314 protein-coding genes, 5 tRNA genes and 11 pseudogenes (1 of these 330 running past the window's edge) are annotated in these 324,561 nt (G+C 62.3%); 131 read left to right on the top strand and 199 right to left on the bottom strand.

All coding sequences use genetic code 11. The features are described 5' to 3' along the window. Positions 1–2,295, bottom strand: a 2,295-nt coding sequence (locus tag GWE18_RS14165; RefSeq protein WP_275186327.1) for a caspase family protein, incomplete at its 3' end; no start/stop codon positions are given. Positions 2,296–2,536: 241 nt separating this feature from the next. Here GWE18_RS14165 and GWE18_RS14160 point away from each other — a divergent pair. After that, entirely contained in the window at positions 2,537–3,004 is a 468-nt protein-coding gene (locus GWE18_RS14160; RefSeq protein ID WP_275186326.1) for a YbaK/EbsC family protein, read from the top strand. 124 nt (positions 3,005–3,128) lie between these two features. Here the strand turns inward: GWE18_RS14160 and GWE18_RS14155 are convergent, their stop codons facing one another. The 5 genes and pseudogenes from GWE18_RS14155 to GWE18_RS14135 all read right to left on the bottom strand — a co-directional run bounded on the left by GWE18_RS14155 (position 3,129) and on the right by GWE18_RS14135 (position 9,820). Then, complete coding sequence (locus GWE18_RS14155) at positions 3,129–3,548, bottom strand: CBS domain-containing protein (RefSeq protein ID WP_275186325.1); 420 nt, start codon at positions 3,546–3,548, stop codon at positions 3,129–3,131. Positions 3,549–3,753: 205 nt separating this feature from the next. Continuing rightward, a pseudogene (locus GWE18_RS14150) lies at positions 3,754–4,089 on the bottom strand (aldehyde dehydrogenase family protein); the annotation flags it as partial. Positions 4,090–4,140: 51 nt separating this feature from the next. Next, the gene (locus GWE18_RS14145; RefSeq protein ID WP_275186324.1) at positions 4,141–4,875 is read right to left on the bottom strand and encodes a carbonic anhydrase; all 735 of its coding nucleotides are present in this window, start codon (positions 4,873–4,875) and stop codon (positions 4,141–4,143) included. A gap of 222 nt (positions 4,876–5,097) precedes the next feature. Further along, the gene (gene dnaE, locus GWE18_RS14140; protein ID WP_275186323.1) at positions 5,098–8,607 is read right to left on the bottom strand and encodes a DNA polymerase III subunit alpha; all 3,510 of its coding nucleotides are present in this window, start codon (positions 8,605–8,607) and stop codon (positions 5,098–5,100) included. Positions 8,608–9,076: 469 nt separating this feature from the next. Then, positions 9,077–9,820 (bottom strand): outer membrane beta-barrel protein, encoded by a 744-nt coding sequence (locus GWE18_RS14135; protein ID WP_275186322.1) that lies wholly within the window; start codon positions 9,818–9,820, stop codon positions 9,077–9,079. A 297-nt stretch (positions 9,821–10,117) separates the two neighbouring features. On the opposite strand from GWE18_RS14135, the gene GWE18_RS14130 reads away from it, so the two are divergent. The 3 genes from GWE18_RS14130 (at position 10,118) to GWE18_RS14120 (ending at position 11,200) form a co-directional block, all read left to right on the top strand. Next, on the top strand, positions 10,118–10,411 hold the full coding sequence (locus GWE18_RS14130) for a DUF3551 domain-containing protein (RefSeq protein ID WP_275186321.1): 294 nt from the start codon (positions 10,118–10,120) through the stop codon (positions 10,409–10,411). A gap of 157 nt (positions 10,412–10,568) precedes the next feature. Continuing rightward, a complete protein-coding gene (locus tag GWE18_RS14125; protein ID WP_275186320.1) occupies positions 10,569–10,838 on the top strand; it encodes a DUF3551 domain-containing protein in 270 nt (89 codons plus the stop codon). Positions 10,839–10,945: 107 nt separating this feature from the next. Then, complete coding sequence (locus GWE18_RS14120; RefSeq protein ID WP_275186319.1) at positions 10,946–11,200, top strand: DUF3551 domain-containing protein; 255 nt, start codon at positions 10,946–10,948, stop codon at positions 11,198–11,200. A gap of 6 nt (positions 11,201–11,206) precedes the next feature. On the opposite strand, the gene GWE18_RS14115 is transcribed toward GWE18_RS14120, so the two are convergent. From GWE18_RS14115 to GWE18_RS14080, 8 genes are all read right to left on the bottom strand, one after another. Then, a complete protein-coding gene (locus GWE18_RS14115; protein WP_275186348.1) occupies positions 11,207–11,905 on the bottom strand; it encodes an ABC transporter ATP-binding protein in 699 nt (232 codons plus the stop codon). A gap of 7 nt (positions 11,906–11,912) precedes the next feature. Then, complete coding sequence (locus GWE18_RS14110; protein WP_275186318.1) at positions 11,913–13,193, bottom strand: lipoprotein-releasing ABC transporter permease subunit; 1,281 nt, start codon at positions 13,191–13,193, stop codon at positions 11,913–11,915. Between the two features lie 69 nt (positions 13,194–13,262). After that, the gene (gene proS, locus GWE18_RS14105) at positions 13,263–14,582 is read right to left on the bottom strand and encodes a proline--tRNA ligase (RefSeq protein WP_275186317.1); all 1,320 of its coding nucleotides are present in this window, start codon (positions 14,580–14,582) and stop codon (positions 13,263–13,265) included. Positions 14,583–14,926: 344 nt separating this feature from the next. Next, positions 14,927–15,430, bottom strand: coding sequence for a copper chaperone PCu(A)C (locus tag GWE18_RS14100; protein ID WP_275186316.1), 504 nt, complete (start codon positions 15,428–15,430; stop codon positions 14,927–14,929). Between the two features lie 110 nt (positions 15,431–15,540). Then, positions 15,541–16,047: a TlpA disulfide reductase family protein gene (locus GWE18_RS14095; protein WP_275186315.1), complete on the bottom strand. Its 507-nt coding sequence runs from the start codon at positions 16,045–16,047 to the stop codon at positions 15,541–15,543. Next, positions 16,044–17,258, bottom strand: a complete 1,215-nt coding sequence (locus GWE18_RS14090) for a sialidase family protein (RefSeq protein ID WP_275186314.1) — start codon at positions 17,256–17,258, stop codon at positions 16,044–16,046. The genes GWE18_RS14095 and GWE18_RS14090 overlap by 4 nt, the downstream gene beginning before the upstream one ends. 29 nt (positions 17,259–17,287) lie before the next feature. Next, positions 17,288–19,672: a TonB-dependent receptor gene (locus GWE18_RS14085; protein ID WP_275186313.1), complete on the bottom strand. Its 2,385-nt coding sequence runs from the start codon at positions 19,670–19,672 to the stop codon at positions 17,288–17,290. A 93-nt stretch (positions 19,673–19,765) separates the two neighbouring features. Beyond that, positions 19,766–20,137: a DUF2946 domain-containing protein gene (locus GWE18_RS14080; RefSeq protein WP_275186312.1), complete on the bottom strand. Its 372-nt coding sequence runs from the start codon at positions 20,135–20,137 to the stop codon at positions 19,766–19,768. A 463-nt stretch (positions 20,138–20,600) separates the two neighbouring features. Here GWE18_RS14080 and GWE18_RS14075 point away from each other — a divergent pair, with 463 nt between their 5' ends. From GWE18_RS14075 to GWE18_RS14060, 4 genes are all read left to right on the top strand, one after another. Next, positions 20,601–21,008, top strand: a complete 408-nt coding sequence (locus GWE18_RS14075) for a globin (protein ID WP_275186311.1) — start codon at positions 20,601–20,603, stop codon at positions 21,006–21,008. A gap of 160 nt (positions 21,009–21,168) precedes the next feature. Next, a complete protein-coding gene (locus GWE18_RS14070; protein ID WP_057849641.1) occupies positions 21,169–22,188 on the top strand; it encodes a sugar ABC transporter substrate-binding protein in 1,020 nt (339 codons plus the stop codon). Positions 22,189–22,194: 6 nt separating this feature from the next. Continuing rightward, the gene (locus GWE18_RS14065; protein ID WP_275186310.1) at positions 22,195–23,697 is read left to right on the top strand and encodes a sugar ABC transporter ATP-binding protein; all 1,503 of its coding nucleotides are present in this window, start codon (positions 22,195–22,197) and stop codon (positions 23,695–23,697) included. 10 nt (positions 23,698–23,707) lie between these two features. Then, positions 23,708–24,745: an ABC transporter permease gene (locus GWE18_RS14060; RefSeq protein WP_275186309.1), complete on the top strand. Its 1,038-nt coding sequence runs from the start codon at positions 23,708–23,710 to the stop codon at positions 24,743–24,745. A 117-nt stretch (positions 24,746–24,862) separates the two neighbouring features. On the opposite strand, the gene GWE18_RS14055 is transcribed toward GWE18_RS14060, so the two are convergent. From GWE18_RS14055 to GWE18_RS14040, 4 genes are all read right to left on the bottom strand, one after another. Then, a complete protein-coding gene (locus GWE18_RS14055; RefSeq protein ID WP_275186308.1) occupies positions 24,863–25,483 on the bottom strand; it encodes an Isoquinoline 1-oxidoreductase subunit in 621 nt (206 codons plus the stop codon). Beyond that, the gene (locus tag GWE18_RS14050; protein WP_275186307.1) at positions 25,480–27,663 is read right to left on the bottom strand and encodes a xanthine dehydrogenase family protein molybdopterin-binding subunit; all 2,184 of its coding nucleotides are present in this window, start codon (positions 27,661–27,663) and stop codon (positions 25,480–25,482) included. The genes GWE18_RS14055 and GWE18_RS14050 overlap by 4 nt, the downstream gene beginning before the upstream one ends. 3 nt (positions 27,664–27,666) lie before the next feature. Continuing rightward, entirely contained in the window at positions 27,667–28,128 is a 462-nt protein-coding gene (locus tag GWE18_RS14045; RefSeq protein WP_275186306.1) for a (2Fe-2S)-binding protein, read from the bottom strand. Positions 28,129–28,885: 757 nt separating this feature from the next. After that, entirely contained in the window at positions 28,886–29,365 is a 480-nt protein-coding gene (locus GWE18_RS14040; protein WP_275186305.1) for a hypothetical protein, read from the bottom strand. A gap of 521 nt (positions 29,366–29,886) precedes the next feature. On the opposite strand from GWE18_RS14040, the gene GWE18_RS14035 reads away from it, so the two are divergent. Beyond that, positions 29,887–30,525: a class I SAM-dependent methyltransferase gene (locus GWE18_RS14035; protein ID WP_275186304.1), complete on the top strand. Its 639-nt coding sequence runs from the start codon at positions 29,887–29,889 to the stop codon at positions 30,523–30,525. Between the two features lie 187 nt (positions 30,526–30,712). Here the strand turns inward: GWE18_RS14035 and GWE18_RS14030 are convergent, their stop codons facing one another. The 23 genes from GWE18_RS14030 to GWE18_RS13920 form a co-directional block, all read right to left on the bottom strand. Then, complete coding sequence (locus GWE18_RS14030; protein ID WP_275186303.1) at positions 30,713–31,321, bottom strand: class I SAM-dependent methyltransferase; 609 nt, start codon at positions 31,319–31,321, stop codon at positions 30,713–30,715. A 21-nt stretch (positions 31,322–31,342) separates the two neighbouring features. Beyond that, complete coding sequence (locus GWE18_RS14025) at positions 31,343–31,618, bottom strand: DUF1467 family protein (protein ID WP_275186302.1); 276 nt, start codon at positions 31,616–31,618, stop codon at positions 31,343–31,345. Positions 31,619–31,622: 4 nt separating this feature from the next. After that, positions 31,623–32,027: a methylmalonyl-CoA epimerase gene (gene mce / locus GWE18_RS14020; RefSeq protein WP_275186301.1), complete on the bottom strand. Its 405-nt coding sequence runs from the start codon at positions 32,025–32,027 to the stop codon at positions 31,623–31,625. Positions 32,028–32,300: 273 nt separating this feature from the next. Further along, positions 32,301–33,971: a ribonuclease J gene (locus GWE18_RS14015; RefSeq protein ID WP_275186300.1), complete on the bottom strand. Its 1,671-nt coding sequence runs from the start codon at positions 33,969–33,971 to the stop codon at positions 32,301–32,303. Then, complete coding sequence (locus tag GWE18_RS14010) at positions 33,971–34,783, bottom strand: biotin--[acetyl-CoA-carboxylase] ligase (RefSeq protein ID WP_275186299.1); 813 nt, start codon at positions 34,781–34,783, stop codon at positions 33,971–33,973. Before GWE18_RS14010 ends, GWE18_RS14015 begins: the two co-directional genes overlap by 1 nt. Further along, positions 34,784–36,223 (bottom strand): NADH-quinone oxidoreductase subunit NuoN, encoded by a 1,440-nt coding sequence (gene nuoN, locus GWE18_RS14005; protein WP_275186298.1) that lies wholly within the window; start codon positions 36,221–36,223, stop codon positions 34,784–34,786. 67 nt (positions 36,224–36,290) lie between these two features. Further along, positions 36,291–37,799, bottom strand: a complete 1,509-nt coding sequence (locus GWE18_RS14000) for an NADH-quinone oxidoreductase subunit M (RefSeq protein ID WP_275186297.1) — start codon at positions 37,797–37,799, stop codon at positions 36,291–36,293. Then, on the bottom strand, positions 37,799–39,871 hold the full coding sequence (gene nuoL / locus GWE18_RS13995; protein ID WP_275186296.1) for an NADH-quinone oxidoreductase subunit L: 2,073 nt from the start codon (positions 39,869–39,871) through the stop codon (positions 37,799–37,801). Before nuoL ends, GWE18_RS14000 begins: the two co-directional genes overlap by 1 nt. Positions 39,872–39,878: 7 nt before the next feature. Further along, positions 39,879–40,187 (bottom strand): NADH-quinone oxidoreductase subunit NuoK, encoded by a 309-nt coding sequence (gene nuoK, locus GWE18_RS13990; RefSeq protein WP_028345789.1) that lies wholly within the window; start codon positions 40,185–40,187, stop codon positions 39,879–39,881. Further along, positions 40,184–40,822 carry an NADH-quinone oxidoreductase subunit J gene (locus GWE18_RS13985; RefSeq protein ID WP_275186295.1) on the bottom strand — a complete coding sequence of 213 codons (639 nt, stop codon included), beginning with the start codon at positions 40,820–40,822 and terminating at the stop codon, positions 40,184–40,186. The genes nuoK and GWE18_RS13985 overlap by 4 nt, the downstream gene beginning before the upstream one ends. 204 nt (positions 40,823–41,026) lie before the next feature. Continuing rightward, positions 41,027–41,515 (bottom strand): NADH-quinone oxidoreductase subunit NuoI, encoded by a 489-nt coding sequence (gene nuoI / locus GWE18_RS13980; protein WP_275186347.1) that lies wholly within the window; start codon positions 41,513–41,515, stop codon positions 41,027–41,029. Between the two features lie 13 nt (positions 41,516–41,528). Further along, the gene (nuoH, locus tag GWE18_RS13975) at positions 41,529–42,599 is read right to left on the bottom strand and encodes an NADH-quinone oxidoreductase subunit NuoH (protein WP_275186294.1); all 1,071 of its coding nucleotides are present in this window, start codon (positions 42,597–42,599) and stop codon (positions 41,529–41,531) included. A 10-nt stretch (positions 42,600–42,609) separates the two neighbouring features. After that, positions 42,610–44,691: an NADH-quinone oxidoreductase subunit NuoG gene (gene nuoG / locus GWE18_RS13970; RefSeq protein ID WP_275186293.1), complete on the bottom strand. Its 2,082-nt coding sequence runs from the start codon at positions 44,689–44,691 to the stop codon at positions 42,610–42,612. A gap of 7 nt (positions 44,692–44,698) precedes the next feature. Continuing rightward, positions 44,699–45,196 carry a hypothetical protein gene (locus GWE18_RS13965; RefSeq protein WP_275186292.1) on the bottom strand — a complete coding sequence of 166 codons (498 nt, stop codon included), beginning with the start codon at positions 45,194–45,196 and terminating at the stop codon, positions 44,699–44,701. Positions 45,197–45,198: 2 nt separating this feature from the next. Beyond that, a complete protein-coding gene (gene nuoF / locus GWE18_RS13960) occupies positions 45,199–46,524 on the bottom strand; it encodes an NADH-quinone oxidoreductase subunit NuoF (RefSeq protein WP_057849470.1) in 1,326 nt (441 codons plus the stop codon). Positions 46,525–46,545: 21 nt separating this feature from the next. After that, positions 46,546–46,761: a hypothetical protein gene (locus GWE18_RS13955; RefSeq protein ID WP_275186291.1), complete on the bottom strand. Its 216-nt coding sequence runs from the start codon at positions 46,759–46,761 to the stop codon at positions 46,546–46,548. Then, positions 46,758–47,369, bottom strand: coding sequence for an NADH-quinone oxidoreductase subunit NuoE (nuoE, locus tag GWE18_RS13950; protein WP_275186290.1), 612 nt, complete (start codon positions 47,367–47,369; stop codon positions 46,758–46,760). The genes GWE18_RS13955 and nuoE overlap by 4 nt, the downstream gene beginning before the upstream one ends. Positions 47,370–47,380: 11 nt before the next feature. After that, positions 47,381–48,340, bottom strand: a complete 960-nt coding sequence (locus GWE18_RS13945) for an FkbM family methyltransferase (protein ID WP_275186289.1) — start codon at positions 48,338–48,340, stop codon at positions 47,381–47,383. Then, positions 48,340–49,536, bottom strand: coding sequence for an NADH-quinone oxidoreductase subunit D (locus GWE18_RS13940; protein WP_275186288.1), 1,197 nt, complete (start codon positions 49,534–49,536; stop codon positions 48,340–48,342). Before GWE18_RS13940 ends, GWE18_RS13945 begins: the two co-directional genes overlap by 1 nt. 2 nt (positions 49,537–49,538) lie before the next feature. Next, complete coding sequence (locus tag GWE18_RS13935; RefSeq protein WP_275186287.1) at positions 49,539–50,150, bottom strand: NADH-quinone oxidoreductase subunit C; 612 nt, start codon at positions 50,148–50,150, stop codon at positions 49,539–49,541. 10 nt (positions 50,151–50,160) lie between these two features. Then, the gene (locus GWE18_RS13930) at positions 50,161–50,751 is read right to left on the bottom strand and encodes an NADH-quinone oxidoreductase subunit B (protein ID WP_275186286.1); all 591 of its coding nucleotides are present in this window, start codon (positions 50,749–50,751) and stop codon (positions 50,161–50,163) included. Beyond that, positions 50,742–51,107, bottom strand: a complete 366-nt coding sequence (locus tag GWE18_RS13925) for an NADH-quinone oxidoreductase subunit A (RefSeq protein WP_057840496.1) — start codon at positions 51,105–51,107, stop codon at positions 50,742–50,744. The genes GWE18_RS13930 and GWE18_RS13925 overlap by 10 nt, the downstream gene beginning before the upstream one ends. Positions 51,108–51,306: 199 nt before the next feature. Continuing rightward, entirely contained in the window at positions 51,307–51,822 is a 516-nt protein-coding gene (locus GWE18_RS13920; RefSeq protein WP_275186285.1) for a MarR family transcriptional regulator, read from the bottom strand. Positions 51,823–52,037: 215 nt separating this feature from the next. Between GWE18_RS13920 and GWE18_RS13915 the strand changes: the two genes are divergently transcribed. From GWE18_RS13915 to GWE18_RS13905, 3 genes and pseudogenes are all read left to right on the top strand, one after another. Next, a complete protein-coding gene (locus GWE18_RS13915) occupies positions 52,038–53,228 on the top strand; it encodes an aromatic ring-hydroxylating dioxygenase subunit alpha (protein WP_275186284.1) in 1,191 nt (396 codons plus the stop codon). A gap of 40 nt (positions 53,229–53,268) precedes the next feature. Next, positions 53,269–54,560 (top strand): annotated as a pseudogene (locus GWE18_RS13910) (MFS transporter). 250 nt (positions 54,561–54,810) lie between these two features. Then, positions 54,811–55,005, top strand: a complete 195-nt coding sequence (locus GWE18_RS13905; protein ID WP_275186282.1) for a hypothetical protein — start codon at positions 54,811–54,813, stop codon at positions 55,003–55,005. 95 nt (positions 55,006–55,100) lie between these two features. Here the strand turns inward: GWE18_RS13905 and GWE18_RS13900 are convergent. Beyond that, positions 55,101–55,177: transfer RNA gene (locus tag GWE18_RS13900), tRNA-Asp, on the bottom strand. A 318-nt stretch (positions 55,178–55,495) separates the two neighbouring features. Between GWE18_RS13900 and GWE18_RS13895 the strand changes: the two are divergent. Both GWE18_RS13895 and pepT read left to right on the top strand, forming a co-directional pair. After that, a pseudogene (locus GWE18_RS13895) lies at positions 55,496–55,798 on the top strand (HU family DNA-binding protein); the annotation flags it as partial. 231 nt (positions 55,799–56,029) lie between these two features. Next, a complete protein-coding gene (gene pepT, locus GWE18_RS13890; RefSeq protein WP_275186281.1) occupies positions 56,030–57,286 on the top strand; it encodes a peptidase T in 1,257 nt (418 codons plus the stop codon). Between the two features lie 391 nt (positions 57,287–57,677). Here pepT and GWE18_RS13885 read toward each other — a convergent pair whose 3' ends face one another. The 8 genes and pseudogenes from GWE18_RS13885 to GWE18_RS13850 all read right to left on the bottom strand — a co-directional run bounded on the left by GWE18_RS13885 (position 57,678) and on the right by GWE18_RS13850 (position 66,060). Continuing rightward, entirely contained in the window at positions 57,678–58,538 is an 861-nt protein-coding gene (locus tag GWE18_RS13885; protein ID WP_275186280.1) for a methyltransferase domain-containing protein, read from the bottom strand. 113 nt (positions 58,539–58,651) lie between these two features. Next, a tRNA-Val gene (locus tag GWE18_RS13880) sits at positions 58,652–58,728 on the bottom strand. Between the two features lie 98 nt (positions 58,729–58,826). Beyond that, positions 58,827–58,943: pseudogene (locus GWE18_RS13875) on the bottom strand (GFA family protein); the annotation flags it as partial. A 126-nt stretch (positions 58,944–59,069) separates the two neighbouring features. Next, on the bottom strand, positions 59,070–61,496 hold the full coding sequence (gene lon, locus GWE18_RS13870; RefSeq protein ID WP_275186279.1) for an endopeptidase La: 2,427 nt from the start codon (positions 61,494–61,496) through the stop codon (positions 59,070–59,072). A gap of 312 nt (positions 61,497–61,808) precedes the next feature. Beyond that, positions 61,809–63,083, bottom strand: a complete 1,275-nt coding sequence (gene clpX / locus GWE18_RS13865) for an ATP-dependent Clp protease ATP-binding subunit ClpX (protein WP_028345767.1) — start codon at positions 63,081–63,083, stop codon at positions 61,809–61,811. Positions 63,084–63,512: 429 nt separating this feature from the next. Further along, complete coding sequence (locus tag GWE18_RS13860; protein WP_275186278.1) at positions 63,513–64,148, bottom strand: ATP-dependent Clp protease proteolytic subunit; 636 nt, start codon at positions 64,146–64,148, stop codon at positions 63,513–63,515. 302 nt (positions 64,149–64,450) lie between these two features. Then, positions 64,451–65,809: a trigger factor gene (gene tig / locus GWE18_RS13855; protein WP_275186277.1), complete on the bottom strand. Its 1,359-nt coding sequence runs from the start codon at positions 65,807–65,809 to the stop codon at positions 64,451–64,453. A gap of 166 nt (positions 65,810–65,975) precedes the next feature. Next, positions 65,976–66,060, bottom strand: a tRNA-Leu gene (locus GWE18_RS13850). 265 nt (positions 66,061–66,325) lie between these two features. Here GWE18_RS13850 and GWE18_RS13845 point away from each other — a divergent pair. Then, the gene (locus GWE18_RS13845; RefSeq protein ID WP_275186276.1) at positions 66,326–67,522 is read left to right on the top strand and encodes a multicopper oxidase domain-containing protein; all 1,197 of its coding nucleotides are present in this window, start codon (positions 66,326–66,328) and stop codon (positions 67,520–67,522) included. Between the two features lie 10 nt (positions 67,523–67,532). Beyond that, entirely contained in the window at positions 67,533–68,624 is a 1,092-nt protein-coding gene (locus GWE18_RS13840; RefSeq protein WP_275186275.1) for an enolase C-terminal domain-like protein, read from the top strand. A gap of 83 nt (positions 68,625–68,707) precedes the next feature. On the opposite strand, the gene GWE18_RS13835 is transcribed toward GWE18_RS13840, so the two are convergent. Further along, positions 68,708–70,207, bottom strand: coding sequence for an NAD(P)H-hydrate dehydratase (locus GWE18_RS13835; protein WP_275186274.1), 1,500 nt, complete (start codon positions 70,205–70,207; stop codon positions 68,708–68,710). A 371-nt stretch (positions 70,208–70,578) separates the two neighbouring features. Between GWE18_RS13835 and GWE18_RS13830 the strand changes: the two genes are divergently transcribed. The 4 genes from GWE18_RS13830 to GWE18_RS13815 all read left to right on the top strand — a co-directional run bounded on the left by GWE18_RS13830 (position 70,579) and on the right by GWE18_RS13815 (position 74,490). Next, on the top strand, positions 70,579–70,917 hold the full coding sequence (locus GWE18_RS13830; protein ID WP_027537227.1) for a P-II family nitrogen regulator: 339 nt from the start codon (positions 70,579–70,581) through the stop codon (positions 70,915–70,917). Between the two features lie 150 nt (positions 70,918–71,067). Further along, the gene (gene glnA, locus GWE18_RS13825) at positions 71,068–72,477 is read left to right on the top strand and encodes a type I glutamate--ammonia ligase (protein WP_028345760.1); all 1,410 of its coding nucleotides are present in this window, start codon (positions 71,068–71,070) and stop codon (positions 72,475–72,477) included. Positions 72,478–72,795: 318 nt separating this feature from the next. Further along, a complete protein-coding gene (locus tag GWE18_RS13820; RefSeq protein WP_275186273.1) occupies positions 72,796–73,332 on the top strand; it encodes a DUF992 domain-containing protein in 537 nt (178 codons plus the stop codon). A 426-nt stretch (positions 73,333–73,758) separates the two neighbouring features. Then, complete coding sequence (locus tag GWE18_RS13815; RefSeq protein WP_275186272.1) at positions 73,759–74,490, top strand: hypothetical protein; 732 nt, start codon at positions 73,759–73,761, stop codon at positions 74,488–74,490. A 503-nt stretch (positions 74,491–74,993) separates the two neighbouring features. Here GWE18_RS13815 and GWE18_RS13810 read toward each other — a convergent pair. Beyond that, entirely contained in the window at positions 74,994–75,764 is a 771-nt protein-coding gene (locus tag GWE18_RS13810) for a gamma-glutamyl-gamma-aminobutyrate hydrolase family protein (RefSeq protein ID WP_275186271.1), read from the bottom strand. A 123-nt stretch (positions 75,765–75,887) separates the two neighbouring features. Then, entirely contained in the window at positions 75,888–76,583 is a 696-nt protein-coding gene (locus GWE18_RS13805; protein ID WP_275186270.1) for a hypothetical protein, read from the bottom strand. Between the two features lie 149 nt (positions 76,584–76,732). On the opposite strand from GWE18_RS13805, the gene GWE18_RS13800 reads away from it, so the two are divergent. Beyond that, entirely contained in the window at positions 76,733–77,863 is a 1,131-nt protein-coding gene (locus GWE18_RS13800) for an AI-2E family transporter (RefSeq protein WP_275186269.1), read from the top strand. Between the two features lie 5 nt (positions 77,864–77,868). On the opposite strand, the gene GWE18_RS13795 is transcribed toward GWE18_RS13800, so the two are convergent. Next, positions 77,869–78,171, bottom strand: a complete 303-nt coding sequence (locus GWE18_RS13795) for an antibiotic biosynthesis monooxygenase family protein (protein ID WP_275186268.1) — start codon at positions 78,169–78,171, stop codon at positions 77,869–77,871. Positions 78,172–78,383: 212 nt separating this feature from the next. On the opposite strand from GWE18_RS13795, the gene GWE18_RS13790 reads away from it, so the two are divergent. Then, entirely contained in the window at positions 78,384–80,537 is a 2,154-nt protein-coding gene (locus GWE18_RS13790; RefSeq protein WP_275186267.1) for a carboxypeptidase regulatory-like domain-containing protein, read from the top strand. A gap of 23 nt (positions 80,538–80,560) precedes the next feature. Here the strand turns inward: GWE18_RS13790 and GWE18_RS13785 are convergent, their stop codons facing one another. The 5 genes from GWE18_RS13785 to GWE18_RS13765 form a co-directional block, all read right to left on the bottom strand. After that, positions 80,561–80,797: a hypothetical protein gene (locus GWE18_RS13785; RefSeq protein ID WP_275186266.1), complete on the bottom strand. Its 237-nt coding sequence runs from the start codon at positions 80,795–80,797 to the stop codon at positions 80,561–80,563. 118 nt (positions 80,798–80,915) lie between these two features. After that, entirely contained in the window at positions 80,916–82,133 is a 1,218-nt protein-coding gene (locus tag GWE18_RS13780; RefSeq protein WP_275186265.1) for a GGDEF domain-containing protein, read from the bottom strand. 234 nt (positions 82,134–82,367) lie between these two features. Beyond that, the gene (gene rpsI / locus GWE18_RS13775) at positions 82,368–82,844 is read right to left on the bottom strand and encodes a 30S ribosomal protein S9 (protein WP_275186264.1); all 477 of its coding nucleotides are present in this window, start codon (positions 82,842–82,844) and stop codon (positions 82,368–82,370) included. A gap of 1 nt (position 82,845) precedes the next feature. Further along, complete coding sequence (gene rplM / locus GWE18_RS13770) at positions 82,846–83,310, bottom strand: 50S ribosomal protein L13 (RefSeq protein ID WP_057849437.1); 465 nt, start codon at positions 83,308–83,310, stop codon at positions 82,846–82,848. Positions 83,311–83,464: 154 nt separating this feature from the next. Continuing rightward, on the bottom strand, positions 83,465–83,893 hold the full coding sequence (locus GWE18_RS13765; RefSeq protein ID WP_057849436.1) for a PaaI family thioesterase: 429 nt from the start codon (positions 83,891–83,893) through the stop codon (positions 83,465–83,467). 85 nt (positions 83,894–83,978) lie between these two features. Between GWE18_RS13765 and GWE18_RS13760 the strand changes: the two genes are divergently transcribed. From GWE18_RS13760 to nadC, 8 genes are all read left to right on the top strand, one after another. Next, positions 83,979–84,803 carry an enoyl-CoA hydratase gene (locus tag GWE18_RS13760; RefSeq protein WP_275186263.1) on the top strand — a complete coding sequence of 275 codons (825 nt, stop codon included), beginning with the start codon at positions 83,979–83,981 and terminating at the stop codon, positions 84,801–84,803. A gap of 110 nt (positions 84,804–84,913) precedes the next feature. Continuing rightward, a complete protein-coding gene (locus tag GWE18_RS13755; RefSeq protein ID WP_275186262.1) occupies positions 84,914–85,498 on the top strand; it encodes a CoA-binding protein in 585 nt (194 codons plus the stop codon). Positions 85,499–85,651: 153 nt separating this feature from the next. Further along, on the top strand, positions 85,652–86,932 hold the full coding sequence (locus tag GWE18_RS13750) for an O-acetylhomoserine aminocarboxypropyltransferase (protein WP_275186261.1): 1,281 nt from the start codon (positions 85,652–85,654) through the stop codon (positions 86,930–86,932). 173 nt (positions 86,933–87,105) lie between these two features. After that, the gene (locus tag GWE18_RS13745) at positions 87,106–87,543 is read left to right on the top strand and encodes a hypothetical protein (protein WP_275186260.1); all 438 of its coding nucleotides are present in this window, start codon (positions 87,106–87,108) and stop codon (positions 87,541–87,543) included. A 36-nt stretch (positions 87,544–87,579) separates the two neighbouring features. Then, positions 87,580–88,536, top strand: a complete 957-nt coding sequence (locus GWE18_RS13740) for a hypothetical protein (protein WP_275186259.1) — start codon at positions 87,580–87,582, stop codon at positions 88,534–88,536. 54 nt (positions 88,537–88,590) lie between these two features. Further along, positions 88,591–89,577, top strand: coding sequence for a quinolinate synthase NadA (gene nadA, locus GWE18_RS13735; protein WP_275186258.1), 987 nt, complete (start codon positions 88,591–88,593; stop codon positions 89,575–89,577). Continuing rightward, entirely contained in the window at positions 89,574–91,127 is a 1,554-nt protein-coding gene (locus tag GWE18_RS13730; RefSeq protein ID WP_275186257.1) for an L-aspartate oxidase, read from the top strand. The genes nadA and GWE18_RS13730 overlap by 4 nt, the downstream gene beginning before the upstream one ends. After that, complete coding sequence (gene nadC, locus GWE18_RS13725) at positions 91,124–91,993, top strand: carboxylating nicotinate-nucleotide diphosphorylase (protein WP_275186256.1); 870 nt, start codon at positions 91,124–91,126, stop codon at positions 91,991–91,993. Before GWE18_RS13730 ends, nadC begins: the two co-directional genes overlap by 4 nt. 11 nt (positions 91,994–92,004) lie before the next feature. On the opposite strand, the gene GWE18_RS13720 is transcribed toward nadC, so the two are convergent. Beyond that, on the bottom strand, positions 92,005–92,817 hold the full coding sequence (locus tag GWE18_RS13720) for an FTR1 family protein (protein ID WP_275186255.1): 813 nt from the start codon (positions 92,815–92,817) through the stop codon (positions 92,005–92,007). A 140-nt stretch (positions 92,818–92,957) separates the two neighbouring features. After that, entirely contained in the window at positions 92,958–94,049 is a 1,092-nt protein-coding gene (locus GWE18_RS13715) for a COX15/CtaA family protein (protein ID WP_275186254.1), read from the bottom strand. 106 nt (positions 94,050–94,155) lie between these two features. Between GWE18_RS13715 and GWE18_RS13710 the strand changes: the two genes are divergently transcribed. Continuing rightward, positions 94,156–94,368: a DUF2842 domain-containing protein gene (locus tag GWE18_RS13710; RefSeq protein WP_275186253.1), complete on the top strand. Its 213-nt coding sequence runs from the start codon at positions 94,156–94,158 to the stop codon at positions 94,366–94,368. Positions 94,369–94,463: 95 nt separating this feature from the next. Here GWE18_RS13710 and GWE18_RS13705 read toward each other — a convergent pair whose 3' ends face one another. Beyond that, on the bottom strand, positions 94,464–95,480 hold the full coding sequence (locus GWE18_RS13705) for a polysaccharide deacetylase family protein (protein ID WP_275186252.1): 1,017 nt from the start codon (positions 95,478–95,480) through the stop codon (positions 94,464–94,466). A 167-nt stretch (positions 95,481–95,647) separates the two neighbouring features. Here GWE18_RS13705 and GWE18_RS13700 point away from each other — a divergent pair, with 167 nt between their 5' ends. Continuing rightward, positions 95,648–96,838: a GNAT family N-acetyltransferase gene (locus GWE18_RS13700; RefSeq protein ID WP_275186251.1), complete on the top strand. Its 1,191-nt coding sequence runs from the start codon at positions 95,648–95,650 to the stop codon at positions 96,836–96,838. Between the two features lie 151 nt (positions 96,839–96,989). On the opposite strand, the gene GWE18_RS13695 is transcribed toward GWE18_RS13700, so the two are convergent. Next, positions 96,990–99,260: an exopolysaccharide transport family protein gene (locus GWE18_RS13695; protein ID WP_275186250.1), complete on the bottom strand. Its 2,271-nt coding sequence runs from the start codon at positions 99,258–99,260 to the stop codon at positions 96,990–96,992. A 311-nt stretch (positions 99,261–99,571) separates the two neighbouring features. Here GWE18_RS13695 and GWE18_RS13690 point away from each other — a divergent pair. The 4 genes and pseudogenes from GWE18_RS13690 to GWE18_RS13675 all read left to right on the top strand — a co-directional run. After that, a pseudogene (locus GWE18_RS13690) lies at positions 99,572–99,754 on the top strand (polysaccharide export protein); the annotation flags it as partial. 2 nt (positions 99,755–99,756) lie between these two features. Continuing rightward, on the top strand, positions 99,757–100,890 hold the full coding sequence (locus GWE18_RS13685) for a glycosyltransferase family 4 protein (protein ID WP_275186249.1): 1,134 nt from the start codon (positions 99,757–99,759) through the stop codon (positions 100,888–100,890). 117 nt (positions 100,891–101,007) lie between these two features. After that, positions 101,008–102,546, top strand: coding sequence for an undecaprenyl-phosphate glucose phosphotransferase (locus GWE18_RS13680; protein WP_275186248.1), 1,539 nt, complete (start codon positions 101,008–101,010; stop codon positions 102,544–102,546). Between the two features lie 171 nt (positions 102,547–102,717). Further along, positions 102,718–103,965: an O-antigen ligase domain-containing protein gene (locus GWE18_RS13675; RefSeq protein ID WP_275186247.1), complete on the top strand. Its 1,248-nt coding sequence runs from the start codon at positions 102,718–102,720 to the stop codon at positions 103,963–103,965. Between the two features lie 29 nt (positions 103,966–103,994). On the opposite strand, the gene GWE18_RS13670 is transcribed toward GWE18_RS13675, so the two are convergent. The 3 genes from GWE18_RS13670 to GWE18_RS13660 form a co-directional block, all read right to left on the bottom strand. Next, complete coding sequence (locus GWE18_RS13670) at positions 103,995–105,173, bottom strand: saccharopine dehydrogenase NADP-binding domain-containing protein (protein ID WP_275186246.1); 1,179 nt, start codon at positions 105,171–105,173, stop codon at positions 103,995–103,997. A 117-nt stretch (positions 105,174–105,290) separates the two neighbouring features. Further along, positions 105,291–106,076: a DUF169 domain-containing protein gene (locus GWE18_RS13665; RefSeq protein WP_275186245.1), complete on the bottom strand. Its 786-nt coding sequence runs from the start codon at positions 106,074–106,076 to the stop codon at positions 105,291–105,293. A 65-nt stretch (positions 106,077–106,141) separates the two neighbouring features. Beyond that, the gene (locus tag GWE18_RS13660) at positions 106,142–106,945 is read right to left on the bottom strand and encodes a YdcF family protein (protein WP_275186244.1); all 804 of its coding nucleotides are present in this window, start codon (positions 106,943–106,945) and stop codon (positions 106,142–106,144) included. Positions 106,946–107,013: 68 nt separating this feature from the next. Here GWE18_RS13660 and GWE18_RS13655 point away from each other — a divergent pair, with 68 nt between their 5' ends. Continuing rightward, entirely contained in the window at positions 107,014–107,955 is a 942-nt protein-coding gene (locus GWE18_RS13655) for an acetamidase/formamidase family protein (RefSeq protein ID WP_275186243.1), read from the top strand. A 19-nt stretch (positions 107,956–107,974) separates the two neighbouring features. On the opposite strand, the gene GWE18_RS13650 is transcribed toward GWE18_RS13655, so the two are convergent. After that, positions 107,975–108,352, bottom strand: a complete 378-nt coding sequence (locus GWE18_RS13650) for a GrlR family regulatory protein (RefSeq protein ID WP_275186242.1) — start codon at positions 108,350–108,352, stop codon at positions 107,975–107,977. Positions 108,353–108,612: 260 nt separating this feature from the next. Here GWE18_RS13650 and GWE18_RS13645 point away from each other — a divergent pair, with 260 nt between their 5' ends. Both GWE18_RS13645 and GWE18_RS13640 read left to right on the top strand, forming a co-directional pair. Then, positions 108,613–108,813, top strand: a complete 201-nt coding sequence (locus GWE18_RS13645; RefSeq protein ID WP_057845825.1) for a hypothetical protein — start codon at positions 108,613–108,615, stop codon at positions 108,811–108,813. A gap of 43 nt (positions 108,814–108,856) precedes the next feature. Beyond that, a complete protein-coding gene (locus GWE18_RS13640; RefSeq protein ID WP_275186241.1) occupies positions 108,857–109,327 on the top strand; it encodes a GcrA family cell cycle regulator in 471 nt (156 codons plus the stop codon). Between the two features lie 74 nt (positions 109,328–109,401). On the opposite strand, the gene GWE18_RS13635 is transcribed toward GWE18_RS13640, so the two are convergent. Next, a complete protein-coding gene (locus GWE18_RS13635; protein ID WP_275186240.1) occupies positions 109,402–110,370 on the bottom strand; it encodes an SDR family NAD(P)-dependent oxidoreductase in 969 nt (322 codons plus the stop codon). A gap of 151 nt (positions 110,371–110,521) precedes the next feature. Then, on the bottom strand, positions 110,522–111,427 hold the full coding sequence (locus tag GWE18_RS13630; protein WP_275186239.1) for a dihydrodipicolinate synthase family protein: 906 nt from the start codon (positions 111,425–111,427) through the stop codon (positions 110,522–110,524). 225 nt (positions 111,428–111,652) lie between these two features. Between GWE18_RS13630 and GWE18_RS13625 the strand changes: the two genes are divergently transcribed. Both GWE18_RS13625 and GWE18_RS13620 read left to right on the top strand, forming a co-directional pair. After that, positions 111,653–111,781 (top strand): hypothetical protein, encoded by a 129-nt coding sequence (locus GWE18_RS13625; RefSeq protein ID WP_275186238.1) that lies wholly within the window; start codon positions 111,653–111,655, stop codon positions 111,779–111,781. An 84-nt stretch (positions 111,782–111,865) separates the two neighbouring features. Next, positions 111,866–111,943: transfer RNA gene (locus tag GWE18_RS13620), tRNA-Pro, on the top strand. Positions 111,944–111,957: 14 nt separating this feature from the next. Here GWE18_RS13620 and GWE18_RS13615 read toward each other — a convergent pair. The 6 genes from GWE18_RS13615 to GWE18_RS13590 form a co-directional block, all read right to left on the bottom strand. Then, positions 111,958–112,515, bottom strand: coding sequence for a MerR family transcriptional regulator (locus tag GWE18_RS13615; protein WP_275186237.1), 558 nt, complete (start codon positions 112,513–112,515; stop codon positions 111,958–111,960). 78 nt (positions 112,516–112,593) lie between these two features. After that, positions 112,594–112,923, bottom strand: a complete 330-nt coding sequence (locus GWE18_RS13610) for an integration host factor subunit alpha (RefSeq protein ID WP_057845762.1) — start codon at positions 112,921–112,923, stop codon at positions 112,594–112,596. Positions 112,924–113,054: 131 nt separating this feature from the next. Further along, positions 113,055–114,032, bottom strand: coding sequence for a beta-ketoacyl-ACP synthase III (locus tag GWE18_RS13605; protein ID WP_275186236.1), 978 nt, complete (start codon positions 114,030–114,032; stop codon positions 113,055–113,057). Next, positions 114,029–115,081: a phosphate acyltransferase PlsX gene (gene plsX, locus GWE18_RS13600; protein ID WP_275186235.1), complete on the bottom strand. Its 1,053-nt coding sequence runs from the start codon at positions 115,079–115,081 to the stop codon at positions 114,029–114,031. The genes GWE18_RS13605 and plsX overlap by 4 nt, the downstream gene beginning before the upstream one ends. A gap of 300 nt (positions 115,082–115,381) precedes the next feature. Beyond that, entirely contained in the window at positions 115,382–115,969 is a 588-nt protein-coding gene (locus tag GWE18_RS13595; RefSeq protein ID WP_275186234.1) for a DUF177 domain-containing protein, read from the bottom strand. Continuing rightward, on the bottom strand, positions 115,966–116,514 hold the full coding sequence (locus GWE18_RS13590; protein WP_275186346.1) for a ubiquinol-cytochrome C chaperone family protein: 549 nt from the start codon (positions 116,512–116,514) through the stop codon (positions 115,966–115,968). The genes GWE18_RS13595 and GWE18_RS13590 overlap by 4 nt, the downstream gene beginning before the upstream one ends. Positions 116,515–116,630: 116 nt before the next feature. Between GWE18_RS13590 and bamE the strand changes: the two genes are divergently transcribed. Next, the gene (bamE, locus tag GWE18_RS13585; RefSeq protein WP_275186233.1) at positions 116,631–117,107 is read left to right on the top strand and encodes an outer membrane protein assembly factor BamE; all 477 of its coding nucleotides are present in this window, start codon (positions 116,631–116,633) and stop codon (positions 117,105–117,107) included. A gap of 126 nt (positions 117,108–117,233) precedes the next feature. After that, positions 117,234–118,238, top strand: a complete 1,005-nt coding sequence (locus GWE18_RS13580) for a tripartite tricarboxylate transporter substrate binding protein (RefSeq protein WP_275186232.1) — start codon at positions 117,234–117,236, stop codon at positions 118,236–118,238. A gap of 104 nt (positions 118,239–118,342) precedes the next feature. Here the strand turns inward: GWE18_RS13580 and GWE18_RS13575 are convergent, their stop codons facing one another. Then, the gene (locus tag GWE18_RS13575) at positions 118,343–118,780 is read right to left on the bottom strand and encodes a cupin domain-containing protein (RefSeq protein WP_275186345.1); all 438 of its coding nucleotides are present in this window, start codon (positions 118,778–118,780) and stop codon (positions 118,343–118,345) included. A gap of 125 nt (positions 118,781–118,905) precedes the next feature. Here GWE18_RS13575 and GWE18_RS13570 point away from each other — a divergent pair, with 125 nt between their 5' ends. After that, positions 118,906–120,441 (top strand): winged helix-turn-helix domain-containing protein, encoded by a 1,536-nt coding sequence (locus tag GWE18_RS13570; RefSeq protein WP_342804255.1) that lies wholly within the window; start codon positions 118,906–118,908, stop codon positions 120,439–120,441. A 52-nt stretch (positions 120,442–120,493) separates the two neighbouring features. Here GWE18_RS13570 and GWE18_RS13565 read toward each other — a convergent pair whose 3' ends face one another. From GWE18_RS13565 to GWE18_RS13460, 22 genes are all read right to left on the bottom strand, one after another. Further along, positions 120,494–122,623, bottom strand: a complete 2,130-nt coding sequence (locus GWE18_RS13565; RefSeq protein WP_275186231.1) for a sodium-translocating pyrophosphatase — start codon at positions 122,621–122,623, stop codon at positions 120,494–120,496. Positions 122,624–122,959: 336 nt separating this feature from the next. Further along, a complete protein-coding gene (locus GWE18_RS13560) occupies positions 122,960–123,169 on the bottom strand; it encodes a cold-shock protein (protein ID WP_028345703.1) in 210 nt (69 codons plus the stop codon). A gap of 206 nt (positions 123,170–123,375) precedes the next feature. Continuing rightward, positions 123,376–124,371, bottom strand: coding sequence for a thiamine-phosphate kinase (thiL, locus tag GWE18_RS13555; protein WP_275186230.1), 996 nt, complete (start codon positions 124,369–124,371; stop codon positions 123,376–123,378). Beyond that, on the bottom strand, positions 124,364–124,858 hold the full coding sequence (gene nusB / locus GWE18_RS13550) for a transcription antitermination factor NusB (RefSeq protein ID WP_057849405.1): 495 nt from the start codon (positions 124,856–124,858) through the stop codon (positions 124,364–124,366). The genes thiL and nusB overlap by 8 nt, the downstream gene beginning before the upstream one ends. A gap of 3 nt (positions 124,859–124,861) precedes the next feature. Then, positions 124,862–125,353, bottom strand: a complete 492-nt coding sequence (gene ribH / locus GWE18_RS13545) for a 6,7-dimethyl-8-ribityllumazine synthase (RefSeq protein WP_275186229.1) — start codon at positions 125,351–125,353, stop codon at positions 124,862–124,864. 159 nt (positions 125,354–125,512) lie between these two features. Beyond that, complete coding sequence (locus GWE18_RS13540; RefSeq protein WP_275186228.1) at positions 125,513–126,121, bottom strand: riboflavin synthase; 609 nt, start codon at positions 126,119–126,121, stop codon at positions 125,513–125,515. Beyond that, on the bottom strand, positions 126,121–127,272 hold the full coding sequence (ribD, locus tag GWE18_RS13535) for a bifunctional diaminohydroxyphosphoribosylaminopyrimidine deaminase/5-amino-6-(5-phosphoribosylamino)uracil reductase RibD (RefSeq protein WP_275186227.1): 1,152 nt from the start codon (positions 127,270–127,272) through the stop codon (positions 126,121–126,123). The genes GWE18_RS13540 and ribD overlap by 1 nt, the downstream gene beginning before the upstream one ends. Continuing rightward, positions 127,269–127,751, bottom strand: coding sequence for a transcriptional regulator NrdR (gene nrdR / locus GWE18_RS13530; RefSeq protein WP_057849401.1), 483 nt, complete (start codon positions 127,749–127,751; stop codon positions 127,269–127,271). The genes ribD and nrdR overlap by 4 nt, the downstream gene beginning before the upstream one ends. A 12-nt stretch (positions 127,752–127,763) precedes the next feature. Beyond that, on the bottom strand, positions 127,764–129,074 hold the full coding sequence (glyA, locus tag GWE18_RS13525) for a serine hydroxymethyltransferase (protein ID WP_275186226.1): 1,311 nt from the start codon (positions 129,072–129,074) through the stop codon (positions 127,764–127,766). A 306-nt stretch (positions 129,075–129,380) separates the two neighbouring features. Next, a complete protein-coding gene (locus tag GWE18_RS13520) occupies positions 129,381–130,016 on the bottom strand; it encodes a glutathione S-transferase (RefSeq protein WP_275186225.1) in 636 nt (211 codons plus the stop codon). Positions 130,017–130,814: 798 nt separating this feature from the next. After that, positions 130,815–131,375, bottom strand: coding sequence for a histidine phosphatase family protein (locus tag GWE18_RS13515; protein ID WP_275186343.1), 561 nt, complete (start codon positions 131,373–131,375; stop codon positions 130,815–130,817). A 20-nt stretch (positions 131,376–131,395) separates the two neighbouring features. Next, complete coding sequence (locus tag GWE18_RS13510; RefSeq protein ID WP_275186224.1) at positions 131,396–131,884, bottom strand: hypothetical protein; 489 nt, start codon at positions 131,882–131,884, stop codon at positions 131,396–131,398. A 7-nt stretch (positions 131,885–131,891) separates the two neighbouring features. After that, positions 131,892–132,248 carry a DUF6152 family protein gene (locus GWE18_RS13505; RefSeq protein WP_275186223.1) on the bottom strand — a complete coding sequence of 119 codons (357 nt, stop codon included), beginning with the start codon at positions 132,246–132,248 and terminating at the stop codon, positions 131,892–131,894. Positions 132,249–132,371: 123 nt separating this feature from the next. After that, complete coding sequence (locus GWE18_RS13500) at positions 132,372–132,593, bottom strand: hypothetical protein (RefSeq protein WP_275186222.1); 222 nt, start codon at positions 132,591–132,593, stop codon at positions 132,372–132,374. Between the two features lie 36 nt (positions 132,594–132,629). Then, complete coding sequence (locus tag GWE18_RS13495) at positions 132,630–132,854, bottom strand: hypothetical protein (protein WP_275186221.1); 225 nt, start codon at positions 132,852–132,854, stop codon at positions 132,630–132,632. 119 nt (positions 132,855–132,973) lie between these two features. Beyond that, positions 132,974–134,071 (bottom strand): sn-glycerol-3-phosphate ABC transporter ATP-binding protein UgpC, encoded by a 1,098-nt coding sequence (ugpC, locus tag GWE18_RS13490; protein WP_275186220.1) that lies wholly within the window; start codon positions 134,069–134,071, stop codon positions 132,974–132,976. A gap of 80 nt (positions 134,072–134,151) precedes the next feature. Further along, entirely contained in the window at positions 134,152–135,438 is a 1,287-nt protein-coding gene (locus tag GWE18_RS13485) for an extracellular solute-binding protein (RefSeq protein ID WP_275186219.1), read from the bottom strand. 50 nt (positions 135,439–135,488) lie between these two features. Further along, positions 135,489–136,325, bottom strand: coding sequence for a carbohydrate ABC transporter permease (locus GWE18_RS13480; RefSeq protein WP_275186218.1), 837 nt, complete (start codon positions 136,323–136,325; stop codon positions 135,489–135,491). A gap of 4 nt (positions 136,326–136,329) precedes the next feature. Next, positions 136,330–137,223: a sugar ABC transporter permease gene (locus tag GWE18_RS13475; RefSeq protein ID WP_275186217.1), complete on the bottom strand. Its 894-nt coding sequence runs from the start codon at positions 137,221–137,223 to the stop codon at positions 136,330–136,332. Between the two features lie 232 nt (positions 137,224–137,455). Further along, positions 137,456–137,890 carry a lysozyme inhibitor LprI family protein gene (locus GWE18_RS13470; RefSeq protein ID WP_275186216.1) on the bottom strand — a complete coding sequence of 145 codons (435 nt, stop codon included), beginning with the start codon at positions 137,888–137,890 and terminating at the stop codon, positions 137,456–137,458. 195 nt (positions 137,891–138,085) lie between these two features. Further along, a complete protein-coding gene (locus GWE18_RS13465; protein WP_057849389.1) occupies positions 138,086–138,601 on the bottom strand; it encodes a MarR family winged helix-turn-helix transcriptional regulator in 516 nt (171 codons plus the stop codon). A gap of 549 nt (positions 138,602–139,150) precedes the next feature. After that, positions 139,151–139,633, bottom strand: a complete 483-nt coding sequence (locus GWE18_RS13460; protein WP_057849388.1) for a DUF6163 family protein — start codon at positions 139,631–139,633, stop codon at positions 139,151–139,153. 183 nt (positions 139,634–139,816) lie between these two features. On the opposite strand from GWE18_RS13460, the gene hemB reads away from it, so the two are divergent. The 3 genes from hemB to GWE18_RS13445 all read left to right on the top strand — a co-directional run bounded on the left by hemB (position 139,817) and on the right by GWE18_RS13445 (position 142,627). Beyond that, entirely contained in the window at positions 139,817–140,878 is a 1,062-nt protein-coding gene (gene hemB, locus GWE18_RS13455; protein ID WP_275186215.1) for a porphobilinogen synthase, read from the top strand. A gap of 222 nt (positions 140,879–141,100) precedes the next feature. After that, on the top strand, positions 141,101–141,670 hold the full coding sequence (locus GWE18_RS13450) for an RDD family protein (RefSeq protein ID WP_275186214.1): 570 nt from the start codon (positions 141,101–141,103) through the stop codon (positions 141,668–141,670). 180 nt (positions 141,671–141,850) lie between these two features. Then, the gene (locus tag GWE18_RS13445) at positions 141,851–142,627 is read left to right on the top strand and encodes an arginyltransferase (protein WP_275186213.1); all 777 of its coding nucleotides are present in this window, start codon (positions 141,851–141,853) and stop codon (positions 142,625–142,627) included. A 94-nt stretch (positions 142,628–142,721) separates the two neighbouring features. On the opposite strand, the gene GWE18_RS13440 is transcribed toward GWE18_RS13445, so the two are convergent. Next, positions 142,722–144,095, bottom strand: a complete 1,374-nt coding sequence (locus tag GWE18_RS13440; RefSeq protein WP_275186212.1) for an Nramp family divalent metal transporter — start codon at positions 144,093–144,095, stop codon at positions 142,722–142,724. Between the two features lie 121 nt (positions 144,096–144,216). Here GWE18_RS13440 and GWE18_RS13435 point away from each other — a divergent pair, with 121 nt between their 5' ends. The 6 genes from GWE18_RS13435 to GWE18_RS13410 all read left to right on the top strand — a co-directional run bounded on the left by GWE18_RS13435 (position 144,217) and on the right by GWE18_RS13410 (position 153,030). Beyond that, the gene (locus GWE18_RS13435) at positions 144,217–145,347 is read left to right on the top strand and encodes a PspA/IM30 family protein (protein ID WP_275186211.1); all 1,131 of its coding nucleotides are present in this window, start codon (positions 144,217–144,219) and stop codon (positions 145,345–145,347) included. Continuing rightward, complete coding sequence (locus GWE18_RS13430) at positions 145,344–146,003, top strand: OB-fold-containig protein (RefSeq protein ID WP_275186210.1); 660 nt, start codon at positions 145,344–145,346, stop codon at positions 146,001–146,003. The genes GWE18_RS13435 and GWE18_RS13430 overlap by 4 nt, the downstream gene beginning before the upstream one ends. Before the next feature lie 3 nt (positions 146,004–146,006). Then, positions 146,007–147,770, top strand: a complete 1,764-nt coding sequence (locus GWE18_RS13425; RefSeq protein ID WP_275186209.1) for a flotillin domain-containing protein — start codon at positions 146,007–146,009, stop codon at positions 147,768–147,770. Between the two features lie 345 nt (positions 147,771–148,115). Then, complete coding sequence (locus GWE18_RS13420) at positions 148,116–150,137, top strand: peroxidase family protein (protein WP_275186208.1); 2,022 nt, start codon at positions 148,116–148,118, stop codon at positions 150,135–150,137. A 184-nt stretch (positions 150,138–150,321) separates the two neighbouring features. Continuing rightward, positions 150,322–151,566: an MFS transporter gene (locus tag GWE18_RS13415; RefSeq protein WP_275186207.1), complete on the top strand. Its 1,245-nt coding sequence runs from the start codon at positions 150,322–150,324 to the stop codon at positions 151,564–151,566. 231 nt (positions 151,567–151,797) lie between these two features. Then, the gene (locus GWE18_RS13410) at positions 151,798–153,030 is read left to right on the top strand and encodes a multidrug effflux MFS transporter (protein ID WP_275186206.1); all 1,233 of its coding nucleotides are present in this window, start codon (positions 151,798–151,800) and stop codon (positions 153,028–153,030) included. On the opposite strand, the gene GWE18_RS13405 is transcribed toward GWE18_RS13410, so the two are convergent. From GWE18_RS13405 to GWE18_RS13380, 6 genes are all read right to left on the bottom strand, one after another. Further along, the gene (locus GWE18_RS13405; protein WP_275186205.1) at positions 153,027–154,583 is read right to left on the bottom strand and encodes a serine hydrolase; all 1,557 of its coding nucleotides are present in this window, start codon (positions 154,581–154,583) and stop codon (positions 153,027–153,029) included. The genes GWE18_RS13410 and GWE18_RS13405 overlap by 4 nt on opposite strands. A 22-nt stretch (positions 154,584–154,605) precedes the next feature. After that, a complete protein-coding gene (locus GWE18_RS13400; protein WP_275186204.1) occupies positions 154,606–155,865 on the bottom strand; it encodes an adenylate/guanylate cyclase domain-containing protein in 1,260 nt (419 codons plus the stop codon). 176 nt (positions 155,866–156,041) lie between these two features. Then, positions 156,042–156,449 (bottom strand): arsenate reductase (glutaredoxin), encoded by a 408-nt coding sequence (gene arsC, locus GWE18_RS13395; RefSeq protein WP_275186203.1) that lies wholly within the window; start codon positions 156,447–156,449, stop codon positions 156,042–156,044. Next, positions 156,446–157,144, bottom strand: coding sequence for an MIP/aquaporin family protein (locus tag GWE18_RS13390; protein ID WP_275186202.1), 699 nt, complete (start codon positions 157,142–157,144; stop codon positions 156,446–156,448). Before GWE18_RS13390 ends, arsC begins: the two co-directional genes overlap by 4 nt. Then, positions 157,144–157,671: an arsenate reductase ArsC gene (locus GWE18_RS13385; protein WP_275186201.1), complete on the bottom strand. Its 528-nt coding sequence runs from the start codon at positions 157,669–157,671 to the stop codon at positions 157,144–157,146. The genes GWE18_RS13390 and GWE18_RS13385 overlap by 1 nt, the downstream gene beginning before the upstream one ends. Next, positions 157,664–158,026: a winged helix-turn-helix domain-containing protein gene (locus GWE18_RS13380; protein WP_275186200.1), complete on the bottom strand. Its 363-nt coding sequence runs from the start codon at positions 158,024–158,026 to the stop codon at positions 157,664–157,666. The genes GWE18_RS13385 and GWE18_RS13380 overlap by 8 nt, the downstream gene beginning before the upstream one ends. A 122-nt stretch (positions 158,027–158,148) precedes the next feature. Here GWE18_RS13380 and GWE18_RS13375 point away from each other — a divergent pair, with 122 nt between their 5' ends. The 5 genes from GWE18_RS13375 to GWE18_RS13355 are packed head-to-tail and all read left to right on the top strand — an operon-like array spanning position 158,149 to position 162,667. After that, the gene (locus tag GWE18_RS13375; RefSeq protein WP_275186199.1) at positions 158,149–158,466 is read left to right on the top strand and encodes a metalloregulator ArsR/SmtB family transcription factor; all 318 of its coding nucleotides are present in this window, start codon (positions 158,149–158,151) and stop codon (positions 158,464–158,466) included. 48 nt (positions 158,467–158,514) lie between these two features. Beyond that, positions 158,515–159,879, top strand: coding sequence for an NAD(P)-binding domain-containing protein (locus tag GWE18_RS13370; RefSeq protein ID WP_275186198.1), 1,365 nt, complete (start codon positions 158,515–158,517; stop codon positions 159,877–159,879). Positions 159,880–159,931: 52 nt separating this feature from the next. Continuing rightward, complete coding sequence (locus GWE18_RS13365; protein WP_275186342.1) at positions 159,932–161,095, top strand: MFS transporter; 1,164 nt, start codon at positions 159,932–159,934, stop codon at positions 161,093–161,095. Next, positions 161,092–162,270: an MFS transporter gene (locus GWE18_RS13360; RefSeq protein WP_275186197.1), complete on the top strand. Its 1,179-nt coding sequence runs from the start codon at positions 161,092–161,094 to the stop codon at positions 162,268–162,270. Before GWE18_RS13365 ends, GWE18_RS13360 begins: the two co-directional genes overlap by 4 nt. Continuing rightward, complete coding sequence (locus GWE18_RS13355) at positions 162,263–162,667, top strand: RidA family protein (protein WP_275186196.1); 405 nt, start codon at positions 162,263–162,265, stop codon at positions 162,665–162,667. Before GWE18_RS13360 ends, GWE18_RS13355 begins: the two co-directional genes overlap by 8 nt. Before the next feature lie 41 nt (positions 162,668–162,708). Here GWE18_RS13355 and GWE18_RS13350 read toward each other — a convergent pair whose 3' ends face one another. Further along, positions 162,709–163,203: a GNAT family N-acetyltransferase gene (locus GWE18_RS13350; protein WP_275186195.1), complete on the bottom strand. Its 495-nt coding sequence runs from the start codon at positions 163,201–163,203 to the stop codon at positions 162,709–162,711. Between the two features lie 107 nt (positions 163,204–163,310). Then, the gene (locus tag GWE18_RS13345; protein WP_275186194.1) at positions 163,311–164,195 is read right to left on the bottom strand and encodes a DMT family transporter; all 885 of its coding nucleotides are present in this window, start codon (positions 164,193–164,195) and stop codon (positions 163,311–163,313) included. A gap of 262 nt (positions 164,196–164,457) precedes the next feature. Here GWE18_RS13345 and GWE18_RS13340 point away from each other — a divergent pair, with 262 nt between their 5' ends. Continuing rightward, positions 164,458–165,189 (top strand): sulfite exporter TauE/SafE family protein, encoded by a 732-nt coding sequence (locus GWE18_RS13340; RefSeq protein WP_275186193.1) that lies wholly within the window; start codon positions 164,458–164,460, stop codon positions 165,187–165,189. A 212-nt stretch (positions 165,190–165,401) separates the two neighbouring features. Further along, positions 165,402–165,656 carry a hypothetical protein gene (locus tag GWE18_RS13335; RefSeq protein WP_275186192.1) on the top strand — a complete coding sequence of 85 codons (255 nt, stop codon included), beginning with the start codon at positions 165,402–165,404 and terminating at the stop codon, positions 165,654–165,656. A 31-nt stretch (positions 165,657–165,687) separates the two neighbouring features. Here the strand turns inward: GWE18_RS13335 and GWE18_RS13330 are convergent, their stop codons facing one another. After that, complete coding sequence (locus GWE18_RS13330; protein WP_275186341.1) at positions 165,688–166,917, bottom strand: MFS transporter; 1,230 nt, start codon at positions 166,915–166,917, stop codon at positions 165,688–165,690. Between the two features lie 362 nt (positions 166,918–167,279). Between GWE18_RS13330 and GWE18_RS13325 the strand changes: the two genes are divergently transcribed. Together GWE18_RS13325 and chrA are read left to right on the top strand one after the other, a co-directional pair. Then, a complete protein-coding gene (locus GWE18_RS13325) occupies positions 167,280–168,098 on the top strand; it encodes a chromate resistance protein ChrB domain-containing protein (RefSeq protein ID WP_275186191.1) in 819 nt (272 codons plus the stop codon). Between the two features lie 11 nt (positions 168,099–168,109). Continuing rightward, on the top strand, positions 168,110–169,501 hold the full coding sequence (gene chrA / locus GWE18_RS13320) for a chromate efflux transporter (protein ID WP_275186340.1): 1,392 nt from the start codon (positions 168,110–168,112) through the stop codon (positions 169,499–169,501). A gap of 90 nt (positions 169,502–169,591) precedes the next feature. On the opposite strand, the gene GWE18_RS13315 is transcribed toward chrA, so the two are convergent. The 11 genes from GWE18_RS13315 to rpoZ all read right to left on the bottom strand — a co-directional run bounded on the left by GWE18_RS13315 (position 169,592) and on the right by rpoZ (position 181,770). Next, on the bottom strand, positions 169,592–170,539 hold the full coding sequence (locus tag GWE18_RS13315) for a cation diffusion facilitator family transporter (protein ID WP_275186190.1): 948 nt from the start codon (positions 170,537–170,539) through the stop codon (positions 169,592–169,594). A 240-nt stretch (positions 170,540–170,779) separates the two neighbouring features. Continuing rightward, positions 170,780–173,035 (bottom strand): DNA topoisomerase IV subunit A, encoded by a 2,256-nt coding sequence (parC, locus tag GWE18_RS13310; protein WP_275186189.1) that lies wholly within the window; start codon positions 173,033–173,035, stop codon positions 170,780–170,782. Positions 173,036–173,208: 173 nt separating this feature from the next. Next, the gene (recO, locus tag GWE18_RS13305) at positions 173,209–173,961 is read right to left on the bottom strand and encodes a DNA repair protein RecO (RefSeq protein WP_275186188.1); all 753 of its coding nucleotides are present in this window, start codon (positions 173,959–173,961) and stop codon (positions 173,209–173,211) included. Positions 173,962–174,099: 138 nt separating this feature from the next. Then, positions 174,100–174,480, bottom strand: a complete 381-nt coding sequence (locus GWE18_RS13300) for a hypothetical protein (RefSeq protein WP_275186187.1) — start codon at positions 174,478–174,480, stop codon at positions 174,100–174,102. A gap of 168 nt (positions 174,481–174,648) precedes the next feature. Beyond that, positions 174,649–175,578 (bottom strand): GTPase Era, encoded by a 930-nt coding sequence (era, locus tag GWE18_RS13295; protein WP_275186186.1) that lies wholly within the window; start codon positions 175,576–175,578, stop codon positions 174,649–174,651. After that, complete coding sequence (gene rnc, locus GWE18_RS13290; protein WP_275186185.1) at positions 175,568–176,389, bottom strand: ribonuclease III; 822 nt, start codon at positions 176,387–176,389, stop codon at positions 175,568–175,570. Before rnc ends, era begins: the two co-directional genes overlap by 11 nt. Further along, entirely contained in the window at positions 176,386–177,144 is a 759-nt protein-coding gene (gene lepB / locus GWE18_RS13285) for a signal peptidase I (protein WP_057849358.1), read from the bottom strand. The genes rnc and lepB overlap by 4 nt, the downstream gene beginning before the upstream one ends. Positions 177,145–177,427: 283 nt before the next feature. Further along, a complete protein-coding gene (gene acpS, locus GWE18_RS13280; protein WP_275186184.1) occupies positions 177,428–177,847 on the bottom strand; it encodes a holo-ACP synthase in 420 nt (139 codons plus the stop codon). Then, a complete protein-coding gene (locus GWE18_RS13275; protein ID WP_275186183.1) occupies positions 177,844–178,608 on the bottom strand; it encodes a pyridoxine 5'-phosphate synthase in 765 nt (254 codons plus the stop codon). Before GWE18_RS13275 ends, acpS begins: the two co-directional genes overlap by 4 nt. A gap of 188 nt (positions 178,609–178,796) precedes the next feature. After that, the gene (locus GWE18_RS13270) at positions 178,797–181,088 is read right to left on the bottom strand and encodes a bifunctional (p)ppGpp synthetase/guanosine-3',5'-bis(diphosphate) 3'-pyrophosphohydrolase (protein ID WP_275186182.1); all 2,292 of its coding nucleotides are present in this window, start codon (positions 181,086–181,088) and stop codon (positions 178,797–178,799) included. A 289-nt stretch (positions 181,089–181,377) separates the two neighbouring features. Then, a complete protein-coding gene (rpoZ, locus tag GWE18_RS13265) occupies positions 181,378–181,770 on the bottom strand; it encodes a DNA-directed RNA polymerase subunit omega (protein WP_024512695.1) in 393 nt (130 codons plus the stop codon). A gap of 353 nt (positions 181,771–182,123) precedes the next feature. Here rpoZ and GWE18_RS13260 point away from each other — a divergent pair, with 353 nt between their 5' ends. Beyond that, positions 182,124–182,753 carry an NYN domain-containing protein gene (locus tag GWE18_RS13260; RefSeq protein WP_057849354.1) on the top strand — a complete coding sequence of 210 codons (630 nt, stop codon included), beginning with the start codon at positions 182,124–182,126 and terminating at the stop codon, positions 182,751–182,753. Between the two features lie 143 nt (positions 182,754–182,896). After that, a complete protein-coding gene (locus tag GWE18_RS13255; protein WP_275186181.1) occupies positions 182,897–183,550 on the top strand; it encodes a uracil-DNA glycosylase in 654 nt (217 codons plus the stop codon). Between the two features lie 231 nt (positions 183,551–183,781). Here the strand turns inward: GWE18_RS13255 and GWE18_RS13250 are convergent, their stop codons facing one another. The 4 genes from GWE18_RS13250 to dapA all read right to left on the bottom strand — a co-directional run bounded on the left by GWE18_RS13250 (position 183,782) and on the right by dapA (position 186,298). Next, a complete protein-coding gene (locus tag GWE18_RS13250) occupies positions 183,782–184,357 on the bottom strand; it encodes a peroxiredoxin (protein ID WP_275186180.1) in 576 nt (191 codons plus the stop codon). Positions 184,358–184,477: 120 nt separating this feature from the next. Beyond that, positions 184,478–184,951 carry an SsrA-binding protein SmpB gene (gene smpB / locus GWE18_RS13245; RefSeq protein WP_057902970.1) on the bottom strand — a complete coding sequence of 158 codons (474 nt, stop codon included), beginning with the start codon at positions 184,949–184,951 and terminating at the stop codon, positions 184,478–184,480. A gap of 1 nt (position 184,952) precedes the next feature. Next, a complete protein-coding gene (mscL, locus tag GWE18_RS13240; protein WP_275186179.1) occupies positions 184,953–185,363 on the bottom strand; it encodes a large conductance mechanosensitive channel protein MscL in 411 nt (136 codons plus the stop codon). A 44-nt stretch (positions 185,364–185,407) separates the two neighbouring features. Then, positions 185,408–186,298, bottom strand: coding sequence for a 4-hydroxy-tetrahydrodipicolinate synthase (dapA, locus tag GWE18_RS13235; RefSeq protein ID WP_275186178.1), 891 nt, complete (start codon positions 186,296–186,298; stop codon positions 185,408–185,410). 293 nt (positions 186,299–186,591) lie between these two features. Here dapA and GWE18_RS13230 point away from each other — a divergent pair, with 293 nt between their 5' ends. Beyond that, positions 186,592–188,823 carry a lytic transglycosylase domain-containing protein gene (locus tag GWE18_RS13230; protein ID WP_275186177.1) on the top strand — a complete coding sequence of 744 codons (2,232 nt, stop codon included), beginning with the start codon at positions 186,592–186,594 and terminating at the stop codon, positions 188,821–188,823. A 230-nt stretch (positions 188,824–189,053) separates the two neighbouring features. Here the strand turns inward: GWE18_RS13230 and GWE18_RS13225 are convergent, their stop codons facing one another. Further along, entirely contained in the window at positions 189,054–190,643 is a 1,590-nt protein-coding gene (locus tag GWE18_RS13225) for a porin (RefSeq protein ID WP_275186176.1), read from the bottom strand. A 989-nt stretch (positions 190,644–191,632) separates the two neighbouring features. Here GWE18_RS13225 and GWE18_RS13220 point away from each other — a divergent pair. Together GWE18_RS13220 and GWE18_RS13215 are read left to right on the top strand one after the other, a co-directional pair. Beyond that, a tRNA-Ser gene (locus GWE18_RS13220) sits at positions 191,633–191,726 on the top strand. A 281-nt stretch (positions 191,727–192,007) separates the two neighbouring features. Beyond that, positions 192,008–192,724, top strand: coding sequence for a hypothetical protein (locus GWE18_RS13215; protein ID WP_275186175.1), 717 nt, complete (start codon positions 192,008–192,010; stop codon positions 192,722–192,724). A gap of 12 nt (positions 192,725–192,736) precedes the next feature. Here GWE18_RS13215 and GWE18_RS13210 read toward each other — a convergent pair whose 3' ends face one another. After that, positions 192,737–193,858, bottom strand: a complete 1,122-nt coding sequence (locus tag GWE18_RS13210) for a tetratricopeptide repeat protein (RefSeq protein ID WP_275186174.1) — start codon at positions 193,856–193,858, stop codon at positions 192,737–192,739. 29 nt (positions 193,859–193,887) lie between these two features. Here GWE18_RS13210 and GWE18_RS13205 point away from each other — a divergent pair. After that, positions 193,888–194,652 (top strand): annotated as a pseudogene (locus GWE18_RS13205) (DUF1186 domain-containing protein); the annotation flags it as partial. Between the two features lie 72 nt (positions 194,653–194,724). Beyond that, a pseudogene (locus GWE18_RS42275) lies at positions 194,725–194,847 on the top strand (SEC-C metal-binding domain-containing protein); the annotation flags it as partial. A gap of 18 nt (positions 194,848–194,865) precedes the next feature. On the opposite strand, the gene GWE18_RS13200 reads toward GWE18_RS42275, so the two are convergent. The 6 genes from GWE18_RS13200 to gatC all read right to left on the bottom strand — a co-directional run bounded on the left by GWE18_RS13200 (position 194,866) and on the right by gatC (position 200,557). Further along, complete coding sequence (locus GWE18_RS13200; RefSeq protein ID WP_275186172.1) at positions 194,866–195,132, bottom strand: hypothetical protein; 267 nt, start codon at positions 195,130–195,132, stop codon at positions 194,866–194,868. A 1,644-nt stretch (positions 195,133–196,776) separates the two neighbouring features. Continuing rightward, positions 196,777–198,261 (bottom strand): Asp-tRNA(Asn)/Glu-tRNA(Gln) amidotransferase subunit GatB, encoded by a 1,485-nt coding sequence (gene gatB / locus GWE18_RS13195; protein ID WP_275186171.1) that lies wholly within the window; start codon positions 198,259–198,261, stop codon positions 196,777–196,779. Continuing rightward, entirely contained in the window at positions 198,258–198,551 is a 294-nt protein-coding gene (locus GWE18_RS13190) for a hypothetical protein (RefSeq protein WP_275186170.1), read from the bottom strand. Before GWE18_RS13190 ends, gatB begins: the two co-directional genes overlap by 4 nt. Position 198,552: 1 nt before the next feature. Further along, positions 198,553–200,028: an Asp-tRNA(Asn)/Glu-tRNA(Gln) amidotransferase subunit GatA gene (gene gatA, locus GWE18_RS13185; protein ID WP_275186169.1), complete on the bottom strand. Its 1,476-nt coding sequence runs from the start codon at positions 200,026–200,028 to the stop codon at positions 198,553–198,555. After that, positions 200,025–200,240 (bottom strand): hypothetical protein, encoded by a 216-nt coding sequence (locus GWE18_RS13180; protein ID WP_275186168.1) that lies wholly within the window; start codon positions 200,238–200,240, stop codon positions 200,025–200,027. The genes gatA and GWE18_RS13180 overlap by 4 nt, the downstream gene beginning before the upstream one ends. A gap of 29 nt (positions 200,241–200,269) precedes the next feature. Further along, positions 200,270–200,557, bottom strand: coding sequence for an Asp-tRNA(Asn)/Glu-tRNA(Gln) amidotransferase subunit GatC (gatC, locus tag GWE18_RS13175; protein WP_275186167.1), 288 nt, complete (start codon positions 200,555–200,557; stop codon positions 200,270–200,272). Positions 200,558–200,927: 370 nt separating this feature from the next. Here gatC and GWE18_RS13170 point away from each other — a divergent pair, with 370 nt between their 5' ends. Continuing rightward, a complete protein-coding gene (locus GWE18_RS13170; RefSeq protein ID WP_156438248.1) occupies positions 200,928–201,092 on the top strand; it encodes a hypothetical protein in 165 nt (54 codons plus the stop codon). Between the two features lie 133 nt (positions 201,093–201,225). On the opposite strand, the gene GWE18_RS13165 is transcribed toward GWE18_RS13170, so the two are convergent. After that, positions 201,226–202,278, bottom strand: a complete 1,053-nt coding sequence (locus GWE18_RS13165; RefSeq protein WP_275186166.1) for a nitronate monooxygenase — start codon at positions 202,276–202,278, stop codon at positions 201,226–201,228. Between the two features lie 25 nt (positions 202,279–202,303). Here GWE18_RS13165 and GWE18_RS13160 point away from each other — a divergent pair, with 25 nt between their 5' ends. Continuing rightward, positions 202,304–203,185, top strand: coding sequence for a LysR family transcriptional regulator (locus GWE18_RS13160; RefSeq protein WP_275186165.1), 882 nt, complete (start codon positions 202,304–202,306; stop codon positions 203,183–203,185). Here GWE18_RS13160 and GWE18_RS13155 read toward each other — a convergent pair. Next, complete coding sequence (locus tag GWE18_RS13155) at positions 203,172–203,387, bottom strand: hypothetical protein (protein ID WP_057848541.1); 216 nt, start codon at positions 203,385–203,387, stop codon at positions 203,172–203,174. The two genes, GWE18_RS13160 and GWE18_RS13155, sit on opposite strands and share 14 nt — an antisense overlap. A gap of 198 nt (positions 203,388–203,585) precedes the next feature. Here GWE18_RS13155 and GWE18_RS13150 point away from each other — a divergent pair, with 198 nt between their 5' ends. The 3 genes from GWE18_RS13150 (at position 203,586) to GWE18_RS13140 (ending at position 206,018) form a co-directional block, all read left to right on the top strand. Beyond that, positions 203,586–204,521 carry a cyclase family protein gene (locus GWE18_RS13150; protein WP_275186164.1) on the top strand — a complete coding sequence of 312 codons (936 nt, stop codon included), beginning with the start codon at positions 203,586–203,588 and terminating at the stop codon, positions 204,519–204,521. Between the two features lie 91 nt (positions 204,522–204,612). Continuing rightward, complete coding sequence (gene ruvX / locus GWE18_RS13145) at positions 204,613–205,095, top strand: Holliday junction resolvase RuvX (protein WP_275186163.1); 483 nt, start codon at positions 204,613–204,615, stop codon at positions 205,093–205,095. Next, positions 205,095–206,018 (top strand): AEC family transporter, encoded by a 924-nt coding sequence (locus GWE18_RS13140; protein ID WP_275186162.1) that lies wholly within the window; start codon positions 205,095–205,097, stop codon positions 206,016–206,018. Before ruvX ends, GWE18_RS13140 begins: the two co-directional genes overlap by 1 nt. A gap of 97 nt (positions 206,019–206,115) precedes the next feature. Here the strand turns inward: GWE18_RS13140 and GWE18_RS13135 are convergent, their stop codons facing one another. The 3 genes from GWE18_RS13135 to GWE18_RS13125 all read right to left on the bottom strand — a co-directional run bounded on the left by GWE18_RS13135 (position 206,116) and on the right by GWE18_RS13125 (position 209,418). Further along, positions 206,116–206,898 (bottom strand): type II CAAX endopeptidase family protein, encoded by a 783-nt coding sequence (locus GWE18_RS13135; RefSeq protein ID WP_275186161.1) that lies wholly within the window; start codon positions 206,896–206,898, stop codon positions 206,116–206,118. A gap of 106 nt (positions 206,899–207,004) precedes the next feature. Continuing rightward, positions 207,005–208,648 (bottom strand): acyl-CoA dehydrogenase family protein, encoded by a 1,644-nt coding sequence (locus tag GWE18_RS13130; protein WP_275186160.1) that lies wholly within the window; start codon positions 208,646–208,648, stop codon positions 207,005–207,007. Between the two features lie 23 nt (positions 208,649–208,671). Further along, the gene (locus tag GWE18_RS13125) at positions 208,672–209,418 is read right to left on the bottom strand and encodes a M15 family metallopeptidase (protein WP_275186159.1); all 747 of its coding nucleotides are present in this window, start codon (positions 209,416–209,418) and stop codon (positions 208,672–208,674) included. A 245-nt stretch (positions 209,419–209,663) separates the two neighbouring features. Here GWE18_RS13125 and GWE18_RS13120 point away from each other — a divergent pair, with 245 nt between their 5' ends. Genes GWE18_RS13120 through plsY form a run of 3 tightly spaced genes read left to right on the top strand, consistent with a single transcriptional unit; the run spans position 209,664 to position 212,548 of the window. Continuing rightward, on the top strand, positions 209,664–210,617 hold the full coding sequence (locus GWE18_RS13120; protein ID WP_028345624.1) for an aspartate carbamoyltransferase catalytic subunit: 954 nt from the start codon (positions 209,664–209,666) through the stop codon (positions 210,615–210,617). A 3-nt stretch (positions 210,618–210,620) separates the two neighbouring features. Next, a complete protein-coding gene (locus GWE18_RS13115; protein ID WP_275186158.1) occupies positions 210,621–211,922 on the top strand; it encodes a dihydroorotase in 1,302 nt (433 codons plus the stop codon). 35 nt (positions 211,923–211,957) lie between these two features. Then, positions 211,958–212,548 carry a glycerol-3-phosphate 1-O-acyltransferase PlsY gene (gene plsY, locus GWE18_RS13110; RefSeq protein ID WP_275186157.1) on the top strand — a complete coding sequence of 197 codons (591 nt, stop codon included), beginning with the start codon at positions 211,958–211,960 and terminating at the stop codon, positions 212,546–212,548. 1 nt (position 212,549) lies between these two features. Here the strand turns inward: plsY and GWE18_RS13105 are convergent, their stop codons facing one another. After that, the gene (locus GWE18_RS13105) at positions 212,550–213,791 is read right to left on the bottom strand and encodes an amidase (protein ID WP_275186156.1); all 1,242 of its coding nucleotides are present in this window, start codon (positions 213,789–213,791) and stop codon (positions 212,550–212,552) included. A 117-nt stretch (positions 213,792–213,908) separates the two neighbouring features. Here GWE18_RS13105 and dprA point away from each other — a divergent pair, with 117 nt between their 5' ends. Further along, a complete protein-coding gene (dprA, locus tag GWE18_RS13100; protein ID WP_275186155.1) occupies positions 213,909–215,027 on the top strand; it encodes a DNA-processing protein DprA in 1,119 nt (372 codons plus the stop codon). Here dprA and GWE18_RS13095 read toward each other — a convergent pair whose 3' ends face one another. Beyond that, a complete protein-coding gene (locus tag GWE18_RS13095) occupies positions 215,028–215,429 on the bottom strand; it encodes a helix-turn-helix domain-containing protein (RefSeq protein WP_275186154.1) in 402 nt (133 codons plus the stop codon). It abuts the gene before it with no gap. A gap of 95 nt (positions 215,430–215,524) precedes the next feature. On the opposite strand from GWE18_RS13095, the gene GWE18_RS13090 reads away from it, so the two are divergent. Then, positions 215,525–216,133 carry an NAD(P)H-dependent oxidoreductase gene (locus tag GWE18_RS13090; protein WP_275186153.1) on the top strand — a complete coding sequence of 203 codons (609 nt, stop codon included), beginning with the start codon at positions 215,525–215,527 and terminating at the stop codon, positions 216,131–216,133. A 66-nt stretch (positions 216,134–216,199) separates the two neighbouring features. Here GWE18_RS13090 and GWE18_RS13085 read toward each other — a convergent pair whose 3' ends face one another. Continuing rightward, positions 216,200–216,340 (bottom strand): hypothetical protein, encoded by a 141-nt coding sequence (locus tag GWE18_RS13085; protein WP_275186152.1) that lies wholly within the window; start codon positions 216,338–216,340, stop codon positions 216,200–216,202. A gap of 147 nt (positions 216,341–216,487) precedes the next feature. Then, the gene (locus tag GWE18_RS13080; RefSeq protein WP_275186151.1) at positions 216,488–217,261 is read right to left on the bottom strand and encodes an SDR family oxidoreductase; all 774 of its coding nucleotides are present in this window, start codon (positions 217,259–217,261) and stop codon (positions 216,488–216,490) included. A 109-nt stretch (positions 217,262–217,370) separates the two neighbouring features. Here GWE18_RS13080 and GWE18_RS13075 point away from each other — a divergent pair, with 109 nt between their 5' ends. After that, positions 217,371–217,847: a helix-turn-helix domain-containing protein gene (locus GWE18_RS13075; RefSeq protein WP_275186150.1), complete on the top strand. Its 477-nt coding sequence runs from the start codon at positions 217,371–217,373 to the stop codon at positions 217,845–217,847. A 163-nt stretch (positions 217,848–218,010) separates the two neighbouring features. Here GWE18_RS13075 and GWE18_RS13070 read toward each other — a convergent pair whose 3' ends face one another. Further along, positions 218,011–218,271 carry a hypothetical protein gene (locus GWE18_RS13070; RefSeq protein ID WP_275186149.1) on the bottom strand — a complete coding sequence of 87 codons (261 nt, stop codon included), beginning with the start codon at positions 218,269–218,271 and terminating at the stop codon, positions 218,011–218,013. A 230-nt stretch (positions 218,272–218,501) separates the two neighbouring features. On the opposite strand from GWE18_RS13070, the gene topA reads away from it, so the two are divergent. The 6 genes from topA (at position 218,502) to rpmG (ending at position 226,736) form a co-directional block, all read left to right on the top strand. After that, entirely contained in the window at positions 218,502–221,282 is a 2,781-nt protein-coding gene (gene topA / locus GWE18_RS13065) for a type I DNA topoisomerase (protein ID WP_275186148.1), read from the top strand. Next, positions 221,283–223,625 (top strand): ribonuclease R, encoded by a 2,343-nt coding sequence (gene rnr / locus GWE18_RS13060; protein ID WP_275186147.1) that lies wholly within the window; start codon positions 221,283–221,285, stop codon positions 223,623–223,625. Next, entirely contained in the window at positions 223,613–224,050 is a 438-nt protein-coding gene (locus GWE18_RS13055; RefSeq protein WP_275186146.1) for a DUF983 domain-containing protein, read from the top strand. The genes rnr and GWE18_RS13055 overlap by 13 nt, the downstream gene beginning before the upstream one ends. Positions 224,051–224,096: 46 nt before the next feature. Then, positions 224,097–224,834, top strand: a complete 738-nt coding sequence (locus GWE18_RS13050; protein WP_275186145.1) for an NUDIX domain-containing protein — start codon at positions 224,097–224,099, stop codon at positions 224,832–224,834. A gap of 222 nt (positions 224,835–225,056) precedes the next feature. Continuing rightward, on the top strand, positions 225,057–226,382 hold the full coding sequence (locus GWE18_RS13045) for an LLM class flavin-dependent oxidoreductase (protein WP_275186339.1): 1,326 nt from the start codon (positions 225,057–225,059) through the stop codon (positions 226,380–226,382). A 186-nt stretch (positions 226,383–226,568) separates the two neighbouring features. Further along, positions 226,569–226,736, top strand: coding sequence for a 50S ribosomal protein L33 (gene rpmG, locus GWE18_RS13040; protein ID WP_027537094.1), 168 nt, complete (start codon positions 226,569–226,571; stop codon positions 226,734–226,736). Between the two features lie 188 nt (positions 226,737–226,924). Here the strand turns inward: rpmG and GWE18_RS13035 are convergent, their stop codons facing one another. Continuing rightward, on the bottom strand, positions 226,925–228,157 hold the full coding sequence (locus tag GWE18_RS13035) for an MFS transporter (RefSeq protein ID WP_275186144.1): 1,233 nt from the start codon (positions 228,155–228,157) through the stop codon (positions 226,925–226,927). 161 nt (positions 228,158–228,318) lie between these two features. Here GWE18_RS13035 and GWE18_RS13030 point away from each other — a divergent pair, with 161 nt between their 5' ends. Beyond that, positions 228,319–228,909: a TetR/AcrR family transcriptional regulator gene (locus GWE18_RS13030; RefSeq protein ID WP_275186338.1), complete on the top strand. Its 591-nt coding sequence runs from the start codon at positions 228,319–228,321 to the stop codon at positions 228,907–228,909. A gap of 164 nt (positions 228,910–229,073) precedes the next feature. Then, positions 229,074–230,291: a serine hydrolase domain-containing protein gene (locus tag GWE18_RS13025; protein WP_275186143.1), complete on the top strand. Its 1,218-nt coding sequence runs from the start codon at positions 229,074–229,076 to the stop codon at positions 230,289–230,291. Between the two features lie 144 nt (positions 230,292–230,435). Here the strand turns inward: GWE18_RS13025 and GWE18_RS13020 are convergent, their stop codons facing one another. Both GWE18_RS13020 and GWE18_RS13015 read right to left on the bottom strand, forming a co-directional pair. Next, positions 230,436–231,809 (bottom strand): PleD family two-component system response regulator, encoded by a 1,374-nt coding sequence (locus tag GWE18_RS13020; RefSeq protein ID WP_275186142.1) that lies wholly within the window; start codon positions 231,807–231,809, stop codon positions 230,436–230,438. 12 nt (positions 231,810–231,821) lie between these two features. Beyond that, positions 231,822–232,187: a response regulator gene (locus GWE18_RS13015; RefSeq protein WP_027538546.1), complete on the bottom strand. Its 366-nt coding sequence runs from the start codon at positions 232,185–232,187 to the stop codon at positions 231,822–231,824. 227 nt (positions 232,188–232,414) lie between these two features. Between GWE18_RS13015 and GWE18_RS13010 the strand changes: the two genes are divergently transcribed. After that, entirely contained in the window at positions 232,415–232,714 is a 300-nt protein-coding gene (locus GWE18_RS13010; protein ID WP_275186141.1) for a DUF3572 domain-containing protein, read from the top strand. Further along, on the top strand, positions 232,711–234,015 hold the full coding sequence (locus GWE18_RS13005) for a DNA polymerase IV (RefSeq protein ID WP_275186140.1): 1,305 nt from the start codon (positions 232,711–232,713) through the stop codon (positions 234,013–234,015). Before GWE18_RS13010 ends, GWE18_RS13005 begins: the two co-directional genes overlap by 4 nt. A 115-nt stretch (positions 234,016–234,130) precedes the next feature. Here the strand turns inward: GWE18_RS13005 and GWE18_RS13000 are convergent, their stop codons facing one another. The 8 genes from GWE18_RS13000 to GWE18_RS12965 all read right to left on the bottom strand — a co-directional run bounded on the left by GWE18_RS13000 (position 234,131) and on the right by GWE18_RS12965 (position 241,874). Next, positions 234,131–234,532, bottom strand: a complete 402-nt coding sequence (locus GWE18_RS13000) for a RidA family protein (RefSeq protein ID WP_275186139.1) — start codon at positions 234,530–234,532, stop codon at positions 234,131–234,133. A gap of 99 nt (positions 234,533–234,631) precedes the next feature. Continuing rightward, a complete protein-coding gene (locus GWE18_RS12995; protein ID WP_275186138.1) occupies positions 234,632–234,925 on the bottom strand; it encodes a GYD domain-containing protein in 294 nt (97 codons plus the stop codon). Between the two features lie 139 nt (positions 234,926–235,064). Next, positions 235,065–235,829: a slipin family protein gene (locus GWE18_RS12990; RefSeq protein WP_275186137.1), complete on the bottom strand. Its 765-nt coding sequence runs from the start codon at positions 235,827–235,829 to the stop codon at positions 235,065–235,067. After that, the gene (locus GWE18_RS12985; RefSeq protein WP_275186136.1) at positions 235,819–237,231 is read right to left on the bottom strand and encodes a nodulation protein NfeD; all 1,413 of its coding nucleotides are present in this window, start codon (positions 237,229–237,231) and stop codon (positions 235,819–235,821) included. The genes GWE18_RS12990 and GWE18_RS12985 overlap by 11 nt, the downstream gene beginning before the upstream one ends. 137 nt (positions 237,232–237,368) lie before the next feature. After that, positions 237,369–238,469, bottom strand: a complete 1,101-nt coding sequence (locus GWE18_RS12980; protein ID WP_275186135.1) for a dihydrolipoamide acetyltransferase family protein — start codon at positions 238,467–238,469, stop codon at positions 237,369–237,371. A gap of 19 nt (positions 238,470–238,488) precedes the next feature. Next, positions 238,489–239,469: an alpha-ketoacid dehydrogenase subunit beta gene (locus GWE18_RS12975; protein WP_275186134.1), complete on the bottom strand. Its 981-nt coding sequence runs from the start codon at positions 239,467–239,469 to the stop codon at positions 238,489–238,491. Further along, positions 239,462–240,622 carry a pyruvate dehydrogenase (acetyl-transferring) E1 component subunit alpha gene (gene pdhA / locus GWE18_RS12970; protein ID WP_275186133.1) on the bottom strand — a complete coding sequence of 387 codons (1,161 nt, stop codon included), beginning with the start codon at positions 240,620–240,622 and terminating at the stop codon, positions 239,462–239,464. The genes GWE18_RS12975 and pdhA overlap by 8 nt, the downstream gene beginning before the upstream one ends. A 385-nt stretch (positions 240,623–241,007) precedes the next feature. Next, positions 241,008–241,874 (bottom strand): cell envelope integrity EipB family protein, encoded by an 867-nt coding sequence (locus tag GWE18_RS12965; protein WP_275186132.1) that lies wholly within the window; start codon positions 241,872–241,874, stop codon positions 241,008–241,010. Between the two features lie 252 nt (positions 241,875–242,126). On the opposite strand from GWE18_RS12965, the gene GWE18_RS12960 reads away from it, so the two are divergent. From GWE18_RS12960 to GWE18_RS12945, 4 genes are all read left to right on the top strand, one after another. Then, on the top strand, positions 242,127–242,594 hold the full coding sequence (locus GWE18_RS12960) for a RidA family protein (protein ID WP_275186131.1): 468 nt from the start codon (positions 242,127–242,129) through the stop codon (positions 242,592–242,594). 14 nt (positions 242,595–242,608) lie between these two features. After that, entirely contained in the window at positions 242,609–243,361 is a 753-nt protein-coding gene (locus GWE18_RS12955; RefSeq protein ID WP_275186130.1) for a glycerophosphodiester phosphodiesterase family protein, read from the top strand. A 107-nt stretch (positions 243,362–243,468) separates the two neighbouring features. Next, positions 243,469–244,707, top strand: coding sequence for a GNAT family N-acetyltransferase (locus GWE18_RS12950; protein ID WP_275186129.1), 1,239 nt, complete (start codon positions 243,469–243,471; stop codon positions 244,705–244,707). Between the two features lie 50 nt (positions 244,708–244,757). Then, positions 244,758–245,177, top strand: coding sequence for an HIT family protein (locus GWE18_RS12945; RefSeq protein WP_275186128.1), 420 nt, complete (start codon positions 244,758–244,760; stop codon positions 245,175–245,177). Between the two features lie 102 nt (positions 245,178–245,279). On the opposite strand, the gene tsaA is transcribed toward GWE18_RS12945, so the two are convergent. From tsaA to GWE18_RS12925, 4 genes are all read right to left on the bottom strand, one after another. Then, positions 245,280–245,771 carry a tRNA (N6-threonylcarbamoyladenosine(37)-N6)-methyltransferase TrmO gene (tsaA, locus tag GWE18_RS12940; protein WP_275186127.1) on the bottom strand — a complete coding sequence of 164 codons (492 nt, stop codon included), beginning with the start codon at positions 245,769–245,771 and terminating at the stop codon, positions 245,280–245,282. Positions 245,772–245,830: 59 nt separating this feature from the next. Next, positions 245,831–246,175 (bottom strand): AzlD domain-containing protein, encoded by a 345-nt coding sequence (locus GWE18_RS12935; protein WP_275186126.1) that lies wholly within the window; start codon positions 246,173–246,175, stop codon positions 245,831–245,833. Then, positions 246,172–246,915, bottom strand: a complete 744-nt coding sequence (locus tag GWE18_RS12930) for an AzlC family ABC transporter permease (protein ID WP_275186337.1) — start codon at positions 246,913–246,915, stop codon at positions 246,172–246,174. Before GWE18_RS12930 ends, GWE18_RS12935 begins: the two co-directional genes overlap by 4 nt. 202 nt (positions 246,916–247,117) lie before the next feature. Continuing rightward, positions 247,118–247,909: a lytic transglycosylase domain-containing protein gene (locus GWE18_RS12925; protein ID WP_275186336.1), complete on the bottom strand. Its 792-nt coding sequence runs from the start codon at positions 247,907–247,909 to the stop codon at positions 247,118–247,120. A 389-nt stretch (positions 247,910–248,298) separates the two neighbouring features. Between GWE18_RS12925 and GWE18_RS12920 the strand changes: the two genes are divergently transcribed. Next, on the top strand, positions 248,299–248,655 hold the full coding sequence (locus GWE18_RS12920) for a PilZ domain-containing protein (RefSeq protein WP_275186125.1): 357 nt from the start codon (positions 248,299–248,301) through the stop codon (positions 248,653–248,655). An 81-nt stretch (positions 248,656–248,736) separates the two neighbouring features. On the opposite strand, the gene clpA is transcribed toward GWE18_RS12920, so the two are convergent. Then, positions 248,737–251,148: an ATP-dependent Clp protease ATP-binding subunit ClpA gene (gene clpA / locus GWE18_RS12915; RefSeq protein WP_275186124.1), complete on the bottom strand. Its 2,412-nt coding sequence runs from the start codon at positions 251,146–251,148 to the stop codon at positions 248,737–248,739. A gap of 268 nt (positions 251,149–251,416) precedes the next feature. Further along, positions 251,417–251,749, bottom strand: coding sequence for an ATP-dependent Clp protease adapter ClpS (clpS, locus tag GWE18_RS12910; protein ID WP_212421771.1), 333 nt, complete (start codon positions 251,747–251,749; stop codon positions 251,417–251,419). 22 nt (positions 251,750–251,771) lie between these two features. Here clpS and GWE18_RS12905 point away from each other — a divergent pair, with 22 nt between their 5' ends. Both GWE18_RS12905 and GWE18_RS12900 read left to right on the top strand, forming a co-directional pair. Further along, positions 251,772–252,068, top strand: a complete 297-nt coding sequence (locus GWE18_RS12905; RefSeq protein ID WP_275186123.1) for a hypothetical protein — start codon at positions 251,772–251,774, stop codon at positions 252,066–252,068. 32 nt (positions 252,069–252,100) lie between these two features. Next, positions 252,101–252,241 carry a hypothetical protein gene (locus GWE18_RS12900; RefSeq protein WP_275186122.1) on the top strand — a complete coding sequence of 47 codons (141 nt, stop codon included), beginning with the start codon at positions 252,101–252,103 and terminating at the stop codon, positions 252,239–252,241. 128 nt (positions 252,242–252,369) lie between these two features. On the opposite strand, the gene GWE18_RS12895 is transcribed toward GWE18_RS12900, so the two are convergent. Next, the gene (locus GWE18_RS12895; protein WP_275186335.1) at positions 252,370–252,708 is read right to left on the bottom strand and encodes a phasin family protein; all 339 of its coding nucleotides are present in this window, start codon (positions 252,706–252,708) and stop codon (positions 252,370–252,372) included. Between the two features lie 402 nt (positions 252,709–253,110). Between GWE18_RS12895 and GWE18_RS12890 the strand changes: the two genes are divergently transcribed. Continuing rightward, a complete protein-coding gene (locus tag GWE18_RS12890) occupies positions 253,111–254,973 on the top strand; it encodes a serine hydrolase (protein WP_275186121.1) in 1,863 nt (620 codons plus the stop codon). A gap of 260 nt (positions 254,974–255,233) precedes the next feature. On the opposite strand, the gene GWE18_RS12885 is transcribed toward GWE18_RS12890, so the two are convergent. From GWE18_RS12885 to GWE18_RS12870, 4 genes are all read right to left on the bottom strand, one after another. Next, a complete protein-coding gene (locus GWE18_RS12885) occupies positions 255,234–255,959 on the bottom strand; it encodes a DnaJ domain-containing protein (protein WP_275186120.1) in 726 nt (241 codons plus the stop codon). 67 nt (positions 255,960–256,026) lie between these two features. Beyond that, the gene (locus tag GWE18_RS12880; RefSeq protein ID WP_275186119.1) at positions 256,027–256,791 is read right to left on the bottom strand and encodes a VWA domain-containing protein; all 765 of its coding nucleotides are present in this window, start codon (positions 256,789–256,791) and stop codon (positions 256,027–256,029) included. Positions 256,792–256,891: 100 nt separating this feature from the next. Continuing rightward, the gene (locus GWE18_RS12875) at positions 256,892–257,791 is read right to left on the bottom strand and encodes an alpha/beta fold hydrolase (RefSeq protein ID WP_275186118.1); all 900 of its coding nucleotides are present in this window, start codon (positions 257,789–257,791) and stop codon (positions 256,892–256,894) included. Positions 257,792–258,182: 391 nt separating this feature from the next. After that, positions 258,183–259,109: a division plane positioning ATPase MipZ gene (locus GWE18_RS12870; protein WP_275186117.1), complete on the bottom strand. Its 927-nt coding sequence runs from the start codon at positions 259,107–259,109 to the stop codon at positions 258,183–258,185. 325 nt (positions 259,110–259,434) lie between these two features. Between GWE18_RS12870 and panC the strand changes: the two genes are divergently transcribed. Beyond that, positions 259,435–260,286 (top strand): pantoate--beta-alanine ligase, encoded by an 852-nt coding sequence (gene panC, locus GWE18_RS12865; protein WP_275186116.1) that lies wholly within the window; start codon positions 259,435–259,437, stop codon positions 260,284–260,286. A 251-nt stretch (positions 260,287–260,537) separates the two neighbouring features. Here the strand turns inward: panC and GWE18_RS12860 are convergent, their stop codons facing one another. The 4 genes from GWE18_RS12860 to GWE18_RS12845 form a co-directional block, all read right to left on the bottom strand. Beyond that, positions 260,538–260,978, bottom strand: a complete 441-nt coding sequence (locus tag GWE18_RS12860; RefSeq protein WP_275186115.1) for a DUF1489 domain-containing protein — start codon at positions 260,976–260,978, stop codon at positions 260,538–260,540. Between the two features lie 40 nt (positions 260,979–261,018). Beyond that, a complete protein-coding gene (locus GWE18_RS12855) occupies positions 261,019–261,990 on the bottom strand; it encodes a hypothetical protein (protein WP_275186114.1) in 972 nt (323 codons plus the stop codon). A gap of 151 nt (positions 261,991–262,141) precedes the next feature. Next, positions 262,142–262,345, bottom strand: coding sequence for a hypothetical protein (locus tag GWE18_RS12850; protein WP_156438594.1), 204 nt, complete (start codon positions 262,343–262,345; stop codon positions 262,142–262,144). A 300-nt stretch (positions 262,346–262,645) separates the two neighbouring features. After that, complete coding sequence (locus GWE18_RS12845) at positions 262,646–263,302, bottom strand: glutathione S-transferase family protein (protein WP_275186113.1); 657 nt, start codon at positions 263,300–263,302, stop codon at positions 262,646–262,648. 101 nt (positions 263,303–263,403) lie between these two features. On the opposite strand from GWE18_RS12845, the gene GWE18_RS12840 reads away from it, so the two are divergent. Further along, positions 263,404–264,081, top strand: a complete 678-nt coding sequence (locus GWE18_RS12840; protein WP_275186112.1) for a DUF599 domain-containing protein — start codon at positions 263,404–263,406, stop codon at positions 264,079–264,081. A gap of 472 nt (positions 264,082–264,553) precedes the next feature. Here the strand turns inward: GWE18_RS12840 and GWE18_RS12835 are convergent, their stop codons facing one another. The 4 genes from GWE18_RS12835 to mgtE all read right to left on the bottom strand — a co-directional run bounded on the left by GWE18_RS12835 (position 264,554) and on the right by mgtE (position 268,248). After that, positions 264,554–265,372, bottom strand: coding sequence for a hypothetical protein (locus GWE18_RS12835; RefSeq protein WP_342804254.1), 819 nt, complete (start codon positions 265,370–265,372; stop codon positions 264,554–264,556). Positions 265,373–265,428: 56 nt separating this feature from the next. Further along, positions 265,429–266,247 (bottom strand): aldo/keto reductase, encoded by an 819-nt coding sequence (locus GWE18_RS12830; RefSeq protein WP_275186111.1) that lies wholly within the window; start codon positions 266,245–266,247, stop codon positions 265,429–265,431. Between the two features lie 127 nt (positions 266,248–266,374). Then, positions 266,375–266,749, bottom strand: coding sequence for a helix-turn-helix domain-containing protein (locus GWE18_RS12825; RefSeq protein ID WP_275186110.1), 375 nt, complete (start codon positions 266,747–266,749; stop codon positions 266,375–266,377). Positions 266,750–266,814: 65 nt separating this feature from the next. After that, positions 266,815–268,248, bottom strand: coding sequence for a magnesium transporter (gene mgtE, locus GWE18_RS12820; RefSeq protein ID WP_275186109.1), 1,434 nt, complete (start codon positions 268,246–268,248; stop codon positions 266,815–266,817). Between the two features lie 152 nt (positions 268,249–268,400). Here mgtE and GWE18_RS12815 point away from each other — a divergent pair, with 152 nt between their 5' ends. After that, positions 268,401–269,147, top strand: a complete 747-nt coding sequence (locus tag GWE18_RS12815) for a polysaccharide deacetylase family protein (protein WP_275186333.1) — start codon at positions 268,401–268,403, stop codon at positions 269,145–269,147. 197 nt (positions 269,148–269,344) lie between these two features. Beyond that, entirely contained in the window at positions 269,345–270,637 is a 1,293-nt protein-coding gene (locus tag GWE18_RS12810) for a polysaccharide deacetylase family protein (protein ID WP_342804253.1), read from the top strand. 86 nt (positions 270,638–270,723) lie between these two features. Here GWE18_RS12810 and GWE18_RS12805 read toward each other — a convergent pair whose 3' ends face one another. Together GWE18_RS12805 and GWE18_RS12800 are read right to left on the bottom strand one after the other, a co-directional pair. Next, positions 270,724–271,098 carry a hypothetical protein gene (locus GWE18_RS12805; protein WP_275186107.1) on the bottom strand — a complete coding sequence of 125 codons (375 nt, stop codon included), beginning with the start codon at positions 271,096–271,098 and terminating at the stop codon, positions 270,724–270,726. Between the two features lie 527 nt (positions 271,099–271,625). Continuing rightward, the gene (locus GWE18_RS12800; protein WP_275186106.1) at positions 271,626–272,312 is read right to left on the bottom strand and encodes a hypothetical protein; all 687 of its coding nucleotides are present in this window, start codon (positions 272,310–272,312) and stop codon (positions 271,626–271,628) included. A 45-nt stretch (positions 272,313–272,357) separates the two neighbouring features. Between GWE18_RS12800 and GWE18_RS12795 the strand changes: the two genes are divergently transcribed. The 5 genes from GWE18_RS12795 (at position 272,358) to GWE18_RS12775 (ending at position 275,775) form a co-directional block, all read left to right on the top strand. Beyond that, entirely contained in the window at positions 272,358–273,152 is a 795-nt protein-coding gene (locus tag GWE18_RS12795; protein WP_275186105.1) for a hypothetical protein, read from the top strand. Positions 273,153–273,266: 114 nt separating this feature from the next. Further along, complete coding sequence (locus tag GWE18_RS12790) at positions 273,267–273,698, top strand: antitoxin Xre/MbcA/ParS toxin-binding domain-containing protein (RefSeq protein WP_275186104.1); 432 nt, start codon at positions 273,267–273,269, stop codon at positions 273,696–273,698. Beyond that, on the top strand, positions 273,680–274,159 hold the full coding sequence (locus GWE18_RS12785) for an RES family NAD+ phosphorylase (protein WP_275186103.1): 480 nt from the start codon (positions 273,680–273,682) through the stop codon (positions 274,157–274,159). The genes GWE18_RS12790 and GWE18_RS12785 overlap by 19 nt, the downstream gene beginning before the upstream one ends. Before the next feature lie 114 nt (positions 274,160–274,273). Next, positions 274,274–274,903, top strand: coding sequence for a DUF1326 domain-containing protein (locus tag GWE18_RS12780; RefSeq protein WP_275186102.1), 630 nt, complete (start codon positions 274,274–274,276; stop codon positions 274,901–274,903). A gap of 50 nt (positions 274,904–274,953) precedes the next feature. Next, complete coding sequence (locus GWE18_RS12775) at positions 274,954–275,775, top strand: DUF2182 domain-containing protein (protein ID WP_275186101.1); 822 nt, start codon at positions 274,954–274,956, stop codon at positions 275,773–275,775. A 333-nt stretch (positions 275,776–276,108) separates the two neighbouring features. On the opposite strand, the gene GWE18_RS12770 is transcribed toward GWE18_RS12775, so the two are convergent. Beyond that, entirely contained in the window at positions 276,109–276,789 is a 681-nt protein-coding gene (locus GWE18_RS12770; RefSeq protein ID WP_275186100.1) for a class I SAM-dependent methyltransferase, read from the bottom strand. A 243-nt stretch (positions 276,790–277,032) separates the two neighbouring features. Here GWE18_RS12770 and GWE18_RS12765 point away from each other — a divergent pair. Next, a pseudogene (locus tag GWE18_RS12765) lies at positions 277,033–277,158 on the top strand (LLM class flavin-dependent oxidoreductase); the annotation flags it as partial. A 127-nt stretch (positions 277,159–277,285) separates the two neighbouring features. On the opposite strand, the gene GWE18_RS12760 reads toward GWE18_RS12765, so the two are convergent. The 3 genes from GWE18_RS12760 to GWE18_RS12750 form a co-directional block, all read right to left on the bottom strand. Continuing rightward, on the bottom strand, positions 277,286–278,257 hold the full coding sequence (locus tag GWE18_RS12760; protein WP_275186099.1) for a hypothetical protein: 972 nt from the start codon (positions 278,255–278,257) through the stop codon (positions 277,286–277,288). Between the two features lie 541 nt (positions 278,258–278,798). Further along, a complete protein-coding gene (locus GWE18_RS12755; protein ID WP_275186098.1) occupies positions 278,799–280,493 on the bottom strand; it encodes a thiamine pyrophosphate-dependent enzyme in 1,695 nt (564 codons plus the stop codon). Between the two features lie 235 nt (positions 280,494–280,728). After that, a complete protein-coding gene (locus GWE18_RS12750) occupies positions 280,729–280,980 on the bottom strand; it encodes a hypothetical protein (RefSeq protein WP_275186097.1) in 252 nt (83 codons plus the stop codon). Between the two features lie 396 nt (positions 280,981–281,376). On the opposite strand from GWE18_RS12750, the gene GWE18_RS12745 reads away from it, so the two are divergent. The 4 genes and pseudogenes from GWE18_RS12745 to GWE18_RS12730 all read left to right on the top strand — a co-directional run bounded on the left by GWE18_RS12745 (position 281,377) and on the right by GWE18_RS12730 (position 283,831). After that, entirely contained in the window at positions 281,377–281,667 is a 291-nt protein-coding gene (locus GWE18_RS12745) for a hypothetical protein (protein ID WP_275186332.1), read from the top strand. A gap of 167 nt (positions 281,668–281,834) precedes the next feature. Further along, a pseudogene (locus tag GWE18_RS12740) lies at positions 281,835–282,581 on the top strand (DNA ligase); the annotation flags it as partial. 828 nt (positions 282,582–283,409) lie between these two features. Continuing rightward, entirely contained in the window at positions 283,410–283,604 is a 195-nt protein-coding gene (locus tag GWE18_RS12735; protein ID WP_057852314.1) for a hypothetical protein, read from the top strand. After that, on the top strand, positions 283,601–283,831 hold the full coding sequence (locus GWE18_RS12730; RefSeq protein WP_057852315.1) for a hypothetical protein: 231 nt from the start codon (positions 283,601–283,603) through the stop codon (positions 283,829–283,831). The genes GWE18_RS12735 and GWE18_RS12730 overlap by 4 nt, the downstream gene beginning before the upstream one ends. Before the next feature lie 48 nt (positions 283,832–283,879). On the opposite strand, the gene GWE18_RS12725 is transcribed toward GWE18_RS12730, so the two are convergent. The 4 genes from GWE18_RS12725 to GWE18_RS12710 form a co-directional block, all read right to left on the bottom strand. Further along, positions 283,880–284,110, bottom strand: coding sequence for an RNA-binding protein (locus GWE18_RS12725; protein WP_275186096.1), 231 nt, complete (start codon positions 284,108–284,110; stop codon positions 283,880–283,882). Next, positions 284,094–284,336: a hypothetical protein gene (locus GWE18_RS12720; protein ID WP_275186095.1), complete on the bottom strand. Its 243-nt coding sequence runs from the start codon at positions 284,334–284,336 to the stop codon at positions 284,094–284,096. Before GWE18_RS12720 ends, GWE18_RS12725 begins: the two co-directional genes overlap by 17 nt. A gap of 673 nt (positions 284,337–285,009) precedes the next feature. Then, on the bottom strand, positions 285,010–285,240 hold the full coding sequence (locus GWE18_RS12715; protein WP_057852763.1) for a hypothetical protein: 231 nt from the start codon (positions 285,238–285,240) through the stop codon (positions 285,010–285,012). A 661-nt stretch (positions 285,241–285,901) separates the two neighbouring features. After that, on the bottom strand, positions 285,902–286,177 hold the full coding sequence (locus GWE18_RS12710) for a hypothetical protein (RefSeq protein ID WP_275186094.1): 276 nt from the start codon (positions 286,175–286,177) through the stop codon (positions 285,902–285,904). Between the two features lie 546 nt (positions 286,178–286,723). Between GWE18_RS12710 and GWE18_RS12705 the strand changes: the two genes are divergently transcribed. After that, the gene (locus GWE18_RS12705; RefSeq protein ID WP_275186093.1) at positions 286,724–286,969 is read left to right on the top strand and encodes a DUF2934 domain-containing protein; all 246 of its coding nucleotides are present in this window, start codon (positions 286,724–286,726) and stop codon (positions 286,967–286,969) included. A gap of 354 nt (positions 286,970–287,323) precedes the next feature. Here the strand turns inward: GWE18_RS12705 and rocD are convergent, their stop codons facing one another. Then, positions 287,324–288,538, bottom strand: coding sequence for an ornithine--oxo-acid transaminase (rocD, locus tag GWE18_RS12700; RefSeq protein WP_275186092.1), 1,215 nt, complete (start codon positions 288,536–288,538; stop codon positions 287,324–287,326). A gap of 532 nt (positions 288,539–289,070) precedes the next feature. Between rocD and GWE18_RS12695 the strand changes: the two genes are divergently transcribed. Beyond that, positions 289,071–289,376: a hypothetical protein gene (locus tag GWE18_RS12695; RefSeq protein WP_275186091.1), complete on the top strand. Its 306-nt coding sequence runs from the start codon at positions 289,071–289,073 to the stop codon at positions 289,374–289,376. Between the two features lie 536 nt (positions 289,377–289,912). Next, positions 289,913–290,641, top strand: coding sequence for a cyclase family protein (locus GWE18_RS12690; protein WP_275186090.1), 729 nt, complete (start codon positions 289,913–289,915; stop codon positions 290,639–290,641). 350 nt (positions 290,642–290,991) lie between these two features. Here GWE18_RS12690 and GWE18_RS12685 read toward each other — a convergent pair whose 3' ends face one another. Beyond that, positions 290,992–291,288 carry a hypothetical protein gene (locus GWE18_RS12685; protein ID WP_275186089.1) on the bottom strand — a complete coding sequence of 99 codons (297 nt, stop codon included), beginning with the start codon at positions 291,286–291,288 and terminating at the stop codon, positions 290,992–290,994. Between the two features lie 408 nt (positions 291,289–291,696). Here GWE18_RS12685 and GWE18_RS12680 point away from each other — a divergent pair, with 408 nt between their 5' ends. Next, the gene (locus GWE18_RS12680) at positions 291,697–292,158 is read left to right on the top strand and encodes a hypothetical protein (RefSeq protein ID WP_275186088.1); all 462 of its coding nucleotides are present in this window, start codon (positions 291,697–291,699) and stop codon (positions 292,156–292,158) included. A gap of 825 nt (positions 292,159–292,983) precedes the next feature. Further along, complete coding sequence (locus tag GWE18_RS12675; protein WP_275186087.1) at positions 292,984–293,139, top strand: DUF2934 domain-containing protein; 156 nt, start codon at positions 292,984–292,986, stop codon at positions 293,137–293,139. 152 nt (positions 293,140–293,291) lie between these two features. Here GWE18_RS12675 and GWE18_RS12670 read toward each other — a convergent pair whose 3' ends face one another. The 8 genes from GWE18_RS12670 to GWE18_RS12635 form a co-directional block, all read right to left on the bottom strand. Further along, complete coding sequence (locus GWE18_RS12670) at positions 293,292–293,714, bottom strand: hypothetical protein (protein WP_275186086.1); 423 nt, start codon at positions 293,712–293,714, stop codon at positions 293,292–293,294. Positions 293,715–294,224: 510 nt separating this feature from the next. Next, on the bottom strand, positions 294,225–294,926 hold the full coding sequence (locus GWE18_RS12665; RefSeq protein ID WP_275186085.1) for a DUF2182 domain-containing protein: 702 nt from the start codon (positions 294,924–294,926) through the stop codon (positions 294,225–294,227). A gap of 52 nt (positions 294,927–294,978) precedes the next feature. Continuing rightward, the gene (locus GWE18_RS12660) at positions 294,979–295,185 is read right to left on the bottom strand and encodes a hypothetical protein (RefSeq protein WP_275186084.1); all 207 of its coding nucleotides are present in this window, start codon (positions 295,183–295,185) and stop codon (positions 294,979–294,981) included. Between the two features lie 15 nt (positions 295,186–295,200). Continuing rightward, positions 295,201–295,680, bottom strand: coding sequence for a DUF1326 domain-containing protein (locus GWE18_RS12655; RefSeq protein ID WP_275186083.1), 480 nt, complete (start codon positions 295,678–295,680; stop codon positions 295,201–295,203). 1,382 nt (positions 295,681–297,062) lie between these two features. Next, positions 297,063–297,428: a hypothetical protein gene (locus tag GWE18_RS12650; protein WP_275186082.1), complete on the bottom strand. Its 366-nt coding sequence runs from the start codon at positions 297,426–297,428 to the stop codon at positions 297,063–297,065. Positions 297,429–297,966: 538 nt separating this feature from the next. After that, entirely contained in the window at positions 297,967–298,521 is a 555-nt protein-coding gene (locus tag GWE18_RS12645) for a hypothetical protein (RefSeq protein WP_275186081.1), read from the bottom strand. 36 nt (positions 298,522–298,557) lie between these two features. Continuing rightward, positions 298,558–298,815, bottom strand: a complete 258-nt coding sequence (locus GWE18_RS12640; RefSeq protein ID WP_275186080.1) for a tetratricopeptide repeat protein — start codon at positions 298,813–298,815, stop codon at positions 298,558–298,560. Positions 298,816–299,064: 249 nt separating this feature from the next. Beyond that, a complete protein-coding gene (locus GWE18_RS12635; protein ID WP_275186079.1) occupies positions 299,065–299,247 on the bottom strand; it encodes a hypothetical protein in 183 nt (60 codons plus the stop codon). A gap of 599 nt (positions 299,248–299,846) precedes the next feature. On the opposite strand from GWE18_RS12635, the gene GWE18_RS12630 reads away from it, so the two are divergent. The 8 genes and pseudogenes from GWE18_RS12630 to GWE18_RS12595 all read left to right on the top strand — a co-directional run bounded on the left by GWE18_RS12630 (position 299,847) and on the right by GWE18_RS12595 (position 308,542). Beyond that, positions 299,847–300,059 carry a hypothetical protein gene (locus GWE18_RS12630; RefSeq protein ID WP_275186078.1) on the top strand — a complete coding sequence of 71 codons (213 nt, stop codon included), beginning with the start codon at positions 299,847–299,849 and terminating at the stop codon, positions 300,057–300,059. Continuing rightward, entirely contained in the window at positions 300,052–300,714 is a 663-nt protein-coding gene (locus tag GWE18_RS12625) for an SOS response-associated peptidase (RefSeq protein ID WP_275186077.1), read from the top strand. The genes GWE18_RS12630 and GWE18_RS12625 overlap by 8 nt, the downstream gene beginning before the upstream one ends. Continuing rightward, positions 300,711–300,965 carry a hypothetical protein gene (locus GWE18_RS12620; protein ID WP_275186076.1) on the top strand — a complete coding sequence of 85 codons (255 nt, stop codon included), beginning with the start codon at positions 300,711–300,713 and terminating at the stop codon, positions 300,963–300,965. Before GWE18_RS12625 ends, GWE18_RS12620 begins: the two co-directional genes overlap by 4 nt. Before the next feature lie 2,584 nt (positions 300,966–303,549). Then, entirely contained in the window at positions 303,550–304,101 is a 552-nt protein-coding gene (locus tag GWE18_RS12615; RefSeq protein WP_275186075.1) for an RNA ligase family protein, read from the top strand. A gap of 630 nt (positions 304,102–304,731) precedes the next feature. Beyond that, positions 304,732–305,058, top strand: coding sequence for a DUF2934 domain-containing protein (locus GWE18_RS42270; protein WP_342804252.1), 327 nt, complete (start codon positions 304,732–304,734; stop codon positions 305,056–305,058). Between the two features lie 654 nt (positions 305,059–305,712). Then, positions 305,713–306,077 (top strand): annotated as a pseudogene (locus GWE18_RS12605) (PRC-barrel domain-containing protein). Positions 306,078–306,733: 656 nt separating this feature from the next. Then, on the top strand, positions 306,734–307,729 hold the full coding sequence (locus GWE18_RS12600) for a PhnA-like protein (protein ID WP_342804251.1): 996 nt from the start codon (positions 306,734–306,736) through the stop codon (positions 307,727–307,729). Positions 307,730–308,104: 375 nt separating this feature from the next. Beyond that, the gene (locus GWE18_RS12595; protein ID WP_275186074.1) at positions 308,105–308,542 is read left to right on the top strand and encodes an alpha/beta fold hydrolase; all 438 of its coding nucleotides are present in this window, start codon (positions 308,105–308,107) and stop codon (positions 308,540–308,542) included. 537 nt (positions 308,543–309,079) lie between these two features. Here the strand turns inward: GWE18_RS12595 and GWE18_RS12590 are convergent. Beyond that, positions 309,080–309,385, bottom strand: a complete 306-nt coding sequence (locus GWE18_RS12590) for a DUF3551 domain-containing protein (RefSeq protein ID WP_342804250.1) — start codon at positions 309,383–309,385, stop codon at positions 309,080–309,082. Positions 309,386–309,590: 205 nt separating this feature from the next. Between GWE18_RS12590 and GWE18_RS12585 the strand changes: the two genes are divergently transcribed. After that, complete coding sequence (locus GWE18_RS12585; protein ID WP_275186073.1) at positions 309,591–310,316, top strand: BA14K family protein; 726 nt, start codon at positions 309,591–309,593, stop codon at positions 310,314–310,316. 153 nt (positions 310,317–310,469) lie between these two features. Here GWE18_RS12585 and GWE18_RS12580 read toward each other — a convergent pair whose 3' ends face one another. Both GWE18_RS12580 and GWE18_RS12575 read right to left on the bottom strand, forming a co-directional pair. Then, entirely contained in the window at positions 310,470–311,081 is a 612-nt protein-coding gene (locus tag GWE18_RS12580) for a class I SAM-dependent methyltransferase (RefSeq protein ID WP_275186072.1), read from the bottom strand. 531 nt (positions 311,082–311,612) lie between these two features. Further along, on the bottom strand, positions 311,613–312,569 hold the full coding sequence (locus tag GWE18_RS12575; RefSeq protein WP_275186071.1) for a hypothetical protein: 957 nt from the start codon (positions 312,567–312,569) through the stop codon (positions 311,613–311,615). Positions 312,570–313,037: 468 nt separating this feature from the next. On the opposite strand from GWE18_RS12575, the gene GWE18_RS12570 reads away from it, so the two are divergent. From GWE18_RS12570 to GWE18_RS12555, 3 genes are all read left to right on the top strand, one after another. After that, positions 313,038–313,856 carry a cyclic nucleotide-binding domain-containing protein gene (locus tag GWE18_RS12570; protein WP_275186070.1) on the top strand — a complete coding sequence of 273 codons (819 nt, stop codon included), beginning with the start codon at positions 313,038–313,040 and terminating at the stop codon, positions 313,854–313,856. A 320-nt stretch (positions 313,857–314,176) separates the two neighbouring features. Continuing rightward, the gene (locus GWE18_RS12565) at positions 314,177–315,022 is read left to right on the top strand and encodes an HD domain-containing protein (protein ID WP_275186069.1); all 846 of its coding nucleotides are present in this window, start codon (positions 314,177–314,179) and stop codon (positions 315,020–315,022) included. A 667-nt stretch (positions 315,023–315,689) separates the two neighbouring features. After that, positions 315,690–315,923: a hypothetical protein gene (locus tag GWE18_RS12555; RefSeq protein ID WP_275186067.1), complete on the top strand. Its 234-nt coding sequence runs from the start codon at positions 315,690–315,692 to the stop codon at positions 315,921–315,923. Between the two features lie 8 nt (positions 315,924–315,931). Here the strand turns inward: GWE18_RS12555 and GWE18_RS12550 are convergent. Both GWE18_RS12550 and GWE18_RS12545 read right to left on the bottom strand, forming a co-directional pair. Beyond that, a pseudogene (locus GWE18_RS12550) lies at positions 315,932–316,186 on the bottom strand (ferritin-like domain-containing protein); the annotation flags it as partial. A 697-nt stretch (positions 316,187–316,883) separates the two neighbouring features. Further along, positions 316,884–317,741, bottom strand: a complete 858-nt coding sequence (locus tag GWE18_RS12545) for a GNAT family N-acetyltransferase (protein WP_275186066.1) — start codon at positions 317,739–317,741, stop codon at positions 316,884–316,886. Between the two features lie 212 nt (positions 317,742–317,953). On the opposite strand from GWE18_RS12545, the gene GWE18_RS12540 reads away from it, so the two are divergent. Next, complete coding sequence (locus tag GWE18_RS12540) at positions 317,954–319,030, top strand: SMP-30/gluconolactonase/LRE family protein (RefSeq protein ID WP_275186065.1); 1,077 nt, start codon at positions 317,954–317,956, stop codon at positions 319,028–319,030. Between the two features lie 544 nt (positions 319,031–319,574). Here GWE18_RS12540 and GWE18_RS12535 read toward each other — a convergent pair. From GWE18_RS12535 to GWE18_RS12525, 3 genes are all read right to left on the bottom strand, one after another. Beyond that, complete coding sequence (locus GWE18_RS12535; protein ID WP_275186064.1) at positions 319,575–321,065, bottom strand: aldehyde dehydrogenase; 1,491 nt, start codon at positions 321,063–321,065, stop codon at positions 319,575–319,577. Between the two features lie 539 nt (positions 321,066–321,604). Beyond that, the gene (locus GWE18_RS12530) at positions 321,605–322,471 is read right to left on the bottom strand and encodes a hypothetical protein (RefSeq protein ID WP_275186063.1); all 867 of its coding nucleotides are present in this window, start codon (positions 322,469–322,471) and stop codon (positions 321,605–321,607) included. A 133-nt stretch (positions 322,472–322,604) separates the two neighbouring features. After that, a complete protein-coding gene (locus GWE18_RS12525) occupies positions 322,605–323,291 on the bottom strand; it encodes a ParA family protein (RefSeq protein WP_275186062.1) in 687 nt (228 codons plus the stop codon). Between the two features lie 855 nt (positions 323,292–324,146). On the opposite strand from GWE18_RS12525, the gene GWE18_RS12520 reads away from it, so the two are divergent. Continuing rightward, positions 324,147–324,561: the 5' portion of a hypothetical protein gene (locus tag GWE18_RS12520; RefSeq protein ID WP_275186061.1), read on the top strand. Its footprint extends 2 nt past the window's final position; the window shows 415 of its 417 coding nt (coding positions 1–415); the start codon lies at positions 324,147–324,149; the stop codon is cut by the window's right edge — 1 of its three bases falls inside, at position 324,561.

Raw genomic sequence — 324,561 nt, 5'->3', positions numbered from 1 at the left:
CCTTGGCGGAGGCGGCGGCGCAGCCATGCGCGGAGGTGGCGGGGGTGGAGCTGCCATCCTTGGCGGAGGCGATGGCGCGGCCATACGTGCAGGCGGCGGAGGCGGCGCGGCCATCCTCGGTGCAGGCGGTGGCGCAGCCATCCGCGGCGGCGGAGGTGTCGGAGCGACGCGGGCCGCCGGCGGTGATGGCCTTGCCACCTGCACAGCCGACGGGGGCGGCGCGGCTCGCCGCATTTCGGGCTGCAATTGAGGTTTCGGAGCAACCGCAGCGGTAGGCTTTGGCGGCGCGGCGGCACTGGGCGGCGGCGCGCCGACCCTAGGCTGCTGGCCAGCCGGAGCCGTCGGAGCAGTCGCCCCGATGGCGGGCCTGGAGCCGGTAGCCGCGCTGGGTGCAGCCGGCGCGGCCGATCCCGGACGCGGCGCGCCCGGCGCAAGCCGTGCGTTCGGATTCACAGCCCCTGGTGATACCGCAGCGCTTGGAGGCGCGGGTGGCGCGCCCCTGGCGCCTGGAACCGGCAGGGCATTGGTCCTCGGCAAGGGCTGGGTCGATGGCAGCGCGGCCGGCACATTCGCCGGCTGTGGCGCAGTCGGCCGCCCGGCCTGTCCCGCCGGAGTGCCGGGCAAACCGGTTCTCACGGCAGGATTGATCGTGGCACTCGGCGGTACCGGCGCTTTGCCCTGCTGGATCAGCGTGGCCCTTTGCGCGACCGCGGGCGGCAACGTCGGCGTGGCCCCGCCAACCTGCCCCGGCGCGACAGTCGCGGCCGGGGAGCCGGGGCGTCCGATAGGCCCGGCGCCGGGCGCGGCACCAGGTCTGGCGCCCAGCCCTGCCGCCGGCGAAACCGGCTGCGGCGGCCTGTTGATGACGTTGTTGATGACCGCCCTGTTGTGGATGTTGGCAAAGATGATGTTGTTCGGCGGCGGCGCCACATAGCGCGGAGGCCTTACATAGACCGGTATCGGCACAAAGATCGGCTGCGGCAGGATGAACAGCCCGATCGGCGGCGGCGGCGGCTCCAATACCACGAAATCATCCGGCGGCGGCGGCAGGTAGTAGACCGGCGCCGGTGGCGGCGGCACGAAGTCGAACTCGGGATCGCTGAAGGCCAGCACCGGACGATCGACATAGATGAACTCTTCCGGCGGTGGCGGCGGCACGTCGTAGTCGATGACGTCAAATGTCGGCGGCGGCTCGAGCGGCGCGGTGAGAATGGCAAGACGGCGGCGCGCGTCGGCAGCATGAGGCCCGCGCGGGTAGCGTTGCAGATACGACCAATAGGCATTCGGGGTATCGGCACGGTAGGTACGGCGCCACGTGATCGCTTCGCGCCGCGCAGCTGCGATCGCCCTCACCCGCTTTGCCATGGGATCGTCGGGATAGGCAGCGAGAAAGTCCTCATAGGCCGGCAGCGTGTCGCGCTCCAGCGCCGCGGCATAGGCTTCCTGCACGCCGAGATCGCGGATCGGCTTGCTGCGGATGGCGGCGACCTGATCCGGCGGCGGCGCGGCGGGCGCATCCGGTTCGCGCTCGAAGAACGTAAAGGCCGCATCGACCTTCTGGCTGTCCCAGGGCACCTGCGCGCCCTTGCTGGCTTCGTTGACGCGAAGCCGCAGGCGATTGAAAACCTCCGGCAGCGGCAATCCGCCGGTCCGGATCATCTCGGCGAGCGACTGGGCGTAGATGCCGTATGGTCCCTGCTCGGCCGGCGCCACGGTTCCAGGCGCGGCGTTGAAGGCGATCAGCATGTGCGGGTCCGCCTCGACCAAAGCGAGACCGCTTGCGATCTGTCCGCCGACGAACGGCTGCTGCCGCGCCGCGTCCAGCACGACGATTCCGACCTTCAACGGAAGCGAGGCGAGTTGACGGATGTAGTCGCCGGTCCGCAGCGCCTCGATCGGAACATCGGCATCGCGGTTGATCGCGGAATCGACCGGCACGAAATAGTTCTCGCCCGCCAGTTGCAGCCCGTAACCGGCCAGATACACCATCGCGACCGTGTCCGGCCCCGAGCTTTCGGCTTTCTGGATAAAGTCGCGGAAACTCTTGCGCAGCGTATCGCCATCGAGATCGCGGGCACCGATCACGTCGAAGCCGGCCGCCTGCAAGGTCTGCGCGATCAGACCGGCATCGTTGGACGCCGTCGCGAGCGGCGATTTCGCATAGGCGGCATTGCCGACCACCAGCGCAATACGCTTTTCCGGCTGCTGCGCGGCGGCGGCACTCAAATAGCCCACCAAGCCGGACATTGCGACGAGACACACCGAGAGGATCGACAGACTTCTTGATAACCGCATGGGATCCCACCCTGTCGCCGCCCGCACGCCGCATGGAACGCGCGTTGAGATGAATATTTCTTGAATAATTGCGCTCTCAGCAAGGCATCGTATCCGCTTCGCCCGGTTCCGGCATCGAAATTCATTGTCGCGGCCGCCTGGCAGGCGTATCCTTTCGATCAGATCGTGTTCGCCCGCATCGTGAGGCGACTGCGCGAGTTCCTCCCGGTGTGCGAATTGCCCATTCAATGGAGGAGCCGCCATGACCGTTTCCCCGACACTACAGAAGTACTTGGATCAAAGCGTCACGTACGATCTAATCCCTCATGCTCGTACGGCGTCATCGACGCGCACAGCCGAAGCCTGCCACGTGCCGGGCGATGCGCTGGCCAAGGCGGTCGTGCTGCGCCGTGACGGCGGTTACATGATGGCCGTTCTTCCGGCCTCCCGTCACCTGCATCTATCAGCCCTGAGAAGTCAGCTCGGCCACAAGGTCGACCTGGCGAGCGAGAAGGAGATCGCGGAGCTGTTTGTCGACTGCGACATTGGAGCCATCCCGCCGGTTGGCGAGTGCTATGGGCTCGACGTCATCGTCGACGACAGCATCGATCCGCGACGGGAAATCTACATGGAAGGCGGCGATCACGCCACGCTGATCCGGATGGATGGCGAGCAGTTCGCGCGATTGACGGCGAAGGCCTGGCGCGGCCACTTCAGCACGCACGATTGAGTCCGCTCGATCTGGCCGACTGTTCGGGCACGATCGAGTGCCTTCAAGCAGGACACCCGCGCCTGTTCGTGGGTGAACGGGCGCGAGCCGTTCAAGACGTCTCGATCGCAAGCGGGCCGCCGCTTCAGTGATGGGCGGCAACGCTCTTCACGCACCCGGCCAGCAAATCACCCGACGTAGAATGGCTGATGTCGCCCAGGCTGATCATGCCGACCAACCGTTTGCTCTTGTTGATCACCGGCAACCTGCGGACCTGCAGCGTCTCCATGTGATGCACCGCCTTGGCAAGGTCATCGTCCTCGCGACAGCAATGGATGCCTTCGGTCATGACGTCGCGCGCCTGGGCGCGGCTGGCATCGAAGCCGTTGCCCGCAAGCCCTTTGCAGACGATGTCGCGATCGGTCACCATTCCGACCAGCTTGTCGTCCTCTCCGATCGGAATGCAGCCGATGTCATGTTCGCGCATCAGCTTCGCGATTTCGGTGATAGGCGTGTCGGGGCTGACCCAGTCGACGCCTTTGTGCATCGCGTCTTTGACTTTCATGGCGGACCTCCGTAACTGCGATTTCAGTGATAATCACGTGATGCAGCACAGCTCCCCCTTTGTTTGATTATACGCCGGAACGGCTGGGGCGGAATCGCAAAAGCAATGACAACTTCTTGAACTCGGCGATAAGTGTCCGTAGCGCGCAGACCGAAGCGGGTCCGCGCGTTACGCCATCGCCCAAGTAAGAGCAGGTCAGGACAGATCAGAAGAAGCCGAGCTTCTTCGGGCTGTAGCTGACCAAGAGGTTCTTGGTCTGCTGGTAGTGGTCCAGCATCATCTTGTGGGTCTCGCGGCCGCCACCCGATCGCTTGTAACCGCCGAACGCGGCGTGTGCCGGATAGGCGTGATAGCAATTGGTCCAGACCCGGCCGGCCTGGATGGCGCGGCCGAAACGGTGCAGCCGGCTTGCATCGCGGCTCCAGATACGGGCGCCGAGACCGTAGAGCGTGTCGTTGGCGATCACGAGTGCCTCGTCGTCATCCCTGAAGGTCGTGACCGAAACGACCGGTCCGAATATCTCCTCCTGGAAGACCCGCATCTAGCGCGGTGCTGGGCACGGCGGAGCGCGCCGCGCCCATCCCGCCTCCGGTCAGCTCAACAGCTCGACCTTGCCGGTTGCGAGGCGATAGATGCCGCCGACTACTTTGAGCTTGTTCTGCTCGACGGCTGCGTTAAGGATCGGTGCAGCCGATTTCAGCTTGGCGACGTTATCAATCACGTTCTGGCGGATGGCGTTGTCGAGCGCATTGCCGCTCTGCTGTGCTGACGCCTTCACAGAAGGCGCAATCGCGGCCACCAGAGACGGAATGTGCCCCGGTGGCGGCTTGTCGTCCTTCAGGGATTTGATCGTGGCGTCGACCGCTCCACAATTGTCATGACCGAGCACGAGTATCATCGGCGTGCCGAGCACGGCGACGGTATATTCCATGCTGGCAACCGTATCGTCATTGGCGAAATTGCCGGCCACGCGGCAGACGAAGAGATCGCCGCGCGCGCTATCGAAGGCATATTCGGGCGCTATGCGCGAATCGGCGCAGCTCAGAACGGCCGCGTAAGGGTTCTGACCTCCGACCAACGCTTCCCGTTCATGCTTGAAGTCGTGACGCCGCGACGTGCCGTCAACATAGCGCGCATTTCCTCCCATCAATTTCTTGAGGGCGGCATCCGGCGACAACACATTCTGCGGCTTGGGAGGGGTCTTCGTATCCTTGGCGTTAGCTGCGTCGGCGAGCATCAGCCCAAGCGTCGAGGCCGCGAAGAGGACCACGGAACGCCGCGAAGGCGCCAGCGGATGAAGCTGATCTGGGGAGCATTTTTCGCACATTGCATTTCTCCTTGCCTCTTGCGGCTTGCGGCGTCCAAGTCGCTGACGCCTGATCATAACGGTTATGGTTGTGCGGCGAAACTTTCGCGGAAACAGGATGGTCAAGATTTTTTATTCTTAAGTCGCCGCAACAGATGCGAGGTGCGCACAATTGACCGTTGGCAGAGGCGAACTCTCACCAGGTTCGAAGATGTCGGCGGGCGCCATGTCGAGGCGTTGGGGCTACAGCGTCTGCACGTCCACCACGCCCGCAACCGCCTTGATCGCACCCGCAATCTGCGGCGAGACCTTGAAGCGCCCGGGCAGTTTCATTTCCACCTCGGTCTGGAGGTCGAGCATGATGACGAGCGAGACGTCGCCATCGGCACCGCCCGATGGCGCGGGCGCAGGCTTGGCCGGCAGGCCCTTTGCGGGACCGCCCGATGCGCTGGCTTCCGGCATGTTGAGCCGCCGCGCGATCGAATCCAGCGGCTTGGTGTCGCGAACGAAAATCCGCAGGCCTTTCTGGGTTTTCGCCGCGGCGTCATCCAGCGGTTCGGCATGCAGCACGCGCGCCCGCACGTCCTCGCCCTGCAGCTCGGCGCCGAGCTGCAGCAATACGGCAGCCCCCGGCTCCAAGACGTCGCGATATTGCGCAAGGCCTTCCGAAAACAGCACGGCCTCGAAATGCCCGGTCGGGTCGGATAGCCCCATGATGCCCATCTTGTTGCCGGTCTTGGTGCGCCGCTCCATCCGTGACACCACCGTCGCCGCGACCCTGCCCGCGGTCGCGCCGGTTTTGACGGCGCGCGAGAATTCCGCCCATGACTGCACCCGCAGCCGTTTCAACACGGTCGCGTAATCGTCGAGCGGATGGCCGGACAGGAAGAAGCCGACGGCATCGTATTCGCGGCGGAGTTTCTCGGCCGGCAACCACGGTTCGATCTGCGGCAACATGATGGTCGGCGCGTCGGACGCATTGCCGAACATGTCGTTCTGGCCGATCGTTGCGGCCTCGTGGCTGCGCTGACAGGCAGCGAGAATCGCGTCCGCCCCGGCAAAGACGCGGGCACGGTTGGCCTCGAGCGTGTCGAAGGCGCCGGCGGCAGCTAGGCTTTCGATCACCCTCTTGTTGATGGCGCGCGGATTGACCCGTGCCGCGAAGTCGGCGAGTGAGGTGAACGCGCCCTTGCGCCGCTCTTCGACGATCAACTCCACCGCCTGCGGACCGACGCCCTTGAGCGCGGCCAGCGCGTAATAGATGGTGTTCTCGCCGACCTCGAAGGTAGCGCCCGAGCGGTTGATATTCGGCGCCTCGACCTTGATGCCGAGCCGCTGCGCCTCGGCGCGAAATTCCGAGAGCTTGTCGGTGTTGTTGAGTTCGAGCGTCATCGACGCCGCCAAAAACTCCACCGGGTAATGCGCCTTCATATAGGCGGTGTGGTAGGATACCAGCGCATAGGCCGCGGCGTGGCTCTTGTTGAAGCCGTAGTCGGCGAATTTTGCGAGCAGTTCGAAGATCGTGTCGGCCTGCCCCTTCGGCACGCCGTTCTTGACCGCGCCGGCAACGAAGATCGCGCGCTGCTTCTCCATCTCGGCGCGGATTTTCTTGCCCATCGCGCGGCGCAGCAGGTCGGCGTCGCCGAGCGAATAGCCGGCCATCACCTGCGCGATCTGCATCACCTGTTCCTGGTAGATGATAACGCCGAACGTCTCCTTCAGGATCGGCTCCAGGATCGGATGCAGATATTCCGGCTCCTCGTCGCCGTGCTTGCGCGCGCAATAGGTCGGGATGTTCGCCATCGGGCCCGGCCGATAGAGCGCCACCAGCGCGATGATGTCTTCGAAACGGTCGGGCCGCATGTCGATCAGCGCCCGCCGCATGCCCTGGCTTTCCACCTGGAACACGCCGACCACATCGCCGCGCGCCAGCATCTGGTAGCTCGGGGCATCGTCGATCGGCAGCGTCGGCAGATCGACATGGATGTTGCGTTGCCTGAGCAGCTTCACCGCGACATCGAGCACGGTGAGCGTCTTCAGGCCGAGGAAGTCGAACTTCACCAGCCCGGCCGGTTCGACCCATTTCATGTTGAACTGGGTCACCGGCATATCGGATTTGGGATCGCGATAGAGGGGCACCAGTTCGCTGAGCGGCCGGTCGCCGATCACGATGCCGGCGGCATGGGTCGAGGCGTGGCGCGTCAGGCCTTCAAGGCGCTGGGCGATATCGAAGGCGCGCGCCACCACCGGGTCCTCGTCGCGGAACGCCTGCAGCTTTGGTTCGCCCTCGATCGCCTGCGCCAGCGTCACCGGCGCCGCCGGATTTTGCGGCACCAGTTTTGTCAGTTTATCGACCTGGCCGTACGGCATCTGCAGCACACGGCCGACGTCGCGCAGCACGCCCCTCGCCTGCAAGGTACCGAAGGTGATGATCTGCGCCACCTGATCGCGGCCGTAGCGCTGCTGCACGTAGTCGATCACTTCCCCGCGGCGGTCCTGGCAGAAGTCGATGTCGAAGTCCGGCATCGACACGCGCTCGGGATTGAGGAAGCGCTCGAACAGCAGGCCGAAGCGGATCGGATCGAGGTCGGTAATCGTCAGCGCATAGGCGACCAGCGAGCCGGCGCCGGAGCCGCGGCCAGGACCGACCGGAATGTCGTGGGCCTTGGCCCATTTGATGAAGTCCGAGACGATCAGGAAGTAGCCCGCATAGTTCATGCGGTTGATCACGTCGATCTCGAAGGCGAGGCGCTTCTGGTACTCCTCTTCTGTCGTACCTGGCGCCAAGCCATGAACCCGTAGACGCCTTGCGAGCCCCTCCTCGGCCTGGCGCTTCAGCTCCGCAGCTTCCTCGGTCGCCGCATCGGAGCCCGAGCCGGCGCCGACCGTGAAGCGCGGCAGGATCGGCTTTCGCGTCTTCGGGCGAAACGAGCAGCGCTCCGCGATCTCGACGGTCGAGGCCAGCGCTTCCGGGATATCGGCGAACAGCACCGCCATCTCGGCGCGGGTCTTGAAGCGGTGATCGGGCGTGAGCTGCTCGCGGTCGGTCTCGGCAATCAGCTTGCCGCCGGCGATGCACAGCAGCGCGTCATGGGCTTCATAGTCGTCGTTCGATGCGAAATACGGCTCGTTGGTTGCGACCAGCGGCAGGCCCTTGGCGTAGGCGAGATCGATCAGGCCGGTCTCAGTGCGGCGCTCCTTGTCGATGCCGTGGCGCTGCAATTCGATATAAAGGCGATCGCCGAACAGGCTCGCCAGGCGGTCGCAACGGCTTGCTGCGAGTGCTGCATGATCGGCATGCAGCGCCAGCGAGATCGGGCCGTCGGGGCCGCCGGTCAGCGCGATCAAATCCTCGGCATCGCCTTCCAGCCATTCGAGCTTGATATGCGGGGACTGATGGACCGGTGTTTCGAGAAACGCCCGCGAGTTCAGCCGCATCAGGCTGCGGTAGCCGCGCTCGCGCGCCGCCAGCAGCACGATACGCGAGGGTGCCGCGGCCATCGCATTGCGCGCGTTCGGGTCCTGGTCGCCGAAATCGACGGCGAGCTCGCAGCCGACGATCGGCTGGATGCCGTAGCCGGCCATCTTGTCGGAGAATTCCAGTGCCCCGAACATGTTGTCGGTATCGGTCAGCGCCAAGGCCGGCTGGCGATCGGCTTTCGCCAGTTCGCCCAGCTTGGCGATCTTGATCGAGCCCTTCAGCAGCGAATACGCCGAATGAACGTGGAGATGAACGAATCCGGCACTGGACATGGTTGCTTAACGGGCTCTTGCATCATGGTGGGGAACGATCGCGGGCCGCTGATGCGCGCCGACTCGCCGGCCGCAATGGTGATGCCTCGGCCTTGCCGAGTCCACGCGGAACGCAGCCTCCGCGCCCGCCATCCGGCTTTTCCCCAACCCGTCCACTGGACGGCCCGGGTCAGGTTTCCGACCCGCATCAAAGCTGCGGAATCACCTGCGCCCAAACTGCGATCATCCCGACAAACAGCGTAATCGACGCCAGCGCCGCCGCTTCTTCCACGAACATCCGCAACATGGTCCGACTCCCTACGGTTCGAGAACATATGAGGAACAATGTTCCTTTTTTGTTCTAGGAGTCAAGGCCCGTCTCACGGCATCTTCTGCGACAATTCCCGTTTGGTTAACCCGGAAGCCCGCCGCAATAAAAAAGCCCCGGGCAACGCCCGGGGCCTCGATGATTCGCGAGAATCGCGAAAGATCAGTATCGCGCGATGGTCGGGCCGCCGAACTTGTAGTTCAGGCGGGCGGTGACGAGATCGACGTCCTGGCTGATGCGGTCGGTACCCACGAAGCCGCCAGCCGGATTGGTGAAGGTGTAGGTACGGTCCTGCATGAACAGGTGATTGTACTCGACGCCAACCGACCAGTTCGGGGCGAAGGCGTATTCGAGGCCTGCGCCGATCGTGCCGCCCCAGCGGGTGTCATCGCCGGTGACGCCAATGGTCGCGCCAGCGAAGTTGGTGATGCGGTAGCTATTCGAGGTCACCGCAGCACCGCCCTTGACGTAGAGCAGGACGTTGTTGACGGCATAACCAACCTGACCGGTGAACAGGCCGAACGCATCGACGTTCGTGTGGTTGCGAGTAGCGAACACCTGGCTCAAGTTGCTGCCCGAGAGGTCGGCCCAGTTGCCCTGGGCTTCAACGCCGAACACCCAGGTGCCAGCCTGCCAGCGATAGCCGATCTGACCACCGACCGTTCCGCCAGTCGCATCATGGGAGCCCTCGGGGCCGACGAGACCAGAAGGCGGAACCGAATCCCACTCGTTGCGGCTCGAACCCCAGCCGCCGTTCGCACCGATGTAGAAACCGGTCCAATCATACACAGCAGCGACCATCGGGGGCGCCTTGGTGTAAGGGCGCGCAGCGAGATCAGCAGCAACAGCCGGCGCAGCCGCGCCGAGCGCGATCAGACTGGCCGTAACAAGCAAAACCTTCTTCATTCTTTATTCCCATTCCTTTTTGACAGCCCCCAAGGCCGCGGCATGCTCATAGCATCGTCAGCTCGAATTGCTGTAACCTCACTGCAACAACTCCCACGAAACGGCCCCAGTGTGGACGCAAGTTAATGTTGTGTTGCAGGCGTTTTTCGAAACTTTGCTCCGGAGCTCGCCGCAAAAAATCACATTTAGTTGTGTGGCGGTAATGCAAGGTGGAACGGGTTGACGAAATTGCGCAGGTGCGGCTTGTGTCGATGAAAATGGAACGGCGAAGCCGTCATACTCATGAAGGAGATTCGAATGCGTAGAGCGATTCTGGCCGTGCTGGCCGCGAGCGGATTGGCAGCGCTCGGCGCCGCGCCTGCCGAAGCGGTCGGCACCCGATATCCGTTCTGCCTTCAGGGAGACGAGTATCCGGCGCTGAGCCACTGCACTTTCACCAGTTACGAGCAGTGCCAGGCGACCGCATCGGGACGCTTTCTCTATTGCATCGCCAATCCCTATTATGTCGGCGCGAGTGAACCGCCGCCCGCGGCCTATCGCCCGCTGCCGGGCCGCACGCTGCCGCCCGCCCCCGGCTACGGCAGATACTGAGCGGCGGCGCCGTTCACCGTCGAGACACTCCGCACGCGAGCCCTCTGCACGCCGGCACTTGGCTGCGCGCGAACGTGATTTGACGCCGGCGCGCGGCGAATGTCTGCTGGCCTATTATGCAGATGCGGACCGATCGCAGTTCTCAAGGGAGATTCGGATGCGTATTTTTGCTTTGGCTATTTTGACAATCGGAGCGGCCTCGGCAGTGGCACCGGCGCAGGCACAGACTTACGATCCCCGCTATCCAGTTTGCCTGCATGTTTATAACAGGGGGATCAACTACTACGAATGTGCCTATACCTCCCTGCCTCAATGCAACATGTCGGCGTCGGGCCGCTCGGCGCAATGCGAGATCAATCCGTATTTCGCACATGCATCGCAAGAACCGTCGGCACGCCGCTACAAGCGTTACCGCAACGGCTACTGAACGGGAGCCCTTTGTAGCGCGCGAACGTGATTTGACGCCGGAGCGCGTCGAATATCTGCTGGCCGTCTGCACATGCGGACCGATCGCACGTCTCAAGGGAGATTTTGATGCGCATTCCGGTTTTGGCGATCCTGGCGATTGCAACGATCTCCGCTTCGGCGCCGGCTCGGGCGCAGACCTACGGCTCCGACTATCCGGTCTGCCTGCGCGTCTACGGCCCGGCCACCTACTACGAGTGCCGTTATACGTCGCTGTCGCAGTGTAATCTGTCCGCCTCGGGGCGCGCGGCACAATGCGTGCCCAATCCCTACGCGTCGAACGCCTATCAGGATCGGCCGGTGCGCAAGCGCGGCGTTTACTGAACGCCGCTACTCCATTTCGACGACCCGGCCATCGACCAGCGACACCCGCCGGTCCATCCGGCCGGCAAGCTCCATGTTGTGGGTGGCGATCAGCATCGCGACCTGCGTCGCCTTCACGAGCTGCATCAGCGCGTTGAACACATGATCGGCGGTATGCGGATCGAGATTTCCGGTCGGCTCGTCGGCCAATAGCGCGCGCGGCGCGTTGGCCACCGCGCGCGCAATAGCGACGCGCTGCTGTTCGCCGCCGGAAAGTTCGGCCGGCCGGTGCGTGATGCGGTCGCCGAGGCCGAGATAGGCGAGGATTTCCTCCGAACGCTTGATGGTCTCGGACCTTTTGAGGCCGCGGATCATCTGCGGCAGCATGACGTTTTCGAGCGCGGTGAATTCCGGCAGCAGCCGGTGCGACTGATAGACGAAGCCGATGTCGGAGCGCCGGATCTGGGTGCGGTCGATGTCGGACAATTGCGAGGTCGGCGTGCCCGCGACATAGACCTCGCCGTCATCCGGACTCTCGAGCAGGCCTGCGATGTGCAGCAGCGTCGATTTGCCCGAACCCGACGGCGCCACCAGCGCCACCGATTGCCCCGCCCACAGCGCGAGCTTGGCGCCGTTGAGAATGGTCAACGTCGCCTCACCCTGCCTGTACTCGCGTTTTATCTCGTGGAGATAGATAACCGGTACATCTTCCGCCTCCTCGGCCATCGCGTCCTCACTCATACCGGAGCGCGTCGACGGGATCGAGGCGCGCGGCGCGCCACGACGGATAGAGCGTCGCCAGGAACGACAGCGTCAGCGCCATGATCACGACCGCGGTGGTCTCGCCGAAATCGATCTCGGCCGGAAGCCTGGAGAGGAAATAGAGTTCCGGCGAGAACAATTCGGTGTTGGTCATCCAGGACAGGAACTGCCGGATCGATTCGATGTTCAGGCAGATCAGCATGCCGACGAAGAATCCGGTCAGCGTGCCGACCACGCCGATCGCCGCCCCCGTGATCAGGAATATCCGCATGATCGAGCCTTGCGAGGCGCCCATCGTGCGCAGGATGGCGATGTCCTGCCCCTTGTCCTTGACCAGCATGATCAGGCCGGAGACGATGTTGAGCGCGGCAACCAGCACGATCATGGTCAGGATCAAAAACATCACGTTGCGCTCGACCTGAAGCGCGTTGAAGAAGGTCGAATTGCGCTGCCGCCAGTCGACCAGGAACACCGGCCGCCCGGCCGCCTCCGTCACGCTCTTGCGGAACGCGTCGATTCGATCGGGATTTGTAGTGAACACCTCGATCGCGGTCACGTCGTCCTTGCGGTTGAAATAGGCCTGGGACTCCGGCAGCGGCATGAACACGAAGCTGGCGTCATATTCGGACATGCCGATCTCGAACACGGCCGCCACCTTGTAAGGCTTGATACGCGGCGTGGTTCCCATCGGGGTCACCGCACCCTTGGGCGCGACCAGCGTGATGGTGTCGCCGGCGTGCAGCGACAATTGATCGGCGAGCCGGCGTCCGATGATGACGCCCTGCCCCTCGTCAAAACCTTCCATCGTGCCCTGTTTGATGTTCTTGGCGATCGAGGTGAGGTTGTTCAGGTCCGCAGAGCGCATACCACGCACCAGCACGCCGGCGGCGTTGAAGGCCGAGGACGCCAGCGCCTGACCGTCCACGACCGGCGCGGCAAGGCGGATGCCGTCGACCTGGCTGATGCGCTCGGCGACGTCCTTCCAGTCGGTCAGCGGCGATTCCAGCGGTTGTATCAGGAGATGGCCGTTCAGCCCGAGGATCTTGTCCAGAAGTTCCTTGCGGAAGCCGTTCATCACGGCCATCACGATGATCAGCGTGGCGACGCCGAGCATAATGCCGAGGAACGAAAAGCCGGCGATGACCGAAATGAAGCCTTCCTTGCGACGCGCACGCAGGTATCGCCCGGACAGCAGCCATTCGAAGGGCGCAAAGGGCGGAGTTCGGGCTGTCTCGTTCATGGTCTCATCCATTACTCGATAATCCCATGATTCGGGCCAAATGTGGCCTTATTGGCCAACATTCCCGCCGCGGTGGATATGTTATCCCGCGATCTTCGCCACCACTTCAGCCGGGCTGAGATTCTCGCGCGAACCGTCGCTGCGCCGCTTGATCTCGAGCTTGCCCTCGGCGAGGCCCTTCGGCCCCACCAGAATCTGCCAGGGGATGCCGATCAGGTCGGCGGCGGCGAACTTCGCTCCCGCACGCTGGTCGGTATCGTCATAGAGCACGTCGACGCCCTTGGCCTGAAGCTCCCGATAAAGCTTCTCGCACGCGCCGTCGACGGCCGCATCGCCCTGCTTCAAGTTCAAGATCACGGCGGTGAATGGCGCCACGGCTTCCGGCCATTTGATGCCGGCATCATCGTGACAGGCCTCGATGATGGCGCCAACCAGGCGCGAGACGCCGACGCCGTAGGAACCGCCATGGATCGGCACGTCGACGCCGTCGGGGCCTGCGACCAGCGCCTTCATCGCATCGGAATATTTGGTGCCGAAGTAGAAGATCTGACCGACCTCGATGCCGCGGGTATTGACGCGCTTGTCTGCCGGCACTTCGCGTTCGTAGCGCGCGGCATCGTGGACGTCCTCGGTCGCTGCATAGACCGACGTCCACTGCTTGATGATGTCAGTGAGATCGCCATCATAATCGACATCGTCGGGCGGGATCGGCAGGTTGAGCACATCGCTGTTGCAGAACACGCCGGACTCGCCGGTTTCCGCCAGCACGATGAATTCGTGGCTGAGATCGCCGCCGATCGGGCCGGTCTCGGCGCGCATCGGGATCGCCTTCAGTCCCATCCGCGCGAAGGTGCGCAGATAGGCGACGAACATCCGGTTATAGGAACGGCGCGCCGCCGCCTCGTCGATGTCGAAGGAATAAGCGTCCTTCATCAGGAATTCGCGGCCGCGCATCACGCCGAAACGCGGACGCTGCTCGTCGCGGAACTTCCACTGGATGTGATAGAGGTTCAGCGGCAGGTTCCTGTAGGATTTCACATAAGCGCGGAAGATCTCGGTGATCATTTCCTCGTTGGTCGGCCCGTACAGCAATTCGCGCTTGTGGCGGTCCGCGATGCGCAGCATCTCCGGACCGTAGGCGTCATAGCGGCCGCTCTCGCGCCAGAGGTCGGCGAGCTGCAGCGTCGGCATCAACAGTTCCAGCGCACCGGCGCGGTCCTGTTCCTCACGAACGATCTGTTCGATTTTCTTCAGGACTCGAAAGCCCAGCGGGAGCCAGGCGTAAATGCCGGCCGCCTCCTGCCGCATCATGCCTGCGCGCAGCATCAGGCGATGCGAGACGATCTCCGCCTCTTTCGGATTCTCTTTCAGGATGGGCAGAAAAAACCGCGACAATCGCATAGGTCAACTCGAGGAATCAGTGGGATACCGGAAGAGGTGCAGTGAAACCGGATCGGGTGCGAAAATACAAGGCCAGGCCCGGTGAAAAGCGGCCGGAAAGGCGGATTTTCGGGCCGTTTTTAGGCCTCCTGGTCCTCATGCCTTCACAACGGCGTCATACCCCGCGAAGGCGTTCGTAGGATGGGTGGAGCGAAAGCGATACCCATCGATGCCGGCAGCACCGGTTCATGCGATGATGGGCTTCGCGGAGTTTATCATCGGGCCGGGCCCGCGGCCGGACCCGTTGGCTCTACCACAAGCGCTCCTTTGGGGGCGTGATCAACAACCAGGCTATCGTCGCCTCTCTACTTCTTCATGCCGGAGTGATCGTGCTTCATTTCACCAGCGGGGCCCTGCGCACCAACGCCCTGCACGTCGAGCGACAGCGTCACCTTGCCGGCCTTCTCGAATTCGAGCGTGAGCGGCACCTTGTCGCCCTTCTTGAGCGGCGTCTTCAGATCCATCAGCATCAAATGGTAGCCGCCCGGCGCGAGCTTGACCGTCTTGCCCGGCTCGATCGGCAATCCCTTGTCGAGCGGACGCATAGTCATGACACCGTTGTTCATCGCCATCTCGTGAATCTCGACCTTGCCGGCGAAATCGCCGGAGCCGCTGATCAGGCGGTCGGGCGCAGCGCCCTTGTTCTCGATCGTGAGAAAGCCACCCGCAATCTTCGCGCCGCCAGGCGTCGCGCGACTCCAGGCTTGCGTAATGACGAGCTCGCCGGCCTTGACCTCCTGGGCGTGCGCGGGCGCACCCACGAGGGCAAACAGGGCGGCGAAGGCGAAGAGTTGCAGAACAGGTTTCATCGTATGTCTTTCGATTTATGAAAGTATGGCCGGCACAGCGGACGACCAAGCCCGCTGTTGCCTTAACTTGAGAACGCAACGTAAGTATTCACAATAGCGGGAGCGCGTCTTTATTTGCTCGCGACCTTTTGCTGGTCCAGCCATTTTTCGAGGTCCGGTATTTCGGCCGAACCTTCGATCGTGGTGACGGTTCCGTCCCGCCCGATCAGCAGCGTGCGCGGGATCTCGCCCTGCCAGGCCGGGTCGATCTCGAACCGGAGGCGTTCGACAAAACCGTCGCTGAAAATCCAGTTCTCCGCCGACCCCAGGCCGGCCTTGTCCAGCATCGCGCGCGTTGGGCCGGGCAGATTCGGAACGAGATCGGCGCTGATCATCACGACGTCGAGCTCGGAATGATCCTTCATGAATTGTCCGAGCAGCGGCAATTCGATCTTGCAAGGGCCGCAGGTAACTCCCCAGAAATGCACCAGCGTCGGACGCCCGGCGTGCGAACGCAGCACGTCCTGCCAGCTTCCCCGCACGAACGGCTTCAGCGTGAACTCGGAAGGCGCCTCGGCTCCCGGCACGGCGGCCAGGGAGACAATGAGGAATATCACAGCCAGCAGGCAGCGTTTCATGATCCGTCTCCGATCGGCAGAAGGCGATATCCGTCGGCCTTGGTCATCCAGGAAAGATAGACTTTCTGTCCGTCGCTGACCAGCAACGGGTGGTCGGACGTATCCGTCGTCGTGGCGATCGCGACAGGCTTTGACCAGCTCTTGCCCTCATCATGCGACGTCATCGCATTGACCGCGGTCTTCTCGCCGTCGAACTCCTTCCAGACCATGGTGGCGCCGCGCGCGCCCGTCAGCACGTACGGCCGCGTGGGATTGCGATCGGCGCGGCCAAGCGGAAGCGGATCGGAAAACGTCCGGCCCTCGTCATTCGAGCGGGCGTAGAACAGCCCCTTGCGTGCCTTGCCGTTGGTGTACCAGGTGACGTGATGGGTCCCTGCAGGCGAGATCGAAAGACTGGGCCCATGATGTGGGCATGCTGCGATCTGCCAATTGTCGTTGCTGACACGGCGAAGCTCGCCCGGCGCCCCCGGATCGGTGAACGTCATGACCGCGTGATCCCGCACACCGCCTTCGAAGATATTTCTGAACACGACCGCGGGACGGCCGGGGCCGGCGAACGCGAGGCCAAGCCGGCAGCATTCGCAGGTGTTGTCGGCCGCCAGCCGCGCCTCGGCATAGGTCGCCCCGCCGTCTTTCGACGACGCGAAGAACAGCGCTGCCCCCTCATACTTCTTTCCGCTCTGCTGCCCAGGCACGCGGTTGCGCTTGTCGATCCAGGCCGCAAACACCGAACCATCAGCATCGAGGCCGAGCGCCACAAAGCGCTGACTCTCGTTGCTCGACGTGATCGGCCGCAACTCGGCAAAGCTCTGGCCGCCGTCGGTCGAACGGGTGGCGAGCACCTGGCCGTTGAACGCCTTGTCCCGGAAGGTCGAAAACGCCAGTGCGATACCGCCGCTTTTCTCGACGACGATCTGGGGACGGGCATCGGGGCCCCAATCAAGGTTGAGCTTATCCTTCGTTACCTGAACCGCCGTCGAAAAGCTGCGTCCCTGATCCTTCGAACTCGCCACCGATATACGGCCCCCCGCCATCCAGGCGAGCCACAGCGTTCCATCTGACGCGAAGGTCGGCGTGACCTTCGACGCGCAGCGCAAGTCGACCTCCTCGCATGCCGCTTCCGAAGCGTGATGATGATGGCTCATTTGCGCTTGCGCTGTGGTTTGGCAAAGCGAGAAAGCGAGCGTCGCGATGAGGCTCATTCGCAGCATGGCTTTACTCCTCCTGCGTTGTTGTCCGGTCATTTGAACGCCAGCTTCATGCCGGCGAAGAATGCGCGCGGGGAACCCGCGTAGATCGAGCCGGTCGTGTTCGCCAGTACGTTCGCTAGACTTGGAGCACCAGCGGTCGTGACCGAGTTCGCGATATTATTTGCGGAAGCCACATAGGTCCGGTCAAACACGTTCCTGACTTCGACATACATGCTCAACGACTTGAAATAGTCGGACACGAGGTCTGTGTTGTAGTGGACGTTGAGATTGACCAGTTCGTAACCGGGCGCCTTCAAGAGATTGGCGTTGTCCATGTAGAACGAATCCTTCCACTGAACTTCGACGAACGCCCCGAGCCCTGCCAGCGGCCCCCACATCTGCTCATAGCCAAGACGCGCCGTCAGTTCGTGCGGCGAGATGCCGGGAATCTTGTTGCCAGCACGGTTGAAGCTGAACGTCGCGCCGTTGATGATATTCTCGGTGTACTCTGTATAGACCTCGTCGAGATAGGTGTACGCCGCCGTGAATCGCCAGCCCGGAAGGAACTTCCAGTCCGCGGCCAGTTCGACACCCCGATGCTCCGATCGCGGCGCATTGAAGGTGTAACTTGCATTGGGGGCGCCGACCTGCGTGGCCTGCGTAACCAGCTCGTTCTTGAAGAATTCGTAGAAGCCGGTCGCGCTGAATTTGAGCGTGTTGTTCGGCGTCCAGTCAAACCCGAGGTCGTAACCGAGGTTCTGCTGCGTCTTTAGCTGCGTGTTGTTGCCGTTCTGACCGTTCGAGAGGACGAAGAGGTTGCCAACCTGCGGTGTGCCGTATCCGGTGGCGACGCGTGCCCTGAACAGCCACTCGCTGTTCAGTTTGTAGAGCAGCGCGAGTTCGGGCGCTGTGTTCTGGAATTGGCGGTCGGCGACTATCGGCACTCCCGGCGTTGCTATGGGGACATTGGGCGTGCCGTAGGTGTAAGAGGTGTTGATTCCCTTCAGATGCGTGGTTTCCCATCCGATGCCGGCGATCGCCGTCAGGTTCGGCGTCAGCTTGAGTTCCTCGCGCGCGCGAACGCCGTAGTTCGACGTATCGCTGAAGGTGTTGCTCGCGAGAAGGCCGAGCTTTGCATTGCCTCCCGGCATGACGTTGCGGTTGTCGCTCGACGCCGTCAGCGTGTTGTAGAACGCGCCAAAGTACGTCGTCGATTCCATGCCGAGGATTTCGCCGCGCTTGGTGACGTCGCTCATGTAGTTGTAAGACGGGAAATCGCCGATGGCGCTGGTGGCGCCGGTCGGCTGATTGATGTTCCGATCGTCGAACACGAACTGGTTGCGCCAGGTCGTCGTATTGTCGAAGTCGTGCTCCCATCTGCCGCCGACGATGGTGCGGCGATCGTCGCGGCCGAGCCCGGCTTGCACAGCGGTGATCGGAGTCCTTGTACCGTTGAAGCCGTTGTTGAGGAGGTTAACTGAGGCGCAGCCGGCAACACCGGCCATATCGCACCCCGCCTGGAAGGGATTCTGATAATACTGGTTGAGCGACAGCCGGATCGGAAGGCGGGCGTCGAGGTTGTTGTTGATGAACTTGACGGTAAAGCGGTCGTCAGGCGTCGCGTGCAGCGTGCCGAGGAAATTCACCGTCTGGGTATTGAACCAGCTATTCTGGATAAATCCGTCGCCGCGCGCATCGCTCGCAAACAGCGAGCCCTCGAAATTGCCGACCTTCTTGCCGTAGGCCAGATAATTGTTGAGGTAACCAAAACTGCCGCCATCGACGCCGTATTCGGCGCCGTCGATCGTGCCGCCCGGGCGGGTGCGGAAATTCAGCGCGCCGCCGGTCGCATAGTTGCCATAGAGCGCCGACGACGGCCCCCGGATGACATCGATCGCGCCATAGGCCTTGGGATCGATCAGGTCGCTGCGGGAAAGCCCGTCCGGCTGCGTGACCGGAAAGCCGTCGTCGAAGATTACGAGATTGCGGATGCCGAAGCCGTTTCGGGCGTTGGAGCCGCGGATCGAGATGCCGACATCGCGCGGCCCGTTGCCCTGCTTCACTGAGATGCCGGGGCTCTCGCGCAGCACGTCGGCAATGGAGAACGCTGGCCGGTTGTCGAACTGGCTGCGATCAATGGTCGTCTCGGTCTGGCCGTTGGGCGCCTGGTAGAGCAGCGCACGCGCCACGCTCGGCGTAATTCCGGCGGTCAGCGAGGCGGCAGGCGCGGGATTGGCCGAAGGCGGCCTCGCCTGGTTTCTTGCAGCGGCGCGAACGGCCGGCTTGCGGGCCGCAGGTCTGGCGGTCGCGCCGCGCGGCGCATCGACGGTCACGGCCGGCAGCGCCGTCTGGGCATTCGCGTTCGACGGCATGAGGGATAGCGCACTGCCAAGTACAAGCAGGCTCGCGCTTCCCACGGCACGATGGGGATACATAAGACATTCCTGACGCCAGCTCTTTGGCCGGCTAGCTAAATTGAACGAACTGGCACGGCCGCGGCCGCACCATTTGACAAAGGTCAAGTGAGGTCAGGAAATGGAGGGAGGCGCACGCGCCTGCGCGTGGCTGCCGGCGCGAGCGTTTGTCAGCCGGCAAGCAAAGTCGAACCAGGCCACCTGCTCGGCAACCCGATCGATGTCGATCGCCGCAGTCTGCGGCACGTCGACCGGCGCACCGGTCTGCAGCACGCTGCAAACCGAACAGCATCCGTCATGGGCGCGATGGTTGGCCTGGTCAGCCTGCCCGGCATCGGGGGCGCTGTTGCCATGGCAGATGATGGCGCCAGCGAGCGGATCGGAGGCCGCGATGCTCGCCGCCCAGCATGCGCCGATGGGTGCAAAAATTTGCACCACCAGGGCAATCAGGACAATTGGCAGAAAATTCTTCAGCCGGCGGCGCATCACAATCCCATCCGCTTCAGACCTTAATTACCATGAGAGTCTGAAGTCGAGATCAAGTTCCCGGAATTATGTTGCAGCTTCAAGGAGAGATGCTGGCGAAAAGCGATGCGTTTTGCAGCATTTGGAGGGCGCCCTACCCCAATACCAAGCCTCGGGCGTATTGCAGCTAAATCCACAACCGCGAGTAGCAAATTCCCAATCATTTCGCAGAGTGCTGGAATTTTGAACAAACGTTGCCGAAAATGGTGACAAGACGAAAAAGATGGTCTACCAATTCAACCTCAGGCTGGCCGAGAGGCTCAAGCTTGGTGGTCCAAGTCTCGGGAGGAGCCCTGACGCGCACAAGCAGCGTCGCCTCGACAATCAAGAGCAAATCTCACTTTTCGAGGAAATTAAGGGTCGACACAATTTTTGAGCAGGGCTTGGCGCCCTGCTCTTTTTTTTGAGACGATCGCAAACGACAATGACAGCATCGTCAAATCCAATCGAGCGAAGTTTTGAACTGGCCGCGGCGCGCTGCGAGGATCTGACGCCGCTGGTCTATCGCCGGCTGTTCGACGCGCATCCCGAAGCACGGACAATGTTCCGGACCGAAGGCAGCGAACTCGTCAAGGGTTCGATGCTGGCACTCACGATCGACGCCATCCTGGATTTTGCTGGCGAACGCAGCGGCCATTTCCGCCTGATCACATCCGAAGTTTCTTCGCACGACGCCTATGGCACCCCGCGTGAATTGTTCGTGGCGTTCTTCAGCATCCTTGCGCAGACTCTGCGCGACATCGTCGGAGCCGACTGGTCGGACGAAATCGATACAGCATGGCGAAACCTGCTCGGGGAGATCGAGGGTCTCGTTGCAGCGCAGTGTGAATGACGCACTCTGATCACGGCCGATTGGCCGCAAGGATTCCTTGAAAGATTCCTTGGACGGCATTGTTGCAGCAAACGCGCGGAGTGTGAAAGACTGCCTCGATCCGCGGTGCGTGCAATCGACGCCGTCGGCGATAACAAATGAACAAGCGAGGGAGCAAACGATGTCCGGGACTGACAAATCCGTAACGACCAGGCGCGACCTTCTTCAGGCAGCAGGCGCGGCAGGCGCAGCGACCGCCCTGCTCGGGGGACTGGGCATCAATCCGGCGCTGGCGGCGGCCGCACGTTCTGAAAAGCCGTTGAAGGCCGCGTTCTCCAATGCGGGCCTGCAGGCGACCTGGTGCGCCCAGGGCAAGCAGGCGGCGGAATGGTGGGGCAAGCTGTTCAACGTCGAGGTCACCTGGTTCGACGGCCAGCTCGACGCGGTCAAGCAGCGTGCGGCGATCGACAACATGGCCTCGCAGAAATGGGATTTCGTCGCCATCCAGGCCTTCGGCATCGGCACGCTGACCCAGCCGGTGCAGAAGATGATCGATGCCGGCATCCCCGTGATCGACATGGATACGCTGATCGCCCCGCTCGACCAGATCAAGGTTCATTCCTTCCTGGCGCCCGACAATGAATTCATGGGCGCTTCGGTGACGCAGGCGCTTTGCAACGCGATGGGCGGCAAGGGTAAGATCATCATGACGCAGGGCGCGCTCGGCCATACCGGCGCGCAGGGCCGCGCCAAGGGCTTCAACACGGTGGTGAAGCAATTCCCCAACATCGAGGTGCTCGACACCCAGCCGGCGGATTGGGACGTTTCGAAGACAGCTCGGTTATGGGAGACCTATTTGACGAAGCACCCGCAGATCGATGCGGCGTTCTTCCACAACGACGACATGGCGCTGGCCGCCTACAACATCATGAAGGCGCGTAACCGCACCAACATCCTGATCGGCGGCGTCGACGCCATGCCGCCTGCGATCCAGGCGGTGAGCGAAGGCCGCATGTTCGCGACCGTCCGCAATCCCTCCTGCCGCATCCATGGCGGCGCCATCATCGCCGGCGTCGCCGCGGTGACCGCGGGCGAGAAGAGCGGACAGGGCATCCCGAAGCATGTGATCACGGACGGCCCGGTGGTGACGAAAGCCAACGCGGCCGGCATGCAATGGATGGAGGATCACTTCCTGATCTGAATCAGCATGCAATCGGCACGTCAGCCCATCCTCGAACTGCACGAGATCACGAAGGCCTTCGGCGGTGTCGAGGCCCTTCGTGGAGTCGACTTCGCGCTCACCGCCGGCGAGATCCATGGTCTCGTCGGCGAGAACGGCGCGGGGAAAAGTACGCTGATGAAGATCATCGCCGGCGTGCATGCGGATTTTTCCGGCCGGTTCGTCCTGGACGGCCGGGAGACCCGATTTCGATCGGTGCGCGACGCGCATGCAGCCGGCATCGCGATGGTTCATCAGGAACTCAGCGTCGCGCCGGACCTGACGGTAGCCGAGAACGTGTTTCTGGGCAGCCAGCCGACCAACCGCCTCGGCCTCGTGCAATGGCGCCGCATGGCGCGGGAGGCGGGCGAGCAGCTGAAGCGGTTCGGCATCGATGTCGACCCGATGTCTCGGCTCGGCGACCTGCCGATCGGCCTGCAGCAACTGATCGAGATCGCCCGCGTGCTGTTCTCGGGCGCCCGCATCATCATTCTCGACGAGCCGACCTCGGCGCTGTCACCGCCCGAAGTGGAGCGCCTGTTCGCGACCTTGCGGCAATTGCGGGACGAAGGCACCAGCATCGTGTTCATCTCCCATTTCATCGAGGACATCCTGCGCGTCTCTGACGTCGTCACGGTGTTCCGCAACGGCCGGAAGGTCGCGGAGGCCGCCGCCTCGGAGACGAGCAAGCTGGCACTAATCGAGGCGATGATAGGCAAGGGCCGCGAGGCCTTGGAAGAAACCTACACCCACGACATCATGTTGCCGCCGCCGACCGATCAGCCGGTGGTGCTGAACGCAAACGGGCTGACGCTGGCGGGCCGCCTGCGCGAGGTTTCATTCGAGGCCCGCGCCGGCGAAGTGCTCGGCATCTACGGCTTCATGGGATGCGGACAGCTCGAGCTGGCGCGGATCCTGTTCGGCAAAATAAAGCCCGATATCGGCACGCTCGCGGTCGCGGGCAACCAGAAGGCCTTCCGCAGCACAGCGGATGCCAGGCGTTCCGGAATCGCGTTCGTGCCCGAGAGCCGGCGCGACATGCTGTTCCACCAGGAGCCGGTCTACAAGAACATCTCGATCAGCGTCCTCGATCGCATTTCATCCCTGCTGCTCAAGCCGTCGCGCGAACGCGCGATCGCCACGCGGCAGGTCGACCAATTGCGGATCCGCCCGGCAGCGGTCGAGCTCGATCTCGGCATGCTGTCCGGCGGCAATCAGCAGAAGGTGGCGCTGGCGAAATGGCTGAGCTACCCGCCGCGGCTATTGGTGCTATGCGAGCCGACCCGCGGCATGGACGTCGGCGCCAAGAACGACGTCATCCACATCGTCAGAGATCTGCGCGCCAAGGGACTCGCCATCATCGTGCTCTCCACCGAGCCGGAGACGGTGCTGTCGCTCGCCGACCGTGTCATCGTGCTCAAGCGCGGCGCGGTGGTGCGGGAATTTGCCAACGAACAGATCAGCAAGGACCGCCTCTTGGAAGCGGCATGAGGAGACCGACATGACTTCAGGTGAAAGCGTGACAGTCGCGGCTCCAGATCGCAAGCGCCCGCACCGGCTCGCCGCGATGCTGCGGTCCCAGATGCGCAACATCGCGCCGTTCCTGACGCTGATTTGCCTGTTCGGCTTCTTCGCGGCCGCCAGCCCGTCGTTTGCGACGCTGGACAATTTCGGCAACATCCTCACCCAGATTTCGGTCACCGGCATTATCGCCGTCGGCCTCACTTTCGTGATCCTGTGCGCAGAAATCGACCTGTCGATCGCCGCTATCGCCAACGTCACCGGCATTGCGGTCGCCTATTTCACGCTGCAGGAATCCTACGTCAACATCGCCAACGTGCCGATGCCCGGATGGGCCGCGATCCTCTTGGCGCTGGCGCTTTGCGCCCTGCTTGGCCTCGTCAACGCCTTCGGGCTGACGGTGATCGGCATCCCCTCCTTCATCATGACGCTGGCAATGATGCAGATCGCGGCCGGCATCTCTGCGCTGTTGGTGCGCGGGCAGATCGCCTACAAGGTGCCCCCGCTGGTCACGACGCTGGGATCGACATCGATCGGCGGCATTCCCTGGATCGTGATCGTAGCGGCCCTGATGCTGCTCGGCGGCCATCTGGTGCTGACCTACACCCGCTTCGGCCGCTACGTCTACATGGTCGGCGGAAACCGCGAGGCGGCGGAATATTCCGGGCTCAACGTCAAGCTGATCCTCGGCAGCGTCATGGTCATTTCGGCCGTGTGCGCCGGCATCGGCGGCATGCTTGGGGTAGCGCATTTCGGCAGCGCCCAGCAAAATGAGTTCGACACGTATCTGTTGGATTCGATCGCCGCGGTGGTCGTCGGCGGCACCAGTCTCTTTGGCGGCCGCGGCGGCATCGGCAACACCATCGTCGGCCTGTTCGTGCTCGGCGTCCTCAACAACGGCCTCGATCACGTCAACATCGACAGCTTCCTGAAGATTTTGATCCGCGGCCTGATCCTGCTGGCGGCGCTCGTGATCAACGTCTATGCGCAGCGATTGCGGGAGCGGACGGCGGACTAACACACGCTCGCTAAATCGGTCCTTGGGACAGTCGCCCTGCAGCGACCGATGCGAAACGCGTTTGATGCAGCCAAGACCCGCACATTCCTGACGGCATACGGCGTTAACACCTCGGCCTCATGACGGCGGGCAATGCGCGCCAGTATCAGCCCAGGCCCGCAGCAAGGCGCCGAACGCGGCCTGCGTGCCTGGCGCTGGTTCGCGGCCCGGACCGGGCGACCAGCCCCAGCCCACGAGCGTGTCCTCCGCCATGTGGTGAAGGAGCGCGGCCATGTCCTTGCCGCCGTTGCGGTTCGGGTCCTTGATCTGCGCGCAGATCTCGCCAAGCGTACGCCCCTCCCAAGCCATCGACGCCGGGGCGAGGTGCCATTGCGGATGGCCGGGCACGCGGGCGGCATCGAAATTCGCGACGTGGTGGCAGGTATTGCAGGTCATGCCGGGCACGCCGTGCCCGTCGGCCCCGCGCACCACGAGCGGCTGATGCGGCCGCATCGCGTCGCTCTGCAACGGCCGCTCGGTCGCCGGGTGGCAGTTTACGCAACGCGGGTGCTGCAGCACCTTGCCGGCCTCTTCGAACAGCGCGATCGAACGCGCCTGTTGATCGGCGATGTTCTGGAAGCTCGGAACGGGGCGCAAGTCCTTCGCAGTCGGCTGTCGGGTGGTCTGCGCTACCGCAGCTGCGACGAGAGCCGTCACGGCGACCGCCCCCGCCACGAGGAGAGCCTGTGCGCGCATCATGCGACCGCCCTCACCAGTGGCAGGCGGCGCGGCCGCCCGAGGCCGATCCGCGCCATTGCGTTGGCGACGGCGGGCCCGATCGGCGGCACGCCCGGCTCGCCGACGCCCGTCGGCTTCTCGGACGAGTTGACGACGTGCACCTCGACCTGAGGCATCTCGTGGATGCGCAGCACGCGGTAGGTGTCGAAATTCGCCGGCACCGGCCTGCCCTCGTCGAGAGCCACCTCGCCGTAGAGTGCCGCACCGACACCGAAACCGATGCCCCCTTCCATCTGCGCGCGGATCACGTCCGGATTGACCGGCACGCCGCAATCGACGGCGCACCAGACCTTATGCACGCGCGGACCGTCGTCGCCGGCCGAGACCTCGGCGATCTGGGCGACGTAGCTGTCGAAGCTCTTCACTACCGCGACGCCGCGGGCGCGGCCATTGACCGGGCCGGGCCCGGACCATTGCGCGAGCTCGGCCACGGCGCGCAGCACGCCAGCCTCGCGCGGCGCCTTGCCCATCATGGCGAGCCGGCCCGCCACCGGATCCTGCCCTGTCGCCTGCAGGAGTTCGTCGACGAAGCATTCGACCGCATATCCGGTGTGCGTATGGCCGACGGAGCGCCACCACAGGACCGGCACGCCAACATCCGTCGTGTGCAGATCGCAGCGGAAATCGGCGATATCGTAGGGAATTTCCTTCGCGCCCTCGACCGACGTGGCGTCGATGCCGCCCTTTGCCATCACGGCCTCGAAGGGCGAACCCTTCAAGATCGATTGGCTGACGACGGTGTCGGTCCATGCGACGATCTTGCCATCACGGAGGCCGCCGCGCATGCGGTGCACGATGAGCGGACGGTAATAGCCGCCGCGGATGTCGTCCTCGCGCGTCCAGACGAGCTTCACCGGCCGGCCAGGGTCGATCGCCTTCGCCACCTCGGCCAATTCCGCCGCCAGATGACTCGTTTGCTGCGCCCGGCGCCCGAAACTGCCGCCGGCGAGCATCGTTTCCAGTTCCACCTGCTCCGGCTTGAGCCCAAGCACCGTGGCGATCGTCTGGTGATCGAGCGTCTGCAACTGGCTGCCGAAGCGGGCATGCGCGCGCTGTCCGTCCCAGCGCAGGAAGCCGTCGAGCGGCTCCATGGGGGCGTGCGCGAGATAGGGGAAAACGTATTCGGCCTCGATGATTCTCTCGGCGCGCGCGAGCGTCGTGATCGCGTCCCCGTGGGCACCGGCAATGCGGCCAGGCCGGCGCGCCAGCGCGCGGTATTCCTCGATGAGCTGGTCGCTGCTGCGCTTCTCGGCGGCCGACTCGTCCCAACTGATGCGCAATTGTTCGCGCCCCTTGATCGCCGGCCAGGTGCCGTTGGCGTAGACGGCCACGCCGGTCGGCACCTGCTTGACGTCGACCACGCCCTGGATCGCGCGTGCCGCGCTCGCATCGAAGGACGCGACCCGGGCGCCGAACCGCGGCGGGTGCGCCACGACAACGGTGAGCATTCCGGGTTCGCGCATGTCGATCGTGAACTGCGCCGTTCCGTTGGATTTCGCGGCACTGTCGAGCTTCCTGACCGAGCCGTCGTCGCGGCCGATCAACCGGAAGACGGATGGGTCCTTGAGCGGCGGGTCGGCCGGGGCCGGCTGGCGCGCGGCTGCCTCGGCGAACTGCCCAAAGCGGCCCTCGCGACCGGTCCCGGTATGGCGCAGCACGCCGCGCTCAACCGTGATCTCGCGCGCCGGCACGCCCCAGCTTTGCGCCGCGGCGGCGACCAGCATGGCGCGCGCAGTCGCGCCCGCCTTGCGCATCTGATCGTACGAATTGGCGATCGCGGTGGAGCCGCCCGTGCCCTGCACGCCGAAGGCCAAATTCTTGTAGAAGTCGGTGTTGGAGGGCGCGTGCTCGGCCCGCACCTTCGACCAGTCGGCGTCGAGCTCCTCGGCGACAAGGGTTGCGAGACCGGTGAAGGGACCTTGGCCGAACTCGATATGCTTGATCAGTACGGTCACCGTATCGTCCGCGCCGATGCGAATGAAGGCGTTGGGCGCGAAATCAGCGCCGCCGGCGGCGCGACGGAAGGCGTGCGCCGCGCCCGATTGCGCGCGCGCCTTCTCGGGCAGATAAAGGCCGATGACGAGGCCGGCGGCGCCCTTGAGCATCGCGCGGCGTGAAAGCGCAACGTCATGTGTCGTCATGGCTCAGCCCTCCAGCGCGCGGGCGGCGTCGTGGATCGCGGCGCGGATACGGACGTAGGTGGCGCAGCGGCAGACGTTGCCGTTCATCGCGAGATCGATGTCGCGGTCGCTCGGTTTCTTGACCTGCTTGAGGAGCGCGACGGCGCTCATCACCTGGCCTGACTGGCAGTAGCCGCATTGCGGCACGTCGCGCGCGATCCAGGCTTGCTGTACCGCCTCGGCCTCCCGCCCGGATACGCCCTCGATGGTGGTCACCTCGCGGGTGCCGAGCGCCGAGATAGGCAGGGTACAGGAGCGCATTGGCTTGCCATCCACGAACACGGTGCAGGCGCCGCATTGTGCGACACCACAGCCGAACTTCGTGCCGGCCAGGCCGAGCGCATCACGTAGGACCCAGAGGAGCGGCGCGTCATTATCGACATCGACGCTCTGCATGGTACCGTTGACTTTGATCGCGAGCGCCATTGCTGCCTCCCGGTTTGCTGAGCACTGATTGATGCAGACGGCGGCCTATGCGCCGCTCCGCGGGCATCGAATAACTACGCTGCCTCCTGACCGGTTCCCGGGCTTCGAACACGATTCACCGGTGAGCAGCATGTCCGATGTGATCGCAGCTTCCTTCGGGAAGCATCGCGTTACGCGATGCCTCGGGCCACGATGACAATTAGGGGATGGCTCTGCCGCGACTAGTCCCTATTATCTGCAAGTACTTATAAGGTGGTGCAATAAATGCCGCGCGGCAGCTTCGACGACCTTCGCTACCTCATCGCCGTCGCCCGGGAACAAAGCTTTACAACCCGCCGCACGTCTTTCGGTGACAGCCTCCTACCCGTGACATTGGGTTGCTGAACTTGTGCGAATGACGATGCCATCAAGAACACCGATGCGATTGTGGTGCGGAGAAATTTCACGTCGAACTCGATTCATGGGGTTTCTATCGCTCGCCTGTATTCCGTGGCGCAGGCGCGGCGGGGCGGAGCGATGAGCGCGAATTTCCCGATAGCTGCGGCGCGCAACTGGCTTCAACACGCAGGCTGTCAGACCCGACGTTGGTCCGTGCGCTTGTTATAGGCAGCGCCGAGCCATCTGATTAGGCGGTAGAATGCGCATGGAGCTATTAGAGCGGCTGATTAATCGTTTCGACGACATTCAGCCGCCGGCCCCTGTAACGAAGCTAGCTAGGGCGCGCTAGCACCGTCGTCGGTACCCGGGTGGCTCCGCTTTACTCCCCGGCTTTAGTTTCGGCCATGGCCGGAGCTGCGATCTTGTCCTTCATTTCTTCGCAGATCTTGCGGACCTCTGCAGTCACCAACGAACAGTTCTCAATTTGAAGGAAGACGCGTTTGGCCTCCGCACGGTAGCGCGCTGCGGTTTCCTTCAGTTCTTCAGTCACCGCGAGCACCTCGCGGCTCATGGCCTCGCATTGCCTGGCCTGCTCAACTAGTTCAACGCCCAGGGCCTCAATGTCTTTCGCCGCAGCTTCATATTCGCGGACAACAGCTTCCGCCGACAGCTTGCCGATCTCCGTCGCCCCTTCGCTATGCTCCACATAGTCTGGCATCCCCAAATCCGGAGCGCGAACGGAAGGCGGCGCGAAATCGGTCGGCTGGGATTCGTGAATTGGCAGCTTGCGAAACTCTTCTTCAATTTCGCGTTCAAGATCGACCGTATCTAAAATCGGTGGTTTTACTGAACGCACCATGGCAGCGCTCCCTAAATGAAAATGTGAGCAGAGACCAAAGCTGTCTCGAAATGCAGCCCAGACGGTTAGCTCTCCCGTGGAGGCGAGCAACCGAATCCCTTGGGTAAGCTTGTTAGTTAACCTTGATGTCCGCGCTGGCGGTTAATTCTGGAACGACCAAAAGATTGCTGTGAGCTTGAGGATAGCGATCGCCGGTATGATCCTGCTGGCGACATCTATATTCAAAGCTATGCACGGCACCTGCGCGAGCGGATCGCCGGATGGCGCCCTTGTCGTCCGTGTCCCGGATCAGCAGTGCACCACGCCGCATTTCATCCGGGGATGCCTTCTCCCCCGCAAACAAAGCGAGGTGACCTGAAGCGATCAGGCGAAACCGGGCTGCCAGTCGCTTACTCCCGTTCCAGGAAATTCGAGCCGATATCGGCCTTTTTCTTGACCGGATCATAATCGCAAAACGCTGTCAGATTTCCACAATCTTCTTGTCTGAAGCATAGTAGGCTTTGCCGAAAGGTGGACGGCACATGAGCATCACAAGCGACGCCCGTTTCTGGGACAGGTCTTCCCGCAGGTACGCCAAATCCCGCATCGCGGATCCAAACGGATACGAGCGCACGCTCGAACGCACGCGCGCTTATCTGCAGCCTGGAGACAGTGTGCTGGAACTGGGTTGCGGCACGGGAACGACGGCGCTGCGACTCGCGAATGGCGTACGGAGCTATCTCGCGACGGATATTTCCGGCGGGATGATCGCGATCGCCGAAGAGAAGCTCGCGGTCGAGTCGATCCCGGCACTTTCCTTTCGCACCGCGACCGCCGAAGAACTGGCCCACGAGGAAAGCCGCTTCGATGCCGTTCTGGGCTTCAACTATCTGCATCTGGTGCGCAACGTGCCGGACACGCTGCGGAGCATCCACGTCCTGCTGAAGCCCGGGGGACTGTTCATCTCGAAAACGCCTTGCCTGGGAGACATGAACCCGCTGATCCGGCTGGTCCTGCTGCCCGCGATGCAAGTCATCGGAAAGGCGCCGCATGTCAGCTCCCTCGGCGCGTCCGCGCTGGAGCAACTGATCATTGGCGCGGGTTTCGACGTTGTTGTCAGAGAGAGCCACGCCAGCAAGGGCAAGGACCAACGCCCCTACATTGTGGCCCGCAAGCGATGACCGAAACGCCCGGATTAACTGAGGTCTCGCTGGAGAACCGTTATCTTCTAGCTCGGATAAATGAATCCTGACCCTGTTTCCCGCTCCATGAAGTTCGATCCGATGTCGGCCTTTTTCTTGATCGGGTCATAGTCGCAAAAGACGCTCTTGGCGACCAGCATTCACCGTCCCCGCTTGCCCCAGCGTCTCAAACGAGCTGCGCGAGCCAGATAGTGTGGCCGCCGCAGTCGGGGTCCTCAACGACATGCGACACCACGCGAAACCCGTTCCGATCGAGCAACGAACGATATTCGGCCGGGTCGAGGCTCGCATGATACAGCGGCTCGCCGCCAAAATTCCCGATCGCCTCACCATGCGCAGGACCACTTGTAAACATCAGTGCTGCGCTCGGTGCCGCGTGCGCGCGAAACACTGGAAACATCAGGCGCTGGTCGTCGTGGCAGAGGTGAAAGAAACTGTCCCACGCAAGGATGCCGGAGAACTGCTCTCGCAAGGCAAGTGAGCGCATATCGGCAACGATCCATTCCTGCTCGGGAAAATGCTTTCGGCAGACATCGATCATCGCCGGGGAGGAATCCACACCAGCGACGGGGTGACCAAGCCCGATCAGATACGCGGCCATCGGGTCTGCGGATCCGCACCCGAGATCGAGGATCGGGCCTGCAGGCGGCAGCAGCGCACGGAAACGGTCGAGCCAGGGTTTTTCAAACAGGGTGGCGCGGGCGCGGCTCGTGATCCAATCCCGCGCCTTGCGCTGATACAGATCGATAATCCCTGCGGCTTCTTCCGACGCCATCTCACCCCGCCGGATCAAAGCTTAGAACGGCAGCCCCATCAATTTCGATAGCCGCTCGATGTTCAGATAGCCCTGGTGATACGCCCACATGCCGATGCCGAAAATCACGCCCGAGATCAGCGTGGTCCAGAGCAGCTTGTAGCCCATTCGCGCCATGACCGGCGCGCCGGGATCGGTGCCGGGCGCTCCCTCGCCGTCCTCATGCTGGCTGCGGACGCCGAATGGCAGCGTCGTGAACAGCACGACCCACCAGAGCACGAAGTAGATCGCAAGCGCCGTGGAGAGGGTATAGGCCATGAGGTCAGGCCTGTTCGATTTCGACGAGCGCGCCGGAGAAATCCTTTGGGTGGAAAAACAGCACCGGCTTGCCATGCGCGCCGATCTTCGGCTCGCCGTCGCCGAGCACGCGCGCGCCCTCGCTGATCAGCTTGTCGCGCGCGGCGATGATGTCGGGCACGTCGTAGCAGATGTGATGAATTCCGCCGTCAGCGTTGCGCTCGACGAATTTGGCGATCGGCGAGGCCTCGCCGAGCGGCTGGATGAACTCGATCTTGGTGTTCGGCAGCGTCACGAACACGGTAATGACGCCATGCTCCGGCAGCGGCACCGCGCCGGAGATTTCGGCGCCGAACGCGCCGCCGTAGATCTTGGCGGCCTTCTCCGCATCCTTGACCGCGATCGCGACATGATTGAGCCGGCCCAGCATGACACTCCACTCCCTGCTTCCTGCGTCTTCGCGGCGTATCCGCGCGGTCCGCTAACCCTTAACTACGTCATAGGCCACCCCTCATGGTGAGGAGCGCCAACGGGTCCGCGCGTAGCGCGGCCCGATGACAGGCTCCGCGCGTCTCCGGACGATGCTCCGCATCGCCGGGCGAACCATGAGGCCCCGTCTGGGGCCTACATCCTTCGAGACCCCCGCTCTGCGGGCTCCTCAGGATGAGGGGTTTGAGCAGCTGTCGAACTAACGCTTTCTACCTCAAACCGTCAGAACATGAACGAGGCAAATCGGCTTCTTGCCCCATTGCTCGTTGATGACCGCCCGCACCGCGCGGCGCACCGATTCTGCGGTCGCGTCCGGATCGCGCCGCCGCGCCCGCGGCAGGCTCTCCACCGTCGACACCACCACGTCGAACACGATCTCGTCGATGACCTCGCCGGCCGTATTCTTTTCGGGGATGCCGACCAGATCAACCTCGGGATCGTCGACCAGCTCGCCCTTGTCGGTCATGGCAAGCGCCACGAAGGCGCAGCCGGAAAAGCCCATCCGCCGCCGCTCCACCACGGCGCGGGATTTTGCATCCTCCAGGATCGCGCCGTCCTTGTAGAGCCGCCCCGACGGCAATTCGTCGATGATGCCGGGGTCGCCCGGGCCGAGCTTGACCAGATCGCCATTGCGGCAGATCAGCACCTTGGGCACGCCGGCGGCACGCGCCAGTTTCGCGTGCTCCGACAGGTGCAGCGCCTCGCCGTGAACCGGGATCAGGAGCTGCGGACGCACCCAGGAGATCATGTCGCGGAGTTCGTCGCGGCGCGGATGACCGGAGACGTGGACCAGATCGGTGCGGTCGGTGATCACCTCGATGCCTTGCGCCACCAGCCCGTTGATGATGGCGCCGACGGCCTTCTCGTTGCCGGGAATGGTGCGAGAGGAAAAGATCACGCTATCGCCCTTGTTCAGCGTCACCTGCGGATGGTCATCATTGGCGATACGCGCCAGCGCCGCGCGCGGCTCGCCCTGGCTTCCCGTGCACAGCGCCAGCACCTTGTCCGGCGGGAAATGGCCGTAATAGTCGGCGCCGCGGAAATTCTGCACGCCCTCGAGATAGCCGGTCTCGCGAGCGACCTGCACCACGCGCTCCATGGCGCGGCCGACCACGACCACCTCGCGGCCGGCGTCCCTGGCGGCATCCGCAACCGCTTTCACGCGCGCGACGTTGGAGGCAAAGGTGGTAACGGCGACGCGGCCCTTGGCCGCGCCGACCAGCTTCTTGATGGTGGCGGCGACCTCGGTCTCCGAGGGCGAGCGCCCGTCCCGCACCGCATTGGTGGAATCGCCGATCAGCGCCAGCACGCCGTCATCGCCAAGTTCGCGCAGGCGCCGCTCGTCGGTCGGAAGACCAATGATCGGCGTCGGGTCGATCTTCCAGTCGCCGGTGTGGAGGACAGTGCCAGCCGCGGTGTGGATCGCGAGCGCATGCGATTCCGGGATCGAATGGGCGACCGGGATGAACTCGACGGTAAACGGCCCGAGATTGACCCGGCCGCCTGATGGCACCACCGTCACCGGGATTTTTGGCGGATTGCGCTCGGCGGCGCATTTGGCCTCGAACAAAGCAGCGCTGAACTTGGTCGCATAAACCTTGCATTGCAGCTTGGGCCAGAGGTCGATGATCGCGCCGAAATGATCCTCATGGGCGTGCGTCAGCACCAGGCCCATCAAATTGTTGCGCTCTTTCTCCAGAAAGCGGATGTCGGGCATGATCAGGTCGATGCCCGGCAGATGCTCCTCGTCGCCGAAGGAGACGCCGAGATCGACCGCCAGCCAGGACCGCTGTTGGCGGTTGCCAAGCCCGTAGATCGACAGGTTCATGCCGATCTCGCCTACGCCACCAAGCGGGGCAAAAGTCAATTCATCCGGCCGCGCCATCAGGCCGCTCCCACTGATGCCGCGGTGCCGAAATAGACCTCGCCCGCGGCGACCGGCATGCGCTTGCCTTCCGCTGTCCGGATAATCAGGCAGCCGGTTTCATCGATGGTGTCGAACGTGCCTTCGATGGTCGCGCCGCCGGTCTGGATCGCGACCCGCTCGCCAAGTCCCGCGGCCCGCTCCAGCCACAGTGTGCGGATTTCCGCAAAGCCGCGTCCATTGTTCCAGATGCCGCGGAATTCAACCCAGGCGTTCGACAGCGCCGAAAACAATTCCTCCGCGCCGATATGGACGCCGAGCGCGGCGAGCGAGGTCGCTGGCGTCGGCAAGCCCTCCGGGGCCGCTACGACATTGGTCCCGATGCCGACCACGACGGCGACGCGACCGTCAGCCACGGCCTCCGCTTCCAGGCCGATACCGACAAGCTTTTGCCCCCCGGCCAGGACGTCGTTCGGCCATTTCAGGGAGAACTTCATATGGTCCGATCCCGCCGCTCGCAGCGACGCTTCGACACTTACTTTATGCAATGCTGTCTCGATCGCGAGCCCCGCGGCGAAGCCCAGCGTCGCCGCGACCGCGGGTGATACATCGAGGACCTCCAGGACACTGCTGGCGAGGTTACCTCGCGGCGCGATCCAGGCCCGCTGCCGCCGTCCTCGACCCGCCGTCTGCATGGAGGTCACAAACCACATCGGCCCTCGCTCTCCCTCGCGGGCGCGCGTCATCGCCTCCGTGTTGGTCGAACCGGTCTGGTCGAAGGCGACGAGCTTGTGGCCCGCCGATATGGCACGGGAGCCGAGCGTGAAAGTCATCTAAAATAACGACTTCGCCGCCGCCGTGGCGACGCTGACCAGCGGCCCCGGATAGACGAAGAAGAAGATGTTGAAGATGCCGGCGACCGCCAGCACCGTGCGCAATTCGATGCGCATCGGTTCGATCTGGCCGGCCGGCTCGTCGAAATACATCACCTTGATGATGGTGAGATAGTAGAACGCGCCCACGACGCTGGTGAGCACGCCGATGACGGCGAGCGTGAACAGGCCCGCCTTGATCGCAGCCACGAAGACGTACCATTTGGCAAAGAAGCCCGCGAGCGGCGGAATGCCGGCCAGCGAGAACAGCAGCATGGCGAAGAAAAACGCCAGCATCGGGTTGGTGCGCGACAGGCCTGCGAAATCGCTGATCTGCTCCATCGGCTGGCCGTCGCGCTTCATCGAAAGGATGACCGCGAAGGTGCCGAGCGTCATCGCGACATAGATCGCGATGTAGACCAGCACGCCCTGCGCGCCTTCCACCGTGCCCGACGCCAGCCCGACCAGCGCAAAGCCCATATGGCCGATCGACGAATACGCCATCAGGCGCTTGATGTTCCTCTGTCCGATGGCGGCGAACGAGCCCAGCGCCATCGAGGCGATGGCGACGAACACGAGGATCTGCTGCCACTGCGGGACGATCCCGGGGAAAGCCGTCAATGTCACGCGGGTGAACACCGCAAGCGCCGCGACTTTCGGCGCCGAGGCGAAGAAGGCCGTGACCGGCGTCGGTGCGCCCTCATAGACGTCGGGCGTCCACATGTGGAACGGCACGGCGGATACCTTGAAGCAGAGCCCCGCCAGCAGGAATACGAGGCCGAACACGATGCCGACGCTGCCGGTCTTCACCGCCGCAGCAATGCCGGCAAAGTCGACCGTGCCGGTGAAACCGTAGATCAGCGAAGCGCCGTAGAGCAGCATCCCCGAGGACAGCGCGCCGAGCACGAAGTACTTCAGGCCGGCCTCGGTGGACTTGGCGTTGTCGCGGTTGCTGGCGGCGACCACGTAGAGTGCAAGCGACATCAGCTCGAGCCCGAGATAGAGCATGATCAGGTCGGCGGCCGAGATCAGCACCATCATGCCGAGCGTGGAGAGCAGCACCAGGATCGAATATTCGAAAATGCGCCGCGACGGATCGGACAGAAACTCCGTCGACAGGATCAACGTGACCGCCGAACCGATGATCGCAAGGATCTTCAGGAAGCGGGCAAAGTCATCGACGATGAAGCTGCCGCCGAAGGTCGTGAGCTTGCCGGCCGGCAGCATCAGCTCCAGCACGCCGGTCAGCACGAGCAGCACCACCGCCAAGCCGGTAACCAGTCGGGTGGTCGTCCCCTCGCTGCGATAGGCGCCCAGCATCAACAGCGCCATGGCGCCGACGGCCAGCACCAGCTCCGGCAGCACCGGCAGCAACTGATAACCTGCACTCGAAAAGCTCATGGTGCTTTATATCCTTGACGCGTTTTCTTCACGCGAACCGGTTTCCACTTCGCTTGAAAACGCTACGTTACTGGACCAACGCGGCTGCCTTCACGGCAGTCACGGCGGCATTGTAATTGTTGACGAGTTGCTGAACCGAGGCCGCCGACATGTCGAGCACCGGCTTCGGGTAGACGCCGAACAGGATGGTCAGCGCCACCAGCGGGAACAGCGTCAGGCTCTCGCGGAACGTCAGGTCCTTGATGCTGGCGAGCGACGGCTTGGTCAGCGCGCCGAACACCACCTTGCGATAGAGCCACAGCGCGTAGCCGGCCGACAAGATCACGCCGAACGTGGCAAAGGTCGCCGTCGGGATCGAGACCTTGAAGGTGCCGAGTAGCGTCATGAATTCGCCGACGAAGCCGGACGTGCCGGGCAGACCGACATTGGCCATGGTGAAGACCATGAACACCAGCGCGTAGAGCGGCATCCGGTTCACCAGGCCGCCATAGGCCGCGATCTCGCGGGTATGCATGCGGTCGTAGACGATGCCGACGCACAGGAACAGCGCGCCGGAGACGATGCCGTGCGACACCATCTGGAATACGCCGCCGGCCACGCCCTGCGTGGTCCCTGCGAAGATGCCCATGGTGACGAAGCCCATATGGGCCACCGAGGAATAGGCAATCAGCTTCTTGATGTCTTCCTGCATCAAGGCCACCAGCGAGGTGTAGATGATGGCGATCACCGACAGCGTGAAGATGATCCAGGCGAAATCATGCGATGCCAGCGGGAACATCGGCAGCGAGAAGCGCAGGAAGCCGTAGCCGCCCATCTTCAGGAGGATCGCGGCCAGGATCACCGAGCCCGCAGTCGGCGCCTCGACATGCGCGTCGGGCAACCAGGTGTGCACCGGCCACATCGGCATCTTCACGGCAAACGAGGCAAAGAACGCCAGCCAAGCCCAGGTCTGCAGCGAGCGCGGCACGGCGGTGTTCATCAAGGTCGGGATGTCGGTGGTGCCGGCATTCCAGTACAGCGCCATGATCGCCAGCAGCATCAAGACCGAGCCGAGCAGCGTGTAGAGGAAGAACTTGAACGATGCGTAGACCCGGCGCGGGCCGCCCCAGACGCCGATGATCAGGAACATCGGGATCAGGCCGCCCTCGAAGAACAGGTAGAACAGCACGAGGTCGAGCGCCGAGAAGGTGCCGACCATCAGCGTTTCCAGCAGCAGGAACGCCATCATGTATTCGCGCACGCGATTGGTGACGGATTTCCAGCTCGCGATGATGCAGAACGGCATCAAGGCGGTGGTCAGGATCACGAACGGCAGCGAAATCCCGTCGACCCCCATGTGATAGGTGATGCCGCTGGCCAGCCAGTTCGCCTTTTCGACGAACTGGAAATCCGGGTTGGCGGCGTCGAAGCGCCAGACCAGGATCAACGACACCGCGAAGGTGACCAGCGTGGTCCACAGCGCGATCCAGCGCGCGTTGCGCTGCGCAGCGTCGTCGTCCCCGCGGGTGAGATAGATCGCCAGCGCGCCGATGACCGGCAGGAAAGTGACGACGGAAAGAATCGGCCAGGTTGTCATCACTGGGCCCCCAAGCCGAACATGAACCAGGTGATCAGCCCGGCGACCCCAATCAGCATCGCAAAGGCATAGTGATAGAGATAGCCGGTCTGGATCTTCACCACGTTGCGGGTGACATCGAGCACGCGCGCCGAAACGCCATCCGGGCCGAAGCCGTCGATGACTAAGCCGTCGCCCTTCTTCCAGAGGAAGCGACCGAGCCACTTCGCCGGTCGTACAAAGATGACCTCATAGAGCTCGTCGAAATACCATTTGTTGAGCAGGAACTGGTAGAGCATCTGGTGTTGATTGGCGAGTTCGACCGGCAGATACGGCCGGCGGATGTAGAACAGCCAGGACATCAGGAAGCCCAGCGCCATCATCACCGTCGGCAGGAACGCTATCACAGGCGAGATATGGTGCATCTCGTCGATGATGTGCGGATGCATCTTGAGCGACTCGCGGAAGAACTCTTCCACGCCGTGGCCCGCGAACACTTCCTTGAACGGGAAGCCGGCCAGGATCGAGCCTGCGGCGAGAATGCCGATCGGGATCAGCATCCACATCGGCGATTCATGTGCCGCCTCGTAGTGGTGCTGGTCGTGCGGCTCACCGTGGAACGTCTTGAATATCAGGCGCCACGAATAGAACGAGGTCAGGCCGGCCGCGATCACCGTCATCGCGAAGCCGTAATACGCGAATGGATTGTGCGCGACGTAGGCGGACTCGATGATCGCGTCCTTGGAGAAATAGCCGGCCGTGAGCGGAAAGCCGGTCAGCGCCAGGGTACCGATCACCATCACGCTATAGGTGTAGGGGATCTTGTCCTTCAGCCCGCCCATGTTGCGGATGTCCTGCTCGTGATGCATCGCATAGATCACCGAGCCGGAGCCCAAGAACAGCAGCGCCTTGAAGAAGGCGTGCGTGAACAAATGGAACATGCCGACAGAATAGGCCCCTGCCCCCATCGCCACGAACATGTAGCCGAGCTGCGAACAGGTCGAATAGGCGACGATGCGCTTGATGTCGTTCTGCACGAGGCCGACGGTCGCCGCAAAGAACGCGGTGGTGGCGCCGAAGAACATCACCACGGCCTGCGCGTTCGGCGCGAGCTCGAACAGCGGCGACAGCCGCGCCACCATGAACACCCCGGCTGTCACCATGGTCGCGGCGTGGATCAGCGCGGAAACCGGCGTCGGGCCTTCCATGGCGTCCGGCAGCCAGGTGTGCAGCAGGAACTGGGCCGATTTTCCCATCGCGCCCATGAACAGCAACAGGCAGGTCAGCGTCAGCGCATCGGCATGCCAGCCGAAGAAATTGATGGTCTTGCCAGTTAGCCCGGGGGCGCCGGCGAAAATCGTCTCGAAGTCGGTCGAGCCGATCAGCATGAAGATCGCGAAAATGCCGAGCGCAAAGCCGAAATCGCCGACGCGGTTGACGATGAAGGCCTTGATTGCCGCCGCGTTCGCCGACGGCTTGTGGTACCAGAAACCGATCAAGAGATAGCTGGCCAGACCGACGCCTTCCCAACCGAAGAAGAGCTGGACCAGATTGTCCGCGGTCACCAGCATCAGCATCGCAAAGGTGAACAGCGACAAATAGGCAAAGAACCGCGGCCGATACGGATCCTCGTCCATGTAGCCGATGGAATAGAGGTGCACGAGCGAGGAGATGGTGTTGACCACCACCAGCATCACGGCGGTCAGCGTATCGACGCGCAGCGCCCACGATACATGCAGATCGCCGGAATTGATCCAGGGGAACAGCGCGATCCGGGCATCATGGTGCATGAAGCCGACGTCGACCAGCACCACCCAGGACAGTGCGGCGGATATGAATAGAAGTCCTGTCGTAATCAGTTCGGCCGCGCGCGACCCCTGCGCCGGCGGCTCCGAGACGTGGTGGTCGTCGTGGCCGTGATCTTCATGGCCATGTTCGTCATGGGCAACAGCGGCATGCGCGTGATCGCCATGCCCATGGTCGTAATGCTTGACCTCATCACCGCTCGGGTTGCGCGCATGCGCGCCGATGATCGCGATCAGGCCGGCCAGAATGGCGCCCAGCAGCGGCAGAAAGACGATTGCCTGAACCATAGCTGCTTTAGCCCTTCATCAGATTGACGTCTTCAACCGCGATCGAACCGCGGTTGCGGAAATACACCACCAGCACAGCGAGACCGATCGCCGCCTCGGCGGCGGCAACCGTCAGCACCAACAGCGCAAACACCTGGCCGACGATGTCGCCGAGGAAGGTCGAGAACGCCACCAGGTTGATGTTGACGGCGAGCAGGATCAGCTCGATCGACATCAGGATGACGATGATGTTCTTGCGGTTCAGGAAGATGCCTAGGATCCCGATCGTGAACAGGGTGGCGGCGACCGCGAGATAGTGGCCCAGACCGATCGTCATTTCACCCACTCCGCCGCATCCGAATCCTGCAGCCCCTGCCCTGACGCCACCTTGCGCACGGCCATCGCGAGTTCCGGCGTCCGCGCGTTCTGCACGTTGATATCCTGCCGCTTGACCTTTGCCTTGTGGCGCAGCGTCAGCACGATGGCGCCGATCATCGCGACCAGAAGCACCATGCCGGCGATCTGGAAGTAGTGGATGTACTTGGTATAGAGCACCAGCCCGAGCGCCTCGGTGTTGCTGACATTGGTCGGGATCGCCGCCGTGATCTGCTTGGCGGTATCGGGCTTCATGACCCATCCGCCCGCGACCAGCAGCAGCTCGGCAAGGAAGATGCCGCCGATCACGAGGCCAATCGGCAGATATTCCAGAAAACCCTCGCGCAGCTCGGTGAAGTCGACGTCGAGCATCATGATCACGAACAGGAACAGCACCGCGACCGCGCCGACATAGACCACGATCAGCATCATGCCGAGGAATTCGGCGCCCATCAGCACGAACAGGCCGGATGCGTTGACGAAGGCCAGGATCAGGTACAGCACAGAGTGCACGGGATTGCGCGAGACAATCACCATGACCGCCGACGCCACGCAGACGCCGGCGAAGAGATAGAAGAACAGTGCGGGAAGGATCATGCGAACCTCCCGCCATGGAGCGAGAAGCTAACCGCGGACGCAAATGTGTTCCCTCCCCCCTTGCGGGGGAGGGTTAGGGAGAGGGGTAAGCCACGCGCACCGACCCCGGGGCTTACCCCTCTCTCCCACTCTCCCCCGCAAGGGGGGAGAGGGCCCACCGCTTGCGCGGCAAATGCATGAATCCTAATAGCCACGTTCATCACCTCACCGGTACGGCGCGTCGAGTTCGATTGCTTTCGCAATCTCGCGCTCCCAGCGGTCGCCATTGGCGAGCAGCTTCGCCTTGTCATAGTAGAGTTCCTCGCGGGTCTCGGTCGCGAATTCGAAATTCGGTCCCTCGACGATGGCATCGACCGGGCAAGCTTCCTGGCACAGGCCGCAATAGATGCATTTCACCATGTCGATGTCGTAGCGCACGGTGCGGCGGGTGCCGTCGTTGCGGCGCGGGCCGGCCTCGATCGTGATCGCCTGCGCCGGGCAAATGGCCTCGCACAGCTTGCAGGCGATGCAGCGCTCTTCGCCGTTCGGGTAACGCCTCAAAGCGTGCTCGCCGCGGAACCGCGGCGAGATCGGGTTCTTCTCGAACGGATAGTTGATCGTCGGCTTCGGCTTGAAGAAATAGCGCATGGCGAGAAAGAACGCCGATACGAATTCGCTCAGCAGAAGCGCGCGGGCGGTTGCGTTGACGTTGATACTCATGACGGCCTCACTTCGGTGCGATGCCGGCAAATTGCAGCACCCCGGCCACAATCACCACCATCGCCAGCGACAACGGCAAAAACACCTTCCAGCCGAGCCGCATCAGTTGATCGTAGCGGTAGCGCGGCACGATCGCCTTCGCCATCGCGAACATGAAGAACATGAAGAACAGCTTCAGCGCGAACCACACCACACCCGGGATCCAGGTGAACGGCGGCAGCGCCACCGGCGGCAGCCAGCCGCCGAGGAACATGATCGTTGCCAGCGCGCACATCGTGGTGATCGCAACATATTCGCCGAGCATGAACAGCAAATACGGCGTCGAGCCGTATTCGACCATGAAGCCCGCGACCAGTTCGGACTCCGCTTCCACCAGATCGAACGGCGGACGGTTGGTCTCGGCCAGCGCCGAGACGTAGAACACCACGAACATCGGGAACAGCGGCCACACGTACCAGTTCAGGATGGTGAGCTGCGGCAGCCCGATCAGGCTGGCGAAGCCACGGGCATTCTGCGCTTCCACCACGGCCGAGAGGTTGAGCGAGCCGGCACACAAAAGCACGGTGATGATGACGAAGCCGATCGAGACTTCGTAGGATACCATCTGCGCCGCCGAGCGAAGCGCCGCCAGGAACGGGTATTTCGAGTTTGACGACCAGCCGGCCATGATGATGCCGTAGATCGACAGCGACGAGATCGCGAAAATGTAGAGCACGCCGACATTGATGTTCGAGATCACCCAGCCGGCATCCATCGGAATCACGGCCCAGGCGGCCAGCGCCAGCACGCAGGACACCAGCGGCGCCAGCAGGAACACGCCCTTGTTGGAGCCGGACGGAATGATCGGCTCCTTCAGCACGAACTTCAAAAGGTCCGCGAAGGATTGCAGCAGGCCCCAGGGGCCGACCACGTTGGGGCCGCGGCGGATCTGCACCGCGGCCCAGATCTTGCGATCGGCGAGCAGGATGTAGGCGATCGCGACCAGGAGCACGACGAGCAGCAGCAGGCTCTGCGCGACCATGACGATCAGCGGCCAGAGAAACCCGGTCCAGAACGAGCTTGCGAAGAAATCAGCCATCAGGTCACGCTTACTCCGCTGCCGTCAGCATTCGCCCGGCCGCCAGCCGGGAACATTCCGCCATCACCGCCGAGGCCCGCGCGATCGGATTGGTCAAATAGAAGTCCTCGACGGACGATTTCAGCGGGCTCTTGTCGACCTTGCCGCCCTTCTTACCCGCCAGCGCCTTGACCTGCTCGGCCTTGCCGGGCTCGATCTGGTCGATCCGCATCAGGTGCGGCACAGCCTTGAACAGGGCCTGGCGCAACGCCCCGAGGGAATCATAGGGCAGCTTCTTGCCGAGCACATCCGACAACGCCCGGACAATCGCCCAGTCCTCGCGCGCCTCGCCGGGCGGAAACGCCGCGCGGCTGGCGATCTGCGCCCTGCCCTCGGTGTTGACGTAGAGGCCGGATTTTTCGGTATAGGCCGCGCCGGGCAGGATGACGTCGGCGCGGTGCGCGCCGCGGTCGCCATGGGTGCCAATATAGACCACGAACGTGCCGTCCGGCACTTTTACTTCATCCGCCCCGAGCAGGAATAGCACGTCGAGCGTACCGAAGGTCGTCATCTGCGCCAGGCTGAGGCCGCCCTTATCAGCCGCAAAGCCGATGTCGAGCGCGCCCGCGCGCGAGGCGGTATCCTGCAACACAGCAAAGCCGTTCCAGCCGTCCTTGAGCGCGCCTGCGCCTGCCGCGATCTTGGCCGCCAGCGCCAGCACCGCCGCGCCGTCGTGCCGCGACGCCAGCGCGCCGGCGCCGACCAGCACGATCGGGTTCTTGGCGGCCTTCAGCACCTCGGTGAAGGAATGCTTGCCACCAGCGAGTTCGCTGAGCGTGTCCGTGCCCGCACCGAGATAATCATAATCATAGGTGAGATCGGCCTTGGCGCCGATCACGCCGACCTTGAGCTGGCCCGTCCGCCAGCGCTTGCGGATGCGCGCGTTGAGGACGGCGGCTTCCTTGCGCGGATTGGAACCGATGATCAGCAGCGCGTCGGCCTGCTCGATCCCGGCAATGGTCGGGTTGAAGATCCAGGTCGCGCGCCCGGCCCTGGGGTCAAAGGCGTCGCCGCCCTGCACCGCCAGATTGGTGGAGCCATATTTGCCCAAGAGGTCCTTAAACGCGAACATCTCCTCGACTGCGGCGAGATCGCCGGCGATGGCCCCGATCCGCTTGCCGTCGCTCATCCTGACCTTGGCCGATATCGCCGCAAAAGCTTCCATCCACGACGCGGCGCGAAGCTTGCCGTTCTCCCGGATATAGGGCCGGTCGAGCCGCTGCGTTCGCAAGCCGTCCACGATGTGACGGGTCTTGTCGGAAATCCATTCCTCGTTCACGGCCTCGTTGATGCGCGGCAGGATTCGCATCACCTCGCGGCCGCGGGTATCGACGCGGATTGCGGAGCCGACGCCATCCATGACGTCGACTGACTGCGTCTTGCCGAGCTCCCACGGGCGCGCGGCGAACGCGTAAGGCTTTGAGGTCAGCGCGCCGACGGGGCAGATATCGACGAGGTTGCCCTGCAGCTCCGAGGTCAGCGCCTGCTCCAGATAGGTCGTGATCTCCATATCTTCGCCACGGCCGGTCGCGCCCATTTCCGGGACGCCGGCGACTTCGGCGGAGAAGCGGACGCAGCGCGTGCACTGGATGCAGCGGTTCATCGAGGTCTTGACCAGCGCGCCCAGATACTTGTCCTCGACCGCGCGCTTGTTCTCGGCATAGCGCGAGGTGTCGACACCGTAGCCCATCGCCTGGTCCTGCAGATCGCACTCGCCGCCCTGGTCGCAGATCGGGCAATCCAAGGGATGGTTGATCAGCAGGAATTCCATCACGCCTTCGCGCGCCTTCCTGACCATCGGCGAACGCGTGGAAATTTCCGGCGGCTCGCCCTTTGGACCGGGCCGGCAGTCGCGCACACCCCAGGCGCAGCTTGCGACCGGCTTCGGGCCGCCCTTGATCTCGACGAGGCACATCCGGCAATTGCCGGCGATCGACAGCCGCTCGTGGTAGCAGAAGCGCGGAATTTCGGCGCCGGCGGCTTCGCACGCCTGCAGCAGCGTGTACTCCGCAGGCACATCGATCTCTTTGCCGTCGATGATGAGTTTGGTCATTGCTGTCTCAAGTCTTTCCCAGCTTGCAGTCTGGCGGTGTAACGCTGGCGGTCTTCAGCGCCGTCTTGATCCATTGCTGGGTCTCGGCGCCATAGGTGGCGAGATAGGCCGGCTGCGCCGCGTTCTTCTCGCACAGGAACGGCAGATGCGGCTTCAGGTCGTAATCGCAGGACGCCAGCCACTCGCGCTTTCCCGCGAACGCGCCGATCGCCTCCTCGCAGGCGTAGAGGAAATACGTGACAAAACTCTCGTACTGAACCTGCTCATCGCCGCCGGCGGCCTTGATCTTCTCGTAGTCCGGCTGCGCGTACTTGGGATTCTTGAACGCCAGATCGGTGTAGCCCAGAAACGCCTGCCGCGCGCTCGTGGCGCGGTTGTTGGTGCGGATTTCGTTGATCTGGAACAGGATCGCAACAAAGCCGAGCAGCGCCACGGCCGCCTGCGCCATCTGCGCCAGCGTTCCATATCTCTGCCACCAGAAAACGCTCGGTTGCGACATCGTCATCCCTACTCCGCCGCCGCCATGTTCACGGGATCGCGCACGCCGATGTCGTCGATGTCGGCCTTGTGCGAATACTGGTCGATACGCGCCTCGATCTCATGGCGGAAATGCGCGATCAGGCCCTGGATCGGCCAGGCTGCGGCGTCGCCGAGCGCGCAGATGGTGTGGCCTTCGACCTGCTTGGTCACTTCCAGCAGCATGTCGATTTCGCGCTTGTGGGCGCGGCCTTCCGCCATGCGCGTCAGGACGCGCCACATCCAGCCCGTGCCTTCACGGCATGGCGTGCACTGGCCGCAGCTCTCATGCTTGTAGAAATAGGAAATGCGCGCGATCGCCCGGATCAGGTCGGTCGACTTGTCCATCACGATCACGGCGGCAGTACCGAGGCCGGAACGCAGCTTGCTGAGGCTGTCGAAATCCATCGGCGTGTCGATAATCTGCTCGGCCGGCACCATGCGCACCGACGAGCCGCCGGGGATCACGGCCTTCAGATTGTCCCAGCCGCCGCGAATGCCACCGCAATGGCGCTCGATCAGTTCGCGGAACGGAATGCCCATCGCCTCTTCGACGTTGCAGGGCCGCTCGACATGGCCGGAGACGCAGAACAGTTTTGTGCCGACATTGTTCGGCCGGCCAATGGCGGCAAACCACGCCGCCCCGCGCCGCAGGATGTCGGGCGCAACCGCGATGGATTCGACATTGTTGACAGTGGTCGGGCAGCCATAGAGGCCGACATTGGCCGGGAATGGCGGCTTCAGCCGCGGCTGGCCCTTCTTGCCTTCGAGGCTCTCCAGCAGCGCAGTCTCTTCGCCGCAGATATAGGCGCCGGCGCCGTGCGCGACATAGATGTCGAACGGCCAGCCGTTGATATTGTCCTTGCCGACCAGCTTCGCGTCATAGGCCTGATCGATCGCGGCCTGCAGCCGCTCGCGCTCGCGGATGAACTCGCCGCGCACATAGATGTAGCAGGCATGCGCGCCCATCGCGAAGCTCGCGAGCAGGCAGCCCTCCACGAGCAGGTGCGGATCGTGCCGCATGATCTCGCGGTCCTTGCAGGTGCCGGGCTCGGATTCGTCGGCATTGACGACGAGATAGCTCGGCCGGCCGTCGGTCGATTCCTTCGGCATAAACGACCATTTCAGGCCGGTCGGGAATCCGGCCCCGCCGCGGCCGCGCAGACCCGAGGCCTTCATCTCGTTGATGATCCAGTCGCGGCCTTTGTCGATGATCGCTTTGGTGCCGTCCCACGCGCCGCGGCGGCGCGCACCTTCCAGGCCCCAATCATGGAGGCCGTAGAGGTTCTTGAAGATGCGATCCTTGTCGTCGAGCATGACTTGAAGCTTCCTAGCGGATCAACGATTGGACTGCGCGTAGGCGAGGCCTGCGGCACATCCGCCGAAGGTCAGCGCCCACAACAGGCTGGATTCGAGCGTTGCGTTCAGCCCGTAACGCTGCAGCAAAAATATGAACGCAGCCGCCGCGACGGCATGCATGCCGATATAGCGCCAGTTCTTCATCGCGCCGTCCCTTCCCGGCCCGTCCACGAGCCATGTGCCGTCACGCGTCATGTGGATTCCTTCAGCGTCGTCGGCCCGCCCGCCGGCGCCGAGAACTGACGGTCGACCTGCGGACCCGGCTTCGGCGGATTGCCTGACGCAAAGCCGTCCAGCACCTTGCCGAAACTTTCCTTGGTCAGGTCCTCGTAGGTGTCCTTCCAGATCTGCACCATCGGCGCATTCACGCAGGCGCCAAGGCACTCGACCTCTTCCCAACTGAAATTGCCGTCCTTTGACAGATGGAACGGATCGTGATGGATGCGGCTCTGGCACACCTTGATGATGTCCTCGGCGCCGCGCAGCCGGCACGGCGTGGTGCCGCACACCTGCACATGGGCCTTCTTGCCCACCGGCTGGAGCTGGAACATTGTGTAGAAGGTCGCCACTTCCAGAACGCGAATGTAGGGCATCTCCAGGAGGTCGGCGACCACGCGGATCGCGGCTTCCGAAACCCATCCCTCGTGCTGCTCCTGCGCGCGCCACAGGATCGCGATCACGGCCGACGCCTGGCGGCCCGCCGGATACTTTGCGATCTGCGCCTTGGCCCAGGCGAGATTCTCATCCGTGAACGTGAAGCTCGCGGGCTGCAATTCCTTCGGGGCAAGGCGGCGGACGGACATCGTTCAGTCTCTCATTGCACGCGGCGCGCGGCTTTCGCATTGAGCGCATCGATCCGGGCGAGCCAGAATGCGCTTGCGGTGCCGAACACGTTGTAGCCGACATGGGTTGAAACCTTGATCCGATCCAGGATCGAGAGATCGGTCACGGTTTCAAGGCGGTGGCTGCGCGGATCGTAGACGATCAGCTTCAGCGGGGTCTGATCGAGGATGTAGCGCGACACGGTATGCTCAGGATCGTTGCCATGCTCCTCGCATAAGAGCACGCTGTCGCCCAGCATCAGCCGCGCGCCGCCCTTCATGGCCTCGATCTCGACGCCTTCGACGTCGAGCTTGATCAGATATTTGCCGCCGGGAGTGATCTTGCCGTCGTCCAGCAGATTGTCGAGCGCGATGACGGGCACCTCTTCGCCGTCCGACTGGTCGCCGGCGATGCTGAAGGCCTCATGCTTGGTGCCGGACAGGCGCGCGGAGCCGCGCGCAGCGCCAATCGCGCATTTCATCGCCTCGAAACGATTGCCGTTGATTTTGGCATTGTTGGCGAGTTTTGGAAAATTCTGGCCCGACGGCTCGATCGCGATCGCCTTGTGCGATCCGAACGGCTTGCTCGACACCAGCACCGACCAGTAACCGTAATTGGCACCGCAATCGAGCAGCGTGTAGTCGACGTCGGCGGAGTCCTGAAACAGCAGCTCGAGCTCGTCCTCGTAGCTGTAGGTGCGATTGAGCAGTTTGCTCCAGTAGCCGTCGCCATAGGGAAACTCGAAGACGGCGTCGGGATTTAGTTTAACTTGGATGCCGCGCTCGGGCAGCGTCGTGCGCAACAGGTTCGCGCACATATTGTAGCCACGGTGCGAAAAGTTCGACGCCACCTTCGACCCCAGCGTCAGCGCAACCGCGGCCAAACGCTCCCACGCGTTCGCGCCAACGAGCGCGCCCGAAGCCCGGTCAAACTGGATGGGCGCCTGCACCATCACCGATCGACCTCTCCGAACACGATGTCGAGCGAGCCGAGGATCGCCGAGACGTCGGCGAGCAGGTGGCCTCTGCAGATGAAATCCATCGCCTGCAGATGGGCAAAGCCCGGCGCGCGGATCTTGCACTTGTAGGGCTTGTTGGTGCCGTCGGAGACCAGATAGACGCCGAACTCGCCCTTCGGCGCCTCGACCGCGGCGTAGACTTCGCCGGCCGGGACGCGGACGCCTTCGGTATAAAGCTTGAAGTGGTGGATCAGCGCTTCCATCGAGCGCTTCATCTCGCCGCGCCGGGGCGGCGCGATCTTGTTGTCCTCGACGACGACCGGGCCCTGCCCGTCATGCGCGCGCAGTTTCGCGATGCACTGCTTCATGATGCGCACCGACTGGCGCATCTCTTCCATGCGGATGCAGTAGCGGTCGTAGCAGTCGCCGTTCTTGCCGATCGGAATGTCGAAATCCATTTCGGCATAACACTCATACGGCTGGGCCTTGCGCAGGTCCCAGGCCGCGCCCGAGCCGCGCACCATGACGCCGGAGAAGCCCCACTCCCAGGCCTGCTGCAGCGTCACCACGCCGATATCGACGTTGCGCTGCTTGAAGATGCGGTTGCCGGTCAGCAGCGTTTCGAGGTCGGCGACCACCTGCAGGAACGGGTCGCACCACGCCTCTATGTCGTCGATCAGTTTCGGCGGCAGGTCCTGATGCACACCGCCGACGCGGAAATAGGCGGCGTGCATGCGCGAGCCGGAGGCGCGCTCATAAAACACCATCAGCTTTTCGCGCTCTTCAAAGCCCCACAGCGGCGGGGTCAAGGCGCCAACGTCCATCGCCTGCGTGGTGACGTTGAGCAGATGCGACAGGATGCGGCCGATCTCGCAATAGAGCACGCGGATCAACTGGCCACGGCGCGGCACCGTGATGCCGAGCAGCTTTTCCGCCGCCAGACAAAACGCGTGCTCCTGATTCATCGGCGCGACGTAATCGAGCCGATCGAAATACGGGATCGCCTGCAGATAGGTCTTCGCCTCAATCAGCTTCTCGGTGCCACGGTGAAGCAGGCCGATATGCGGATCGACGCGCTCGACGACTTCGCCGTCGAGCTCCAGCACCAGGCGCAAAACACCGTGCGCGGCCGGATGCTGCGGGCCAAAGTTGATCGTGAAGTTGCGAAGGTTTTGCGGTTGTTCGTTCATGGTCAGGCCTTCGGCTCAGCCTTCTCATCGCCCGGCAGCGGATAGTCCGCGCCTTCCCATGGCGAGAGGAAATCGAATTTGCGGAATTCCTGGTTGAGGCGCACCGGCTCATAGAGCACCCGCTTCTCCTGGTCGTCGTAGCGGACCTCGACGAAGCCGGTGAGCGGGAAATCCTTGCGCAGCGGATGGCCGTCGAAACCGTAATCGGTCAGCAGCCGCCGCATGTCGGGGTGGCCGGTGAAGATCACGCCGTAGAGGTCGTAGGTCTCGCGCTCGAACCAGTCGGCGCCGGGAAACACGCCGATGATCGACGGCACCTGCGTGGTCTCGTCGGCTTCGGCGCGGACGCGGATGCGCCCGTTCAGCGTCGGCGACAGCAGATGATAGACCACGTCGAAACGCTTCTCGCGGCCGGGATAATCGACCGCAGTCACGTCGGTGACGTTGACGAAGCGTAGCGCCGGATCGTCGCGCAGGTACTTCATGACCTCGACGATCTTCGCCGCATCGACCGTGACGGTGAGCTGGTTGAACGCGACCGCATGGGCGCTGGCCGCGCCGCCAAGCGCGCTAACAATCGTCTGCCCAAGGGCGTCGAGCTTGCCGTCGTCCATTACCTAAACCTTAGCGTTCGATGGTCCCGATGCGCCGGATCTTCTTCTGCAGCAGCAATATGCCGTAGAGCAGCGCCTCCGCCGTCGGCGGACATCCGGGCACGTAGATGTCGATCGGCACGATGCGGTCGCAGCCGCGTACGACCGAATAGGAGTAGTGATAGTAGCCACCGCCATTGGCGCATGAGCCCATCGAGATCACGTAGCGCGGCTCGGGCATCTGATCGTAGACCTTGCGCAGCGCCGGCGCCATCTTGTTGGTCAGCGTGCCCGCCACGATCATGACGTCGGACTGTCGCGGCGAGGCGCGCGGCGCAAAACCGAAACGCTCGACGTCGTAACGCGGCATCGACACCTGCATCATCTCGACCGCACAGCAGGCGAGACCGAACGTCATCCACATCAGGGAGCCCGTCCGCGCCCAGGTGATCAGGTCGTCTGCGGCGGCGACGAAGAAGCCCTTGTCTGACAGTTCGTGGTTGACCTCGAGGAAGAACGGATCCTTGGCCCCGACCGGCTTGCCGGTCGAGGGGTCGAGAATGCCCTTCGGCGCCTGCGCGATGTCAGGCGAAGAGCCTATAGCGGTCTGGCTCAATCCCATTCGAGCGCGCCTTTCTTCCACTCATAAGCAAAGCCGACCGTGAGGACGGCGAGGAACACCATCATCGACCAGAAGCCGGTGGCGCCGAGCTTGCCGAACGCAACCGCCCACGGGAACAGGAACGCCACTTCGAGGTCGAAAATGATGAAGAGGATCGCGACCAGATAGAAGCGGACGTCGAACTTCATTCGGGCATCGTCAAAAGCGTTGAATCCGCATTCATAGGCGGACAGCTTTTCGGGGTCCGGCTGCTGGAACGCGACCAGGAACGGGGCGATCAGGAGCGCCAGACCGATAAGGCTCGCCACCCCGATAAACACGACAAGTGGCAGGTAATCTTGCAGGATGCCGGACATCGGCGGTGCCTTTTCCTGCGGATTTCGACCGCAGATTCGTTGATTGGAATTATTCTTGCCTTAGCGCAGCGCAACAGGGGGCGCAAGACAAGCCGTCTCAAGGGCTCGGTCCGCCCGTGACGCGTCGGCAGAACACCAAAAAGTGTTGCGTTCCTGCCTCGCCCGACCAACGCGCGCCGGGCCGCAAGGTGCCCGAATTTCAATTCAAATCCTTTTCGTCCGCGAGCATTTGGGCGGCCGTGTCGGTCAGGCGGCCAATCTGGTCGAGCAGCACCTTGTGCTCGTCCTTGCTGAGCTGTTCCAAGAGCCGCCGGTTTCGTTCCTGCGCGCCCGCCACAATGGTGTCATGCGCCGCCAGCCCGGCCTTGGTCAGGCAAACCAGCGTCTCCCGGTTGTCCCGCGGATTGACCTCCTTGGCCACCAGCTTGCGCGAGACCAGTTCCGCCAGCGCCCGGCTGATCTGCCCCTTGTCCATGCCGACCGCTTCCGCCAGCCTGATAACGCTCATCGGCGGCCGCCGCCCCAGCGAGGCCACCAGGCCGAACTCCACCGACGACAACCCCGCCAGCCGCTTATAGCGCAGGATCGCGCCGCGCTTGAGCAGATTGGCCAGCACCATCAGCCGCGACGACATCATCGCGGTAATCGGCGCCAATGCCTCGTCATTCCCCGCAGCGGGCGCAGGCGTGGTCTGCTTTCGGGGTTTCTGGCTCATCCCAAACCTCTGCCAATAAAGCGAGCCGATGCCAAGCTCATCGGCCAAGGCAATCGAACAAGGCAATCGAACAGGGCAATCGAACAGGGCCATCGAACAAAGCAATCGACCGATATGATATCGCAATCGTTGACATTGTCATCGATTTGCATTTCACTTCCCTCAAGCATGTCAAAACGACCGCGGCGTCAAAAGCCGTGGCGGGAGGAAACGGAATGACCATCACGCAGCGGGATCGCGATCTCGGGACCGGCTACGCCATGAAGCCGTCCACGACCCGGACCGAGCTGACATTGGTCGGCCGCGGCACGCCGATGGGCGAGCTGTTGCGGCGCTATTGGCACCCGGTCGGCCTCGCCAGCGACGCGACCGATATCCCCAGAAAAGTACGCGTGCTCGGCGAGGATCTGGTGCTGTTTCGCGATAGGCACGGCCGCGCCGGGCTGTTGCACGCGCGCTGCTGCCACCGCGGCACCACGCTCTATTACGGCAAGGTCGAGGAGGACGGCATCCGCTGCTGCTATCACGGCTGGAAGTTCGACACCGAGGGCCATTGCCTCGAACAGCCCTGCGAGCCCGAGGGCGGCCTGTTCAAGGACAAGGTGCGGCAGCCCTGGTATCCCCTGCAGGAGCGCTACGGCCTGATCTTCGCCTATCTCGGACCGGCCGAGAAGAAGCCTGTGCTGCCGCGCTACGAATGTCTGGAAAAGATGGACGATGGCGAGTTCGTCGAGGCGGACGATTCCTCCATCGGAGGCGGCGGCCCGGCGGTTATTCCCTGCAACTGGCTGCAGCATTTTGAAAACGTGGTCGACCCCTACCATGTCCCGGTGCTGCACGGCTCGTTCTCAGGGCCGCAATTCACCAACATGATGGCCTCGATGCCGGAGGTGAAGTTCGAGACCTCTTCGCGCGGCGTCACCGTGCGCTCGATCCGCCATCAGGACGACGGCAAGGTGTTTTATCGGGTGACGGAAGCTGCCCTCCCCACGCTGCGCGTCGTGCCCAATCCCCGCGTCGCGCAGTTCGCCAGGGTCGAATCGATCGGCTGGACGCTGCCGATCGACGACACGTCGTTCCGCATCTATGTCGCGGGACGCGTGAAGAATTCGGGCGACATCGGGCGGATGCGCTCCAAATTCAACGGCAAGTTCTGGTGGGACATGACCGAACGGGAGCACCAGCAATTCCCCGGCGATTACGAGGCGCAGACCGGCCAGGGCCCGGTGACGCTGCATTCGGAAGAGCATTTCGGCCAGAGCGACCGCGGCATCCTGATGATCCGGCGGATGCTGAGCGATCAACTCGAAACGATAGCCGCCGGCCGCGATCCGATCGGCGTTTCCTTCGATTCGAACGCGCCGCCGGTCGAATTCGAGGCGGGGAATTTCATTCGCGAGGCGTGAGGCGCAAACGAAACGGAAGAAATCCGCTTAGGGGGAAACCATGGTCGATCTCGCGCCACAGGCAGTCTTGCAAACGAAAGCCGCCGCAAAGCCCTCGATCCGGCGATATTACGTGCTGGCCCTGTTAACCGTCATCTATGCGCTGAACTTCCTCGACCGCACGATTTTCAACGTCCTGATCGAGCCGATCAAAAAGAGTTTGCGCTCAGCGACACCACGATGGGTCTGCTCGCGGGCTTCGGCTTCGTGCTGTTCTATTCGCTGCTCGGCATCCCGATCGCGCGCATTGCCGACCGCTTCAACCGCCGCAACATCGTAGCCGTTGCGCTGGGGTTCTGGAGCGCGATGACGGTTTTCTGCGGCACGGCGCAAAGCGTGGCGACGCTGGCGCTGGCGCGTATCGGCGTCGGCATCGGCGAATCCGGCGGCACGCCGGCCTCGCAGTCGATCATTGCCGACTTGTTCAACAAGAACGAACGCCCGCGCGCGCTCGGCATCTACGCCATCGGCACCTATCTAGGCGTATTCCTCGGCTATTTCATCGGCGGCTATGTCAATCAGTACTACGGCTGGCGGATGGCGTTCTATGTCGCCGGCCTGCCCGGCATCGCGCTCGCCGCCGTGCTGTGGCTGACGATCTCCGAACCGAAGCGCGGCGCGATGGCGGAGACGTTCACGCCGGAGCCGATCGGGCCGACGCTTGGTTTCCTCGCCTCGCAGCGGACATTCGTCATCCTGCTGGCAGGCTTTTGCCTGACGACCTACACCAATTACGCGACCTCGGCCTGGATTCCGCCGTTCCTGGCGCGGGTGCATCATCTCTCCAGCGCCGAAATCGGCACCTATGCCGGCACCTTCAAGGGGCTGTGCGGCATCGCCGGCACGCTGCTCGGCGGGTTCGTGGTGGCCCAGATCGGCCGCCGCGACGATCGCTGGAAATTGTGGGCGCCCGCGGTCACGTCGGGCCTCGCCGGTCCGGTGTTTGCGTTGTGCATGCTGACCCAGGACTTCACCACAATGGTAGCGACGCTGGCGGCAACCTCGTTCCTGGTCGGCTTTCATCTCGGTCCGATCTTTGCGATCGCGCAGACCGTCGCCAAGCCGAGCATGCGGGCGCTGGCATCCGCAATCATGCTGTTGACGGCGGCCGGATTCGGCCAGGGCGTCGGCCCGCTTGCGGTCGGCATGCTCAACGATGCGCTGAAGAACGATTTTGGCGCCCAGGCCGTGCGGTACTCGCTGCTGTCGGCGGCGCTCACGACAACGGTCGGAGCTCTCCTGTTCATCTGGGCGGCGCGGTCGATCCGCGCCGATATTCAGCGGGCGAGCTGAGCCGACCGGCTCGCCGACGGCCCTCCCCTTTGTTCTTGTTACTGTTTTGACCCCGCTGGGCTTACGCGTGGGCCGCATCGGTGTCGGCCTCGGGTCTGTATGTGATCTACATCACGGATGTCTTGGCGAAAAATCGGCCAAAAACCGGCCGAATGAAACCATTTTGCCGAAACCGCGAAACGATCCTGAAACAGACTGGGCGTACGTCTCTAGCCAACACGGGACGTCAAAGGCGTCCGGGAGGCATTACATGAACCACTCATTTCACTCGGCGGATCGTAGCACCCACTTAAAGATAGTGGTTGTCGCTCTCGTGGCTGGCATCGCTGTTGCGGCTTTCGGCATCTCGGCTCGGACCGGTACGGATTACAGCCAGACCGCCCAGGTCGTGAAGGCGGGCAAGCCGGTTGTCATCACCAGTTCGAGCACCTCGACGGTCCGTTAAGCAAAACCGGCTGCATGGAAATAAAAACGGCCGCCCTTGGGGCGGCCTTTTTGTTTGCAGCGGTCTCGAAAGATCAGCATCAAGCCATTGATAAATGGCGCGAGAGACGGGACTCGAACCCGCGGCCTCCGCCGTGACAGGGCGGCGCTCTAACCAACTGAGCTACTCCCGCGGATGCCGTAATCAGATCCTGATCCGCGCCGAACCGAGGGCATAAAGGCCCGCTCCCGCTTAGTCAAGGACGTTGCGAATCCCCGCGCGAAACGGGCGTTTCTGCGATTCCGATGCAAATAACGGCCTGTTTTCAGGTAAAACAGCGTAGGAGCGATCACCCGAATCGTTTAAGGCCCGATATGTCTGGGTTTCTTGAAGCCCTCGCCGCTCTGGCTGTACCGCTCTTCGGGTTTCAAGTCACCACACAACGCGCTTTCCCGGCGCAGACCGGTATTCATAAACGCTCGTCAAGCCATTCAACCAACGAGGAGAGCCAGTTATGGCGAAGAAAGCAGCGGCTCCAGCTACCATCACACTCAAGCATCTGGCAGCGGCTCTCGCCGAGGAGCACGACTTGTCGAAGAAGGCCGCAGAGGCGATCCTGACCGACATGGTCGGCAAGATCACAAAACACCTGAAGAAGGGCGAGCGGATCCGTATCGTTGGGCTCGGCATCCTCCAGGTCCGCAAGCGCGCCGCCCGCACGGGGCGGAACCCCGCCACCGGCGAGCCGATCCAGATCAAGGCCAGCAAGAAGGTCGCCTTCCGCGCAGCCAAGGAACTCAAGGAAGCCGTCTAGAGCCTGTTCAACTGCGTTGAATCACGCTCGTCGGTCATCTTTTTGTTTGCGCATGATCTCGGGGCAAACGCTTCGCGTTTGTCCCGAGGGAAAACCGGTACCCACTTTTCCGGATCATGCTCTGACCGACGCGCGTCCTCCTGATTGCACCAGAAGCGCCATTCAGGCGGGGACCCGGAATGGCGCTTTTCTGTTATAGAGCGCTTCCGGCTCAACTTTTTGCGGATCGTCATGCTGGCCTCGCCCATAGCCTTCACCCACGATGTCACCGAGCGCTTCCTGCGCTATGTCGTGATCGACACCCAGTCCGATCCGGCCTCTCCGACCTGCCCTTCCACCGCGAAGCAGAAGAATTTGGGCCGCCTGCTCGCCGCCGAGTTGCAGGCAATGGGACTTGGCGACGCCCATCTCGACGAGCACGGCTACGTCTATGCCACCATCCCGGCCAATACCCATAAAAAGGTGCCGGTAATCTGCTTCTGCTCGCACATGGACACTTCCCCTGATTGTAGCGGCGCCAACGTCAAGCCGCAGATCGCCAGGAATTATCAGGGCGGCGACATCGTGCTGCCGGCGGATCCCACCCAGGTGATCCGCGCGGCCGACCATCCCGCGCTCGCCGACCAGATCGGCCACGACATCATCACGACCGACGGCACCACGCTGCTCGGGGCCGACAACAAGGCCGGCCTTGCCGAGATCATGGATGCGGCGCGGTTCCTGATTCAAAATCCTGATATCAAGCACGGCACGATCAAGATCCTGTTCACGCCCGACGAGGAGATCGGCCGCGGCGTCGACAAGGTCGACCTGAAAAAACTCGGCGCCGACTTCGCCTATACGATGGACGGCGAATCCGCAGGCAATATCGAGGACGAAACCTTTTCAGCCGATGGCGCCACAATCACCATCGAGGGCGTCTCGACCCATCCGGGCTTTGCCAAAGGCAAGATGGAGCATGCGATCAAGATCGCCGCCGCTATCATCGACCGCCTGCCCAAGGACACCTGCTCGCCGGAGACCACCGAGGGCAAGGAAGGCTTTTTGCATCCAGTCGGCATCAAGGGCGAGCTGGAGAAAGCCACCATCGGCTTCATTGTGCGTGATTTCACCGACGCGGGCCTTTTGGAAAAGGAAACCCTGCTCGAAGACATCGTCAAAGGCGTGATGAAGGATTACCCGCACTCGACCTACCGGATGGAGGTCAAGCCGCAATACCGCAACATGAAGCAGGTGATCGACCGCCATCCCGAGATCGTCGATTACGCTATCGAGGCGATCAAGCGCGCAAGCCTGGCGCCGGTGCGAAGCTCGATCCGCGGCGGAACCGACGGCTCGCGGCTGTCGTTCATGGGCCTGCCCTGCCCCAACATCTTCGCCGGCGAACACGCCTTTCATTCCCGGCTGGAATGGGTCAGCTGCCAGGATATGGAAAAGGCAGCAGAGACCATCGTGCATCTGGCGATGATCTGGGAAGAACGGGCGTAGGGGCGGACGCGTGTTGCCCGTCCAACAAGTTACGGCAGCGACCCTCTCAGGTCTGCGACGCCAATATCCAGGATGACTCGGCCACCGTTCTCAGGGGCGGTGTGCCTACGGACCGCACTGTGTTCGGACACAGTGATGGCTCCAACGACGATCGCGCCAAGCGAAAGCAGCGTGACCATAATCAGCCCAGTCCGGGCCGGAGTAAGATACAGATCGGAAAAGCGCATCATTGCTGCACCCATGCGCATCGCCGCCAGCCTGTTGCAACAAGCGTCGTTGAGTCGTTAGGCGATTTGGGGGCGTGAAGGTGGCGATCCGGCGTTCAAGGTCTGAAATGGATCAACCGCCAGGACTCGCAATGACGGCATGGCGCAACGGCGCGCCCGCTTGATCACGACGCCCGCGCCGTCACGATCCAGACCGACGCCGGCAGCAGCACCGCATCACCTTTGGCGAACGGCGTGAGTGCTTCGCGAATGGAAGCCGCGGCAGCGTTCCGGAGTTCTTCCGGCTGCCCCTCCAGCGCGCGGCTCACCGGCCCAATTTCCAGCGCGCCCTGCACGGCGCCATCGAGCCCGCGGCCGATCGCGGCGTCGAGCAGAAGGGGACACGCTTCCATCTCGACGCTTGCAAAGCCGGCCTCGCCGAGGATGCGGCGGACGCGCGCCTCCGAGGCAAATGCGAAGGGGCCGGGGTCTTCCGGCCCAAGCTGCGGCAGTTTCGGCACATGCTTGTAGGCGGCCTGCAGCGGCGTCATGAAGAACGGATTTTCGCGCGGCTCGCGCCAGCAGGCGAATGCCAGCCGGCCCGAGGGCCGCAGCGCTTTCCGCATGTTGGCAAACGACAGCGCAGGATCGGCGAAAAACATCACGCCGAACCGCGAGGCCAGCACATCGAAACTCGCCGGCTCAAACGGATAGACGGTCGCGTCGGCCAGAATGAAATCGATCGGCAGGTCCTTCGGCGCAGCCTGCCGCGCGCGCTCCAGCATCGGGCCGGATACGTCGACGCCGAGCACGTGGCCCGACAGCGCGACCTCTCGCGCGAACGCGATCGCCGTAGCGCCGCTGCCGCAACCGATATCGATGACACGCTCGCCCGGCTTCAAGCTGGCCCGATCGACGACAAGGTCCGCGACCGGTTTGAGCAGGACATCCTGCGCCGCCTGCCGCGCGGCCCAGCGCTGTCCGGCGGGCCCGTTCCAGTAGGCGACCTGGTCGGCGTTTTGTTCGTGGCCTGTGGGGGCATCCATGTGTGCGCAGGCTTTCTGTCGGTCCGCCTTCGCTCTTCGAGCTTCGGCGCGACAGCCTTCGCGCTCACGCACTTGTGCTGGCTTGCCGAGCCGTAGCGCGTCAGCGCGAAGGCTGGTAGGCGGCGAGAGATTCGAACTCCCGACCCTCTCGGTGTAAACGAGATGCTCTAACCAGCTGAGCTAGCCGCCCTTGAGCCGCCTGTTTAGCCCTGCGACCCCCTTTGGCGCAAGGGTGCCATATCGCGGGGTTTTGCAGGGCGCTGGTCGGCGGAACAGAGCACGGTGTCCCCGGTACGGCGAGCCTGTCAGGTTCTGACAATCGGTGCAGTGATAGATCGATACCTTCGGATCAATGTCGGCCCGATAGGCCGCCCCGCCGCAATGGCATTGCCCGTCGATTTCCATCCCCTTCAACTCCGCTTGCTCGAATCCGATCCACACAACAAAAACGGCGCCCGAAGGCGCCGTTTTATCATTTCCAAACTGGATCAATCAGTGGTGACTGATCGGATCAGTAGTAACTGATCGGGATCAGTGAGCCGTCAGGCCGCCGGCTGCTTCGTCCGAAGCATCCGGCTTGACCGGCACCTTGGTGTCCTCTTCCCAGACGATCGGCACCGGTGCGCGGACGAGCGCCTTGCCGACGACGTCATCGAGCCGCGCAACGGGGACGATGTCCATGCCGCCCTTGATCGCATCGGAAATCTCCGTGAGATCCTTGGCGTTGTCCTCCGGGATCAGCACCGTCTTGATGCCGCCACGCGCGGCAGCCAGCAGCTTCTCCTTCAGACCGCCGATCGGCAGCACGCGGCCGCGCAGCGTGATCTCGCCGGTCATCGCGACATCGTGCCGGACCGGAATGCCGGTCATGACCGAGATGATCGCGGTTGCCATCGCCACGCCCGCCGACGGTCCGTCCTTCGGGGTTGCTCCCTCCGGCACGTGGACGTGGATGTCGCGCCGGTCGAACAGCGGCGGCTCGACGCCGTAGTTGATCGCCCGCGAGCGGACGTAAGACGCCGCCGCCGAGATCGACTCCTTCATCACGTCGCGCAGATTGCCCGTGACGGTCATCTTGCCCTTGCCGGGCATCATGACGCCTTCGATGGTCAGCAGCTCGCCGCCGACATCGGTCCAGGCAAGCCCGGTGACGATACCGACCTGCGGCTCGCTCTCGATCTCGCCGAAGCGGTACTTCGGCACGCCGAGGAAGTCTTCCAGGGTCTTCTCGGTGACCTTGACCGACTTCTTCTTGGAGATCATCAGCTCCTTCACCGCCTTGCGGGCGAGTGTGGAGAGCTCACGCTCCAGGTTACGCACGCCCGCTTCGCGGGTGTAGCGGCGGATCATCAGAAGCAAGGCATCGTCGTCGATCGACCATTCCTTGGAATCGAGGCCATGCTTGGAGATGGCGTTCGGGATCAGGTGCTTGCGCGCGATCTCGACCTTCTCGTTCTCGGTATAGCCCGCGATCCGGATGATCTCCATGCGGTCCATCAGGGGGCCGGGAATATTGAGCGTATTCGCGGTCGTGATGAACATGACGTTCGACAGGTCGTAATCGACCTCCAGATAGTGGTCGTTGAAGGTCGAGTTCTGCTCGGGGTCGAGCACCTCGAGCAGCGCCGACGACGGATCGCCGCGGAAATCGGCACCCATCTTGTCGATCTCGTCCAGCAGGAACAGCGGATTCGAGGTCTTGGCCTTGCGCATCGACTGGATGATCTTGCCGGGCATCGAGCCGATATAGGTGCGGCGGTGACCACGGATTTCGGCTTCATCCCGCACGCCACCGAGCGACACGCGCACGAACTCACGGCCCGTGGCCCTCGCGATCGACTTGCCGAGCGAGGTCTTGCCGACGCCGGGAGGCCCGACCAGGCACAGGATCGGTCCGGTCAGCTTGTTGGCGCGCGACTGCACCGCAAGATACTCGACGATGCGGTCCTTGACCTTCTCGAGCCCGTAATGGTCGGAGTCCAGCACGGCCTGCGCCGCCTCGAGGTCCTTCTTGACCTTGGACTTCTTGTTCCACGGGATCGACAGCAGCCAGTCGAGATAGTTGCGCACGACGGTTGCTTCCGCGGACATCGGTGACATCTGGCGCAGCTTCTTGAGTTCGTGCTGCGCCTTCTCCCGCGCTTCCTTGGAAAGCTTGGTCTTGGCAATCTTCTCTTCCAGATCGGCCAGCTCGTCGCGACCTTCGTCGTCGCCGAGCTCCTTCTGGATCGCCTTCATCTGCTCGTTCAGGTAATATTCGCGCTGGGTCTTCTCCATCTGGCGCTTGACGCGCGAGCGGATGCGCTTCTCGACCTGCAGCACCGAGATCTCGCTCTCCATCAACCCCAGCACCTTCTCCAGGCGCTGCGTGACGGACAACGTCTCCAGGATGCCCTGGCGATCGGCGATCTTGACGGCCAGATGCTGGGCGACCTGATCGCTCAGCTTGGCGAAGTCAGTGATCGCCTGAACCACGCCGACGACTTCGGCGGAGATCTTCTTGTTCAGCTTCACATAGCTTTCGAAGTCGGACACGACCGAGCGCGCCAAGGCTTCGGCTTCAACCGAATTGGCGTCGGTGTCGGCGAGCGCAATGGCGTTCGCTTCGTAATATTCGATGCGGTCGGAATACTTCTGCACCCGCGCGCGCTCGAGCCCTTCGACCAGCACCTTCACGGTGCCGTCGGGAAGCTTCAGGAGCTGCAGCACGCTGGCGAGCGTACCCACTTCGTAAATCGAATCCGGGCTTGGATCATCGTCGGACGCGTTCTTCTGCGTCGCGAGCAGGATCAGCGCGTCGTTCTTCATCACCTCTTCGAGGGCGCGGATCGATTTCTCGCGGCCGACGAACAGCGGCACGATCATGTGCGGAAAAACGACGATGTCGCGGAGCGGCAGCACCGGATACGAATGGCTTTCGCCGAGAACGATGGTTGGCCGGGTTTTGGGGGTTGTCATGGCCTATTCCTTCTGTTTTGCCCCCTTGCACGCAGTCCGCTCGCTTGCGCAACCGCCACAAGGTGCCGGGAGTTCCGGATCGCCCCGGCCGCCTTCGCTGCCGTCTCTCACCGGATGATATTGCGACGAATCTCGAACGTGATTTCCGCCACCATCAGCATTAGGTGGCTATCGGGTATGGGGGTGTCAAGTCACGGAAAATGACCGCAAATTGCGGATCAGACGCGCGAAAAACGCTTACACTACAACGGCTGTCGGAAAGTCCGACAGCCGCGCTATTGGAAGTAGTGAGTTCTGGCAGGCCTGATGGTATCAGGCGCTGGCGCTGCTCTCGACCGCGCGATCCGAACGGTCCGCATAGATGTAGAGCGGACGGGCGGTTCCCTCGACCACTTCGCGCGAGATCACGACCTCTTCGACGCCTTCCAGGCCCGGCAGATCGAACATGGTCTCGAGCAGGATGCTCTCGAGGATCGACCGCAGGCCCCGCGCGCCGGTCTTGCGCTCGATCGCCTTGCGGGCGACCGCGCCAAGCGCCTCGTCGGCGAAGGTGAGTTCGATGTTCTCCATTTCGAACAGCCGCTGGTATTGCTTCACCAGCGCGTTCTTCGGATCGGTCAGGATCTTCTTCAGCGAGGTCTCGTCGAGATCCTCCAGCGTCGCGACCACGGGCAGACGGCCGACGAATTCCGGGATCAGGCCGTACTTCAGCAGGTCTTCCGGTTCGACGTGACGGAAGATTTCGCCGGTGCGGCGATCTTCGGGCGCCAGAACCTGGGCGGCGAAACCGATCGAGGTCGAACGTCCGCGCGCGGAGATGATCTTCTCAAGCCCTGAGAAGGCGCCGCCGCAGATAAACAGAATGTTCGTGGTATCGACCTGCAGGAACTCCTGCTGCGGGTGCTTGCGGCCGCCCTGCGGCGGCACGGAGGCAACCGTGCCTTCCATGATCTTCAACAGCGCCTGCTGCACGCCCTCGCCCGACACGTCGCGGGTGATCGACGGATTGTCGGACTTGCGGCTGATCTTGTCGATTTCGTCGATATAGACAATGCCGCGCTGCGCGCGCTCGACATTGTAGTCGGCCGACTGCAACAGCTTCAGGATGATGTTCTCGACGTCCTCGCCGACGTAGCCGGCTTCGGTCAGCGTCGTCGCATCCGCCATCGTGAACGGCACGTCGAGAATGCGCGCCAGCGTCTGCGCCAGCAGCGTCTTGCCCGAACCGGTCGGACCGATCAGCAGAATATTCGACTTCGCAAGTTCGACGTCGTTGTGCTTGGTCTGGTGATTGAGCCGCTTGTAGTGATTGTGAACGGCGACCGACAGCACTTTCTTGGCATGGCTCTGGCCGATCACGTAATCGTCCAGCACCTTGCAGATTTCCTTCGGCGTCGGGATGCCGTCGCGCGACTTCACCAGCGAGGACTTGTTCTCCTCGCGGATGATGTCCATGCAGAGTTCGACGCATTCGTCGCAGATGAATACGGTTGGACCCGCGATGAGTTTGCGGACTTCGTGCTGGCTCTTTCCACAGAACGAGCAATACAGCGTGTTCTTGGAGTCGCTCGTGCCAACCTTACTCATTCCTGTCTCCGTCCGCCGTTCGATCCGTTACCCGATCGACCCATTCCGGCACTCACACCGGACCTCAAGGTAGATAGAGCAAATTCCGTACCAGAAAAGACCCTAACTCAATTACGCACCGTGCGAATCACGGCTTCTAGAATCCCCCGCGATCTTAACCATCCCACACAGCCAACCATGCTGACACCCGACTATCAAGAATTCGCTAATCGGGGTCGGAATGGCTACCCGTGACAATACCGTGATTTGTGGCGTTCGCACGGGGAGAAGTTCACGAAATCGACCGAGCGTTGCGGTATTGCCACGCCGCAAAACCGGCACGAAAGCGGAACTTTCGGCCCGTGCGGGGGCACAAGCACGCAGCTTTCGGCCACATTTGCCGATTCAACCAACCATTAAGGTCAACGCGGGGTATCGCAATCCGTTACCTTACGGGATTTTCACCACCGCCGCTTCTTCGGGGCGCTTGTCGATCACCTTGTCGACGATGCCGAAGTCGCGGGCCATATCGGCGGTCAGGAATTTGTCGCGCTCGAGCGCGTCTTCGATCGCCTTGTAGGTCTGGCCGGTATGCTTCACATAGATCTCGTTGAGGCGCTTCTTGAGATTCAGGATCTCCTGCGCATGCAGCATGATGTCGGTGGCCTGGCCCTGGAAGCCGCCCGAAGGTTGATGGACCATGATGCGCGAATTGGGCAGCGAGAAGCGCATGTCCTTTTCGCCGGCGGCGAGCAGCAGCGAGCCCATCGAAGCCGCCTGCCCGGTGCACAGCGTCGACACCGGCGGACGGATGAATTGCATCGTGTCGTAGATCGCAAGCCCCGATGTCACCACGCCGCCCGGCGAGTTGATGTACATCGAGATTTCCTTCTTGGGATTTTCCGCCTCAAGGAACAGGAGCTGCGCGACGGTGAGCGTCGACATGCCGTCTTCGACCGGACCGGTCACGAAGATGATGCGCTCTTTCAGAAGCCGCGAGAAAATATCGTAAGCGCGTTCACCGCGGTTGGTCTGCTCGACCACCATGGGCACGAGGTTCATGTAGGTTTCAACGGGATCGCGCATTAGTCACCCCAAGGGTTAGTAAGAGACAAGGGTTAGTAGAAACAGGCGGGGGCGAACATCCATCGGCAGGCCAGTCGGCATGATTGCCGCGCGCGGACGAACGTCCCGTGATGCAGGACTTCAACTCGAACTCGCGTTAGCGAGCCACTCACAGATATGAGCCAATTTCCCGGCGACAAGGCCGGGCAATTGCAAGCCGAACGAGGCGAGTTCAAGCTGATTCGCGGGCGATCTCATAGCGACGGGTGCCGCCACCACGCCGCTTTCGCCGTTCATCATTAATGTCAGCCCGATCAAATCGATCAGGCCGCGCTCTTCTCGTCTTCGTCCTTGAACAGATCCTCGCGCGAGACCTTCTTTTCGGTCACGTTAGCAAGTTCGAGGATGAAATCCACCACCTTGTCTTCATAAATCGGCGCACGAAGCTGGGCCAGCGCGTTGGCATTGTTGCGATAGTAGTCCCAGACTTCCTTCTCGCGGCCGGGCATCGAACGCGCACGCTCGATTACCGCGCGGCCGACTTCGTCGTCGGTCACCGTGATCTTGTTCTTTTCGCCGATCTCCGACAGCACGAGGCCGAGCCGGACGCGGCGGTCGGCGATCTTTCTGTACTCTTCCTTGGCCGCCTCTTCGGTGGTGTTCTCGTCGGCGAAGGTCTTGCCGCTCGATTCCATCTCGGCCTTGATCGAGTTCCACATCAGGTTGAACTCTTCCTCGATCAGCGACGGCGGCGCCTCGAATTTGTGGCTGTCGTCGAGACGATCGAGCAGCGCCCGCTTGACGCGCTGACGTGTCGCACCAGCGAACTCGGCGACCAGACGCTCGCGCGCGGCCTCCTTCAGCTTGTCGAGCGATTCCAGGCCGAGCGTCTTGGCGAACTCGTCATCGATCTTGCTGTCGCCCGGCGCTTCGATCAGGGTTGCCGTGGTTTCGAATTCGGCCGGCTGGCCGGCGAGCTTCTCGCTGGCGTAGTTCTTCGGGAACGACACTTTCAGCGTCCGGGTCTCGCCTGCCCCGATGCCGACGAGCTGTTCTTCAAAACCCGGAATGAACTGTCCGGTGCCGATCACGACCGGGATGCCTTCGCCGGTGCCGCCATCGAACGGCACGCCGTCGATGGTGCCCTTGAAGCTGATGGTGACGCGGTCGCCGTTCTCGGCCTTGGCGCCCTCGGCCTTCGCCGCGTAGGGACGGTTCTGGTCGGCGATGCGCTTGATCGCCTCATCGACCTCGGCGTCGGTGACTTCGACCACCGGCTTCTCCACCGAGAAGGTCTTGAAATCGGCGAGCTGGATGGTCGGCACCACCTCGATCGCAACCGTGTAGGTCAGATCGGTCTTGCCGGCGAGCAGCTCCTCGACCTCTTTCTGCTCGGTCGGCATCGTGATCTTCGGCTCGGTCGCAAGGCGGAAACCGCGGTCGGTGAAGATCTGCGTGTTAGTGTCGCGGATCGTCTGGTCGATGGTCTCGGCCATCACCGAGCGGCCATACACCTTCTTCAGGTGGCTCACCGGCACCTTGCCGGGACGGAAACCATTGAGCTTCACCTTGTCCTTGAGGTCGACCAGCTTGGCGTCCGCCTTGGCATCGAGATCCGATGCGGGAACGCTGACCTTGAACTCGTGCTTCAATCCCTCGGCGAGGGTTTCGGTGACCTGCATGGTGTCAATCTTCTTCCGCTTGCGCCGGGCCCGACAGGCCCGGCAGTGTCAAATATTCGAGGCGTGGCCTTGCAGCCTGCGCCGGTGGTTCGGCTGACCCTGGCTCCCCCTCGACGGGGACGCAGGCCCTCCAGTATTCGTCATGCAAACGCTTGGATAGAGCGCTTGGTGCGGGCGGAGGGACTCGAACCCCCACAACTTTCGTCACTGGAACCTAAATCCAGCGCGTCTACCAGTTCCGCCACGCCCGCGTGAAAAGCATCCATACCCGGCCGCGATGCCGCGGGCGGCGGGCTTATAACATGAGCCTACACCTCCGCAGCAAAAAAATGGCCCTTTTGACACCACCGGGGCAAGGCGTCACAGCTAGGACAGAGACAACAAAAAATGGTCCCCATTGGCCCGATGGCAAGACTTTCCGCGACGGTCAATCGACGCACCCTCTTGGCGGGGTTTGGTACGGCTGCGCTGGCCCCGCTATGGCCTGTCACGACCCGGGCCCAGGGACGCCCGTCGTTGGCGCTCCAGGCCAAGGCCGACGCCCTCGCCTTGCGCGATGGCCCGCTCACGCCGATCTGGTCGCTGCAAGGGCCTGAGCTCCGGTACCAGCGCGGCGATACCCTGGAGGTCGCGTTCTCCAACGAGCTGCCGGCGCCTGCAGTGCTGAACTGGCGGGGAATCGACGGCGTAGCTGCGGCCGAACCACTGACCGCGCGCGCACCGCTCGCCGCAGGTGGCAAGCTGGCCCTGCAACTGCCGCTGCGCCATGCCGGGACCTTCCTGTGCGACATGGGCCTTCTCGGGGATGGGCAGGCACGGCCGTCGCGGGCTCGGGCGCTGGTGGTCCGCGAAAGCAATACGATCGCGGTCGATCGCGACGAGGTGTTTCTGGTCGAGGATTGGCGGGTCCTGCCCGGCGGCACGGCGATCGCGCCCGGCGTCGAGCCCAAAGACGCCATGCCGGCCTATACGGTCAATGGCAAAACTTCATTCGATATCTCAGCACGAACCAACGAACGCGTCAGACTCCGCTTCATTAGCGCCTGTCAACGGGCTGTTATTGCAACGAAAATAGAGACCTACGAGGTTCGCGTGATGGCCGTCGACGGCCAGCCGGCCGAGCCCTTCCAGGCCCGCAACGGCGCGCTGGTGTTGGCGCCGGGCGGCCGGGCCGATGTCTTCATCGACATCACCATGCCGGCAGGTAGTTCCACGGCGATCCTCCTGCACGACGGCAAGGAGGCCCGGCCGGTCGGCAAGATCATCGTCTCCAGTGAGCCACCGATCCGCCCCGCCCCGCTTCGGACCGCGCCGCCGCTGCCCTCTAACGGCCTGCCCGAGCGGATCGAGCTCAAGGGCGCGACCCGTGTCGATCTGGCGCTCGGCGGTCCCCAAGGCGATTGGGTTACGCCGGCCAGCTTTGGCGCCACCGCCGCCCCCGCCTTCCGCGCCAGAACAGGACGCACCGTGGTGCTGGCGCTCACCAACCGCGCCGCCACAGCCACCGTCTTCCACCTTCACGGCCATCACTTCCGGCTGCTGGACCGGCTCGACGACGGTTGGAAGCCGTTCTGGCTCGACACACTGGCGATCGAGCCCGGCCAGACCCAGCGCATCGCCTTCTTGGCCGAACATGCCGGCCGCTGGCTGATTGAGTCCGTCGCGACCGACTGGGCGGCGCCGCGGCTGGTGCGGTGGTACGCTGTCGAGTGAGGAGCAAGCCATGAGCAAGCCCGTTCCCGCCGTCCGCAGCGTCAAAGCGCGCGGTCTCGTCGTGCCGCTCGCGCGCCCCGTGAAGAACGCTTTTGGCGTGATTGATGTCGGGCCGCTGGTCCTGATCGATGTCGAGACCGATCAGGGTGCTACCGGCCATTCCTATATCTTCGCCTACACCAGGCTGACGCTGAAGCCGCTGGTTCACCTGATCGAGGAAATCGGGCGCGAACTCACCGGCCGACCGGTCGCGCCTTATGATCTGATGGCGGCGATGGATGCCAAATTCCGCCTGCTCGGCTGGCAGGGCCTGGTCGGCATGGCGGTGTCCGGCCTCGACATGGCCTATTGGGACGCGCTCGGTCAGATCGCAGGCAGGCCCGTGGCCGAACTGCTCGGCGGCTCACCGAAGCCGATCAAGGCCTATGACAGCTATGGCGTCGTGGATCCCGTCGCCGACGAGAAGGCGCTGCGCCGCTCGCTCGAACAGGGTTTTCGCGGCATCAAGATCAAGGGCGGCGACGGCGATGCCGCGAACGACGAACGCGTGGTCAAGGGCGTGCGCGCCCTCATCGGTCCCGATGTCGCGCTGATGATCGACTTCAACCAGTCGCTCGATCCCGCTGAAGCAACGCGACGGATTGCCCGCCTCGCTCCCTACGATCTGCACTGGATCGAAGAACCGGTGCCGCAGGAAAACCTCTCAGGACACGCAAAAGTGCGCGAGGCATCCCCGACGCCGATTCAGGCCGGCGAGAACTGGTGGTTCCCACGCGGCTTTGCGGAGGCGATCGCGCTAGGTGCCAGCGATTTCATCATGCTCGATTTGATGAAGTGCGGCGGCATCACCGGCTGGTTGCAGGTCGCAGCCCAAGCGGACGCCGCCAACATTCCGATGTCGAGCCATCTGTTCGCCGAAGCCAGCGCCCACATGCTCGCGGTGACGCCAACCGCGCACTGGCTCGAATTTTTGGATTTCGCCGGCGTGATCCTCGCCCAACCGGCCAAGGTCGTCGATGGCACGGTGACCGCGCGAGGACCTGGGCTCGGGCTGGAATGGGACGAGACGGCGGTGGCGAAATATCTGGTGCCGTCGCCGTAGGATGGGTGGAGCGCAGCGATACCCATCAACGCCTGCAACCGTGAAGACGATGGGTATCGCTTCGCTCCACCCATCCTACGCAACTAGTACTCAATCCCGAATTGATCATAGAGCCGGCGAAGCACTGCGGGCAGCACTTCCGGCAAATCTTCCGCGATCAGCCCCGGACCCGCCTCAGTCGCGGCCTCGCCGTGCATCCAGACGCCGATGCATGCGGCCTCGAATGCGGCGACACCTTGCGCGAGCAGCCCCGCGATGATCCCGGCCAGCACATCTCCGGCGCCGGCCGTCGCGAGCGAAGGCGGCGCGTTGGAGGCGATGCTGGCGCGGCCGTCGGGCGATGCCACCACCGTATCCGGCCCCTTCAGCAGCACCACCGCGCCGCAGCGCTCAGCGGCGTCGCGCACCCGCTCCAGTTTTGAGCGGCCGGGATGCTTGTTGCTGATATCGCTGAACAGGCGCGGAAATTCGCCCTCATGCGGGGTGAGGACGACCTGCGGGTCCTCACTCGCCTTGATCGATTCAAACAGCCGCTCCGGCGCGTCGGCAAAACTCGTCAGCGCGTCGGCGTCGAGCACGAGGCCGCGCTTGGTTGACAGCGCGGTATGCACGAGATCACGCGTGCGTTCATTGATGCCGGCGCCCGGCCCAATCACGATCGAATTGAGCCGCCTGTCGCCGATCAGCTCGGCGAATTCGACCACGGTATCGACGGGGCGCACCATCACTGCCGTCAGCGCCGCGGCATTCACCGCGAGCGCGTCGCGTGGCGAGGCCACCGTGACCAGCCCGGCCCCTGCCCGCAATGCACCCCGCGCCGCGAGCCGTGCCGCGCCGGTCGACGGCAGTTCCCCCGACAGCACGACGGCGTGGCCGCGGGCATATTTGTGGGCGTCGATCTCGGGAACGGGGAAGGATTTTTGCCAGCTTTGCGGAACGTTCTCTGATGTCTGCGGCCGGATCTCCTCAAGCGCGCCCGGATCGATGCCGATATCGGCGACGCGGACGCGGCCGCAATGCTTGCGCCCCGGCATCAACAGATGCGCCGGCTTGCGGCGGAAGAAGGTCACCGTCTCCACGGCATTGATCGCAGCGCCCATCACGGCGCCGGATGTGCCGTTGATCCCGCTCGGCAGGTCGACCGCGAGCACCGGCGCGCCGTTGGCGTTGATCGCCTCGATCATGTCGAGCGGATCGCCCTTGACGGGACGATTGAGCCCGGCACCGAACAGCGCATCGATGATCAGGGCCGGCTTGCCGATCGCCTGCGGGTTGAACGGCAGCACCGGATATTTCCAGCCGCGCGCGGCGAGTGCGGCATCGCCCTGCAGGCTGTCACGCTCGCATAGGAGGATGACGGAAACCTCGCGGCCGCGCGCGGCGAGTTCGGCCGCTGCCACAAAGCCGTCGCCGCCATTGTTGCCGCGGCCGGCGACCACCACGATCGGCCCCTCCTCGACAAGATCCATCGCGGCTTCGGCCACGGCCTGGCCCGCGCCCATCATCAACGCGAAGCCGGGCGTGCCGGCGGCGATCGTCAGCCGGTCGGCACGCTCCATCTCAGTCGTGGTCAAAACTTCCATGCCGAATCCTCGATCCGTCAGCCTTTTCCAGAGGCACATTCCGCCGTGCGCGCGGCTCGCCTAGCCCCCATCTGCATAAGAATTGATCGATTTGCCTATTTTATAAGCTTCGCTATCATGCAACGTTCCGGCCAGACCTCTCCACCAGCCTGTTAAAAGTCTGATAACGTTCCAAAATCAGGCGCCTTAACAACTTGGCATAGACCCTGCTTTTGGGGAAGCCGGTTAGAAACCGGCTCATGATCGTCGCAGTTCGCGTCAATTATGAGCATTCCGGTGCTGTGCCGGAAGCTAGGATCAAACCAGACGGCGCCTCGCGCGACATCGACACTATCCACATTCTGAATTCGGAAATGCCCGGGAGGCGCTCAGTGAAGAAGATTGAAGCCATCATCAAGCCATTCAAGCTCGACGAGGTGAAAGAGGCGCTTCAGGAAGTCGGACTGCAGGGTATCACCGTCACCGAAGCCAAGGGCTTCGGCCGGCAGAAGGGACACGCCGAACTCTATCGCGGTGCGGAATACATCGTCGATTTCCTGCCCAAGGTGAAAATCGAGATCGTGATTTCGGATGAGCTGGTCGAGAAGGCCATCGACGCGATCCGCCGCGCCGCCCAGACCGGGCGCATTGGCGACGGCAAAATCTTTGTCTCCAACATCGAGGAAGCGATCCGGATCAGAACCGGAGAATCCGGGCTGGACGCTATCTAAGCCGGGTGCTATCCGAAGTTTTGCGACTGAAAAACAAGAAAAGGGCTGCTCCGGCGGCCTGATTTCGTTCGCGATACCTCAATCGATCGTCTGCGAAGTCTCGTTGTCGCTAGATTCCTGGAAACCGTCCCGCAGCCAAAAGGGGTATTCATGAAGACCGCCAAAGACGTCCTGAAATCGATCAAGGACAACGACGTAAAATACGTCGACCTGCGCTTCACCGATCCGCGTGGCAAGTGGCAGCACGTGACCTTCGACGTCAGCATGATCGAAGAAGACACCTTTGCCGAAGGCCAGATGTTCGACGGTTCCTCGATCGCCGGTTGGAAGGCGATCAATGAATCCGACATGTGCCTGATGCCCGATCCGGTGACCGCGACGATCGACCCGTTCTTCGCCGAGACCACCATGGTTATCGTTTGCGACGTGCTCGAGCCGACCACCGGCGAGCCCTACAACCGCGACCCCCGCGGCATCGCCAAGAAGGCCGAGGCGATGGTGAAATCGTCTGGTGTCGGCGACACCGTGTTCTTCGGCCCCGAGGCCGAGTTCTTCGTGTTCGACGACGTGCGCTACCAGACCACCCCCTACAATACCGGCTTCAAGCTGGACTCCTCGGAACTGCCGATCAATTCGGACACCGAATATGAGGGCGGCAATCTCGGTCACCGCATCCGCACCAAGGCCGGCTACTTCCCCGTTCCGCCGCAGGACTCGGTGCAGGACATGCGCTCGGAAATGCTCGGCGCGATGGCCAAGATGGGCGTCAAGGTCGAGAAACATCACCACGAAGTCGCTTCCGCCCAGCACGAGCTCGGCATGAAGTTCGACACCATGACGCTGATGGCCGACCAGATGCAGATCTACAAATACTGCATCCACCAGGTCGCGCATATCTACGGCAAGACCGCCACCTTCATGCCGAAGCCCGTTTACGGCGATAACGGCTCTGGCATGCACTGCCACCAGTCGATCTGGAAGGACGGCAAGCCGGTGTTCGCCGGCAACAAATACGCCGACCTCTCGGAGACCTGCCTCCACTATATCGGCGGCATCATCAAGCACGCCAAGGCGATCAACGCCTTCACCAACCCGTCGACCAACTCCTACAAGCGCCTCGTCCCGGGTTATGAAGCCCCGGTGCTGCTCGCCTACTCCGCGCGCAACCGCTCGGCCTCCTGCCGCATTCCCTACACGGCAAACCCGAAGGCCAAGCGCGTCGAAGTCCGCTTCCCCGATCCGATGGCCAACCCTTATCTCGGCTTCGCCGCGATGCTGATGGCCGGCCTTGACGGCATCAAGAACAAGATCGATCCGGGCCCGGCGATGGACAAGGACCTCTACGATCTGCCGAAGGAAGAGCTGAAGCAGATCCCGACGGTGTGCGGCAGCTTGCGCGAAGCGCTGGAAAATCTCGACAAGGACCGCGCCTTCCTCAAGAACGGCGGCGTGTTCGACGATGACTTCATTGACAGCTTCATCGAGCTGAAAATGACCGAAGTCGAGCGCTTCGAGATGACCCCGCACCCGGTCGAGTTCGAGATGTATTATTCGCAGTGATCTCGCGCGGCGTTCGCGCCGCCAGTATCACCGTCCAACGCTGCAAAAGGCGCTCCTTGCGGGGCGCCTTTTGTTTTTGCGAAGGAAAGTCAAGCGTTTCGGCCGCCTGGTTCGTGTACTTCATACGGCCGAATGCCGCCGCGAATTCCTGCTCATATGGCCCGTAAGCGATCGATGGACCTTCCACGGCCCGCCTCCGACCAGCACATCCATGATTTACCGCCTGTAAGGCCGCTATAGCGGAACGAGACTTGGAACATCGCAATGGCGCTGCGCGTTGAGGGGGTCCATCCAGAATGCGTCGACGGAGGGACGCCCATGAACAAAGCAACGCTGAATAAAACAACCTTGAATAGTCTCGCAACCACATGCGCCGCCCTGGTGCTTGCCCTTGCCATGGCTCCGGCCACGGCTCAGGACACCGGCCGGACGAGGGTTGGCACGCTCACCTGCAACATAGCGCCCGGTGTAGGCCTCGTTGTCGGGGGGCAGCGGCAACTGAGCTGCTTCTTTGCGTCAACGAGAGGCAGGGCACGCGAGGCTTATGAGGGCACCGTCAGTACGCTTGGCCTCGACATCGGTGCCACGACCGGCGGCCAGCTGGCCTGGGCGGTTTTTGCGCCGACCACGCTGCGCCGGGCAGCATTGGCGGGAACCTATACGGGTGCAACCGCCGGCGGCACGGTCGGCGCCGGAGCGAGTGCCAACGTTCTGGTTGGAGGCTCGGACCGCACGGTCATGATGCAGCCGGTATCTGTGCAGGCGCAGACGGGCGTGAATATTGCGGCAGGCGTATCCACAATGGAGCTGCGGCCGGCTGCTGCGCCCGCGCCCGCGCGTCGTAAGGCCCAATGACGAGCTAGTGAACTGGTGGAAAATCTCGACAAGGACCGCGCCTTCCTCAAGCACGGGGGCGTGTTCGACGACGACTTCATCGACAGCTTCATCGAGCTCAAGATGACCGAAGTCGAGCGCTTCTAGATGACCCGCACCCGGTCGAGTTCGAGATGTACTATTCGCAGTGATCCCGCGCGGCGCTCGCGCCGCAGATATCACCGTCCCGATGCGAAAGGCGCTCCTTGCGGGGCGCCTTTTGCTATTGTGGCGGCCATTTCCGCTCGCGCTCAAAGCAATCCGGGTTCCCGCGTGATCTTGCGGTTCCCGGTTCCCGAATCCCAGTGAAATCAAAATCTCTCCTAAATCGTGGCGGTGATTGTCGCTTTTAGACCTCGCTGGCGAGCTACTGGTACAGCAGAACAAATAAGAGGCGGCATCGACCAAATGGCGACAAAAGACGGTTTCCCGCCGGACGAGCGTTATCCTGTCTTTCTCACCGAGCAAGCCGAAGAAACCGTGCAGCCGGATATCGGGAAGGCTTTGGGCAGAGCGGCTCTCTCGTTGCGAATCCTCAAAGCGAGTATTTTTGGGGTAACGGCGACAGCGGCGGTCGGTATCGCGATCCTATCGGTAGAAAATCCAGTCGCGCTCGTTGCGGACATCACGGCTTCGTGGGTCGACAAACCGGCGCTTCAGCCTGGCACCGATCCGTCGACGTCATCAATTCAATCAATCGCGGGCACTCAGGATTTGCCAACGACGACAAGCGACGCGCCGACACGCGACGAAATTGCTGTTGCTTCTGAACCTGCCGATCAGAATCAAACCGAGAACGGTCAGCCGCCAGCCGAAGTCTTGTTGAAGGAATTCGAAGCCTGGGCGGCCAAGGAAGATTCGCGGGCACAGGTCGTGCCCGTACAGCCCGCGCAAGCTGCCCCAGTGCAGGTTGTGCAAGATGCCCCAGCTCAGGCCCAGCCCACGAAAAAGCATCGACGGGCCCGGTCCGCGCATAATGCGCGAGCAGAGATCCGAACCCAGCGAAATCATCGAGCAAGGGTCCGGGAAGAGCAAAATGCACGGGTCGAGGTACCGGCCGCACCGGACGCCCGAGCACAGGAGCAGTCAGTGCAAAATGCCCAGACACCGTCGCTCCTGCAAAGCTTGGGTTTGCGTTAATGCAGCGTCACCGCAATCGCGCTTCGTCCCGCCCTCCGATGCAGCAAGCGTAGCCCGGGTGAGCGCAGCGATATCCGGAACTTGCTCGATCCGCCCCTGGTCTTCCCTGCGCCCTCTGTTCTTCGAGAGAGCAAACGAAGATGCAAACCTCGGGCGCAATGCGCCGCGAGAACGTAGATGCACATTCAGTTGTCGTCACCCGCGAAAGCGGGTGATCAAGTATTCCAGAGGCAGCAGTGATTGAGCCGAGAAGCCGCGGCGTACTGGATCCCCGCCTGCGCGGGGATGACAGTGATGTCTGCGTCGCTATTTCCCTGTCATTGCGATCGTAGCGAAGCAATCCATTGTCACCTCGTACACGGAAAGAATGGATTGCTTCGCGAAGCCTGTCATCGGGCGGCGCTACGCGCCGACCGGGCGGCTCGCAATGACGTGGATAAGGCAAGGCGTACTGGCCACCTACGCAGTTCGAATCTCGCAATGACGATTCTGTCCGGCGCCCCCTACGCCGCCCGCCTGTGCGCCTTCAGCGCCTCGCCGAACGCTTCGAACAGCTTTCGGTTGATCGGATTGCGCTGAGGATCGTACTCGGCGTGCCATTGGACACCGAGCGCAAAGCTCGCGGCGTCCGCGATCCGGATCGCTTCGATGGTGCCGTCCTCGGCGATGCCTTCGATGACGATGCGCTCGCCGGGTTCGAGGATGCCCTGCCCGTGCAGCGAATTCACCCGAATGGTTTCGCAGCCGAGCAGGTTTGCAAAGGTGCCGCCGGGCGTGAGGTGGACGTCGTGCCGGTCGGCAAACACGACGGTCGGGTCGGGATGGATCTCGCCGTTTTCGAGCCGCGGCATGCGGTGGTTCATGCGGCCGGGGATCTCACGGATTTCCGGATGCAGCGAGCCGCCGAAGGCGACGTTCATTTCCTGCAAGCCCCGGCAGATGCCGAAGATCGGCACCCCGCGGGCAACGCAGGCCTCCGTCAGCGCCAGCGCGACGTCGTCACGGTGGATATCATAGGGTTCGTGCCGCTCGTGCGGTTCGGTCTTGAAACGCGTCGGATGAACATTGGCGCGGGCGCCTGTCAGGATCACCCCGTCGACGACGTCGAGAAGCGCGCCGATATCGGTAATCTCGGGCGAGCCCGCAAACATCAGCGGCAGCGCCCCCGCCACGTCGGTGACCGCGCGCAAATTGCGTTCGCCGACCATCTGCGTCTGGAAACGATTTTCGACGCGATAGGCGTTCCCGATCACACCGACCACGGGCCGCCTCATCGCAAAATTTCCGCTGTCATCTTCCCGTGCAAGGATCTTCTGGGTTGGGCCATGATTGCAGAAGATAATGCCTGCGAGGGGACGGCGGATCAATATCCGCAAGGCCGCAGCGGAGCTGCCCTGCTATTTTCGCGTGAAGGCCTCTCGGGCGTCGATCCCTTCGACCCCGGGCAAACCGGCCGCCCGGAGCGCCGTAGCCGCCGAATTGTCGGCCCCAGTCAGCCACGGCAGTTTCGCCTGGATTCCGCGCGTCACCGGCTCGCCCAGCGCTCCGCCGAAATCGAGCGGCCAGTACCCGTTCAGCACCACCTCAGTCGATATCCCCTGGAGGCGATAGCCCTTGCCGAGCACCGCTTCGACATCGTCCGGCGGCACCACCTTCGCGCTGCCGGGAGCGGCCGGTTCGGCAAAGGTGGCGAGCACCGGGATCAGCGCGCCCTCCACCGGCACGGCACCGGCCAACCGGCTCATCTCGCTGAACGGCACGCGCTTGCCGGAAGCCGCCGCATAGGCGCGCAGGGCCACGTAATTCATGTCATCAAGCATGAGATTGTTGTCGATATGCGCCAGCAGCGCCACGAGATTCTTGCCCGCCCCGAGCTCGACGAAAACGGCATCGCCGAGGGAGCGGGTCTGGCCGCGGCGGGTATAGCTACGGTCGGGATGGACAGCCATCACGCTAGAGGCCGATTTGCGCCCCTCTGGCGTCTCGACCTCGACTGTCAGGCGATATTTGTGGGCAGGCCGGTTGATTCTGATCTGATCGCCGATCACAAGCGCCGCCAGCAGCGCAATCGGGCCGAACCATTTGAAATTCATCTCAACCCTCGCCGGCCGCCATATCAGATTCGTGCACCGCTTGGCATGCCGGATGCGGCAGCGTCAAACCGGCGCGCGCGCGCCCGCTTGATCCCGGCCCGATTCTGGCGAATGACTGGCTGAGCAATGTCTCACGAGAAGGAATCAACGTGACAGGTCCGGCTGACAATCGCCTTCAGGCCCGCAACGATCTGGCGTGGGCGATCTCAGTCGGCGGCATAGGTGTCGTGCTGTTCGCCGCACTGCTCGCGCTCACCTGGCACTTCGCCGCGACGCTGTTCCTGATATTTACCGGCATGCTGCTCGGTGTCGCGCTCAACGCCATGAGCAATCTGCTCGGGCGCGTGGTGCGGCTCCCCCATGCGCTGCGGCTGACGATGGTCTGCCTGGTGGTCGCGGGCATGCTGTCGGGCATTGTCTTTCTCGGAGGCACCACGATCGCCCAGCAGACGACGGCGCTGAGCAACACGCTCAAGTCGCAGCTCGTCAACGTCAAGGGCTTCCTGGAACGGAACGGCATCGACACCAGCTTTTTCGATTTCGGCACCGTGTCGTCGCCGTCGGATGATGCCTCGCCGGCCGCCCAAAGCGCGACGCCGACGCCGCACGCACTTCCCAGCGCCGGCACGATTGCGGCCAGCGGCGGCGCCATTTTCAGCCAGAGCCTGAAACTGATTCTGGGCACCGCAAGCGCGGTCGGTAACTTCTTTATCGTGCTGTTCCTGGGCATAGCCTTTGCGACGCAGCCCAGCGTCTACCGTAACGGCCTGTTGTTCATGGCGCCGGCCAGGCACCGCACGCGGGCGATCATGATCGTCGACCGGATCGGCGATACGCTGGAGCGCTGGCTGATCGCGCAGATCATCACCATGGTCGCGGTGTTTCTGGTGACCTGGATCGGGCTATCGATCATCGGCATCCAGAGCTCGTTCATCCTGGGCATCCAGGCAGGACTTCTCGCCTTCATCCCAACCGTCGGCGCGATCCTCGGCGGGCTGATCGTGGTGCTCGCGAGTCTCGCCTCCGGATGGGTCGCGGCCCTCTCCGCCTTCATCCTGTTCCTCGGCGTGCACGCGCTGGAAAGCTATGTGCTGACCCCGATCATCCAGCGTCAAGCGCTGGATATTCCGCCGGCCACGCTGTTTGCGTTCCAGATCCTGCTCGGCGTCGTCTTCGGCATCTGGGGCTTGGCGCTCGCGCTGCCCCTGATGGCGATCGCCAAGGTGATGATCGACCATTTCAAGGCGGAAGCCTCGCACGTCGCGATCGCGGCCGGCTGATGGCTTCAGTCCGCCGTGGTCAGTACCGTCTCGGTATGCTCGACTTCGGGGGGAGCAGCAAAATACGGCCCGACCAGGGCGCGCCAGGCGGTGAAGTCCTCTGAGCCGCGAAAATCCACGGTGTGGTTTTCCAGCGTCTCCCATTGCGCCATCAGCCGGTAACGCTGCGGCTTCTCGATCGATTTATGCAGCTCAAAGCCCTTGCCGCCCTTGGCCCGCAGAAACAGCGGACGCGCCTGGGCGACGGCAGCTTCAAAATCCTTCTCGGTGCCCGGCTTGACGTCGATTTGTGCGATTTCGGTAATCATTCGAGTTGTGCCTCCACATGAGAACTGGCGTGTCTAACCCAGCCGCCTAAAAAAGCAAAAGGCAGACGCAACGCATCGGAGTTGCTGCGACGCACGCTGGCGGCGTCAAGCATGACGAAATCGTGCAGGCGACATGCTCTCGCCTCAACCCTGTTTGGTGTAGGCTCGCGCCAAACAAGAGCGACAAGCTCACGGTCACGGGGAGAGAAACGATGAATTTCGGTCGGATCCTGTTCTCCTTCACGCTGGCCACGGCGACGAGCATGCTCAGCCTGTCGGCCGGACCAGCGCATGCGCAGCAGCTTCCGGCGGTCGCAATCGACAAGGACGATATCGGCGGCGTGGTGCGCGGACCGAACGGGCCGGAGACCGGCGTCTGGGTCATCGCGGAGACCACCGAGCTGCCGACGAAATTCGCCAAGATCGTCGTCACCGACGATCAGGGGCGCTACGTGATCCCCGACTTGCCGCCGAACGTGAACTACGCCATCTGGGTCCGCGGCTACGGGCTCGTGGATTCACCCAAGATGCGGGCCAAGCCCGGCCAGCAAGTCAACCTCACGGCGGTTCCGGCGCCAAACGAGGCGGCGGCGGCCCATTATTACTCGGCAATCTATTGGTACACGATGATGAAGATTCCGCCGGCGAAGGATTTCGGCGGCAGCACGGAGATTCCGAAGGAGATCACGCAGGACATCTGGCGCCAGCGGATGAACAACGTCGACTGCATCGGCTGCCATCAGCTTGGCCAGGAATCCACGCGCACGATTCCGGGCGGGTTCGGCGAATTCAAATCGCACGAGGAAGCCTGGATGCGCCGTGTTGCCGCAGGGCAGACCGGCGAATGGATGGTGAACCGGCTCGCCGGGCAAATGGGTGGCGTGCCGTTCAAATATTTCGGCGACTGGACCGACCGGGTGGCCAAGGGCGAACTGCCGAAAGAAAAACCGCCGCGGCCGGCCGGCATCGAGCGCAACGTCGTCATCTCGTCCTGGGAATGGGCGACCGAAAAGCACTTCGTCCACGACCTGATCTCCTCGGACCGGCGTTATCCGACCGTCAACGCCTACGGCCCGCTGTTCGGCGCGAACGAATATTCCTCCGACGACATGCCGATCCTCGATCCCAAAACGCACAAGATGACGTTCTCAAAGATGCCGGTCGCCGATCCCAACGCGCCGGAATCGTTCGGCCCTCCGCTGCATGGCACGGCCCTCCTCAATCCGGTCAGCCCTTCGGCCTATTGGGGCGACGAGAAGATATGGAGCCAGCGGACCAATAATCACAACAGCATGTTGGACAAGAAGGGCCGCCTGTGGCTGGCGGCCGCCGTGCGCGGCATCGAAAATCCGGCGTATTGCAAGAAGGGGTCTGATCACCCGTCGGCCAAGGCGTTTCCGCTCGAACGCTCGGGACGGCAAGTGTCGGTATTCGATCCCAAGACCCAGAAGTACAGCTTCGTCGATACCTGCTTCGGCACCCATCATCCGCAATTCGGCTACGACGCCGACGATACGCTGTGGCTCTCGGGGACCGGCCCGGTCGCCGGATGGGTGAATACCAGGCTATGGGACGAGACCGGCGATGCCGTCAAAGCACAGGGATGGGCACCATTCGTGCTCGACACCAACGGCAACGGCAAGGTCGACGAATATACCGACCCGGGTAAGCCGGCGGAGGCCGGCAAGGATATGCGGATCGCGGGCTCCGGCCCCTACGCCGTGATGCCGCATCCGACCGACGGCTCGGTCTGGTACACCGTCAACGTGTTCGTCGGGCCGCCCGGCTTCATGCGCTTTGATCCCAAGACCAAACTGTCGGAGTTTTATGCCATTCCGAAGGAAGGCATCGGCGTCCGCGGGGGCGATATCGACAAGAACGGCGTGCTCTGGGGCTCGGGCTCCAACGGGAGCCTGATCCGCTTCGATCGCAGCAAATGCAAGAACCCGCTGAACGGGCCGGAAGCCACCGGCAATCACTGCCCGGAAGGCTTCTCCTATTTCAAATATCCGGGACCCGGCTTCGAAGGCTTCGAGAACTCCAGCGCCGAGGCGAGCTATTACACCTGGGTCGATCACCACAATACGACCGGGCTCGGCGAAAACATCCCGATCTCCACCGCCAACCTCAACGACGGGTTCGTCGCCCTCAAGGATGGGCAGATGGTGATGCTGCGCATCCCCTATCCGCTCGGCTTTTTCGCCAAGGGCCTCGACGGGCGCATCGACGATCCGGGCGCAGGCTGGAAAGGCCGTGGTCTGTGGAGTTCAAGCGGCGACCGCACACCCTGGCTGATGGAGGGCGGCAAAGGCTCAAAGCCGCGCGCGGTGCACATTCAGGTACGCCCCGATCCGCTGGCGAAGTGAGGTCGTGATTGGAGAGTTGGCGGTTAGCCGAACAGCAGCGCAGCGCCGGCGACCATCAGCGCACAGCCGGCGAACATTATGGCAGGCCAGCGCATTCTGCGCTGATCGTAATGCCCCTGCGCACGGCGCTCGGTGATGAGCGCCATCTCGAATTCTTCCGAAGTCGAGAACATGCAGGCAAACCCGCCACGGGCGGAGGCTGCGTCCGCTTCGAGCGACACCAGGGCAGCCTGCGGGTTTCGTCTGCGTAGTGAATCCATGGCGCAGATGATATGGACGGAATGGTAAACGGGAAGTTACCGCGCGCCTTTGCGGCCGACACCGAATCCAAAGTGTTGCATCAATCTCCTGACATATCGCTTTGTTCGCGCGGGACGATTAGGTCGTCGCCGGCACCTGGCGTTGCGAAGCCGCGCGCCCGGCGGTCTTGCGCCGCCAGTTCTCCAGCGACAGCGGCAGTTCCGCCGCAGCCTCGACCCGGTTACGGCCGCCGCGCTTGGCCTGATAGAGCGCGGTATCGGCCGCCGCCAGCAACACTTCCAGCTCCGTGCCCGCCGGTCCGCCGGCGACACCGATGCTGACGGTGGTGTCGACCGGACCTTGCTCGCAGACGATATTGGACGCCTCGAACGCCTCGCGCACGCGCTCGGCCACGATCACGCCCTCGTCCAGCGAACACGCCAACAACGCTGCGAACTCTTCGCCGCCGATCCGCCCCGACAGGTCGCTGATGCGCAAATTGCTGACCACGACGGTGGAGAACAATTTGAGGATCTCGTCACCCGCGGGATGGCCGAAGCGGTCGTTGATGCTCTTGAAATGATCGATGTCGAAAATCATGACCGTCACCGGCCGGCCCGCGGCGGCCTCGCGTTCGATCACCCGGTTGCAGGCTTCCGAAAAACCGCGGCGGTTCAGCATTCCGCTCAGGGCATCGACCGAAGCCGCGGTCTTGTGCACCGTTACGGCGCGGTCCGACACCAGCATGAAGATGACGAACACGGTGCCGATCGCATACAGCACCAGTTCGATCGAGAACGCCGTCACCCAGATGCTGCTGGTGAAGGTTTCGTCATGCGGGCGCAGCAGGGTGCCGAGCAGGATCGGCAGCATCAGCACGCAGCCATGCATCACGGGCACGGCAATCGTCGGCCAGCGGCTCTGCATCGTCCGCCGCCGTTCGCTCCACAATTCGGAAGCCGCTAGTGTTGCGTAGATCGCAACGATCGCAGCACCGACGATCAGCCGCATGGCGGGGTTGAGCGACGGCAGAGCCAGCGCGATGCCGACCCAGGCGATCGCACCAAGCAATAGCCCCAGCAGATTCGGCTTGCGACCATGGAATACACGCGCGGCGTTCCAGACCATGCCGCAGGCCACGAAGCCGACCGCGTGCAGCGCCAGCAGCAACGTGTCGCCGAGTTTGGCGCCGCCGATAGTCCAGATCGCCACCGAGGCTGCGCCAAGCAGATAGGCGGCCCCCCACCACTTCAAAGCCGGGATATTTTCCTGTTTGCCGAACAGCAACAGCATGGCCCCGAGCATGCCTGCAACCATTGTGGCAAACAAATACAGCGTGGACGTATCGAACGACATGGGCTCACCCGAACGCGTGTGATGCAACTTGTTCGGCGCACACTGAAAATGCAATTTCGCGCCATCGCACGGTGGACACTAGAAGCGCCGTGTTCCAATTCCGTTTGTGCGGGTAAGCAAGTTTTCACGAAAACCCGTGGTAACTGATCACTAAATGGTAAGCAAAAAAGGGCGCCGATCGGCGCCCTTTTTCGTTCGATGGGTGCAGCCATCGCTGCAATTTTAGCGAAGCAATTAGCGCTTCGAGAACTGGAACGACTTGCGCGCTTTCGCCCGGCCGTACTTCTTGCGCTCCACGGTGCGGGAATCGCGGGTCAGGAAGCCGCCCTTCTTCAGCACGCCGCGCAGATCCGGCTCGAAGTTCGTCAGCGCCTTCGAGATGCCGTGACGCACGGCACCCGCCTGGCCCGACAGACCGCCGCCCGCAACCGTGCAGATGACGTCGTACTGGCCGGAGCGCGCGGCGGCGACGAGCGGCTGCTGGATCAGCATCCGCAGCACCGGACGGGCGAAGTAGACCTCGACTTCGCGGGTGTTGACCAGGATCTTGCCGGCGCCCGGCTTGATCCAGACGCGGGCGACCGCGTCCTTGCGCTTGCCGGTGGCATAGGCGCGGCCATATTTGTCGACCTTCTTGACGTATTTCGGCGCTTCCGGAGCGGCCGTCTTCAGCGACGCCAACTGGTCGAGCGACTGCATGGTATCCGACATCTTATGCGGCCCTCATGTTCTTGCGGTTCATCGAAGCGATATCAACCTTCTCGGGCTGCTGGGCTTCATGCGGATGTTCAGGACCGGGGTAAACGCGCAGATTGCCCATCTGCACGCGGCCGAGCGGACCACGCGGGATCATGCGCTCGATGGCCTTCTCAACCACGCGCTCGGGGAAGCGCCCCTCGAGGATCGACTTGGCAGTGCGTTCCTTGATGCCGCCGATGAAGCCGGTGTGCTTGTAGTAGACCTTGTTGTCGCGCTTGCGACCGGTCAGCACGACATGCGCCGCGTTGATGATGACGACGTTGTCGCCGCAGTCGACATGGGGCGTGTAGGTCGGGAGGTGTTTGCCGCGCAGGCGCATGGCGACCAGGGTGGCGAGCCGTCCGACCACCAGACCCTTGGCGTCGATCAAGACCCACTTCTTCGTCACCTCGGCGGGCTTTGCCGAATAGGTTTTCATGTGAGGAATTCCGTCAAAATGGAAATCGGCGCCAGATGCGCCGAACTGGCGGGTTTCTAGAGAACAGCGCGCCGTCCGTCAACGCCAAGACACACAAATAAATCCTGTAAAAACAGTATCTTATAAATATGGTGTAATGTTACCGCTAAAAACCTCACGTATTTGGAATGGAATAGGTCGCCGTCACATGGGCGATCGGATCGGGCGACGAGCCCGACAGCAGGTTGACCTCGCCGACCGCAAGCCGCTTGCCGAGCTTCAGGAGGCGTGCTGCCGCCAGCACGTCCTGGCCTGGTAGGCCCTTACGCAGGAAATTGATGTTGAGGTTGGTCGTTACCGCCAGTCCCACCGGGCCGATCGCCGAGAGCAGCACCACATACATCGCGAAATCGGCCATCGCCATCAGCGTCGGCCCCGACACTGTGCCGCCTGGACGCAGCATCCGCTCGTCATAGCGCCGCCGCAGCAGGCAGGTTTCGCCGTCGGCGCTCTCGATGGTGATGTCACCGTCGCTGAAGGCCTGCGGAAATTCCTCGCGGAGGAACTTCTCCAGCTCAGCCACGCTCATTTTCGCTGCCGCCATGCCACCCTGCCCTCGCATCAGAGCGCCTGTTACATTAGGTTGTCATCAAAACCCAAATGAAAATCTTGGAGTGGAAACCTCAGAGATGCCCGCCCAGACTGCTCGCGCACCGACGCCGCAACCTCCGATCCTGCTGCAGGAAAACGTCGGCAGCATCCGCCTGCTCACCCTCAACCGGCCGGCGGCGCGCAATAGCCTGTCGGAGGGCCTGATCGCCGAGCTGCACGGCGCGCTGAACGAAATCCATGACGACAACAGCGTCCGCGCCGTCGTCATCGCAGCCAACGGTCCGGCCTTCTCCGCGGGCCACGACATGAAGGAACTGACCGCACGCCGCAGCGATGCCGATCGCGGCCGCGCCTATTTTGGGCACATCATGAACGCCTGCAGTGCGATGATGCAGGCTGTCGTGCATCTGCCGAAGCCTGTCGTCGCTGCCGTGCAAGGCATCGCAACCGCCGCCGGCTGCCAGCTCGTGGCGAGCTGCGATCTCGCGGTCGCCTCCGAGGCTGCAGGCTTCGCCACCCCCGGCGTCGATATCGGTCTGTTCTGTTCGACGCCCATGGTGGCGCTGTCGCGCAACATCCCGCGCAAGCAGGCGATGGAAATGCTGCTGACCGGCGAGCCGATTTCGGCGACGACGGCGAAGAATATCGGCCTCGTCAACCGCGTCGTGCCCGCCGGCACCGAACGCGATGCGGCGATCGCGCTGGCGCAAAAGGTCGCGCTCAAATCCGCCTATACGGTTAAGCTCGGCAAGGAGGCGTTCTACCGCCAGGCTGAAATGAGCCTTGCCGACGCCTACCGCTATGCGGCGGAAGTGATGACCGAGAACATGATGGCGCGCGACGCCGAGGAAGGCATCGGCGCCTTCATCGAGAGGCGCGAGCCGAAGTGGCAGGACAAGTGACGACGCAATTTCTGCGTCGTCATTCCGGGGCTCGCGAAGCGAGAACCCGGAATCTCGAGATTCCGGGTTCGATGCTTTGCATCGCCCCGGAATGACCAGCCGGATAGAAGATGAACCACGACGCCTACGACGACAATTACATCCGCGGCATCCTCAACTCCGTGAAATCGATCGCAATGGTCGGCGCGTCGCCGGTCAATGTGCGGCCGAGCTACTTCGCCTTCAAATATCTGGCGCAGCGCGGCTACGACATGATTCCGGTCAATCCAGGCCATGTCGGCAAGAGCCTGCTCGGCAAGCCCTTCGTCGCCTCGCTGGCGGATATCGGCCATCCCGTCGACATGATCGACATCTTCCGTAATTCCAGCCACATCATGCCTGTTGTCGACGAGGCCCTGACATTGTCGCCGCCGCCGAAAGTGATCTGGATGCAACTCGGCGCGCGCGACGACGCGGCCGCCGAGAAGGCCGAAGCCGCCGGCCTCAAGGTCGTGATGAACCGCTGTCCGAAGATCGAGTATGGACGGCTGTCGTCGGAAATTTCATGGATGGGAGTCAACTCGCGTACGCTGAGTTCGAAGCGCGCGCCTATCCCGACGCAGGGCATGCGGCTCTCTCTGAACCGGATGAGCGTCGGCGGCGGCGCGACGGCGGCATCGGATCGCGCCGCAAAGAACAAAAGCGAGCCGACGTAGCGCAATGAGAAACGATTATTCCGAAGTCGCGGCCTAACGAAGCAGGCCCGTTTCCAATCCGCCACATGTGAACGCCTCGCCTTGACGGCGGACCCGCCTGCCATCAGCATCTTCAGCGCATTTCGAGCAAGTCAAACGAACAGGACGCAAAGAATGACCGACCGTCTCCCGGGATTTTCGACCCTTGCCGTGCATGCCGGCGCGCAGCCCGATCCCACCACCGGCGCGCGGGTGACGCCGATCTATCAGACCACGTCCTTCGTGTTCAACGATGCCGACCACGCCGCCTCGCTGTTTGGGCTGCAGGCGTTCGGCAACATCTATACCCGCATCGGCAATCCAACCACCGCCGTGCTGGAAGAGCGCATAGCCGCGCTGGAAGGCGGCACCGCAGCACTCGCGGTCGCCTCCGGGCACGCGGCGCAGGTTGTCGTACTGCAGCAATTGTTGATGCCGGGCGACGAGTTCATCGCCGCGCGAAAACTCTATGGCGGCTCGATCAACCAGTTCACGCATGCATTCAAGAGCTTCGGCTGGAACGTGGCTTGGGCCGACCCCGACGATATCGCCAGTTTCGAGCGCGCTGTGACGCCGCGCACCAAGGCGATCTTCATCGAATCGATCGCCAACCCCGCCGGCAGCATCACCGACATCGAGCCAATCGCGGAAGTGGCCCGCAAGGCCGGCGTGCCGCTGATCGTCGACAACACGCTGGCGACGCCCTATCTGATCCGTCCGATCGACCACGGCGCCGATATCGTCGTGCATTCGCTCACGAAGTTTCTCGGCGGCCACGGCAATTCGCTCGGCGGCATCATCGTCGACGGCGGCACCTTCGACTGGTCGAAGGACAATAAGTATCCGATGCTGAGCGAGCCGCGGCCGGAATATCACGGCATCAGGATCCAGGAGACCTTCGGCAATTTCGCCTTCGCGATCGCCTGCCGCGTGCTGGGCTTGCGCGACCTCGGTCCGGCGCTGTCCCCGTTTAACGCCTTCATGATCCTGACTGGTATCGAGACGCTGCCGCTGCGCATGCAGAAGCATTGCGAGAATGCCAAGGCGGTCGCGGAATTCCTTGCCGGCCATTCTGCCGTGGCGTCGGTGAACTATGCCGGCCTCGCCAGCGACAAGTACAACAAGCTCGCACGCAAATACGCGCCGAAGGGCGCCGGTGCAGTATTCACCTTTAGCCTGAGGGGCGGCTACGACGCCGGCGTCAACCTGGTGTCGAACCTGAAACTGTTCTCGCATCTCGCCAATGTCGGCGACACGCGTTCGCTGGTGATTCACCCGGCGTCGACCACGCACAGCCAGCTCGACGACGCCGCCAAGGTGAGATCCGGCGCCGCGCCCGATGTTGTGCGCCTGTCGATTGGCATCGAGGACAAGGAAGATCTGATCGCGGATTTAGAGCAGGCGCTTGGTGCGTGATGACTGTCATTCCGGGGCGATGCGCAGCATCGAACCCGGAATCTCGAGATTCCGGGTCTGGTCCTTCGGACCACCCCGGAATGACGGGATCAGCCCGAAACGACAAGCCTCTCGTTAACGCTCATTCCGGCATAAAGTGGCGCTGAGCCGCCCTCGATGATTCGGAGCCAACGATGCTGCGCTGGATGATGCCATTTCTGGTCGCGATTTTCGCGATCGGCACTGCCGCCGCCGACGGCACCCCTGCTCCCAAGAGCGCTACCAAGAGCGTTACGGTTCGAGCGGCAAGCCAATTGCCGCCCGGCCTTCCGCGACCGCACTACAAGTACCGAACGACCGTCGCGCCTGCTGCTGCACCGCTCTACGTGCGGCGCGGCCGCACGCTGGTGGTCGAGGAAGAGGATCCCGACGTGCTGTTCACGCCGGTGGGCGTTGTGCCCTATGCGCCGCGCGTCTACGGCACACCGCTGCTGCCGGGCTCATCGACGCTGCCCGGCTATTACGGAACCAACCATTCCTACAGCTACGACGGCCCCTACTACGGCGGCCCGTCCTATGGTCCCTATTGGAACCGTTTGCCGTACGCTTGCGGCGTGTACGGATATTGCTAAACGCGCATTAGCCAATAACGGAGACGGACGACCGACGTGGCAGGGGCACTGCGGAAAACCAGCAAGACGGGCGCTGCCAACGCTATCACGGCGGATCTGGTCGCCGTCCTTGTTGCCGTCACCGACGGCGAGCCCAAGATCATGACCATCGCAAACGACGGCGCGCTGCCGAGCGGCCCGTTCGAATTTACGCACCGCTCGCTGCAGATGGGATTGCGGGCGTGGGTCGAGGCGCAGACCGGCCATCCGCTCGGCTATGTCGAGCAGCTCTACACTTTCGCCGATCGCGGGCGGGCCGGAGATACCAAGTCGCCGCATTCGATCTCGATCAGCTATCTGGGCCTGACCCGCGAAGACAAGGTCGGCCAGGGCTTTGAGGCGCATTGGTCCGGCTGGTACGAGTATTTCCCTTGGGAGGACCGCCGGGCCGGTCTACCCGCATCGCTGGCGAAGACATTGGCGTCCCGCCTGCGGGCGTGGGCGAAATCCGCCGCGACCACGGCCCTGCAGCGCGAACGCTGGCAGCGCGCCACCATTACGTTTGGTCTCGACGAGCGCGACTGGAACGAGGAACTGGTGTTGCAGCGCTATGAGCTGCTCTATGAGGCGGGCCTGATCCCGGAAGCGGTGCGTGACGGGGCAGATGCCACTGCCGTCATCCCTGGCAGGCAAATGATCGGAGATCATCGCCGGATTCTCGCGACCGGCATCGCGAGGCTGCGCGCCAAAATCAAATACCGTCCCGTGGTGTTTGAACTGATGCCGGCGGAATTCACCCTGCTGCAATTGCAACGCAGCGTTGAGGCGCTTGCAGGCCGGCTGGTGCACAAGCAGAATTTTCGCCGCCTGATCGAGCAGCAACAACTCGTTGAGGAAACTGGCGCAATCGCCGCCGACACTGTCGGTCGCCCGGCCAAATTATTCCGGTTCCGCCATGCCGTGCTGGCGGAACGGGCGATCGCCGGAACCAAGCTCCCGCTCTCGCGCACTTGACATCGATTATGCTCAGGATAAGTATAAGCCAAGATATACTCAAGGAGAGTATAAATGGCGAACCTCAGCTCCACTGCACTCGCGCGTTCCGCAGAGCTTTACGACCGGGTCAAACGGGTCATCCCGCCGCCTGAATGGGCTATCTTCGCCGAGGACGTCGACGCCATCCTCGAACTCAAGCGCAGCCGCAACGCCGTCGTCCTCGCGCATAATTACCAGACGCCGGAAATCTTTCACGGCGTCGCCGACATCGTGGGCGACAGCCTGCTGCTGGCGCGCGAAGCCACCAAAGTCGATGCCGACATCATCGTGCTGGCCGGCGTGCACTTCATGGCCGAGACGGCCAAACTGTTGAACCCGGAAAAGACCGTGCTGATCCCCGATCTCGCCGCGGGCTGCTCGCTTGCAGATTCAATCACCGCGCAGGACGTGCGGCTGATGCGGCAGCGCTATCCCGGCGTTCCCGTCGTCACCTATGTCAACACCTCATCGGCGGTGAAGGCGGAGTCCGATATCTGCTGCACCTCGGGCAATGCGCGCAAGGTTGTGGAGTCGCTCGGCGCCGAGCGCGTGATCATGCTGCCGGATGAATATCTCGCGCAGAACATCGCGGCGCAGACGGACGTGAAGATCATCGCATGGAAAGGCCATTGCGAGGTGCACGAGCTGTTTACGGCGTCCGACGTCCGGCAATTGCGCGAAAATCATCCTGACGTGACCATCCTCGCGCATCCAGAGTGCCCGCCCGAGGTGGTCGCGGAAGCCGATTTCTCCGGCTCGACGGCGGCGATGTCGGACTTCGTCGGCCAAAAACGCCCGCCTCGTGTCGTGCTGCTGACGGAGTGCTCAATGAGCGACAACGTCGCGGTGCTCCATCCAGACGTGGAGTTCATTCGGCCCTGCAATCTGTGCCCGCACATGAAGCGGATCACGCTGAAGAACATCCGCCATGCACTGGAGACTGGCCGGCACGAGGTGACGATCGATCCTGCCATCGCGGTATCAGCCCGGCGTGCTGTCGAAAGGATGCTGGCAATATGAGCACGGAGATTTCAGCGCTGGCCAACCGTCCCATCATCATCGGCGGCGGCGCAGCCGGATTGATGACCGCGCTCCAATTGGCACCCGAGCCGGTCGTGCTGCTGTCGAAGGCGCCGCTTGGCGCTGAAGCATCGAGCCTGTGGGCGCAAGGTGGGCTTGCCGCGGCGATGGGCGACGATGACGACCCTGCCCTGCACCTCGCCGATACGCTGGCCGCAGGCGCGGGGCTTTGCGATGAAGTGGTCGCACGCAAGATCATCCACGCAGCACCCGCGGCCGTCGAGCACCTCGCAAGGCTCGGCGTCGCCTTCGACCGGCGTCGCGACGGCGGCTGGCGGCTTGGCCTCGAAGCCGCACACAGCCGTAACCGCATCGTGCACGCCACCGGCGACGGCACCGGGCGCGAGATCATGCGCGCGCTGATCGCAGTGGTGCGCCGCTGTCCATCGGTTACCCTGCTTGAAGGTGTCGAGGCGCGGAGCCTGATCGTCGAAGACAACTCCATCAGGGGCGTGCTTGCCGTGAACGCGCAGGGCGCGTTCGTGATCGACACCGCTCGCGTCGTACTCGCAACGGGCGGTATTGGCGGCCTGTTTCTCGACAGTACCAACCCCAGTGGCTGTTACGGCCAAGGACTTGCGCTCGCGGCACGTGCGGGGGCACTGCTCTCCGATCTCGAGTTCATCCAGTTTCACCCAACCGCCTTCGACGGGCCGTCACGCCCGATGCCGCTGGTGACCGAGGCCGTGCGCGGCGACGGCGCGATCCTGATCGACGACACCGGGCAACGCTTCATGGCAGACCAGCCTGGTGCCGAGCTTGCGGCCCGCGACATCGTTGCGCGCGCGGTCTGGCGGCGCCGCGCGGAAGGACATCGCGTCTTCCTCGATGCACGGAAACGTCCGGGACAAGACTTCGCCAAGCGCTATCCCGTCATCTCTGCGTTCTGCAAAATGGCCGGGATTGATCCTACAACCGATCCGATTCCCGTGAGGCCGGCGGTGCATTACCACATGGGCGGGATATCGGCTGATATCGAAGGCCGCAGCACCGTGAGCGGCCTCTGGGCCTGCGGCGAGGTAAGCCGCACCGGCCTGCATGGCGCCAACCGGCTCGCCAGCAATTCACTGATGGAAGCCATTGTCTGCGCCCAGTGGGTCGCAGACAGCATCCAGGGCGCGAGCCGCAGCGCGTTGAAAGCGCGCGCGATCAACGCGCTTGCGCCTGCATCCGATCCTTCAGCCGTGCGGCCGATCCTGTCGCAAGGCCTCGGCGTGCTCCGCGACCGGTACGGTATCGAACGCGTGATCCGCAGCCTCTACCCGATCACCAATGGCAGAAATGCAGCTTCCGATCCCGCGCTGGTGGGATTGATGATCGCCATCGCCGCCTGGCGCCGCGAGGAAAGCCGTGGCGGCCACTACCGTAACGACTACCCCGAGACCCTACCCTCGGCCATGCCGTCTTCCGTCTCGCTAGCGGAAACGCTCGACACCGCCAGCGACATTGTTGAATCCGGATCTCTGTCTGTTGGGAGTATCCAGCCGTGACACTAACCCCGCTTCTGCCTCTTATGTACGAGCCGCTGGTTCGCACCGCCCTGCTCGAAGACCTCGGACGCGCCGGCGACATCACGGCGGATGCGATCGTCCCAGCCGACAGGCAAGCCTCGCTGGTGCTGCGCGCGCGCCAGCCCGGCGTTGTGGCCGGGCTCGATATCGCGCGGTGCGCGTTTCAGCTCGTGAATCCTGCCATCCGGCTTACCACGGAGCGGCCTGACGGCAGCATCGTTGTGCCGGGAGACGTGATCGCCGCGATCGAGGGGCCGGCGCGCGGGCTGTTGACCGGCGAACGGACCGCACTGAACTTCCTTTGCCATCTCAGCGGCGTCGCCACCGCGACGGCCTCGCTGGTGTCAGCCACGCAAGGCACCAAGGCGCGCATCGCCTGCACCCGCAAGACCACGCCGGGATTGCGCACGCTGGAAAAATACGCGGTCCGCGCCGGCGGCGGCAGCAATCACCGCTTCGGCCTCGACGACGCTATCCTGATCAAGGACAACCATATTGCGCTCGCCGGCGATGTCAGGACCGCGATCGAGCGCGCAAAAGCGCATGCCGGGCATCTCGTCAAGATCGAGGTCGAGGTCGATACGCTGTCGCAGCTCGAACAGGCCCTTGCGATCGGCGTGGATGCCGTCCTGCTCGACAACATGACGGTCGAGGAACTGCGTCAGGCGGTGGCGATGACGGGCGGCCGGGCGATCACGGAAGCTTCAGGCCGCATCACGGCCGAGACCGCCAGAGCGATCGCCGCGACCGGTGTCGACCTGATTTCCGCCGGCTGGCTGACCCACAGCTCAGCCGCGCTCGATATCGGGCTCGACCATTTGGGACTCAATCGGCAGGCAGCGTAGCTTTCCGCAGATTACTCGGCCGCGCGCATTGCGGCGCGGTCCTCGCGCATCAGGCGGTTGTTGCGCTGGACCACCGAATAGGTCGCAAGCGCAAACAGGATCACCAGGCCTTGGATCGACAGTGCTTCCATCGTCGGGTTCAGGCCGATCGCGGTCAGGAATGCCGAGCCCTTGACGTCGGTGACCGTAATGATCGCTTGTTCTTGGAACTCCTGCACGGCCTCGCCGATGAACTTGATCGCCATCGCGAACAGGAACGCCGAGGTGACGATGAACAATGGCCGCAGCGGAAGCTTTCGCGCAATCAGGTTGATGAAATAGAACAGCACGGCAAGGACTGCCGTCGCCGCGGCAAGGCCGGCGAATAGGCCGCCGCCCCAGCCGCCTTCGGTCGTCGCTAGCGCGTTGATGAACAGCACGGTTTCGGCGCCTTCGCGGAACACCGCCAGGAAGGCGAGCGCGCCGACCGCCCACACCGTGTCCTGCGACAATGCTTGGTCTGCCTTCTGGGCGAGATATTCCTGCCAGCCGCGTGGATCCTGCTTCACCATCAACCAGCCGCTGACATAGAGCATCAGCGCGGCGGCGACGAGAATGATGACGCCTTCGAGGATGTCGCTGTGCTCGCCCGAGTTCAGTACCGCAAACAACCAGGCCGCAATGAAGCTGGCGCCCACGGCCACGAGCGCGCCGCCATAGAGCGCCTGAATGCGGTGCCCCGCGCCAGCCTTGGTCAGATAGCCCGCTAGCGCTGCGATCACGAGCATGGCTTCGAGCCCCTCGCGGAGCAGAATGACGGCGGCCTGGATGAATGCTGAGGACATGGAACGAACCTGTTTTGGCTCGTTTTATCGCGCAGGCCATTCAAGTAAAGCGGTCCGATGCCACACAAACACGTCAAGGCGAAGAAAGCCCTGCAAACTGGGGATTTCCAGCAATCGCGTCAGATTAGAATTACTCAATTTCAGCCGTGCTGGCCGAGCGGCATCACCAGCTTCTGCCGGTCGATCTCAGTGCGCCGCGCAACCAGGCGCTCGGTCTGCAGAACCGCAAGGCTCAAGACGACGATAGCCATCGCCTGATGCGCCAGCGCGAGGTCGATCGGCACCTGATGCAGCAAAGTGAGAATGCCGAGCACCGCCTGCAGGACGATCGCCGCCACCAGCCACCACGCGCCGCCGATCACGGCCGTACCGGCCCGCGACCGGACCGCATCGACCGCATGCAGAACTGCCAGCACCAACAGCGCGTAGGCGGTCATGCGATGTTCGAACTGCACGGTGAGCGTATTGTCAAACAAATTGCGCCACCACGGCTCCTCGAACCACAGCCTCGCCGCCGACGGAATGAACGCGCCGTCGATCTCGGGCCAGGTGTTGTAGACCCTGCCCGCCCGCAGGCCGGCGACCAGCGCGCCAAAATAAAGCTGGATGAAAGTCAGGACGAGCAGAGCTACCCCGGAGAGCTTCAGCCGCATCGGGACAACGGGCTGCGGACGCGCGCTCATCCGCCGCAGCGTCCAGACGATCGAGGCAAAAATGATCAGGGCCAGCACCAGATGCGTCGCCAGACGATACTGCGAGACCTCGGTCCGTTGCGACAGGCCCGACGCGACCATCCACCAGCCGACCGCGCCCTGCAGCGCGCCGAGCGCGAAGATCAGCCACAGCCGCCGTTTCAGCTCAGTGCTCAACACGCCGCGCCACAGGAAATACAGGAACGGCAGCAGATAGACCGCGCCGATCACGCGCCCGAACAGGCGGTGGCTCCATTCCCACCAGAAGATGATCTTGAACTCCGAAAGACTCATCCCGGCGTTGAGTTCGCGGTATTGCGGGATGGCCTTGTAGCCCTCGAACGCCTGCACCCATTGCGCCTCGTTGAGCGGCGGCAACGTGCCGGTGACCGGCTTCCACTCCACGATCGACAATCCGGATTCCGTCAGCCGCGTGGCGCCGCCGACCAGCACCATGACCGCAATCAGCGCGGCGACCGCGATCAGCCACCATCTGACGGCGCCGAGATACGGGGCCTGCTGTGCGGAACTACCGGTCATAAAACCCATCTCGGCCCGCCTGGAAGGCGCGCTTGATTGAATTGGCGCGCCCCTTATAGTCCGCCCCTTCCCGCGCGCAACCCGCCACGAGGCTGACATATCCGCCATGACGATACGCACCCGCAAATTCTTCGGAACCATCGCCTTGCTGGTGCTGGTCGTGGTGTGGTCGCTACTCGGAATGACCATTGCCCAGACGCCATGGCTGGCCGGTTCAGGCCTGCTGCAGGCGATCTTCTATGTCGTGGCGGGGCTCGGATGGGTGCTGCCGGCAATGCCGATCGTGAGCTGGATGTCGCGGCCCGATCGCGCCACCTGAATGCGGTCGCTCGTTGATTTGAGCATGATCTCCGCGCAAACGCGTTCCGCGTTTGTCGCGAGGGAAAACCGGTTCCCACTTTTCCGGATCATGCTCTAGACCCAATTGTCCCTGGTCGGCCTGACCGGCGGAAACATGATTCCGGACAGCATCACGCGCATCATGCGCAGCGAACGCTGCCGTCCGTCCCAGGCGATCCGCGGCAGTGCATGCAGATTTGTATATCCCTTGGCCTCGACGACACCCGGGATCGTGGATACCGCGCTGGCAAAACCTGCTTCCTGCGCCATCACGACATGTTCCCGGCGCCAGGATTGCCGGTCGCCGAACGGATAGGCGAAATGCCTGACGGGCTGGCGCAAGGCGGTCTCCGCAACCGCCTTGCCCATCGTCATCTCGCGTTGCGCGTCGGCTGCTTTCAGGTTGGACAGCGCGGGATTGTTCACCGTGGCGCTGCCGATCGTCACCAGCGGATCGGCGGCGAGCTTCGCCAGATCGCCCCAATCCATCGACGCTGCTCGCGACAGCGCCGCGAGATCGACGGAATAGCGCGTGCAGAGGTCGTGGATCGCGAACGAAAGATCCGGCGGCGGCAGTGTCCGCATCCAACTCGCCAGAAATTCGAAAGTGTCATACTTCTCCGGCGTGCTGCCGGTAGCGAAACGCCGCTCCTGGCGGTCGATCACCAGGCTGATGCGATCCTCGCTGGCGATCATGTCTTCCAGCGCGAGCCACCAGGCTTCGCCGAGCCCGTCGGAAAACGCGGTAGGCAGGTAGACGGTGAAGGGCACGCCGTGCTTCGACAGTACGGGATAAGCCTGCGTGATGACATCCTTGCAACCGCCGTCGAAGGTCAGGCAGGCAAATCGATTGGCCTTCGGCAGCGTTACCGCCCGCCGGCACACTTCGTCCATCGTAATCAGATCGAAGTCCCAGCGCTTCAGCGCGCGGATGGTCCGATCGAGAAATTGCGGCGTGATTTCGCGCCACCGGTTCGGCTGAAACCGCCGGGAATCCCGCGGACGCACGCGCTCGAAGCGCAAAATGACGCCTGCGCCGCCGGTCTCGTGCTGCTTCAGCCTGAAGTAGCCGCTGAAATAGGCGAGCTCCATTCCGGCCCGCCGCCAAATTCCGATATCCGACGCCAACGTTCCCGTCCCCACCATACGGTCGCGCTGCCCCGCCGCGCACCGATTGTATTACCCTTTGTTGACATTTCCCTGCGAAGGTCGGCCAAAGCCGAAATTTGTAAACAATTTCATATAGCACGGGCTCTGCGATGACCATGGCTGCCGCGATTGAAGACCGGACGGCGGATGCAGGAACGTGGTCAAAGGCGAGCCGCATCGCCGGCATCGACATCGTTCACGATCTGGCCGCGGCGGAAGGTATTTGGCGCAACCTGGAAGGCGCGCAAACCTTCTTCACACCGTATCAGCGGTTCGACTTCCTCAGTCCCTGGCAGCGGCAGGTCGGCGAGCGCGACAGTCTCGCTCCCTTTATCGTAATCGCCTACGACGCGGAGCGCCGCCCGCTGGTGCTGCTCCCGCTCGCGCTCAGGCACGCCTATGGCGCGCGTTGCGCCAGTTTCATGGGCGGCAAGCATTCCACTTTCAACATGGCGCTGTTCGACCGCGATTTCGCCGCAAGCGCAACGCAAGCCGATCTCGATGGCCTGATATCGGCGATATCGCAACGGTCCGAAGCCGACGTCCTCGCGCTGCACCAGCAACCGCTTCGCTGGCGCGATCTGCCCAATCCACTTGCCTTGCTGCCGCATCAGCCGTCCGCCAATGATTGCCCGCTATTGGTGATGGAGCCTGGCGCCGCGCCCGCGGCGCTGGTCAGCAACTCGTTCCGGCGTCGCCTCAAGGGCAAGGAACGCAAGCTGCAGTCCTTGCCCGGCTACCGCAGTTACATTGCGTCGTCAGAGGCCGACATCACCCGACTGCTTGACTGGTTCTTCCGCGTCAAGCCGCTGCGGATGGCCGAACAGAAGCTGCCGAACGTGTTCGCCGATCCCGGCATCGAGGAATTCGTCCGCAGCGCCTGCACCGCGCCGCTCGCCGGCGGCAGGCACGCCATCGACATCCACGCGCTGGAATGCGACGAGGAAGTGATCGCTATCTTCGCCGGCGTCGCCGACGGCCATCGGTTCTCGATGATGTTCAATACCTACACGATGTCGGCGAATTCGAAATACAGCCCCGGCCTGATCCTGATGCGCGACATCATCGATCATTATGCCGGACAGGATTATCGCGCCCTCGACCTCGGAATCGGATCGGACGATTACAAGCGGTTGTTCTGCAAGAGCGACGAGCCGATCTTCGACAGTTTCATCCCGCTCAGCCAGCGCGGCAAGCTTGCCGCCAGCGTCATGTCGAGCCTCAACCGCACCAAGCGGCTGGTGAAGCATAATCCGGCGCTGCTCGAAATGGCGCAAAAGCTGCGCAACGCGTTCAGTTAGGAAAACTCTCTCACCCCGTCATTGCGAGCCAACGGGTCGGCGCGAAGCGCCGCCCGATGACAGGCTCCGCGAAGCAATCCATTTCACCGCTTGCTGAAATATGGATTGCTTCGTCGCTGCGCTCCTCGCAATGACGTCGATACATCTCTCGTCAAGCCGCCACGACGCGCGGGCCGGGTTCGACTGCATCCGAAGCCTGGCACGGCTTGCTCAGCATCGTCACCTCGGAGAAACCCACCGCCTTGAGCTGGTCGCACATCAGCGTGCGCGCATCTGAGGCCATCGATGCATCCGGCACCACGACCGCCCGCGCGTGCGACGTCAGCAATTCGGCCGGCAGATCGGAGGCCGTGCCGGCATCCAGCAATACATGGTCGTAGACCCGCAGCAACGCGTCGACTGCAAGCGTCAGCCGCGGCGATTGGAGTTGCTCGCGGTCGAAGCCAGGGTGTCCGGCGCTGACGAGATGAACGCGCGACTGCCGATCCCTGGTGATGATTTGCGCAAATGACGCCTCGCCCTGCATCAGTTCTGCGAGCCCGGGCGCAGCCGGATCGACCGATACCGCCGTGATCTCAGACGAAGAGCCCGCGAGATCGACAACCACGACTTTCGCCTGCTGCGCGATCAGCCGCGCCAGCGTCAGCGCGGTCAGTGTGATGCTCTCGCTCGATGCCGTCCCCAGCACAGTCACCTTGCGCGCCGCAGCTCCAGCGTTCACCAGGACGTCCGCGACTTGCTCGATCTCACCGGCTTCCGCCAGGTGATCCATGCGGGGAGCATCTATCCAGGGCTCGCTCGACACCGGCATAGGAATGTCGTCTGCCTCGACAGTTGGCGGCGCGGGAAGCTGGGGCACGATCGACGACGCGCGCATAGGCTCCAGCGGCACCGCAGAGGCAATAGCGGGCGCAGCTTCAAGCGCAACTTCCGGCGAAATCGCATCGCGGGCCCGCGGCGCGGTCATGCGCAAGAGTTCGCCGGTCGCGATGGCGCCCGAAGTGAGCAGCAAGGTCGCCAGCGTCGCGATCAGCACGATCGGCAGCTTCTTCGGATAGGCCGGGGTGTTGGAAACGGTGGCACGGGAGATGATGCGGCCGTCAGCCGGCGCCGCCTCGATGTTCTCGCGGGCCGTCGCCTCGCGGTATTTGGCGAGATAGGATTCGAGCAGTTCGCGCTGCGCCTTGGCCTCGCGCTCGAGCGCGCGGAGCTGCACGTCCTGGCCGTTGCTCGATGTCGCCTGCTTCTTCAACTGTTCAAGGCTGTCTTTCAGACCGTCAACCCGGCTGGCAGCAAGGCGCGCGTCATTCTCAAGCGAGCGCGAGATCTTGCTCGCCTCCTCGCGCAATTGGCGATCGAGATCGCCGAGCTGCGCCTTGAGTTCCTTGATGCGAGGATGGCCGTCGAGCAGGGTCGACGACTGCTCGGCCAACTGCGCGCGCAGCGTCACCCGCTGCTCGGACATGCGCCGGATCGATTCGGAATTGAGCACTTCGGAAGCCTCGATCGGCCTGCCGCCCTGGAGCATCTCCTTGATCAGCCGGGCCTTGGATTCCGCATCCGACTTCAAGGCGCGAGCGTTGTTCAACTGCGTGTTCAACTCGCCCATCTGCTGATTGGACAGCGTGGTGTTGTTGGTGCCGACGAACAGGCTCGACTTGGACCGGAAATCCTCGACCCGTGATTCGGCTTCCGAAACCTTCTTGCGCAGATCGTCGATCTTGCCGGAAAGCCATTGGCCCGCGGCCTTCGCCTGATCCTGCCGCGCGTCCTGCTGCAGCACCAGATAGCCTTCCGCGATCGAGTTGGCGACGCGTGCGGCGAGTTCTGGGTCGCGCGACTGGAATTCGACGACCATGACGCGGGATTTGTCGACCGCGTAGGCCGTGAAGCGCTCGTAATAGGCCTCCAAGACGCGCTCTTCCGGCGTCAGCGAAAACGGATCGCGCCCGATGCCGATCAGGGCCAGCAGCGACTTGATCGGCGAGAAGCCTCGCAGCACCGGATCGAATTCAGGCAACTCGGCAAGCTTGTTCTTTTTGACGATCTCGCGGGCCAGATCGCGCGATTGCAGCAGTTGCACCTGGCTGGTGACGGCCTCGGCGTCGAGCGCGGTGCGCTCCTCGTTGCGCTCGCCGGTCGGCCGCAGGAAAATGTTCTCGCGCCCATCGACCAGGATACGCGCTTCCGACTTGTATCGGGGCGTGATCATGTTGACCGCGGCCAACGACGCTACCAGCGCCAGCACCGTCGGGACGATGATCCAGCTCCGCTTGCGCATCAGCGCATGACCGAGCACATGCAGATCGAGATCGCCGGATTCGGATGCGGCGACGGGCTTCTGCGCCGAAGGCGCGGGCCTTGCCATCGCCCGTCGCATCGCCGGCTTGTCGTTGCCTGCACGCCAGAACGCCAAACGCATCGCACACCCCCGCGGACGCAACTGCTGGTCCGCTCGAACCCTGCCCGAGTACACGTCATTATGGTTGCCTCATTATGGTTGCCGCTGGGTTAACTTGCCCTGTTTGCACCCTCAAACAGGGCGCCGCACGCGCCCGGTCATTTTTTGTTAACCATCAAAGCCCTTAATCGGCGGATACTTTTCGAGGATTCCCGTTATGCGAGGCGCGCTCGCCCCAGTTCCATGTCTGGCTGCTGCACTGGCGCTTGCGGGCTGCATGGGCCGGACCGCGCCGGTCGCCATCGCGTCCGAAGGCAGCCCCGATTCTATGGTATGTACCCAACATGACTGCTGAGAGTGCCGTAGCCATTGCAGCCGGCTTTTCGCCACGCGCGCGGCGCGACCGCGTCACGCTGACCCATACCGATGCGTCGGGACCGGCGCGTTTCGTCGTGCCATCAGGCACCCCACTCAGCCCCGGCGACACCGTCCTCGTCGGCAAGCGCTGGTTCTGATCATGCCTCTCGTTGACGGTCAGCCGCTTCGTATCCTGCACGCGACGCGTGCGCCGGTCGGCGGCATTTTCCGCCATATCCTCGATCTCGCCAACGGCCAGGCCGAGCGCGGCCATCACGTTGGCATCATCGCGGACAGCCTCACCGGTGGTGAACGCGCCGAGCAGGCGCTGGCGGAAATTGCCCCCCGGCTCAAGCTCGGCGTTCACCGCACGGCCATCCGCCGTGAGCCGCTGCCGAGCGATGTTCTGGTGTGGGCCCGATTCCAGCGCATGATCCGCCAACTGAAGCCGGACGTGCTGCACGGCCACGGCGCCAAGGCCGGCACCTTCATGCGTTTGAGGACCGCTTCCCGCGACAGGATCCGGGTCTACACGCCGCATGGCGGCTCGCTCCACTATCCGCTGACGACGATGAAGGGCAACATCTATGCCCGTGTCGAACGCGCGCTGATGAACGATACCGACCTGTTTCTGTTCGAAAGCGCGTTTGCGCGCGACACCTATCAGCGCACCATCGGCACGCCGAAGGGATTGGTGCAATGCGTGTTCAACGGCGTCACCGCCAGTGAATTCGATCCGGTCGTGAAAGCCGAAGACGCTACCGACCTGATCTATGTCGGCGAGTTCCGGCACATCAAGGGCGCCGACCTCCTGATCGACGCTGTGGCACGGCTGCGCGCCGACGGTCGTAAGGTGACGCTCACGCTCGCCGGCGATGGCGAGGAGAGCGAAAGCTTGAAGGCCAAGGTACGGGAGCTCCGCCTCGGCGACGCCGTGCGGTTCATCGGCCACGTCAAAGCGCGTCTGGGCTTCTCCAAGGGCTCGCTGCTGGTGGTTCCTTCCCGCGGGGATTCAATGCCATATGTCGTGATCGAGGCGGCGGCCGCCGGCCTTCCGATGATAGCCGCCAACGTGGGCGGCATCCCCGAGATTTTCGGCCCGCATGGCGATGCCTTGTTCGCCCCCAGCAACGCCGCCGCCATGGCCGATGCGATCGAAATCGCGCTCAAGGATCCGGCTGCGGTGAAGGAGCGGGCCAAATCACTGCGCGAACGAATCTTCCAGCATTTTTCGCAGAAGGCGATGGTCGAGGGCGTTTTTGCCGGATACCGCGAGGCGTTTGCCAATCGTTAACCGTTCTTTACCAACGTAACCGTTTCTTCCGATTTGTCCCGTAAGCCGTGGGTGCGGGGAATTCCGCATCGGCAAGCACATTTTCTTACGTGTGTGCTCCAGAACGGACGTGGACCAGTGGAACCGATTAACGCACGCTCGATGTTCGATGCCGCGGCGACCGCCAGCGCCGACCGTCCACCGGTCGAACGGCGCCGCAGGCTCACTCCGGCCGCCCTTGCCGTCAGCAACCAGAAAGTCGGCCGTGCCTACTCGCCGATCGTGATCGCGGGCGTGGTTCGCGTCATCGATTTCGCGATGCTGAGCGCGATCGGCGTCGCGATCTATTTCGGATATGTCGCCTCCCTCAGGGGGTTTTCCTGGGAGTTTCTCGCGGCGATCTTTGGCGTGGCTGCAACGGCCGTGATCAGCTTCCAGGCCGCCGATATCTACCAAGTGCAGCTATTCCGCGGCCACCTTCGCCAGATGACCCGGATGGCTTCATCCTGGGCGTTCGTGTTCCTGCTGTTCATCGGCGCATCCTTCATCGTCAAGCTCGGCAGCGAAATATCGCGGCTCTGGCTCACGGCGTTTTTCTTCACGGGCCTTGCGGCGCTGGTAACCGGGCGCGTGATCCTGCGCTCGCTGGTGCGCGGCTGGGCTCATCAGGGCCGGCTCGATCGCCGCACCATCATCGTGGGCGCGGACCAGAGCGGCGAGCAGCTCGTCCAGGCGCTCAAAACCCAGGATGATTCCGACATCAAGGTGCTCGGCGTGTTCGATGACCGCAACGACGACCGTGCGATGGATACCTGCGCCGGCAGTCCCAAGCTCGGCAAGGTCGACGACATCGTCGAATTGGCGCGCCGCACCCGCATCGACCTCGTGCTGTTTGCGCTGCCGATCTCGGCCGAGATGCGCATTCTCGAGATGTTGAAGAAGCTGTGGGTGCTGCCGGTGGATATCCGCCTCTCCGCCCATACCAACAAGCTGCGCTTCCGTCCCCGCTCCTATTCCTATGTCGGCGAGGTGCCCACCCTCGACGTGTTCGAGGCGCCGATCACCGACTGGGATCTGGTGATGAAGTGGCTGTTCGACCACGTCGTCGGCTTCGTGATCCTGGTGCTGGCGTTGCCGGTGATGGGTCTGGTCGCGCTCGCGGTCAAGCTCGACAGCCCCGGGCCGGTGCTGTTCCGCCAGAAGCGGTTTGGCTTCAACAATGAGCGCATCGACGTTTTCAAGTTTCGTTCGATGTACCACCATCAAGCCGATCCGACTGCTTCCAAGGTCGTGACCAAAAACGATCCCCGCGTCACCCGCGTCGGGCGCTTTATCCGCAAGACCAGCCTCGACGAACTGCCGCAACTCTTCAACGTCGTGTTCAAGAGTAACCTCTCGCTGGTCGGCCCCCGTCCCCACGCCGTGCAAGGCAAGTTGCAGAGCCGGCTGTTCGACGAAGCCGTCGATGGTTATTTCGCGCGCCACCGCGTCAAGCCCGGCATCACCGGCTGGGCGCAGATCAACGGCTGGCGCGGCGAAGTCGACACCGACGAGAAGATACAGAAGCGCGTCGAGTTCGACCTCTATTACATCGAAAACTGGTCGGTGCTGCTCGATCTTTGCATTCTGCTCAAGACGCCGCTGGCACTAATGACCAAGAGCGAGAACGCCTATTGAGTTGATGTCATTGCGAGCGAAACGAAGCAATCCATCGCGCGGCTCTGGGATAGGTGGATTGCTTCGTCGCTTCAGCGCAAAATTGCTTTGCAATTTTGTCGCGAGCTCCTCGCAATGACGCGGATAGCAGGTTCAGTTGTTTGTTGCGTTGCGTGAGTGCGTGAGTATTCGATGACCTATGCGGCGACGGCCGGAGGCTCCCTACCATCGATGACGGCTGCGCCCGGCGTGCTTGCCTTGCAGCGCGCGATGGTATGGCTGGTCGGAGCATCCGTCGCGATCGTCTTCATTGAGCCCAGTCCCTATGAACTGGCCACGTTTGCGGCCTCGGTAGTCTTTTTCGCAACCGGCCTGCGGATGCGGCTGGTGTTCATGCCGCTGCTTCTGCTGCTGTTCTTGATCAATGTCGGCTACACCGTCAGCTCGGTCGCCGTGTTCGACCGGCCCAGCGTGCCGAACTGGATCGCGACCTCGTGGTACATGGCGGTAACAGTCATTCTGTTCGCGATGGTGATATCGGAGGATACCGCGGCGCGGCTCGACATGCTCCGGCGCGGCCTCATCGTCGGCGCCCTGATTGCGGCGCTTGCCGGTATTGCCGGTTACTTCAACCTCATTCCCGGCGGGCGTGACTTGCTGACGCTGTATGACCGCGCCCGCGGCACCTTCAAGGATCCGAACGTGCTCGGCGCGTTCCTGATCCTGCCGGCGCTGTTCGCGCTGCAAAGCGTCGTCTCGGACAAATTCGGCAAGTCGCTGCGCAGCGCGATCACGTTCGGCGTCCTGTCGCTGGCAATCCTCCTTTCGTTCTCACGCGCCGCGTGGGGCCAGTTGATCCTCACTTCCGTATTCATGCTGGCGTTGATGGTGCTGACCAGCCGCTCGCAGTCGCAGCGCTCGCGCATCATCGTGGTCGCGCTCGTTACCGTAGTGCTGGCGGCGGCGCTGGTTGCTGTGCTGCTGTCGCTCGATCCGATCGCGCAACTATTCAAGCAGCGCGCCAGTTTCGATCAGAGCTACGACGGGGGCCGCTTCGGACGTTTCGGCCGGCATATTCTCGGAGCCGAGATGGCACTTGGTTTACCGCTCGGCATCGGGCCGCTGCAGTTCAACCGCTTCTTTCCCGAGGACACCCACAATTCCTACCTGAACGCGTTCATGTCAGGCGGATGGCTCTCCGGCGTCTGCTATCCGGTACTGGTCTGCGTCACCGTGCTGACAGGGTTCCGCTATGTCTTCGTCAGCGTGCCCTGGCAGCCGGCCTATCTGGCGATCTTCGCCGCGTTCCTCGGCACCGTCGGCGAGAGCTTCATCATCGATACCGACCATTGGCGGCACTTCTGGCTCATGCTGGGAGCGATGTGGGGCATGTTCGTTGCCGCCGAGCGCTGGAAGGCCGACACCATTCCGCGGCCATAGCGCCGACGAAGCCGTCCTACGCTGCGAAGCTACTTCTCGACCGTGAACGTCAATCCGGCATGATCGACCAGCCGCTCGATCAGCTTGTGCTGCATCGCAGCCCCCGGCGTCCAGATGCCGGCTGGAACATCCGGCGTGTCGCGCAGCAGGCAGATTGCGCATTCCGAGATCATCTTTGACGTCGACCCATAGCCGGGATCGCGGTCACCCTTCACGGATGCGCGGACCTGACGACCATCGGGCGCGATGGCGACATAGAGCAGATCATAGAGGCCGTTCTCGCGCTCTTCCTTCGACGGCCCTTCGCCGGGCTTGGGTGCACCGGGGCCGGTCTTTTCGGTATTTGCGGCCATCACCAGCTTGGCGTTGGCCTCGCCCTTCTCGCCGGCACCCGTCAGCACCATTTCGTCGTAGACGAACTCCTTCCCGTACGGAAAGCCCATCAGCATGTTCGAGCGATGGATGTTACGGGTGTTGATGAGCGCCATCATGAAGGGCGCCGCCCAGGACTGCAGGTCTTCCTCATAGGCCGGCTTGCTGCCCGGCGGCTGCTTTGGCCCCTTGAATCCGGGCGTCAGCGCGAACGCATCCTTGAGTATCGCAACTAGGCTGAGATCCTTGGCGACGGCATCGAAGGTCGCCTTGGCGCTCGCGGCGGTGCCGCCGGACAGGGTGCCGCGCATGTCGCGCACGCGCCCCTTAACGCGGGAAGCCGGCGTGCCGAACACCCGCTTGGCTTCCTCCTGCACAAAGAATGCGCCGAGTTCGAACGGCACCGAGTCGAACCCGCATGAAAACACGATGCGTGCGCCGCGGGCTTTCGCTTCTGCTTCATGCTTGTCGATCATCTCCCGCATCCACAACGGTTCGCCGCAGAGATCGAAATAATCGGTACCCGAGGCCACGCAGGCAGCAAGCAGCTCATTGCCGTAAAACTGATACGGGCCGACCGTGCTGATCACAGATTTCGTCTGATCCAACATCGCCTTCAACGATGCGGGATCGCTGGCATCGGCCACAATCAGCGGCGTATCCGCAGGCGCGCCGATCGCATCGCGAACGGAGGCGAGCTTGTCCTTGCTGCGCCCGGCCATCGCCCATTTCAGGCTGGCGTCGCCCTTGTAGTGCGCGGCCAGATACTCGGCGACGAGTTGGCCGGTGAAACCGGTGGCGCCGTAGACGACGATGTCGAATTTCGACGAAGACATATTTTGGTTCCTGGAATTGACGTTTGGGTCTTCTTGTCATTGCGAGCGAAGCGAAGCAATCCAAAATCTCTTCGCGGTGTATGTGGATTGCTTCGCTTCGCTCGCAATGACGGTCGTTTATTTCTTCGCGTACGACACGCCCATGCCGGCGCGAACGTCGGCCTGAATGCCATAGGGCGCGATCGGATAGCGCAGGCCGTTCTTCGCCAATTGCTTCATCCCGACAATGGCCTTGGCAAGATGCTCCGGCTTGAGCGCCATCAGCATCTCCTCGTCCGGCACGCCGCCGTAGCGGCGCTCGGCGAAGCACGGCAGCGACAGGCTTGGCTCGCCGGTCTTGAGCGCCCTGCCCCAGGAATCCGCGCAGGCGGTCTCGCCGACCACGCCCCACTCGAATTTCTTGTAACCGGTATATTGCAGGCCGTTGATCAGAATGATCATCTGGCCAGGCGTCGCGTAGACCAGGCAGATATCGGGCGGATTGAGCCGGCCGCTGGTGAGCGGGCTCACCGCCATCGCCTGATACTGGCCGAAAGGTACGACGTCGAGCGCCTCCTGACGCTTGCGCGCGTCCTCGGCCGTGCTGTGCCAGACTCCGACATAATTTTCCCCGGCGAGCCACTTTTCGTCCTGCGGCGCCAGCCCAATCACGGCGCGGCACTGCGCGCCGACGAGATCGTCGCCGGTGATACCGACGGTCCAGCCGAGCCGCGAGGCCATGCTGACGATCTGGTCGGTGGTATGCACCGCCGAGGGACGCCGGATCTTCGGGATCGCGGCCATCTCCTCGACGCGGGCAAACATCTTGATGCCGATCACGGTCGTCTTCAGCCTCAGCAGGCTGTTCAGGTCGGCCACCATGCCGGCCAAATCGAACGCTTCCGGCGGCGTCTGCTGTTGCATGGCGTAAACTCCCAAATCGGCGGCCCCGCCTGTTGCGTGATTGTAGCCCGGCTGGCGACCGGCTTCTACTTCGATGCTGGGCCCGGCAGCAACTCGTCGATCTTGCCGGTGGCGCGGTAGGCGAGCAGCCCCATCCATTCGCGCAACGCGACGTCGGTCCGTCCTAGTCCGTCGATTGCGATATTGGTGAAATTCCACACATCGCCGCCTCGGCCGACCCGCCAATCGACGGGATAGGGCTCGACCGCGAATCCCGCTTTCCTAAACAAGCCGACCGATCGCGGCATATGGGAAGCTGACGTCACCAAAAGCCAGCGCTCGCCCTCCTTGGGCGCAAGCATCACCTTCGAGAATTCCGCGTTCTCCTGCGTATTGCGCGAAGCCCGTTCCATGACCAGGCGCGACTTGTCGATGCCGAGACTCTCGAAAATGGCGCCGGCGAAATCGGCCTCTCTGGCGTCGTTCGAAATCAGTTTCGCGCTGCCGCCGGTAAATACGACGCGCGCGTTAGGATAGCGGTGCGCCAGCGCCGCAGCCGCGATCAGACGATCGGGCGCGCCGAGCACCACCGGCGTGCTGTGCGCGACGGAGAGCTCGGGTTGGATCGAGCCGCCGAGCACGATGATGCCGTCAGGCGCCCCGCGCGAGTTGTCCCATGGCGGAAAGCGCTGCTCCAACGGATAGAGCAGCAGGTTCCCGAGCGGCGACAGACCGCAGATCACGAGCAGCAGAACGGCTGCGATCACCAGCTTGCGCCCCAGCGATGCAAAGCGCGTGAACATCAGAATGGCCCCGACGAAGCCGACGCCGATCAGAAGATTCGTCGGCAACAGCAGAGAGCCGAGCGTCTTGGAGAGGACAAAAAACAAGGGGAAGCCTCTGATAATGTCTGATAGAGCGTCATACGACGCCATTGCAGCAACCAAAAGTCCCCCTCATGGCCTATCATCATCTGCATTCCAGCCCCGAAACCTGCCACTGGGGCTTTTTCGAAGCGAAATTGAAGCCCGTCCTGACCATCGCCAGCGGCGACGAGGTCACCATCGACACCGTGACCGGCGGGCCGGACGTGATGCCGGACCGAGCCAAGTTTCACGTACCTGCCGAGCTTGCCGACATTCACGCGCGGAGTGAGCGCATGGTCCCGGGTCACATCCTCACCGGCCCGGTCGCGGTTGCCGGCGCCGAGCCCGGCAACGTGCTGGAGGTCGACATTCTCGACGTCCAGCTCCGGCAGGACTGGGGCTACAATCTGATCCGCCCGCTGGCGGGCACCCTGCCCGACGATTTCCACGAGACGCGCATCATCAACATCCCGCTTGACCGCGAGCGAATGGTGGGCCGGATGCCATGGGGGCTCGATTTGCCGCTGGCGCCGTTCTTCGGCGTGATGGGTGTGGCGCCGCCGCCGGCCTGGGGCCGCATCACCTCGTTGATTCCGCGCGCGATGGGCGGCAATCTCGACAACAAGGAATTGGGCGCCGGCGCCAAGCTGTATCTGCCGGTGTTCGTGCCGGGCGCGCTGTTCTCCTGCGGCGATGGGCATGGCGTGCAGGGCGATGGCGAAGTCTGCGTCACCGCGATCGAGACGGCATTGCAAGGCCGCTTCCGCCTGACGCTGCGCAAGGATCTGGAGCTCGGCTATCCCCGTGCGGAAACGCCAACGCATTACATGACGATGGCGATGGACCCCGATCTCGATCAATGCGTGGTGCGCGCGTTGCGCGACATGATCTTGCTGCTCGGCGAGAAGCGCAATTTGTCGCGCGAGGACGCTTACACGCTCTGCAGTCTCGCCGCCGATCTGCGGGTGACGCAGACCGTTAACGGCTCCAAGGGCATTCACTGCATGATCGCGAAGACGGTCGTGCACGGCTGATCGGACGACCTGCGGCTCCTCAAAAAGGAGAGCGCAGCTTCAGCCGCGCGTGAAACAACACGCTGGTCTTTCCGACCAACGCAGTCCCCTGCACCTGCGCGCCATCGGCGGCGTACGACCCGCTGAAGCCGCAAGTGACTTCGCGCCCGCCGAACAGCGGCAGCGCGCCAACCGATTTCGTGTGCTCGTTGGTGATCAGTTCACCGCGCCACTTGCCGCGATCTGCGGTGTAAGAGCCCGTGTAATAGAAATACGAGTCACCGCCGGCGATCTTGCCGTCGCGCAGCACAATCACGCCGTGCGCGCGGCCATGGCCGCCGTCCGTCATCTCGATATGAATGGTGTAGAGACCGTTCGTTACCGTCATTGCGCCCTTGCCGCCGTCCCAGGGCATCATCGGCATTCCCTGCAGCGCGAAGCAATGGGGAAATGGCCCACACGGCTGGATCGTTTCGCCGCGCCTCTAACCGCCGTTAAGACTGCCGCGCGCTGCGCGTCACGGGCACTTTGGTTAATCCACAAACCCGACTTTGGCTTTTAATATGTTTTTTCAAATGGATAGAGAGCTATCCACAAGCCGTTTGACTCATGTGTGTAAAACTAAATAGAGTCGAAATAGTAACTTTTCAGTACAGCGTTTAAAAGTTAGCGTTCCCCATGGCTACAGAAAAAGCCGAAACCGACCGCGTTCCCGTGACCTTGGCGCTCTCGACCATCGCTTATATGGAAAGATTGGTGAGACAGGGCACCCACGGCACAAGCGTTCCCGGCGTTGCAAGGACCCTGATCGAGGAAGGCATTCGGCTGGCCATCAAGGATGGGCTGCTTGCAATCCGCGACAACGGCAAGACGTCCTGACGGGAGCAACGCGGCGGTTTTCACAGAATGTGGAACCGAGAAAATGCTTACGAATGTACCGACCTGGACCACCGATCGCGTCGAACTCCTGAAAAGCCATTTTGAAGCCGGCCTCACCTGCCGCGAGATCGCGGCCAGCATCGGCGTCAGCCGTAACGCCGTGATCGGCAAGCTCTCGCGCCTGCAATTGACGCGCGGCCCCGCCCCCGCCGAACCGCGACCGACCAAGGCTGCCAGGGAGCGTTCGCGGAAATCCATTCCCCGGTTGCAATATCAAATACTGCAGTCCGTTTACGAAAACGCTCAGCCGCTGCAAGAAGAGCCAATCGCCAGCAATCAGCGCTGCTCGCTGCTCGAACTCAGCAACGAGCGGTGCCGCTGGCCGATCAGCACGCCAGGCGCAGAAGACTTCTGCTTTTGTGGCAATACGCCGGTGGAAGGCATGCCCTATTGCTCGGGCCACACCCGCCTCGCCTACCGCCCGGGTTCGCGTCAGCGCGTCTCGCGCGCGTGAGCGGCGTCAGTTGCCGTGACGACGCGTCCGGAGTGCGGAGCTTCGGTTCTGATTCCATCAGAACCGATCGTCCGCTACCCGAGCCGCCAGCCGACCTCTTCCGTAAAGCTCTTGTAGAACTCCGGTGTATAGGCCTTTTCGGGGGCCTGCCGCACCCGCTCGTCGAGCTTGTGGGCGTCGTCGCCGACGAGAATGCGCCAGCGCTCAACCTTGACGCCGTCAAGGATGATCTTTGCCGCGACCGCCGCCGTGGTCGGCGCCTCCTCGCGGAAAGTGCGCGCGCGGTCGAGTGCGATTTTCTGAATGTCGTCGTCCGACATCGGCACGGTATCGATGCCCATGCCCTTCAGGCGCTGCCGCGTCGCCAGGATTTCATTCGGGCTCAGTTCTTCGGATTCCGATCCGCTCTGGATCTTGCGCGAATTGGAAACGATCGACGTGCCGATATGCCCGGGCATCACGACTGAGCATTTGATGTGCGGCGCGTTGAGCCGCAGATCCGTCATCAGTGCTTCGGTAAACCCTTTCACCGCGAACTTGGCGGCGCTGTAGGCGGTGTGCGAGGCGCCCAGGCCGACGGACGCCCAGAAGCCGTTGACGCTCGATGTGTTGACGATGTGGGCCTCGTCCGCTTTCATCATGAGCGGCAGGAAAGTGCGAACACCGAGATAGACGCCGCCCCAGCAGATGTTGAAGGTGCGTTCCCACTGCTCGCGCGTGTTGGTGAACAGGCTGCCGCCACCGCCGATGCCGGCATTGTTGAACAGCAGATGGATCTTGTCGGTCGCCTGCTGCTCGATCAGCTCATCGCGGAAGCGCTGGAGATGAGCCTCGATCGAGACGTCGGCGACGTGCGTGGTGACGCGAAGGCCCTGCGGCAACTTTTCCGCCTCGCACATGCGCTTGGTCTCGGCCATCGCCTCCGGGGAAACGTCGCACATCGCGACATTGCAGCCTTCGGCGACGAGCTGGCGCGCGAGTTCGCGGCCCATGCCTGTGCCGCCTCCGGTGATCACGGCAAACTTTCCGGCAAAGTCCTTCATGAGATCGTCACCTCGGTTTTTGAATTTTTGAGTTGGGGCCCTCATGGCAATGGGGCCCGTACGAACGGGACAGTAACAGCTCGCGACTGCCGGTAAAACCACCGGTGAAACGCGGTTCGATTGTCTCGCTGACGTTTTCGCGCGGCGGAATTTACTCCGCCGCCTCGCGAGAGCCGCGCAGCGCGCCCAATCCCTCCAGTGCCTTTCTGATAGCTGCCTGTTGCGCAGACGATGCTTCCGGCATCGGTGCGCGAGAGAATGTCGCGGGCAGCCCCTGCAGCGACTGTGCGTAGCGCGTGCATGCCGGAAGATTGTCGGAGACGATGGCGTTCCACAGTGTCAGCAGCTTCTTGTGCAGCTCCAGCGCGCGGTCGTGGTTGCCCGCTTTGACGACGTTCCAGAGTTCGACGGAAGCATGCGGCGCGGCGCTCAGGATCGCCGCGATCGATCCATGCGCGCCGAGCGCATAGGATGGATACATCAGCGCGTCGACCGCGCTGTAGATCAATTTGTCCGGCGCCATCATCATGAGGTCGGCAAACAGTTTCAAATCGCCAGCGCTCTGCTTGACGCCGACAACGAGCGGCACCTCGTTCATGATCCGCCTCAGCAGCGCCGGCGAGAGATAGGACCACGGCACCACATTGTAGATGATGATCGGCATGCCGGTTTCATCGGCCATATGGCGGAAATGATCGACCATCGCCTGCTCGTCCGGCTTGAATAGATAGTGCACCGGCGTCACCTGCAGCGCGGCGACGTTCATGTCGCGCACCAGCTTGCCGCGCCGGATTGCGTCGCGGGTGGAGTCAACTATGATGCCGGCGATGACGGGCGCGCGCCCTTTCGCGGCTTCCACGGTCGCCGCGACAAGGTCGCGATACTCTTCGTGGTCAAGCGTATGCCCTTCGCCGGTCGAGCCGCCGGCTGCCATGCCGTGGCTGCCGGCGCCGATCAGCCAGTCAACCTGCGGTGCGACGAGTTTGAAATCGATCTCGCCGTCTTTTCGGAACGGCGTCGTCATCGGCGGTATCACGCCGGTAGGACGTGCTGTCATGGGTTGGCCTCGCGTTTCCATCCGCTATCCGCGGATTGCATCCCGCGTTCCCGGCAGCTTTTTCGGCCGGTTGGAGGCGAGCCTATTGAAGGGCGGCGCGGTTATCCAGCTTGTGCGGGCAATCGCGCTGCAGGGGAGTATTGCGTCTTCCGCACATGTTGAACCTTTGGCCTCCCGCCGACGACCTAATGACTGGAGGCAGCATCAACGCAGAGGAGACCGCCCGTGGCCCCCTGGCACGATACCATGGTCGATCGACCGGAATCGGATGGTGCGGCTTATGTCACGGGCTGGACCATCAGCGGAGTAGCTGTACTTGGCGCCATTGTTGCCGTTTGGGTTCTCGGCATCTAGGGGGTGGAACTGGCCACCGGTCGCCTCAATGAGGCCCTTCGCGCGCCTTGCGCCGGGCGCTGATCGCAGCTAATGGAACGGCATCGGAGCGTGGCGCAGCCCGGTTAGCGCACTAGTCTGGGAGACTAGGGGTCGGAGGTTCAAATCCTCTCGCTCCGACCAATCTTACAGCCCCCTCAACCGTCCTTCAGGGCGTTATCCAGCAATTGCTTGCAGGCGATCAGCTCCTGCAGGACCCGCTCCAACCGCTCGCGGTCGGCTTCCGAAGGTCCCGGCTTGCCCTTGGCGAAGGGGAGCAAAATGCCGTCATCGTCGGTATCGACAAAGCGGTAGTCGATTTCCTTCTCTTCGGTCTCGTAGTCCTCGTCGTCGGCACCGGCGACCAGCGTCTCGCCCTGCTCCTCCGGCTCCTGCAGGCTGAGGCCGATCGCTTCCTCGACGGCGCCGAAGGTGACGGCCGAGGTCTGATCGGCAAGGCCCTGCACCGACTTGATGCCGTGCTCTTTCAGGATCCGCTGCACGCCGCGGATGGTGTAGCCCTCGCCGTACAGCAGGCGACGGATGCCTTTGAGGAGGTCGACGTCGTCGGGGCGGTAGTAACGCCGCCCGCCGCTTCGCTTCATCGGCTTGATCTGGGCAAACCGCGTCTCCCAGAACCGCAGCACGTGCTGGGGAATATCGAGCTCTTCAGCGACTTCGCTGATGGTGCGGAACGCATCCGGCGCCTTGTCCAAATGCCAGCTCCTCTCAACTCATCTTGTTGGTGAAGACGCAGTACTCGCTTTGTTACGCGGCCGTGTTACTCGGTCTCGTTAGTCGGTCTTGCTTTCACCGTTGCCGGGCGCGTGGCCGTTGATCCGCTGCTTCAGAATAGCTGACGGCTTGAACACCATCACTCGACGCGGCGAGATCGGCACTTCGGTACCGGTCTTCGGGTTACGTCCGATACGCTGACCCTTCTTGCGCACCATGAAGGACCCGAACGACGACAGCTTCACCGTTTCGCCCTTCTCCAGGCAATCGGTGATCTCTTTCAAAACGAGCTCGACAAATGCAGATGATTCCGTTCGCGACAGGCCCACCTTCTGGTAGACCGCCTCGCACAAATCCACACGTGTGACTGTTTTTCCGGTCCCGGTCATCGCCTGCCCCGCACTCTCGGCGAACAATTTATTCCCTGAAATTAGGAGGTTAGCACGCAATGGTCAACAGCGACCATCATGCAGACGCATGGAACATCACTACAATTTTAATCGGTATTTTTAGGCCGCGCTTACCAGCGCACGAGGGCGGAACCCCAGGTAAAGCCGCCGCCCATGGCCTCAAACAGCACCAGATCGCCCTTCTTCACGCGTCCATCCTTGACGGCGACGGCCAGCGCCAGCGGAATCGAAGCCGCCGACGTATTGCCGTGCAGGTCGACGGTCAGTACCACCTTCTGCGGCGCAATATGAAGCTTGTGCGCTGAAGCATCGATGATTCGCTTGTTAGCTTGATGCGGGATGAACCAGTCGATGGAATCAGCCGTCGCGCCGGTCGCATCGAACGCATCAACAATCACGTCGGTGATCATGCCGACGGCATGCTTGAACACTTCGCGGCCTTCCATCCGAAGATGGCCGACGGTCTGGGTCGTCGACGGGCCGCCGTCGACATAGAGCTTCGCCTTGTGCCGTCCGTCCGAGCGCAGATGGGTCGTCAGCACGCCGCGATCGGAAGGCAAGCCCGGCTGATCCTGCGCTTCGAGCACCACCGCGCCGGCACCGTCGCCGAACAGCACACAGGTTCCGCGATCGTTCCAGTCGAGAATGCGCGAGAACGTCTCAGCGCCGATCACCAGCGCGCGCTTGTAGGCGCCGGAGCGCAGGAAATTGTCAGCCGTAGCCAGCGCAAAGACGAAGCCAGAACATACCGCCTGCAGATCGAAGGCGGCGCCGTGATGGATGCCGAGCTCGTTCTGCACGGCGACCGCGGTTGCCGGAAAGGTATGATCCGGCGTCGATGTCGCCAGCACGATCAGGTCGATTGCCTGCGCGTCGAGGCCGGCATGCTCGAGCGCCGCACGCGCAGCGTTGATCGCCAAGTGCGACGTGAACTCGCCCTCGGCCGCAATATGGCGCTGCCGGATGCCGGTGCGCTGCACGATCCACTCGTCCGAAGTATCGATTCGCGCAGCCAGTTCGGCATTGGTCAGCACCTTCTGCGGCAGATAAGAGCCACAGCCCAGCACGACCGAACGTTTCGCAGTCACGAGACAACCTCCTGCGCGGTCTGCGCTTGAGCCAGCGCACTGCCGTCGCGATTAAGCATATGATTGATCTTGGTGAGGAGATCGCAGCGGACCATCTCATAGCCAACATCGACCGCATAGGCAAAGCCTTCGGCGCTGATTCCGCCATGGCTTTTGACAACGACGCCTTTCAGGCCGAGCAGCACACCACCATTGGATTTGTTCGGGTCGAGCTTGTCTCGGAGCGCCTTGAAGGCGCTGCGGGCGAACAGATAACCGATCCGGGAAAACCAGCTTGAAGCCATGGCATTGCGCAGAAAATCTGCCATTTGGCGTGCAGTTCCCTCCGCGGCCTTCAACGCGATGTTGCCGCTAAAACCTTCCGACACGATCACGTCAGCCGCGCCCGCGCCGATCCCGTCGCCTTCGACGAAGCCGATATAATTGAGCTGGCTCGCGCGCAGCAGCTCGGCGGCCTCGCGGATCTCTTCATGACCCTTGATCTCCTCGACCCCGATGTTGAGGAGGCCGACAGTCGGCCGTTCCCGGTTGAGCAGCACGCTCGCCATCGCGCTGCCCATCACCGCCAGCGCCACGAGATGGCGCGCGTCGCCGCCGATCGTGGCGCCGAGGTCGAGCACGACGGAATCGCCTCGCGCGGTCGGCCACACGCCCGCAATCGCCGGGCGATCGATTCCGGCCATGGTGTGCAGGTGGAAGCGCGCCATGGCCATCAGCGCGCCGGTATTGCCCGCGGAAACCGCGACGTGGGCGTCGCCCCTTTTCACGGCATCGATCGCAAGCCACATCGACGAGCTCTTGCGGCCGCGGCGCAGCGCCTGGCTCGGCTTGTCGTGCATGCTGACGGTCACGTCGGTATGGACAACGTGCGAGGCTGCCTTCAGCGCTGGATATTTGGCAAGCTGCTCGTCGATCAGCTTGCTGTCGCCATAGAGCAGAAATTCGGTGTCCGGATGCCGTTTCAAAGAGATTGCGGCGCCGGGAATGACGACCGATGCGCCGACATCGCCACCCATGGCGTCAAGCGCGATTCGAACCTTTTGCGGCATGAACGTCCCGGAAACCTGATCTCTTGCGGCCCTCGTAGAGCCCGGCCGCGCACTGGAATGGCACCGCTACACGGTGCTCGGCGAAACGCAACACCGCGCCCCCGCCGGGCCGCGACAATAGCGTGTCCCCGTCCCGACACAACCTCTTGACCGCGTCTTTTGGCGAAAGGGAAGCTGTGTGGCCCGAAATCAAGAGTAACAAGTATCCCTATATAATTCAACATCTTACGAGATATTCGGGATCGGACATGACAGCTACCTCGAGCCGATGGCAGCTTCGCCGACCACTTTAACTGCCTGCTACTTGCCCTTGGGCTTCCTGCTGCCCGATTTTTTCGGCGCTGCCTTCAACGCCCTTAGCGCCGCGAACGGGTGATCCTCGGGGTCGGCGGCTTCAACCACCGGCTCAAATACGGCGCCGGGTTTGCGCGGATATGGATCGACCGCGAGATACAATGCGTCGGTGGCGACCCTGCCGAGATCGATCATGCCGTTCTCGATCGGCTCGGGTGGATCGGGTGTCTCCTCGTCGCTCTCCCCGGCCTCCTCGACCAGCGCGGCCATCTGCGGGATCTGCTCGGGTGGCGCGAAGATCAGGTCGATCGGCTCTTCGATCTCGCTCTCGATCTCCTCCAGCGTCACCACGCAGGTCTGTCCGATCCGCGCCCGCACGTGGCCAGTCACATGGAAGCGGCCGCCGCGCTGTGGCGTCACGTCCAAGGAAGCCAGCACCGACGACACCTCGCGCAAGCTGCCCGTCTCGGCCACCGCATTGCGGATGGCCTGATCGGCCTCGATGTCGCGATGCAGGCCCGTTTCGGGGATTTGCGCGACCGCAACGGGGACGCGCCACGGGTCGAGCTTCTCTGTTGCGTCGTTCTTGCTCATTGCTGTGCGCCATTCTCCGGCAAAGGAAACTTGGCCGAACCGCTCACCAGCGTCGCCTCGTCGAGGCGGTCGAGAGCGGCCATCGCCGCCTCGGCATATGCCGCAAGCAGACGGGCCTTTTCGATGTTCTCGCCGTTCAGGATATTCTTGCACATCGCCTGCGCCAGTGCCTCACGGCCCTCCGTCAGCGCAAAGTCATAGGCCGCCGTCCGGCCATAGAAGGCTTCGCCGAAGGCCTGCATGCGCTTCGGCACCTTGAGGTCACTAACCGCCATTTCGCGCAGATTATCGTCCATATCGTTGCAAAAATGGTCGAACAGCCCTTGTGACAGGGCCGTGCCGCCCTCCACTGACTTCAGGCGTCGCAAGACCAGCCATAAATGCAGCAGAAGCAGGTCAAAACGGCCGTTAACCGTGTCCGGAACCCCAAAGTCCCGATAAAACAACGGTTCTCGCGCCTGCGTCACGATCATGCCATAGATGGCCTCGATGGTGCCGCGCAACCGCGCCCGGGGTTTCCTGAAGTGATTGAATGGCCAAAGCATTGTGGGTTCCGCAAGCGAGCCCTCCCGGGCCACGCGTGTTGCAATCCAGCATGCTGCCCGGTACGTCAACGCACCGCGCGATGCAAGAGGACGGGCTAATTCCTGATATGATCGAGATGAGCCACCTGAGCACCTGTGTGCCCTCGCCTCGCCGCCTGACCATGCGCTGGCGCGGCTTCCGGGCGGCTGCGGCCGCGGCACTGGTCTGCGTGACGCTCGCGGGGTGCACCGGCGAGCAGTTCCAGAAGGGCTATATCCTGCCGCCCAACGCGCTGGAGCAGATTCCGATCGGCGCCAGCCAGGATCAGGTGCTGATCGTGATGGGAACGCCGTCGACGGTCGCGACCTTGAACGGCGAGGTGTTCTATTACATTTCGCAGCGCTCTGAGCGCAAAGTCGCATTCATGAATCAGCAGGTCGTCGACCAGCGCGTGATCGCGATTTACTTCGACAAGAATCGCCAGGTGCAGCGGCTCGCCAATTACGGATTGCAGGACGGCAAGATCTTCGACTTCATCAGCCGCACCACGCCGACGTCCGGCCAGGAGCTCAGCTACCTGACGCCGCTGTTCAAGCTACTCAGCTTTAACTAGAGCTCGGTCAGTTCCGATTCACTCTGTTCCGCGACGCGGAAATCCTGCGCCAAGTCGCCCGCTTGCCCTCTGCGCGCGCGCTGCCTACGGTCCCTTGCAAATAATGATTCAGCAGGGAGTGAACTTGTGACGATTAGAGCTATTTCTCGACGCCATGTTTTGACCGGAGCTGCAGCCGTTTCAGCGGCAGCGATCTTGCCGCGCGCGAGTCTCGGCGCCGACTGGCGGCCGACCGAAAACGTCCGCCTCATTGTGCCGGCGGCGCCAGGGGGCACCACCGATGTGATGGGACGATTGCTGGCGGCACATCTGCAGAAGTCGTGGGGCCAGTCCGCGGTCGTGGAGAACCGCTCCGGCGGTGGCGGCACCATCGGCACCGCCGAAGCCGTGCGTAGCAAGGGTGACGGACACACCATCCTGGTCGGCAATCCCGGCCCCAACGCGATCGCCTACAGCATTTTCCGCAACATGCCCTACAAGGCGGATCAGCTGCAGCCGGTTTCCAACCTGATCCGGATTCCAAACATCGTATCGGCGCACCCGTCGGTGCCAATCAAGTCGATCGCGGACCTGACCGCCTATATCAAGGCCAATCCGGACAAGCTCACCTATGGCTCGTCCGGCGTCGGGCAGAGCCCCCACCTCACCGGCGCCTGGTTCCTGCAATTGACCGGGCTCAAGATGGTGCATGTGCCGTTCCGCGGCGCCGGGCCGGCGCTGCAGGCTGCGCTTGCCGGCGATATCCAGATCCTATTCGACAATCTCTATCCGACGCTGCCGCAGGTTCTGGACGGCAAGCTCAATGCCCTGGCGGTGACCACGCCGGAGCGTGCCGCGCTGGCGCCCAATGTTCCGACCATGCGCGAGAGCGCATCGGAGCTTGCAAAGTTCGACGTCTCATCCTGGTTTGGCATTTTCCTGCCGAAGAGCGCGCCCGCTCCTGTGGTCGACGCGCTCAACAAGGAAATCAAGGTGTTCCTGGAGCGCGATGACATCAAGGACCAGATGGCCAAGATCGGCGCACGCACCGATCACGGCACGCCGCAGCAGTATTCCGACTTCATCCAGGCGGAGACCGCGAAGTTCGGCGACATCATCAAGCGCGAAGGCCTGCAGATGGACGCGGGTTGAGCGCCTGATCGGCAATCCCAATCAAAAACCCCGCGGCTCGCACCGCGGGGTTTTCTTTTGATCAGCTTCTCGTCGCTCAGTGCGTCGGGATTGCCAGCAGCCGGTCACGGCACACGCGCATCCATCTCCGGCCGCAGCACCACGCTCTCCTGTGCAGTCGCCTCACTGCGCGATCCGACAAAGACCGCCGGCGTGGCGGCGCGATTGACCGCAACGTGCAGAACGTCCGCCGGAATGTAAATGTAGTCACCGGGGTGAACCTTTTCGCAGTGCTGTAACTGATCGCCAGTCCAGATTTCCAGTTCGTCCCCACTCATCATGTAGAGCGCCGTCTCGTGGTGCTCGTGGACATGGGCCTTGGTGCGCCGGCCGGCCGGCCGCGTAATAACGCCGAGCCAGATCATTTTCGAGCCGACAGTCTCCGCGCTGATGCCCGGCTGATAGTCGGATCCCTGTTCGGCGCGGTAGCCTTTGCTCCCCTTCACGACGATCCCCTTCCCGCCAGCTCCTGAGTCCACGCCGTACCGTTCCCGTGCGATCATGTTGCTCATTGCCGTCTCTCCGGTTGTTTTACTCAACACGGGCAGGATCACTTGTCCGGATGGCCGAAGTCTCAAAGATCGGTCCGAAAAATTCCAAATTCTTCCAAAGCTCGGTAAGCTGCCGCATGCCCAGTGCGCCCTTCACCTTTGGCCCGTTCATGCTCGATATGGATCGCGGAATGCTGTCGCGGGACGGCCGACCGGTCGCGGTCGGCCAAAAGGGCCTCCTCCTGCTGCAAGCTTTCCTGCAGGCGCCCGGCCAAATCCTCGGCAAAGCTAGCCTGATGGACGTTGCGTGGCCTGGCGTCACGGTGGAGGAAAGCAATCTGTCGGTCCAGATCGCGGCGCTGCGCAAGCTGCTCGGGACCGCGAAGGACGGCTCCGAATGGATCACGACTGTCCCGCGTGTCGGCTACCGGTTTGCTGCGCCGGTCGCTTGGCGGGCGCAGAGCGCCACACCGCAGCGCGCTGAGAGCAATGCCCAGTCTCGCCCCTCTATCGCTGTTCTGCCTTTCGGCATCATTGGCGAAGCCGACAAGGAATATCTCGCCGATGGGCTGACCGAAGATATCATCACGGCGCTATCCCGGTTTCGCTGGTTCCGGGTCGTCGGGCGCGGTTCTGCCTTTAGTTTCAAGGGTAAACAGATCGATGTGCTGCAAGCCGCTCGTGAGCTTGGCGCGCGTTACGTGTTGCAGGGAAGCGTTCGCCAATCCGGCCTTCGGCTGCGCATTACGGCTCAGTTCATCGACGCGAGCGACGGCAGCAATGTATGGGCGGAGCGCTACGATCTGGAGATGGCGGACGTCTTTGCGATCCAGGACGAGATCGCCGAGCGGGTAGCGGGTGCGATCGAGCCCGAACTTCTCAAAAGCGAAGCCTACGTTGCGGCCATGCGGCATACCGGCAACATGACCGCGTGGGACCTGGTGCGTCGGGGAATGTGGCATTTCCACAAGGTCACCCGCGACGGCCATCTGGCGGCGCGGGCGCTCTTTCGCCACGCTTGTACAATCGACCCGGACTTGCCGGAATCACACATCTGGCTCGGGCGCGTCAGCGCCGGGATAATCGCGTACGGCTGGAGCGACGCGCCCGACGCGGACAGCAAGGAAGGCGTGGATGCCGCGGCGCACGCGATAGCACTCGATCCGAGAGATCCCTATGCGCACTACGCCTTCGCCATTGCCAACGCATACAGAAACACGCCGCTGGTAGCTGTATCGGCAGCCGAGAAAGCGATCGCATTGAGCTCAAGCTTCGCATTAGGGCATCTGGTTCTCGGCCTGGCCCGTCTGTTCGCGGGCCTGGCACGAGACGCAATCGAACCGCTTGAACATGGCCTGACGTTAAATCCGAACGATCCGCAAAATCTCACTTGGTATAATCTGCTCGCCTATGCACAGCTTCTCGCCGGAGAAGCCGAGCGTGCCCTTGCGACCGCCAACACGGTGCTCGCCATTCGCCCGACGTTTCGTCCGACACTGGAAACGCTCGCATGCTGCCATGTCGCACTCGGCAACGTGGACGATGCACGCCGCTGCGCAAGCCGCATGAACGAGTTGACAGGGCCCGAGAGTCATTTCCTCGCGCCGCTAAAGCAGCTGCATCCAGAATGGGACGGGCAAATATCGCAGATGCTTGACCGGGCTCGCGCATGAAAAACCCCGCGGCTCGCACCGCGGGGTTTCTTTTCGACAACTTGTCGCGCGCTCAGTGCGCCAGGATCGCCAGCAGCAGGAGCGCCACGATGTTGGTGATCTTGATCATCGGATTGACGGCGGGACCCGCCGTATCCTTGTAGGGATCGCCGACAGTATCGCCGGTCACCGCCGCCTTGTGGGCGTCGGAGCCCTTGCCGCCGAAGTGGCCGTCCTCGATGTACTTCTTGGCGTTGTCCCAGGCGCCGCCACCCGAGGTCATCGAAATCGCGACGAACAGGCCGGTCACGATCACGCCGAGCAGCATGGCGCCGACGGCGGAGAACGCCGCTGACTTGCCGGCCGCGCCGCCACCCGCGATCGCGTAGATCACGAAGTAGACGAAGATCGGCGACAGCACCGGCAATAGCGACGGAATGATCATTTCCTTGATCGCCGCCTTGGTCAGCAGGTCGACCGCCTTGCCGTAGTCCGGCTTGTCGGTACCCTGCATGATGCCGGGCTTCTCGCGGAACTGACGCCGCACTTCCTCGACGATCGCACCAGCCGCGCGGCCGACCGCCGTCATGCCCATCGCGCCGAACAGATACGGCAGCAGGCCGCCGAACAGCAGGCCGACCACGACGTAGGGGTTGTTGAGCGAGAAGTCGGGCAGCACACCCTGGAAATATGGATGCTTGGCAGAGTTGGCGATGAAGAACTTGAGATCTTCATTGTAGGCCGCGAACAGCACCAGCGCGCCGAGACCGGCGGAGCCGATCGCGTAGCCCTTGGTGACCGCCTTGGTGGTGTTGCCGACCGCGTCGAGCGCGTCGGTCGACTTGCGCACTTCCTTCGGCAGGCCGGCCATTTCGGCGATGCCGCCGGCGTTATCGGTGACCGGGCCGAAGGCATCGAGCGCGACGATCATGCCGGCCAGCGCCAGCATCGTCGTGGTCGCGATCGCGATGCCGAACAGGCCGGCAAGGCTGTAGGTGATGAGGATACCGGCGATGATGACGATCGCGGGCATCGCGGTCGATTCCATCGAGATCGCCAGACCCTGGATCACGTTGGTGCCGTGGCCGGTGACCGACGACGACGCGATCGACTTCACCGGGCGATAGTCGGTGCCGGTGTAGTATTCGGTGATCCAGATGATCAGGCCGGTGACGGCAAGGCCGACGATCCCGCACCAAACCAGCGTCAGTCCGGTGAACGACGCATTGCCAGCGCGCAGCGGTGTGTCAAAGCCGATCAGCCAGTAGACAACGGCTGCAACGCCGAGCAGCGACAGCACGCCGGTTGCGATCAGGCCCTTGTACAGCGCACCCATGATCGACTGGCTGGCGCCGAGCTTGACGAAGAAGGTGCCGATGATCGAGGTGATGATGCAGACGCCGCCGATGGCGAGCGGCAGGGTCATCATCGGCACCAGGAGCGGCGAGGTCGCGAAGAAGATCGCGGCCAGCACCATGGTGGCGACCGCAGTCACCGCATAGGTCTCGAACAGGTCGGCTGCCATGCCGGCGCAGTCACCGACGTTGTCGCCGACGTTGTCGGCGATGGTCGCCGGGTTGCGCGGATCGTCCTCGGGAATGCCGGCTTCGACCTTGCCGACGAGGTCGCCGCCAACGTCAGCGCCCTTGGTGAAGATGCCGCCGCCGAGACGGGCGAAGATCGAGATCAGCGAGGCGCCGAAGCCGAGCGCGACCAGTGCATCGACGACGACGCGGTCGTTGGCCTTCAGCCCCATGCCCTGGGTAAGAACGGCGAAGTAGATGGTGACGCCGAGCAGCGCGAGACCGGCCACCAGGAGGCCGGTGATCGCACCCGCCTTGAAGGCGAGCTCGAGGCCGCCCGCCAGCGATGTGGTCGCTGCCTGCGCGGTGCGCACGTTGGCGCGGACCGAGACGTTCATGCCGATGAAGCCGGCCGCACCCGACAGCACAGCGCCGATCAGGAAACCGAACGCAACCAGCATGCCGAGGAAGTAGGCCAGAAGGGCGAAAATCACGATGCCGACCATGCCGATCGTCATGTACTGGCGGCGCAGATAAGCCTGCGCGCCTTCAGCCACCGCGGCCGCGATTTCCTGCATGCGCGGGTTGCCGGCATCCGATTTCAGAACAGAAGACGTCGCCCAGATGGCGTAAACGATCGAAAGCGCTCCGCAGAGCACAATCACCCATAATGCTGTCATAGAAGTTGCCTCAGATGCTGGTTTTCCCGCCCCACGCCATCCCGCGAGCGCGGCCGGCGCTTATTATGGAGGCCTTCCCTGCCCAAAAGGGTGACCTCAAATCGGCGGGACCATGCCAAAATCGTCTCCCCGGCGCAACGCCGCGGAGGCCAGAATCCGTCGATTTTTGAAAGGATTCACCGGTAACCGGGCGTGCGAAGTTGTCGCTCGCGCGGCGGCAGGTGCTTGCCTTGAGGTTGGGGCCGGACCCAAAATACAAGAACCCGCCCAATCCTATCGGGATCGAGCGGGCTCACTAGCCATTCCAGTACATCCGTGAAACGACCTTTCGAGGCCTTAGACGAGCGACAGGTTTTCCGCGCTCACCTTGCCCCGCATCTTGTCGGTCTTGAGTTCGAACTGAACTTTCTGACCTTCGGCTAGTCCGCCGAGGCCGGCACGCTCGACGGCCGAGATGTGCACGAACACATCCTTGCTGCCATCGCTCGGCTCAATGAAACCGAAACCCTTTTGACCGTTGAACCACTTCACCGTTCCTGTAGCCATTTTCTCTTCTCCAAAGCACCTAGGCTTTCATTCCGCACGGCGATCGCACGGATTCAAATCCAATATCGACGATGTCTCTGGAAGAAGCCCCTTAGGGCGCGTTCGAAAAGGCACGACGGTAATCGAATGGCAATACACCTATAGGTTTCCTGCGAAATAGCAATGGCTGACGGGAAATAAAACCAAAGGCGTTAACGGCGTCGCCTTCAAAAATGGCCGTAAGACAGCCGTTCCAGCGCGATTTCCCTGCCCTGCCCGTCGATGAATTTCGGAACCGCGCTTCCCGCCACCACCGTTCCAATGGAACTCACGGCGACGCCGGCTTGCCGCGCGGCCTGCGCGAACGCTTCGGCGCGATCCTCCGGTAACGCGCACAGGATCTCGTAATCGTCGCCGCCGGAGATCAACGTCTCCAGTCCGACAACGCCGCGCGACACCAGATCCCGCGCCGCGCCGGACAGCGGGACCTTCTCCAGATCGATCACCGCGGATACGCCGGACACGCGGCACAGCTTGGCGAGATCGCCGGCAAGGCCATCAGACACATCCATCGCCGCGCTGGCACGGTCGCGAACGATCTCAGCCATGGCCACGCGTGGCTGCGGAACGCGATAGCGCCCGATCAGCGCGTCGCGCGCGGCCTTGTCGGAAGCGGCGGCATGCACCTTCCCGCCTCTGAGGATCGCAAGCCCCAGCGCGGCGTCGCCGATCGTGCCCGTCACCATCACGCGCTCGCCGGGCTTGGCGCCGCCGCGATGAACCATCTTGCCCGGCGGCACACGGCCGAACGCGGTGACCGAGACCATCAGCGGGCCCGGCGTGGAGACGGTGTCTCCGCCCAGCAGCGGACAATTGAACTGCGTGGCGTCCTCGCCGAGCGCCGCCGCGAACGGCTTCAGCCAGGCATCGTCGGTGCTACGCAAGGCCAGCGTCAGCACGAAGCCGGCGGACGTAGCGCCCTTCGCCGCGAGATCGGAAAGGTTCGCCCGGAGCGCCTTGCGCGCGACCGTGTCGGGCGGATCGTCGGGCAAGAAATGGACGCCTTCGACGATGGCGTCGGTCGTCACGACGACGTCGTCGCCGTTTGGCTTTAGGGCCGCGGCGTCGTCGTCGAGGCGGAAAGCGCCCGGGTCGGTCGCAAGCGGCCGGAAATAGCGCGCGATCAGCGCATCCTCGCCGGACGCGGGTTTTGCGTTAGCCACGCGCGAACTCGTCGGCGCGGAACTGACGCGCGATCTGATCGAGCACGGCGTTGACCATACCGGTCTCGTCCTTCTCCACAAAGGCGTGCGCGACATCGACATATTCGGATACGACCACGCGGCCCGGCACGTCCTTGCGGTGCTCCAGCTCGTAGGAACCGGCCCGCAGCACCGCGCGCAAAATCGCGTCGATCCGCTTCAACGGCCATCCCTTCGACAGCGCATCATCGATCAGGGGATCGAGTCTTGCCTGGTCTCGGACCACGCCCGACACCACATCGCGGAAGAAGGCGGCTTCCGCAGGCAGATACTTATCGCCTTCGACCTCGTTGCCGAGCCAGTGGCTTTCGAACTCGGCGAAGATGTCGTTGATGCCGGCACCGGCGATGTCCATCTGGTAGAGCGCCTGCACGGCGGCAAGCCGCGCCGCGCCACGGCGGTTGGCTTTCTTGTCGGGAGCTTTCGCTGGCTTCTTGCTGTCTGCCATCGCCTAAGCCTTCGTCAGCCGACGCTTGATGCGCAGCATCGCCAGCGCCACGCGCGCGGCATCGCCGCCCTTGTTCAACTCGCTGGCGCGCGCCCGCGCCCAGGCCTGCGCATCGGTGTTGACGGTGATGATGCCGTTGCCGAGCGGAACTTTTCGCGCGACCGCCAGATCCATCAGCGCGCGCGAGGATTCGATCGAGACGATCTCGAAATGGATGGTGTCACCACGCACCACGCAGCCGAGCGCGATTGCTGCATCATAAGGCTTGCCGTTCCTTTCGGCAGCATCGAGCGCAATCGCGATTGCGGCCGGAATTTCCAGCGCGCCGGGTACCGTGATGACGTCGTGCGTCACGCCAGCAGCTTTCAGTTCGGCGACGGCGCCTTCCAACAGCGCGTCCTGAATATCGTCATAGAACCGCGCCTCTACGATCAGCGCGCGCGCGCCTGATATGTCGGTCTGGTCCTTCAGCGCTGCGCGCCGTGCGTCTGCCATAAACTATCTTCCGTCTTGCTCGGTCCTCATCCTGAGGAGCGGCCTCTTGGCCGCGTCTCGAAGGATGGATTACGTCCGGGCCTCATGGTTCGAGACGGCGCAAATACGCTCCTCACCATGAGGGTTCGGCCGGCGTTTTAAGCGCCGTATGACACCCTGTCACTTCATTTCCGACAGCCGCGCCGCATAGCGGGCCATCAGGTCGACCTCGATATTGACCTCGCTGCCTGCGCGCCAACCGCTGAGCGTGGTGACGCTCAGGGTGTGCGGGATGATCAGCACCGAAAATACGACATCCTCGACCGTATTCACCGTCAACGACACACCGTCCAGCGTCACCGAGCCCTTGGCGGCGATGAAACGCGCCAGCTCCCGCGTGGTACGGAGCTCGAAGCGCGCCATATCGGGCAGATCATCGCGCTTGACGATGGTCGCAATGCCATCGGCATGCCCCGCGACAATATGGCCGCCGAGTTCGTCGCCGATCTTCAGCGCACGCTCGAGATTGAGTTTGGTGCCCTTGATCCAACCTTTGGCCGTGGTCATGCCGAGCGTCTCGGCGGCGGCATCGACGTCGAACCAGGTTTTGCCGCCTGCGACCCCGGAGGCGACCACCGTCAGGCAGACGCCGTTGCAGGCGATCGAGGCGCCGTCCGCGATGGTCGTCTGGTCGTAGCGGCAGGCGATGCGAATGCGGTGCAACTGGCCCTGCGCCGTTGGCGTCAAGGCGACGATCTCGCCGATGTCGGTGACAATTCCGGTAAACATTACACGCGCTCGTAAACAGTGAGAGTGTCTTTGCCGAGGCTTTCGCTAGCACGGGTCTTGAACGCGGACGACCCGGTGATTGACGAGAGCGGCAATGCGTCCAGCGCGGGAATGCCGTCGGCCCCAATTGCCTCGTGCCCACGCAGCAGCCAGATTTCATCGACGAGGCGGCTGGCGACGAAGGACGAGGCGACCCGCGAGCCGCCTTCCACCATCAGCCGTGTGATGCCCTTGTCGGACAGCGCGTGCAGCACGGCCGCCAAATCGAGACCCGGCGGCTTCGCGATGGCCGCAACGCGCATCACTTGCGCGCCGGCTGCGCCGAGTTTCATGGCCGCGGGGGCTTCGGCGAAGTCCGACGTCATGACCCAGAGCGGCGTCTGGCGCGCGGAATGGACCAGCTTGCTGGTGCCGGGAACGCGAAGCGCGCGATCCAGCACCACCCGCACCGGCGACCGTGCCTCCATCCCGGGCAGGCGGCAGGTCAGCAGTGGATCGTCCGCCAGCACGGTGCCGATGCCGACCAGGATGGCGTCGCATTGCGCGCGCAACAGGTGCACGCGTGTCTTCCCCGCTTCGCCCGTGATCGCCACCGGCCTGTGGCCGGCGGCACCGATCTTGTCGTCGGCGGACACGGCGAGTTTCAGGATCACATGCGGGCGCTTGTCGCGAACGCGGCGGAAATGTCCGGCGTGGTCGCGCGCGGCTTCCGCAGCGCCGAGGCCAACATCGACCGTGATCCCGGCCGAGCGAAGTTTGGCATGCCCCTGCCCGGCTACTTCAGGATTGGGGTCTTCGATCGCCGACACCACGCGAGAAATGCCGGATGCAATCACGGCATCGACGCAGGGCGGCGATTTGCCGAAATGCGAACAGGGCTCCAGCGTCACATAGAGCGTAGCGCCGCGCGCCGCCTCGCCCGCCCGTTTGAGCGCCTCCGGCTCGGCATGGGGCCGGCCGCCTGCTTGCGTCCAGCCGCGGCCGACGATGACGCCATCCTTCACCACGACCGCGCCGACGGCCGGGTTCGGCCAGGTACGCCCCAGCCCGCGCCGGCCGAGCGCGAGCGCGAGCTGCATGAAGCGCAGGTCCGCCGCTTTGGCCTCTTTCGACTTCTGCCCGTACTGCTCTTCCAGAATGCGGAAGATCATTTGCGTAACGTGGCGACCCGCGCGGCGTCTTCCGCGGAGAGTTCGCCGAGCACGGCCTCAAAATCCTTGGCCTCGCGGAAATTGCGATAGACAGAGGCAAAGCGCACATAGGCGACGTCGTCGAGCTGGCGCAGGTGCTCCATCACGATCTCGCCGATCGCCTCCGAGGAGACCTCTGCCTCGCCGCCGCTTTCGAGTTCGCGCACGATCGCGGAAACCATCTTCTCGACCCGCTCAGGATCGACCGGCCGCTTGCGCAGACTGATCTGCAGCGAGCGGACCAGCTTGTCGCGGTCGAACGGCACCCGGCGGCCGTTGCGCTTGATCACGGTCAGTTCGCGGAGTTGCACCCGTTCGAAGGTGGTGAAGCGGAAATTGCAGGCGATGCACACCCGCCGCCGCCGGATCACGGCCGAATCCTCGGTCGGACGCGAGTCCTTCACCTGCGTATCGAGACTGTTGCAGCTAGGACAGCGCATCCAACGAGGCCTTTACTGATAGATCGGGAAGCGATCGGTGAGCGCCTTGACGCGTTCCTTGATCGCGGCTTCGACCAGCGGAGCCTTGCCGTCCTCCGACTGCGCCAGCGCATTGAGCACTTCGGCGATCATGCCGCCGACCTGCTTGAATTCGGCAACACCGAAGCCGCGCGTCGTCGCCGCCGGGGTGCCGAGGCGCAGGCCGGAGGTGACGAACGGTTTTTCGGGATCGAAGGGAATGCCGTTCTTGTTGCAGGTGATGGCGGCACGCACCAGCGCCTTCTCGGACACATTGCCCTTCAGGCCCTTCGGCCGGAGGTCGACCAGCATCAGGTGGTTGTCGGTGCCACCGGAGACGATGTCGAGGCCGTGGCCGCGCAACGTTTCCGCCAGCGCCTTGGCGTTTTCGACGACGTTCTTCGCATAGACCTTGAAGTCGGGCCGCAACGCCTCGGCAAAGGCGACGGCTTTGGCAGCGATCACATGCATCAGCGGACCGCCCTGCAGGCCCGGGAAGATCGCCGAATTCAGCTTCTTGGCGATCGCCTCGTCGTTGCACAGGATCAGGCCGCCGCGCGGGCCGCGCAGCGATTTATGCGTGGTGGTGGTTGTGACGTGCGCATGCGGCACCGGCGAGGCATGCACGCCGCCGGCGACGAGGCCGGCGAAATGCGCCATGTCGACCAGCAGATAGGCGCCGACGGAGTCGGCGATTTCGCGGAAGCGCTTGAAATCCCACGAGCGCGAATAGGCCGATCCGCCGGCAATGATCAGCTTCGGGCGAACCTGTTCGGCCTGCTTCGCCACCTCGTCCATGTCGATGATCTGGTCCTCGCGCCGCACCGTGTAGTGCGCGGCCTTGAACCACTTGCCGGACATGTTGACCGGCGAGCCGTGCGTGAGATGGCCGCCGGCGGCGAGATCGAGGCCCATAAAAGTGTCGCCGGGCTGCAGCAGCGCCAGAAACGCCGCCTGGTTCATCTGGCTGCCGGAGTTCGGCTGCACGTTGGCAAACTGCGCGCCGAACAGTTTTTTGGCGCGCTCGATCGCCAGCGTCTCGGCGACGTCGACCCATTCGCAGCCGCCATAGTAACGCGCGCCCGGATAGCCCTCAGCGTATTTGTTGGTCATCACCGAACCCTGCGCTTCCAGCACGGCCCGGCTGACGATGTTTTCGGACGCAATCAGCTCGATCTCATGCCGCTGACGGCCGAGTTCGCCCTTGATCGCGGCGGCGATTTCCGGGTCGGCCTCGGCAAGCGTGGCCGTAAAGAACGAGTCGGGCGCGGAAGCGGTCTTGGGGCTCGAGGACGAGGAGGTCATGGGGCGAAATATCTCCACCGCCGCAGGCCCTTAGGGGCGAAGCGGGCGGGTCTGGTGTGGCGGTCGAAAGAAGCGCCTGCGAGATACCACATTGGCCGGAATTGGCCAAGCACTTGCGGTACAAGGCTGATATTTATGCAAGATATGGTGGGGAGGGAGCCCCCTCCCTCGTCGCCCCGGCCTTGAGCCGGGGCCCATACCCCCGGTAGGTCATTGGGAGACGAAGGCGGCGCCCAGGGTGCCCATTCCCACGTCCGCGGCGTATGGGTTCCGGCTCGCGCTTCGCTTGGCCGGAACGACGGAGAGTCACGCAAACCGGTAGGCCCCGCCCTTTTCGATGCTCCGCTGGAACGCCGGCCGGGCGTGCATCCGCGTCAGCCAGGCGGCGAGGTTCGGGTATGGGTCCAGCTTCCTGAATACCTTTGCCATCTCGCCGACAAAGCTCATCTGGATGTCGGCGCCGGTCAGCGACGCCCCGACAAAGAACTCCCGCCCCCTCAACGCGGCATCGACATAGCCGAGATGGTTGGCCAGTTCGCTGTCGATGCGCGGATGCAGCGGTGCACCCGCCTCCTTCAGGCGGGAGACGTAGAGATTGAGCATCAGCGGCAGCATCGCCGAACCTTCGGAATAGTGCAGCCACTCGTTGTAGGCCTCGTAATCAGCGCTTCCCTGCGAAGGCATCATCGCGGGTTTATCTTTTCCCTGGCCGTAGCGGCGGATGATGTAGTCGACGATCGCTCCGGACTCCGCAATCGTCGTGCCGCCGTCGGTGATGACGGGCGACTTGCCGAGCGGGTGAACCTCTTTCAACTCCGGCGGCGCAAGCCGTGTCTCGGCGTTGCGCTGATAGCGCTTCATCTCATAGGGCGTGCCCAGCTCCTCCAGCAGCCACAAAATTCGCTGCGAGCGGGAGTCGTTGAGGTGATGAAGCGTGAGCATGGGTTTCCTCCCTGTTGTTGTTGATGGGCACCGTTGGCTTGAGAGTGTCATTGCGCGAGAAGCGGAGCAATCCACCTGGCGGCCTGTAGGATGGGTGGAGCGCAGCGATACCCATCAATGCCACTGATACTGCGCATGCGGTGATGGGTTTCGCTGCGCTCTACCCATCCCATCCTACGCAGATGTGACTTCGCGATCTCGCGGCGCATTGCGCCCGAGGTGTGCATCTTCGTTTGGCCCTCTCCAATCAGAGGGCGCAGGGAAGACCGGGTGCTTGCTGCACCCGCGGTCTCGCGTGCGATTTGCGCAAACAAAACTGCACACGAGCATACAGGGCAGCGGGAGCATTCCGGCCTTCCCTGCGCAATGGCTTTACGGCTTACTTCGTGCTCTTCCCGGAGAACGGCTCTTTTGCCTCCGTCGCCACGCAGAAAATTCCGCGCAACTTAGCGCCAGCACCGCGACGCCCGAACCACACGACTTCACCGTACGCTTAAGGCGCGTACGTCTAGCGCGCCATCTGCGTCCATCGCATCTCACCGCACGTCAGTGACGATGGCCAGCGCCCCTCATCTGCCGTGAGACGGGCGGGGTTATGCGACTGATTTGGGTGAGAACGAAAGCAGAATATTTTTGCGAGAGCGACTGGACAAAACATCTAGCTGATTTGCCCGTCAGGCAATTCGATCCTTTGCCCACCAAGCCGGTTAGATACGAGGCCGTGATTGCCAACTGGAACCGGTATCGCAACAAAGACGCGAGGGCGAACGCGCGATAGCGTCTGGAGGCGAGCCACGCTCATTCGAGCATCAGACGGCCGACAGCTTCACCGTTCCCGCTTTTGACCACGACGATCTCGCCGCTGGCCGGCGAGATGCCGGTCAGCGCCGCAATGTTCGCGCCGTGCGTCACGACGAGGAGATTTCCGCGCGCCGTCCATTTGGTGATGAGCGCGCGGGCGCCGGCCGTCAGCGTCTCTCTTTGATCGCGCAGCACCACGACATTGCCAAATGTCGCCTCGGTTTCGACCGTCCCGAGGTTCAGCAATTTTGCCGTGTCGATGCATCGGCACCACGGCGAGCTCAGGATTTTTTCGAACGCAATCCCTTCCCGCTTCAGCCGCGCTCCGATTTTTTCTGCGTCCGCCCTTCCCTTGGCGCTGAGGTTGCGCTGCGTGGCGCAGTCTTCGACGCGGAAGCCGGGCGGATCGCCGACGCCTCCCGGCGCATCGGCATGGCGCATCAACGCGACATGGCCGCCTGCCCGCAGCGCCTTCCCGGCATTGGCAGCGTCGTCGGCGCCGGCGACCTCCGCCGTGCCGCAGAAGCCGAGAAGGACTGCGAGGATGGCGAAGCGCATGCGGCGCACGGCGGCCTCCATCAGAAATACGCGATAAGGCGGCCGGCGCAGATGGCGCCGAGCCACAGCACAAGCGAGATCAGCGCGGTGGCTTTGGCTCCGCCGGGCGCTTCATCATGCCAGCTTTTAACATGACGCCATGGGCCTGAATGCGCGATCACGACGTTGACCAGCGCCGCCGCAATCAGCAGCAGCTTGCTATGGAATGCCGGATTTTTCACGACATGTGACGCATCGGCGGAAAACAGCAAAAGTCCCATGCTGATCGCGAGCAGAAAGCCTGCGCGCGACAACGGCAGCAGCAATTGCGCCATCGGCTGGATCGCAATCGCGCGCCCGAGCCCCAGCATCCTCAAATCGAGCGCCAGGATCGACCCCACCAGCACGACAAAGCCGATGATGTGCAAAATCTCGACCGCGGGATAAAGCGCAGGTGAAGAGCGCATCACATGACCCAGCGCGCTTTCCTGCAGGGACAGGAATATCGATGCGGCCAGCTCGTGTTCCACCCGCGACCTACCGCAACTCGATGCGCTTGCCGCCGAGCACGATATATTCGATCCGCGCCTCGTCCGGCTTGCTGGTATGGGGATAGCCGAACACGGTGCAGGTCTTGCCGGGCGCGATCAGGTCAGCGGTAGCACCCCGCGCCTGCATGCGCGACGGCGGCGCGAGGATGAAGTGCCAGCGCTTGCCGTCGACCTCCATCTCGATCTCGCAATGCGGGTTTTCGAAGGTCGATTTCAGGATCTTGCCGGTGACGGTGAACGACTTCGACGTATCGTATCCGCCCCAGCCGTGATGGGCGATCGCCGAAGCCGGTGCGAGGGCGGCCGCAAGCGACAGGAACACACGACGGGTTATTGAGGTCATGGCAAGCCTCCGCCGATCGGATCACGAAATCTATGGCGGCATGCGCAAGGCAGCAAGAGGTTCCCTTCCCGCGTGCTGCTTCCGCACGTGCGCCAGCCAAGCCGCGGCCACAACAGCCTTTCGTTACAGCCCCGTATATCCCCCCTTCACCGGATCGTTGCTGCCGTCGAGCTGGCGCAAATATGTCAGGCCGCACACGGTGAGCCGGTGCGGATCTTTCTCGCCCGCTTCCACCAGCTTGGCGACGTATTCGGTCACCTTCGCGCGCGCCTCGTCGCTGGCCGCGGCAGTGCGGTTCAGAAGCAGGTCATAGGTCTGCATAATGCGGTCGATCGCGGCTTCCATGGACTTCTCCTGAATTGCGTGATGCGGGTGATGCGGTCAGGCCGGTACGCGCGCTTCGAATTCGGCGATCGCCTTGTTTGCGAGCCGGATCCTGTTGAATTCGCCGCGCTGGAACAGCTTTACGATGATTTCGAACAACCGCTCGTCGGTGACGACGGTATCGGCAATGGCGCCGGTCCTGCGCAGGTAGTTCGACGCGATGGCGTAGGCGTCGCCCACCACCTCGAAGTTCATGACCTGAATTCCACGCTCGACCAGCATGCCTCACCTGTTCCGTGACAGGCCCGACAATGCGCAAGCGCCGAGATGGTTCCACTGCTTGGAAACGCGGTTTGGGAAACTCGTCGTTTTGGCAGCAAAAGCGGTCGTTTCGGTCTAATTCACCCCGAAATCGGCAGCTCGGTCTCGGGATCGAAGAAATGCAGGCGGCCAGCCTGCGCCGAAAGGCGGACCTGATCGTCGCGCGCGATGACCGTTTCCGCCGGCACGCGGGCGGCGGTGACGCTGGCGCCGCCCACCCTCGTCTCCAGCAAGATCTCGGAGCCGAGCTGTTCTACGACCTCGACGCGGGCGTCGAAACCCAGGCCCGGGGCGCCGTCGCCGAGCACGAGATGCTCCGGCCGCACGCCCAGGATCACGCGCCGGCCGTTATGGGCCGCGAGCGCAGGCGCCTGCGAGGCACCCACCGTCAACCTGAGCCCCTCACCCTCCACCGACGTCGCGCCTGTTTCGCTGCGCACGGTGACGTCGATAAAGTTCATCGCGGGCGCGCCGATGAAACCCGCAACGAACTTGTTGGCCGGCTTGCCGTAGACCTGCAGCGGCGTGCCGGTCTGCTGAACCCTGCCGTCGCGCATGATGACGACGCGGTCACCGAGCGTCATGGCCTCGACCTGGTCGTGGGTCACGAACACCGACGTGGTCGGAATCTCCGCGTGCAGACGCTTGATCTCGATGCGCATCTGCGCGCGCAGCTTGGCATCGAGATTCGACAACGGCTCATCGAACAGGAATACCTGCGGGTTGCGCACGATGCAGCGGCCGAGCGCGACGCGCTGCTGCTGGCCGCCCGACAATTGCTTTGGCTTGCGCTGCAACAATTCGTGCAGCCCGAGCATGCCGGCGGCGCGGTCGATCGCCACCTTGATCTCGGCTTCCGCCGTCTTCTTGTTGCGCAGGCCGAAGGCGAGATTGTCGTAAACGCTCATATGCTGGTAGAGCGCGTAGTTCTGAAACACCATGGCGACGTCGCGGTCGCGCGGCGGCAGATGGTTGACCACGTTGCCGCCGATCCGGATATCGCCGCTGGTGATGTCTTCCAACCCTGCGATCATGCGCAGCGTCGTGGACTTGCCGCAGCCTGACGGGCCGACCAGCGCCACGAACTCCTTGTCGGCAATCTCGAGATCGACGTCCTTCACGGCGTGAAACAGCGAGCCATAATGCTTGTTGAGCTTGCTGAGTGAAATTGCTGCCATTGCCTCGCCGTCTCATTGCATCAGATGTTCGTTCAAAGACGACCCCGCCGCGTCGTGCGCGGCGGGGCTTGGCGTTTGGACTATTGCGCGGCCTTGCTGACCAGCGGCGCGCCCTCGGCCAGCGCTCTTGCGATGTCCTCGCGCCTGCCGGTGACGGCCCTGGTGACGGTGTCGTTGAACGCTTTGTGCACGGCGGGCCATTGCGGGAAGTAATAGGCGCCGCGCACCTTGTCCGGGGAATCCAGCACCGACTCCTTCAAGAGCTTCATGAACTGGTCCTGCTCGGCGATCTTCGGCCAGAACGAGGTGTTGGGCGGCGGCGCGCCGGTCGCCTTCCAGAGCTTCATCTGCCCTTCCTCGTCGAGCATCATGGCTTCCAGCATCTGCTTGGCGAGCTTCTTGCGCTCGGGCGCGATCGATTTCGGAATCGCCCAGCCCCAGATATCGTCCCAGGCGAACGGCCTGGTGCGGTTGGGGCCGAGCGGGAAGCGCGCGGCGGCGATCTTGCCTGCGATCTTCGACTTGGCGGGATCGTTGAAAGTGCCCCACCATAGCGTGTCTGCGACGGTGAATGCGGCGTCGCCTGACATGAAGATCGCGTTGGCCTCGTTGCGGTCATAGGCCGGCATGCCGCGCGGCGCGATCTTGTGGGTGTTGATCGCATCCCACCAATATTCGACGGTCTGCTGCATGCAGGGTTCGGTCAGGCCCGACTTCCAGCCGGCTTCCGCAAGCTTCTTGTTGTCCCGCTCGTAGGCCGGCAGCAGCACATCGCAATTGTTGCCCCACATCGACCAGAGCCAGCTGAACCAGGTGTGGTTCATCGCCATGCCGGCGACATAGCCGAACTTGACCTTGCCGTCCGCCTGCAGCTTCTTGCTTGCCGTGACGAGCTCTGCCAGCGTCTTCGGCACCTCCTCCGGCTTGACCAGATCGGAGCGGTAGAAGAACACGCTGAAGGTCTGGCCCATCGGCACGACGGTATTCTGCCCCTGCGCGTTGGCGAACACGACGGGGGCCATGCTCCATTTGTCGGCAAACTTGTTGGCTTCGACGTCGTCCATCGGTTCCAGCAGATGCGCCCAGGTCTGGCCCCAGTCGTCATTGTGCCAGATGACGTCATACTGGTCGGCGTTCGAGGTCAGCGAGGCCGTCATTTTCTCGACATAGACGCCGTAGGAGTTCGGCACCTTGACGATCTTGACGCCGTTCTTGGCGCCCCAGGCCTCGAACATCGCAATCGAGGCATCCTGGATCGGGCTCGGCTGGTAGCCGATCCGCAGCTCCTTCACCTGTGCGGCGGCACCACCGGTCGCAGCCACCAAGGCCGCAGTCGCCGCCATGAACCATCTTGCCAGTCCCTGCATCGCCTCTCCTCCTGTTTTTGTCGTTGTGTCGTGCCTCGATCTTTCCTTGCCTAAATCCTCAAGCCCCGGATGACGTATTTCTGGCCGAACAATGCAATCAGGAAGGCCGGCACCAGCGCCATGACCGCGGTCGCCGCCATCAGATTCCAGCGCAGTCCCATCTCGGTGACGAACTGCGCCATCACCACCGTGATCATCGGCACGCGGTTGCCGGTCAGGATCAGCGCGAACAAAAACTCGTTCCAGGTGAACAGCCAGCACAGCACGGCGAGCGCGGAAATCGCCGGCAGCGCCGACGGCACCGCGACGCGGATGAACGCACCCCACCGGGTGCAGCCGTCGATCATGGCGGCATATTCCATCGACGGATCGATGCCGTCAAAAAAGCCCTTCATCAACCACGAGAAGAAGCAGATGTGCACGGCCACGTGCGGCAGCAGCAGCCCGGTATAGGTGTCGTAGATGCCCCAGCTCTGGGTCACGAAATATAGCGGCAATACCCAGGAGATGTAGGGCACGCAGCGGAACACATAGATGGTTCCGAACCAGAGCCGCGAGGCCGGCCCGGTGAAGCGCGACAGCATGTAGCCGCTCGATACGGTGACCAGGAGCGAGAACACGGTCGCCAGCGTTGCGATCAGCGCGCTGTTGACGAAGGCTTCGACGATCCGTTCCTCGCGCAGCACCTCGGCGAAATTGCCGAGGGTGAACTCGGTGCCGCGATGGACGTAATAGACGCCGGATTCCGGCCGCAGCGAGGTCAGGATCAGCCACAGCACCGGAAAGGCGAACGCGAAGCAGATGAAAGCGAGCGCCAGCGCGAACAGCGTCTTGCGGCCCATCGGCGGCAGCCACGGCAGGAATTCGGAGCGGCGCACCATGGCCATCGGGTCATACCTTTGCGATGCGGTCGACGAGGCGATAGAGCACCACGCCGATCACGAGGATAATGAGCCCGCCGATGATGGCCGCCGCCGAACCACGGCCGAGATCGAGGTTGAGGAAGGCGTGGACATAGGCATAGAGGCTGAACAGTTCCGTCGAGCGTCCCGGCCCGCCGCCGGTCAGCGTCCATACGATATCGAAGGTGCGGAAGGCATCGATGGCGCGGATCACGACGCAGACCACGATCACCGGGCGCAGCATCGGCAGCGTGAGGAAACGGAACACGCGCCAGGTGGTGGTGCCGTCGATGGCGGCGGCCTCGAACGGCTCCTTCGGCAGGCTCTGCAGGCCCGCCAGCAGCAGCAGCGTGAACCACGGCGTCCACAGCCAGATGTCGGTCAGAAGGATGATGCCGAACGCGCTCCAACGCTGCACCAGCCAGGGCTGCCCGTCGAGGCCGATCGCCTCCAGCACCACGTTGACTATGCCGAACTGGTCGTTGAAGATCCAGCGGATCATGATCGCGGCGATCACAGGTGCCACCATCAGCGGCACCAAAAGGATCGTCTGCACCAGCTTCTGGCCGCGGAATGGCCGATTGAGCAGCAGCGCCAGCGCAAGGCCCACCACCAGCGCACCGGCGACGCTGAGCACCATGAACAGGAAGGTGTTCGGCAGCACCACGTAAAGGAAAGCCGGATCTGATATCACCGCAACGTAGTGGTCGAAGCCGATCCAGGTCTTCCTGGGATTATAGAGCGCCCAGTCGCGAAAGCTGGCGTTGGCGCCGATGACGATCGGCACGACCTGAAACAACAGCAGCAGCAGCGCAGCCGGCGCGATCAGAAGCAGCACGAACCGCTGTTGCTCGCCGAACATGGGACGCCGCGATGCCGACAAGCCCGTTTTCCCCACCTGGGCATCAGGCCGTCACGACTCTTGCGGCCGGTACGTGCGTGAAGCCTGTATTTTCTGGGATTATGGGCGTGGCGTCGAAGGCTCGTCAATCCGGATTGTGGCGACGCGCGCCGCAAGGGCGCATGCACCTGCCGCCGCGGCGCCGGAAAAACAAGAGGGAGCGGGCTGGAAAAACGATCCGACGCAATAGGATGCTCGCCTCAATTCGACGCCGTCAGCGCGATGGAGCCACGCAATTCGGATCGCCCTCTTCGCAATTCAATTGCGTCTGGAGATGCTTGAGTCGATCCCGCGTCATTTCCGCGCTGCAAATGGCGTACATCATTGGCTGCATGCTACCACCTTCCACGGCCAATGACCGGAACGCGCAGTTGGCATCTCGAAATTTGATCCAGGCTCGCTCCGCATCGCGCAGCAAGGTTTTCCCTTTTGGATTGTCGGAAAGACGTTCGCGAAGGCGGTTGTAGGCTTGCGTCAACTCAGCGTCAGCCTTGCGCCAAACGTTCCCAAAACATTCGTTCGCATCCTGTTGTCCTTTGGAGTCGTCGCATGGCCCCGGCCCGACCGGCCTGTCTTCGGCGCATTGCGCCCCGCCCGCCACGAACAACAATGCGGCTCCAAGCAGCGATAGCCAGCGATTGTGCGCCATGCGTTCGACACTCCCTGAGTGAATCGAGCTTCCTAATAAACGAACGTCAACAGCCTTGCAAAAGCAAAACGCACCGGACCCGGGAGACCGGGGCCAGTGCGTTTCGAGCAGGGCTTACTGCCTTGCCAGTTCATTTGTCCGCTTTTGGCTGCCGGTCTTGTGATGGCCGGCTTGACCGCGAACGGATCGAAATTCTCAGAGCCGATACAGGATCTGGTCGGTCCAGAACCGCTCGAGCCGGTGCAGCGACTTGTTCAGCGTCGCGAACTCCTCGTTCGAGATGCCGCCGACCTGCTCCACGGTCTTGACGTGCTTCTGGTAGAGCGCATCTACGATCTTGCGGATTTCCTGGCCCTGCGGGGTGAGGCGAATGCGGACCGAGCGACGATCAACGCGCGAGCGCTGATGATCGAGGAAGCCGAGCTCGACGAGCTTCTTCAGGTTATAGGAGACGTTGGAGCCGAGATAGTAACCGCGCGTGCGCAGCTCGCCCGCGGTCAGTTCCTTGTCGCCGATGTTATAGAGCAGCAATGCCTGCACCGAATTGATATCGGCGCGGCCGCGGCGATCGAATTCGTCCTTGATGACGTCGAGCAGCCGGCGATGCAACCGCTCCACCAGAGTCAACGCTTCCAGATAGAGCGGCTGCACCGGAGTTTGACCGGCAGAGCGTTCAGCGGTTTCCACCGCCGTTGCAACGGCTTTGATCATGACACTTCCCCTGTAGTCGTTTTTATCGACTTATTTCGACGAAACTTTTGTCCCGCCTGATAGCTTCAACTTAAGGGGGCGGTTTGAAGATCCGCTTAAATAAGAGAATAAAGAGATCATGAATTTAAGACAGTGAATCGTCGATTAAGCCCATGGAAACAGGGGTTTTCGCAACGCTTCATTGACGGTGAAGGCGCGATGTTCACGCTTCGTCTGCATGTGCTGTCGCATTCGGAAACAGGTACGTCTGAAATCGAAACGCTCGCGTAACAGGTGTGGTGGAACCCTTTACGCCCCTTAACGGTGACTGCAGCGTTACCGGAAAATTTTTTTGAAAATTGTACGGGATCGCGTTGTGGTTTCTGCACGCGGCTGGATTATGGCAGGAAACTGACACGTTGCGCTTCTCTTCTCCTTCTCCCTGCTCTTGCGGGGAGAAGGTCGGGATGAGGGGCTCTATCCACGTATTCGACTCGCGGTGAGACCCCTCACCCCGACCCTCTCCCCGCGAGAGCGGGGCGAGGGAGTACATCGGCGCAAGCCATCCTACTACGGCGGGCGCTCGCGCGCGGCCATCCAGGCGAGTGCGAGATAAGCGCCGAGCATCACGGCCTCAAGCGCCACCACCGTCAGGCTGCCGCCATAGATCCCCGGAAACATCAGTTCGATCACCGCCATCGACACCACGGTGGTGAGCCACACCACCGCGCCCCAGGGCGTCGCGAGCCAGAGCCCGACGGCGGCGACGAGTTCGATGACGGCGAAATAGACGGTCGCGGTCTGCCAGGCCATCGACTGGTTCTCGAACGCCTCTTCCTCGCCGCCGATGAAGCCCGTCACCTGCGCCCAGTGGTACAGGCCTTTCAGTATCGAGATGACCGCCATCATGCGCAGGAACAGCACCAGCCGGCGCGTCCAGACATTCTCGTCGGGCTCGATCCGCTCCGACGACATCGACGACATCGCCGCCATCGACATCGCATTATCCCTGCCCTTGTCCCGCCCCTGATCGCGCGCCGAAGTATCAGACATGGAAGCTGACCTCGGAATCGGGACTCAACGCGGGCTGGAATGTCCTCATGGACCATGTCTTGGCCCGCCGGGACGGTAAAATCAATTGCCGATGAGACAGATCAAGGCGCGGTGACGGGACACCTTCAAGATGCTAGAACTGGAACAAATCAAAACTGACCGCGCCTTAGGAGTACCCATCACATGGCGATCAAATTCGGGCGTCCGATCGAAATGCGCGACGCGCCGCGGCGGCAAGCCGCCCTCGCCTCCACCCCGCTTGACCTCGCAATCCGCCCCCGCCGCAACCGCAAGGCGGAATGGGCGCGGCGGCTGGTGCGCGAAAACGTGCTCACCACCGATGACCTGATCTGGCCGATGTTCGTAGTTGACGGCCATAACACACGCACGCCTGTCGCCTCGATGCCCGGCGTCGACCGCCTCACTGTCGATCAGGCGGTGCGCGACGCCGAGCGCGCGGCGAAGCTGAGCATCCCCTGCATCGCCCTGTTCCCCTATACCGAGCCGTCCCTGCGCGACGAGACCGGTTCCGAAGCGCTCAACCCGAACAACCTGGTCTGCCAGTCGGTGCGCGCGATCAAGAAGGAATTCCCCGACCTCGGCGTGCTCTGCGATGTCGCGCTCGATCCCTTCACCAGCCACGGCCATGACGGGCTGATCGAGGACGGCAGGATCCTCAACGACGAGACGGTGGCGGTGCTGGTGAAACAGGCGCTGGTGCAGGCCGAGGCAGGCTGCGACGTCATCGCGCCGTCCGACATGATGGACGGCCGCGTCGGTGCGATCCGCGAGGCGCTGGACGAGGCCGGCTTCCTCGACGTGCAGATCATGTCCTACGCGGCGAAATACGCTAGCGCCTTCTACGGCCCGTTCCGCGACGCCATCGGCTCGGCCAAGACGCTGACCGGCGACAAGCGCACCTACCAGATGGACAGCGCCAATTCCGACGAGGCGCTACGCGAGGTCGAACTCGACATCGCCGAAGGCGCCGACATGGTGATGGTGAAACCCGGCATGCCCTATCTCGACGTCGTGCGGCGCGTGAAGGACACGTTTGCGATGCCGACCTTCGTCTACCAGGTATCAGGCGAATACGCGATGATCGCAGCCGCCGCCAACAACGGCTGGATCGACGGCGACCGCGCAATGATGGAAAGCCTGCTCGGCTTCAAGCGCGCCGGCGCGGACGGGATCTTGACGTACTTTGCGCCGAAGGCGGCGGAGAGGTTGAAGGCGGAGAAGTAGGCTCCCGTCCTCTCCACGTCATTGCGAGCGTAGCAAAACAATCCATCGCGCGGCAGATCGGACGGATGGATTGCTTCGTTGCTGACGCTCCTCGCAATGACGGCGTGAAAGCCGGGCGTTCCCCACCCCGAATATTGCGCGCTGTTAATGGTCGCAGGCCCTTGGCGAGCGCGCGGCCGGTTCCCATGTTTCGTTCGGGAAATTCGGCCTGGAGGACGGACCATGTCTTATAGCGGCTCTGGCAATACCGGCGGCGCTTCGAATGCTGGCGGCGCCTGGCGGAACGACGGCGGGGTGCCGCCGCATGCGTTCGATCCCGATCTGCAGCCGGAACTGTTTCGCGGCGTGCGGACGCGGCGGGTGTTTGCGTTCCTGATCGACCTCATCGTGCTGTCGGTGCCCGTGATCCTCGGTTACATCTTCATCGGCCTGTTCGGCATCATCACGCTGGGTCTCGGCTGGATGCTGTTCTGGCTGGCCTGGCCTGCGACCATCGTGTGGGCGATCGTCTATTACGGCGCCTCAATCGGCGGGCCGCATTCGGCCACCCTCGGCATGCGTGCGATGGATCTGGAAGTGCGCACCTGGTACGGCGCACCGGGCTATTTCGTGCTCGGCGCCTGCCATGCCGTGCTGTACTGGCTCTCGATCTCGTTCCTGACGCCGCTGGTGCTGCTGGTCGGGCTGTTCAACGGGCGCCGCCGGCTGCTGCACGACATTATCCTGGGAACCGTGGTCATCAACAGCTCGGTTCGTACCCAGGTAGCGCCGTCGGCACGCAGCAGCTACTGAGCGAGCAGCAAACTAATTGACCGTGAGCCCTCGGGGCGCGATGTTAGAGCCGGTCCGGCCCCGGATGAAGCAGGGACGGGCCGGCGCTTTTTCGTTTTAAGGCGTTTTCTTAACGCGACCGGTGTCTACTTCGCGCGAAAGCGCTATGGTTGATTTGTTTCGGAGGCCTGACGACCCGACGTGACCCAACACTCGCGTGACACCCCGCAGTTCTACCTGACGGCGCCCTCGCCCTGCCCCTATCTGCCGGGCCGACACGAGCGCAAGGTGTTCACGCACCTGGTCGGCGACAAGGCCGGCGACCTCAACGACCTCCTGACCCATGGCGGCTTCCGCCGCAGCCAGTCAATCGCCTACCGCCCGGCCTGCGACCAGTGCCGCGCCTGCGTTTCCGTGCGCGTCATCGCCAACGAATTCCGCCCCTCGCGCAACTTCAAGAAGGTCCTGGCGCGCAACGCCGACATCATCGGCGAACAGCGCAGCGCGGTGCCGACCTCGGAACAGTATTCGGTGTTCCGCGCCTATCTCGACAAACGCCACCGCCATGGCGGCATGGCCGACATGACCGTGCTCGACTACGCGATGATGGTGGAAGACAGCCATGTCGAGACCCGCATCATCGAATACCGCAAGCGCGGCGTCGACACCGGCATCACCGGGCGCGGCGAGGAGCTGATCGCGGTGGCGCTCACCGACGTGCTCAGCGACGGGCTGTCGATGGTGTACTCGTTCTTCGAGCCGTCGCAGCAGAGCCGCTCGCTCGGAACCTTCATGATCCTCGATCACATCACCCGCGCCCGCCGGCTCGGACTGCCTTACGTCTATCTCGGCTACTGGATCGAAGGCTCCAAGAAGATGGATTATAAGGGCCGCTTCCTGCCGCAGCAGCGGCTGGCGCCGTCAGGCTGGCTGCGCGTGGATGCGTCAGGCGAAATGCTGACCGAGCCGCAGGATTAGGCTGTCGTAGCCCGGATGGAGCGCAGCGCAATCCGGGAATCTTGACTCGCGGCTCCGGATTGCGCTGCGCTCCATCCGGGCTACGAATCCCGCCTCACCCGAAGAACGCCTCGAACAACAGCTTCACGTTCAGCGCGACGATCACGCCGGCCACGATCCACGCCACCACCGCCACGCTTCGGGGAATGGCAAACTTGCCCATCTTGCGCCGGTCGGAAACGAACTTCACCAGCGGGATGACTGCGAACGGTAACTGCATCGACAGGATGACCTGGCTGAACACCAGGAGCTGGCCGGTGCCCCGCTCGCCATAGAGCGCGGTGACGATCACGACCGGGACGATGGCGATACCACGCGTCAGCAGCCGCCGCGCCCAGCTCGGCAGGCGCAGATGCAGAAAGCCTTCCATCACGATCTGGCCGGCCAGCGTTGCCGTCACCGTCGAATTCAGGCCAGAGGCAAGCAGCGCGACCGCAAACAGCGTCGAGGCGATGCCGAGGCCCAATAGCGGCGACAGCAGCTCATATGCCTGGCCGATTTCGGCGACCTCGGTGCGGCCGGTCGCATGGAAGGTGGCGGCGGCGACGATCAGGATCGCGGCGTTAATGAACAGCGCCAGCATCAGCGCGATGGTCGAGTCCGTCGTCGCCCATCTGATCGCCTCGCGGCGGCCCTTGTCGTTCCGTTCATAGGCGCGGGTCTGCACGATCGAGGAGTGCAGATAGAGATTATGCGGCATCACCGTGGCGCCGATGATGCCGATCGCGATGTAGAGCATCTCCGGATTGGTGACGATCTGGGGCGACGGCACAAAGCCCTTCAGCACCGCGGCCACCGGCGGCGCCGCTGCCGTGATCTGGACCGCAAAGCAGACCGCGATGACGATCAGGAGCGAGATCACGAAGGCTTCGAGGAAGCGGAAGCCTTTGTTCATCAGCAAGAGCAGCAGGAAGGCGTCGAGAGCGGTGATCAGCGCGCCCCAGATCAGGGGAATGCCGAACAGCAGGTTCAGGGCGATTGCCGTGCCGATGACCTCAGCGAGATCGCAGGCGATGATCGCGGCCTCGCAGACCACCCAGAGCAGGAAGTTGACCGGGCGCGAAAAGCTGGCGCGGCAGGCCTGCGCGAGATCGCGGTCGGTGACGATGCCAAGGCGCGCGGCCAGCGCCTGCAGCAGGATCGCCATCAGGTTCGACATCAGGATGACCGCCAGCAGCGTGTAGCCGAACTTCGAACCGCCCGCGAGGTCGGTCGCCCAGTTGCCGGGGTCCATGTAACCGACCGAGACCAGGTAGCCGGGGCCGAGAAAGGCCAGCAGCCGGCGAGACCAATGCCCGCCAAAGGGTACCGAGATGGTCGAATTGACCTCGGGCAGGCTGGGCTGGATGCCAGCGGCGGCCTCGGCGCGCCAACCGGCGGCAGTCGCATCAGTCATAGGCAAGCTCTCGGCGGGCGTTCGGGCGTCCATCCAAACAAGATGACCGAAATCCACCCTTATTGCAACTCATTTGCAACTGCATCTAGCGATCACGGAAATGATACCGCCGCACATCTTATAAAGTACTGAAGAAGTGCTTTACGCTGCAGACATGATCAAGCTTCCAGTCGAAACGCCCACGGCCACACTGCGATACGCCCTCGCCCCCGACGAGGCCGCCATTGCGGCGTTCGAGGCGACCTTTGCTGCGTACGGCCGGATGATGGAGATCCTCGCCGAGGTCGCGCCTGTCGGTGCGAACCTCGTCGCTCTTCATGCCCAGGCTTACGAAAGGATTCGTAACGAAACCGGCCTGCCGGCCCGCCTTGTCACGCTCGGGTTGCGTGACCGCGCCAACTATGTGGCGGATACCGCGGTGCGCAAAATTCCACTCGACGACAAGTTGTTCGCGATCAAGGGGCCTACTTCACTGACTATTAGCACTGTCAAAGGACGCGTGTTGGTTCCGTTCGAGGTCCCCGGCTATCTTGCCGGCTGGGAAAGTCCCTTCCCGGCTCACTTGGTCTCGGACGGCCGCGCCTACGAAATCCACATCGCCGTCAAATCGAAATCCACAGCACCGGAGGAGAAGACCATGGTTCACGAGGGCATCCTTGCGCGTATGGGCAGACTTCTTGCCGCCATCGCCAGCGAGACCATCGACAATGCCGAGAACAGCAACAAGGTCGCGCTGGTCAAGCAGGCGATCCGCGAGATCGACGCCGGCGCCGATGAAGCGCGGCATGCGCTCGGCAAGTCGCGCGCGGAGGAGTTCCGCCTCAAGCGCCGGCGCGAAGAACTCGACGCCGAAATTGCCGGGCTGACGGACAAGATTCGTCTTGCGGTTGCAGAAAACCGCGAGGATCTCGCGCGCGCCGGCGTTGCACGGCAAATTGATTTGGAATCGCAAGGCACTGCACTCGAACGCGCGATGGATTTCATCGAGCTCGAAATCGACGAGCAGACCAAGGCGTTACAGGCGATGCTTGGCGCGCGTCGTGAAGCTGAAACCCGTCTCGCCGATCTCGAAGCGAGCCTCGAAAAGCATTCGCCGCAGGAAACCGGACGCGCGGCTGGTGCGACTAAGATAGTGAGTCCCGATCGGGCCATGGCCGCGATCGCCCGCGTCACAGGTGTGCCCGCCGCCGGCGTGCCCGGCGACAAGGAGCTCGACGAACTCGACCGCCTACACCGCGAAAAGGAAATCGCGGCCCGCCTTGAAAGGATCAAATCGCAGCAATGAGTGCCCTGACGGACATCCTGCTGGCGCCGGACGTGCGGCCCTTCGCCGTGGCTGCAGCGATCATGCTGGCGCTCGGCGGAATCGAATTACTGGCGACGCTGGTCGGCTTCTCGATCAGCGAACTCGTCGGCAAGGAAGTCACCGTGGACGCCGACAGCGGCAACGGCCTCGGCGGATTGTTTTTGTGGATCAACGCGGGACGTCTGCCGCTGTTGATCCTGATCATTCTCGCGCTCGGCGTGTTCTCGATCGCGGGATTCTTCCTGCAGGGCCTCGCGCACGGTGTGGGGATTTCGATCCCGGCCTCGATCGCCGCGCTTGCGGCCGCAGCCTGCAGTCTTCCCGTCATCCGCGTCACCAGCCGCGGCATCGCCCGCATCATTCCGCGCGACGAGACCTATGCGGTCGAGGAGGCCGATTTCATCGGCCATGTCGCCGAAGTTTCGATCGGGCCGCTCGACCAGGGACTGCCCGGCCGCGTCCGTCTCAAGGATGTCTTCGGCAACTGGCACTCTCTGGTGGCGCGCGCCAGTCCCGAATCCACGCCGCTTCCGGTCGGCGCCAGCGTGTTGCTGGTCGACCGTGACGCCAAGAGCTTTATCGCCATTTCCGCACCAACCGACCTCATTGCGCAACAACGTTCAGACAGGGCTTAAAACATGTGGGAACTTGCTGTACCCGTCGTTATTGGCGTCATTGTCGTTCTTGTTATCGGTCTCCTGCTTGCCAAACTCTACCGCCGCTCCACGCGTGACGAAGCCTATGTCCGCACCGGCCTCGGCGGCCAGAAAGTCGTCCTCGACGGCGGTTCGATCGTCCTTCCGGTCTTTCACTCGACGGCTGCGGTCAACCTGAAGACGCTGCGGCTCGAGGTCGCCCGCGGCGGTCCGGATTCGCTGATCACCAAGGATCGCATGCGCGTCGATATCGGCGCCGAATTCTACCTGCGCGTCAAACCCGACAGCTCGTCGATCGCGCTCGCCGCGCAGACGCTGGGCAGCCGCACCAACAATGCCGGCGAGCTGCGCGAGCTGATCGAGGCCAAATTCGTCGACGGCCTGCGTTCGGTGGCGGCCACCATGAACCTCGAGGAGCTGCAGGAGCAGCGCGCGACCTTCGTAAAGTCAGTGCAGGAAGCGGTCGGCGCCGACATCCAGAACAACGGCCTCGAACTCGAATCGGTGTCGCTGACGCGGCTCGACCAGAGCGACATCAAGCATTTCAACCCGAGCAATTTCTTCGACGCCCACGGCCTGACGACCCTGACCAAGATCACCAGGGAACGCGAGCAGGAGCGCAACCAGATCGTCCGCACCACCGAAGTGAACATCGCGCAGCAGGACCTCGTCGCCCGCCAGACCACGCTGACGATCGAAGCCACCAAGCGCGAGGCGGAGCTGGCGCAGCAGCGCGACATCGCCAACAAGACCGCCGCCATGCGCGCGCAGACCGCACAGGTCGAGCAGACCGCGCTGCAGAACGAAGCGGAATACCGCATCCAGCAGGAACTGGCGGTCGCCAACAAGCAGACCGAAGCCAACCAGTTGCGCGACACCAGGAAGATCGAGGCCGATCTCGCGGTGAAACGCCGCAACACGGAGATGGAGCGCGACCTGCAGATCGTCGCACAGGAAAGCGCGATCGCGGTCGCCACCAAGAGCAAGGAGCAATCGGAGGCGCAGACCGTCGCCGAAACAGCGCGGGCGCTTGCCATCGCAGCCGAAGAAAAGGTCACCACCGCCAAAGCCGTCGAAATCGCCGAACGCGACAAGATCATCAACGTGATCGCGGCGCGCAAGGCCGCCGAAACCGAGGCGATGCCGATCACCGTGATGGCGGAAGCCGAGAACCAGGCCGCGACCAACAAGGCGGAAGCCATCACCATGCTGGCCAAGGCCGATGCCGATGCCGCGATCACCCGCGCGACCGGCGTCAAATCGCTCGGCCAGGCCGAGGCCGAGGTGGCGGCGCTGAAGGCGGAAGCCCGCAACAAGCTCTCCTCGGCGATGGTCGACTACGATCTCACGCTGGCGCGCATCAACATCATTCCCAACGCGCTGGCCGAAGCGGTCAAGCCGATCGAGAAGATTTCGGACATCCGGATCTTCGACACCGGCGGCATGCTCGGCCGCGGCGGCAATGGCGCCATGAATGGCCACGGTAACGGCCTTGGCCTCGGCGACGGCCTTGCGGCGCAGCTATTGTCGGTCTCGGCCTTCAAGCCGATCATCGACAAGATCCTCGCCGAAGGCGGCTTCGCCGCAGGGCCGGACGCCCTGACCAGCCTGACCAACGCGCTGGCCGCGCAGCAACCGGCAATCCCCGCCGGACTGCCTGCTGCGCTTGAGATCGATGACGATGATGTAGCGCCGCCGACGACGATTTCGGGCGCGGGCAGGGCAACGCTCGGCCCCAAATCGTAATCAAGCGGCCGAAACGCCGGCCAAGTCGGGAATCCAGCGAGGCCTGCCGCTGTCGCGGCGGGCCTTTTTCTTGAAATCTCTCCTTTTCTTGTCGGGAAACACGCGGGTTTGCAGACGGGCTTGGCCGTGGTGGCTGGGCAAGAAGCATGACCGTTGCTCCCTCGGTCATTCCGGGGCGCGCCTCTTTGGCGCGAGCTCTCTGGTGGAATGGATTCCGGGCTCGCGCTTCGCGCGCCCCGGAATGACGAGAGGAATTGACCGTCGTGCGCTTCCTTATTGCAAATGCCTCTCATTAGTGACATTACTTGCAAATAATTCGCAATTGCAACTGAGGGAGGCGGCCAAATGCATCAGTTCAAGCGAACCTGGGGAAACCAGGATGGAGACGACGATTTTCATTTCGGCGGTTTTTCCGGCCATTCTTTTTTGCCGCACCGATCGCATGGCTCTCACGGCCCGAATGAGTCTCATCGCCCTCATGGTTCGCCGTGCCAACCGGATCCGCCGCCTGTAAAAATCGAATACCGCAGCTTCGACGGTTCACAGAACAATCAATCCGATTCCACCCTCAACGCTGCCGGCACCGAATTCGGACGTATCGGCGAGGCGCATTTTGCCGACGGCATTTCTGTCCCGCTCAGCGGCAACAATCCGCGCACCATCAGCAATCTTGTGGTCGGCGCCGGCGATCCTGATGTGGCGAACCCGGAAGGCGTCTCCGCCTTCATGTACGCCTGGGGCCAGTTCATCGATCACGACATGACGCTGACGCGGACGGACGGCGTCAGCGATATCAGCGTCATGGTACCGGCTGATGATCCCGTGCTTCCCGACGGCACCGTCATTCCGATCACTCGCGCAATTATCGATCCCACGACCGGTGCGGGCACATCCAATCCAGCCATGGCGGTCAATTCCAATACCGCCTGGCTGGACGCCTCGATGGTCTATGGGTCCAGCGCCGCGACCGCCGCCAGCCTGCGCACCGCCGACGGCCACATGCTGACGTCGCAGGGCAACAACCTGCCGATCGTCGACGGCATGGTCGTGGCCGGCGACGTCCGCGCCGCAGAAAATCCGGCGCTTACCGCCTTGCACACGCTGTTCGTGCGCGAACACAACTATTGGGTCGACAAACTGCACCTTGAGCATCCGAACTGGAGCGGCGACCAGCTCTACAATCACGCCCGCGCCATCGTGACGGCAGAAATCGCCAACATCACCTATTCGGAGTTCCTGCCAAACCTCGTGGGCAAGAACGCGCTCACGCCCTATGACGGTTATGACCCCAGCGTCGATCCTCACCTGTCACTGGAATTCGTCGCCGCGGCGTTCCGCTTCGGACATTCGATCGTGTCGGGCGAAACCGAAGGTCTTGCGGAAAACGGCGAAGTCATCGCCGGCTCCGAGGAAGACCTCAAGGGTGTGTTCTTCCAGCCGGCGGCAAACTTCATTGACAATGGCGGCGCCGACGGACAATTGCGCCACCTGGCCGCCGATCCGTCACAGGCGCTCGATGCGCGCATCGTCGACGACCTGCGCAATTTTCTCTTCGATCCACCGGTGTCTATGGATCTCGCCGCAATTAACATCCAGCGCGCGCGCGACCTTGGCCTCGGCACGCTCAACCAGACCCGTGAAGCGCTCGGCCTCGACCCCTACACGGATTTCAGCCAGATCACGAGCGACCCGGAAACGCTGGCCGGACTGAAAGCAGCTTACGGCAATGTAAATAATGTCGGCCTGTGGACCGGCGGCTTGTCGGAAAATCATGTCCCTGGCGCGCTTGTCGGCGAAACCTTCCAGGCCATCATTGCGAGACAGTTCGAGGCGTTGCGCGATGGCGACCGGTTCTGGTTCGAGAATCAGGGGTTTGATTCCAGGACGTTGTCCGAGATCAAAGGCACGACGCTGGCAGATATCATTCTGCGCAATACCGACACCAAGCATATCCAGGACGATGTCTTCGTCACCTATGTGCGGCACACCGGCCTTGCCGGCGGCGTGGAATCCGAAGACCCCGAAGCCCGCCAGATCGTCGTCGGCTCCAATGACAACGACACGCTGATCGGCGGCCCGCAAGGCGACTATCTGTTCGCCGGAACCGGCAGGCAGACGATGACGGGGAATGACGGCGCTGACCGATTCGTGTTTGATTTCGGATCCACCAAAGCTGAGATCACTGATTTCGATCCAGGCATCGACATGCTGGTGTTTGAGAATGCCGGCCGCCTGGACTTTTTCGATGTGAGGATCTGGGGCGACCACCATGGGAATACGGTGGTCCAGGTTGGTGACGACCGGATCGAACTCACCGACGTACGGCCCCGTGAACTCACAAAGCACGATTTCCTGTTCGACGTTTGATGCGAATTCTTCCGCAGGGAAGAACGTGCCGGATAATGCGCCGGCCATGATGGAAGGTTAATCGCCTCCACACGTTCGCGTGTGGAGGTTTTTTCTTTGTAGAAGGGCTTGTCGGGAAACGGGTGGGTCGGATCGTCCATAGGCCAGACAATGGGCCAGATCGATTCTGCCAAGGAATACCGCCATGTCCGCCGCCGACACGCCTCGCCTGCCCGTGACCTTCAACCGCCTGGCCTGGTCCAACCTCGCGGCCCAATCGGCCGAGCAGGTTGCGCTGGCCGCAGCCCCCATCGTCGCGGTGCTGTTGCTCGGTGTCGGCGAAGGCCAGACCGGGCTGCTGCAGACGGCGCTGACGCTGCCCTTCATCCTGTTCGCGATCCCCGCAGGTCTCCTCGCCGATCGCGTTTCGCGGCGCTGGGTGATGGCGGGCTCCGAGGCGCTGCGCGCCGTGGCGCTCGCCGGAATCCTGTTGCTGATCTGGCTCGGGCTGATGACCTTGCCGCTGCTTTCGCTGCTCGGCTTCATCGCGGTATGCGGCACCGTCGCCTACAGCGTCGCCGCGCCCGCCCTGGTGCCGTCGCTGGTGACATCGGAACAACTGCCGGCGGCGAACGCGCGGATTGAACTCGCACGCACCATCGCGTTCGCCAGCGGTCCGGCGCTCGGCGGCGTGCTGGTCGGATGGGTTGGCGCCGCGCCAGCCTTCGGTTTTGCCGCGGCTTTGTCCGTGATCGCAGTCGTGCTGCTGTCGGGCATCTATGAGCCGGCGCGCAATCCTGCCCCGCGCCGCCATCCGTTGCAGGAAATCAAGGAAGGCGCCGCGTTCGTGCTGCATCACCCGCTGCTGCGGCCGGTGTTCATCACGCAGTTCATCTTCAACACGGCGTCGTTCCTGCTGCTGGCCGTATTCGTGCCCTACGCCGTGCGTCACCTCGGACTGTCAGCCACCGGCGTCGGCGTAACGCTTGGCATGTACGGCGTCGGCATGGTGGTCGGCGCGCTTGCAGCGACGCGGGTGATGCAGCGGCTCGCCTTCGGCACGGTGATCGGGCTCGGGCCGGTGACGGGATTCGTCGCCGCGGCCGTGATGGCGCTGACCACGATCGTGCCGACGCCGCCACTGGCGGGCCTGAGCTTCTTCCTGCTCGGCGTAGGTCCGATCCTCTGGGTGATTTCGACCACGACCTTGCGGCAATCGGTGACGCCGCCGTCGCTGCTCGGGCGCGTCTCCGCCATCAACATCATGAGCTACGGCGCCCGTCCGCTCGGCTCCGCGCTCGGCGCCATCGTCGGCGGCCTCTATGGCGCGGAAGCCTGCCTCTATCTGGCGGCGGCGATCTTCGCGGCGCAAGCGCTGGTGATCCTGCTGTCGCCCGCGGTCTCGCTGGCGCGGCAGCCAGATATGGTGGGTGAAGCGGCAGGGTGTTAGCCGTCTGGCCGAAACCGTCATTGCGAGGAGCATGGCGACGAAGCAATCCAGCCTCTCTTGCGGCCCTGGATTGCATCGCGCAGCCTGTCATCGGGCGGGCATTCGCCCCGACCCGTTGGCTCGCAATGACGGTTTTTGCCAGCATTTCCTTCTAACTGGCCGGAGCCCGTTGGTGCTTTCCCATCCCGCTTTATATGATATACGTAATTTCATACAGAAGCGGGAACCCTCATGGCTAACCAGACTGCAGCAATCGACACTGGCCCTCGTTCGGAAGCTTCTTCCACTGTCCTGCAGATTGCTGTCCTGGCAGGCCTCGCCGCCACTGGAACACTCGCCACCAACATCCTGCTACCGTCGCTGCCGCAGATGGCGGCGTCGCTCAACGTCACGAGCGCGGCCGTCACCGCAGCGATCACGGTCTTCCTCGCGGTGTTCGCGATCGGCCAGCTCGTGGTCGGGCCGATCTCGGACCGCTACGGCCGCCGTTGGCCGGTCTTGGCCGGATTTGCAATCTTCCTCGCCGGCAGCGTCTGGTGCGGCCTCGCCAGTGATTTGCCAAGCCTGCTGATTGGCCGTGTCATCCAGGCGGTCGGCGCCTGCGCCACCTCGGTGCTGTCGCGCGCCATTGCCCGCGACCTGTTTTCCGGTCCCGCTCTGGGCCGCGCGATGGCGCTGATCATGATCGCAATGTCGGCAGCGCCGGGCTTTTCGCCGCTGCTCGGTGGTGCGCTCGACCACGCTTTCGGCTGGCGCTCCGAATTCGCATTCCTCGCGGCTTTCGCCGGGCTCGGCGCCCTCGCCTACGGCATGGTGTTTGGCGAGACCCACCTCGCAACACGCACCCCGCTCGATCCGCAGGCGATCGCAAAAACCTACCTCGCCCTGCTCCGTGACCGCCGCTTCGTGGTGCCGGCGGCAACCGTCAGCCTGATTCTGGGCGCGCTGTTCTCGATTTTCTCGGCCGCGCCCCGCGTGCTGATCGAAGCGATGCATTTTACGCCGATTCAACTCGGCCTGTTCTTTGCGGGTACGGTGCTGATCGTGTTCGCCGCCGGCATGCTCGCGACCCGGCTTGCGCCACGCTATGGGCTCGATCGTTCGATCCGGGGCGGACTGTTCGCCGCCGCCGCCGGCAGCCTCGCGATGCTGCTGGTCTCGCTATACGTCCCCTCCTTCCTGCCGTTTCTTGCGGCCATGAGCGTGTTCCTGCTCGGCATGGGCATCGTCAGTCCGTTGGGCACGGCGCAGGCGCTGTCCCCGTTCGGCGACAAAGCCGGCGCGGCATCGGCGCTCATTGGCTTCTCGCAGATGATGACGGCCGCGATCGGCGTCTGGCTCGCGGCGACGATATCGCATGAGGCGCTGTTCGCGCTCGGCGTGGTGCTGATGGTGTTTTCGCTGGTGGCCGTGGCGCTCTATACGATGCGAGCGAAGGCCGGCCAGGACATCTTGCGTGGCTAATCGGCCGGTTCTCCGACGATTGAAACTTCAAGGCCGGCCCTGTCATTGCCACGAAGATTGAGCGTGCCGCCGTCAAACCTGAGGGTCCATTTTTGTAACGGGGCGTCCGCGCCCAGCATCCGGCGTTCCATCACGAATGTTTGGCCGTCCAGCCAGCTTCCCTTGGTCGCAGCGACTCCGAAGACCGTCGGATCGCTCTTGCGAAACAGTCCGTCAAGCCCGATCGGGCCGGTAAACTTGAGTGGCGGCCTTGTTGGATCCCGGCTATTCATCTCCAGCTCATAACGCGGATTCGGACCGGTAAGGGTTAGCGAAAGCGATCGCACATTCAGTGCGCTGCTCAGAAACTTGTATGTCTTTCCCGAGATGGAAGACGCGATCTCGGGAGTTGCGCCGACCTCGCTCGGCTTCTCGGTTGATATCTCGCGGATGACGGCTGCAAGCAGGCTTGTGCCGGCGGGGTCCGGCGGCAGCGCGGTCTCGGATTTGACCGCGCCGGAAATATCATCAGCCATTTTGCCGAACGGACAAAAGTCTCTGGCCGTCGTCACCGCAACAATGTCCAGCTCGGGAAAAATCATGATCACCTGGCAGTGGTATCCGACCGCCATGTAGACCTTCCGGTCAGGCAGCGCCCAAAAGAGATTGGAATATCGCAGCGTCGGTGCGCGCGACGAATTCATGTTCACCGTCGCGTGACGGGTCTTCTCAACCCATCCCGGAGGAACAAGCGGTTTGCCCTCCCATTCGCCATGGCGCAAGTAGAGATAGCCAATCTTCGCCATGTCACGAGGCAGCAAGGCCAGACCGTATCCTCCGGTCGAGATGCCCTGGGGGTCGCGCCGCCAATTCCACGTGTTGATGCCGAGCGGCCCGAAAAGCCTGACCTTGGCGTAATCCGACGCGCTCAACCCTGTCAGCCCAGTGAGGATGGCGGAAAGCAAATGCGGATTGCCGCTGTTGTAGTTGAAGATGTCTCCGGGTGCGCTCGACATCTGACGATCGAGAATGAATTTGATCCAGTCCGGGCTGCGCTCCATTGCGATCATCGAAACCGGCCGTCCGCTCAACGGCTCCTCCCAGTCTAGTCCGGAGGTCATGTCCAGCAGGTTCTGGACCGTTACTGCCTTTTTCCTTTCATCCACGTTCGCAATGCTTCGGTCTGCAAAGAAGTCCAGCATCCGACGATCAGTGCTATCAAGCAGCCCGTCCTTGGAGGCGATCGCCATCAAGGTGCCGATGACAGCTTTGGTGGTGGAGTTGGTGATGTGGGGAATATCCGCTGCATACGGCGCGTAATAGGCATCGAGGACAATCCGGCCATGCCGCACAATCAGCAAGCTGTCGAAGCTGCGGCTTTTTCCGAACTCGACCAGCTTGGCAAGCGCCGCCGAGTCCATGCCCCGCTCTTCCGGCGTGGATGTTGGCCATTGGCTGGTCGGCCAGCCGGACTCTGCTGCGCCTTGGGCGTATGCGGCAGCGCTGCAGACCGAAGCCACAAGCATGATGGTACCGAGAACAATCCCGGGAGCGGCTAGTCTTGGGTTTTGCATCAGCCCCTCGTGTGGTTGCAACCTAACCCGCCAGATACCGCTCGTACTTCCCACCTACGACCTCGTCCGCCGCAATATCCGGATCGAGCGTGTAGAGATCCTGGGCGCGGCCGATGCCGCGCAGCGCATAGCGGCCGGTGGACACCAGATAGTTTCGCCCGGCGGCGTCGAGGCCGGCGCGGAACGCCGACGACATCAAGAGTTCCCGGTCGACCGAGCGGCACATCGAGGCGATGCGGCTGACCTCGTTGACGGCCGGGCCCACCACCGTGAAGTCGAGGCGGTCGTCGCTGCCGATATTGCCGTAGAAGACCTCGCCGACATGCAGGCCGACATGGGCCGTCGTCACCGGCCGGCCCTCCTCGTTGCGGCGGGCGTTGAGCGTCTTCACGTTGCGGCGGAAGCGATGCTCGGCCCGCAGCGCGGCGCGCATTGCCTTCGCCATGTTGTCATGGGTGAACATCGCCAGCACGCCGTCGCCGATCAGCTTCAGCACCTCGCCGCCGGCTTGGTGAATGGCGTCGATCGAGGCATGAGCATAATCGTTGAGGAACGGAATGATCTCGCCGGGATCGATGCTCTCGCTGATCGCAGTCGAGCCACGCAGGTCGGAGAACCACAGCACCGTGTTGATGCGTTCGGTGACGCCGCGCGTGATCCGTCCGCGCAGCACCTGTTCGGCGGTGTCGCGCCCGAGATAGACGCGTCCCAGCGTCTTGGTGATGTCGGCTTGCGCTGCGGACTTGACCGCCAGCCCCAGCACCGGCACGAGATCGCGTAGCGCAGCTAACCCTTGCGCCCCAAAGCCCTCGTCGCGCCTTGTCACCCAATAGGAATAGACGCAGTCCATCTGCCCCATGGTGCCGGCCTCGCCGAACTGATGCACATAGGCCACGAGATGCTTGTGGCCCTTCTCGGCGAGTTCATTGACGAACTTGAACCTTTGCGCCGCGCGGTCAGCGAGGTCGATCGGCAGCTCCGAAAAGCCGTTTTCGAGCATGTGATAGAAGATCGAGCTGCGCCAGGCCTGCGCAGCTTCGCCCTCACTGGTCGAGCCATATTCGAACACGTTGCTTTCGTTGGTTTCGGCGTCGTTCCAGCGAAAGCCGCGCCCCTCGAAAATCGGGTGCAGCGTATCGATGAAGACCATCCCGCGCGATACATGGAGTCCTTCGGCGCAACAGCGCTCACAGAAGCCGCGGACCAGGTCATTTTCGGGCAAGCCAGTGAGGCCCTGGCTGACCAGCCAGTTCGTCAGGCGCAGACGGGGTGTGAGTTCCATGCGGCCATTATGCCGTGCAATCGTGACGGGTGGAAGGCTCGTGCGGCTCGCATTCCCCGGATGCTACGCAGCGGTGCGCTGCTGAGCCGGGGCCGATACTTTCACCGTGGGTCACGGCTCTGCGGAGCAGCGTTACACGCTGCACCGCGTCCGGGACGCGCATGCTCAACCCTTGCTCAGTCCTTGGCGCGCGTCACCGCCTCGCCGTCTTCCTTGACGAAGGACTGCGCGGGATTATCGAGCAGATCGAGCACCAACTCCGAGGGACGGCACAGCCGGACGCCCTTCGGCGTCACCACGATCGGCCGGTTGATCAGGATCGGATGCGCGATCATGAAGTCGATCAGCTCGTCATCGCTCCACTTCGGATCGGCGAGGCCAAGCTCGGCATAGGGCGTGCCCTTCTCGCGGAGGAACTCGCGCGGCGAGAGGCCCGACGCCTTGATCAGTTCGACCAGCCGCGCCCGGCTCGGCGGGGTCTTCAGGTACTCGATCACCTCGGGCTCCTCGCCGCTCTGCCGGATCATCGCCAGCGTGTTGCGCGAGGTGCCGCAGGCGGGGTTGTGATAGATCGTGACGGTCATGACCGAGCCTCCTTCATTGCTGCGCTTGCCCAGCCTTTTCCGCCGAGCAGCCAGCCCATGAAGAGCAACGCGACGAGCGCCCCGCTTGTTTCGGCAATGATGAAACCCGGAAGGTCGGCGGGCCGGATGCCCGAAAACGTATTGGTCATCGAGCGGGCGATCGCTACCGCCGGATTGGCGAAGGAGGTGGACGCTGTGAACCAGTAGGCCGCGGTGATGTAGAGGCCCACCAGCCACGGCACGGCGGCGCGGTTGAACCTAATGCCGCCCAATACGGTGGCGACCAGCCCGAAGGCGGCGACGCCCTCCGCGAACCATTGCGCTCCGCCGGTTCGCATTTTCAGCGAGGCATCGATCAAAGGCAGCGCGAACATCGCATGCGCGATCATGGTCCCGGCAATTCCGCCAGCGATCTGCGCAAGGATGTAAGCAAGCGTGTCGCGCGGCGTCAGCTCGCGCTTCAATGCAAACACCAGCGATACCGCCGGATTGAAATGCGCCCCCGAAACGGGTCCGAGGATGGTGATGAGAACGACCAGAATCGCGCCGGTCGGCAACGTGTTGCCGAGCAACGCCAGCGCAACATCCTTGGTCAGGCTCTCGGCCATGATGCCGGAGCCGACCACCGTCGCAACCAGCAGCGCGGTCCCGAGGGCTTCAGCCGCGAGCCGGCGCGGCAGATCGAATTCGTTCATCAGCTAGCCTTTTCCTGGCCTGAGGTTGCGCCGTCGCCGCGGCCGATGTCGCGCAGCCTGGTCCCAAGCGATAGCTGGTCGATGCTTTCCAGCGGCAGGCTGGTGAAGGCGGCAATTCGATTCTTGAGATAACGGAACGCCTCGACGAACGCCGCTTCCTTCTCGATGTCGGTGCCCTCGACGCCAGCCGGATCTTCGATTCCCCAATGCGCTGTCATCGGCTGTCCCGGCCAGATCGGGCAGGATTCGCCGGCCGCGTTGTCGCAAACCGTGAAGACGAAATCCATCACGGGAGCATCGCTGCGCGCGAACTCTTCCCAGCTCTTCGAGCGCAATCCGTCCGTCGGGTAATCAAGACGGTTGAGTACCTTGATTGCAAATGGATTGACCGTCCCCTTCGGCTGGCTGCCGGCGGAAAAGGCGCGGAAGTTGCGGTGACCTTCCTTGCGCAGGATCGATTCCGCCAGGATCGAACGCGCGGTGTTTCCGGTGCACAGGAAGAGCACGTTGTAGATGCGTTCAGGCATGAGCTTTCCTCCTTGTCTTTGGTGGACAACAAGGCGTGAGGTCTTCGATCAGCGGCCCGCAGATCTCGGGGCGTCCGTCGCAGCAATCGCGCAGCATGAACAAGACCACGACCTGAAACGCCTTAAGATCGGCTCGATAGACGATCGAACGACTGAAGCGCCGCGCCGTCACCAATCCCGCGCGGGACAGGATGGCCAGATGGGACGACATGGTGTTTTGCGGCACCGCCAGTTTTTTGGCGATATCGCCGGCGGCGAGCCCTTCGGGCTCGTGCTTCGCCAGCAGCCGAAACACCTCGAGGCGGGTCGATTGGGCAAGCGCGGCCAGCGCGAGAATGGCCTGTTCTGATTCCATATATCCAGACTTATCGATATATCATTCCATGTCAACTCCGGCAGCAAGGACGCCGCCCCCGTCTATTTCGATAATTCTAGAAATACCGTTGACAGATTCGGACTAGAGTGAGACGATGGCCTATGAAACTCGATGACGCAGCCGCCCATCTCGAAGCGCTTGGCAATCCGACCCGGCTAAAAATCTATCGCGCGCTGATCCGCGCCGGAGGCGCTGGCCTTGCGGTCGGCCGCCTGCAGGAGAAGCTGAAAATCGCGCCCTCCACCCTCTCCCACCACATCAAGGCGCTGGTGGTGGTCGGCCTTGTGACGCAGGTACGCGATGCGACTACGCTGATCTGCCACGCCAATTACGAAGTGATGCGGGAGCTGGTGGGATTTCTCGTTGCGGAGTGCTGCACCGAGAGCGCCGAAACCACTGATACCAAGACCGCGGCATAGCGCTTTTTGACCTCTATTTCGATACTTCTAGTTTCATGGGAGAACGTCATGACCGGAGCCAAGACCGTCGCGATCATCGGAGCCGGGCCGGTCGGTCTTGCCGCCGCCGTCCATGTTCTGGAGCGCGGGCTGCAGCCGATCGTATTGGAAGCTGGCGACAATGTCGGCCACGCCATGCGGCAATGGGGCCACGTCCAGCTATTCTCGCCTTGGGAGTACAACGTGGACAAGGCCGCAACGCGGCTGCTGGCGACATCGGGATGGAATTCTCCCGAGCCCGGCCAGTACCCGACCGGCGCCGAAATGGTCGAGCGCTATCTCGAACCGCTTGCGACCCACGCCGCGCTTGAGCCTCACATCCGCACCTCGAGCCGCGTCACCGGGATCAGCCGCGCCGGCTTCGACAAGCTCAAGACGAGGGGCCGCGAGGCCGCGCCGTTTGAAATCCGTTACCAGAACGGGCAAGGTCAGAAGTTCCTCAAGGCCGACGCGGTCATCGATGCCTCGGGTACCTGGCATTCGCCGAACCCGGCGGGCGCCAATGGTCTTCCCGCCATCGGCGAGAACGAAACCGCGGACCGGATCGCCTACGGCATGCCGGACGTGCTCGGCAGCGACCGCGCGCGCTATGCCGGCAAGATCGTCGCGGTGCTGGGATCCGGGCATTCTGCGATCGGCACGCTGACCGATCTGGCAAAACTGGCCGAACAGGCACCGGGGACGCGGCCGGTCTGGCTGCTGCGCGGCAGCGATCCAGCCAAGGCTTTCGGCGGTGGTGCGAACGACAAGTTGGTGGCCCGCGGCGAACTGGGTGCGGCTTTCGCGGCATTGGTGACGGCGGGCCGGATCAAGTTGGAAAGCGGATTTCGCGTTTCGCATGTCATCGCCGACGGCGCTCGCCTTATCGTCGGCGCTGTCTCCGCCTGCAGCGCGCGCCAGGCAGTGGTCGATGAACTGATCGTCGCGACCGGCTTCCGGCCGGACCTCGATTTTACCCGCGAGCTCCGCATCCGGCTCGATCCGGCGATCGAATGTCCGCTCGCGCTGGCGCCGCTGATCGATCCCAACGAGCATAGCTGCGGCACCGTGCGGCCGCACGGCGCGCGCGAGCTGGCGCAGGACGAACCCGGCTTCTATTTCGCCGGCTTGAAATCCTACGGCCGCGCGCCGACCTTCCTGATGCTCACGGGATACGAACAGGTGCGCTCGATCGCCGCCGACATCGCCGGCGACCGCGCAGCCGCGGAACGGGTCGAACTGGTGCTGCCCGAGACCGGCGTCTGCAGCCGTTCGCTCGCGCCAGATGCCAGCAATTGCTGCGGCGGCCCTGCATTATCAGATGTTGACGCTTGTTGCGTCGCGGATGAGAAAGCAAAGCAGCAAGGCAAGACGGGATGCGGTTGCGCATCCTGATCAATAGGGAGTGCGCGGAATTTTTCTGGAGGGACGCTCCGTCATCGTTGCGATGTGCATCGGGCAGCTTGGCAGCCTGCTTCCGCACGTCGTCGTGCCTTCCATCCTCGCCGCGTTCCTGATTCCGGAATGGCATTTGAGCGGGGCGCAGGCGGGCCTGCTGGCTGGCTCGGGCGCCGCCGGCTACATGCTGACCGTGCCGGTGCTGGCGACGCTGACCGATCGTATCGACGCGCGCAAAATACTGATCGCAGGTTCGGCGCTGAGCGCGCTCGGCACCTTGCTGTTCGGCCTGTTTGCGACCGGCCTGTGGTCGGGCGCCCTCTTCAACGCGATGGCCGGCGCGGGCTTTGCCGGCGCCTATATGCCGGGCCTCAAGGCGCTGACCGATCGTCTCGCGCCGGGCGATTCATCCCGCGCGATCACGCTCTACACATCGAGCTTCTCGTTCGGTGTCGGCCTGTCGTTTCTGGTTTCCCAGCTCGTTGCAGAAGCCTGGGGCTGGCGCAGCGCATTTTTCGTCACCGCCGCCGGACCGCTGATCATGTTCACCGCCTGCTTGCTGTTGCGGCCGGTCAAGCCGGCGCCGGTGTCGGGCCGGCTACTTGATTTCGCACCGGTGCTTCAGAACCGCAACGCCATGGGATTTGTTCTCGGCTATGGCGCGCACTGCTTCGAACTGTACGGGATCAGGACCTGGATCGTGGCGTTCTGGACGTTCGTGGCGGCAAGGAGTTCGGACGCTTCAATCCTGACGCCGATCGTGGTCAGCGTGGTATTCTCCGTACTCGCCATGCCCGCCAGCATCCTCGGCAATGAATTCGCGCTCAGGTTCGGTCGCCACCGCGCCATATCAGCCGTGATGCTCGCCTCCGCCACGGTGGCCCTTTCGATCGGCATGCTCGCCGACAAATCGCCGTGGCTGCTGCTGCCGCTTGTTCTGGTCTACGCCATCACTGTGCCCGCCGATTCCGGCGCATTGACCTCGGGCATGTCGATGGCCGCCGATCCCAGCTATCGCGGCGCGACCATGGCGATGCATTCTACCGTCGGCTTCAGCCTTTCCGCGCTTGGCGCCTGGGCGGTCGGTGTTGCGCTGGACGCTGCGGGTGGGCCGCAAAGCTCATCGGCCTGGATGGCGGCATTTTCGGTGCTGGCGGCAGGCATCCTGCTTGGGCCGTTGGCGCTCTATTGGTCGAGAAGAGAGACGCAGTGAACCGCAACCAGTTTTCCATCATTGTCGCGCTCGGCACGACGCAGACGCTGGCCTGGGCCTCGAGCTATTACCTGCCCGCGATCCTCGCCGATCCGATCGCGCGCGATCTCGGCGTTTCCTCGAACTGGATCTTTGCCGCCTTCTCTGCATCGCTTGTCATCTCCGCCATGCTCGGGCCGCGCATCGGCCGGCAGATCGATCTGGTCGGCGGCCGTTCCGTGCTGTCGCTTTCCAACCTGGTGCTGGCCGCGGGACTGGCGCTGCTCGGCTTAACCTATTCGATACCTGTTCTGCTCACAGCCTGGCTCCTGCTCGGCATCGGCATGGGTGCGGGCCTCTACGACGCCGCCTTCGGCGCACTCGGCCGCATCTACGGCGACGCGGCGCGACGCTCGATCACCGGCATCACGCTGATCGCAGGCTTCGCCTCCACCGTGGGATGGCCGCTGACCGCGTGGGGGCTGGAAACGATCGGCTGGCGCAACACCTGCTTTGCGTGGGCGGCGGCACACATCCTGATCGGCCTGCCGATCAACTGGCTGATGCTGCCACAGGTCGCCGGCGCAAAGGCGGCCGTTGCTTCCGCCGTCAAGCCGCATATCCCGCTCGACCGCACCATGATCCTGCTGGCGTTTGCCTTTGCCGCCTCCTGGAGCGTCACCGGCGCGATGGCCGCGCATCTGCCGCGCATTCTCGAATCCGCCGGCGCGACCTCGCTGCAGGCGGTCGCCGCCGGCGCGCTGATCGGTCCATCGCAGGTGGCCGCGCGCATCTTCGAGGCGAGCTTTCTGTCGCGGTATCACCCGCTGGTGTCCGGGCGGCTCGCCTGCCTGACGCACCCGATCGGCGCGGCCATCATCGGACTATTCGGCGGCGGCGCGGCCAGCATCTTTGCCGTCTTCCACGGCACCGGCAACGGTATCCTGACGATTGCGCGCGGCACGATGCCGCTCGCGATCTTCGGGCCGAAAAACTATGCCTATCGCCTGGGGATCATCGGCGCCCCGGCGCGGATTGCGCAGGCCGGCGCGCCGCTGGCGTTCAGCCTCTTGATCGACGTCATGGGCAGCCGCATCCTGATTGTGTCGTCGGCGCTGTCGCTCTCCGCGCTGCTGGCGCTGATGCTGCTACGCGCACCACCACCTCGAAGCATGACGAAAGAGGAGGATGTCTGAAATGATCACCCGCATCAATCCGCCCGAACTGGGAACGCCGCCCGGTTATTCGCAGATCGTCGAGGTGAACGCGGGCCGCATCATTTTCATCGCCGGCCAGACCGCGCTCGATCGCGACGGCAATGTGGTCGGCAGAAGTGATTTTGCAGCCCAGGCGGAGCAGGTGTTTCGAAACCTCACGATTGCCCTGGAGGCCAGCCGGTGCACGCCGGCCAATCTCGTAAAGCTCACGGTATTCCTCACCGACATGGATAATCTCGGACCCTACCGCGAAGCCCGAAACCGCTTCTTCGCCTCGGTGACGCCGCCGGCGGCGCCCGCCGTGACGCTGGTCGAGGTATCGAAGCTGTACGGTTCGGATTTCCTGATCGAGATCGAGGCGATTGCTGCGGCGTGAGGCGTGCTAAATCCCGTTCCTGCGCGAATCCCGGCTTCATCTCAGTCCCTGAAGCGCGCCATGATGACCTCGTCGTGAAAAACGCCGTTGATCAGAATCGCACGCCGCTTGATCCCTTCTTCGATGAATCCGGACTTGCGGTAGAGCGACGCGGCACGCGCGTTGTCCGCAAATACCCCAAGCTCGATGCGCAGATATCCGAACGCATCCGCCGCCATGAGAGTTTCCCGCAGCAGGCGCTCACCCAATCCCCGACCGCGCCAGTTCGGCAGCACGCCCATGAAGAGATCGCCAACATGTGCCATCACCTCGCGAGAGGCCGGCGGTATGTTGCACCAGCCTACGACCTGCCCATCGGCAACGGAGACGAACTGTGGGTAGCCCTTCTCGATGTTGCGCTGGACGAAGGCCTGCGCGCGCTCCATCGGCGGGGCCTCGAGGAGCGCGAGATATTTGTGTTCGCGCGCCACTGCGTCGACGGCGGCATGGAAACTCTCAATGTCGTCCTCGCGAATCTGACGGACCTCGATCATCATAGCTTGGCTCCCTGACCACCTCTCGACCTCCGATGGTACCCGGCCAAGTCACTTAGGGTAATCCCTTCCCGCCTTCGTATGACGGGCGTGATACATGCAATTGACCTTCACGGCCGTGCCGGTTTCACCTCGGACGTTGCGATCCAGATGCCGGCGAACACCGCGATAAGACCGAGAACAAGATTCGGCGTGATCGGCTCGCCGACGAGTTGCGTGGCAAGCAGGCCAGCGGCAACCGGATTGACCGTCATGGTGTTGGCGACGCGCGTCGGCGATGCCCGCTCAAGTGCCAGCACCCACAGGATGAACGCGAGCGCTCCTCCGGCGACGCCGAGATAAACGCCCGCGATCCATTGCGGCGTTCCGAACTGGCTCAAGGCCGCGACACTGCCGGTCAGCGATCCGACCAGGATCAGCGCCACGGCACCCGTCCCCATGCCGACCGTGAGGAAACCGAGCGCGCTGGAGCGCTGGATAAACGGGCGGGACCAGACGTTGTAGAACGCCATGCAGAGCACGGCGGCGGTCATGATCAGTTCGCCGCGCCACGCGCCCGGCGGCGCGGCTGACAATCCGGTAGCGAGCGCGGCGATGACGCCGAGCACCGCAATACAGACGCCGATCGATTTCCGTTTCGTCAGCGGCTCGATACCGAGTATTGCGCCGACCACCATGGTGTGCAGCGGCAGTGTCGCCAGCGCGAGCGAGGCGCGCGCGGCGGTCGTGAACGTCATCGCGATAGTGTAGAGGACGAAAAATACGCCGAAGAAACAGAAGCCGAGGGCGGTGACAGCGGGCCAATCGCTGCGGCGCGGCCATCGCGCCTTCAACAAGAGCGCCGCCGGCAGCACACAACAGACGCCGATGCCCCATCGCAGGATGGCAAGCGTGATCGGATCGGCATTGCCCGCGAGATAACGCGTAATCGCTGCCGCGCTGCCGCCGAGGCTGCTCGAGACAAGTGCGATCGCCACCCCAACCCATTCGCCCAACGCCGCCCACCCTTTCCGCGATCAATTGCAATGCGCGTTGCAGATATGAGCGCGCCCGATCGCGCGCGAGTCAAAAATGTTCTTCCTCCGAATCTTTGCGCAATGGCGGCAAGTGTCAGCAGCACGATCATCGCGAACAAGCGTCGCGTTGCTTCTTGCTCAGCGGGCATCGCGGGCGTAGCCTCCTTTCGGGGAAATCGCGGCCTCCCCGTGAAATGGCGATCCCATTCAAGCGCTGCTCGCTTTGGATTGGAGCGAGCACATGGATGGAACGACACTCGAACTGACGCTATTTTTTCTCGCAACCTTTGCCGGCGCGCTGGTCGCCGGCCTCTCCGGCTTCGCGTTCGGCCTCGTCGTATCAGCGATCTGGCTTTACCTCCTTACTCCGCTGCAAACGGCGACGCTGATCATTGCATTCGGGCTGCTCGTGCAGGGCTATTCGGTCTGGAAGCTGCGCGCCGCGCTGGACTGGCGAAGGCTCTGGCCATTCGTGGCCGGGGCCGCGCTCGGCGTTCCCGTCGGGGTCGGCATCCTGACCTGGGCAAACCCTGCCCATGTCCGCATGGGCGTCGGCGCCTTCCTGGTGCTCTACAGCCTCTACGCGCTGCTACGGCCGGCCATCCCCGCGGTGAAAGCGGGCGGCGCCGCGGCCGACGCCGCCATCGGACTCCTCAACGGCGTGCTCGGCGGCATTACCGGGCTTGCCGGAATTCTGGTGACGATATGGTGCGACTTGCGCGGCTGGCCCAAGGACGTGCAGCGCACGGTGTTTCAGCCGGCGGCGGTTGCGATCTTCGCCATGAGCGCCTTGTGGATCGGCGTCAGGGGCGCGGTCACACCGGAGGTGATCAAGCTGTTCCTGATCGGATTGCCGGCCTTGTTCGCCGGCACCTGGCTTGGGCTGAAACTGTTCGGGCGGCTCGACGAGGCAACGTTCCGAAAGATCGTGCTGGTGCTTCTTCTGGTGTCGGGTGCTTTGCTGGTCGTCTAGGCGGGCATTCGTGAGCAGCATCGCAGCGTATTGACGCGGTACCAGCCAAATCAACTAATTATCGCGACAATCCATTCCTAAATTTCAATCAATTGCCTCGGACCGGCATAGCGTGCCGTCAAGAAGTTTTTGCCATGAGGAGTTACCGGAACCCGGGTTTCGGTGGTTTCGAGGCTCCGGTAGGTTTGGAGCCTAAGGCTCTGGAATTGACTATGAATGAAGCGATCCGCTTACGTGAATTGGAAGCCGAGTGCCGTCAGCACGCGCTGAGCGAACCGGACAAGAAATGGTACTGGCTGGCGCAGGCCGCCAAATACCAGGTGCAGGCAAACCAGAAACTCGCCTTTCACTCGGAAGGGTCCAACGCGCCCGACACTCCGGAGATCAAGCTGGCGCAATGGTCGCATGTTCGCGATGAGCGACGGGTGATGGACCCCCTCCCCGACGGACGGCGATCGCCTTGGTAACCGCGCGAGCCGCGTTGGCGTTAACGCGAGCCTAGCGCCCCTGCTCCTCCGGCGGCTTGATATGGCGGAATGAGAACAGGAGTGCCAGGTCATAGGCGATCTTGAGCGTGCCGCAGACCACCAGCGGCAGCCCCGTAAACGATGTCATCAATAGCGCGCCCGAGATGGCCGGGCTGATGGCTGACGCGAGACTGCGCGGCACGGCGGTGACGCTGGCGGCCGCCGGACGTTCCGCTGGCGTCACCACCGCCATGACGTAGGAGGTGCGGGTCGGCACGTCCATTTGCGACAGCGCCGAACGCAGCAGCAACAGCCCCAGCGCCAGATACAGGTTCGGCGAGAACGCCGCCAGGATCAGGAAGATGCTGGAAGGAATATGCGTGAACACCATGGTGTTCACGAGGCCGATGCGTTTCGCGATCCAGGCGGCAACCGGATAGGAGAAGGCGCTCAGCGTGCTCGACCAGAAGAAAAACAGTCCGGCCGCAGACAATGACAGATCGAAGCGCTCGAACAGCCAGAGCACGAGCAGGGACTGAGCGACGAAACCGCCCGCGAAGGCATCGATGCTGAACAGCGCCGCGAGCTTGTAGACGGTGCCACGCGACGGTCCGAGCGGCGTCTGCGGAGCCTTCTCCTCGCCGCGCGCATGCGGCACATAGCGATAGAGCGCGGCGCAGGCGATGCCGAGCACGGCGTAGGCATAGAACATCAGACGGAACGCGACGAATTGCGTGCTGCCGCCCGCAACAAGGAGATCGGGCAGCGAGGCCGCGAGCGAACCCGCCGCGGTGCAGAGCGCACCGATCAGGCTGTAGCGCGCGAACACCTGCGTGCGGCGCTCGTCGGTGGCGCTGTGCGCCAGCACCGCATGCTCGAGCGGCACCAGCACGCCGAGATCGCCGCCCGAAGCATTGATCGTGCCGATGAACGCAACCAGCGCGATGAGCACAAAATGCTCGACCGCGGGAAAGGCGATGCCGGTGGCTGCCATCAGGGTGGCGCCTGCGATCAGCAGCGCGCGCAGGTCATGGCGCGGCGCGATCCGGCCCGTGACCAGCGTCAGCAGCGCCGTGCCGAGCAGCGACGCGGTCGCGACGATGCCGACCGCGACCGCGTCGTAACCCAGCGCGGTCATATAGGCCGGCAGGATGATGACCGCAAAACCGTCGCCGAAGCCGCGCAGGCCCCGCGCGACATAGAGCAACCTGATCAGCGCGTTTGCGGTGGAGGGTTTTGGTTCAGTCGCGATATCGGTCATCCCAGCGTCCATGCGCCATCCTCGACACGTCGAGAGGTGCGCAGAGCTTGGACGGCGGACCGTCTGACGGGGAGCCTGCTTCGTCCCCGATATGGCTAAGCTAGGACCGAAGCCGGCGGATCGCAAGCGCCCTTGTGTAGGATGGGTGGAGTGCAGCGATACCCATCATTTGGCGCCGATGAACGAAATGATGGGTTTCGCTGCGCTCTACCCATCCTACGTGGGCCCGCTGCGGACTCGCCGAGAACCGATTGACAGCCGGGCAGCGGCGCGCTTAATTCGGCCCATGGGGGTTTTGCGATCTCCCCACGAGGCGACATGCCCAAGTATCGCGTCCCGTTTTCTCTTACGAGGGCGCAACCATGTCATCCTACACCACGATATCTCCCGACAAGCTTTCCCGACTGATCGGCACGGCGAACACGCCTGCCCTGATCGACGTCCGTACCGACGAGGATTTTGCCGCCGACCAGCGGCTGATTCCGGGTGCGGTGAGGCGCAACCATGAGGATGCCGCCGGCTGGGGCGAGGAATTCTCCGGCCGCTCAGCCATCGTCGTCTGCCTGCGCGGCCAGAAACTGGCACAAGGCACTGCCGCCTGGCTGCGGCATCTCCATGTCTCGGCCGAAGCGCTGGAGGGCGGCTTTGAAGGCTGGAAGGCGGCAAAACTACCGCTGGTGCCGGCGTCGAAACTCCCGGCGCGCGACGCGCAGGGCCGCACGGTGTGGGTGACGCGGGCTCGGCCAAAGATCGACCGCATCGCCTGCCCGTGGCTGATCCGCAGGTTTGTCGATCCGAATGCGGTGTTCCTGTTCGTCACGCCCGCGGAAGTGCTAGGGGTCAGCGAGCGCTTCAACGCTGCGCCCTTCGATGTCGAGAACGTATTCTGGAGCCACCGCGGCGAACTCTGCACCTTCGACGTCATGATCGAGGAATTCGGTCTGGCGACGCCACCCCTGCTGCGGCTGGCGGCGATGGTGCGCGGCGCCGACACCGGACGGCTCGATTTGTCGCCGGAAGCGCCTGGACTGCTCGCCGCTTCCCTCGGCCTGTCGCGCATGTTCGACGATGATCTCGAGCAGTTGGAAGCCGGCATGACGCTGTATGACGCGTTCTACCGCTGGTGTCGCGATGCAACTGGCGAGACGCATAATTGGCCCACCAACAAGGCGAAGCCGTAATGGATGCCACCATGGGCAAGACGACCGAGGCCGGCGCAAGCCGTGACCTCGGTCACGGCATCAGCTTCGGCGAAGCGTTCCGGGTCTGGTTGCGGGTCGCCGTGCTGAGCTTCGGCGGCCCGGCCGGGCAGATCGCGGTCATGCACCGCATCCTGGTCGAAGAAAAGAACTGGATCTCCGAAAGCCGGTTTTTGCACGCGCTGAACTATTGCATGCTGCTGCCGGGCCCGGAGGCGCAGCAGCTTGCGACCTATATCGGCTGGCTGTTGCACCGGACCGCCGGCGGCATCATGGCGGGCGGCCTGTTCATCCTGCCCGGCATCATCGCCATCATGGCCTTGAGCTACATCTACGCGGCCTACGGCAATGTCGGCTTCGTCGAGGCGGTGTTCTTCGGGCTGAAGGCCGCGGTGCTCGCGATCGTGGTCCACGCGGTGGTCCGCGTCGGCAAGCGCGCGCTGCGCAACCGGGTGATGATCGCGCTTGCCGCCATCGCCTTCGTCGCGATCTTCTTTTTCGACGTCCCCTTCCCGATCATTATCATTGCGGCCGGTCTGATCGGCTATTTCGGCGCGCGCAGCGGACGGCCGGAATTCGCCGCCGTAGAGCACGGCGGCGGTGGCAAGAAGACGGCAGCCGTCGACAGCCAGCTAGGCGAGGAATTGCCCGATCACGTTCGCCCGAGCGTCGGCCGTGCACTGCGCGTAAGCTCGGTGTGGTTGCTGCTCTGGGCGGTGCCGGTCGCGGCGCTCCTGATCGGTCTCGGGCAAGCCAATGTGTTCAGCCAGATCGCGCTGTTCTTTTCCAAGATGGCGATGGTGACATTCGGCGGCGCCTATGCGGTGCTGGCCTATGTCGCGCAGCAGGCGGTCGAGCATTATCACTGGCTGGAGCCGCGCGAGATGCTCGACGGCCTCGGCATGGCCGAGACCACGCCGGGCCCGCTGATCATGGTGCTACAGTTCGTCGGCTTCATGGCCGCCTATCGCGATCCCGGCGCGCTGTCACCAATGGTCGCGGCGACGCTCGGCGGGTTGCTGGCGACCTGGGTAACCTTCATCCCCTGCTTCCTCTGGATCTTCCTCGGCGCGCCCTACATCGAGACGCTGCGCGGCAACAAGGGGCTTGCCGGCGCGCTGTCCGCGATCACCGCCGCCGTGGTCGGCGTGATCCTGAACCTCTCGATCTGGTTCGGATTGCACACGCTGTTCCGGCAAACCACGCCGGCCCGCTCGTTCGGGCTGTCGTTCGACATGCCGGTGTGGGGAAGCCTCGATCTTGCGGCCTTCGTGCTCGCGGCTGCCGCGGCGACGGCGATCTTCCGCCTCAACATCGGGATGCTCTGGGTGTTGGCGGGGTCGTGCGCGGCGGGCGTGGCGTTGTGGTTTGCGGGTTGGGCTTGAGTCCTTGTAGGATGGGTGGAGCGAAGCGATACCCATCAATACTGGTTGTGACGCTGATGGGTATCGCTTCGCTCCACCCATCCTACGGACCTACACCCGTTCCGCTGGCGCCAGTCTGCAGACCTCGGCGGCGGCTTCGATCTGCAGCGTGGAATGGTGGATGTTGAAACGGTGCGAGAGTTCCTCGCAGACGCCGTGCAAAAAGGCGTCATCGGTGCCGCCGGGCCGCACCAGATGCGCGGTCAGCGCCGTCTCGTTCGTGCTCATCGCCCAGATGTGCAAATCGTGCACCTCCGAGACGCCTTCCAGCCCGGCGAGGTAGTCCCGCACATTCGCAAGCTCGATGCCGCGCGGCACGCCGTCGAGCGCGAGATTGACGCTGTCGCGCGCCAGCCCCCATCCGCTCCAGAACACCACGGCCGCAATAACGAGGCTGATCGCGGGATCGAGCCATAGCCATCCCGTCAGCATGATGATGAGCGCCGCAACCACCACGCCGAGCGAAACGCCCGCATCCGCCGCCATGTGCAGATAGGCGCCGCGGATATTGAGGTCGCCGTGGCGGCCGCGCATGAACAACAGCGCGGTGAAGCCGTTGATGGCGACGCCCAGCGCCGCGACCATCACGACTGTCCAGCCCGCAACCGGCGCGGGGCTGTAAAGGCGGTCGACCGCCTCGACGACAATGCCGCCGACCGCAACCAGCAGCAGGCCGGCATTGAACAGCGCCGCCAGGATCGAGGCGCGGCGATAGCCGTAAGTATGCCGCTGCGTTGGCCCCTTCTGCGCAAGCCACGCCGCACCCCACGCCAACAGCAGCGCGATCACGTCGGAGAGATTGTGGACGGCGTCGGAAATCAGGGCGAGCGAATTGGCGGCGTAGCCGAAGATCAGCTCGGCGATGACGAAGGCGGTGTTGAGCGCCGCGCCAATGGCGAACGCCCAGCCGAAATTATCGGGCGCGTGGCTGTGGCCGGCGTGACCATGGGAATGATCATGCGCGTGGGAATGATCGTGGTGAGCGTGATCGTCCGCCATTCCTGACAACCGTCGTCTCGATGGTTCGACGGCGATTTATATAGCCCGTGGAGTTTCGAATACTATTACAGGCGCGATATAACGATGGCGGCCATCTCCTCCGTCGTCCCGGCCTTGAGCCGGGACCCATAACCACCGTTCTCAATTGTTGAGGCGATCTGGAGCTCCAGCGACACCAACCTACGAACGGTTGTGGTTATGGGTCCCTGCTTTCGCAGGGACGACAACAATCACCTCGCGTCACTCAACCCCGCGCAAAAACTTGTTCGACTTCGGCAGGCCGTGCGCGAGGCGGCCGGCGTCGGCGCGGTTGCCGCGCCAGTCGGACAATTCCTTGGCGCTCATGCTCTGCTCGCGGCCGGCGGAATCCTTCCAGGTCAGCCCCGCCTTGAGCTCGAACACGGCGACGTCGGATAGCTTGGCACTGGAATATTTCTGCAAGCGAACGCCGCGGCCGCGGGCCATCTCGGGCACCTGGTCGAGTGGGAACAGCACCATCTTGTGGTTGGTGCCGATCGCGGCAACGGTGTCACCCCGCACGGTTGCGATTGCACAGGCCTCGTTCGGCATGGTGACGTTGAGCACCTGCTTGCCCTTGCGGGTATTGCTGACGCAATCCTCTTCCTTGACAACGAAGCCCTGCCCTTCGCTGCTCGCGATCAGAAACTTTCGCTCACCCTTGTTGACGAACAGCGACACGATCGCCGCGTCCTGCTCCATGTCGATGAACATGCGGATCGGCTCGCCATGGCCGCGCCCGCCCGGCAGCTTTGCTACGTCGAGCGAATAGAATTTTCCGTTGGTGGCGAACAGCAGCAGTTTTGAGGTGGTCTCGGCGAAGAAGGCGTGGTCGAGCTTGTCGTCGGTCTTGAAGGCAAGTCCCGAGATATCCTCGACATGGCCCTTCAACGTGCGCACCCAGCCCTTCTCGGAGATCACCACCGTGCACGGCTCACGCTCGACAAAGGCTTCCTCGATCGCGGCGAGATCGTGCTCGGGCGCGTCGGCAAACATCGTGCGACGCTTGCCGAGCGGCGTCTTCGGCCCAAAAATGTCGCGAACCTTGCGGACCTGCTCGCCGACCTTGGACCATTGCTCGGCTTCCGAGCCGAGCAGCGACTTGATGCCCTTCAATTCGCCCCGAAGGTTCTTGTCCTCGGTGCGGATTTCGAATTCCTCGAGCTTACGCAAGGAGCGCAGGCGCATGTTGAGGATGGCATCGGCCTGGACTTCCGTCAGCTTGAACGCCTTGATCAGCGCCGGCTTCGGTTCGTCCTCGGTGCGGATGATCTTGATCACCCTGTCGATGTTCAGATAGGCGATCAGGTAACCGCCGAGCACTTCGAGCCGGTTCTCGATCTGGGTCTTGCGGTAGTTGGAGCGGCGGACCAGCACGTCGCGCAAATGGTCGAGCCATTCGCGCAGGCACTCGGCCAGCCCCACCACCTTGGGGATCTTGCCCTTGATCAGCACGTTGAGGTTCAGCGAAATCTTGCTCTCGAGCTCGGTAAGCCGGAACAGCGATTCCATCATCAGCGCGGGATCGACCGCGCGGGATTTCGGCTCGATCACGAGACGGACGTCTTCCGCCGATTCGTCCCTGACGTCGCCGACCAGCGGCAGCTTCTTCTCGTTGAGCAGCTCGGCGATCTTCTCGACCAGCCGGGACTTCTGCACCAGCCATGGAATCTCGGTAATGACGACGACCCAGGTGCCTCGGGCGCCCTCTTCCTGGACCCACTTGGCGCGGGTGCGGAACGAGCCGCGCCCGGTCATGTAGGCTTCGGCGATGCTTTCCTTGGAATCGACGATGATGCCGCCGGTCGGGAAATCCGGGCCCTTGACCCATTTCAGGAGCGACTTCGACTTGGCCTCGGGCTTGTCGATCAGATGCAGCGCGGCGTCGCAGAGCTCGGCGACGTTGTGCGGCGGGATCGAGGTCGCCATGCCGACCGCGATGCCCTGTGCGCCGTTGGCGAGCAGATTCGGGAAGCCGCCGGGCAGAACCACCGGCTCCTTGCTCTGGCCGTCGTAATTCGGGCGGAACTCGACGCCGTCCTCGTCGATGCCCTCGAGCAGGAGCCGCGCGACCTCGGTCATGCGCGCTTCGGTGTAGCGGTAGGCAGCCGGGTTATCGCCGTCGATATTGCCGAAATTGCCCTGGCCGTCGACCAGCGGATAGCGCGAGGCGAAATCCTGCGCCAGACGCACCATGGCGTCGTAAATCGCCTGGTCGCCGTGGGGATGGAACGAGCCCATCACGTCGCCGACGATTTTTGCCGATTTCTTGAACGGCGTGCCCGGATCGAGCCGCAACAGGCGCATGCCGTAGAGGATGCGCCGGTGCACCGGCTTCAGCCCGTCGCGGGCGTCCGGCAAAGCGCGGTGCATGATGGTCGAGAGCGCGTAGGCGAGATAGCGCTCTTCCAGCGCATCACGCAGCATCACCTCGTGGATTTCAGCCGGTTCTTCCGGCGGTAGCTGTCGTTTTCCCATGGGGAGGCGTTAAACTTTTGCGGTGAATCGGGCAAGATCCGAATGGGGATCTGTCGCCCCTGCGCACGCAGGGGCCCATAACCACAGGTGTTTGTGGCGAAAAACGGCTGACGCCAGAGCTTCAATGGATGGGCCGCGGAGTATGGGTCCCTGCGTGCGCAGGGACGACGGGATCACGCCGACGAACTGATTCGCGCCCGGCGCCTCGTCACCGCGTTGATGAACCCGTCCCTGGCGTCCGAATGGCCCTGCCCCCGTGGCTCCAGCACGTGGCGGAGCAGGAACAGCCCGGTCAGGCGAAAGCCGTCCTGCAGGTCCTGGTCCGACCAGCCGTTCGCCCCGCCCTCGCCTTCGCGCAGGAAGGCCGGCAGCCGCAACAGCCGGTCGCGATAGGGCTCGCCGGCCCGCCGCGACACCGCGCCGCCGGATTTAGGGGAGACATAAATCAGGTCCGTCGTCTCGCCGGTGGCGGCGCAGGTTTCCAGATCGAGGCCGAAGCCGAGTTCGGCCAGCATGGCGAGCTCGAACCTGATCACGTGCGCGGCGGCGCCGCCGGCATCGTCGAAATCATCCAGCGTGCGGTCGAGCATCTCAAAGATGTCCTCGTGCGGATCGCGCTCAGGCAACAGCCGCGCCAGCGAGGCCAGATGGGTGACGCCATAGACCGCGTGCGAGGACGCAAGCAGCGTCGCGGCACGCAGCCGCGTACCCTCGATGGCGTAGGTGCCGAGATGCTCGTCGAGCCGGGCTCGCCACACCGCGGTGACGCTGTTGCCGGGCTGCAGCAATGGCCGCATCCGCGACGAGGAGCCGCCGCGCACCAGGCCGAGATGCCGGCCATGCCCGCGCGTCAGCAGCTCGACGATGGCGGAGGATTCGCCATGCCGCCGCACGCCCAGCACGATGCCTTCGTCGGTCCATTCCATGGGCGGAGTTTACAGGATTTGGGAGCGTGTAGGGTGGGCAAAGCGCAGCGTGCCCACCACGATCAACAAACTGTGTCGCATCCGATGGGTGGGCACGGCGCGAAGCGCGCCTTTGCCCACCCTACGCAACCGCAACGATCACGCGTTGAACCATCCGACCGCGTCGCCGGTGAAGGAGAAATAAAGCCCCATCGCGGTCAGCGCGCAGGAGATCACCTCGATGCCGCTGTCGAATGCCAGCCCCTTCTCGCCGATCACCTGCACGAGCGAAATCACCGACAATACGAGGGCCGCCGCCAAGACCCAGCGCGGCCAGTTTTTGCGGCGCTGGGCGGCGAGCCAGACGAAGTAGACCAGCAGCAGGATCAGGCCGGCCGCCATCAGCGTTCCAGTGTTGATCATCTGCGCCGTCATCTTCGCCGTTGGCGTGCGGTCCTGAAACGCCACTGAAATCGCATCCAGTGTCAGCGACGAATACAGCAGCGCTTCAAACCAAACCACGTTGCGGGGTACGTTCATCGGGCTTGTTTGTTGTTGCATCATCATAAGTTAGTTCTAGCCCTCATTGCGACAAGCTCGCGACAAAATTGCAAAGCAATTTTGCGCTGAAGCGAACGAAGCAATCCGTCGTTTTTGCATCCATGGTTAGATGGATTGCTTCGCTCCGCTCGCAATGACGTTCCTCAATCATTCCTTGGGGAATTCCAGCCCCATTTCCCTGTAGCGGTCAGGGTCGTCGCCCCAGTTCTCGCGCACCTTGACGAACAGGAACAGATGCACGGGCACGCCCAGAATGTCGGCGATCTCTTTGCGCGAATCCGCGCCGATCGACTTGATGGTGGCGCCACCCTTGCCGAGCACGATCTTGCGCTGGCTCTCGCGCTCGACAAAGATCGTCTGCTCGATCCGGACCGATTTGTCCTTGCGCTCGGTCCAGCTATCGGTTTCGACCGTCGATTGATACGGCAGCTCCTGGTGGAGTTGGCGGTAAATCTTTTCCCGGGTGATTTCCGCCGCCAGATGCCGCAGCGGCGCATCCGACATCTGATCCTCCGGGTAATGAAACGGCCCCGGCGGAACCATCTGCGCCAGCGTCTTGCGCAGATCGTCGACGCCGTCACCCGACAGCGCCGAGATCATGAAGATGTGTTCGAATTTCATGCGCTCGTTGGCGGCCTGCGCCAGCGCCAGCAGTTTTTCGCGCGGGATCAGGTCGATCTTGTTCAGCACCAGAATTTTCGGATGTTGTACCATCGCGAGCTTGTTGAGGATCGCGTCGGCCTCCTCGTCCAGTCCGGCCTTGGCGTCGAGCAGAATGCAGACGAGGTCGGCATCATGGGCCCCGCTCCAGGCGGTGGAGACCATGGCGCGGTCGAGCCTACGCTTCGGCAAGAAGATGCCGGGCGTATCGACCAGGATGATTTGCGCGTTGTCCTCGATCACGATGCCACGGATCAGGGCGCGGGTGGTCTGCACCTTGCGCGAGACGATGGTGACCTTGGAGCCGACCAGCGCGTTGACGAGGGTGGACTTGCCGACATTGGGGGCGCCGATCAGCGCAACGAAGCCGCAGCGGGTTTCGGCGGGCGCGGCGCCGGATGAGACTTCAACTGTCATTGCTGCCGCCGCCGACGCCTTCGCGTTCGATCATCACGGAGGCTGCGACCTTCTCGGCAGCGCGCTTGGAGCCGCCGACGCCTTCGGCCGGCGCCAGTCCCGGCAGGTCGACAGCGACGCGGAACTGCGGGTCGTGATGCGGCCCGGTGCGCTCGATCTCGCGATAGACCGGCGTCGGCAACCCCTTGCTCTGGGCCCATTCCTGCAACACCGTCTTGGGATCGCGCAGCGGCCGGCGCGGCTTGCGCATCCGCTCCAGCCAGTTGCGCTCGACGAATTGGGATGCCGCCGCATAGCCGCCGTCGAGATAGATCGCCCCGATCACCGCTTCGCAGATGTCGCCGAGCACGGATTTGCGCAGGCGCGCGCCCGCCCCTGCGCCTACCGCGCCGAGCTTGATGTCGTCGAGCAACCCGAGCGATTTGGCGACGTCAGCGCAGCTTTCCTTGCGCACGAGATCGGCGAGGCGTTTCGACAATTCGCCCTCATCGGCCCGCGGATAGGCGCGATACAGCATGTCGGAGATGATCAGCCCGAGCACATGATCGCCAAGAAATTCCAGGCGCTGATAGCTGTCGGCGCGATGGCGGGTCGCAGGCTTCAAGGCCGAGACATGGGTAAAGGCGGTCGTCAGCAGTGCCGGATCGGAAAATTTGTAGCCGATGCGTCCCTCGATCGCGGCAGCGGCCGCCTTGGCCCCGGCCTTGCCGCGCTTCTTCTTTTTTGGCGCAGCGACGCCTGCGGCATCGGCCGGCTGGTCCGGCTCACCTGAGGTCGGCGCATCGGGAATGATCGCTGTTTCGTCGTTCATCGCACGATTGAGAATAGGCGATTCCAGCGCACGGCAGTCGGCCAGCGCCAGAACATCCAGGCATGTTCGCCCTCGGCAATGGAGAAGAAGATCATCTGCGCCCGGCCGACGATGTTCTCGAACGGCACATAGCCCACCGCCGAGAGCACGCGGCTATCGGTCGAGTTGTCGCGGTTGTCGCCCATCATGAAGAAGTGGCCGGCCGGCACGGTGTAGACATTGGTGTTGTCGTAGAAACCGTTGTCGACGCAATCGAGCGATTCATAGCTGACGCCGTTCGGCAGCGTTTCCTTCCAGCGCTTGACGCGCGCGGTGGCGTCGGAGCCGCAGGGATCCTCGCCGATGAAGTCGGAAAGCCGCTCGCGCTTGACCGGCTTCTCGTTGATGTAGAGCAGGCCCTCCCGCATCTGGATGCGGTCGCCCGGCAGGCCGATAACGCGCTTGATGTAATCGGTGGAGTCGTCCTTGGGCAGGCGGAACACCACGATATCGCCCCGGTTCGGCTCCGAGCCGAAGATGCGGCCCGAGAACAGCGGCGGCGACAGCGGAATGGAATAGTGGCTATAGCCGTAGGAATATTTCGAGACGAACAGGTAATCGCCGACCAGCAGCGTCGCCTTCATCGATCCCGAGGGGATGTTGAACGGCTGGAACAGGAAAGTGCGGATCACGAGGGCGATCAGGAGAGCGTGGATGACGACGCGGATGGTTTCACCCAAGCCGCTTTCAGATTTTGTGCCGGATGTCACGCTCATTGCTTTCCCAATTCCCGCGAGCCCTGGCCCGCACGGTGGCAGAACGTTTTCCGCACGCGAATCGCCTGATACGTTCGCGTCAGGAAAACGGTCTCAATACTGATGTTGAAGGCCTATTCCGGCGCTACCCTGAATCGGCCCTGGCTCGAACACGTCGTTCGCGGCGTTTTAGACGGTTGTTGGTGGGCGCGCAATCAAGCGCCTCGTCAAAACTTCATAATCCATTGATAAATCAATGATTTTTAGTTTTGTTCCGTTTCCCCGGCGCAAACGCCTGCGCGGCTCATGATTTGCCGGGAACGACCGCCGAAATTATGACGAAGGCCTGTGCCAGCGGCCAGTCGTCGGTGATCGACAGGTCGATCCGCGCTTCGAACCCTTCCGGCGTCAGCGCCTCGAGCCGGGCCAGCGCGCCGCCGGTGAGTTTCATGGTCGGTCGGCCGCCGGGCAGGTTCACCACGCCCATATCCCGCCACCAGACGCCGCGCCGGATCCCGGTGCCGAGCGCCTTGGAACAAGCCTCCTTGGCGGCGAATCGCTTGGCATAGGTCGCGACCACCATCCTTTCGCTGTTGGCGCGGCGCGCCGCCTTGGCGCGCTCGGCGTCAGTGAAGATGCGGTCGAGGAAGCGGTCGCCGTGGCGCCCGATCACCTTGGCGACCCTTGTGATGTCGACCAGGTCGGAGCCGATGCCGATGATCATGGCCGGCCCGCGATCTTCTGTCGGCCGCGGTCCATTGCGGCGCGCATCTGCCGCACAGTCTCGCCAAGGCCGACGAACAGCGCCTCCCCCATCATGAAGTAGCCGATGTTGAGTTCGGCGATCTCGGGCAGCGCGGAAATCGTCTCCGCCGTCTGGTAGTCGAGGCCATGGCCGGCATGAACCTCCAGACCTGCGGCGCGCCCCAAAGCGGCTCCATCAATGATTCGCTGCCATTCCGCCTCGGCCTTCGCAGCGTGGCCGTCGACCACGGCATCGCACCAGCCGCCGGTGTGGATCTCGATGACAGGGGCGCGCAGCTTGGCCGCCATCTCGATCTGGTGGGGGTCGGCCGAGATGAACAGTGACACCCGGATGCCGGCATCGTTCAGCCGCGCAATGAACGGTGCCAGCGCATTGTGCTGGCCGACCACGTCCAATCCGCCCTCGGTAGTGAGTTCTTCGCGGCGCTCCGGCACCAGGCACACGGCGTGGGGTTTGGTGGCGAGCGAGATCCGCAGCATGTCCTCGGTCGCCGCCATCTCGAAATTCAGGGGTTTCGATATCTCGGCCTTCAGGCGGGCCATGTCGTTATCGCGGATGTGACGGCGATCCTCGCGCAGATGCGCGGTGATGCCGTCGGCACCGGCCTCGATCGCGGCCAGCGCCGCGCGCACCGGATCCGGCCGCGCACCGCCCCGCGCGTTGCGCAGGGTAGCGACGTGGTCGACATTGACGCCGAGGCGGAGCGGAGGAACGGGCATTTTGGGACTCGCAGGTATTCAGAACAAGTCAGGGATTATAGTGCGAGTTCCTCATCCTGAGGAGCGCGAAGCGCGTCTCGAAGGATGAGAGCCACCAGCCGGGCCTCATGGTTCTCCCGGCGATGCGAGCATCGTCCGGAGACGGCGCTTCGCGCCTCTCACCATGAGGGGCGACGGCGCGTGAACGCCTACCCATTGACGCGCTCGACCTTGGCGACGACGGCTTTGGCGCGCAATTGGGCGATGATTGCACTGAGATGCTTGAGGTCATAGACCTCCAGATCGATGGTCAGCTCGGTGAAATCGGGCGAGCGGCGCGACATGCTGATATTGTCGATATTGCCGTCATGCTCGGCGATCACGGTGGCGACCTGGGCGAGGCTGCCGGGCTCGTTGACGTTGTGGACCAGGATCCGCGCCGGGAAACGCTGCGGCATGGTCTCGTCGATATCCCAGCGCACGTCGAGCCAGCGCTCCGGCTCCTCCTCGAAATCCTTCAGCGCCGGCGACTGGATCGGATAGATCGTGATCCCCTCGCCCGGCGTGACGATGCCGACGATGCGGTCGCCCGGCACCGCGCCGCCGTTTGGCGCGAACTTCACCGGCAAATCGGAATTGATGCCGCGCACCGGGATGACGGACGTGCTGCGCGCCGGATGCGGCGGCGATTTCAGCTTCAATTTCACCGCGAGGCTCTTCTTGGCCCCGTAGCGCACCATCCGCTCTTCCTTGTAATCCGGATACATGGCCCGGGCGACGTCGGAGGCTTTCAGCTCGCCGCGCCCGACGGAAGCCATCACGTCCTCGATCGAGGCGCGCGCCAGTCGGGGAAGAGCGCCCTTCAGCTTATCGTCGGCATATTCGATCTTGGCGCGGGCAAACAGGCGATCGATGATGCGGCGGCCGAGGCCGGCATATTGATCGCGCACCGCAGTGCGGGTCGCGCGCCGGATCGCCGCGCGGGCCTTGCCTGTGATCGCCAGCGATTCCCAGGCCGAGGGCGGCGCCTGCTGGGCCTTCGAGGTCAGCACCTCGACCTCGTCACCGTTCTGCAGCTCGGACGACAGCGGCGCGAACTTGCCGTTGATCTTGCAACCAACCGCCGAGTTGCCGACGTCGGTATGCACGGCATAGGCGAAGTCGATCACATTGGCCTGACGCGGCAGCGCGATCAGCTTGCCCTTGGGGGTGAAGCAGAACACCTGGTCGTGGAACAGCTCGAGCTTGGTGTGCTCCAGAAACTCTTCCGGATTGGCGCTTTCGGACAGGATCCCGACGGTGTGGCGCAGCCAGGCAAAGGCGTTGGATTCGTGCTTGAGCCGCTCGGTCGGCGAGCCCATGCCCTCCTTGTAGAAGGCGTGCGCGGCGATGCCGAATTCGGCGATCTGGTTCATTTCCTCGGTGCGGATCTGCAGTTCGACACGCTGATTGCCCGGACCGATCACCGTGGTGTGAATCGAACGGTAGTCGTTCTGCTTGGGCGTCGAGATGTAGTCCTTGAAGCGGCCCGGCACTACCGGCCAGGTCGTATGCACCACGCCGAGCGCGCGGTAGCAGGATTCGACGTCCTGCATCACGATGCGGAAGCCGTAGATGTCGGACAATTGCTCGAAGCCGACCGACTTGCGCTCCATCTTGGTCCAGATCGAAAACGGCTGCTTGCGACGGCCATAGACCCGCGCGGCTATGCCGTTCTTCTGCAGGTTCTTGGAAAGCTGGGTCTCGATCTCGCCGACCAGATTGCGGTTGCGTTCGGCAAGCGCATCAAGCCGCTGCATCACCACCGCATAGGCTTCCGGATCGAGCGTATGGAACGAGAGGTCCTCGAGCTCCTCGCGCATCTCCTGCATGCCCATGCGGCCGGCGAGCGGCGCATAGATGTCCAGCGTCTCCTCGGCGATGCGGCGGCGCGAGGCGTGCGGCACGAATTCCAGCGTGCGCATGTTATGCAGGCGATCGGCGAGCTTGATCAGGAGCACGCGGACGTCGTCGGCGATCGCAAGCAGCAGCTTGCGCAGATTCTCGGCCTGCTTGGCCTCCCGCGAGACCAGCTCTAGCCGCTTCAGCTTGGTGAGCCCTTCGACCAGCGCGCCGATCTCGTGACCGAAGATGTTGTCGATCTCGGCGCGCGTCGCCTCGGTATCCTCGATCGTGTCATGCAGCAGCGCTGCGACGATCGTGGCGTCGTCGAGCTTCAGATTGGTCAGGATCGCCGCGACCTCGAGCGGATGCGAGAAATAGGGATCGCCGGACGCGCGGGTCTGCGTGCCGTGCGCCTTCATGGCGTAGACATAGGCGCGATTGAGCAGGTCTTCGTTGGTGTCCGGGTTATACGTGCGGACGCGTTCGACCAGATCGTATTGCCGCATCATGCGCGAGCGCGGCGATTTCGGCTTCTGCGCCACGGGCGACGCCGGCGCGACCGCGACCTGACCGGTCGCGGCCTGCATTTGCCGGGAGTTGCGGCGCCAATACGCCATCACATCACTGCCCTTCTTCCGCGGACCGGATCGGCCCGCTATTTTCCGTATCTAATGCGTCTTCGAACGAAGCTGCACCCCGTTGGAGCTGCGGAACGTTCAATTTCGCATGGCTTGCGGCCATCCTGCACGCCAATCCCGGTGGCTAGACTGCCTAATCGATGGCCAGTTTCGGCCGCGTTAGCCAAGGACGCATCGTAACCGCAAAAATGTCAACAAAAGCAAAGGCCCGAACAAATGTCCGGGCCTTTGACAGATCGGGTAGTTCGGACGTCCCGGATGATCCGGACTATTCGTCCTCTTCGGGCTGCTCTTCCGGCGGCGCCAAGCCTTCGAGGCCCTTGAGCAGCTCTTCCTCGGTCATGCGCTCGACCGCAACCTCGGTGTCGTCGGCATCGACGCTGGCGCCGGCCGAGCCTATCAAAGGCACGGTATCGGGCTCAGGCTCGTCGACCTCGACGAATTTCTGCAGGGAATGAACAAGTTCCTCGCGCAGGTCTTCCGGGGAAATAGTGGAATCGGCGATTTCCCGCAGCGAAACGACCGGATTCTTGTCGTTGTCGCGATCAACCGTGAGTTGCGACCCGGACGAGATCATACGGGCGCGATGTGCCGCCAGCAACACCAGGTCGAACCGGTTGTCGACCTTGTCAATGCAATCTTCCACGGTGACGCGCGCCATAGACTGTCGCTCCGTTAAATGGGGCCAAATATGTCGGTATTGGGGGCTAGTTATAGGGCCGGAGGCTGTTTCGCAAGACTAAATTTGTGATTTGCCTTCCTAATGGGCTCTGGTACGCCAACTCTGGGGCCAATGGGCCGGAGCGTCCGGACGCGGCAAGGTTGCTGTGCAGGACAAGTAAATCTCTTCATTGCACTGTCAAAAGTATAGGTTTTTCGCCCTCGCCTCACCATAATTGCAGTGGTGACTGTCGTGGGGCACGATTCACCGAACTTTAGGCAACAGACCTAGAAAGTGCGCGCGGTCGATGGCCGCTGCGCTAGAAAAGCTAACAACAACGTGAGAACCATTTGATGTCACCAGCTTCCAACAAGATTGCGCTTTTCATCGATGGCGCCAACCTCTACGCAACGGCCAAGACGCTCGGCTTCGACATCGATTACAAGCGCCTTCTCAAGGAATTTCAGAGCCGAGGAACGCTGTTGCGTGCGTTCTACTACACGGCGATCATCGAGGATCAGGAATACTCCTCGATCCGTCCGCTGATCGACTGGCTCGACTACAACGGCTACACCGTCGTCACCAAGGCGACGAAGGAATTCATCGACGCCTCCGGCCGCCGTAAGGTGAAGGGCAACATGGACATCGAGCTCGCCGTCGATGCCATGGAACTCGCCGAGCATGTCGACCAGATCGTGCTGTTTTCAGGTGACGGCGATTTCCGCTCGCTGGTCGAAGCCGTGCAGCGCCGCGGCGTTCGCGTCACGGTGGTTTCGACGATTTCGAGCCAGCCGCCGATGATCGCCGACGAACTGCGCCGTCAGGCCGACGTCTTCACCGATCTCGTGGAATTGCAATCCAAGCTCGGCCGCGATCCCTCCGAACGACCTGCCCCGCGCGAGCCGCGTCATCACGCCCCGCAATTCCTGCAGCGCGCCACCACCATGGCGCCGCGGGCCGGCGAGGACGATTTCGACGATTGAGAATGTGCCAGTACGCTGCTAGAGCCTCGGTTCTGATTGAAACAGAACCCGGGCTTTTTGTTTGATGCGCGTTCTTGACGCGAACCGGTATCGATCCAGGATTAGGTCCGGGGCTGGCTTTCGCTCGAAAACGCATTGAACACATGGCTAGCCTCCCCGCCCCTGCTTCTGCCGAACCCGACCGCAATTGTCCGCTCTGCCCGCGGCTCGCCGAATTTCGCGCGCAGGCGCGCGCGAAAGAGCCGGATTGGCACAATGCGCCGGTCGCTTCATTCGGCGATGCCGCCGCGCAACTGTTGATTGTCGGGCTGGCGCCGGGCCTGCAGGGCGCCAACCGCACCGGACGCCCGTTCACGGGCGATTACGCCGGCGACTTGCTGTATGCGACCTTGCTCGAATACGGCTTTGCCAAGGGCGTCTATCAGGCACGGCCGGACGACGGACTGAGGCTGGTCGATTGCCGGATCAGCAATGCGGTGCGCTGCGTGCCGCCGCAGAACAAGCCGTTGCCTGCCGAGATCAACACCTGCAGGCAATTCCTGGCCGCGACGATTGCGACCATGCCGAGGCTTCGCGCGATCGTGGCGCTCGGGCGGATCGCCCATGAATCGACATTGAAGGCGGTCGGCGTGCGCAATGGCGCTGCCCCCTTTGCGCACGGTGCCGTACATAGCGCCGGCGCGATCAAGCTTTACGACAGCTATCATTGCTCCCGCTACAACACCAACACGCGGGTGCTGACGCCGGAGATGTTTCGCAACGTGTTTGCGAAAGTGCGGAAGGATCTGGATTTGTAGGGCGGGCAGAGGCGCTTGTGCTCAGCGGTCTTCCACCACCACTCCTGCCAGACCTCATCTGAGGAGCGCGTCTTCGTGCGTCTCGAAGGATGAGTGGCACCAGCGGGGCCACATGGTTCTCCCGGCGATGCGAAGCATCGTCCGGTGACGGCGCTGAGCCTGTCATCGGGCCGCGCTACGCGCGGACCCGTTGGCGCCTTCTCATCACGAGGGTTTAATGGTTGGTACGATTCAAGCCGGGTTTTCTCTCAGCCACGCCAGCACGTCGGTGGCGTTCCGGTCGGGCGGGAACACCGGATAGAAGACGTGGCGGATGCGGCCGTCGTCGATAATCAGCGCCAGCCGCTTGATCAGCGTCAGCCCGGCCACCTCCATGGTCGGCAAATCAAGCGCGCGGGTCAGCGCCAGCTTCTCATCCGACAGAACCGCGAAAGGCAGATGCAGCCGTGACGCCATCTCGGTCTGATAGACATTATCCTGTGTCGACAGGCCGAACACGTGTTTGGCGCCGGCGGCCTTCAGTTCCGCAAACAGATCGCGGAACGAGCAGGTTTGCGGCGTGCAGCCGCGCGCTCCGGGGATCATGTCCCAGTCATCGACCAGACTGATCTTGCCGGGCTCCCCGGTGCGAGGATAGGCGAATACCACCGTGCGGCCGGGAAGCGCTGATAGCGTCACCGAAGAGTCATCGGTGGCATGCAGCGTGACCGGCGGGATCATCATGCCGACGAGATGCGCCGCCGCACCATCGTCTATCGGCACCGGGATCTTGCTCCAATCGACTTCAAGCAGATTCTTCTGGTTCATCTCAGGCCTCGTCATGCTCGGTGCCGTAGGATGGGTGGAGCGAAGCGATACCCATCAACATGAGTATCGGTCCTCAAGTACTTTGATGGGTTTCGCTGCGCTCTACCCATCCTACGATTTTCATCCCCGCGCCCGCATCAAGCGGCCTTTTTCCCGGCCCCAATCGCGTTTCTTTTCGCTCTCGCGCTTGTCGTGCAGTTTCTTGCCCTTGGCGATCGCCAGCAGCAGCTTGGCTCGGCCGCGTTCGTTGAAATAGAGTTTGAGCGGGATCAGCGTCATGCCTTCGCGATCGACCGCGCCCATCAGCTTGTTGATCTGCTTTCGGTGCAGCAACAGCTTGCGCGGCCGTTTCGGCTCATGATTGAAGCGGTTGGCCTGCAGATATTCCGGAATATTGGCGTTGATCAGCCATATCTCGCCGTCCTTGGAATCCGCGTAGGATTCCGCAATGGTGGTCTTGCCGTTCCGGATCGACTTCACTTCGGTGCCGGTCAGCGCAATGCCGGCCTCGATCGTGTCCTCGATCGCGTAGTTGAACCGGGCCTTGCGGTTTTCGGCGACGACCTTGATAGGGCGCTCGTTCTTGTCTGCCACGTTAGCTCTTCTTGAGGAGATCGCGGATCTCGGTCAGCAGTTCTTCCTGCTTGGTCAGCTTCGGCGTTGTCGCGGCTTCGTCCTTGCGCTTCAACTTGTTCATGGCGCGAATGACCACGAACAGCACGAAAGCGATGATGAGGAAGTTCAGCGTCAGCGTCAGGAAATTGCCCCAAGCCAGTACGGCGCCCTGCTTTTTGGCGTCGGCCAGGTTGGTCGCCGTCACCGACTTCGACAGGCTCGTGAAATAATTGGAGAAGTCGAGACCGCCGGTAATCGCGCCGATGATCGGCATGATGACGTCGCCGACCAGCGAGGTCACGATGGCGCCGAAGGCCGCACCGATGATGACGCCGACGGCGAGGTCGACGACGTTACCCTTCATCGCGAATTCGCGGAATTCCTTCAGCATGTTGGCCTCCGCTCTTCGTTCACCGCGCGAGGTCAGCCGTTGGCCTAGTTGATCAGGCCGGCATGCACCATCGCGCTGCGCACCGCGACGCGCGTCGATTCCGACACCGGGACCATCGGCAGACGCAGCTTCTCGTCGATCTTGCCGAGCAGCGAGAGCGCGTATTTCACCGGCGCGGGGTTGCTTTCGATAAAGAGGTTGTTGTGCAGCGGCATCAGCTTGTCATGCAGCTTGAGCGCAGTGGCGTGATCGCCCTTCTGCCATGCCGCGTGGAATTCCGAGCACAGCCGCGGCGCGACGTTTGATGTGACCGAGATGCAGCCATGGCCACCATGGGCCATGTAGCCGAGGATGGTGGCGTCCTCGCCCGACAATTGGTTGAAGTCCTCGCCCATCGCCGCGCGCTGCTGCGATACCCGCACCATGCTGGCGGTCGCATCCTTCACGCCGGCGATGTTCTTCAGCTCGAACAGACGCGTCATGGTCTCGACCGACATGTCGATCACCGAACGGCCGGGGATGTTGTAGATGATGATCGGAATCCCGATCGCGTCGTTGATCGCCTTGAAGTGCTGGTACATGCCTTCCTGGGTCGGCTTGTTGTAATAGGGCGTCACCACCAGCACCGCATCTGCCCCCGCCTTCTCAGCGTGCTCGGCAAGCTCGACTGCTTCCTTGGTCGAATTGGAGCCTGCGCCCGCGATGACGGGCGCCCGGCCCTTGGCCTCGTCGATGCACCATTCGACGACGCGCTTGTGCTCGTCATGGCTCAGCGTGGGGCTTTCTCCGGTCGTGCCGACGGGCACCAGGCCATGGGTTCCCTCAGTGATCTGCCAGCTCACCAAACCACGGAAGGCGGCCTCGTCGAGCGAGCCGTTCTTGAATGGCGTGACCAAGGCGGTGAACGATCCCCGAAATTTTGTCTTGGCTGCCATGGGCTTCCTCCAAACGCTTAAGAAACGGCACGACCGAAACTGGATTTCAATTCATATCGGGTCTGGCGATCAGGCGAAAGGGCCGTGCCGTATGGTGCTAGCGCTTTGTTTCGACGCTCTTTCTTAGGCTGGCCGGCATCTGGTTTCCTCAAATGTGCCGATAGCCGCGATTTTGCCGCGGTGATGGCGCAAACAGGATCGGCCACGACGCTTTTAGTAGTTTGTCCACATATTCCATCAAAATAGACCTAAGGCTCGAGCGATTGAATGATTCGCCGCCGCAGAGGAAAGCCGTGACCCTTCCCGCCCGCGCCGCCGCACTGCGATCGACCGCACTGGCCACGAGCCTGGCGCTGGCGGTCGGGCTGACGGCCTTCCCCTTGGAAGCCTGGGCCAAGCCTAAAGTTCCCCTACCCAAGCCGCGGCCCATTTCGCGTAGCGCGGTTCCCAAGCCCGCGGCCACCGCGCACACCGCGCCCGCTGCCCATGCCGCAGCGGCGCCGGCCGCGTCCGCTCCAGCGCCGCCCATCCTCGCACCTGCTACGCGTCAGCATGCTGCCCCGCCCTATCAGCGCAAGCACGTGCCGGCAGCGGTAGCCGCAACATCCTCGACCTCGCAGGCCGACAAGGATGCGTTGCAGAACGTCATCGAGCTGGTGCGCAAGCAGAAAACCGGAGATGCAACCCAGGCGCAGGCCGCGATATCGGATCCGGTCGCCCGCAAACTCGCGGAGTGGCTGATCCTGCGCAGCGACAACAATGGCGCTTCCGTCGAACGCTACCGCGCGTTTGTTTCGAGCAATCCAAGCTGGCCGTCGCAAACCTTTCTGCGCCGGCGCATCGAAGCAGCTATTTGGGACGACCGCCGCGACGACGCGGCCGTCTGGTCCTGGTTCGAGAACCAATCGCCGATCTCGGCCAAGGGCAAGTTCGCGCTGGCGAAGGCCATGCTTGCGCGCGGCGATCGCACCAATGCCGAACGACTGGTCCGCGAGGCGTGGCGCCATGACGGCATGTCGGAGGACACCGAGAACGCGGCGCTCGATATGTTCGGCGCGCTACTGACCGCGGGCGACCACAAGGCGCGGATGGACGCGCTGCTGTACGGCACCGAACAGGAAGCCGGCGGCATGCGAGCCGCCAAGCGGCTCGGGTCGGGCCACGTCGCGCTGGCCAAGGCGCGCATCGCGGCCAACAAGAAATCCTCCAACCTCAAGGCGCTGCTCGAGGCGGTGCCGCACGAACTGCATAGCGACCCCGGCTACATGTTCGCGAGGATCCAGTGGCTCCGCCGCGAAGAGAAGTTCCACGAGGCCGCGCAGCTCATGCTGGCCGTGCCGAAAGACCCGAACCGCCTGCACAATCTCAATGAATGGTGGATCGAGCGGCGCCTACTGGCGCGCAAGATGCTGGACGTCGGCGAACATCGCAACGCCTATCTGATCGCGCGGGACGCGGCGCTTCCCTCCCGCGACATCTACAAGACCGAGCAGGAATTCACCGCGGGCTGGATCGCGCTGCGGTTCCTGAAGGATCCGGCGGTCGCCGCCCAGCACTTCGCGCGCATCGGCGTTGGCAGCGTGAACCCGACCGCGCTGGCGCGCGCCGGCTATTGGCAGGGCCGAGCGGCGGAAGCGGCAGGCCGCGCGCAGGAAGCTCGCGCCGCCTATGGCCGGGCGGCCGAGCAGTCGACGAGCTATTACGGCCAACTGGCGCGCGCCAAGCTCGGACTGCCGCAGCTCGATTTGAACGGCGTCCCGACAGGCCGCGGCCGAGGGGTTGAGCGGCTCGAGATCGTCCGTGCCGTTCAACTGCTCTATGAGCTCGACGAGCGCGAGCTTGCGATCCCGATTTTCGCCGACATGGGCGAGAATGGCGATCCCGATGCGCTGGTGGGCCTCGGTGAGCTCACCGCGCGCCACAGGGACGCCCGTGGCATGCTGCTGCTCGGCAAGGCCGCGCTCAACCGCGGCCTGCCGTTCGACCATTACGCTTATCCGGTGATAGGTATCCCGTCGTTCAAGCAGATCGGGCCCGAGGTCGAGCCGAGCGTGATCTATTCGATCGCGCGGCAGGAAAGCGCCTTTAATCCCGCCGTCGTTTCACCGGCCCAGGCCTACGGGCTGATGCAGGTGACGCCGGATGCCGGTCGCTATGTCTGCAAACGGGCCGGCGTCGGCTTCGACTTGAACAGGATGAAGACCGATTCGGTTTACAACGCCATGCTCGGCGCCGCCGAGCTCGGCGGGCTGCTCGAGGATTATCGCGGCTCCTACATCCTGACCTTCGCCGGCTACAATGCCGGCCGCGGCAGCGTCAAAAAATGGATCGAGCGTTACGGCGATCCGCGTGATCCCAAGGTTGACGCAGTCGACTGGGTCGAGCTGATTCCGTTCTCCGAAACGCGGAATTACGTGCAGCGGATCATGGAGAACATGCAGGTCTATCGCACGCGGTTCGGCGGCGGGACCAAGCTTCAGATCGAAGCCGACCTGCATCGCGGCGCGAGCGCCAGCGTCGAATAGCAGCAACCTAGATTTACACGGCGCCGCCAGCCACGTCGTGCCGCACGGTGTCCCGCCTCAACGATCCCGTCAGCTCCCGCCTTCCCGGCCAATACCACCGCCTGAGTTTCCAGGCGGCGACACCGCATGGCCGGATGCAGGGCCACAAACGACAGCTTCAGAGCACGACAAAGAAAAACCCCCGGCAGTTTCCTGCCGGGGGTTCTCCGAGTGTTTCAAGTCTTTCGGGATCAGAAGTTACGCTGAGCGCGAACGTTCAGGAACACAGTGCTCTGGTCCTTGAACTCGTACACGGCGGTCGGCTTCGGAGCCGCCGGCGTCAGAATGGCAGCACCCGTGAACTTCTGGTCGAGGAAGAACGCGCCGACTTCAGCCGAGAACGTCAGGTTCTTGACGGGAGTCCAGCGGGTGACCACACCAACCTGGGCAAAGTTGAAGTCGGGGTTGCAGCTATAGTCTGCAGACACGACCTTGCCGAAGTTGAAACTCGCGCAGAACTGACCCTTGGCGGTGAGGATGTCCAGAGCGTCGCCGCCGTAGCGCACCGAACCGTAGCTGCCCCAAAGGCTGGTCGACCAGTAGGGATCCCAGTTGTGGTTGAACGCACCACGGATACCCCATGAATCCACCAGCTTGATGTCGCCGGTAAGACCGCCGGTAAGAAACCCGGGCAGGAAAACCGCATCAGCCGTTTGGCCAAAGCCGATGCTCTGGTAACCGCCCGCAAGGCCGGTCGAACCGAACATCGCGAAGCTCGGCGAGGTACCGCTCGTGGAGACCACGGCCTTCGTCATGCCCTTGGCGTAGGTGGCATCGATCTTGAAGTCGTCGCCCGGACCGGTCGGGAGGTTCTTGATCTGCAACGCTGCCATCACCGCACCGCCCCACTTGTCGTCGGGGTGACCGGAGATTTCCGAGAGGTTGTTCGGAGTGCCGCCAACGTTGAGGACGTTGTAGGAAGCGTTCACGAGATGCGCAGCACCCGAAATCTGGAACAGACCCCAGGCCTGGTCGACGCGGATGTTGCCGACGATGTCAGGAGCATGCGTTCCGCCGTAGGCGTTAGCACCAGCGGCCGTGGCTTGGATATTAAACGCTGGGACTGCGGGTGTGGCGCCCACGCCCAAGTTTAGCAGGGAGGTACGGCCGTACTGAGTCGGATCGTCGAGACCGATGGTGGCCGACACGCCGTTGCCGAACTGCGCCTGGTACTGGATGTTGTTGACGCCGGTGACGTAGTCAGGGCCACCCATCAAGAACGAGTTGTTGTTGCCCGGGTAGCCGTTCCAGGGCGTCGCGAAAGCCGAAACCGACTTACCGAAGGTGAAGCCGGCGAACTGCAGGAAGATCTGGTCGACTGCGACGTAGCCGCCACCCGCGGTGTTGAGCGCGTTTGCAGCGCCGCCCGGGAACGCGGCAAGTGCGGCCGGGTTGCCAGTGCCGAAGTTGTTGAACTGGAAGTTACCCTGGCCGAAGGTGCGGACCACGCCGTATTCGGTAGCGGTACGGGTATCAACCGTGAGCGCCAGACGCGAACGGCTAGCGAAGTGGTCGCGGTAGCGGTTGCCCTGACCGAGATCGCCGCTCCAGGCCGGACCACCGTAGACGTTGCCGTTGAACGTGGTGTCGATGCGCAGATAACCACCCAGCTTGATGCAGGTGTCGGTGCCCGGGATATAGAAGAAACCCGCACCATACAGGGAGCAGATCCTCACGTACTCGACCGCTTTGGCCTTTACGGGAAGATCGGCAGCCTGAGCTCCGCTCATGGCGATCAAACCCGCCGCTGAGCCGAGAATAAGGCTCTTAACCATCTTCATGTTAAACCTCCAAGTTGCTCTGTAGGGAAGGTTCCGGATCCGCTGGGTGAAACACCCTAAGGTTGGTTCCCTTGTCCCCTGAAACCCGCTTAGTCGCTTCGCGCCTTCGGACACTCCCGCATGAACGCGAGGGACTTAAGCGAACCACCTAAAACGGGACGACCTCGGGATGCCCCCCTCCGTCGCCCGATCACAATTACCGAGGACTCCTGTACACGCAACAAAGGAACCGCTTCGAGCGGGCCAGCTCCGCCCCTTTTCCGAAAGGTGTTGCACAAATAACACGCGATTGTGATTGAAGTTTCTCTGCAAGCTATTGCTTCTATTGGGCAATTTTGAATAGTTCCAGTTGACGTCCCGATTGTAACGGTGGCAGCGCAACAAGCAGTTTGCGCCCCCGTTAGCGGTCTTCTCTCGCATCGAATCGAAGGCGAGCTCACCGAATCCGCAGTCGCGCATCGTGCGCATTAATAGAGACAATGGACGAAGCCATCCGGCCGCGGCGCGGGCTGCGAGGAACGCAAAGGCGGGGTCAGGTTCACGACGACGGGAGCCCAACCATGGCAAAAAGCCGGCAAAAAACGATGGAAGCCCGATATTTTGCCGCACCGAGATGCATTTATAGAGTGCGGCTATAGAGTGCGGCCCAACGTCGGCGCTTCACGTCGAAGATCTGGAACCATGGTGTGCGTGGCATCGAATCGGGCCCGCCAGCGATATCGAATCAATTTCGCGCGATTTCGAAACGGCGCGGGACGATCAGACAACGATAATTACCGGCAGCGCCCCGGTATCGAGCACGCCTGCCAATCGATGCGACCCTGCCCCCGAGGCTGCAGAGCTCCGGAAAGATGCGCCTTGAACGCGCGCCACGGGATACGGGCCATCGCGGGAAATACGGACCAAGCGACTGCGCCTCTAAATGGCCTTGGCGTAATCTGAATCTGCCGCTTGCGGCTGGCCCTCGCGTCAGGCATATCCGCCCTCATGGAGCTGTGGCCGAGTGGCTGAAGGCGGCGGTTTGCTAAACCGTTATAGGGTTGTAAAGCCCTATCGAGGGTTCGAATCCCTCCGGCTCCGCCATTGCCGCCTTGTCCAGCCCTTTACGCTTCGGCGCGGCAAGCCGCGATGAAGTGCAAGAGAAGCAGCGACGGCGGGCTGGTTCGAACTTTCTCCCTCCGGCTCCGCCATTGCTATTCATCTTGTATGAATACCGAGCCGATTGGTCCATTGTTGGGCCCATAATCAAGCTTTAAGCAAATCTACCGCCAAATCAGCAGCCCTCTGAGCCGATTCCAAACGTAACGCCCGCGTCCATACAGTCCAGCGCTGCAAGCATCGAACATCCAGCCCTTGGAGAAAACATGACTTCGCAACAAGAGAGTTCGATGACGCTGACGTTCCGCTGCCCGATCGAACTGGACGGGCTGCTGCCACCGCCGGTGCCGGCAGCGCTCGGCGTGCCCGACTGGTTCAAGGCGATGCCGTCACAGGCATTCAATCCGGTCCTTTTCCGGGTCGGCGACACGCTCAAGCGTTGTCCGCCCTTTGTCGACGCCATGACCTCCGGCTTTTTGATTCCGCTGATCTGCGACCTGAAGGTCGAGAACGGCGAATTCACCTGGGACAACGATCTGCCGCCAGGCGGAGAGGTCGGCTTCGTACGATCGCCGGTCGGCTTCCACGACGCCAGTCAGGTCAGCGGCACGCCGCTGTTCGACGCCGATCGCTTCCTGATCAAATTCCACAACCTATGGACGATCCAGGCGCCGGAAGGCTATTCGGTGCTGTTCACGCATCCGGCCAACCGCTTCGATTTGCCGTTCACCACGCTGACCGGCCTGGTCGATTGCGACCTCTACCATGACAACTGGATACATTTTCCGGCGCATTGGCACGACGCGAATTTCAGCGGCGTGCTGCCGAAGGGTACGCCGGTCGCTCAGTGCATGCCGGTCAAACGAGAAAGCTGGATCGCGCGCACGGCGACATTCACCAAGGAAGATGCGCAGCGGACGCACGATCTCACAACTGCGATCTACCGCGAGACCGGCATCTATCGCCGGCAATTCCGGGCATAACGACAGTCAGCTTCATTCAACGCTCAGGAACTTCGCGGCGGCGCTCGGCCGCAGGAAGAAACGACCATGCGAAGCGGCGGCGAGCGAGGTGAGCGCCTGCCCGGCCAACTGCGGCGCGCCACGCGTTATCGCACGCAGGTTCGCTTCTCCCGCCTCGCGCTCACCCATCTCAAGCTGGCATATGCCGAGATTGGTGCGCGTCACGGCATCGTCGGGCCGCATCCCGAGCGCGCGCCGATAGAGATCGGCGGCGGCGGCATATTCACCGTCCAGCCCCATCACCTTGGCCAACCCAACGAGAACGTCGTACCGTTCCGGCGCCGCCGCGAGCAGTTGCGAAAAAATGGCGCGCGCCTTGGCGCGATCGTTGCGTTTCATATGGAGATACCCAAGCCCTGCTCGCAGATCGACTGCGTCGGGGGTGAGCGCAAGCCCGCTTTCGAGCACCGCGATGGCCTCGTCGACGCGTCCAATTTTGCCAAGCTGGCCCGCATACTCGAGAAACGCCGGCGGAAATGGCGGCCGCCGCGCAATGATCCGGCGCAACCGGTCAAGCGCCTCGTGGCCCCGCCCGATGGCGGCCAATGCCCCGGCCAGCAGGGTTTCGATCTGCGGATCGTCACTGCGACGCGTCGCCCTCTCCAACGGGGCGATCGCCTCGTCGGCACGGTTCTGCATCAGCAGCGCGCGTCCGAGAATTTGCGCGGCAAGGGCATTGCCCCGGTCCGATTTCAATACACCAAAGGCAAGCCGCTCGGCCTCATTGGGACGCTGCATCCGCAACGCAAACGCCGCGCTTTCGAGCACCTGACTGCTCGAACCCGGCCGTTGGATATTTGATGGATGTGGCGGGCGCTTCGACATCGATCCAAGAATAGGCCATAAACAAGATTGCGCTAGCCGGCCGGTCCGGATTTCTCCGCGATTTCCGCTCCAGCCGCCACGGCGCCGGCCGGAAGGCGTCGTCCTTAGTGTGCCGTCAAGCGGGGCGGCCCGGACGAAAAGCAGGACTCGTCTCGAACGCAAGATAGTCAGACGGAGGAACTTCGGGTCGTCCCCTTCCTCCTCTGCCATAACCATTGCGCCATTTGCGGCGATGCTGAACCGTCTCTTGCGGAGAGTTCCGATCAGCATCGGATTTGCAACACGCAGCGGAGCACATCATGAAAAAGGAAGAACTCGAAGCGATCCTTGGCGACGGCGAGAACACGCCCGATCTCGGTCCGATCGAAGACCACCTTCATGCCGTCGCGACGGAGCCGAAGCTGCCGGATTTCGCTGTCGGAATTTGCACGGTGAGAATCGAGGAAGCCGCGCCGAGTTTGCGCGCCGTTCTGCTGCGGGCGGCGGATGGCGAAGTTTTGTCGGACGATGAAAGCCTGCTGCTATTCCGCGGGCTTCATATCCTGGGCGGTGCACGGGACCGGGAAACGTGCCAGCCCCTTCTGCGCCTGCTGCGCCGGCCCTTCGATGAGGTCGACGATCTCATCGGCGACACCGTCGTTGAAAGCCTGGCCAATATTGTCACGGGCGTGTTCGATGATGATGCCGACGCCCTGCTCGCTCTGATCATCGATCGCTCAATCGACGGATCCATCCGTGAAGCGTTGTTCGGCGCGGCGACCTTCCTGGCGTGGCAGCGGCGCATCCAGCGCGATCGGTTTCGGGAATTCCTTGTTCGGTTCTATGAAGAGCGGCCGGCCGAAGACGGCGATCTGGCCTGGGCGGGCTGGCTGCAGGCAATCGCCCTGCTCGGCCTGCGCGACCTGGTGCCGCTCGTCGGCAATGCCTTTCGCGATGAGCGCATACCCGAGGAATGGATTGATCGCTCCCAGTTCGATGACGACCTTGCCGTAGCCGAATACGCGCCCGACGACATCGATCGATTCACGCAATACCACCTCGGTTACATCGAGGACGTGCTAGTATCGCTGGATTGGACGCGCGGCACCGAAGACGTCTTCGAAGATGGCGACGAGGAAGCCCCGTGGGCCGAATTCGCGTACCCGAGCGAGCCGGTGAGGAATCCCTGGCGCAACGTCGGACGTAACGATCCATGTCCCTGCGGGAGCGGTAAGAAGTTCAAGAAATGCTGCCTTGCGAAGGGCGAGCCGCCGGTGTGACGCCGGCCGCGCCTAGCCTTAATGCGCCGACATCCACGCACGCGCCTCGCGCTGCGCGGCAGCGATTTCGGCATCCGACATCATCGCCGCGACCTCGCGGCGCATGGAGATCGCATCCGCGCGCCCCTTCAGCGCGGCGAGATTGAACCATTTGTGGGCCGCGACGAGGTTCACCACGCCGGAACGACCGCTCGCCCAGTAAAGGCCGCGCTCGAACAGCACATCCGGGATCGCCGTCGCCTCTACCGGAATTGCCGTATCGAGATCAATCTGCCCCTGAAACATCCGTAGCTCCCCTTTTTATCGTTGCCGCCCTCCCCCGAGCGCGGCCCCCGTCCACTGTTGAAACATCCCAGCGCGCGACCAGCAAAAGTGGAAACCGGTTTTGCGTCCGATCGCGCGCCCTTTTATTGGAAGAGCGCATGATCTGATCGCCAAACCGCCCACACTTTGGCGGATCATGCGCGTACCGTTTTCCGGTCTGTTGTTGGGATGATCATGGCCGATCAAATTTGAAGGGCAGTTTAAGGTTCGCGATGAACGGGGTGTAAACGCGCGCATTGCGCTGCCGAACGCGAAATCGCAGAAGTGCCTGCGGCACAGGGAGAAGTGGTCAATCGTGAAGTTCGGTTTACCCTGCGGTTTCGCAGAACGATAACCATTGCGGCAACGTCGGTGTCTTCATTCGCTACCGCACCGGCGCGACAGGCCGCCGCACGCTGATGTGTTCCAGCGGTTGATCCGGTGTCCCGCAGTTTCTGCGGCCCACTCGGGAGATCACGGCGCGGGCCGATACCGAATTGACGAGGGATGACGCGCTTGGCGGAACAAGTGGAACCGAAACAATCCACGCCTGCGAATGATCAAAATGAACGGAAGAAACCTTTGGCGCCGGACGCGTGATGCGCGGGCTATCGGAGCGCTCCAGCGAAAGTGGGCGTTCCGGGGACGAGTACGCCCCGAGGGAACGAGGGCGTCGGCGAACACGTCAGGACCAGATTTCACACCGGGCTTGGGCCCTGGTGAAATTGCGGATCTCCAGAGATACCCGCACCGAACGAAGAAAACTTATTTCTTCTGCCGGACCGGTTTTTGAAAGAGCGAGCCCCTTCGAAATACGATCCAGCCGTTTGACCTGATGTCTCGCCGACACCCTCTATCGTCGACCAGAGCAGTCAGACCTTAAATCCGCTTCGAGAAGCAAACCGTATCTGAAGGCTCTAATGACGTGCCGGCATCAAGTCGCCGGCAATTCTCAGAGAAGCGAAGTTACTTCTTCTTCTTGGCGACCTTGCGGGTCTTCTTCGCAGTCTTCTTCACTGCGCTCTTCGCCTTCTTTGCCTTCTTAGCTTTCTTGGCCATGTTGCCCTCCTAATGTAAGTGAGATGGCTCTAGTCTGCTGCGTGCACTCGGGAATCGAGATGCACTACATCCCGAATACACCAACGCATTCAAAAAAACAGCGTCCCGCTTAAGGAAGTGTTGACGCAGCAATGTGAGAGCGCGCGAAGCATCGACGTCGGCGACACCACAACATGCTCGCGGCTTGATGCAAAAAGTGCCGCGACAACGACCGCCAGCGTTCGTCAATATTGCAGGAATCGCCTTTACTACAGCACTTTTTTGAATTCACGATCACGATCATCGATGAACGATCAGTGTCGTGGCGACTCAATGATGCCGTGAAAAAGCCGTGCGCACGGACTCTGAGTCGCGAAGTTTGGCAATAAAAAAATTTTCATGGTCACAGCGTTGGAGCCTCGCCGACGCTCGCCAAAAACGAATTTTCCGGACGAATCGCGATCACCGATTCGGACGCGCGCTTGCAGTCGCCATGGTGAATTTTTGGATCGCGGATGAACGATCGATGTGCACGCGCGCTTCGATCGCGACGCCGCCGACGTTGCGAGCGTCCCATTACGGGACGCTTCAGATGCCGAGCTTCGCCTTCAAGAGGTCGTTGACCGCCTGCGGGTTGGCCTTGCCGCCGGACTGCTTCATCACCTGGCCGACGAACCAGCCGGCGAGTTGCGGCTTGGCTTTCGCCTGCGCGACCTTGTCCGGGTTGGCGGCGATGATGTCGTCGACGACCTTTTCGATCGCGCCGAGATCGGTGACCTGCTTCATGCCGCGCGCCTCGACCAGCTCGCGCGGGTCGCCGCCTTCCGTCCAGACGATCTCGAACAGGTCTTTGGCGATCTTGCCGGAGATCGTGCCCTCGCCGATCAGATCGACGATCGCAGCCAGCTGCGCCGCCGACACCGGCGAGTCCGAGATTCCATGGCCTTCCTTGTTGAGACGGCCGAACAGCTCGTTGATCACCCAATTGGCCGCGAGCTTGCCGTCGCGCGCCTTGTCGGCAAGACCGGCGAGCACCGTTTCGTAGAAGACCGCGCTCTCGCGCTCGGCCACCAGCACGCTGGCATCGTAAGGCGACAAGCCGAGGCCCTCGATGAAGCGCGCCTTCTTCTGGTCCGGCAATTCCGGCAGCTTCGATTTCAGCTCATCGACGTAGCTTTGTGTGAACTCGAGCGGCAGCAGATCCGGATCCGGGAAATAACGATAGTCATGCGCCTCTTCCTTGGAGCGCATCGACCGCGTCTCACCCTTGTTCGGGTCGAACAGCCGCGTTTCCTGGTCGATCGTGCCGCCATCCTCGATGATCTCGATCTGGCGCCGCGCCTCGTACTCGATCGCCTGGCCAATGAAGTTGATCGAGTTCATGTTCTTGATTTCGCAGCGGGTACCGAGCGGCCCGCCCGGCTTGCGCACGGACACGTTGACGTCGGCGCGCAAGGATCCTTTCTCCATGTCGCCGTCGCAGGTGCCGAGATAGCGCAGGATCGAGCGCAGTTTTGTTACGTAGGCTTTCGCCTGCTCGGAATCGCGGATGTCCGGTTTTGAAACAATCTCCATCAGCGCCACGCCGCAGCGGTTGAGGTCGACATAAGACATGGTCGGCGACTGATCGTGCAGCAACTTGCCGGCGTCCTGCTCCAGATGCAGCCGCTCGATCCCGATCGTCGCGGTCTTGCCGCCGTCGAGTTCGACCACGACCTCGCCCTCGCCGACGATCGGCGACTTGTACTGGCTGATCTGGTAGCCCTGCGGCGAGTCCGGATAGAAATAGTTCTTGCGGTCGAACACCGAGCGCAGGTTGATCTGCGCATTGAGGCCGAGTCCAGTCCTGACAGCCTGCCTGACGCATTCCTCGTTGATGACGGGCAGCATGCCCGGCATCGCCGCATCGACCAGCGACACATGGCTGTTCGGCTCGCCGCCGAATTCGGTCGAGGCGCCCGAGAACAGCTTTGACTTCGAGGTGACCTGGGCGTGGATCTCCATCCCGATCACGACTTCCCAGTCGCCGGTCTGGCCCTTGATCAGTTTTCCGGGTTTGACTGACACGTTCATGCTTTTCCACTCCCGAGCAGCGCGGACACGATCCGCTCCCATTCGGCTTCCAGAGAATCCTTTGCCACCGGCTGTCCGGCCTGGCGATACCAGTAGCCGGCATTGCCGAGATCGCCTTCGACGCGGTGCAGATAGGCGTGCACCCAGGCTGCATCAGCGTCGCCTTCGTCCTGCACGATCTTGTGCGCACGATCCCAGTCGCCCTTGGCGGCCCACCACAATGCAGCCAGCGGCGGTTCCAGGCCCGCTGGGGGCGCTGCGTCCGTCAAGCTGGCGCGGAAGTCCGCCATGTCACCACCACCTCTGTGGCGTGAAGCGACCGGCCGCCTGTTCCACGACTTCGCCGAGCGAGAACAACGTCTCTTCGTCGAACGGACGGCCGATCAGTTGCAGGCCGAGCGGCAAGCCTTGCGCATCCTTGCCGGCTGGCACGGCAATGCCCGGCAGTCCCGCCATGTTCACCGTCACCGTGAAGATGTCGTTGAGATACATCTCGACCGGATCGGCGCCGCCCTTTTCGCCGACGCCGAAGGCCGCCGACGGCGTCGCCGGTGTCAGGATCGCGCTGATGCCCTTGGCAAAGCAGTCCTCAAAATCCTTCTTGATCAGCGTGCGGACTTTTTGCGCACGCAGGTAATAGGCGTCGTAATAGCCGGCGGAGAGCACATAGGTGCCGATCATCACGCGGCGGCGGACTTCATCGCCAAAGCCTTCAGCGCGGGTGTTCTCGTACAATTCGCCGATCGAACGGCCGGGCACGCGCAGGCCGTAGCGCACGCCGTCGTAGCGCGCGAGGTTGGACGAGGCTTCCGCCGGCGCCACGATGTAATAGGCCGGCAACGCATATTTGGTGTGCGGCAGCGACACCTCGACCAGATCGGCGCCGGCCGCTTTCAGCCACGCCGCGCCTTCGCTCCAGAGCTTTTCGATTTCCGTCGGCATGCCGTCGAGGCGGTACTCCCTGGGGATGCCGATCTTCATGCCCTTCACCGACTTACCGATCGCGGCTTCGTAATCGGGCACGCCGATGTCGACGGAGGTCGTGTCCTTCGGATCATGGCCTGCCATTGAGCGCATCAGGATCGCAGAATCACGCACCGTGCGCGCCATGGGCCCTGCCTGGTCCAGCGAAGACGCGAACGCCACGATGCCCCAGCGCGAGCAGCGGCCGTAGGTCGGCTTGACGCCGACGGTCGCTGTGAAGGCGGCGGGCTGGCGGATCGAGCCGCCGGTATCGGTCGCGGTCGCGCCCATGCAGAGCAGCGCCGCCACGGCGGATGCCGAGCCGCCCGATGAGCCGCCCGGCACCAGCGTGGTGTTGGAACCTTCGCGCCGCCACGGATTGACCACCGGCCCAAAGCACGAGGTCTCGTTCGACGAGCCCATAGCGAATTCGTCGTTGTTGAGCTTGCCGAGCATCACCGCGCCGTCGCGCCAGAGCTGCGAGGTCACGGTGGATTCGTAAGGCGGTACGAAATTGCCGAGGATCTTTGAGCACGCGGTGGTGCGCACGCCCTTGGTCGCGAACAGATCCTTGATGCCGAGCGGAATGCCGGCCAGCGGACCGCCCTCGCCCTTGGCGATCCTGGCGTCGATCGCGCGCGCCATGGCGCGCGCCTGGTCCGGCGTTTCCAGCACGAAGGCGTTGAGCGAACGCGCCGCTTCCATGGCGGCGAGATGCGCATCCGTCAGTTCAAGCGAGGTGAAAGATTTGTTCGCGAGGCCGGCTTTGGCCTCGGCGATCGTCATCGATGTCAGGTCGGTCATTTATTGATCGGGCTGCAGAAGAAAGGAGAAAGCGTCTTGTCATTGGCGGGGCTATTCGATCCCTGAGCGCGCGCCTTGTCGGCGGCCTCGAGCTGATCGAGGACGGCGTCCATCGCTTTGTCGGGATCGGCGGCCTTGCCCTGCCGCTCCATCGCGTCGAGATAGTTCATGTAAGCCTGATAGGCCTTTTCATCGTCGCAGAGCAGACACATCGGAGTTTCCGATCTCGAGACAGAGTAAGTTACTCAACGACCTTCGGCACCAGGAAGAAGCGATTTTGCGTTTCCGGCGCGTTCCTGACGATGTCGTCAGGGATCTCGCCGTCATTGACCACGTCGGCACGCTTCTTCATTTCCATCGGGGTTACCGAGGTCATCGGTTCGACACCGTCGACGTTCACTTCCGAAAGCTGCTCCACAAAAGCCAGCATGGCGTTCAGCTCGCCCTGAAGATGGGGAACCTCGGCCTCGGTGACCGCAATTCGCGCCAGATGCGCGATGCGGCGAACGGTGGAGGCATCAACGGACATAAATATAGGCCTCTAATGGAGAATTGGCATCTGCCGTATAGCAGAGGCAGCTTTTGCGCCGCAACCGCGGGAACAGGCGCCGAATGTCCGCTTTCTACGAACCTGAGGTCGATCTTGCCCAGGCACACAAGATTTTGAGCCCGAAGCGCCCTGACGAAACGATTTTGCCTCCTTACGTAGTCGTCCTGGACAGTCGGGGGATGTAGTCGCGGCCTGGGCAATCGGGAGGCCGTATTATGTCGACCATCGAAAACGACAGCGCCGGGTCGGAAGGCTGGGATCGATTCTGCCCTTTAGTCCATCGGGACTGTGCTCGGCGTCGCGATCGTCTACCTCGCCTGCTTGACCTGACAAAACAGGAGGGAGAGCCATGTCTCGGGCTAAGATCCTGCAGGAAAAGGCGGAAATGTTCGAACGCCGCGCGGAAAGCGCGACCGATCCGATCTCACGGCAACATTACAAAGAGATGGCCGCGCATTACCGGTCGCTGGCCGCCGAGCATCTGGACGTCAGGCGCGACGAGCCGGCGCATTAGGGCGAAGCGGCTCCGTCCAACGCACCTAGCCGCACCAGCGCAGCCCCCGCGAGCAACGGGTTAGCTCCGTCGCCGGCATCTCGCGGCCCATCCGACCGGCCTATCCGGCTCTTGAAAAAGATCGATGATCCGGTCACGCCGCGGATGAGTTGCGGCGTCCGTGCAGGATTTGGTCTGCCTCGGTCATGATCCTATCAACGACCTCGGCGGCTGGCGGGATATCGTGGATCAGTCCGACCCCTGAGCCCGCAATCACCGCTGCGATGTCGAAATTGCGCGTGGCCCTTGCAGCCATGTATTCGGCGGTGGCGGTCTTGTCTTGTAGGAGTTCAAGTTCACGGCCGGCCCAGCGTCGTGAATGATCATTGATCAGGCAACGCCCTGTGAACGGCGACGGCCACACGTGATCGCGCGATATATCGAAGATAAGACCGCGAGTGGTGCTGCCGCCGGTGGCGGCGCAAATTCGCTTCTTGGCTTCCTCCGCTCCATCGGCTTCCTGGCTGGCATAAAAGCGTGTGCCGAGCAAAACACCGGCGGCGCCAAGCATCATCATTGCCGCCAACCCGCGTCCGTCTCCAAGCCCGCCAGCAGCCACCACCGGCACGCGGCCGGCCGCGAGGTCGACGATGGCGGGCACAATATCCAATGTTGTGCGGGAAGCGCCGTGGCCGCCGGCCTCGCTTCCTTGCGCCACAAGAATGTCGGCACCGGCATCTAGAGCTTGGCGTGCCAATTGCTCGTCTTGAACCTGGCAGATCATCAAGGCTCCAGCGTCCCTGATGCGGGATGCAAATTGCTTAGGATCGCCGAATGAAAGGAAGATCGCCCGCGGTCTGGCACTCAGTGCGAGATCCAGCAGGTCTGGCTGCTTCGCCAGGCTCCACGTGATGAAGCCGACGCCAAAGTGGGCTGGCGCGAGCTGCTTAAGTTTAGCGATCTCCTGTTCAAGCCAGGCTTTGTCTCCATAGCCTCCGCCAAGAATGCCGAAACCCCCGGCATTGCTGACGGCTGCAGTCAGGCGCGCACCGGAAACAATGTCCATCGGCGCCAACAAGATCGGATGCTCAATGCCCAAAAGAGTCGTCAATGGGGTGCTGATCGACATATCAATTCTCCTAATCTGGACAGGCACCCTAGCCGGCACTAGAATTCTGGATAAGTGATTTGTTGAGAATGTAGCCATCTAGAAAAGAAAACGCGCGGATCGCATGGAATTGTCCGACCTGACGACCTTTGCCACAGTCGCGCGGCTCGGCGGCATCACCCGCGCTGCCGACGAACTCAACACCGTGCAATCCAACGTCACGCAGCGGGTGAAGGCGCTCGAAGCCGAGATCGGCACCGCGTTGTTCGAGCGGCACAGCCGCGGCATGACGCTGACCGGCGCCGGCCGCCGTTTGCTGCCCTATGCGCAGCGGATGGCCGCGCTGTCGCGCGAGGCGCTGCTGGCCGCGCGCGACGACGGCGAGCCGAAGGGACCGCTCGCGATCGGCTCGATGGAGACGACGGCGGCAGTGCGCCTACCCTCTTTGCTCGCCGATTTCCATCGGCGCTTCCCGGCGGTGCGGCTGACCTTACGGACCTCGACAACGGCCGAGCTGGTGGCCAGCGTGCTCAACGGCACGTTTGACGGCGCGTTCGTCGCAGGTCCGGTCGAGCATGCCGAACTCAATACGACGGTCGCCTTCCGCGAAGAACTCGTGCTGGTGACGGCACTGCGATGGCAGAGCCTCGCCGCTTTACGCGCGGGCACGCCGGAATCGGGGCCGACCGCGCTGGTGTTCCGCACCGGCTGCACCTACCGCCAGCGGCTCGAGCAGATCTTCTCGGAATTCGGCTGGCCGTCTTCCGCGCGGTTCGAACTCGGCACGCTCGACGGCATGATCGGCTGCGTTGCCGCCGACATGGGCGTGACGCTGCTGCCGCGCGCTGTAGTTGGGCGAAACGACAGCGTGAGCATCCACACGCTAAGCCCGGCGCAGTCACGCGTGGAGACGCTTTTCATCACCCGCCGCACGGCGCATCAATACAGTGCCCTGCAGGTCTTCGCATCCTGCCTGAGCAACAATGGCGAGGTCATTGCAGCCTGACATACCAGCGCCGCACCGCAACGCCGGTCCAGATCGCCTCGACCAGTCCGAACGGCCAGGCGCCCTGTAAGAATCCATAAGCGGAGCCAAGCGCGCAGGCGCCAGCGAAGGCCAGGATGAACCAGTGGCTGCGGTCCTCCAGCGCGTATGCCACGAGCATCGCGGTCACCGCGAACAGGCCGAACAGACTGAGCGCATCCATCAAATAGCCTTACCCGCGTTCATTCCGCCGGACGAAACTTCTCTGCCATCTTTCCGCAACAAGACGATTTGCGCTGCACCCTTCCTCGGACGGCGATGCGAGCGTCATGCTCAAAAAACCTCTGGCCGCCCCACACTACTACGTTAGTATGAGGTGCTGGCTACCAAAAACCATAACGTCAATCTGGGAGGGACTGCGATGCGCATTGCGTTCGTATTGAGCTGTTCTGTCGCCTTGTTGGGTGCGGTCGGAACGGCAAGCGCTCAAGACTGGACGAAATCGAAATGGGGGCCGAACGACGAGATCGGCGCCGCCAACTACATGAAGCCCGAACTCGTCGTGAAAGCAGCGGGCTTGGTCAAGACCGGCAAAACCTACGCGCTCGGCATTCCCGTCGATTCCAAGACCCCCGCCTATCCGCCGCGGGCCTTCAAGGTCACGATCGTGCAGCCCGGCCAGGCCGGCATTCCCGGCCTTGGACCCAACAAGACGACCTACAACGACGACATCATTGAAGGCTGGGTCGGCGTCGGTAGTCAGTTGGACGGCCTCGGCCATCTCGGTATCGAGCACGTCTACTATAATGGCAACAAACTCGCCGATTTCGCCGATCCGACGGGACTGAAAAAGCTCGGCATCGAGAAAGTTCCGCCGATGGTGACCCGCGGCGTACTGCTCGACATGGCGGCTCACTACGGCACCGACGTGGTCAAGGAAGGCACCGCCTTCAACGTCAAGGAGATCGAGGAAGTCGCGAAGAAACAGGGCGTCGAAATCCGCCAGGGCGACGTCGTGATCTTCCACACCGGCTGGCTCAGCCTGATCGGCAAGGATGACAAGCGCTATGGTGCAGGTGAGCCGGGCCTAGGGGTCGAAGGCGCCAAGTATCTCACCGGCAAGGGCGTGGTCGCCGTCGGCGCCGATACCTGGGGACTCGAAGTCCTTCCCTTCGAGTCGAAAAACATCTTCGAGGTGCATCAGATCCTGCTGGCGATGAACGGGACCTATATCCTCGAAAATCTCGACACGGCAGAGCTCGCCAAGGACAAGGCCTATGAGTTCCTGTTCGTGCTCGGCCAGCCGCGCTTCAAGGGCGGCGTGCAGAGCATGATCAACCCGGTCGCGATCCGGTAAGACTAAATCGACGGATGGCGTGGCGTTCTCGCATGGACGCCACGCCCTGATCGGCTTTGCCTGTGCGGCACACCGCGTGTTAAGCGGAACCATGCCCGCCCCTATCCTTCCCCTGATCGATGCTGTCACCCACTGGCCCGAGCGTGGCGCCCTCATCGGCCTCGATCTCGGCACCAAGACCATCGGCGTCGCCGCGTCCGATCCTGACCGCCGGCTGGCGACCGGCGTCGAGACGATCCAGCGCAAGGCTTTCAAGGCCGACGCGGCGCGGCTGTTGGCGATTTCGGGCGAACGCAGCGCCGTCGGCTTCGTGCTCGGCCTGCCCATCAACATGGACGGCAGCGAGGGGCCACGCGCGCAATCGACCCGCGCCTTTGCCCGTAATTTTTCCAACCTCACGGGGCTTGCCATCGCTTTATGGGACGAGCGGCTCTCGACCGCGGCCGTCGAGCGCGAATTGATCGGCATGGACGTCTCCCGCGCCCGCCGTGCCGAGGTGATCGACGAGCATGCCGCGATGTTCATCCTGCAGGGTGCGCTGGACCGGCTGGCGAAGCTGCGCGGAGATCGCTGATGGCGGTGGTGATCTCGGCGCTGCTGCCGGTGTTTCTGCTGATCGTGCTCGGCTTCATCCTCAAGCGCAGCCTGATGCGGCTGGACACGCAATGGCACGGGCTGGAGAGGCTGACCTATTACGTCCTGTTCCCGACGCTACTGATCCAGACGCTGGTGAAGGCCGATCTGTCCAGCGTTCCGGTGGCCGGAGTCGGCGGCGCGCTGATGCTCTCGGCGCTAGTGATGTCGCTCTTGTGCCTGGCGCTGCGGCCCCTCTTCTGCCGCTGGAACATCGATGGCCCGGCCTTCACCTCGATCTTCCAGGGCGCAACGCGCTGGCAGACTTTTGTCGCGCTCGCCATCTCTAGCAATCTCTTTGGCCACACCGGGCTGGCGCTGGCCTCCGTCGCCATGGTCGCGATCATTCCGCTTGTGAATGTGTTCAGCGTGTCGGTGCTGGCTCACTACGCTACGCCGGAAAAGCAGTCGCTCCGCGCGATCGTGATGACAGTGCTGACGAATCCTTTGATCTGGGCCTGCGCGATCGGGCTCGCGGTGAATGTCACGCATCTGCCGCTGCCACAGGTCTGGCACGACGTCGCCGAGGCGCTCGGCCGCTCATCCCTCGGCATCGGACTGCTCGTCACCGGCGCGGGCCTGCAGCTTGCAGGTATGTTCCGTCCGAGCCTAGCCGCTTCGATCGCGGTGTTCCTCAAGCTGATCCTGATGCCGGTTCTTGGCATCGCGCTGGCGCTGTGGTTCGGCATATCGGGCTCAGGCCTGGTGATCGTTGCTGTCTGCTCGGCCGTGCCCACCTCGTCCTCGGCCTATGTGCTGGCGCGGCAAATGGGTGGCGACGCCCCGCTGCTGGCCCAGATCATCACGCTGCAGACCATTTTGGCGGCGATCACGATGCCGATTGCGATTGCATTGGTGGCGTAGCCGTCATTGCGAGCGAAGCGAAGCAATCCATAGGGCGGCGAGTTGAGACATGGATTGCTTCGTCGCTGGCGCTCCTCGCAATGACGGGGAGAGAGCCTTACCCCTGCCCGGCCAACCAGAGGGTCTGAATCGTCGCTGCCAGATTATTGATGCCGTGCAGCGCGATGGTCAGCCAGGTCGAATTGGTGCGGTAGCGCAGATAGCCCAGCAGCAGGCCGATCGAAAACACCTCGCCGAAGAAGAACCAGTCGTATTGCAGATGCAGCGCGGTCCAGGCCAGCGACGACAGGAAGATGGCCCCGGCGACGCCGAGCCTTGATTCCGACCAGCCGCGGTAGAGGAACCCGCGCGCAAAAATCTCTTCCCACATCGGCGCGGCCACGGAAAACGCGATCACCAGCAGCCACAGCGCGCCATCGGCCTGGGCTGATTTCAGCACGTCGCCCATGAAGCCCGGCGTTACCTCGCGCCCAAGTGCCCGCGACAGCAGGTCCCAGCCGCCGACGAGAATCGCCAGCGCGGCGACGCCTGTGAGGAAATTGCGCCATGAGGGCCAGCGCAGCGCCAGATATTCGGCAAAGGGTATCCGCGTCGGACGGATCGCGACCCACGACGCCAGCAGCACGGCGGGCAGTCCCAGGATGACGGACAGCGAGATGGTAAGGCCGCTGCCGACGATACGGATCGCATCAGCGATGTCGAACGACCCGCCATGCCGCAGCACGAAGTAGATGATGACCGTGACCTGGCCGAGGAACACCGCTGCGAAGATGAACAGGCCCCACAGCGACGTGCCCCAGAATTTCCAGACGCGTGGCGGCTGCTGATCGGGGATCGCGGGCGGTACGGCAGTGGGACTTGCGGTGGTGAGGGAGTCCATCAAGTGACTTTCATAGCCGGAGGATTATCTTCGTCATGCCCGGGCTTGCCGCTGAAGCTTCAGCGAAGGCGGCAAACCCAGCCAGGACGGTGAGACGCATTCATGCTCACGGCAGCGCGCGCTCCAAGAGTCCGCTTATGTCGTCATTGGCCAGATCGACCGCGCCGTACATGCCGGCGTGATTCCCGGCAAGGCGCGTGGCCGCGAACAACTGCGCATGCCGCGGCGACGCCGCATTAAGCGCGGCGGAAGCCGCCAGCAGCGCCAGCTTCTCGACCGCCAGCCGCGCCACGCGCTCGCTGTCCGGCCGGTGGAAGGCCTTGCCGATGAACGCGGTTGCCTCACCCGCGCCCCGCAATCCGAGCGTCTCGCCGGTCAGTTCATGCAAGATGCCGGATGCCGCTTCCGGCTCGCGCGACAGCGCGCGGAGCACGTCGAGGCACATCACATTGCCGGAGCCTTCCCAGATCGCATTGACCGGCGCCTCCCGGTAATGCCGTGCCACAATGCCCTCTTCCACGTAACCATTGCCGCCGAGGCACTCCATCGCCTCATAGAGAAAGCCGGGCGCGCTCTTGCAGACCCAGTATTTGATGGCCGGCGTCAGCAGCCGCATATAGGCGGCTTCCTTGGCGTCGACAGGCGCGCGGTCGAACGAACGGCACAGCCGCATCACCAGCGCGACGGTGGCCTCGACATGCAGCGCCATGTCCGACAGCACCGCCTTCATCAGCGGCTGATCGGCGAGATGTTTTTGGAACACGCTGCGATGCCTTGCGTGGTGCAGCGCATGCGCCAGACCGGAGCGCATCAGACCGGCCGAAGCTATCGCGCAATCCTGCCGGGTCAATTGCACCATCTGGATGATGGTGCGGATACCCTTGCCCTCGTCGCCGACGCGCTCGGCATGGGCGCCGTGAAACTCGACTTCCGAGGAGGCGTTCGAACGGTTGCCGAGCTTGTCCTTGAGCCGCTGGAACCGGATCGCGTTGATCGACCCGTCGGGCGTAAAGCGCGGCATGAAGAAACAGCTCAAGCCATCCTCGGCCTGTGCGAGCACCAGGAAAGCGTCGCACATCGGCGCCGACATGAACCATTTGTGCCCGGTGATGCGGTAGGCATTCCCGTCGCGCTCCGCCCGCGTCATGTTGGACCGCACGTCGGTGCCGCCCTGCTTCTCGGTCATGCCCATGCCGAGCGTCATGCCGCGTTTTGTCGGCCACGGCGCAAAGCTCGGGTCATAGGAACGCGTGCCCAGCACCGGCATCACCCTGGCCAGCAGGTCGGGCTGTTCTGCCAGCGCGGCGACGGAGGCCCGCGTCATGGTGATCGGGCAGAGATGTCCGGTCTCGACCTGCGCGGCCATGTAAAATTTGGCCGCGCGGATCACCTCCGACGCACCGCCGGCCGGCTTGCCTGACCCGTTCCAGGTCGAATTGTGCACGCCGGCGTGCGCACTATGCGCCATCAACTCGTGATAGGCCGGATGAAACTCGACCTCGTCGCGGCGATTGCCGCGGGCATCGAAGGTGCGCAGTTTCGGCGTGTTCTCGTTGGCAACGCGGCCGCGTTCGGCCATGACGGCCGAACCCCAGTGGTTGCCGAAGTCCGACAACTCGCCCTCGGCCGAAGCGCCGCCGTTGGCGGCCACCGCTTCGACCAACGGCCGATCGGCCGCAAATAGATCGATATCCTCAAACGGTGGTGACTGGTTGAAGACCTCATGGGTCGCGAATGTTGCCTGGCTCATGGCTGATCCTGGAACCCCGTGATTCATTTCCTCGGTACAATCGGGAAATCATAGGCCGGCCCGCCCGCCCCCGGCAGCGAAAAGTGCCACCACTCCTTCGAATAGTTTACAAATCCTCGCCGCGCCATCACCAGAACCAGCTTCTCCCGCCAGCGGCGCTGGGCTGCGGTGATGGATTTCGCTGATGTGTGCGACCTGACGTCGGAACAATCATAGCCGGTGCCCATGTCGACGCTGCCATCCGGCGCGCGAAGGTTCACATTGGCGGTGCAGTCGCCGTATTCCTTGGTGGGATCGAATACCGCTGAATTATCGGCCTTCAGATCGACCAGCGTAAGGTCAAGCGCAGCACCGGTGGAATGCCCGGAACGCTCGGCGATATATCCCAGACGAAACAGGTCTGCCTTGCTGAACGACGGATTGTAGCGCTTCTGCGCCGGTGTCTCCTTGCCGTCGCGCGACCACGCCACCATGTCGGCAACCGCGCGCGTGGGGCGGTAGCAATCGAACATCTTCAAGGACAGACCCTGCAGCGCGAGCTCTTCCTGAACGCTCTTCAGCAGCACGCCGACTTCGCGCTTCACCACACATTCGGCGGCTTGATACCCCCTGAGGGGACGGCCGACGAAATTGTTGGGGCCGGCGTAACGCGTATCCTGAATGATGGTCGGATCGATATCGCGCAGATAGACGAAGCCGGCGGGCAGTTTTGGCGTCTGCGCCGCGGCGCTCGCCAGGCAACCCGCTGCGAATATCGCCGCGAGTGCCATCCGCCTTGTCGCACCCCTGCTGATGGTTACGCCAGTGCCCACAACATAATCCGAATGCACTGAATGAAATGCCGTAGGTTTTCCATGGCCTGATCGTGCGCCGATCTCGGCACCCTAGCGGAAACCGGCGGTAGGGGACACCATCCGCCGCCGTTTTCCCTGCCGCCGATGCGCTAGTGGATAAGTCCGGACGCAGGATTTGAAGCTTGCCCTACCCGGCATCTCTGCCTATAGCTCTCGCTTTAATGACCCCTGCATCGAAATCGACCTTCGTCCTCGGGCACCGGCATCTGCTGGGAATCGAGGGGCTTTCCGCTGCCGATATTACCGGCCTGCTCGACCTTTCCGAGGAATATGTCGAGCTCAACCGCCAGGTGGACAAAAAGCGCACGTCTTTGCGCGGTCGCACCCAGGTGAACCTGTTTTTCGAGGCCTCGACCCGAACCCAATCCTCGTTCGAACTGGCGGGAAAACGGTTAGGGGCCGACGTCATGAACATGTCGGTGTCCTCGTCTTCGATCCGCAAGGGCGAGACGCTGATGGACACGGCCGTGACGCTCAACGCCATGCACCCGGATATCCTGGTGGTGCGGCACCACGCCTCCGGCGCGGTGGAACTCCTGGCGCGCAAGGTTGACGGTTCCGTGATCAATGCCGGTGACGGGGCCCACGAGCATCCGACCCAGGCGCTACTGGATGCGCTGACCATCCGCCGCAACAAGGGCCGGCTGGAAGGGCTGGTCATCGCGATCTGCGGCGACGTGATGCATTCGCGGGTGGCGCGCTCCAACATCCTCTTGCTCAACACCATGGGCGCGCGCGTCCGAGTGGTGGCGCCCTCCACGCTGCTGCCGCGCGGCATCGAGCGAATGGGTGTCGAGGTGGCACGCGACATGCGCGAGGGCCTCAATGGCGCCGACATCGTGATGATGCTGCGGCTGCAGCGCGAGCGGATGAACGGCTCATTTGTGCCGTCGTCCGGCGAATACTTCCACTATTTCGGTCTCGACCAGAAGAAGCTCGCTTACGCCAAGCCGGACGCGCTGGTGATGCATCCGGGACCGATGAATCGCGGCGTCGAGATCGACTCGATCGTGGCGGATGGCGCGCAATCGCTGATCCGTGAACAGGTAGAAATGGGAGTGGCAGTGCGGATGGCGGTGCTGGAAGCGCTCGCCCGCAACCTGCCGAACGCGTAAATCATGCTGACAGAACGCCGCCCGATCCTGCTCGCCAACGCCCGCGTCGTCGATCCCTCAAGGGATTACGACGGCCCCGGCGATGTGCTGATTGCCGACGGCATGATCCGGGACTCAAAACGCGGCATCGGCGCCGCCGGCGTGCCCGAAGGCACCGACATCGTCAATTGCGCCGGCAAGATCGTCGCCCCCGGGCTGATCGACATGCGTGCCTTCGTCGGCGAGCCCGGCGCCAGCCACCGCGAAACCTTTGCCTCCGCCAGCCAGGCGGCTGCGGCCGGCGGTATCACCACCATCATCTGCCAGCCGGATACCTCGCCCGTTATCGACAATTCGGCGACGGTCGACTTCGTGCTGCGCCGTGCCCGCGACACCGCGATCGTCAATATCCACCCGATGGCCGCACTGACCAAGGGCCTGGGCGGCGTGGAGATGACCGAGATCGGGCTATTGAAAGCCGCCGGCGCGGTGGCCTTCACCGATGGCGACAAGAGCGTCACCAATGCGCAGGTGATGCGACGGGCGCTGACCTACGCGCGCGATTTCGACGCGCTGATCGTGCACCACACCGAAGACCCTGACCTCGTCGGCGAAGGCGTGATGAACGAGGGCGAATTCGCGGCCAGGCTCGGCCTCGTCGGCATTCCCAACGCCGCCGAAGCCGTGATGCTGGAGCGCGACATGCGCCTCGTGGCGTTGACCGGCGGGCGCTACCATGCGGCATCACTGTCCTCGATCGAGTCGCTGGAAATCCTCAAGCGCGCGCGAGACGCCGGCCTCGACGTCAGCGCTTCCGTGTCGATCAATCACGTCACGCTGAACGAGAACGATATCGGCCCCTATCGCACCTTCCTGAAATTGTCGCCGCCGCTGCGCACCGAGGACGACCGCCTCGCGCTGGTTGCCGCCGTGGCCTCCGGATTGATCGACGTCGTGATGTCGGATCACAATCCGCAGGACGTCGAGGTGAAGCGGCTGCCGTTCGCGGAAGCGGCGCCCGGCGCGGTTGGGCTGCAGACCATGCTGCCGGCGGCGCTGCGGCTGATCCACAACCGCGAGATGAACTTCAAGACGCTGATCCGGGCGATGTCGACGCGGCCTGCGGAGCTGCTTGGCCTGCCCGGCGGTTCGCTGCGCGCTGGTTCCCCGGCCGACGTCATCGTGATCGATCCCGACACGCCCTGGGTGCTCGATCCCGCGGACCTGAAATCGCAGTGCAAGAACACGCCGTTCGACGAAGCCCGCTTCTCGGGGCGCGTCGTGCGTACTATCGTGGGCGGGCGGACAGTTTATGAGCACGTCTGATTCGTCCGAAACGGGCCGCGGTGGGAGCTACCGCAATGTCTGAGGCATTCCTCGTCGTCGCCTTCCTGATCGGCTATCTGCTCGGCTCGATCCCGTTCGGCCTGGTGCTGACCAAGCTTGGCGGCACTCAGGATCTGCGCTCGATCGGAAGCGGCAATATCGGTGCCACCAACGTGCTCCGCACCGGCCGCAAGGGCCTCGCCGCGGCCACCCTGATCGGCGACATGCTCAAGGGCACGTTCGCGGTCATCATCGCCGGTTATTTCGGCGGCGCCAATGCGGCGATGCTGGCCGCGCTCGGCGCATTCCTCGGTCACCTTTTCCCGGTCTGGCTGAAATTCCAGGGCGGCAAGGGGGTGGCAACCTATATCGGCGTGCTGATCGGCCTGTTCTGGCCCGCAGCCCTGATGTTCTGCCTGATCTGGCTCGCCACCGCCTTCACCACGCGTTACTCGTCGCTGTCGGCGCTGGTCGCCGCTTTCGTCACGCCGCTGTTCCTGTGGTGGTTCGGCCATCCGGCGCTGGCGTCGCTGTTCGTCGTGCTGACGCTGCTCCTGTTTTACAAGCACACCGAGAACATCAAGCGGTTGCAGGCCGGGACCGAGGGGCGGATCGGCGCGAGGTAACCTACTTCCGCCGCAGTGCGTCTTCCGCAAACCGCGCTGCAGCCAGCGCCTTGGCATCGGCGCCATATCTCGCAATCACCTGCACGCCGACAGGCAAACCGCCGTCCGCGATGTGCGCGGGAACATTGACGCAAGGCACACCCATCAGCGTCCAGAGGCGGTTGTAGCGGGCGTCGCCGGTCGAGCCCAATCCCTTGGGCGCAGCACCCGGGGCCGGCAGCGTCAGCAGCACATCGACTTCGTCGAACAGTTCTTCCAGTGCCTGCCTGGCGCGGCTCGCTGTTTTGATCGCCTCGTCATAGGCGACAGGCGGCGTGTTCCTGCTTTCATCCAGCTTTGCGCGCAGCAGCGGCGCCATCTCCGCGTAATGTTCGCGATATTCCCAGGCAAGCGCCCGATGCGCCTCGAACTCCTGCACGATCGGCTGCGCGCGCCATGCCTCGGCGAAAATCTCGGGCAAGTCCAGCGCATGCACCGAGGCGCCGGCTTTTTCCACCGCCCGTGTCGCGATCCGCAACGCCTCCCCACCCGACGCGTCTGGCGCGCCGGCGAAATCCTGTGTCACCACGCCGATGCGCGGAGTCGGAATATCAGGTGGCAGGAGCAATTCGGGCCTGCCGGTCATCGCGGACAGCCCGCGCGCCACGTCGTCCACACCGGCCGCGAACAACCCGACCGTATCGAGCGTCCACGAATAGCACTTCACGCCGACCGCCGGCAGCAAACGGTAGGACGGCTTGATCGCAGCGACGCCGCAGAATGAGGCCGGCCGGATCACCGAACCGCCGGTCTGCGTTCCCAGCGCGAGCGGGATCATGCCCGCCGCTACCGCTGCCGCTGAGCCGGACGACGATCCGCCCGGCGTATGACCGTGATTGTGCGGATTGAGCGTCGCCGTCGGATCTATCGAGGCAAACGCGGTGGTCGTGGTCTTGCCGACGATGCTTGCGCCCGCCTGCTTTAGCATCATCACCACGGCGGCATCGCCGCGCGATCGAAATCCCCGGTAGATCGGCGAGCCCATCTCGGTCGGGAAATCCGCCGTATCCATGATGTCCTTGATACCGACCGCAATCCCGCGCAGCGGCCCGACGCTTTGCGCGCGAAGACTTTCGTCCCGACAAACGAAGGCGCCGATGGACTTTTCATGTGCACTGGTTGCTTCGAGCGACTGCGCGATCGCGGCGTCTGCGGAAAGGTCGCCGGCATCGATGCGGCGCTGAAGTTCGGCGAGCGAGATCATGAAGGCATTCCTCTGATGAGGACGCAGGTTACGGAGAGCCTTGGCATGGAGCAAGCGTAACACCCATCACAATCAAACAGGTTGATTGCAATCTCCGGTTGGGCAAAGCTGCATCGCATGGATGACCGGACGCAAATCACCGCCCACCTCACCGACGCCGACCGGATCGACCGGCTGCGGCTGATCCGGTCCGACAATGTCGGCCCGCGCACTTTTAACTCGCTCATCAGCCACTTCGGCAATGCGCGCGCGGCGCTGGAGCGGCTGCCGGATCTGGCGCGGCGTGGCGGCGCTACTCGCTCAGGGCGCATCTGCAGCGAGGAGCAAGCACGGGCCGAACTTGCCGCGAGCAACAAGATCGGCGTCTCGCTGGTCGCGCCCGGCGAAGCCGCCTATCCGCCGCGGCTGGCGGCGCTCGACGATGCGCCACCCCTGCTCGGCGTGCGCGGCAACCTCGATGCGATGATGCGGCCGATGATCGCGATTGTCGGCTCACGCAACGCCTCAGGCGCCGGGCTGAAATTCGCCAGCCAATTGGCGCACAACCTTGGAGAAGCCGGCTTCGTCGTCATCTCCGGGCTGGCGCGCGGCGTCGATCAGGCTGCGCATCGCGCGACGATCGAGAGCGGCACGGTCGCGGTGCTAGCGGGCGGTCACGACCGGATCTATCCGGCGGAGCATGAGGATTTGCTGGCCGCCCTGCTCCCACGAGGCGGCGCGATCTCCGAAATGCCGCTCGGCCATGTGCCGCGCGCCCGCGATTTTCCACGGCGCAATCGCCTGATCTCGGGCGCATCGCTTGGCGTCGTGGTGGTGGAGGCCGCGCACCGCTCGGGATCGCTGATCACGGCGCGGATGGCCGCCGAACAGGGCCGCGAAGTCTTTGCCGTGCCCGGCTCGCCACTCGATCCGCGCGCCGCCGGCACCAATGATTTGATCAAGCAGGGCGCTGCGCTGGTCACCGAAGCCAGCGACGTCATCAACGCGGTGCAGCCGATCATGGAGCGGCCGACCGTGCTCGAGGCGCGCGAAGGCGATGATGAGCCGCTCGATTTCGACACCGATCCGGGCGAGCGCGAACGCATCCTCGCGCTGCTCGGACCGAGCCCTGTCAGCCTCGACGATCTGATCCGGATGTCGGGCCTCTCGCCCACCCTCGTGCGCACCGTGCTGCTCGAACTCGAACTCGCCGGACGGCTGGAGCGCCACGGCGGCGGGCTGGTGTCGATGATCTGATCAGGACTCGCTGTTGCGCGCGTCGAATTTCGTCCGCGCACGCTGGATCTCCGGCTGATGCTCAATTGCCCATTGGCCGAGCGCCTTTACCGGCGCAGACAAGCCACGCCCAAGTTCGGTCAATTCGTAATCGACCCGCGGCGGAATGGTCGGAAATACTGTTCGTGTCACGAGACCATCCCGTTCCAATCCGCGCAGCGTGAGCGTCAGCATCCGCTGCGAGATGCCGCCGATCATGCGCTTGATCTCGTTGAAGCGCTTCGGGCCATCGCCGAGCATCATGATGACGAACACGCTCCATTTGTCGCCGACCCGCGCCAGGACGGAGGCCGCGCCGCGGCAGTCACTGTCGAGGTGCGGACCGGGTGGAAAGGCAGGCACTTTTTTGTGCTCGGGTCTCATGGATGTGCTCGGGTGTAAAAAATGTGCGTTCTTGCGGGGTTTTAGGACAGTCACTCATATAGCGCCAGTTACAAACTTATACCAAGGGTGACCTCATGAAGCTTCTGCATCTCGATTCCAGCGTTCTCGGCCCCCACTCCGTCAGCCGTCAGGTTTCCGCCGCCATCGTCGACCGCCTGCGCCAATCTACGCCCGGGCTCGAAGTCAGCTACCGCGATCTCACGCTTACGCCGCTGGCGCATCTCACCGGCTCACACCTCGCCGCCGGCCAGGGGGCGGCCCCGGAAGCTTCGCTGCGCGAGGATATCGCCGCCGGTCAGGCCGTGCTGGAAGAATTCCTCGCCGCCGACATCGTCGTGCTCGGCGCGCCCATGTACAACTTTACCATCCCGAGCCAACTCAAGGCCTGGATCGACCGCATCCTGGTCGTAGGCAAAACATTCAAGTACAGCGCGCAAGGCGCCGAAGGGCTGGCAGGCCACAAACGTGTCATCGTCGCGCTGTCGCGGGGCGGTTATTACGGCCCGGGCACGCCGGCCGCCGCCGGCGAGCATCTCGAAACCTATTTGCGCTGGGTGTTCGGCTTCATCGGTATCAAGAGCCCTGAATTCATTTCCGCCGACGGCATCCAGATTGGTCCCGAACATCGCGAAAAAGCCGTGGCTGGTGCGCTGAAAGCCGCAAGCGATCTGAACGCCGCCTGAGTTTGGGCGACAGCGGCTGCCGTCGCCCGACGGCAGCCGTTCGCGCATGATGGCAAAAGAGCCCGGTCAGAAAAGGCCGTTGATGCGGCAGATAACGATGACGAGGGAAACCAAGAGACCGATGCCGGAGAACAGCGCTACTGAAACGAACTGAGCGGTGTCCGAATCCTGCGAGGCAGATGAAGAGACGTCGACCCTTTTCGGCATGACTGCTCTCCGGTTCTCTTCGGTCAAAAGACTCCCATCCTTTGAATGTCTGGCAATGCCAACTGACGTTCAATGCGCCCTTCCGGCCCAGCGCCAATCGGTCGCAGGGCTCCGGGCTGGCCGGACGTCAATTTGCGGAGGCCTGCTTCATCCCCGATAGATCGGCGCGCCGCTCGGAGAGGCCGTGGCACCGCCATCGACGAACAATTCCTGGCCCTGCACATGCGCGGAATCGTCTGACGCCAGGAACAGCACCGTCTTGGAGATATGATCGGGTTCGCCGATGCGGCCGAGCGGCGTCGAGAGCGCGATTCGCTTCTCAAAGGCCTTTTCGGCTTCCGGCGTTGCGATTGCCGCGCCCCAGATCGGGGTGCGGATCGCGCCCGGCGCCACCACGTTGACGCGGATGCCGCGCGGCGACAGTTCGGAGGCCATGATGCGCGCCATCGCCCGCACGCCTGCTTTCGCCGCGCCATAGGCCGAATAGCCGGGGATGCCGAGCACCGAGATGACAGAGCCGTTGAGAATGATCGAGGCGTTGTCGTTGAGATGCGGCAGCGCGGACTGAACCGTGAAGAACACGCCGGTGAGGTTGGTGCTGATGACCTTCTGAAACGCATCGATATCAGTCGCGCCCAGCGGCGTGCCGCCGGCGATGCCGGCATTGGCGAACAGAATGTCGTACTTGCCGAACTTCGCGGCCCCCTTCCCGATTGCGGCTTCGGTCGCTGCGACATCGGTGGCGTCAGCCACGACCGCGAACGCATTCGGGCCCAATTCCGCCGCGGCGACATCGAGCGTCACCTGGTTTCGTCCTGTGATGACGACCTTGGCGCCTTCGGCCACGAACAGCCTTGCGGTCGCAAGCCCGATGCCGCTGTTGCCCCCTGTGATTAACGCCGTCTTGTTCGCGAGCCTCATGGCCGCCTCCAATGGTTGCATGATTAAACTAGATTGCCCAGTTAGAGCGCCTGGTTTAATATTGCAACCACAAAAGGCCGTGATCTGGCCTTTATCGACGGAGCCCACCATGGTGAAACGGACCAGCTTTGAGCACGACGATTGCCCGATCGCACGCTCGCTGGATGCGATCGGCGACTGGTGGTCGATGCTGATCATTCGCGAGGCGCTGTTCGGGGTCAGCCGCTTCGGCGAATTCCAGAAGAGGCTCGGCCTCGCCAAGAACATCCTCACGGTGCGGCTGCGCGCGCTGACCGATCAGGGCATTCTGAAAACCGCGCCCGCCTCCGACGGCAGCGCGTATCAGGAATACCTGCTGACGCCAAAGGGCCGCGGCGTCTTCCCGATCTTGGTCGCCTTGCGGCAATGGAGCGAGGAGTTCGACGAGCGGCCGGAAGAGATCAGCACCATCCTGGTCGACAAGGAAAACGGCCAGCCGGTTCGCAAGCTCGAACTCTATTCGCAGGATGGGCGGCTCCTGGGCGCGGGCGATACTGCGCTGAAGCCGCGCCCGGCAGCGAAGCTACGCAAGCGGGTTGTCGCATAAGCGAGTTCTTCTCCCTCTCCCCGTTCTTTACGGGGAGAGGGTCGGGGTGAGGGGCTGCCTCCGCGAGTGAGCTCTATCGATAGACCTGTACCCCTCACCCGGATCGCATCTGCGATGCGATCCGACCTCTCCCCCAAGCGGGGCGAGGTAACAAGATCGAATGTTAAGACAGCTTACGCTTGCTCCGGGTGCGCAGGCGCTCTTCTGCCTCGAGCTGCGCCATGCTTAGCAAATGGCTGAGCACCTCGAGCCGGTGACGCTCCGCCAGTTTGACCAGTTCGGCAACGGTCTCCGCGATAAAGGTCACGGCCTCGTCGGGGCCGCCCTCCTCACCTCGTTCAGCGGTTCGTTCCTCGGGTGGCGAGTCCCGACGCTTGCCTGAAGCTTTTGCTTTCCGCTTCCGGCCGCCTGAAGCCTTGCTCAAAAAATTTGCATCCAATGGCTTTGAATATTGCCCAGAAATAACTCCTTTATTGACGCAACTCTAGGCAGCACTTCGTACCTATGTGGATATAAAGTCGAAGCCAAGGGGTCCCTGCTTCCTTACTGCGGATTTGACAGGGGCCGCCTCACCACCCATGTTCGGGTCCAATCGGTGGGCCGCGAGTCTCGCGGAACCCGCCTTTATCTTTTCCCATAAGCCATTGGAATGACATGAATATCGTCATCGTGGAGTCGCCGGCGAAAGCCAAGACTATCAACAAGTATTTGGGCGCCTCCTACGAGGTTCTGGCCTCGTTCGGCCATGTCCGCGACCTCCCTGCCAAGAACGGTTCCGTCGATCCGGATGCCAATTTCCAGATGATCTGGGAGGTCGATCCCAAGGCGGCCGGCCGGCTCAACGACATCGCCAAGGCCTTGAAGGGCGCCAGCCGACTGATTCTCGCAACCGACCCTGATCGCGAGGGCGAAGCGATCTCCTGGCACGTGCTGGAGGTGATGAAAGAGAAGCGCGCGCTCAAGGATCAGAAGATCGAGCGCGTGGTGTTCAACGCCATCACCAAGCAGGCCGTAACCGATGCGATGAAGGCGCCGCGGCAGATCGACGGAGCGCTGGTCGACGCCTATATGGCGCGCCGCGCTTTGGACTATCTGGTCGGCTTCACGCTCTCGCCGGTGCTATGGCGCAAACTGCCGGGCGCGCGCTCGGCCGGCCGCGTGCAGTCGGTGGCGCTTCGCCTGGTCTGCGACCGCGAGCTCGAAATCGAAAAATTCGTCCCCCGCGAATACTGGTCGCTGGTCGCAACGCTGACCACGCCGCGCGGCGACAATTTTGAGGCGCGCCTTGTCGGCGCCGACGGCAAGAAGATCCAGCGTCTGGATATCGGCTCCGGCGCGGAGGCCGAAGACCTCAAAAAGGCGATCGAAGCCGCAAACTTCACGGTTTCGACCGTGGAAGCCAAGCCTGCGCGCCGCAATCCGCAGGCGCCTTTTACCACCTCGACGCTGCAGCAGGAAGCCAGCCGCAAGCTCGGCTTTGCGCCGGCGCACACGATGCGCATCGCACAGCGGCTCTATGAGGGCATCGACATCGGCGGCGAGACCACCGGCCTCATCACCTATATGCGAACCGACGGCGTGCAGATCGACGGCTCCGCGATCACGCAGGCGCGCAAGGTGATCGGCGAGGATTACGGCAACGCCTATGTGCCTGACGCGCCGCGCCAGTATCAGACCAAGGCCAAGAACGCCCAGGAAGCGCACGAAGCGATCCGCCCGACCGATCTGTCGCGCCGGCCCGCCGAGATGCGCCGCCGCCTCGATACCGATCAGGCCAAGCTTTATGAGCTGATCTGGATCCGCACCATCGCAAGCCAGATGGAATCGGCCGAACTCGAACGCACCACCGTGGACATCGCGGCAAAAGCGGGCTCCCGCGTGCTGGAACTGCGCGCCTCGGGCCAGGTCATCAAGTTCGACGGCTTCCTCGCGCTCTACCAGGAAGGCCGCGACGACGAGGAGGACGAGGATTCGCGCCGCCTCCCCGCCATGAGCCAGGGCGAAGCCTTGAAGCGGCAGGCGCTCGCCGTCACCCAGCATTTCACCGAACCGCCGCCGCGCTTCTCGGAAGCTTCGCTGGTCAAGCGGATGGAAGAGCTCGGCATCGGCCGCCCCTCGACCTACGCCTCGATCCTGCAGGTCCTCAAAGACCGCGGTTACGTCAAGCTCGAGAAGAAGCGGCTGCATGGCGAGGACAAGGGCCGCGTCGTGGTCGCCTTCCTCGAAAACTTCTTCTCGCGCTATGTGGAGTATGACTTCACCGCCGCGCTGGAAGAACAGCTCGACCGCATCTCCAACAACGAGATTTCCTGGCAGCAGGTGCTGCAGGATTTCTGGATCGGCTTCATCGGCGCGGTCAACGACATCAAGGATCTGCGCGTCGCCGAGGTGCTGGACGCGCTTGACGACATGCTAGGGCCGCACATCTACCCCGCCCGCGCCGATGGCGGTGACATCAGGCAGTGCCCGACCTGCGGCACCGGCAAACTGAATCTGAAGGCCGGAAAGTTCGGCGCCTTCGTCGGCTGCTCGAATTACCCGGAATGCCGCTACACGCGCCCGCTCGCCGCCGATAACGAAGCCAGCGCCGATCGTGTGCTCGGAAAGGATCCCGAGACCGACCTCGACGTCACGGTGAAGGCCGGACGTTTCGGCCCCTACATCCAGCTCGGCGAGCAAAAGGATTATGCCGAAGGCGAAAAGCCCAAGCGCGCCGGCATCCCGAAGAACATGTCGCCCGGCGACATGGAGCTGGACCTGGCGCTGAAGCTCTTGTCGCTACCGCGCGAAATTGGAAAGCATCCGGAAACCGGCGAGCCGATCACTGCCGGCATCGGCCGCTTCGGCCCGTTCGTACGTCACGAAAAGACCTATGCGAGCCTGGAAGCCGGCGACGAAGTATTCGACATCGGCCTCAACCGCGCGGTGACGCTGATCGCGGAGAAGATCGCCAAGGGTCCAAGCGGCCGCCGCTTTGGCGCCGATCCCGGCAAGCCGATCGGCGAGCATCCGAGCCTTGGCGGCGTCGCGGTGAAGAACGGCCGCTACGGCGCCTATGTCACGGCCGGCGGCGTCAATGCGACGATCCCGAGCGACAAGACGCCTGATACCATCACCCTCGCTGAAGCCATCGGACTGATCGACGAGCGCGCCGCCAAGGGCGGCGGCAAGCCGAAGCGCGGCGCGAAGAAGAAGGCCGCACCGAAGAAGGCAGCCGCCAAGACCGCCGCCAAGGCTGCCGACAAGGCTTCCGATCCCGGCACGCCAAAACCTGCCAAGAAGGCGGCAGCGAAGAAAGCCGCGGCGAAGCCGAAGTCGGAAGCCATCAGCAAGGCGCGCGCGCCAGTCGCGTCGGCTGCCAAGACAATGGCGGCCAAGCCCACAGCAGCATCCAAAACGCCTGCGAAGAAGAGCGCGGGCAAGGCCCGGGGATAAGTGAAGAGAAAACATGACAATGGCTTTCCGGCCCGAGACGCCATCGTCGCCTTTATCCGTGCGAATCCAGGCAAGATCGGCACGCGGGAAATCGCCCGCGAGTTCGGTCTGAAGAATGCCGACCGCGCCGAGCTGAAGCGCATCCTGCGCGAACTCGCCGACGATGGCGCCATCGCCAAGCGCGGCCGGAAGATCCACGAGACGGCGCTCCTGCCCCCGACCGTGATCGCCGACATCACCGGCCGCGATACCGATGGTGAATTGCTCGCCACCCCCACCGAATGGGACACCGAGGAAAACGGTCCCGCGCCGAAGATCCGCATCCACGTCCCGCGCCGTCTGCAACCGGGCACCGCTGCGGGCGTCGGCGACCGGGCCCTGTTGCGGATCGAGAAGGCCGATGATGGCGAAGGCGCCCCCTATCGCGGCCGAATCATCAAGATCATCGATCAAGCCCGCACGCGCCTGCTCGGCATCTTCCGCAAACTGCCTGGCGGCGGCGGCCTGCTCGTTCCCGTCGACAAGAAGCAGGCCGGGCGCGAACTAAACATTGCGCCAACGGACACCGGCGGCGCCGAGGACGGCGACCTCGTCAGCGTCGATCTGGTTCGCTCGCGCGGCTACGGCCTTGCCTCCGGCAAGGTGAAGGAGCGGCTCGGCTCGCTGTCGAGCGAAAAGGCGATCAGCCTGATTGCGATCCACGCCCACGAAATCCCGCAAGCTTTTTCTCCGTCAGCATTGCGCGAGGCGGAGGCCGCCGAGCCCGCGACGCTGAAAGGCCGCGAGGACTGGCGCGAACTGCCGCTCGTCACCATCGATCCGCCCGACGCCAAGGACCATGATGACGCGGTGCACGCCGCGCCCGATCCCGATCCGAACAACAAGGGCGGCTACATCGTCCATGTCGCGATTGCCGACGTCGCTTTCTACGTGCGGTCGGGCGCGGCGCTGGACCGTGACGCGCTGACGCGCGGCAACTCGGTCTATTTCCCCGACCGCGTGGTGCCGATGCTGCCCGAGCGCATCTCCAACGATCTCTGTTCACTGGTGCCGGGCGAAGCGCGCGGCGCGCTCGCAGTGCGGTTGGTGATCGGCCCCGACGGCCGCAAGCGCTCGCACAGCTTTCATCGCGTGCTGATGCGCTCGGCCGCCAAGCTGCATTATGCGCAGGCGCAGGCCGCGATCGACGGACGCCCCGACGACTTAACCGGCCCGCTGCTGGAGCCGATACTGAAACCGCTCTATACGGCCTACGCGCTGGTAAAACTTGCGCGTGACGAACGCGATCCGCTGGACCTCGACCTGCCCGAGCGAAAGATCCTGCTGAAGCCGGATGGAACGGTCGATCGCGTCATCGTGCCGGAACGGCTCGACGCGCACCGGCTGATCGAGGAATTCATGATCCTCGCCAACGTCGCCGCCGCCGAAATGCTTGAAAAGAAGGCGCTTCCGCTTATCTACCGGGTGCATGACGAGCCGACGCAAGAGAAGGTTCATAATCTCCAGGAATTCCTGAAGACGCTCGACCTGCCGTTTGCGAAGACCGGCGCGCTACGACCCTCGCTGTTCAATCGGGTGCTGGGCCAGGTCCGCGGCGAGGATTACGAGCCGCTGGTCAACGAGGTGGTGCTGCGCTCGCAGGCGCAGGCGGAATACTCGGCGGAGAATTACGGCCATTTCGGCCTCAACCTTCGGCGCTATGCGCATTTCACTTCGCCGATCCGGCGATACGCTGATCTGATCGTGCATCGCGCGCTGATCCGCGCGCTGGGTCTCGGCGAAGGCGCGCTGCCCGACACCGAGACGCTGGAGACGCTGAGCGAAGTCGCGGCGCAGATTTCGGTGACCGAACGCCGCGCCATGAAGGCGGAACGCGAGACCGCCGACCGGCTGATCGCGCATTTCCTCGCCGACCGTATCGGCGCGACGTTTCAGGGCCGGATTTCCGGCGTTACCCGCGCCGGCCTGTTTGTGAAGCTTTCGGATACCGGTGCCGACGGGCTGATCCCGATCCGCACGCTCGGCACGGAGTACTACAATTACGACGAGACGCGTCACGCGCTCGTCGGCTCACGCAGCGGTGCCATGCACCGGCTGGGTGACGTTGTCGACGTGCGTCTGGTAGAAGCTGCACCAGTGGCTGGCGCGTTGCGGTTTGAGCTGTTGTCGGAAGGCCAGGTCATTCCGCGCGGCAGAAAACGCGACGGTGCGAAAGCGTCGACAAGGGCGTCGAAATCGCATCCGGGCCGCAGCCCGCGCGACAAGGTTCGCAAGCCCCACAAGGGCAAGTCCGGTAAAGCCAAGCCCGGCAAATCGAAGAAAGGCAAGTCATGGAAACGGTGAGTACCGCGACGACATGGAGCCGGGATACCGTGCAGGGCGAGAAGCGCGATCTCTGGACCGCGATGAAGCGCGGTTTTCGCTGCCGCTGCCCGCGCTGCGGCGAAGGCAAGATGTTTCGCGCCTTTCTGAAGACGGCTGATAATTGCTCGGTATGCGGGCTCGATTTCACGCCGCACCGCGCTGACGATCTGCCGGCCTATCTCGTGATCGTCGTTGTCGGTCACATCGTGGTACCGGCGGCTTTGTGGATCGAAACCAATTTCTCGCCGGCCGTATGGCTGCAGTTGGCGATCTACTTGCCGGTGACGCTCCTTTTATCGCTGGTACTGTTGCAGCCGATCAAGGGCGCAGTGGTCGGCATTCAGTGGGCCCTGCGCATGCACGGCTTTGACGAGAATGCCCCTGGCGACATTCCACCGGTCTAGGGTCTAGCTAAACCGGCAGCAACAAGAACACCAAGACGGGGATGGAATGAGCGAAGTCGCGACTGCAGTACAAGAAGGAAAAGAAGCCGATCACCATCCTTATTTCCGGCCCAAGGATGCAGCCACGCTGATCCTGATAGACCGCTCGGGCGAGAAGCCGAAGGTTCTGGTTGGCAAGCGCCACGACAAGGTGGTGTTCATGCCGGGTAAATATGTTTTCCCCGGCGGCCGTGTCGACAAGTCGGACAATCGCATTCCCGTCGCCGCTCCCATTTCCGCCGAGCTCGAGGCCAACCTGCTCAAGGGCAGCCCGAAGATCGCGCCGTCGCGCGCCCGTGCTCTGGCGGTTGCCGCGATCCGCGAGGCCTGCGAGGAAACCGGTCTCTGCCTTGGCCGCAAGGTCGACAATCGGATCAAGCTCGACGGCGCCTGGAAGCCGTTTGCGGATGCGGGCCTGTTGCCCGATCCGTCGGGCCTGTTCCTGATCGCGCGCGCGATCACCCCGCCCGGCCGCGTCCGCCGTTTCGATACGCGCTTCTTCACCGCGGATGCTTCCAGCATCGCCCATCGCGTTGAAGGCGTGATCCATGCCGATGCCGAGCTGGTCGAACTGGTATGGGTCGAGATCGGCTCGCAGCCGCTCGCCGACGCCCATGCCATGACCAAGAACGTGCTCGCCGAACTCGACCGCCGCCTCGCCACAGGCCCGCTGCGCCACGACGCTCCGGTGCCGTTCTTCCACTTCTACGGCGGCAAGATGCAGAAGGATGTGCTGGGGGCGTAAGGCTCCACTCTCTCCCCGTCATTGCGAGCGCAGCGAAGCAATCCATGCCTCCGCCCGGGGATAGATGGATTGCTTCGCTTCGCTCGCAATGACGGTATTGGCGCCGGCGAATTGTTCTCCCCCAATCCCCTAAATTGCAAAATTCTTCTCGACCCCGCCGATGGCGCCGCCGCTGCCCGTCCCTATCTCTTCCCCAACAATAACAGCGACGGAAACGGGGTAATGGCACAGCGGCAACTCAAGCTCGGCGCGTTCATGCGGCCGGTATCCATCCACACCGGCGCTTGGCGCTATCCGGGCGCATGGCCAGATGCCAATTTCAATTTCCCGCGCATCAAGCAACTGATCCAGAAGCTCGAAGCCGGCAAGTTCGACGCCTTCTTCATGGCCGACCATCTGGCCGTGTTGAACATGCCGATCAATGCGCTCAAGCGCAGCCACACGGTGACTTCGTTCGAACCGTTCACGCTGCTGTCCGCGCTGGCCAGCGTCACCGAACATATCGGCCTGATCGCGACGGGATCGACGACGTTCGACGAGCCCTATCATGTCGCCCGGCGCTTCGCCTCGCTCGACCACATCTCTGGCGGGCGCGCGGGGTGGAATATCGTCACCACCTCCAATCCGGATGCCGCGCTCAATTTCGGGCTCGACGACCACATGGAGCACGCCGAGCGTTACAAGCGGGCGCGCGAATTCTATGACGTGGTCACAGGTCTCTGGGATTCCTTCGCCGATGACGCCTTCGTGCGCGACGTCGAGGCCGGGCTCTATTTCGACCCGGCGAAGATGCGCGTGCTCAATCACAAGGGAAAATATCTGTCCGTGCGCGGGCCGCTCAACATCGCCCGCCCCGTGCAGGGTTGGCCGCTGATCGTGCAGGCCGGCGCATCCGAGGACGGCAAGCAGCTCGCGGCGGAGACGGCGGAAGCCGTGTTCACCGGCGGCGGCAGCCTCGCCGACGGGCAGAAGCTTTATGCCGACATCAAGGGCCGCATGGAGAAGATCGGGCGCAACCCCGAGCACCTGAAGATCCTGCCCGGCGCCTTCGTCGTGGTCGGCGATAGCGTGGAAGAAGCAAAAGAGAAGAGAGCAAAGCTCGACAGCATGGTGCATTACGACAGCGCCATCGCCTCGCTCTCCGTGCAGCTCGGCACCGACGCCTCCGGCTTCGATCCCGACGGGCAGTTGCCGCCGATCCCCGAAACCAACGCCAGCAAGAGCGGCCGCCAGCGCCTGGTCGATGCCGCCGCGCGCGACAAGCTCACGGTGCGCCAGCTCGCCCAGCGCGTCGGCGGCTATGGCGGTCTGTCCTTTGTCGGCACGCCGCAAACCATCGCCGACCAGATGGAGGAATGGCTGATGAGCCGAGGCAGCGACGGCTTCAACATCATGTTCCCGTTCCTCCCCGCAGGGCTCGACGATTTCGTCGACAAGGTGGTGCCGGAACTGCAGAAGCGTGGGATTTTCCGGAAAGAGTACGAGGGCAAGACGCTGCGGGAGAATCTGGGGCTGCCGAGGCCGAAAAACCGGTTCTTCGAGGGTTAACGCGCAAATTCCGCAAAAGTGGACACCGGTTTTGCGATCAGAATACGCGCAAAACATGGATTCCACCTCGAATCTGGCCGGTTTTTGCCCCGAAAACCTTGACTTTGAGCGATCAGAAGCTAGGTTGCGCGCAAATGCAGGCCGATTTGGCCGGCGCCCGATATCCCCATATTTGAGGTTCTGAACATGGCCAAAGCGGTCACCATCAAGGTCAAGCTCGTTTCCACGGCGGATACCGGCTTCTACTACGTCGCCAAGAAGAACTCGCGCACCATGACCGACAAGCTGGTCAAGAAGAAGTACGACCCGGTCGCGCGCAAGCACGTCGAGTTCAAGGAATCGAAGATCAAGTAATTCGTAAGCGCGTCGCTGGCGGATTGAACGGGGCCCTTCGGGCCCTGTTTTTATTTGCGCCGAGCATGGCCGCTCCACGCATAAGTGTCATCGCCCGGCTTGACCAACGACCAACCTCGAACAGGTGTCAGCCATGTCTCCGGACTAAATACTTCGCGGTGATGACGGCTGGCGATGGAGTCGCCGCCCTACGCCGTCTGCAACTGCGGCGGCCCGCTCGGCCGGATCAGAGCAAATGCGACCTGGATGATGCCGCCGGCCAAGCCCAGCGCGACGCCGATCCGCCACGCCATGGTATAGGAGCCGAGCGCGTCGTAGAGCACCCCGCCCCCGAAAGCGCCGAGGAAGCTGCCGACCTGGTGGCTCATGAAGGCGAGGCCCTGGATCATCGCCTGCCACTTCAGGCCGAACATCTCGGCGACTGCGCCCGCGACCAGCGGGCCTACGCCCATCCACAGAAAGCCCATGATGGCGCCGAACAGCAGCGTGGTCGCCGGCGTCGGCGGCAGCGTGAAGTACCAGGCGAGCGCGATCGAGCGGAAGATGTAGATGCCGCCAAGCAGCGCCAGCTTGTTCCAGCGCTGCCCGGCCCAGCCGAAGAAGATGCTGCCGAGCACATTGAAGCCGCCGATCATGCCGAGCGTCTGCGCGCTCAGCATCGGGTCCATGCCGCAGATCGCCAGATAGGACGGCAGGTGCGTGGTGAGGAAGACGAGCTGCATGCCGCAGACGAAATAGGCGCCGGTCATCACCACGAAGGAGGCGTTGGAGAACGCGATCCTGGTCGCGACGCCGGCCGAAGAGTTGCCGATTTCGTCATCCGCCGGCTTGGGCAGCGGGATATTGTCCACCCTGCCCGCGTACCAGGCGGCCGGAATCATCAGGAGCGACAGCACCACAAAGCCTATCAGGCCGACACGCCAACCGTACCCTTCATTGAGCATCTGCCCGATCGGCGCCGACAGCAGCGCGCCGAGCGACCCCGCACCCGACACCAGGCCGAGCACCGTCGAGCGCACCGACGCAGGCACCGCGCGGGCCGCTACCGACATCGCGATCGCCGCAGCGGTACAGGCCAGCGAGGTGCCGATCAACACACCGCCGCCGATCATGACGCTGAGAAAGCCATTCGCGCCTGCCATCAAGGCAAGGCCGGCAACATAGAGCAGCGCGCCCGCCACCATGATGGCGCGGAAGCCGTAGCGCACCGTCAACGCACCGGCGAGCGGCTGCAAAAATCCCCAGGCGAGATTTTGCACCGCGAGCGCCAGCGTGAAATCGGAGACCGAAATCCGGATGTCCTGCGTCAGCGGCTGCATGAACAGGCCGAGCGATTGCCGCAGGCCCATGCTGAGCGTGAGCATGATGGACGCGCCGATCAGGATGGGCAGTGTCGGACGCAGGATTTGCAGCAGGGCCATTGTTTTTGTTCTCGCTATCGGCCGCGATTCGAACGCCGCGTCCTGCAATTGACATCTGAAATAGGTACACAGACCTGTGTAACTAGGCTATAAGGGGGCTCTGCTGTCAAGCTAACGGTGACCCACGCATTCGCATGGCTACCCTGCCCGCCAAACCCGACATGAAGGACCGGATTCTCGAAACCGCGGATAGGCTGTTCTATCTGCAGGGAATTCGCGCGGTCGGCGTCGACACCATCGCGGCTGAAATCGGCATCAGCAAGCGCACGCTCTACAACCATTTCCCATCCAAGGACGCGCTGATCTCAGCCTATCTGGCGCGGCGTTTCGTGGCTCCGCGTCCATCAGACAAATCGCCGGTCGAGCAGATTCTCGGCACTTTCGATTCGCTGGAACGGCGCTTCTCGGCAAAAGATTTTCGTGGCTGTCCCTTCGTCAATGCGGTTGCCGAACTCGGCGAAGACCGGTCGGTCCGAAAGGTTGCTGTCGCCTTCAAGGAAAGCCGCCGCCTCTGGTTTCGCGACCTGCTCGCGCAGCTCGGCGTCGCAGAGGCAGAAGCGCTTGCGACACAGCTTGCTTTGCTCGTCGACGGCTCGATCGCGCAGGATCTCGTCCGCAACGATCCCGCGATGGCGCGGGCGGCCAGGGAAGCGGCGATAGTGCTGTTGAAGAATGCGGGGGTGAAGGTTGGTGCGGCTGATCGGCAGAACAAACATACGGCAAAGAAACGGCGGTCAAGGTCGGCTTCTTGAGGCACTCTCCGCTGTCGTCCCTGCGAAAGCAGGGACCCATACGCCGTGGCCTTTCAGTCAGGCGATGTGGTAGTTACCTTCTTCGCAACTAGCGCCGGTGGTTATGGGTCCCTGCTTTCGCAGGGACGACAAGCAGCGCGAAGCTGTGAAACAGGGGAGCGAGCATGGAAGATCTGAAAGTCACCGCTAACGGTTACGACTTCAAACCGGCGCAGGCGGCGATGCAGCGGTATGTCGACAACAACCTGCTATCAGGCATTTCCTGGGCGGTCATGATCGGACGCGACCTCGTCGATGTAAACTGCGTCGGCTGGGCCGACAAGGAAGCACAGACGCCGCTGCGCACCGATCACATCTTTCGCGTCTTTTCCAACACCAAGCTGGTCACCTCCTGCGCCGCGCTGCTGCTGTTCGAGGAAGGCAAACTCAAGCTCGACGATCCGATCGAAAAATTTATTCCGCAGCTTGGAAATCGGAAAGTCCTGCGCCCGGGTGCAACGTCACTTGATGACACCGAGCCGGCGAAGCGCTCGATCACCATCCGTCAGCTCCTGAGCCACAGCTCCGGTCTGAGCTACGGCTTTTTCGATCCGGGCACGACCATCTTCAAGGCCCTCAACGACCGCGGCGTCCACAATCCCATGACGACGCTGGCTGACATGGTGGACGTGCTGGCCGGCTTGCCGCTGATCTATCATCCCGGCACATCGTGGGAATACTCGCTCGCCACGGACGTCGTGTCGCGGCTGGTCGAGGTCATCAGCGGCCAGAGTTTTGATAGATTCATCCAGGCGCGCATCCTCGATCCGCTCGGCATGGTCGACACCGGCTTCCTGGTGCCGGAAAAGGATCAGGCACGGCTCGTTGCGTACTACGCCGGCGCCGACCTGATGGAGCCGATGAAGCCGGGATTGACCCGAACCGACAAGGCGCCCTTTCCCGGCGCTTATCTGCGCCCGATCGCGAGGCTCAGTGGCGGCGGCGGACTGGTTTCAACGCTGCCCGACATGGTCGCATTGATCCGAAGCCTGCTGCCGGGCGGCCCGACCCTGCTCAAGCCGGAGACGATCGCGCAGATGATGACGAACCAGTTGCCTGAGGGACAGTGGATCCGCTTTGCCTTGATGGGCGAACAGCCCGGCAAGGCGTATAGCCTCGCCGGCGGATTGATCCTCAAGCCTTCGGCGTTCGATCACCCCGATGCGTCAGGTGAACTCTACTGGGGCGGTGTCGCCGGCACCCAATGGTGGATCTCGCCAAAGCGCAACATGGCCGGCGTGATGATGGCGCAGCGCCAGATGTCGTTCGTTCATCCGTTCTCGTTCGAGTTCAAACGGCTGGCGTATGAGGCGGTGAAGCAGGACGCTACGGTGATTGCCTGAGGCGACCACTGATCCATCGTCGTCCCTGCGAACGCAGGGACCCATACCGCGTGATCTTTCAATAGAGCAGAGTGGCCGACGCTGTTCGCAAAACATCCGCCGGTGGCTATGGGTCCCTGCGTTTGCAGGGACGACCGTGGTGAGTCACGCCGCCGTCGAGACCACCCTGTTGCGCCCGTCGTGCTTGGCGCGATAGAGCGCGATGTCGGCGCGCTTGAGCACGTCGGCGACAGGCTCGTCCTTGTGGTCCAGCGTCGCCAGCCCGATCGAGATCGTGACGTCGATGCGCTTGGTGCCCTTGTTGACGGCAAAAGTTTCGCCGGCGATCGAGCGGCGCAGGCGCTCGGCGACCATGCCGGCGACCTGGATATCGGTTTCCGGCATCACGATGACGAACTCCTCGCCGCCGTAGCGGCAGGCGAGATCGATGCCGCGGATCGACTTGCGGATGCGCACCGCGAACTCGCGCAGCACGTCGTCGCCGGCGTCGTGGCCGTAGGTGTCGTTGATGGATTTGAAGAAGTCGATATCGAGGATCATCAGCGCGAGCGGCCTGCCTCGGCTCGAGGCCTGCTCGACAAGCGTCGAGAGATGGCTTTCCATGTAGCGGCGGTTATGCAGGCCGGTCAGCGCGTCAGTGATCGCCATTTCGATCGAATTCTGCACATTGTCGCGCAGATGATCGGTATAGCGCCGCTTGCGGATCTGGGTGCGCGCCCGCGCCAGCAGTTCGTTCTTGTCGACCGGGCGCAACAGATAGTCGTTGACGCCGATTTCGAGCCCGCGGAGCAGCCGCGCATTGTTGTCGGCGTCGGAGATGGCGAGGATCGGCAACTGGCGGGTGCGCTCCAGCGAGCGCGCCTGGCTGCACAGCCGCAGGCCGTCGTAATTTTCCAGGCTGAGCGAAACGATCAGCAAATCGTAATTGCCATCGGCGGCGTGAAACAGCGCTTCCGCCGGATTGATTTCGACGTCGACGGTGTGCTCGGCGGAAAGGATCGGCGCCAGCCGCTCGTAGGACGACGGCCGGTCGTCGACCAAAAGGACCCGCCCGCCGACGCCCTTGTCGGCGATCGCGCTGCGCTCGGGCGCCTCCATGCCGATCTCAAGCGAGGTGATGGCGCGCATGCGCAGCTCATCCGTCATCATCTTCAGCCGCGTCAGGGACCGAACGCGCGCGATCAGAACCACGTCGGACACCGGCTTGGTGAGAAAATCGTCGGCGCCGGCTTCCAGCCCGCGAACGCGATCAGACGGGCTGTCCAACGCCGTGACGATGACCACCGGAATGAAATGCGTGGCCGGGTTGGATTTCAGCCGACGGCAGACCTCGAAACCGTCCATGTCGGGCATCATGACGTCGAGCAGGATGATGTCGCATTCGGAGTGGGCGCAGATGTCGAGCGCCTCGGCGCCGTTCGAAGCCGTCAGCACGTCGAAATATTCGGCCGACAGGCGGGCTTCCAGCAGCTTGACGTTCGCTGGGACGTCATCGACGACGAGGATACGCGCAGACATCGAAACTCACTCCTACCCGATAAAGCGCCGCACGGTTTCAATAAACTTGCCGACGGAAATTGGCTTGGACAAATACGCCTCGCAGCCGCCCTCGCGGATGCGCTCTTCGTCGCCCTTCATCGCAAAGGCAGTGACGGCAACCACCGGAATGGCGCGCAACTCCGGATCGTCCTTGATCCAGCGCGTCACTTCGAGGCCCGACACTTGCGGAAGCTGGATATCCATCAGGATCAGATCAGGACGCAGCTTGCGGACGAGATCGAGCGCCTCGAAACCGTTGCTGGTCCCCGAGGTCTGATAGCCATGCGCCTCCAACAGGTCGCGAAAGAGCTTCATGTTGAGCTCGTTGTCCTCCACGATCAGGACGGTTTTTGCCATCCCGTCCCTCCCCTCATCTTCAGGAAACAAGTCCGGCCTTTCAGTACTTCAGCACCGCCGCCGGGCTTGTCGAAAAGTGAATTCAAACTAGCGCCAAGTTCGCTCTAACCAGTTAAATCGATGCGCCAAGTTTTACGAAGCGGTCCATTATTGAACACACAGCGTAGACTCGGGCATGATGGTTCCAAATTAGAGACCATAAGTTAACGGAAAGGCAAACCCATCTATTGAAAAAGACTGTTCACAACCCCCTCGAAGTAGCTGAAATCGTTGCAGTTCAGGCGCTGAGTTTCATTGCCGGCGATCCGGAAAGGCTCGGCCTGTTCCTGGCCGAAAGCGGCATCGGTCCGGAGACGCTGCGAACGGCTGCGGCCGACCCGCAATTTCTGGCGTCTGTGCTCGATTTCGTGATGCGCGACGACGCGACCGTGAAGGCGTTTGCGAGCGCCTCGCAAGTGCATCCGACCAATATCGCCGCCGCCCGCCAGGTGCTCGGTGACCCGGACTGGGAGCGCGACGTGCCGTGACCGCGCCCGCGGCATCCTCTGACGGTCCGCGCGCTTTCTGCCGGGATTGTCTCGGCGACCTCGATATCAAGGCCAGGCGTTGCGGCGAATGCGGTTCCCCGCGCCTTGTCCGCCATCACGCCCTGCCTTCGCTGACGCTGGCACATATCGATTGCGACGCCTTCTACGCCACGGTGGAGAAGCGCGACAATCCGGAACTTGCCGACAAGCCCGTGATCATCGGCGGCGGCAAACGTGGCGTGGTCTCGGCCGCCTGCTACGTCTCGCGAACCTATGGCGTACGCTCGGCGATGCCGATGTTCAAGGCGCTGGCGCTTTGCCCCCAGGCAATCGTGATCCCGCCCGACATCTCGAAATATGTCCGCGTCGGCCGCGAGGTACGCCACGCCATGCAGACGCTGACGCCGCTGGTGGAACCGCTGTCGATCGACGAGGCTTTCCTGGATCTTGCCGGCACGCAGCGCGTTCACGGCATGATCCCGGCAAAGGTGCTGGCGCGCTTTGCCCGCGACGTCGAACGCGACATCGGGATCACGGTTTCCGTCGGCCTGTCCTGCAACAAGTTCCTTGCCAAGATCGCCTCCGATCTCGACAAGCCGCGCGGCTTTGCCGCGCTCGATCAGGTCGAGGCCCGCGCAATGCTCGCGGACAAGCCGGTCGGCTTCATCTACGGCGTCGGCCCCGCGACCCAGGAAAAGCTCGTGCAGCGGGGTTTTCGCACCATTGCGGACCTGCAACGCGCCGACGAGGTCGAGTTGATGAAGCAATTCGGCGGCGAAGGCCGCAGGCTGTGGCGGCTGGCACGCGGCATCGACGACCGCACCGTGGTGCCGGACCGCGGCGCCAAGACGATTTCGAGCGAGACCACGTTCGAAACCGACATCAGGGATTTCGCCACGCTGGAACGGCTGTTGTGGCGGCTGTCGGAGAAAGTGTCGTCACGGCTGAAGAACGGCAATCTCGCAGGCTGCACCATCACGCTGAAGCTCAAGACCACCGATTTCAGGCAGCGCACCCGCTCGCAATCGATTCAGGCGCCAACCCAGCTCGCCGCGAAGATTTTTGCGGTGTCACGCGAAATGCTGTCGAAGGAAATCGACGGCACCGCCTTCCGCCTGATGGGCACCGGCGTCAGCGCGCTGCGCGAGGAATCGCAAGGAGACGACACCGACATGCTCGACCGCCGTTCGGCCCACGCCGAGCGCGCGATGGATAACTTACGGAAGAAGTTCGGCAATGCCGCCGTGATCAGGGGCATCGCGTACAAGGGACCGGCGAAGGAAGAGGACGAGGAGGAGTAGACCGCCGACCTCGCCCGTCATTGCGAGCGCAAGCGAAGCAATCCACCTCGCCGCCCGGGGATTGATGGATTGCTTCGTCGCTATCGCTCCTCGCAATGACGAAGACGCCGCAACGTCAATCGACGACGGCCACTGCCTCAATCTCGATCAACCATTCAGGGGCCGCAAGCGCCGTTACACCGACGAGCGTGCTCGCCGGCGGTTCCATGCCTTCAAAGAACGCCGAGCGCGCCTTGCCGATAATGGGACGGAGCTCCGGCTTATAGCCGACGACGAAAGTAGTGATCTTCACGATATTGGAATAATTCGCGCCGGCTGCTTTCAGCGCCAGGCCAATATTGTGCATCACTTGTGTCGTCTGCACGGCCAGATCACCCTCGCCGACCACCCGTCCCTCCTCGTCGACGGACACCTGTCCCGCGATATAGATCGTGCGCGCGCCCGAGGCGACGACGACGTGGGAATAAGCCGGATTATGGTGAAGGCCGCTTGGCCGAAGTTGTTCGAGCTTGCTCATTTTTGCGCCTCCCTGACCTGCATGATTGGGCCAAGCGTATCCGGGTCCGGCGCTCTCGACCAGACTGGTTTTCGCAGAATGCTCAGCGCGTCCTGGCCGTCAGAGCATCTTGCCGACAACCTCGGTCATGTCCGCCGCCGAGAAGGCACGCAACGACTCGGTGCGAACATTGCCCAGGGCGCCAAGATTCAAGCTAAGCGCCATGGCGGAAAGTTCATCCGGCGCATCGAGGATTGTCACAACATCATACCGTCCCTGTGTCCAGAACAGCTCCTTGACGGTGACCCCGAAGGTTTCGGCCATTTTCTTGAAAGCCTCTGCCCGCTTCGGCGAGTCCTTCGCGGTGCGGATTCCCTGGTCGGTGAAGCTTCCAAGCACAACATAGGTTACCATTGTGGCTCTCCCCGGTCGGCGGATTTAGCCGCACTTTCTAACCGATTGCTCAGGGGCGTCGATAGATCAGCGCTCTTGACCGTTCGGGCAGCATCACGCGATCGGCTTGTACCGGCAACGACCCAGGTCACGACCAAAGTCACGTTGCTTCGTTCCGGCGTCCGGGCAGATGGCCGAGCAAATCCATCGGCAGCGGAAAGACCACGGTCGAGGAGCGCTCGCCGGCAATGTCGTGCAGCGCCGCAAAGTAGCGCAACTGCATCGCCTGCGGCTCCCGCGCAAGCGTTCGGCCGGCCTCGACTAGCTTCTCGGCGGCTTGCTGCTCGCCCATCGCATTGATCACTTTGGCGCGTCGCAACCGCTCCGCCTCGGCCTGCTTGGCAATCGCGCGCACCATGGTTTCGTTGAGATCGATATCCTTGATCTCGATGGTGGTAACCTTGATGCCCCAGACGTCGGTCTGCTGATCGAGAATTTCCTGAATGTCGGAATTAAGCCTGTCCCGCTCGGCGAGCATCTCGTCCAGTTCGTGCTTGCCGAGCACCGAGCGCAGCGTGGTCTGCGCCAGTTGGCTGGTTGCGGCCATGAAATCGCCGACCTTGATGATGGCGCGCTCGGCATCGACGATACGGAAGTAGAGAACGGCGTTGACCTTGACCGGGACGTTGTCGCGCGAAATTACGTCCTGGGGTGGCACTACCTGTACCATCACCCTGAGGTCGGCCTTCACCATCTGCTGCACAACTGGGATCAGGATGATGAGTCCCGGGCCCTTCACCCCAGTGAAGCGGCCGAGCGTGAAGATGACGCCGCGCTCGTATTCCCGCAGGATACGAATGGCGGAGGCTAAAAATAGGATTACGATTACCGCAAGCGACGCATAGGTCAGATATTCAAGCATCATGACGTACCTCCTTGCCGATCAGCGTCGGTCGGCGCCGCACCACCAGCGTCAAATCTATGATGTTGGCCACCTCGACCACCTCTCCCGGCTTGAAGGTTTCAGCGCCGCGCGCTTGCCAGCGTTCACCCTGCGCGAAGACGTGGCCCTCGTTCTCAGACCAGTCGATGACCTCTGCAGATAGGCCACGCATGGCTTGTGCACCGACCCGTACCGGACCCTTGCCGGCGCGTCGAAGCGATCTGAGTACGACGAGAACAAGACCAATAAACATTGCCGCCGTGATGCCGACGACCGGCCATGACACCCGGTAGCCCGGCGCTTCTACGTCGAAGAGCATGATCGCTCCGAGCACAAAGGCGATGATGCCGCCGAGGCCGATAACCACGGTCGGGTTGAAGACTTCGATGGTCAGAAGCACGATCCCGACCACCATCAAGGCGAGGCCGGCGTAGTTTATCGGGAGCAGGTTGAGGGCATAGAGGCCAAGCAGCAGGCAGATCGTGCCTACAATCCCGGGGGCGACCGCGCCGGGCGAAGTGAATTCGAAAATCAGGCCGTAGACGCCGACGAGGAGCAAAATCAGCGCAACATTGGGATTGGTGATGACCGCCAGGAATCGTGAGATCCATCCTGGATCGACCGCTTCGAGGACAGCATCTTTCGTCGCCAAATGTCGGGTATCGCCACCCGCAGCCTCGACCGCGCGACCATCGATCTGCCTGAGCAGTTCGGCCTGATCACGTGCAACGAGATCGATGACATTCGCCTGCAATGCTGCATTGGCCGAAAGGCTGGCGGCCTCCCGCACCGCCTTCTCCGCCCAATCGGCATTTCGGCCACGCAACTCGGCAAGACTGCGGATCAAGGCGACGGCGTCGTTCGTCGCCTTCGCCGTCATGGAATCCCTGGTCTTCGGCTGCTGGTCGCCGTCCTTCTTGTCTTTATCCTTGTCGCCCTTGTCAGGGCTAGCGTCCGGCAAACCTGGCAGCGGGCCGCCAATCTGCACCGGCGTCGCCGCTCCGAGATTGGTGCCCGGCGCCATGGCCGCGATATGCGTGGCGTAAAGGAGATAGGTCCCTGCGCTGGCCGCATGGGCTCCGGAGGGCGCGACGTAACCGACCACGGGAACGCGCGACGCCAGCACGTCTGCGATAATCTCGCGCATGCTGGTTGCGAGACCGCCCGGTGTGTTCATGCGCAGAACGACAACCTCGGCACGTCGTTCGCTTGCCTTGGTCAGCGCATCTTTCACGTAGCGGGCCGTTGCCGGCCCGATCGCTCCGTCGACCGAGATGGTCAGCGCAAGCTTGCTGTTGTTCTCCCCTGCTGAGGCAGCAACGGGAGAAACAGCCATAACTACGGCTGCAGCGGCCGCAACAAGAGTCGCCTGTACAGTCTGCACAGCGAGGACTCCCTTATCGAAATGATATGGGATATCCTCGCCGAATCTCAATATAGGCCGAATTGGCGATCCGCAGCATTTCCCGGTCAAGTCAGGACGCTTGCTGGGCTTGGACCGTTCGTATCTCAGCCACCGTCTCACGAAAACTGCTCGAGATCCGATTTCAGTGCTACCAGGAAGCGAGCGGCTTCACCGCCCGTTACGACGCGATGGTCAAAGGTGAGCGACAACGGCAGCACGCGCCTCACCGCCGGCTGGCCCCGATACGCGACAACCCCTTGGGTAATACGACCGGCGCCTATGATCGCCACTTGCGGCGGCACCACGATCAGGCTGGCGAAGCGGCCTCCGATCATCCCGAAATTCGACAGCGTAATCGTGGCGCCGCGCAACTCTCCCGGAGGTATCGAGCGCGCGACCGCGTCCGCCCGCATCCGGTCAAGCCCGGCTCGCAAGTCCGATATGTCCCGCTCAGCGACATTGCGCAACACGGGAACAATAAGGCCACCCCCGGTGTCGACGGCGATGCCGAGATCGATACGGTCGATCAGACGCCGTTCACCGGCGCCGGAATTGTACCAGGCATTGAGCGAAGGCTCTGCCTTGCAGGCAACAGCGATCGCGCGCACCAACCGGATTGTCACGTCCTCGCCGGTCCGCCAATCGTCGATATCGGCCTCATCGGTGACGCCGGCCGGGACGATCTCGGCATGCGCCGCCGTCATGCGCTGCGCCATCGCACGCCGCAAACCGCGCAGGGGCTCGGCAGGCCCGGTATGGGACAAAGTCTTGGCAGCTCGTTCCACATCCGCACGCGAGATGAAGCCGCCGGGTCCCGTGGCTTCGACAAGCTCGAGATCGACGTCGAGCTTGCGCGCGAGCGCACGCACCGCCGGAAACACCTGAGCTTTCTGTCCAGCCGCCGGCCCGGAAGGTGCCGCTGCCGCCGGCGGCTGCTCGCTGGTGCCGAGTTCGCCGACAATTGTACCGGTGTCTTGCTCGGGACCTTCGGCAAACTCGACGAGCGGCGCGCCTACCTTCACCACATCTCCCTTGACGCCAAACAGATGCAGGATGCGTCCGCTCGACGGTGACGGCACCTCGACGACGGCCTTGTCAGTTTCGACGGAAACCAGCGGCTGATCGGTGACGACGTGATCACCTTCGTTGACATACCAGTTCACGATCTCCGCCTCTTCGAGACCCTCTCCCAGATCCGGCAATACGAACTGACGCATGAGATAAGTCCGCTGAACATCAACTGAACTGGCAGGCCTTTCGCGCGGCCGTGACGATACGACCGACCGACGGCATCATGTGCTGCTCGAGCCGGGCCATCGGAATCACCGTATCGTAGCCGGTGATGCGGGCTACAGGTGCGAGCAGAGAGGTCAGGCTGCGTTCGGCGATCAGCGCGGCGATCTCGGCTCCGAATCCGCCGGTGCGTGTCGCCTCGTGCACAATGACGCAACGCCCGGTTTTTGCCACCGAACCGAGCACCGTGACTTCATCGTAAGGCTTGAGCGTGGCGAGATCGACGACCTCGGCTGTGATACCCTCGACGGCGAGCGCGTCGGCAGCCGCCATGGTTTCCTTCAGCATCGCCCCCCAGCTAATCAGCGTGACGTCGCGGCCTTCCCGCAGGACAAAGGCGACATCCAGCGGCAAGGCTTCGCCGTTGTCTTCCACCTCGCCTTTCGCCGCGCGGTAGATGCGGGTCGGCTCCAGAAACACCACCGGATCGGGATCGCGGATCGCGGCGAGGAGCAGTCCGTATGCGCGTTCCGGCGACGAAGGAATGACAACGCGCAAGCCGGGGATATGGGCGAGCATCGCCTCGGTGCTTTCGGAATGATGCTCGGGCGCGCGGATGCCGGCGCCATGCGGCGTGCGCAGAACCATGGGACAAGTGAGCCGTCCCTGGCTGCGGTTGCGGATTCGGGAAGCGTGATTCACCAGTTGATCGATGCAGGGATACAGAAATCCCATAAACTGGATCTCGCCGATGGGCTTCAACCCCTGCGCCGCCATGCCGACACAGAGTCCGCTGATCAGGAGTTCGGCAAGCGGCGTATCGAGGACGCGCTCCGACCCGAAACGCGTTTGCAGCCCGGCGGTCGCGCGGAAGACGCCGCCATTAATGCCGACATCCTCGCCAAGCACGATCACATCAGGATCATCCTCCATTGCGCGGGCGAGCGCCAGATTGATGGCTTCGACCAACGTCATCTCAGACATCGCCCTCTCCCGCGAGTTCGCGGCGCTGCGCGGCATAGACCTCGGGCAGTTCGGCATAAAGGTGATCGAACATGGTTTCGGGTCGGCGCGGCTCTGTTGCCAGGTAGCGCTCGACCGCTGCCTCGACGCGCTCATGGCACTCCGCGGCAAGCCGTTCCTCCTCCGCCTTGCTCCACATTTTTTGGCCGACGAGAAAGGCTCTCAACCGTGCAATCGGCTCTTCCCTCCAGCGCGCCTGAACTTCTGCCTCCTGACGATAGCGTGATGCGTCGTCAGAGGTTGTGTGATCGCCGAGCCGGTAGGCAAGCGCCTCGATAAAGCGCGGCCCTTGGCCGTCGCGGGCCGCGGCAACGGCTTCTTCAGCCGCGGCGCGCACCGCCACCACGTCGCTCCCGTCCACCTGCTCACCGATGAACCCGGCGGCGATGGCCTTCTGCGCCAGGGTTTCGCAACCGGTCTGCAGCCGCAAGGGTACGGATATGGCCCATTGATTGTTGGTGGCGACGAACACGACCGGCAATTTGTGCACACCGGCAAAATTCATCGCTTCGTAGACATCGCCCTTCGAGGTGGCGCCGTCGCCGAACAGGCATACGGCGACGCGCGGCTCTTTACGCAGCTTGAAGGCATAGCCAACCCCAGCGGCATGCGGCGCCTGCGATCCCACCGGAACGCAAAATGGAAAATCCTCGACCGGTCCGGAGAAGTGATTGCCCCGCTCATCGCCGCCCCAGAACAACAGAATCTCTTCCGGATTGACGCCGCGCCAGAGCAGCGCACCGTTATCCCGATAGGAGGGCAGCAGGACGTCTTCGCTCCGCATCGCGCTGGCGATGCCAACGGACACCGCCTCCTGGCCGAGCGAAACGGCATAGGTCCCAAGCCGTCCGGTGCGTTGCAGTGCAACAGCCTTTCGATCAAAGCTGCGAAGCAACACCATCGCTCGATAGAGCGAGACCAGCAAATTTGCATCGGAGGCGAACGCGGGGAGCGGCCTGTTTATCGAGCCGTCTGGCGCGAGGTAATTGCGGTGGCGCACCTCAAAGCGCGCGACCACCGGCAGCCCTCCGTCTGCCATTTTCTTACTGGCCACGTCATCGCTCCTGGAGCGATTGTGCCTCCCATGTTGGTAATTGGTGCTCGACCAGAACAATACAAGATGGTGCACCCAAACAGCCGTTGCTGCACCGCGGCTTTGTGGGGATCGGCCACTACCACCGTGGAAGCGACATCACGTCAGTGGTATACGGAAACATGGCAAATGGTCAGGTCGTCCTCGTAACAACCGAACCGTTGGGAGGCGGTTCACCCGTTCGCTCGGTCTACTATGTGGCTGAGCAGGATCCGGCAAAGGCCGAGGCAATTATCGCCGCAATGATGGCCCCGAACGAAAGGGTCGAAGCTTGGGGACCGCTTCCGGAGCCAGCCGTCAAAGCGCTCGGATTGAAGCCCGGCGACTTCACGCACGGATGACATCAAGCGAACGTTGAAGACGCGCGGGCGCAGTCTCCGGGGTGCCGACCGGCGGGACGGTGCGCTTACTTACACGGCTTGGAATCCCTGACATCGAAGCGGCCCATCGCGCCCGAGATCACGAAATCATTGTAGTCGAGCACCAGCGCGCGGGAGACGCCGTTCTCGAACAGCTCGAATGACATCGCGTAAACCGGTGTCTGCTCGCCATCTTTCGCCTTGGCGTCGCGGTCGTAATAGCTCACGGTCACGGGCCAGCGGGTCAGCGTCTTCATCTGGTCGTTGGCGGTCGAGGGATCGGGCGATGCGATGCTGCGCGTGCCCGGGATCGGCTGCCCGATCACTGACAGCGTATTGTAGACCTTCTCGCCATTGTCGGAGCCGTCATAGACCATCAGCTCCAGCACCGATTTGCCCTCGCGGGCGGCGGCGATGATGTGCTTGATCTGCTCGGTCGGGAACACGATCTTGCCGTCGAGCTCGAACGTCTTCGCAACCGGCTGCTTCAGCTTGACCGTGATGCGGTCGCCGGCCCGCTCCGCCACGCCGTCGATCGGCGCGGAGTCGGCATCGTTCATGCGGGTGTCGATCTTGAAGCGATAGCTCTTGCCGGAAGCGTCTTCCCAGGAGCGCGAGCGAAGGTCGCTCAGTGTCAGCTTGCCCTCGCCGCTGTCGAGCTCGGACACCTGGCGGAATTCGGACGTGTAGCCCTCGCAGGCGCTGCCTGAGAAATTGTAGAGGATGCGGCCGCGTGCGCCTGATATCGCGTTGGTCCCGCGCGACTTGACCAGTTTCAGTTCATACAGCGCCTGGTGAGCGAGAAACGGCCCGCTTGCGCCTGCCAGCGCTGGTCCGCCTGCGAAGCCGGATATCAAGGTCGCGGCAACCGAGAGCGCCAAAGCGCGGACCGGAATCGGGAACGAGCTAGCCATGTCCAGTTTTTTCCTCAAGGGAGATTCGATTACATTAGTGACGGCTCCATTGCGTCGCAACTAGGGCCGCGCCACAAAAACGCAAGAATTAGCGGCCGAAGCGCCCCGCTTTTCGGCATTTTCCGGCGGGATTTCGCTTCGATCGCGAGCGCGGGACACAGATCGACCGTCGCTTGCAACGAGCGGCGCGATGCGCGAAACAATGCGGCCTGATCGCGGGTCAGTTCAATCAAATCAAGCGGGGACAAAAACATGGCGGGTACAGTCGAACAGAAGCTGGCGGCACAAGGCATCGTTCTGAACGAGCCCCGCACCCCCATGGCGAACTACGTCGGCTTCGTGCGTAGCGGCAACCTGCTGTTCGTCTCCGGCCAGGTGTGCGCCAATGCGGAAGGCAAGCTGATCGCCAAGGGCAAGTTGGGTGCCGGCGTCACCATCGAACAGGGCTACGCCGCGGCGCAGGGCTGTGGCGTCAACCTGCTGGCCCAGGTCAAGGCCGCGCTCGGCGATCTCGACAAGGTTGTACGCGTCGTCAGGCTCGGCGGCTTCATCAATTCCGCGCCCGACTTCCTCGACGGGCCCAAGGTGCTCAACGGCGCCTCCGACCTGATGGTCACGGCGTTCGGCGACAAGGGCCGGCATGCCCGCACCACCGTCGGCGTCGCCTCCCTGCCCTCGGATGCCGCCGTCGAGGTGGACGCCGTCTTCGAGGTGTCCTGAGCGGGACCGTTCCGATGCGTGCTCCGGACTGGCTGACGGCACGGCCGGTCGCCCACCGCGGCCTGCATGATATTTCGCGCGGCATTGTCGAGAATATGCCGGCCGCCGCGCAGGCCGCCGTCGACGGCAATTTCGCCATCGAATGCGACATCCAGCTTTCGTTGGATGGCGAAGCAATGGTGCATCATGACAACGCGCTCGGCCGCCTCACCGAGGGTTCCGGCGCGCTGCTCGGCAAGACCGCGGCCGAACTCAAGGCTGTCAGCTTCAAGAACACGCCGGAGCGGATGATGACGCTCGGCGATCTCTGTTCGCTCGTCGCCGGCCGCGTACCGCTGGTGATCGAGGTCAAAAGCCATTTCGGCGGTGATCGCCGGCTGGTGAAACGGATGGCGGAGGTGCTCGCCTCGTATGACGGCCCTGCGGTCGGCATGTCATTCGACCCGGACCAGGTGGTGGCGCTGCGCGAACTGATCCCCGGCCGCGCCCGCGGCATCGTGGCGGAGCGCGAATATACCGCCGAGGAATGGCCCGAAGCCTCGGTGGAACAGCGCCGAGGCATGACGCATCTCCGTCACGCCTTCTGGAGCCGGCCGCATTTCGTCGCCTATTGGGTGAACGAATTGCCCGCGGTCGCTCCCTGGATCGCCCGCAACGTCTTCGGCCTGCCGCTGCTCGCCTGGACCGTGCGCACGCCCGAGCAGCGCGCGCGTGCCGCGCGCTATGCCGACCAGATCATCTTCGAGGAGTTCCTGCCGGGAACCTGATGCGCGCACCGCCCACCTTGAACTCACCCGCCCGATGCACGATCTTTGCAGGGCGTTGGTCACATGGCGATGGCTGATCGCATGATGGGACCGGTTTGAATTTCTAGATGGCGTCATCCGAAATCACCCTCGAAGCCGTCCCCTCCGTCAGCGACATCAAGGCTGCGGATTGGGACGCCTGCGCCAATCCAAAGCCGAATCCGAACAGTCTCGAAAATCTCGACACGCTGGCTGCAACCGGGTCTCAAAGCGTTTCCTGTAAGCCCGTCTATAACCCATTCGTTTCTCATGCATTTTTCTCGGCCGCCGAAGCCTCCGGCTCGGCCTGCGCCCGCACCGGCTGGGGTGCGCGGCATCTCTTGGCGCGGCTCGGCGGCGACATCGTCGGGATCGTGCCCTGCTATCTGAAATCGCACTCCCAGGGCGAATATGTCTTCGACCGCGGCTGGGCGGATGCCTATGAACGCGCCGGCGGGCACTATTATCCGAAACTACAGGCCTCGGTGCCCTTCACCCCCGCGACTGGACCGCGGCTAATGATTCGCGACGGCGTCGACCGCGACCGCATAGGCTCGGCGCTCGCGAGCGGACTGATGGCGCTCTGCAACGCGACCGGCGCCTCTTCCGTGCATGTGACATTCGCCCGCGAGGCGGAAGCGAAACTCTTAGGCCGGCACGGCTTCCTGCAGCGGAACGACCAGCAGTTTCACTGGCACAATGAAGGCTACGGGACTTTCGACGACTTCCTGAACTCGCTGAACTCGCGCCACCGCAAGGCGATCAAGCGCGAGCGGCGCGAGGCCGTTGCCGCTGGTATCACCATCCACCATCTCACGGGAGCCGACATCACCGAGGACGCGTGGGATGCATTCTTCACGTTCTACATGGAGACCGGCTCGCGCAAATGGGGCCGGCCTTATCTCACCCGAAAATTCTTCTCGCTGATCGGCGAGAGCATGAGCCGCGACGTGCTGCTGGTAATGGCCAAGCGCAACGGCCGCTGGATCGCCGGCGCCATCAATTTCATCGGCTCGGATACACTATTCGGCCGCAACTGGGGTGCGATAGAGCATCACCCGTTCCTGCATTTCGAGGTCTGCTATTATCAGGCCATCGATTTTGCGATCCAGCGCGGCCTGAGGATCGTCGAGGCCGGCGCACAGGGCGAGCACAAGCTGGCCCGCGGCTACCTGCCGCAAACCACCTACTCCGCACACTTCATCGCCGATCCCGATTTGCGCCGCGCGATCGCGGACTACCTGAAGCGTGAGCGCGCCTATGTGGCGGAGGTCGGACGCGAATTGGCGGAAGCCGGACCGTTCCGCAAAGCAGCCGACGAGGCTTGACCTGTTCGATGAGCGACGTGAAATTGCGACCAAACCTCGAGGGAAGAACCATGCCCGCCTATGACGCCAACAACCCCTTCGCAAAAATCCTGCGCGGCGAGTTTCCCTGCCACAAGGTTTACGAGGACGAACACGTCTTGGCCTTCCTCGACATCATGCCGCGTTCGCCGGGCCACACCCTGGTGATCCCGAAGGTCCCTGCCCGCAACATCCTCGACATCGCGCCCGACGATTACGCCCATGTCGCGCGCGCCGCACACAAGATCGCCGCCGCCGCCATGAAGGTCTTCAATGCCGACGGCATCACCGTGCAGCAATTCAACGAGCCCGCAGGCGGGCAAGTCGTGTTTCACCTGCACATGCACGTCATGCCGCGCCACGACGGCGTCGCCCTGCTGCCGCCCGCGAGCCGCAAGGAAGACGTCAAGGTGCTGGAAGACAACGCGACCAAGCTGGCCGCGGCGCTATAGCGATTCCGTAGCCCGGATGGAGCGAAGCGCAATCCGGGGATTTGTGCGACGTTTGCGATATCGCTCCCGGATTTCGCTTCGCTCCATCCGGGCTACGCGTAACTACTCCGTCTCGAAATCGCCTGCCTGTGGCGGCGCCAGCGGCGTAAATTCGCAGCGGTCGGGCTTGACGTCGAGCAGCGGCGTTTCGTCGAGGCAGTCGAGGCCGCGCACCAGGATGACGTTGCCCTCGATCTTGACGAACTTCACGATCGAGGTGCCAATCGGATTCGGCCGCACCGGCGAGCGCAGCGAAAACGTGCCGCGGGTTTTCTGGTTGTTCTTCGGGCTTTGCAGCACCAAATCGCGGCGCGACTGATGCAGCCAGTAGATCACCTCGAGATTCTCGTAGAAGTCGATGCCCTTGATCGCGGGCACCCAGGGTTCGAAAATCTCGAGCCGGCAGACCGGGCCGTCTTGGCGGCCCTGCCGAGGCGTTTCCAGGCGCGACTTCCAGGGCGTGCGGATGCGGCCGATAAACACCAGCCCGGCGTCGCGGGCCGGCGGCATGTCGACGGTCAGTTCACCTTCGCGGATTTCACTTTCTCGAACCATATTCTAATCCAGTGAGATTCCTGTGCGCCGGACAGTAGCGGATTATCCGTCGCCTGCAATCAACCGAGCCACCATTTCCCGGCAAGCAGCACGATCTCGCCGCAGACCACACCGGCAAAGATCGAGCGTCGCGTCAGCATGAATACTGCAAAGCCGGCCGCGACCGCACCATAACGCAGCCAGTCCGGCACGCCGGCCAGCGCGCCCGGCGGCTGCACCAGGATTTGCGCGATGACGCCGGCGAGGATCGCGGTCGCCACCGCCCTCACCCACACCAGGACTTCGGAGCCCTCATCGACGCCGGCGCCGAACCAGAGTCCAGCCATGCGCCAGATCTCGTTGGGCAGAAAGCCCGCAAGGATCAAAACCAACAGCGCGTGCGGGCTGCCAAAAAACTCGCTCATGCGCGCGCCCTCTCCCGCCACCAGTGCGCGCCATAGGCAATGGTACCGGCGGTGACCCCGCTGACCAGGATATCGACGCCGGTATGCAGCATCGACACCAGCGGAAACAACGCCAGCCCCAGCACCAGCGCCAGCACATCCGATATCTGCCTGCAGTTGCGCGCCGTCGAAAGCAGGAACGCCAGCGGCGTCAGCAGCAGGATCGCCGCCGCAAACAGCGGCGGCAGCTTGGCGGCAAGTACGTAGCCAAGCGTAGTCGCGACCATGCAAACGGTGACAAGGCCACAGCCCAGCCCGTGCGTGAACGCTATGCGGCGCTCGCGCGGGACCTTCGGCAATAGCCGATAGCATTCGACCCACAGCGTGACCGCGATGAAATGCGTCACCAGCACGAGATGACGGCGCTTTGTCCGCGGCGTTTTCATCAGCGGCAGGACCGACACCACCATCGGAAACAGCCGGATCGCACTCACCGTCACCGCAATCGCCGCCTGCACCGCGGTCGCGCCGGAGCCCAGCGTCGAGATCAGGATGATCTGCGCCGGGCCTGCCCAGACCAACAACGTGCTTCCTAGCACCCAGCCCAGGCTGTAATGGCTGTCATGGGCCAGCGCACCGATGCCGAGATAGGTCGCAAACAGCACCAGCGTCAGCACCGTGGAGGCGACCGAGCTCACGCCCCATGCGAACGCGCGCAACGGGCTTTTCCATTGGGGGGAAGAGAGCGGAGGTAGCGCCACGGGTAACCGGGGATGAGGGTTAGAGTCGTCGGCATAGGGCTGGTGAAAGCGCCCTGCGTCAAGCAAGCGCGGCTCAGGGCGGCTATGCGATGAACGAGAAACACACGTCGTCATTCCGGGGCGATGCGAAGCATCGAACCCGGAATCTCGAGATTCTGGGTCTGGTCCTTCGGACCATCCCGGAATGACGGAAGAAGCATTGTCACCCCGTCACGCCCCGATTCCTTAGCACAAAGCATGCGCCGCCTGCCTTGCGGATGCGGTTGCAGAGGTCGTCGGCCTCGCCGCGCGTGTCGGCGCCGAAGCGCACCTGGTAGAACGTCGCCGGGCCGCGGCTGCGCAGGCGCGAGGCGAGGATGCTGGGGTCGCGATTGCCGATCACGCTCGAAAGGCGCGAGACCGCGCGCCCATACATCGCGAGCGCCTTGTCGCGGGAAAAGCCGGCGGCGAGCTGCACGCCCCACACCTTCGCGGCGGCCAGCTTCACGCGCTGCTCCAGCCCGGCGATAAAGGGATTGGGCGCCTGTTTCAAGAGCGCCATCAGTTCGCGACAGCTCGATGTCCGCGCGAGCTCCGGCATCTTGCCGCTTCGTCCTGCCGCGGCCCACTCCTCGACCGTGGAGCCTGTGATCGCGACTACGTAGTTGCGGGTTTCCTGCGGCATCGGCCCGGTGCCGGCCAGCCATTCCTGCACCCGCCGCGGGCCGGCATTGTACGCCGCCGCCGCGAGCCCGAGATTGCCGAATTGCAAGCGCAACTCACCCAGAAACTCGGCCGACTTCGGCAGCGCCTGCACCGGATTGAAGGGATCGAGCAGGCCGCGTTCGTTCGCCGTTCCCGGCATGAACTGCGCAATCCCCTGCGCCCGCGCGCCGCTGCGCGTCACCGGCCCTACCGCGCCAGGCTGAAAGCGGCTCTCCTGCCAGATCACGCGCGCGAAATATTCCAGCGGCAAGTTCGATGCCTTGGCCGCCGATTCGATCATCAGGCACATTGCCTCGCGCGCCTCGCTCTCGCGCGCCTGACCGGCCGCCTTCTGAAGAGCCGTCGCGCTCGACCGCGTCGCCTCACCCGCGTCCTCAGCGAAAGCGTTCGCACATGAGGACAACAGCGACACCGTGCACCATAGGGCGCGAAGCAACCGACCTCTCGGCATGGCAGTTTGCAATCCAGGGGCGTGCATTGCGTGGAAGCGTCAGTCAAACGATCATGGCTTGTCGCCGTTCCGCCGCAGCAGGCCGGCTGTTTTTGTGCTGCAATTGTTCCGAAATCCGCGGCATCGGAACCGCCGTTAATTTACGTTAATGCCGCATTTTGCGGCGGCCGGTCTTTTACGGGCAATAAAGCGGGGTAAAAGTCTCCCTGTTTCTTGGGAGATTTTCAATGCGGGACCGACGCGAGAGCGTGCGCGACAAGGTAATGTATGGCGGCGTCGCCGAGATCGGCGAACACGGCGCGACGCGCGAATGCATCGTCCGCAATATTTCCGATCACGGCGCAACCATCGAATTCAGCAATGACCTCCAGTTGCCGAAAGAGCAGCTCTCGCTGCGCATCGCGCGCAAGGGCCGCTCCTTCCTGGCCAAAGTGATCTGGTGGCGCGACAATTTCGTCGGCGTCGCCTTCCGGGCGGAAAGCCCTGCCGAGCCGGTCTCCGACCTCGATGAACGGCTGCGCAGGAGCCAGATCAAGAAGCGACAGCTCCAGCGACAGATCGACGAATTGCTCGGCGAGCGCTGAGCGCCGCAACGCGCCACAGAAAAAGGCCGGCTGTCGAGCCGGCCTTTTTGCATTCTTCCGTATCTCCCGGTCGAAGCGCGATCAGACCTTGACCAGCGGGCCCTTCGACGCCGGCCCCTTGGAGCCGCCGCCCCCGTTGGGGCCGCCCGGCTTCGGCTTGCGCTTGCGAGCGCCCGGCAGCTTTTCCGGCTTCGGCGTGACCGGTCCCTCGACGAACTCGAAGCCGATCTTGTCCTTGCCTTCGGCACTCGCCTCGTCCTTGACCAGCACGACGCGGACATGGCCACCGCCCTTCAGGTGACCGAACAGCACTTCGTCCGCCAGCGGCTTCTTGATGTGCTCCTGGATCACACGCGCCATCGGACGCGCGCCCATCTGCTCGTCGTAACCATGTTCGATCAGCCAGGCCTTGGCGGTCTCCGACAGCTCGATGGTGACGTCGCGGTCGGCAAGCTGCGCCTCGAGCTGCAGCACGAACTTCTCGACCACCATGCCGATGACATCGGCATTGAGATGGGCGAACGAGACGATCGCATCCAGCCGGTTGCGGAATTCCGGCGCGAACTGGCGGTTGATCGCCTCGTGGTCGTCGCCTTCCCGCCTGTTGCGCGTGAAGCCGAAGGCCTGCCGTGCAAGATCCGCCGCGCCTGCGTTCGTGGTCATGATCAGGATCACATTGCGGAAGTTGATCTGCTTGCCGTTATGGTCAGTCAACCTGCCGTGGTCCATGATCTGCAGCAGCACGTTGTACAGATCCGGATGCGCCTTCTCGATTTCATCAAGCAGCACCACGCAATGCGGATGCTGGTCGACGCCGTCGGTCAAGAGGCCGCCCTGGTCGAAGCCGACATAGCCGGGAGGCGCGCCGATCAGGCGCGACACAGTGTGCCGCTCCATGTATTCGGACATGTCGAAGCGCAACAGCTCGACGCCGAGCGAGGCCGCGAGCTGCTTGGCCACTTCGGTCTTGCCGACGCCGGTGGGGCCCGAGAACAGATAGCTGCCGATCGGCTTCTCCGGCTCGCGCAGGCCTGCCCGCGCCAGCTTGATCGCTGCTGAAAGCGATTCGATCGCCTTGTCCTGGCCGAACACCACGCGCTTCAAGGTCTGTTCGAGATGCTTCAGCACCTCGGCATCGTCCTTCGACACGCTCTTGGGCGGGATCCGCGCCATGGTCGCGATCGTGGTCTCGATTTCCTTGATGCCGATGGTCTTCTTGCGCCTGTGCTCGGAGACGAGCATCTGTGCGGCACCCGACTCGTCGATCACATCGATCGCCTTGTCGGGTAGCTTGCGGTCGTGGATGTAGCGCGAGGAGAGCTGCACCGCGGCCTCGATCGCCTCATTGGTGTATTTCAGCCGATGGTAATCCTCGAAATAGGGCTTCAGGCCCTTCAGGATCGCGATCGCATCCTCGACCGTCGGCTCGTTGATGTCGATCTTCTGGAACCGGCGCACCAGCGCGCGGTCCTTCTCGAAATGCTGGCGATATTCCTTGTATGTGGTCGAGCCCATGCAGCGGATGTTGCCCGCGGCGAGCGCGGGCTTGAGCAGGTTGGACGCATCCATCGCGCCGCCGGAGGTGGCGCCGGCGCCGATCACTGTGTGGATTTCATCGATGAACAGGATGGCGCTCGGATGCGCCTCCAATTCCTTCAACACCTGCTTCAGCCGCTCCTCGAAATCGCCGCGGTAGCGCGTGCCCGCGAGCAGCGTGCCCATGTCGAGCGAGAACACGGTGGCGGTCGCCAGCACTTCCGGCACTTCGGAATCGACGATGCGCTTGGCGAGCCCTTCCGCGATCGCGGTCTTGCCGACGCCGGCCTCGCCCACGAACAGCGGATTGTTCTTCTGGCGGCGGCACAGCACCTGGATGGCGCGGTTGATCTCGGCATTGCGCCCGATCACCGGATCGATCTTGCCGTCGCGCGCCTTTTTGTTGAGGTTGACGCAATAGGTTTCGAGCGCCTCGCCCTTCTTCTTGGCGTCCTCGTTGCCCTTGGTCTCGGTCTCCTCGTCGACGCCGCGCACGGGACGTGCTTCGGAGACGCCCGGCCGCTTGGCGATGCCGTGGCTGATATAGTTGACCGCGTCGTACCGCGTCATGTCCTGCTCCTGCAGGAAATAGGCGGCGTGGCTCTCGCGCTCCGCGAAGATCGCGATCAACACGTTGGCGCCGGTCACTTCTTCGCGACCGGAGGACTGGACGTGAATCACCGCGCGCTGGATCACGCGCTGGAATCCGGCGGTCGGCTTGGCGTCGTCGGCGCCATCGGTCACCAGATTTTCGAATTCGGTCTCAAGATAATTGACGAGGCTGGTGCGCAGCTTGTCGAGATCGACGCTGCAGGCGCGCATCACCGCCGCCGCATCCGAGTCATCGATCAGCGACAGCAGAAGATGTTCGAGCGTCGCGTACTGATGATGACGCTCGTTTGCAATCGCCAGCGCACGATGCAGGGATTGTTCAAGGCTTTGGGAAAAAGTTGGCATTCTCGTCCTCTATGGCCCCCGGTCATCATGATCGCCATTGCCCGGTCAGGCAACAACAACCTTCGTCATTACCTGTCATATAGTTACGCACGATCGTGGCGAAAGACCGGTTCCGCAAGCGTGGTTTTTCTCTAAACTCACGCGCCACGGCTGCACTCCGCGCCGCCTTCCCCGAAAAATACCGGGATACGGATCGCCTTCCGTCAGTCAGCAACCGATCACTGCAAGACCCGTTCCCCTCTCCGGCCGGGTCAATCGCCATGCGCGGCTATTTTTTTTCCATCACGCACTGCAGAGGGTGCTGGTGCTTGCGCGCAAAATCCATCACCTGCGTGACCTTGGTCTCGGCAATCTCGTAGGTGAACACGCCGCACTCACCGATCCCGTGGTGATGGACATGGAGCATGATCTTGGTGGCCGCTTCGGCGTCCTTCTGGAAGAACTTCTCCAACACGTGAACGACGAACTCCATCGGCGTGTAGTCGTCGTTCAGAATCAGGACACGATAAAGGTTCGGACGCTTGGTCTTCGGCTTAACCTTGGTGATGACCGACGTCGACGGCCCACCGGTTCCGGTATTGCGGTTCTCGTCATTGCTCATTCGGGGAGCAGAGGCGGATGACGTGGCCGGCACGGACGGACAAGCTTTGAAGGTTGACTGCAACATGGCTCAGGCGTTCGAATTCCAAAGGGGTGACCGGACGGCGTATCCTGGCCGACTTGCGATCGGCTCTGGCGTGAGCTACCGCAACGTTTCCAGCAACGCTTTTTTCCAGATCGCCGCTCCCCGGTCCGACCCGGTGGCCGGGTCGGCACCCGGAATATGGGTCCGCCGCCGGATCGCCGCAAGCGCATTGACGCTGCCTGGCGCGATCCCCGGCCGGCCCGATTCCCGGCTCGGCTATCCGAACCAAGGTTAATCGTTTCTGTCGGATTTGACAAAGGACCCCGAATGCCCGTTTCGACCTCTGCCGTCCTGCAATACGGCGCCAGCGTCAGCGACAAATTCTACCTGGTCACCGGCCCCAGCCAGATCTTGTCGGTGTTCAATTCGATTGGGCAGTCGCTGGCCAGGCTGCGCTTCGCGAAATAACCGCGAGCCGTCGCAGGCTACCCAAGAAAAAAGCCCGGCCGCAACGGCCGGGCTTCTAATTTCGTATGCGCATAGCGTCAAACAGGACGTGTTCGGTTCCGATCCAATCGGAACCGAAGCCTCGCGAATTAGTGCGCGGCCGGCGTGAACTTCGCGACCAGGCCCTCGTAGGGCTTGAAGGTCTGCTTGGCGAGATCGGTGTAGAGACCCGCGATCTTCTGCGATTCCGCGACGAACGTCTCGTACGAGGAACGCGCGAATTCGGTCTGCGCTTCGAGCGCCTTATCCAGCGACTTCACGCCGGAGAGCTTTTCAACGAACGACTTGGTGTCTTCGAATGACTTCTTGGCGTACTCGCCATAGGCGCTCGCGATCGCCTGAACGCCGCTCTGCAGGTTGCTCGCGGAAGCGGCAACCGTTTCGAGATGCTCTTTTCCGTAGTTCTGAATGTCTTCAACTTTGACCATCATGGAGTCCTTTCCCAGACTGCAGGTGCAAAACCGATTGCCGGGAGGTCCCGGCCCCCTGACAATCTCTGATATATGTGCACTGCACAATAAAGTCAAGAAATGTTGTGCGACGCACAAATATGGCCAATTAGCGCAAAAACCCGGAGTCTTACGCAAGAGTTAATTAATCTTTTGGAAACTCGCTCCGCCTAACCTGATTCCTGGACTTGTTCGCCTTCCGGCAGACAGCCTGAAAGCTGTTTGTGAACAGTATCTTAGCCAGAAAAGCGACCTGATAGGCCAACCGGGCCGCGCGTAAAGGCCGGATCGGTATTCCGAGCAGGGAGACATCGGCGGTGGGTGGGCACAATTTTGCCTCACGAGCCGGTGATCAAGACAGAAATTGGGACGGGGAAGTAAATGCTTCGTACAACCTTGGCTTCCTCGCGCGCGTTGCGAGTGTGCGCCCTCGGGCTCATTACCTTCACCACGGCAATACTGATCAGCAGCGAGAGCGCCGAAGCGCGCCGCTCCAAGCATCGTCGCCACCACCATGTCGTACGGGAAAGCTACAGCCCCCAATTCTCTTCCATCATCGTCGACGGCAATTCAGGCGCGGTGCTCTCCTCGAACAATCCCGACGGCATCCGGCGACCGGCGTCGCTGACCAAGATCATGACGCTCTATCTGCTGTTCGAGCGCCTCGACGCCGGCAAGATGAAGCTGGATACTGAGATGGAAGTCTCCGAGCATGCTTCCGAGCAGGCGCCGACCAAGCTCGGCTTGCGCCCGGGCCAGACGCTAAAGGTCGAGGACGCCATCAAGGGCCTCGTGACGCGTTCCGCCAACGACGCCGCCGTCGTGGTCGCCGAAGCGATTGCCGGCGATGAAGCCGAATTCGCCAGGCTGATGACGCGCAAGGCGCGGGCGCTTGGCATGAGCAAGACCACCTATCGCAACGCGTCCGGCCTGCCCAACGACGAGCAACTGACCACGGCGCGCGATCAGGCCACGCTTGGCCGTGCGATCCAGGATCGCTTCCCGCGCTACTACCGGTACTTCGCCACCTCGGTGTTCAATTATCGCGGCCAGTCGATCCGCAATCACAATCGCCTGCTCGGCAATGTCGAAGGCGTCGATGGCATCAAGACCGGCTACACCCGCGCCTCCGGCTTCAACCTTGTAAGCTCGATGCGCCGCGGCAACCGCCACCTCATCGGCGTGGTGCTGGGCGGCCGCAGCGGCGGTTCGCGCGACGCCACCATGCGCAACCTGCTGGCCGAAAATCTCGACAAGGGTGCCACCAAGCGCACCGTCGCCGCGATCACCGAGCGCAATCCCGCGGATGGCACCGTAGACGTGGCCGAAGCCGCGACCGTTTCGCGTCCGGCCGAGGCGGTTCAAGCCGGCGGCCCCCTCGCCGCTGGCGAACCGGGGCTCGCAGCCATGCCCGTGACCCGCTCGATTGCCCCGGCAAAACCATCGCTGATGGCGGCGGCCGCTGCAGCCCTGCCGCCGCCGCCCGGCAAGGTCGAACAGAACAAATCCGAGCCGCAAGCCAAACCCGAACCCGCACCATTGACCAGCGGCGTCATCCAGACCCAGCCGATCTCAGCGATCCCGGGCTCGGCTGAGCCGATGAAGCCGGTCAAGGTCAGGACGGTTCAGGTCAAGGCCGGGCCGATGAAGCTGGCGTCAGCCGGCGGCTCGCAGCCGGCAGCACCGCCGGTTACCAATGCCATCCCGCCGGCCCGCCCCGAAATCGCCGAGACTTCCAGCGCCGTTGTGGCGAAGGCCGCCGAGAACAAGATCGAAGCCGCCAAGGAAGCTCTCAGGGCAGCCATGCCGCAGCAGCCGGCCGGTCACGGTACCGGAAACGGCGTGCTCGGGGTGTTGCCCGCGTCCAGTCTGGCACATGCCCCCTCGCAAGCCCCACACGCGCAGGCGCTGGCCTATGCCGATCCGGCACCCCGCGCCCAGCCGCAGGCCGCGCAACAGAACGACGCCGTCAAGCCTGCCACGCCGGTAGTGGTTCGTACCGGCTGGATCGTCCAGGTCGGCGCGCTGGAAAGCGAAAGCGAAGCCAAGCAGCGGATCGATCTCGCCCGCACCAAGGCCAGCGCCCTGCTCAGCAAGGCCGACCCCTTCACCGAGTCGGTCGTGGCCAAGGACAACCGTACCCTGTTCCGCGCCCGCTTCGCCGGTCTCGATCGCGATCAGGCCGAAGCGGTGTGCCGCACGCTCAAGCGCGCCGACATTTCCTGCATGACCGTTCGCAACTGATCCGGGCTCCCGTTTTGAAGTTCGCAAGGCCGGCGCCGCAAGCGTCGGCTTTGTTGTTTTCACAGCACAGTCGCGACGGCTTTCGCATGATCACGCCCGATGCGGCCGGCGAAAACTTCTCGTCAAGAATTTCCGGTTAGGTTTCCCTGCAATGAACGATCGACCACGCCGGACAACGGCGGGCGATGTGGGGCGTCAGTCAGAGAATGACAGGTAAGCAACTCTCGGTTTGTAGCGTCGGTGGCGTGAGCCGGAGTTAGCTAGAGATGCGTGCGAAGAAGGGTATCCTTGGCCTCGTTTACACGGGCAGCGAGGTACGTCGAGCCCCCCTGGTCGGGATGCAGTTTCTTCATCAGGGCGCGGTGCGCCCGGCTGATGTCGTCACGCCCCGCCCCCGGCTGCAGGCCAAGGATCTGATAGGCCTCCTCGTCCGTCATTTTTCCAGTCGCCGCCGCGCGGCGCTGCCCCCCTGCCGTATCGCCTTGCGCGTTCTGACGCCAAGCGGGAAACCGGCGGTCAAGATAGCTTTCAAGTAAGGCGACGCTCTCGGCGTCGAAGGCCGCTATCATCGCGATCAATTGCGGCAGGTCGAACTCGTCGAGCGAGCGGCCGGCATTCGGTCCGTCCACGATCCGGCCCGACAATTCGCCACTGTCGTGATCAAGGCGCATGTCGAGAAACTGCGAACGGACGCGCGAGGCTTGCCCTGACGAACGTTGCGCGCCGCCGCCGAAGATCCCGCCGATACTGCTGAAGCCACCCGGCCCGAACGGCGACCAGCCCAGCAGTCCGGCGCCGAAGATGCCGAGCGGGATCGCAACCGCAAGCTCACCGCGCAGCCCGGTGAAGGCCGCGACCGCCAGCGCCACCACGCCGCCCACGATCTTGATCACGCGCGCGAGCACGACCGGGTTGGCCGCACGAAACATCTGCAGCAACAAGTACAGAACGACAACGGCGACGATGCCGGCAATCAGGGTTGGCATGGGTCTAATATAGCGGCACCGGCGCCGAAAAGCATGGCGCTCGGCGCGGTGGCAACCAAAGTCGTAATCACTTCATCTGGCCGATCAGTGCGGCCGCACCGCTGGTGGTTTTCGATAGCGCCAGCAGCGCTTCGCGCCCGCCGGCGGCATAGGCTGCGGCGGCGCGCAGGAGCTCGCGCAACTGCGCCGCGGCGCCGGGATCGAACCTGCACCATGCACCGCCGGTGAGCCGCGCAATCTCGCGGAACGCCTGTTCGGCAACGGCGTCGTGGCCTTCCTGAAACATGAAGACGGGAACCTTGAGCAGGCCGAGCTCGCCGGCCTTGGCGCAGAGATCGTCGACGGCCTCTTCCATGGCGTCGCCGACGAACACCACGGCGCGCACGCCAGACGCCACCGCCTCGCGGCGCGCCTCCGACAGCACCTTGCCGATTTGGGTGTTGCCGCCCTGGCAACCGATCTTGCTCATCAGCCTTGCCAGTTGCGCGGAATCGGAGATCCAGCCCGTGGCGCGGCATTCGTTGAAGCCGCGGTAATAGACCAGCCTTATGTCGAGGCTGCCGAGCGAGGCCGCCTCGCGAAACATGTCGGCCTGCAGCGCGCAGGCCATGTCCCAGGTCGGCTGCCGGCTCATGGTGGCGTCGAGCGCAAACACCAGCTTTCCCCTGGCGCCGGGGCGGTGCGGCGACATTGCGCGCGCTTTCGCCACGAAGGCCGCGATGTCTTCCGACGCCGACGGCTTGGCCTCCGGCAATGGACCGCCTTTACGCGCGTCGGCCCTTGCCGAAGCAACATCGCCTGCCGATTTTGGCTTGATAGGTTCACCGGCCATGAGCGCTCGCGATTATGTAGCAAGCTCTATGTGGGACGGTGCACGGCACCGGTCAATGCGCCGGTGGCGCAGCCGCAAACGCACGCTAGCGGTCAGTTGCCTAGTTCGTGACGGGCTTGTTCTTCGGCGCCGGATTGCTGGCCAACGGCACGGACAGCGGCACCGGTCCCGGGCTGCTGGTCAGAACGTCAGGTATCTTGGTGGGCACGGGCTTCAGCGCACTGCTCTTGTCGGATTCGTCGAGGAACTTGTCGAGCATCGCCCGGATCGAGGATTTTGCGGCGTCAGGCCCAGTGTCCCGCATGTCGTTATGCTGGAAGCCTGTGTTCACGACCGTGATCCCGGCCTGCTCGCACTCCTCGTCGTCAGGCACGACGCCCGGGTCCGGCTTGAACTGCGTATCCTTGGAACGGAACGACAGGATCTTGAATTTGCCTTCGGTCAGGAACGGCACGCGCAGATTGTCCAGCGTCACGACCTTCTTGATCTCGTCGGGGTATTGCTTGGCGAAATACATCGTGATGTCGCCGCCCATCGAATGGCCGACCATCGTCACCTTCTCATAGTCGGCGTTGGGCTGAATCTTCTTCATTTTGTGGATGGCGAAATGGATGTTGGCCACGCCGCGCTGAATTTGCGGCAGACGGCCGACATAGAGCTCGCCGACCTTGGTCACCATCGGCGGGTCGGTCGGCAGATCGTGCTGCGGGCTGACCGCAAGGTAGCCGCGCCAAGCGAAGACGTTTGCAAGGAACGAGTATTCGGTGTGCTTGACGGTATTGCCGTGATTGAGGATTGCAACCGGCAGTTTGATCAAGCCGGCATTGGCCTGCATTTCCTTGTCACGGCGAACAGCAACGTTAACCGCCACCAGGCGGTTGTCTCGGTCGGGATCGTGGAATGCAATCGTCTCGTGCCTAATCGCCCACTTGCTCGCGGTGAAATACGCGACAGCGACCAGCACCGAGAGTGAAAGCAGAACGAGAATTCCACGTTTCATATTTGTCCTCGCGCCCCGCTAAGGGCTATCCCTGTTCCTGAGACTCTTCCGGTCCCTTGTTGATGATATATGTCACGATGGCGTGACATAAAGGCCAAATGTTGTGTACTGACCGCCTGATCATTGTGCGACGCACCTAACCATTATGCAGCCGCCCGGTTTCCCACAAATTCGGCCCGTTTTCTTAGGACGCCTCCTATCAACCTTCGGTTCGAGTGCTCGATAAAAGTCTAATGAAAACGCGATGCTACGCAGTTAGTTCCCGGGAACCCACGATCCATAGGTGCAAAAATACCAGCGAGCGGCTCTAGTCCCTCGTGTACGGATCGTTATTGGCCTGGATGACGGTGATCCAGCCGCGATAGGCCGGCAAGTCGGCCGCGGATCGAGGTCAGGCGCTGATGATGATGTCGTGGACTTCGAGCGGCTTGTCGACCTGGGTGAACCATTCGGCGCGGTTGGCGGCGCGGCGGCGGCCGCGCTCGTCGAGCGGCAGCTTGAGCTGGCGCAACAGGCTGGTCACTTCCTCGCGGGCCGTCACATGGCCCATGCTGGGCCGCGTGCCGAGCGTGGCCTCGTCGATGTCGTCCAGCGCCGTCAGTCCGCGCGGAAAGAATTCGCGGTAGACCACCCGCTCGGCAAATCCGTCGATCGAACGGAAGCCGAGCCGCAGCGAAAGGTCCTTCAGGCTGTCGGCGACGAGCTGCTTGTTGCGCGAGCCGATCATCGACAGGCGGTTACGCACCACGATCCAGTCGGTGGTGGAGCCGTCGAGCTGGCGGCGCTTGCGCCTGGTGTCACGGACCATTTCCGCATAATGGCTCTCGCCGGTCACGGAATAGGTCGCCGGGTCGACGGTGCCGAGCACGTCGAAATCGAGGAAGCTGTCGTTGATCGGGGTCACCAGCGTGTCGGCCATCGAATGCGCCAACCGCATCAGATAGGAGTCCGACCCCGGCGTATCGATGACAATGAAGTCGAAGGCGCGCTCCACCGTGCTGACCGCCTCGGCGAACTGCAGGAATTCGGAATTTTCGTTGTCGGCGATCTGCATCGTCTCGCCGAGCTTGATGCAGTAATGCACCGGCATTTCGAGATCGAGACCGGTGCGGCGCGCCCACGCGCTCCGGTTGGCGATGTAGCGGGTGAAACTCCGCTGACGGCAGTCGAGATCGATGGTGGCGACGCGCTGCCCGGCCTTCATCAGGGCAACAGCAATGTGCAGGGCGGTGGTGGATTTTCCGGAACCGCCCTTCTCATTGCCGAGCACGACGACATGCGCCGAACCGAATTGACCCTGACTCGCCTGAACCAACATGATTCAACCCCCACTCGATATCTTCAAAGCACACGCCGCTTCGCGTCAAGTGAAATGCGCGACGACGCATTCAGTTCGCTCGCAGTGTGTCTTTAATCATGAATCCGGAAGGCGAAGGATGTCGCTTCGCTGCAACGATCGGCCTGCGTGCGAGTCAACCAGACGGCGGCGTGCGCCTGCCCTCGTATTGAGCTGCCGCCAGGCTCGCCACTTCCGGGCAACCTTGGCGGCAATGCTATGGCCTTATAAGGTCGGCGCGCCCGCCGAGAAGTGTGGGAGCGCCGCTCCCCTCACCCTGTCAGAAGCTGCAAGAGATCGAGGCCAGATGTCGCGAAGTCCCATGGTCGTCCGTACCGTTCCCGCATTGCGCCGCGCCGTCGAGGCCTTGCGCGCCCGAAAGGCCACCGTCGCGCTGGTGCCGACCATGGGAGCGCTTCATGACGGGCATGTGTCGCTGGTGCAGCTCGCCAGGCGCCGCGCCCAGAAAGTCATCGTCTCGATCTTCGTTAACCCGACGCAGTTCGCGCCGACGGAGGATTTCGGTTCGTACCCGCGCACCTGGAAGGCCGACCTTGCCCGCCTCACCGCCGAGAAGGTCGACCTGATCTGGAATCCGGATGTCAAGGCGATGTACCCCGACGGCTTCGCCACCCGCATCGTGCCCGAAGGTCCGGCCACCGCCGGCCTCGAGGATCGTTTCCGGCCGCACTTCTTCGGCGGCGTCGCCACCGTGGTCGGCAAGCTGTTCACGCAAGTCCGGCCGGACGTCGCGATCTTCGGCGAGAAGGATTTTCAGCAGTTGCGGGTGGTGACGCAGATGGCCGCCGATCTCGACCTCGGCGTCAAGGTGATCGGCTCGCGCACCGTGCGGGAACGCGACGGGCTGGCGATGTCCTCGCGCAACGTCTACCTCTCGCCCGAGGAACGGCAGATCGCGCCGACGCTCTATCGCGCCATGAAGGAAAGCGCCAAGCGGCTGAAGGCCGGCGGCGATTTCGAGGCCGCGATGGAAGCCGGCCGCGAGCAGGTCACCGCCGCCGGCTTTGTGCTGGATTATTTCGAGGCCCGTCACGCCGGGACGCTGGCGCCGATCGCGTCGATGAAGGACGGACCGGTGCGGATCCTCGTCGCCGCAAAGCTCGGCACGACGCGCCTGATCGACAACATCGGGGTCTAGAGCAGGATGAGATTGAGCTGGGCCGTGACGACGGACCATCTCGTGCCCCGGACGCAAGCGGCGTGAGTGCTGCGAGCCGGGGCTCATTCTACTTTGCATGGGCTTGTTTTCGCGATTTTGTGTCTAGGCCCTGCGGTGTACCGCCGAAGAGTATCTGCACTGCGTCCGGAACACGAGATCGTTAGCTTCGCGCTAATGGCGAATCGATTCGACTCCAACCCATCCCGCTCTAGGCGACGACCGCGGCTTGCTCAGAGCAGCCCCAGGTCGCGCAATTCGCGCCGCATCGGTTCCGGCATCGCAGCCACGCCGGCGGCGGAGGATTTGGTGAGGTCCGGTGGCGCGGCATCCTCGGCCAGATAGCGCCAGCCCTGGAACGGCCGCATCGGCCGCGGCGAGACCGCAAACACCTTGGGCTGCATCACCAGACGGCACCGTCCGATACCGTCCTTGTCGCGGAACGGCTCGATCGCGATGATCTTTTCGCGCGCGGCGATTTCACCCTTGATCACCCAATAGAGCGAACCGCCGGCGAGGATCTCGCCGTCGCGCTTCGGCGTCATCCGGGTGATGTGGACGTGCCGGAGCGGCAGGCCCTTTTTCTTGGCGGTTGCCATTCGTTCGGCAACCCAGCTTTTGAGCTCTTTGACCGACTCGCAGCCGACGGCAAGCTTGATGAGATGAAGCGGCATGATCCCGCCGATGTAGCGGCCTGCGCGCGCTTTGAAAAGATCACTCGTTGTCGGAGGGCGCAGGCGCCGAAGCCGATGGCGCGAGCTGGACCGGCGCCGCGCCAGATGGCCGCTTCTGCGCCGGCGGCGGCTTCTTGGCCGCGGCCAGTGCTGGTGGCGGTGTCGTCGATGCCGGCGGTGTCGCCGCGGCCGGCCGCGGTGCGGCGGGCGCCGTTGCGGCTGCCGGCGGCTTAGCCCCAGATGGCGGCTCGGGCGTCATGATGCTGACCGGCGGCGTGGAGGCCGAAGTCGGGAATTCGGCGTTGGTGGGCTTGCCCGTGGGAACGGACGGCGGCAGCGCCGCGACCAGGCCTGAAGCGGCCTGCGGCGGCGCGTTCCACGACGCGGCGTAGCGCATGATCAGGCTTTCATAAGCGCGCTCGTTCATGTTGGCCACGATCTGGCGACTGTCGGTCAGCGAGCGGAACGCACGGCAGGCCGTCGGCGTGCAGCGGTCACGGGTCGTCAGCACATAGGCCACCAGCCCGTAACGGTCCTGTTCGAGGGCGCGGCGCAGCGCCAGCGTGTCGGAGCCGGCGCCCTTATTCGCGGTGGCGACATCGCCCAGTGATGTCAGCAGCGTGATCTGCGAGGCAGCGTAGGACACGGCGGCGGCCACCGACTCGGCCGAACCGAACAGCGTCTTCTCGCAAGCGGAAAGGACAGCATCACCGGCAAGGTCATCGATGCAGGAAAGCTGCGGCAACGCGGCGCTGGCCGTCTGAACCGGGCGCGCCTCGGTCGACTGAACGGTGTTTGCCGCACCGAAGCCGCGGAAGGTCACGGCTCCCGCGACACCGATCGCAAGCAGCGTGATGAGCGCCAGCACGCCGTTGGCAGCGGATCTCTCCACGCGCAACAGCGTGATCAGGACGATGATCCCGACAAATCCGGCCGTGGCCAACGTCAGGTACAACGGAAGGTTCGGCGAGCGCCAGATCTGATCCAGCGAAGCAGCCCAGGCCCAGTTCATGCGCGGTGTCCCTTAACGCAGCATCAATCGCGTCCGAAAGACGAATGCGTCTTTACCGCATTCGCTTTTCGGCAGAATGGTTCTGCGAACGGGGCCTTTTGACGGCGGTCGAGGTGGAACTCCGTCAGCCGGCTGCTTGCACACAACTGTTTCAGGAAACCGCGAGCTGGCTTTCCTTGGCGACCCGTTCGAAAGCTTCGGTCGAGCTTTTGATGCGATACTGACAGTCGTCGCCATCAGTCGGCAGCAGCCGGATCACCTCATAGGTGCCGCTGGCGGCCGGACGGGCAACGTTGCTGGCAGTAAAATAGACAGTCTCTCCAACGGAGTACTTATGCTTCAACGCCCTCTCCATTACGCAAGAACGCCGGCCGCGCTCACGGTCCCGCTAGCTATCGGCCGACTTGAGAACCCTGCGGCAACCTAGCACAGCCGCCCCTCCAAAAGCCAGTAACATCGGGGCATGGCAAATACGCAAATTCTGCATGTTTTTCAGGGCGATAAGCCGGCTCTCCGGCTTCCCCTCGAAAATCCGCATGGCCAACCGGCCTGCCCCCGTTTCCCGATTTAGGACAGAGTGACCGAAGATTGGCCTGATTCCTTCCGCCGCTGGCGCGGAATCAGGCAATTCTCCGACCCGGCCAACTGCGAGGCGTCAAACCGTCTCGAAGCGTTCGATGACAAGCGTTTCGGCCAGGCCCGCGCGGGTCCATTCCTGGAAAGCCGGCAACGACATCATCGCATCGAAATAATGCCGCGCCTCGTCCCCCACTTCGATCGCATAGGTGCGGAAGCGATGCACCACCGGCGCAAACATCGCGTCCGCGCCGCCGAACGCGCCGAACAGAAACGGTCCTTCCTTGCCGTAGCGGCGATGGCAATCCGCCCAGATTTCCTGAATGCGCGCCACATTGGCGCGTGCGTCATCCGACAGATCGATCGCACCGACCGGGCGATGCAGATTCATGCCGCATTCATTGCGCAGCGGCATGAAGCCCGAATGCATCTCCGCCGAAATCGACCGCGCATGCGCCCGACGGGCGCGGTCTTCAGGCCACAGCCTCACTTGCGGGTATTTCTCGGCGAGATACTCGATGATCGAAAGCGAGTCCCACACCGTGACGTCGCCATCGATCAGCGTCGGCACCTTGCCTGCTCGGGAAAAGCTCAGGATCCGGTCCTTGTCCGCCTTGTCGTCGGTGTAGAGCGGGATGAACACTTCCTCGAACGGAATTTCGTTGGCGCGCAGCGCCAGCCACGGCCGCATCGACCATGACGAATAGTTCTTGTTGCCGATGACCAGTTTCAACATTTGCGGGGAAATCCTGTTGGGACCGTGATCTTGCCATAGTGCACCGCACGCATTCAACCTGTACATCACAATGCCGTAGCCATCATCGGGGATCTCGCCACATGGGCGCTTATTGGGTCGATATCGCCGCCGTCGCGTTCTTTGTCGCGGAGTGGCTGGCCTACGGCTTCACGCTCGAGCATACCGCCTATGGCCGCGACAGCCTATCGGCGCGCATGAACCGCTATCGCGAGGTCTGGGTGCGAAACATGCTCGACCGCGAGGCGCGCATGGTCGACATGCAGATCATGGCCTCGCTGCAGAACGGCACCGCCTTCTTCGCCTCCACCAGCCTGATCGCGATCGGCGGCGGGCTGGCGCTGTTGCGCGCCACCAACGATGCGCTCGCCGTGCTTCGCGAGCTGCCGGTCGATCTCACCCCCTCGCCCGCCCTGTGGGAAATCAAATGCGTCGGGCTGATCCTGATCTTCATCTACGCCTTCTTCAAATTCGCCTGGTCCTACCGCCTGTTCAACTATGTCGCGATCCTGCTTGGCGCGATGCCGCCGTCGTCACAGCGCGACACCGCGGAAGCGGAGGCCCATGTGATGCGCACGACGCGTCTGTTCGAGGCGGCGGGGCGGCACTTCAATCGCGGCCAGCGTGCGTTCTTCTTCGCGCTCGGCTATCTCGGCTGGTTCGTCAGCCCCTGGGTCTTGCTGCTGACGACCGCGCTCGTCGTCATCGTCACCTGGCGACGGCAATTCGCATCGAACGCCTGGCGGGCGATGGGGAGTTAGAGCGTCTTCAAGCGGAAACCTGCGCCGAGAGCTGGTTTCAGATTCAGACTGCCCCAATCAGCAAGAAGGCGGCGCCGAGCGCAACGAGCGCAAGACCAGGCCAGCTCGCTTTGAACCCAAAGCCGCCAGCCGGTCTTTCAGGTTCCAAGGTGTCGCTGGGTTGCCCGGCGCGAAGCCGCCTTCTACCGCTTAGCCGGCCATGCCAGAGTGGCTGATACACCATCTGCAACACCCCACCGAGAACAAGGAGCACACCAAGCCATATGAGTGTCATGCTCGTCTCCCGTCAGTGAATGGGCCCCGAGCTTGCCGTCGGCCGAGGGTTCGACGTTTCTGGTCGATTGTCTTTCAACGTCCGGCCGGCGCTCCCGTTTCGCCTGCAGTAGTTCCATTTGGCCCTGGAGAGCGACCTTCACTTCTCCTTTTTTGACGCCGGGGTGATCGGATGATCGAGCGGCGGTGCGTTCACGCGCTAGGAAGCGTTAAAATCCTGCGGCGTAAAGCTGAGATCGAGCACTTTCCATTCGCCGTAGCGATCCACCGGCAGCATGGCGTAGGGCTGACAGGCCGACAGCGCACGGATGGCGCCCTGCATCAGTAAGGGTCCCTTCATGGAGGCGCTGGCCTCGATCAGGATCGGCTCCGCGGCCAGCCTGCCGTCCGGCGTCATCAACACCCGCAGCTTGACCTTCACGTCGTCGTTGCTTGCCAGCGAGGCCGGCAGTTTCGAGCACGTCTTGAGATGCCTACGGAATTTCGTGATCACGGTGCTCGCGATGTCGGCGGCCTCGGTCGCCGGCCCATCAAAATTGTCGTCGCCCTTGTTGCTGGCTTGCGAGGAAGACGGTGACGGCGGCGCAAGGTCGGGCGGCAAGCCGAGCAACACCTGATACTTGATCGAGATATCCGGTTCGGGCGGTTTGTCGGCCGGCGCCGCCGGTTGTGACGGCGGCTGCGCCGCGGGTGGCGTGGCGAGCGCAGCCTGCCGCTGAGGTTGCAGTTGCCCGGACGGCGGGGCTGCGCTGGCGGCAGCAGGCTTTTCCGGTAGCGACAAATCATGCTGCGGCGTGGGGGCAGGTTCCGGCTTGGTCTCGGCAACGGCTTGTTCGGCTGGCTTTGGCTGTTCGGGAATATCCTGAGGCGTGACGATCTCGACCGGAATCTGCTCGGCAGTCACCGTGCCGAACGGATGGACGTCGGAAAACAGCAGCACCAGCGTCAGCAACGACACATGCGCGATTGCCGACGCCGTGATCTCTGAAGGTATGATCCGTCGCAGCTCCATCGGCATCTGAACGATTTTCGATATTCCCTGCCCGACAGCATAGCGTCGGGCGGCGCAACTCCTCAATCCCATTTCGGCGCGAAGCCGAAATCCGTGAACCGGCCACTGGCGCTGCCCATGCCGGAAATCTGCTGCATGTCCTCTTCCGAAAGCTCGAAATCGAAGATCTCGATGTTCTCCGAAAGCCGCTCGAGCTTCGACGTGCGCGGAATCGCCGCCACGCCCTGCTGCACCAGCCAGCGCAGGCAAACCTGGGCTGCCGTCTTGCGATAGCGGTCACCGATCCGCAGCAGCGCGCGATCGTTCTTGATGCGGCCCTTGGCGACCGGACTGTAGGCCACCACGGCCATGCCGTGGCGCGCGCAGGCTTCGCTGACCTTGGTCTGATCGAGATAGGGATGGTATTCGACCTGGTCGCACGCCAGAGGCTCGGGGCACGCCGCCACCGCCTCCTCGATCAGGGCCACGGTGAAATTGGACACGCCGATATGGCGGGCGAGCCCCTGCTGCTTGACCCGTGCCAGCGCGCCCAGCGTGTCCGCCAGCGGCACCTGCGGGTTCGGCCAGTGCAACAGCAGCAGATCGATCTCAGTCAGGCGCAGCCGCGCGAGGCTTTCTTTGGCCGACCGTTCGAGATCCTTCGGCGCAAAATTGCTGGGCCAGACCTTGGTGGTGAGGAAGATGTCGTCGCGCCTGACGGCTGAGGCGCGCATGCCCTCACCCACCTCGCGCTCATTCTCGTAGACTTGCGCGGTGTCGATATGGCGATAGCCTAGCCGCAGCGCCTGCTCGACGATCCGCGCGCAGGTTCGGCCGCGCAATTCCCAGGTGCCCAGCCCGATCGCCGGGATCTTTGCACCATTGGCCTCGACAATATCCATCGGCAGCTTTCCGGAGATCGCGCCCCATTATGGGCCGCCCTCGCAGCGCTGCCAACACAAGCATTTTTACGCGGGATCGATCCAGGGTTGAATTTCCCCTCGCGTCAAGAATGCGTCAACCAGGGAACTAGGCCGGCGACGTTTCCGTGGCAAGCGCGGCGAACACGGTCTCAGGCGAATGCGCGATCACGGCGAGCAGCGCCCGCGCCGGCCCTCGGGGGACACGCTTGCCCTGCTCCCAGTTCCGGATGGTTTCGACGGGGACGCCAAGTCTTGCCGCGAATTCGAGTTGTGTGAGCTGCGCGCGGCGGCGCAGGTCGCGCACGGCCGGCAGCGCGCCGGTTTCGCCCGGCGTTGCGTCAGGAGTGACCGGCGAAGTTGAAGGTGGCGCGAGCCTGGGCATCGCAGGCGCGAGCCCGGGCATCGTCGGCGCAAGCGGAAACTCCTGCCCGTCCCGCAGTTCGACGATCCGTCCGTCCGCTTTCAGCCGCAAGCGCTGCATGTTGACCTCGTGAGCCAACATCATCGGCCAAGCGCGTTAAGGCCCGATTAACGATAAATGCGGCGCTATTTCAGCCCAAACCACAGCGTGGCGATACCGAGAAACGAGAAGAAGCCGACCACGTCGGTGATGGTGGTGACGAACGTGCCCGACGCCACTGCCGGATCGGCGCGAACCCGTTCCAGCACCATCGGGATCAGGATGCCGCCAAGCGCGCCGGCGACCAGGTTGCAGATAATGGCAAGGCCGATCACGATGCCGAGCCCCGGGATCTTGAACCACGCCACCGCAGCAACGCCGGTAATCACGGCAAAGGCGAGACCGTTGACGAGGCCGACCATCGCCTCGCGCATGACGACGCGGAGCGCATTGTTGGAGCCGAGTTCGCGGGTGGCGAGCGCCCGCACCGCCACCGTCATGGTCTGGGTCGCGGCGTTGCCGCCCTGGCTCGCCACGATCGGCGCCAGCACCGCCAGCGCCACCATCTTCTCGAGCTGGCCCTCGAACAGGCCGAGCACGGAGGACGCCAGAAACGCGGTCGCCAGATTGACCAGCAGCCAGTTGAAGCGGGCGCGCGCGATGGTCCAGACACTGTCGGACAATTCTTCGTCGCTGGTGACGCCGCCGAGCGCTTTCAAATCTTCGTCGGCTTCTTCCTCGATGACGTCGACGACGTCGTCGATGGTAATGACGCCGACCAGCCGGTTGGTGGTGTCGACAACAGGGGCCGCGACCAGATTATACTTACCGAACATCCGCGCGACCTCTTCCTGGTCGTCCAGCACGGAGACACGGCGACGGTCTTCCTCGATCAGGTCGGCGAGCGGCACCGGCCGGCGCGCGCGCAACAGCGTGTCGAGCGAAACCGCGCCCTGCCAGTGCTTCTCGGAATCGACCGCATAGATCTCGTAAAACCGGTCCGGCAGGTCCGGGGTGTCGCGCATGTAGTCGATCGCCTGGCCTACGGTCCAGTCCGGCGGCACCGCGATGAACTCCGACTGCATCCGCCGGCCTGCGGAATTTTCCGGGTAAAGCAGGCTGCGCTCCAGCGTGTCGCGCTCGGAGGGCGGCAGCTTTTCGAGGATCTCTTCCTGATCCTCCTCATCGAGGCCCTGGAGCAACTGGACGGCATCGTCCGATTCCAGTTCGCGAACGCCTTCCGCGACAGTCTCCGGTTCAAGTTCCTCTAGGATTTCCTCGCGGACGGCGTCATCGACCTCGTTCAGCGCCGAGAAATCGAAATCGGTCCCTGTGATCTCGACGAGGGTGACGCGATCCTCAGGCTCGAGGGCCACGATCAAATCGCCGAGATCGGCCTCATGCAGTTCCGCAACCACCTCGCACAACAGCGGCCGGTCGGCGGCATGGATGGCGCGCGTGATCTCTTCGACAAACTCGTGACGGAGTTGCCCTTCTTCATCCCGCATCGGCAGATGGTCGAGCACGGAGCCTCCCTCGGGTCGCGCCTCGGCTTGGGCAACGTCGATATTCTCGGCCATGCCACGCCTCGCCGGTTTGACAGATTGAGGGACTTGTCTGAGTTACGCTGCACGCTTACCTAATCGGCAACACCCAGCGCAATGCCAAATATGCCCGACCGAAAATGACCCGAAATTTCAGTGCGGCGCTATGCTCGGCGGTCGCGGCATGGATGACCTTCGTTACGGTGGCTGAGGCTGCCGAATGCAGCCGCAAGGACGCGCTCGGCACCTCACGCGTTCTCGCGGTGGACGCCGCTACCTACCCGCGCGTGGGGCTCAAGAGCTTTCCTCAAACGCTGCCACTGGAAGACCACGAAGTGGTTCTGACCTTCGACGACGGGCCATGGCCTCCGACGGACCAGAAGATACTGGCGGCGCTGGCACATGAATGCGTGCGCGCCACCTTCTTCCTGATCGGAAAGCCGGCCTCCGAACATCCCGGACTGGTGCGAAAAATAGCGGCCCAGGGCCATACCATTGCGCACCACACATGGACCCACCACAATCTCAAATACATGAAGCCGGAGGCGGCCATCGGCGAGATCGACAAGGGCATCGCGGCGGTCGAAACGGCGCTTCACGGGACGGCCAGCACGAGCCCGACCACACCGTTCTTTCGCTTCCCTCATTTTGAAATGACGGACGCAACACTGGAGGCTTTGCAAAAACGCGGCATCGCAGTGTTCGGCGCCGATCTCTGGGCCGGCGACTGGATTCCCATGACGGCGGCGCAGCAGTTGAAGCTGCTCACCGAGCGGCTGCAAGTCGCCCGGAAGGGCATCATCCTGCTGCACGACCCCAAAGCGCAGACCGCTGCCATGCTGCCGGCCTTCCTGCGCTATCTCCGCGACAACCATTATCGCGTGGTCCATCTGGTTCCGGCGGCTGCCAAAACCGTGTCCGACAAAGCACATTAGGTCACGATCTTTTTGGTTGGCGCTGTTCTTCCGCCCGGATCAGCCTCCGAAGCCAAATTAAGTCTGGAATTCAGACGATTAAGGCGGCATTCATGGCACCAGATGTAAGTAGTTGCGTGCTCTTGGAATGAAGCCGGGGTTCAATGATCGCTAGCGTATTGGGGGAGCTTCGCCGGCGTCCTTGGACCGCCTTGTGTGTGGGCCTGCTCACCTCTGTCGCCGCGCAGGCTGCACCTGCCGCGGATTGCCCGGGTCATCCCGACGCCATCGGCACGTCACGCACCATCGTGGTCGATCCGCGCGCCTATCCCGTCATCGGCACCATGCAATATGGCAAGACGCTGCCGCTGCAGGAACGTGAGGTGGTGCTGACCTTCGACGACGGTCCGCTGCCGAAATACAGCAACCAGATCCTCGACATTCTCGCAGCCCATTGCGCCAAGGCGACCTTCTTCCTGGTCGGAAGCCAGGCCAACGCCAACCCCGAAGGCGTGCGCAAGGTGCGCGACGCCGGCCACACGGTAGCCACCCACACCCAGAACCATCCGGGCGGCATGGATCGCCTGCCACTCGACCGCTCCAAACAGGAAATCGAACAAGGCATCGCGTCGGTGACCGCGGCGCTGGCCGACGGCACCGCGCCCGCGCCGTTCCTGCGCATTCCCGGCCTGCGCCGCAACGACGGGATCGAGGAATTTGCCGCTTCCAAGGGGCTTCAGCTCTGGAGCGCCGATTTCCCGGCCGACGACTGGCGCGACGTCTCTGCCAATCGCGTCTATGAGCTCGCGATGCAGCGGCTGGAGCGAAAGGGCAAAGGCATCCTGCTGCTGCATGACATTCAGCCGCGCACGGTCATCGCGCTGCCAAGGATCCTGCACGAACTGAAGACGCGCGGCTATCGTATCGTCCATGTGGTGCCGGCGACACCGGAACGGCCGGCGACACCGACCGAGCCCCGGCAATGGCAGTTGCATCCGGCGCCGGATATGGTGGCGACGTCGCGCTGGCCGAAGGTTCCGAAATTCGCTTTTGCCGGCCCTGCGGCGCTTCCCGTCCCGGCCTTGTCCGATCTCGATTGGCACACGACCGATCTCGGCGGACGCGCCGCGCGGCGCGGTCGAGGCATTCCCCTGCCGCCGGTAACGCTATGGTCCAGTCAAACGATGTTGCCGCCGGCCGGCACGCTGGCCGCGCTGCCCGTGCCTGCGGCGAGCATTTTCAAAATTCCGGAACCGACGTTTGCGAGCGCGCTAGCCTCGGCTGCACGCCGGGTGGCAACGGTTGCGCAGGCGCGTTCAACGGAAGTCTCCTCCGCAAAGCTCGGTGGCAAATCTCACCGTCACGGCCGCGCGGCTGCGGCCCAGCCCCCGGCAACTACCGGACAAGCCGCGCAGACGCCGCAACACGCCGAAGGGACCTCGCCCAAGCCGGCGGTGCAAACCAAGCGGAATGGGCGATCGGTTCGGGTCGCCGGCTTGAAGAAGCGTTGATCTTGTCGGTTCTGATCGAATGGATCAGGACCGCCGCCTAATCATTTGTTTTGATGCATTTCCTGAGCCCGCAATCGGGACAAGGCTCAATTCGTCACGATCTTGGCGATGCAGAGCAGGATGACGATGGCGAGAAACAGCAGGTCGATATAGGCCTTTATCTCGCCGGCATGGCGGAGCGCGCTGACGTCGGAGATAACCTGCTTGCGCGTAGACGTCGAACTCGGCCCCTCGCCCAGCGCCGCCACCAGGCGACGCGCCTCCAGCTCCAGCCGCTCAATACGCTGGAAGAAATGAAACGACCGCAGCGCGGACGCCGCGTGCATGCCGGCATAGACCAGCACAAGAACCGCGACCACCACGCGGTGCTGGTATTTTTCGAGGAAATTCAGAGCAAAATAGACCAGCGCCAGGAACACGAAGTTGGAGAGGAATCGATAGGCATAGCTCAGAAACAGCATGAAGATGCTCCGGGTGGTCTTGGTCGCGTCGAACTTCCTGGAAGCGCCGAACGGCGGCGAAGCCGGCGGGAATCAACAGCCGGCCGGCCCGTCCAGTTTACGCGAACGGTGCGACGGTAGGGATATCAACCCGCAGGCCGCAGCAAAGGATTCGCGGGGCCGTGTCATTGCGGACACGCGAACACCTCGCAGAATTGTATTCGGCCCAAACTGCAACATTGCGGTGCGCTCGGAGGGTATCGGATCACCCAAGTATACGATCACCCAAGTATACTAAGCTGTTACAAACGGGTGCGGACCTGCCTCATCAGCCACTGCGGCCACCGCAGCACGCTGTGAGGCTGTTCTGACCGTCGGATACCGCAAAGAGGACCCGCCATTTGCGGCGGGTGCGAGTCTAGGGAGAAACTGCAAACTAACCTGATTCGCGGCACCAGCGTGTACCGCAATTCACACACGCTATTCGAAAAACATGGCCTACCGTCGGGACGGCAAACCTGATCAATGTTCCGGATTTCTCGCGGCGGCTATATTTTGCCTTCGATCATCTTGAGTTTGACGCTCTCGCAGGTCTTCCGAACCTGCTCGGTAAAGATCGAGCATTCTTCGATGCGCTTGAAGATCTTCTTGGCTTCCTCACGATACGAGGCTGCGGTATCGCGCATGAAGGCAATGGCATTATGCACTTCGGCGGTCATTGCCTCGCATTTCTTCGCCGCGTTGATCAGCTCGGCTCCCATGGCTTCGATTTCCTTGGCAGCGGCTTCATAGTCACGTACCACAGCCTCGGCAGTGAGCGCGCCGACGCGCGTAACGCCCTCTTCATGCTCGACATAGTCCGGCATCGGCCCCGACGGGGCCGCCCTGGTCGCAGGAAGGCTCCCTACGACAACTTCTTCAAGCTTGGCTAAATCCAGCGGCGCAGTTCTGTGAAGTCGTTCGATGCTCGCCATAGGCGATCTCCATGACCCAATGAACACCCCCAGCGCGAACATAGCGACCGATTCGTGGCGGAATCCTGCATCGAAGAAAGCAACGAGAAGGCAGCCGTGTGAATACATGCGCCGTGGGGCGACCTGGGCGCTTCCATTCACTTGAAGCCGCACCGGCCCACGCATTAACCATGCCGGCGCATCAGGCTGCGCATGGTCGACGCTTAATGGGCGTTTAACAGTTTGCATCAATGATTGACGCTCCAGCGCAAGATCTTTCACGCCGCAAGAACTGCGGGCCGCACTCAACCTCTTCAGGAGGATCGATTGAGGACGCTTCTTATTTGCGCGCTGGCTACCACCCTGGTCGGTTGCAGTAGCCAACAATCAACACAGCCATCGTGCGTTGGCCTGAACCCATTGGCCTGCCTGACCGCGGTTCATGTGCCGATTGAACCTGAACCGGATGAAAGCGATTCTGCCACAAAGAAACCGGTATCCACCGTCGCCTGGCGCGGCGACAGTCCACCCCGGTCTCACGCGGACCACGCCATCCGTCGAACACCTAAGCCAATCAAGGTCGCGGCGAAAGCCGCGTCTGCTGTTCCGATACCGCGTCCTTCTCCGCAAACGAACCAGCAGACAACAGGCAATGCTGTTGCTTCCGAAGCTGCTCGCGCAAGCGCCGCCGATCCGCATTCAACGACTGACGTTCCGCAGACCCGAACGACAGAGCAGCAGGTGGCGGCCGCCTCCGCAGTCGCGGAACGAATGTCGCCCCCCTCGTTGGATGCGTCGCTGGACGCCCTCGTGGCCATCCTGGTGGCGGGTCCTGACGTCAAGTCGGTCTCCGAACTGGCCGGTAAGACAATTGCGATCGACGATAGATATTCCGAACAGTCGATCAGCCGCGTCAGGACAGCGATGGGGGCGGCCGGCGCGCCCGAAGTCCAACTGAGCAAAGGTCAAACCACTGCGATCAGTCGGCTGGTCGGCAAGGAAGTTCCGGCCGCGGTCGTCGGGTTAGTTTCCGCCAGCGCCGCGGAAAGCTTTCCCGAGCTCGCACGATTGAGGACCTTTCGAGTACCGCTCTCACCTCGATCCCCGAACAAGCAGCCGTAAGCGGGTTTCTGGCGCGCTCGCCTCTGGATCGAAATTCTTTTGCTCCCACACTCTTGCAATTTGGCAATCTGCCGCCAATTATACGGCATATTGCCGACCGCCTGAGGGGCACTTATGTCTGTTATTGAAATAGTGGCGAAAAAGCTCGGCGGCCGCCCGGTACTTGGCGGCGTTGTGCGCTCTCAGGCTGACCTCGCTCTGGTGGTTCGAAAGCGGCTTCCGCTAGCGGCACTTCGAGGCTTGGCGCAGGCAGGTCTCAGTGACCGGGAAATAGAGCTGTTTATTATACCGCAGCGCACGCGCCGTCATCGCGCCGACAAAAAGCAACCTCTTACGGTTGAGGAATCCGATCGCGCCGTTCGACTGCTGCGTGTCCAGACTGTCGCCGAGGAAACGTTCGGAAATGTCGACAAGGCGAATGTATGGCTTCGCCGTCCACTGGCAGAACTGCACGGCGAGATGCCATTGGCAGTGGCGCAAACCGAGGCTGGCGCGCGCGTCATCGAGACCATACTCGGAAAAATCGCTTGGGGTTCCGCCGCCTGATGCTGCTTTGGCGCTTGTCAGGTGCGCAGCACGCGAGAGCATTCGATGGCGGCTACGGTCTGCTGTTTGACGGCCGTTGGAATACGGTGGGGCACCCTGTCACCTACTGCGCCACATCGCCGGCTCTATGCGTCCTGGAAAAACTCGTGCATGTGGAGGATCCCATGCTCCTGCCCGAGTTGATGATGGTTCGCTATGACGTGCCGGACGATCTTGGCGTCGATACCCGTGGGCTCACCGACCTGCCCGCCGATTGGCGACAACAGGAAAGCTGGACACAACAGCAAGGCGATCAATGGCACGGCTCGCTCTTGACGCCGCTCCTACGCGTTCCCTCTGCCATCGTCCCGCTGGATCAATCTCCCGACCTGAACGTCCTAATCAACCACCGTCATCCAGCAGCGGCGCGCATCTCTACCGTCGCGGTAGACCCTTTCGTTCTCGATCCGCGCCTGATCTAGCCGCCCCATTCACCACGGAATCGGCTTGCGGTACTTCCCCGCACAGCGTAATTTTCAACTACACGTAGTTCATTTGAAAACGATCTATCGCGTTCGGTCTGGCGGGAGAGAGCGATGGCTGACGTCCCATGGCACCTTTCTGGTGACTATTTCGAGAATTGCAGTTGCAGCATCGCGTGTCCCTGCCTCGTGTCGGCAGCACCCCCGCTGACCTCGCGACCGACCGAGGGCTTCTGTAACGTACCGCTGATCTTCCACATCGAAGGCGGCCGCTATGGCGATATCGTGCTCGATGGACTCAATGTCCTGGTTATCCTCCACGCACCTGGGGTCATGGCAGACGGAGATTGGTCGGTGGCCGCCTATATCGATCAGCGCGCCAACGATGAGCAGACCGAGGCTCTAGCTGCGATCTTCACCGGCGCCGCCGGTGGTCCGATGGCCGCGTTCACTCCGCTGATCAGCAAGAACCTGGGGGTGCGCAAGGTCCCCATCACATTCCAAATCGACGGCAAGACGCGGTCCGCGGAAATCCCGGGTATTCTGCACATGTCCGTCGATCCGTTGCCGACAATGCATCCGAGCGGGGAAATGTGGGCGAACATCGGCCATCCGGTTAGCCCCGACAAGATGGCGTTGGCAGTCGGCGCCCCCGGCAATACGTTCAGCGATCTTGGCATGCGCTGGGATAATTCCGGCAAGAACGGCCTCTATGCGCCGATCAGCTGGTCGAACCGGGCTTAACGCAACTCCTGATACCGGCCTTGCGACAAGGCCGGCAACGTCAATCGCAAATGACCGACAGCACCCTGGAAACCGTGCTTCGGCGCGATCGCTGGGTCGTCGGCGGCGCGATCGGCATCATTGTCGCGCTGGCATGGAGCTATGTGCTCTGGCTCGCCAACGACATGGACATGGGCGGCATGGACATGACCGGGCTCCGCATGATCCCGGCCGGGATCGGAATCATGTTGCCGGCCAACGAGCCATGGCGAGCGGTCGAGTTCGCGTATGTGTTCCTGATGTGGGCGGTGATGATGGTCGGAATGATGGCGCCCTCGGCAGCGCCCATGATCCTGATGTACGCCCGGGTGGGTCGACAGTGGAAAGCGCAGGGCAAGCCGTTCGCCGCGACCGGCTGGTTTGCGGCCGGTTATCTCCTCGCCTGGAGCGGCTTTTCGCTGGCAGCCACCTTTCTCCAATGGGTAATCGAGCGGGCAGCCCTGCTGGATTCCCGGATGGTGATCGCCAGCAATCTTCTCGGCGCAATCGTACTGATCGCGGCGGGAGTCTATCAATGGACTCCGCTCAAGAACGTCTGTCTCGCCCAATGCCAGTCGCCGTTTCAGTTCCTGATGCGCCACGGCGGCTTTCAGAACCACCTGCGGGGCTGCCTGCTGCTGGGGCTTCGGCACGGAGGCTATTGTGTCGGCTGCTGCTGGGCTTTGATGGCGCTTCTGTTCGTAGGCGGGATGATGAACGTGCTTTGGATTGCGCTTTTGGCACTGCTTGTCCTTTTGGAGAAACTTACGCCGGTCGGACGATGGATCGCGCGTGCTGCCGGCATTGCATGTGTGGCCGCGGGCGCTTGGCTACTGGTGTCCTTGCCGCAATGATGAGCAACCTGCCAAATGTTCAATTCGAATTGCCATCGGCAACACCGCAAGTGTAACTCGCCCCCATTGCTTTCTGTCCGGACCGACGAGGTGAAAGTATGGCAACGCTTTTCGGAGCGAACCCGCGGTTGCCAACACATTCGAGATGAAGCTCCAGCTCATCGTCATGCCCGTTGCGGACGTCGATCGCGCCAAGCCGCCAGTAACCGCTGCTTGGACGAGATCGCGTGGCGCTCGTTAATGAAAGTGCGAGCCCGCCGATTTCTCCGCTGCGCTACGCCACGGTGCGCTGAAGTCGATCAGCGACATCGACGTCGGGGGCTATGTCGCTAGTTAGCGAACCGCAGCAAAGAGATCAAAAAGCGGAACAGGACGATAGAGAACGGCAATCTGGTCAATCGCGCCGCGATTGGCGACCTCTCGTTTGATTTCGGCAATACCCCGCTCGTGGTAGTCGCCGGAATATTCTTTTCCAGCCATGCGACGACCGAGCTTATAAAAGATGTTTTCCGTAGGACCTGATATGATGAGCCGGCCCCCTTGCTTGAGCAATCGCAAGAGATCATTGAGCGTACCGTTGAGATCCTCGACGTGCTCGAGTACGTCGAGTGCGGTGATGACATCGTACGATGCGGTGGGCAATCCACGCAGCGTTGCGGTCTTGAGGTCGAGCGTTTCGATGTTCGCGTGAAATCCCATCTGTGCTTTCATGCGCTCAAACGGCGTCAGATCAAGATCGGCAGCGGTGACGTGAGAGGAAATCTTCGCAAGAAACGGTAGAAGTACGCCGGACCCGCATCCGAAATCGAGCACACGCTGGTATGGTGCGTGCGGCTCAAGGTATTCCATAGTCTTCCGGAGTCGCTGCCAGAAAAGCCAGTTGATGAGCGGATTGGGATGTGAGTACGCAGGAAACGCGGCCTCATCCAGACGTCCAGGTTCTGATTGCGAAAGTACTTTTCGTATTGTTGACCGTATTTCAGATTTATATTTCTTAAACTCGATGTCTTCCATAGTCTGATCTCTATCGGTCGAATAGTTTCAGTTGAAATGGCGGAGAGGAAGGGATTCTCAAGCTTCTCTCCGGAGGGTCTCGAAAACGCCAGCGAAATCGGCGCTTTCCGGGCGCTTAGGCGGGTTGTGTGTGTGCTGGAACCGGAGCCTCAGCTAAGGATTCGACCCGATAGTAAAACGCTTTCCACCATCGTGCCACATCGGCAATCGCAAGCGGCGCCGGGTATCCCATAGATTGCCTGCATGAAGAAGATCGGATTCCTCTCGTTGGGGCGCTGGGCGCCTTCGTCGCAATCGCAGACCCGCTCCACAACGGATACGCTGCTGCAATCCATTGAGCTCGCCATCGCAGCCGAGGAGTTGGGTGCGCTTGCCTCGCCTTTCCCCTTGCTGGCAGCCGTCGGCTGATCCGGATTCGCTCATCAACAGCGTCTACGATGCGGCATCTTGGAAAGCTTTTCCTTAAATTCCAGCGGCAACATATGGGAGAGCCCAGCTAACCCACCGTCGCCAGCAAGCGGGCGGCAGACTTCAAATCCGGCGTATCGGAACCCTCCGCAAAGTGCTCGAATAGCGGTTGGAGAAGTTCTCGGGCAGGCTCACGTTCACCGCGGGCGGCGAGCAGAGCAGCCAGATCGATTGCGGTGCGCAACTCCCATGCCCGCGCCCCTTGACGACGGCTCAGTTCGAGCGACCGCGTGAAATATGCTTCCGCTTCATTGGCGCTAGGCCCCGGCGTTGCAAGAACAAGATTGCCCTTCACGCGCAGCAACTCGGGCTTATAGCACAGATCACCATTCGCTTCGACCGACTGGATCGTCTCGTCGATCAGTGTGCGGGCCTCTGCGAGCCGGCGTGTTGCGGCGAGGCCCTGAACGAGCGCGATGTTGAGCGGCGTGGTGAGCAGTTCATAGGGCGCCGCGTGAAGCTCAGCGAGGCCAAATTGCAAGCTCCTGATCCCTTTGTCTGCATCGCCTTGCCGAATGGCAATTTCCCCCTGGAAACCACGCCCAACCGCCAGATAGGGTCCGAGAGAATGGAGTTCGGCAAGCGCGAAAAGTCGATCAAAATGCGCATTTGCGCGATCGAGATCGCCGATCCAGAGAAACACCGAGGCAGCCCAGACGAGAGCGATGGAGAGCGTCAGCGGATGGTCAAGGGTTTCTGCATCCTCGGTCGTCAGAAGGGCGCGCTCCACCGCCCGATCCGGATGGCCTCGCAACCAGAGCGTCCTGGCCAGGATCGCGCCGGCCAGAATCCTGCCGTCGAAGCCAAGATAGTTCGTGGTGCTCCGGCCAGAACGAGGCCCATACCGCAACGCCGCTTCGAGCGCAGTTTGCGCACGGCCAAGCTCTCCATTGAGGTGAAGGGAGATTCCCATCAATGAGTGCGCCCGCGTGAAGGGACGCGACTTCGTCTTTACGCGGTTCGCGCCGTAATCGAATCGAGGGGCGGTGATGGCCGTCACATTTAGGCCAATCTGCTTCAGATGCGACGAGATCCCGCGCGAGCTCCAGCAGCGCCGCCGAAGCCACCCTTGAGCTCGACTGAAAGGTCCGTTCTGATGTGTAGCATTCTAAGTGATTGATTTGCCTGGTGCGCTCGGAGGGCGGTCGCATTTGCTGCAATTTCAATGACTTATCAGAGCTCGACAATGCGTAAGGTGCCTTTCAAGCCGATCGGGTGCTTTTCAGCACCGGAGCTGAACTGGATTGGGCGTGACACATAGGGGGCGGATGAACTCCGATTCAATCAAAGCCCATCACGGTTTAGCGGCGCTGCCGGCCGCTCGTCAGCAATAGGCGGTCGGATAGAGTTTGCGCAAAGCCAGCCGAACTCAACTTTCTTGTGTAGTGCTGCGCCCGCGATAACGTTCTTGTGTCCTGTACTGCACCTTCTTCGCCGCTGCGTGGTGTTGGCTTTTCCAAAAGCGCCTGGGATATTATCTTGTTCGTTCGCGCAACCGCGGGGCGGCATCGTGCACGTTTCATCCACGACGCGGGACATGATCATCCGCCCACCACGGCGGCGATGGCTTCCCTTATTTTGGCCATCGCGTAGCCTTTGACCTGTTCGAGTTCGAGATGCGGAATATTGGGCATCTCGTCCGATGCAACAAGACAATCCACGATCGCCGGGCCCTCGCAGCTCAGTGCCTCAACGATCGCCGGAAGCAGGTTCTCGGGTGTTTTGGCTGAAAAGCCTTTCGCTCCGCAGGCTCGCGCGAGCGCGACAAAATCAGGATTGGGAAACTCGATCGCCTCCCTGAAGGGAACGATCCCAACACTTTCCGCTTCCAGCGTGATAAGGCCGAGTGCTGCATTGTTGAAGATCACGACCTTGACAGGCAGCTGGTGGTGAACCGCCGTCATAAATTCGCCCATCAGCATGTTGAAGCCACCATCACCGGTGAGCACTATGACCTGTCGGCCACGATCAAGCGCCTGAATTCCATTGGCTTGGCCGAGTGCAGTGCCGCAGGCCGCATTGTTGAACGAGCCCACAATTCGTTGGCCGCCGCTCTGCCGGATCCAATTGCCGGACCAAAGCGTGTTCAGTCCCGTGTCCAGGACAAACACCGCATCTTGCTTCGCGAGATCGCTGACGGCTCTTGCTACAGCCTGAGGATGAATTTTGTGCTGGCTCCTGCTCAGATTGGCCTGCTGGTCCAGCATGCCATCCCACTTGGCCCGCTCGTTCTTCACTCGATCGAAGAATGTCGCATCATTCTTCGGCTTCAGCTTCGTCAGCAGCAGTTCGAGCGTAGGCCTGACGGAGCCGACAATTGCATACGAGGTTCGTGTTCTTCGACCTAACGCAGCCGCCCGCTCATCGACCTGGACAACATTGCCGTGAGCGGGCAGGAAGTTTGAATAGGGATAATCCGTACCCAGCATCAGAAGCAGATCGCCGTGCTGCACAGCGCTGTAGACTGGTCGGGTGCCGATCATGCCAAGCCCACCCATCCATCGCGGATCGTCGTAGGGCAGAATATCTTTGCCACGCATCGTATGGACCAGCGGAGCTTTCAGCCGATCTGACAATTGTCGTACCAGGTCAGCGGCGCCGTGGCAGCCGAAGCCACACATTGCAACGACGCTGTGTGCCTCATTGATACGGCGAGCCAACTCATCAACCTCGGCTTCTAAAGGCGACACTTCATTTCGCGGCCGCAAAGTCGCAAGGCTCGTCGGCTCGCCATGCGCAGCCTCCGACAAGACATCCTGCGGAAGGGTCAAGTGCGCGACACCGGGCCCTGCATAGGCCGTCGCGATTGCCTGCTGTACCACGCTGGCCGCCTGCGCAGCTGACGAAATGGTCTGGGTGTAAAGCGACACATCGCGGAACAGCAGATCAGGCTCGGTGCTCTGAACAAACTCGATTCCCTTCAGCCGTCGCGACATCTCGCCGGAAAGCGCCAGCACCGGTGCATGATTGCGGTTTGCTTCATAGAGTCCTGCAACAAGGTGATTGCTGCCCGGACCCGTGGTGCCGGCGCAAACCGCGAGCCGGCCGGTCAGCTGTGCTTGGCCGGCCGCCGCAAGCGCCGCGCCTTCCTCATGCCGGACCCCGATCCATTCGATGTTGCTGCGCCGAACCGCATCCGCCAACGGATTGAGTGAATCTCCGATCAATCCAAAAATCTGCTTTACGCCGACCTGTTCTAACAACTCGACAATCATCTGTGCCACTGTCCGCGACATCCGCATTCCTTTCGTTCTGACGACGACTGCGAGATGTAATGCAATAGACACCGGGAAACGGTCTTTCGGGAACGCACGAACGCCTCGCCCTTTGTGACGCCGCCGGCAGCCAGCACTGGAATTGGTGCGACCGTGTCCACCACTTCCGGCCACAAGACCTCCGAACCGCGCGAGCTGCGCTACTAACACTCGTGGGCGGGGCTAGAGCCGCCATCGCAGGGACATAGAACCGCTCCTACTTGACGGCAAGCGGAACGAAACCGGTGCGTCGATTGATGGACAGCTCGAACATCGATCCGGGCACCGCCTGCTCGATGAACGTCTTCATTTGCGGCCAGCGCCAGAGCAGCACCGAGGCGCTCTGATTGCTGGGCGTTGTTTCGAACGGCGAAGCGCCGCGGATCTCCCTCGCGCTCTGGGCGAAGGCGCTCGTAGCGAGCACGGTTCCAGCTGCGATTGTGGCAAGCGTTTTGATGAGCAGGGTCATGGCATACTCTCCGTTGAGTGTGCACTCTCCGTTGAGTGCAGGATATCCCACGATCTCAAGCTCCACCGGTCGGGCGAGGGCCGCGAGCGCCCGCGCCGCCACGCCGCCGATGAGCGTGAAGCCACCCTGCGCCCCTGCTGGCCGGAACTGAATGCAATTCGATCAATTGGGGTTGCGTCAAATTAGCAGCGATCAGTCAGCGGTGCGGTCCCAGTTGCAGCCTTCTACCTCCCATTGGGAGCGGCAACGCGTCATTATGTGGCGGATTCCTGTTCTTCCTGCCGGAACGATTCAGGTCAGGTAAATTTAATTCCGCGTTGCGTGGAGTTCATAATGCGTAGGTCTAGTTGGACGCCGTCGATAGTCCCGAACGACAACGATGAAACGGTTTACTTGGTGGCGGATGATTTCGGTCGATTAGGCCGCGCCTGGCGCGAAGCTGATTACGAGGCCACCGATCTCGAAACGGTCATTCAAGACCTACTGATCGGCCAATATAGCAACCCCATCCGCGTCGTCGCCTTCAATACCACCGAGCGCTGGTCGGAAGATGTTTCAGAAGACGTCGCGCGCGAACTGCGTCGTCGCTGCGATCTGCAGATGCGCGATCTTCCCTCTACGATCTCTGATTTTGTCGAGCGGCACGAGGATCGCGATCGGCGCCAGTTGAGCCTTCGGCTGGTCTAACTCAGACTCGCATTTCTTCCGCGGTTGCCTATTTATCCCGCATGCGAAAGACCGCATTCCACCCCTGCGTTGCGACGCGCGTCATGGTGCGGTGCGTTCCCGTTTTTCCGGCCGGAACGATTCGCCTGTGCCAGTTGAATCAGCTTTAGTGGCGTGGAGTTTGCGGCGTGGCGTTTCAGCGCAAGAAAGTGGCGGCGGTCGGGGTGAAGGCGCCCTTCCCCGGATTCATCGAGCCTGCGCTGGCGACCTCGATCGAGAAAGTACCGTCCGGCGAGCGCTGGATCCACGAGATCAAGTTCGACGGCTACCGCGTCCAGCTCCACATCCATAATGATGCCATCAAGATCCTCACCCGCCGCGGCAATGACTGGACCAGGCGCTTCAGCAAAGTCGCTGGCGACGCGTACCTGATCAACGCCGGCAGCGCCATCATCGACGGCGAGGTGGCCGTTCCGGCGGCAGATGGCACCACCGACTTTTCCGTGCTGCAGAACGAACTGCGTGGCAAGTCCAATCGGATTGTGATGATCGCCTTTGACCTGCTCTATCTGAACGTCCAGGACCTGAGAAAACTGCCGCTCATCGAGCGCAAGGCACATCCGAAAAAGTTGATCGAGAAGACGGCTATCCAGTTCAGCGAAAGCTTTGAGGTCGATGGCAAAGAGATGTTCGCGCATGCCTGCAAGGTCGGGCTGGAAGGCGTCGTCTCCAAGCTCCGCGACAGCCGTTATCTTTCGGGGCGCGGCCGGGACTGGGTCAAGAAAACCTGCGCCCAGGGCGAGACGCTGACCATCGCCGGCTTCGCTATGAAGGATAAGAATTTCGATGGCATCTATGTCGGGAGGCAGAAAGGTGAGGGCCTGCTCTATGCCGGAAAGGTGGATCACGGCTTCAACACCGCCACGGCAAAGGACTAGCAAGCCCGATTGAAGCCCAGATGCCCTTGTGCGCGGTCCTCTTGCTGTAAGGCTGCGTCTTGCGGATTAGCGGAACTGGGGACACGTCGTCCGAAACACTGCCATCGCCATTGGCATCACATTCGTCACGGCGATAGGCGTCTACCTTGCGATACGATTTCTCCAGTCGGTGCTATAGGCGCAAGCGCGCACCCGCGAGGCTGCTCGGCTTCTATTATTGCTTTTCAGAGGGAGCGACCGCGGGAGGTGATGAGAGTTCTTCAGTGTTCGCAGCACCCCTAAGTTCTGATGCACCAACACAGTCACCCGCCCAAATCTTAGTGCCTTTGACCGTTCCGACCAGTTTGCAGGATCCAGTTGTTCCAAAACACCGGTAGCGTTGCCGACGACCAGCAAATGGCGTTGCCGTGCTGGGGCGGCCCCTAAGACGCGGCGGCCTTACTTCGTTACGGGTGGGCGGGTAGCGATCATTGCCTCAATGTCGCGGGCCCGCCGTGCGGCCAAACGTTGCCCCAAGCTCTGCCTCAGCTCCGCCACCCGGAATAGCGCCGTCGCTATTTGACTTGCTTATAATCCGCCGCGCGCGTCATGTGCGGCATGGAAAAGGCTATCACCAAGCCAACCGCGCCCCCGCTGATCGGCCGGTCACGGAAGAGGAAATCGACAAGCTTCATTCCGAAGCATTCCGCGATCTGGAGTTGGCAGGCCGAGCGCGCGAAGGAGGCTGCGAGGCCGAAAACCGGAAGTACCAGCCAGCCGACCCGCTGATTTGCGTTAAGAAGCCATCCGCCGCCTGGTCGAACTCGGGCTGAAGGGAAAAAGCAAATGATCAAGCCGAAGCGGTCTGCCGAGCAACAGGTTGCGGACGAGCTCGAGCGACGGGCTCTCCACCCGCTTTCGTCGAGGCAGACGATATCGGACAGCCAAGCCGAGCCAGAATTCCATGCAAACCACAAACGCCTTAGAGCAGAAAGGCTGGCGCGAGAGGCAGTCGAGATCGGGCTGAAGGCGAAGAAATGACAAAGCCGCCGGGCGGGCTTCAACCACCAAAGCCGACCACCAAAGCCGAGCGCGATGCGCGTAAGGCATTTCGCCAAGTCGATGCCAAGAAGGCAATGACTGAGCACGAGATCGCGCAGAAGGCCTTCACTAACAACCGTGAGCGTCTGAAGGCAGAGCGGCTCGCCAGGGAGGCTGCGGGGCCCCCGCCCGCGAAAACCAAAGGCTCCAAGGCGAAGGGAAAATGACACCATCCCCTTCCGGGGGCGCCTCTGCTTGCTTGCAAGCAGACTCTTTTACTTTCCCCAGCGTTTTTCCGCAGCCTTCTTGGCGATCTCTTTCCGCTTCTTCGCCGACATGCCCGCGGCCCGCGCCTTGCCGCCCATGCGCCCCAGCGCCACGGCGGCCGCGTTCTTGCCGTCCTCGGTGGTGATGTCCTCGATCTCGCCGGTGGCGATCTTGGAGATCATGATGGCGTTGCCGATGGCGGCGGCTGGCCGCTTCTCGCCCTTAGGACCCCTTGGCATCTCTATCCTCGAACATGCGGTCGATTAGCAACTGGATGGCTTTTCTCACCGCACCGTTTCTATCCTTGGCAATAAACTCGTTGATAGGTGTGCGCGTCCTGCCGTCCTCAGGGGAGACGTCATTCTCATAATCGATGAACAGCGCGCCATTGTCGTCTTGTACCAAATACCACCAAGAATCGCGCTGGCTCGACATGTGGCTATGCAATACCCTGCTTTGACCCATTTCCACCTCCTGCATTGCGATAAGCCCAGCTATAGGTAATGCTTAGCGGTAAGCTTCTAAGGGAGGGTCAAATGCGGTAGTGGGCTCTTTCAGCGATGGCCGCGAATGTTACCAAGCGGCTTTGGAAAATCGGTGATATCGTTGGGGTGTTGGAAGCGTGGGAGGTCGCGCGAGTGAGGCGGTCTATCTGGGAGGAAGGCCATGGAATGGTTTAGCCGGAAGACATCGATAGCGGGTAGTCAAGTTCCCAATTGGATACTTGTTCTAGCGGCTCTCGTCGTAATCTGGATTATCTACTCATTCGTCGCGCGGTGAGTGAATGGGGACGAATGAGCAGATAATTGTGGCAACGGGAAGTGACGATAGCGCGGATTGAAAAGCTTGATACTGATTTGGCCGCCAAGTTCAGACGGGAAGGCAAGTTCTAAATTTCAAACTGAGGCACTACCGGACTTCACGGGCGGCCGGGCTTTGTAGCTTCTTGGCGCCCCATCGATATCAACAGGCCAGTAAGCAGGTCGGCGACAAGGAACACCTAAAGATCTTTGCGAGCGAGAAAGCCGCCGAGACATGGCTTCAGGAGAATGACCCGGAAGGCGTGGCGTTCCAGTATGAGGTGGAGTGAAGACAGGCGCCTATGCACCACCTTTTCGCGCGGGGCGTTCTGACGTTCTCACTTATGGAGCGAACTGAGATAGGCGAAGTAAGCCGAGCAGGCCGAAGCGGCGGCCGCGAGCGCTGCGATCACCACGGAAGCGAACATGATCCAGCTCCGCCACTGGTCCTGTACGGCGGCTCTTCTTGCCATTTCGGCCTTTGCGGTGAGGTGGATGAGACTGTCAGGCCGTGTGGACAAATCCTGCGCGAGTTCGGCGTTGGTCTTTTGGTGCGGTTCTTTTGCCATGCGTAAACTCCCAATGGTCACGCATCATATTCCTAAAGTTATGGCCCGGCGCGGGGCATTCCAAACCGGATGTAAGGCGGCTCTTGATACGCGGGCGTTCTGGCGATGATGGCGCGGATCGGGGTCATGAAGGCGCTCAACCGTCACATCGTTCGGGAATTCAATCCCGAGCGCAAGGATACCCATTGGGGGAAGCGGAAGCTCAAGAGGGACCAATCATGACCGTCTGGATCTACGTCGAAAACGCCAAGCAGGTTGGTGACCGCGATCACCTGAAGGTCTTTGGAGCCAGGACGCGGCCCAGAATAGTTCGAGGAAAACGATCCTGAAGGTGCTGCCTTCGAGTATGCAGTTCAGACCAACTGCTCAGAAAATCGCCTTGTGGGAACCTGATGTAAGACGTTTGCTCGTCGAGTAGGTCCGTGGCGCGACACCTAGGAGCAACCTCCCCTAGCCCCGTACCATCCACCCGCAAGAACCCCTGCCGTCTTACCCAGACCGGCGGGGGGTTTGCTTTACGTGGGACACGTATGAAAAAATCCGCCCCGGATTCTCGAATAGCAATCTCTTGCTGATCCTCAGCTTCGCCGGCGTGAATACATGACGTATCGGCGTTCGTGGAAGATGCCGGTGCCCAGCATGATCTGGCTGATTGCAGGTTCTAATCTTTCGGAAGCGGTTCGACTAGCAAGCAGCGAAGTTCATCGATCTGCCGTGCAAAGTCTATTGCCTTTGCCTTCAACACTTCCATCGCATGGCCGCGATGGCCTTCATTTTCCAATTCTATGATTCGCTCGTTAAAATCGCTCAATTCCTTTTGCAGTTGCTGGATTTCGTGTTGAACCGGGAAACGCGCGGCTGGAATTTTATCGACTTTCTCTCCGGTCTCTGCACGCATCGCTAAGAGGTTACCGGTTCTTGGCCGCGGCTTGGTCATGGCCCCTCCGAATCGCAGGCAGTTCAGTGCATCATCCTACCTGCTCAGGCGACCTTCTCCACCTATTGTCTGTTGCTCTCAAATCCCAACCAGCGACTGGAATGGTTTTGGCTCCATGCCGGGCTGGAGGCACATTGGCGCAGCTTTTGAGATGATCGACGTCGGCCGCCGCTCCGTTGGCGCCCATTTTGGCGGCGCGAAATTTGCGCACGCCCTCTTAGGATTTTTTCTTCTTTTCGCCCAGTCTGAGGAAATAGACGCCAACCTGATTGCCAACGCAACCCGCCTCGGGTTGGATACTCCCGGGACGAGGAGATGCCAGAGCGTTCATCAGGCTGGGGCCGTAAGTTCGACGAGCCGATCGCGCTGCCGGCGGCGGCAGGCTCGTCCCTCACCCGCCGCCGCGATCTTGACGCGCTTCAAAGAGACCTGGTGATCGCAATCCGACCAGGCAATCCAACCGACACAAGCCGTTAAGATTTCGTTAACCTTATAGGAGCAAGACTTTGCCTGCCGGGGCTGGGCGCATCATGAAAGGAGAATCCCATGCCAAATCTGGAAGAGGCCATTCGCGAACGTGCCTACCACCTCTGGATCGCCGATGGTGAACCCGAGGGCCAGGCAGACATCTATTGGCTCAATGCTCAACGCGAAATTCTCACGACATCAATTGAAAACTCAGGCAGCAACGCTGACGCCGCAGCGCCCACCGACACGAGATTGGTTGCGACGAAATCCGCCAAAAAGGCAAAGGTCGCCCGATCGGGAAAAAACAAAACCCGCGCCGCATAGTTTCATGCGAGCATCGTCACGCGGACCCGTAACGACGACTCCGTCATCAGCGGAGCGGGTAGCCCCGCTCCTATTCGTCAAAACGAATCGAGGCCGATTTTTACTGTCTCGAACAGGTTTTGCATCGGACCGACGGTTTCGTCATCAGCGATCCCGCACGCGAGAGATGGCCGAGCTGTATCCCTCCATCAGCAAGCACTCGACACCAGTAGCTCAGCGAAGGGAAATAGCTCAGCGAGCGCATGCATCCGCACGCGAGTTTTAAAATGGGTTTTCGGTTTACCCGGAAGATGAGGCATGCGGGCGTGTATTGGGACTAACAGAACGACGGCAGTCGGCCGCGCTGGCCGGTGGTCACGAGAAGTCCTGCCTCAAAGTGGCGGCGATCTGTTCCAGCGCCCAGTCGACCTGATCGCTGGAGATAACTAGCGGCGGAGCGATGCGAATCGTGTGCCCATGCGTGTCCTTGGCGAGGATGCCTCGGGCCTGCAGGGCCTGACAGTAGCGACGTGCACCGCCTGCTTCCGGATGAAGCTCGACGGCCAGCATCAGCCCGCGTCCGCGCACTTCCCGGATCGTGTTGCTGCGGATGCCGCTCAGGCCATCGAGAAAGCGGGTGCCCTGGGCGGCTGCGTTCTCGATCATCCCTTCCTCGACCAGCACGCGCAGCGCGGCCCGAGCCACCGCACAGGCCAGCGGATTGCCGCCGAAGGTCGAACCGTGCTGGCCAGGTTTCAGGGTGCCGAGCACCGCGTTGTTCGAAAGCACGGCCGACACTGGGTAAAAGCCGCCGGACAACGCCTTGCCGAGCAGCGTGACATCCGCCTCGATGCCCTCATGCTGTTCCGCGAGCAGCTTGCCGGTGCGGCCGAGCCCGGTCTGGATCTCGTCCAGAATCAGCATCACGTCGTGCGCAGTGCAGAGTTCGCGCACTACTGTAAAGTAACCTGACGGTGGGATGACGACGCCCGCTTCTCCCTGGATCGGTTCGACCAAAAAGGCGACCGTGTTGGGCGTGATTGCCTTCTTCAGCGCCGTGGCATCGCCGAAGGCAATGATCTTGAAGCCCGCCGCGAACGGTCCGAAATGGTCACGTGCCGCCGGGTCGGTGCTGAAGCCGATGATGCCAAGGGTGCGGCCGTGAAAATTATCGGCGCAGACGATGATCTCGGCCTGCCCGTCTGGAACCCCCTTCACCTCATAGCCCCATTTGCGCACCGACTTGATCGCACTCTCCACCGCTTCGGCGCCGCTGTTCATCGGCAGCACCTTGTGGGAGCCGGTCAGCGCCGCGATCTCTTCGTAGAAGAGGGCCAGCTGGTCGTTGTGAAAGGCGCGCGACGTCAGCGTCAGCCGGCCCGCCTGCTCCACCATCGCCGCCAAGATCTTCGGATGGCAGTGGCCCTGATTCACCGCGGAATAGGCTGAGAGGCAATCGAGGTAGCGATGGCCCTGCGTATCCCACACAAAGACGCCCTCGCCGCGCGACAGAACGACGCCGAGCGGTTCGTAGTTCCGGGCGCCAAAACGCGCTTCCCTCGCGATGAAATCGGTGACCGATGGATCCATGTTTCATCACTCCAGTTGGAGCGAACTGCCAGGCATGGGCTATCGCCATTTTCCAGCCTGCAAATGCCCGATGATCATCATCAAGTTACCACAGGCATTTTGCTTGCGGACGCATTGGGTGACGGCCGTTTGGGGCCTGCCCAAGGGCAATCGGCGCCCCAGTTCTCCTCGCGCTGCATGATCCCTCCGGCGAGACAGCCTGTCTAGGTGTATACCGACGACTTCCGCTCAACCCACATAAACAGACATCGTTGCCGCCTGCCGGCATGTCTCGAAGGTGCCATGACCGGACATTTGGTCCGCTGCGGAAAGCAGACATTCGCAATGCGATTTTTGCGGGAAGAACGCTGGAGATCAGCGACGCAACTAACTCCTGCGAATCGAATCTGCTTCGGCCGTTATTGGGGCGATGGCTGATTGCCCAACGAAGATCAACGCATCAAAGTCCTGGTGACTTCCGCCGAAATCGAGTCCCACGCATTCTGGCGCCGGCGTCAACTCTTGTCCTAGCCTTGGAACGCGTTCGGCGCGGATGGACCATTTCGCGCTCGACGGGCTCCCTCCCACGTCCGCTGTCGAGACGATCCCGTGCGCCGTGACCTTCGTCAGTACCGCGGTGGCTAATCACGAGGCTGCGCTCGTTCTGCGCATCAAGCCCGGCGGCGAACTGCTGGGGGCACGATTGAATTTCATTCTGTGGCGGATGGATCAGGGCGAGCTCGTGCTCGCCTCGGCTGGCGGACAAAGCTGGCGTTTCCAGGAAGAGGATACAGACCTCAACCTGGAGACGCGCGCCCGAAGGCGCCGGCAAGTAATCGGTTTGGCCTTGAGGTCTTAACGCTTGCGCGGCCTTCGTTGAACCAAAGCGCGTTTGGACCGTTTGTTTGCAGTTTCGGGCGGCGCTCAGCACTCTAGTTCTATAACAGAAAAGCGCACCCAGTACCCTTGATAGGGCCTGCGCGGCGGGACACGGGCGATCCGGCCGTCATTGAGTCCACTCGCCCGACAAGGAGGAAGGTCATGGAGGCGAAGCGTAGACGACCACTCACCACGATAATGTTCGTGGCGATCTTGCTTGGGGTAGCAGCCGAGGTTGCGGCACAACAGGCCAGCTGGGAACAACCCGGTGGATGAGAAATGGTGGCCGAGCGAATTCGGTCCGAACGATCAGGCAGGTGCAACGAACTGGATCACGCCCGAGTCGCGCATTGCAGCGGCCAAGCTCGTCAAGCGCGGCGTGGCCGCGACGCTTGGAATGCCGTACCACGGGCGAATGCCGCTCTTCCCGGGTCGCACCTGGGCGCTCAGCATTCCGGGCGGTGGAGCGCCCACACATGACCTGCCCTGGGGGATCCGGGCACGCGGCAGACCTTCATGGACGAGCTCTTGACCGCCGAAATCGGCCAAGCCGGAACACAATTCGACGCGCTCTCGCATCCAATGATCAAGATCACGGGCCGCCAGGCGCAGGGTTGGAAAGATGGCAACTACATGTACAACGGTGTGCGGCTGGAGGATGTAGGCGGGCCGCGCGGGCTCACCAAGAACGGTCCAGAGAATGTCGGATCATTCTTTACGCGCGGGATCCTAGTCGACATCGCTGCGCTGAAGAGCGTTGAGCGTCTCCCGAAGGGCTATGCGATCACGCTCGCCGACTATCGCGACGCGCTGACACGCCAAGGCGTTGGCGATGCTGAGCAGGGCAATGCGGTGTTGATCCGCACAGGCTGGGACCAGCTCTGGAAGAACAACATGAACAAGCCGCTTGATCAGGCTCAGCGCGACAATGTCGAGGCCAACTCGGGTGAGCCTGGCGCCAGCGCGGAGTTGTGCGACCATCTCGCCGCGCAGAAGGTCTCCATGCTCGGCATGGATAACTGGGGCATCGAACCCTACGACTTCGCCAAGGAGCCGCCCACGTTGATCAAGGCTTGGGCCTACTGCCATATGAACCTGACGGCGCGGCGTGGGATCTACCTGCTGGAGAATCTCGACCTTGAGCAGCTCTCCTCGGATCGAGCATACGAGTTCCTGTTTGCGTGGGCTCCGTTGAAGCTTGTGGGCGCGACCGGCTCGCCCGGCAATCCCATCGCGGCTTACTGACGGAAGCTCGCAGTGGACCGCGCCCGCGGGAGCCGACCTCTGAAGTACCCGGGCAGAGCAGACATGCTCTGCCCGTCTCAGGTCCATGCAGTTTCAATCGCGCCATTCTGACCTTAGGCCGACGACTTCCGGTCTACCCCGATGAGCAGACATCTCCGAGGCGTTCGGCACTTCGCATTCGGGCCAATAGGCGACATCGCGCGCGCACCCCTCTGGACAATTTCTGAGTGAAGACTTGGCGTTCACGCGCAAAGGTCAAAGTGAACACGACTTTTCTTATTGGCGAGCGCTACGGCCGCCTCTCGACGCCGTGCTTGCGCACGTAGCTGATGAGTAGCCTCTACGAACAGTTACGCATCAGATTCTATATTCACCAAAACTTCTCCGGCGATGATTTCGGGGTCTCCAAGATTAAGGTCAAACAGGCTTGCTCGAACAAACTCCAGTACTTTATCGTTCGCCGCATTGGCGCTTTCGCGGTCCTCGAATATCATCACAGCCACACCGACGCCTTCGCCCCCATCCAGTACATAATAAGATCTGAATCCGTGCGATTCCCTTAGGATTTGACCGATGCCGCTTTTGGCACGGCGGGCAGCATCCGCAACCGAACGAACCTTGGTGTACTTTCGAACGAACATGTACATAAGGCCACCCTTGCGTCTCAGTTCCAGCCCCACGCAATCAAAGCATATCGGGCCGCTGCTGGACTAGGGCCTACTTCCGAGTCATTCGCGTCGGTTTGACCGGACTACGGCGACTTCCGTTCTATTCCGGTGAACGGACATTCTCAGGACAGGCGGGCATGTCTCAAAGGTGCCAGAAGCGGAAGGATAACATGCGCGCTCCCATCGGAGGCATAATCATGGGCCAATTGCTGACCGTGCCGAACGTAAACTCAACTACCCGTCAGAAAGAGGACATTTCCAATTTGATCTAATCTCTCGCGTTTGAGCGCGGGTCATTGTTAAGGGCACTCATGCTATTGGGACTGTTCTCACTCTCGATGCAGGCTACTTGCTAATCCAAATCGTGCGCGCACGAGCGGAGGGGCCATGATCGTTCGAACGAAGGCAGTCATTGTCACCTACCTGACGATCTGGACCACGACCGTGGCATATCTGGCTGTGGTGACGATTCGGCCACTCTATCCTGACCTAGTGGGCGTTTGGATAGGCGCATTGGGGTTGCTTCCGACGCTGACTCCATTCATCGCATTCTTCCTCGCTTTCGGCCAGGCAATGAGCGTGACACGAAAGCGCAACGCAATTGATAAATGGATGCTCGCCCGCTACTTCCTCGGCGCTCCTATCTGCATCTTTCTGACGCTTCTGACTATCATCTCCCTGCTCACGTTTACCCTCGCTCCGGTCACCTTTTACTTGGGTCTGGTCTATGGCGCTGTTCCACTGATGGCCGGCACAGCAATTCACTTGGTCGGAATGGTGCCGTTGTACTTTCTGGATAGATGGCTGCACCCGCCCGCCTTGCCTCTCGCCTCGTCGGATGTCTGCTGAGGGTCACTTTCGGAAGTTGGGCCTCGTGACAGAGATGACCGCCTTACCCTAAGAAAGTAGACATCGTCAGGTGACAACAACAGGTCCGAAAAGTGCCAAGAGCGCAATGCTGCTCGCATCCGTCAGCTAACGGCAACCCTTGAAGCTTGGACTTCAATTCTGAACTTCGGAGCTGACCTGTTCCGTCAAATGAGACCCCGCTTCGCACTGGCAAGTGAAACCATTCGAACTCTCGTGGGTTTGAATTTGCCAGGAGAATTGGCAGTGAAGCGAATCTTGAAACCGGTCAATTCAAGCTGATGAAAATTTCCAGCCTTTCTCTGGGCGTACACAAAATTCCGCCAAGCGAAGGCATGGCTGGAAGCCACCGAGGCTTGGCAAGCTATTCGCGCAATAAGCAAGGCCGCCCGCCAGTATGTAACCGAGATGAAAAAATCCGCTGCGGTGGCGTTTCGTCAGTCTTGAAGACTGCGGGTTGGCGCCAATCTGAGGGAGGTCTTTAATTGAGACAGACAGGCTTGAGCGAGTCAACTTCGTAGCTAGTCCCCTGTTTCTTTCTGGCGACAACTGCGCAGCCTGTCAAAGCTGCTGTCCTAAATTTAAGTGTTTATTCCAATTGACTACGGTTCGTTGCGGCATAGCCTCATCATCGGATCGCGACCAAGGCTTCCCACGCCAGCAGAGCCAGAGCGGGTCGCTCCCGCCAGCGCCAGTCGAAGTGGGCCGATTCCACGCGTGTGGTGCACCAAAACGGCGCTGGCAACAGCGCCGTTTCTGCCCTCGGCCCCAAACCCCAAAGGCGGGACTGCGCTTCAAGGAAGAGGCATGGCCACACCCAAGGAAATGGATGTTGTCCGGCGGGCTTATGAGCTCTGGCAGCAGGCTGGCGAGCCCTCGGGCAAAGACGATGAATTCTACCACCAAGCCAAGAAAGAGTTGCAAGAGGCGCTGGATAGAGAAAACCAACCCCGCCGGGAATAACCAAGAACGCCAAAAGACCCCACAGTCGGAGCGCCTGTTCTCGACCGGGCGGCGCAGCGCCGCTTTGCTATCCTCTGACACTACGCCAGCGATGATTGAAAGTTACAGGCAGAGACAGGCTTCGCGGGTGAACGGTCCATGAGCCGACATCGTTAGCGGCCGTAGGGGAAGCAGCGGTCGCGATCCAGTGTGAGACCGAAATGCGCTCCCAGCGCAGCGATGGCCGCGTCCTGCTGAGGATAAGGATCGGCATTGGATGCGGCAACGATGATGATCCGGAACCCGCCGCGATCCTTGCCACCCGGCGGCAGCATCGCTGTAGTCAGTGCATTGCCCTCCCTGTCGCGCAACGTGAGGAAAAGCGGCATCTCTCGCTCTACATGGGCCTTGAGGCCGATGTCGCGCTCGATCGCGTTGGGTCGCTCCGGACGCCAGGACTGGACTGCCTTCTCCCGCTCGCGGCGAAAATATTTCTCGACCGTATGGCTCATGAGGCGCGACTCATGCACCGCTTCACCTTCCGTCTCGATACGGAACCAGGCCTTACCGTTCGGCGCGTCGCAAACATACTGCATTTCGCTCGTCCTGCGATCCCCGCAATTCTAGGGCGGTGGGCCTGCAAAACCAATATGAGATTCGCTTCGGTGTATAACGCTGCACGATCGTATAATCGGAAGTTCGGCTGCAAGACCGCGCGACTATTGCTCGACACGTTGCGGTGAACAGATTTACTAGGCTGGGCGCACCGGACCGCTTTGTGAAGCATCATCAGATCGGAGCCCCACCATCGCCTGTCGGCTTTGGGTCATTCGCGTCATTTCGACCGTGGGCAGCCATTTCCGGTCTACCCCGATCAACGGACACTCAGAGCCGAGCAGCATGTCTCAAAGGTGCCACAAGCTGACGTCAGGCGCGTGAACGCGGCGCTCGCCTTCTTGGTAAGAAATCGCTCGCAGACCGCCCCCTCAGGATATGAAGACTTATTTCCGCCGGTGCAGCGATCTCCGCGATCCCTCCTGCAAGACAGGATGATCGAATGAAGCACCGCAATCTCCTCATGCTCGTCGCCAGCACCTGAGACGTCTTTAGCTTGCGCCGACGCCGAACACCACAACCGCCGCTAGGCACAACAGTGCACCGACCGCGCGGCTAAACCATTCCGCGCCCGGCGCCCATTTCTCTGCGATGACGTAGGCGGCAATGACCGCGATCCAAAGCAGATTCATGACGCCTGCGACGAACAGCAGCGCCATCAACACCCAGCAGCAGCCGACGCAAAAAGCGCCATGGCGAAAGCCCTCGCGCATCGCGATTGTCGCGCTCGACGGATTGAGCACCGCACCCCATGGCGAACGGCAGCGGACGAGACAGGCGTTCTTCAATGGCGTGAACTGGAAGAGGCCAGCGACGGCCAGCACAGCGGCGCTCAAGGGCACGCTCGCGCTCTCCATCATCGGCGAGACCAGGGCCGCCTCGAGTAGTGCCCAGTGCACGAGAGTCGCCGCGACGCTGAATCCACCCCAGGCCACAAGATATCCCACGATGAACCCGGCGGCGTGCGCGGAGCCGCCGAAGCGGATAAGGACCAGGATCACCGGCAGGACCGATGGCAACATCATCGCCGCCATCATCACCGCCCACATCAGCAGCACGAGCCCGAGATCGGTCGCGTCCCAGTCCACCATCTGCGGCATGATCCACATGTCCATACCGACATCCATGTGGCGCATGCCCCAAGCCATGTAGACAAGGTACGTCCAAGCCCCGCCGATAAAGAGCCCAAGCATGGCTCCCACCGGCAAGAGGCGCCAAATCTCCATTGAGAGTAGGCGAGGAATCTCAGGCCGAGTTGAAGGCGAAGGGCGCATAGAATCCACTCTTGCCGCTGATCTCCCACTGGAGATCGAAGTCTTTGTACGCGGTATGCGTGGATTTCGCGGCCACGTTTGGAAAAGCTCTTCGCGGCAAGTTCTCGATACGGATCTCCTTGCCCTCCAGCCCCTCGATCGCAGTGATGTCGGCATCCCCGATTCCAGCGATTGCCATCTTCCACTGCCGTCCTTAGGCCTCGAACGTGATCGGCACGAACTTGACGCCGAGCACTTCAGCGACCGATCCGGCCTGCGCCGCAAACGCACCGCCCGGCTTGAAGGAGAAGATCGCGCTCAGTGCCTCGCGCTGCGCAGGGTTGGCGCGCTCGTCGATGTAGAACGCCCCCCGCCAATTGCCTTTCGCCATGTGGCTTGGCGAGAAGTTCATTCTCACCACGTTCAATCCATCGAGCGTCACGTCGCCTTTCCGGCCGGATTCAACATGGTAGCCGAGAAGGACCGTACACAAGCCGGGGGTCGGGGCATTTCCGACGACGCAGGGGCACATTGCCTCGCAATTGCAGGCTTCCATGTACAGGCCCTTGACATTCCACGCGCTCTTCTCCTCAGCCGCTTGCGCAACTCGGACGGGGCGCAGCGCGCTGAGGACGGACGCAGCAGTTATAGAGCCAGCAATGTCGAGCAAACGGCGACGGGAGAATGGTGTCATCGTAACCTCCCCACGTGCACTGATAAGACGTTCAACCTAGTAGACGCGCTACCAGTGTCAAATGTTAGAGTCACACTTGGCCTTGGTGACTGAGGCACTGGAGGTGATCATAGCCCTGCGGCCGATCCTTGGGTAGCGCTTTCCAAGCGGCCGACCGGATGAGAAGGCGGATTCGGGCAGCGGCTTTGACATACTTGCTTGGGGTTTTCCTGCTAGGATCAACCGCGATCCCGATGTGAGGACTGCTCTGGGTCAATCGCGTCGTTCTGGTCGTCGGCCGACTACTTCCGGTCTTCCCCTGATAGTGTTGCAAAAGTCTTTTTGCGTAATGCGACCTAAATTCTTAGAGCCATAGGCGCGACGATCGAATAATAACGTGGGGACCACGCTGTCGGGCGCTAAACTCACCGGCGATTCCGACAACGGGCCTGAGGCTACATTGACCGGCGATTGTCGCTTATTTCGTTCTTTCGCGGAAAATTAGCCGCGCGTCCTTTTGGGACTTTTGCAACGCTATCCCCCTGGAAACGGACATCGTCAGGGTCGGTCGCCATGTCTCAAAGGTGCCAGGAACGGAAGTGGCCACAACCTTCATGTGCATGCATTACAGATGGCCACGATGTGTTGATGCAGCATCCGCCAAGAACCGATAGTAGGGGCAGGCGCCTACGCAATTCCCGTTACAGTTGACCGAGTTCTTGCGGGTTGCCTGCTCGAGTTCTTATTTGAATCCCAAGCTATACCAGAGACGCAGCTAACCAGCTTAGGTGCGGACAATGATGAAATATCGAGACATCGAATATACGGTCGTTCAAGGCATCGGGCGGGACTTGTGGAAATGGTCCGCGTCGGTTGCGGACGTGGTGATCACGGGCCAAGCGCACAGTAAATCGGCGGCAGGGGTCGAAGCCGAGAAAGCGATTGACCGGGCACTCGCTCTAAAAAGGTGCGACTTGTGCCACCCAAGGGGGAAACGAATATGCCTTAGCCGTTTGCTATTCACCCCTGAATGGCAAGCCGCGATTGAGGGCCTGATGCTGGTCGCGGAATTGGGAGGGCCAACGATGTTTGCGCGAATTGGCTCATGAGAGCCTTAAACCGCCGCGTTGAACGTGTGTTCGACTCGTCGCGGAAGGACAAGCATTGGGGACGCCGGAAGCTCGCGCGGGATCAATGACGAAAGCAGGCGGCTATCGAGGCATCGACCCCGACGGCGTTGCCGAAACCGAGGCCGATCATTTCGGCAATTGCCCGATCTGCGGAGCGTTGCTCGACATGCGCGACCTGACTCAAAGTGCTGGCGCAAGTTCACGACGCCGAGATTGAGATCGGCGAAGGTCCGGAGCCGCGCGGGACGGTCCGCTTTTATGACAAGGGGGGCGTTAGCCGGTCCGACGCTCGTCGGCCTGTGGCGCTTCCGGCGGTGCGCTCAGCTGAACTCCGGCCCTCAGCACTTGTTGCTGATAGGCCTTTCCATCCTCCGCTAACAGTTCCATCTCTCGCGTGACCCAGTTCTGATATTCCCGGAGTATATCGGAGGGCGTCTCGGCATCGCCAATATGTTTGGCCGTTTCAAGCGCCGCTTGCATGCCCTTATGACGCCGGGCAAACCAACCGTCCGCAAATTCCTTAAAGCCTTCGAGCGCGGTTTCTTGGTTCTCCCAGAACTTGACGCCTATCGGCGCATAGGCCTTCAAAGCAGCTGCTGGCTGCAAGATGTTCGGAAATAACGTCACGTTATCGCTCATGGTCATTCTCCGTTTGAGTTGACCTGCCCCATGAGTCTTATAGAGACCAATAAAATAACCATCCGCGTGTGACGTACGATGTTCAATATCGCACAAGAAAAATTCGGCGTCGGGGCCTAGCCGGAAATCCCCTGTTACGCCCATTTAGATTTATCCACGCTTGCGCCTTATGTCGTAGTTGGATCAACTGCGCCCCTAATACAAACCGGAACACTGCCCCCTCTGGCCGCGCATTCTACGCTTTGTTTGCCCAGGCTTTCATTACATCGGTGCGGCTATTGTGTGAAAGGGAAGTGCCCTTGACGTGAGGGTTCACTGTCACTCTCATTACGCGGCGTTACATTTTTCGCTTCCGATGTCCGAATTGGGTCAATCGCGTCGTTCCGACGGGGCGTCAATCACTTCCGGTCTACCCCGGTAAGCAGACGTTTTCTGATCATGTCTCAAAGGTGCCAGGAACGGACATTCGAGCGAGAGAGGCGCCGGGGGCTCTCGCCGAGCCACCCGGCTCGGCACCGGTCGATGGGCCACGGCGAGCCTATATGCCGATTTGCTTCACCGATGGTGATGTCATCACCCCCGCCAGTTCTGACTCTGCGTCCGACAGCCAGAACGTCATCTCCATTGTCCGCAACATTTCGACCGCCTTAGAAAGTTCAATGTGCGCCTCGTGTGGCCTTCCGGTCCGTCGGTAGAGCTTGCCAAGAGCGAGGTGGCAATGGGCCTGGAGCGGCCGCATCTCAAGGTCCTCAGCCAGTTTCTGAGACTCGATGTAACGGGATTCGGGCTCGCCGGCATCGGGCGGATCGCGGCGCGCGGCAATGTCCCCGAGGAGCCGGAGAGCCTGCGCTTCGTATCCACGTTCCCTGCGCTTTCTGGAGGCGTCGAGGGCGCGGACAGCGAGTCGATCAGCTTCTTCTAGCCGTCCGGCCAGCAGAAATCCTTCGCATAGCGGAATGGCGATGCGGTTCTCGGATCCCGCTTCGCACGGATCAAGCTGCGCCTCGGCCCGTTCGAGCAGCGGCACGCCTTCAGCGGGCCGGCCATTGAGGACATACGCCATGCCAAGTTGTGAAGCGACGAAGGCACCCATGCGCGGGAGATCCCATCGCTCGACCAGGGCACGACCCTACTCGAGCAGAGAGATCGCGGTGCGCAGGTCGCCCTGACCGACGTAAAAATAGCCCAGCCACGTCCTCAAGACGCATTGGCTGAAAGGTTGGTCGAGCGCTTCCGCCAGACGGATCGCCTCCTCCGCACAGGCCCGCCCTTCGGCGTACGCGCCGAGTTCTCCCAGGCACCGAGCCAGCGAGCCGCGCGCGAGCACTGACGGATAGCCCGCCATACCGAAGCGTTCGTCGACCAGGACGCCTTGTAGATTGTCCACGATCCATTGAAGACCGTCGATCGCCTCACGATAGTGACCGCCCTGCTGGTACGCATAGGCGCGGAGGTAACCGTTGCACGCAAAAGCCGCCGCTGGGTTGAGACAGCGACGGCTCTACGCATTACTCTCGCGAGTGATGACCTCCGCGATTGCTTTGAGCTTACGGGCCCGAAGTTAACGAGGGGTTGTTGTGTCGGCTCAGACGCCATCGCTCAAACCCGAGCTTGTAGCGGGCGATCAGGAGACGGATCAGGCGCATTCGACCCCCGCGATATTCCGGCACCTGATAGCTCGCGCGTGATCCCCAATCAGCGTGGCTATCCGGTGCATTTCGTTTAGGGCGCTGTCCGCGTCCGGTTGAGCCAGCATGACGCATAGCAGATTGCCCTGGTCGATGATGGTGGCGCAATCCTCTTCGGTTTTCTCGCTCATAGGACACCGCCCATTTCCGGCGGCTGTTGCTTCGCCTCGTCCGGGTCGTCGTCTTCGCGGTCGGCGTCGTCCTGCTCGGCTCGATGTCGGCCTCGCCGAACGTTTGCCGATGCGACTTTTCCTGGTTCATCATCCGATCGAAAGAGCCAAGCGACGGTTCGTCATCGCCGACCGCCTCCCGGTCGCCGTCATCCTCCAATTCGCGGGACAGGTAGTTGTCCGTCTTGTCGAGGAATTGGATTAGCCGTCTATCTCGTCTCTGGCTTCCTTGCGGAGTCGCCCTACAGCAATGAATACTTCCTCGGGCGAAGCATCTGCCCGGACGTCCAGCCAACCAAGCCGGCCGCGGCGTTGATTGAAGACGTGTTTAGGGGTGGCGTGGTATACACGCTGTCAGCCTGGATCAAGACCGATGGAAGATCTATTTCGGCGATGTATGTATCGGCGATATCGGCCCACGCGCCGGTGTTCCCACCACCGTAGATCAATTGGAGTGGTACTGCGGTTTCGTTCCGCCAGCGCATCGCGGTGTCGACGCTGGGGGCACTGCTATCGATTTACACGACGCGCGACAAAAGTTCGAAGCTGCGTGGCGGAATTTGCGGACCACCTTCACCGACGACGACTTTGCCGAGTACCGCTATGCGCGCGCCTGGACCGCATGGAAACAGAGAATGTGGAAGGACGGCCGCAAGCTGCCGACGCAAACGCAGGATGGCCGCTCGCGATGCTTCTGCGGCGTAGCGATTGACATCCCCGGTATGGAAGGGCACGTCAGGGCCGCTCACATGACCGAACCTGCCAATGTGTAACCTCTACTCGATCACCACCAACCAGGAAGCCATTCGCGCGCTCTTTCGGGTGATGAATCGCTATGTTGGCAACTTGCCAGCAATGCCCGGCGTATTTCCAGATTATCCCGCGCCAGTCGTGCGCAACGCCGGCGCCGAGCGCGAGCTAGTCCTGATGCGCTGGGGCATGCCGCCACCGCTGCGGACCGGCGGGCCGCCAGTGACCAACATCCGCAACACGTCCTCGCCGCACTGGCGTGGCTGGCTGAAGCCGGAAACCCGCTGCCTGGTGCCGTTCAACAGCTTCGCTGAGTATGCGCCCGAGCCAAACCCCGAAACCAAGAAAAAGGACGTCGTCTGGTTCGCCATCAATGACGATCGCCCCCTCACCTGCTTTGCCGGAATCTGGAGCGAGTTCAAAGGCGACCGCGGGACGAAATCGAAACCGATCCCCGGCCCGCATAACGTCTACGGCTTTCTCACCACGTCGCCGAATGCCATCGTCGAACCGATCCATCCGAAGGCCATGCCGGTCATCTTGCTCACGGACGAAGAACGCGACGTGTGGATGCGGGCGCCGTGGGATGAGGCCAAGGCGCTGCAGCGGCCGTTGCAAGATGATGCGATCAGGATCGTCGCCCGAGGCGAGGATAAGGAAGACAAGGCTGCTGCATGACTACCGCCCGCCCCTATGCCGACCCGGAAAAAGCCGCGCGTTGGATCCTCGAGATCGCCAATGCCGTCGAGCCGGTTCAAGGGCGCATCCACATCGAGAAAGTCAACGAACCGTTTCTGTTTCGCGACGGCGGCAGCCCGGCCGAGTACGGAGCCGGCATTAGGCTCGCGATCGAGCGCGGCTGGCTGGTGATGCACGAGTCCGGAACCTACGTGATCTTCACACCGGCCGACGCCGAGCTGTTCGCCTAGTGAACTGCGGCGCCCGCGCGGATGGCTAGTTGGACGGCCCGAGCAGCACGTACAGCACAAGCACGACCACCGCCGCCGCGGTGATGACTTCCAAGACGATCGCAGAACGAGATCGCTGCATGCGGAAGTCCTACCACCCCAGCAGGTAACACGGGACCTAGGGGAAACGGCTCTGGCGCGGGGCTGGGGGCTAATGTGTGCCAGAGCCGTCCCTCACGATGCACTCTTTCGAGCGCCGAATCATCATGCCGGGATAAAGCGGCCAAACCGTGTGAATGCCCGCGCGTGAGCGACGATTAGAAACGAGACCATTGGAAGTATGCCCGATCGGTAAAGCGAATGGCTCGCTCTGTTGGCCTGCTGCTGAAGAAGTAACTTTTGCGCGCTAAAGAAACGAACAAGCCCGGGGTGCCTAGGAGTCCGGACCTCGTCACCTCAACGGCCGATGCTTTGGTCGCTCGTGTGAGTTAAGACATAAGAGCGCGCTTCTTGTTCCCACTGGCTGGAAAATGTGGCGTCCAGGAGCGGGCCGGGCCCGACCAAGACTCCCTGCCCTTTACCGCCTTTCCCGATATGCTGGTTCAGCGCCCTCAATGGGCGCTCAGGAGGGGACGGCTCTGGCGCCCCCAGCCCCGCCGGGGCCGTCTACTCAGGCGGCTAGGCGCTTGCAACTATTTACACCGCGGTTGGTCCGGGCAATCCTCACGTGCGGGTCGTCGATCATTCCGGTTGGCGGCCCGTTTTCGCTCAGTGAGCAATGATTACCGCTACAATGCCGAACGAAAACAAGCATGCAGCAACCAGGGACCAAAGCGTGATTGTGATCTCTTTGGGCATGCAAATTCAATTCCGCACCCGCTTCCGAGTTCCTCCACCCAAGGTCCTTTAAGCCTACCGTGGAGGATTGGAATCCAGTGACTTCAGGCGCGCAACCAGTTCGACTTCTAGCTCCCGGATGTGTTCGTCAGTCGGGCTGGACGTGAACTCGTGAGCTAACAGGCGCGCTCGCTTGGTCTCGATCGCTAGTTTTTCCCGATCTTGATCCATGCTCAGAAGACGCGTCATAGCAAGAAAGGTTCATCTCGCGAAGTAACTAAAACGCCACATGATCATGGTTCCGGCCATTCGGCGATGAGGCCCCGGCGGCGGCATAGTCGGAATGTCAGCGCGACTTGCTCCTGAGTCCGTTCCTATGGCCCAGTTTCAGCACCAGCCCTTCTTCCAGTGACCGGGTGGGCAGCCCCGCCCGCGCCAACCGACCTTGCGGCCGCGGCTCCAACCAAACGGACGATAACCACCGTGGCCACGCCCCCAACCATGGCCGCGTCCATGCCCGCCCTTTACTTCGATGAGATCGACGTTGACCGCGGCATCGCTCAGAAGAGGATGTGCTGCAGGCATCGCTGATGCTTGAGAAATATGAGTGATTGGCAGCGTGAGCACCATCCCGAGAAGTAGTTTGCGCATGAGTGTCTGTTCCGCCTTGATTTATGGAATCCGTCAGAACAGGAGAAAGTGGCAATTGTTTCGTGCTTTTGAGGCGGATTTCCGCGCAACCGAGGTACTCCAAACTAGTTTGGAAGCAAGAACCTGTTGGCGGTAGTTTGACCGACCGTCGGCCGCTTAATTGCGGGTCTCTGACGGTGGAAATGGGCGGCCCCAGCCCCGCCGGGGTCGCTTCACTCCGGCGCGAAACTTAGTCGCCGAAACTCGCCCTCACCTGAAATCGGGCGACGCTATGTCTCATGGCGAACCGACCTTGTGCCCAAAAACGTGATAACCACCTTGGTATTGCATAGGTGGTTGAAGCGTTTTGTAGTCAGGAAGCATTGAGTTTGGCGGGCACGTGATTGCCTGTCTCATCGCAATCAGTCCGAGACCGGGGCGGCCTTGGAGCTGGCCAGCGCAATCGAGCTTCCGGCCCAATTTACACTGCTGGTCGCCTCTCACCGTATCCGGTGGATCGCCATTTGGCGAACTGGCAAGATGGTCGGAGTCAAATTCGTACTTTAGTGCATTCGGCTTATCGCGAAGGCTAACTTGGCCTGGAGCACGGGGCCCGCTGCATCGCGAACGTCTACCGACATCTCGGGCCCAGCGGCACTCATAGGATCGTCGAGAACGAAATCCTTCGCCAAGTCCGCCAATGATTGCGCAGCCTCTAGCTGGACGGCTTCGATATTCGGGAGTTCCATCCCCTCTTCGTCCACGAGAAGAGCGCCGTCCTTTTGTACGTCGAAATAGTATCGTCGCATGGGACACCCGTCCTAAAGCACCCCAGCCTTAGAATTGCGACTACGAAATTGGTATCACTGCCGAGGCCAAATGGCCAGCGCGAGCCGTGCGCAATCGTTGGGAAGATGTTCCCGTAGACGTCGCCCGCGACTGCCCCGGCGCTGCGATCTGCAGATGTGCGAACTTTCATCGTCGCTCTCAGATTTCGTAGTTCGTCACGATGCGCCCGATCGGCGCCAATTGACCCTGCGCCTGACTTAAGCTGGATTCGCATTTCTAGCGGGAATGCCTATTTTTCCCGCATGCTTAAGCCCGTATTTGAACCCTGCATTCCAACTCCTGGAACCAAGTGCCTGCCGGCGCCGATTGGATCCACGAAATCAAACATGACGGCTATCGCTTGGTCATCCAGCGCGAGGGCAAGCGCGTGCGGCTGTTCACGCGCAACGGCAACGACTGGAGCAACCGCTTTCCGCTGATCACCGAGGCCGCGCTGCGCAATCGCATCAGCTCGTTTGTCATCGATGGTGAAGCAGTTCTGCTCGGCGTCGACGGCCGATCCGATTTCGCCGGCCTGCACAGCCGCAAGCACAACGACGAGGTGCAGTTTTATGCCTTCGACATTCTCGGCATGCAGGGCGAGGATCTGCGCCAGCTGCCGCTGCATCTGCGCAAGAACAACCTGGCGCGGCTGCTCGCGCGCCGCGTCGCCGGCATTTTCCTTTCCGACTTTGAGCAGGGCGAGATCGGGCCAGATCTATTCCGGCACGCCTGCATGATGGGACTCGAGGGCCTCGTTTCGAAGCGACGTGATCGGCCCTACCGCGGCGGGCGCTCGCCGCATTGGATCAAGGTCAAGAATCCCAACCACCCGGCGATGACGCGAGTCAAAAAGTCCTGACTAAACAAGGCAACCTGGATATATTTGAAGGAAAGCCAAATTGAGAGTTTGTCTTCGATGCTCGCCGAACAAAGTTGGCTCGCCCTTTTACTTACTGGGCTTGGTGGTTTAGGTATTGGCGGTCTCGCAACGGCCATTATACAACATGTATTGAGCCGAAGAGTCAGTAAGGAGTCCCTGCGATTTTCGGAGAAAAAGGAAGCCTTCACCAGACTTCTCTCGGCCGTTGCCGACCTCGACAAGCTTGAAGGAGATTCAACTGTCCATGCGGAGGCGACTATTCGCTTGTTGCTGCACATGTGCAACTCGTCGCCTCTGAGCGAGTTTTGCGCGCATTGGATGCCTGGAGGCGCGTTGACCCCGGCACTTCCGAGAGAGACGAACATATGCTTGAACTGGTCTCCGCGATGCGTCAGGACCTTGGAATAGCAATCGTGCACTCTGGTAAAAAGCTCAAGAACCCCACCTGATCGCCCGTCCCATCTAAGTCCGCATCCGATGCGGACGCTCGCCCGATTGGGTCAAGGTCAAGAACCGCCAGCATTCCGCGATGGAACGGGTCATGGAGGCAATGTCATGAGCGTCGCGCTCATCGCCAGGAACGGATCGGCCCGCCGCGCATGATAGGGCATGACACCTGCAGATGCAGAACGGTATCGCCGGAAGGCTGAGGAGTGCCGCGCTAACGCGAGGACGGTAATCGACGACGCTGATAGAGCGGCGTGGCTTCGGCTCGCTGAGGTTTGGACGGAACTGGCGCGATCCGCGAACAGGGATGCCGGCGCGCCGGGTAACGCCGAAGAAGAAATCAAGAAGCGCGCTTATGAGATCTGGGAGCGCCATGGCAGGCCCAAAGGCAAGGAAGACGAGTTCTGGCAGCAAGCGGAGCAAGAACTGCGAAACGAGAATAAATCGTGCCCCATCCGCACGCCCGGCACGAGAGCGGAACGTTCTTGAAACTAACGCAGAGAGGCGCCGATCTTTTTGCCTAAGCCAAAGCCCCAGCTCCGGGGACGTCAGAGCCGAGGCTTTGGAGCAAGCAGCTCTCACCTGCACCGGTATCGCAGCATTGGCCAGCCGTCGCCACTACAACAAAAGTTAATCGCACTATACTTTTTCACTTGGAACCCACTGTTTGGCATTGATTTTCCTTTGCTAGAGGGCACTCGTCGATGCGGTACTGCCCCCGGTGCGACAATACGCGGTGGGTTTGCGAAACTCATCTCGACCGGCCGTTCTTGGGTGGTAGTGCCTGCGGCTGCGGCGGCGCTGGCGCACCATGCCCGGAGTCTACCGTCGGGCCTTACCACGCTTGCCGGACCAACGCGGCTTATTCCAACCTCGCAATGCCCGAAAAGTGCCTAACTAAGATCGGGGGTGAAGCCGGCCGTTCGTTCGGATCATCGTCCTCACGGTCGGCTTCATCCACTTCGGCGTCAAAACCCGATCGCAATTCGCGGGAGCCCGGCTTAACGACTGTCCTGTCTAAGCGCTGGTCCGCCGGTGGCTATCCCAGCTGACTGCTGCACTATGCAGCGACGCCTTCACTGATCTCACAGGAACGCGCGAGACTGCCCTGGGTTGACCTCCAATCATAGGAGGAGGTCTCTCATGGCTTATGAAGAACGGGAAACAGGAAATCTGATCGGCAGCGACAAGGTCGAAGGGACGGCCGTTTATGGCCCCGACAGTCAGCGCATTGGTTCGATCGAACGGGTGATGATCGACAAGATGAGCGGTAAAGTCGCTTACGCGGTGCTGGGGTTTGGGGGCTTCCTCGGCATGGGAGACGATCATTATCCGCTTCCGTGGCAAGCGTGAAGTACGACACCAACCTTGGCGGCTACGTTACGGGAATTACCGGCAGTCAGCTGAGTGGAGCGCCAAAGTATAGTAACGAGAGTAGCTGGAATTGGTCAGACCCGTCGGTAGCCCGCTCGGTGGATGATTACTACGGCGGCATTCCGGCTCCGTGAGGATCCGGAATGTTGCGGGACTGGCTATACTGGGCCTAAGCGCCCCACGTGCCGTCGCGGTTTGACGCAAGTGCTAAAATCACCGGTCAGTTGATTCGAGGCCGCGATGTCCCATTACGCCCAACGCAAGCTGCCGCTGCAGGCCGCCCGCCCCGCCTATCGCACCCTGCAAGGCTGGGCGCTCGGCAAGCTAATCAGCCGCTCGTTCTCTCGCTGCAGGCGCGCGATCTCCGCCGCGTGGTCCGCCGACGGCAGCGGCGCCTGCGTTCTGGGGCGCCGCGCCTCAGCCGTCGGCTCTCGTCCAGCCCCACGCAATTCCACCCAGCGCCGCAACACGGAATCGCGCAGGCCAAGTTCTTTGGCCACCGACCCGATCGAGCGACCGGTCGAAGCCACCAGATCGACCGCTTGCCGCTTATAATCGTCCGTAAACGAACGACGTTGACGTCCTTCCATCCAACACCGCTCCTCGCTCTTCTACAGGTGTCCCTCAATTCGAGGGGGCATCAGGAGCGTACCTGCCCGGCCGGAACCGTGGCGGCGACCCCCGCAACATCAGCGCGGGGCCTCATGTCTAAGGCTCGCAAAATCTTCACACGCTGGCTCACCGCAAGGACCAGGCATTCGAATTGCAGAAGCATCGATCGTTAGGAACGTTGAACGAAACAGCAGGTTACGGCCTCAGGTCCTCGCTTTTAAGGATGATGATTATGGCTAACTCACCTGAAGTGCTTCGTCCAAACCACCGTACTACTCCTCCTCAGACGAGCGAAGTCGCTCCCGCCGACGACATCCGCACGATCATGTTGAACCAGGTGGCCTGGGGTGCCGTCTTCGCAGGTGCAGTGATAGCACTGGTCATGCAGATCATCCTCAACATGATTGGGCTTGGCGTGGGTCTATCTACCTTAGACGTCGCGCAAGGTGATACTCCTAGCGCGAGCTCAATGTCAGTTGGTGCTGGTATCTGGTTTGTCGTTTCGGGAATCCTGGCGGCTGGGCTCGGAGGCTATATTGCGGGTCGGCTTTCTGGAAAGGCGTCGAGTTCGACGACTGCTTATCACGGGTTGGTATCGTGGGCGGTCTCAACGCTTGCTGTCGTCTATCTACTCTCCGCCGCCGCCTCGGGCATGGTTGGCGGCGCCCTCAGCACCGCATCTTCTGCTCTGGGTGGAGCAGGCAAAGCCCTGGGCGGCTCAGTCCAGACGGCAGTTCAGACCGCCGCGCCCTCCTTGAACAGCGTCAGCGACCCAATGGCGGCCATTGAAAGCAAAGTACGGAGCGCCTCGGGAGGGCAAGATCCTGCGGCACTTCGCGATGCTGCGATCTCAGCCGTTCGCGCCGCTCTAACCGGAGACCCTGCCCAACAGGCAGCTGCCAACGACAAGGCAGCCGAGGCATTAGCCAAGGCCCAGAACATATCGAAAGACGAGGCAAAGGCTCAGGTGGATCAGTACCAGCAGCAATACAAGGAAACCGTAACCAAGACAAAGCTGCAGGCCAAACAGGCGGCCGATACTGCGGCAAAGCGTGCATCCCAAGGCGCATTGTTCGGTGCGTTGGCCCTCTTACTGGGTGCCCTGGCAGCGTTCTTTGCCGGGCACGCTGGCGCAGTGACCCCTACGGTTTCGGTCAGAGCAAGCGGCACTTGATCAGGATATAATGTGCCTTCCTGATGGCGAGAATATCCGACGACTTGGCGTGAGCGACCCTGCGCCGACTTGGTGCTACGTGCTGAATTAGTAAAGAACGTGAGAAGCACTTTACCCTTCTCGCCGACAATCTTACGAACCAGCCATCCGCTCAGTTGGAACGATCCCTATTACCGCTGGTTACCTTCGCGCTGCAACATTTCCCCAGGATCCTCCGGGTTTCGTGCAGCGCCTTCCGAGTGAAATCCATGACCTCAGCCAATGCCGTGAGACGCCTGCGTTCTGCCTTCCCGGTCCAACGCCGCAACGCAAAAGCGCCTTCCTACGCGTTGGCTTCGGCAGTTGCGATCGGAGCCCTGGCTGGGCGCGCCTGCTTTGCCGCTCATCGGCGACCTCCTCAGTCATACCTTGTCGCCGCTGCTTAGCCGTGCGATCTGGCCGTTGATGATGACGAAAAGCTTTGGTCCCCAATCTGTGCCGAAGAAGTTCGAAGCATTTCCGAAGGAAATGGCCCTTCGCCCCTCACAGATCCGGGCATCCGCCGCGGAATCGGCGCTGATGGTTCCGGACGCCTTCAAGTTCCGCAATCGGTACGCGGATTTGAGGATGCCGGTCGTTATCATTACAGGCGAGCAAGACAGATTGATCGACATTGATACGCAGTCGGCCCGGCTGCATTCCGAAATTCCGCAAAGTAGGTTTCACCGAGTTGCCGGAAACGGCCACATGATCCAGCAGACGGCCACGGATCAGGTGATGTCGGGAATACTCGAAGTCGCGGGCGGCCCGACGAAACTTGAAGCTGCGGAATAGCTTCAGGGTGGGCGACCGCGAGAGCAGCCAGGGCGGCGTCGCGTTGGCCCGCACTGGCTCGAAAATTTCGGGATAGCTCGAAAGTCCGAGGGCTGAAGGGTGACAAAGTCGGCGCGCTCTCGGATTTATTTGAGCGGCACTGCCGCCGTCCCGACCAGCATGAAGGCGCTGAACCGTCACGTCGAGCGGGTCTTTGATCCCGAGCGCAAAAGTCATCATTGGGGCAAGCGCAAGCTAAAGAGAGACCAATGACCGTTTTTGTCTAGGTCAACACCAGCAAGCAGGTTGGCGACCCCGAGCACATCAAGGTCTTGGCCACCACGGAGTGGCATCCTAGCCCTGCGTCCGCTCCTCGCCAGAAACCTTGAGTAGGTTCACGCGCGACCACGGCAGCTCTGGGTCAAACGCGCCATTTTGACTATGTGCGGACTACTTCCGGTCGACCCCAATAACCGGACATTCTCAGAGTCCGTCGGCATGTCTCAAAGGTGCCAATACCGGACTTGGCCGCTGCGATCACATTATCGATTTCGCGCCTTACGGCAAATGCACAGCGGGCCAAGCCATCTGATTTGCTCGTGACGCACGAGGCGTCAGTGACGACGCGGCCTGGCAGGAATTGTCAGGACGGCGGCGTTCGCGAGATAAGGATTGGCGCCGCAGTAGGCCGTGCGGGCCCGATGCGGTAGCCTGACATTGCTGGTAGCTGGTGAATCCACAATCGCCCGCGCCAGCATAGTCGTCGCCTTGCAGGCAATACCGATACTCGCTAGCTGCGATCGAGGTTACGCCAGTTGCGAAGATGGTCGCAGACGTCGCGAGGGCAAGAAAGAGGGTACGCATTTTTCTCTCCCACGTCAGGCCGTCCGGTGTACTTTGATTGTGGAACGAGTATGTCTCGTTTCACAGTTGCGCTTTTGACGCTTTCGCTGATTTGGCGCCAGGCCCTCAAGACGCGTGGAGAGGCAGCCGGCACACACTCTCGGTTTAAAGCGCGTCGTCGCTCGCAAAAGAGCCGCACTGTTCACAGACTTGCCGTAAATGCGTGATGGAGCATTCACGGGGACAATTAGCTGAGTATCAATCCATGCGTTTGTTAGCTTTATCGACCGCCGTCGCCGAGCGCGCCGGCGTGCTGTGTTGTGTCTTGTTTATGGTGATAAGCGCTCAAGCGCTCGCGCAGACGTCGGCCACGGACAATCCAAGCCCGACCGCAGCGCAGCCTTCGGCGCCCGCGCAGGAAAAGCCTGCGACCGCTGCAGAAGAGAAACCGCCTGCCACGGATGACAAGCCTGCCATCGTCGAGCAGAAGCCGGCCCCCGCTGAGGAGAAACCAGCAATCGCGCAGGACAAGCCCGCAGCGGTGGAGGAGAAGTCGGCTGCCACGGACGACAAGCCTGCCATCGTCGAGCAGAAGCCGGCGCCCACGGAGGAGAAACCAGCTGTCGCGCAGGACAAGCCGGCGGCCGCGCCTCAGAAGCCGGCCGTCCCGGACGCGAAGCCTGCGGTCGTCGAGCAGAAGCCGGCTCCTACCGAGGAAAAACCAGCGGTTGCGTACGAGAAGCCCGCCTTGAAGCAGAAGTTTGTCGCCAAGCAATCAGAAAGCGCTGTCCACAGCAAAGGGGCAGAGCACAGTAAATCGGTGCAACCGGCCAGGGCAGCCCACAAGCCGCGCGAGCGGACCACGGTCATGCTCTGCACCCACTTCCGCACCTACAATCCGTCGTCCGGGACTTACCGGGGCTACGACGGCCAGACGCATTCTTGCCGATAGGCGAACGCGGGCGCGGCGTTCGTAACTAAAGTCGAAACCAAGGCAGCGTGAGGTAAACGCACCCAATCATCGCTGCCATGGGAATCACCCACAACCATCCCGACCAGAACGGTCGCGACCAACGCTCGGGCAAGAGTGCGGCGCCGGCCCTGATCAGGCGCGGGGCCTTTCCCCGCCGACAATGGTGACCTTGCCGAAGGCCAAGCGAAACTGACCAATCGTGCGCGCATTCTCGAAGCCCGCCGCCGTCAAGTCACGGACCAACATTCCTTCGCCGGGTCCGCCGAAATGTCCGCCGACGAAATCCGCGATCCGCAACGCTCCGCCGGGCGCCAGCGCCGCATGCATGGAAGCCAGCGTCTCGGCCTGCATCTCGCGCGGCATATGGTGGAAGGCAAGCGAGGACACCAGCTTTGTCGCGCGCGCGGCGCCTATGAGTTTCGAGGTCTCGTTGCCGAATCCGCAATAAAAGGTGACGACGATTCCCTTGCGAGCCGCCTTCTTCTGCGCGCGGCCCAGGGCGTCAGGATCGGGATCGACGCCGACGACCTGCGCCTGCGGCACCTGTTCCTTCGCCATGATCGCAAGGGTGCCGGTACCGCAGCCGACATCGACAACGATGTCGCCGGGCTCGAGGTCCAGTGACTTGAGAATTTCGCCGCGCCAGCGCCGCTCGCGCGTCAGCAGAGCGATCATCGGGTCATAAAGCGGCAGCAGCCAGCGGCGCCCCGCCGCTGGAATAAAGTCGTGGTGTGCGACCGCCATCATAGAGCTCCTCACGGTTCATCCTTGGCTGCTCAAATCGCTGCTGGGAGAGTCGACGCTTGGAGTTTTCGCTCAGGCATTTTTGGCGCCGCGAGAGGCTGGCGCTCCCTAGGGAAATTCCTCACCGCAACGATTTCAAGCCCAGCCTAGCACTTTGCGACGGGGTGGTTGAGCGACAAATGGCCCAACCGGCCTCAGAACCTGATCAGGCTCGATGTCTTTGTTGAGTCATTCGCGTCGATTCCGCGATGGCCACGCGGAGTCCGGTTCAGCCCCAAAAACGGACATGGGCAGCGCTTTAACCCGGTTCATCGCGCTGTCGGCGTTGGCTGCTGCGTCGGGCTGCCATTGGCATGCGAGCCTTAGCCGCTCTACATCGATGGAACTCACGTGCCGGTGGAGTAGCCGTCCACCGCATAACAAGCGGACATCGGGGTAATGTAGGTCGTCAGTTGTTTGATCCCGCGCGACCGAGCAGCGGACGACGCTTTGAGGTAATGTTGAGCATCTTGGCGGTTTTGAGTTTGATGATCATCTCAGCGTTCGTAGCTTGCTGCGGTTTAACGATGGGATATCTGAGGCTTGCCGTTCCTTCGCTTCGTAGTATTCGGCTGAGAACTGAATTGACCATCGCGAGAAGAACGAACGCAATTTCTGAGTGGGCTTTTCGACGCCGAGTTGTTCGGAGACATGCGCCTCGCGCAGCCACCCTACCGCCGATGCGAGGCCGGCGGTGCGCTCGAGCCTCTCAACCGCCGCGACGCCGGCGGTCTCTGCCTGCCGATAGCGAAAACCGGCCTTCTTGATCACATACAGGGACTTGATGGTTTCATAGCTCTTGAATGCGAGCTGAACGAACGGATGTTTTTTGGCCTGTGGCCAGGCTGCCGGGTACACCGGCAGCACCAAAAGCTTGCTCTTGGCGATGACCGTTGCCAGCGGATGCAAGAGTTGCATCCAGGCTGGCCAGGACGTGACCTTGGCAAACAATACCGCGTGCATCGCCGCTGCAGCCCCGAAAGAGATCGGGAGCCAAAGTACCGCACCCAGGATCACGAGCAATGCGGTGTTCGGCGTGAGATGCCGGCATTTTCGGAACACCCATACCATGCCGCTTTCAAAGGCAATGTACACAGCATGTTCGAACGCCCGATAGCTAATCTTCCGCCGGAGCCACGACCAGTTCCGGCGGATCGATATACTCCACTGTCGACGTTTCGTCTCGGAAAGGGGAACGAAGCGCAACACGGCGATTATGACAGTAACGGTGACATTGCCAAGAACCCTGGCCGCGAAGAGCGGAAGCCAGACAATCTGCATTGCTAACGGGAAGGCGTAGTCGAGCAGCCGCATCAAGATCGAAAGAATGAAACGCAGGATTTTGTTTGCGGCGAGTGCGACAAAAACAAGTGGGATGATTATCACATCGTCGAGGGCGCCGCGGAAGCGGCTTTCCTCAGTCCGTGCCGGGTAATGATAATGGGTCACGGTGCAACGGTTCCGGGCTGAAGACAGGGATCGTGCCGGGTCAAAGTAGCACACTGTAAGGCCCACGGGCTCAGGTACCGGTCGTTGAGCGACAGCCCGATGTCCGCACGGGTCAATCGCGTCGGTTCGGCCCTCTGTTGGTGAGTTCCGGTCTGCCCCCGGTGAACGGACATTCTGCCGGCATGCCTCAAAGGTGCCAGACTCGGAGGTTCCCGATTTTTGCGACACTATTGCCCTCGACTTGCGAAAGCCGCCTAGGAGCCGGCGTTACCTGTCTTCAGCTCAGGGCAGATACGACGGCAAAACGGACTAGAGAGCGGGCAATTGCCGAAATCACCGCCCGAGGTAAAATCGATCGATTGCACCGAGACCGCTAATAATCTTACTCAACCGGTTGTTATCCGACTTCAATTATCAGTATCCGGGATATCCAACGAATACCGACGGCTTTGCGCGGGGGAATACCCGATGAGCTCGAGCAATGCAGATTTTTCGACGATACTAAACCGCATTCTTGATACGGCGGCGGACAATCTCAGGATCGCAAAGATTCTGGTTCAGATGGGTCTCGATCCCAACAACATCACCTACGACGCACTATTCAACCGGCTGCTGGAAATTGCGCTGGCCAACATCACGCTTGCCAACATGTTCGCTCTGGTTGGCGCCATCTTTCTTGTCGCTACCTTGCTGATGCATACAATGGTGCCGCTGCGCATCGCGAACATGGCCGGCTGTACATTCTTCGTCGCCTTTGGCGCTCTCTCCGGAAGCGTCGCGACTTTTATCCTGTATCTGCTATTGCTGCCGATCAATGCAATTCGCCTCCGCCAAATGCTCAATCTGATCAAGAAGGCACGTATCGCGACGGAGGGCGATACCTCATTGGAATGGCTCAAACCTTTCATGACCGAGCGCAAATATCGCCGGGGCGATAAATTGTTCAAGAAGGATGATGCGGCCACCGAGATGTTCTTGACGGTCACAGGAACGTTTTTGGTCAGGGAAATCGACGTCGAACTTCCGCCGGGACGTCTGATGGGCGAACTTGGTTTCCTTACGCCCAATAAACGGCGAACCGCGACCGTCGAATGCATAGAAGACGGACAAGTGATGACCATAACGTATGAAAGGCTGCTCGAAATCTACTTTCAAAATCCGCAATTCGGTTATTACTTTCTCGTCCTGACCAGCCAGCGCCTGCTTGAGAACATCTCGCGGCTGGAAGGAATTATCGCACAAGAGAGAGCCGCGCGGCAGACTGCGGCCGCGAGCGGGACGAGTTAAGCTTTAATGCATGTTCCTGGCGTGCCGAGAAATGCGGGCTGGATCGCGCACAACTGTTTCGCCCTTTACACCGCAATCGGGCACGGAGGCAGGTTGGTAGCACTGGGCGTATTTGCCCTGGAGCCAAATGCGTCGTTCTGACTATGCGCTGATCACTTCTGGTCTTGGCCCGATAAGCAGACAAAGTCAGAGCCGGTCGACACCTTCGGTACGGTCAAGCCGAGTGGACTGCGTTCCGCTTTGGAGCGCACCAACCGGCCCCCTTTTGCCTTCCAGTTTCTTCGCAAAATGATAACATCTTGCCGGCTTGGAGATGGTCGGTGAAGACGATCACAGCATTAGCGGCCAAGAAGTTAGGCAAGTTTCTCGCCAAAGATTTCCGTCGTATTTTTGGTCCAGCACAGGACGATATGGCTGAGCGTTTAGGCTCCTTTGCGCGCAGTACCATTGAATGTCTGGCCAGAAGCGATGCTCTTTACCACAATTACGAGCACACCCTACAGGTCACGATGGTCGGACGTGAAATTCTAGCGGGAATGACACTTTCGCAAAGAATAGAACCCACTGATTACAGCCATCTGATCGTCGCTTGTCTGTTGCACGATATCGGCTATGTGCGTGGCGTTCTGAGCGGTGACACGGAAACCGAGTTCGTGGTGGACGGGGGCGGAAAGACAATTACGCTTTCTCGCGGCGCATCAGATGCAGCCCTCTCGCCTTATCACGTCGATCGATCGAAGCTATTTGCCCTTGAGCGCCTCGGAAACTCACCCATCCTCGACGCGTTCCGTATCGCGGCCGCAATTGAAATGACGCGCTTTCCAGCACGTCTGGATCGCTCGAACGCTAATGAGGGCCTGGAGCCAAAACTAGTCCAAGCTGCCGACCTCATCGGACAGCTTGGGGATCCAATGTACTCACGGAAGGCAAATGCGCTCTATAGCGAATTTGAAGAGATCGGAATGAACCGACAGCTCGGATATTCGTCGCCAGCCGATATCATTGATAAGTACCCCACCTTTTTCTGGAACAGCGTCTCAACGCACATCGAGGACGGTCTCAAATATCTGAATATGACGGTTTCCGGCCGACAATGGATAGCTAACCTGCATCATCACCTCCTGTGTGCGGAGCACGCCCATCGCTTCATGGGACCTCAGCGTTGACAACGTCTAAATTGAGGTTGTGGATCGTCCTTGTCGATCAGAACGCAGATTTCCGAGATGGGTCATTTTCGATACTTTGACGATGTCCGCGCAGAGTCCGCTTATCCCTTAACAGCGACCACAGAGCGGACATCGCCACAGGTCCGAAAAGTGCCAGCAGCGGACCTCGGCCACCCGAATACTCCTTACTCGGAAAGCTGCAGCCCCGGCGAGCGAAGCAATTCGCACAAATGAGAGGCAGCCTCGTTCTGTCTGATCCTATGCATGACATGCTCTCGAACGCGACCGGGCGGTAGCATCTTAGCTTGCTCGCGTAGTTGCGCTGTATCTTGGGCAAGACGCTCTTCGAGTGATTTGGTTTGTTTAAAACGGCGACGCTTGATGACCATGCGCTGCTCCATTCGTTCGAGGAAGGCAGGAGCGCGCAACAGGCGTTCTCATCACCGATAACTGCCGTACCGTGCGATGGGTGAAGGCTTATCCCGCCAAGCTGGCTCGTCTGTCTGGCAGGCGACTAAAGGGAGGAAAAACTTAATGCGCCCAATGAGTTAAGAGCAATTTAGACGGATTTGGCGGCTAAACACTGCGTGACATCTAATTAGTAAGGAACGTTTTTGACGCTTTTTACTTTTAGTGAGTACTTTCTTGCCTTGCTGTGGAGGGGAAGATGGGTGAGCTGAATCGAGCAGAACGCCTTCAGATCATGCTGACTCCAGCCGAATTGAAACTTGTCGACAACTGGCGCTTTGAAAAGCGCATGCCAAGCCGCGCATCAGCGGTGCGAGAACTGCTCAAGCGTGGATTGCTAGCCGAAGGTTTTGATGAAGCAGAGGATGGCGCTCGCTCTAGAGATTTCGGCCTAAACGACGCAGCGCCGAGTAAGCAGCTGAAAATAAGTTAGCAAAAACGCTCTTTGACGTTCCGACCGATGCGCAGGGGATCGAGCAGTTGCAGGTTCGGGAAACCTTCGAGGAAAATGATTCGCACGACCAGCTTGTCAGCGTGCTCCATTTCTTCGATCGATTCTTTACTTCACTGCTTGGCCAGATCCTTGTAACCCCAATTGTCGAGCAGCCGGTAGTGCAACCAATATTGGTTGACCGCGGTCAATTCATGCCGCAGCGCCTTATTTAGAAATTCGACGACCTTTGCATCACCCTTCATAACCACGCTCCTGTTTTGGCCATGGTTCAGACTCTAGAAAATTTAGTCTGAACTTCCCAGCAGCACCAGCGCGCGATGCCACTGGATGGCGGCACCATTGAAGCCTAGGGCTGCTTGTCCGCGGGCGCAGCGAGTACGGCGCCGCCATCCGCACGACCGACTTTCGTTCCGTCAAAAACCTCGTCCATGATTTCTCGGATGTTGCGGGCGCAGCGACCGCAGCGGGCTCTGCAGCCAAGGCAGCTATAGACATAGCTGGTGGTTCGGCGCGTCGCAGTGTTGGCGACAGTTCGCACCTCGGTGTCGCTTAGGACGTTGCAGGAACAAACGATCATCGGAAGCCCGCTAGCTCCATTCCTATGTCTGCTTTATCCCGGATTGTGTTGAAAAACTCGAAAATCGCGGGACTCCTAAAATCTCGCAAATGTAGCGCATTGGCGATTTCAGTCGCTGCTAGGTTCTGTAGAATCGATACGAGGGCCAGCGATCGTTTTTGCGATAATTGATGTGGTCCCTCACCCCGCAGCGAGAGAGACGCACCAGCGGTCCTGAGAATTTCAGTCATCAACGAAAAAGGACTTTTTCAACACAATCTCCCGAAGAACGGACATCGGCGACAGCCGATGCGATGTCCGTCTCGTGCCACAAGGAGACACGGACAGCGCAACAGCGGGTGTTTTCGGGACCACGAAATGCCTCAATAGAGAACCGAAGGCAGATAGGCGCCCCACGGTTCGCTGTAGAGTCCGATGCTCATAAGCGTCATTTGGAAAACCAAGTTCAAGCGGTTTTCCAGGCACCATGAAAACAGTGCATGGTTACGGCTTGGGACGAGGATGCCGGGCCCCGTAATACTTGGTGCCGCATTGATGAGCGCCATCAGATCCTCATTGGTTTCGCCGATCGCATGGGCAAGGAAACCGATGGACGTCGCATATCCCGTTACGCGGCCGAGACGCTCGACAACAGTGGCGGTCTTTCCTTGGATCGCGTCCGTTAACTCGCCCGCACGATCGTGACCATGGAGCTTCCGACAGAGCTGATTGCAGGTCACAAAGTCTCCTTCACCAGCCTGACGCACCTCGTATCCTGCAACCCCGACCTTGGGCGGTAAGCCGCTCATTAGCGAAAGTGGCTCTCGCGCCCTAAAGCCTAGTTTTGTATAAAGACACAGGCTTTGATTGTTGTAGCCGGCCTGTACTAGCCGAACCCCCGGCGCATGTCGCTCGGCGGCACGGTCGAGGACGTGCTCCATGAGAACTCGGCCGACCCCTCGCTTCTGTGTCGTCGGGTCGACCGAGATCGGACCGATCCCGACAATCTCCGAGCGTTCATCCATGAAATTGCTTCCTACGATTTCTCCATCACCAAGGGCAACTACCGCATAGAAGCCGGGATGCTGGAGGAGCATCGACAGGAGCCCGGACGCAATCTCGGGTGAAGGAAAGTCTGGCGGGAAGCCGTGCCGTTCAGCCAAGCTCCTGAAGGCGTCAAAGCAGACGCGACCGCATTTCACTGAATCGTCGGGTGCGCCCCGGCGCAGTTCGATGCCCATGCGATCCTCCACTCTCCACTGCGCGAGCGTTCGAACGCGCAACGCTGGCACGATCTCAAAGCTCGCAAGCCCGCGAAGACAGGCTGCACCCCGGATGCAGAGTGCGCAAATCAATTGTGAAATGGTGTCGCTCGAAATTGCGGGCCAGCGTCAGTAGACGTGCATTGGACGGGATGGCACATCAGCTTCGGGCCATTAGTGGCAACCGTCGGATGAGCGAGACAGTGGTCGTCTTCGACCTGAGGCGATCATTTAGTTTGGCTTGGGGCAGCGGCGCTGACCCGAGTCTCGAACAGGCGCTCCGCCCCTTGGGAGCAAAGAAGTCAAAGGGAAATTGGCGCGCCTGCCATAAAAGGAAGTACGGTAGGAACATCTGCCCTTACGGGCTCGTTCCTTCTCGGGGCAATCACGAGGAGGCTACCATGAGGACACCTCAGCTCTCCGCATTGGTGTTTGCTGTGCTTACCTTCAGTGCCGTCGCCGCGGAACCTCAGAAGCTGTGGGAGGCGAGTGGCTTCAAGCAGCCCGAGTCGGTGGTCTTTGACCGAGCCGCGGGGGCCATTTATGTGTCGAACGTCAACGGCGATCCGATGAAGAAGGATGGCAACGGCTTCATTTCAAAGCTCGGACCGGATGGAAAGGTCGTGACAATCGAGTGGGTCAAGGGGCTCGACAGTCCGACCGGGCTCGCGCTTGCCAACGGCAAACTGTACGCCGCAGACGTCGATCGGGTTGCTGAAATCGACCTCGCCAAGGGCGAAATTATCAACCGATACGAGGCACCCGGATCCAAATTCTTGAACGACCTCGCGGCTGACAAAAGGGGACGGGTCTACGTCTCCGACATGGTAACAAACAGCATTTGGGTCCTTGACGGCGGCAAGCTGTCGCTCCTGCTGCAGGATGACGCGCTCGACAACCCGAACGGGCTTTTCGTCGAGGACGGGAGGCTTGTGGTCGCGTCGTGGGGCAAGATGGCCCCGGACTTCTCGACCAAGGTACCTGGCCACATGAAGGCGATCGATCTCGCGACCAAGAAAGTGTCTGCTCTTGGTGACTCGACACCAGTCGGCAATTTCGATGGTGTCGAACCCGATGGCAAGGGCGGCTATCTCGTCACCGACTGGGTAAGCGGCGGTCTGTTCCACGTCGCGAATAATGGCAAGCCGACGCGCCTTCTTCCGCTCACGAAGGGGAGCGCCGATCTCGGCGTGGGGCCCGACGGCACCGTCATGATCCCGATGATGATGGACGGCACTGTTGTGGCTTACAGGATCGACCCACGCTGACAGGATTGCGCCTGAGCAGCATAGGCACGTGCGCGGTCCCCGCGAGCGAAAAGAATACGGCGCGACGACAATCGGCCTTTCAGCAACGAAGGCGGACGATCGGATGAAACAGGAACTCGGCGTGCTTGGAGCGGATGTCTGATTAGGGTCAATCGCGTCACTTTGGCCGTCGGCCGACTACTTCCGGTCTTCCCCAGGAAACGGACATCGCCAAGGATGATCGGCAGGTCTCAAAGGTGCCACTTCCGGACTCATGCAGTGCAGCAGTACGCGGCTGGTTACTCCTCGAACGCTCGAATGGCTGGAGCATACGGAAGCGGGTGGTCCAAGCTCGGCGCAGCTCTGGTTCCGTCTTTCCCTCATCATAAGCGGGCAATGTTAGGAGCAACAACTTGGTCACGGCGATCGTCACAATAGCGCGGATGCGGTGTGCGAGCGCACTGCGCAAATTTGGAAGCAGCGTGTCAAAGGCGGGCTCGCCCCGTTCCACCACAGTGGTCATAGCGAGCGAAGTCAGGCGTCAATCCTCACTTGTCCTTCTGAGTCACCCGGCCGTCTTCATCACGAAGGGGTTGCCGCCGCCGGGTCCGTTGTTGATCCAAACGCTTTTCGACTGCAGATACCCCTCGATCGCCTCTGCGCCATTCTCGCGACCGAGACCGGAGGCCTTGTAGCCGCCGAATGGCATTAGGAAGCTTACCGCCCGATAGGTGTTCACCCACACCGTGCCGGCCTTGATGCGGGCGGCCATCGCGTGCGCGCGCTTGACGGACTGCGTCCAAACGCCGGCGCCGAGGCCGTATGCGATGTCGTTGGCGATCTGCACCGCCTCTTCCTCGTCCTTGAACTTGATGATCGACAGAACCGGACCGAATACCTCCTCCTGCGCAATACGCATCTTGTTATTGACGCCCGTGAAGATGGTTGGCTTGACGAAATACTTGCCGCCGCCCTCCTCCTTGGTCGCCGGCCCGCCCCCAAGTACGCACTTCGCGCCCTCTCCCTTGGCGATATCGATGTAGGAAAGAATCTTTTGATACTGCGGCGGGGTCGTCACTGGACCGACCTGCGTCTCGGCTAACGCGGGATTGCCGAGGCGTGCCGTCTTGGCCATGGCGACCAGCTTCTCGACGAACTTGTCGTGAATGCTCTCCTGCAGCAGCAGGCGCGAACCGGCGATGCACGTCTGTCCCGTCGCCGCGAAGATGCCTGACACCGCGCCGCTGACTGCATCGTCGAGAATGCAGTCGTCGAACACGATGTTGGGCGATTTGCCACCGAGTTCGAGCGACACTTTCTTGAAGGTCTTGGCAGCCAGCTCGTTGACGCGGGCGCCAGTGACGCTGCCGCCGGTGAAGGCGACCTTGGCGACCTTCGGATGCGTGACGAGCGGCTCGCCCGTCACCGCGCCGTAACCGGTCACCACGTTGACCACTCCTGGCGGCAGGCCGGACTCTTCGATCACGAGCTTCATGAACTCGAGCAGCGAGGCCGAGGTGAACTCGGAAGGCTTGATCACCACGGTGCAGCCCGCCGCCAGCGCGGGAGCCATCTTCCACGTGGCCAGCATCAGCGGCGAGTTCCACGGCGTGATGAACGCGCACACGCCAACTGGCTCGCGCAGGATGTAGGTGAAGTGCTCGGGTCGGTCGACCGGCACCACGGCACCTTGAATTTTGTCGGCGAGGCCGCCGTAGTAGTAGAACCACTCCGGCATGTACTTGGTCTGCGCCGCCATCTCCGAAATCAGCTTGCCGTTGTCGCGCACCTCGATCTGGCCCAAATGCTCGGCGTGCTTCTCGATGAGCTGGGCGATGCGGCGCATGATCCTGCCGCGCGCGGTTGGCGTCATCTTCGGCCATGGTCCGGCTTCGAAGGCGCGCGAGGCGGCCTCCACGGCCCGGTCCACGTCGACCTTGTCGCACTCAGGAATACTGGCCCAAGGCTCGCCCGTGTAAGGGTCGAAGGTCTGGAAGGTCTTGCCTGAGGCAGCATCGACCCATTTGCCATCGATGTAGGTTTGATAGGTGAGCATTTGTGTAGCTCCGTTGCGACGGACCCCGAAAGATTATTGGGAGCACGCGGATAAAGACTACTGAATCGAGGCATGTTGATCCAGATTGGATGTTTGTCTTTTGTCTCCATCGTGGAATCAAACTCAATGCTGCAACGGGGGTCCTGACCGCCCGGGTTCCGGCTGGGTTGTAGCCTTAGGAGGTCTGTTCCGGGTCTTGGTCGTGTAAAAACGTCCTAGCGGAAGCACAGACGGGTCGCGAGCGTGGCGACTGGCGGGGCGCGGTCATTTTGCCGAGTTTTGCGGCTTTTTCGATATGGCCGCGCTCCTGATGCGGATATGAGCGGTCTTGGGCCCACGGGCAGACGAATGCATATCTGCGACGACTATGCCCTCATCGCCGCCATGAGCGGTTGGATATCAGCGCAATCATGGGCCATGCAGGAGCGGCCCCAACGTCAGCGTCCTCTTAGTCCAAAGCTCCGACGAAGTTGCCGGGCGGTCCTCGCCGGGGCCTCGGCCTCAGTCAAATCGGACGCCAGCCCGCGCGCTGCTTAGCTTTACATTTCTGGATCTGAAATGGGGGTCAGCATCTTCACGTGCGGTCCCGCCCGTTTGAAGATCGGCTCCCAAAAGGCATAGGCCTTCTCGGCGAAACTTGCGCTTATGGTGAACTTCGTGAGCGCCCCCCGATATGCGGCCTGTCGCCGGCAGCCCTGCCCCTCGACAAGGTGCCAGATGAATAGAGCGACCTGGCGCGCGTACGTGCTCGGACGACCTCGGTGGTTGGGTACGATCTCAAGCCGCATGGTCCCGGTGTCGCGCGTCTCCGGTTCGGTGATATTGGCAAGCCAGATGAAGATTGATGGATCAATGCTCGCGGCATAGCCGTCGCGCTTGAGCTGCTGATTGATCATAGAGAACGCGCTGGCGGCTTCTCTGAAGCATTCGCTCAGGATGAAGTTCGCCTGATTCTCCAGCTTGCCGTTCCGAAGATCGACCAGCAATCTGACCGCCTCGTCAGTGAGCCGCCGCATGTATCGCGGTTGCAGCTGCCCTGCGCTGTCGGCTGGTTCCTTCTGCACAATCAATTCGACCGCATCCGCGCGGAGCTCCGTTGCGGCTTCTTTGAGAACGGTCAAAAAATTGCTTTCAAGACTGGAACCGCCGATGTCTTTCGACGCCGCTTCGCCTCCCACCCGTGTCTCTACGGGGTCCTTTGCATGGTCCAACGCAGCATTTTGGCTGGCTTTGATGTTTTCAAAAGCTCTGTTTTGATAGTCCTTGGCAACCTTCACCATCATCTCGGTGGTAGTGTCGGAATCTAGGAGTTCGTCCTTGCGCGGCGCCGCCGCATTCCGAGATTCAAGCACCGCAACGGGACTCGGAGCCATCGCTTGCCTTGCAAGGATTGTTTGATCAGACATCTTCTCGCCTGTGTGCTCCGATAGCGGATTGGAAGCAGCAATCCCGCTGGACAACACAAACAGGCCATCGTCAACGGCTCGGCTCGCCGCCGTGGTAAGCTCCACGAGCGAGCGTCGCGCACAGCGCGTATGGCTAGCACGTCGCCTTTTTTGCGTGTGGCTCATGATCTAACGACCCCTCGACAAGCTTTTTCAAGACCCAGCGCCACAGCTCACGAACTTCCTCCGAGGCTCTTCCCTCTTGTGCAAACTCGGTCACGCCCAATCCCGTCCCCAGCGCGTCCTGGTGGTCGTTGCGCTGTCCGACGTAGGGAAGCGCTAGCACGCCGAGCGAATTGAGCGAAGTTGCAGCTTCGCTCAAACGGCAGCCCCGCGGTGGCGTCTGATTGAGGACGAACGCAAATCGGCGCTTGAACCTACGAATAGCAATCAGCGTCGGTATTGCAGCTTCGATGTCGGCGGGACTCGGACGCGTCGGGATCAGGCAAAGATCGGCCTTCGTGATGGCGTGCGTGGCCAGCGCATTGTTCGTGGCGGCAGTATCGATGATCGCAAGCCAGATCCCCTCAGCTTCGAGGCGGACCAGCGCCCTTTCTATCTCGGCAGGATCGGCGACCCGAACGACCCACGGAAAGGGATTGCCGCGCCGCTCCTTCCATTTTGAAATCGTGCCTTGTGGATCAGCCTCGACAAATGCGACGCGCTCCCCGTTCTCCATTGCCGCGACTGCAAGTCCGACGGCCAGCGTGCTCTTGCCGCTTCCGCCTTTTTGGGTGACCAGAGCAAGGACGTACATCTCCTGCGCATCCCCGATAAACAACTACATGAAACGCACGTGTCGTCGAAAAAATTGGGCCTACCAATCGGTGACCTACCACTCCCCATCGTGAATCGCATCAAGAGCGAGCGTGGAACTCACAACCAAATCAAGGCCCAGCCACTAACGATATACCGCGCTATACGTCGCCCAACGCCGGCCGGTCCAGACATTTGGGCCAATAGCGGAAGAAAGCTATCTAGGCAGACGGCTCGTGTTGGACGGTGATCGTGTCGAAAGCTAAGGTTTGCCTATGCGCCGGACCGAATGGAATTGGTGCGGCGGCCAGCCGAAGTGATAAGGCCCACCGCAAATCCCGCTCCACAGGCAGCGCAAAACATTTCCTTTGTCAGGGATCGTCTCCGTCCTCCGACAAGGCCCGGCTTTGAGCAGTCAGGACATCGCTCCTCGTTGAGAAAGGTGATGATCCGGCGATAGTCCGGATGGTCACTTTTTATATGCTCACGGTATTTTTGAGTTCCAACGGGCTTCCATTGACCATCATTTGCACTGACCATTGATTTGCTTCCAACGACTAACGCAGTATCAATCCACCCTAATGAGGGGACGGGTCGCGCGCTAATAAGGGGAAGGGTCGCGCGCGATTTTCACTCTTTCTGATCGGGCGTAATTGCTCCGGTCGCTTGCTGAGGCAAGACTTGCGTTTCCGTCGTGGTTGTCGAGCCCCTAAGCTCTGACCCTACGCAGTCGCCAGCCCATAGCTTTGTGCCCCGGACCGTTCCAACGAGTTTGCAGCCCATCGGCTCCTTCGGCTTTACTTGAACCAGCGTTTTGTTACCGACTTTGGGCGGCGCACTCTGAGCAAATGCGGTTGCCGAAAAGAAGATAGCAACGAGAATGAGCAGTGACCTCATCGTCAATTTACCTTTTGCCTCACGACACTCCGACCTCTGGAGGCTGATTACCGAACGTTCTATTTTTGCCTCCCAACCGATGACTGTTTCCAATCCAATGATGGAGGTTGGACGGAACGGACTTGACCGTCTGTTCGAAAAGAGACGAACAGAACCTCTTCTGGTCGCAGTGTGGGAATTTGGACACAGAGGCGCCCATTGCGAACCGCGCCTGTCCGCGCCGGGCACGCGGCAAAAAAAGGGTCTTGTTCGTGGGATGTCGGCTTGGGGTCAATCGCGTCATTTTGGTCGTCGGCCGACTACTTCCGGTCTTCCCCTGGAAACGGACATCGTCAAGGCCGGTCGCCATGTCTCAAAGGTGCCAATATGCGACATCAGCCTTAGTGGGCATCCCATCT

The sequence above is a fragment of the Bradyrhizobium sp. CSA112 genome (assembly GCF_029051645.1).
In the GTDB taxonomy this organism is placed as follows: Bacteria; Pseudomonadota; Alphaproteobacteria; order Rhizobiales; family Xanthobacteraceae; genus Bradyrhizobium.
The sequence above is the reverse complement of the archived record's forward strand: the minus strand, read 5'-3'. Positions and strand labels throughout refer to the sequence as shown.

What these genes read in the sequence shown, in the direction of transcription:
- GWE18_RS14160 (WP_275186326.1), top strand. Translation starts at nt 2,537, where the DNA reads ATGACCGTTTCCCCGACACTACAGAAGTACTTGGATCAAAGCGTCACG.
- GWE18_RS14155 (WP_275186325.1), bottom strand. Translation starts at nt 3,548, where the DNA reads ATGAAAGTCAAAGACGCGATGCACAAAGGCGTCGACTGGGTCAGCCCC.
- GWE18_RS14145 (WP_275186324.1), bottom strand. Translation starts at nt 4,875, where the DNA reads ATGTGCGAAAAATGCTCCCCAGATCAGCTTCATCCGCTGGCGCCTTCG.
- dnaE (WP_275186323.1), bottom strand. Translation starts at nt 8,607, where the DNA reads ATGTCCAGTGCCGGATTCGTTCATCTCCACGTTCATTCGGCGTATTCG.
- GWE18_RS14135 (WP_275186322.1), bottom strand. Translation starts at nt 9,820, where the DNA reads ATGAAGAAGGTTTTGCTTGTTACGGCCAGTCTGATCGCGCTCGGCGCG.
- GWE18_RS14130 (WP_275186321.1), top strand. Translation starts at nt 10,118, where the DNA reads ATGCGTAGAGCGATTCTGGCCGTGCTGGCCGCGAGCGGATTGGCAGCG.
- GWE18_RS14125 (WP_275186320.1), top strand. Translation starts at nt 10,569, where the DNA reads ATGCGTATTTTTGCTTTGGCTATTTTGACAATCGGAGCGGCCTCGGCA.
- GWE18_RS14120 (WP_275186319.1), top strand. Translation starts at nt 10,946, where the DNA reads ATGCGCATTCCGGTTTTGGCGATCCTGGCGATTGCAACGATCTCCGCT.
- GWE18_RS14115 (WP_275186348.1), bottom strand. Translation starts at nt 11,905, where the DNA reads ATGGCCGAGGAGGCGGAAGATGTACCGGTTATCTATCTCCACGAGATA.
- GWE18_RS14110 (WP_275186318.1), bottom strand. Translation starts at nt 13,193, where the DNA reads ATGGATGAGACCATGAACGAGACAGCCCGAACTCCGCCCTTTGCGCCC.
- proS (WP_275186317.1), bottom strand. Translation starts at nt 14,582, where the DNA reads ATGCGATTGTCGCGGTTTTTTCTGCCCATCCTGAAAGAGAATCCGAAA.
- GWE18_RS14100 (WP_275186316.1), bottom strand. Translation starts at nt 15,430, where the DNA reads ATGAAACCTGTTCTGCAACTCTTCGCCTTCGCCGCCCTGTTTGCCCTC.
- GWE18_RS14095 (WP_275186315.1), bottom strand. Translation starts at nt 16,047, where the DNA reads ATGAAACGCTGCCTGCTGGCTGTGATATTCCTCATTGTCTCCCTGGCC.
- GWE18_RS14090 (WP_275186314.1), bottom strand. Translation starts at nt 17,258, where the DNA reads ATGCTGCGAATGAGCCTCATCGCGACGCTCGCTTTCTCGCTTTGCCAA.
- GWE18_RS14085 (WP_275186313.1), bottom strand. Translation starts at nt 19,672, where the DNA reads ATGTATCCCCATCGTGCCGTGGGAAGCGCGAGCCTGCTTGTACTTGGC.
- GWE18_RS14080 (WP_275186312.1), bottom strand. Translation starts at nt 20,137, where the DNA reads ATGCGCCGCCGGCTGAAGAATTTTCTGCCAATTGTCCTGATTGCCCTG.
- GWE18_RS14075 (WP_275186311.1), top strand. Translation starts at nt 20,601, where the DNA reads ATGACAGCATCGTCAAATCCAATCGAGCGAAGTTTTGAACTGGCCGCG.
- GWE18_RS14070 (WP_057849641.1), top strand. Translation starts at nt 21,169, where the DNA reads ATGTCCGGGACTGACAAATCCGTAACGACCAGGCGCGACCTTCTTCAG.
- GWE18_RS14065 (WP_275186310.1), top strand. Translation starts at nt 22,195, where the DNA reads ATGCAATCGGCACGTCAGCCCATCCTCGAACTGCACGAGATCACGAAG.
- GWE18_RS14060 (WP_275186309.1), top strand. Translation starts at nt 23,708, where the DNA reads ATGACTTCAGGTGAAAGCGTGACAGTCGCGGCTCCAGATCGCAAGCGC.
- GWE18_RS14055 (WP_275186308.1), bottom strand. Translation starts at nt 25,483, where the DNA reads ATGATGCGCGCACAGGCTCTCCTCGTGGCGGGGGCGGTCGCCGTGACG.
- GWE18_RS14050 (WP_275186307.1), bottom strand. Translation starts at nt 27,663, where the DNA reads ATGACGACACATGACGTTGCGCTTTCACGCCGCGCGATGCTCAAGGGC.
- GWE18_RS14045 (WP_275186306.1), bottom strand. Translation starts at nt 28,128, where the DNA reads ATGGCGCTCGCGATCAAAGTCAACGGTACCATGCAGAGCGTCGATGTC.
- GWE18_RS14040 (WP_275186305.1), bottom strand. Translation starts at nt 29,365, where the DNA reads ATGGTGCGTTCAGTAAAACCACCGATTTTAGATACGGTCGATCTTGAA.
- GWE18_RS14035 (WP_275186304.1), top strand. Translation starts at nt 29,887, where the DNA reads ATGAGCATCACAAGCGACGCCCGTTTCTGGGACAGGTCTTCCCGCAGG.
- GWE18_RS14030 (WP_275186303.1), bottom strand. Translation starts at nt 31,321, where the DNA reads ATGGCGTCGGAAGAAGCCGCAGGGATTATCGATCTGTATCAGCGCAAG.
- GWE18_RS14025 (WP_275186302.1), bottom strand. Translation starts at nt 31,618, where the DNA reads ATGGCCTATACCCTCTCCACGGCGCTTGCGATCTACTTCGTGCTCTGG.
- mce (WP_275186301.1), bottom strand. Translation starts at nt 32,027, where the DNA reads ATGCTGGGCCGGCTCAATCATGTCGCGATCGCGGTCAAGGATGCGGAG.
- GWE18_RS14015 (WP_275186300.1), bottom strand. Translation starts at nt 33,971, where the DNA reads ATGGCGCGGCCGGATGAATTGACTTTTGCCCCGCTTGGTGGCGTAGGC.
- GWE18_RS14010 (WP_275186299.1), bottom strand. Translation starts at nt 34,783, where the DNA reads ATGACTTTCACGCTCGGCTCCCGTGCCATATCGGCGGGCCACAAGCTC.
- nuoN (WP_275186298.1), bottom strand. Translation starts at nt 36,223, where the DNA reads ATGAGCTTTTCGAGTGCAGGTTATCAGTTGCTGCCGGTGCTGCCGGAG.
- GWE18_RS14000 (WP_275186297.1), bottom strand. Translation starts at nt 37,799, where the DNA reads ATGACAACCTGGCCGATTCTTTCCGTCGTCACTTTCCTGCCGGTCATC.
- nuoL (WP_275186296.1), bottom strand. Translation starts at nt 39,871, where the DNA reads ATGGTTCAGGCAATCGTCTTTCTGCCGCTGCTGGGCGCCATTCTGGCC.
- nuoK (WP_028345789.1), bottom strand. Translation starts at nt 40,187, where the DNA reads ATGACGATCGGTCTGGGCCACTATCTCGCGGTCGCCGCCACCCTGTTC.
- GWE18_RS13985 (WP_275186295.1), bottom strand. Translation starts at nt 40,822, where the DNA reads ATGATCCTTCCCGCACTGTTCTTCTATCTCTTCGCCGGCGTCTGCGTG.
- nuoH (WP_275186294.1), bottom strand. Translation starts at nt 42,599, where the DNA reads ATGGCTGATTTCTTCGCAAGCTCGTTCTGGACCGGGTTTCTCTGGCCG.
- nuoG (WP_275186293.1), bottom strand. Translation starts at nt 44,691, where the DNA reads ATGACCAAACTCATCATCGACGGCAAAGAGATCGATGTGCCTGCGGAG.
- GWE18_RS13965 (WP_275186292.1), bottom strand. Translation starts at nt 45,196, where the DNA reads ATGACGATGTCGCAACCGAGCGTTTTCTGGTGGCAGAGATATGGAACG.
- nuoF (WP_057849470.1), bottom strand. Translation starts at nt 46,524, where the DNA reads ATGCTCGACGACAAGGATCGCATCTTCAAGAACCTCTACGGCCTCCAT.
- GWE18_RS13955 (WP_275186291.1), bottom strand. Translation starts at nt 46,761, where the DNA reads ATGACGCGTGACGGCACATGGCTCGTGGACGGGCCGGGAAGGGACGGC.
- nuoE (WP_275186290.1), bottom strand. Translation starts at nt 47,369, where the DNA reads ATGTCCGTCCGCCGCCTTGCCCCGAAGGAATTGCAGCCCGCGAGCTTC.
- GWE18_RS13945 (WP_275186289.1), bottom strand. Translation starts at nt 48,340, where the DNA reads ATGGTGCAGGCGCCCATCCAGTTTGACCGGGCTTCGGGCGCGCTCGTT.
- GWE18_RS13940 (WP_275186288.1), bottom strand. Translation starts at nt 49,536, where the DNA reads ATGAACGAACAACCGCAAAACCTTCGCAACTTCACGATCAACTTTGGC.
- GWE18_RS13935 (WP_275186287.1), bottom strand. Translation starts at nt 50,150, where the DNA reads ATGGACGACGGCAAGCTCGACGCCCTTGGGCAGACGATTGTTAGCGCG.
- GWE18_RS13930 (WP_275186286.1), bottom strand. Translation starts at nt 50,751, where the DNA reads ATGGGATTGAGCCAGACCGCTATAGGCTCTTCGCCTGACATCGCGCAG.
- GWE18_RS13925 (WP_057840496.1), bottom strand. Translation starts at nt 51,107, where the DNA reads ATGTCCGGCATCCTGCAAGATTACCTGCCACTTGTCGTGTTTATCGGG.
- GWE18_RS13920 (WP_275186285.1), bottom strand. Translation starts at nt 51,822, where the DNA reads ATGAGCCAGAAACCCCGAAAGCAGACCACGCCTGCGCCCGCTGCGGGG.
- GWE18_RS13915 (WP_275186284.1), top strand. Translation starts at nt 52,038, where the DNA reads ATGACCATCACGCAGCGGGATCGCGATCTCGGGACCGGCTACGCCATG.
- GWE18_RS13905 (WP_275186282.1), top strand. Translation starts at nt 54,811, where the DNA reads ATGAACCACTCATTTCACTCGGCGGATCGTAGCACCCACTTAAAGATA.
- pepT (WP_275186281.1), top strand. Translation starts at nt 56,030, where the DNA reads ATGCTGGCCTCGCCCATAGCCTTCACCCACGATGTCACCGAGCGCTTC.
- GWE18_RS13885 (WP_275186280.1), bottom strand. Translation starts at nt 58,538, where the DNA reads ATGGATGCCCCCACAGGCCACGAACAAAACGCCGACCAGGTCGCCTAC.
- lon (WP_275186279.1), bottom strand. Translation starts at nt 61,496, where the DNA reads ATGACAACCCCCAAAACCCGGCCAACCATCGTTCTCGGCGAAAGCCAT.
- clpX (WP_028345767.1), bottom strand. Translation starts at nt 63,083, where the DNA reads ATGAGTAAGGTTGGCACGAGCGACTCCAAGAACACGCTGTATTGCTCG.
- GWE18_RS13860 (WP_275186278.1), bottom strand. Translation starts at nt 64,148, where the DNA reads ATGCGCGATCCCGTTGAAACCTACATGAACCTCGTGCCCATGGTGGTC.
- tig (WP_275186277.1), bottom strand. Translation starts at nt 65,809, where the DNA reads ATGCAGGTCACCGAAACCCTCGCCGAGGGATTGAAGCACGAGTTCAAG.
- GWE18_RS13840 (WP_275186275.1), top strand. Translation starts at nt 67,533, where the DNA reads ATGAGCAAGCCCGTTCCCGCCGTCCGCAGCGTCAAAGCGCGCGGTCTC.
- GWE18_RS13835 (WP_275186274.1), bottom strand. Translation starts at nt 70,207, where the DNA reads ATGGAAGTTTTGACCACGACTGAGATGGAGCGTGCCGACCGGCTGACG.
- glnA (WP_028345760.1), top strand. Translation starts at nt 71,068, where the DNA reads ATGAAGACCGCCAAAGACGTCCTGAAATCGATCAAGGACAACGACGTA.
- GWE18_RS13820 (WP_275186273.1), top strand. Translation starts at nt 72,796, where the DNA reads ATGAACAAAGCAACGCTGAATAAAACAACCTTGAATAGTCTCGCAACC.
- GWE18_RS13815 (WP_275186272.1), top strand. Translation starts at nt 73,759, where the DNA reads ATGGCGACAAAAGACGGTTTCCCGCCGGACGAGCGTTATCCTGTCTTT.
- GWE18_RS13810 (WP_275186271.1), bottom strand. Translation starts at nt 75,764, where the DNA reads ATGAGGCGGCCCGTGGTCGGTGTGATCGGGAACGCCTATCGCGTCGAA.
- GWE18_RS13805 (WP_275186270.1), bottom strand. Translation starts at nt 76,583, where the DNA reads ATGAATTTCAAATGGTTCGGCCCGATTGCGCTGCTGGCGGCGCTTGTG.
- GWE18_RS13795 (WP_275186268.1), bottom strand. Translation starts at nt 78,171, where the DNA reads ATGATTACCGAAATCGCACAAATCGACGTCAAGCCGGGCACCGAGAAG.
- GWE18_RS13790 (WP_275186267.1), top strand. Translation starts at nt 78,384, where the DNA reads ATGAATTTCGGTCGGATCCTGTTCTCCTTCACGCTGGCCACGGCGACG.
- GWE18_RS13785 (WP_275186266.1), bottom strand. Translation starts at nt 80,797, where the DNA reads ATGGATTCACTACGCAGACGAAACCCGCAGGCTGCCCTGGTGTCGCTC.
- GWE18_RS13780 (WP_275186265.1), bottom strand. Translation starts at nt 82,133, where the DNA reads ATGTCGTTCGATACGTCCACGCTGTATTTGTTTGCCACAATGGTTGCA.
- rpsI (WP_275186264.1), bottom strand. Translation starts at nt 82,844, where the DNA reads ATGTCGGATACCATGCAGTCGCTCGACCAGTTGGCGTCGCTGAAGACG.
- rplM (WP_057849437.1), bottom strand. Translation starts at nt 83,310, where the DNA reads ATGAAAACCTATTCGGCAAAGCCCGCCGAGGTGACGAAGAAGTGGGTC.
- GWE18_RS13765 (WP_057849436.1), bottom strand. Translation starts at nt 83,893, where the DNA reads ATGGCGGCAGCGAAAATGAGCGTGGCTGAGCTGGAGAAGTTCCTCCGC.
- GWE18_RS13760 (WP_275186263.1), top strand. Translation starts at nt 83,979, where the DNA reads ATGCCCGCCCAGACTGCTCGCGCACCGACGCCGCAACCTCCGATCCTG.
- GWE18_RS13755 (WP_275186262.1), top strand. Translation starts at nt 84,914, where the DNA reads ATGAACCACGACGCCTACGACGACAATTACATCCGCGGCATCCTCAAC.
- GWE18_RS13750 (WP_275186261.1), top strand. Translation starts at nt 85,652, where the DNA reads ATGACCGACCGTCTCCCGGGATTTTCGACCCTTGCCGTGCATGCCGGC.
- GWE18_RS13745 (WP_275186260.1), top strand. Translation starts at nt 87,106, where the DNA reads ATGCTGCGCTGGATGATGCCATTTCTGGTCGCGATTTTCGCGATCGGC.
- nadA (WP_275186258.1), top strand. Translation starts at nt 88,591, where the DNA reads ATGGCGAACCTCAGCTCCACTGCACTCGCGCGTTCCGCAGAGCTTTAC.
- GWE18_RS13730 (WP_275186257.1), top strand. Translation starts at nt 89,574, where the DNA reads ATGAGCACGGAGATTTCAGCGCTGGCCAACCGTCCCATCATCATCGGC.
- GWE18_RS13720 (WP_275186255.1), bottom strand. Translation starts at nt 92,817, where the DNA reads ATGTCCTCAGCATTCATCCAGGCCGCCGTCATTCTGCTCCGCGAGGGG.
- GWE18_RS13715 (WP_275186254.1), bottom strand. Translation starts at nt 94,049, where the DNA reads ATGACCGGTAGTTCCGCACAGCAGGCCCCGTATCTCGGCGCCGTCAGA.
- GWE18_RS13710 (WP_275186253.1), top strand. Translation starts at nt 94,156, where the DNA reads ATGACGATACGCACCCGCAAATTCTTCGGAACCATCGCCTTGCTGGTG.
- GWE18_RS13705 (WP_275186252.1), bottom strand. Translation starts at nt 95,480, where the DNA reads ATGGAGCTCGCCTATTTCAGCGGCTACTTCAGGCTGAAGCAGCACGAG.
- GWE18_RS13700 (WP_275186251.1), top strand. Translation starts at nt 95,648, where the DNA reads ATGACCATGGCTGCCGCGATTGAAGACCGGACGGCGGATGCAGGAACG.
- GWE18_RS13695 (WP_275186250.1), bottom strand. Translation starts at nt 99,260, where the DNA reads ATGCGTTTGGCGTTCTGGCGTGCAGGCAACGACAAGCCGGCGATGCGA.
- GWE18_RS13685 (WP_275186249.1), top strand. Translation starts at nt 99,757, where the DNA reads ATGCCTCTCGTTGACGGTCAGCCGCTTCGTATCCTGCACGCGACGCGT.
- GWE18_RS13675 (WP_275186247.1), top strand. Translation starts at nt 102,718, where the DNA reads ATGACCTATGCGGCGACGGCCGGAGGCTCCCTACCATCGATGACGGCT.
- GWE18_RS13670 (WP_275186246.1), bottom strand. Translation starts at nt 105,173, where the DNA reads ATGTCTTCGTCGAAATTCGACATCGTCGTCTACGGCGCCACCGGTTTC.
- GWE18_RS13665 (WP_275186245.1), bottom strand. Translation starts at nt 106,076, where the DNA reads ATGCAACAGCAGACGCCGCCGGAAGCGTTCGATTTGGCCGGCATGGTG.
- GWE18_RS13655 (WP_275186243.1), top strand. Translation starts at nt 107,014, where the DNA reads ATGGCCTATCATCATCTGCATTCCAGCCCCGAAACCTGCCACTGGGGC.
- GWE18_RS13650 (WP_275186242.1), bottom strand. Translation starts at nt 108,352, where the DNA reads ATGATGCCCTGGGACGGCGGCAAGGGCGCAATGACGGTAACGAACGGT.
- GWE18_RS13645 (WP_057845825.1), top strand. Translation starts at nt 108,613, where the DNA reads ATGGCTACAGAAAAAGCCGAAACCGACCGCGTTCCCGTGACCTTGGCG.
- GWE18_RS13640 (WP_275186241.1), top strand. Translation starts at nt 108,857, where the DNA reads ATGCTTACGAATGTACCGACCTGGACCACCGATCGCGTCGAACTCCTG.
- GWE18_RS13635 (WP_275186240.1), bottom strand. Translation starts at nt 110,370, where the DNA reads ATGAAGGACTTTGCCGGAAAGTTTGCCGTGATCACCGGAGGCGGCACA.
- GWE18_RS13630 (WP_275186239.1), bottom strand. Translation starts at nt 111,427, where the DNA reads ATGACAGCACGTCCTACCGGCGTGATACCGCCGATGACGACGCCGTTC.
- GWE18_RS13610 (WP_057845762.1), bottom strand. Translation starts at nt 112,923, where the DNA reads ATGACCGGGACCGGAAAAACAGTCACACGTGTGGATTTGTGCGAGGCG.
- plsX (WP_275186235.1), bottom strand. Translation starts at nt 115,081, where the DNA reads ATGCCGCAAAAGGTTCGAATCGCGCTTGACGCCATGGGTGGCGATGTC.
- GWE18_RS13595 (WP_275186234.1), bottom strand. Translation starts at nt 115,969, where the DNA reads ATGAGCAAGAACGACGCAACAGAGAAGCTCGACCCGTGGCGCGTCCCC.
- GWE18_RS13590 (WP_275186346.1), bottom strand. Translation starts at nt 116,514, where the DNA reads ATGCTTTGGCCATTCAATCACTTCAGGAAACCCCGGGCGCGGTTGCGC.
- bamE (WP_275186233.1), top strand. Translation starts at nt 116,631, where the DNA reads ATGAGCCACCTGAGCACCTGTGTGCCCTCGCCTCGCCGCCTGACCATG.
- GWE18_RS13575 (WP_275186345.1), bottom strand. Translation starts at nt 118,780, where the DNA reads ATGATCGCACGGGAACGGTACGGCGTGGACTCAGGAGCTGGCGGGAAG.
- GWE18_RS13570 (WP_342804255.1), top strand. Translation starts at nt 118,906, where the DNA reads ATGCCCAGTGCGCCCTTCACCTTTGGCCCGTTCATGCTCGATATGGAT.
- GWE18_RS13565 (WP_275186231.1), bottom strand. Translation starts at nt 122,623, where the DNA reads ATGACAGCATTATGGGTGATTGTGCTCTGCGGAGCGCTTTCGATCGTT.
- GWE18_RS13560 (WP_028345703.1), bottom strand. Translation starts at nt 123,169, where the DNA reads ATGGCTACAGGAACGGTGAAGTGGTTCAACGGTCAAAAGGGTTTCGGT.
- nusB (WP_057849405.1), bottom strand. Translation starts at nt 124,858, where the DNA reads ATGGCAGACAGCAAGAAGCCAGCGAAAGCTCCCGACAAGAAAGCCAAC.
- ribH (WP_275186229.1), bottom strand. Translation starts at nt 125,353, where the DNA reads ATGGCAGACGCACGGCGCGCAGCGCTGAAGGACCAGACCGACATATCA.
- GWE18_RS13540 (WP_275186228.1), bottom strand. Translation starts at nt 126,121, where the DNA reads ATGTTTACCGGAATTGTCACCGACATCGGCGAGATCGTCGCCTTGACG.
- ribD (WP_275186227.1), bottom strand. Translation starts at nt 127,272, where the DNA reads ATGATCTTCCGCATTCTGGAAGAGCAGTACGGGCAGAAGTCGAAAGAG.
- nrdR (WP_057849401.1), bottom strand. Translation starts at nt 127,751, where the DNA reads ATGCGCTGTCCTAGCTGCAACAGTCTCGATACGCAGGTGAAGGACTCG.
- glyA (WP_275186226.1), bottom strand. Translation starts at nt 129,074, where the DNA reads ATGACCTCCTCGTCCTCGAGCCCCAAGACCGCTTCCGCGCCCGACTCG.
- GWE18_RS13520 (WP_275186225.1), bottom strand. Translation starts at nt 130,016, where the DNA reads ATGCTCACGCTTCATCACCTCAACGACTCCCGCTCGCAGCGAATTTTG.
- GWE18_RS13515 (WP_275186343.1), bottom strand. Translation starts at nt 131,375, where the DNA reads ATGCGCTTCGCCATCCTCGCAGTCCTTCTCGGCTTCTGCGGCACGGCG.
- GWE18_RS13505 (WP_275186223.1), bottom strand. Translation starts at nt 132,248, where the DNA reads ATGACCTCAATAACCCGTCGTGTGTTCCTGTCGCTTGCGGCCGCCCTC.
- GWE18_RS13500 (WP_275186222.1), bottom strand. Translation starts at nt 132,593, where the DNA reads ATGGAAGCCGCGATCGACCGCATTATGCAGACCTATGACCTGCTTCTG.
- GWE18_RS13495 (WP_275186221.1), bottom strand. Translation starts at nt 132,854, where the DNA reads ATGCTGGTCGAGCGTGGAATTCAGGTCATGAACTTCGAGGTGGTGGGC.
- ugpC (WP_275186220.1), bottom strand. Translation starts at nt 134,071, where the DNA reads ATGGCAGCAATTTCACTCAGCAAGCTCAACAAGCATTATGGCTCGCTG.
- GWE18_RS13485 (WP_275186219.1), bottom strand. Translation starts at nt 135,438, where the DNA reads ATGCAGGGACTGGCAAGATGGTTCATGGCGGCGACTGCGGCCTTGGTG.
- GWE18_RS13480 (WP_275186218.1), bottom strand. Translation starts at nt 136,325, where the DNA reads ATGGCCATGGTGCGCCGCTCCGAATTCCTGCCGTGGCTGCCGCCGATG.
- GWE18_RS13470 (WP_275186216.1), bottom strand. Translation starts at nt 137,890, where the DNA reads ATGGCGCACAATCGCTGGCTATCGCTGCTTGGAGCCGCATTGTTGTTC.
- GWE18_RS13465 (WP_057849389.1), bottom strand. Translation starts at nt 138,601, where the DNA reads ATGATCAAAGCCGTTGCAACGGCGGTGGAAACCGCTGAACGCTCTGCC.
- GWE18_RS13460 (WP_057849388.1), bottom strand. Translation starts at nt 139,633, where the DNA reads ATGTCTGATACTTCGGCGCGCGATCAGGGGCGGGACAAGGGCAGGGAT.
- hemB (WP_275186215.1), top strand. Translation starts at nt 139,817, where the DNA reads ATGGCGATCAAATTCGGGCGTCCGATCGAAATGCGCGACGCGCCGCGG.
- GWE18_RS13450 (WP_275186214.1), top strand. Translation starts at nt 141,101, where the DNA reads ATGTCTTATAGCGGCTCTGGCAATACCGGCGGCGCTTCGAATGCTGGC.
- GWE18_RS13440 (WP_275186212.1), bottom strand. Translation starts at nt 144,095, where the DNA reads ATGGACGCCCGAACGCCCGCCGAGAGCTTGCCTATGACTGATGCGACT.
- GWE18_RS13435 (WP_275186211.1), top strand. Translation starts at nt 144,217, where the DNA reads ATGATCAAGCTTCCAGTCGAAACGCCCACGGCCACACTGCGATACGCC.
- GWE18_RS13430 (WP_275186210.1), top strand. Translation starts at nt 145,344, where the DNA reads ATGAGTGCCCTGACGGACATCCTGCTGGCGCCGGACGTGCGGCCCTTC.
- GWE18_RS13425 (WP_275186209.1), top strand. Translation starts at nt 146,007, where the DNA reads ATGTGGGAACTTGCTGTACCCGTCGTTATTGGCGTCATTGTCGTTCTT.
- GWE18_RS13420 (WP_275186208.1), top strand. Translation starts at nt 148,116, where the DNA reads ATGCATCAGTTCAAGCGAACCTGGGGAAACCAGGATGGAGACGACGAT.
- GWE18_RS13415 (WP_275186207.1), top strand. Translation starts at nt 150,322, where the DNA reads ATGTCCGCCGCCGACACGCCTCGCCTGCCCGTGACCTTCAACCGCCTG.
- GWE18_RS13410 (WP_275186206.1), top strand. Translation starts at nt 151,798, where the DNA reads ATGGCTAACCAGACTGCAGCAATCGACACTGGCCCTCGTTCGGAAGCT.
- GWE18_RS13405 (WP_275186205.1), bottom strand. Translation starts at nt 154,583, where the DNA reads ATGCAAAACCCAAGACTAGCCGCTCCCGGGATTGTTCTCGGTACCATC.
- GWE18_RS13400 (WP_275186204.1), bottom strand. Translation starts at nt 155,865, where the DNA reads ATGGAACTCACACCCCGTCTGCGCCTGACGAACTGGCTGGTCAGCCAG.
- arsC (WP_275186203.1), bottom strand. Translation starts at nt 156,449, where the DNA reads ATGACCGTCACGATCTATCACAACCCCGCCTGCGGCACCTCGCGCAAC.
- GWE18_RS13390 (WP_275186202.1), bottom strand. Translation starts at nt 157,144, where the DNA reads ATGAACGAATTCGATCTGCCGCGCCGGCTCGCGGCTGAAGCCCTCGGG.
- GWE18_RS13385 (WP_275186201.1), bottom strand. Translation starts at nt 157,671, where the DNA reads ATGCCTGAACGCATCTACAACGTGCTCTTCCTGTGCACCGGAAACACC.
- GWE18_RS13380 (WP_275186200.1), bottom strand. Translation starts at nt 158,026, where the DNA reads ATGGAATCAGAACAGGCCATTCTCGCGCTGGCCGCGCTTGCCCAATCG.
- GWE18_RS13375 (WP_275186199.1), top strand. Translation starts at nt 158,149, where the DNA reads ATGAAACTCGATGACGCAGCCGCCCATCTCGAAGCGCTTGGCAATCCG.
- GWE18_RS13370 (WP_275186198.1), top strand. Translation starts at nt 158,515, where the DNA reads ATGACCGGAGCCAAGACCGTCGCGATCATCGGAGCCGGGCCGGTCGGT.
- GWE18_RS13365 (WP_275186342.1), top strand. Translation starts at nt 159,932, where the DNA reads ATGTGCATCGGGCAGCTTGGCAGCCTGCTTCCGCACGTCGTCGTGCCT.
- GWE18_RS13355 (WP_275186196.1), top strand. Translation starts at nt 162,263, where the DNA reads ATGTCTGAAATGATCACCCGCATCAATCCGCCCGAACTGGGAACGCCG.
- GWE18_RS13350 (WP_275186195.1), bottom strand. Translation starts at nt 163,203, where the DNA reads ATGATGATCGAGGTCCGTCAGATTCGCGAGGACGACATTGAGAGTTTC.
- GWE18_RS13340 (WP_275186193.1), top strand. Translation starts at nt 164,458, where the DNA reads ATGGATGGAACGACACTCGAACTGACGCTATTTTTTCTCGCAACCTTT.
- GWE18_RS13335 (WP_275186192.1), top strand. Translation starts at nt 165,402, where the DNA reads ATGAATGAAGCGATCCGCTTACGTGAATTGGAAGCCGAGTGCCGTCAG.
- GWE18_RS13330 (WP_275186341.1), bottom strand. Translation starts at nt 166,917, where the DNA reads ATGACCGATATCGCGACTGAACCAAAACCCTCCACCGCAAACGCGCTG.
- GWE18_RS13325 (WP_275186191.1), top strand. Translation starts at nt 167,280, where the DNA reads ATGTCATCCTACACCACGATATCTCCCGACAAGCTTTCCCGACTGATC.
- chrA (WP_275186340.1), top strand. Translation starts at nt 168,110, where the DNA reads ATGGGCAAGACGACCGAGGCCGGCGCAAGCCGTGACCTCGGTCACGGC.
- GWE18_RS13315 (WP_275186190.1), bottom strand. Translation starts at nt 170,539, where the DNA reads ATGGCGGACGATCACGCTCACCACGATCATTCCCACGCGCATGATCAT.
- parC (WP_275186189.1), bottom strand. Translation starts at nt 173,035, where the DNA reads ATGGGAAAACGACAGCTACCGCCGGAAGAACCGGCTGAAATCCACGAG.
- recO (WP_275186188.1), bottom strand. Translation starts at nt 173,961, where the DNA reads ATGGAATGGACCGACGAAGGCATCGTGCTGGGCGTGCGGCGGCATGGC.
- GWE18_RS13300 (WP_275186187.1), bottom strand. Translation starts at nt 174,480, where the DNA reads ATGAACGTACCCCGCAACGTGGTTTGGTTTGAAGCGCTGCTGTATTCG.
- era (WP_275186186.1), bottom strand. Translation starts at nt 175,578, where the DNA reads ATGACAGTTGAAGTCTCATCCGGCGCCGCGCCCGCCGAAACCCGCTGC.
- rnc (WP_275186185.1), bottom strand. Translation starts at nt 176,389, where the DNA reads ATGAACGACGAAACAGCGATCATTCCCGATGCGCCGACCTCAGGTGAG.
- lepB (WP_057849358.1), bottom strand. Translation starts at nt 177,144, where the DNA reads ATGAGCGTGACATCCGGCACAAAATCTGAAAGCGGCTTGGGTGAAACC.
- acpS (WP_275186184.1), bottom strand. Translation starts at nt 177,847, where the DNA reads ATGATCATCGGCATCGGCTCCGACCTGGTCGACATCACAAGGGTCGCC.
- GWE18_RS13275 (WP_275186183.1), bottom strand. Translation starts at nt 178,608, where the DNA reads ATGCCCGTTCCTCCGCTCCGCCTCGGCGTCAATGTCGACCACGTCGCT.
- GWE18_RS13270 (WP_275186182.1), bottom strand. Translation starts at nt 181,088, where the DNA reads ATGGCGTATTGGCGCCGCAACTCCCGGCAAATGCAGGCCGCGACCGGT.
- rpoZ (WP_024512695.1), bottom strand. Translation starts at nt 181,770, where the DNA reads ATGGCGCGCGTCACCGTGGAAGATTGCATTGACAAGGTCGACAACCGG.
- GWE18_RS13260 (WP_057849354.1), top strand. Translation starts at nt 182,124, where the DNA reads ATGTCACCAGCTTCCAACAAGATTGCGCTTTTCATCGATGGCGCCAAC.
- GWE18_RS13255 (WP_275186181.1), top strand. Translation starts at nt 182,897, where the DNA reads ATGGCTAGCCTCCCCGCCCCTGCTTCTGCCGAACCCGACCGCAATTGT.
- GWE18_RS13250 (WP_275186180.1), bottom strand. Translation starts at nt 184,357, where the DNA reads ATGAACCAGAAGAATCTGCTTGAAGTCGATTGGAGCAAGATCCCGGTG.
- mscL (WP_275186179.1), bottom strand. Translation starts at nt 185,363, where the DNA reads ATGCTGAAGGAATTCCGCGAATTCGCGATGAAGGGTAACGTCGTCGAC.
- dapA (WP_275186178.1), bottom strand. Translation starts at nt 186,298, where the DNA reads ATGGCAGCCAAGACAAAATTTCGGGGATCGTTCACCGCCTTGGTCACG.
- GWE18_RS13225 (WP_275186176.1), bottom strand. Translation starts at nt 190,643, where the DNA reads ATGAAGATGGTTAAGAGCCTTATTCTCGGCTCAGCGGCGGGTTTGATC.
- GWE18_RS13215 (WP_275186175.1), top strand. Translation starts at nt 192,008, where the DNA reads ATGACTTCGCAACAAGAGAGTTCGATGACGCTGACGTTCCGCTGCCCG.
- GWE18_RS13210 (WP_275186174.1), bottom strand. Translation starts at nt 193,858, where the DNA reads ATGCTGATCGGAACTCTCCGCAAGAGACGGTTCAGCATCGCCGCAAAT.
- GWE18_RS13200 (WP_275186172.1), bottom strand. Translation starts at nt 195,132, where the DNA reads ATGTTTCAGGGGCAGATTGATCTCGATACGGCAATTCCGGTAGAGGCG.
- gatB (WP_275186171.1), bottom strand. Translation starts at nt 198,261, where the DNA reads ATGAACGTGTCAGTCAAACCCGGAAAACTGATCAAGGGCCAGACCGGC.
- GWE18_RS13190 (WP_275186170.1), bottom strand. Translation starts at nt 198,551, where the DNA reads ATGGCGGACTTCCGCGCCAGCTTGACGGACGCAGCGCCCCCAGCGGGC.
- gatA (WP_275186169.1), bottom strand. Translation starts at nt 200,028, where the DNA reads ATGACCGACCTGACATCGATGACGATCGCCGAGGCCAAAGCCGGCCTC.
- GWE18_RS13180 (WP_275186168.1), bottom strand. Translation starts at nt 200,240, where the DNA reads ATGTGTCTGCTCTGCGACGATGAAAAGGCCTATCAGGCTTACATGAAC.
- gatC (WP_275186167.1), bottom strand. Translation starts at nt 200,557, where the DNA reads ATGTCCGTTGATGCCTCCACCGTTCGCCGCATCGCGCATCTGGCGCGA.
- GWE18_RS13170 (WP_156438248.1), top strand. Translation starts at nt 200,928, where the DNA reads ATGTCTCGGGCTAAGATCCTGCAGGAAAAGGCGGAAATGTTCGAACGC.
- GWE18_RS13165 (WP_275186166.1), bottom strand. Translation starts at nt 202,278, where the DNA reads ATGGCTACATTCTCAACAAATCACTTATCCAGAATTCTAGTGCCGGCT.
- GWE18_RS13160 (WP_275186165.1), top strand. Translation starts at nt 202,304, where the DNA reads ATGGAATTGTCCGACCTGACGACCTTTGCCACAGTCGCGCGGCTCGGC.
- GWE18_RS13155 (WP_057848541.1), bottom strand. Translation starts at nt 203,387, where the DNA reads ATGGATGCGCTCAGTCTGTTCGGCCTGTTCGCGGTGACCGCGATGCTC.
- GWE18_RS13150 (WP_275186164.1), top strand. Translation starts at nt 203,586, where the DNA reads ATGCGCATTGCGTTCGTATTGAGCTGTTCTGTCGCCTTGTTGGGTGCG.
- ruvX (WP_275186163.1), top strand. Translation starts at nt 204,613, where the DNA reads ATGCCCGCCCCTATCCTTCCCCTGATCGATGCTGTCACCCACTGGCCC.
- GWE18_RS13140 (WP_275186162.1), top strand. Translation starts at nt 205,095, where the DNA reads ATGGCGGTGGTGATCTCGGCGCTGCTGCCGGTGTTTCTGCTGATCGTG.
- GWE18_RS13135 (WP_275186161.1), bottom strand. Translation starts at nt 206,898, where the DNA reads ATGGACTCCCTCACCACCGCAAGTCCCACTGCCGTACCGCCCGCGATC.
- GWE18_RS13130 (WP_275186160.1), bottom strand. Translation starts at nt 208,648, where the DNA reads ATGAGCCAGGCAACATTCGCGACCCATGAGGTCTTCAACCAGTCACCA.
- GWE18_RS13125 (WP_275186159.1), bottom strand. Translation starts at nt 209,418, where the DNA reads ATGGCACTCGCGGCGATATTCGCAGCGGGTTGCCTGGCGAGCGCCGCG.
- GWE18_RS13120 (WP_028345624.1), top strand. Translation starts at nt 209,664, where the DNA reads ATGACCCCTGCATCGAAATCGACCTTCGTCCTCGGGCACCGGCATCTG.
- GWE18_RS13115 (WP_275186158.1), top strand. Translation starts at nt 210,621, where the DNA reads ATGCTGACAGAACGCCGCCCGATCCTGCTCGCCAACGCCCGCGTCGTC.
- plsY (WP_275186157.1), top strand. Translation starts at nt 211,958, where the DNA reads ATGTCTGAGGCATTCCTCGTCGTCGCCTTCCTGATCGGCTATCTGCTC.
- GWE18_RS13105 (WP_275186156.1), bottom strand. Translation starts at nt 213,791, where the DNA reads ATGATCTCGCTCGCCGAACTTCAGCGCCGCATCGATGCCGGCGACCTT.
- dprA (WP_275186155.1), top strand. Translation starts at nt 213,909, where the DNA reads ATGGATGACCGGACGCAAATCACCGCCCACCTCACCGACGCCGACCGG.
- GWE18_RS13095 (WP_275186154.1), bottom strand. Translation starts at nt 215,429, where the DNA reads ATGAGACCCGAGCACAAAAAAGTGCCTGCCTTTCCACCCGGTCCGCAC.
- GWE18_RS13090 (WP_275186153.1), top strand. Translation starts at nt 215,525, where the DNA reads ATGAAGCTTCTGCATCTCGATTCCAGCGTTCTCGGCCCCCACTCCGTC.
- GWE18_RS13085 (WP_275186152.1), bottom strand. Translation starts at nt 216,340, where the DNA reads ATGCCGAAAAGGGTCGACGTCTCTTCATCTGCCTCGCAGGATTCGGAC.
- GWE18_RS13080 (WP_275186151.1), bottom strand. Translation starts at nt 217,261, where the DNA reads ATGAGGCTCGCGAACAAGACGGCGTTAATCACAGGGGGCAACAGCGGC.
- GWE18_RS13075 (WP_275186150.1), top strand. Translation starts at nt 217,371, where the DNA reads ATGGTGAAACGGACCAGCTTTGAGCACGACGATTGCCCGATCGCACGC.
- topA (WP_275186148.1), top strand. Translation starts at nt 218,502, where the DNA reads ATGAATATCGTCATCGTGGAGTCGCCGGCGAAAGCCAAGACTATCAAC.
- GWE18_RS13055 (WP_275186146.1), top strand. Translation starts at nt 223,613, where the DNA reads ATGGAAACGGTGAGTACCGCGACGACATGGAGCCGGGATACCGTGCAG.
- GWE18_RS13050 (WP_275186145.1), top strand. Translation starts at nt 224,097, where the DNA reads ATGAGCGAAGTCGCGACTGCAGTACAAGAAGGAAAAGAAGCCGATCAC.
- GWE18_RS13045 (WP_275186339.1), top strand. Translation starts at nt 225,057, where the DNA reads ATGGCACAGCGGCAACTCAAGCTCGGCGCGTTCATGCGGCCGGTATCC.
- rpmG (WP_027537094.1), top strand. Translation starts at nt 226,569, where the DNA reads ATGGCCAAAGCGGTCACCATCAAGGTCAAGCTCGTTTCCACGGCGGAT.
- GWE18_RS13035 (WP_275186144.1), bottom strand. Translation starts at nt 228,157, where the DNA reads ATGGCCCTGCTGCAAATCCTGCGTCCGACACTGCCCATCCTGATCGGC.
- GWE18_RS13030 (WP_275186338.1), top strand. Translation starts at nt 228,319, where the DNA reads ATGAAGGACCGGATTCTCGAAACCGCGGATAGGCTGTTCTATCTGCAG.
- GWE18_RS13025 (WP_275186143.1), top strand. Translation starts at nt 229,074, where the DNA reads ATGGAAGATCTGAAAGTCACCGCTAACGGTTACGACTTCAAACCGGCG.
- GWE18_RS13020 (WP_275186142.1), bottom strand. Translation starts at nt 231,809, where the DNA reads ATGTCTGCGCGTATCCTCGTCGTCGATGACGTCCCAGCGAACGTCAAG.
- GWE18_RS13015 (WP_027538546.1), bottom strand. Translation starts at nt 232,187, where the DNA reads ATGGCAAAAACCGTCCTGATCGTGGAGGACAACGAGCTCAACATGAAG.
- GWE18_RS13000 (WP_275186139.1), bottom strand. Translation starts at nt 234,532, where the DNA reads ATGAGCAAGCTCGAACAACTTCGGCCAAGCGGCCTTCACCATAATCCG.
- GWE18_RS12995 (WP_275186138.1), bottom strand. Translation starts at nt 234,925, where the DNA reads ATGGTAACCTATGTTGTGCTTGGAAGCTTCACCGACCAGGGAATCCGC.
- GWE18_RS12990 (WP_275186137.1), bottom strand. Translation starts at nt 235,829, where the DNA reads ATGATGCTTGAATATCTGACCTATGCGTCGCTTGCGGTAATCGTAATC.
- GWE18_RS12980 (WP_275186135.1), bottom strand. Translation starts at nt 238,469, where the DNA reads ATGCGTCAGTTCGTATTGCCGGATCTGGGAGAGGGTCTCGAAGAGGCG.
- GWE18_RS12975 (WP_275186134.1), bottom strand. Translation starts at nt 239,469, where the DNA reads ATGTCTGAGATGACGTTGGTCGAAGCCATCAATCTGGCGCTCGCCCGC.
- GWE18_RS12965 (WP_275186132.1), bottom strand. Translation starts at nt 241,874, where the DNA reads ATGGCTAGCTCGTTCCCGATTCCGGTCCGCGCTTTGGCGCTCTCGGTT.
- GWE18_RS12960 (WP_275186131.1), top strand. Translation starts at nt 242,127, where the DNA reads ATGGCGGGTACAGTCGAACAGAAGCTGGCGGCACAAGGCATCGTTCTG.
- GWE18_RS12955 (WP_275186130.1), top strand. Translation starts at nt 242,609, where the DNA reads ATGCGTGCTCCGGACTGGCTGACGGCACGGCCGGTCGCCCACCGCGGC.
- GWE18_RS12950 (WP_275186129.1), top strand. Translation starts at nt 243,469, where the DNA reads ATGGCGTCATCCGAAATCACCCTCGAAGCCGTCCCCTCCGTCAGCGAC.
- GWE18_RS12945 (WP_275186128.1), top strand. Translation starts at nt 244,758, where the DNA reads ATGCCCGCCTATGACGCCAACAACCCCTTCGCAAAAATCCTGCGCGGC.
- tsaA (WP_275186127.1), bottom strand. Translation starts at nt 245,771, where the DNA reads ATGGTTCGAGAAAGTGAAATCCGCGAAGGTGAACTGACCGTCGACATG.
- GWE18_RS12935 (WP_275186126.1), bottom strand. Translation starts at nt 246,175, where the DNA reads ATGAGCGAGTTTTTTGGCAGCCCGCACGCGCTGTTGGTTTTGATCCTT.
- GWE18_RS12925 (WP_275186336.1), bottom strand. Translation starts at nt 247,909, where the DNA reads ATGTGCCTGATGATCGAATCGGCGGCCAAGGCATCGAACTTGCCGCTG.
- GWE18_RS12920 (WP_275186125.1), top strand. Translation starts at nt 248,299, where the DNA reads ATGCGGGACCGACGCGAGAGCGTGCGCGACAAGGTAATGTATGGCGGC.
- clpA (WP_275186124.1), bottom strand. Translation starts at nt 251,148, where the DNA reads ATGCCAACTTTTTCCCAAAGCCTTGAACAATCCCTGCATCGTGCGCTG.
- clpS (WP_212421771.1), bottom strand. Translation starts at nt 251,749, where the DNA reads ATGAGCAATGACGAGAACCGCAATACCGGAACCGGTGGGCCGTCGACG.
- GWE18_RS12900 (WP_275186122.1), top strand. Translation starts at nt 252,101, where the DNA reads ATGCCCGTTTCGACCTCTGCCGTCCTGCAATACGGCGCCAGCGTCAGC.
- GWE18_RS12895 (WP_275186335.1), bottom strand. Translation starts at nt 252,708, where the DNA reads ATGGTCAAAGTTGAAGACATTCAGAACTACGGAAAAGAGCATCTCGAA.
- GWE18_RS12890 (WP_275186121.1), top strand. Translation starts at nt 253,111, where the DNA reads ATGCTTCGTACAACCTTGGCTTCCTCGCGCGCGTTGCGAGTGTGCGCC.
- GWE18_RS12885 (WP_275186120.1), bottom strand. Translation starts at nt 255,959, where the DNA reads ATGCCAACCCTGATTGCCGGCATCGTCGCCGTTGTCGTTCTGTACTTG.
- GWE18_RS12880 (WP_275186119.1), bottom strand. Translation starts at nt 256,791, where the DNA reads ATGGCCGGTGAACCTATCAAGCCAAAATCGGCAGGCGATGTTGCTTCG.
- GWE18_RS12875 (WP_275186118.1), bottom strand. Translation starts at nt 257,791, where the DNA reads ATGAAACGTGGAATTCTCGTTCTGCTTTCACTCTCGGTGCTGGTCGCT.
- GWE18_RS12870 (WP_275186117.1), bottom strand. Translation starts at nt 259,109, where the DNA reads ATGTTGGTTCAGGCGAGTCAGGGTCAATTCGGTTCGGCGCATGTCGTC.
- panC (WP_275186116.1), top strand. Translation starts at nt 259,435, where the DNA reads ATGTCGCGAAGTCCCATGGTCGTCCGTACCGTTCCCGCATTGCGCCGC.
- GWE18_RS12860 (WP_275186115.1), bottom strand. Translation starts at nt 260,978, where the DNA reads ATGCCGCTTCATCTCATCAAGCTTGCCGTCGGCTGCGAGTCGGTCAAA.
- GWE18_RS12855 (WP_275186114.1), bottom strand. Translation starts at nt 261,990, where the DNA reads ATGAACTGGGCCTGGGCTGCTTCGCTGGATCAGATCTGGCGCTCGCCG.
- GWE18_RS12850 (WP_156438594.1), bottom strand. Translation starts at nt 262,345, where the DNA reads ATGGAGAGGGCGTTGAAGCATAAGTACTCCGTTGGAGAGACTGTCTAT.
- GWE18_RS12845 (WP_275186113.1), bottom strand. Translation starts at nt 263,302, where the DNA reads ATGTTGAAACTGGTCATCGGCAACAAGAACTATTCGTCATGGTCGATG.
- GWE18_RS12840 (WP_275186112.1), top strand. Translation starts at nt 263,404, where the DNA reads ATGGGCGCTTATTGGGTCGATATCGCCGCCGTCGCGTTCTTTGTCGCG.
- GWE18_RS12835 (WP_342804254.1), bottom strand. Translation starts at nt 265,372, where the DNA reads ATGCCGATGGAGCTGCGACGGATCATACCTTCAGAGATCACGGCGTCG.
- GWE18_RS12830 (WP_275186111.1), bottom strand. Translation starts at nt 266,247, where the DNA reads ATGGATATTGTCGAGGCCAATGGTGCAAAGATCCCGGCGATCGGGCTG.
- GWE18_RS12825 (WP_275186110.1), bottom strand. Translation starts at nt 266,749, where the DNA reads ATGCAGCGCTTGCGGCTGAAAGCGGACGGACGGATCGTCGAACTGCGG.
- mgtE (WP_275186109.1), bottom strand. Translation starts at nt 268,248, where the DNA reads ATGGCCGAGAATATCGACGTTGCCCAAGCCGAGGCGCGACCCGAGGGA.
- GWE18_RS12815 (WP_275186333.1), top strand. Translation starts at nt 268,401, where the DNA reads ATGACCTTCGTTACGGTGGCTGAGGCTGCCGAATGCAGCCGCAAGGAC.
- GWE18_RS12805 (WP_275186107.1), bottom strand. Translation starts at nt 271,098, where the DNA reads ATGCTGTTTCTGAGCTATGCCTATCGATTCCTCTCCAACTTCGTGTTC.
- GWE18_RS12790 (WP_275186104.1), top strand. Translation starts at nt 273,267, where the DNA reads ATGTCTGTTATTGAAATAGTGGCGAAAAAGCTCGGCGGCCGCCCGGTA.
- GWE18_RS12780 (WP_275186102.1), top strand. Translation starts at nt 274,274, where the DNA reads ATGGCTGACGTCCCATGGCACCTTTCTGGTGACTATTTCGAGAATTGC.
- GWE18_RS12775 (WP_275186101.1), top strand. Translation starts at nt 274,954, where the DNA reads ATGACCGACAGCACCCTGGAAACCGTGCTTCGGCGCGATCGCTGGGTC.
- GWE18_RS12770 (WP_275186100.1), bottom strand. Translation starts at nt 276,789, where the DNA reads ATGGAAGACATCGAGTTTAAGAAATATAAATCTGAAATACGGTCAACA.
- GWE18_RS12755 (WP_275186098.1), bottom strand. Translation starts at nt 280,493, where the DNA reads ATGTCGCGGACAGTGGCACAGATGATTGTCGAGTTGTTAGAACAGGTC.
- GWE18_RS12750 (WP_275186097.1), bottom strand. Translation starts at nt 280,980, where the DNA reads ATGACCCTGCTCATCAAAACGCTTGCCACAATCGCAGCTGGAACCGTG.
- GWE18_RS12735 (WP_057852314.1), top strand. Translation starts at nt 283,410, where the DNA reads ATGATCAAGCCGAAGCGGTCTGCCGAGCAACAGGTTGCGGACGAGCTC.
- GWE18_RS12730 (WP_057852315.1), top strand. Translation starts at nt 283,601, where the DNA reads ATGACAAAGCCGCCGGGCGGGCTTCAACCACCAAAGCCGACCACCAAA.
- GWE18_RS12725 (WP_275186096.1), bottom strand. Translation starts at nt 284,110, where the DNA reads ATGCCAAGGGGTCCTAAGGGCGAGAAGCGGCCAGCCGCCGCCATCGGC.
- GWE18_RS12720 (WP_275186095.1), bottom strand. Translation starts at nt 284,336, where the DNA reads ATGGGTCAAAGCAGGGTATTGCATAGCCACATGTCGAGCCAGCGCGAT.
- GWE18_RS12715 (WP_057852763.1), bottom strand. Translation starts at nt 285,240, where the DNA reads ATGGCAAAAGAACCGCACCAAAAGACCAACGCCGAACTCGCGCAGGAT.
- GWE18_RS12710 (WP_275186094.1), bottom strand. Translation starts at nt 286,177, where the DNA reads ATGACCAAGCCGCGGCCAAGAACCGGTAACCTCTTAGCGATGCGTGCA.
- GWE18_RS12705 (WP_275186093.1), top strand. Translation starts at nt 286,724, where the DNA reads ATGCCAAATCTGGAAGAGGCCATTCGCGAACGTGCCTACCACCTCTGG.
- rocD (WP_275186092.1), bottom strand. Translation starts at nt 288,538, where the DNA reads ATGGATCCATCGGTCACCGATTTCATCGCGAGGGAAGCGCGTTTTGGC.
- GWE18_RS12695 (WP_275186091.1), top strand. Translation starts at nt 289,071, where the DNA reads ATGGACCATTTCGCGCTCGACGGGCTCCCTCCCACGTCCGCTGTCGAG.
- GWE18_RS12690 (WP_275186090.1), top strand. Translation starts at nt 289,913, where the DNA reads ATGGACGAGCTCTTGACCGCCGAAATCGGCCAAGCCGGAACACAATTC.
- GWE18_RS12685 (WP_275186089.1), bottom strand. Translation starts at nt 291,288, where the DNA reads ATGTACATGTTCGTTCGAAAGTACACCAAGGTTCGTTCGGTTGCGGAT.
- GWE18_RS12680 (WP_275186088.1), top strand. Translation starts at nt 291,697, where the DNA reads ATGATCGTTCGAACGAAGGCAGTCATTGTCACCTACCTGACGATCTGG.
- GWE18_RS12675 (WP_275186087.1), top strand. Translation starts at nt 292,984, where the DNA reads ATGGCCACACCCAAGGAAATGGATGTTGTCCGGCGGGCTTATGAGCTC.
- GWE18_RS12670 (WP_275186086.1), bottom strand. Translation starts at nt 293,714, where the DNA reads ATGCAGTATGTTTGCGACGCGCCGAACGGTAAGGCCTGGTTCCGTATC.
- GWE18_RS12665 (WP_275186085.1), bottom strand. Translation starts at nt 294,926, where the DNA reads ATGCTTGGGCTCTTTATCGGCGGGGCTTGGACGTACCTTGTCTACATG.
- GWE18_RS12660 (WP_275186084.1), bottom strand. Translation starts at nt 295,185, where the DNA reads ATGGCAATCGCTGGAATCGGGGATGCCGACATCACTGCGATCGAGGGG.
- GWE18_RS12655 (WP_275186083.1), bottom strand. Translation starts at nt 295,680, where the DNA reads ATGACACCATTCTCCCGTCGCCGTTTGCTCGACATTGCTGGCTCTATA.
- GWE18_RS12650 (WP_275186082.1), bottom strand. Translation starts at nt 297,428, where the DNA reads ATGAGCGATAACGTGACGTTATTTCCGAACATCTTGCAGCCAGCAGCT.
- GWE18_RS12645 (WP_275186081.1), bottom strand. Translation starts at nt 298,521, where the DNA reads ATGGGTGCCTTCGTCGCTTCACAACTTGGCATGGCGTATGTCCTCAAT.
- GWE18_RS12635 (WP_275186079.1), bottom strand. Translation starts at nt 299,247, where the DNA reads ATGAGCGAGAAAACCGAAGAGGATTGCGCCACCATCATCGACCAGGGC.
- GWE18_RS12625 (WP_275186077.1), top strand. Translation starts at nt 300,052, where the DNA reads ATGTGTAACCTCTACTCGATCACCACCAACCAGGAAGCCATTCGCGCG.
- GWE18_RS12620 (WP_275186076.1), top strand. Translation starts at nt 300,711, where the DNA reads ATGACTACCGCCCGCCCCTATGCCGACCCGGAAAAAGCCGCGCGTTGG.
- GWE18_RS42270 (WP_342804252.1), top strand. Translation starts at nt 304,732, where the DNA reads ATGACACCTGCAGATGCAGAACGGTATCGCCGGAAGGCTGAGGAGTGC.
- GWE18_RS12590 (WP_342804250.1), bottom strand. Translation starts at nt 309,385, where the DNA reads ATGCGTACCCTCTTTCTTGCCCTCGCGACGTCTGCGACCATCTTCGCA.
- GWE18_RS12585 (WP_275186073.1), top strand. Translation starts at nt 309,591, where the DNA reads ATGGAGCATTCACGGGGACAATTAGCTGAGTATCAATCCATGCGTTTG.
- GWE18_RS12580 (WP_275186072.1), bottom strand. Translation starts at nt 311,081, where the DNA reads ATGGCGGTCGCACACCACGACTTTATTCCAGCGGCGGGGCGCCGCTGG.
- GWE18_RS12570 (WP_275186070.1), top strand. Translation starts at nt 313,038, where the DNA reads ATGAGCTCGAGCAATGCAGATTTTTCGACGATACTAAACCGCATTCTT.
- GWE18_RS12555 (WP_275186067.1), top strand. Translation starts at nt 315,690, where the DNA reads ATGGGTGAGCTGAATCGAGCAGAACGCCTTCAGATCATGCTGACTCCA.
- GWE18_RS12545 (WP_275186066.1), bottom strand. Translation starts at nt 317,741, where the DNA reads ATGGGCATCGAACTGCGCCGGGGCGCACCCGACGATTCAGTGAAATGC.
- GWE18_RS12540 (WP_275186065.1), top strand. Translation starts at nt 317,954, where the DNA reads ATGAGCGAGACAGTGGTCGTCTTCGACCTGAGGCGATCATTTAGTTTG.
- GWE18_RS12535 (WP_275186064.1), bottom strand. Translation starts at nt 321,065, where the DNA reads ATGCTCACCTATCAAACCTACATCGATGGCAAATGGGTCGATGCTGCC.
- GWE18_RS12530 (WP_275186063.1), bottom strand. Translation starts at nt 322,471, where the DNA reads ATGTCTGATCAAACAATCCTTGCAAGGCAAGCGATGGCTCCGAGTCCC.